This window comes from Mycolicibacterium thermoresistibile (assembly GCF_900187065.1).
Lineage (GTDB): Bacteria > Actinomycetota > Actinomycetes > Mycobacteriales > Mycobacteriaceae > Mycobacterium > Mycobacterium thermoresistibile.
Genome location: NZ_LT906483.1, coordinates 2,062,338 through 2,523,710 on the forward strand (window position 1 = coordinate 2,062,338; position 461,373 = coordinate 2,523,710).

At 69.8% G+C, this 461,373-nt stretch carries 404 protein-coding genes, 2 tRNA genes, 3 rRNA genes, 13 pseudogenes and 2 riboswitches (2 of these 424 running past the window's edge); of the genes and pseudogenes, 270 read left to right on the plus strand and 152 right to left on the minus strand.

Annotated features, from left to right (window positions below):
• From CKW28_RS09670 to CKW28_RS09690, 5 genes are all read left to right on the plus strand, one after another.
• Nucleotides 1-446 carry the 3' portion of a helix-turn-helix transcriptional regulator gene (locus CKW28_RS09670; RefSeq protein ID WP_003923408.1) on the plus strand. It extends 538 nt beyond the left edge of the window, so the window shows 446 of its 984 coding nt (coding positions 539-984); its start codon lies off the left edge, out of view; the stop codon is at nt 444-446.
• A gap of 30 nt (nt 447-476) precedes the next feature.
• Nucleotides 477-740: a Sec-independent protein translocase subunit TatA gene (gene tatA / locus CKW28_RS09675; protein WP_003923409.1), complete on the plus strand. Its 264-nt coding sequence runs from the start codon at nt 477-479 to the stop codon at nt 738-740.
• Between the two features lie 79 nt (nt 741-819).
• The gene (gene tatC, locus CKW28_RS09680; RefSeq protein WP_003923410.1) at nt 820-1,770 is read left to right on the plus strand and encodes a twin-arginine translocase subunit TatC; all 951 of its coding nucleotides are present in this window, start codon (nt 820-822) and stop codon (nt 1,768-1,770) included.
• Complete coding sequence (locus CKW28_RS09685; protein ID WP_003923411.1) at nt 1,754-4,525, plus strand: DEAD/DEAH box helicase; 2,772 nt, start codon at nt 1,754-1,756, stop codon at nt 4,523-4,525. Before tatC ends, CKW28_RS09685 begins: the two co-directional genes overlap by 17 nt.
• 42 nt (nt 4,526-4,567) lie before the next feature.
• Nucleotides 4,568-5,332, plus strand: coding sequence for a DUF4333 domain-containing protein (locus CKW28_RS09690; protein ID WP_003923412.1), 765 nt, complete (start codon nt 4,568-4,570; stop codon nt 5,330-5,332).
• Nucleotides 5,333-5,342: 10 nt separating this feature from the next.
• Here CKW28_RS09690 and CKW28_RS09695 read toward each other — a convergent pair whose 3' ends face one another.
• Entirely contained in the window at nt 5,343-6,302 is a 960-nt protein-coding gene (locus CKW28_RS09695) for a 5'-3' exonuclease (RefSeq protein WP_003923413.1), read from the minus strand.
• Nucleotides 6,299-7,138: a hypothetical protein gene (locus tag CKW28_RS09700; RefSeq protein WP_003923414.1), complete on the minus strand. Its 840-nt coding sequence runs from the start codon at nt 7,136-7,138 to the stop codon at nt 6,299-6,301. Before CKW28_RS09700 ends, CKW28_RS09695 begins: the two co-directional genes overlap by 4 nt.
• A gap of 22 nt (nt 7,139-7,160) precedes the next feature.
• Here CKW28_RS09700 and CKW28_RS09705 point away from each other — a divergent pair, with 22 nt between their 5' ends.
• Nucleotides 7,161-8,291 (plus strand): M24 family metallopeptidase, encoded by a 1,131-nt coding sequence (locus CKW28_RS09705; protein ID WP_003923415.1) that lies wholly within the window; start codon nt 7,161-7,163, stop codon nt 8,289-8,291.
• A 7-nt stretch (nt 8,292-8,298) separates the two neighbouring features.
• Here CKW28_RS09705 and CKW28_RS09710 read toward each other — a convergent pair whose 3' ends face one another.
• Nucleotides 8,299-8,733 (minus strand): F420-dependent biliverdin reductase, encoded by a 435-nt coding sequence (locus tag CKW28_RS09710; RefSeq protein ID WP_003923416.1) that lies wholly within the window; start codon nt 8,731-8,733, stop codon nt 8,299-8,301.
• 35 nt (nt 8,734-8,768) lie between these two features.
• Between CKW28_RS09710 and dprE2 the strand changes: the two genes are divergently transcribed.
• The 4 genes from dprE2 to CKW28_RS09730 are packed head-to-tail and all read left to right on the plus strand — an operon-like array spanning nt 8,769 to nt 12,184.
• Nucleotides 8,769-9,515: a decaprenylphospho-beta-D-erythro-pentofuranosid-2-ulose 2-reductase gene (gene dprE2, locus CKW28_RS09715; RefSeq protein ID WP_003923417.1), complete on the plus strand. Its 747-nt coding sequence runs from the start codon at nt 8,769-8,771 to the stop codon at nt 9,513-9,515.
• 16 nt (nt 9,516-9,531) lie between these two features.
• Complete coding sequence (locus tag CKW28_RS09720; protein WP_003923418.1) at nt 9,532-10,704, plus strand: bifunctional cobalt-precorrin-7 (C(5))-methyltransferase/cobalt-precorrin-6B (C(15))-methyltransferase; 1,173 nt, start codon at nt 9,532-9,534, stop codon at nt 10,702-10,704.
• On the plus strand, nt 10,701-11,456 hold the full coding sequence (cobM, locus tag CKW28_RS09725; protein ID WP_003923419.1) for a precorrin-4 C(11)-methyltransferase: 756 nt from the start codon (nt 10,701-10,703) through the stop codon (nt 11,454-11,456). Before CKW28_RS09720 ends, cobM begins: the two co-directional genes overlap by 4 nt.
• Nucleotides 11,456-12,184: a cobalt-precorrin-6A reductase gene (locus CKW28_RS09730; protein WP_003923420.1), complete on the plus strand. Its 729-nt coding sequence runs from the start codon at nt 11,456-11,458 to the stop codon at nt 12,182-12,184. The genes cobM and CKW28_RS09730 overlap by 1 nt, the downstream gene beginning before the upstream one ends.
• Here CKW28_RS09730 and CKW28_RS09735 read toward each other — a convergent pair.
• The 5 genes from CKW28_RS09735 to cobG all read right to left on the minus strand — a co-directional run bounded on the left by CKW28_RS09735 (nt 12,165) and on the right by cobG (nt 17,346).
• The gene (locus CKW28_RS09735; RefSeq protein WP_003923421.1) at nt 12,165-13,253 is read right to left on the minus strand and encodes a phosphotransferase family protein; all 1,089 of its coding nucleotides are present in this window, start codon (nt 13,251-13,253) and stop codon (nt 12,165-12,167) included. The two genes, CKW28_RS09730 and CKW28_RS09735, sit on opposite strands and share 20 nt — an antisense overlap.
• Nucleotides 13,254-13,271: 18 nt before the next feature.
• Nucleotides 13,272-13,970 (minus strand): TetR/AcrR family transcriptional regulator, encoded by a 699-nt coding sequence (locus CKW28_RS09740; protein ID WP_003923423.1) that lies wholly within the window; start codon nt 13,968-13,970, stop codon nt 13,272-13,274.
• Between the two features lie 106 nt (nt 13,971-14,076).
• Nucleotides 14,077-15,576, minus strand: a complete 1,500-nt coding sequence (locus tag CKW28_RS09745; RefSeq protein ID WP_003923425.1) for a precorrin-2 C(20)-methyltransferase — start codon at nt 15,574-15,576, stop codon at nt 14,077-14,079.
• Nucleotides 15,573-16,199: a precorrin-8X methylmutase gene (locus CKW28_RS09750; protein WP_003923426.1), complete on the minus strand. Its 627-nt coding sequence runs from the start codon at nt 16,197-16,199 to the stop codon at nt 15,573-15,575. The genes CKW28_RS09745 and CKW28_RS09750 overlap by 4 nt, the downstream gene beginning before the upstream one ends.
• A 10-nt stretch (nt 16,200-16,209) precedes the next feature.
• Complete coding sequence (gene cobG / locus CKW28_RS09755; RefSeq protein WP_003923428.1) at nt 16,210-17,346, minus strand: precorrin-3B synthase; 1,137 nt, start codon at nt 17,344-17,346, stop codon at nt 16,210-16,212.
• A 389-nt stretch (nt 17,347-17,735) separates the two neighbouring features.
• Between cobG and cobN the strand changes: the two genes are divergently transcribed.
• The 9 genes from cobN (at nt 17,736) to CKW28_RS09800 (ending at nt 30,410) form a co-directional block, all read left to right on the plus strand.
• Nucleotides 17,736-21,344, plus strand: a complete 3,609-nt coding sequence (cobN, locus tag CKW28_RS09760) for a cobaltochelatase subunit CobN (protein WP_003923432.1) — start codon at nt 17,736-17,738, stop codon at nt 21,342-21,344.
• Between the two features lie 845 nt (nt 21,345-22,189).
• Entirely contained in the window at nt 22,190-23,650 is a 1,461-nt protein-coding gene (gene ripA / locus CKW28_RS09765) for an NlpC/P60 family peptidoglycan endopeptidase RipA (protein WP_040545792.1), read from the plus strand.
• Nucleotides 23,651-23,676: 26 nt separating this feature from the next.
• Nucleotides 23,677-24,360 (plus strand): NlpC/P60 family peptidoglycan endopeptidase RipB, encoded by a 684-nt coding sequence (gene ripB / locus CKW28_RS09770; RefSeq protein WP_085975073.1) that lies wholly within the window; start codon nt 23,677-23,679, stop codon nt 24,358-24,360.
• 135 nt (nt 24,361-24,495) lie between these two features.
• A complete protein-coding gene (gene moxR1, locus CKW28_RS09775; protein ID WP_040545818.1) occupies nt 24,496-25,641 on the plus strand; it encodes a chaperone MoxR1 in 1,146 nt (381 codons plus the stop codon).
• Nucleotides 25,638-26,588: a DUF58 domain-containing protein gene (locus tag CKW28_RS09780; RefSeq protein ID WP_003923439.1), complete on the plus strand. Its 951-nt coding sequence runs from the start codon at nt 25,638-25,640 to the stop codon at nt 26,586-26,588. The genes moxR1 and CKW28_RS09780 overlap by 4 nt, the downstream gene beginning before the upstream one ends.
• Before the next feature lie 59 nt (nt 26,589-26,647).
• Complete coding sequence (locus tag CKW28_RS09785; protein WP_003923440.1) at nt 26,648-27,655, plus strand: VWA domain-containing protein; 1,008 nt, start codon at nt 26,648-26,650, stop codon at nt 27,653-27,655.
• Between the two features lie 65 nt (nt 27,656-27,720).
• On the plus strand, nt 27,721-28,488 hold the full coding sequence (fabG, locus tag CKW28_RS09790) for a beta-ketoacyl-ACP reductase (RefSeq protein ID WP_003923442.1): 768 nt from the start codon (nt 27,721-27,723) through the stop codon (nt 28,486-28,488).
• 33 nt (nt 28,489-28,521) lie between these two features.
• Nucleotides 28,522-29,334, plus strand: a complete 813-nt coding sequence (gene inhA / locus CKW28_RS09795) for an NADH-dependent enoyl-ACP reductase InhA (protein WP_003923443.1) — start codon at nt 28,522-28,524, stop codon at nt 29,332-29,334.
• Nucleotides 29,335-29,342: 8 nt separating this feature from the next.
• Nucleotides 29,343-30,410 (plus strand): ferrochelatase, encoded by a 1,068-nt coding sequence (locus CKW28_RS09800; RefSeq protein ID WP_003923445.1) that lies wholly within the window; start codon nt 29,343-29,345, stop codon nt 30,408-30,410.
• Here CKW28_RS09800 and CKW28_RS09805 read toward each other — a convergent pair.
• Nucleotides 30,388-31,260 carry an Rv1486c family protein gene (locus CKW28_RS09805; protein ID WP_003923446.1) on the minus strand — a complete coding sequence of 291 codons (873 nt, stop codon included), beginning with the start codon at nt 31,258-31,260 and terminating at the stop codon, nt 30,388-30,390. The genes CKW28_RS09800 and CKW28_RS09805 overlap by 23 nt on opposite strands.
• A gap of 58 nt (nt 31,261-31,318) precedes the next feature.
• On the opposite strand from CKW28_RS09805, the gene CKW28_RS09810 reads away from it, so the two are divergent.
• The 3 genes from CKW28_RS09810 to CKW28_RS09820 are packed head-to-tail and all read left to right on the plus strand — an operon-like array spanning nt 31,319 to nt 33,289.
• Nucleotides 31,319-31,762 (plus strand): NfeD family protein, encoded by a 444-nt coding sequence (locus tag CKW28_RS09810; protein ID WP_003923448.1) that lies wholly within the window; start codon nt 31,319-31,321, stop codon nt 31,760-31,762.
• Between the two features lie 13 nt (nt 31,763-31,775).
• Nucleotides 31,776-32,939, plus strand: a complete 1,164-nt coding sequence (locus tag CKW28_RS09815; protein ID WP_003923449.1) for an SPFH domain-containing protein — start codon at nt 31,776-31,778, stop codon at nt 32,937-32,939.
• The gene (locus CKW28_RS09820; protein ID WP_003923450.1) at nt 32,936-33,289 is read left to right on the plus strand and encodes a DoxX family protein; all 354 of its coding nucleotides are present in this window, start codon (nt 32,936-32,938) and stop codon (nt 33,287-33,289) included. The genes CKW28_RS09815 and CKW28_RS09820 overlap by 4 nt, the downstream gene beginning before the upstream one ends.
• On the opposite strand, the gene CKW28_RS09825 is transcribed toward CKW28_RS09820, so the two are convergent.
• Both CKW28_RS09825 and CKW28_RS09830 read right to left on the minus strand, forming a co-directional pair.
• Nucleotides 33,270-33,782 (minus strand): nitroreductase family deazaflavin-dependent oxidoreductase, encoded by a 513-nt coding sequence (locus CKW28_RS09825; protein WP_003923451.1) that lies wholly within the window; start codon nt 33,780-33,782, stop codon nt 33,270-33,272. The genes CKW28_RS09820 and CKW28_RS09825 overlap by 20 nt on opposite strands.
• Nucleotides 33,783-33,807: 25 nt before the next feature.
• On the minus strand, nt 33,808-34,590 hold the full coding sequence (locus CKW28_RS09830; RefSeq protein WP_081475398.1) for a TVP38/TMEM64 family protein: 783 nt from the start codon (nt 34,588-34,590) through the stop codon (nt 33,808-33,810).
• A 137-nt stretch (nt 34,591-34,727) separates the two neighbouring features.
• On the opposite strand from CKW28_RS09830, the gene mutA reads away from it, so the two are divergent.
• From mutA to lipL, 4 genes are read left to right on the plus strand one after another with little or no spacing between them, the layout of a single operon-like run.
• Nucleotides 34,728-36,566 carry a methylmalonyl-CoA mutase small subunit gene (gene mutA, locus CKW28_RS09835; protein WP_040545824.1) on the plus strand — a complete coding sequence of 613 codons (1,839 nt, stop codon included), beginning with the start codon at nt 34,728-34,730 and terminating at the stop codon, nt 36,564-36,566.
• Entirely contained in the window at nt 36,566-38,821 is a 2,256-nt protein-coding gene (gene scpA, locus CKW28_RS09840; RefSeq protein WP_003923456.1) for a methylmalonyl-CoA mutase, read from the plus strand. The genes mutA and scpA overlap by 1 nt, the downstream gene beginning before the upstream one ends.
• Entirely contained in the window at nt 38,822-39,802 is a 981-nt protein-coding gene (gene meaB / locus CKW28_RS09845) for a methylmalonyl Co-A mutase-associated GTPase MeaB (protein WP_003923457.1), read from the plus strand. It abuts the gene before it with no gap.
• Nucleotides 39,803-39,862: 60 nt separating this feature from the next.
• A complete protein-coding gene (lipL, locus tag CKW28_RS09850; RefSeq protein ID WP_040545794.1) occupies nt 39,863-41,125 on the plus strand; it encodes an esterase/beta-lactamase LipL in 1,263 nt (420 codons plus the stop codon).
• 50 nt (nt 41,126-41,175) lie between these two features.
• Here the strand turns inward: lipL and CKW28_RS09855 are convergent, their stop codons facing one another.
• Together CKW28_RS09855 and CKW28_RS09860 are read right to left on the minus strand one after the other, a co-directional pair.
• On the minus strand, nt 41,176-41,910 hold the full coding sequence (locus CKW28_RS09855; RefSeq protein WP_040545797.1) for a hypothetical protein: 735 nt from the start codon (nt 41,908-41,910) through the stop codon (nt 41,176-41,178).
• Nucleotides 41,911-41,932: 22 nt separating this feature from the next.
• A complete protein-coding gene (locus CKW28_RS09860; protein WP_003923462.1) occupies nt 41,933-42,289 on the minus strand; it encodes a helix-turn-helix domain-containing protein in 357 nt (118 codons plus the stop codon).
• 135 nt (nt 42,290-42,424) lie between these two features.
• Between CKW28_RS09860 and CKW28_RS09865 the strand changes: the two genes are divergently transcribed.
• The 6 genes from CKW28_RS09865 (at nt 42,425) to CKW28_RS09890 (ending at nt 58,155) form a co-directional block, all read left to right on the plus strand.
• A complete protein-coding gene (locus CKW28_RS09865) occupies nt 42,425-43,039 on the plus strand; it encodes a hypothetical protein (RefSeq protein WP_003923464.1) in 615 nt (204 codons plus the stop codon).
• Nucleotides 43,040-43,263: 224 nt separating this feature from the next.
• Entirely contained in the window at nt 43,264-46,413 is a 3,150-nt protein-coding gene (ileS, locus tag CKW28_RS09870; protein WP_003923465.1) for an isoleucine--tRNA ligase, read from the plus strand.
• Between the two features lie 280 nt (nt 46,414-46,693).
• Nucleotides 46,694-52,975, plus strand: a complete 6,282-nt coding sequence (gene pks2, locus CKW28_RS09875) for a sulfolipid-1 biosynthesis phthioceranic/hydroxyphthioceranic acid synthase (RefSeq protein ID WP_268793685.1) — start codon at nt 46,694-46,696, stop codon at nt 52,973-52,975.
• Nucleotides 52,976-53,027: 52 nt separating this feature from the next.
• The gene (locus tag CKW28_RS09880) at nt 53,028-54,476 is read left to right on the plus strand and encodes a condensation domain-containing protein (RefSeq protein ID WP_040545799.1); all 1,449 of its coding nucleotides are present in this window, start codon (nt 53,028-53,030) and stop codon (nt 54,474-54,476) included.
• A gap of 56 nt (nt 54,477-54,532) precedes the next feature.
• Nucleotides 54,533-57,535, plus strand: a complete 3,003-nt coding sequence (locus CKW28_RS09885; RefSeq protein ID WP_003923469.1) for an MMPL/RND family transporter — start codon at nt 54,533-54,535, stop codon at nt 57,533-57,535.
• A 110-nt stretch (nt 57,536-57,645) separates the two neighbouring features.
• Complete coding sequence (locus CKW28_RS09890; RefSeq protein ID WP_095176444.1) at nt 57,646-58,155, plus strand: hypothetical protein; 510 nt, start codon at nt 57,646-57,648, stop codon at nt 58,153-58,155.
• On the opposite strand, the gene CKW28_RS09895 is transcribed toward CKW28_RS09890, so the two are convergent.
• Complete coding sequence (locus tag CKW28_RS09895) at nt 58,063-59,433, minus strand: glycosyltransferase (protein ID WP_003923471.1); 1,371 nt, start codon at nt 59,431-59,433, stop codon at nt 58,063-58,065. The two genes, CKW28_RS09890 and CKW28_RS09895, sit on opposite strands and share 93 nt — an antisense overlap.
• A 304-nt stretch (nt 59,434-59,737) precedes the next feature.
• On the opposite strand from CKW28_RS09895, the gene CKW28_RS09900 reads away from it, so the two are divergent.
• Nucleotides 59,738-60,496: a GAP family protein gene (locus tag CKW28_RS09900; protein ID WP_003923472.1), complete on the plus strand. Its 759-nt coding sequence runs from the start codon at nt 59,738-59,740 to the stop codon at nt 60,494-60,496.
• A gap of 11 nt (nt 60,497-60,507) precedes the next feature.
• Here CKW28_RS09900 and CKW28_RS09905 read toward each other — a convergent pair whose 3' ends face one another.
• On the minus strand, nt 60,508-61,374 hold the full coding sequence (locus CKW28_RS09905) for a glycosyltransferase (RefSeq protein WP_003923474.1): 867 nt from the start codon (nt 61,372-61,374) through the stop codon (nt 60,508-60,510).
• Between the two features lie 158 nt (nt 61,375-61,532).
• Between CKW28_RS09905 and CKW28_RS09910 the strand changes: the two genes are divergently transcribed.
• Nucleotides 61,533-62,912 (plus strand): DNA polymerase IV, encoded by a 1,380-nt coding sequence (locus tag CKW28_RS09910; RefSeq protein ID WP_003923476.1) that lies wholly within the window; start codon nt 61,533-61,535, stop codon nt 62,910-62,912.
• On the opposite strand, the gene CKW28_RS09915 is transcribed toward CKW28_RS09910, so the two are convergent.
• Complete coding sequence (locus CKW28_RS09915; RefSeq protein WP_003923478.1) at nt 62,894-63,370, minus strand: hypothetical protein; 477 nt, start codon at nt 63,368-63,370, stop codon at nt 62,894-62,896. The two genes, CKW28_RS09910 and CKW28_RS09915, sit on opposite strands and share 19 nt — an antisense overlap.
• A gap of 79 nt (nt 63,371-63,449) precedes the next feature.
• The gene (locus CKW28_RS09920) at nt 63,450-64,397 is read right to left on the minus strand and encodes an asparaginase (RefSeq protein ID WP_003923479.1); all 948 of its coding nucleotides are present in this window, start codon (nt 64,395-64,397) and stop codon (nt 63,450-63,452) included.
• 42 nt (nt 64,398-64,439) lie between these two features.
• Here CKW28_RS09920 and lspA point away from each other — a divergent pair, with 42 nt between their 5' ends.
• From lspA to dnaE, 5 genes are all read left to right on the plus strand, one after another.
• Nucleotides 64,440-65,015, plus strand: coding sequence for a signal peptidase II (lspA, locus tag CKW28_RS09925; RefSeq protein WP_003923480.1), 576 nt, complete (start codon nt 64,440-64,442; stop codon nt 65,013-65,015).
• A gap of 11 nt (nt 65,016-65,026) precedes the next feature.
• Nucleotides 65,027-65,962, plus strand: a complete 936-nt coding sequence (locus CKW28_RS09930; protein WP_276007306.1) for an RluA family pseudouridine synthase — start codon at nt 65,027-65,029, stop codon at nt 65,960-65,962.
• Nucleotides 65,956-66,873: an EamA family transporter RarD gene (gene rarD / locus CKW28_RS09935; RefSeq protein ID WP_003923482.1), complete on the plus strand. Its 918-nt coding sequence runs from the start codon at nt 65,956-65,958 to the stop codon at nt 66,871-66,873. Before CKW28_RS09930 ends, rarD begins: the two co-directional genes overlap by 7 nt.
• A gap of 105 nt (nt 66,874-66,978) precedes the next feature.
• A complete protein-coding gene (locus CKW28_RS09940; RefSeq protein ID WP_003923483.1) occupies nt 66,979-67,557 on the plus strand; it encodes a TetR/AcrR family transcriptional regulator in 579 nt (192 codons plus the stop codon).
• Nucleotides 67,558-67,629: 72 nt separating this feature from the next.
• Nucleotides 67,630-71,166 carry a DNA polymerase III subunit alpha gene (gene dnaE / locus CKW28_RS09945; RefSeq protein ID WP_003923484.1) on the plus strand — a complete coding sequence of 1,179 codons (3,537 nt, stop codon included), beginning with the start codon at nt 67,630-67,632 and terminating at the stop codon, nt 71,164-71,166.
• On the opposite strand, the gene CKW28_RS09950 is transcribed toward dnaE, so the two are convergent.
• Entirely contained in the window at nt 71,163-71,360 is a 198-nt protein-coding gene (locus CKW28_RS09950) for a hypothetical protein (protein WP_040545801.1), read from the minus strand. The two genes, dnaE and CKW28_RS09950, sit on opposite strands and share 4 nt — an antisense overlap.
• Nucleotides 71,361-71,562: 202 nt before the next feature.
• Here CKW28_RS09950 and CKW28_RS09955 point away from each other — a divergent pair.
• The 6 genes and pseudogenes from CKW28_RS09955 to ilvA form a co-directional block, all read left to right on the plus strand.
• Nucleotides 71,563-72,120: pseudogene (locus CKW28_RS09955) on the plus strand (molybdopterin-dependent oxidoreductase); the annotation flags it as partial.
• Nucleotides 72,117-72,338 (plus strand): annotated as a pseudogene (locus CKW28_RS09960) (nitrite reductase (NAD(P)H) small subunit); the annotation flags it as partial. The pseudogenes CKW28_RS09955 and CKW28_RS09960, both read left to right, overlap by 4 nt.
• Nucleotides 72,310-73,455 carry a uroporphyrinogen-III synthase gene (locus tag CKW28_RS09965; RefSeq protein WP_040545803.1) on the plus strand — a complete coding sequence of 382 codons (1,146 nt, stop codon included), beginning with the start codon at nt 72,310-72,312 and terminating at the stop codon, nt 73,453-73,455. The pseudogene CKW28_RS09960 and the gene CKW28_RS09965, both read left to right, overlap by 29 nt.
• Nucleotides 73,452-74,230, plus strand: a pseudogene (locus tag CKW28_RS09970) (sirohydrochlorin chelatase). Before CKW28_RS09965 ends, CKW28_RS09970 begins: the two are co-directional and overlap by 4 nt.
• Nucleotides 74,231-74,335: 105 nt before the next feature.
• Nucleotides 74,336-74,773, plus strand: coding sequence for a nitroreductase family deazaflavin-dependent oxidoreductase (locus CKW28_RS09975; protein WP_003923490.1), 438 nt, complete (start codon nt 74,336-74,338; stop codon nt 74,771-74,773).
• Between the two features lie 29 nt (nt 74,774-74,802).
• Nucleotides 74,803-76,116: a threonine ammonia-lyase IlvA gene (gene ilvA / locus CKW28_RS09980; protein WP_003923491.1), complete on the plus strand. Its 1,314-nt coding sequence runs from the start codon at nt 74,803-74,805 to the stop codon at nt 76,114-76,116.
• A 52-nt stretch (nt 76,117-76,168) separates the two neighbouring features.
• Here the strand turns inward: ilvA and CKW28_RS09985 are convergent, their stop codons facing one another.
• The 5 genes from CKW28_RS09985 to sucT all read right to left on the minus strand — a co-directional run bounded on the left by CKW28_RS09985 (nt 76,169) and on the right by sucT (nt 85,820).
• A complete protein-coding gene (locus tag CKW28_RS09985) occupies nt 76,169-77,302 on the minus strand; it encodes a GGDEF domain-containing protein (RefSeq protein WP_003923492.1) in 1,134 nt (377 codons plus the stop codon).
• 158 nt (nt 77,303-77,460) lie between these two features.
• Nucleotides 77,461-79,227: a malto-oligosyltrehalose trehalohydrolase gene (gene treZ / locus CKW28_RS09990; protein WP_003923493.1), complete on the minus strand. Its 1,767-nt coding sequence runs from the start codon at nt 79,225-79,227 to the stop codon at nt 77,461-77,463.
• Nucleotides 79,214-81,511 carry a malto-oligosyltrehalose synthase gene (gene treY, locus CKW28_RS09995; protein ID WP_003923494.1) on the minus strand — a complete coding sequence of 766 codons (2,298 nt, stop codon included), beginning with the start codon at nt 81,509-81,511 and terminating at the stop codon, nt 79,214-79,216. Before treY ends, treZ begins: the two co-directional genes overlap by 14 nt.
• On the minus strand, nt 81,511-83,628 hold the full coding sequence (gene glgX / locus CKW28_RS10000; RefSeq protein WP_085975074.1) for a glycogen debranching protein GlgX: 2,118 nt from the start codon (nt 83,626-83,628) through the stop codon (nt 81,511-81,513). Before glgX ends, treY begins: the two co-directional genes overlap by 1 nt.
• A gap of 26 nt (nt 83,629-83,654) precedes the next feature.
• Nucleotides 83,655-85,820: an acetyltransferase SucT gene (sucT, locus tag CKW28_RS10005; RefSeq protein WP_003923496.1), complete on the minus strand. Its 2,166-nt coding sequence runs from the start codon at nt 85,818-85,820 to the stop codon at nt 83,655-83,657.
• A gap of 175 nt (nt 85,821-85,995) precedes the next feature.
• On the opposite strand from sucT, the gene CKW28_RS10010 reads away from it, so the two are divergent.
• The 4 genes from CKW28_RS10010 to CKW28_RS10025 all read left to right on the plus strand — a co-directional run bounded on the left by CKW28_RS10010 (nt 85,996) and on the right by CKW28_RS10025 (nt 89,845).
• Nucleotides 85,996-87,342: an adenosylmethionine--8-amino-7-oxononanoate transaminase gene (locus CKW28_RS10010; protein WP_003923497.1), complete on the plus strand. Its 1,347-nt coding sequence runs from the start codon at nt 85,996-85,998 to the stop codon at nt 87,340-87,342.
• A 161-nt stretch (nt 87,343-87,503) separates the two neighbouring features.
• Nucleotides 87,504-88,646, plus strand: a complete 1,143-nt coding sequence (locus CKW28_RS10015) for an 8-amino-7-oxononanoate synthase (RefSeq protein ID WP_003923498.1) — start codon at nt 87,504-87,506, stop codon at nt 88,644-88,646.
• Nucleotides 88,643-89,335 (plus strand): dethiobiotin synthase, encoded by a 693-nt coding sequence (gene bioD, locus CKW28_RS10020; RefSeq protein WP_003923499.1) that lies wholly within the window; start codon nt 88,643-88,645, stop codon nt 89,333-89,335. Before CKW28_RS10015 ends, bioD begins: the two co-directional genes overlap by 4 nt.
• Nucleotides 89,336-89,845 carry a 2'-5' RNA ligase family protein gene (locus CKW28_RS10025; protein WP_003923500.1) on the plus strand — a complete coding sequence of 170 codons (510 nt, stop codon included), beginning with the start codon at nt 89,336-89,338 and terminating at the stop codon, nt 89,843-89,845.
• 60 nt (nt 89,846-89,905) lie between these two features.
• Here the strand turns inward: CKW28_RS10025 and CKW28_RS10030 are convergent, their stop codons facing one another.
• Nucleotides 89,906-90,496, minus strand: coding sequence for a TetR/AcrR family transcriptional regulator C-terminal domain-containing protein (locus CKW28_RS10030; RefSeq protein ID WP_003923501.1), 591 nt, complete (start codon nt 90,494-90,496; stop codon nt 89,906-89,908).
• A 49-nt stretch (nt 90,497-90,545) separates the two neighbouring features.
• On the opposite strand from CKW28_RS10030, the gene bioB reads away from it, so the two are divergent.
• From bioB to CKW28_RS10045, 3 genes are read left to right on the plus strand one after another with little or no spacing between them, the layout of a single operon-like run.
• On the plus strand, nt 90,546-91,541 hold the full coding sequence (bioB, locus tag CKW28_RS10035; RefSeq protein ID WP_003923502.1) for a biotin synthase BioB: 996 nt from the start codon (nt 90,546-90,548) through the stop codon (nt 91,539-91,541).
• Between the two features lie 11 nt (nt 91,542-91,552).
• The gene (gene bsaP / locus CKW28_RS10040; protein ID WP_003923503.1) at nt 91,553-91,744 is read left to right on the plus strand and encodes a biotin synthase auxiliary protein BsaP; all 192 of its coding nucleotides are present in this window, start codon (nt 91,553-91,555) and stop codon (nt 91,742-91,744) included.
• The gene (locus CKW28_RS10045) at nt 91,741-92,454 is read left to right on the plus strand and encodes a DUF2567 domain-containing protein (RefSeq protein ID WP_003923504.1); all 714 of its coding nucleotides are present in this window, start codon (nt 91,741-91,743) and stop codon (nt 92,452-92,454) included. The genes bsaP and CKW28_RS10045 overlap by 4 nt, the downstream gene beginning before the upstream one ends.
• Here the strand turns inward: CKW28_RS10045 and CKW28_RS10050 are convergent.
• Together CKW28_RS10050 and CKW28_RS10055 are read right to left on the minus strand one after the other, a co-directional pair.
• Nucleotides 92,390-93,739 carry a lipase family protein gene (locus tag CKW28_RS10050; RefSeq protein WP_003923505.1) on the minus strand — a complete coding sequence of 450 codons (1,350 nt, stop codon included), beginning with the start codon at nt 93,737-93,739 and terminating at the stop codon, nt 92,390-92,392. The genes CKW28_RS10045 and CKW28_RS10050 overlap by 65 nt on opposite strands.
• Before the next feature lie 60 nt (nt 93,740-93,799).
• Nucleotides 93,800-94,495 carry an NUDIX hydrolase gene (locus CKW28_RS10055; protein ID WP_003923506.1) on the minus strand — a complete coding sequence of 232 codons (696 nt, stop codon included), beginning with the start codon at nt 94,493-94,495 and terminating at the stop codon, nt 93,800-93,802.
• A gap of 48 nt (nt 94,496-94,543) precedes the next feature.
• Here CKW28_RS10055 and nadA point away from each other — a divergent pair, with 48 nt between their 5' ends.
• From nadA to nadC, 3 genes are read left to right on the plus strand one after another with little or no spacing between them, the layout of a single operon-like run.
• On the plus strand, nt 94,544-95,578 hold the full coding sequence (gene nadA, locus CKW28_RS10060; RefSeq protein ID WP_003923507.1) for a quinolinate synthase NadA: 1,035 nt from the start codon (nt 94,544-94,546) through the stop codon (nt 95,576-95,578).
• Complete coding sequence (locus tag CKW28_RS10065) at nt 95,575-97,167, plus strand: L-aspartate oxidase (protein WP_061252304.1); 1,593 nt, start codon at nt 95,575-95,577, stop codon at nt 97,165-97,167. The genes nadA and CKW28_RS10065 overlap by 4 nt, the downstream gene beginning before the upstream one ends.
• Entirely contained in the window at nt 97,167-98,033 is an 867-nt protein-coding gene (gene nadC / locus CKW28_RS10070; RefSeq protein WP_003923889.1) for a carboxylating nicotinate-nucleotide diphosphorylase, read from the plus strand. The genes CKW28_RS10065 and nadC overlap by 1 nt, the downstream gene beginning before the upstream one ends.
• Before the next feature lie 21 nt (nt 98,034-98,054).
• On the opposite strand, the gene CKW28_RS10075 is transcribed toward nadC, so the two are convergent.
• Complete coding sequence (locus CKW28_RS10075) at nt 98,055-98,438, minus strand: nitroreductase family deazaflavin-dependent oxidoreductase (protein WP_003923888.1); 384 nt, start codon at nt 98,436-98,438, stop codon at nt 98,055-98,057.
• Between the two features lie 35 nt (nt 98,439-98,473).
• Here CKW28_RS10075 and hisD point away from each other — a divergent pair, with 35 nt between their 5' ends.
• From hisD to hisI, 8 genes are read left to right on the plus strand one after another with little or no spacing between them, the layout of a single operon-like run.
• On the plus strand, nt 98,474-99,820 hold the full coding sequence (gene hisD / locus CKW28_RS10080; protein WP_040546012.1) for a histidinol dehydrogenase: 1,347 nt from the start codon (nt 98,474-98,476) through the stop codon (nt 99,818-99,820).
• Nucleotides 99,817-100,965, plus strand: coding sequence for a histidinol-phosphate transaminase (locus tag CKW28_RS10085; RefSeq protein ID WP_003923886.1), 1,149 nt, complete (start codon nt 99,817-99,819; stop codon nt 100,963-100,965). The genes hisD and CKW28_RS10085 overlap by 4 nt, the downstream gene beginning before the upstream one ends.
• On the plus strand, nt 100,962-101,588 hold the full coding sequence (hisB, locus tag CKW28_RS10090) for an imidazoleglycerol-phosphate dehydratase HisB (protein ID WP_003923885.1): 627 nt from the start codon (nt 100,962-100,964) through the stop codon (nt 101,586-101,588). Before CKW28_RS10085 ends, hisB begins: the two co-directional genes overlap by 4 nt.
• On the plus strand, nt 101,585-102,217 hold the full coding sequence (gene hisH, locus CKW28_RS10095) for an imidazole glycerol phosphate synthase subunit HisH (RefSeq protein ID WP_003923884.1): 633 nt from the start codon (nt 101,585-101,587) through the stop codon (nt 102,215-102,217). Before hisB ends, hisH begins: the two co-directional genes overlap by 4 nt.
• A gap of 15 nt (nt 102,218-102,232) precedes the next feature.
• Nucleotides 102,233-102,979 (plus strand): bifunctional 1-(5-phosphoribosyl)-5-((5-phosphoribosylamino)methylideneamino)imidazole-4-carboxamide isomerase/phosphoribosylanthranilate isomerase PriA, encoded by a 747-nt coding sequence (priA, locus tag CKW28_RS10100; RefSeq protein ID WP_003923883.1) that lies wholly within the window; start codon nt 102,233-102,235, stop codon nt 102,977-102,979.
• Nucleotides 102,980-102,984: 5 nt separating this feature from the next.
• On the plus strand, nt 102,985-103,806 hold the full coding sequence (locus CKW28_RS10105) for an inositol monophosphatase family protein (protein WP_003923882.1): 822 nt from the start codon (nt 102,985-102,987) through the stop codon (nt 103,804-103,806).
• Entirely contained in the window at nt 103,803-104,597 is a 795-nt protein-coding gene (hisF, locus tag CKW28_RS10110) for an imidazole glycerol phosphate synthase subunit HisF (protein WP_003923881.1), read from the plus strand. Before CKW28_RS10105 ends, hisF begins: the two co-directional genes overlap by 4 nt.
• Complete coding sequence (gene hisI, locus CKW28_RS10115) at nt 104,594-104,947, plus strand: phosphoribosyl-AMP cyclohydrolase (RefSeq protein ID WP_003923880.1); 354 nt, start codon at nt 104,594-104,596, stop codon at nt 104,945-104,947. Before hisF ends, hisI begins: the two co-directional genes overlap by 4 nt.
• Nucleotides 104,948-104,966: 19 nt before the next feature.
• On the opposite strand, the gene CKW28_RS10120 is transcribed toward hisI, so the two are convergent.
• Complete coding sequence (locus CKW28_RS10120; RefSeq protein WP_003923879.1) at nt 104,967-105,431, minus strand: peroxiredoxin; 465 nt, start codon at nt 105,429-105,431, stop codon at nt 104,967-104,969.
• 144 nt (nt 105,432-105,575) lie between these two features.
• On the opposite strand from CKW28_RS10120, the gene CKW28_RS10125 reads away from it, so the two are divergent.
• The 10 genes from CKW28_RS10125 (at nt 105,576) to CKW28_RS10170 (ending at nt 115,865) form a co-directional block, all read left to right on the plus strand.
• Entirely contained in the window at nt 105,576-107,102 is a 1,527-nt protein-coding gene (locus tag CKW28_RS10125; RefSeq protein WP_003923878.1) for an anthranilate synthase component I, read from the plus strand.
• On the plus strand, nt 107,099-107,692 hold the full coding sequence (locus tag CKW28_RS10130) for a TIGR02234 family membrane protein (protein WP_003923877.1): 594 nt from the start codon (nt 107,099-107,101) through the stop codon (nt 107,690-107,692). Before CKW28_RS10125 ends, CKW28_RS10130 begins: the two co-directional genes overlap by 4 nt.
• A gap of 83 nt (nt 107,693-107,775) precedes the next feature.
• Entirely contained in the window at nt 107,776-108,594 is an 819-nt protein-coding gene (gene trpC, locus CKW28_RS10135) for an indole-3-glycerol phosphate synthase TrpC (protein ID WP_003923876.1), read from the plus strand.
• Between the two features lie 34 nt (nt 108,595-108,628).
• Nucleotides 108,629-109,891, plus strand: a complete 1,263-nt coding sequence (trpB, locus tag CKW28_RS10140) for a tryptophan synthase subunit beta (RefSeq protein WP_003923875.1) — start codon at nt 108,629-108,631, stop codon at nt 109,889-109,891.
• Between the two features lie 10 nt (nt 109,892-109,901).
• Nucleotides 109,902-110,690: a tryptophan synthase subunit alpha gene (gene trpA / locus CKW28_RS10145; RefSeq protein WP_003923874.1), complete on the plus strand. Its 789-nt coding sequence runs from the start codon at nt 109,902-109,904 to the stop codon at nt 110,688-110,690.
• Nucleotides 110,687-112,381 carry a prolipoprotein diacylglyceryl transferase gene (gene lgt / locus CKW28_RS10150; protein ID WP_003923873.1) on the plus strand — a complete coding sequence of 565 codons (1,695 nt, stop codon included), beginning with the start codon at nt 110,687-110,689 and terminating at the stop codon, nt 112,379-112,381. Before trpA ends, lgt begins: the two co-directional genes overlap by 4 nt.
• Before the next feature lie 300 nt (nt 112,382-112,681).
• Nucleotides 112,682-113,089, plus strand: coding sequence for an NINE protein (locus CKW28_RS10155; RefSeq protein ID WP_003923871.1), 408 nt, complete (start codon nt 112,682-112,684; stop codon nt 113,087-113,089).
• Nucleotides 113,079-113,516: a DUF2752 domain-containing protein gene (locus tag CKW28_RS10160; RefSeq protein ID WP_003923870.1), complete on the plus strand. Its 438-nt coding sequence runs from the start codon at nt 113,079-113,081 to the stop codon at nt 113,514-113,516. The genes CKW28_RS10155 and CKW28_RS10160 overlap by 11 nt, the downstream gene beginning before the upstream one ends.
• 47 nt (nt 113,517-113,563) lie before the next feature.
• Entirely contained in the window at nt 113,564-114,985 is a 1,422-nt protein-coding gene (gene pyk / locus CKW28_RS10165; RefSeq protein ID WP_003923869.1) for a pyruvate kinase, read from the plus strand.
• Between the two features lie 13 nt (nt 114,986-114,998).
• Nucleotides 114,999-115,865: an acyl-CoA thioesterase II gene (locus CKW28_RS10170; RefSeq protein WP_003923868.1), complete on the plus strand. Its 867-nt coding sequence runs from the start codon at nt 114,999-115,001 to the stop codon at nt 115,863-115,865.
• Between the two features lie 18 nt (nt 115,866-115,883).
• Here the strand turns inward: CKW28_RS10170 and CKW28_RS10175 are convergent, their stop codons facing one another.
• The 6 genes from CKW28_RS10175 to CKW28_RS10200 all read right to left on the minus strand — a co-directional run bounded on the left by CKW28_RS10175 (nt 115,884) and on the right by CKW28_RS10200 (nt 122,724).
• The gene (locus CKW28_RS10175) at nt 115,884-116,399 is read right to left on the minus strand and encodes a DUF4190 domain-containing protein (protein WP_003923867.1); all 516 of its coding nucleotides are present in this window, start codon (nt 116,397-116,399) and stop codon (nt 115,884-115,886) included.
• A gap of 11 nt (nt 116,400-116,410) precedes the next feature.
• Nucleotides 116,411-117,937: an ATP-binding cassette domain-containing protein gene (locus CKW28_RS10180; RefSeq protein WP_003923866.1), complete on the minus strand. Its 1,527-nt coding sequence runs from the start codon at nt 117,935-117,937 to the stop codon at nt 116,411-116,413.
• A complete protein-coding gene (gene cydD / locus CKW28_RS10185) occupies nt 117,915-119,492 on the minus strand; it encodes a thiol reductant ABC exporter subunit CydD (RefSeq protein ID WP_003923865.1) in 1,578 nt (525 codons plus the stop codon). Before cydD ends, CKW28_RS10180 begins: the two co-directional genes overlap by 23 nt.
• 31 nt (nt 119,493-119,523) lie before the next feature.
• On the minus strand, nt 119,524-120,555 hold the full coding sequence (cydB, locus tag CKW28_RS10190) for a cytochrome d ubiquinol oxidase subunit II (protein WP_003923864.1): 1,032 nt from the start codon (nt 120,553-120,555) through the stop codon (nt 119,524-119,526).
• A gap of 15 nt (nt 120,556-120,570) precedes the next feature.
• The gene (locus tag CKW28_RS10195) at nt 120,571-122,031 is read right to left on the minus strand and encodes a cytochrome ubiquinol oxidase subunit I (protein ID WP_003923863.1); all 1,461 of its coding nucleotides are present in this window, start codon (nt 122,029-122,031) and stop codon (nt 120,571-120,573) included.
• A 102-nt stretch (nt 122,032-122,133) separates the two neighbouring features.
• Nucleotides 122,134-122,724: an HdeD family acid-resistance protein gene (locus tag CKW28_RS10200; protein WP_040546010.1), complete on the minus strand. Its 591-nt coding sequence runs from the start codon at nt 122,722-122,724 to the stop codon at nt 122,134-122,136.
• An 86-nt stretch (nt 122,725-122,810) separates the two neighbouring features.
• Between CKW28_RS10200 and macS the strand changes: the two genes are divergently transcribed.
• The 5 genes from macS (at nt 122,811) to CKW28_RS10225 (ending at nt 127,720) form a co-directional block, all read left to right on the plus strand.
• Nucleotides 122,811-123,953, plus strand: a complete 1,143-nt coding sequence (gene macS, locus CKW28_RS10205) for a MacS family sensor histidine kinase (protein ID WP_003923861.1) — start codon at nt 122,811-122,813, stop codon at nt 123,951-123,953.
• A complete protein-coding gene (locus tag CKW28_RS10210; protein WP_003923860.1) occupies nt 123,946-124,602 on the plus strand; it encodes a response regulator in 657 nt (218 codons plus the stop codon). The genes macS and CKW28_RS10210 overlap by 8 nt, the downstream gene beginning before the upstream one ends.
• 78 nt (nt 124,603-124,680) lie before the next feature.
• Nucleotides 124,681-126,597, plus strand: a complete 1,917-nt coding sequence (locus tag CKW28_RS10215; RefSeq protein WP_003923859.1) for a DUF2339 domain-containing protein — start codon at nt 124,681-124,683, stop codon at nt 126,595-126,597.
• 56 nt (nt 126,598-126,653) lie between these two features.
• Entirely contained in the window at nt 126,654-127,154 is a 501-nt protein-coding gene (locus CKW28_RS10220; RefSeq protein ID WP_040546009.1) for a Dps family protein, read from the plus strand.
• A 95-nt stretch (nt 127,155-127,249) separates the two neighbouring features.
• A complete protein-coding gene (locus CKW28_RS10225) occupies nt 127,250-127,720 on the plus strand; it encodes an SRPBCC family protein (protein ID WP_003923857.1) in 471 nt (156 codons plus the stop codon).
• Between the two features lie 4 nt (nt 127,721-127,724).
• Here the strand turns inward: CKW28_RS10225 and CKW28_RS10230 are convergent, their stop codons facing one another.
• Nucleotides 127,725-129,083, minus strand: coding sequence for an adenylate/guanylate cyclase domain-containing protein (locus tag CKW28_RS10230; protein WP_081475416.1), 1,359 nt, complete (start codon nt 129,081-129,083; stop codon nt 127,725-127,727).
• A 77-nt stretch (nt 129,084-129,160) separates the two neighbouring features.
• Between CKW28_RS10230 and CKW28_RS10235 the strand changes: the two genes are divergently transcribed.
• From CKW28_RS10235 to CKW28_RS10265, 7 genes are all read left to right on the plus strand, one after another.
• Nucleotides 129,161-129,244 (plus strand) — tRNA-Leu (locus CKW28_RS10235).
• A gap of 84 nt (nt 129,245-129,328) precedes the next feature.
• The gene (locus CKW28_RS10240; protein ID WP_040546008.1) at nt 129,329-129,949 is read left to right on the plus strand and encodes a two-component system response regulator PdtaR; all 621 of its coding nucleotides are present in this window, start codon (nt 129,329-129,331) and stop codon (nt 129,947-129,949) included.
• Between the two features lie 97 nt (nt 129,950-130,046).
• Nucleotides 130,047-131,258, plus strand: coding sequence for a branched-chain amino acid ABC transporter substrate-binding protein (locus tag CKW28_RS10245; RefSeq protein ID WP_003923854.1), 1,212 nt, complete (start codon nt 130,047-130,049; stop codon nt 131,256-131,258).
• 84 nt (nt 131,259-131,342) lie between these two features.
• Nucleotides 131,343-132,380 carry a branched-chain amino acid ABC transporter permease gene (locus CKW28_RS10250; protein WP_003923853.1) on the plus strand — a complete coding sequence of 346 codons (1,038 nt, stop codon included), beginning with the start codon at nt 131,343-131,345 and terminating at the stop codon, nt 132,378-132,380.
• Entirely contained in the window at nt 132,377-133,546 is a 1,170-nt protein-coding gene (locus tag CKW28_RS10255; protein ID WP_003923852.1) for a branched-chain amino acid ABC transporter permease, read from the plus strand. Before CKW28_RS10250 ends, CKW28_RS10255 begins: the two co-directional genes overlap by 4 nt.
• Entirely contained in the window at nt 133,543-134,370 is an 828-nt protein-coding gene (locus CKW28_RS10260; protein ID WP_003923851.1) for an ABC transporter ATP-binding protein, read from the plus strand. The genes CKW28_RS10255 and CKW28_RS10260 overlap by 4 nt, the downstream gene beginning before the upstream one ends.
• Nucleotides 134,354-135,112, plus strand: a complete 759-nt coding sequence (locus tag CKW28_RS10265; RefSeq protein ID WP_040546006.1) for an ABC transporter ATP-binding protein — start codon at nt 134,354-134,356, stop codon at nt 135,110-135,112. The genes CKW28_RS10260 and CKW28_RS10265 overlap by 17 nt, the downstream gene beginning before the upstream one ends.
• A gap of 92 nt (nt 135,113-135,204) precedes the next feature.
• Here CKW28_RS10265 and CKW28_RS10270 read toward each other — a convergent pair whose 3' ends face one another.
• The 5 genes from CKW28_RS10270 to CKW28_RS10290 are packed head-to-tail and all read right to left on the minus strand — an operon-like array spanning nt 135,205 to nt 138,473.
• Nucleotides 135,205-135,441: a DUF167 domain-containing protein gene (locus tag CKW28_RS10270; RefSeq protein WP_003923849.1), complete on the minus strand. Its 237-nt coding sequence runs from the start codon at nt 135,439-135,441 to the stop codon at nt 135,205-135,207.
• A complete protein-coding gene (locus CKW28_RS10275) occupies nt 135,434-136,117 on the minus strand; it encodes a YwaF family protein (RefSeq protein ID WP_003923848.1) in 684 nt (227 codons plus the stop codon). Before CKW28_RS10275 ends, CKW28_RS10270 begins: the two co-directional genes overlap by 8 nt.
• Nucleotides 136,107-137,306, minus strand: a complete 1,200-nt coding sequence (locus tag CKW28_RS10280; RefSeq protein WP_003923847.1) for a lipid-transfer protein — start codon at nt 137,304-137,306, stop codon at nt 136,107-136,109. The genes CKW28_RS10275 and CKW28_RS10280 overlap by 11 nt, the downstream gene beginning before the upstream one ends.
• The gene (locus tag CKW28_RS10285) at nt 137,303-137,743 is read right to left on the minus strand and encodes a Zn-ribbon domain-containing OB-fold protein (protein WP_003923846.1); all 441 of its coding nucleotides are present in this window, start codon (nt 137,741-137,743) and stop codon (nt 137,303-137,305) included. Before CKW28_RS10285 ends, CKW28_RS10280 begins: the two co-directional genes overlap by 4 nt.
• Nucleotides 137,744-137,768: 25 nt before the next feature.
• A complete protein-coding gene (locus CKW28_RS10290) occupies nt 137,769-138,473 on the minus strand; it encodes an alpha/beta fold hydrolase (RefSeq protein ID WP_003923845.1) in 705 nt (234 codons plus the stop codon).
• Between the two features lie 70 nt (nt 138,474-138,543).
• Between CKW28_RS10290 and CKW28_RS10295 the strand changes: the two genes are divergently transcribed.
• From CKW28_RS10295 to coaE, 5 genes are all read left to right on the plus strand, one after another.
• Nucleotides 138,544-139,428 carry a LysR family transcriptional regulator gene (locus CKW28_RS10295; protein WP_003923844.1) on the plus strand — a complete coding sequence of 295 codons (885 nt, stop codon included), beginning with the start codon at nt 138,544-138,546 and terminating at the stop codon, nt 139,426-139,428.
• Between the two features lie 40 nt (nt 139,429-139,468).
• Nucleotides 139,469-142,195 carry a DNA polymerase I gene (polA, locus tag CKW28_RS10300; RefSeq protein ID WP_003923843.1) on the plus strand — a complete coding sequence of 909 codons (2,727 nt, stop codon included), beginning with the start codon at nt 139,469-139,471 and terminating at the stop codon, nt 142,193-142,195.
• Between the two features lie 94 nt (nt 142,196-142,289).
• A complete protein-coding gene (locus CKW28_RS10305; protein WP_003923842.1) occupies nt 142,290-143,510 on the plus strand; it encodes a threonine/serine exporter family protein in 1,221 nt (406 codons plus the stop codon).
• A 125-nt stretch (nt 143,511-143,635) separates the two neighbouring features.
• Entirely contained in the window at nt 143,636-145,072 is a 1,437-nt protein-coding gene (rpsA, locus tag CKW28_RS10310) for a 30S ribosomal protein S1 (RefSeq protein WP_003923841.1), read from the plus strand.
• Nucleotides 145,073-145,158: 86 nt separating this feature from the next.
• On the plus strand, nt 145,159-146,376 hold the full coding sequence (coaE, locus tag CKW28_RS10315) for a dephospho-CoA kinase (protein ID WP_003923840.1): 1,218 nt from the start codon (nt 145,159-145,161) through the stop codon (nt 146,374-146,376).
• Nucleotides 146,377-146,379: 3 nt separating this feature from the next.
• Here coaE and CKW28_RS10320 read toward each other — a convergent pair whose 3' ends face one another.
• Both CKW28_RS10320 and CKW28_RS10325 read right to left on the minus strand, forming a co-directional pair.
• Nucleotides 146,380-146,892 (minus strand): hypothetical protein, encoded by a 513-nt coding sequence (locus CKW28_RS10320; RefSeq protein ID WP_050811868.1) that lies wholly within the window; start codon nt 146,890-146,892, stop codon nt 146,380-146,382.
• Nucleotides 146,893-146,903: 11 nt separating this feature from the next.
• Nucleotides 146,904-147,410, minus strand: a complete 507-nt coding sequence (locus CKW28_RS10325; RefSeq protein ID WP_197700641.1) for a ribonuclease FAU-1 family protein — start codon at nt 147,408-147,410, stop codon at nt 146,904-146,906.
• 64 nt (nt 147,411-147,474) lie between these two features.
• Between CKW28_RS10325 and uvrB the strand changes: the two genes are divergently transcribed.
• The 4 genes and pseudogenes from uvrB (at nt 147,475) to CKW28_RS10345 (ending at nt 152,256) form a co-directional block, all read left to right on the plus strand.
• Nucleotides 147,475-149,631: an excinuclease ABC subunit UvrB gene (gene uvrB / locus CKW28_RS10330; RefSeq protein WP_003923837.1), complete on the plus strand. Its 2,157-nt coding sequence runs from the start codon at nt 147,475-147,477 to the stop codon at nt 149,629-149,631.
• 91 nt (nt 149,632-149,722) lie between these two features.
• Nucleotides 149,723-150,028: pseudogene (locus tag CKW28_RS24080) on the plus strand (MFS transporter); the annotation flags it as partial.
• A gap of 259 nt (nt 150,029-150,287) precedes the next feature.
• Entirely contained in the window at nt 150,288-151,304 is a 1,017-nt protein-coding gene (locus CKW28_RS10340) for a hypothetical protein (RefSeq protein ID WP_061252306.1), read from the plus strand.
• An 85-nt stretch (nt 151,305-151,389) separates the two neighbouring features.
• Nucleotides 151,390-152,256 (plus strand): acyl-CoA thioesterase, encoded by an 867-nt coding sequence (locus CKW28_RS10345; RefSeq protein ID WP_003923835.1) that lies wholly within the window; start codon nt 151,390-151,392, stop codon nt 152,254-152,256.
• A gap of 8 nt (nt 152,257-152,264) precedes the next feature.
• Here the strand turns inward: CKW28_RS10345 and CKW28_RS10350 are convergent, their stop codons facing one another.
• The gene (locus CKW28_RS10350) at nt 152,265-152,912 is read right to left on the minus strand and encodes a UdgX family uracil-DNA binding protein (RefSeq protein ID WP_003923834.1); all 648 of its coding nucleotides are present in this window, start codon (nt 152,910-152,912) and stop codon (nt 152,265-152,267) included.
• Between the two features lie 355 nt (nt 152,913-153,267).
• Between CKW28_RS10350 and CKW28_RS10355 the strand changes: the two genes are divergently transcribed.
• A complete protein-coding gene (locus CKW28_RS10355) occupies nt 153,268-153,714 on the plus strand; it encodes a universal stress protein (protein WP_003923833.1) in 447 nt (148 codons plus the stop codon).
• A 44-nt stretch (nt 153,715-153,758) separates the two neighbouring features.
• Here CKW28_RS10355 and lnt read toward each other — a convergent pair whose 3' ends face one another.
• From lnt to CKW28_RS10370, 4 genes and pseudogenes are all read right to left on the minus strand, one after another.
• Nucleotides 153,759-155,297, minus strand: coding sequence for an apolipoprotein N-acyltransferase (gene lnt, locus CKW28_RS24085; protein WP_061252307.1), 1,539 nt, complete (start codon nt 155,295-155,297; stop codon nt 153,759-153,761).
• Nucleotides 155,298-155,405: 108 nt separating this feature from the next.
• Nucleotides 155,406-156,536: pseudogene (locus CKW28_RS24090) on the minus strand (MFS transporter); the annotation flags it as partial.
• A 16-nt stretch (nt 156,537-156,552) separates the two neighbouring features.
• A complete protein-coding gene (locus CKW28_RS10365; protein ID WP_040546039.1) occupies nt 156,553-157,437 on the minus strand; it encodes a fructose bisphosphate aldolase in 885 nt (294 codons plus the stop codon).
• A 49-nt stretch (nt 157,438-157,486) separates the two neighbouring features.
• Nucleotides 157,487-158,164 (minus strand): MBL fold metallo-hydrolase, encoded by a 678-nt coding sequence (locus CKW28_RS10370; protein ID WP_003923830.1) that lies wholly within the window; start codon nt 158,162-158,164, stop codon nt 157,487-157,489.
• A gap of 94 nt (nt 158,165-158,258) precedes the next feature.
• Between CKW28_RS10370 and uvrA the strand changes: the two genes are divergently transcribed.
• The 4 genes from uvrA to CKW28_RS10390 all read left to right on the plus strand — a co-directional run bounded on the left by uvrA (nt 158,259) and on the right by CKW28_RS10390 (nt 163,632).
• Nucleotides 158,259-161,159 (plus strand): excinuclease ABC subunit UvrA, encoded by a 2,901-nt coding sequence (gene uvrA / locus CKW28_RS10375; RefSeq protein WP_003923829.1) that lies wholly within the window; start codon nt 158,259-158,261, stop codon nt 161,157-161,159.
• 56 nt (nt 161,160-161,215) lie between these two features.
• Nucleotides 161,216-161,749, plus strand: coding sequence for a hypothetical protein (locus CKW28_RS10380; RefSeq protein WP_003923828.1), 534 nt, complete (start codon nt 161,216-161,218; stop codon nt 161,747-161,749).
• Nucleotides 161,750-161,828: 79 nt separating this feature from the next.
• A complete protein-coding gene (locus tag CKW28_RS10385; protein WP_050811867.1) occupies nt 161,829-162,413 on the plus strand; it encodes a copper chaperone PCu(A)C in 585 nt (194 codons plus the stop codon).
• Nucleotides 162,406-163,632, plus strand: coding sequence for a Dyp-type peroxidase (locus CKW28_RS10390; RefSeq protein WP_003923826.1), 1,227 nt, complete (start codon nt 162,406-162,408; stop codon nt 163,630-163,632). Before CKW28_RS10385 ends, CKW28_RS10390 begins: the two co-directional genes overlap by 8 nt.
• A gap of 46 nt (nt 163,633-163,678) precedes the next feature.
• Here the strand turns inward: CKW28_RS10390 and CKW28_RS10395 are convergent, their stop codons facing one another.
• Together CKW28_RS10395 and CKW28_RS10400 are read right to left on the minus strand one after the other, a co-directional pair.
• On the minus strand, nt 163,679-163,930 hold the full coding sequence (locus CKW28_RS10395; RefSeq protein WP_003923825.1) for a hypothetical protein: 252 nt from the start codon (nt 163,928-163,930) through the stop codon (nt 163,679-163,681).
• Nucleotides 163,931-164,032: 102 nt separating this feature from the next.
• Nucleotides 164,033-164,395 carry a DUF1844 domain-containing protein gene (locus CKW28_RS10400; protein ID WP_003923824.1) on the minus strand — a complete coding sequence of 121 codons (363 nt, stop codon included), beginning with the start codon at nt 164,393-164,395 and terminating at the stop codon, nt 164,033-164,035.
• Between the two features lie 242 nt (nt 164,396-164,637).
• Here CKW28_RS10400 and infC point away from each other — a divergent pair, with 242 nt between their 5' ends.
• From infC to CKW28_RS10420, 4 genes are read left to right on the plus strand one after another with little or no spacing between them, the layout of a single operon-like run.
• The gene (infC, locus tag CKW28_RS10405; RefSeq protein ID WP_276007279.1) at nt 164,638-165,246 is read left to right on the plus strand and encodes a translation initiation factor IF-3; all 609 of its coding nucleotides are present in this window, start codon (nt 164,638-164,640) and stop codon (nt 165,244-165,246) included.
• Between the two features lie 34 nt (nt 165,247-165,280).
• Entirely contained in the window at nt 165,281-165,475 is a 195-nt protein-coding gene (gene rpmI / locus CKW28_RS10410; RefSeq protein WP_003923822.1) for a 50S ribosomal protein L35, read from the plus strand.
• A 51-nt stretch (nt 165,476-165,526) separates the two neighbouring features.
• Nucleotides 165,527-165,916 carry a 50S ribosomal protein L20 gene (gene rplT, locus CKW28_RS10415; protein WP_003923821.1) on the plus strand — a complete coding sequence of 130 codons (390 nt, stop codon included), beginning with the start codon at nt 165,527-165,529 and terminating at the stop codon, nt 165,914-165,916.
• A 35-nt stretch (nt 165,917-165,951) separates the two neighbouring features.
• Nucleotides 165,952-166,734 carry a TrmH family RNA methyltransferase gene (locus CKW28_RS10420; protein WP_050811873.1) on the plus strand — a complete coding sequence of 261 codons (783 nt, stop codon included), beginning with the start codon at nt 165,952-165,954 and terminating at the stop codon, nt 166,732-166,734.
• Between the two features lie 8 nt (nt 166,735-166,742).
• Here the strand turns inward: CKW28_RS10420 and CKW28_RS10425 are convergent, their stop codons facing one another.
• Together CKW28_RS10425 and CKW28_RS10430 are read right to left on the minus strand one after the other, a co-directional pair.
• Nucleotides 166,743-167,972 carry an acyl-CoA dehydrogenase family protein gene (locus CKW28_RS10425; RefSeq protein WP_003923819.1) on the minus strand — a complete coding sequence of 410 codons (1,230 nt, stop codon included), beginning with the start codon at nt 167,970-167,972 and terminating at the stop codon, nt 166,743-166,745.
• Nucleotides 167,973-168,021: 49 nt separating this feature from the next.
• Nucleotides 168,022-169,152, minus strand: a complete 1,131-nt coding sequence (locus CKW28_RS10430) for an oxygenase MpaB family protein (protein ID WP_435405822.1) — start codon at nt 169,150-169,152, stop codon at nt 168,022-168,024.
• A gap of 110 nt (nt 169,153-169,262) precedes the next feature.
• On the opposite strand from CKW28_RS10430, the gene CKW28_RS10435 reads away from it, so the two are divergent.
• From CKW28_RS10435 to CKW28_RS10490, 12 genes are all read left to right on the plus strand, one after another.
• The gene (locus CKW28_RS10435) at nt 169,263-170,210 is read left to right on the plus strand and encodes an adenylate/guanylate cyclase domain-containing protein (RefSeq protein ID WP_081475413.1); all 948 of its coding nucleotides are present in this window, start codon (nt 169,263-169,265) and stop codon (nt 170,208-170,210) included.
• A gap of 47 nt (nt 170,211-170,257) precedes the next feature.
• The gene (gene pheS / locus CKW28_RS10440; protein ID WP_003923816.1) at nt 170,258-171,301 is read left to right on the plus strand and encodes a phenylalanine--tRNA ligase subunit alpha; all 1,044 of its coding nucleotides are present in this window, start codon (nt 170,258-170,260) and stop codon (nt 171,299-171,301) included.
• A complete protein-coding gene (pheT, locus tag CKW28_RS10445) occupies nt 171,301-173,787 on the plus strand; it encodes a phenylalanine--tRNA ligase subunit beta (RefSeq protein ID WP_003923815.1) in 2,487 nt (828 codons plus the stop codon). Before pheS ends, pheT begins: the two co-directional genes overlap by 1 nt.
• A 99-nt stretch (nt 173,788-173,886) precedes the next feature.
• Nucleotides 173,887-174,921 (plus strand): N-acetyl-gamma-glutamyl-phosphate reductase, encoded by a 1,035-nt coding sequence (gene argC, locus CKW28_RS10450; RefSeq protein WP_003923814.1) that lies wholly within the window; start codon nt 173,887-173,889, stop codon nt 174,919-174,921.
• The gene (argJ, locus tag CKW28_RS10455; RefSeq protein WP_003923813.1) at nt 174,918-176,114 is read left to right on the plus strand and encodes a bifunctional glutamate N-acetyltransferase/amino-acid acetyltransferase ArgJ; all 1,197 of its coding nucleotides are present in this window, start codon (nt 174,918-174,920) and stop codon (nt 176,112-176,114) included. Before argC ends, argJ begins: the two co-directional genes overlap by 4 nt.
• Nucleotides 176,111-177,004 carry an acetylglutamate kinase gene (gene argB, locus CKW28_RS10460; protein ID WP_003923811.1) on the plus strand — a complete coding sequence of 298 codons (894 nt, stop codon included), beginning with the start codon at nt 176,111-176,113 and terminating at the stop codon, nt 177,002-177,004. The genes argJ and argB overlap by 4 nt, the downstream gene beginning before the upstream one ends.
• Entirely contained in the window at nt 177,001-178,194 is a 1,194-nt protein-coding gene (locus CKW28_RS10465) for an acetylornithine transaminase (RefSeq protein ID WP_003923809.1), read from the plus strand. The genes argB and CKW28_RS10465 overlap by 4 nt, the downstream gene beginning before the upstream one ends.
• Nucleotides 178,195-178,199: 5 nt before the next feature.
• The gene (gene argF / locus CKW28_RS10470) at nt 178,200-179,126 is read left to right on the plus strand and encodes an ornithine carbamoyltransferase (protein ID WP_003923808.1); all 927 of its coding nucleotides are present in this window, start codon (nt 178,200-178,202) and stop codon (nt 179,124-179,126) included.
• Nucleotides 179,123-179,617, plus strand: coding sequence for an arginine repressor (locus tag CKW28_RS10475; RefSeq protein WP_003923807.1), 495 nt, complete (start codon nt 179,123-179,125; stop codon nt 179,615-179,617). The genes argF and CKW28_RS10475 overlap by 4 nt, the downstream gene beginning before the upstream one ends.
• 28 nt (nt 179,618-179,645) lie before the next feature.
• Entirely contained in the window at nt 179,646-180,848 is a 1,203-nt protein-coding gene (locus tag CKW28_RS10480) for an argininosuccinate synthase (RefSeq protein WP_003923805.1), read from the plus strand.
• Nucleotides 180,845-182,257: an argininosuccinate lyase gene (gene argH / locus CKW28_RS10485; RefSeq protein WP_003923803.1), complete on the plus strand. Its 1,413-nt coding sequence runs from the start codon at nt 180,845-180,847 to the stop codon at nt 182,255-182,257. Before CKW28_RS10480 ends, argH begins: the two co-directional genes overlap by 4 nt.
• Complete coding sequence (locus tag CKW28_RS10490; protein WP_003923802.1) at nt 182,254-183,141, plus strand: alpha/beta hydrolase; 888 nt, start codon at nt 182,254-182,256, stop codon at nt 183,139-183,141. Before argH ends, CKW28_RS10490 begins: the two co-directional genes overlap by 4 nt.
• 46 nt (nt 183,142-183,187) lie before the next feature.
• Here CKW28_RS10490 and CKW28_RS10495 read toward each other — a convergent pair whose 3' ends face one another.
• Together CKW28_RS10495 and CKW28_RS10500 are read right to left on the minus strand one after the other, a co-directional pair.
• The gene (locus tag CKW28_RS10495; RefSeq protein WP_131588005.1) at nt 183,188-183,649 is read right to left on the minus strand and encodes a hypothetical protein; all 462 of its coding nucleotides are present in this window, start codon (nt 183,647-183,649) and stop codon (nt 183,188-183,190) included.
• Between the two features lie 23 nt (nt 183,650-183,672).
• Nucleotides 183,673-185,475, minus strand: a complete 1,803-nt coding sequence (locus tag CKW28_RS10500) for an ABC-F family ATP-binding cassette domain-containing protein (RefSeq protein WP_040546028.1) — start codon at nt 185,473-185,475, stop codon at nt 183,673-183,675.
• Between the two features lie 128 nt (nt 185,476-185,603).
• Here CKW28_RS10500 and CKW28_RS10505 point away from each other — a divergent pair, with 128 nt between their 5' ends.
• The 32 genes from CKW28_RS10505 (at nt 185,604) to CKW28_RS10660 (ending at nt 221,581) form a co-directional block, all read left to right on the plus strand.
• The gene (locus CKW28_RS10505; protein ID WP_003923798.1) at nt 185,604-186,497 is read left to right on the plus strand and encodes a phosphate/phosphite/phosphonate ABC transporter substrate-binding protein; all 894 of its coding nucleotides are present in this window, start codon (nt 185,604-185,606) and stop codon (nt 186,495-186,497) included.
• Between the two features lie 2 nt (nt 186,498-186,499).
• Nucleotides 186,500-187,327: a phosphonate ABC transporter ATP-binding protein gene (locus CKW28_RS10510; protein WP_003923796.1), complete on the plus strand. Its 828-nt coding sequence runs from the start codon at nt 186,500-186,502 to the stop codon at nt 187,325-187,327.
• Nucleotides 187,324-188,151: a phosphonate ABC transporter, permease protein PhnE gene (phnE, locus tag CKW28_RS10515; protein ID WP_003923795.1), complete on the plus strand. Its 828-nt coding sequence runs from the start codon at nt 187,324-187,326 to the stop codon at nt 188,149-188,151. Before CKW28_RS10510 ends, phnE begins: the two co-directional genes overlap by 4 nt.
• Nucleotides 188,148-188,897 (plus strand): GntR family transcriptional regulator, encoded by a 750-nt coding sequence (locus CKW28_RS10520; protein ID WP_234785064.1) that lies wholly within the window; start codon nt 188,148-188,150, stop codon nt 188,895-188,897. Before phnE ends, CKW28_RS10520 begins: the two co-directional genes overlap by 4 nt.
• Entirely contained in the window at nt 188,894-189,310 is a 417-nt protein-coding gene (locus CKW28_RS10525) for a phosphonate C-P lyase system protein PhnG (RefSeq protein WP_003923792.1), read from the plus strand. Before CKW28_RS10520 ends, CKW28_RS10525 begins: the two co-directional genes overlap by 4 nt.
• Nucleotides 189,310-189,876: a phosphonate C-P lyase system protein PhnH gene (locus CKW28_RS10530; protein ID WP_003923791.1), complete on the plus strand. Its 567-nt coding sequence runs from the start codon at nt 189,310-189,312 to the stop codon at nt 189,874-189,876. The genes CKW28_RS10525 and CKW28_RS10530 overlap by 1 nt, the downstream gene beginning before the upstream one ends.
• Nucleotides 189,876-190,937, plus strand: a complete 1,062-nt coding sequence (locus CKW28_RS10535; RefSeq protein WP_003923790.1) for a carbon-phosphorus lyase complex subunit PhnI — start codon at nt 189,876-189,878, stop codon at nt 190,935-190,937. The genes CKW28_RS10530 and CKW28_RS10535 overlap by 1 nt, the downstream gene beginning before the upstream one ends.
• The gene (locus tag CKW28_RS10540) at nt 190,934-191,821 is read left to right on the plus strand and encodes an alpha-D-ribose 1-methylphosphonate 5-phosphate C-P-lyase PhnJ (protein WP_040546003.1); all 888 of its coding nucleotides are present in this window, start codon (nt 190,934-190,936) and stop codon (nt 191,819-191,821) included. The genes CKW28_RS10535 and CKW28_RS10540 overlap by 4 nt, the downstream gene beginning before the upstream one ends.
• Nucleotides 191,818-192,654 (plus strand): ATP-binding cassette domain-containing protein, encoded by an 837-nt coding sequence (locus CKW28_RS10545; RefSeq protein ID WP_003923788.1) that lies wholly within the window; start codon nt 191,818-191,820, stop codon nt 192,652-192,654. The genes CKW28_RS10540 and CKW28_RS10545 overlap by 4 nt, the downstream gene beginning before the upstream one ends.
• Complete coding sequence (locus CKW28_RS10550; RefSeq protein WP_003923787.1) at nt 192,651-193,343, plus strand: ATP-binding cassette domain-containing protein; 693 nt, start codon at nt 192,651-192,653, stop codon at nt 193,341-193,343. The genes CKW28_RS10545 and CKW28_RS10550 overlap by 4 nt, the downstream gene beginning before the upstream one ends.
• Nucleotides 193,328-194,530 carry an alpha-D-ribose 1-methylphosphonate 5-triphosphate diphosphatase gene (locus CKW28_RS10555; RefSeq protein ID WP_003923786.1) on the plus strand — a complete coding sequence of 401 codons (1,203 nt, stop codon included), beginning with the start codon at nt 193,328-193,330 and terminating at the stop codon, nt 194,528-194,530. Before CKW28_RS10550 ends, CKW28_RS10555 begins: the two co-directional genes overlap by 16 nt.
• Before the next feature lie 99 nt (nt 194,531-194,629).
• Nucleotides 194,630-197,632: an acyl-CoA synthetase gene (locus CKW28_RS10560; protein ID WP_003923785.1), complete on the plus strand. Its 3,003-nt coding sequence runs from the start codon at nt 194,630-194,632 to the stop codon at nt 197,630-197,632.
• 81 nt (nt 197,633-197,713) lie between these two features.
• Nucleotides 197,714-198,193, plus strand: coding sequence for a hypothetical protein (locus tag CKW28_RS10565; protein WP_003923784.1), 480 nt, complete (start codon nt 197,714-197,716; stop codon nt 198,191-198,193).
• 5 nt (nt 198,194-198,198) lie between these two features.
• Nucleotides 198,199-198,414, plus strand: coding sequence for a Trm112 family protein (locus tag CKW28_RS10570; RefSeq protein WP_040546016.1), 216 nt, complete (start codon nt 198,199-198,201; stop codon nt 198,412-198,414).
• 43 nt (nt 198,415-198,457) lie between these two features.
• Nucleotides 198,458-199,111, plus strand: coding sequence for a DNA-3-methyladenine glycosylase (locus CKW28_RS10575; protein WP_003923782.1), 654 nt, complete (start codon nt 198,458-198,460; stop codon nt 199,109-199,111).
• 18 nt (nt 199,112-199,129) lie between these two features.
• Nucleotides 199,130-200,428 carry a tyrosine--tRNA ligase gene (gene tyrS, locus CKW28_RS10580; RefSeq protein ID WP_003923781.1) on the plus strand — a complete coding sequence of 433 codons (1,299 nt, stop codon included), beginning with the start codon at nt 199,130-199,132 and terminating at the stop codon, nt 200,426-200,428.
• A gap of 341 nt (nt 200,429-200,769) precedes the next feature.
• A 16S ribosomal RNA gene (locus tag CKW28_RS10585) occupies nt 200,770-202,296 on the plus strand.
• 329 nt (nt 202,297-202,625) lie between these two features.
• Nucleotides 202,626-205,762: ribosomal RNA gene (locus tag CKW28_RS10590) — 23S ribosomal RNA — on the plus strand.
• Between the two features lie 111 nt (nt 205,763-205,873).
• Nucleotides 205,874-205,988, plus strand: a 5S ribosomal RNA gene (rrf, locus tag CKW28_RS10595).
• Together the 16S, 23S and 5S rRNA genes form the textbook arrangement of a ribosomal RNA operon.
• A gap of 196 nt (nt 205,989-206,184) precedes the next feature.
• Nucleotides 206,185-207,129, plus strand: a complete 945-nt coding sequence (locus CKW28_RS10600) for a tetratricopeptide repeat protein (RefSeq protein WP_081475584.1) — start codon at nt 206,185-206,187, stop codon at nt 207,127-207,129.
• Between the two features lies 1 nt (nt 207,130).
• Nucleotides 207,131-208,162 (plus strand): HAD-IIA family hydrolase, encoded by a 1,032-nt coding sequence (locus tag CKW28_RS10605; protein ID WP_003927427.1) that lies wholly within the window; start codon nt 207,131-207,133, stop codon nt 208,160-208,162.
• A 13-nt stretch (nt 208,163-208,175) separates the two neighbouring features.
• Nucleotides 208,176-208,361, plus strand: a complete 186-nt coding sequence (locus tag CKW28_RS10610; RefSeq protein ID WP_003927426.1) for a hypothetical protein — start codon at nt 208,176-208,178, stop codon at nt 208,359-208,361.
• 6 nt (nt 208,362-208,367) lie between these two features.
• On the plus strand, nt 208,368-209,177 hold the full coding sequence (locus tag CKW28_RS10615) for a TlyA family RNA methyltransferase (RefSeq protein ID WP_003927425.1): 810 nt from the start codon (nt 208,368-208,370) through the stop codon (nt 209,175-209,177).
• On the plus strand, nt 209,174-210,097 hold the full coding sequence (locus tag CKW28_RS10620) for an NAD kinase (RefSeq protein WP_003927424.1): 924 nt from the start codon (nt 209,174-209,176) through the stop codon (nt 210,095-210,097). Before CKW28_RS10615 ends, CKW28_RS10620 begins: the two co-directional genes overlap by 4 nt.
• 6 nt (nt 210,098-210,103) lie before the next feature.
• Nucleotides 210,104-211,885 carry a DNA repair protein RecN gene (gene recN, locus CKW28_RS10625; RefSeq protein ID WP_003927423.1) on the plus strand — a complete coding sequence of 594 codons (1,782 nt, stop codon included), beginning with the start codon at nt 210,104-210,106 and terminating at the stop codon, nt 211,883-211,885.
• A gap of 134 nt (nt 211,886-212,019) precedes the next feature.
• The gene (locus CKW28_RS10630) at nt 212,020-214,365 is read left to right on the plus strand and encodes an esterase-like activity of phytase family protein (RefSeq protein WP_050812076.1); all 2,346 of its coding nucleotides are present in this window, start codon (nt 212,020-212,022) and stop codon (nt 214,363-214,365) included.
• Nucleotides 214,366-214,463: 98 nt separating this feature from the next.
• A complete protein-coding gene (gene steA, locus CKW28_RS10635; RefSeq protein WP_003927421.1) occupies nt 214,464-215,648 on the plus strand; it encodes a putative cytokinetic ring protein SteA in 1,185 nt (394 codons plus the stop codon).
• Between the two features lie 6 nt (nt 215,649-215,654).
• Complete coding sequence (locus CKW28_RS10640; RefSeq protein WP_040548100.1) at nt 215,655-216,593, plus strand: copper transporter; 939 nt, start codon at nt 215,655-215,657, stop codon at nt 216,591-216,593.
• A gap of 234 nt (nt 216,594-216,827) precedes the next feature.
• Entirely contained in the window at nt 216,828-218,621 is a 1,794-nt protein-coding gene (gene pyrG, locus CKW28_RS10645; RefSeq protein ID WP_040548097.1) for a CTP synthase, read from the plus strand.
• Entirely contained in the window at nt 218,575-219,258 is a 684-nt protein-coding gene (locus CKW28_RS10650; protein ID WP_050812075.1) for an NUDIX domain-containing protein, read from the plus strand. Before pyrG ends, CKW28_RS10650 begins: the two co-directional genes overlap by 47 nt.
• A complete protein-coding gene (gene xerD / locus CKW28_RS10655) occupies nt 219,255-220,238 on the plus strand; it encodes a site-specific tyrosine recombinase XerD (protein ID WP_003927417.1) in 984 nt (327 codons plus the stop codon). The genes CKW28_RS10650 and xerD overlap by 4 nt, the downstream gene beginning before the upstream one ends.
• A gap of 218 nt (nt 220,239-220,456) precedes the next feature.
• Complete coding sequence (locus CKW28_RS10660) at nt 220,457-221,581, plus strand: methyltransferase (RefSeq protein ID WP_003927416.1); 1,125 nt, start codon at nt 220,457-220,459, stop codon at nt 221,579-221,581.
• A 25-nt stretch (nt 221,582-221,606) separates the two neighbouring features.
• On the opposite strand, the gene CKW28_RS10665 is transcribed toward CKW28_RS10660, so the two are convergent.
• The 3 genes from CKW28_RS10665 to CKW28_RS10675 all read right to left on the minus strand — a co-directional run bounded on the left by CKW28_RS10665 (nt 221,607) and on the right by CKW28_RS10675 (nt 225,067).
• On the minus strand, nt 221,607-222,314 hold the full coding sequence (locus CKW28_RS10665) for an O-methyltransferase (RefSeq protein ID WP_050812074.1): 708 nt from the start codon (nt 222,312-222,314) through the stop codon (nt 221,607-221,609).
• 63 nt (nt 222,315-222,377) lie between these two features.
• A complete protein-coding gene (locus CKW28_RS10670; RefSeq protein ID WP_040548090.1) occupies nt 222,378-223,715 on the minus strand; it encodes an FAD-binding oxidoreductase in 1,338 nt (445 codons plus the stop codon).
• Between the two features lie 35 nt (nt 223,716-223,750).
• On the minus strand, nt 223,751-225,067 hold the full coding sequence (locus tag CKW28_RS10675) for a cytochrome P450 (RefSeq protein ID WP_003927413.1): 1,317 nt from the start codon (nt 225,065-225,067) through the stop codon (nt 223,751-223,753).
• 683 nt (nt 225,068-225,750) lie between these two features.
• Between CKW28_RS10675 and CKW28_RS10680 the strand changes: the two genes are divergently transcribed.
• From CKW28_RS10680 to CKW28_RS10745, 13 genes are all read left to right on the plus strand, one after another.
• On the plus strand, nt 225,751-227,523 hold the full coding sequence (locus CKW28_RS10680) for a thiamine pyrophosphate-binding protein (RefSeq protein WP_003927412.1): 1,773 nt from the start codon (nt 225,751-225,753) through the stop codon (nt 227,521-227,523).
• Nucleotides 227,504-228,169, plus strand: a complete 666-nt coding sequence (locus CKW28_RS10685) for a hypothetical protein (protein WP_003927411.1) — start codon at nt 227,504-227,506, stop codon at nt 228,167-228,169. Before CKW28_RS10680 ends, CKW28_RS10685 begins: the two co-directional genes overlap by 20 nt.
• A 103-nt stretch (nt 228,170-228,272) precedes the next feature.
• A complete protein-coding gene (locus CKW28_RS10690) occupies nt 228,273-229,241 on the plus strand; it encodes a pyridoxal phosphate-dependent aminotransferase (protein WP_234784980.1) in 969 nt (322 codons plus the stop codon).
• A gap of 29 nt (nt 229,242-229,270) precedes the next feature.
• A complete protein-coding gene (locus tag CKW28_RS10695) occupies nt 229,271-230,434 on the plus strand; it encodes a flavin-containing monooxygenase (protein WP_003927409.1) in 1,164 nt (387 codons plus the stop codon).
• A gap of 42 nt (nt 230,435-230,476) precedes the next feature.
• Complete coding sequence (locus tag CKW28_RS10700; protein ID WP_003927408.1) at nt 230,477-232,789, plus strand: MMPL family transporter; 2,313 nt, start codon at nt 230,477-230,479, stop codon at nt 232,787-232,789.
• Nucleotides 232,790-232,943: 154 nt separating this feature from the next.
• A complete protein-coding gene (locus tag CKW28_RS10705; RefSeq protein ID WP_003927407.1) occupies nt 232,944-233,807 on the plus strand; it encodes a ParA family protein in 864 nt (287 codons plus the stop codon).
• A complete protein-coding gene (locus CKW28_RS10710; protein WP_003927406.1) occupies nt 233,804-234,640 on the plus strand; it encodes a segregation/condensation protein A in 837 nt (278 codons plus the stop codon). The genes CKW28_RS10705 and CKW28_RS10710 overlap by 4 nt, the downstream gene beginning before the upstream one ends.
• A complete protein-coding gene (scpB, locus tag CKW28_RS10715; protein ID WP_003927405.1) occupies nt 234,633-235,322 on the plus strand; it encodes an SMC-Scp complex subunit ScpB in 690 nt (229 codons plus the stop codon). Before CKW28_RS10710 ends, scpB begins: the two co-directional genes overlap by 8 nt.
• 1 nt (nt 235,323) lies before the next feature.
• Entirely contained in the window at nt 235,324-236,067 is a 744-nt protein-coding gene (locus tag CKW28_RS10720; RefSeq protein ID WP_003927404.1) for a pseudouridine synthase, read from the plus strand.
• A complete protein-coding gene (gene cmk / locus CKW28_RS10725) occupies nt 236,064-236,750 on the plus strand; it encodes a (d)CMP kinase (protein WP_040548087.1) in 687 nt (228 codons plus the stop codon). The genes CKW28_RS10720 and cmk overlap by 4 nt, the downstream gene beginning before the upstream one ends.
• A complete protein-coding gene (der, locus tag CKW28_RS10730; RefSeq protein ID WP_003927402.1) occupies nt 236,747-238,150 on the plus strand; it encodes a ribosome biogenesis GTPase Der in 1,404 nt (467 codons plus the stop codon). Before cmk ends, der begins: the two co-directional genes overlap by 4 nt.
• 57 nt (nt 238,151-238,207) lie before the next feature.
• Complete coding sequence (locus CKW28_RS10735) at nt 238,208-238,990, plus strand: sulfite exporter TauE/SafE family protein (protein ID WP_040548123.1); 783 nt, start codon at nt 238,208-238,210, stop codon at nt 238,988-238,990.
• Nucleotides 238,991-239,239: 249 nt separating this feature from the next.
• Nucleotides 239,240-240,172, plus strand: a complete 933-nt coding sequence (locus CKW28_RS10745) for a sulfite exporter TauE/SafE family protein (RefSeq protein ID WP_003927400.1) — start codon at nt 239,240-239,242, stop codon at nt 240,170-240,172.
• 71 nt (nt 240,173-240,243) lie between these two features.
• Here the strand turns inward: CKW28_RS10745 and CKW28_RS10750 are convergent.
• Both CKW28_RS10750 and CKW28_RS10755 read right to left on the minus strand, forming a co-directional pair.
• A tRNA-Pro gene (locus CKW28_RS10750) sits at nt 240,244-240,317 on the minus strand.
• Between the two features lie 191 nt (nt 240,318-240,508).
• Complete coding sequence (locus CKW28_RS10755) at nt 240,509-241,192, minus strand: VldE C-terminal domain-containing protein (RefSeq protein WP_040548121.1); 684 nt, start codon at nt 241,190-241,192, stop codon at nt 240,509-240,511.
• Between the two features lie 248 nt (nt 241,193-241,440).
• Between CKW28_RS10755 and CKW28_RS10760 the strand changes: the two genes are divergently transcribed.
• Nucleotides 241,441-242,616 carry an acyl-CoA dehydrogenase family protein gene (locus CKW28_RS10760; RefSeq protein WP_003927398.1) on the plus strand — a complete coding sequence of 392 codons (1,176 nt, stop codon included), beginning with the start codon at nt 241,441-241,443 and terminating at the stop codon, nt 242,614-242,616.
• A gap of 45 nt (nt 242,617-242,661) precedes the next feature.
• On the opposite strand, the gene CKW28_RS10765 is transcribed toward CKW28_RS10760, so the two are convergent.
• The 4 genes from CKW28_RS10765 to CKW28_RS10780 form a co-directional block, all read right to left on the minus strand.
• Nucleotides 242,662-244,473 (minus strand): fatty acyl-AMP ligase, encoded by a 1,812-nt coding sequence (locus CKW28_RS10765; protein ID WP_003927397.1) that lies wholly within the window; start codon nt 244,471-244,473, stop codon nt 242,662-242,664.
• Complete coding sequence (locus CKW28_RS10770; protein ID WP_003927396.1) at nt 244,470-244,733, minus strand: acyl carrier protein; 264 nt, start codon at nt 244,731-244,733, stop codon at nt 244,470-244,472. The genes CKW28_RS10765 and CKW28_RS10770 overlap by 4 nt, the downstream gene beginning before the upstream one ends.
• The gene (locus CKW28_RS10775) at nt 244,730-245,809 is read right to left on the minus strand and encodes a 3-oxoacyl-ACP synthase III family protein (protein WP_050812073.1); all 1,080 of its coding nucleotides are present in this window, start codon (nt 245,807-245,809) and stop codon (nt 244,730-244,732) included. The genes CKW28_RS10770 and CKW28_RS10775 overlap by 4 nt, the downstream gene beginning before the upstream one ends.
• Before the next feature lie 363 nt (nt 245,810-246,172).
• Complete coding sequence (locus CKW28_RS10780; RefSeq protein WP_003927394.1) at nt 246,173-246,838, minus strand: VldE C-terminal domain-containing protein; 666 nt, start codon at nt 246,836-246,838, stop codon at nt 246,173-246,175.
• Nucleotides 246,839-246,984: 146 nt separating this feature from the next.
• Between CKW28_RS10780 and CKW28_RS10785 the strand changes: the two are divergent.
• The 4 genes and pseudogenes from CKW28_RS10785 to CKW28_RS10800 form a co-directional block, all read left to right on the plus strand.
• Nucleotides 246,985-247,694: pseudogene (locus CKW28_RS10785) on the plus strand (acyltransferase family protein); the annotation flags it as partial.
• 174 nt (nt 247,695-247,868) lie between these two features.
• Nucleotides 247,869-250,229 carry a Tex family protein gene (locus CKW28_RS10790; protein ID WP_003927392.1) on the plus strand — a complete coding sequence of 787 codons (2,361 nt, stop codon included), beginning with the start codon at nt 247,869-247,871 and terminating at the stop codon, nt 250,227-250,229.
• Nucleotides 250,230-250,350: 121 nt separating this feature from the next.
• Complete coding sequence (locus tag CKW28_RS23565) at nt 250,351-250,560, plus strand: hypothetical protein (protein ID WP_131588072.1); 210 nt, start codon at nt 250,351-250,353, stop codon at nt 250,558-250,560.
• Between the two features lie 226 nt (nt 250,561-250,786).
• Nucleotides 250,787-251,860: an NAD(P)H-dependent amine dehydrogenase family protein gene (locus CKW28_RS10800; protein ID WP_040548117.1), complete on the plus strand. Its 1,074-nt coding sequence runs from the start codon at nt 250,787-250,789 to the stop codon at nt 251,858-251,860.
• Between the two features lie 4 nt (nt 251,861-251,864).
• Here CKW28_RS10800 and CKW28_RS10805 read toward each other — a convergent pair whose 3' ends face one another.
• Together CKW28_RS10805 and CKW28_RS10810 are read right to left on the minus strand one after the other, a co-directional pair.
• Nucleotides 251,865-252,704: an SDR family oxidoreductase gene (locus CKW28_RS10805; RefSeq protein WP_040548081.1), complete on the minus strand. Its 840-nt coding sequence runs from the start codon at nt 252,702-252,704 to the stop codon at nt 251,865-251,867.
• Between the two features lie 135 nt (nt 252,705-252,839).
• Nucleotides 252,840-254,135, minus strand: a complete 1,296-nt coding sequence (locus tag CKW28_RS10810) for a TetR/AcrR family transcriptional regulator (RefSeq protein ID WP_040548115.1) — start codon at nt 254,133-254,135, stop codon at nt 252,840-252,842.
• 361 nt (nt 254,136-254,496) lie between these two features.
• Between CKW28_RS10810 and CKW28_RS10815 the strand changes: the two genes are divergently transcribed.
• The 7 genes and pseudogenes from CKW28_RS10815 (at nt 254,497) to CKW28_RS10840 (ending at nt 261,363) form a co-directional block, all read left to right on the plus strand.
• Nucleotides 254,497-255,663, plus strand: a complete 1,167-nt coding sequence (locus CKW28_RS10815) for a cytochrome P450 (protein ID WP_234784981.1) — start codon at nt 254,497-254,499, stop codon at nt 255,661-255,663.
• Between the two features lie 377 nt (nt 255,664-256,040).
• Nucleotides 256,041-257,153, plus strand: coding sequence for an ABC transporter substrate-binding protein (locus CKW28_RS10820; RefSeq protein WP_003927386.1), 1,113 nt, complete (start codon nt 256,041-256,043; stop codon nt 257,151-257,153).
• Between the two features lie 3 nt (nt 257,154-257,156).
• Nucleotides 257,157-257,490 (plus strand): annotated as a pseudogene (locus CKW28_RS10825) (spirocyclase AveC family protein); the annotation flags it as partial.
• A 58-nt stretch (nt 257,491-257,548) separates the two neighbouring features.
• Nucleotides 257,549-258,469, plus strand: coding sequence for an SDR family oxidoreductase (locus CKW28_RS10830; protein ID WP_234784979.1), 921 nt, complete (start codon nt 257,549-257,551; stop codon nt 258,467-258,469).
• Nucleotides 258,462-259,934 (plus strand): aldehyde dehydrogenase family protein, encoded by a 1,473-nt coding sequence (locus tag CKW28_RS10835; RefSeq protein ID WP_040548076.1) that lies wholly within the window; start codon nt 258,462-258,464, stop codon nt 259,932-259,934. The genes CKW28_RS10830 and CKW28_RS10835 overlap by 8 nt, the downstream gene beginning before the upstream one ends.
• Nucleotides 259,935-259,957: 23 nt before the next feature.
• Nucleotides 259,958-260,098, plus strand: a complete 141-nt coding sequence (locus CKW28_RS24300) for a hypothetical protein (protein ID WP_003927382.1) — start codon at nt 259,958-259,960, stop codon at nt 260,096-260,098.
• On the plus strand, nt 260,095-261,363 hold the full coding sequence (locus tag CKW28_RS10840; RefSeq protein ID WP_003927381.1) for a cytochrome P450: 1,269 nt from the start codon (nt 260,095-260,097) through the stop codon (nt 261,361-261,363). Before CKW28_RS24300 ends, CKW28_RS10840 begins: the two co-directional genes overlap by 4 nt.
• Before the next feature lie 8 nt (nt 261,364-261,371).
• Here CKW28_RS10840 and CKW28_RS10845 read toward each other — a convergent pair whose 3' ends face one another.
• Complete coding sequence (locus tag CKW28_RS10845; RefSeq protein WP_003927380.1) at nt 261,372-263,759, minus strand: lysylphosphatidylglycerol synthase transmembrane domain-containing protein; 2,388 nt, start codon at nt 263,757-263,759, stop codon at nt 261,372-261,374.
• A 72-nt stretch (nt 263,760-263,831) separates the two neighbouring features.
• Between CKW28_RS10845 and CKW28_RS10850 the strand changes: the two genes are divergently transcribed.
• The 7 genes from CKW28_RS10850 (at nt 263,832) to CKW28_RS10875 (ending at nt 268,755) form a co-directional block, all read left to right on the plus strand.
• A complete protein-coding gene (locus CKW28_RS10850) occupies nt 263,832-264,296 on the plus strand; it encodes a nuclear transport factor 2 family protein (RefSeq protein ID WP_003927379.1) in 465 nt (154 codons plus the stop codon).
• A 236-nt stretch (nt 264,297-264,532) separates the two neighbouring features.
• On the plus strand, nt 264,533-264,787 hold the full coding sequence (locus CKW28_RS24095) for a hypothetical protein (protein WP_003927378.1): 255 nt from the start codon (nt 264,533-264,535) through the stop codon (nt 264,785-264,787).
• A complete protein-coding gene (locus CKW28_RS10855; RefSeq protein WP_050812071.1) occupies nt 264,774-265,478 on the plus strand; it encodes a DUF4129 domain-containing protein in 705 nt (234 codons plus the stop codon). The genes CKW28_RS24095 and CKW28_RS10855 overlap by 14 nt, the downstream gene beginning before the upstream one ends.
• Nucleotides 265,475-265,960: a hypothetical protein gene (locus tag CKW28_RS10860; protein WP_003927376.1), complete on the plus strand. Its 486-nt coding sequence runs from the start codon at nt 265,475-265,477 to the stop codon at nt 265,958-265,960. Before CKW28_RS10855 ends, CKW28_RS10860 begins: the two co-directional genes overlap by 4 nt.
• A gap of 28 nt (nt 265,961-265,988) precedes the next feature.
• Nucleotides 265,989-266,954, plus strand: a complete 966-nt coding sequence (locus tag CKW28_RS10865) for an AAA family ATPase (protein WP_003927375.1) — start codon at nt 265,989-265,991, stop codon at nt 266,952-266,954.
• 26 nt (nt 266,955-266,980) lie between these two features.
• Nucleotides 266,981-268,255 carry a DUF58 domain-containing protein gene (locus tag CKW28_RS10870; RefSeq protein ID WP_040548114.1) on the plus strand — a complete coding sequence of 425 codons (1,275 nt, stop codon included), beginning with the start codon at nt 266,981-266,983 and terminating at the stop codon, nt 268,253-268,255.
• Nucleotides 268,252-268,755, plus strand: a complete 504-nt coding sequence (locus tag CKW28_RS10875; RefSeq protein ID WP_003927373.1) for a hypothetical protein — start codon at nt 268,252-268,254, stop codon at nt 268,753-268,755. The genes CKW28_RS10870 and CKW28_RS10875 overlap by 4 nt, the downstream gene beginning before the upstream one ends.
• Here the strand turns inward: CKW28_RS10875 and CKW28_RS10880 are convergent.
• The 14 genes from CKW28_RS10880 to CKW28_RS10945 form a co-directional block, all read right to left on the minus strand.
• Nucleotides 268,707-269,810 carry an acyl-CoA dehydrogenase family protein gene (locus tag CKW28_RS10880; RefSeq protein ID WP_003927372.1) on the minus strand — a complete coding sequence of 368 codons (1,104 nt, stop codon included), beginning with the start codon at nt 269,808-269,810 and terminating at the stop codon, nt 268,707-268,709. The two genes, CKW28_RS10875 and CKW28_RS10880, sit on opposite strands and share 49 nt — an antisense overlap.
• Before the next feature lie 7 nt (nt 269,811-269,817).
• Nucleotides 269,818-270,978, minus strand: coding sequence for an acyl-CoA dehydrogenase family protein (locus tag CKW28_RS10885; RefSeq protein WP_003927371.1), 1,161 nt, complete (start codon nt 270,976-270,978; stop codon nt 269,818-269,820).
• Between the two features lie 109 nt (nt 270,979-271,087).
• Nucleotides 271,088-271,609 carry a nuclear transport factor 2 family protein gene (locus tag CKW28_RS10890; RefSeq protein ID WP_003927370.1) on the minus strand — a complete coding sequence of 174 codons (522 nt, stop codon included), beginning with the start codon at nt 271,607-271,609 and terminating at the stop codon, nt 271,088-271,090.
• A gap of 50 nt (nt 271,610-271,659) precedes the next feature.
• Entirely contained in the window at nt 271,660-272,229 is a 570-nt protein-coding gene (locus tag CKW28_RS10895) for a C40 family peptidase (RefSeq protein ID WP_040548073.1), read from the minus strand.
• Between the two features lie 186 nt (nt 272,230-272,415).
• The gene (locus CKW28_RS10900) at nt 272,416-273,120 is read right to left on the minus strand and encodes a TetR/AcrR family transcriptional regulator (protein ID WP_003927368.1); all 705 of its coding nucleotides are present in this window, start codon (nt 273,118-273,120) and stop codon (nt 272,416-272,418) included.
• Entirely contained in the window at nt 273,117-274,619 is a 1,503-nt protein-coding gene (locus CKW28_RS10905; protein ID WP_040548070.1) for a sodium:solute symporter family transporter, read from the minus strand. Before CKW28_RS10905 ends, CKW28_RS10900 begins: the two co-directional genes overlap by 4 nt.
• A gap of 99 nt (nt 274,620-274,718) precedes the next feature.
• Nucleotides 274,719-275,744, minus strand: a complete 1,026-nt coding sequence (locus CKW28_RS10910) for an isopenicillin N synthase family dioxygenase (protein ID WP_040548068.1) — start codon at nt 275,742-275,744, stop codon at nt 274,719-274,721.
• Nucleotides 275,744-278,170, minus strand: coding sequence for an allophanate hydrolase (gene atzF, locus CKW28_RS10915; RefSeq protein ID WP_003927365.1), 2,427 nt, complete (start codon nt 278,168-278,170; stop codon nt 275,744-275,746). Before atzF ends, CKW28_RS10910 begins: the two co-directional genes overlap by 1 nt.
• Entirely contained in the window at nt 278,167-281,787 is a 3,621-nt protein-coding gene (gene uca / locus CKW28_RS10920; RefSeq protein WP_003927364.1) for an urea carboxylase, read from the minus strand. Before uca ends, atzF begins: the two co-directional genes overlap by 4 nt.
• Nucleotides 281,784-282,443 carry an urea amidolyase associated protein UAAP2 gene (locus CKW28_RS10925; RefSeq protein ID WP_040548065.1) on the minus strand — a complete coding sequence of 220 codons (660 nt, stop codon included), beginning with the start codon at nt 282,441-282,443 and terminating at the stop codon, nt 281,784-281,786. Before CKW28_RS10925 ends, uca begins: the two co-directional genes overlap by 4 nt.
• Nucleotides 282,440-283,285: an urea amidolyase associated protein UAAP1 gene (locus CKW28_RS10930; protein WP_003927362.1), complete on the minus strand. Its 846-nt coding sequence runs from the start codon at nt 283,283-283,285 to the stop codon at nt 282,440-282,442. The genes CKW28_RS10925 and CKW28_RS10930 overlap by 4 nt, the downstream gene beginning before the upstream one ends.
• A gap of 161 nt (nt 283,286-283,446) precedes the next feature.
• Nucleotides 283,447-284,346 carry an acyl-CoA thioesterase gene (locus CKW28_RS10935; RefSeq protein ID WP_003927361.1) on the minus strand — a complete coding sequence of 300 codons (900 nt, stop codon included), beginning with the start codon at nt 284,344-284,346 and terminating at the stop codon, nt 283,447-283,449.
• A gap of 20 nt (nt 284,347-284,366) precedes the next feature.
• The gene (locus CKW28_RS10940) at nt 284,367-285,860 is read right to left on the minus strand and encodes an AMP-binding protein (protein WP_003927360.1); all 1,494 of its coding nucleotides are present in this window, start codon (nt 285,858-285,860) and stop codon (nt 284,367-284,369) included.
• Complete coding sequence (locus CKW28_RS10945) at nt 285,844-286,461, minus strand: TetR/AcrR family transcriptional regulator (protein WP_003927359.1); 618 nt, start codon at nt 286,459-286,461, stop codon at nt 285,844-285,846. Before CKW28_RS10945 ends, CKW28_RS10940 begins: the two co-directional genes overlap by 17 nt.
• Before the next feature lie 72 nt (nt 286,462-286,533).
• Here CKW28_RS10945 and CKW28_RS10950 point away from each other — a divergent pair, with 72 nt between their 5' ends.
• The 5 genes from CKW28_RS10950 to CKW28_RS10970 all read left to right on the plus strand — a co-directional run bounded on the left by CKW28_RS10950 (nt 286,534) and on the right by CKW28_RS10970 (nt 293,375).
• Nucleotides 286,534-287,733 carry a cytochrome P450 gene (locus CKW28_RS10950; protein ID WP_003927358.1) on the plus strand — a complete coding sequence of 400 codons (1,200 nt, stop codon included), beginning with the start codon at nt 286,534-286,536 and terminating at the stop codon, nt 287,731-287,733.
• A 157-nt stretch (nt 287,734-287,890) separates the two neighbouring features.
• Nucleotides 287,891-289,186, plus strand: a complete 1,296-nt coding sequence (locus CKW28_RS10955; protein ID WP_003927357.1) for a cytochrome P450 — start codon at nt 287,891-287,893, stop codon at nt 289,184-289,186.
• 24 nt (nt 289,187-289,210) lie between these two features.
• A complete protein-coding gene (locus CKW28_RS10960) occupies nt 289,211-290,050 on the plus strand; it encodes an SDR family oxidoreductase (RefSeq protein WP_040548061.1) in 840 nt (279 codons plus the stop codon).
• Entirely contained in the window at nt 290,047-290,832 is a 786-nt protein-coding gene (locus CKW28_RS10965) for an ABC transporter ATP-binding protein (protein WP_003927355.1), read from the plus strand. Before CKW28_RS10960 ends, CKW28_RS10965 begins: the two co-directional genes overlap by 4 nt.
• An 8-nt stretch (nt 290,833-290,840) precedes the next feature.
• Nucleotides 290,841-293,375 carry an ABC transporter permease gene (locus tag CKW28_RS10970; RefSeq protein WP_040548103.1) on the plus strand — a complete coding sequence of 845 codons (2,535 nt, stop codon included), beginning with the start codon at nt 290,841-290,843 and terminating at the stop codon, nt 293,373-293,375.
• A gap of 20 nt (nt 293,376-293,395) precedes the next feature.
• Here CKW28_RS10970 and CKW28_RS10975 read toward each other — a convergent pair whose 3' ends face one another.
• The 3 genes from CKW28_RS10975 to CKW28_RS10985 all read right to left on the minus strand — a co-directional run bounded on the left by CKW28_RS10975 (nt 293,396) and on the right by CKW28_RS10985 (nt 305,390).
• Nucleotides 293,396-294,910 (minus strand): HNH endonuclease signature motif containing protein, encoded by a 1,515-nt coding sequence (locus CKW28_RS10975; RefSeq protein ID WP_197700620.1) that lies wholly within the window; start codon nt 294,908-294,910, stop codon nt 293,396-293,398.
• Nucleotides 294,911-294,997: 87 nt separating this feature from the next.
• Nucleotides 294,998-300,337, minus strand: coding sequence for a non-ribosomal peptide synthetase (locus CKW28_RS10980; RefSeq protein WP_003927429.1), 5,340 nt, complete (start codon nt 300,335-300,337; stop codon nt 294,998-295,000).
• Nucleotides 300,318-305,390 (minus strand): type I polyketide synthase, encoded by a 5,073-nt coding sequence (locus tag CKW28_RS10985; protein ID WP_162292332.1) that lies wholly within the window; start codon nt 305,388-305,390, stop codon nt 300,318-300,320. Before CKW28_RS10985 ends, CKW28_RS10980 begins: the two co-directional genes overlap by 20 nt.
• Nucleotides 305,391-305,953: 563 nt before the next feature.
• On the opposite strand from CKW28_RS10985, the gene CKW28_RS10990 reads away from it, so the two are divergent.
• The 5 genes from CKW28_RS10990 (at nt 305,954) to CKW28_RS11010 (ending at nt 310,002) form a co-directional block, all read left to right on the plus strand.
• A complete protein-coding gene (locus tag CKW28_RS10990; protein ID WP_003927431.1) occupies nt 305,954-306,364 on the plus strand; it encodes a DoxX family protein in 411 nt (136 codons plus the stop codon).
• 55 nt (nt 306,365-306,419) lie between these two features.
• Nucleotides 306,420-307,067, plus strand: a complete 648-nt coding sequence (locus CKW28_RS10995; RefSeq protein ID WP_003927432.1) for an ABC transporter permease — start codon at nt 306,420-306,422, stop codon at nt 307,065-307,067.
• Entirely contained in the window at nt 307,060-308,241 is a 1,182-nt protein-coding gene (locus CKW28_RS11000; RefSeq protein WP_003927433.1) for an ABC transporter ATP-binding protein, read from the plus strand. Before CKW28_RS10995 ends, CKW28_RS11000 begins: the two co-directional genes overlap by 8 nt.
• A gap of 104 nt (nt 308,242-308,345) precedes the next feature.
• Complete coding sequence (locus CKW28_RS11005) at nt 308,346-309,044, plus strand: ABC transporter permease (protein WP_234784912.1); 699 nt, start codon at nt 308,346-308,348, stop codon at nt 309,042-309,044.
• Nucleotide 309,045: 1 nt separating this feature from the next.
• Nucleotides 309,046-310,002 (plus strand): glycine betaine ABC transporter substrate-binding protein, encoded by a 957-nt coding sequence (locus CKW28_RS11010; RefSeq protein WP_003927435.1) that lies wholly within the window; start codon nt 309,046-309,048, stop codon nt 310,000-310,002.
• Nucleotides 310,003-310,011: 9 nt separating this feature from the next.
• Here CKW28_RS11010 and CKW28_RS11015 read toward each other — a convergent pair whose 3' ends face one another.
• The 4 genes from CKW28_RS11015 to CKW28_RS11030 all read right to left on the minus strand — a co-directional run bounded on the left by CKW28_RS11015 (nt 310,012) and on the right by CKW28_RS11030 (nt 313,621).
• Nucleotides 310,012-310,872 (minus strand): LLM class F420-dependent oxidoreductase, encoded by an 861-nt coding sequence (locus tag CKW28_RS11015; protein WP_003927436.1) that lies wholly within the window; start codon nt 310,870-310,872, stop codon nt 310,012-310,014.
• Between the two features lie 34 nt (nt 310,873-310,906).
• Complete coding sequence (locus CKW28_RS11020) at nt 310,907-312,598, minus strand: acyl-CoA synthetase (protein WP_003927437.1); 1,692 nt, start codon at nt 312,596-312,598, stop codon at nt 310,907-310,909.
• A gap of 79 nt (nt 312,599-312,677) precedes the next feature.
• Nucleotides 312,678-313,124: a hypothetical protein gene (locus tag CKW28_RS11025; RefSeq protein ID WP_003927438.1), complete on the minus strand. Its 447-nt coding sequence runs from the start codon at nt 313,122-313,124 to the stop codon at nt 312,678-312,680.
• Between the two features lie 83 nt (nt 313,125-313,207).
• Nucleotides 313,208-313,621, minus strand: a complete 414-nt coding sequence (locus CKW28_RS11030) for an Rv0313 family protein (protein WP_040548230.1) — start codon at nt 313,619-313,621, stop codon at nt 313,208-313,210.
• A 94-nt stretch (nt 313,622-313,715) separates the two neighbouring features.
• Between CKW28_RS11030 and CKW28_RS11035 the strand changes: the two genes are divergently transcribed.
• The 3 genes from CKW28_RS11035 to CKW28_RS11045 all read left to right on the plus strand — a co-directional run bounded on the left by CKW28_RS11035 (nt 313,716) and on the right by CKW28_RS11045 (nt 315,404).
• The gene (locus tag CKW28_RS11035; protein WP_003927440.1) at nt 313,716-314,522 is read left to right on the plus strand and encodes a nuclear transport factor 2 family protein; all 807 of its coding nucleotides are present in this window, start codon (nt 313,716-313,718) and stop codon (nt 314,520-314,522) included.
• Nucleotides 314,523-314,551: 29 nt separating this feature from the next.
• Nucleotides 314,552-314,731, plus strand: coding sequence for a hypothetical protein (locus CKW28_RS11040; protein WP_040548145.1), 180 nt, complete (start codon nt 314,552-314,554; stop codon nt 314,729-314,731).
• Nucleotides 314,732-314,840: 109 nt separating this feature from the next.
• On the plus strand, nt 314,841-315,404 hold the full coding sequence (locus CKW28_RS11045) for a hypothetical protein (RefSeq protein ID WP_003927442.1): 564 nt from the start codon (nt 314,841-314,843) through the stop codon (nt 315,402-315,404).
• Nucleotides 315,405-315,550: 146 nt separating this feature from the next.
• On the opposite strand, the gene CKW28_RS11050 is transcribed toward CKW28_RS11045, so the two are convergent.
• Both CKW28_RS11050 and CKW28_RS11055 read right to left on the minus strand, forming a co-directional pair.
• The gene (locus tag CKW28_RS11050) at nt 315,551-315,853 is read right to left on the minus strand and encodes a hypothetical protein (protein WP_040548147.1); all 303 of its coding nucleotides are present in this window, start codon (nt 315,851-315,853) and stop codon (nt 315,551-315,553) included.
• Nucleotides 315,854-316,041: 188 nt separating this feature from the next.
• Nucleotides 316,042-316,776 carry an LmeA family phospholipid-binding protein gene (locus CKW28_RS11055; protein WP_003927444.1) on the minus strand — a complete coding sequence of 245 codons (735 nt, stop codon included), beginning with the start codon at nt 316,774-316,776 and terminating at the stop codon, nt 316,042-316,044.
• 91 nt (nt 316,777-316,867) lie between these two features.
• Here CKW28_RS11055 and CKW28_RS11060 point away from each other — a divergent pair, with 91 nt between their 5' ends.
• From CKW28_RS11060 to CKW28_RS11070, 3 genes are read left to right on the plus strand one after another with little or no spacing between them, the layout of a single operon-like run.
• Nucleotides 316,868-318,196, plus strand: a complete 1,329-nt coding sequence (locus CKW28_RS11060; protein WP_040548150.1) for an NAD(P)/FAD-dependent oxidoreductase — start codon at nt 316,868-316,870, stop codon at nt 318,194-318,196.
• Nucleotides 318,197-318,238: 42 nt separating this feature from the next.
• Nucleotides 318,239-318,430, plus strand: coding sequence for a hypothetical protein (locus CKW28_RS11065; protein ID WP_003927446.1), 192 nt, complete (start codon nt 318,239-318,241; stop codon nt 318,428-318,430).
• Between the two features lie 52 nt (nt 318,431-318,482).
• Nucleotides 318,483-319,016, plus strand: coding sequence for an NUDIX hydrolase (locus tag CKW28_RS11070; protein ID WP_003927447.1), 534 nt, complete (start codon nt 318,483-318,485; stop codon nt 319,014-319,016).
• 22 nt (nt 319,017-319,038) lie between these two features.
• On the opposite strand, the pseudogene CKW28_RS11075 reads toward CKW28_RS11070, so the two are convergent.
• From CKW28_RS11075 to CKW28_RS11085, 3 genes and pseudogenes are all read right to left on the minus strand, one after another.
• Nucleotides 319,039-319,419: pseudogene (locus tag CKW28_RS11075) on the minus strand (nuclear transport factor 2 family protein); the annotation flags it as partial.
• An 18-nt stretch (nt 319,420-319,437) separates the two neighbouring features.
• Nucleotides 319,438-320,544: a PDR/VanB family oxidoreductase gene (locus CKW28_RS11080; protein WP_040548152.1), complete on the minus strand. Its 1,107-nt coding sequence runs from the start codon at nt 320,542-320,544 to the stop codon at nt 319,438-319,440.
• Nucleotides 320,544-321,443, minus strand: a complete 900-nt coding sequence (locus CKW28_RS11085) for a metal-dependent hydrolase (RefSeq protein ID WP_003927449.1) — start codon at nt 321,441-321,443, stop codon at nt 320,544-320,546. The genes CKW28_RS11080 and CKW28_RS11085 overlap by 1 nt, the downstream gene beginning before the upstream one ends.
• Before the next feature lie 112 nt (nt 321,444-321,555).
• Here CKW28_RS11085 and CKW28_RS11090 point away from each other — a divergent pair, with 112 nt between their 5' ends.
• Both CKW28_RS11090 and CKW28_RS11095 read left to right on the plus strand, forming a co-directional pair.
• Nucleotides 321,556-322,416, plus strand: coding sequence for a lysophospholipid acyltransferase family protein (locus tag CKW28_RS11090; protein WP_003927450.1), 861 nt, complete (start codon nt 321,556-321,558; stop codon nt 322,414-322,416).
• A gap of 100 nt (nt 322,417-322,516) precedes the next feature.
• Nucleotides 322,517-322,951: an SRPBCC family protein gene (locus CKW28_RS11095; protein WP_003927451.1), complete on the plus strand. Its 435-nt coding sequence runs from the start codon at nt 322,517-322,519 to the stop codon at nt 322,949-322,951.
• A 58-nt stretch (nt 322,952-323,009) separates the two neighbouring features.
• Here the strand turns inward: CKW28_RS11095 and CKW28_RS11100 are convergent, their stop codons facing one another.
• A complete protein-coding gene (locus CKW28_RS11100) occupies nt 323,010-323,420 on the minus strand; it encodes a hypothetical protein (RefSeq protein ID WP_040548233.1) in 411 nt (136 codons plus the stop codon).
• A 78-nt stretch (nt 323,421-323,498) separates the two neighbouring features.
• Nucleotides 323,499-325,745, minus strand: coding sequence for a 4-alpha-glucanotransferase (gene malQ / locus CKW28_RS11105; RefSeq protein WP_003927453.1), 2,247 nt, complete (start codon nt 325,743-325,745; stop codon nt 323,499-323,501).
• Nucleotides 325,746-325,864: 119 nt separating this feature from the next.
• On the opposite strand from malQ, the gene CKW28_RS11110 reads away from it, so the two are divergent.
• The gene (locus CKW28_RS11110) at nt 325,865-327,064 is read left to right on the plus strand and encodes an MFS transporter (RefSeq protein WP_003927454.1); all 1,200 of its coding nucleotides are present in this window, start codon (nt 325,865-325,867) and stop codon (nt 327,062-327,064) included.
• On the opposite strand, the gene CKW28_RS11115 is transcribed toward CKW28_RS11110, so the two are convergent.
• Complete coding sequence (locus CKW28_RS11115; protein ID WP_003927455.1) at nt 327,033-327,356, minus strand: DMT family transporter; 324 nt, start codon at nt 327,354-327,356, stop codon at nt 327,033-327,035. The two genes, CKW28_RS11110 and CKW28_RS11115, sit on opposite strands and share 32 nt — an antisense overlap.
• Nucleotides 327,356-327,727 carry a DMT family transporter gene (locus tag CKW28_RS11120; protein ID WP_003927456.1) on the minus strand — a complete coding sequence of 124 codons (372 nt, stop codon included), beginning with the start codon at nt 327,725-327,727 and terminating at the stop codon, nt 327,356-327,358. The genes CKW28_RS11115 and CKW28_RS11120 overlap by 1 nt, the downstream gene beginning before the upstream one ends.
• A 123-nt stretch (nt 327,728-327,850) precedes the next feature.
• Between CKW28_RS11120 and CKW28_RS11125 the strand changes: the two genes are divergently transcribed.
• The 4 genes from CKW28_RS11125 (at nt 327,851) to CKW28_RS11140 (ending at nt 332,988) form a co-directional block, all read left to right on the plus strand.
• Nucleotides 327,851-329,464 (plus strand): carboxylesterase/lipase family protein, encoded by a 1,614-nt coding sequence (locus CKW28_RS11125; protein ID WP_003927457.1) that lies wholly within the window; start codon nt 327,851-327,853, stop codon nt 329,462-329,464.
• A gap of 110 nt (nt 329,465-329,574) precedes the next feature.
• On the plus strand, nt 329,575-330,477 hold the full coding sequence (locus tag CKW28_RS11130; RefSeq protein WP_050812085.1) for a sterol desaturase family protein: 903 nt from the start codon (nt 329,575-329,577) through the stop codon (nt 330,475-330,477).
• A 179-nt stretch (nt 330,478-330,656) separates the two neighbouring features.
• Nucleotides 330,657-331,331, plus strand: a complete 675-nt coding sequence (locus CKW28_RS11135) for an Rv1815 family serine proteinase (RefSeq protein ID WP_234784908.1) — start codon at nt 330,657-330,659, stop codon at nt 331,329-331,331.
• 205 nt (nt 331,332-331,536) lie between these two features.
• Nucleotides 331,537-332,988, plus strand: a complete 1,452-nt coding sequence (locus tag CKW28_RS11140) for an FAD-binding protein (protein ID WP_003927460.1) — start codon at nt 331,537-331,539, stop codon at nt 332,986-332,988.
• A gap of 73 nt (nt 332,989-333,061) precedes the next feature.
• Here CKW28_RS11140 and CKW28_RS11145 read toward each other — a convergent pair whose 3' ends face one another.
• Complete coding sequence (locus tag CKW28_RS11145) at nt 333,062-334,978, minus strand: ABC transporter ATP-binding protein/permease (RefSeq protein ID WP_003927461.1); 1,917 nt, start codon at nt 334,976-334,978, stop codon at nt 333,062-333,064.
• Nucleotides 334,979-335,158: 180 nt separating this feature from the next.
• On the opposite strand from CKW28_RS11145, the gene secA2 reads away from it, so the two are divergent.
• From secA2 to CKW28_RS11205, 12 genes are all read left to right on the plus strand, one after another.
• Nucleotides 335,159-337,504 (plus strand): accessory Sec system translocase SecA2, encoded by a 2,346-nt coding sequence (secA2, locus tag CKW28_RS11150; RefSeq protein ID WP_003927462.1) that lies wholly within the window; start codon nt 335,159-335,161, stop codon nt 337,502-337,504.
• A 10-nt stretch (nt 337,505-337,514) separates the two neighbouring features.
• The gene (locus CKW28_RS11155) at nt 337,515-338,120 is read left to right on the plus strand and encodes a CDP-alcohol phosphatidyltransferase family protein (RefSeq protein ID WP_040548158.1); all 606 of its coding nucleotides are present in this window, start codon (nt 337,515-337,517) and stop codon (nt 338,118-338,120) included.
• A complete protein-coding gene (locus tag CKW28_RS11160; protein ID WP_003927464.1) occupies nt 338,117-339,061 on the plus strand; it encodes a DUF881 domain-containing protein in 945 nt (314 codons plus the stop codon). The genes CKW28_RS11155 and CKW28_RS11160 overlap by 4 nt, the downstream gene beginning before the upstream one ends.
• A gap of 72 nt (nt 339,062-339,133) precedes the next feature.
• Nucleotides 339,134-339,466: a small basic family protein gene (locus CKW28_RS11165; RefSeq protein ID WP_003927465.1), complete on the plus strand. Its 333-nt coding sequence runs from the start codon at nt 339,134-339,136 to the stop codon at nt 339,464-339,466.
• Entirely contained in the window at nt 339,466-340,299 is an 834-nt protein-coding gene (locus CKW28_RS11170; RefSeq protein ID WP_003927466.1) for a DUF881 domain-containing protein, read from the plus strand. Before CKW28_RS11165 ends, CKW28_RS11170 begins: the two co-directional genes overlap by 1 nt.
• 28 nt (nt 340,300-340,327) lie before the next feature.
• Nucleotides 340,328-340,723, plus strand: coding sequence for a glycine cleavage system protein GcvH (gcvH, locus tag CKW28_RS11175; protein ID WP_003927467.1), 396 nt, complete (start codon nt 340,328-340,330; stop codon nt 340,721-340,723).
• A gap of 174 nt (nt 340,724-340,897) precedes the next feature.
• Nucleotides 340,898-341,377 (plus strand): glycogen accumulation regulator GarA, encoded by a 480-nt coding sequence (gene garA / locus CKW28_RS11180; protein ID WP_040548161.1) that lies wholly within the window; start codon nt 340,898-340,900, stop codon nt 341,375-341,377.
• Nucleotides 341,378-342,109 carry a transcriptional regulator FtsR gene (gene ftsR / locus CKW28_RS11185; protein WP_003927469.1) on the plus strand — a complete coding sequence of 244 codons (732 nt, stop codon included), beginning with the start codon at nt 341,378-341,380 and terminating at the stop codon, nt 342,107-342,109. It abuts the gene before it with no gap.
• Nucleotides 342,110-342,226: 117 nt separating this feature from the next.
• Nucleotides 342,227-342,721 carry a bifunctional nuclease family protein gene (locus CKW28_RS11190; protein ID WP_003927470.1) on the plus strand — a complete coding sequence of 165 codons (495 nt, stop codon included), beginning with the start codon at nt 342,227-342,229 and terminating at the stop codon, nt 342,719-342,721.
• A 247-nt stretch (nt 342,722-342,968) separates the two neighbouring features.
• Nucleotides 342,969-343,595 (plus strand): MerR family transcriptional regulator, encoded by a 627-nt coding sequence (locus CKW28_RS11195; RefSeq protein ID WP_003927471.1) that lies wholly within the window; start codon nt 342,969-342,971, stop codon nt 343,593-343,595.
• A gap of 227 nt (nt 343,596-343,822) precedes the next feature.
• Nucleotides 343,823-343,921, plus strand: a riboswitch (glycine riboswitch).
• Nucleotides 343,922-344,029, plus strand: a riboswitch (glycine riboswitch).
• A 55-nt stretch (nt 344,030-344,084) separates the two neighbouring features.
• On the plus strand, nt 344,085-346,928 hold the full coding sequence (gcvP, locus tag CKW28_RS11200) for an aminomethyl-transferring glycine dehydrogenase (protein WP_003927472.1): 2,844 nt from the start codon (nt 344,085-344,087) through the stop codon (nt 346,926-346,928).
• Between the two features lie 71 nt (nt 346,929-346,999).
• Complete coding sequence (locus CKW28_RS11205; protein ID WP_040548164.1) at nt 347,000-347,881, plus strand: alpha/beta fold hydrolase; 882 nt, start codon at nt 347,000-347,002, stop codon at nt 347,879-347,881.
• Here the strand turns inward: CKW28_RS11205 and CKW28_RS11210 are convergent.
• The 5 genes from CKW28_RS11210 to CKW28_RS11230 all read right to left on the minus strand — a co-directional run bounded on the left by CKW28_RS11210 (nt 347,862) and on the right by CKW28_RS11230 (nt 355,759).
• Nucleotides 347,862-350,063, minus strand: a complete 2,202-nt coding sequence (locus tag CKW28_RS11210; protein ID WP_003927474.1) for a substrate-binding domain-containing protein — start codon at nt 350,061-350,063, stop codon at nt 347,862-347,864. The two genes, CKW28_RS11205 and CKW28_RS11210, sit on opposite strands and share 20 nt — an antisense overlap.
• Before the next feature lie 75 nt (nt 350,064-350,138).
• Nucleotides 350,139-352,352, minus strand: a complete 2,214-nt coding sequence (locus CKW28_RS11215) for a malate synthase G (RefSeq protein ID WP_003927475.1) — start codon at nt 352,350-352,352, stop codon at nt 350,139-350,141.
• 98 nt (nt 352,353-352,450) lie between these two features.
• The gene (locus CKW28_RS11220; protein WP_003927476.1) at nt 352,451-353,347 is read right to left on the minus strand and encodes a hypothetical protein; all 897 of its coding nucleotides are present in this window, start codon (nt 353,345-353,347) and stop codon (nt 352,451-352,453) included.
• Nucleotides 353,340-354,389: a hemolysin family protein gene (locus tag CKW28_RS11225; RefSeq protein ID WP_003927477.1), complete on the minus strand. Its 1,050-nt coding sequence runs from the start codon at nt 354,387-354,389 to the stop codon at nt 353,340-353,342. Before CKW28_RS11225 ends, CKW28_RS11220 begins: the two co-directional genes overlap by 8 nt.
• Complete coding sequence (locus CKW28_RS11230) at nt 354,389-355,759, minus strand: hemolysin family protein (protein ID WP_003927478.1); 1,371 nt, start codon at nt 355,757-355,759, stop codon at nt 354,389-354,391. The genes CKW28_RS11225 and CKW28_RS11230 overlap by 1 nt, the downstream gene beginning before the upstream one ends.
• Before the next feature lie 488 nt (nt 355,760-356,247).
• Between CKW28_RS11230 and CKW28_RS11235 the strand changes: the two genes are divergently transcribed.
• Genes CKW28_RS11235 through CKW28_RS11245 form a run of 3 tightly spaced genes read left to right on the plus strand, consistent with a single transcriptional unit; the run spans nt 356,248 to nt 360,015 of the window.
• Nucleotides 356,248-357,279, plus strand: a complete 1,032-nt coding sequence (locus tag CKW28_RS11235) for an iron ABC transporter substrate-binding protein (protein ID WP_003927480.1) — start codon at nt 356,248-356,250, stop codon at nt 357,277-357,279.
• Nucleotides 357,280-357,331: 52 nt separating this feature from the next.
• Nucleotides 357,332-358,831, plus strand: a complete 1,500-nt coding sequence (locus CKW28_RS11240) for an ABC transporter permease (RefSeq protein WP_050812086.1) — start codon at nt 357,332-357,334, stop codon at nt 358,829-358,831.
• Between the two features lie 23 nt (nt 358,832-358,854).
• Nucleotides 358,855-360,015, plus strand: coding sequence for an ABC transporter ATP-binding protein (locus tag CKW28_RS11245; RefSeq protein WP_003927482.1), 1,161 nt, complete (start codon nt 358,855-358,857; stop codon nt 360,013-360,015).
• A gap of 27 nt (nt 360,016-360,042) precedes the next feature.
• On the opposite strand, the gene CKW28_RS11250 is transcribed toward CKW28_RS11245, so the two are convergent.
• The 4 genes from CKW28_RS11250 to CKW28_RS11265 form a co-directional block, all read right to left on the minus strand.
• Nucleotides 360,043-361,485 (minus strand): GuaB1 family IMP dehydrogenase-related protein, encoded by a 1,443-nt coding sequence (locus tag CKW28_RS11250; protein WP_003927483.1) that lies wholly within the window; start codon nt 361,483-361,485, stop codon nt 360,043-360,045.
• A gap of 73 nt (nt 361,486-361,558) precedes the next feature.
• Nucleotides 361,559-363,013, minus strand: coding sequence for an NADP-dependent phosphogluconate dehydrogenase (gnd, locus tag CKW28_RS11255; protein WP_003927484.1), 1,455 nt, complete (start codon nt 363,011-363,013; stop codon nt 361,559-361,561).
• A gap of 90 nt (nt 363,014-363,103) precedes the next feature.
• Nucleotides 363,104-364,027, minus strand: a complete 924-nt coding sequence (locus tag CKW28_RS11260) for a M56 family metallopeptidase (RefSeq protein ID WP_003927485.1) — start codon at nt 364,025-364,027, stop codon at nt 363,104-363,106.
• Nucleotides 364,028-364,041: 14 nt separating this feature from the next.
• Nucleotides 364,042-364,458, minus strand: coding sequence for a BlaI/MecI/CopY family transcriptional regulator (locus CKW28_RS11265; protein WP_003927486.1), 417 nt, complete (start codon nt 364,456-364,458; stop codon nt 364,042-364,044).
• A gap of 236 nt (nt 364,459-364,694) precedes the next feature.
• Here CKW28_RS11265 and CKW28_RS11270 point away from each other — a divergent pair, with 236 nt between their 5' ends.
• The 8 genes from CKW28_RS11270 to CKW28_RS11305 all read left to right on the plus strand — a co-directional run bounded on the left by CKW28_RS11270 (nt 364,695) and on the right by CKW28_RS11305 (nt 370,522).
• Complete coding sequence (locus CKW28_RS11270; protein WP_040548167.1) at nt 364,695-365,495, plus strand: iron reductase; 801 nt, start codon at nt 364,695-364,697, stop codon at nt 365,493-365,495.
• A 192-nt stretch (nt 365,496-365,687) separates the two neighbouring features.
• Nucleotides 365,688-366,092, plus strand: coding sequence for a PaaI family thioesterase (locus tag CKW28_RS11275; RefSeq protein ID WP_003927488.1), 405 nt, complete (start codon nt 365,688-365,690; stop codon nt 366,090-366,092).
• Nucleotides 366,093-366,161: 69 nt separating this feature from the next.
• Nucleotides 366,162-366,464: an urease subunit gamma gene (locus tag CKW28_RS11280; RefSeq protein WP_003927489.1), complete on the plus strand. Its 303-nt coding sequence runs from the start codon at nt 366,162-366,164 to the stop codon at nt 366,462-366,464.
• Nucleotides 366,461-366,817: an urease subunit beta gene (locus tag CKW28_RS11285; RefSeq protein ID WP_003927490.1), complete on the plus strand. Its 357-nt coding sequence runs from the start codon at nt 366,461-366,463 to the stop codon at nt 366,815-366,817. Before CKW28_RS11280 ends, CKW28_RS11285 begins: the two co-directional genes overlap by 4 nt.
• The gene (locus tag CKW28_RS11290) at nt 366,810-368,543 is read left to right on the plus strand and encodes an urease subunit alpha (protein WP_003927491.1); all 1,734 of its coding nucleotides are present in this window, start codon (nt 366,810-366,812) and stop codon (nt 368,541-368,543) included. The genes CKW28_RS11285 and CKW28_RS11290 overlap by 8 nt, the downstream gene beginning before the upstream one ends.
• Nucleotides 368,543-369,178 (plus strand): urease accessory protein UreF, encoded by a 636-nt coding sequence (locus tag CKW28_RS11295; protein WP_003927492.1) that lies wholly within the window; start codon nt 368,543-368,545, stop codon nt 369,176-369,178. Before CKW28_RS11290 ends, CKW28_RS11295 begins: the two co-directional genes overlap by 1 nt.
• A 10-nt stretch (nt 369,179-369,188) precedes the next feature.
• Entirely contained in the window at nt 369,189-369,866 is a 678-nt protein-coding gene (gene ureG / locus CKW28_RS11300; RefSeq protein ID WP_003927493.1) for an urease accessory protein UreG, read from the plus strand.
• A 29-nt stretch (nt 369,867-369,895) separates the two neighbouring features.
• Entirely contained in the window at nt 369,896-370,522 is a 627-nt protein-coding gene (locus CKW28_RS11305) for an urease accessory protein UreD (protein ID WP_003927494.1), read from the plus strand.
• On the opposite strand, the gene CKW28_RS11310 is transcribed toward CKW28_RS11305, so the two are convergent.
• From CKW28_RS11310 to CKW28_RS11320, 3 genes are all read right to left on the minus strand, one after another.
• On the minus strand, nt 370,519-371,895 hold the full coding sequence (locus tag CKW28_RS11310) for a type II NADH:quinone oxidoreductase Ndh (RefSeq protein ID WP_040548169.1): 1,377 nt from the start codon (nt 371,893-371,895) through the stop codon (nt 370,519-370,521). The genes CKW28_RS11305 and CKW28_RS11310 overlap by 4 nt on opposite strands.
• An 83-nt stretch (nt 371,896-371,978) precedes the next feature.
• Nucleotides 371,979-372,908, minus strand: a complete 930-nt coding sequence (locus CKW28_RS11315) for an LLM class F420-dependent oxidoreductase (protein WP_003927496.1) — start codon at nt 372,906-372,908, stop codon at nt 371,979-371,981.
• A gap of 69 nt (nt 372,909-372,977) precedes the next feature.
• Complete coding sequence (locus tag CKW28_RS11320) at nt 372,978-373,646, minus strand: SDR family oxidoreductase (protein WP_003927497.1); 669 nt, start codon at nt 373,644-373,646, stop codon at nt 372,978-372,980.
• 218 nt (nt 373,647-373,864) lie between these two features.
• On the opposite strand from CKW28_RS11320, the gene modA reads away from it, so the two are divergent.
• The 4 genes from modA to CKW28_RS11340 all read left to right on the plus strand — a co-directional run bounded on the left by modA (nt 373,865) and on the right by CKW28_RS11340 (nt 377,685).
• Nucleotides 373,865-374,629 (plus strand): molybdate ABC transporter substrate-binding protein, encoded by a 765-nt coding sequence (modA, locus tag CKW28_RS11325; RefSeq protein WP_003927498.1) that lies wholly within the window; start codon nt 373,865-373,867, stop codon nt 374,627-374,629.
• Nucleotides 374,626-375,417: an ABC transporter permease gene (locus CKW28_RS11330; protein WP_003927499.1), complete on the plus strand. Its 792-nt coding sequence runs from the start codon at nt 374,626-374,628 to the stop codon at nt 375,415-375,417. Before modA ends, CKW28_RS11330 begins: the two co-directional genes overlap by 4 nt.
• Nucleotides 375,414-376,508, plus strand: a complete 1,095-nt coding sequence (locus tag CKW28_RS11335; RefSeq protein ID WP_061252235.1) for a sulfate/molybdate ABC transporter ATP-binding protein — start codon at nt 375,414-375,416, stop codon at nt 376,506-376,508. Before CKW28_RS11330 ends, CKW28_RS11335 begins: the two co-directional genes overlap by 4 nt.
• A 184-nt stretch (nt 376,509-376,692) precedes the next feature.
• On the plus strand, nt 376,693-377,685 hold the full coding sequence (locus CKW28_RS11340; RefSeq protein ID WP_061252234.1) for an alanine and proline-rich secreted protein Apa: 993 nt from the start codon (nt 376,693-376,695) through the stop codon (nt 377,683-377,685).
• A gap of 148 nt (nt 377,686-377,833) precedes the next feature.
• Here the strand turns inward: CKW28_RS11340 and CKW28_RS11345 are convergent, their stop codons facing one another.
• Entirely contained in the window at nt 377,834-378,103 is a 270-nt protein-coding gene (locus CKW28_RS11345; protein ID WP_040548175.1) for a CDGP domain-containing protein, read from the minus strand.
• Between the two features lie 248 nt (nt 378,104-378,351).
• Here CKW28_RS11345 and CKW28_RS11350 point away from each other — a divergent pair, with 248 nt between their 5' ends.
• The gene (locus CKW28_RS11350) at nt 378,352-379,347 is read left to right on the plus strand and encodes a zinc-binding alcohol dehydrogenase family protein (protein ID WP_003927503.1); all 996 of its coding nucleotides are present in this window, start codon (nt 378,352-378,354) and stop codon (nt 379,345-379,347) included.
• A gap of 10 nt (nt 379,348-379,357) precedes the next feature.
• On the opposite strand, the gene CKW28_RS11355 is transcribed toward CKW28_RS11350, so the two are convergent.
• Entirely contained in the window at nt 379,358-380,119 is a 762-nt protein-coding gene (locus CKW28_RS11355) for a CPBP family intramembrane glutamic endopeptidase (protein ID WP_003927504.1), read from the minus strand.
• A gap of 20 nt (nt 380,120-380,139) precedes the next feature.
• Nucleotides 380,140-382,578 (minus strand): phosphoketolase family protein, encoded by a 2,439-nt coding sequence (locus CKW28_RS11360; RefSeq protein ID WP_003927505.1) that lies wholly within the window; start codon nt 382,576-382,578, stop codon nt 380,140-380,142.
• Nucleotides 382,579-382,750: 172 nt separating this feature from the next.
• Here CKW28_RS11360 and CKW28_RS11365 point away from each other — a divergent pair, with 172 nt between their 5' ends.
• Both CKW28_RS11365 and CKW28_RS11370 read left to right on the plus strand, forming a co-directional pair.
• Nucleotides 382,751-385,186 (plus strand): CaiB/BaiF CoA-transferase family protein, encoded by a 2,436-nt coding sequence (locus CKW28_RS11365; RefSeq protein ID WP_003927506.1) that lies wholly within the window; start codon nt 382,751-382,753, stop codon nt 385,184-385,186.
• A complete protein-coding gene (locus tag CKW28_RS11370; RefSeq protein WP_003927507.1) occupies nt 385,183-386,658 on the plus strand; it encodes an acetyl-CoA acetyltransferase in 1,476 nt (491 codons plus the stop codon). The genes CKW28_RS11365 and CKW28_RS11370 overlap by 4 nt, the downstream gene beginning before the upstream one ends.
• Here CKW28_RS11370 and CKW28_RS11375 read toward each other — a convergent pair.
• The 4 genes and pseudogenes from CKW28_RS11375 to lon form a co-directional block, all read right to left on the minus strand.
• A complete protein-coding gene (locus CKW28_RS11375) occupies nt 386,655-387,209 on the minus strand; it encodes a hypothetical protein (RefSeq protein WP_003927508.1) in 555 nt (184 codons plus the stop codon). The genes CKW28_RS11370 and CKW28_RS11375 overlap by 4 nt on opposite strands.
• A 91-nt stretch (nt 387,210-387,300) precedes the next feature.
• Nucleotides 387,301-388,029, minus strand: a pseudogene (locus tag CKW28_RS11380) (DUF72 domain-containing protein); the annotation flags it as partial.
• A gap of 7 nt (nt 388,030-388,036) precedes the next feature.
• Entirely contained in the window at nt 388,037-388,678 is a 642-nt protein-coding gene (locus CKW28_RS11385; RefSeq protein ID WP_003927510.1) for a hypothetical protein, read from the minus strand.
• A 69-nt stretch (nt 388,679-388,747) separates the two neighbouring features.
• A complete protein-coding gene (gene lon, locus CKW28_RS11390) occupies nt 388,748-391,099 on the minus strand; it encodes an endopeptidase La (RefSeq protein ID WP_040548180.1) in 2,352 nt (783 codons plus the stop codon).
• Between the two features lie 159 nt (nt 391,100-391,258).
• Between lon and CKW28_RS11395 the strand changes: the two genes are divergently transcribed.
• On the plus strand, nt 391,259-392,536 hold the full coding sequence (locus CKW28_RS11395; RefSeq protein WP_040548182.1) for an ATP-binding protein: 1,278 nt from the start codon (nt 391,259-391,261) through the stop codon (nt 392,534-392,536).
• An 88-nt stretch (nt 392,537-392,624) separates the two neighbouring features.
• Here the strand turns inward: CKW28_RS11395 and CKW28_RS11400 are convergent, their stop codons facing one another.
• The 7 genes from CKW28_RS11400 to CKW28_RS11430 all read right to left on the minus strand — a co-directional run bounded on the left by CKW28_RS11400 (nt 392,625) and on the right by CKW28_RS11430 (nt 402,320).
• The gene (locus tag CKW28_RS11400; RefSeq protein ID WP_040548185.1) at nt 392,625-393,632 is read right to left on the minus strand and encodes an esterase family protein; all 1,008 of its coding nucleotides are present in this window, start codon (nt 393,630-393,632) and stop codon (nt 392,625-392,627) included.
• A 189-nt stretch (nt 393,633-393,821) separates the two neighbouring features.
• On the minus strand, nt 393,822-395,078 hold the full coding sequence (locus CKW28_RS11405) for an alpha-hydroxy acid oxidase (RefSeq protein WP_040548188.1): 1,257 nt from the start codon (nt 395,076-395,078) through the stop codon (nt 393,822-393,824).
• 86 nt (nt 395,079-395,164) lie between these two features.
• Nucleotides 395,165-396,562 carry a mechanosensitive ion channel domain-containing protein gene (locus CKW28_RS11410; protein ID WP_003927515.1) on the minus strand — a complete coding sequence of 466 codons (1,398 nt, stop codon included), beginning with the start codon at nt 396,560-396,562 and terminating at the stop codon, nt 395,165-395,167.
• Nucleotides 396,559-398,685 (minus strand): adenylate/guanylate cyclase domain-containing protein, encoded by a 2,127-nt coding sequence (locus tag CKW28_RS11415; RefSeq protein WP_050812078.1) that lies wholly within the window; start codon nt 398,683-398,685, stop codon nt 396,559-396,561. The genes CKW28_RS11410 and CKW28_RS11415 overlap by 4 nt, the downstream gene beginning before the upstream one ends.
• A gap of 77 nt (nt 398,686-398,762) precedes the next feature.
• Nucleotides 398,763-400,094 (minus strand): alpha-amylase family glycosyl hydrolase, encoded by a 1,332-nt coding sequence (locus tag CKW28_RS11420; protein WP_003927517.1) that lies wholly within the window; start codon nt 400,092-400,094, stop codon nt 398,763-398,765.
• The gene (locus tag CKW28_RS11425; protein ID WP_003927518.1) at nt 400,091-400,570 is read right to left on the minus strand and encodes a nucleoside deaminase; all 480 of its coding nucleotides are present in this window, start codon (nt 400,568-400,570) and stop codon (nt 400,091-400,093) included. The genes CKW28_RS11420 and CKW28_RS11425 overlap by 4 nt, the downstream gene beginning before the upstream one ends.
• Nucleotides 400,571-400,625: 55 nt before the next feature.
• Complete coding sequence (locus tag CKW28_RS11430; RefSeq protein ID WP_003927519.1) at nt 400,626-402,320, minus strand: tetratricopeptide repeat protein; 1,695 nt, start codon at nt 402,318-402,320, stop codon at nt 400,626-400,628.
• Nucleotides 402,321-402,391: 71 nt separating this feature from the next.
• Between CKW28_RS11430 and CKW28_RS11435 the strand changes: the two genes are divergently transcribed.
• Nucleotides 402,392-403,183 (plus strand): DUF5701 family protein, encoded by a 792-nt coding sequence (locus CKW28_RS11435; protein WP_234784906.1) that lies wholly within the window; start codon nt 402,392-402,394, stop codon nt 403,181-403,183.
• Nucleotides 403,184-403,193: 10 nt separating this feature from the next.
• Nucleotides 403,194-403,811 (plus strand): PaaI family thioesterase, encoded by a 618-nt coding sequence (locus CKW28_RS11440; RefSeq protein WP_003927522.1) that lies wholly within the window; start codon nt 403,194-403,196, stop codon nt 403,809-403,811.
• On the opposite strand, the gene CKW28_RS11445 is transcribed toward CKW28_RS11440, so the two are convergent.
• Entirely contained in the window at nt 403,783-405,756 is a 1,974-nt protein-coding gene (locus tag CKW28_RS11445) for an FUSC family protein (protein ID WP_308210493.1), read from the minus strand. The two genes, CKW28_RS11440 and CKW28_RS11445, sit on opposite strands and share 29 nt — an antisense overlap.
• 89 nt (nt 405,757-405,845) lie before the next feature.
• On the opposite strand from CKW28_RS11445, the gene CKW28_RS11450 reads away from it, so the two are divergent.
• Both CKW28_RS11450 and CKW28_RS11455 read left to right on the plus strand, forming a co-directional pair.
• Complete coding sequence (locus tag CKW28_RS11450) at nt 405,846-406,550, plus strand: EthD domain-containing protein (RefSeq protein WP_003927524.1); 705 nt, start codon at nt 405,846-405,848, stop codon at nt 406,548-406,550.
• Between the two features lie 24 nt (nt 406,551-406,574).
• On the plus strand, nt 406,575-407,330 hold the full coding sequence (locus CKW28_RS11455; protein ID WP_003927525.1) for an enoyl-CoA hydratase/isomerase family protein: 756 nt from the start codon (nt 406,575-406,577) through the stop codon (nt 407,328-407,330).
• Nucleotides 407,331-407,382: 52 nt separating this feature from the next.
• On the opposite strand, the gene CKW28_RS11460 is transcribed toward CKW28_RS11455, so the two are convergent.
• Entirely contained in the window at nt 407,383-407,970 is a 588-nt protein-coding gene (locus CKW28_RS11460) for a TetR/AcrR family transcriptional regulator (protein WP_003927526.1), read from the minus strand.
• Between the two features lie 64 nt (nt 407,971-408,034).
• Here CKW28_RS11460 and CKW28_RS11465 point away from each other — a divergent pair, with 64 nt between their 5' ends.
• Nucleotides 408,035-409,162 carry an Rv3169 family protein gene (locus CKW28_RS11465; protein ID WP_003927527.1) on the plus strand — a complete coding sequence of 376 codons (1,128 nt, stop codon included), beginning with the start codon at nt 408,035-408,037 and terminating at the stop codon, nt 409,160-409,162.
• A complete protein-coding gene (locus CKW28_RS11470) occupies nt 409,143-410,213 on the plus strand; it encodes a phosphotransferase family protein (protein WP_003927528.1) in 1,071 nt (356 codons plus the stop codon). Before CKW28_RS11465 ends, CKW28_RS11470 begins: the two co-directional genes overlap by 20 nt.
• Nucleotides 410,214-410,232: 19 nt before the next feature.
• Here the strand turns inward: CKW28_RS11470 and CKW28_RS24505 are convergent.
• Nucleotides 410,233-410,406, minus strand: a pseudogene (locus tag CKW28_RS24505) ((2Fe-2S)-binding protein); the annotation flags it as partial.
• The gene (locus CKW28_RS11480) at nt 410,406-411,050 is read right to left on the minus strand and encodes a hypothetical protein (RefSeq protein ID WP_003927529.1); all 645 of its coding nucleotides are present in this window, start codon (nt 411,048-411,050) and stop codon (nt 410,406-410,408) included. The pseudogene CKW28_RS24505 and the gene CKW28_RS11480, both read right to left, overlap by 1 nt.
• A 285-nt stretch (nt 411,051-411,335) precedes the next feature.
• On the opposite strand from CKW28_RS11480, the gene bfr reads away from it, so the two are divergent.
• Both bfr and CKW28_RS11490 read left to right on the plus strand, forming a co-directional pair.
• Entirely contained in the window at nt 411,336-411,833 is a 498-nt protein-coding gene (bfr, locus tag CKW28_RS11485; RefSeq protein WP_003927530.1) for a bacterioferritin, read from the plus strand.
• A gap of 58 nt (nt 411,834-411,891) precedes the next feature.
• Nucleotides 411,892-412,371, plus strand: coding sequence for a carboxymuconolactone decarboxylase family protein (locus tag CKW28_RS11490; protein WP_003927531.1), 480 nt, complete (start codon nt 411,892-411,894; stop codon nt 412,369-412,371).
• A 73-nt stretch (nt 412,372-412,444) separates the two neighbouring features.
• On the opposite strand, the gene CKW28_RS11495 is transcribed toward CKW28_RS11490, so the two are convergent.
• Nucleotides 412,445-413,773 (minus strand): hypothetical protein, encoded by a 1,329-nt coding sequence (locus tag CKW28_RS11495; RefSeq protein WP_131588073.1) that lies wholly within the window; start codon nt 413,771-413,773, stop codon nt 412,445-412,447.
• A gap of 254 nt (nt 413,774-414,027) precedes the next feature.
• Nucleotides 414,028-415,338 carry a hypothetical protein gene (locus CKW28_RS11500; RefSeq protein WP_131588074.1) on the minus strand — a complete coding sequence of 437 codons (1,311 nt, stop codon included), beginning with the start codon at nt 415,336-415,338 and terminating at the stop codon, nt 414,028-414,030.
• A gap of 556 nt (nt 415,339-415,894) precedes the next feature.
• Here CKW28_RS11500 and aqpZ point away from each other — a divergent pair.
• Nucleotides 415,895-416,694 (plus strand): annotated as a pseudogene (gene aqpZ / locus CKW28_RS11505) (aquaporin Z).
• 99 nt (nt 416,695-416,793) lie between these two features.
• Nucleotides 416,794-417,264: a hypothetical protein gene (locus CKW28_RS11510; RefSeq protein ID WP_003927534.1), complete on the plus strand. Its 471-nt coding sequence runs from the start codon at nt 416,794-416,796 to the stop codon at nt 417,262-417,264.
• Between the two features lie 46 nt (nt 417,265-417,310).
• On the opposite strand, the gene CKW28_RS11515 is transcribed toward CKW28_RS11510, so the two are convergent.
• The 5 genes and pseudogenes from CKW28_RS11515 to CKW28_RS11535 all read right to left on the minus strand — a co-directional run bounded on the left by CKW28_RS11515 (nt 417,311) and on the right by CKW28_RS11535 (nt 420,817).
• A complete protein-coding gene (locus CKW28_RS11515) occupies nt 417,311-418,582 on the minus strand; it encodes a cytochrome P450 (RefSeq protein ID WP_003927535.1) in 1,272 nt (423 codons plus the stop codon).
• 115 nt (nt 418,583-418,697) lie between these two features.
• Nucleotides 418,698-419,159, minus strand: coding sequence for an SRPBCC family protein (locus CKW28_RS11520; RefSeq protein ID WP_003927536.1), 462 nt, complete (start codon nt 419,157-419,159; stop codon nt 418,698-418,700).
• A 389-nt stretch (nt 419,160-419,548) separates the two neighbouring features.
• A pseudogene (locus tag CKW28_RS24105) lies at nt 419,549-420,322 on the minus strand (SDR family oxidoreductase); the annotation flags it as partial.
• A gap of 13 nt (nt 420,323-420,335) precedes the next feature.
• Complete coding sequence (locus CKW28_RS11530) at nt 420,336-420,545, minus strand: Rv3202a family protein (protein WP_040548282.1); 210 nt, start codon at nt 420,543-420,545, stop codon at nt 420,336-420,338.
• Nucleotides 420,546-420,592: 47 nt separating this feature from the next.
• A complete protein-coding gene (locus CKW28_RS11535) occupies nt 420,593-420,817 on the minus strand; it encodes a DUF1918 domain-containing protein (RefSeq protein ID WP_040548194.1) in 225 nt (74 codons plus the stop codon).
• 191 nt (nt 420,818-421,008) lie between these two features.
• On the opposite strand from CKW28_RS11535, the gene CKW28_RS11540 reads away from it, so the two are divergent.
• Nucleotides 421,009-421,998: an alpha/beta hydrolase gene (locus CKW28_RS11540; RefSeq protein ID WP_040548285.1), complete on the plus strand. Its 990-nt coding sequence runs from the start codon at nt 421,009-421,011 to the stop codon at nt 421,996-421,998.
• 135 nt (nt 421,999-422,133) lie between these two features.
• The gene (locus tag CKW28_RS11545) at nt 422,134-423,015 is read left to right on the plus strand and encodes a cyclopropane mycolic acid synthase family methyltransferase (RefSeq protein WP_003927541.1); all 882 of its coding nucleotides are present in this window, start codon (nt 422,134-422,136) and stop codon (nt 423,013-423,015) included.
• A 261-nt stretch (nt 423,016-423,276) separates the two neighbouring features.
• Here CKW28_RS11545 and CKW28_RS11550 read toward each other — a convergent pair.
• Nucleotides 423,277-423,750: pseudogene (locus CKW28_RS11550) on the minus strand (acyl-CoA thioesterase).
• Nucleotides 423,751-423,885: 135 nt separating this feature from the next.
• On the opposite strand from CKW28_RS11550, the gene CKW28_RS11555 reads away from it, so the two are divergent.
• Nucleotides 423,886-424,632, plus strand: a complete 747-nt coding sequence (locus CKW28_RS11555) for a L,D-transpeptidase (RefSeq protein WP_003927544.1) — start codon at nt 423,886-423,888, stop codon at nt 424,630-424,632.
• A 13-nt stretch (nt 424,633-424,645) separates the two neighbouring features.
• Here the strand turns inward: CKW28_RS11555 and CKW28_RS11560 are convergent, their stop codons facing one another.
• The 4 genes from CKW28_RS11560 to CKW28_RS11575 are packed head-to-tail and all read right to left on the minus strand — an operon-like array spanning nt 424,646 to nt 427,341.
• A complete protein-coding gene (locus CKW28_RS11560; RefSeq protein ID WP_040548197.1) occupies nt 424,646-425,296 on the minus strand; it encodes a sterol desaturase family protein in 651 nt (216 codons plus the stop codon).
• Complete coding sequence (locus CKW28_RS11565; protein WP_003927546.1) at nt 425,293-426,015, minus strand: FadR/GntR family transcriptional regulator; 723 nt, start codon at nt 426,013-426,015, stop codon at nt 425,293-425,295. The genes CKW28_RS11560 and CKW28_RS11565 overlap by 4 nt, the downstream gene beginning before the upstream one ends.
• Before the next feature lie 48 nt (nt 426,016-426,063).
• The gene (locus CKW28_RS11570; protein WP_003927547.1) at nt 426,064-426,501 is read right to left on the minus strand and encodes a lipoprotein LpqH; all 438 of its coding nucleotides are present in this window, start codon (nt 426,499-426,501) and stop codon (nt 426,064-426,066) included.
• Between the two features lie 33 nt (nt 426,502-426,534).
• On the minus strand, nt 426,535-427,341 hold the full coding sequence (locus CKW28_RS11575; RefSeq protein ID WP_081475592.1) for a helix-turn-helix transcriptional regulator: 807 nt from the start codon (nt 427,339-427,341) through the stop codon (nt 426,535-426,537).
• Nucleotides 427,342-427,486: 145 nt separating this feature from the next.
• Here CKW28_RS11575 and CKW28_RS11580 point away from each other — a divergent pair, with 145 nt between their 5' ends.
• Entirely contained in the window at nt 427,487-427,789 is a 303-nt protein-coding gene (locus CKW28_RS11580) for a hypothetical protein (RefSeq protein WP_003927549.1), read from the plus strand.
• Here CKW28_RS11580 and CKW28_RS11585 read toward each other — a convergent pair.
• Nucleotides 427,774-429,048 carry a cytochrome P450 gene (locus tag CKW28_RS11585; RefSeq protein ID WP_003927550.1) on the minus strand — a complete coding sequence of 425 codons (1,275 nt, stop codon included), beginning with the start codon at nt 429,046-429,048 and terminating at the stop codon, nt 427,774-427,776. The two genes, CKW28_RS11580 and CKW28_RS11585, sit on opposite strands and share 16 nt — an antisense overlap.
• Nucleotides 429,049-429,246: 198 nt before the next feature.
• On the opposite strand from CKW28_RS11585, the gene CKW28_RS23915 reads away from it, so the two are divergent.
• Entirely contained in the window at nt 429,247-429,978 is a 732-nt protein-coding gene (locus CKW28_RS23915) for a hypothetical protein (protein WP_003927551.1), read from the plus strand.
• Here the strand turns inward: CKW28_RS23915 and CKW28_RS11595 are convergent.
• Nucleotides 429,956-430,321 carry a DUF6766 family protein gene (locus CKW28_RS11595; RefSeq protein ID WP_003927552.1) on the minus strand — a complete coding sequence of 122 codons (366 nt, stop codon included), beginning with the start codon at nt 430,319-430,321 and terminating at the stop codon, nt 429,956-429,958. The genes CKW28_RS23915 and CKW28_RS11595 overlap by 23 nt on opposite strands.
• 99 nt (nt 430,322-430,420) lie before the next feature.
• Nucleotides 430,421-431,551, minus strand: coding sequence for a nitronate monooxygenase (locus tag CKW28_RS11600; protein WP_003927553.1), 1,131 nt, complete (start codon nt 431,549-431,551; stop codon nt 430,421-430,423).
• Between the two features lie 133 nt (nt 431,552-431,684).
• Between CKW28_RS11600 and CKW28_RS11605 the strand changes: the two genes are divergently transcribed.
• The 8 genes from CKW28_RS11605 (at nt 431,685) to CKW28_RS11640 (ending at nt 436,955) form a co-directional block, all read left to right on the plus strand.
• A complete protein-coding gene (locus CKW28_RS11605) occupies nt 431,685-432,476 on the plus strand; it encodes an HAD family hydrolase (RefSeq protein ID WP_003927554.1) in 792 nt (263 codons plus the stop codon).
• Nucleotides 432,477-432,549: 73 nt separating this feature from the next.
• A complete protein-coding gene (locus CKW28_RS11610; RefSeq protein WP_040548198.1) occupies nt 432,550-432,897 on the plus strand; it encodes a hypothetical protein in 348 nt (115 codons plus the stop codon).
• A gap of 179 nt (nt 432,898-433,076) precedes the next feature.
• Nucleotides 433,077-433,469 carry an STAS domain-containing protein gene (locus CKW28_RS23855; RefSeq protein WP_050812079.1) on the plus strand — a complete coding sequence of 131 codons (393 nt, stop codon included), beginning with the start codon at nt 433,077-433,079 and terminating at the stop codon, nt 433,467-433,469.
• 67 nt (nt 433,470-433,536) lie between these two features.
• Nucleotides 433,537-434,112 carry an ATP-binding protein gene (locus CKW28_RS11620; protein ID WP_003927557.1) on the plus strand — a complete coding sequence of 192 codons (576 nt, stop codon included), beginning with the start codon at nt 433,537-433,539 and terminating at the stop codon, nt 434,110-434,112.
• A 149-nt stretch (nt 434,113-434,261) separates the two neighbouring features.
• Complete coding sequence (locus CKW28_RS11625) at nt 434,262-434,486, plus strand: hypothetical protein (protein WP_003927558.1); 225 nt, start codon at nt 434,262-434,264, stop codon at nt 434,484-434,486.
• A 194-nt stretch (nt 434,487-434,680) separates the two neighbouring features.
• Nucleotides 434,681-435,259, plus strand: a complete 579-nt coding sequence (locus tag CKW28_RS11630) for a hypothetical protein (protein ID WP_003927559.1) — start codon at nt 434,681-434,683, stop codon at nt 435,257-435,259.
• A 75-nt stretch (nt 435,260-435,334) separates the two neighbouring features.
• On the plus strand, nt 435,335-435,583 hold the full coding sequence (gene mbp1 / locus CKW28_RS11635) for a microaggregate-binding protein 1 (RefSeq protein WP_003927560.1): 249 nt from the start codon (nt 435,335-435,337) through the stop codon (nt 435,581-435,583).
• Between the two features lie 70 nt (nt 435,584-435,653).
• Nucleotides 435,654-436,955, plus strand: coding sequence for a competence/damage-inducible protein A (locus CKW28_RS11640; RefSeq protein ID WP_003927561.1), 1,302 nt, complete (start codon nt 435,654-435,656; stop codon nt 436,953-436,955).
• Here the strand turns inward: CKW28_RS11640 and CKW28_RS11645 are convergent.
• On the minus strand, nt 436,952-437,656 hold the full coding sequence (locus CKW28_RS11645) for a sensor domain-containing protein (protein ID WP_003927562.1): 705 nt from the start codon (nt 437,654-437,656) through the stop codon (nt 436,952-436,954). The genes CKW28_RS11640 and CKW28_RS11645 overlap by 4 nt on opposite strands.
• 167 nt (nt 437,657-437,823) lie before the next feature.
• Between CKW28_RS11645 and CKW28_RS11650 the strand changes: the two genes are divergently transcribed.
• From CKW28_RS11650 to CKW28_RS11660, 3 genes are all read left to right on the plus strand, one after another.
• Nucleotides 437,824-438,720 (plus strand): hypothetical protein, encoded by an 897-nt coding sequence (locus CKW28_RS11650; RefSeq protein WP_003927563.1) that lies wholly within the window; start codon nt 437,824-437,826, stop codon nt 438,718-438,720.
• Nucleotides 438,721-438,732: 12 nt separating this feature from the next.
• On the plus strand, nt 438,733-439,941 hold the full coding sequence (locus CKW28_RS11655; protein ID WP_040548306.1) for an FAD-dependent oxidoreductase: 1,209 nt from the start codon (nt 438,733-438,735) through the stop codon (nt 439,939-439,941).
• A 65-nt stretch (nt 439,942-440,006) separates the two neighbouring features.
• Nucleotides 440,007-440,261 (plus strand): metallothionein, encoded by a 255-nt coding sequence (locus tag CKW28_RS11660; protein ID WP_003927565.1) that lies wholly within the window; start codon nt 440,007-440,009, stop codon nt 440,259-440,261.
• A gap of 95 nt (nt 440,262-440,356) precedes the next feature.
• On the opposite strand, the gene yaaA is transcribed toward CKW28_RS11660, so the two are convergent.
• From yaaA to CKW28_RS11680, 4 genes are read right to left on the minus strand one after another with little or no spacing between them, the layout of a single operon-like run.
• Nucleotides 440,357-441,103 carry a peroxide stress protein YaaA gene (gene yaaA, locus CKW28_RS11665; RefSeq protein WP_003927566.1) on the minus strand — a complete coding sequence of 249 codons (747 nt, stop codon included), beginning with the start codon at nt 441,101-441,103 and terminating at the stop codon, nt 440,357-440,359.
• Nucleotides 441,104-441,112: 9 nt separating this feature from the next.
• Nucleotides 441,113-441,742: a M15 family metallopeptidase gene (locus CKW28_RS11670; RefSeq protein WP_003927567.1), complete on the minus strand. Its 630-nt coding sequence runs from the start codon at nt 441,740-441,742 to the stop codon at nt 441,113-441,115.
• 10 nt (nt 441,743-441,752) lie between these two features.
• Nucleotides 441,753-442,889: an alkaline phosphatase family protein gene (locus CKW28_RS11675; protein WP_003927568.1), complete on the minus strand. Its 1,137-nt coding sequence runs from the start codon at nt 442,887-442,889 to the stop codon at nt 441,753-441,755.
• Between the two features lie 31 nt (nt 442,890-442,920).
• On the minus strand, nt 442,921-443,664 hold the full coding sequence (locus CKW28_RS11680; RefSeq protein WP_003927569.1) for an alpha/beta hydrolase: 744 nt from the start codon (nt 443,662-443,664) through the stop codon (nt 442,921-442,923).
• A gap of 184 nt (nt 443,665-443,848) precedes the next feature.
• On the opposite strand from CKW28_RS11680, the gene CKW28_RS11685 reads away from it, so the two are divergent.
• Entirely contained in the window at nt 443,849-444,814 is a 966-nt protein-coding gene (locus tag CKW28_RS11685) for a DUF8129 domain-containing protein (RefSeq protein ID WP_003927570.1), read from the plus strand.
• A 660-nt stretch (nt 444,815-445,474) separates the two neighbouring features.
• Here the strand turns inward: CKW28_RS11685 and CKW28_RS11690 are convergent.
• The gene (locus CKW28_RS11690) at nt 445,475-445,915 is read right to left on the minus strand and encodes an STAS domain-containing protein (protein ID WP_003927571.1); all 441 of its coding nucleotides are present in this window, start codon (nt 445,913-445,915) and stop codon (nt 445,475-445,477) included.
• A 340-nt stretch (nt 445,916-446,255) separates the two neighbouring features.
• On the opposite strand from CKW28_RS11690, the gene CKW28_RS11695 reads away from it, so the two are divergent.
• Entirely contained in the window at nt 446,256-446,900 is a 645-nt protein-coding gene (locus CKW28_RS11695) for a M15 family metallopeptidase (protein WP_197700644.1), read from the plus strand.
• 4 nt (nt 446,901-446,904) lie between these two features.
• Here the strand turns inward: CKW28_RS11695 and CKW28_RS11700 are convergent, their stop codons facing one another.
• The 3 genes from CKW28_RS11700 to CKW28_RS11710 all read right to left on the minus strand — a co-directional run bounded on the left by CKW28_RS11700 (nt 446,905) and on the right by CKW28_RS11710 (nt 450,217).
• Complete coding sequence (locus CKW28_RS11700; RefSeq protein ID WP_081475587.1) at nt 446,905-447,426, minus strand: Rv1352/Rv1906c domain-containing protein; 522 nt, start codon at nt 447,424-447,426, stop codon at nt 446,905-446,907.
• A 61-nt stretch (nt 447,427-447,487) separates the two neighbouring features.
• Nucleotides 447,488-449,716, minus strand: a complete 2,229-nt coding sequence (gene katG / locus CKW28_RS11705; protein ID WP_040548202.1) for a catalase/peroxidase HPI — start codon at nt 449,714-449,716, stop codon at nt 447,488-447,490.
• A 57-nt stretch (nt 449,717-449,773) separates the two neighbouring features.
• A complete protein-coding gene (locus CKW28_RS11710) occupies nt 449,774-450,217 on the minus strand; it encodes a Fur family transcriptional regulator (protein ID WP_050812092.1) in 444 nt (147 codons plus the stop codon).
• 155 nt (nt 450,218-450,372) lie between these two features.
• Between CKW28_RS11710 and CKW28_RS11715 the strand changes: the two genes are divergently transcribed.
• Nucleotides 450,373-451,332 (plus strand): enolase C-terminal domain-like protein, encoded by a 960-nt coding sequence (locus CKW28_RS11715; RefSeq protein ID WP_003927576.1) that lies wholly within the window; start codon nt 450,373-450,375, stop codon nt 451,330-451,332.
• A 94-nt stretch (nt 451,333-451,426) separates the two neighbouring features.
• Entirely contained in the window at nt 451,427-452,341 is a 915-nt protein-coding gene (locus tag CKW28_RS11720) for a ribonuclease Z (RefSeq protein ID WP_040548318.1), read from the plus strand.
• 26 nt (nt 452,342-452,367) lie between these two features.
• On the opposite strand, the gene CKW28_RS11725 is transcribed toward CKW28_RS11720, so the two are convergent.
• A complete protein-coding gene (locus tag CKW28_RS11725; RefSeq protein ID WP_003927578.1) occupies nt 452,368-453,078 on the minus strand; it encodes a nitroreductase family protein in 711 nt (236 codons plus the stop codon).
• Between the two features lie 98 nt (nt 453,079-453,176).
• On the opposite strand from CKW28_RS11725, the gene CKW28_RS11730 reads away from it, so the two are divergent.
• From CKW28_RS11730 to CKW28_RS11745, 4 genes are all read left to right on the plus strand, one after another.
• On the plus strand, nt 453,177-453,608 hold the full coding sequence (locus CKW28_RS11730; RefSeq protein ID WP_003927579.1) for a type II toxin-antitoxin system Rv0910 family toxin: 432 nt from the start codon (nt 453,177-453,179) through the stop codon (nt 453,606-453,608).
• A gap of 209 nt (nt 453,609-453,817) precedes the next feature.
• The gene (locus tag CKW28_RS11735; RefSeq protein WP_040548321.1) at nt 453,818-454,909 is read left to right on the plus strand and encodes a M42 family metallopeptidase; all 1,092 of its coding nucleotides are present in this window, start codon (nt 453,818-453,820) and stop codon (nt 454,907-454,909) included.
• Between the two features lie 146 nt (nt 454,910-455,055).
• Nucleotides 455,056-455,598 (plus strand): hypothetical protein, encoded by a 543-nt coding sequence (locus tag CKW28_RS11740; protein ID WP_003927581.1) that lies wholly within the window; start codon nt 455,056-455,058, stop codon nt 455,596-455,598.
• Nucleotides 455,595-456,248 carry a hypothetical protein gene (locus CKW28_RS11745; protein WP_003927582.1) on the plus strand — a complete coding sequence of 218 codons (654 nt, stop codon included), beginning with the start codon at nt 455,595-455,597 and terminating at the stop codon, nt 456,246-456,248. The genes CKW28_RS11740 and CKW28_RS11745 overlap by 4 nt, the downstream gene beginning before the upstream one ends.
• Nucleotides 456,249-456,331: 83 nt before the next feature.
• Here CKW28_RS11745 and aceA read toward each other — a convergent pair whose 3' ends face one another.
• Nucleotides 456,332-458,632 (minus strand): isocitrate lyase ICL2, encoded by a 2,301-nt coding sequence (gene aceA, locus CKW28_RS11750; RefSeq protein WP_003927583.1) that lies wholly within the window; start codon nt 458,630-458,632, stop codon nt 456,332-456,334.
• Nucleotides 458,633-458,795: 163 nt separating this feature from the next.
• Between aceA and CKW28_RS11755 the strand changes: the two genes are divergently transcribed.
• From CKW28_RS11755 to tpx, 3 genes are all read left to right on the plus strand, one after another.
• Nucleotides 458,796-459,578: a hypothetical protein gene (locus tag CKW28_RS11755; RefSeq protein WP_040548324.1), complete on the plus strand. Its 783-nt coding sequence runs from the start codon at nt 458,796-458,798 to the stop codon at nt 459,576-459,578.
• Nucleotides 459,579-459,644: 66 nt separating this feature from the next.
• Entirely contained in the window at nt 459,645-461,012 is a 1,368-nt protein-coding gene (locus tag CKW28_RS11760) for a cytochrome P450 (RefSeq protein ID WP_003927585.1), read from the plus strand.
• A gap of 57 nt (nt 461,013-461,069) precedes the next feature.
• Nucleotides 461,070-461,373, plus strand: partial view of a thiol peroxidase gene (tpx, locus tag CKW28_RS11765; protein ID WP_003927586.1) — the 5' portion only. 197 nt of this gene lie beyond the right edge of the window; 304 of the gene's 501 nt are visible here — the first part of the coding sequence; the start codon lies at nt 461,070-461,072; the stop codon falls past the right edge of the window.

Below are 461,373 nucleotides of genomic sequence, written 5' to 3' on the forward strand. Positions count from 1 at the left end.
TGCTGGTCGCCGACCACAGCTATCTGGAGGCGTGGTGCCGCTCGGCCGAAGGGGTGCGGCTGTTCCGGTTCGACCGGATCGTCGACGCGCAGGTGCTCGACGAACCGGCCGCTCCGCCGGAGCCCGCCGTGCAGGCCGAACCGGACACCTCACTGTTCGAACCGGACCCGGACGACCCGTCGTTCCAGTCGGCGACCCTGCTCATCGACCGGTCCGCCGGCTGGATCTTCGACTACTACCCGCTGCGGGTGCTGCGGGAGCACGACGACGGTTCGTGCGAGGCCGCGATGACCTACGCCTCCGACGACTGGATGTCGCGGCTGGTGCTCGGCTTCGGGTCGGCGGTGCGGGTGCTCGCGCCGGAGTCGCTGGCCCGGCGGGTCGCGGAATCGGCCCGGGCGGCGCTGGCGGTCTACGACCTCAGCGCCGAACATGCCGGCAGGTAGACTCGGCGCAGACGTCTGGAGGTAACCAAAGTGGGCGCTCTACAACCCTGGCACTGGCTCATTGTCATCATCGCGTTCATCCTGCTGTTCGGCGCCAAGAAGCTCCCGGACGCAGCGCGGTCGTTGGGCAGGTCGATGCGGATCTTCAAGTCCGAACTGAAGGAGTTGCAGTCGGACTCCCAGCCGTCGGCCACCACGCCGCCTCCCGCGGCACCCGCCACGCCGGTCGACGCCGAACGGGTCGACACCCCGGCCGACAGTCAGCAGCAGCACTCCGACCCGCGCCCGGCCTGACCGTCGCCCACCGCTGACCGCGGCCTGATGTCCTATCGTTGGGCTGCGATGTCCCATGCCACCCGCGCCGACTGAGCCTGTGCGAACTTCCGGCCTGTTCACCAAACTCGATCCGCGCCGCCGCCGCGCCCGGGTCAACCCCGACGGCACGATGTCGCTGGTCGAACACCTCCAGGAGCTGCGCAACCGGCTGCTGATCTCGCTGGCCGCGGTCGTGTTGGCCACCGTGGTCGGGTTCGTCTGGTACAGCCACGGGGTGTTCACCCTGCCCAGCCTGGGTGAGTGGCTGCGCGGCCCGTACTGTGCGCTGCCGGAGTCCGCGCGCGCCGACATCACCACCGACGGCGGCTGCCGGTTGCTGGCCACCTCACCGTTCGACCAGTTCCTGCTGCGCCTGAAGGTCGCGCTGGCCGCCGGTCTCGTACTGGCCTGCCCGGTGTGGCTGTACCAGCTGTGGGCGTTCATCACCCCGGCGCTGTACAAGAACGAACGCAGGTTCGCCGTGGCGTTCGTGACGGTGGGCGCGGCGCTGTTCATCGCCGGGGCGGTGCTGGCCTATCTGGTGCTGGCCACCGCCCTGGGCTTCCTGTTGACGGTCGGCAGCGACGTGCAGGTCACCGCGCTGTCCGGTGACCAGTATTTCGGGTTCCTGGTCAACCTGCTGCTGGTGTTCGGGTTCAGCTTCGAGTTCCCGCTGCTGATCATCATGCTGAACCTGGTCGGTGTGCTGACCTACGAGCGGCTCAAGGCGTGGCGCCGCGGGCTGATCTTCACGATGTTCGTGTTCGCGGCGATCTTCACCCCGGGCTCGGATCCGTTCTCCATGCTCGCGCTGGCCCTGGCGCTCACCCTGCTGCTGGAGTTCGCCATCCAGATCGCGCGGTTCAACGACAGACGACGAGCGGCCCGGGCCCGGCTCGAGGAGGTGCCCGACGAACAGGCGGCGCCGATCGGTGAGGTCGAGCCGATCGAACCGCCGGAGCCGGTGCGCGGCCCGCTGCGAGACGCCATCCATGACGACGTCACCTGACGGCGCGCTCGCCGAATTCGCCGGACAACTCGACTTCGAGCTCGACGACTTTCAGCGGCGCGCCTGCGAGGCCCTGGAGAACGGGCACGGGGTGCTGGTGTGCGCTCCCACCGGTGCGGGCAAGACGGTGGTCGGCGAATTCGCGGTGCACCTGGCGCTGGCCGCCGGGCGGAAGTGCTTCTACACCACCCCGATCAAGGCGCTGAGCAATCAGAAGCACCACGACCTGGTGGCCCGATACGGCCCCGAACGCATCGGGCTGCTGACCGGGGACCAGTCGATCAACGGTGATGCGCCGATCGTGGTGATGACCACCGAGGTGCTGCGCAACATGCTGTACGCCGGTTCCCCCACCCTGGAGGGACTGGCCTACGTCGTTATGGACGAGGTGCACTTTCTGGCCGACCGGATGCGCGGTGCGGTGTGGGAGGAGGTCATCCTGCACCTGCCCGAGGAGGTGCGGCTGGTCAGCCTGTCGGCCACGGTCAGCAACGCCGAGGAGTTCGGCGGCTGGATGCAGACCGTGCGCGGCGACACCACCGTGGTGGTCGACGAGCACCGTCCGGTGCCGCTGTGGCAGCACGTGATGGTCGGCCGGCGGCTGTTCGATCTGTTCGACTACCGCGCCGCGAAGAGCGGCGGGGAGCCGGTGGTCGACCGGAACCTGTTGCGCCACATCGAACACCGTCGCGAAGCCGAACGGCTGGTCGACTGGCAGCCGCGGGGGCGGGGCCGCCCGCCGCGCGGCCGGCCCGGGCTGTACCGGCCGCCGACCCGTCCGGAGGTGATCGCCACCCTGGACGCCGAGGGGCTGCTCCCGGCGATCACGTTCGTGTTCTCCCGGGCGGGCTGTGACGCCGCGGTCAAACAGTGCCTGCGCTCGCCGCTGCGGCTCACCTCCGCGGAGGAACGCCGGCAGATCGCCGAGATCGTGGACCGGCGCTGCGCCGACCTCTCCGACGCCGACCTGATCGTGCTGGGCTACCACGAGTGGCGGGAGGGGCTGCTGCGCGGGTTGGCCGCCCACCACGCCGGGATGCTGCCCACGTTCCGCCACACCGTCGAGGAACTGTTCACCGCCGGACTGGTCAAGGCGGTGTTCGCCACCGAGACGCTGGCCCTGGGGATCAACATGCCGGCCCGCACGGTGGTGCTGGAGCGGCTGGAGAAGTTCGACGGCGAGCAGCACAAGCCGTTGACGCCGGGGGAGTACACCCAGCTGACCGGCCGGGCCGGCCGGCGCGGCATCGACGTCGAGGGCCACGCGGTGGTGTTGTGGCACCCCGACCTCGATCCGGTCGAGATCGCCGGGTTGGCCTCCACCCGCACCTTCCCGCTGCGCAGTTCGTTCTCGCCGTCCTACAACATGACGATCAACCTGGTGCAGCAGATGACCCCGGAGGCGGCGCACCGGCTGCTCGAACAGTCGTTCGCGCAGTACCAGGCCGACCGGTCGGTGGTGGGGCTGGTCCGCGGCATCGAGCGGGGCAGACGGATGCTCGCCGAGATCGCCGCCGAACTGGGCGACCACTCCCAGAACGGCGGGAAGAACCGGCGGGAGTCGCCGATCCTGGAGTACGCCCGGTTGCGGGCGAAGATCTCCGAACGGGAGCGCGCCCAGTCCCGCGCGTCGCGGCTGCACCGCCGGCAGGCCGCCAACGAGGCGTTGGCCAAGCTGCGCCGCGGCGACATCATCGCGATCACCCACGGCCGCCGCGCCGGGTTGGCGGTGGTGTTGGAACCGGCCCGCGACGCCGACGATCCACGCCCCCTGGTCTTGAACGAACACCGTTGGGCAGGAAGGATTTCCAACGCCGACTATCCCGGGGCCGCGGCTCCGCTGGGCCGGATGACGCTGCCCAGGCGGGTGGAGCACCGGCAGCCGAAGGTGCGGCGTGACCTGGCCTCGGCGCTGCAGTCCGCCGCGGCCCGGCTGGCGCCGGAACCGCCGCGGCGGCGGCGCAGTGGGCCGCCGCGTGAACCCGACATCGACCCGGAGCTGGAATCGCTGCGCCGGCAGATGCGCCACCACCCCGTGCACCGGCTGCCCGACCGGGAGGCCAAGGTGCGACTGGCCGAACGGTATCTGCGCATCGAGCGGGAAAACGCCCAGCTGCAACAGAAAGTCGCAGCCGCGACCAACTCGCTGGCCCGCACCTTCGACCGGATCGTGGTGCTGTTGACCGAACGCGGCTTCATCCGCGACGAGGACGGGGACCTGAGGGTCACCGACGACGGCCGGTTGCTGGCGCGCATCTACAGCGAGAGCGATCTGCTGATCGCCGAATGCCTGCGGTCCGGCGCCTGGCAGGGGCTGGACCCGGCCGAGCTGGCCGCGGTGCTCTCGGCGGTGCTCTACGAGTCCCGCGGCGACACGCCCGGAAGCTCGGCGGAGATCGCGATGCCCACCGGCAGGATCCGCCGGGCGCTGAACGAGACGCTGCGGTTGTGGACCGAACTGCGCGCCGACGAGCAGCGGCACCGCATCTCGCAGAGCCGCGAACCCGACAGTGGATTCGCCCCGGCCATCTACCGGTGGGCCACCACCGGCGACCTGACCACCGCACTCGAGGCCTCCGATGTGCTCGACACCGGGTCACCGTTGTCGGCAGGCGATTTCGTACGGTGGTGCCGGCAGGTTCTGGACCTGCTCGATCAGGTGCGCAACGCCGCACCGGATCCGGCGTTGCGCACGGCCGCGAAACGCGCCATCGACGACATTCGACGTGGCGTCGTGGCAGTTGATGCCGGGTAGTGTGTTGCCAGCAGACGACTTTTATCCGACCAAGGAGACACGATGAGCGGACCGCAGGGACCGGATCCCACGCAGCCGTGGTCTGGTCAGCCGGCGCCGGGACAGGACCAGCCGTCGGGTGATCCGACCGCGGCGGGGCAGAACCCGTGGCAGCCAACGGCTTCCGGATCCGAGCAGCCGCAGGCCGGTGCCGAGGGGCAGCAGCAGTGGCAGCCGCCCGCCTACGGTCAGCAGCCGTATCCGCCGTACCAACAGCCCGGACAGCCGGCGTATCCGCCGCCGCAGCCCACCGAGTACAACCCGGCCGCCTACGGGCAGCCCGGCCAGCCGGGGCAGTTCGGCCAGTACGGCCAGCCGCCCGGGCAGTTCGGCGCGCCGCCCTACGGTCAGCAGCCGGGTCAGTTCGGTCAGCAGCCCGGCCAGTACGGTCAGTTCCCGCCGTATGACGCAGCGCGTGCGGAGGGCTCGGGTCCGAAGTCGAAGATGCTGCTCGGCGTGCTCGGCGGGGTGCTCGGGCTGGTCGTGATCGCCGTGCTGGTGCTGGGCCTGTGGAAGCCGGGCTTCCTCATCACCACCAAGCTCGACGTCAACGCCGCCCAGACCGGTGTCCAGCAGATCCTCACCGACGAGACGAACGGCTACGGCGCGAAGAACGTCCGCGATGTGGTCTGCAACGACGGGGAGAGCCCGACGGTGAAGAAGGACACCAGCTTCACCTGCGAGGTCAGCATCGACGGCACCAAACGGCGGGTGACCGTGACCTTCCTCGACGACGACGGCACCTACCAGGTGGGCCGCCCCCAGTAACCACGGCCGGTCAATCCGGAAGCTCGTCGAGCGCCTTCTGCAGTCGGCCGACCGCCGAGGTCACCCCGAACTCGGCGGCCAGGTCGGCCACCCGGCGCGGATCGGCGGCCGCCAACGGCAGCCGGTCCGACCCGGTGGAGAAGCTGACCGGCGCGTCGGTCGCGACCCGGACCACCGCACCGGCCCGTTCGATGTAGTCGGCGGCCGCCCGCAGTCTGGTGCGCTGGGCCTTCGGCATGGACGACGACGGGTCCTCGGCGGCGGCCACGATCGCCGTCAGCGAGCCGTACTCGGCCAGCAGCGCCGCGGCGGTCTTCTCCCCGATGCCCGGCACCCCGGGCAGCCCGTCGGAGGGATCACCGCGCAGCAGCGCCAGCTCGGCGTAGGCCGGACCGGCCCGGTCCACAGGCACCCCGTACTGTTCGGCCACCTCCACCGGCCCCCACTTGGTGGCCTTGGCCATACCCCGGCCCAGGTACAGCACCCGGACCGGCACCGGCTCATCGGCCACCAGCTGCAGCAGATCGCGGTCACCGCTCACCACCAGCACCGGATCGCGTCGCTCCCGGGCCGCCAGCGTGCCGAGCACGTCGTCGGCCTCGTAGCCCGGTGCGCCCGCGGTCGCGATCCCGAACGCGTCGAGCAGCGCGAAGATCATGTCCTCCTGCGGGGTGAGGTCGTCGGGCACGTCCTCGACGTCGGGGGTGTCATCGCCCGGGCTCTCCTGCAGCACCCGGTGTGCCTTGTACGACGGGATCAGATCGACCCGCCACCGGGGACGCCAGTCGTCGTCGCGGCACACCACCAGCCGGGCCGGCCGCTCCCGGCTGATCAGATTGGCCACCGTGTCGAGGAAGCCCCGCACCGCGTTGACGGGCCGGCCGTCCGGTGCGGTGATCGACGACGGCAACGCGAAATACGAACGGAACCACATGCTGGCGCCGTCGAGCAGCAGCAGCGGAGCGCTCACCGCTGCACCCGCCGGAACTGGTAGGCCGCCGAGGTGATGGGTTTGTCCCCGGCGCCCTCGTCGTGCAGCACGGCCCGCACCCCGATCAGCCCGTCGGCGCCCGGCAGCGTCTCGGTGTCCACCCGGAACGGACCCTTCTTGCCGCGGGCCAGGAACATCACATGCGAGGAGACGCCGTGCACCGCAACCCCGGCGGCCTCGCGGGCGGCGGTCTCCAGGATCACGAACTGCGGTCCCACATGCAGCGCCGCGTCCGGGGAGGCGACCTCCTCGGTCAACTCCCGCAGCGCCCAGCGGCCGTCGTCGCGGCGCTCACCGCCGAACACCTGCCACAGCGGCGGTAGGTCCGGCGAATCCGCGATGTCCAGCGGTTTGGTGTCCATCTTCTGCAGACCGTCCGGCGGGACGCCGATCGCGACGCCCTGACCCTCGATCAGCGCCAGCGTGCGGCCCGGGTCGTCGGCGTCGACGATCTTGGCGCGGCTGTAGCCGAGCCGCCGGCCGCGTTTGAGTTCCTCGGACACCACCTCGAAGCGGGTGACGTCGCGGCCCGGGTCCAACAGCTGACACGAGTGGATGACCGGGTTCGGCACCGCCTCCAGATCGGACATGTGCCCGCTCTCCGGGGCGGCGATGCTGAGCACCGACAACAGCAGCGCACCGCCGGCGTCACGCATGTCGCGGCGCACGGTGACGGTGTCGTCGTACGGACCGACATCCATCGAGGAGTGGAATCGGCCGATGTAGCGGTAACTCAGCAGTCCGCCCCAGCGGCGGCGCAGTTCGGCGGCGTAGGCTTCGGGGTCGTCGGCGAGCTCACGAATGTCACGCAACACCCGCTCACAGTAGCCTCAAAACATGAGTGCCAACCGATTCAGCACCGACGTGTACGCGACCCGGCTGCGGGCGGCCGCCGCCGCAACCGCCGAAGCCGGCCTCTCCGGGCTGGTCATCACCCCGGGCTACGACCTGCAGTACCTCACCGGGTCGCGGGCGCAGACCTTCGAGCGGCTGATGGCGCTGGTGGTCCCGGCGAGCGGGGAACCGACCCTGGTGCTGCCGCGGCTGGAACTGGCGGTGCTGAAGGATTCGGCGGTGCCCGAGCTGGGGCTGACGGTGCGGGACTGGGTGGACGGTGACGACCCGTACCGGCTGGTGGCCGAGGCGCTCGGCGCCGGTCCGTCGGGGCGGCCCGCCGTCACGGATTCGATGCCCGCCCTGCACCTGCTCCCGCTGACCGACCTGCTGGGCAGCGTGCCGGTGCTGGCCACCTCGGTGCTGCGGAGGTTGCGGATGATCAAGGACCCGGCCGAGATCGACGCGCTACGCAAGGCCGGTGCGGCGATCGACCGGGTGCACGCCCGGGTGCCCGAGTTCCTGGTGCCCGGCCGCACCGAGGCCGACGTTGCCGCGGACATCGCCGAAGCCATTGTCGCCGAGGGGCATTCCGATGTCGCGTTCATCATCGTCGGATCGGGTCCGCACGGTGCCGATCCGCACCACGAATGTTCGGACCGCACCCTGCAGGTCGGTGACATCGTCGTGGTGGACATCGGCGGGCCGTACGCGCCGGGCTATCACTCCGACTGCACCCGCACCTACAGCATCGGCGAACCGGATCCGGAGATCGCCCGCAGATACGCGGTGCTGCAACGCGCCCAGCGGGCCGCGGTCGACGCGGTGCGGCCCGGGGTGACCGCGGAGCAGATCGACGCCGCCGCCCGCGATGTGCTGGCCGCCGAGGGACTCGCCGAGGCGTTCGTGCACCGCACCGGACACGGCATCGGTCTGTCGGTGCACGAGGAGCCCTACATCGTCGCCGGCAACAATGTGCCGCTCGAAGCGGGGATGGCGTTCAGCGTGGAGCCCGGCATCTACTTCCCGGGGCAGTGGGGCGCGCGGATCGAGGACATCGTCATCGTCACCGCCGACGGGGCGGAGCCGGTCAACCACCGCCCGCACGAGCTGGTGGTGGTGGTGCCGGTCTGATGCCCGGTCAGTCGGCCGGGGCGGGGGTGCGGTCGAGCAGGTGCGACGATCCGAGCACCCGTTCGACGAGCACCTCGATCACCACCCGGCGCGGATTGGGCCGCGGGGTGCGGTAACGCTGGGCGTAGCGCAACTCGGCGTCGCGCACGGCGGCCGGATCGGTGTTGACCGACGCCTTACCCTCCAGCGACAGCCAACGCGCGCCGTCGACCTGGCTCAGCACCGCCACGCCCTGCCGCTCGGCGTTGAGCGCCTTCTGCGAGCCACCGCTGGTGATCACCCGGGCGATGTGGGTCTGCGGGTCGAACGTGAATCCGACGGCGACCACATGCGGCGAACCGTCCGTGCGCAACGTGGTCAACATGGCCAGATGGCGCTCCGACAGGAACGCCAACGCATCGTTGGTGAGCCGGGTGGTTGCCTTGCCACCTGAAGTTGCCATCGGTGTCCACGCTAGCGCAGGTGATAATCGCTGCGATGAAAGACACGGGCGGGCTGGTGGTGATCTTCGGCGGTCGCAGCGAGATCGGCGCCGAACTGGCGGCGAGACTGGCGCCCGGGGCGACGGTGCTGCTGGCGGCGCGGCGGGCGGACCGCCTCGACGACCAGGTGGCCGCGGTGGCCGCCGCCGGCGCCGCGGCCGTGCACACCCGCGAATTCGACGCCGACGATCTGGACTCGCACGCGCCGCTGGTCTCCGGGATCGTCGACGAGTTCGGCCCGATCGACACCGCGGTGCTGGCCTTCGGCATCCTCGGCGATCAGGCCCGCGCCGAATCCGATCCGGCCCATGCGGTACAGATCGTGCACACCGACTACGTCGCGCAGGTCAGCCTGCTCACGGTGCTGGCCGATCGGATGCGGGCGGCCGGACGCGGCAGGCTGGTGGTGTTCTCGTCGATCGCCGGGGCCCGCGTGCGTCGCGCCAACTACGTCTACGGTTCGGCCAAGGCCGGGCTGGACGGGTTCGCCAGCGGGCTGGCCGACGCGTTGCACGGCACGGGTGTGCACCTGCTGATCGTGCGGCCCGGGTTCGTCATCGGGCGGATGACCGAGGGCATGGATCCGGCGCCGTTCGCCAGCACCCCCGCGCAGGTCGCCAACGCGGCGGCCAGGGCGCTCGCGCGGGGCAGACGTGCGGTGTGGGTGCCGCGGGTGATCGGCCCGCTGGCGGTCACGATGAGGTTCGTGCCGCGGTTCGTGTGGCGCAGGATGCCGCGATGAGCCGGGGGGACCGTACATGATCACCGTGGTCGGCATCGGCGCCGACGGGATGGCCGGGCTGTCGGCGGAGTCGCGCGCCGAACTGGCCCGGGCCACCGTCATCTACGGATCCGAACGGCAACTCGGTCTGCTCGACGACACCGTCACCGCCGAGCGCCGCGCGTGGCCGTCACCGCTGCTGCCGGCGCTGCGGTCGCTGGATCCCGACACCGATCCGCACGTGCTGGCCAGCGGGGATCCGTTGCTGCACGGTATCGGCGCCACCCTGATCCGGCACTTCGGAACCGACCGGGTGCGGATCCTGCCGCATGTCTCCAGCGTGACGCTGGCCTGTGCCCGGATGGGCTGGCCGGTGCAGGACACCGAGGTGATCAGCGTGGTCACCGCCGAGGTGCACACCGCGGTGCGCCGGGGTGGCCGCGCGGTGGTGCTGTCCCGCGACGGCGGCACACCCGCAGCCCTGGCCCGGCTGCTCGCCCGGACCGGACGCGGTGAGTCGCGGTTGGCCGTCCTCGAACAACTCGGCGGGCCCCGCGAACGCCGGCGCGACGGCACCGCCGAGCGGTGGGCCGCCGACCCGCCCACCGACGTCGACGATCTCAATGTCATCGCGGTGCACTACCTTCCCGACGCTCGGCAGGGCCAGGTGCTGCCCGACGATCAGTTCGACCACGACGGTCAGCTCACCAAACAGAGCATCCGGGCGGTCACCCTCGCCGCGCTGGCGCCCCGGCCGGGTGAACTGCTGTGGGACGTCGGGGCCGGCTCCGGCAGCATCGCCATCGAGTGGTGCCGCAGCGCAACCGGTTGCCGCGCAGTGGCGTTCGAACAGGACGAGCAGCGCAGAGAGCGGATCACCGCGAACGCCGCCGCCTTCGGTGCGCCGGTGCAGGTGTTCGGCGCCGCGCCCGCCGCATTCGGTGGGGCGCCGGATCCGGCGGCGATCTTCGTCGGCGGGGGAGTGACCGGCGACGGGCTGCTCGAGGCCTGCCTGCAGCGGTTGCCCGCCGGCGGACGACTGGTGGCCAATGCGGTCACTGCCGAGTCAGAAGCCGTCTTGGCTCAATGGTATTCGGAACGAGGTGGAGAACTGCGCCGCTATCAGCACTACCGTGGAGAGCCGATCGGACGCTTCACCGGGTGGCGGCCCGCCTACCCGGTCACCCAGTGGTCGGTGACGAAACGATGACCGTCTACTTCATCGGGGCCGGGCCGGGCGCGGCCGATCTCATCACGGTCCGCGGGCAGCGGCTGCTGAGCCGCTGCCCGGTCTGCCTGTACGCCGGTTCGATCATGCCCGACGATCTGCTCGCGCTCTGCCCGCCGGATGCCCGCATCGTCGACACCGGACCGCTCACGCTCGACCAGATCGTCGCCGAGCTGGCCGACGCCCACGCCCGGGGCCTGGACGTGGCCCGGCTGCACTCCGGGGATCCGGCCATCTACAGTGCGCTGGCCGAGCAGTGCCGCCGGCTCGACGCGCTCGGCATCGACTACGAGATCGTTCCCGGCGTGCCGGCGTTCGCCGCCGCGGCGGCCGCGCTGGGCCGGGAACTGACCGTCCCCGGGGTGGCGCAGACGGTCACGCTGACCCGGGTGGCCACCCTGTCGACCGCGATGCCGCCCGGTGAGGACCTGGTCACCTTGTCGAAACCCGGCGCCACCCTGGTGCTGCACCTGGCCGCCGCTCAGATCGACGCGATCGTGCCGAAGCTGCTGGAGGGTGGCTACCGTCCCGAAACCCCCTGTGCAGTAGTGGCATTCGCCAGCTGGCCGGAGCAGACGGTGCTGCGCGGCACGCTGGCCGACATCGCCGAACAGATGCGGCAGGCCGGCATCACCAAGACCGCGGTGATCATCGTGGGCGACGTGTTGGCCGCGGAGGGGTTCACCGACAGCTACCTGTACTCGGCGGGACGGCGGCGGGGGAGCCGGCACTGATGCGCATCCTGCTGCTCGGCGGCACCGGGGAGGCCCGCGCACTGGCCGCGCGCCTGCACCCCGACGTCGGCGTGATCAGCTCGCTGGCCGGCCGGGTCCCCGACCCGGCGCTGCCGGTCGGCGACGTGCGGATCGGAGGATTCGGCGGGCCGCAGGGGTTGCGCCGCTGGCTCTCGGAGAACCCGGTCGACGCCGTGATCGACGCGACCCATCCGTTCGCGGCGACCATGACCGCCACCGCGGCGCAGGTGTGCGCCGACACCGGGGTGCCGCACCTGGTGCTGGTGCGGCCGGCCTGGCCCACCGACGGTGCGATCGTCGTCCGGTCCGACCGTGACGCCGCCCGGGCGGTGCGGGAGCACCGGTTCACCAGGGTGTTCGTGACCTCGGGGCGCTCCAGCCTGCCGGCGTTCACCGACGTGGACGCATGGTTTCTGATCCGGGTGGTCACCCCACCGGAGCAGCGGGTGTTGCCGCGGCGCCATGAGCTGCTGTTGTCGCGCGGCCCCTACCACCTCGAGGGCGAGCGGAACCTGCTGCGACACCATCGGATCGACGCGTTGGTCACCAAGAACAGCGGCGGACGGATGACCCGGGCCAAACTCGACGCCGCGGCGGAGCTGAACATCCCGGTGATCATGGTGGACCGGCCGGCGCTGCCTCCGGGTGTCACGACGGTGAGTACCGTCGCCGAGGCGGTGGACTGGGTCAGCTCGCTGCGGGGTTGACCAGTTCCAGGCTGTCCAGTTCGCGGATCGCCCGGCCGCCGCGCTCCAGCATGGTCAGCATCATGTCGTCGCCGCGCTCGGTCGACGCCGCGAAGGCGAATCCCAGCACCGTCAGCAACGGCACCTGCAGCATCCCCAATCGGTAATCCCGCCAACAGGTTTCGCTGTCGTAATCGGCGACTCCATGGCTCCTCAGCGCGCGGTGGTAGACCTCGACGAGGTCCCGTTCCACCTCCGACCGGACCTCGGGCAGCAGGCTGGTCCCGAGGAAATAGGACAGGTCGCGGGCGGGCAGCCCGGCGCCCATGGTCTGCCAGTCCACGACGGTGACCCGGGTGCGGTCCGGGTCGAACAACATGTTGTCGAGCCGGTAGTCGCCGTGCATCAGCGCGAATCTGGACTTCTCGGTGCGCAGCCACGCGGTCACCATCGACATGGCCGTCAGCGTGGTCTCCCGGTCCTCCGGGCGCATCCGGGGGCCGAGCTTGTCGATGGTGATGTCCGCGGCCATCTCGGCGATCTCGCCGAGCCCCTCCGCCGCGGCGTCATCGGGTTTGGGCATCGCGATACCGGGCACATCGGCCCACTGCGGATCGCACCAGCTCGGGCCGTGCAGGCCGGCCAGCGCGGTGACCGCCAGCCGGGCCTCCGCCGGGCTGCAACCGACGATCTGATCCCCCTGCACGGCCGGCGCCATATCGGCCATCAGCATCGCGAATTCCGCTCCGTCACCGCCGATCTCGCAGTGGTAGCAGTGCGGCACCGGAATCGCCATGTGCGCCGCCACCCGGGTGTAGAAGGCGTGTTCGGCGCGGTAGCCGAGCGCCACCCGTTCGCGCACCGACTCGTCCTGGGCGGGCAACTTGATCGCGAACGTCGGCGGCAGATCGGCCCGTTCGGTCTCATAGCCGACGGTGAGGCGGTACGTCGCACCGGTCTGGCCGGTGCCGATCGGCACCACATCGACGCTGCGCACCCGCACCGGGGTGCCGTCGGCGCTCAGCACGGTCGACAGCCACTCGGGCGTCACCTCGGCCGGCCCGCTCGGGATGGACAGAACAGTGCTCATGATGGTGCCCTCATCTGCTCAGAATCTGCTCGACGGTGTCGATTCGGGATGTCGATCGGGACGTGGATCGGGACGGGGACCGGGTCCGCCGATCGGGCCCGGATAGATGCTGCCCAGCCACACGGCTTCGGCGCCGTCGCGCAACTGCTGCCGCGACAACGCCGTCCCGGCGGTGAACCGCTCCAGCAGACGGTCGTTGAACTCCAGCAGCGCGGTGGCCAGCACCACCGGATCGCAACCGTCGGGCGCCCGGCCGGCGGACCGCTCGGTGCGGATCATCGCCGCGACCGCCGGAACGAACGATTCCCGGGCGGTGTCCCACAGGGTGCGCACCGAACTGCTGACCGCGCGCGCCTCCAGCATGGCCTGCAGCAGGTAGCGGTGCCGTTCCCCGGTGTCCAGCAGCGTTTCGATCATCGCCCGGATCCGCTGCCGCGGATCACCGTCGGCGGTCAGCAGGTCGTTGGCGGCGAACACGTCGTCATACATCGGGTCGAGCAGCGCCGCCACCGCGGCCGCCTTGTTCTCGAAGTAGAAGTAGAACGCCGACCGGGTGACTCCCGCCTGCCGGGCCACCTCGGCGATGTTGAGGCGTTCGAAACCGGTCACCCGCAGTTGCTCGTCGAGGGCGGCCAGGATCGCGGTGCGGCGCTGATCGCTGCGCAGTGGTTGGCGCCGGTCGGTCGGGGACCGCACCGACAGGCCGTGCTGCGCCATCGCCTCTCCCGTCGTCGCAACTGTGACGCGGGACACTATCGCGGTCGCTGACAGCTGTCAACGATCTTCGACAGCAGTCAGCCTGCGGTCGACCCGACCGGGGTGGTCATCCCGGATAGCGGCGCGGGGTGAACACCCGGTCACCGCCATCGGTGTACCAGCGCGTCTGCGAGGAGCCGATGATCAGCAGGCAGCGCATGTCGACGTCGGCGGGATCCAGTTCGGCCAGCCGCACCACCCGAACCGACTCCTGCGGCCCGGACACGTCGCGGCCGATCACCACCGGGGTGGCCGGATCGCGGTGCTCCAGCAGCAGATCGCGCATCGCGCCGACCTGCCAGGTGCGGGTCTTCGACGCCGGGTTGTAGATGGCCAGCACCAGATCCGCGCTCGCGGCGGCCTTCAACCGGGCGGCGATGACGTCCCAGGGCTTGAGCCGGTCGGACAGCGAGATCACCGCGTAGTCATGTCCCAGCGGCGCCCCCACCCGGCTGGCGACGGCCTGGGCGGCCGTCATCGCCGGAACGACCCGGACCTGCACCCCGGGCCAGGCGCGGGCCTCCTCCAACACCGCGGTGGCCATCGCGAACACCCCCGGATCGCCGGAGGACACCACCGCCACCGCACAACCCTGTTCGGCCAGGCTGCACGCCAGCCGCGCCCGGGCCGGCTCGTCGGTGTTGTCGCTGGGGTGGCGACGTTGCCCGGCCCGCACCGGGATCCGGTCCAGATACGGGCCATAGCCGATGAGATCGGTGGCGGCCGCCAGCTCGCGACGGGACTGCGGGGTCATCCAGTCCGGGTCGCCGGGACCCAGGCCCACCACCGCGACACTGCCGGTGCCGGTGCGGGCCGGGCGGTTCACCGCACTCGGCACCATCGCCAGCGAGAAGTACGGCACCCTCTCGGCGTCGACCTCACCGGCCGGCGCCACCCGCTGTGCGGGTGTGCTGGCCCGTTCGACATAGAACGCCTCGTCCAGCCGGCCGGCATCCGAGAGTGCTTGGCGGACAGTGGGGTAGGAGCGGCCGAGTTTGAGCACGACCGCGGCGTCGGTGTCGGCGAGCCGGCGGGTCAGTTCATCGGCGGGCAGGGTGCCGGGCAGGATCGACAACACCTCGTCGCCCTGCACCAGCGGGGTGCCCGTCGCCGCCGAGGCCGCGCTCACCGACGTCACGCCCGGCACGATCACCGCGTCGAACCGCTCGGTGAGCCGGGTGTGCATGTGCATGTAGGAGCTGTAGAACAGCGGATCGCCCTCGGCCAGCAGCGCCACGTCCCGGCCGGCCTCCAAATGGGCGGCGATGCGGTCGGCCGCCTCGGTGTAGAAGTCCTCCATCGCCCCGGCGTAGCCGCCCGGATGGTCGGTGGTCTCGGTGGTCACCGGATACACCAGGTGCTCTTCGAGCTGCCCGGGACGCAGGTACGGTTCGGCGATGCTGCGGGCGATGCTGCGGCCGTGCCGGGCGCTGTGGTAGGCGACCACATCGGCCTCGCCGATCACCCGGGCGGCCTTGACCGTCACCAGTTCCGGGTCGCCGGGCCCGAGACCGACGCCGTAGAGCGTGCCCCTGTGTTGCGCCCCCCCGTGTTGCGAGACGGTCATTCCTTCTCGCTCGCAATCGCGTTCACCGCGGCGGCGGCCATCGCGCTGCCGCCGCGCCGGCCGGTCACCACCAGATACGACATACCGCGCGGACGGTCGATCAGCTCCTGTTTGGACTGCGCCGAGCCGACGAAGCCGACCGGTCCGCCGAGCACGGCCGCGGGCACCGGTGCGCCGTCGTCGAGGAGTTCGAGCAACCGGAACAGCGCGGTCGGGGCGTTGCCGATGGCCAGCACCGCACCGCCGAGCCGCTCGGCCCACAGGTCCACCGCGGCCGCCGAGCGGGTGGTGCCCAGCCGCGCCGCGAGGTCGGCGGCGCGTGCGTCGGCGACCAGCGACACCACCTCGTTGTCGGCGGGCAACCGGGACCGGGTGATCCCGGCGGCGACCATCGACGAATCACACAGGATCGGGGCCCCGCCGGCCAGTGCCCCATGCGCGCGGATGACGACATCGTCGGTGAACGCGATGTGCTCGGTGAGGTCCACCTGTCCGCAGGTGTGGATCAACCGCACCACCACCCGGGCGACATCGGCGGGAAACCGGGTCAGATCGGCCTCGGCGCGGATCGTCGCGAACGACTGCCGGTAGATCTCCGCGGCGTCGCGGATGTAGTCGAGCACGCGGACAACCTTACGGGTGGGGGTTGCGCAGCCGGTATCCCTCTCCCGTCGCCACCAGCACCTGCGCGCCCGGCGGTGTGCCGCAGGCCCGCTCGCAGCCGACGAAGTGCCGGTGCACCCGGGTCTGCCCGGGCGGAGCCGCTTCGGTGGCGGCCCGGGCGGCGTCGGCGCGGACGTCGGCGGCCGACCGCGCGCACCCGGGCAGCCCGGTGCAGGAACTGATCCGCAGCCACGGCGAGTTCTCGTCGAAGATCAGGCCCAGCGGCGCAAGCACCCGCACGGCCGTGTCGGCGACGCCCTCGTCGAGGTCGCACACCAGCACCGACCGCCACGGGGTGACGATCAGCGGCGCGTCGATCGCGGCCAGGAACTCGGCCAGCCGGGCGGTCAGCACTCCCAGCGGCACCCCGGCGGCGAGCGTGACTCGCCCGTCGTCCTGCGGGATCCACCCGATCGGCGGACGGGGAGCCGGTGTGGCCGGGGCGGGAGCGGCCCTGCGTGCGAACCCGTCGAGCAACGCCGAGGTGTCGTCGAGTTCGGCGATCCGCCAGGCGCCGCCGCGGCTCGCGGTGAATCGTCTGGCGACGGTGACCATGACCTCGACGGCGTCCCCGGCGGCCACCCGGACGCCGCTGTCGCGCCCGGCCAGCAGCACCGCCGCCTCGTCGCCGGACGCTCCGAGCGTCTGCACGGCCACATCGGCGGCCAGCGCCGCGATGTCCCCGCGGCCGTCGTCGATGCCGAACAGGAACCGGCCCGGCAACGCCGCCAGCGCCAATTCGGACTGGATGGCGTGATCGAGCCGGGTCACCCAGGGCCGGATGTCGGTGGCGCCGCCGCAGCGGCCGGACAGCGGGGAGGCGACGATGTTGCGCACCGTCTCATGTGTCGGCGACGGCAGCAGACCGGCGGCGGCAACGGCGTCGGCCACCGCGGCCGGGTCGCTGATCCCGCGGATCTGGATGTTGCCTCGGGAGGTGAGTTCCATTGCTTCCGAACCGAATCGGCGTGCCGCATCGGCCAGTGCGGTCAGTTGCGCCGGCGTGAGCATGCCGCCGGGCAGTCGGATGCGGGCCAGCGCGCCGTCGGCCGCCGGGTGCACCGACAGGGCGCCGGGGCAGGCGTCGTGTTCACGCGCACGTTCCACGCGTCCACCGTACGCTGCCGGGTGTTTCGGCCATGGATGTGACGCGCATCACAGGTCTGTCAAACGTGTTCCGTCACACACAGATCGCGCACTTGACGCCCGTCATGCCGTACGTTTCAGGAACGACCCGATACCGCGGGTATCGGGTAAATGAAAGGAGCGATGATGTCTGCACTGATCGCCGTCTTCGTGGCCGTGCTGATCCTGATCGCGCTCGTCGGCCTGCCGTACGGGCAGACCTGGTACGCGCGCTGGGGCGAGTGACCCGGACCCGGCCTTCTCAACCGGGGTTTCCTCCCGGTTCTCCTGGCAGTGGGAGGCCGGGCCGGTCCGTCACCAGCGGTGAGGGTGGGCGTCCGCCCGGGGTGGGCCTGGGGTACGAATGATGCGTGGCCCAGCCGACTGCCGAGCCGGATACCCGGCCGACCGTATTACTGCTGTCAACCTCTGACACCGACCTGATCACCGCCCGCGCGAGCGGCGCCCGTTACCGCTGGGCGAATCCGTCGCGGCTGGTGGACGGGGAGCTCGACGAGCTGCTGACCGGCACCGACATCGCCGTCATCCGCATCCTCGGCGGATATCGGGCCTGGCAGGACGGCATCGACACGGTGGTCGCCAGTGGCATCCCGACCGTCGTGGTCAGCGGCGAGCAGACCCCCGACGCCGATTTGATGGAGCACTCCACCACGCCGCAGGGGGCGGCCCTGCAGGCGCACATCTACCTGGCCCAGGGTGGCACCGACAACCTCGCGAACCTGTACGCGTTCCTGTGCGACACGGTGCTGATGACCGGCTTCGGCTTCGAACCTCCGTCGCTCACCCCCAGCTGGGGCCTGCTGGAACGGACGGCGGTCCGGACCGACGGGCCCACCATCGCGGTGCTCTACTACCGCGCCCAGCATCTGGCCGGCAACACCGCCTACGTCGAGGCGCTGTGCGAGGCCATCGAAGCCGCCGGCGGACGGGCGTTGCCGGTGTACTGTGCCTCGCTGCGCACCGCCGAACCCGAACTGCTCGAACTGCTCGGCACCGCCGACGCGTTGATCACCACCGTGCTGGCGGCCGGGGGAGCGGTACCGGCGGCGGTGTCGGCCGGCGGCGACGACGACAGCTGGAACGTCGCGCATCTGGCCGCGCTGGACATGCCCATCCTGCAGGGGTTGTGTCTGACCAGTTCCCGGGCGCAATGGGTGGACAACGACGACGGGCTGTCACCGCTCGACGTCGCCAGCCAGGTGGCGGTGCCCGAATTCGACGGCCGGATCATCACCGTCCCGTTCTCGTTCAAGGAGATCGACGACGAGGGACTGACCTCCTATGTGCCCGACCGGGAGCGCTGTGCGCGGGTGGCCGGGCTGGCGGTGCGCTACGCGCGGCTACGTGCCGTGGAGGCCGCGGACAAGCGGGTGGCCCTGGTGTTCTCGGCGTATCCGACCAAACACGCCCGGATCGGCAACGCCGTCGGCCTGGACACCCCGGCAAGCGCGGTGGCGCTGCTGAAAGCCCTGCGGGACAAGGGGTATCAGATCGGTGACATCCCCGGGCTGGACGCCGGCGACGGTGACGCGTTGATGCATGCGCTGATCGAACGCGGGGGACAGGATCCGGACTGGGTGACCGACAAACAGTTCACCGAGAACCCGATCCGGGTGTCGGCCAAGGACTACCGCGCGTGGTTCGACACCCTCCCCGCCGAATTCGCCGACGCGGTGGTCGAGCACTGGGGTCCGCCGCCCGGCGAGCTGTTCGTCGACCGCAGCCGGGACCCGGACGGGGAGATCGTGATCGCCGCGCTGCAGGCGGGCAACGTGGTGCTGATGGTGCAGCCGCCGCGCGGCTTCGGGGAGAACCCGGTGGCCATCTACCACGACCCGGATCTGCCGCCCAGTCACCACTATCTGGCCGCATACCGGTGGCTGGACAACACCTTCCCGAACGGTTTCGGCGCCGACGTCGTGGTGCACCTGGGCAAGCACGGCAATCTGGAATGGTTGCCGGGCAAGACGCTGGGCATGTCGGCCCAGTGCGGTCCGGACGCCGCGCTGGGGGATCTGCCGCTGATCTACCCGTTCCTGGTCAACGATCCCGGCGAAGGCACCCAGGCCAAACGCCGCGCCCACGCCACGCTGGTCGACCACCTGATCCCCCCGATGGCGCGCGCCGAGACCTACGGCGACATCGCGCGGCTGGAACAGCTTCTCGATGAGCACGCCAACGTGTCCGCGCTGGACCCGGCGAAACTGCCGGCCATCCGCCAGCAGATCTGGACGTTGATGCGGGCGGCGAAGATGGATCACGATCTGGGCCTCGAGGAACGGCCGGACGAGGACTCCTTCGACGACATGCTGCTGCACGTCGACGGCTGGCTGTGCGAGATCAAGGACGTGCAGATCCGCGACGGGCTGCACATTCTCGGCCAGACCCCGCAGGGGGAGGCCGAACTCGACCTGGTGCTGGCGATCCTGCGGTCCCGCCAGCTGTTCGGCGGTGAGCAGACCGTGCCCGGTCTGCGGCAGGCGCTGGGGCTGTCCGAGGACGGCCGGGACGAACGCGCCACCGTCGACGCGGTGGAGGCTGCGGCCCGCGGTTACGTCGCCGAACTGCAGGCCAGCGGCTGGGATCCGGCTGCCGCCGACCGGATCGCCGACAACCCGGCCGTCGCGGAGATTCTGCGGTTCGCCGCGACCGAGGTGGTGCCCCGGCTGGCCGGTACCGCGCGTGAGATCGAGCAGGTGCTGCGCGCGCTGGACGGGCGGTTCATCGAGGCCGGACCGTCCGGTTCACCGCTGCGCGGACTGGTCAACGTGTTGCCCACCGGCCGCAACTTCTACTCGGTGGACCCCAAGGCGGTGCCGTCCAAGTTGGCCTGGGAAACCGGTGTGGCACTGGCGGATTCGCTCCTCAACCGGTTCCGCGAGGATCACGGCCGGTGGCCCGAGTCGGTGGGGCTGTCGGTGTGGGGAACCTCGGCGATGCGCACCGCCGGTGACGACATCGCCGAAGTGCTTGCGCTGCTGGGGGTTCGACCGATCTGGGACGACGCATCCAGGCGTGTGGTCGACCTGGAGCCGATCCCGCTGGACGAGCTGGGGCGGCCGCGCATCGATGTGACGGTGCGGATATCCGGATTCTTCCGGGACGCGTTCCCGCATGTGGTCACCATGCTCGACGATGCGGTGCAACTGGTGGCCGGGCTCGACGAGCCGGCCGAGCACAACTACGTCCGTGCCCACGCCCAGGCCGATCTCGCCGAGCACGGTGACCATCGTCGCGCCACCACGAGGATTTTCGGTTCCAAGCCGGGAACCTACGGCGCGGGGCTGCTGCAGTTGATCGACAGCCGTAACTGGCGCGACGACGCCGACCTCGCCCAGGTCTACACCGCCTGGGGCGGCTTCGCCTACGGCCGCGGGCTGGACGGTGCGCCGGCCGCCGACGACATGACCCGGCAGTACCGCCGGATCGTCGTGGCCGCCAAGAACACCGACACCCGAGAACACGACATCGCCGACTCCGACGACTATTTCCAGTACCACGGCGGGATGGTCGCCACGGTGCGGGCGCTCACCGGCAAGGACCCGGCGGCCTACATCGGCGACAACACCCGGCCTGACTCGGTGCGAACCCGCACCCTGCACGAGGAGACCGCCCGGGTGTTCCGGGCCCGGGTGGTCAACCCGCGGTGGATGAACGCCATGCGCCGGCACGGGTACAAGGGCGCGTTCGAGATGGCCGCCACGGTGGACTACCTGTTCGGTTACGACGCCACCGCGAACGTGATGGCCGACTGGATGTACGAGCAGCTCACCCAGCAGTACGTGCTCGACGAGGAGAACCGCAAGTTCATGGCGGAGTCCAATCCGTGGGCGCTGCACGGGATGGCCGAGCGTCTGCTGGAGGCCGCCGGACGCGGGATGTGGGAGAAACCCGAGGCCTCCACGCTCGATGCGCTGCGGCAGGTGCTGCTGGAGACCGAAGGGGAGTTGGAGGGCTGACCCGCGGCCTGCGGTGAGGCTGCCGCTGCTGCGGCGGATGTGCGGCCGCTGTGGTGAGGGTGCGTTGGCGGTGGTGGTTGTGCTGCTGCTGCGGGGTTTGGCGGGTTTTCGCGCCGTGGTCGCACGGTCGAATGGGTGAGTGCACTCCCGGCGCAGTCGGTGCACATCCGGTGCAGTCAGGTCTCGCCCGGCGCGGCCAGGTCACGCCCGGCGCGGCCATGGTGCACTCGCTGGGGTGTTGCCGGATTGTGGACCGTCGGCTGGTTTTGGGTCGTGCGGGCGTGGCCGTCGGCCGTCGTCGCTGTGCCGCTGCTGCGGCGGGTGTGCGGTCGCTGTGGTGAGGGTGCGTTGGCGGTGGTGGTTGTGCTGCTGCTGCGGGGTTTGGCGGGTTTTCGCGCCGTGGTCGCACGGTCGAATGGGTGAGTGCACTCCCGGCGCAGTCGGTGCACATCCGGTGCAGTCAGGTCTCGCCCGGCGCGGCCGACGCACGGTCACGGCAACTGCGCGCCGGCCGACAAGCAGTGATGGCGCTTTGCCTGGCCGGGCCCAGGGCCGGGCGCAGGGCCGGGCGCAGGGTCGGGTCCGTGGCGGGGCAACGACATTCGACCATTTCGGCGACGAAACACCCAGGCGGACATCAAGAAATGCGGTCGAAAATCACCGTTTGGTCACAGTCTTCTCAATTACAAACGTGTAGTTTGTGACATAAGTTTCATGCGCGCTTCCTGTGGCTTACGGTGCGAAAGGCGCCTCTTGTTGTAGTTGGGAACAACGTGACTCCTGCGCAAAAGGCGGACCACAACAGTGGTGAACGTTCGCGTTGAGCCATAGGAGACATGAGTCGAATGGGACGCAGTTTTCGCGCCTCCGCCGCCCGCTGGGGCGGCCGAGTGTGTGCGGTGCCGCTCATTGTCGGGATGGCGCTGGCGACGACGATCAACTGCGGCAGCGTCGCGGTGGCCGATCCGGGAGATCCCAACGAGGTCGCCACGCTGGTCGCCGCGGTCGCGAACGTCAACCAGAAATTGCAGGAGCTCGGCGCGGCGGTCCAGCAGAAGAAGGAGAGCGTCAACAAGGCGCTCGTCGATCTGCAGGAGGCCCGCGACGCCGCCGAGGCCGCGCAGGCGGAACTCAAGGCCGCCCAGGAGAGTGTCGAAACCGCCAACACCGCAATCGAAGACGCGCAGAAGCGGTTCGACACCTTCGCGGCGGCGACGTATGTCAACGGCCCGTCGGTGTCCTATCTGACCGCCTCCGACCCCGCTGACGTGCTCGACACCGCGGTGGCCGGTCAGGTGCTGGCGACCAGCGCCCAGCAGGTGATGAAGAACCTGCAGCAGGCCCGCACCGAACAGGTGAACAAGGAATCTCTGGCCCGGCTGGCCAAACAGCGCGCCGACGAGAAGTTGGCCGCCGCCCAGGCCAGCCAGGAGGCGGCGGTGAACGCGCTGACCGAGGCGCAGGAGACGTTCGGCGCGCAGCAGGCCGAACTGCAGAAGCTCACCGCCGAGCGGGAAGCCGCCCAGGCGAAGTTGAACGAGGTCCGCACGATGTCGGCGGCGACCGCTGGGGCGACCTCCGGCGCCAACGGTTCGGCCCCCGCGGCCGCGCCGACACCCGGCGCCGCGAGCGGGACCCAGGACCCGGCCCGGAACTGGGACCGTGCGCCCGGCGGGCCGGTGGTCCCGTACGGCGATCCGAGCCAGTGGGACCTGACGTTGCCGGCCATCCCGAGCGCCTTCGTCAGCGGCGACCCGATCGCGATCATCAACGCGTCCCTGCAGATCGCCGCGACCTCCGCGCAGGTCACCGCCGATCTGGGCCGCAGATTCCTGCAGCGGCTCGGCCTGGTTCCCACCCCCACCGGCTACACGAACGAAGGCGGCATCCCGCGGGTCTACGGCCGCCAGGCCACCGAGTACGTGATCCAGCGGGCCATGTCGCAGATCGGTGTCCCGTACTCGTGGGGCGGCGGCAACGCGGCCGGCCCCAGCCGCGGCATCGACTCCGGCGCCAACACCGTCGGATTCGACTGCTCCGGGCTGGTGCTCTACGCCTTCGCCGGCGTGGGCATCAAACTGCCGCACTACTCCGGTGCGCAGTACAACCTGGGCCGCAAGATCCCGTCCGCCCAGATGCGCCGCGGCGACGTCATCTTCTACGGCCCGGGCGGCAGTCAGCACGTGACCATCTATCTGGGCAACGGGCAGATGATCGAGGCGCCCTACACCGGCTCCCACGTCAAGATCTCGCCCGTTCGCACCAGCGGCATGACCCCCTACGTCGTCCGCTACATCGAGTGGTGATCCTTCTGCGTTCCAAGACCTTCCGCCTGCTCCGCCCGCTGATCCCGGCCATCCTGGGGCTGGGGGTGCTCATCGCCGCCGCCGGCCCGGCCACCGCGGCGCCCGACGACGGTCAGTGGGACCCCACCCTGCCCAAACTGATCAGCGCCGGCGCCCCGGGCGATCCGCTGGCCATCGCCAACGCCTCGCTGGCCGCCACCGCGCAGGCCACCCAGGTGACGATGGATCTCGGCCGCAAGTTCCTCGCCAGCATCGGGCTGGGCGGTTCACAACCGGTGAGCAGCGTCGCGCCGGGGCGGGTCCGCGGTCCGCAGGCCATCGAGTACGTCATCCGGCGCGGCGCCTCCCAGCTGGGCGTGCCCTACTCATGGGGCGGCGGGAAACCCAGCGGGCCCAGCACCGGGGTCGGGTCCGGCGCCAACACGGTCGGCTTCGACTGCTCGGGCTTCACCCAGTTCGCGTTCGCCGGGGTCGGCGTGCTGATCCCCAAGTACTCCGGCGACCAGTACAACACCGGGCGCAAGGTGCCGGTGTCGCAGGCCAAGCGGGGCGATCTGCTGTTCTGGGGTCCCGGTGGCAGCCAACACGTCGCGCTCTACCTCGGCAACGGCCAGATGCTGGAGGCGTCCGGCAGCGCCGGCAAAGTGGTGGCCGGTCCGGTGCGCACCGCGGGCCTGCAGCCCTACGCCGCGCGCATCATCGAAACCTGAGGGGTTCCTGAGCGCGCGGTGAAGCCGGACGGTCACCGTCGACGGATTCCGCAGTGCCTGGAATAGTTGACGACGGGCGCATCGGCATGGTGCCGTCCCAACCAGCGTGTAAGCACCAACGTGGAGGAACTGCGCATGACGTCACCGAGTGGGCCCCAGCAGGGCTCCGGAGGGTATTCCGGATCGGCCCCTGCCCCGGGTTATCCGGCGGGCTCGCACGCCGCGCCCCCGACCAACGGCGGTCAGTCCGGTCTGCAGGCCGACGTGCACACGCTGGAACGGACCATCTTCGAGGTCAAACGCATCATCGTCGGCCAGGACCAACTGGTCGAGCGGATGCTGGTGGGCCTGCTGGCCAAGGGGCACGTGCTGCTCGAGGGTGTGCCCGGGGTCGCCAAGACGCTGGCCGTGGAGACCTTCGCCCGGGTCGTCGGCGGCACCTTCGCCCGCATCCAGTTCACCCCCGACCTGGTGCCCACCGACATCGTCGGCACCCGGATCTACCGCCAGGGCAAAGAGGAGTTCGACATCGAACTCGGCCCGGTGATGGTCAACTTCCTGCTCGCCGACGAGATCAACCGCGCACCGGCCAAGGTGCAGTCGGCGCTGCTGGAGGTGATGGCCGAACGCAAGATCTCGATCGGCGGCAAGACGTTCCTGCTGCCGAAGCCGTTCCTGGTGATGGCCACCCAGAACCCGATCGAGCAGGAGGGCGTGTACGCCCTGCCGGAGGCGCAGCGGGACCGGTTCCTGTTCAAACTGAACATCGACTACCCGTCGCCGGAGGAGGAGCGCGAGATCATCTACCGGATGGGCGTCAAGCCGCCGGAACCCAAACAGGTGCTCGCGCCCGGTGACCTGCTGCGGCTGCAGGAGGTGGCGGCCAACAACTTCGTGCACCACGCCCTGGTCGACTACGTGGTGCGGGTGGTCACCGCGACCCGGGAACCGGAGAAGTTCGGGATGCCCGACGCCAAGGCGTGGATCGCCTACGGCGCCTCGCCGCGCGCCTCGCTGGGCATCATCGCCGCCGCCCGGGCGCTGGCGCTGGTGCGGGGCCGCGATTACGTCATCCCGCAGGACGTCGTCGAGGTCATCCCGGACGTGCTGCGGCACCGCCTGGTGCTGACCTATGACGCCCTGGCCGACGAGGTCACCGCGGAGACCGTGATCAACCGCATCCTGCAGACGGTGGCGCTGCCGCAGGTGAACGCCGTGCCGCAGCAGGCGCCGCCGGCCCAGCCGATGCCTACCGCCGCGACCGCGGCCAGTGGTCGGTGACCGGTACCGGCGGGCGGACGGTCGACCTGCCGTCGCTGCAGCGCGGCGAGATCCGTGACCCCGCGCTGACCGCGGCGCTGCGCAAACTCGAACTGATCGTGCGGCACAAACTCGACGGGGTGCTGCACGGCAACCATCTCGGGCTGCTGCCCGGCCCAGGATCGGAGCCGGGGGAGTCGCGGATCTATCAACCCGGCGACGACGTGCGGCGGATGGACTGGTCGGTCACCGCGCGCACCACGGTTCCGCACGTGCGGCAGATGATCGCCGACCGCGAACTGGAGACCTGGCTTGTGGTCGACATGTCGGCCAGCCTGGACTTCGGCACCGCCGGCTGCGAGAAGCGGGACCTGGCGGTGGCCGCCGCGGCCGCGATCGCCTTCCTCAACAGCGGCGGCGGCAACCGGCTCGGCGCGGTGATCTCCAACGGCGAGACCATGCGCCGGGTGCCGGCGCTCTCCGGGCGCATGCACGAGCACGAGGTGTTGCGGGCGATCGCCACCACACCGCCGGCGCCGGTCGGCGTCCGCGGTGATCTGGCGACGGCCATCGATGCGCTGCGCCGGCCGGAACGCCGCCGCGGAATGGCCGTCATCATCAGCGACTTCCTCGGGCCCATCAACTGGATGCGTCCGCTGCGGGCGATCTCCGGACGCCACGAGGTGCTCGGCATCGAGGTGCTCGACCCGCGCGATGTGGAACTGCCCGATGTGGGCGATGTGATCCTGCAGGATCCGGAGACCGGCGTGGTGCGGGAGTTCACCATCGACGAGCAGCTGCGCGCCGACTTCGAGAAGGCCGCCGCGGCGCACCGCGCAGAGGTGGCCCGCACGCTGCGGCGGTGTGACGCGCCGTTGCTGAGCCTGCGCACCGACCGGGACTGGATCGCCGACGTGGTGCGGTTCGTGGCCCAGCGCCGCCGCAGCGCCATGGCGGCGCGCCGATGAGGACGGTGGCGAACCATATCTGACGCCGTGGTTATCGACGACGAAATGACAACTGGCACATGACATTACCGCTTCTCGGGCCGATGAGCCTGACGGGCTTCGAGCACGCGTGGTTCTTCCTGTTCTTCCTGGTCGTGCTCGGCATCATCGCGCTGTACATCGTGGTGCAACGCGCCCGGCACAAGCGCATGCTGCGGTTCGCCAACATGGAACTGCTGGAGAGCGTGGCACCGCGGCGGCCGTCGCGCTGGCGGCATCTGCCCGCCACGCTGCTGGCGCTGTCACTGGTGGTGCTGACGGTGGCGATGGCCGGCCCCACCCACGACATCCGCATCCCCCGCAACCGAGCGGTGGTGATGCTGGTGATCGACGTGTCGCAGTCGATGCGGGCCACCGACGTGGAACCGAGTCGGCTGGTGGCCGCGCAGGAGGCCGCCAAACAGTTCGCCGACGAACTGACCCCGGGCATCAACCTCGGGTTGATCTCCTATGCCGGAACCGCGACGGTGCTGGTGTCGCCGACCACCGACCGGGAGGCCACCAAGAACGCGATCGACCGGCTGCAACTGGCCGACCGGACCGCCACCGGGGAGGGCATCTTCACCGCGCTGCAGGCGATCGCCACGGTCGGGGCGGTGATCGGCGGGGGTGACGAACCGCCGCCGGCGCGCATCGTGCTGCTCTCCGACGGCAAGGAGACGGTGCCGTCGAATCCGGACAACCCGAAGGGGGCCTACACCGCCGCGCGCACCGCCAAGGACCAGGGCGTGCCGATCTCCACCATCTCGTTCGGCACCCCGTACGGCTACGTGGAGATCAACGAGCAGCGTCAGCCGGTGCCGGTCGACGACGAGATGCTCGAGCGCATCGCCGACCTGTCCGGCGGCAGTGCCTACAACGCGGCGACTCTCGAGCAGCTCAAGGAGGTCTACGGCACGCTGCAGGAGCAGATCGGCTACGAGACCATCAAGGGTGACGCCAGCACCGGCTGGATGCGGCTGGGCGCCTTTCTGCTGGCCGCGGCTGCGCTGGCGGCGCTGCTGATCAACCGGCGGTTGCCCGGCTGACCGAATCGGGCCGGGCGGCGGAGCCGATTTCGGCTGCAAACCGCCCACACGTTAAGTTGACCCACATGACAGACGCTTCCGTTGCCGACACCGCCGGTGAGAACACCGGCGGCCGCCCGCCGTTCGTTTCGCGTTCCGTACTGGTCACCGGTGGGAACCGGGGCATCGGCCTCGCGGTGGCGCGCCGGCTGGCGGCGGACGGGCACAAGGTCGCCGCGACGCATCGCGGTTCCGGGGTGCCGCTGGACAATGTGTTCGCCGTCGAGTGCGACGTCACCGACGCCGAATCGGTCGACCGCGCGTTCAAGGCCGTCGAGGAGCATCAGGGCCCGGTCGAGGTGCTGGTCGCCAACGCCGGAATCTCCAAGGACGCGTTCCTGATGCGGATGACCGAGGAGCGTTTCACCGAGGTCATCGACACCAACCTGACCGGCGCGTTCCGGGTGGTCCAACGGGCCTCCCGCACCATGCAGCGCAAGCGGTTCGGCCGCATCATCCTCATGGGTTCGGTGTCGGGCACCTGGGGCATCGGCAACCAGGCCAACTACGCGGCCGCCAAGGCCGGCCTGATCGGCATGGCCCGGTCCATCTCCCGGGAGTTGTCGAAGGCGAACGTCACCGCCAACGTGGTCGCCCCCGGCTACATCGACACCGAGATGACCCGGGCGCTCGACGAGCGGATCCAGCAGGGGGCGCTGGACTTCATCCCGGCCAAGCGGGTCGGTACCGCCGAGGAGGTGGCCGGTGTGGTCAGCTTCCTGGCGTCGGAGGATGCCGGCTACATCGCCGGTGCGGTCATCCCGGTGGACGGCGGCATGGGCATGGGCCACTGAGGCTGTCGGGCGGCAGAAAGGGCGAAGACTGACATGGCAGGTTTCCTCGAGGGCAAACGGATCCTGGTCACCGGGATCATCACCGACTCCTCGATCGCGTTCCACATCGCACGGGTGGCCCAGGAGGCGGGCGCCGAGATCGTGTGCACCGGTTTCGACCGGCTGCGGCTGATCCGCCGCATCGTCGACCGGCTGCCGAAGCCGGGTGCGCCGCTGCTCGAACTCGACGTGCAGAACCAGGAACACCTCGACACGCTGGCCGACCGGATCACCGCCGAGATCGGCGAGGGCAACAAACTCGACGGGGTGGTGCACTCGATCGGCTTCATGCCGCAGTCGGGCATGGGACTCAACCCGTTCCTCGACACGCCGTACGAGGACGTGTCCAAGGGCATCCACATCTCGGCGTACTCCTACGCCGCGCTGGCCAAGGCCACGCTGCCGATCATGAACCGCGGCGGCAGCATCGTGGGCATGGACTTCGACCCGACCCGGGCGATGCCGGCCTACAACTGGATGACGGTCGCCAAGAGCGCACTGGAGTCGATCAACCGGTTCGTCGCGCGCGAAGCAGGCCAGTACGGGGTGCGGTCGAATCTCGTTGCGGCGGGGCCGATCCGCACGCTGGCGATGAGCGCCATCGTCGGCGGCGCACTGGGCGAGGAAGCCGGTGAGCAGATGAAGCTGCTCGAGGAGGGCTGGGATCAGCGGGCGCCGCTCGGCTGGGACATGAAGGATCCGACCCCGGTCGCCAAGACCGTGCTGGCGTTGATCTCCGACTGGATGCCGGCCACCACCGGGACCGTGATCTACGCCGACGGCGGCGCCAGCCAGCAACTGCTGTAACGATTCCCGTGGAATTCGACGCCGTTCTGCTGCTGTCCTTCGGCGGCCCGGAGGGCCCGGAGCAGGTGCGGCCGTTCCTGGAGAACGTGACCCGCGGCCGCAATGTGCCGCCGGAGCGGCTCGACGACGTCGCCGAGCACTACCTGCACTTCGGCGGGGTCTCGCCGCTCAACGCGATCAACCGCGCGCTGATCACCGAGCTGGAGGCCGAGCTCGCCGACCGCGGGCTCGACCTGCCGGTGTACTTCGGCAACCGCAACTGGGAGCCGTACGTCGAGGATACGGTGACCGCCATGCGGGACAACGGGATCCGTCGTGCGGCGGTGTTCACCACCTCGGCCTGGGGCGGCTACTCCAGCTGCACCCAGTACGTCGAGGACATCGCCCGGGGCCGGCGGGCGGCCGGGCCGCGGGCCCCGGAACTGGTCAAGCTGCGGCAGTACTTCGACCACCCGCTGCTGGTGGAGATGTTCGCCGAGGCGATCGACACCGCCGCCGAGAGCCTGCCCGCCGAGCTGCGGTCACAGGCCCGGCTGGTGTTCACCGCGCACTCCATTCCGGTGGCCGCCGACGAACAGCACGGCCCCCGGCTCTACAGCAGGCAGGTGCGCTACGCCGCCCGGCTGGTCGCGGCGGCCGCCGGGCGTGAGCATTACGACCTGGTCTGGCAGTCCCGTTCCGGGCCGCCGCAGATCCCGTGGCTGGAGCCCGACGTCGGCGACCACCTCGGCGCGCTGGCGGAATCCGGGGTGCGTGCGGTCATCGTCTGCCCGATCGGATTCGTCGCCGACCACATCGAGGTGGTGTACGACCTCGACCACGAACTCGGCGAACAGGCCGCGCAGGCGGGAATCGCGTTGGCGCGGGCCGGCACTCCCAATTCCGACCGGCGGTTCGCCCGCCTCGCGGTGGACCTGATCGACGAACTGCGCCTCGGTCTCGAACCCGCCCGGGTCAGCGGACCCGCCGCACTGCCGGCTGAGTTCCGGGCGCCCGGCTGTGGTCACGTCGTCGACGGGACACCGTGTGCCGCCGCGCCGAACTGCGTGTCGGTCATCGCCACGCGGACGCGATGATCGCGTTCACCGCGGCCAGCCTGGCCGTGCGCACCACATGGGCCAACGGCCGCAACGCGTCATCGGCGATCCGCACCTCCGACGAGGACTGCAGACCGATCGGGCTCAGCCCGGAGCTGACTGTGATGATCGCGTCGACATGTGACGCGGTCTCCAACACCCGCAACGCCCGGCCGGGCGCATGGGCGGGTATGCGGTGCAGCCGATGCGATTCGACGATCTGCTCGACCAGTAGGCGCGGGTCGTCGAGGTCGGTCCCGGCGATGCCGACCTGCAACGCGTCGAGGGCCTGCGCGGCCGATCGCACCGCCGTGCGCAGACCGTATTCGGCGTCGCCGAGATCGACGTGCTCGGTGGGCGGCACGGTGGGCAGCGAGTACACCGTCCAGGACAGGCCGGTCGGAGCCGTCTCGTCGCCCCCGTCGCTCTCCGCGAAGTCGTCCGGGTGGTCCTCCGGATACTCGAACTCCGGAACCAGGCCGACCGCGGTGCCGTCCGCCGCCGCGCCGCCGACGATCACCGCCTCGCCGACGGCGATCGCGTCCTGCTGGAACTGGGTGCCGGCCGGCAGCCCGCGCACGTCGCCGGGCACCGGCAGCGCCACCCGGATCGGCGGTGCGCCGCCCGGCGGTCCCGCCGCGGCCCGCACCGTCTGCAACAGCGACACCGCGGCCGCGTCGTGCAGATCCGGCCAGGGCAGACCGGTCCGGCCGGCCGCCACCGCGTCGTATGCGGTCACCGAATGGCTTGGAGCCCACACGCTTAGTGCATCCAGCACATCGTCGGGCGCGGCGGCGCCGGCCAACCAGGAGTTGGCCCACACCGACAGGGAAGCGCTCGGACACCACATGATGTTCGAAGTCTAGTTGTTGCCGCCGTATGCCTTCGCGGACCGATAGGGTGACGGTATGCCCGTCCCGCTCATCTGGTTGATCTTCGCACTCGTGCTCGCGGGGGCCGAGGCGCTGACCGGGGACATGTTCCTGCTCATGCTCAGCGGCGGCGCGCTGACCGCGGCGGGGACGAGTTGGCTGTTCGACTGGCCGATCTGGGCCGACGGGGTGGTGTTCCTGGTCGCGTCGGTGCTGCTGCTGGTACTGGTGCGTCCGGCGTTGCGGCGCCGGTTCGCACTGGGAGCCGGGCTCCCACCGGAACCGATCAAGGCGCTGGAGGGTAAGCAGGCGCTGGTCCTGAACCGGGTGACCCGCCACGGCGGCCAGATCCGACTCGACGGCGAAGTGTGGACGGCGCGACCGCTGAATGCCGACGATGTGTACGAAGCCGGTGATCAGGTGACCGTGGTCGAGATCGGCGGCGCCATCGCGACGGTCTACAAAGACGTCGGAAACTAGGAGGTAACAAGCCATGGACGGTGCCGTAGCCGGACTCGTCATCCTGATCGTGCTGGTGGTGTTTGCGGCCATCCTGGTGGCGAAGTCGGTGGCGCTCATCCCGCAGGCCGAGGCCGCGGTGATCGAACGGCTGGGCCGCTACAGCCGCACGGTCAGCGGTCAGCTGACCCTGCTGGTGCCGTTCATCGACCGCATCCGCGCGCGGGTCGACCTGCGTGAGCGGGTGGTGTCGTTCCCGCCCCGGGCCGTGATCACCCAGGACAACCTGACCGTCAGCATCGACACCGTGGTGTACTTCCGCGTCAACAATCCGCACGACGCGGTCTACCAGATCAGCAACTACATCGCCGCCGTCGAAGAGTTGACCACCACCACGCTGCGCAATGTGGTCGGCGGGATGACGCTGGAAGAGGCGCTGACCTCGCGCGACCGGATCAACGAGCAACTGCGTGCGGTGCTCGACGGGGCCACCGACCGCTGGGGGTTGCGGGTGCAGCGGGTGGAGCTCAAGGCCATCGATCCGCCGCCGACGATCCAGGACGCGATGGAAAAGCAGATGCGCGCCGACCGGGAGAAGCGCGCGATGATCCTGACCGCCGAAGGGCAGCGGGAATCGGCCATAAAAGAGGCCGAGGGGCAGAAGCAGGCACAGATCCTGGCCGCCGAGGGCGCCAAACAGGCCGCGATCCTGACCGCCGAGGCCGAACGGCAGTCCCGGATCCTGCGGGCCCAGGGTGAACGCGCCGCGCAGTATCTGCAGGCGCAGGGGCAGGCCAAGGCGATCGAGAAGACCTTCGCGGCGATCAAGGCGGGCCGGCCCACACCGGAACTGCTGGCCTACCAGTACCTGCAGACGCTGCCCAAGATCGCCGAGGGTGAGGCGAGCAAGGTCTGGATCGTGCCCAACGACTTCGGTGCGGCGCTGCAGGGCTTCACCAAACTTCTCGGCGCCCCCGGGGAGGACGGGGTGTTCAGGTTCGAACCGTCACCGGTGGAGGAGGATCTCCCACGGCCGGAGGATGACTCCGAGGAGGTGGCCGACTGGTTCACCACCCAGACCGACCCGGCCATCGCCCAGGCGGTGGCCAAGGCCGAAGCCGAGGCACGCACCCCGGTGGACACCGGGTTGACCACGCCGCCGTTGACCGAGCGGTCCCGGCAGCAGGAACTGCCGTGACCGCGCTGACCTCCCCGCGGACCTACACCGCGCTGGCGGTGTTCCAGGCCGCGGACGCGGTGGCCTGCGCGATTCCGGCGCCCCCGATCGGGCGGGCGCTCGACACGCTCGGGGTGCCGCAGCGCATCCGGTGGGTGCTGCCGGCGTCGAAGGCCGCGTCGGCGGTCGGCTTGTTGGCGGTGCGCCGATTCCCCGGTCTGGCCCGGCTGACCACCGCCATGCTGACGCTGTATTTCGTGCTGGCGGTCGGCGCTCATGTCCGGGTGCGGGACAAGCCGTACAACGCGGTCCCGGCCGTGACGTTCCTGCTGACCTATGCGGCGATGACGATCAAGGGGCCGCGCTCCTGAGCTGCAGCTCCACCATGGGCAGCGGCGTGTCGGTGTCGGTGATCGGTTCGCCGAGCGTCTGTTCGATCACACCCTTCATCCGCGACCACGCCCGGGGGTGGCGGGCGCGGTAGCCGGCGAGCACCCGGTCGGCCGCCTGCCGGTCGAGCACCCGCGCGGTGGCCTGCGCCGGCGCGCGGCTGCCGAGGAAGACCCGGACCTGCGGGTTGGCGGTGATGTTGCGGAACCACTGCGCCTTGGTGCCGAAACCGGACGCGACGACGTAGACGTCCGGTTCGGGATGGTCGACGACCTCCAGCACGACGTGGCGCGGCGCGCCGGACCTGCGGCCGATGTGTTCGAGCATCAACATCCGCGGACCGAGCAGCGCGCCGGCCCCGGCCCGGTACAGCCAGATCGGGGCGCGCATCAGGCGGCGGGAACGCAGGATCCGGGCGCCGAGATCGGTGAGGGCGTTCCGGGCGGACTTCCCGGGGTACTTCCGGGAGGACATGATCGCTCCCTTCGTCGGGTGCCGGTCAGCCGCCGGTGCGGACCGGTTCGGCGGCCGCGTCCGGATCGGGCTCCGGCCGCCCGCCGTCCGGGCCGTTCTCGTGGCGGTCCGCACGGGCCGGGCCGCGGTGGCGGCGCAACTCGTAGGCCAGCCCGAGCACCCCGACACAGGCGGTGACCGCGGACACCAACAGCAGCAGCGGGCTGACATTGCCGGTCAGCGCATCGCCGAGGACGACCACCGCCGCCGTCCCGGGCAGCAGACCGACCAACGTGGCGAGGGTGTACGGCCCGACACGGACCGCCGACGCCCCGGCCGCATAGTTCAGGATCGAGAACGGCACCGCCGGGATGAGTCGCATCGAGATCACCGCGGGCCAGCCGCGCTGCCGCAACCGGTCGTCGATGGCCGCGATCCGGGGATGGGCGATGAGCCGGGTCCACCGCAGACCGAGGGCGCGCACCCCGATCAGCGTGACGACCGCGCTGATGGTGCTGGCCAGCACCGCCAGCAGCACCCCGAGCAGCGGTCCGAACAGCAACCCGGCGGCCAGGGTGAACGCGGTGCGGGGAAACGGCAGCACCGTCACCACGACATGCGCGGCCAGGAACGCCAGCGGGAACCACGGGCCGGCCGAGGTGGCCCAGTCGCGCAGCTGCACCGCCGTCGGCACCGGCACCAGCAACACCACCGCGGCCAACATCACAATCCCGCCGGCGAGCATGGCGAGCCGGTGCCGCGGCACCTGCGCGGTTGTCGTGACCACCGCCGCTCGTACCGCGCGCAAGGTGTTGACGACGGTATTCACGAGTACCAAGGGTACGGCCCGCTGGTTAACAAACGGTGTCGCGCGGTGGCGCGTCGAGGTGACCGGCCACGGGCCGCGGAAACCGATCATTTAGCCTGTTGGGCAAGTGGATCAGTCATACGCTGCGACAACAGGAGATGCCGGTGATCGAAGCTGATCGGGAGCGATGGCGCTCGGCTGTCGCCGGAGTGCTGGCCAAGAGCACCCGTCGTGACCCGGCGGACCTCGGGCCCGAGCCCGAGCGACTGTTGGATTCGCCCACCTATGAGGGCTTTCCGATCCGTCCGCTCTACACCGGCCTCGACGAGCATCCCGAACCGCCGCTGCCCGGGCAGTGGCCGTTCGTCCGCGGCGGTGACGCGCTGCGCGACGTCAAGGCCGGCTGGAAGGTCGCCGAACGGTTCGGCGGGTCGGAGTCGACACCGGCCGAACTCAACGGGGCGCTGCTGACCGCGCTGACCGAGGGGGTCAGCGCCCTGGTGCTGCGGATCGGCGATCAGGTGCCGGCCGCGGAGCTCAACCGGGTGTTCGACGGGGTGTTTCTGGACCTGGTGCCGGTGATCTTCGAGCTCGACGGCGCCGGATACACCGCGGTCGCCGACGCGGTGCTCGGACTGCTGGCCGACATGGACGACGATCAGCGGTCCCGGCTGTCGATCGATTTCGGCGCGGACCCGCTGACCGCCCCGCTGAGCGGACGGCCGGCGGTCGACACCGCCGAGGTGGTCGCCGTCGCCGGGAAGGTCGCCGGGTTCGGCGGCAAGCTGCGCACACTGACCGTCGACGGGCCCGCCTTCCACAATCTGGGTTCCAACGCCTCCTGGGAGCTCGCCGCCGGCGTCGGCGCGGCCGTGACGTATCTGCGCCGGCTCGTCGACGGCGGGCTCAGTGCTGCGGACGCGTTGCGCCAGATCAGCTTCCGGTTCGCCGCCGACGACGACCAGTTCATGACCATCGCGAAGTTACGTGCGGCCCGCCGGATCTGGGCGCGGGTCGCCGAGGTGGTGGGTGAGCCCGACGCCGGCGCCGCCACCGTGCACGTGGCGACCTCGCTGCCGATGATGACCCAGCGGGATCCGTGGGTGAACATGCTGCGCACCACCTTGGCCGCGTTCTCCGCCGGCGTGGGCGGGGCCGACACCGTGCTGGTGCATCCGTTCGACGTCGCCATCCCCGGCGGATTCCCGGGCACCTCGGCGAGTTTCGCGCGGCGCATCGCCCGGAACACCCAGCTGCTGCTGATCGAGGAGTCCAACCTGGGCCGGGTGCTGGACCCGGCCGGCGGTTCCTGGTACGTCGAGGATCTCACCCGGCAGCTGGCCGAGCAGGCATGGGAGTACTTCCAGGACATCGAATCCCGCGGCGGATTCGAGGCCGCTCGCGATCATGTGGTGGCCGCGATCACACAGGTCGCCGAACAGCGCGCCGAGGACATCGCCCACCGGCGCACCGCCATCACCGGTGTCAACGAGTTCCCCAACCTCGACGAACCGCCGCTGCCGCCGGGCGAGGCGCTCGAGAGGGTGGCCCGCTACGCGGCCCGGTTCGAGGAACTGCGGGACCGCTCGGACGCCTTCCTGGAACGCACCGGCAAACGTCCGCAGGTGCTGTTGCTGCCGCTCGGCCCGCTGGCCGAGCACAACGTCCGCGCCACGTTCGCGGCCAACCTGCTCGCGGCCGGCGGCATCGAGGCGATCAATCCCGGCCCGCTCAGCCCGGACACCGATTCGATCACCAAAGCCGTTGCCGATGCGGGGAATCCGACCGTCGCGGTGCTCTGCGGCACCGACACCCGCTATGCCGCCGAGGCCTCCGCGGCCGTCACGGCGGCCCGGGGCGCGGGCATCACCCTGCTCTACCTGGCCGGGCCGGCGCAGGCCGTGGAGGCCGCCGACGCCAAACCCGACGACTACCTGACCGCCAAGATCGACGCAGTCGACGCGCTGTCGAACCTGCTCACCCGATTGGGGGCCTGATGACCGCCAGCACGACCGGGCAGATCGCCAACTTCGGCGACATTCCGCTGTACGGGGACCGCCAGGGCGCCACACCGACCGAATCGGCGGTGGCCGAGCACGTCGCCGCCGCCGCGGCGGCGCACGGCTACACCGCCGACCAACTGGATTGGGAGACCCCGGAGGGCATCGGCGTCAAGCCGGTGTACATCGGCGCGGACCGGGCGGCGGCCGAAGCCGCCGGCTACCCGCTGCACACCTTCCCGGGGGCGGTGCCCTACATCCGCGGGCCGTACCCGACGATGTACGTCAACCAGCCGTGGACCATCCGGCAGTACGCCGGGTTCTCCACCGCCGCCGAGTCCAACGCGTTCTACCGGCGCAACCTCGCCGCGGGCCAGAAGGGTCTGTCGGTGGCGTTCGACCTGGCCACCCACCGGGGTTACGACTCCGATCACCCGCGGGTGCAGGGCGACGTCGGAATGGCCGGGGTGGCAATCGATTCCATCCTCGACATGCGCCAGCTGTTCGACGGAATCGACCTCGGCAGCGTGAGCGTGTCGATGACCATGAACGGCGCGGTGCTGCCGATTCTGGCGCTGTACGTGGTGGCCGCCGAGGAGCAGGGGGTGCCGCCGGAGAAGCTGGCGGGGACCATTCAGAACGACATCCTCAAGGAGTTCATGGTCCGCAACACCTACATCTACCCGCCCAAACCGTCGATGCGGATCATCTCCGACATCTTCGCCTACACCAGCGCGAAGATGCCGAAGTTCAACTCGATCTCGATCTCCGGCTACCACATCCAGGAGGCCGGCGCGACCGCCGACCTGGAGCTGGCCTACACGCTGGCCGACGGGGTGGAGTACATCAAGGCCGGGCTGGACGCCGGTCTGGACATCGACAAGTTCGCGCCCCGGCTGAGTTTCTTCTGGGGCATCGGGATGAACTTCTTCATGGAGGTCGCCAAGCTGCGGGCCGGGCGGCTGTTGTGGAGCGAACTGGTCGCGCAGTTCGACCCGAAGAACTCCAAATCGCTGTCGCTGCGCACCCATTCGCAGACCTCGGGCTGGTCGCTGACCGCGCAGGACGTGTTCAACAATGTGGCACGCACCTGTATCGAGGCGATGGCCGCCACCCAGGGCCACACCCAGTCGCTGCACACCAACGCGCTCGACGAGGCGCTGGCGCTGCCCACCGACTTCTCGGCCCGCATCGCGCGCAACACCCAGCTGCTGTTGCAGCAGGAGTCCGGCACCACCCGGCCGATCGACCCGTGGGGCGGCTCCTATTACGTGGAGTGGTTGACCCACCAGCTGGCCGAGCGGGCCCGCGCGCACATCCGGGAGGTCGACGAACACGGCGGGATGGCCCAGGCCATCAGCGACGGTGTGCCGAAACTGCGGATCGAGGAGGCCGCGGCGCGTACCCAGGCCCGGATCGACTCCGGCGCGCAGCCGGTCATCGGCGTCAACAAGTACCAGGTGGATGAGGACCACGAGATCGAGGTCCTCAAGGTCGACAACAGCCGGGTGCGCGCCGAGCAGCTGGCCAAACTGGAACAGCTGCGCGCCGAGCGGGATCAGGCCGCGGTCGACGCCGCGCTCGACGAGCTCAGCCGCGCCGCGGCGGCCACCGGCCCGGCCGGCGCGGACGGGCTGGGCAACAACCTGATGGCCCTGGCCATCAACGCGGCCCGGGCGAAGGCCACCGTGGGGGAGATCTCCTCGGCACTGGAGCGGGTGTGGGGACGGCACCAGGCCGAGATCCGTACCATCTCCGGTGTCTACCGGGACGAAGTCGGAAAGGCCAGCAACATCGCCAGCGCGACAGAACTAGTCGAGAAATTCGCCGAGGCGGACGGCCGCCGGCCCCGGATCCTGGTGGCCAAGATGGGGCAGGACGGCCACGACCGGGGGCAGAAGGTGATCGCCACCGCGTTCGCCGACATCGGTTTCGACGTCGACGTCGGGTCGCTGTTCTCCACCCCCGACGAGGTGGCGCGCCAGGCCGCCGACAACGACGTGCACGTCGTCGGGGTGTCCTCGCTGGCGGCCGGGCACCTGACGCTGGTCCCGGCGCTGCGCGACGCGCTGGCCGAGGTGGGGCGCCCCGACATCATGATCGTCGTCGGCGGGGTGATCCCGCCCGGTGACTTCGAGGAGCTGTACCGGGCCGGGGCGACGGCGATCTACCCGCCGGGCACGGTGATCGCCGACGCCGCGATCGGTCTGCTGCACAAGCTGGCCGAGCGGTTGGGATACGACCTGAGCTGAATGACCCAGACCGTCAAAGATCTCGCCGCCGCGATCCGCAGCGGTGATCGCGCCGCCCTGCCCAGGGCGATCACCCTGGTCGAATCCACCCGCGCCGATCACCGCGAACGCGCGCAGGAACTGCTGCTGGAGTTGATGCCGGACGCCGGCAGGGCCATGCACGTCGGCATCACCGGGGTGCCCGGGGTGGGTAAGTCGACCAGCATCGAGGCGCTGGGCATGCATCTGATCGAACAGGGCCACAGGGTCGCGGTGCTGGCGGTGGACCCGTCGTCGGTGCGCAGCGGCGGTTCGATCCTCGGCGACAAGACCCGGATGGCGCGGCTGGCGGTGCATCCCGACGCCTACGTCCGTCCGTCGCCGTCGTCGGGCACCCTCGGCGGGGTGGCCAAGGCCACCCGGGAGACAATCGTGCTGCTCGAGGCCGCCGGCTTCGATGTGGTGCTGGTCGAGACGGTCGGGGTGGGTCAATCCGAGGTGACCGTGGCCGACATGGTCGACACCTTCGTGTTCCTGACCCTGGCCCGCACCGGGGATCAGCTGCAGGGCATCAAGAAGGGGGTGCTCGAGCTCGCCGACATCGTGGTGGTCAACAAGGCCGACGGCGAGCACGCGGTGGAGGCCCGCAAGGCGGCCCGCGAGCTCGCCGGCGCGATGCGGCTGATCTATCCGCGCGAGACGCTGTGGCGGCCGCCGGTGCTCACCATGAGCGCGCTGGAGGGCACCGGGGTGGCCGAGCTCTGGGAGACGGTGCTCAAACACCGGCAGGTGCTCATCGACGCGGGGGAGTTCGAGAAGCGCCGGCGCGACCAAGAGGTCAACTGGATGTGGACGATGGTCCGGGACGCCGTGATCGACCGGGTGATGACCAGTCCGGGGGTCCGCGAGATCCGGGCCGAGGTGGAGCGTCAGGTCCGGGAGGGCGAGCTGACCGCGGCACTTGCTGCCCAGCGTCTGCTGGACGCCGCCGAGCTGCGTTGATGACACAAACCGGTAACTGGTCGTTCATGTGCCAGGGCGCCAGGTAAATTTGTCTTTACTGTGACGAACGTAACGCCGGAGCGCAGCGCAGCGCTCCCACACGGTATTCAGGGGGCGGCCGACCCGCGGTTCGCCTGCACCCTGAGGGCGTTCTCGCGGCTGTTCCGCGGGCGCCGGTTCGGCGGCGGCGCTCTGTGCGTGTATCTGCACGGTGAGCCGGTGGTCGACGTGTGGACCGGTTACGCCGATCGGCGCGGCACCGAGTACTGGACGGCCGACACCGGGGCGATGGTGTTCTCGGCCACCAAGGGCATGGCCGCGACGGTGGTGCACCGACTCGTCGACCGCGGGCTGCTCGACTACGACACGCCGGTGGCGGAGTACTGGCCGGAGTTCGGCGCGAACGGCAAGGCCGGCATCACGGTGCGGGACGTGCTGCGGCACCGGGCCGGTCTGTCGCATCTCAACGGCGTGTCCAAGGCCGATCTGCTCGACCACCGGCGGATGGAGGAACGACTGGCCGCCGCGCCGGTGAACCGGCTGCAGTACGGCAAGCCCGCCTATCATGCGCTGACCTACGGCTGGTTGCTCTCCGGCCTGGTCCGGGCGATCACCGGATGCGGTATGCGCGAGCTGGTCCGCACCGAACTGGCCGAGCCGCTGAACACCGACGGGCTGCATCTGGGGCGGCCGCCGGCGGGCGCGCCGACGAAGGCGGCGCAGATCCTGGCGCCGCAGGGCGCCCTCGACATCCCCGTGGTCGGGGCGGTGGTGCCGAGGCTGGCGGCGTCGCAGGCGTCGGCCATGTTCGGCGCGATGTACTTCCCGGGGATGTTCAGCGTCGTGCAGGGGGACATCCCGTTCCTGGACTCCGAGATCCCGGCCGCCAACGCGGTGGCCACCGCGCGGGGACTGGCCAAGATGTACGGTGCGATCGCCAACGGCGGGCGGATCGACGACGTCCGGTTCCTGTCGCCGGAGATCGTCGCGGGGTTGGCCGGCCGGCGCAATCTGCGCCCGGACCGCAACCTCGGCGTGCCGATGGCGTTCCACCTCGGTTACCACGGGGTGCCGTTCGGGATCATGCCCGGCTTCGGCCACGTGGGGCTCGGCGGTTCATACGGTTGGGCCGAACCGGAGACCGGGCTGGCGATCGGCTACGTGCACAACCGGCTGCTGACACCGATGCTGATCGATCAGGCCGCGTTCGTCGGGCTGAACGCGCTGATCCGCCGGGATGCCGCGGCCGCCCGCAGACGCGGCTATCGGCCGGTGGGTGATCTCGGTGCGCCGTTCGACATGCGGAAACGGGTGGCCGGCTAGCAAGCCGGCTGCAGAGCCCGGCTGGATTCCGGCGCACGCAGCGCGGCCCGTCAGTGGTCGGCGGGGATGAACCATTTGGTCTTGACCCGCCACGAATGCGCCGACGCCAGGGCGAACACCGCACCGCACGCGCAGGCGAACAGCCAGACCAGGTTGCCGCCCTCGACCTCCTGGAGTCCGGGGATGTAGGCGGTGCCGATCCGGACCAGGCAGGCCACCGCACCGCACGCCGACGCGGTGAGATACACGTTGGCGATCCCGCGGGAACGGGGGTCCTGGCGGAGCACCAACAGCGCCCGGGCGCCGTAGCCCAACAGATAGATCAGCGTGCCGCAGAGCACCAGCCAGTAGGTGTTGAGCCAGAAGTCCGTCGGCACGTCGAAGAAGTCCGAGGCGTACATCTTCGAACCGTTGCCCAGCGAGTAGGTGGCGAGCATCAGCGGGATGCACAGCGTCGCGGGGCGTTCCACATACTGCTTGAACGACGCCTGCAGCGCGTGGTCGTCCTGCAACCGGCCCAGCGCGTTGTAGACGACCGCCGAGGCGGCCACGATGTAGCAGTCGTGGGCGATGTAGTCCTCGAGATTCCACAGCCCCGTGATGCTGTGCAACCACTGGCCGAGAGTCGCGGAGGCCAACGGCGACATCAGCAGCACCGCGGCGCCCTGTAACGCGATGTTCAGGGTGGCGGCCACTTCCCACCGGCAGCTCCAGGTGACACGGCGGATCCACAGGCTCCACCCGATGCAGGCGAGCGTGACCGCGATGAGTGTTGCCAGAGCCATCTGATTCCCCGACCGAGATTGCTTACAGCGGCGGAGCGTCGGAGCGGGGTCGCAGATTCGACAGTTTGCTCCGGCGCGGATGGGTCACGACACGCTCCTCGGTCGCCAGTGCGACCGGGGTCGATTCGACATACAAAAAGAGGTCCTGGCGGCTCATCAAGCCGAACCGGACCTGCAGATCCGGGTAGCTGAGGCCGAATCGTTCGGCCACCCGGCGCAGTTCTTCGGCGTTCGGGTAGTCGTCCTCTTTGATCCGCCGATAGTACGTGCTGCTGGAGATGCCGAGCGCATCGTAGATCTCCTTGGCCTCGACCTCACCGTCGAGCAGGTAGTCCAGGAGCGCTTTCAGTTGTTTGCCGTTCTCATCTGTCCTAGGCACAGGCTCACGATAGACCGTGCACTCGGAAATGGGGAGACATAACCAAAAGTCGGATGCCGCGGCGGGTATTGACGCATGCGTAGCAAAAATAGCAATGGGCTCCCATTTTTGGGACACCCGCTGTACGGTTGGGCCATGGTGGCTCCCTCCTTTGCCAGGCTGGACACGGAATACCTGCGGCTCACCGACCATGACGTGGCGGACCCGCCCCGGCCGGAAGACCTCGTCCGTCACCCCGCCCCGCTCTCACCGGTGTTGTCCGGTGAACTCGACGGTGCGGCGCAGGCACTGGACTCCTCGGCGGAGGAACTCCTGCTGGCGGCGCTGGCGCGGACGATCGGACGGACGATCGGCACCGGGACCGTGGTGGTGGGCCTCGCCGATCACGGGCCGCTGGCTCTGGCCTGTGCCACCGAGAAGACCATCTCGGCCACCGATCTGCTCACCGGCGTGCGCTCCAGCCTGGGCGCGCGCACCCCGGCGGCCGGCGGCGCCCGCGAGATTGCCGTGACCTTCTCCGGGCCGGTGTCGGAGTTGCCGGACTCGCCCTGCCATGCCATCGAGTTGCGGATCCACCGCAGCCACGACCGGGTTCACCTGGACTGGTGGTACGACCCTGCCCGGTTCTACCCCTACACGGTGGTCGAACTCGCCGAACAGTTCCCGCTCGCCCTGATCGAGGTGTGTTCGGAGGCGACCGTCCCGAGCGTGCCGCGGCCGGCGCGATCGCTGATTTGCACCGCTCCGTAGAATCGGGACAACGGCGACGATCCGGCCATCACCGGGGAGCCTTCGGAAGAACGGCTGCCGCGCGCAGCCCAGTAGAACCGAACGGGTGGGCCCGTCACAGCCCGTAGTCGAGCGGTGCACGGCGTCGGCCGGGCACAAGCGGGGTGGTACCGCGGCGTTCGCGCTACCCGGCGCGATGTCGTCCCCGTGTCCTGAAGACCTGGGCACAGGAGAACCGCGAGATCGTGACCGCCTATCCGAAACCGTCCCCCGGCGCGCCGAACTTCCCTGCGCTGGAGCAGGAGGTGCTCGAGTACTGGAGTGCGGACGACACCTTCCGCGCCAGCATCGAGCGCCGGGCCGATGCTCCGGAGTACGTGTTCTACGACGGGCCGCCGTTCGCCAACGGGCTGCCGCACTACGGGCATCTGCTCACCGGGTACGTCAAGGACATCGTCCCGCGGTACCGCACCATGCGGGGCTACAAGGTGGAACGCCGATTCGGTTGGGACACCCACGGTCTGCCCGCCGAACTCGAGGTGCAGCGCCAGCTCGGCATCACCGACAAGGCCCAGATCGAACAGATGGGCATCGAGAAGTTCAACGATGCCTGCCGCGCCTCGGTGCTGCGCTACACCAAGGAGTGGCGCGAGTACGTCACCCGGCAGGCGCGCTGGGTGGACTTCGACAACGACTACAAGACGCTGGATCTCGGCTACATGGAGTCGGTGATCTGGGCGTTCAAGCAGCTGTGGGACAAGGGCCTGGCCTACGAGGGCATCCGGGTCCTGCCGTACTGCTGGAACGACGAGACCCCGCTGTCCAGCCATGAACTGCGGATGGACGACGACGTCTACCAGAGCCGGCAGGATCCGGCGATCACGGTCGGCTTCCGGGTGCCGGACGGGCCGTTGGCCGGCAGTCACCTGCTGATCTGGACCACCACACCGTGGACGCTGCCGTCCAACCAGGCGGTGGCGGTGCACCCCGACGTCACCTACGTGCAGGTGGCTGCCCCGGACGGGCGGCGCTACGTGCTGGCCGAGGCCCGGCTGGCGGCCTACGCGCGGGAACTGGGCGAGGAGCCGGAGGTGCTGGCCCGTTTCCCGGGTTCGGAACTCGTCGAGACCCGCTATCTGCCGCCGTTCACCTATTTCGCCGACGCGGCGAACTCCTTCCGGGTGCTGCCCGCGGACTTCGTCAGCACCGAGGACGGCACCGGCATCGTGCACATGGCCCCCGCGTACGGCGAGGACGACATGGACGTCGCCAAGGCCGCCGACATCACCGCGGTCACCCCGGTCGACGCGAAGGGCTGCTTCGACGCCAGCGTGCCCGACTATCAGGGTCGGCACGTCTTCGACGCCAACCCGCAGATCATCCGGGATCTGAAGAATCAGGCCGGGCCCGCCGGACACAACGGTGCGGTGTTGCTGCGCCACGACACCTATGAGCACTCCTATCCGCACTGCTGGCGGTGCCGTAACCCGCTCATCTACCGGGCGGTGTCGTCGTGGTTCATCAAGGTCACCGAGTTCCGGGACCGGATGGTCGAGCTGAACCAGCAGATCACCTGGTATCCCGGACACGTCAAGGACGGTCAGTTCGGCAAGTGGCTGGCCAACGCCCGCGACTGGTCGATCTCACGGAACCGCTACTGGGGCACGCCGATCCCGGTGTGGGTGTCGGACAACCCGGAGTACCCGCGGATCGACGTCTACGGCAGCCTGGACGAACTCGAACGCGACTTCGGCGTGCGGCCCACCGATCTGCACCGCCCCTACATCGATGAGCTGACCCGGCCCAATCCGGACGATCCGACCGGGAAATCGACCATGCGGCGCATCCCCGACGTGCTCGACGTGTGGTTCGACTCCGGGTCGATGCCGTTCGCGCAGGTGCACTATCCGTTCGAGAACGCCGACTGGTTCGACGGCTCCGACGATCAGGAGCCGCACTTCCCGGGCGATTTCATCGTCGAGTACATCGGTCAGACCCGGGGCTGGTTCTACACCCTGCACATCCTGGCCACGGCGCTTTTCGACAAGCCGGCGTTCAAAACCTGTGTGGCACACGGCATCGTGCTCGGCAATGACGGCCAGAAGATGAGCAAGTCGCTGCGCAACTACCCCGACGTCACCGAGGTGTTCGACCGCGACGGCTCCGACGCCATGCGCTGGTTCCTGATGGCGTCGCCGATTCTGCGTGGCGGCAACCTGATCGTCACCGAGCAGGGCATCCGCGACGGTGTCCGCCAGGTGCAGTTGCCGCTGTGGAACGCCTACACCTTCCTCGCGCTCTACGCCCCGAAGAAGGGTGCCTGGCGCACCGACAGCCGCCATGTGCTGGATCGCTACATCCTGGCCAAACTGGCCGCACTGCGCGACGATCTCACCGATGCGATGGAGGTGTGTGACATCTCCGGCGCCTGCGAGCAGTTGCGCCAGTTCATCGAGGCGTTGACGAACTGGTATGTGCGCCGGTCACGTTCGCGCTTCTGGGACGAGGACCCAGACGCCATCGACACGTTGCACACGGTGCTGGAGGTGACCGGCAGGCTGGCCGCGCCGTTGTTGCCGATGACCACCGAGGTGATCTGGCGCGGCATCACGGGGGAACGTTCGGTGCATTTGACGGACTGGCCCGAATCCGGTCTGCTGCCGAGTGATCCGGATCTGGTCGAGGCCATGGACCAGGTGCGCGACGTGTGTTCGGCGGCATCGTCGCTGCGTAAGGCCAAGAAGCTGCGGGTGCGACTGCCTTTGCCCAAATTAACTGTGGGAGTGGATAATCCGCAGCGGCTGGAGCCGTTCGTGGATCTGATCGCCGATGAGCTCAACGTCAAGTCTGTCGAGCTGACCGATGACATCGCGCGTTACGGCCGGTTCGAGCTGACCGTCAACGCGCGGGTGGCCGGCCCCAGGCTGGGTAAGGACGTCCAGGCCGCGATCAAGGCCGTCAAGGCGGGGGAGGGTGTGGTCAATCCGGACGGCACGCTGACGGCCGGGTCGGTGGTGCTGCAGCCCGGGGAGTTCAGTTCGCGTCTGGTGGCGGCCGACGCACCGGCGGACGAGGACCGCGCCACCGCGGCTCTGCCCGAGGGCGCGGGTCTGGTGGTGCTCGACTGCACGGTCACCCCGGAGTTGGAGGCCGAGGGGTGGGCCAAGGACCGCATCCGGGAGCTGCAGGAACTGCGCAAGTCGACCGGACTGGACATCTCCGACCGCATCTCGGTCGTGATGTCGGTGCCGCCGCAGCGGCAGGACTGGGCCGAGCGGCACCGGGAGTTGATCGCCGGGGAGATCCTGGCCACCAGTTTCGAGTTCGGCGATCCGGGCGAGTCGGCGGCCGAGATCGGCGACGGCGTGCGGGTCGCCATCGCGAAGGCGGTGTAATCACCCCCGTTCACCGGACCGGGCCACGTCCGTGGTGTCCGGCTGTTCACCGTGCCCGAAGTGGTTCGGGAAGTGTTTGCCCGGCGCGTTTTATTTGCCTACGGCGCAAATTTTCGAATAATTGACACGTAAGTCAATCGAAGCCGATAGGCTCCGAGCCACTTGGCAACTTCTGTCTGACCGGGGCAGGAGTGGTCACCAGCGGTTGCCGTTCAGGGATTCTCCCTCGGCGGGCATTCGCCGACCACCCCGTGGGGCCTCGTAGAGAAAGGTGAACATCGTGGGCGACACACCTGTCAATGCCGTGGCAGTGATCGGGATGGCATGTCGGCTGCCCGGGGGTATCGATTCACCCCAACGCCTGTGGGAGGCATTGCTCCGCGGCGACGACATGGTCACCGAGATCCCTGTCGACCGGTGGGACGCCGACGACTACTTCGACCCCGAACCCGGGGTGCCCGGCCGCACGGTGTCACGCTGGGGCGCCTTCCTCGACGACGTTGCTGGTTTCGACCCGGAGTTCTTCGGGATCAGCGAGCGGGAGGCCATCTCCATCGACCCCCAGCAACGTTTGTTGCTCGAGACCTCGTGGGAGGCGATGGAGCACGCCGGGCTGACCCCCGCCGACGTCGAAGGATCCTCGACCGGCGTGTTCGTCGGCCTGTCCCATGACGACTACGCCCTGCTCACCAGCGACGCCGGGGCGCTCGAAGAGGCCTACGGGTTCACCGGCAGCGCGTTCAGCATGGCGTCGGGCCGGATCGCCTACCGCCTCGGCGTGCACGGGCCGGCGGTCACCGTCGACACCGCCTGCTCCTCGAGTCTGCTTGCCGTGCACATGGCGTGCCGCAGCCTGCAGGTCGGTGAGAGCGACCTGGCGCTGGCCGGCGGCGCGATGGTGATGCTCGAACCCCGCAAGTACACCTCGGCGTCCGGGCTGGGCATGCTGTCACCGACCGGCCGCTGCCATGCGTTCGACGTGGCGGCCGACGGTTTCGTCCGGTCCGAGGGCAGCGTGATGCTGCTGCTCAAGCGGCTTCCCGACGCGCTGCGCGACAACGACCGCATCCTCGCGGTGGTCCGCGGCACCGCCGCCAACCAGGACGGCCGCACCGAGAACATCTCCACGCCGTCGATCCAGGCGCAGGCCGACGTGTACCGCAGCGCGCTGGCGGTCGCCGGCGTCGACCCCGCCACGGTCGGCATGGTGGAGGCGCACGGCACCGGCACCCCGGTCGGCGACCCCATCGAATACAACAGTCTCACACAGGTTTACGGCAAGACCGGGCCGTGTGCGCTGACCTCGGTCAAGACCAACTTCGGCCACGCCGAATCCGCGGCGGGCGCGCTGGGCATGATGAAGGCGATCCTGGCCCTGCAGCACGGTGTCGTGCCGCAGAACCTGCATTTCACCCGGCTGCCCGATGAGATGGCCGCCATCGAAACCAATCTCTTTGTGCCGCAGGCGACCACGCTGTGGCCGGTACGGGAGGGCTGCCCGCGGCGGGCGGCGGTGTCGTCCTACGGCATGTCCGGCACCAATGTGCACGCGGTGCTCGAGCAGGCGCCGGAACCGGTGCAGCGGCCGGAGGAGTCGGCGGACACCGACGCGGCCGGGCCGCTGGTGTTCGCGCTGTCCTCCACCTCCGCCGAGGAACTGCGCCGCACCGCCGGCCGGTTGGCCGAATGGGTCGAGGCGCACACCGATGAGGTGGTTCCGGCCGATCTGGCCTACACCCTGGCCCGGCGGCGCGCCCACCGGCCGGTGCGGACCACGGTGATCGCCGACGGCGTCGAGGCTCTGACCGCGGGACTGCGCGAGGTCGCCGACGGGGACGCCCCCTATCAGCCGGCGGTCGGCATGGACGACAAGGCGCCGGTGTGGGTGTTCTCCGGGCAGGGATCGCAGTGGGCCGGGATGGGCGCCGAACTGCTCGCCACCGAACAGGTGTTCGCGGCCAAGATCGCCGAGATCGAGCCGCTGGTGGCCCGCGAATCCGGGTTCTCGGTGACCGAGGCGATGACGGCGTCGGAGACCGTGACCGGCATCGACCGCGTCCAGCCGACCCTGTTCGCCATCCAGGTGGCGCTGGCCGCCACCATGCAGTCCTACGGGGTGCGGCCCGGCGCGGTGATCGGGCATTCGCTCGGTGAGGTGGCGGCCGCCGTGGTCGCGGGGGCGCTGTCCCTGGAGGACGGGGTGAAGGTGATCTGCCGCCGCTCGCGGCTGTGCCTGCGCCTGGCCGGCGCCGGCGCGATGGCCGCGATCGAACTGCCGGCCCAGGCGGTGCGCGAGTTCCTCGCCGCCCGTGGCGTCGACGACGTCGTGCTGTCGGTGATCGCCTCCCCGGAGTCCACGGTGATCGGCGGCGCCACCGACACGGTGCGTGAACTGGTCGCGGCCTGGGAGGCCCAGGGCGTGATGGCCCGCGAGGTCGCCGTCGACGTCGCGTCCCACTCGCCGCAGGTCGATCCGATCCTCGACGAGCTCGAAGAGATCCTGGCGGACCTGCAGCCGATGACGCCCACGGTGCCGTACTACTCGGCAACCTCCTACGACCCGCGGGAGAAGCCGGTGTGCGACGCCGACTACTGGGTGGACAACCTGCGGCACGAGGTGCGGTTCGCGGCCGCGGTGCAGGCCGCCCTCGAGGACGGCTTCCGCGTGTTCGGTGAGCTGTCCCCGCACCCGCTGCTCACCCGCGCCGTCGAGCAAACCGCACGCGGGCTGGACATGCCGGTGGCGGCGTTGCCGGCGATGCGCCGGGAGCAGGAGATGCCGCACGGCGTGCGCACCATGGTCGGCGACCTGTTCGCCGCCGGCGCCGCGGTCGATTTCGCCGCCCTCTATCCATCCGGCCGGCTCGTCGACGCACCGTTGCCCACCTGGACCCGGCGCAAGCTGGTGCTGTCCCGGGAGAACGGTGAGCAGCAGACCCGCGGCGGCTGCACGATCACCGTGCATCCGCTGCTCGGCACCCATGTGCGGTTGCCGGAGGAGCCCGAACGTCATGTGTGGCAGGCGGATCTGGGCACCGGTGCGCAACCGTGGCTGGCCGACCACCAGATCCACACCGTGGCCGCCCTACCCGGTGCCGCGTACTGCGAGATGGCGCTGGCCGCCGCACGCGAGGTGATCGACTCCGACGGGGTCGAGGTGCGTGACGTGCGGTTCGAGCAGATGCTGCTGCTCGACGAGCAGACCGAGGTGTCCGCGGTCGCGTCGGCGGTCGAACCGGGAACCCTCGAGTTCGCGGTGGAGACCGCCAAGGACGGCGAACACGAGCGGCGCGCCACCGCGGTGCTGGGCGCCGCCGATGACACCGAACCACCGCAGGCCCACGACATCGACGCCCTGCTGGCCGAGCATCCCACCCGGATCGAGGGTGACGAGCTGCGGCAGTGGTTCGACCAGCGGGGTGTGCAGTTCGGTCCGGCGTTCACCGGCCTGACCGCGGCCCGCATCCCCGAGGGCACGGTCACCAGCGTGCTGGCCGAGGTCGGGCTGCCCGGCCAGATCCGTTCACAGCAGGCGCCGTACGGGATCCACCCGGCGCTGCTGGACGCCTGCTTCCAGTCGGTGGCGGCGCACCCGGACGTCCAGGGTGCGGGCAGCGGTCTGTTGCTGCCGCTCGGGGTGCGCCGGCTGCAGGCCTTCGGACCCACCCGGGGTGCGCGGTACTGCTATGCGCGGGTGACCGATGCGGACGGTAGCAAGGCCGAAGCCGACCTCGATGTGCTCGACGAGCACGGCAATGTGCTGCTGCGCGTCCAGGGTCTGCTGATGGGCGGCGCCGCCGCCGACGGCGACGACCGGGACCGGGTGCTCGGCGAGCGGCTGCTCACCATCGAATGGCAGCGTCGCGATCTGCCCGAGGCGGACTCCGCGGCGGGCAAATGGCTGCTGGTCAGCACCTCGGCCACCGCCGATGTGTCCGCCACCCGGCTCAGTGATGCGCTCAAACAGGCTGGGGCGGAGAGCACCTCGATGTGCTGGCCACAGCAGGCCGACCACGCGGACAATGTGGACCGGTTCCGCGCCGGCATCGCCGACGGGGTCACCGGGGTGGTGGTGCTCACCGGGCCGAAGAACGGCAATCCGGATGACGCGGCGGCCCGCCGGGGCAGTGACTACGTCCGGCATCTGGTGCGCATCACCCGCGAACTCGCCGAGATCGACGGTGACGCGCCGCGGCTGTTCGTCGTCACCCGGGGCGCCCAGGCCGTGCTGCCACAGGACCGGCCCAATCTCGAACAGGCCGGGCTGCGTGGCCTGCTGCGGGTGATCGGCGCCGAACATCCGCATCTGCGCACCACCCAGATCGACATCGCCGACGACGCCGACCTCGATCGGGTGGCCGTCCAACTGCTGGGCGGCGGCGCCGAGGACGAGACGGCCTGGCGCGACGGCCAGTGGTACACCGCCCGGTTGTCGTTGAGCCCGTTGCGCCCGGAGGAACGCAAACAGGCGGTGGTGGACTGCGAACGCGATGGGATGCGGCTGGAGATCCGCACCCCCGGCGACCTGGAGACGATGGAACTCGCCGCGTTCGACCGGGTCCCGCCGGGGCCGGGGCAGATCGAGGTGGCGGTCACCGCATCCAGCATCAACTTCGCCGACGTCCTGATCGCGTTCGGACGCTATCCGACCTTCGACGGTCGCCGCCCCCAGCTGGGCACCGACTTCGCCGGGGTGGTGACCGCGGTCGGCCCGGACGTGACCAGCCACCGGGTCGGCGACCGCGTCGGCGGGCTGTCCCCGAACGGCTGCTGGAGCACCTTCGTCACCTGCGATGCCGACCTGGCGGTGCCGCTGCCCGACGGGTTGACCGAGGGGCAGGCCGCCGCGGTGTCCACCGCGCACGCCACTGCCTGGTACGGGTTGCACGATCTGGCCCGGCTCGGCGCCGGGGAGAAGGTGCTGATCCACTCCGCCACCGGCGGTGTGGGACTGGCGGCGATCGCGATCGCCCGTTCGGTGGGGGCGCAGATATACGCCACCGCCGGCAGCCCGGCCCGCCGGGATCTGCTGCGCGACATGGGAATAGAGCATGTCTATGACTCCCGCAGCACGGCGTTCGCCGATGAGATCCGCCGCGACACCGACGGTTACGGCGTCGACGTGGTGCTCAACTCGCTGCCCGGCGCCGCCCAGCGGGCCGGTCTGGAGCTGCTGTCGTTCGGCGGGCGGTTCATCGAGATCGGCAAACGCGACATCTACGGCGACACCCGGCTGGGCCTGTTCCCGTTCCGGCGCAATCTCGCCTTCCACGGGGTGGATCTGGGTCTGATGGCCGACAGCCATCCGCACAAGATCCGCGAGCTGCTCGAGACGGTGTACCGGCTCACCGCCGACGGTGTGCTGCCGATGCCGCAGAGCACGCACTACCCGCTGGCCGAGGCGGCCACCGCGATCCGGGTGATGAGCGCCGCCGAGCACGTCGGCAAGCTGGTGCTCGACGTTCCGCACACCGGGCGTGCCGACGTCGTGGTGCCGCCGGAACAGGCGAGCCCGTTCCGGTCCGACGGCGCCTACATCGTCACCGGCGGTATGGGCGGGCTCGGCCTGTACCTGGCCGGTGAGATGGCCGCGGCCGGCGCCGGATGCATCGTGCTCAACGGCCGTTCGGCGCCGAGCGGAGAGGCGTTGCGGACGATCGAGCAGCTCCGCGCCGCGGGCACCGAGGTCATCGTCGAATGCGGTGACATCGGCGCCGCCGAGACGGCCGAGCGGCTGGTCGCGGCCGCCCGCGCGACCGGACGGCCGGTGCGCGGTGTGCTGCACGCCGCCGCCGTGGTCGAGGACGCCACACTGACCAACATCAGCGACGAGCTCATCGACCGGGACTGGGCGCCGAAGGTGTTCGGCGCCTGGCACCTGCACCGGGCGACCGCCGACGAGCCGCTGGACTGGTTCTGCTCGTTCTCCTCGGCAGCCGCGCTGCTGGGCTCCCCGGGCCAGGGCGCCTACGCGGCGGCGAACAGCTGGCTGGACGGCTTCACGCACTGGCGGCGCGCCCAGGGGCTGCCCGCCACCGCGATCGCGTGGGGCGCCTGGGCCGAGATCGGCAAGGGTCAGCACCTGGCCGAGAGCGGGGAAACCACGATGATCGCCCCGGAGGAGGGCGCCTACGCCTTCGCGTCGATGCTGGCCCACGACCGCGGCTACACCGGTTACGCCCCGATCGTCGGCTCACCGTGGCTGAGCTCGCTCGCGCAGCGCAGCCCGTTCGCCGAGGGCTTCCAGTCGTCGGGGCAGAACCGCAACGACGCCAGCAAGTTCCGGGCCGAGCTGACGGCGCTGCCGCGGGAGGAGTGGTCGGCGCGGCTGCGCAAGCTGGTGTCCGAACAGGTCAGCCTGATCCTGCGGCGCAGCATCGACCCGGACCGGCCGCTGTCGGACTACGGTCTCGACTCGCTGGGCAACCTCGAACTGCGCACCCGCATCGAGACCGAGACCGGTATCCGCATCAGCTCCACCGACATCACCACGGTGCGGGCGCTGGCCAACCACCTGTGCGATGCGCTCGCGACCGAGGAGGACGTCCCTCTTGCCTCCTGATCGACGCTGACGACACATCGCATTCGACCGCAGAGCTCGAGAAGGAGAGAAGATGGTTGCGCTGGGAAACGTGGCGGTGGAGACGGTTCGCGAATGGCGACCCGATCCCGGACGGGTGGTGTCGTGGGACCCGTCGCCGGCCGCGCTGGAGAAGGCCCGGCAGGCGCCGGTCAGCTCGGTACCCGTCAGCTACATGCAGGCCCAGCATCTGCGGGGTTTCGTCGAACACGCGGCCCGCGGCCAGGAGATGTCCCGGCTGTGCATCGCGGCGTTCGACATCCCCGGCCGCTGCGACCTGCGGGCGATGACCTACGTCATCAACGCGCACATGCGCCGACATGACACGTATCGCAGCTGGTTCGAGTACCACGATTTCCACCACATCGTGCGGCACACCATCACCGACCCCGCCGACATCGAGCTGGTGCCCACCAGACACGGTGCGATGACGCCGGAACAGTGGCAGCAACACCTGCTGTCCACACCGGATCCGTTGCAGTGGAATTGTTTCCGCTTCAGCATCATCCAGCGTTCGGACCACTTCACATTCTGCGTGTGCATGGACCACGTGCACATCGACGCGATGTTCATGGGTGCGGTGTTCATGGAGATCCACATGCAGTACGCCGCACTGGTCGGCGGTGGCGCCCCGATACCGCTGCAGGCCGGCAGCTACGACGACTTCTGTGTGCGCCAACGGCAGTACACCGAGTCGCTGACCGCCGATTCGCCGGAGGTGCGGGCCTGGGTGGACTTCGCCGGTCAGATGGGTGGCACCCTGCCGAACTTCCCGCTGCCGCTGGGAGACCGGACCAAACCGTGGCCGGGCGAGCTGATGGTGGTCAAGCTGCTCGACGGCCGGCAGACCGACCGCTTCGAAGCGGCGTGTGTGTCGGCCGGAGCGCGGTTCGTCGGCGGGGTGTTCGCCTGCGCGGCGCTCACCGAGAACGAGCTGGCCGGGGTGGAGACGTTCCACGCCATCACCCCGACCGACACCCGCAGCACCCCGGCCGATTTCATGACCACCGGGTGGTTCACCGGGATGGTGCCGATCACCGTCCCGGCGGCGGGCGTGTCGTTCGGCGAGGCCGCGCGGGCCGCGCAGCAGTCGTTCGACTCCGGAATCGGCCTGGGTCACGTGCCCTACGACCGGGTGCTGGAACTGGTGCCTTCACTGAGAAGGGCTGAAACATGTTCGCCGATGATGTCGTTCCTCGACGCTGGTGTGCCGCCGTTGTCCGCCCTGGTCGCGTCCCAGTTGGACGGGCTCAACGCCAGGGTCTACGGGGACGGGAAGGTGCCGGCGCAGCTGTGCATGTGGGTGAACCGGATGGACAACGAGACGTCGGTGACGGTGTTCTTCCCGGACAACCCGGTGGCCCGCGCGTCGGTCGAGAAGTACGTCGCGACGCTGCGGTCGATCTATGTGGCCGTCGCGGAGGGCCGCGCCGACCGGCTCGGTGCGAGACGGTCCGGCGAGTTGCAGCGGCAGCCCGCCTGACCGCGCCGGCAGCCCGCCGTATCCGGACCTGATCGACAGCGCGGCGGAGGTCCACCATGGGCGGCACTGAAACCCCAACCGGCCGAGGGTTCTTCGGCCGGTTGGGGGACTTCGTCATCCGATTCCCACTGATCGTCATCGGGTTGTGGGTCGGGTTGGCGGTGGTTCTGGTGGCCACGGTGCCGCCGCTGGCCGAGGTGGCCGCCCGCAATCCGGTGTCGGTGCTGCCCGAGGACGCGCCGGTGATGGTCACCAGCCGCGAGATGAGCGAGGCCTTCGACGACTCCGGCGGTGACAATCTGCTGCTGGTGGTGATGACCGACGAGGAGGGTCTCGGACCGGAGGACGAGAAGGCCTACCAGAAGCTGGTTGCGGCGCTGCGCGCGGAACCGAACGGCGACATCATGATGATGCAGGACTTCATCACCACGCCGCAGCTGCGTGAAGTCGTCGCCAGCGAGGACGGGAAGGCCTGGTATCTGCCGATCAACCTGGCCGGCGCGTGGAGCACACCCGAAGGTGGTGGGGCGTTCACCAGGGTCGCCGAGATCGTGCGCGAGGCCACCGCGGACGCCCCGATGACGGTGCACCTGACCGGGCCGGCGGCCACCATCGCCGATGTCACCGCGGTGGGGCAGCGCGACATCCACGTCATCGAGATCGCCACGGTGGTCATGGTGTTGACGATCCTGTTGATCGTCTACCGCAACGTGGTGACCATGCTGATGCCGCTCGTCACGATCGGGGTCGCGTTCGTCACCGCCCAGGGGCTGGTCGGCGCGTTGGCGCCGCTGGGCCTGGGGGTCTCCGATCAGACCATCGTGCTGATGACCGGGATCATGGTCGGCGCGGGCGTCGACTACGCGGTGTTCCTGATCAGCCGCTACCACGACTTCGTCCGCCGCGGCGTCGAACACCGGGCCGCGATCCGGCAGGCGATGGGATCGATCGGCAAGGTGATCGGGGCGTCCGCCGCCACCGTGGCGGTGACCTTCTTCGCCATGGTGTTCACCACACTCAGCGTCTTCCAGACGGTGGGTCCGGCGATGGCGCTGGCGATCTTCGTGTGCTTTCTGGCCGCGGTGACATTCCTCCCGGCGATGATCGTGCTGGCCGGGCCCCGCGGCTGGATCAGTCCGCGCCGCGATCTGACCACCCGGTTCTGGCGGCGGTCGGGAATCCGCATCGTTCGCGCTCCGAAGGCCCATCTCGCGGTGAGTCTGATCATCCTGCTCGGGCTGGCCGGCTGCGCGTTGACGGTGCAGTTCAACTACGACGACCGCAAGACGCTGCCGCAGTCGGTGGAGAGCGCCGCGGGTTACGCCGCGATGGAACGGCACTATCCGGTGAATTCCAATCTGCCGCAGTATCTGTTCATCAACTCGCCCCGGGATCTGCGCTCACCCGAGGCGCTCGCCGATCTCGAGGAGATGGCTCGCCGGGTCAGCCAGCTGCCCGAGGTCGACACCGTGCGCGGCATCACCCGGCCGACGGGCGAACCCCTCGAACAGGCCGCCCTGTCCTATCAGGCCGGCGAGGTCGGCATCCGGCTCGACGACGCGTCCAAGCAGATCACCGACCACACCGGCGATCTGGACATGTTGGCCGACGGCGCGGATCAACTGGCCGATGCGCTCGGTGACGTGCGGGGTCAGGTCTTCCAGACGGTGGCCACCACCAAGGCCCTGGTGGACGCGCTGAGCACGCTGCAGGAGCGGTTCGGCGGTGACAGAACCCTCGACGACATCGACAACGCCGCCCGGCTCGTCTCCGGGATGCGTGAACTCGGCGATGCGATCGGCGTCAACGTCGCCAACGTGGCGGGCAACCTCGAGTGGGCGGTGCCCGTGCTCACCGCGCTGGACACCAGCCCGGTGTGTGCGGCCGATCCGCGGTGTGTGTCGGCCCGGGAGGAGTTGCGGCAGCTCACCGTCGCCGGCCGGCAGGGTGTGCTGGACCGGATCGCCGCACTGGGGCGGCAATTGGAGGAGACCCGGGGCGGTCAGACGATCGACCAGACGCTCGCCACGTTGACCGGCACCCTCACCGATGCCACCGCCGCGCTGCGCGCCGCCGGACTCGACAAACCGGGCAGTCTGCAGGCCAAGATCGCCACCATGCAGGAGGGCGCCGACGCGCTGGCCGATGCGAGCCGCAAGCTGGCCGACGGCGTGCAACTGCTGGTGAACCAGACCAAGGAGATGGGATCCGGTCTGGGTGAGGCGTCGTCGTTCCTGCTGGCGATGAAGCGGGATGCGACCACCCCGGCCATGGCGGGCTTCTACATCCCCCCGGAGGTGCTGACCCAGGAGGAGTTCGCCAAGGCCGCCGAGATCTTCGTGTCACCGGACGGGCACGGGGTGCGCTACCTGGTGACGACGACACTGAACCCGTTCAGCACCGAGGCGATGGATCTGGTGAACGAGATCACCGAAACCGCCCGCGGGGCAAGGGCGAACACCGAACTCGCCGAGGCCGACATCTCGATGGCGGGCTTCACCACGACGCTGCGCGACACCCGCGACTACTACAACAACGACTTCCGGCTGATCACCACGCTCACCGTGGTGATCGTGTTCCTGATCCTGGTCGCGCTGCTGCGCGCCATCGTGGCTCCGCTGTATCTGATCGCCTCGGTGGTGATCTCCTACCTGTCCGCCCTGGGCCTCGGCGTCATCCTGTTCCAGTACATCCTCGGCCAGGAACTGTCCTGGAGCGTGCCGGGTCTGACGTTCATCGTGCTGGTCGCGGTCGGCGCCGACTACAACATGTTGCTGATCTCGCGGATCCGGGAGGAGTCGCCGCACGGAATCCGGTCCGGGATCATCCGGACCGTGGGCCACACCGGCGGGGTCATCACCTCGGCGGGGCTGATCTTCGCCGCCTCCATGTTCGGGTTGGTCTTCGCCAGCATCACCACGATGATCCAGGCCGGGTTCATCCTCGGCGTCGGTCTGCTGCTCGACACCTTCCTGGTCCGCACCATCACGGTGCCGGCCACGGCCGTGCTGGTGGGCCGGGCCAACTGGTGGCCGGCCAAACCTCCCCATGACGGCTGAGCCGACGCGCCGGCAATCGCGGCCCGCAGATCGAGAACTTCCCCTGCGGCGGCAAGCATCGGTGTTTACACTTGGGTAAATATTGCGCGATCAGGAAGGGGGCGATGGCCATGGCGGTCCGTCGTCCGGTGACGGCGCTGCTCGGCGGTGCGGCGCTGGCCGCGCTGCCGATGGCCGTCGGTACGATCGCCACCCCCGCATCCGGTCATGCGGTGTGCGAGGTCGGCCAGGTCGACACCGGCCGGGGCTGTGCCCCGGCCTGCAGTGAAGGCCACTATCTGGACACCCGATCGGGGAGGTGTCACGACCTGCCGTCGGCGATCACCACGGAACTCGCGGGTGGGCCCGCGAACATCGGCGTGCCGTCGCTTCCCGCACCGTCGGAGTTGCCGCCGCTGGTGTCCGCGCCGGTGGAGGTCGCGCTACCGGGGGTCGGGCTGCCCGGTATCGGCATCGGCCTCGACCTGTGGCCGGATCTGCCGCCGATCGGGGTGCCGGCCCCGGAGGTCGGTGTCCCGGAGGTCGGGCTACCGGGGGTGGGGCTGCCGCAACGTCCGCCGTTGTGCGGGCCGGGAATCGAGACCCCGATCCCGATGGTCGGGTTCACCCCCTGCATCTAGATCCCGAATCCAGGTCCCGAAATCAGGTCCCGCATGTCCGCGCCGTGCGGTTCGCTCGAGCAGGTCCGCGGTCTCGGTGACGCCGGCTGCGGGTTTGGTCATCTGCGTCGCGACGTCGCGGGCCCGGTCCGCGTACCGCAGGTCCAACACGGTGCGCAGCGCCTTGGTCAGCGACCGTGCCGAGGTGCTGGTGAAACGTTGCGCCGTACCGACTTTCATCCGCCGGATCTGGGCGGCCCAGATCGGCTGATCGGCGCCGACCCACAGGATCAGCGTGGGCACGCCGGCGCGCAGACCGGCCGCGGTGGTGCCGGCCCCGCCGTGGTGCACCACCGCACGGCATGCGGGAAACACGGCGGCGTGGTTCACCGCGTCCACGATCTTCACCTCGGGTCCGGTGCGGTCCGCGTCCGGCAGTCCCTCGAAATTCCTGCCGCAGATCAGCGCCCGCACCCCGAGGCGGCCGCAGACGGTCTTGATCATCTCGACGGTCGCGGCGGGGGATTGGACCGGCATGCTGCCGAAACCGAAGTAGACGGGGGGATCGCCGGCGGAGATCCAGGACATGACGGCATCGTCGACCTCGGTGGGCATCTCCATCGTGAGGGCGCCGACGAACGGGAAGCGGTCATCCCAGTCGTCGGCCACCCCGGGAAAGCACACCTCGTCGTAGGCCTGGATCTCCAGTGCGCCGCGCGCTTTCAGCCGGGCCGCCGACGCAACCGTGGTCGTCGGCAGCCCGAGTTCGCGGCGCTGAGCGTTCTCGGCGTCCCTGGTCAGCAGCCAGTACAGCCACCACACCGCGCGAAGCGCACAGCGGGTGACGGGCGCGGGCAGCTTCGGGACGAGGCGGCCGTTGACCCGCAGCGGGAAGTAGTGCAGCGCGGCGAACGGAACCCCGTGATACTCCGCCACATTGGCGGCGACCTCCTGGTACGTCGTCCCGGTCAGGATCAGATCGGCGCCCGACGCCACCTCGGTCAGGGTCGCGCTCATGTCCGCCCAGCCGTCGGTGACGTAGTCCTTGCCCAGGCGGATCAGGCCGATCGGGTTGCGGAACATCAGACTCCAGAAGTCGCGGAAGAAGTCGACTTCCAGTTGCCGTTGGGAGTCCGGACCGTACGGCACCGCCGACAGTCCCGCCGCCGCCACGAAATCGACCAGGTTCGGTGGCACCGCCATCCGCACCTCGTGTCCGCGGCGCTGCAACTCCACGCCGACGGCCGCGCAGGGCTCCACGTCGCCACGGGTGCCGTGGACCGCGATAGCAAATTTCATCAAATGCGTCAATAATAGCATTCGCCAAGCGGTGGCGAAGCGGGAAAACCCAATCGCGGGAAATCCGGGGTGCACTGCGGCGGCGGCAGGCGTGCGGGGGACCGACAACCACTGTAGTCGTTACTGCTCAATCGGATTGACGTGCTGGAGGCGTGACCGTCGGGGCGGTGGATGGCCCCCGGGGTTCGTCGGTTCCGCCGCGGCGGCGGGTGCGGACCGGGGGAGCGACGGTGCCGGGGACGCCGTTCCGCAAAAGCGGTCAGCAATTGCCCGATCGGGTCGTGGTCGTTGCCTGTGCAAGGTAGTGTTCGGCACCATGTGGGGCGCGGTGGTGTTGTTCGCCCTGATGGCGATGGGGGAACCGTTGCGCATCGGGGCAGCGGTGCTGTTGATCTCGCGTCCCCGGCCGATGTTCAACCTGTTCCTGTTCTGGCTCGGCGGGATCGTGGCCACCGTCCTCGCCGGAGTCGTGGTGCTGTTTCTGCTCCGGGACGTCATCGGCGTGGTCACCGCGGCCGCCGCGGCCTCCGGGTCGGCCATCGACATCATGTCGATCCAGATCGCCGTCGGGGCACTGGCTTTGGCGCTGGCACCGGTGATCCTGCTGCGAAGTGCGGCCCGTCGGAAGGCCGCCGCACCCGTGGGTGGGCCGGACTGGCCGACCGGTCGTGGCCCGTCGGTCGACTCATCCGATGCGCCGTCGGCGTTCTCGCGGCTGTCGGCTCGGGTGCAGGGCGTGTTGCAGGGCGGATCGCCGTGGGTGGCATTCTTCATCGGCGCCTGGCTCGGCCCCGGCCCACCGGTGGAACTGGTCGCGGCGCTCACCGCGATCGTGGCCTCCGGGGCGACGGCCGGCACGCAGGTGGGCGCCGTGGTCGTGTTCGCGTTGGTGATGTTCGCGTTCGCCGAGATTCCCCTCATCAGCCACCTGGTGGCGCCGACCAGGACCGAGGCCGTCATGATGCGCCTGCACACCTGGGTGCGCGTGCACCGCGGCCGGGTGTTCGCCGTCGGCCTGGCCGTGCTGGGCGGATACCTGCTCGGGACCGGGCTCACCGGCTGAGCGCCGGTCGGCTACACCCGCAGATCGGGGCGGCGTTCGAGCAGTTCGGTGCGGTTCAATCGCTGCGGCGCCCGCAACGTCCGGCGTTGATGGAGCAGTTGCCTGACGGTGTCGCGCAGGCCGAGCGCGTGGGAGTGGTGCACGCTGAGGGCGGGTTCACGGACGACCTCATATCCGTTGGCGAGCATGAGTCCGGCCAGCGCGGTGTCCTCCCCGCCGGTCTCGTACCGTTCGTCGAACCGGCCCAACTCCTCCCACACCGACTTCGAGATCATCGCACCGGTTGCGCCGAGAACTCCCTGACCCGTCCGCCGGACCCGATGTGCGGGCCGCACCAGTCCCCGGTTGGTGTCGAGGGCGGCGGCGAATCTCTCGATCCACGAGGCGCCCGCATTGGGCAGCACGGTACCGAACACACCCCCGACACGGTCATCCGCACGGAAATGGCGGGCGCCGGCGTGCAGACTGTGCACAGTGGACAACCGCGCATGACCGACGGTCAGGAACACGATGTCGTGGCTCGCGGCGGCCATGCCGAGGTTCATCGACCTCGGATAGGTGAATTCGTGTCGGGGGAAGCTGACCACCCTGGCCCCGAACTGTTTCGCGACATCCGGTGTGCCATCCGTCGATTCGTTGTCCACGACGATGATCTCGACTTCTGCGGCGAAGGCCTGGCGGCGGACGTCGAGTAGCAGCAGCTCCAGGGTCGCGGCCTCGTTGAGGGTCCGGACGACGACGGTGACGTTCGGGTCGGCGTTCGGATCGTCCGCGAGGGCCTCCGTCACCCGCCGTTCCAGCAACCGCCCGGTGAGCGTTTCGCCGAACGGAATCGACGCGAGGAGATCCGGGTGCAGCAAACGGTCGGTGGAGGGCACGGAGCCATAATATTCGAGGGCGTAAATAATCGAGCGATTTCTGCGGACGAACCCACGCAGGCGGTGGGCGCGCCGGGCGGTACCGCCGCCGGCGGGAATATGATCCGGACGATCGACCCCGTAGCCGAACCCCCGTAGACGAACCCCCGTAGACGAACATGGACTCCCGCTGGGTGCTGCACTTCGACATGGATGCGTTCTTCGCCTCCGTCGAACAGTTGACCCGCCCGACGCTGCGCGGTCGGCCGGTGCTGGTCGGCGGGCTCGGCGGGCGCGGTGTCGTCGCCGGTGCCAGCTACGAGGCCCGGCCGTACGGCGCCCGGTCGGCCATGCCGATGCATCAGGCCAGGCGGCTGGTCGGGGTCACCGCGGTGGTGCTGCCGCCCCGCGGGGTGGTCTACGGAGTGGCCAGCCGCCGGGTGCTGGACACCGTGCGCACCGAGGTGCCGGTGCTCGAACAGCTGTCGTTCGACGAGGCGTTCGGCGAACCGGCCGCGTTGGCCGGGGCGACCCCCGAGCAGGTCGAGGAGTTCTGCGAATTGCTGCGGGCCAAGATCCGGGCGGTGACCGGCCTGGTCGCCTCGGTCGGGGCCGGCTCCGGTAAACAGATCGCCAAGATCGCCTCCGACCTTGCCAAACCCGATGGGGTGCGGGTGGTGCGCCGTGAGGAGGAGCGCACTCTGCTCGCCGGTTTGCCGGTGCGGCGGCTGTGGGGGATAGGACCGGTCGCGGAGGAGAAGCTGCACCGGCTCGGCATCACCACCATCGGGCAGTTCGCCGCCCTGACCGAAGCCGAAGCGGCCGATGTGCTCGGCGCGACCATCGGTCCGGCCCTGCACCGGCTGGCCCGCGGCATCGACGACCGGCCCGTCACCGAGCGGGCCGAGGCGAAACAGATCAGCGCCGAGTCCACCTTCGACCGGGACCTGACCACCCTCGAACAACTACGCGAGGCGATCGTCCCGATCGGCGAACACGCGCACCGGCGGCTGCTGAAGGACGGCCGCGGGGCCCGCACGGTCACGGTCAAACTGCGCAAGGCCGATATGAGCATCCTGACCCGCTCCGCGACGCTGCCGTACGCCACCACCGATCCGGCCGCCCTGATCGGCACCGCCCGCCGGCTGTTGCTCGACCCCGCCGACATCGGCCCGATCCGGCTCGCCGGCGTGGGTTTCTCCGGCCTGACCGAGGTGCAGCAGGAGCCGCTGTTCCCGGACGTCGGCACCACCACTGACACGACTGACACCGACACCGATACCACGACCGGGACGCCGCCGACCGTCACCGAAGCCGCCGACACCGCGCCGGCCTGGCGCATCGGTGATGACGTCGCCCACCCGGAGTTCGGGCACGGGTGGGTGCAGGGGGCCGGGCACGGCGTCATGACGGTGCGCTTCGAAACCCGCTCCACCGGGCCGGGGCCGGCCCGCACTTTTCCGATCGACACGCCGGACATCGTGCGCGCCAACCCGGTCGACAGCCTGGACTGGCCCGAGTACGTCCGGTCGCTGGAGGACTACCAGAGCACGCCGTGAACGCTGGAGATGGTGAACCCGTGGTCGCCGTAGGTCTTGCAGGTGACCGTGCCCTGGTGTCCGACACCGCAACTGGCGCCCCAGTTCTCCAGCCGGTGACCGGCGGGCAGCACGTCGACGTCGTGGCGGGTGAACGTCGGGGTGGGGGAATGCCGGTACTGCGCCGGCGCACCGCTGATCACCATCGTCTGATTGGTGCCGGGCGGGGCGTCCAGCGGCACCACATCACACCCGACCGGTCCGCCGTTCGGGCCGATACCGCAGTGCCACCCGTCCGGGGTCCTGAAGTACACCTCGTAGTACTGCCCGGGACGGAAGTTGCCCTCGGCGACCGGCCAGTCGTCGATGTCGTCGGGGGCCGGCGGCGAATCGGCCTGCGCGATCGGCACCGTGATGGCGGTCAGCAGTGCCGCCCCGGCCAGCAGCGCACCGCGACGCAGCGGCGGGTCGAGACTCATGGACCTCCCTCGGATCGCACACGGGTCAACCGTGCGTTCCGGGGCCTGATTGTGCCCGCCCTGCCCGGCGAAGCCAAGATCACCCCCAGTCCGACAGCACCTCGGCGACCGGGACGCCGGCGGCCAGCGCGGCCATCAGCAACACCCGGGCCTGTGGCGGGCGCAGCCGGCGCACCGGCACCGCGCCGGCGTCGACGAGGTCGCGGCCGGGACCGTACACCGGGCTGACCCGGGCGCCGGGCACGCGGGTCGACACCGCCACCGCCACCCCGTCCCGGCAATGCCGGCGCACCCCGTCCACGATCGCCGGCCCCGCATTGCCTGCGCCCATCGCGACCAGCACGATGCCGCGGGCGCCGGCGGCGACGCAGGCGTCCATCGCGACGGTGTCCCCACCCGGATACGCGGCGATGATGTCCACCCGGGGCGCGGAACCGGCCGACACCGGTCCCAACTGCGGACGCACCCCCGGATCCGACAACACGCAACGCCCGTCGCCGACGTTGCCCACCACCGAGCCGGCAAAGCTCTGCAGACCCGCGCCGGCGATCTTGGACAAACCGAGCGGTGCGAACACCGTCCCGGCGAAACTCACCAGCACCCCGAGCCCGTCCGCGTCGGGGCTTGCCGCCACCGTCAACGCGTCCCGCAGATTGCGCGGGCCGTCGGCGTCGGGCGCGTCGGCGCTGCGCTGAGCCCCGGTCACCACCACCGGGACCGACCCCGAGTAGGTCAGCTCCAACCACAGCGCGGTCTCCTCGAGGGTGTCGGTGCCGTGGGTGACCACCACACCGGTGGCGCCCCGGTCGGCCGCGTCGGCCACCGCGGTCGCGATCCGGTCCCAGTCGGCCGGGGTCAGCGCCGAGCTGTCCACCGCCATCAGGTCCTTGATCTCGACATCGTGGATCCCGGCATCGGGGGTCAGGCCGGCGGTCAGGTCCGCGCCGGTGCGGGTGGGGCGGCGCACACCGTCGGCGTCGGTGCTGGTCGCGATGGTGCCGCCGGTGGCGAGGACGACGAGGCTCACGCGCGGAATTGTCCCCCACCCCGGCTTTGCGATGATGGAGGAGTGACTGATGAAACAACGGACTCGGCTGAGCCGGAGACCGCGGATCACGAAGACGGACCGCGGCCCCGCCGTAGGCTGCGTCTGCTGCTCACGGTCGCGGGGGTGGTGCTCGTCCTCGACATCGTGACCAAGGTGCTCGCAGTGCGGTTCCTCACACCGGGGCAGCCGGTCTCGATCATCGGCGACACCGTCACCTGGACGTTGGTGCGCAACTCCGGCGCCGCGTTCTCCATGGCCACCGGCTACACCTGGGTGCTGACGCTGATCGCCACCGGTGTGGTGATCGGCATCATCTGGATGGGACGCCGACTGGTCTCGCCGTGGTGGGCCATCGGCCTGGGCATGATCCTCGGCGGGGCGATGGGTAATCTGGTCGACCGGTTCTTCCGTTCCCCCGGACCGCTGCGCGGTCACGTCGTGGACTTCCTGTCCATCGGCTGGTGGCCGGTGTTCAACGTGGCCGACCCGTCGGTCGTCGGGGGCGCGATCCTGCTGGTGGTGTTGTCATTGCTGGGGTTCGATTACGACACGGTCGGTCGGCGCAGGAACAGCGGCGCGGCCGGCGACGCCGAGTGACCACCCGGTCGATGCCGGTCCCCGAGGGGCTGGCGGGCATGCGGGTGGACGCCGGGTTGGCGCGACTGCTGGGGCTCTCCCGGACCGCCGTGGCCACCCTGGCCGAAGAGGGCGGTGTGCACATCGACGGTGCGCCGGCCGGGAAATCCGATCGGCTGACCGCCGGCGCCTGGCTGGAGGTGCGGTTGCCCGCGCCGCCGGCGCCGCCGGAGAACAAGCCCGTCGAGATCGAGGGCATGAAGGTGCTCTACGCCGACCAGGACATCGTCGCCGTCGACAAGCCCCCGGGGGTCGCGGCGCACGCCACCGTCGGCTGGCACGGGCCGACCGTGCTGGGTGGGCTGGCCGCCGCCGGGTTCCGCATCTCCACCTCCGGAATCCACGAACGGCAGGGCATCGTGCACCGCCTCGACGTGGGCACGTCCGGGGTGATGGTGGTCGCATTGTCCGAACGCGCCTACACCGTGCTCAAACGGGCATTCAAACAACGCACCGTGGAGAAGAGGTACCACGCGCTGGTGCAGGGCCATCCCGACCCCACCAGCGGGACCATCGACGCCCCGATCGGCCGGCACCGCGGCCACGATTGGAAGTTCGCCGTCGTCGAGGGCGGGCGGCCCAGCATCACCCACTACGACACCATCGAGGCGTTCCAGGCCGCCAGCCTGCTTGACATCGAGCTGGAAACCGGCCGCACCCACCAGATCCGGGTGCACTTCTCTGCGCTGCACCACCCGTGCTGCGGGGACCTCACCTACGGCGCCGACCCGGTTCTGGCCAAACGCCTTGGGCTGGAACGGCAATGGCTGCACGCGGTGTCGCTGGGATTTGCCCATCCGGCCGACGGCCGCCGAATGCAGATCACCAGCCCGTATCCGGACGATCTGCAACATGCGCTGGATGTGCTGCGCGAGGCCGGATCACCGCACGCCCGCGGGGGATGGTGAACACCCGCCGGCAGGGCCTGCTGTGCGGGGTCGGAGCATATCTGTGGTGGGGTCTGTGCCCCGGCTACTTCCCGTTGCTGGCGCCCGCCGGATCAGTGGAGGTGCTGGCCCACCGCATCGTGTGGAGTGTGGTGTTTCTGCTGGTGGTGCTGACCGTCGCACGCCGATTGGGCGATCTGGTCCGGCTGTCGGCGCGCACCTGGCTGTATCTGGCGGCGGCGTCGGCGCTGATCTCGCTGAACTGGGGCACCTACATCTACGCGGTGATGAACGACCACGTCGTGGATGCGGCGCTCGGCTATTTCATCAACCCGTTGGTCAGCGTCGCACTCGGGGTGCTGGTGCTGGGTGAGCGGGTCGGGGGTCTGCAGCGGATCGCACTCGCCGTCGCGGCGGTCGCCGTCGTGGTGCTGACCGTCGAGGTCGGTCAGCCGCCCTATATCGCGCTCGTCCTGGCCGCGTCGTTCGGGATCTACGGTCTGGTGAAGAAGGTCGTCGACGCCGATCCGCGGGTCGGTGTGGCCGTCGAGACGCTGTTGGCATTGCCGCTGGCGGGTGGTTTCCTCATCGCGCTACATCTCTTGGGCGAAGGCAGTTTCGGCAACCACGGCGCCGGCCACACGGTGTTGCTGTTGGCTGCCGGACCGGTGACGGCCATCCCGCTGTTGCTGTTCGCGGCGGCTGCGCAGCGCCTGCCGCTGGTGGTGCTGGGCTTGCTGTTCTACCTCAATCCCGCGCTGCAGATGGCCTGGGGTGTGCTCGTCAACCACGAATCGATGCCGCTGGGCCGGTGGATCGGCTTCGCGCTGATCTGGGTGGCCCTGGCGGTGATGGCGGTGGATGCGCTGCGCCGCGGTGGCGCCGGAACGCCGAATCGGCCCGCCGCCGTCCCCGACCGCGTCGTGCCCTGAGTCGCAGCGCGGTCCGGGGTTTGCGGAATGCCTGCGCAGCGTTGACTTTTGGCTTAGCGTTTGGATGTGGCGCGCAAGCGGTTACGACCGGCAGGCCGACCGCGGATGCGGCCGGCCAGAACCGCTTCGTCGGACACCCGCGCCCGCATCCTCGAGGCGGCGCGCCGGATCATCGTCGAACGCGGCTATCCCGCGGCGACCTGTCAGGGCATCGCCCGCGCGGCCGGGGTGAGCCGCCCGACACTGCACTACTACTTCGCGTCCCGCGAGGAGATCTACGACTGCCTCGTCGAGCAGTCACGCAATCTGCTGGCCGAATGCGCCGAGCGGGCCATGCGGTACGACACGCTGGTGGAGCGGTTGACCGAGTTCGGGTTGCGGCTGCGCGAGGTGGACAGCCGGGACCGTTCCACGATCGCATTCCTGATCAGCGCCCGGCTCGAGGGCATGCGCAACCGGGAGCTCGGCGAGGACCCGGCGATGGCGCTGCGCGAGTTCTTCACCGAGCTGCTCGCGGACGCGGTGGCCGCCGGCGAGCTGCCCTCCGACATCGACATCGAGTCGGCCGTCGAGGTGATGTACACCGTACTGTGGGGCCTGGGGTTCTACACCGGTTTCGTGGAGCGCTCGACGGACATGCTGGTGCTCGCCGAACAGCTGGAGAACCTGTTCGCGAGCGCCTAGCCGAGCACCGCGCGGGACACGCAGCCCGACACGCCGAGGACTGTCGGACCCACCCCATAGACTGGCTGAGCTATGAGCTCCTCCTTCGTGCACCTGCATAACCACACCGAGTTCTCGATGCTGGACGGTGCCGCGAAGATCGGGCCACTGCTGGCCGAGGCGCAACGGCTGGAGATGTCCGCGATCGGCATGACCGACCACGGGAACATGTTCGGCGCCAGCGAGTTCTACAACGCCGCCACCGACGCCGGGATCAAGCCGATCATCGGGGTGGAGGCCTATATCGCGCCCGGTTCCCGCTTCGACACCAAGCGGGTCCAGTGGGGCGATCCCAGCCAGAAGTCCGACGACGTGTCCGGCAGCGGCGCCTACACCCACATGACCATGGTCGCCGAGACCGCCGACGGCCTGCGCAACATGTTCAAGCTGTCGTCGCTGGCCTCGTTCGAGGGCCAGCTCGGCAAGTGGTCGCGGATGGACGCCGAGTTGATCGCCGAGCACGCCACCGGCATCATCGCCACCACCGGCTGCCCGTCCGGGGAGGTGCAGACCCGGCTGCGGCTCGGCCACCACCGGGAGGCGCTGGAGGCCGCCGCGAAATGGCGGGACATCTTCGGCCCGGACAACTACTTCCTCGAGCTGATGGACCACGGCCTCGACATCGAGCGCCGGGTACGCGACGGTCTGCTGGAGATCGGCCGCAAGCTCAACATCCCGCCGCTGGCCACCAACGACTGCCACTACGTCACCCGGGACGCCGCGCAGAACCATGAGGCGTTGCTGTGCGTGCAGACCGGCAAGACCCTGTCGGACCCCAACCGGTTCAAATTCGACGGTGACGGCTACTACCTCAAGTCCGCCGCCGAGATGCGCGCGCTGTGGGACGACGAGGTCCCCGGGGCGTGCGACAACACCCTGCTGATCGCCGAGCGGGTGCAGTCCTACGCCGATGTGTGGACCCCGCGGGACCGGATGCCGGTCTTCCCGGTGCCCGAGGGGCACACCCAGGAGTCCTGGCTGCGGCACGAGGTGCGGGCCGGGCTGCAGCGACGGTTCCCGGACGGCGTCCCGCAGGAGTACCTGGACCGCGCCGAGTACGAGATCGAGGTCATCTGCGCCAAGGGCTACCCGTCCTACTTCCTGATCGTCGCCGACCTGGTGAACTACGCGCGGTCGGTGGACATCCGGGTGGGCCCGGGCCGCGGTTCGGCGGCCGGGTCGCTGGTGGCCTACGCGCTGCGGATCACCGACATCGACCCGATCGAGCACGGACTGCTGTTCGAGCGTTTCCTCAACCCCGAACGCGCGTCGATGCCCGACATCGACATCGACTTCGACGACCGGCGGCGCGGCGAGATGGTGCGCTACGCCGCCGAGAAGTGGGGGCATGAGCGGGTCGCGCAGGTCATCACCTTCGGCACGATCAAGACCAAGGCCGCGCTCAAGGACGCCGCCCGGGTGCACTACGGCCAACCCGGGTTCGCGATCGCCGACCGCATCACCAAGGCGCTGCCGCCGCCGATCATGGCCAAGGACATCCCGCTGTCCGGGATCACCGATCCGAACCATGAGCGGTACAAGGAGGCCGCCGAGGTCCGCGGTCTGATCGAGAGCGACCCGGATGTGCGCCGCATCTACGAGACCGCGCTCGGGCTGGAGGGTCTGGTCCGCAACGCGGGTGTGCACGCGTGCGCGGTGATCATGAGCTCCGAACCACTGATCGACGCGATCCCGCTGTGGAAGCGGCCGCAGGACGGCGCCATCATCACCGGCTGGGACTACCCGGCGTGTGAGGCGATCGGCCTGCTGAAGATGGACTTCCTCGGGCTGCGGAACCTGACGATCATCGGCGACGCGCTGGAGAACATCAAGGCCAACCGGGGCATCGACCTGGATCTGGACACCATCCCGATGGACGATCCGGCCACCTACGAGCTGCTCGGCCGGGGCGACACCCTCGGGGTGTTCCAGCTCGACGGCGGGCCGATGCGCGACCTGCTGCGCCGCATGCAGCCGACCAGTTTCGACGACATCGTCGCGGTGCTGGCGCTGTACCGGCCCGGTCCGATGGGCATGAACGCCCACAACGACTACGCCGACCGCAAGAACGGCCGGCAGCCGATCACCCCGATCCACCCCGAGCTCGCCGAGCCGCTGGAGGAGATCCTGGCCGAGACCTACGGCCTGATCGTCTACCAGGAACAGATCATGCGTATCGCGCAGAAGGTCGCCGGGTACTCGCTGGCCCGAGCCGACATTCTGCGCAAGGCGATGGGCAAGAAGAAGCGTGAAGTGCTCGACAAGGAGTACGAGGGCTTCTCCGAGGGCATGAAGGCCAACGGGTTCTCCGCCTCGGCGATCAAGGCGTTGTGGGACACCGTGTTGCCGTTCGCCGACTACGCGTTCAACAAGTCCCACGCCGCCGGATACGGGTTGGTGTCCTACTGGACGGCGTATCTGAAGGCCAACTACCCGGCCGAGTACATGGCCGGGCTGCTGACGTCGGTCCGCGACGACAAGGACAAGGCCGCCGTCTACCTGGCGGACTGCCGCCGGCTCGGAATCACCGTGCTGCCGCCGGACGTCAACGAGTCCGCGGTGAACTTCACCTCGGTCGGCAAGGACATCCGGTACGGTCTGGGCGCGGTGCGCAACGTGGGCGCCAACGTGGTGTCGTCGCTGATCGCCACCCGGACCGAGAAGGGCAAGTTCACCGACTTCTCCGACTACCTCAACAAGATCGACATCTCGGTCTGCAACAAGAAGGTCACCGAATCCCTCATCAAGGCAGGCGCTTTCGACTCTCTCGGGCACCCCCGCAAGGGGTTGTTCCTGGTGCACGGCGACGCCGTCGAATCGGTGCTCGGCACCAAGAAGGCCGAGGCGATGGGTCAGTTCGATCTGTTCGGTGGTGACGGATCGTCTGAGGACTCGCTCGATTCGGTCTTCACGATCAAGGTGCCCGACGAGGAGTGGGACGACAAGCACAAGCTGGCGCTGGAACGGGAGATGCTGGGCCTGTACGTGTCCGGTCATCCGCTCGAGGGGGTGGCGCACCTGCTGGCCAACCAGGTCGACACCCAGATTCCGGCGATCCTCGACGGCGAGGTGCCCAACGACGCCCAGGTCACCGTCGGTGGCATCCTCAACTCGGTGAACCGCCGCGTCAACAAAAACGGGTTACCTTGGGCCTCAGCTCAATTGGAGGACCTCACCGGCGGCATCGAGGTGCTGTTCTTCCCGCAGACCTACTCGCTGTACGGGGCGGAGATCGCCGACGACGCGGTCGTGCTGATCAAGGCGAAGGTCGCCGCCCGCGACGACCGGATCGCGCTGATCGCCCATGAACTCATCGTGCCGGACTTCAGCAACGCCTCGGCGGACCGGCCGATCGCGGTCAGCCTGCCGACCCGCCAGTGCACCCTGGACAAGGTCACCGCGCTCAAACAGGTGCTGACCAACCACCCGGGCACCGCGCAGGTGCATCTGCGCCTGATCAACGGGGACCGGATCACCACGCTGGAACTGGACCCGTCGCTGCGGGTGACACCGTCGCTGGAATTGATGGGCGACCTCAAGGCCCTGCTCGGCCCGGGCTGTCTGGGTTAGCTGCGGCGCGGCCGGCGCAGGCCGTACATCAGCCAGACCACCGTCGCGGTGGCGGCGCCCAGCAGCACGGCCGGTCCGGCATCGAGGGTGACCAGCCCGACCACGAGAAACACCAGCAGACCCAGGGCGAGCGCGACGAGCTTGTAGCGCGGCCACGGCACGCCCGCGATCAGCACCGTATCCATGCTCGTCATGGGTCCACTATATCGTGTTTTCGGGTGCCCGAAACCTCAGATGTGGGTGTACCCCGTCTCACGTTCAGGCTCGCGGGGCTCACACCCGGGCGGCGGTCGACGTGAGCCACGTTTAGCGTCCCGCTAACGCGACTCGGCATGTTCGGTAATGTCAGCCGACCACGGTGGGGCTGTGACTGCCGGGAATTCAGCCCTGGGGAATGTGGCCACCGGACGTGGCGGTGCCGACTGCGTCCGCACCGCGTGCTCGTACTGCGGTGTCGGCTGCGGCATCGAGGTCCGCACCACGCCCGGACCGGCCGGTCCGGTCATCGCCGGCGTCGCCGGTGACCCGCTGCACCCCACCAACCGCGGCCGACTGTGCACCAAGGGCGCCACCCACGCCGAACTGATGGGCAGCACCAAGGGCCGGGCGCTCACCGCGCTGATCCGGCCGCGCCGCGGCGAACCGCCGGTCCCCGCCCCGGTCGACGATGCCGTCGCCGCGGCCGGTCAGCGGCTCCGGGCCATCCTGGACACCCACGGTCCGGACGCGATCGCGCTCTATGTGTCCGGGCAGTTGTCCCTGGAAGCCCAGTATCTGGCCACCAAGCTGGCCAAGGGCTTCATCCGCACCGCGCATCTGGAAGCCAACTCGCGGCTGTGCATGGCCAGCGCGGCCTCCGGCTACAAACAGTCCCTCGGGGCCGACGGCCCGCCCGGCTCGTATGACGACATCGACCGTGCCGACCTGTTCTTCGTCATCGGCGCCAATATGGCACCCTGGCCGCGGTCGGCAACATCGACCCGTTCGGTCGCGCCGCGGTGATGTCCCGCGGCATCGTCGGCGACCGCCGCGGCGAGCCGACGGTGGCCTCGCCGCTGGGAAAGCAGGTGTTCTCCCTGCTCGACGGTCGGTGCCTCGACGACGAGGCACACCGGCTGCCGGTGTACGACGTCAGGGTGGTCGATGGAATCGTCCAGATCGCGAGCCGCTGACCCGTTGGCCGGCTTCACCGTCGGGGTGACCGCCGCGCGCCGGGCCGAGGAGCTCATCACACTGCTGGAGCGCCGCGGCGCGAACGTGGTGCACGCCCCGGCGATCCGGATCGTGCCACTGGTCGACGACGACGAACTGCGCCGGGTCACCGCCGGGCTCATCGAGGCGCCGCCCGACCTGGTGCTGGTCACCACCGGCATCGGGTTCCGCGGATGGGTGGAGGCCGCGCACGGCTGGGATGTCAGCGACGAGCTGACCGCCGCGCTGGCGTCCACCCGAATCCTGGCCCGCGGACCGAAAGCCCGTGGCGCGGTCCGTCAGGCCGGCCTGTGCGAGGAGTGGAGCCCGGGGTCGGAGTCCTCCGCCGAGGTGCTGCAGCGGCTGCTCGCCGACGGTGTGGACGGGCTGCGCATCGCGGTACAGCTGCACGGCGCGGCCAGTGAATGGGAGCCCGGCACCGACATCTGCGAGGCGCTCGCGCGGGCCGGCGCCCAGGTGATCAAGGTGCCGGTGTATCGCTGGCAGCCGGCGCAGGACTGCCGTCGGGGCGAGCAGCTGATCACCGCGATCCTCGACGCCGACCTCGATGCGGTGAGCTTCACCAGCGCCCCCGCCGTCGCCGCGGTGCTGCAACGCGCCAAGACCCTCGGCGTGCTCGACGATCTGATCGCAGCGCTGCGCACCGAGGTGGCGGTGTTCTGCGTGGGTCCGGTCACCGCGACTCCGCTGCGGAGAATCGGTGTCGACGCCCGCCACCCGCAGCGCTACCGGCTGGGTGCGCTGGCGCGCCTGATCACCGACGAATTGCCCGGCCTGGCAAGGCAGTACCGCGCGGGTGGGCACCACTTGAGCGTGCGCAACGGCAGCGTGGAGGTGGACGGCGAACTGAAGGTGCTGCCCCCGGCGGCGATGGCGCTGCTGCGCCGGCTGCTGGCCACACCGGGCATGGTGGTGTCCCGGGAGGAGCTGCTGGCCGAACTGCCCGGCGGCGGCGACGAAACCCACGCGGTGGAGACCGCGATGGCCCGGCTGCGCTCGGCGCTGTCCGCCCCGCAGGTGGTGCAGACCGTGGTGAAGCGCGGTTACCGGCTGGCCGTGGATCCCGCGGCCACGTGACACCGCACCGGATCCTGGTCGCCCACGGCACCCGTGATCGGCACGGTCAGGCGACCGTCACCGAGATCGCCCTGGCCCTGGCCGCGCGGGTGGGCGCGGTGCGCACCGCCTACGTCGACGTGCTGGCCCCGGGCCGGGGGAGGTGCTCGCCGACACGAAGGGCCCCGCGGTGGTGGTCCCCGCTTTCCTGGCACCGGGCTACCACGTCAACACCGACCTGCCGGCGCGGATCGCCGAGAGCGGCCACCGGCGCGTCACCGTCACCCGGGCGCTGGGGCCCGACCCGGTGCTGGCCGCGATCATGCGCACCCGGCTGCTCGAGGCGGGCTGGTCACCCGGCGACGCGGTGGTGATGGCGGCCGCCGGGTCCTCGGACCCGGTGGCGCGCCGCGGCCTGATGCGGGCCGCGAACCTGCTGGCCGACATGGTGGGGGAGGTGCACCTGGGGTTCATCGCGCAGGCCGGAGCGGCCACCGGGGTGCCGGCGGTGGCCGATCTGGTCGGCCGGCTGTGCCGGTCAGGGGGGCGGGTGTTCGTCGCGTCCTACCTGCTGGCGCCCGGGGTGTTCCACGCCCGGCTGCGCGGTTGCGGTGCCCACGGGGTGGCCGAACCGCTCGGCACCCACCCGGACCTGGTGGCACTGCTGGCCCGGCGGTTCACCCAGGCCGGCCCACCCGGGTGCGGGACGACCCCTTCGGCTTCGTCTTCTTCGCCGTCCCGTTTGCCGGCCCGTTCGCCGGCCCATTCGTCAGCGCAGCCCTCTTCGGGCCCGTAGTCTCGAGGGCGGCGGCGGTCGTCGCGCGCCCCGTGAGCTGTCCGGGGCAGGCTCCGGTGCAACCGACCGGGCAAAAGTGACCACCGATCAGGAGGGATCACCATCATGGCACTCACCGGGGAGTACGAACCCGGCACATCGGACTGGTCCCGGGAGCAGGCCGAGAAGATCATCGCGTCGGGCGGCACCGAGGGCACCGAACTGGGCGGCCGGCCGGTGATCCTGCTGACCACCGTCGGCGCCAAGTCCGGGAAACTCCGCAAGACACCCCTGATGCGGGTCGAGCACGAGGGTGAGTACGCCGTCGTCGCCTCGCTCGGCGGCGCCCCCCGACACCCCGCCTGGTACTTCAACATCACCAAGAATCCCCGCGTCGAGTTGCAGGACGGGACGGTCGTCAAGGAGTACGACGCCCGGGAGGTGACCGGCGCGGAAAAAGCCGTGTGGTGGGAGCGGGCCGTCGCCGCGTATCCCGGCTACGCCGAGTACCAGCAGAAGACCGACCGGCAGATCCCCGTGTTCGTGCTCACCCCGGTTAGCTGAAACACGCAGGTTGGTGGCACCATTGTGCGGTGACCGCCGATCTGACTCACAGCTTGCGCAGGAGCGACCAGTCGCCGCTGAGCGCTGCAGACATCGACGAGGCTGCCGCGCGTCTGGCCGGCGTGGTCACCCGCACACCGCTGCAGTTCTGCGACCGCCTGTCCGAGGCCACCGGCGCGAACATCTACCTCAAGCGTGAGGATCTGCAGGCGGTGCGGTCCTACAAACTGCGCGGCGCCTACAACCTGCTCAGCCAGCTCACCGAGGAGGAGAAGGCCGCCGGGGTGGTGTGCTCGTCGGCGGGCAACCACGCCCAGGGCTTCGCGCTGGCCTGCCGGATGATGGGCATCCACGGCCGCATCTACATCCCGGCCAAGACCCCGAAGCAGAAGCGGCAGCGGATCCGCTACCACGGCCGGGAGTTCATCGAGCTGATCGCGGTGGGGCGCACCTACGACCTGGCCGCGGCGGCCGCGCTGGCCGATGTGGAACGCACCGGCGCCACCCTGGTGCATCCCTATGACGACCCGCGCACCATCGCCGGTCAGGGCACCATCGCCACCGAGATCCTCGAACAGCTCGACGCCGAGGACGGTCCGGGCGGGGGCGGCGAACCCGATCTGGTGATCGTTCCGGTAGGGGGCGGCGGCTGCATCGCCGGCATCACGACCTACCTGGCCGAACGCACCCGCAACACCGCGGTGCTGGGGGTGGAACCGGCCGGTGCGGCATCGATGATGGCCGCCCTGGCCGCCGGCGAACCGGTCACCCTCGACCACGTCGACCAGTTCGTCGACGGCGCGGCGGTCAACCGGGCCGGCACCTACACCCACGCCGCCCTGGCCGCCGCCGGTGACATGGTGTCGATCACCACCGTCGACGAGGGCGCGGTGTGCACCGCGATGCTCGACCTGTACCAGAACGAGGGCATCATCGCCGAACCGGCCGGTGCGCTCGCGGTGACCGGGCTGTCGGAGGCCGAGATCGAACCCGGCTCGACAGTGGTCTGCCTGATCTCCGGCGGCAACAACGACGTGTCGCGGTACAACGAGGTGCTGGAACGGTCCCTGGTGCACCTCGGCCTCAAGCACTACTTCCTGGTCGACTTCCCGCAGGAGCCCGGATCGCTGCGACGCTTCCTCGACGAGGTGCTCGGTGAGGGGGACGACATCACGCTGTTCGAGTACGTCAAGCGCAACAACCGGGAGACGGGGGAGGCGCTGGTGGGTATCGAGCTGAGCTCGGCCGCCGATCTCGACGGCCTGCTGGCCCGGATGGAGGCCTCCGACATCCACGTCGAGCGGCTGGAGCCCGGCTCACCGGCGTACCGGTACCTGACCTGACGGCTGCCCGCGTCCCGTTCGGCCCTGCTGTCGGCCGCCCGGCGTGCATCGGTCAGAAGTCGTCGGCAGCCTGCTCCGGGTAGTGGGCCTCGGTCACCGCGGTCGGGTTGGGGTACTTGCGGTAGCGCGCCTGATTGCCGCCCGCGCGGCGGGCTTCGTACATGGTCGCGCTGGCCACCGCGATCAACTCGTCGAGCAGCGTCTCCGGCGGGCACACCGCCAGCCCCCGCATCGGCGTGCTGACCACCCCGATGCTCGCGGTCAACCGCGGCGGGGTGGTCGCGATCGCCCCCCGCACCCGCTCGACGAGCGGGAACGAATCCGTCGACGAGAACGTGTCGGCGATGAGGAACTCGTCCTGGCCGAGATGGGCCACGAACGCGTTGTGCCGGGTGTTCTCCCGAAGCGTCTGCCCGATCGCCACCCGGGCCCGGTCGGCGGCCGCCTGCCCCTGGGTGTCCCGCAGCAGGCGCAGATTGTCGATGTTGATCAGCGCGATGACGAGTTGGCGGTCGTCGTCGCGGCTGCGGGAGATGAGGTGGCCCGCGGACCGGTAGAACGCATCCCGGTTGAGCAGGCCGGTGAGCGGTTCGATGTCCGCGTCGAGCACATCCACGTCGAGCAGGCCGACCAGCAAATTGCAGGCACACACCACCGCAAATGTCACCACGGTGATGAACACAAATCCGCACACCGCCGCCGCGACCCCCGCGGTCTTGGCCAGCTCGAAAGACAATACCCCAGCGGTAATTGCAGCAAATAGCACTGTGAAAGTGGCATAGCGCGCGCTGTGGAACAACGCCACATAACCGGCGAGCACCGCGAAAGCAGCCGTCCACACCAGCCCGGCGCTCGGATCGGGCAGCGTGAACGCGAACACCGCGATCGCCAGCCCCGCCGCGAGGCTGACCACACGGGACTGGTTACGGCTGGGCCAGCGGTCCCGCAACCAGATCAGGGTGATGACCAGCGCAGTCACCGTGACCGCCACCGCGATCAGCCGTCCCGGCATGCTCTGCGGGCCGGCGGGGCCGGCCAGCATCACCATCGGCATCAGGCCGAGGATCAGCGTGATCGACGCGATGAACCGACAGGTGGACGTGCGAGCCCGGCGAGCCGCCAGAAATGACGTGAACCAGTAATAGTGGTCTGGTTTGCGCCAGGTTCGCCGTAGCGCTTTCAACATATGCAATCCCTTGCAGCGCTGACCGCCGAATATTGATGCGTATGCGTCAATATCTGCGGCCCGGTTACCGAATACAGCTTAGCCCCAGCCCTTCTACCTGTGATACGCGCATTTCTCAGCAAACCACGAAGTGCGCTGGGTGAGACCGTGGTACCGGGTTAATCGCCGGGCTTTCTCAGCACGGCGAATGAATACCGGGGCAATTCGGCGGCGTCCGCCCCGATCCGGGGAGTGTCCCAGGCCAGCAGTACCTGGCCGCTGACCGGCACCCGCACCGGTTCGGAGCCCAGATTGCAGGCGATCGCCAGGGCGCCACGGTGCATCACGATCCACCGCTGCTGCTCGTCGTACTCGATGTGCAGCCGGTCCAGCCACGGATCGGCCAGATCGGGTTCGCTGCGCCGCAGTGTGATCAGACCGCGGTAGGTGTCCAGCAGCCGGGCGTGCTCGCCGCGGCCGATCTCGTCCCACTTCAGCTTCGACCGCAGGAACGTGGCCGGATCCTGCGGATCGGGCACCTCGTCGGCGTCCCAGCCGTGTTCGGCGAACTCCCTCTTGCGGCCTTCCGCGGTGGCGCGGGCCAGGTCCGGCTCGGGGTGCGAACTGAAGAACTGGAACGGTGACGTCGAACCCCACTCCTCACCCATGAACAGCATCACGGTGTAGGGCGAGCCGATCACCAGCGCGGCCTTGACCGCGAGTTGCCCGGCCTCCAGATTCTGCGACGGCCGATCGCCGACCGCGCGGTTGCCGACCTGATCGTGGGTCAGCGTGTAGGCCAGCAGCCGGGTGGCCGGGATCCGGGTGGTGTCCAGCGGGCGGCCGTGCCGGCGGCCCCGGAACGACGAGTAGGTGCCGGCGTGGAAGTAGCCGTTGCGCAGGGTGTCGGCCAACGTTTCGATGGTCCCGAAATCGGCGTAGTAGCCCTGCCGTTCGCCGGAGACAGCGGAGTGGATGGCGTGGTGGATGTCGTCGTCCCACTGCGCCGTCATCCCGAGGCCGCCGCGGTCCCGGGGGGTGATCAACCGCGGGTCGTTGAGGTCGCTCTCGGCGATCAGCGACAGCGGACGGCCGAGTTCGGCGGACAGCGCATCGGTTTCGGCAGCGAGTTCCTCGAGGATGTGCACCGCGGTGGTGTCCACCAGGGCGTGCACCGCGTCCAGGCGCAGACCGTCGGCGTGGAAGTCGCGCATCCAACGCAGCGCGCAGTCCAGGATGTAGCGCCGCACCTCGTCGGCGTGGGCGTCGGCGAGGTTGATCGACTCACCCCACGGATTGCTGCCCGACGACAGGTACGGGCCGAACCGGGGCAGATAGTTGCCGGACGGGCCGAGGTGGTTGAACACCGCGTCGATGAGCACCCCCAGCCCGCGGTTGTGGCAGGCGTCGATCAGCCGGACCAGACCGTCCGGGCCGCCGTAGGGTTCGTGCACCGCGTACCACAGCACCCCGTCGTAGCCCCAGCCGTGGGTTCCGCCGAACGCGTTGACCGGCATCAGCTCGACGAAATCGACACCGAGATCCACCAGGTGGTCGAGCTTGTCGATCACCGCATCGAAGGTTCCCTCCGGGGTGAAGGTGCCGACGTGCAACTCGTAGACGACCGCGCCCTCGATGGACCGGCCCGCCCAGCCCGCATCGCTCCAGGCCTCCGGGTCCGGTGCCCACAGCTGGGACCGTTCGTGCACCCCGTCGGGCTGGCGGGGCGAGCGCGGATCGGGCAGCACCTGCGGGTCGTCGTCGAGGACGAAGCCGTACCGGGCGTCCGGCCGGGCCGGAACCTCCGCCCGCCACCAGTCGCCGGAACGGGTCATGTCATGCAGCGTGCCGTCGACGTCGAGCCGGACCCGCTCGGGCCGGGGCGCCCACACCTCGAAGAGTGTCGGCGGCGTCCTCACCTCACGATCCAGGTCAGACACCGGCACGCTCCAGCAGCACCACGGGCAACCCGGCGAACAGCTCGGCGGCCGGGACCGGGCCGCTGAATCGACCACCGCCGATGCGATCGGTCCACTGCCCGTTGGGCAGGTCGAGAATGGTGTCACCCCAATCGGTCTCGGCCAGCCGGACGCTCCACCGGGTGGCCGCCACCAGCACATCGCCGCCGCGGCCGAAGGCGATCAGGTGCTCGCGCGCCGCGCCCCGGGCCGGCAGCGGCCGGTAATCCCCGGAGACGAAGACGTCCGGACGGTCCCGGCGCAGGCGCAGCGCGGCGCGCACCACCCGCAACTTCGGATGATCCGAGGTGCGCAGCTTCCGGCGCCGCAGCGGGTAGTCGACCGGGCGCCGGTTGTCCGGGTCGACCAGGCTGTCCTCCCACAGCTCGGTGCCCTGGTAGACATCGGGAACCCCGGGAACGGTGAGCGCCAACAATTTCTGGCCGAGAGCGTCGCTGCGGGCATGGTCGTCGAGACGGGCCACCAGCCCGGTGAGCTCGGCGCTCACCGGCCCGTCGATCACCGCGTCGAGCCAGGCGTGCACCCTTGCCTCGAAGGTTTCGTCCGGGTCGTGCCAGCTGGTGTGCAGCGCGGCTTCGCGGATCGCCTTCTCGGCGTACGCGTGCAGCCGGGACCGCAACTCGTCGGTGACGTCGCCGTCCACCGGCCAGACGCCGAAGATGTTCTGCCACAGAAACAGTCCGGTAGACGGATCCGGTGCCGGGCAGCGCTGCTCCCACCCTTGGACGTAGGCCGCCCACAGTGACGGAACCTGGGACAGCACGCCGATACGGGCCCGGACGTCCTCACCGCGTTTGGTGTCGTGGGTGGACAGCGCCACCATCGCCTGTGGCCACTGCCGCGCCCGCGCCGCGGCACGCTGATGGAATTCGGCCAGGCTGACCCCGAAATGCGCCGGTTCACCGCCGACCTCGTTGAGTGACACCAACCGTGGATCGCGGTAGAACAGGCAGTCTTCCATCGACTTCGCGGTGGCGGCGCCGCACAGCTGTTGCAGCCGGACGGCCGCCTCGCCGCCGCGGGCCACCGCGGCCGCGAGGAGCGTCAACGGCTCATCCAGATCCGGTCGCGCCGAGACCGTTTCACCGAACGCCGCGGGGAGCACCAGGGACAGGGTGCGGTAGTCGCTGCGGTACACCCCGATGTTGCCGAGCAACTCCGCGACCGCGGCGCCCAGCTGCGGGTGATCCGATCCGGTGACCGCCGCCACCACCCGGCACAGCCGGGCCAGTTCGCTGCCCAACGTGTCGGTGACCGCCTCGGCCTTGAGCCGCCGGGCCAGATCGTGCACCGCCCGGTGGTCGAATCCGGCCGACTCACACAGTTCGGTGAGTGGTCCCGCGCCGGCCGGATCGATGAACACCCCGCCGATCTCCCGCAGCGCGTCATAGCCGGTGGTGCCGGCGACCGGGAGGGTGGGGTCCAGCGGTTCGTCGACCGCGAGGATCTTCTCGACGCCGATCCAGGCCTGCGGCCCGACAAGCTCGCGCAGCCATTCCAGATACTGTGGCGGATCGGCCAACCCGTCCGGGTGGTCGATGCGCAGCCCGTCCACCAGGTGTTCGTCGAACCACCGTTTGACCTCGACGTGGGTGGCGTTGAACACCGCGCGGTCCTCCTGACGCAGGCCGGCCAGCGACGTGATCGAGAAGAACCGGCGGTACCCGCACACCGCGGTGCGCCAGCCGGTGAGCCGATAGTGCTGACCGTCGTGCACCTCGGGCCCGCTGCCCGAACCGGTGCCCGGCGCGATCGGATACTCCAGATCACCGAGCCGCAACACGTCCCCATCCACCGTCAGGTGTTCCACGTCGGCGTCGGAACCCAGCACCGGCAACAGGATCCGGCCGTCCGGGTCGGCGTCCCAGTCGATGTCGAAGAAGTGCGCGTACTCCGAACCGCGCCCATGCGTGAGCACATCCCACCACCACCGGTTCTGCCGGGGATGCTCCACGCCGACGTGGTTGGGGACGATGTCGACGATCAAGCCCATGTTGCGCCGTCGCGCCGCGGCCGACAGGCGGGCCAGGCCCTCGGGACCGCCGAGCTCCGCCGACACCGTGGTCGGATCCGTCACGTCGTACCCGTGGGTGGAACCCTGCGCCGCGGTCAGGATGGGGGACAGGTAGAGGTGGCTCACCCCGAGGTCGTCGAGATAGTCCAACAGGTCCTCGGCGTCGGCGAAAGTGAAACAGTCGCCGCGCAGCTGCAGCCGGTAGGTCGACAGCAACGGGCGGGAGGCCATCGCCATCACGCCGTCTTACGCAGGATCAGCAGCGACCGCGCCGGCAGCATGAAGGTCTCACCGACCCGCAGCACGACGTCGGTGTCGCCGACAGGGTGGGCGGTGTCCAGCGCACCCGTCCACTCGTGCGCGTAGCCGCCGCCGGGCACCACGACCTCGACGTCCTCATGGTGGGCGTTGAAACACAACAGGAACGAATCATCGGTGATGCGTTCTCCGCGGGCGTCGGGTTCGGGGATGGCGTCGCCGTTGAGGAACACCAGCACGCATTTGCCGAAACCGGCGTCCCAGTCCTCCGGGGTCATCTCCCGACCGTCCGGGGTGAGCCAGGCGATGTCGCGGACCTGCTCGCCGCTGCGGATCGGCTTGCCGTCGAAGAAGCGGCGCCGGCGGAACACCGGATGGTCCCGGCGGAACCGGGTGACCTTGCGGGCGAACGCCAGCAGGTCGGCGTTCTGCTCGCACAGCGACCAGTCCATCCAGGACAACTCCGAGTCCTGGCAGTAGGCGTTGTTGTTGCCGTGCTGGGTGCGGCCGATCTCGTCGCCGTGGGCGATCATCGGGGTGCCCTGGCTGACCATCAACGTGGCCATCATGTTGCGCATCTGCCGGGCCCGCAGCGCCAGGATCTCCGGATCGTCGGTCGGGCCCTCCACACCGCAGTTCCACGACCGGTTGTGGTTCTCCCCGTCCCGGTTGTCCTCGCCGTTGGCCTCGTTGTGTTTCTCGTTGTAGGACACCAGATCGGCCAGCGTGAACCCGTCGTGGCAGGTGACGAAGTTGATGCTGGCCCACGGCCGCCGCCCGGTCGCCTCGTACAGATCCGACGATCCGGTCAGCCGCGAGGCGAACTCGCCGAGGGTTGCGGGCTCGCCGCGCCAGTAGTCACGCACAGTGTCGCGGTATTTCCCGTTCCACTCGGTCCACAAACCTGGGAAGTTGCCGACCTGGTAGCCGCCCGGCCCCACATCCCACGGCTCGGCGATCAGTTTCACCTGGCTGACCACCGGATCCTGCTGGACCAGGTCGAAGAAGCCGCTGAGCCGGTCCACGTCGTAGAGCTCGCGGGCCAGGGTGGCGGCCAGGTCGAACCGGAACCCGTCGACGTGCATGTCGGTCACCCAGTACCGCAGCGAGTCCATGATCAGCTGCAGGGTGTGCGGATGCCGGGCGTTGAGGCTGTTGCCGGTGCCGGTGAAATCCTTGTAGTAGCGCGGATCCTCGTCGAGCAACCGGTAGTAGGCGGCGTTGTCGATGCCCCGGAAGTTGATGGTGGGGCCGAGGTGGTTGCCCTCGGCGGTGTGGTTGTAGACCACGTCGAGGATGACCTCGATACCCGCCTCGTGGAAGGTCTTCACCATGGTCTTGAACTCGGCCACCGCACCGGAGGCGCCGGTCGCGGCGTACTCGTTGTGCGGGGCGAAGAACCCGAAGGTGTTGTAGCCCCAGTAGTTGCGCAGACCCAGGTCGAGCAGCCGCTGGTCGTGCATGAACTGGTGCACCGGCATCAGTTCGATCGCGGTCACGTGCAGCGACTGCAGATGCTCGATGATCGCCGGGTGACACAACCCGGCGTAGGTTCCGCGCAGCGGCTCGGGCACCCCGGGATGGGTCTGGGTCATGCCCTTGACGTGCGCCTCGTAGATGATCGTCTCGTGGTAGGGGATTTTCGGCGGGCGGTCCGAACCCCAGTCGAAGAACGGGTTGGTCACCACGCTGGTCATGGTGTGGCCCAGCGAGTCCACCATCGGCGGGTTACCGCCGGAGGCCGGATCCTCGGCCTCGAGGTCGAAGGAGAACAGCGCCTGACCCCACCGGAAGGCGCCGTCGAAGGTCTTGCCGTAGGGATCGAGGAGCAGCTTGCTCGGGTCGCAGCGCTGCCCCGTGGCCGGATTCCACGGTCCGTGCACCCGGTACCCGTACCGCTGGCCCGGTGTCACCGCGGGCAGATAGCAGTGCCACACATAGCCGTCGACCTCCTCGAGGTTGATGCGGGTCTCGGCGCCGTCCCGGGCGATCAGACACAGCTCGACCCGGTCGGCCACCTCGGAGAACACCGAGAAGTTGGTACCCGCACCGTCATAGGTGGCGCCCAGTGGATAGGCGCTGCCCGGCCAGACCATCGGAACCGAGGTCGGCGCGGTGGAGGTCACTGCGGGACCCACCAACCGGTGACGGCAGCGATCTGACGGCCCAGCTCCGGCGCCATACTACGCATGTAGGTGGATGAGAAGTGGTGAGAGTCGTGGTACACCAGCACATTTCCCTCCACCACACGGCAGAAGTCGGGCCGGCACACCGCATCGCTCATGTCCAGCGGTTTGAGCACCGGGTACGTCTCGACCCACTCCAGGGTCGGATTCTCGTCGGAGAGCACCTCGTAGCGCCACATTCCGCAGTGGACCGGGTCGCCGCCGTCGGCCAGGCAGTCGACCGGGTTCTTGGCCCGGCCGCCGTCCTTGGTCAGCCACGGGGTGTCCCGCATCGCCAGCACCGGGATCCCGGCCTCGTTGAGCACCTCCCAGATGCCCAGATAGCCCTCCGGCACCCGGTCACCGTGTCGGGTGTGCCACGGCCGCGTCGAGGTGGTGAAGATGTAGTCCGGCCGGTCGGCGATCAGCTCCGGCAGCACCCGCTCGTTCCAGTCGCGGCACTTCGGGTAGGGCCGGCCGTCACCGGACACCCGCGGCATCTCGTCGGTGGTCAGCGGGCACCCCATCTTCAGGTAGGTGACCACCTTGAAGTGGTGTTTGCGGCCCAACAGATCCAGCGCGGTGATCCAGTGTTCGGCGTGCGACCCGCCGGCCAGCGCGATGGTGCGGCTCGCGGACTCGTCGCCGTAGGTGCACTTGATCACCGAGACGTCGTCGAAGTCGCTGATGCAGCCGTCGATGGTGGAGATCGGCAGGTCCTCGCGGGCTTCGTGCACGGAGGGCCGCATCGGCAGTTTGGCCACCCGGGCGCCCTCGGTGAGCGCCCGGGCGCCCGGATAGTCCCGCGCCGCCAGCCCCGACAACTCCTTGCCGCTGGCCCGCTGCAGCGAGACGTGTTCCCGCCAGGTGAACGACGTGGCGGTGAGCGCCACGCCCAGCAGCGCGACCACCGACCCCAGCACCATGGTCGGCCGGCGCAACCGCGTGCGCAGCGGCGGCTTCACCGGGACCACGACGTCCGCGGCGGGTTTGCGGTAGCGCAGCGGATCCTCGACCAGTTTGGTGGTCAGCCACGCCAGCACACCGGACACCAGCAGGATGACGGCGCCCTCGACGAAGTTGACCCCGGAGTTGCCGGTGTAGGCCAGCCAGAAGATCAGCAGCGGCCAGTGCCACAGATACAGCGAGTACGCGATCGATCCGAGGGTGACGAACGGTGTGGTGGCCAGCAGCCGGTTGGGGCCCGGCAGCGGCCCCTGCCAGTTGGCCGCGGACAGGATGAACAAGATGGTGGCCCCGACCGGCACCAGCGCCCACGGGCCCGGGAACTCGTTGACCCCGTCGATGAGGACGCCGCAGGACAGGATCGCCGCCAGCGCCACCGTGGCGGCCAGTGCGCGCAGCCATTTCGGCCAGCGGATGTGGGGGACGAGCGAACCGGCCAGCGCGCCGAGCAGCAGCTCCCACGCGCGCGCGAAGCTGTTGTAGTACGCGGTGGCCTGATCGGTGTTGGTGGCGATGATCGCGTAGACGAACGACGCCACCGTCAGCGCGGTCAGCAGCACCACGAACGCGGCCCGCAGGTGCCGCCGCAGCACCCGCCGGAACAGCACCGCGAAACCCATGACCAGCACGAGGAACGCGATGTAGAACTGGCCCTGCACCGACATCGACCAGATGTGCTGCAGCGGGCTGACCGCCTCACCGGCGCGCAGATAGTCCGACGCGGTGCGTGCGAGCTCCCAGTTCTGGTAGTAGCCGAGGCTTGCCAGGCTCTGGTCAGCAAATGTTTCCCAGCGGGTGGTCGGCTGGATCAGGATGGTCAGCACTGCCGAGGCGGCCAGCACGACGACCAGCGCCGGCAGCAGCCGGCGCACCAGCCGGGTGACCTCCCGCAGCGGTTTCAGCGATGCGCCCGGAGCCAGCACCGCGCGCAGCAGACGGCCGCCGAAGAAGAAACCGGACAGCGCCAGGAAGACGTCGACACCACCGGACACCCGCCCGAACCAGACATGGAAAAGCGCGACCAGCAGGATCGCGACACCGCGGAGGCCGTCCAGGTCATAGCGGTAGAAACCGGAGGTTCCAGGGCCCGTCACAGCAGGCGACGGTGGCCCGGCGACGGCGGAGGCGGCCGGCCGGCTCGAGGACAGGGTCAACATGGTCGCGGGACAATTTACCCAAGAACACCCCCCGGCTCATGCCGCGGGATCGGCACCGCGATACGCCGGCAAACTCCCTGCCCCCGCGCAGCGCGCGACGGACACCGCGCAGCGCGCGCGACGGACACCGCGCAGCGGACAGACGCGGCGCGCACAGCGGATAGGGTCGGTACCCGTGCGAGCGACCCCCGAGGAGCCGAGCGCCGGGCAGGCGGCCCCGCAGAAGTTGACTCCGGAGCAGATCAGGTCGATCGACGCTGCCCACATCTGGCATCCGTACAGCGCGATCGGGACGGCGGCGCTCGCACCGGTGGTCGCCGTGGGCGCCCGGGGTGCGTGGCTGACGGTGGTGGCTCCGGACGGCGGCGACGATGAGCGGCTCGAGGTCCTCGACGCGATGGCGTCCTGGTGGACGTCGATACACGGGCACGGCCATCCGGTGCTGGACCGCGCCATCACCGAACAGCTCGCCACCATGAACCACGTCATGTTCGGGGGCCTCACCCACGAGCCGGCGGCCCGGCTGGCGCAGCTGTTGGTCGACATCACCCCGGCCGGTCTGGACACCGTGTTCTTCAGCGACTCCGGATCGGTGTCCATCGAGGTCGCCGTCAAGATGGCGCTGCAGTACTGGCGCAGCCGGGGCCGGCCGTCCAAGCACCGGCTGATGACGTGGCGCGGCGGCTATCACGGGGACACCTTCACCCCGATGAGCGTGTGCGATCCGGACGGCGGCATGCACTCGCTGTGGACCGATGTGCTGGCCGACCAGGTGTTCGCCCCGCAGGTGCCGCGCGACTACGACCCGGACTACACCGCGGCGTTCGAGCGGCAACTGGCCGAACACGCCGACGAACTGGCCGCGGTCATCGTCGAACCGGTGGTGCAGGGCGCCGGCGGGATGCGCTTCCACGACCCGCGCTATCTGAGCGATCTGCGCGAGATCTGCGACCGCCACCGGGTGCTGCTGATCTTCGACGAGATCGCCACCGGATTCGGGCGCACCGGCGCGTTGTTCGCCGCCGACCACGCCGGCGTCACCCCCGACATCATGTGTGTCGGCAAGGCGCTCACCGGCGGTTACCTCACCCTCGCCGCCACCCTGTGCACGAGCCGGGTCGCCCACACCATCAGCAACGGCGAGCCGGGCGCCCTCATGCACGGGCCCACCTTCATGGCCAACGCGCTGGCCTGCGCGGTGTCGGTCGCCTCCACCGAGCTGCTGCTCGCCACCGACTGGCGGGCCCGGGTCACCGCGCTGGAGACCAGGTTGCGTGACGGGCTGGCCCCGGCCCGGGAACTGCGTGGGGTGGCCGATGTGCGGGTGCTCGGCGGTATCGGCGTGATCGAGATGGCCGAGCCGGTCGACATGGCGGTCGCGACCGCCACCGCCCTGCGGAACGGGGTGTGGCTGCGGCCGTTCCGCAATCTGGTGTACGCCATGCCGCCGTATATCTGCACGCCGGAGGAGGTGGACCAGATCGCCTCGGCGATGGTCGAGGTCGCCCGTGCGCTAACCTGAACGGTGTTTAGTTGGGTCGGCCCGCCGACGTGTTTAGTTGGGTCGGCCCGCCGACGTGTTTAGTTGGGTCGGCCCGCCGACGTGTTTAGTTGGGTCGGCCCGCCGACGTGTTCGATGGGACGGCTCGCCGACGGGTGTAATCGGCGCGGGGAGGTTTTTCGGTGACGCGTGCAGGGCTCTCACCCCTGGCCTGGCTCGACGACGTCGAGCGGCAGCGGCGCGCCGCCGGGCTGCGCCGCTCGCTGCGCGCCCGCCCGGCCGTCAGCGATCAGCTCGACCTCGCCTCCAACGACTACCTCGGTCTGGCGCAGCACCCGGACGTCATCGCGGCGGCCGTCGACGCGGTTCGCACCTGGGGCACCGGATCCACCGGATCCCGGCTGGTCACCGGCAACACCGAACTGCACGAGGAGTTCGAGACCGCGCTGGCCGAGTTCGTCGGCGCAGAATCGGCGCTGGTGTTCTCCTCGGGCTACACCGCCAACATCGGCGCGGTCGTCGCGCTGACCGGCCCGGGTTCGCTGCTGGTCTCCGACGCCTTCACCCATGCCTCGCTGGTCGACGCCTGCCGGTTGTCGCGCGCCCGGGTGGTGGTGGCTCCGCACCGCGACGTCGACGCCGTCGACTCCGCTCTGGCCGGCCGTGACGAGGAACGTGCGGTCGTCGTCACCGACTCGGTGTTCAGCGCCGACGGCGTGCTGGCCCCGCTGCGTGAACTCCACGAGGTGTGTCGCCGCCACAATGCGCTGCTGATCGTCGACGAGGCGCACGGTCTGGGTGTGCGGGGCGCCGGTGGGCGCGGACTGCTCGAGGAGGTCGGCCTGGCCGGGGCGCCGGACGTGGTGATGACCACCACCCTGTCCAAGGCACTGGGCAGTCAGGGCGGTGTGGTCCTCGGCCCCGCCGCGGTCCGCGATCACCTCATCGACTCCGCCCGCACGTTCATCTTCGACACCGGCCTGACGCCGGCCGCGGTCGGCGCCGCGCTGGCGGCGCTGCGGATCCTCGCCGCCGAGCCGGACCGGGCCCGGGCGGTGCTGCGCAACGCCGGCCGACTGGCCGACATGTGCGGGGCGGACCGGCCGGATTCCGCGGTGGTGTCGGTGATCCTCGGCGAACCCGAGGTGGCCGTCGCGGCAGCGGCAGCCTGCCTGGACCGCGGTGTGCGGGTCGGCTGTTTCCGCCCGCCCACCGTGCCGGCCGGCACCTCGCGGCTGCGGCTGACCGCCCGGGCATCGCTCACCGAGGACGAGTTGGCCCTGGCGCGACGGGTGTTCGGCGAGGTGCTCGGCGCGCGCCCATGACCGTTCTGCTCATCACCGGTACCGGCACCGGCGTCGGTAAGACCATGACCACCGCGGCGCTGGCCTGCCACGCCCGGCTGGCCGGCATCGACGTCGCGGTGTGCAAACCGGTGCAGACCGGATCCGCCGGACCGGACGGCGGCCCCGGCGACGACGATCTCGCCGAGATCGGCCGGCTCGCCGGGGTGACGGCGCGCTACGGTCGGTGGCGTTACCCCGAGCCGCTGGCCCCGCCGGCAGCCGCGGAGCGCGCCGGCGCCCGGCTGCCCACCCGTTCCGAACTCGTCGGGTTCATCGCGGAGGTCGCCGCCGCCCACCGGCTGACCCTGGTGGAAGGGGCCGGCGGACTGCTCGTCGAACTCGCCGCCGACGGCACCACCCTGCGCGATGTGGCCGTCGACCTGTCCGCCCCGGTGCTGGTCGTGGTGGACGCCGGCCTGGGCACCCTCAACCACACCGCGCTGACGTTGGAGTCCCTTGCGCGCCACGAGGTCCGGTGTGAAGGACTGGCGATCGGGGCGTGGCCCGCGCAGCCCGGGCCGGCGGAGCTGTCCAACCGCGAGGCGCTCGCCCGGATGGCCACGGTGCGGGCCGCCCTGCCGGCCGGGATCGGGACGTTGGGCGACCGGGACTTCGAACGGCTCGCGGCCACCTCGTTCGCGCCGGGCTGGGTGACGGGGCTGGTCTGAATGGTGCACTCGATCGAGTTGGTGTTCGACACGACCGTCGAAACCGCCGTGCGCGACATCTGGTCCACGCTGGCCCGGCACGACCTGCGCAGCCCCGCTCCGGGCAGCCGGCCGCATGCGACGCTGACCGTCGCCGAGCGCATCGACGACGCCGTTCACGAGGCGCTTGCCCCGCTCACCGAGCGGCTGCCGCTGCCGTGTGTGATCGGGGCGCCGCTGATCTTCGGCCGTGGCCGGGCGGTGCTGGCCCGGCTGCTGATCCCGTCCGGCGAGCTGCTCGAACTGCACGCCGCGGTGTACCGGGGCAGCCTGCCGCACCTCACACCGGGGCCGATGCCGCACACCGAACCGGGGCAGTGGACCGGCCACGTCACGCTGGCCCGCCGGGTCGGTCCCGATCAGCTGGCCCGTGCGGTGGAGCTGGCCGGCCGGCCCACCGAGATCACCGGCAGCGTGGTCGGGCTGCGGCACTGGTACGGCGACAAGCGGATCGAGCGGTTGATCGGCTGAGATCCGCGGGACCGCCCCGAGCTCCTGCTGTTCGGATGTTCTCGGGTGCTGTCGGGATGCCTATTCGGACTTGCGTGCCGCGGCGTCGATCTCGGCGGCGATCCCGTTGATCAACAGGTTCAGCCCGAACGCGAACCGGGCGCTGGGGTTGTCGTCGGCGGGCGGTTCGGCGACCTCGGCGCCGGCGGCGTCCCACTGCAGCCGGGACTGCTCGTCACCGGTGAACCCCAACACGTAGTGGACGATGGTGCGGGCGGCCAGCACGGCCCGGCTGCCCTCCAGCCCGGCGGCGGCCGCGGCGGCGGCGAACCGGGCCAGGATCTCGTCGAGCACCCGGGACTGACCGGCGGCGAAGGTCGCCGAGACCAGTTCGGCGCCGTCGGTGTGTGACAGCAGGGCGTCCCGCAGACGGCCGGCCGTCGAGCTGATCCGCTCGGCCCAGCCGGGTTCCGGCTCCCCGGCCGGTACCGGTGTCAGAATGCGGTCGGCGACGGCGCCGAGCAGTTCCTGCTTGTTGGCGAAATGCCAATACAACGCACCGGCGGTGACTCCGAGTTCGCGGGCCAGCCGGCGGGTGGTGAGGTCGGCGATGCCGTAGTTGTCCAGGATCGCGGTCGCCGCGTCGACCACATCGCTTTTGCGCAGCTGCACCCCCGTACTCTAACCTGAACGCTGTTTAGGAGACCGAGGAGGCGTACGGGTGACCGACATTCTGCAGGAGGCTCGGGAACAGGTTCTCGAGCGGGGAGTGGGGCTCGACAAGGAGCAGACCCTGCGCGTTCTGCAGCTGCCCGATGACCGTCTCGACGAGCTGCTCGAACTCGGCCATGAGGTCCGGATGCGCTGGTGCGGACCCGACGTCGAGGTCGAGGGGATCATCAGCCTCAAGACCGGCGGCTGCCCCGAGGACTGCCATTTCTGTTCGCAGTCCGGGCTGTTCGCGTCCCCGGTGCGCAGCGCATGGCTCGACATCGACAACCTCGTGGAGGCTGCCAAGCAGACCGCCAAGACCGGCGCCACCGAGTTCTGCATCGTCGCGGCGGTCCGCGGACCCGATGAGCGGCTGATGGCGCAGGTCGCCGCCGGCATCGAGGCCATCCGCAGCGAGGTCGACATCCAGATCGCCTGCTCGCTGGGCATGCTCACCAAGGAGCAGGTCGAGCAACTCGCCGAGATGGGTGTGCACCGCTACAACCACAACCTGGAGACCGCGCGGTCATTCTTCCCGAACGTCGTCACCACGCACACGTGGGAAGAGCGTTGGGAGACACTGCAGATGGTGCACGAAGCCGGGATGGAGGTCTGCTGCGGCGGCATCCTGGGAATGGGCGAGACGGTCGAGCAGCGCGCCGAATTCGCCGCCGAGCTGGCCGAACTCGATCCGCACGAGGTGCCGCTGAACTTCCTCAACCCGCGGCCGGGAACGCCGTTCGGGGACCTGGAGGTGCTGCCGGCGACCGAGGCGCTCAAGGCCGTCGCCGCGTTCCGGCTCGCGCTGCCGCGCACCATGCTCCGGTTCGCCGGTGGGCGCGAGATCACCCTCGGCGACCTCGGCGCCAAGAAGGGCATGCTGGGCGGAATCAACGCCGTCATCGTCGGCAACTACCTCACCACGCTGGGCCGGCCCGCCGAATCGGACCTGGAACTGCTCGAGGATCTTCAGATGCCGATCAAGGCGCTCAACGCCACTCTGTAAGCCTGTAGGGCATGTACAACGTCTACACCGGGGAGCCGGAGGGCGGTCCGACACCGCCCGCGGCCCAGTTGGGTCTCGAACCCCCGCGGTTCTGTGCCGAATGCGGCCGCCGGATGGTGGTGCAGGTGCGGCCGGACGGCTGGTCGGCGAAGTGCTCACGGCACGGCGTCATCGACTCGGCCGATCTGGAGCCGTACCGATGATCCGCGACGAGGGCCCCGAGACACGTTCCACCGCCGCGCCGGCGCTGACGCACCGCCGCGCGGCCGCCGTCGTGGTCGCCGGACTGACCGGGGCCGGGGTGCTGACCGGGGCGGTGTGGGCGTGGCTGGCGCCGCCGGCCCGTGGCGTCATCGCGTTGAGCCGGACCGGCAACCGGGTCCGCGCCTACCTCGGCGCCGAGGCCGACAACTTCTTCACCGCGGCGTTTCTGATGGTCGGCTTCCTGTCCGCGGTCGCGGTGGTGGCGGCGGTGCTGGTGTGGCAGTGGCGTGCCCACCGCGGACCGCTGATGGCCGCGGCGGTGACGATCGGCGGCGGGTCGGCGGCGGCCGTGGCCACCGGCGTCGGCGCCGCGCTGGTGCGGTGGCGCTACGGCGCGGTGGACGTCGCCGCGGCGCCGGTGACCCCCGAACAGCGGGTGCACTACTTCACCGAGGCGCCGGCGGTGTTCTTCGGCCACACCCCGTTGCAGATCGCGGCCACGATCGTGTTTCCCGCGGCGGTGGGGGCGCTGGTGTACGCCCTGCTGGCGGTGTCGACGGCCCGCGACGACCTGGGCGGCTGGCCGCCGGTGGAGTACGGCCCGGGCGGGCCGCCCGGGCCGTACTCCACCGCGAGCGCCGCTACTACTGGTCGAACCGGGACAGGGGCCGGCGATCCACCCGTCGGCCGGTCAGCACCTTCGCCGTGATCAGACCCAGCCGGAGCATGCCCCGGTAGGTCGACGGGTTGAACATCGTCGGCCATTTGGTGCGGGTCAGGTTGTGCTTGAGCGGCTGGCCGGCGAACCGGTCCCGCAGCCACCGCAACGTCATCGGCGCCGACATCGGATGCAGCAGCATGTGCTCGCTGAACATGTCGCGGTGGTAGGTGACGCGGACGCCGCCCTCGATGTAGGTGTCGGCCAGCGTGTCGATGTCGTCGACCGAGACGATCCGGTCGTGGCAGGCCTGCACCAGCAGCACCGGTGGGGCCGGGATCGCGCTGCCGAGTTTGATCCGGTCGAAGACCCGCTGCATGGCGGGGGTCTGCAGGATCTCCTCGAGCGGCTGGTCGACCAGCTTGCCCATGTCCATGCCGATCATCCGCAACACCGCGTGCGCGGTGGTCATCTTCTCGACCCGCTGCAGCATCGCCTTGCCCGTTTCGGTGGCGTGCTCGTCGATGATCTGGTCGACCTCGGGGAAGATGTGCGCCAGCGCGGCCACCACCATCGCCGGCAGACCCGCGTACAGGCTGCCGTTGAGCCGGCGGAAGGCGCTGCCCAGATCGCCCACCGGAGATCCCAGCACGGCGCCGACCACGTTGAGGTCGGGGGCGTAGTCACGGCACACCTCGGCGGCCCAGGCCGACGCCAGCCCGCCGCCGGAGTAGCCCCACAGCCCGACCGGGGCGTCGACCGCCAGGTTCAGGCGCTCGTAGCCCAGCGCCGCCCGCAGGCCGTCCAGGATGTGGTAGCCGGGTTCCAGCGGAGCGCCCCAGCTGCCGTCCGGGCCCTCGTGGTCGGGGACGGAGACCGCCCAGCCCTCCGCCAACGCGGCGGCGATCAGCAGAAACTCGAACTGGGCCAGCGCGCCCACGGCGCGTGCCCCCCGGCGCAGTGCGTAGGACGGAAAGCACCGGCTGGTGACCGCGTCGATCGCGCACTGGTAGGACACCACCGGGCAGCGGCCGTTCTTGTCCCGTTCGGCGGGCACCACCACGGTGGTGACGGTGGCTCGGGGCCGGCCGTCGAAGCCGGTGGTGCGGTACAGCAGCTGGGTGGCGGTGAACTTCTGCGGGATCAGCCCCATGAACGCCAACTCGACGTCCCGGGATCGCAGCACCGTGCCGGGCCGGGCGTGCTCGAAGCCGGGCGGCGGCTCGTAGAAGGGATCGCGCTCCGGAAGAATCGGCCGGGTGCGCCGCAGTGCCTCGTGAGTCGGGCGGCCGATCCACTCGGCCCCCGTCGATTGCGCCGCGCTGCCCAGGTCCATCCCGGGCATTCTTCCTTAAGAGGTCGGTAAGAATCCAATCCCCTGGTGACCGGGGTGGCATCAGACCGCGGGCGGGCGGAACGCGGCGTATTCGTCGGTGACCCGGTAGCGGTTCTCGGTGAACCGGTACAACGCCGGCGGCCGGCCCCCGGCGCGCCCCGAACGCGCGGTGCTGCCGGTCCGGGTGATGACGTGGCGGCGTTCCAGTACCCGCTGCAGGTTCGTGGTGTCCACCGGGTGACCCAGGGCTGCCGCATAGATGTCACGAAGCGTGGACAGCGCGAATTCTTCTGGTGCCAAACCGAATCCGATGTTCGTATAGGACAGTTTGGCCACCAGCCGACTGCGTGCGTGTTCGACCATCGGACCGTGGTCGAACGCCATCGGGGGAAGTGCGTGGACCGGATGCCAGCGGGTGTCGTCGGGCAGCGCCGGCGATGCGGGGGAGGGCACCAGGCCCAGATAGGTCGACGCGATGGTGCGCACCCCCGGCACCCGGTGCGGGTCGGAGAACACCGCGAGCTGTTCGAGGTGGGCCAGCTCCCGCAGATCGACCTTCTCGGCGAGCTGGCGTCGCACCGAGCTGGTCAGATCCTCGTCGGTGCCCAGCAGCCCGCCGGGCAGCGACCACCTGCCTCGCTCGGGTTCCAGTGCACGCTGCCATAACAGCACGTGAAGGGCGGGTTGCCGGGAATCGAGCCCGCGCACCTGGAACACCACGGCGAGCACTTCATGCTCGGTGCTACTATGTGACATGTTTTCGATTGTAAGTCGAAAACCAGCGCTGGCAGAGGGGACCGCCAAATGACTGTGCTTGACCAACGGCTCTCGCACGACGACGCCTCGGACTGGGAGGCTTCGGCGCCGGACGTCGAGCCCACCGCGGAGTGGGCCGCCGAGATTCGCCGCCTGGCCGATGCGCGCGGGGCGACGCTGCTGGCCCACAACTACCAGCTGCCGGCGATCCAGGACGTCGCCGACCACGTGGGTGACTCGCTGGCGCTGTCGCGGATCGCGGCCGAGGCGCCGGAGGGCACCATCGTGTTCTGCGGTGTGCACTTCATGGCCGAGACCGCCAAGATCCTCAGCCCGGACAAGACCGTGCTGATCCCGGACGCGCGGGCCGGCTGCTCGCTGGCCGACTCGATCACCGCCGAGGATCTGCGGGCCTGGAAGGCCGAGCATCCCGGCGCGGTTGTGGTGTCCTACGTCAACACCACCGCGGCCGTGAAGGCCGAGACCGACATCTGCTGCACGTCGTCGAACGCCGTCGACGTGGTGCGGTCGATCCCGGCCGACCGGGAGGTGCTGTTCTGCCCGGACCAGTTCCTCGGCGCCCATGTGCGCCGGGTGACCGGCCGGGAGAACATGCACGTGTGGGCCGGCGAATGCCACGTGCACGCCGGCATCAACGGTGAGGAGCTGTCCGATCAGGCCCGCAGCCACCCGGACGCCGAACTGTTCGTTCATCCCGAATGCGGTTGTGCCACCTCGGCTCTCTACCTCGCCGGCGAGGGCGCCTTCCCGGCGGAGCGGGTGAAGATCCTGTCCACCGGCGGCATGATCGACGCGGCGCGGCAGTCGCAGGCCCGGCAGGTGCTGGTCGCCACCGAGGTCGGCATGCTGCACCAGTTGCGCCGGGCCGCACCGGAGATCGACTTCCGGGCGGTCAACGACCGGGCATCGTGCCGGTTCATGAAGATGATCACCCCCGGTGCGCTGCTGCGCTGCCTGCAGGAGGGGCGCGACGTCATCGAGGTCGACCCGGAGATCGCCGAGAAGGCCCGCCGCAGCGTGCAGCGCATGATCGAGATCGGACAGCCCGGAAGCGGCGAATGATCCACCGCTTCGGTTGCGGCGGAAGCGGATCGGTGGCCTGGCAACAACGGGCCGATGTGGTGGTGATCGGGACCGGGGTGGCCGGTCTGGTGGCCGCCCGGGCGGCCGGGCGCGCCGGCCGCCGGGTGGTTGTGCTGTCCAAGACCGACGACATCGGCCAGACCGCGACCCGTTACGCGCAGGGCGGCATCGCGGTGGTGCTGCCCGACACCGACGACTCGGTGGACGTGCACGTCGCCGACACACTGGCCGCCGGCGGCGGGCTGTGTGACCCGCGGATCGTGCGCTCGATCGTCGCCGACGGCTACGCGGCCGTCTGCGACCTCATCGGCGCGGGCGCCCGGTTCGACCGGGCCGCGTCCGGGGGCTGGGCCCGCACCCGCGAGGGTGGCCACACCCGGCGCCGCGTCATCCACGCGGGCGGCGACGCCACCGGAGTCGAGGTGCAGCGTGCGCTGGAGGCCGCCGCGGCGGGGCTGGACATCCGGTGCCGGCATCAGGCCGTGCAGGTGCTGGTGCGGGACGGCGCGGTGGCCGGGGTGCTGGTGCGCAACGACGACGGCCTCGGGGTGCTGCACACCCCGGCGGTGGTGATCGCCACCGGCGGGCTCGGACAGCTCTACACCGCCACCACCAACCCGGACGGGTCCACCGGTGACGGGGTGGCGCTGGCGCTCACGGCCGGCGCCGCGGTCAGCGACCTCGAGTTCATCCAGTTCCACCCGACCATGCTGTTCGACGGGGCGTCCGGTGGGCGCCGCCCGCTGATCACCGAGGCGGTGCGCGGTGAGGGCGCCACCCTGGTCGACGCGCGCGGCGAGCCGGTCATGGCCGGGATCCACCCGATGGGCGATCTGGCGCCGCGCGATGTGGTGGCCGCCGCGATCGAGGCCCGGCTGGCCGCCACCGGCGACCCCTGCGTGTTCCTCGACGCCCGCCGCGTCGCCGACTTCCCACGGCGGTTCCCGACCGTGACCGCGGTGTGCCACGCGGCCGGCTGCGACCCGGTGCGCCAACCGATCCCGGTGGTGCCCGGCGCCCACTACAGCTGCGGCGGCATCGACACCGACGATCAGGGCCGCAGCACCGTGCCCGGACTGTTCGCGGCCGGGGAGTGCGCCCGCACCGGGATGCACGGCGCCAACCGGCTGGCGTCCAACAGCCTGCTGGAGGGACTGGTCATGGGCGCCCGTGCCGGCCGGGCCGCCGCCGGCCACGCCGCCGCGGCCGGGACCGTCGTCGCGGTGCCGCCGGCCGACACCGCGCAGCCCGCGGTCGATCGGACCGAGCTGCAGCGCGCCATGACCCGGCACGCCTCGGTCATGCGCGACGGCGCCGGCCTGACCGAACTCGACGCGCTGCTCGCCACCGCCCGTCCCCGTCCGGCCCGGCGCCGGGCCGACATCGAGGACATCGCGCTGACCCTGACCGCCCGGGCGGTCGCCGTGGCGGCGCGCGAACGCACCGAAACGCGCGGATGCCACCACCGCGCCGACCATCCCGACACCGATCACGCCCAGGCCGTGAGCAGCGTGGTGCGGCTCGACCACGGCCGGCTGATCACCGACGCACCGGTAGGAGCGGCCTGATGCGGCTCACCGACACCGAAGTGGCCGAAGCACGCGTGACCATCACCCGCGCGCTCGACGAGGATCTGCGGTACGGACCCGACATCACCACCACGGCCACCGTGCCGGCCGACGCCCGCACCACCGCGTCGATGGTGGCCCGGGAGCCCGGTGTCGTCGCCGGGATCGACGTGGCGCTGCTGGTCCTCGACGAGGTGCTCGGCCCGGACGGATATCAGGTGGTGCACCGCGTCGACGACGGCGCCCGGCTGGCGGCCGGCGGGGCGGCGCTGACCGTGCAGGCACCCACCCGGGGGCTGCTCACCGCCGAACGGACCATGCTCAACCTGGTGTGCCACCTGTCCGGCATCGCGACCACCACCGCGGCCTGGGTGGCGGCGGTCGAAGGGACCAAGGCCCGGATCCGCGACACCCGCAAGACCCTGCCCGGGCTGCGGGCGCTGCAGAAGTACGCGGTGCGGGTCGGCGGCGGCGTCAACCACCGGATGGGACTCGGGGACGCGGCGCTGATCAAGGACAACCACGTCGCGGCGGCGGGCTCGGTGGTGGCCGCCCTGCGGGCCGTCCGCAGCGCGGCGCCGGATCTGCCGTGTGAGGTCGAGGTCGACTCGCTCGAACAGCTCGACGAGGTGCTGGCCGAGGACCTGGGCGAGGAGGCGTTGATCCTGCTGGACAACTTCCCGGTGTGGCAGACCCAGATCGCGGTGCAACGGCGTGATTCCCGGTCGCCGGAGACCAAACTCGAATCCTCGGGCGGCCTGGCGCTGGAGAACGCCGCCGACTACGCGGCCACCGGGGTGGACTATCTGGCCGTCGGCGCGCTCACCCACTCGGTGCGCGTGCTCGACATCGGCCTGGACGTGTGAGAGGCGGATCGCACGGCGCCGTCAGGCGATGTCGGCCACGAACACCGCGCTGTTCTTCGCCTGCAGCCGCGCGAAGCCCGGCAGCGCCGCCACCTCACCGCCCGGCGGCACGATGCGCGGATTCACCACGTGCCATTCGCGTCCGCGCACCACGACGTCGGCCTCGCCCGCGGCCAACACGTTCTTGACCCAGTCGGTCTTGCCGTGGCCGAGCACGATCGCCAGCTCATTGCCCCTGCGGTAGGTGGTGACGACGGTCTCGTAGTCCCGGCCGGACCGCCGGCCCCGGTGTCTGAGCAACGAAAGCCCAGGTAGCCGACCGGCGAACGGTTTGATCACCGGGTTGAAGTATCTGATCTGGATGCGGTCCAGCCAGGGCGGGAACATCCGCGGCAGGTCGGTCATAACGGCTCCGAATCCGATTTGGCGGTTCTGGGACAATGAACGTTGTGAACGTATCGCGCCCCGTCCTGGCCCGCATCGACTTGCGCGGCACCAACCAGTCGGCCGGCCGGTTGCGCACCGTGCTGCCCCGCGGCGTGGTGGACGTCGAGTCCGTGCTGCCCAAGGTGCGCCCCATCGTCGAGGCGGTCGCCGAACGTGGCGCCGAGGCCGCGCTGGAATACGGCCGGTCGTTCGACGGGGTGCGCCCGGCGGCCGTGCGGGTCCCCGCCGAGGCGCTGCGGACCGCCCTGGTGGAACTGGACCGTGACGTGCGCACCGCGCTGGAGGTGGCGATCGAACGGGCCCGCGCGGTGCACGCCGATCAACGCCGCACCGACACCACCACCACGCTGGGGCCCGGAGCGACGGTGACCGAACGCTGGGTGCCGGTCGAACGCGTCGGCCTGTACGTGCCGGGCGGCAACGCCGTCTACCCCTCCAGCGTCGTGATGAACGTGGTTCCGGCCCAGATCGCGGGGGTGGAGTCGCTGGTGATCGCCAGCCCGCCGCAGGCCGCGCACGGCGGTCTGCCGCACCCGACCATCCTGGCCGCCGCGGCGCTGCTCGGTGTCGAGGAGGTGTGGGCCGTCGGCGGGGCGCAGGCCGTCGCGCTGCTGGCCCACGGCGGCACCGACGCCGATGGCGCCGAACTGCTACCGGTGGACATGATCACCGGGCCGGGCAACATCTACGTCACCGCCGCGAAACGGTTGTGCCGCTCGCTGGTCGGCATCGACGCCGAGGCCGGCCCCACCGAGATCGCGATCCTGGCCGACCACTCTGCCAACCCGGCTCATCTGGCCGCCGATCTGATCAGCCAGGCCGAACACGATGAGATGGCCGCCAGCGTGCTGGTCACCGCGGACGTCGGGCTCGCCGACGCCACCGATGCCGCGGTGGCCGAGCAGCTGGCGACCACCGTGCACCGGCAGCGGGTGGAGACCGCACTGCGCGGCCCGCAGTCGGCGATCGTGCTGGTCGACGACCTCGACGCCGGCATCCGCACCGTCAACGCCTACGCCGCGGAACATCTGGAGATCCAGACCGCCGACGCGGCCGCGGTGGCCGCCCGGATCCGTTCGGCCGGGGCCGTCTTCGTCGGCCCGTACTCACCGGTGAGCCTGGGCGACTACTGCGCCGGCTCCAACCACGTGCTGCCCACCGCCGGGTCCGCCCGGCACTCCAGCGGATTGTCGGTGCAGACCTTCCTGCGCGGCATCCACGTGGTGGAGTACACCGAGGCGGCGCTGAAAGACGTCTCCGGGCATGCGATCACGCTCGCGCAGGCCGAGGATCTTCCGGCGCACGGGGAGGCCATCCGGCGGAGGTTCGAACAATCATGAGCATCCCCGGTCGCGATGTGACGCTCGCGGATCTGCCGCTGCGGGAGAACCTGCGGGGCAAGAGCCCGTACGGGGCGCCACAACTCGAGGTTCAGGTGCGGCTGAACACCAACGAGAATCCGCACCCGCCGTCGCAGGCGCTGATCGACGACCTCACCGCCGCGGTCCGCGCGGAGGCCGCGCAACTGCACCGCTATCCGGACCGGGACGCGGTCGCGTTGCGCACCGATCTGGCGGAGTACCTGAGCAGTCAGACCGGCGTGCAGCTGGGAATGGAAAACCTCTGGGCGGCAAACGGTTCCAATGAGATCCTGCAGCAGCTGCTGCAGGCCTTCGGGGGTCCGGGCCGCCGCGCGATGGGCTTCGTGCCGTCGTACTCGATGCACCCGATCATCTCCGACGGCACCCAGACCGAATGGGTGCAGGCCGCCCGCGCCGCCGATTTCGGGCTCGACGTCGACGTCGCCGTCCGCGCCATCACCGAGCAGCGGCCCGACGTGGTGTTCGTGGCCAGCCCGAACAACCCGTCCGGGCAGAGCGTCACCCCCGACGAACTGCGGGCGCTGCTCGACGCGATGCCGCGCGGCATCCTGATCGTCGACGAGGCCTACGGCGAGTTCTCGTCGCAGCCCAGTGCGGTGGGACTGATCGCGGACTATCCGACCAAGCTGGTGGTGAGCCGCACGATGAGCAAGGCCTTCGCGTTCGCCGGCGGGCGGCTCGGCTATCTGGCGGCCGCGCCGGCGCTGATCGACGCGCTGCTGCTGGTGCGGTTGCCCTACCACCTGTCCTCGCTCACCCAGGCGGCCGCCCGCGCCGCGCTGCGCCACGCCGACGACACCCTGGCCGGCGTGGCCACCCTGATCGCCGAACGGGAGCGGGTGTCGGAGGAACTGCGGCGGATGGGTTTCCGGGTGATCCCCAGCGATGCGAACTTCGTCCTGTTCGGTGAGTTCGCCGACGCCCCGGCGACGTGGCAGCGCTACCTCGACGACGGGGTGCTGATCCGCGACGTCGGCATCCCCGGCCATCTGCGCACCACCATCGGCCTGGCCCACGAGAACGACGCGCTGCTGGCCACCAGCGCCCGCCTCGCCGCCACCGAACTCAAAGCAGCCCCCAGCAGCCCGATTGGAGCCCCGTGACCGACATCCTGACCGGCGCCCGCCGCGCGCGCGTCGAACGCACGACCACCGAATCCGAGATCGTCGTCGAACTGGATCTCGACGGCACCGGCGTCGTCGACGTCAGCACCGGGGTGCCGTTCTTCGACCACATGCTGACCGCGCTGGGCAGTCACGCCAGTTTCGACCTGACGGTGCGGGCCCGCGGTGACATCGACATCGAGGGCCACCACACCATCGAGGACACCGCGATCGTGCTCGGTCAGGCGCTGGGGCAGGCGCTCGGCGACAAGAAGGGCATCCGCCGGTTCGGTGACGCGTTCATCCCGATGGACGAGGCGCTGGCGCACGCCGCGGTCGACCTGTCCGGCCGGCCGTACTTCGTGCACACCGGTGAACCGGAGTACATGGTGGAGTTCACCATCGCCGGATCCGCCGCGCCGTACCACACCGTGATCAACCGGCACGTGTTCGAGTCGCTGGCGTTCAACGCCCGGATCGCGCTGCACGTGCGCACGCTGTACGGTCGCGATCCGCACCACATCACCGAGGCGCAGTACAAGGCGGTCGCCCGCGCGCTGCGGCACGCGGTCGAACCCGACCCCCGGGTGAGCGGCGTGCCGTCGACCAAAGGTGCCCTGTGACCGCGGGTTCCAAGCGGAAGACGGTCGCCGTCCTGGACTACGGCTCGGGGAACCTGCGGTCGGCGCAGCGGGCGCTGGAGCGGGTCGGCGCCGACGTCGAGGTGACCGCCGACGCGCAGGTGGCGTTGTCCGCCGACGGTCTGGTGGTGCCCGGGGTCGGTGCGTTCGCCGCCTGCATGAGCGGACTGCACGCCGTCGGCGGGGACCGGATCATCGCCGAGCGGGTGGCCGCCGGCCGCCCGGTGCTGGGGGTGTGCGTCGGCATGCAGATCCTGTTCGCCCGCGGGGTGGAGTTCGGCGTGGAGTCCCGCGGCTGCGGTCAGTGGCCCGGTTCGGTGGTGCGACTGGACGCGCCGGTGGTGCCGCATCTGGGCTGGAACGTCGTCGACGCCCCGGCCGGCAGCCGGTTGTTCGCCGGGCTGGACTCCTGCACCCGGTTCTACTTCGTGCACTCCTACGCTGCCCAGCAGTGGGAGGGTGATCCGGCGGCCCTGCTCACCTGGTCGACGCATCACGTGCCGTTCCTGGCGGCGGTGGAGGACGGTCCACTGGCCGCCACCCAGTTCCATCCCGAGAAGAGCGGCGACGCGGGGGCCACACTGCTGGCCAACTGGGTCGCCGGTATCTAGGTAAGGTTGCGCTCCGTGTCATTGATTCTGTTGCCTGCCGTCGACGTGGTCGACGGTAAGGCGGTGCGATTGGTCCAGGGACAGGCCGGCAGCGAGACGGAGTACGGATCCGCGCTGGACGCCGCGCTCGGCTGGCAGCGCGACGGCGCCGAGTGGATCCACCTCGTCGACCTCGACGCGGCGTTCGGCCGCGGCTCCAACCGCGAGCTGATCGCCGAGGTGGTCGGCCGGCTCGACGTCGCAGTGGAACTGTCCGGCGGCATCCGCGACCACGAGTCGTTGCAGGCGGCGCTGGCGACCGGCTGTGCGCGGGTCAACCTCGGCACCGCGGCGCTGGAGGATCCGCAGTGGTGCGCCGAGGTGATCGCCGAACACGGCGACAAGGTGGCCGTGGGCCTGGACGTCAAGATCGACCCCTCGCACCCGGAGTCCCGGCACCGGCTGCGGGGCCGCGGCTGGGAGTCCGACGGCGGTGACCTGTGGGAGGTGCTGGAACGGCTGAACCGCGAGGGCTGCTCCCGCTACGTGGTCACCGACGTCACCAAGGACGGCACCCTCAAGGGGCCGAACCTGGAGCTGTTGAAGGCGGTGTGCGATCGCACCGACGCCCCGGTGATCGCCTCCGGCGGGGTGTCCAGCCTCGATGACCTGCGTGCCATCGCCGCCCTGACCGACCGCGGGGTCGAGGGGGCGATCGTCGGCAAGGCGTTGTACGCGGGACGGTTCACATTGCCGGAGGCCCTGGCCGCGGTGAGGCAGTAGCGGCGATGGCGCTGGACGACGCCGACCTCGAGGCGCTGGTCTCGCAGGCCGCGAAGATCCTGGACGCCGCGTCGGTGCGGTTCGTCGAAGGACACCGGGCCGACTCGGCGGTGCCCAAACAGGGCAACGACTTCGCCACCGAGGTGGATCTGGCCATCGAGCGGCAGGTGGTGGAGGCCCTCACCGGCGCCACCGGCATCGGGGTGCACGGCGAGGAGTTCGGCGGCGCCGACGTGACCTCGCCGCTGGTGTGGGTGCTCGACCCGATCGACGGCACCTTCAACTACGCCGCCGGGCTGCCGCTGGCCGCGATCCTGCTGGCGCTGCTGCAGGACGGCGAACCGGTCGCGGGGCTGACCTGGATGCCGTTCACCGACCAGCGGTTCACCGCGATCGCCGGAAAACCGTTGTATCTCAACGGTGTCGAACAGCCGAGGCTGTCCGACGCCGGGCTGGCCGACTGTGTGGTGGGTACCGGCACCTTCAACGTGGACTCGCGCGGACGGTTTCCGGGGCGGTACCGGGTGGCGCTGCTGGAGGCGCTGAGCCGGCGGTGCAACCGGATCCGGATGCACGGGGCCACCGGTGTGGACCTGGCCTACACCGCTGCGGGAATCCTCGGCGGGGCAATCAGTTTCGGCCACCACATCTGGGATCACGCGGCCGGTGTGGCGCTGATCCGCTCGGCCGGCGGGGTGGTCACCGACCTGGCCGGGGCGGACTGGACCATTCACTCGCAATCGGTGCTGGCCGGAAATCCCGGCGTGCACGCCGAGTTGCTGGAGATCGTGCAGTCGGTGGGGGACCCGGAGGACTATCGGAGATGACAGACAACACCGCTGACCGCAAACTCGCGGTGCGGGTGATCCCGTGCCTCGACGTGGACGCCGGCCGGGTGGTCAAGGGCGTGAGGTTCGAGAACCTGCGCGACGCGGGCGACCCGGTCGAACTCGCCGCCGTCTACGACGCCGAGGGCGCCGACGAACTGTGCTTCCTGGACGTCACCGCGTCGTCGTCGGGCCGGTCCACCATGCTCGACGTGGTCCGGCGGACCGCCGAACAGGTGTTCATCCCACTCACCGTCGGCGGCGGGGTGCGCTCGGTCGCCGATGTGGACACCCTGCTGCGGGCCGGCGCGGACAAGGTGTCGGTGAACACCGCCGCGATCGAACGCCCCGAGCTGCTGTCCGAGCTGGCCCGACAGTTCGGTTCGCAGTGCATCGTGCTGTCCGTGGACGCCCGCACCGTGCCCGAGGGCTCCCCGCCGACGTCGTCGGGGTGGGAGGTCACCACCCACGGCGGCCGCCGCGGCACCGGTATCGACGCGGTGGAGTGGGCGGTGCGCGGCGCCGAACTCGGTGTCGGCGAGATCCTGCTGAACTCGATGGACCGGGACGGCACCAAGGACGGATTCGACCTGCCGATGCTGCGCGCGGTCCGCGGCGCGGTGAGCATCCCGATCATCGCCAGCGGCGGCGCCGGTGCGCTCGAGCACTTCCCGGCGGCGGTGCACGCAGGCGCCGACGCGGTGCTGGCGGCCAGCGTGTTCCACTTCCGGGAGCTGACCATCAAGCAGGTCAAGGAGGCCATGGCGGCCGAGGGGATCACGGTCCGGTGAGCCTCGACCCGGCGATCGCCGCCCGGCTCAAACGCGACGCCAACGGGCTGTTCGCCGCCGTCGCGCAGGAGCGCGGCACCGGGAAGGTGCTGATGGTGGCGTGGATGGACGACGAGGCCCTGGCCCGCACGCTGCAGACCCGCCGGGCCACCTACTATTCGCGCTCACGCCGGCGGCACTGGGTGAAGGGGGAGACCTCCGGGCACACCCAGTACGTGCACTCGGTGCGGTTGGACTGCGACGGTGACACGGTGTTGCTGGAGGTCGACCAGGCCGGCGCGGCCTGCCACACCGGCGAGCACAGCTGCTTCGACGCCGACCTGCTGCTCGGTCCCGAAGAGCAGCGCTGACCGGTTGCGGGTTGACCGGTCAGGCGGACTGGCGGTCGCGCAGTGCGGCGAGCGCCTTCTCGGCGTGCACCGCCATGTTCAGCTCGCTGGCGATCACCTCGAGCACGGTGCGGTCGGTGTCGATGACGAACGTGGTGCGCCTGACCGGCAGCAGCTTGCCCAAGATGCTGCGCTTCACCCCGTACCGGCGCGCCACCGCGCCGTCCCGGTCCGACAGCAGCGGGAACTCGAAGTTCTCGATGTCGGCGAACTTGGCCTGCTTGGCGACGGGGTCGACGCTGATCCCGACCGGGGTGGCGCCCGCGTCGGCGAAGTCGGCCGCCAGGTCGCGGAAATGGCGGGCCTGCTTGGTGCAGCCCGGGGTCAACGCCGCCGGATAGAAGAACAACGCCACCGGGCCGGCGGCGAGCAACGTGCTGAGACTCTGCACCGCACCCGTCTGGTCGGGAAGTTCGAACTCGGGTGCCGGCTCGCCTGGTTTCATGCCTCTCACGCTACGCCGGTGGCCGACGACGGGTCCGCCGAACACCGCGGTGAGAAGACGGTCTGAAACGCGGTCCGGAAAGGGTGGTCCGGAAAGGGCGGTCTGGAAAGGTCGCCGTGACGGGTGGTCTGGAAAGATGGATGTGTGCAGACCACCGCAAACCTCGCCGGGACGATCAGCCGCGAGGAGTTCCGGGCGCTGGCCGCCGAGCACCGCGTGGTGCCGGTGACCCGTAAGGTGCTCGCCGACAGCGAGACACCGCTGTCGGCGTACCGCAAACTGGCCGCAAACCGTCCCGGGACGTTCCTGCTGGAATCCGCCGAGAACGGCCGGTCGTGGTCGCGCTGGTCGTTCATCGGCGCGGGCGCACCGTCGGCGTTGACGGTGCGCGACGGCGAGGCCGCGTGGCTGGGGACGACCCCGCAGGATGCGCCGCAGGGCGGCGATCCGCTGCGGGCGCTGCGCGCGACCCTGGAACTGTTGAAGACCGAGCCGCTGCCCGGCCTGCCCCCACTGTCCAGCGGGCTCGTCGGTTTCTTCGCCTACGACCTGGTCCGGCGCCTGGAACGGTTGCCCGAGCTGGCCGTCGACGACCTCGGGCTGCCGGACATGGTGCTGCTGCTCGCCACCGACATCGCCGCGGTGGACCACCACGAGGGCACGATCACGTTGATCGCCAACGCGGTGAACTGGAACGGAACCGACGAGCGGGTCGACTGGGCCTATGACGACGCGGTGGCCCGGCTGGACGTCATGACCGCGGCGCTGGGCGAGCCGTTGCCGTCGGCGGTGGCGACCTTCAGCCGGCCCGAGCCGAGGTACCGGGCGCAGCGCACCGTCGAGGAGTACACCGCCATCGTCGAGAAGCTGGTCGGCGACATCGAGGCCGGGGAGGCCTTCCAGGTGGTGCCGTCCCAGCGGTTCGAGATGGACACCGACGCCGACCCGCTGGACGTGTACCGCATGCTGCGGGTGTCCAACCCCAGCCCGTACATGTATCTGCTACACGTGCCCGACGACGCGGGCGGGCTGGACTTCTCCATCGTCGGATCCAGCCCGGAGGCGCTGGTCACCGTCAAGGACGGGCGGGCCACCACCCATCCGATCGCCGGCACCCGGTGGCGCGGCGCCACCGAGGAGGAGGACGTCCTGCTCGAGAAGGAACTGCTCGCCGACGAGAAGGAACGCGCCGAGCATCTGATGCTGGTCGACCTCGGCCGCAACGACCTGGGCCGGGTCTGCCGGCCCGGTACGGTGCGGGTGGAGGACTACAGCCACATCGAGCGCTACAGCCACGTCATGCACCTGGTGTCCACCGTCACCGGAGAACTGGCCGAGGGGAAGACGGCACTGGACGCCATCACCGCCTGCTTCCCGGCCGGCACGCTGTCCGGGGCGCCGAAGGTGCGGGCGATGGAGCTCATCGAGGAGGTGGAGAAGACCCGCCGCGGACTGTACGGCGGCGTGCTGGGCTACCTCGACTTCGCCGGCAACGCCGACTTCGCGATCGCCATCCGCACGGCGTTGATCCGCAACGGCACCGCCTACGTGCAGTCCGGCGGCGGGGTCGTGGCCGACTCCAACGGTCCCTACGAGTACAACGAGGCCGCCAACAAGGCCCGCGCGGTCCTGCACGCGATCGCCGCCGCCGAGACCCTGTCGGAACCGTGATCCGGGTCGGGCAGGTCCTGCTGGTGCTCGCCGCGGTGGGGCTGTGGGTGGCGTCCCGGATGACCTGGGTGCAGGTCACCACGTTCGACGGGCTCACCCATCCGAAGACCACGCCGGTCGACGGGGTCACCTGGTCGACCGCGCTGGTTCCGCTGGCCCTGCTGTCGCTGGCGGCGGCCGTCGCGGCGCTGGCGGTGCGGGGGTGGGCGCTACGTCTGCTGGCGTTGCTGGTGGCGCTGGCCGGCGCGGGGATGGCCTATCTGGGCATCAGCCTGTGGGTGGTTCCCGATGTGGCGGTTCGCGCGGTGCACCTCGTCGAACTGTCGGTCATCGACCTGGTGGACAGTCAGCGGCTCTACGGCGGTGCGGTGGTCACCGTGGCGTCGGCGGTGGGCGCACTGGTCGCCGCGGTGTTGCTGATGCGCGCGGCGGCGAAGCCCGCGTCCGGCGCAGCAAAGTATGCGGCGCCGGCGGCCCGGCGGGCCGCGGCGCGCCGGGATTCGTCCGACAGCGCGATGTCGGAACGCACGATGTGGGACGCTCTCGACGAGGGGAGGGACCCGACCGATCCGGACAGCATGGGTCGGTGACAGACGGCGGTTCGGTGGCGGCTACCCTTCGAATGTGACGTGCCGGGAGCTCCCCGGCCGGGTGTGAAGGGATTGGACGGATCATGAGTTCGGCAAACGTGCTCGACTCCATCATCGAAGGGGTCCGTGCTGATGTTGCCGCTCGTGAGGCCGAGATCAGCCTGGCCGAGATCAAGCAGCGCGCCAAGGATGCGCCGCCCCCGCTGGACGTGATGGCCGCGTTACGCGAGCCTGGCATCGCCGTGATCGCCGAGGTGAAGCGTGCCAGCCCGTCGCGCGGCCAGCTCGCCGCGATCTCCGACCCCGCCAAGCTGGCCCGGGCCTACGAGGACGGCGGTGCGCGGGTGATCAGTGTGCTCACCGAGCAACGCCGGTTCCACGGGTCGCTGGCCGACCTGGACGCGGTCCGCGCCGCGGTGTCCGTCCCGGTCCTCCGCAAAGACTTCATCATCCGGCCCTACCAGATCCACGAGGCCCGCGCCCACGGCGCCGACATGCTGCTGCTGATCGTCGCCGCGCTGGAACAGCCGGCGCTGGAGTCGATGATCGAGCGGACCCACTCCCTCGGGATGACCCCGTTGGTCGAGGTGCACACCGAAGAGGAGGCCGACCGCGCGCTGCAGGCCGGCGCGAAGGTGATCGGTGTCAACGCCCGCGATCTCAAGACGCTGGAGGTGCACCGCGACTGCTTCGCCCGGATCGCCCCGGGGCTGCCGTCCGATGTCATCCGGATCGCCGAGTCGGGCGTCCGCGGCCCCGCGGACCTGCTGGCCTACGCCGGCGCCGGAGCCGATGCGGTGCTGGTCGGCGAGGGGCTGGTCACCAGCGGTGACCCGCGCAGCGCCGTGGCCGACCTGGTGACCGCAGGCCGTCACCCGTCCTGCCCGAAACCAGCCCGCTGAGCGGCGATGGGCCGCTGGGCGAAGAGGATCACTGATGGCTGATCTCGCCGGACCGGAGCTACCGCGTTCCAGCGCGGCGGTCGCCGAACCCACCAGGCACGATCCGGACGATCGCGGACATTTCGGCGTCTACGGTGGGCGGCTCGTCGCCGAGGCGCTGATGGCGGTCATCGAGGAGGTCACCGCCGCCTACGAGAAGGCCCGCGGTGATCAGACCTTCCTCGACGAGCTCGACCGGTTGCAGCGCCACTACACCGGGCGGCCGTCACCGCTGTACGAGGCGGTGCGGCTCAGCGAACACGCCGGTGTCCGCATCTTCCTCAAGCGCGAGGACCTCAGCCACACCGGATCGCACAAGATCAACAATGTGCTCGGGCAGGCCCTGCTGGCCAAGCAGATGGGCAAGACCCGGGTCATCGCCGAGACCGGCGCCGGGCAGCACGGGGTGGCCACCGCGACCGCCTGTGCGCTGCTGGGGCTGGAATGCGTGATCTACATGGGCGCCGTCGACACCGCGCGGCAGGCGCTGAACGTGGCCCGGATGCGGCTGCTGGGCGCCGAGGTGGTGTCGGTGGAAGCCGGCTCCAAGACCCTCAAGGACGCCATCAACGAGGCGTTCCGGGACTGGGTCACCAACGCCGACTCGACCTATTACTGCTTCGGCACCGCCGCCGGCCCGCACCCGTTCCCGATGATGGTGCGTGACTTCCAGCGGGTCATCGGTCTGGAGACCCGGGCGCAGATCCAGGCTCAGGCCGGCCGACTGCCCGACGCGGTGACCGCCTGCATCGGTGGCGGCTCGAACGCGATCGGCATCTTCCATGCGTTCATCGACGACCCGGGAGTGCGGCTGATCGGCTTCGAGGCCGCCGGCGACGGTGTGGAGACCGGTCGGCACGCGGCGACGTTCACCGGCGGGTCCCCGGGCGCCTTCCAGGGTTCGTTCTCCTACCTGTTGCAGGACGAGGACGGTCAGACGATCGAATCCCACTCCATCTCAGCCGGTTTGGACTATCCGGGGGTGGGCCCCGAACACGCTCACCTCAAGGACGTCGGCCGGGCCGAGTACCGCCCGATCACCGATGCCGAGGCGATGGACGCGTTCGCGCTGCTGTGTCGCACCGAGGGCATCATCCCGGCGATCGAGTCGGCGCACGCGGTCGCCGGCGCCCTGAAGCTGGGTCCCGAACTGGGATCGGACGCGATCGTGGTGGTCAACCTGTCCGGCCGCGGCGACAAGGACGTCGAGACCGCTGCGAAATGGTTCGACCTGCTCGACACCGGGGGCGCCGGATGAGGGGCACCGCATGAGTCGACTCGCGCCGTTGTTCGAAAGCTGCCGAGGTGAGCAGCGTGCCGCTCTCATCGGATACCTGCCCACCGGGTTCCCGGATGTCGCGACGTCGATCTCGGCGATGACGGCGCTGGTCGAATCCGGTTGCGACCTGGTCGAAGTCGGGGTGCCGTACTCCGATCCCGGAATGGACGGCCCGACGGTCGCGGCGGCCACCGATGTGGCGCTGCGCGGCGGGGTGCGGGTGCGTGACTCCCTGGCCGCCGTGGAGGCGATCAGCAACGCCGGCGGCAAGGCCGTGGTGATGTCCTACTGGAACCCGGTGCTGCGCTGGGGTGTGGATGCCTTCGCCCGGGATCTGGCGTCGGCCGGCGGGCTCGGGTTGATCACCCCGGACCTGATCCCCGACGAGGCCGACGAGTGGATGGCGGCCTCCGAGGCGCACGACCTGGACCGGATCTTCCTGGTGGCGCCGTCGTCGACGCCGGAGCGGCTGGCGATGACCGTCAAGGCCTCGCGGGGCTTCGTGTACGCCGCGTCGACCATGGGGGTCACCGGGGCCCGGGACGCCGTGTCGAGCGCCGCCCCGGAGCTGGTGCGACGGGTCCGGGAGATCTCGCAGATCCCGGTCGGCGTCGGCCTCGGTGTGCGCACGGCCGAGCACGCCGCCGAGATCGCCTCGTACGCCGACGGCGTGATCGTCGGGTCGGCGCTGGTGACGGCCCTGACCGACGGGACTCCGGCGTTGAGGGCGCTCACCACGGAACTGGCCGACGGGGTACGACGACGGGTGACCGCGTGACCACGACGCTGGCATACATCCCCAGTCCCGCCCAGGGGGTATGGCAGCTCGGTCCGATACCGATCCGCGCGTACGCCCTGTGCATCATCGCCGGCATCGTCGTCGCGCTGGTGCTCGGGGACCGGCGGTGGGCCGCACGGGGCGGCGAACGCGGCGTCATCTACGACATCGCCCTGTGGGCGGTGCCGTTCGGCCTCATCGGTGGCCGGGTCTACCACGTGTTGACCGACTGGCGCACCTACTTCGGTCCGGACGGCGCGGGTTTCGTTGCGGCGCTGCGAATCTGGGACGGCGGTCTGGGGATCTGGGGTGCGGTCGCGTTGGGCGGGGTCGGCGCCTGGATCGCCTGCCGCCGGCACGGGATTCCGTTGCCCGCGTTCGGCGACGCCATCGCACCCGGCATCGTGCTGGCCCAGGCGATCGGCCGGCTCGGCAACTACTTCAACCAGGAGCTGTACGGACGGCCCACCACGCTGCCGTGGGGTCTGGAGATCTACGAGCGGCGGAACGCCTCCGGTGCGCTCGACCCGCTCAACGGCACCTCGACCGGTGAACTGCTCGCCGTCGTACATCCGACGTTCCTCTACGAGATGCTGTGGAACGTCCTGGTGTTCGTGGTGCTGATCTGGGCCGACCGGCGGTTCCGGCTGGGCCACGGCCGCCTCTTCGCGCTGTACGTCGCCGGTTACTGTGTCGGCCGGTTCTGGGTCGAACTGCTGCGCAGCGATTTCGCCACCCACATCGCCGGCATCCGGATCAACTCGTTCACCGCGAGCTTCGTGTTCATCGGCGCCGTGGTGTACATCATGGTGGCCCCGAAGGGGCGGGAGGATCCGGCCACGCTCGGCGGCCCCGTCCAGACCGACGCCGGGGCTGACACCGGGGCGGCCGGCGCGGACGCCGAGGTGGACACCGAGGTGGATACTGAGAAGGAGGACGTCGCCGCGGCCGTGCGGGGCGTGGCGGGCGCCGGAGCGGCGCCGGACCTCGGCGCGGAGGCGCTGGCGGCCGGACCCCTGGAAGCCGAGGCTCTGACCGTCGACGTGCTCGACGTGCCCGACCAGGCCGGAGAGGCCGGAGAGATCGAGGAGGCCGGCGAGGAGGCCGGAATGAAGACCGCTGAGTGGACCGACACCGAGGAATTCGCCGAGGCAGCCGACGCCGAACTGGCCCGGATCCTGGCCGAGGCACTCGAAGCCGACGCCGAGGAGCCGGCGCCGAACCCGGGCCCGACCGCCGCTGACCCGGTGCCGGGCGCGCAGGCCGCCGCGGCGATCGGCAATGTCGGCGCGGCCGGGGATGAGGACGCCGAACGGGCCGAGGCAGCCGCCGCACAGATGCACGAGGCCGTGTCGGACGGCACCCTCGAGGACACCGCCGCCCCGGTCGGCCTGCCCGCCGTCGATCCCGAGGTCGAGGCGTTGACCGAGGCGTTGGCCGACGATCTGGAATTCGCTCTGGACTCCGATTGGTTGGAGGACGCCCCAGCCGACGCGACAGATGAAGCCCCAGCCCCGGCGGGCGTCGAGGGGATCGAACAGGTCGCGTCCGAGGCGAACGACGCGGCAGCCGAGGCGGATTCGGACTCCGGCGGTGACGGGGGTCAGGACACCGGGGGACCGGACACCGCCACGACACCGGACGCCGGCGCCGCCACGCAGCGCCGACGCTGGTGGCAGCGCCGACGCTGACCCCTTCCCGCATCCGCCGCCGGCCTCTAGTATCGGATCATGGCTGGAGCCCAGAAGAACGATCCGCGTGGCCCGAACAAGGCCGAACCGCAAACCAAGGCCAAGCCCGCGCCGAACGCGGTGCCGGGTTCGCGGAAGAAGAAGTAGTTCGCCACCGGGTCGTCGACCACGGCCCGTACCCGTCGGCGGGGCGCTGAGCAGGCGTCCCGCGGGTGTCCGGCTGGGCATCGGTCCGTTGGCTGCGCCGCAAGGGATTTCGCGGGTCGCCTCGGATTCGCCGATTTCTGGCATCCTGAAGAGATGACCGAATCCGACAAGCCCGGTAACAGCGGAGCCGACGTGCCGCCGCCGTCGGCGGGCTCCCCGCCGCCGTATTCGTCTCCGGCTGGTCAGTATCCACCACCCCCGCCGGGTCCGTATCCCTACGCCGACATGTCCGCACCGTTCGGACGGCACCCCGTCACCGGTGAACCGCTGTCGGACAAGTCGAAGATCGCCGCGGGCCTGTTGCAGCTCGTCGGGCTGCTCGGGGTGGTCGGCATCGGGCGGATGTACATCGGCCACACCGGCCTGGGGATCGCCCAGCTCGTGATCGGCATTCTGACCTGTGGTATCGGCGCGGTGGTGTGGGGGATCGTCGACGCGGTGCTGATCCTCACCGACAAGGTGCGTGATTCGGAGGGACGTCGGCTGCGCGATGACCTCTGACGGCGCGACCCGCAGCCGGCCGAGGCGCCCGGGCCGCCGCCACGGCGCCGTCGCGGTCACGGCGACGGCGGTGGTGGCCGCGCTGGCCGCGCTGACCTATGTCGCGCTGATGGATCCGCACCGGCCCGGCTTCCTCTTTCCGGCCTGTCCCTTCCACCAGGTGACGGGCTGGTTCTGTCCCGGCTGCGGCGGCCTGCGCATGACCCACCACCTGCTGCACGGTGAGCTGACCGCCGCGGCCGTCGACAACGTCTTCCTGCTCGTCGGACTGCCGGTGTTGGCGCTGTGGTTGCTCATCCGGGCCAGGTTGCGGTTGCGCCTGATGCCGCCGGCGGCCGTCGCCGTCCTCCTCGCCGCCGCGCTGATCTGGACCGTGGTGCGCAATCTACCGGGATTTCCGTTGATCCCAACTGTTCTCAGCGGGTAGCGGCGCGGCCACCTCGCCGTAACCGGACACGACTATGCTCGGATGTCGTGACTAGGCGCGGAAAAATCGTCTGTACCCTTGGGCCGGCCACGTCGACCGAGGAGGCGGTCAGAGGCCTGGTTGAGGCGGGCATGGATGTTGCCCGGCTCAACTTCAGCCACGGAACCCACGCCGACCACGAGCGCTACTACAAGCTGGTCCGAGCCGCGTCAGATCTGACCGGACGCGCCGTCGGAATCCTTGCTGACCTGCAAGGACCCAAAATCCGGCTGGGCCGGTTCGCCGACGGCAGCACCTACTGGGCCACCGGTGAGACCGTCCGGATCACCGTCGACGACATCCAGGGCACCCATGACCGGGTGTCGACGACCTACAAGAACCTCGCCGCCGACGCCGCCCGCGGGGACCGACTGCTGGTCGACGACGGCAAGGTCGCGCTGGTGGTCACCGCGGTGGAGGGCGACGACGTCGTCTGCGAGGTCGTCGAGGGCGGTCCGGTCAGCAACAACAAGGGGCTGTCCCTGCCCGGTATGAACGTGTCGGTGCCCGCGCTGACCGAGAAGGACGTCGAAGACCTGGAATTCGCGATCCGGCTCGGGGTCGACATGGTGGCGCTGTCCTTCGTGCGCTCACCGGCCGATGTGGAGCTGGTCCACGAGGTGATGGACCGCGTCGGCCGCCGGGTTCCGGTCATCGCCAAACTGGAGAAGCCGGAGGCGATCGACAACCTCGAGGCCATTGTGCTGGCATTCGACGGGGTGATGGTCGCCCGCGGCGACCTGGGTGTGGAACTGCCTCTGGAAGAGGTTCCGCTGGTCCAGAAACGTGCGATTCAAACCGCAAGGGAGAACGCGAAACCCGTCATCGTCGCCACCCAGATGCTGGAGTCGATGATCGAGAACTCCCGGCCCACCCGCGCCGAGGCCTCCGACGTCGCCAACGCGGTGCTCGACGGCACCGACGCGGTGATGCTGTCCGGGGAGACCTCCGTCGGCAAGTACCCGTTGGAGGCGGTGCGCACGATGGCCTCGATCGTCGCCGCGGTCGAGGAGAATTCCACCGCGGCCCCGCCGTTGACCCATCTGCCGCGCACCAAACGGGGCGTGATCTCCTACGCCGCCCGCGACATCGGGGAACGCCTCGACGCCAAGGCGCTGGTGGCGTTCACCCAGTCCGGCGACACGGTGCGCCGGCTGGCGCGGCTGCACACCCCGCTGCCGCTGCTGGCGTTCACCTCGCTGCCCGAGATCCGCAGCCAGTTGGCGTTGACCTGGGGCACCGAGACGTTCATCGTGCCGCACATCCAGACCACCGACGGCATGATCCGCCAGGTGGACCAGTCGTTACTGCAGCTCGGCCGCTATAAGCGGGGCGATCTGGTGGTCATCGTCGCAGGCGCTCCACCGGGCACAGTAGGCTCGACGAACATGATCCACGTGCACCGGATCGGGGAGGACGACCACTTCTGAGGAGGAGACAGGCTTGGCAGCAGCTTCAGACTTCGAGGAACTGCTGGCGATTCTCGACCTCAGGAGAACCGACGACAGCACCTTCCTGGGCTCCCATCCGAGCAAGAATCCGGTCCGCACCTTCGGCGGCCAGATGATGGCGCAGGCGTTCGTCGCCGCCGGCCGTACGGTGCCGGCCCAACTTCCGCCCAGCGCGATCTCGGTGCACTTCATCGCCGGCGGCGACCCGGCGCGCGATCTGGAGTTCCGGGTGGTGCGGCTGCGCGACGAGCGGCGTTTCGCCAACCGCCGGGTCGACGTGTGCCAGGGCGATGACCTGCTGGCCACCGCGATGGTGTCGTATCTGTCCGGCGGCCGCGGCCTGGAACACAGTGTCGCCCCACCCGACGTGCCCGGCCCGGAGGAACTCCCCAAGATCGACGAGCTGTTGCGCGGCTACGAGGAGACCGTCCCGCATTTCGTCGAGGCGCTGCGCCCGATCGAGTGGCGTTACGCCAATGACCCGGCCTGGGTGATGCGCGACAAGGGCGGCCGGCTGGAGTACAACCGGGTCTGGTTGAAGACCGAGGGGGCGCTGCCCGACGATCCGGTGTTGCACGCGGCGGCCATGCTGTACTCGTCGGACACCACCGTGCTGGACTCCATCATCACCACCCACGGGCTGTCCTGGGGATTCGACCGCATCTTCGCGGTGACCACGAACCATTCGGTGTGGTTCCACCGGCCGGTGCGTTTCGACGAATGGGTGCTGTACTCCACGACGTCACCGGTGGCCGCCGAGTCCCGCGGGCTGGGCAGCGGGCATTTCTTCGACCGGTCGGGCCAACTGCTGGCCACGGTGATCCAGGAGGGGATCGTCAAGTACTTCCCGGCCCGGTGACCAGGATCGGTCAGCCGTTCAGGGGTTCGGCTCGAGCGTGACGCCGAGCCGGTCCTCGAGCCGGTCCCGGAACCGTTGTTCGCACTCCTGCAGTGCGGCGTCGTCGTTGCCGGCGTCGCGGACACAGGAGACGTAGTCGGCGCCGCCGACCTCGTTGAACAGGGCGACGTAGATCGCGATCGACGCCACACCGGCCAGCACGGCCAGCACGCCGAGCACGATGCCGGCGGTCGCCACACCGCCGTTGGTGGCCTCGCCGCGTTTCACCCGGCCCCGGGCCAGGACGCCCAGGATGACGGCGACGATCCCGCCGACGATCCCACCGAGCACCGACCAGAAGAACAGCAGCGCCACGATCGCGACCACCAGGGCGGCGATCCCGAGGCCGTTCTGCGGCGCCGTCGGGGCGGCGGGGTGGCCGGGGTAACCGCCGTACGGCGGTGGCGGCGGAGGCACCGGGTATCCGCCGGGCGGCTGCCCGTACGGATTCGGCTGCGGCTGCTCGGGCACCGATGGTTTGTCCGGCTCGGTCATGATTGCCGAGATTACCCGCAATGTGCGAGCTCGAGGGTCTGACATTCCAGCCCCACCGGAAGGTGGTGGGTGGCGACGACGACGGCGCGGTCGGCGGGGAACATCGCGCCCGGGGTGAGCAGATCGACCAGCATCTGCTCGGCGTCGCCGGCGTCGAGATGTTCGGTGGGTTCGTCGAGAAGCACGATCGGCGACGTCGACACCAGCGCCCGGGCCAACAGCAACCGGCGGCGTTGTCCTGCCGACACCGCTGCCGCGCCGCCGGACAGCACCGTGTCGAGTCCCCGGGGCAGGCTGTCCAACCATCGGCCCAGCCCGACCCGGCGCAGGGCCGCGCGCAGTTCGTCATCGGTGGCGTCACCGCGGGCGACCAGCAGGTTGTCGCGCACCGTGGTGTCGAACAGATGCCCGTCCTCGGCGAAGAAGGTTGCGCGGGGGAACCGGCCGCCGTCGTAGCGGTCCGCCAGGTTCATCAGCAGGGTGGTCTTGCCGGAGCCGCTGGGCCCGAGGACCGCCAGCCGGCTCCCGTGCGTGATGTCCGGTGTCGGGACCGTGAGTCGGGGCCGGCCGTGCTCGGCCGGATCGATCAGCTCGGCCAGCCGGCGCGCGGCGATCCGGGACCGGGTCAACTGCACGGCGGCGCCCGGAAGCGCCGTGGTCGCCTCGAAAGCCGACAGCGGTAACAGCATCAGGATCGCGACGGTCGTCGGTGCGACGGCGCCGGCCAGCGGAATCGCGGCGACGACGGCGCCGAGCACCGCCGCGCCGATGGCGAGGGTGGTGGCCGCGTTGGCGAGGGCGGCCGGTGCCGCGGCCCGGTCGGCGGCATCCCCCCATGCGTGGTGCCGGCGCTCCGCCTCGGTGATCACCGCCTCGAGCCGACCGCTGACCCGCAGTTCCGGCGCATGCTGCAGGGCCAGCATCGCCGCCGTGTTGCGATCGGATTGGTATTGTGCGGCAACGGCTTCGGTCGAGGTGACGGCACGTGCCGCCATCCGGGGCGCCAGCACCCCGGCGATCAGCAGGCAGACGGCCAGCACGACCGCCGCCGCGGGCGAGATCACCGCGATGACCGAGACCGCCGCCACCGCCAGCACCACCGCGACCGCGATCGGCAGCACCGCGCGGACCAGGACATCGGCGACCTCGTCGACCGAGTCGCCCACCCGGGCGACCAGTTCGCCGCTGGAGAACCGGCTGACGACGTGTTCGGGCGCCTCGGCCAGCCGGGTGTACAGCGTGGTACGGGCGTGCTCGGCGGCGCGCAGCGCGGTGTCATGCGACGCCAGCCGTTCGCAGTAGTGGAACACGCCGCGGGAGATGCCCAGTGCGCGAACGGTCGTCACCGCCACGGTGAGATGCAGGACCGGCGGCATCTGCCAGGCGCGGGTGATCAGCCAGGCCGACACCCCGGCCAGCGCCAGCGCACTGCCCAACGACAGCACCCCGAAGGTCACGGCCAGGGCCAGCCGCGGCAACCGCGGCCGCAGCAGCGGAATCATCGACCACAGCGGGTCAGCGGTGGGCGAGTGCCGCATCGGCGGCCGCCTCCTTCAGGTACACCACCCGGTCGGCGATGGACAGCACCGGTTCGCGGTGACCGACCACGACCACCGTGGCGCCCGCACGGGCCCGGTCGGTGATCGCGGCCAGCACCCGGGCCTCCATGGCGGCGTCGAGGTGGGCGGTCGGTTCGTCGAGCAGCAGCACCGGCGCGGGCGAGCCGAGCGCGCGGGCCAGGCCGAGCCGCTGGCGCTGACCGAGTGACAGGCCCACGCCGTCGCGGCCCAGCGGGGTGTCCATGCCGTCCGGAAGTGCCGCCAGTACCTCATCGAAACCCGATCTGCGGAACGCGTTCTCAGGATCCTCGAGCGGCCCGAACAGGGACAGGTTGTCCCGGACTGTGCCGGGTATGAGCACCGGGCGGTGCGGTAGCCAGGCGATCTGACGCCACCACGCCGGCAGATCGAGTTCGCCGATGTCCACGCCGCCGACCCGGACCGAACCGGACAGCGGCGGGGCCAGTCCCAGCACGGTGTGCAGGACAGAGCTCTTGCCCACCCCGTTCGGGCCGGTCAGCACGGTGACACAACCGGGTCCGAGGTCCGCGGTGAGGGCGTCGACTTCGATGGTGGCGCCGGCGGCCTCCACCACCCGGGTGCCACCGGCCGGCCGCGGTGCGGCGTCGAGAAGTTCGAATGCCTTGTCCGCAGCTGCTTTTCCGTCCTGTGCCGCGTGGAATTCGACGCCGATGCGACGGAGCGGCCAGAACACCTCCGGCGCCAGCAGCAGCGCGGTGAGCCCCGCCGTCAGCGTCATCTCCCCGTACACCAGGCGCAACCCGATGCCGACCGCCACCAGCGCCACGCTCAGGGTCGCGAGCAGTTCCAGGACGAACGCCGACAGGAAGGCGATCCGCAACGTGGCCATCGTCGAGCGGCGGTGCGCCGCAACCAGTTCGGCGATCCGCCGGGCTGATCCGTCGATCCGGTTCAGGGCGCGCAGGGTGGGGATTCCGGCGATCAGGTCGAGGGTCCGGTTCTGTAGATTCGTCATCGCCGCCAGCGCCGCCGCGGAGTGGTCGCGGGTGGTGAGGCCGATCAGCACCATGAACAACGGGATCAACGGCAGCACGATCAGCACCGTGACCGCGGACTGCAGATCATGCCAGGCGATGGCGAACACCGCTGCCGGGGTGAGGATCCCGGCCGAGAACAGGGTCGGCAGATAGCCGGTGAAGTACGGACGCAACCCGTCCAGTCCGCGGGTCACCACCGCCGCGGCGCGGTCGCGGGCCGCGGCGAGGTCACGCGGTGCCGCCGCGGTGACGGTGCGCAGCACCTTGCTGCTCAGTTCGGCGATCACCGCGGTGGCGCCGCGTTGGGACAGCCGGCCCTGCTGCCAGTGCGCGCCGGTGCGGATCAACCACAACCCGGTCAGCAGCGCCAGTTGATCCGACCAGTACGCCACCGTGCGGGTGGCCGGATCGGTGATGACGCCCGCCACGATCCCGGCCAGCACGACGGCCGAACCGATGGTGGCGGCGGCGATCACCGTGCTCGCGGCCACCGATGCGGCGAGATAACGCCGCATCGCCGCTGACTCACGCCACGCGTTCAGGAGACTACCTCGGCAATCCGATCGGGGGAGGTATCGCATCGGTGCTGATCCGCTTGCGGAACACCCAGTATGTCCAGGCCTGGTAACCCAGCACCAGCGGCAGCAGCGTGAGCGCCGCCCACGACATGATCTGCAGCGTGTACGGCGTCGACGACCCGTTGTAGATCGTCACGCTCCATTCCGGGTTCAGGGTGGAGGGCAACAGGTTCGGATACATCGCACCGAAGATCAGCACGGTGACGGCGGTGATGACGACCACGGTGTTGAAGAACGCCCAGCCCTCGCGCCGGCCGGCCCACATCAGCCCCACGGCGACCAGCAGGGCCACCACCGCGACGCCCAGCGCCACCCAGGTCCAGTCGGTGCCGTGGGCGAGCTGGGTCCACAGCCCGAAACCTCCGGCGAGCACGATCACCGGCGCGGACAGCCATTTGGCGAACCGGAACGCGTCGGCGCGCACCGATCCGGCGGTCTTGAGCGCCACGAACACCGCCCCGTAGAACGCGAACAGCGACGCCGTCGCCAGCCCGCCGAGCAGGGTGTAACCGTTCAGCACGTCGGTGAGCCCCGGGTGCGCCCGCCCGTCCGCGTCGATCGGCAGACCACGCAACAGGATCGCGAACGCCACACCCCACAGCACGGCCGGCAGCCAGGAGCCGACCGCGATCCCGGCGTCGGCCCACTTGCGCCAGCGCTCGTCGTCGATCTTGCCCCGCCACTCGATGCCGACGATGCGCACGATCATCCCGAACAGGATCGCCAGCAACGGCAGGTACAGCGCCGAGAACAGGGTGGCGTACCAGTTGGGGAATGCCGCGAACATGGATGCGCCCGCGGTGATCAGCCACACCTCGTTGGCGTCCCAGACCGGGCCGATCGTGTTGAGCACGGCCCGGCGCCGGGGCTCCGGATCGCCCTCGCCGGCCGCGCCGAGCGGGCCCATCAGCATGCCGACGCCGAAGTCGAAACCCTCCAGCACCAGAAAGCCGAGGAACAGTGCGGCGATGAGGATGAACCACAGTTCTTGCAATCCCACCGAAATCACGCCCTCTCAGTAGGCGAACGACAGTTGGGCCATCTCGTCGTCACCGGGCGGCGACGGCGGGACCGGTTCGGAGTCGTGCTCCTGGGGCCCTTCCACCACGTAGCGGCGCATCAACCAGAACCAGATCACCGCGAGCACCCCGTAGATCAGGGTGAACACGGTCAGCGAGAACAGCACCGTGCCCGGCGCGTGACCGGAGACGCCCTCCTGGACGGTCAGCCGCACCAGCTCGTCACCGTCGGGGGCGGGCACCACCACCCACGGTTGGCGGCCCATCTCGGTGAAGATCCAACCGGCCGAACTGGCCAGGAACGGGGTCGGGATGGTGGCGATGCCGAACCGGCCGAACCAGAGTTGGTGCGGGATGCGGCCGCGCCGGGTCAGCCACAGCGCCACCAGCGCGAACGCGACCGGGACCAGCATCAGGCCGATCATGGCGCGGAACGACCAGTACGTGACGAACAGGTTCGGCCGGTAATTGCCCGGCCCGAACCGCTGTTCGTACTGCTGTTGGAGGTCCTCCACCCCTTCCAGGGTGACGCCGCTGAACGTGCCCTCGGCCAGGAACGGCAGCACATACGGTACCTCGATGAGGTGGACCACGCTGTCGCAGTTGTTGTGCCGGCCGACGGTGAGCACCGAGAAGCCCGGATCGGTCGCGGTGTAGCACAGCGATTCCGCCGAGGCCATCTTCATCGGCTGCTGGACGAACATCAGTTTGCCCTGGATGTCGCCGGTGAAGAACAGCGCGACCGAGGAGACCAGCACCACCACGCAGGACGCGATGGTGGCGGGCCGGTACAGCGTCGGCGCCGGCGCCGACTCATCGGGGTTGCGGTGCGAACGGACCATCAGCCAGGCGCACACCCCGGCGACGAAGGCGCCGGCGGTGAGGAACGATGCCGCCACCGCATGCAGGAAGGCCCAGATCGCGGTGTTGTTGGTGAGCAGCGCGACGAAGTTCTCCAACTCGGCCCGGCCCGTCTCGGGGTTGAATCGGGCTCCCACCGGGTGCTGCATGAACGAGTTCGCGGCGATGATGAAGTACGCCGAGGCGTTCACCGCGAACGCGACGATCCAGATGCACGCCAGGTGCACCCACCGGTTGAGCCGGCCCCAGCCGAAGACCCACAGCCCGATGAAGGTCGACTCGAAGAAGAAGGCGACCAGGCCCTCGAACGCCAGTGGGGCGCCGAAGATGTCGCCGACGAACCGGGAGTACTCGCTCCAGTTCATGCCGAACTGGAACTCCTGAACCACCCCGGTGGCCACCCCGAGTGCGAAGTTGATCAAGAAGAGTTTGCCGAAAAACCTGGTCAGCCGGTACCAGGCGGTGTTGCCGGTGACCATCCAGGCGGTCTGCATGGCCGCCAGGATCGGCGCCAACCCGATCGTGAGCGGTACGAAGATGAAGTGGTAGACGGTGGTGATCCCGAATTGCCACCGTGACAGATCCAGCGCGTCCATCGGCCCCTCCCGTACCCTCCTGAGACTACTACTGGATGTAGTAGAGATGGTTGTAATGTTGCTCACCGGCGGCCGGGCGCCGCCGGTGAGCCGTCCGATCCCCTAGCCGCCGGTGGTGAGTTCCTCGAGCCTGCGGGTCGCCTTCCGCACGCTGAACGCGGCGACGATCTCGAACACACCGAGCACGATCAGCCAGACACCGGTGACCAGCATCAGCACGGTGAGCGACGAGAACGGGAACGCCAGCATCACGATGCCGGCCAGCAGGCTGACGATCCCGAAGAAGATGTGCCAGCCGCGGCCGGGCAGATCCGGATCGCTCACCGCCGACACCGCGGTGGCCACGCCGCGGAAGACGAATCCGATGCCGATCCAGATGGCCAGCAGCAGCACCACCAGCGCGACATCGCCCTCCCACAGCTGCCGGATCGACAGCACGGCGAGGATGAGCGCGGCGGCGCCGCCGATGAACAGCAACACCCGACCGCCGGCCGAGACGTCCAGCGTGAACGCGACGATCACCTGGGTGATCCCGGCCACCAACAGATATGCGCCGAACAGGATGGCGGCGGCGACGATCGACTCACCGGGCCACACCAGGATGAGCACCCCGAGGATGACCGCGAGGACACCGGAGACCAGGGTGGACTTCCACAGGTACGGCAACAGCCGTGGCGAAGCAGCAGTGTTCATTCCCGAAGTTTCGCACAGCAACTCGCGTCGTGACGGCATTCTGGACATCGAGTGTGCGGTGCGTCCGGTGACTAACCTTGACCGATATGGCCGCCGAACGCGTTGACCCCGCCACCCCGCTGTGGCGGGCGGCGCAGGTGTTCCGGTTGCTCAGCTGTCTGTACGCGGTGGGATTCCAGATCGCGGTCAACGGCGATCTGCGCCACCCGGCGGCGGGCTGGCTGATGCTGGCGGTGCTGCTCGCCTGGAGCGCAGCCTGTGCGGTCGGCTATCTCAACGGATTCGCTCGCCGGCCCGGCTGGGTGATCGCGGAGATCGTGGTCGTCATCGCGCTGATGCTGGCCACCGGCCTGATCGCCGACGCGGCCTGGGTCGCCGACAACCAGTCGCTGCCCACCACCCTGTGGGCCACCAACGCCACCATCTCGGCGGCGATCCAGTTCGGCCCCGTTCGCGGCATGCTGACCGGGGTGGCGGTGATGCTGGCCGCCGCCGCGCTGAAGGGGCACATCAGCATCAACCTGGGCCGGAACGCCACCATCGTCATCGAACTCGCGGTGGGCCTGGCCGTCGGCATGGCCGCCCAGACCGCGCGGCGTGCCCACGCCGAACTGCGACGGGCGGCCCGGCTGGCCGCGGTGACCGAGGAACGGGAACGGCTGTCCCGGCAGGTCCACGACGGTGCGATCCAGGTGCTGGCGCTGGTGGCGCGCCGGGGCCGTGAGATCGGGGGAGAGGTCACCGAACTCGCCGAGCTCGCCGGTGAGCAGGAGCGGGCGCTGCGCCGGCTGGTCAGCGCCACCGAGAGCGCACCGGGCGGTGCCGACCACACGGTCGACGTGGCGACCCTGTTGCGCCGCCGCGCCTGCGACCGGGTGACGATGAGCCTGCCCGGCACACCGGTGCCGATGGACGCCGACGTCGCCGCGGAACTCGATGCGGCGGTGGGTAATGCGCTGGACAATGTCGCGCTGCACGCCGGCCCGGACGCCCGCGCGTTCGTGCTGGTGGAGGATCTCGGCGACACCGTGACGGTGAGCATCCGCGACGACGGTGCGGGCATCGCACCCGGCCGGCTCGACGAGGCGGTCCGGGAGGGCCGGATGGGCATCGCGAAATCGATTGTCGGCAGGATGGAGTCGCTGGGCGGCGAGGCCGTCCTCACCACCTCGGAACGGGGCACGGAATGGGAGCTCACCGTGCCGCGGAAGGACGGTCGTCATGGGTGAACCGCAGCAGCCCACGGTGATGGTGGTCGACGACCACCCGATCTGGCGGGAAGCCGTCGCACGGGACCTCGCCGAGGCGGGATTGTCCGTGGTGGCCACCGCCGATGGTGTCGCGGCGGCGCGGCGGCGGGCGGCCGCGGTGCGCCCGGATGTGGTGCTGATGGACATGCGCCTGCCCGATGGCGACGGTGCCCGGGCCACCGCCGAGGTGCGCGCCGTGTCGCCGGACTCGCGCGTGCTGGTGCTGTCAGCCTCCGAGGAGCGGGACGACGTCCTGGAGGCCGTGAAGGCCGGCGCCACCGGCTATCTGGTCAAGAGTGCGTCGAAAACCGAACTCGTCGACGCGGTCCACGCGACCGCCCAGGGGCGTGCGGTGTTCACACCCGGGCTGGCGGGACTGGTGCTGGGGGAGTACCGGCGGATATCCCGCCAGCCCGGCGCCGGGCCGGACGCACCGCGGCTGACCGAACGGGAGACCGAGATCCTGCGGTACGTCGCCAAGGGCCTGACCGCCAAGCAGATCGCCGCGCAGCTCTCGCTGAGCCACCGCACCGTGGAGAACCACGTGCAGGCCACCTTCCGTAAGCTGCAGGTCGCCAACCGGGTGGAGTTGGCCCGCTACGCCATCGAACACGGCCTCGACGAATAGCCGCCGATCCGGGCCCGGCGGCGGAATCGAGTAGTCCTACTCATACCGTCGGGCAGCCGGCGCTGCCAGCATTGCCCCATGACCGATCCGCATGCCGTCCTCACCCGGTTGGTCGCCGACTTCGCAGCCCTCTCCGGCCAATTTGCCAAGGTGTCGCGCGATCTCGCCGAATTGGACCGGGTCCTGGCTGTGCCGCCGGCTGCTCCCCGGCCGTATCCCGGTGCGTATCCCGCGCCCTATCCGGCCCACTATCCGGCTCACCATCCGGCCCCGTACTCGGCGCCGGTCACTCAGACGACCCCGACCGCGCCACCACCCTCGAGCCCGGCCCCGGCCCCGACCCTGACCCCGACCCCGACTGCGCCGCCGCCCGATCCGGCGGCGCCGCACCACGTGTCGGCGCGGTCCGAGGGCTGGGTCGGCAAAGCGCTGGCGGTGGCCGGGGTGGGGGTCACGTTGATCGGTGTCGTGCTGCTGCTGGTGCTCGCCGCGCAGGCCGGCATCCTGCGGCCGGAGGTCAGGGTCGGCGCCGGGGCACTGCTGGCCGGGGCGCTGGTCGGGGCGGCGGTCAGGCAGAACGCCCGGCCCGGCGGCCAGGTCGGCGCCGTCGCGCTGGCCGCCACCGGGGTCGCCGCCGCGTACATGAACGTCATCGCGGTCAGCACGATCTACCACTGGCTGCCGGCCGCGGCCGGGCTGGTGCTCGCCGCGGTCATCGGCGGCGGCGGACTGATGCTGGCCCGCCGCTGGGACTCCGAGCACCTCGGTCTGCTGGTGCTGGTGCCGCTGGTGCTGCTCGCCCCGGTCATCACCGACGGAATCACCGTGGTGCTCATCGGATTCATGCTGGCGTTGGGCGCGGCGTCGCTGCCCGTGCAGCTGGGGCGGGACTGGATCTGGTTGCACGCCGCCCGCACCGCGTCGGTGACGCTGCCGATCCTGGGTGCGTTGCTGGGCGCATCATTCGCCCAGGACCGCGTTCCCGCGCTCACCGCCGCCTGCGGCATCGCCGCGGTGCTGGCGTTGGCCGCGGCACTGCTGTTGGCGCCCAGCACACGCAACCACACCGCGCTGGGCCTGCTCACCGCGGCCGGCACGCTGCCGGTGCTGTGCGTGTCGTGGGCGGAGCGACCCGCGGTGTCGGCGCTGATGGCCGCCGCGCTGAGCGCCGCCCTGCTGGCCATGGCGGCCGGCGCCGGGCTGATCCGGGTCGAGCTGGTCCGGACCGGTCCGTTGCGCCGCATCCTGTCGGTGTGGGCGGCCGTCGCCGCACTGATCGCGGTCACGGTCGCCTTCGACGCACCGGTCGCCGCGCCGGTGCTGCTGGCGATGGCGACGGTGGTGGCGGTGGCGGGCCGGCACGACCGCACCGCCCGCTGGATCGCGCTCGGCTTCGCGGTCGTCGGCGGGTTGTACTACCTCGGCGTCGCCCCGCCCTACCGGGTGCTGCGGCCGATCGCGGTGGCGGCCCCGACCGCGGTCGCGGTGCTGATCGCCAGCGTGCTGCTCATCTGCTGCGTGGTGGCGATCGTCTGGACCTGGCGCGCCCACGTACCCGCGGCGGGACCGCTGCCGTGGCTGGGCGCCGCCACGGTGCTGCTGTACGCGGTGACCACGTTCACGGTGACCGCCGGGGTGCTGGCCGGCGGCGTGGGCGGTGGCTTCTTCGCCGGGCACATGGCGGCCACGATCTGCTGGATCGGCCTGGCCGCCGCGCTGCTGTGGTACGCGGCCCGACGGCCCCGAGCCGACCGTGCGATGCCGCTCGGCGGTGGGCTGGCGCTGGTCGCCGCCGCCGTGGCGAAACTGTTCCTGTTCGATCTCGGCACCCTCGACGGGATCTTCCGGGTGGTGGTGTTCATCGTCGTCGGCCTGGTGCTGCTGGGCACGGGCGGCGGTTACGCCCGGTGGCTCACCCACGCCGCCGGCGAATCCCACCCGGCCGGCGAATCCCGCGGCACCGGCAAACACCAGGCCGACAACGAACCCGTGTGAGAGCCTTCACCCGGCCGCCCGGAAGCAAAGCCGGTGCCCCGTTCGTTGAAACGGACATGAGTACCACGAGGATCACCGCACGACGAAACGAAACCGACGTACGTCCTTTCCACGCCTCGCCCGAACTGGCGGCGAACCTCCAGCGGGTGCTGGTCGAGCTGATCGAACTGCAGCTGCAGGGTAAGCAGGCGCACTGGAACGTGGTGGGCACCAACTTCCGTGACCTGCACCTGCAACTCGATGAACTGGTCGACTACGCCCGCGAGGCCGGCGATGTCGTCGCCGAACGGATGCGCGCGCTCGACGCGGTGCCCGACGGCAGGGCCGACACCGTCGCCGACAGCACCACGTTGCCGAAGTTCCCCGCTTATGAGGTGAACACCGCCGAAGCGGTGGACCTGATCACCGGGCACATCCACGCCGCGGTGGAGACCGTGCGCGGTGTCCGCGACCAGGTCGAGGCGGAGGACCCCGCCAGCGCCGACATCCTCCACGACATCATCGTGAACCTGGAGAAGCAGGCCTGGCTGATCAAGATGGAGAACCGCAAGGTCTAGACGGTGGGTGACGCCATCGACCGGGTTCGCACCCGCGGGTGATCCAATCCCACCCGCGGGTGTTCGATGCCGCGTGACGGGGTACTAGAAGCCCCGTGACCGTGAAGCGTGATGTACCCGCCTCCCGCCGACAGCTGTGGGAGGTGATCGCCGACGGCTGGACCTACTCGCAATGGGTGGTCGGGAACAGCCGGATGCGCGCCGTCGACCCGGATTGGCCCGCGCCCGGCTCGACCATCCGGCACTCGATCGGGTTGTGGCCGCTGGTGATCAACGATGTGACGGTGGTCGAAGAGTGCGTGCCGCTCGAGCGGATCGTGCTGCACGCCAAGGGTGGTCCGATGGGCGGTGCCCGCATCGAGCTCAGGCTGTCGGACAACCCGGATGGCGGCTGCCATCTCGAGATGGACGAGTATCCGGTCAGCGGGCCGGGCAAGTTCATCCCGAATCCGTTGGCGCAGTTGGCGATCTGGCCGCGTAACCGGGAGACGACGTGGCGGCTGGCCGCACTGGCGGAACGGTTGACGCCGAACCAGATCGACACCCGGGAGCAGAGCCGGCGCTGACCGGTCAGCCGTGGGTCCGGGCGGCGGTCGAGGCCTCCGTGCCACCCTGCCGACCCGAACCCTGCCGACCCGAACCCTGCCGACCCGAACCCTGCCGATCCGAACCCTGACGATCCGAGCGGCGCCCGAGCAGATACCAGGTGTGCATCACGCCCTTGCCCTTGACCTCGATCGCACCGCGCTCCTCGAACACGAACGAATCCCGCAGCCGGTCCCGCACATCCTGTGCGACCTGAATCCGGCCGACGACGTCGGTGCTCTCCATCCGGGACCCGACGTTGACGGCGTCCCCCCAGACGTCGTAGAAGAACTTCCGCGCCCCGACCACGCCGGCGACCACCGGGCCTGCGGCCAGTCCGATCCGCAACGGCACGGTGCGGCCCTGCGGATCCCGCAGCCGCCCGACCGCGGCCGCCATGTCCAGTGCGAAGTCCGCCAGCGCCTCGAGATGATCCGGCCGGGGCTGCGGCACCCCGCTGACCACCATGTACGAGTCACCGCTGGTCTTCACCTTCTCCAGGCCGTGCCGGTCGACCAGCGCGTCCAGTTCGGTGTACAGCCGGTCCAGGAACAGCACCAACTCGGACGGGGTGGTGGCGCCGGCCCACCGGGTGTAGCCGGCGATGTCGGCGAACAGCACCGACGCGTCGTCGTACTTGTCGGCGATGACCGTCCGGGCCGGATCCTTGAGCCGGCGGGCCACACTGGCCGGCAGGATGTTGAGCAACAGCGACTCCGAGCGCTGATACTCGGCTTCCATCGCCGCCTCGGTGCGTGCGATCTCCCGCAGCGCGTACCACAACGTGGCGAAGATGATCAGCGCCGACGACACCGCCGACGTCACGAAACCGGCCGTCAGCATCCACGCCGGTCCCAGCCCGCGGTCCTCGGGCACCACCAGTTCCAGCACGATGATCCCCACCACGCCGACGGCGACGATCCCGGCCGCCAGCACGATGCGGTCCACCCCCAGCAGCAGCACCACCAGCGAGGCCGCCACCAGCAGGTACAGCTGCAGACCCGATCCGGTGCCGATGGAGAAACACATGAACCCCACCGACAGATAGGCGAACAGGAAGAACGACAGCGGCGCGAGCAGTTCACCGAACCGGTACAGCAGCGGGATCAGCGTGAAAACCACCGCCACCGCCAGGTTGATCACGCCCAGCAGCCGGGTCTGACCGCCCAACACCAGCTGCAACGTCCCGAAACCCGCCGACACCGCGGCCGCGATCCACGCCGCGATCGTCAGCATCCTGTAGCGGCTGCGGATGCTCTCGGCATAGCGCTGCGTGCGCGCCGGCACACCCTGCCGGGCCACCGTCGGCGAACATGCCGGCCCCCGGGCGTCACTGACAGCCACTCCAGCAGGGTATGCCGGTCACGACGCCCGCGCCGGTGCGATGCGCGATGCGGGCTGCGCTAGCATCGAACCGCGTGGCCCGAGTGGCGAAATTGGCATACGCGCCGGACTCAAAATCCGGTGGTGGCAACACCGTGTGGGTTCGAGTCCCACCTCGGGCACAACAAGGGGGCTGACAGGGGGCGTAGGAAAATGGCCGGTCCCGACGTGACTGGCCGCGTGTCCGGCCGTCACAATGGTCAGTCATGACCGGTGCAACGACCGATACCCCACCGCGCAGAGTGCTCGTCGCCGAGGACGAGGCGCTGATCCGGCTCGATCTGGCGGAGATGCTGCGCGACGAAGGCTACGACGTGGTCGGTGAAGCCGGCGACGGGCAGGAGGCCGTGGAGCTCGCCGAGAGCCTGCGGCCCGACCTGGTGATCATGGACGTCAAGATGCCGCGCCGGGACGGGATCGACGCCGCCCGCGAGATCGCCGCCAAGCGTATCGCCCCGGTCGTGGTGCTCACCGCGTTCAGCCAACGTGATCTGGTGGAACAGGCCCGCGATGCCGGCGCCATGGCCTACCTGGTGAAACCGTTCAGCATCACCGACCTGATCCCGGCGATCGAGGTGGCGGTGAGCCGGTTCGCCGAGATCACCGCCCTGGAGTCCGAGGTCGCCGAACTGTCCGAGCGGTTGGAGACCCGCAAGCTCGTCGAGCGCGCCAAGGGGTTGTTGCAGGCCAAGCACAACATGACCGAGCCCGAGGCGTTCAAGTGGATCCAACGGGCGGCGATGGACCGGCGCACCACGATGAAACGGGTCGCCGAGGTGGTGCTGGAAAACCTCGACACGCCGAAGGATCAGACCCCGTCGAACTGACCGGCGTTGATTTGGCCCGACCCGCCCGCCTTCCGCGCGCACCATCGTGTGTCGTTGGTTATGTTCTAGCGACGACAACACGAACCGGAGGTGAAGCGTGCACGGTCGGGTGGCACGGAATGTGGTGGCGCTCGGTGGTGCGGGTGTGATCGCGCTGGCCCTTGCCGGCTGCACTCAGCCCGCGGCCGAGGACGACGGGGCGCAGGGCGACCTGAAGATCGTCGAACGCGTGGCGATCGACGAGAACGGGGCGGAGGTCCAACCCCCTGACGTCACCGCCGCCGCGGATCCGGCCGGCGACGGCTCGGCCACCTGCCCGCCGGTGTCGATCGCCATGGCGGGTGCGCTCACCGGCCCGGATTCGGCGCTCGGCATCAACATCCGCAACGGCGTGCAACTCGCCGTCGACAAACACAATGAGGCCAATCCGGGCTGTCAGGTCGAGTTGAAGACGTTCGACACCGAGGGCGATCCGCAGAAGGCGTCCGCGATCGCCCCGCAGATCGTCGACGACCAGAGCATCGTCGGCCTGGTGGGTCCCGCCTTCTCCGGGGAGACCAAGTCCACCGGCGGGGTGTTCAGTCAGGCCGGGCTGGTGGCCACCACCGCGTCGGCGACCAACGTCACCCTCAGCGAGAACGGGTGGCGTACCTTCTTCCGCGGACTGGGCAACGACGGATCCCAGGGGCAGGCGGTGGCCAACTACCTGCGCAACACGTCGGGTGACCGGAAGGTGTGTGTGGTCGACGACAGCACCGACTACGGCGTCGGCCTGGCCCAGGTGGTGCGGGAGACGCTCGGCCCGGTCGCCGACGGGGCGTGCAACATCTCGATCAAGAAGGGCGACAAGGACTTCGCCGCGGCGATCAACCAGATCCGCACCGCCGCACCCGATTCGGTGTTCTTCAGCGGCTACTATCCCGAGGCCGCGCCGTTCGTCCAGCAACTCCGCGACGGCGGCGTGGAGGCGACGTTCGTCAGCGCCGACGGCAGCAAGGACCCCGAGTTCATCAAACAGGCCGGCGACGCCGCCGCCGGCACCCTGCTGTCCTGCCCGTGCAGCCCGGCGCCGGCGGAGTTCGCCGAGGAGTACCGCCAGAAGTTCAACCGGGATCCGGGCACCTACAGCACCGAGGGCTACGACCTGGGCACCATCCTGCTCACGGGCATCGACTCCGGCGCCGTGACCCGGCCCGCACTGCTGGAATACGTCCGCGGCTACAGCGGCACCGGGGTGGCGCGCACCTACCAGTGGTCGCCGACCGGTGAACTCACCGACACGTTGATCTGGATCTACGAGGTCCAGTAACTCGTCGACCCGCAGCGCGTCCAGGGCCGCGCACCTCGGACGCGCTCCGGTTCGCCCAGATCCCGCTCGAGGAGTAGCCGCCGGATGACCCACCAGTGCGTGGCCCTTTACACCTGTCACGCCGCCGACATCACCTTCAACCTGCAGGGCCTGCGGGAGGGCCTGCTGCAGTTGACCATCGACGGGCTGTCCTGGGGCGCCATCTACGCATTGGTGGCGGTCGGCTACACGCTGGTCTACGGCGTGCTGAAGCTGATCAACTTCGCCCACGCCGAGGTGTTCATGCTGGGCATGTTCGGCTCGTACTTCTGCCTCGACGTCATCCTCGGGTTCACGCCCCGGGGCAACGCCTACGACCTCGGGATCGGGCTGACGGTGCTGTATCTGGGCATCGCGATGCTGTTCGCCATCGCGGTGTCCGGCACCGCCGCAGCGGGCCTGGAGTTCATCGCCTACCGGCCGCTCCGGCGGCGCAACGCGGCGCGGTTGTCGTTCCTCATCACCGCGATCGGCATGTCGTTCGTGCTGCAGGAGTTCGTGCACTTCATCCTGCCCAAGATCCTCGACGGCTACGGCGGTTCGAACGCCCAGCAGCCGATCCGCCTGGTGACACCGGAAACCCAGTTCACGCTCGGCGACGTCCGGGTCAGCAACGTGACACTGATCATCGTGTTCGCGGCGTTGGTGCTCGCGCTGATCACCGATGTGGTGATCAACCGGACCCGGCTCGGACGCGGCATCCGTGCGGTGGCCCAGGATCCCGACACCGCCACCCTGATGGGGGTGTCACGGGAGCGGGTCATCCTCACCACCTTCGTGATCGGCGGTCTGCTGGCCGGCGCCGCGGCGCTGCTGTACACGCTGAAGATGCCGCAGGCCATCATCTACTCCGGCGGATTCCTGTTGGGCATCAAGGCCTTCACCGCCGCGGTGCTCGGCGGTATCGGCAACCTGCGCGGCGCGCTGCTGGGCGGCCTGCTGCTCGGGGTGATGGAGAACTACGGTCAGGCGGTGTTCGGCACCCAATGGCGTGACGTGGTCGCCTTCGTCCTGCTGGTGCTGGTGCTGTTCTTCCGGCCGACCGGGATACTCGGTGAAAGCCTCGGAAAGGCGCGAGTGTGAATCGGCTGTTGGCTCCGGGTGATGTGGTGCGGCGGTGGTGGGATTCGCGCACCCGGGGGCATAAGTGGGCGGTCGGACTGCTCGGGTTCGGCGTGCTGGCGCTGCTGCCGCTGTACACCCCGCCGTTTCTGGACACCCCCGGGATCAGCTTCGGCGGCACCATGGCCCAGTTCGCGATGTTCGCGCTGATCGCGATCGGCCTCAACGTGGTGGTCGGCCAGGCCGGGCTGCTGGACCTCGGCTATGTCGGGTTCTACGCCGTCGGCGCCTACACGGTGGCGCTGCTCACCAGCCCGGAGAGTCCGTGGAACCGGATGGGCTGGACGGTGTTCTTCTCCAGCGACTGGGCCTGGCTGTCGTGTGTGCCGCTGGCCATGGCGGTCACCGCGTTCTCCGGGCTGATCATCGGAACCCCGACGCTGCGGCTGCGCGGCGACTATCTGGCCATCGTGACGCTGGGATTCGGCGAGATCATCCGCCTGGTCGCCGACAACCTGTCCGGCGTCACCAACGGCGCCCGCGGCCTGCACCAGGTGGCCTACCCGCGGGTGGGGGAGAGCGAGCGGCTGCCCGACGGGGTGTTCTCCAGCGGCAACTCGGCCGGCGCGGCCAACTACGGCACCTGGTGGTTCTGGTTGGGCCTGGTGCTGATCGCGGTGATCCTGGTACTGGTCGGCAACCTCGAACGCAGCCGGGTCGGACGGGCCTGGATCGCCATCCGCGAGGACGAGGACGCCGCAGAGGTGATGGGCGTCAACACCTTCAAGTTCAAGGTCTGGGCGTTCGTGATCGGCGCCGCGATCGGCGGGCTGTCCGGCGCGTTGTACGCCGGGCAGGTCCAGTACGTCGCGCCGCCGACGTTCAACATCATCAACTCAATGCTGTTCCTGTGCGCGGTGGTGCTCGGCGGGCAGGGCAACAAACTCGGGGTGGTGCTGGGCGCCTTCGTCATCGTGTATCTGCCCAACCGGCTGCTCGGCGTGGAGCTCCTCGGTGTGAACCTCGGCGATCTGAAGTATCTGTTCTTCGGTCTGGCGCTGGTGGTGATGATGATCTTCCGTCCCGCGGGGCTGTTCCCGGCGCGCCAGCAGCTGCTGGCCTACGGCAGATCCGCCCGCGAGATGCTGCGCGCCCGGCCCGACGATCGGGAGCCGGTGTCGTCATGAGCATCGAGGAACTGGCCGGGGTGCACCGCGATATCCGCGCCGCCGAGGGTGAGATCCTGTTGGAGACGGTCGATCTCACGGTCAAGTTCGGCGGGCTGGTGGCTCTGGACTCGGTCAGCTTCAACATCCGGCGCGGTGAGATCCTCGGTCTGATCGGACCCAACGGCGCCGGGAAGACCACCTGTTTCAACGCGATCACCGGTGTCTACCGGCCGGCGTCGGGTGCGGTGATCTTCGACGGGCAGAAGTTGGGCCGGATCAAGCGGCATCAGATCACCCGGCTCGGGATCGCCCGCACCTTTCAGAACATCCGGTTGTGGGGTGAGATGACGGCGCTGGAGAACGTCGTCGTCGGCACCGACGCCCGGCACAAGACCTCGGTGCCCGGCGCGCTGTTCCGCAGCCCGCGGCACCGCCGGGAGGAGCGGTCGGCGATCGAACGCGCCACCGCGCTCTTGCATTTCGTCGGGATCGCACACCGGGCAGAGGAGAAGGCCAAGAACCTGCCCTACGGTGATCAGCGCCGTCTGGAGATCGCCCGGGCGCTGGCCACCGAACCGAAACTGTTGTGCCTGGACGAGCCGGCGGCCGGTTTCAACCCCAGCGAGAAGGCCGCGCTGATCGACCTGATCCGCAAGATCCGCGACGACGGGTACACCGTGCTGCTCATCGAACACGACATGAAGCTGGTCATGGGGGTCACCGATCGCATCGTGGTGCTGGAGTTCGGCCGCAAGATCGCCGACGGCCCGCCGGCGGCGATCCGCGAGGATCCCGCGGTGATCGCCGCGTATCTGGGGGTGCCCGATGACGAGATCGGCTGAAGCGGCTGACCGGGAGTCGCCCCGGGTGATGTTGGAGGTCCGCGACGTCGAGGTGCACTACGGCCGGATCCGGGCCCTGCACGGGGTCTCGTTGCGGGTGCACGAGGGCGAACTGGTGACCCTGCTGGGCTCCAACGGCGCCGGTAAGACCACGATGATGCGCGCCATCTCCGGGTTGCGTCCGCTGACCCGCGGTTCGGTCTGGTTCGACGGCCGCGATATCACCCGGGTCAGCGCCCACCGCAGGGTCGCCGACGGGTTGATCCAGGTTCCGGAGGGCCGTGGCGTCTTCCCCGGTATGACCGTCCTGGAGAACCTCGACATGGGTTGCTACGGGAGGCGATTCGCTTCCCGTGCCGAACACCGGGAGCGGCTGGACTGGGTGCTGCAGACGTTTCCGCGGCTGGCCGAACGGCGGGATCAGGTGGGCGGAACGCTGTCCGGTGGGGAACAGCAGATGCTGGCCATCGGGCGGGCGCTGATGGCGCGGCCGAAGGTGCTGCTGCTCGACGAGCCGTCGATGGGGTTGGCGCCGATGGTGATCTCGCAGATCTTCGGCATCATCGCCGACATCAACGCCCAGGGCACCACGGTCCTGCTGGTGGAGCAGAACGCCCAGCAGGCGCTGAGCCGCTCCGACCGCGCCTACATCCTGGAGACCGGCGAGATCACCCGCTCCGGTCCGGCCCGGGAGCTGTTGGCCGACGACAGCATCCGCGCCGCCTACCTCGGCGTCGCCTGACCCCGACCTCTCCTCCCGCGACGGTCCGTGTCTGCACGCCGACACGCCGTGAACGCCGTACAGATAGGGTCACTCGCGGGGAGAAAAAGGCGTCAACCGATGCGGAACCGCTTGATGCGGGCACTCGCTCCCGCCACCAGTTCCACCCGGCTCCGCGGCACGTCGAAATGGTCGGCCAGCACCTTGATCACCGCGGCGTTGGCCTTGCCCTCGACGGCCGGCTCGCGCACATACACGGTCAGCGTGCCGTCGTCGGCGGTCTGGACCAGCGGGCCCTTGCGGCTGTTGGGTTTGACCCGCACCGCGACGGTCTTGGACTGCTCAGTCATCCCGTCTACGTTGCCACGGCCAGGTCATCAACGCCCACACGGCCAGGATCAGCACGGACGCGACGAGGATGTACACCGGCCACGGACCCATCAGATCCAGCAGTGACGGTGTGCCCGGTTTGCCGTTGAGGAACCCGTAGTTGGTGCCGGCGATCCGGTTGAACGTGAACGTCACCGCCGCCCACACCAGGGTGATCAGCACGGTGATGCGGTAGCTGCGCCAGCTGGGCCGCAGCCCGCGCCCCCAGGTGAGATAGATGGCCGCCCAGACCACCAGCAGGTGGATGGCCCAGAACGCCAGATACTCGTAGTGCGGGAAGTCGGGGCTGCGCAGCACCGGTGTGATCAGCGCCTGCGCGCTGAGCACCAGCCCCCAGTAGTAGGTCAGCGCGTACGCCCAGTGTCGTTGTGACCACAACGCGTACGCGGCGGCGACGGTCGCCAGGTCGGTGAGCCGCAGTGGCACCGAACGCTCCACCGTCGGCGGAACGAGCGCATGAACGAGCATCGCCGCGTAGATCAGCGCGGTGACGCCGCCGAGGATCCGGCCCAACCACCGGGCGTGCTCGGCGGTCTGCCGCCGGCCGACCCGGACCAACGTCACCGCGCCGACCACGAACACCGCCAGGGCGCCCCAGTGCGAGGGCCCGTAGACGGCGAACTGGTCAGCGGGCAACGATGACCGACGAACCGTGCCCGAACAGACCCTGGTTGGCGGTGATCCCGACTTTCGCGTTCTCCACCTGGCGGCCGGTGGCCTGACCCCGCAGCTGCCAGGTCAGTTCACACACCTGCGCGATCGCCTGGGCCGGGATGGCCTCCCCGAAACAGGCCAGCCCGCCGGACGGGTTGACCGGGATCCGGCCGCCGAGCGCGGTGGCGCCGCTGCGCAACAGCTGCTCGGCCTCACCCTTGGCGCACAGTCCGAGATGCTCGTACCAGTCCAGCTCCAGCGCCGTGGACAGGTCGTAGACCTCCGCCAGTGAGAGGTCCTCCGGCCCGATGCCGGCCTCGGCGTAGGCGGCGTCGAGGATCTGATCCTTGAACACCCGCTCCGGCGCGTCCACCACCGCGGTGGAATCCGTGGCGATGTCCGGCAGTTCGGGCAGATGCTGCGGGTAGCGCGGGGTGACGGTGGAGACCGCCCGCACCGACGGCACCCCCTGCACCGAGCCGAGGTGTTTCTCGGCGAAGCTCCTGCTGGCCACGATCAACGCCGCGGCGCCGTCGGAGGTGGCGCAGATGTCGAGCAGCCGCAGCGGATCGGAGACCACCGGGCTGGCCAGCACGTCCTCGATGGAGGTCTCCTTGCGGTACCGGGCGTACGGGTTGTGCAGACCGTGCCGGGCGTTCTTGACCTTGACCGCCGCGAAGTCCTCCGCGGTGGCGCCGTAGAGGTCCATCCGCCGCCGCGCCAACAGCGCGAAGTACACCGTGTTGGTCGCACCGATGAGGTGGAACCGCTGCCAGTCCGGATCGTTCTTGCGTTCCCCGCCGACCGGGGCGAAGAACCCCTTCGGGGTGGTGTCGGCGCCGATCACCAGCGCCACATCGCAGAACCCGGCCAGGATCTGGGCCCGCGCGCTCTGCAACGCCTGAGATCCGCTGGCACACGCCGCGTACGACGACGACACCGGAACCCCGTTCCAGCCCAGCTTCTGGGCGAACGTCGACCCGGCGACGAAACCCGGGTAACCGTTGCGGATGGTGTCGGCGCCGGCGACGAACTGGATCTGCCGCCAGTCCAGGCCGGCCTCGGCCAGCGCCGCCCGGGCGGCGGCCACGCCGTACTCGGTGAAGTCGCGTCCCCACTTCCCCCACGGGTGCATGCCCGCGCCGAGGATGTAGACCGGTTCCGGGCTCATTCGGCGATCCTCCAGGCGTAGACGGTGCGTTCGACACCCTCGTCGTCGACGAACAGGGTCATGGTGGTCAGCTCCATCTCCATGCCGACCTTCAGGTCGGCGGCCAGGGTGCCCTCGACGACCTTGCCGAGCACGATCAGCCCTTCGTCGGCGAGAGCCACCGCGGCGACCGCGAACGGTTCGAACGGATCCGGCGCCGGATACGGCGGCGGGGGAGCGTACCGGTTCTCGGTGTAGCTCCACAGCGTGCCGCGCCGCGACAACGGGACCTGTTCGAGTTCGTCACCGGCGCAGGCCGGATTCGGGCAGTTGTTGGCGCGCGGCGGGAAGACGTAGGTGCCGCACTGCGGGCATCTGGCGCCGACGAGGTGTGGGGACCCTGATTCGTCGGTGGCCCACCAGCCGTCGATCGCGGGAGCTTGGGTTGTACCTGACACGCGCAAAGCGTACGCGATCCGGGAATCAAACTGAAACGTGTTGCAGTTTTGTTCCGCTCGCCGGGACGGCGGTGTCGAGCAGGATCCGCAGCACCGCATCGGTGTGCTCGCGGAGCAGATTGTGCGGTGCGTCCAGGGCGTGCGTCGTCCAGGCCGGATCCCGGCGGAGTCGTTCGTAGGTGGGCCGCAGCGGAGATTCGCCGTCCCACCCGGTGGCGTAGACGTACACCCGGCGACGGATCGACTCGAGGGTCCCGGACAACCGGATCGGCTGCATCAGCGCGGCGAGTGGATGCCCGGTGGCCCGCTCGTCGAAGAACGGCAGCGGCGGCACCGCCAGCCCGGTGGCGTCGACGGAGCCGTACCACGCGCGCTGGTCGTCGGTGGTGAGGGTCCAGCAGGACTCCCCGTCCCGGGGCACGAACGCGTCCAGGTAGACCAGCGAATCCACCCGGGGCCCGGCGCGATCGGCGACCCCGGTGATGACCATGCCGCCGTAGCTGTGCCCGACCAGCACCGCGTCCCGCACCCGGTGGGCGTGCAGGGCGGCCAGCACGTCGGTGATGTGGGTGTCGAGGTTCACCCCGGCGTGCAGCAGATGCGCCCGTTCGCCCACACCGGTCGGGCAGATCGCCAGCACCCAGTGCCCGTGCGCCCGCAATCGATCGGCCAGATCGTCGTACCACCAGGCACCGTGGCAGGCGCCCGGAACCAGAACGAATGTGCTCATGACACCAGCGTCGGCCGAGCTGAACTATAAGTCCAATACAGATTGGAGCTCAGAACTATAGTGATCGCTTATGGAACTGCGGCAGCTCCACTACTTCGTCGCTGTCGTCGAGGAAGCCAACTTCACCCGGGCCGCGCAGCGGCTCAGAATCGCCCAGCCGGCGGTCAGCGCGCAGATCCGGCGGCTGGAATCCGAACTCGGGCAGCCGCTGCTGGACCGGTCGCGGCGGACCGTTCGGCTGACCGCGGCCGGGGCCGCCGTCCTTCCCCACGCCCGCGCCGCCCTCGCCGCGGCGGCCGCCGCGCGTCACGCCGTCGACGATCTCACCGGGCTGCTGCGGGGCACGGTGTCGATCGGCACCGTCACCTCGCACACCGTGGACCTGCCCGCGCTGCTGGCGGACTTCCACGCCGAGCATCCGAACGTGGAGGTGACGTTGAGCACCGACAGCTCCGACGCGCTGATCGACAAGCTGCGGACCGGCCGGCTCGATGTGGCGATCGTCTCGATCGGCCCGCGGGAACGGCCGGACGGACTGGACATCGCCGTCATCACCGAGGAGGCCGTCGACGCCGCGGTGGCGCCCGGTGACCCCTTCGCCGGCCGGCCCCACGTCGGACTGGCGGAACTCGCCGACCGGCCCGTCATCACGCTGCCGACCGGTGCGGGTTTGCGCCGCCAGTTCGACCGGGCCTGTGCGCGGGCCGGGGTGACCCCGCGGATCGCGTTCGAGGCGGCCACCCCGCAGGCGGTGGCGGATCTCGCCGAGCACGGCCTCGGGGTGGCGATCGTGCCGCGGTCGGTCGCCCGCGGCCGCGACACGCTGCGGGCGGTCCGGCTGAGGCCGCAGGTGCGTGGGCGGTTGGTGTGGGCCTGGCGGGCCGGCGACACGCTCAGCCCGCCGGCGCGGGTGCTGGTTCGGCGCGCCCGGGAGTCGGGCTCTCGAACGCCGTAGGGAACTTCAGGGTGTCGGCGCGGGTGCATAAGGTAGGGCCGTGAGCCCCGCCAAGACCACCGAGCAGCCCGCACCCGCCGAGCAGACGTCGGAGCAGCCGACACTGCTGCTGTTGGACGGCAATTCCCTGGCGTTCCGGGCCTTCTACGCGCTGCCCGCGGAGAACTTCAAGACCAAGAGCGGGCTGACCACCAACGCGGTCTACGGGTTCACCGCGATGCTGATCAATCTGCTGCGCGACGAGAATCCCACCCATGTCGCCGCCGCGTTCGACGTGTCCCGGCAGACGTTCCGGCTCGACAAGTACCCGGAGTACAAGGCCGGCCGGGCGGCCACCCCCGACGAGTTCCGCGGCCAGATCGAGATCACCAAGGAAGTGCTCGCCGCGCTCGGCATCACGGTGCTGGCCGAGCCGGGCTACGAGGCCGACGACATCATCGCCACCCTGGCCACCCAGGCCGAAGCGGAGGGCTTCCGGGTGCTCATCGTCACCGGCGACCGCGACTCCCTGCAACTGGTCACCGACAACGTCACGGTGCTCTACCCGCGCAAGGGCGTCAGCGAGCTCACCCGGTTCACCCCGGAGGCGGTCTACGAGAAGTACGGTCTGACCCCCGAGCAGTACCCCGACTACGCCGCGCTGCGCGGCGACCCGAGCGACAACCTGCCGGGCATCCCCGGCGTCGGGGAGAAGACCGCGGCGAAGTGGATCCGCGAATACGGTTCGCTGCAGGGGCTCGTCGACAACGTCGACGCGGTGCGCGGCAAGGTGGGTGACGCGCTGCGCGCGAACCTGTCCAGCGTGGTGCTCAACCGCGAGCTCACCGACCTGGTCCGGGATGTGCCGCTGGCGCACACCCCGGAGACCCTGCGGATGCAGCCGTGGGACCGCGATCAGATCCACCGGCTGTTCGACGACCTCGAGTTCCGGGTGCTGCGGGACCGGCTGTTCGAAACCCTGTCGTCGGCCGATCCGGAGGTCGAGCACGGGTTCGACGTGCGCGGCCGGGCACTGGAACCCGGTGAGCTCGCCGCCTGGCTGGCCGAACACAGCCTCGGCAACCGCTTCGGGCTGGCCGTGGTCGGCACCCACCGCACATTCGACTCCGACGCCACCGCGCTGGCGATCGTCGCCGCCGACGGGGAGGGCCGCTACATCGACACCGCCACCCTGCACCCGGACGACGAGGCCGCGTTGGCGTCCTGGCTGGCCGATCCCGGCCCGCCCAAGGCGCTGCACGAGGCCAAACAGGCCATGCACGATCTGGCCGGGCGGGGCTGGCGCCTCAACGGGGTCACCTCCGACACCGCGCTGGCCGCCTACCTGGTGCGGCCCGGGCAGCGCAGCTTCGCCCTCGACGATCTCACGCTGCGCTATCTACGGCGCGAGCTGCGTGCCGAAGAGCCTGAGCAGCAACAACTCTCGCTGCTCGACGAGTCGGACGGCGTCGACGAGCAGGCCGTGCAGACCCTGCTGCTGCGGGCCTGCGCGGTGATGGATCTGGCCGACGCGCTCGACGAGGAGCTGGCCCGCATCGACTCGCTGTCCCTGCTGGAGCGGATGGAGCTGCCGGTGCAGCGGGTGCTGTTCGAGATGGAGACCGCCGGCATCGCGGTCGACCTCGACCGGCTCGGCGAGCTGCAGAGCGAGTTCGCCGGTCAGATCCGCGACGCCGCCGAGGCCGCCTACGCGGTGATCGGCAAGCAGATCAACCTGGGCTCGCCCAAACAGCTGCAGGGGGTGTTGTTCGACGAGCTCGGCATGCCCAAGACCAAACGCACCAAGACCGGCTACACCACCGACGCCGACGCGCTGCAGAGTCTCTTCGAGAAGACCGGACATCCGTTCCTGCAGCATCTGCTCGCCCACCGCGACGCCACCCGGCTCAAGGTCACCGTCGACGGGCTGCTGAACTCGGTGGCCGCCGACGGCCGGATCCACACCACCTTCAACCAGACCATCGCGGCGACCGGGCGGCTGTCGTCGACCGAGCCGAATCTGCAGAACATCCCGATCCGCACCGAGGCGGGCCGCATGATCCGCGACGCGTTCGTCGTCGGCGACGGGTACGCCGAGTTGATGACCGCCGACTACAGCCAGATCGAGATGCGGATCATGGCGCACCTGTCCGGTGACGAGGGCCTGATCGAAGCCTTCCGCACCGGGGAGGACCTGCATTCGTTCGTCGCGTCGCGGGCGTTCTCGGTGCCCATCGAGGAGGTCACCCCGGAGCTGCGGCGCCGGGTCAAGGCGATGTCCTACGGGCTGGCCTACGGGCTGAGCGCCTACGGGCTGGCCCAGCAGCTCAAGATCTCCACCGAAGAGGCCAAGGTGCAGATGGAGCAGTACTTCGCCCGGTTCGGCAAGGTGCGCGACTATCTGCAGTCGGTGGTCGAACAGGCCCGCAAGGACGGTTACACCTCCACGGTGCTGGGCCGCCGCCGGTACCTGCCCGAACTGGACAGCAGCAATCGGCAGGTGCGCGAGGCCGCCGAACGTGCCGCCCTCAACGCCCCGATCCAGGGCAGCGCCGCCGACATCATCAAGGTCGCGATGATCAACGTCGACGAGGCGATCAAAGCCGCGGGCCTGAAATCGCGGATGCTGCTGCAGGTGCACGACGAGCTGTTGTTCGAGGTCGCGCCGGGGGAGCGGGACACCCTGGAACAGCTGGTGCGCGAGCAGATGGGCGGCGCCTACCCGCTGGACGTGCCGCTGGAGGTCAGCGTCGGATTCGGCCGGTCCTGGGACGCCGCGGCGCACTGAACCGGATCCCGCCCGGACTCCCCGGCCGCCCACGGAACCCCACCGAACCCCACGAAACCCCCACGAAACCCCCACGAAACCCCCACGAAACCCTATGGAACACCCCGCAGACCCCCAGGTCCGGTTCCTGGCCCGGCTGGGCGCGGCCATGGGGGCGGCGAACTATCCGGTCACGCTGATCCGGCAGATGCTCGACCGGGCCTCCGCCGCCTACGGAACATCCCATGAGGTCGTCGCGCTGCCCAATTCGGTGCAGGTGACCGGTCCGGCGCCCGGCGGGACCGCGACGGCGGCCGCGCATCAGGACGCCGAACTCCGGTTCGACCAGATGTTTCCGCTGGCCCGGCTGGTGTCCGCGGCGATGCGGGGGGCGGTTTCCCCGACCGACGGCAATGACCGGCTCGACCGGATCCTGGCCCGGCCGGCGCCGTATCCGCCGTGGCTGACCGTGCTCGGCTACGGCGTGTGGAGCACCGGTCTGGGCCTGGTGCTCGAACCGAGCCCGCTGAACCTGCTCGGCGCGGCCGCCCTGGGTTTGATCGTGGGGGTCCTGGCGGTCGCGGGGCAGCGGTTCGGGCAGCTCGGCCCGCTGGTGCCGGTGACCGCCGCGTTCGTCGTGGCCACCGTGAGCATCGCCGTCGTCGAGCACCTCGAACTGGACCACGTCGGGCTGCGCGCCCTGATACCGCCGCTGGCGATGTTCCTGCCCGGCGCGGCGATCACCCTCGCGGTCATCGAGTTGACCGCCCGCGACATCGTCTCCGGCTCGGCCCGGCTCATGGCGGGTTTCGTCCAGCTCGCCCAGTTGGCGTTCGGCATCCTGATCGCCGCCCAGCTGCTGGGCGAGGACGAGTCCCGGCTGAGTGCGGAACCGTTGAACAAGCTGGGGAGCTGGGCGCCGTGGCTCGGTGTCGCGGTGTACGCCCTCGGGGTCATGCTGTTCTTCGCTCCGCCGCGGTCGTTCCTGCCCTGGCTGCTGGCGGTCTGTTACGCCGCGTTCACCGCGCAGTTCCTCGGCGACCTCGCCCTCGGCAGCTATGCCAGCGGATTCGCCGGCGGGCTGGTCCTCACCGGGTGTGCGCTGATGCTGTCCCGGCGGCCGGGGGCGCCGCCCGCGATCACCATGATCCTGCCCGGATTCTGGTTGCTGGTCCCGGGTTCGATGGGGCTGATCGGGTTCGCCGAGCTGTTCGGGGCCGACGGGGACTCCGCCCTCGGCGTCACATTCATCTCGATGATCTCGGTGGCGCTGGGTCTGCAGGCCGGGCTGGTGCTGTGGCAGTTGCTGCGGCGGGCCCGGCGGCGGGCGGGTTGACAAATTCGGCGACCCGAGTTTGTCCAGCAAGTCCTCAGTCGAGTAGCCTCGACAGGTACCCCTGCGAACGAGCGGGTACACCGACCCTGTCCCTACGACCAAAGCTGTCCGGAGCAACCCAACATATGCCAAGTCCCTCCGTCACCTCGCCGCAAGTAGCCGTCAACGACATCGGCTCGAGCGAGGACTTTCTCGCCGCCATCGACAAAACCATCAAGTACTTCAACGATGGCGACATCGTCGAGGGCACCATCGTCAAGGTTGACCGTGACGAAGTCCTTCTCGACATCGGTTACAAGACCGAAGGTGTCATACCCTCCCGTGAGCTCTCCATCAAGCACGACGTCGACCCCCACGAGGTGGTGTCCGTCGGCGACCAGGTGGAGGCTCTGGTCCTCACCAAGGAGGACAAGGACGGTCGCCTGATCCTGTCCAAGAAGCGCGCCCAGTACGAGCGCGCCTGGGGCACCATCGAGGCACTCAAGGAGAAGGACGAGCCCGTCAAGGGCACCGTCATCGAGGTCGTCAAGGGCGGCCTGATCCTCGACATCGGCCTGCGTGGGTTCCTCCCGGCTTCTCTGGTCGAGATGCGTCGCGTCCGCGATCTGCAGCCCTACATCGGCCGCGAGATCGAGGCGAAGATCATCGAGCTGGACAAGAACCGCAACAACGTGGTGCTGTCCCGCCGCGCCTGGTTGGAGCAGACCCAGTCCGAGGTGCGCAGCGAGTTCCTCAACCAGCTGCAGAAGGGCGCCATCCGCAAGGGCGTGGTGTCCTCGATCGTCAACTTCGGCGCGTTCGTCGACCTCGGCGGGGTCGACGGCCTGGTGCACGTGTCCGAGCTGTCCTGGAAGCACATCGACCACCCGTCCGAGGTGGTGCAGGTGGGCGACGAGGTCACCGTCGAGGTGCTCGACGTCGACATGGACCGCGAACGGGTGTCGCTGTCGCTCAAGGCCACCCAGGAAGACCCCTGGCGGCACTTCGCCCGCACCCACGCGATCGGGCAGATCGTGCCGGGCAAGGTCACCAAGCTGGTGCCGTTCGGCGCGTTCGTCCGCGTCGAGGAGGGCATCGAGGGCCTGGTGCACATCTCCGAGCTGTCCGAGCGCCACATCGAGGTCCCCGACCAGGTGGTGCAGGTCGGCGACGACGTCATGGTCAAGGTCATCGACATCGACCTGGACCGGCGCCGTATCTCGCTGAGCCTCAAGCAGGCCAACGAGGACTACTCCGAGGAATTCGACCCCTCGAAGTACGGTATGGCCGACAGCTACGACGAGCAGGGCAACTACATCTTCCCCGAGGGCTTCGACCCCGAGACCAACGAATGGCTCGAGGGCTTCGAGAAGCAGCGTGAGGAGTGGGAGGCCCGCTACGCCGAGGCGGAGCGCCGGCACAAGATGCACACCGCGCAGATGGAGAAGTTCGCCGCCGCCGAGGCGGAGGCCGCCAGCCGGCCCGCCACCAGCACGTCGCGTTCCGACGAGCCGGCCGGTGGTTCGCTGGCCAGCGACGAGCAGTTGGCCGCCCTGCGGGAGAAGCTCGCCGGCAACGCCTGAGCGGGCAGCATCCGCCAGACCAGATTGAAACCACGCAGCGAAAGTCGTCCCGGCTTCGCTGCGTGGTTTCTTTTCGGAGGGGACGCATGATTCGGATCGGTCTGACCGGTGGTATCGGCGCCGGCAAGTCCACCGTCGCCGCGACGTTCGCGGAATGCGGGGGCATCATCGTGGACGGCGACGTCATCGCCCGGGAGGTGGTCCAGCCCGGAACCGAGGGGCTGGCCAAACTGGTCGAGACGTTCGGCGAGGACATCCTGCTGCCCGACGGCTCGCTGGACCGGCCCGCCCTGGCGGCCAAGGCCTTCGCCGACGACGAGCAGCGCGCCAAGCTGAACGCGATCGTGCACCCGCTGGTGGGTAGGCGCCGGGAGGAGATCATCGCGGCGGTGCCCGACGACGCGGTGGTGGTCGAGGACATCCCGCTGCTGGTGGAAACCGGTATGGCGCCGACGTTCCCGCTGGTCGTGGTGGTCTACGCGGACGCCGAGGTCCGGGTGAAGCGGCTGGTGGAGATCCGCGGGATGAGCGAACAGGACGCCCGGGCCCGCATCGCCGCGCAGGCCACCGATGAGCAGCGCGCCGCGATCGCCGATGTGCTGCTGGACAACTCCGGAACCCAGCAGGAGATCGTCGACAAGGCGCGCGCGTTGTGGGAACAGCGGGTGCTGCCGTTGGCGGAGAACATCCGCACCGGTCGGTGCGTGACACCCGCCCTCGAACTGGTTGCGCCCCAGCCGCACTGGCGCGCCGACGCTGCGCGCATCATCGCACGGATCCAGATGGCCTGCGGCGCGAAGGCGCTCCGCGTCGACCACATCGGATCCACCGCCGTGGACGGTCTTTCCGCCAAGGACGTCATCGACATCCAGGTGACGGTCGGCTCCCTCGACGCCGCCGACGAGATCGCCGAGCCGCTGGCCCGGGTGGGCTATCCACGACGCGCGGAGATCACCTCAGACGTCGCCAAACCCGACGCCCGCAGCACCGTCGCCGAGTTCGACCACAGCGCCGATGCGTCGTTGTGGCGGAAGCGGTTGCACGGCGCCGCCGACCCGGGACGCCCGGCCAACATCCACATCCGGGTGGACGGCTGGCCCAATCAGCAGTTCGCGCTGCTGTTCGCCGACTGGCTCAACGCCGAACCGGCCGTCCGGGACGAGTACCTGTCGGTCAAACAGCGGGCGGTCTCCACCGGCGACCTCGACGCGTACACCGAGGCCAAGGAACCGTGGTTCGCCGAGGCCTATCGGCGGGCCTGGGACTGGGCCGACCGCACCGGCTGGCGGCCGTCGCCCCGCTGACGGTCAGGCGGCCGGCGGCCCGGGGTCAGCGCCGACCGGGGCGGTGTTGAGCACGTTGCCGCCTCCGCCCGAATCCAGCGGCGCCCCGCACTGGAGGGTGCCGTACAGCGGGTCGTCGTCGGCGCGGGTCAGCCGCGGCGCGACGAACTGGTCGGCCCGGGCGACGGTCTGCTCGTCCACCAGGATCTCGCAGTGCAGATTCGCCGAGTACGGCCAGTCCACCGACACCGTCATGCCCGCCGATTCCGGATCCGACAGCACACCGGTGGCCTCGAAGGTGCGGCCCGGAAGCATGGTGGGGTCGGCGGTGTTGACGTTCTGATCGTCGATCCGGTAGCTGATCCGCGCCCCGCGTGCCACCCCGTCCACCCGGGCCCGGTAGACGATGTTGTGCATCTGGTCGTCCGCAGGGGGTTCGTCGGGCTCGGCCCACGCCACCGCCGGCGTTAGCTGTGCTCCCAGGAGAACGACTGCCACTGTCGCGGTGTGAAGACATCCGCGCAAGGTGGGCGTCATGGCTAGCTACCTTACGTTGTTTGCCACTTCAGGGCCATGCCGTTGCCGGCCAGCCAACGGTGAAGATCATAGTGGTGGCGGGCCAGCCCGTCGATGGTCTTCGCGGCGGTCCGGACCGCCCGTTCGGCGTCGTCCGGGGCCAGCAGGCCGTGGCGCACCGCGGTGAGCAGTTCGTCGACGTCGGTGAGTTCGACGCCGACCCCGGTGCGCAGCCGCAGGTCGAGATAGTGATCCTCGGCGTGCCAGATCACCGGCCCGGGGGTGTAGCGGCCGATGTCGAGATAGAAGTCCTGGTCGACCTCGTGGCCCCGGTTGAAGTGGAACACACTGACCCGCAGGTCCAGCGAGGGCAGCAGCCACGACTCCAGATAGTGGAACTGCGCGCGGCCGGGGGTGGGCCGGGCCATGTACAGACCCCAGGGCTCGACGCGGTACTCGTCGACGGCCCGCACCACACCCTTCGGGTCGGTGTTGGTGCGGCCGGCCACGTCGAACGTCTCGCGCTTGGGTGGGTGGATGTGGATGTGATCCGCCTATCGCCGGGAACAGCACCTGTCGGACTCTGGTTCTACCCTGGTGAACATGGCCTTCGCTACCGAACACCCCGTGCTGGCGCAGTCGGAGTACCGCCCGGTCGACGCCATCGTGCGCACCGGCGGCAGGTTCGAGGTGATCAGCCCGTACCAGCCGGCCGGTGACCAGCCCGCGGCCATCGACGAGCTGGAACGCCGCCTCAGGGCAGGCGAGAAGGATGTGGTCCTGCTGGGCGCGACGGGCACCGGCAAGTCGGCGACCACGGCGTGGCTCATCGAACGGATGCAGCGGCCCACGCTGGTCATCGAGCCGAACAAGACGCTCGCCGCGCAGATGGCCAACGAACTGCGGGAGATGCTGCCCAACAACGCGGTGGAGTACTTCGTCTCGTACTACGACTACTACCAGCCCGAGGCCTACATCGCGCAGACCGACACCTACATCGAGAAGGACAGCTCGATCAACGACGACGTCGAGCGGCTGCGCCACTCGGCGACCTCGGCGCTGTTGTCGCGGCGCGACGTGGTGGTGGTGGCGTCGGTGTCGTGCATCTACGGTCTGGGCACCCCGCAGTCCTATCTGGACCGCTCGGTGCAGATCAGCATCGGCGACGAGGTGCCGCGTGATTCGCTGTTGCGGCTGCTGGTCGACGTCCAGTACACCCGCAACGACACCGCGTTCACCCGGGGCTCGTTCCGGGTGCGGGGCGACACCGTGGAGATCATCCCGTCGTATGAGGAACTCGCGGTGCGCATCGAGTTCTTCGGCGACGAGGTCGAGGAGCTGTACTACCTGCACCCGCTGACCGGCGATGTGGTGCGCAAGGTCGATTCGGTGCGGATCTTTCCGGCCACCCATTACGTCGCGGGGCCGGAACGCATGGCGCAGGCGATCTCCAGCATCGAGGATGAGCTGGCCGAGCGGCTCGACGAACTGGAGAGCCAGGGCAAGCTGCTGGAGGCCCAGCGGCTGCGGATGCGCACCAACTACGACATCGAGATGATGCGCCAGGTGGGCTTCTGCTCGGGCATCGAGAACTACTCCCGCCACATCGACGGCCGGCCCGCCGGGTCCGCCCCGGCGACGCTGCTGGACTATTTCCCCGAGGACTTCCTACTGGTCATCGACGAATCCCACGTGACCGTGCCGCAGATCGGCGGGATGTACGAGGGCGACATCTCCCGTAAGCGCAACCTGGTCGAGTACGGGTTCCGGCTGCCGTCGGCGGTCGACAACCGGCCGCTGACCTGGGAGGAGTTCGCCGCGCGGATCGGCCAGACGGTGTACCTGTCGGCCACCCCCGGCCCGTACGAGCTGAGCCAGTCCGGGGGCGAGGTCGTCGAGCAGGTCATCCGCCCGACCGGGCTGGTGGACCCGAAGGTCGTCGTCAAACCGACCAAGGGGCAGATCGACGACCTCATCGGAGAGATCCGCAAGCGTGCCGAACGCGACGAGCGGGTGCTGGTCACCACGTTGACCAAGAAGATGGCCGAGGACCTCACCGACTACCTGCTGGAGATGGGCATCCGGGTGCGCTACCTGCACTCGGAGGTCGACACCCTGCGCCGGGTGGAGTTGCTGCGTCAGCTGCGGCTCGGCGAGTACGACGTGCTGGTCGGGATCAACCTGCTCCGGGAGGGCCTGGACCTGCCGGAGGTGTCGCTGGTGTCGATTCTGGACGCCGACAAGGAGGGTTTCCTGCGCTCGACACGCAGCCTGATCCAGACCATCGGCCGCGCCGCCCGCAACGTGTCCGGCGAGGTGCACATGTACGCCGACAACATCACCGACTCGATGCGCGAGGCCATCGACGAGACCGAACGGCGCCGGGCCAAACAGATCGCCTACAACGAGAAGCACGGCATCGATCCGCAGCCGCTGCGCAAGAAGATCGCCGACATCCTCGATCAGGTGTACCGCGAGGCCGAGGACACCGAGACCGTCGAAATCGGTTCCGGCCGGGCGGTGTCGCGTGGACGGCGTGCCCAGGGCGAACCCGGCCGCGGGGTGACCGCGGGCATCATCGAGGGCCGGGACACCAGGAACATGCCGCGTGCCGAGTTGGCCGATCTCATCAAGGAGCTGACCGAGCAGATGATGGCGGCGGCCCGTGATCTGCAGTTCGAGGTGGCCGCCCGGGTCCGCGACGAGATCGCCGACCTGAAGAAGGAACTGCGGGGCATGGACGCGGCCGGCCTGAAGTAGTCGACCTCGACGGCGGGTGAGGTCACACCGTCGACCGGGTGACCGTCATCCGCCCCCACACCGGGCCTGACACCGGGAGCGTGCCCGCCGCCGGGGCGTGGCGGCAGCGGTGTTGCCGCGCAGTGTGGTCCGGCCGGGCCCGCCACAAGTGGCTCCACCTCACCCTCGGGGTGCTGATGGCGGCCACCTTGGTCACGATCTTCGTCCCGCCGATCGGTCAGGCTCGCGCACCGCACCCCGGCGGTCGCCGGAATCTTCGGGACGGCCTGGCCGCATCCGTCGGCCACCGCGATGCTGCGCGTGGCCGACCCGGCCGAGGGGCCGACCGCGGCCGCGGCGATCAACACGTGCACACGTGCAATTGATGTGCGGTGCGTTCGGCGCCGGACTGGCCGGGTGGTGGTGCCGATGCGGGGTTGCTGAGTTCTCTCGCGGCGAGACCGGCCGCCGATCCGGCGGGCTCCGCGCTCCGTCCAGCGGTTACGAGGGTTCCGGTCACCACCGTGCCTCCGGACCGCATCGGTTCGGTAACCGTTTCGGCCAGCGCTTGTCTCAGGGCTGGCGCACGCTATTTTCTGGCGGTGGCCAACGGGACGATCGATCTACGAAAAGCAATGGGTAGCAATATAAGTCGATTTGCTGGTAGTGCAGTTGCGGTGGTCGCCCTCTGGTCGCCGACGGCGTTGTTCACCGCCGCCGCGGCGGGCCAGCCCAGTCCGGGGGTGCCGTGCCTGGACATGGTGCAGCAGTTGGCCGCCGCACCGCCGAGCGTCACCGAGATAGGTGAGGCCGCGTCGATGGTCACCAACGCGTTGCCCGAACCGGCAGCCGTCGCCGCGGCCGGCGCGGACGCCGCAGCCCAGGTGCCGCCGGCCCTGGAGTCCGCGGCGCCGGTGGTCGAGGGTGCGCTCGCCGCGGCGCAACCCGCTCCGGGCGCCGCGGTGACCGATCTCGCGGAGGCGCTGCCGGCGCTTCCGATCGTCGAGGCGCCGCCACCACCACCGGTCGCGGAAGCCGCACCACCGCCGCCCCCGGTCGGGGAGGCCCTGCCCCCGGTGCCCGTGGTCGAGGCCGGACCGCCGTTGCCGGCCGGCGTGCCCCCGGCGCCGCCCGTTCCCGCGGGGGCGGGAGGAGCGCCGGAGGTCGCCCCGCTGGCGCACGCCGCCGCGCCGTTGGCCGAGGCCGCGCCGGTGGCCGGGGACGCGCCGCCGCCGGGTGTCGCGGATGCCCCGCCGCCACCCGCCGAGGAGGTGGTCGAGGTGGAGCACCCCGCCCCGGCAGTCGAACCCGAACCGGAAGCCGCGCCCGCCCCGGCAGCTGAACCCGAACCGGAAGCCGCGCCGGCACCGGTACCGGAACCCGCATCCGCGGCGGCGGGGGAAGCCGCCGCGGATGCGCCCGAAGCAGCGGCGATCGAACACGCCGCCGCGCCGGGCGCTCCCGGTCCGGCCGCCGAGGCGGCCTCCTCGGCAGCCTCGGCGGCCTCGGCGGCCGCCCCCGGGTTCGGCTCGCTGGCCGGCCTGCCCGGCACGCTGCCGGCCGGGATACCGATCCCCACCGACCTGGTGTGCGTCGGCACCGCCTGGTCGGCCGAACGCGGTGAGACGAAACCGGAGCTCGCCCAGGCGGATCGGGCCGACGCCTCCGCCCGGGACGAGTCGGCCGGCGACTGACGTCGGTCGACTGGGATCCGCCGATCGGGCGCGCCGGCCGGGACCTCGATGCCGGGGCGCCTGGTGGCTGGGGCATGATGCCCCGGTGACCGAGCTGACCCTGTACGACGTCCTGACCACCCTGGACGTCGCACAAGTCGACGACGATCTGTTCGAGGCGACCCAGCTGGACAATCCCGCCCACCACATCGTCGGTGGCCATATCGCGGGCCAGGCGGTGGTGGCGGCCAGCCGCACGGCGCCGCAGCGCACGGCGCACAGTGCGCACGTCTACTTCCTGCGGGCCGGGGACGCCCGGTATCCGGTGCAGATGCGGGTGGATCGGCTCCGCGACGGCGGTTCGCTGTCCACCCGCCGGGTCACCGCCACCCAGGACGGTCAGGTGCTGCTGGAGGCATTGGCGTCGTTCACCGTCCGGATCGACAGCGTCGACACGCACCACCCGATGCCGGATGTGCCCGATCCGGACACCCTGCCCCCGGTGACCGAGCAGCTGGTCGCCTACGCCGACGAATTCGGCGGCCTGTGGGTGCGTCCGCAACCGATCGAACGCCGCTACATCGACCCGCCGCCCCGGGTCGCCTACGACCTTCCCGAACCGCCGGCGCGAACCCGGATGTGGTGGCGCGCCACCGAACCCGTTCCCGACGACCCGGCACTCAACAGCGCGTTGCTCACCTACGTGACGGGAACGTCGACCCTCGAGGCGGCGATGGTGGCGCACCGAACCACCCCTCTGCACAGCTTCAACGCGTTGATCGACCACGCCCTGTGGTTCCACCGGCCGGCCCACCTCACCGACTGGGTGCTGGCCGACCAGTTCTCACCCAGCTCGCTCGGCGGCCGGGGTCTGGCCACCGCCACGATGTACAACCGCACCGGCGAACTGGTCTGCACCGCCACCCAGGAGCTCTATTTCGGCCGGCCCGCACGATCCGGATCCCGCCGCTGAGCCGTCGGTCACGACCCCATCAACCCGGCCGCCACCTCGAGATCGGCGACCAGGGCGTCGAACGCCTCCGCCCGGTCCCCGGGCCGGCCGCGCAGCACCGCGGACGGATGCACGGTGACCACCACCAGCGGATCGACGCCGAGGCCGACCGTGGCATCGCCGGCCGGCAGCCGCAGCACCTCCCCGCGGTGCGCGGTCAGCCGGAAATCGGGGCCCAGCAACGATTTCGCGGCCGTCGCGCCGAGCAGGACGACCACCTCCGGCCGCACCGAATCCAACTCGGCGATCAGCCACGGCCGGCACGCCACCACATCGCTGCGGCTGGGTGTCTTGTGGATGAGCCGTCGACCCCGGGTGAACGTGAAATGTTTCACCGCGTTGGTGACATACACCTCAGCGCGGTCGATCCCGGCGGCGTCCAGCGCCCGCTGCAACAACCGACCGGCCGGGCCGACGAACGGTTGCCCGGCGGTGTCCTCCCGATCGCCCGGTTGTTCGCCGACCATCACCATCGGCGCGGTGCCCGGGCCGGCGCCGAATACCGCCTGGGTGGCGTCCACATACAGGTCGCAACCCTTACAGGCGTGTACCGCTTCGGCCAGTTCGCCGAGGTCACGGGTGGCGGGCACGAACCGGGCCGCTCCGGTGACTGCCATGGCGGTGGACTACCCACTGACCGTGCCGACCATGCGTGGTCTCATGCCCGGCCCGGCCGTGCGTGCTCCGGCCAACCCGCCCAAGGTGATTCAGTGTGCGGCAGATCAATGCCGCTGCGCGGGAGGATAACTGGCCGGATCCGGCCGCGGATGCGAACCGGATCCCAGCTGGCCCAAAGCGTCGTCTCCGTCACTCCCGGACACGCTGACGGCGCGCGGAGCGTTAGCATCAGTGCCGGTAGAGCGTAAGTTCAAGGGACTGACAACTGCAGCGGGTGTCGTGAATCGCACCCCCCGTCATCCGGCCACGCGTTACTGTCTCCGGTGGCGGTGTAACAGACACTGGGAGGATTGGATGAGCGCCTACAAAACCGTGGTGGTCGGCACCGACGGCTCCGATTCGTCATTGCGCGCTGTCGACCGCGCCGGTCAGATCGCCGCCGCGTCCGGCGCACGGTTGATCGTGGCGACCGCCTACTTCCCCCAGAGCGAGGATCAGCGGGCGGCCGACGTCCTCAAGGACGAGGGCTACAAGATGTCGGGCAACGCCCCCATCTACGCCATCCTGCGGGAGGGACGCGACCGGGCCAAGGCCGCCGGAGCGGAGAACATCGAGGAGCGGGCCGTGGTGGGAGCCCCGGTCGACGCGTTGGTGGAGCTCGCCGAGGAGGTCAACGCGGATCTGCTGGTGGTCGGCAATGTCGGCCTGTCCACCATCGCCGGCCGGCTGCTCGGTTCGGTGCCGGCCAACGTCGCGCGCCGGGCCAAGATCGACGTGCTGATCGTGCACACCACGCCGTGATCCCGGTGATGCTCTCCCGGGATTGAACTCCGGGCGCGGGCTGATCAGCCGTCCCGGGCGCGCCGGACGGTGAGCCGGAAGGCACCCGCGGCCAGCAGCACCGCGGCCAGCGCCGGCACCCAGTCTCCCAGGCGCGAATACCCGGTCTCGACGCTGTCCAGGGGCACGTCCAGCACGAGCGCCCCGCGCTCGGTGGCGGGCAGCCAGCCGAGCCGGCGGCCCCGCGCGTCGAACGCCGAACTGACCCCGGACAGTGCGGCGTGCACCGCGGGCCGTCCGGATTCGACCGCCCGCACCGCGACCATCCCGGCCAGTTGTGGCTGCGCCCAGCTGCCCTGGAACGTCGAGGTGGAGCTCTGGTAGGCCAGTAGGTCCGCGCCGAGCAGCACCTGCCGGCGGGTCAGATCCGGGAACGTGGTCTCGAAACTGATCAGCGGACCGATGGTGAGCCCGTCGGTGTGCAGCACCGCGGGGCCGGCGCCGTGGCGGCGGTCCTCGACCGCGGCCTTGGTGTGGCGGGTGATCGGTTCCAGCACCGGTCGCAGCGGCACCGTCTCCCCGAACGGAACCAACCGGACCTTCTGGTAGGAGCCGAGCATCCCGTCCGGCCCGATCAGCACCGCGGTCTTGTGGATGCCGCCGGACGGGGCCCGAGCGTCGACGTTCACCAGCAGGTCGGCGCCGATCCGCCGGGACAGCCCGGTCAGCCGGGCCGTCGTCTCGGGATCTCCGGCCAGGTCCCGGCCGACGCTGCTCTCACCCCACACCACCAGGTCGGGCCGCTGCGCACCGAGCGAGGCGGTGATCGCCTCGGCGGCCACGGTGCGGTCCTCGGCGACGACGATGTCGCCGGGCTGCACCAGCGCCACCCGGACGGCCCCGGCCTCCAGCGACGACCCCGCCGGCCCCGACGACCCCGCCGGCCGGCTGGTGCACGCCGCCGCGGGACCGATCGCCACACACGCCGCGGCCACGGTCAGCGCCACGGTGCGATCCCGCCCCGACCCGCCGATCAGGGCGGCGGCGACGGCCACGTTGACGGCCATGATGAGGAAGCTCGTCAGCCACACACCACCCCACGCGGCCGACGCCAGCAGGGCCGGCTGATTCCACTGGGAGGTTCCCAGCAGCGCCCACGGGCCGCCCAGGCTCTGCCCGGACCGCGCGGCCTCCGCCAGCACCCATGCGCTGGGCAGCAGCAGGACGGCAGTGAGCATCCGCCGGCCCGTCACCCGGCCGGCCAACAGCCGGTGGGTGACCCACCCCCACGGCAGCCACAGCGCACCCAGCAGCAGGCCCATCCCGATCAAGCCGGGGCCGGCGCTGGGGGCCAGCCAGTACTGGGTGGCCACGATGTAGGCGGTCATCCCGCACCAGGCCCGCGCGGCACCGTCTCCCGGGGTCGCCGCCGCCCGCACCACCAGTAGCAGTGGCACCACCGCGATCCAGGCCAGCCACCACAACGCCGGGGCCGGGAAGGCCGGCACCGGGACCACTCCGGCCACCACCGCGGCGAGCAGACCGGCCGGCCGCGGCCGGCCGGCGGCGACGGGTCGGCCGACCGGCGGGGTGGATCTGATCATCACCGCCTGAACCACCAGCCAGCCCATCACGAACCCGGCGGCGACCAGCCACAACAGCGCCCGTTCGCGGTCCTGGCGCCACAGCGGGACCATCAGCAGCCCGGCAACGATGAACGCCACGTTGTACAGCACGTCGTAGACGGCGAACACCCGGCCTCGGGTGACGTCGGCGGCGGCGCCGCCGACCAGCGCGTCGACGGAGATCTTCAGCAGCTGGAACGCGAATCCGACCACGCTCACGCTGGCGATCAGCACCGCCAGCGACGGATAGAGCCCGCCCACGTACGCCGCGGCGGCGGCCGGCAGGAACGCCGCGGGAACCAGCACCGTCGGCGAGTACCGGCGCGCCAGCGGGGGAGCGAGCAGCGTGCCGGCGAACGCCGCCAGCCCGGTGGCCGCCAGCGCCAGCCCGTAGCCGGCCACCTCGAGCTGATAGCGGGAGTCGGCGATCAGCACCAGCACCACGAACCCGGCACCCAGCAGCAGCCGGTGCGCGGCCACCGCGGCCAGTGGCCAGCGGATGGCGGTGTCGCCGGCGGCGGTGCGCAGCCCGTCGATCAACTCGGCCAGCAGCGCGCGCAGCCGCGACAGCAGCGGTTCGGCGAACCCGCCGCCGATGTCCGGCAGCCGGGTGAACACCGCCGCGGCGGCCAGGTACAGGGCCGCGGCGATCAGGAATCCGGCCGCGGTGGAGTGGCCGACGAACAGCGACCCGCCCACCGCGCCGACGAAGCTGGCGCTCATCCCGGCCAGCGCGGACACCGCGTTACCGGTGACCAGCGCCTCGCGGGGCACCGTGCGCGGCAGCGCCGCACCCTTGGCGGCCAGCACGAACCGCGACGACGACAGCAGCAGCAGGACGCCCAGGAACGCCGCCGGCCTCGACTCGGTCACCACGGTGCCGATCGCGGCGACCGCCAGCAGCGCACGCAGCAGCGACACCACGATCAGCGTGCGGCGCCGGTCCCATCGGTCGATCAACACCCCGGCGAACGGGCCGACCAGGCTGAACGGCAGCAGCGTCACCGCCAGCACGGCGGCGATCCGGGCCGGGGTCGCGCCCTGCTCCACCTCGAACAGCACGAACTGCGCGAAGGTGATCTGGGCCAGGCCGTCGGCGAACTGGCCGAGACACTGCCCGCCGACCAGCGGGCGCAGCGGACCGGCCAGCAGTGCCCGCGCGTCCCGCCAGCCCCGGCCACCGGAAACCGGGCCGGCACCGGCGGGCGGCGCGGTCACGTCGTATCGGGTTGTGTCAGGTGTCGGAGGCGGCGGCGATCTCGGCGATCGACTTGTCCAGCGTCGCGTTGAACTCCTCGTCGCTCTGCTGCGCGGTCAGGCCCTCGGTGAACGCGCGCGAGAAGCTGGCGATCACGCCGTTGTTGCGCGCCAACCGGGCGCACGACTCCTCCCGGGTGTAACCGCCGGACAGCGCGACCACCCGCAGCACCTTGGGATGCTCGACGAGCTCCTTGTAGAGGTTGTCGGCGTCGGGCAGGGTCAGCTTCAGCATCACCACCTGGCCGTCCGACAGCGCGTTGACCGCGTTCAGCAGCGCGTCCTTCAGCTGCTCCTCGGCCTCGGCCTTCTTCGGGCTGTGGATGTCGACCTCGGGTTCGACGATCGGCACCAGGCCCTTGGCCAGGACCTGCTGGGCGATCTCGAACTGCTGGTCGACGACGGCCTGCAGACCGGCGCCGGGCATCTTGATGACCGACCGCTCCTTGGTGCCGAACACACCGTTGGCGATCGCGCGGTCGAGCAGTTCGTCCAGCCCGGGGATCGGCTTCATCAGCTGGACGCCGTCCTTCTCCTCGGCCAGGCCCTTGTCGATCTTGAGGAACGGAACGATGTTCTTGACGTTCCACAGATAGTCGGCGCTCGGCCGGCCCTCGATCGTGCGGTCCATGGTGTTCTCGAACAGGATGGCGCCGACGATCCGGTCGCCGTTGAAGACCGGGCTGGTGATGATCCGGGTGCGCATCTGGTGCACCAGGTCGAACATCTCGTCGTCGGTGGAGTAGGAGTCCTCCGGGATGCCGTACAGCCTCAGCGCCTTCGGCGTGCTCCCGCCGCTCTGGTCCAGCGCCGCGATGAAGCCCTTGCCGCTCTGGGCCTTCTTGTACATTTCTTGATTCATCTCCACCACCCGTTGTCCGTTGTCGAAGGGGTCCTACCCGCCAATAGTCCTACCAGCCCCGCTCCCGCCATTCTCCGAGGTGTGGGCGTTCGGCGCCCAGCGTGGTGTCGTCGCCGTGGCCCGGATACACCACCGTCGAGTCCGGATAGACGTCGAACACCCGGGTGATGACATCGTCGAGCAACTGTTCGAAGGCGCCCGGTTCCCAGGTCTTGCCGACCCCGCCCGGGAACAGGCAGTCGCCGGTGAACAGGTGGGTGGTATGCCCGGCGGGCGGGCCGCTCAGCGCCAGCGCGACCGACCCCGGCGTGTGTCCGCGCAGGTGGATCACGTCGAAGTGCAGATCACCGATCGTGATCGTCTCACCGCCGGAGAGGATGCGGTCCGGCGGCACCGGCAGCGGTTCGGCGTCGAGGTGGTGCGCCGCGGTCGGGGCACCGGTGGCCGCGACGACCTTCTCCAGCGCCTGCCAGTGGTCGAAGTGCTGGTGGCTGGTGACGATCAGCGATAGTTTCGGGGCGTACCGTTCGATGAGGTCGAGCAGGATCTCGGCGTCGTTGGCGGCGTCGATCAGCAGGGTTTCGCCGGTGCGGGAACAGGTGATCAGGTAGGCGTTGTTGTCCATGGGGCCGACCGACACCTTGATGATCGATGCGCCGGGCAACGTCCGCCGTGCCGCGGTCTGAGGTTCGACGTGTCCGGTGTACTCCTCGGCGACGACTGTCATGTGGCCACGGTAGCGCGGAGCGACACCGCCCGGGAATCACTTGTCGGTGGCCGCACCTAGCATGGGTCGTGTCGTGTCTACAGGAAGGACACCGTTGGCTGACCGCCTGATCGTCAAGGGGGCGCGCGAGCACAATCTGCGCAGCGTTGATCTTGATCTACCCCGCGATGCCCTGATCGTCTTCACCGGCTTGTCCGGTTCCGGGAAGTCCTCGCTGGCCTTCGACACCATCTTCGCCGAGGGCCAGCGCCGTTATGTGGAGTCGCTGTCGGCCTATGCGCGCCAGTTCCTCGGCCAGATGGACAAGCCCGACGTCGACTTCATCGAGGGCCTGTCCCCGGCGGTGTCGATCGACCAGAAGTCCACCAACCGCAACCCGCGATCCACGGTGGGCACCATCACCGAGGTCTACGACTATCTGCGGCTGCTGTACGCCCGGGCCGGAACCCCGCACTGCCCGGTGTGCGGTGAGCGGATCGCGCGTCAGACCCCGCAGCAGATCGTCGACCAGGTGCTCGCCATGGACGAGGGGCTGCGGTTCCAGGTGCTCGCGCCGGTGGTGCGCACCCGCAAGGGCGAGTTCGTCGACCTGTTCGACAAGCTGAACTCGCAGGGCTACAGCCGGGTCCGGGTGGACGGTGTGGTGTATCCGCTGACCGATCCGCCGAAGCTGAAGAAGCAGGAGAAACACGACATCGAGGTGGTCGTCGACCGCCTGACCGTCAAGCCGTCCGCCAAACAGCGGCTGACCGACTCGATCGAGACCGCGCTGAACCTCGCCGACGGCATCGTGGTGCTGGACTTCGTCGACCGCGACGAGGACGATCCGCACCGCGAGCAGCGGTTCTCCGAGAAGCTGGCCTGCCCGAACGGGCATCCGCTGGCGGTCGACGATCTGGAGCCGCGGTCGTTCTCGTTCAACTCGCCGTACGGGGCCTGCCCGGAGTGCGCCGGGCTCGGGATCCGCAAGGAGGTCGACGTCGACCTCGTGGTGCCCGACCCGGACCTGACCCTGGCCGAGGGCGCGATCGCACCGTGGTCCATGGGCCAGACGGCCGAATACTTCACCCGCATGCTGGCAGGTCTCGGCGAGGCGATGGGCTTCGACGTCGACACCCCGTGGCGCAAGCTGCCGGCCAAGGTTCGCAAGGCGATCCTGGAAGGCTGCGACGAACAGGTGCACGTGCGGTACAAGAACCGCTACGGCCGGGTGCGTTCGTACTACGCCGATTTCGAAGGCGTGATGGCCTATCTGCACCGCCGCATGGAGCAGACCGATTCCGAACAGATGAAGGAACGGCTGGAAGGCTTCATGCGGGACGTGCCGTGCCCGGAGTGCGGCGGCACCCGGCTGAAACCGGAGATCCTCGCCGTCACCCTGTCGGCGGGGGAGTTCGGCGAGAAGTCGATCGCCGAGGTCGCCGACCTGTCCATCGCCGACTGTGCAGAGTTCCTCAACGCCCTGACACTCGGACCGCGGGAACAGGCCATCGCCGGCCAGGTGCTCAAGGAGATCCAGTCCCGGCTGGGCTTCCTGCTCGACGTGGGGCTCGACTATCTGTCGCTGTCGCGGGCGGCGGCCACCCTGTCCGGTGGTGAGGCCCAGCGCATCCGGCTGGCCACCCAGATCGGCTCCGGGCTGGTGGGCGTGTTGTACGTGCTCGACGAGCCGTCGATCGGGCTGCACCAGCGGGACAACCGGCGGCTGATCGACACCCTGGTGCGGCTGCGGGATCTCGGCAACACCCTGATCGTCGTGGAGCACGACCTGGACACCATCGCGCACGCTGACTGGGTGGTCGACATCGGCCCGGCGGCCGGTGAGCACGGCGGCCGGATCGTGCACTCCGGGCCGTATGCGGATCTGTTGGCCAACCCCGACTCGCTGACCGGCGAATACCTGTCCGGCAAGAAGAGCATCGAGGTGCCGGCGATGCGCCGGCCGGTCGACCGCAAACGGCAGCTGACCGTGGTGGGCGCGCGGGAGAACAATCTGCGCGACATCGACGTGTCGTTCCCGCTCGGCGTGCTGACCGCGGTGACCGGGGTGTCCGGGTCGGGTAAGTCCACGTTGGTGAACGACATCCTGGCGGCCGCGCTGGCCAACAAGCTCAACGGTGCCCGCCTGGTGCCCGGCCGGCACACCCGGGTCAACGGGCTGGGCGAGGTGGACAAGCTGGTGCGGGTCGACCAGTCGCCGATCGGCCGCACCCCGCGGTCCAACCCGGCCACCTACACCGGGGTGTTCGACAAGATCCGCACCCTGTTCGCCGCCACCACCGAGGCCAAGGTGCGCGGCTATCAGCCGGGCCGGTTCTCGTTCAACGTCAAGGGCGGCCGCTGCGAGGCGTGCTCGGGCGACGGCACCTTGAAGATCGAGATGAACTTCCTGCCCGACGTGTACGTGCCGTGCGAGGTGTGCCACGGGGCCCGGTACAACCGGGAGACTCTCGAGGTGCACTACAAGGGCAAGACCATCGCCGAGGTGCTGGACATGTCGATCGAGGAGGCGGCCGAGTTCTTCGCGCCGATCAGCTCGATCCACCGCTACCTGCAGACCCTCGTCGACGTCGGGCTGGGCTACGTCCGGCTGGGCCAGCCCGCGCCCACGCTCTCCGGCGGTGAGGCCCAGCGCGTCAAGCTGGCCTCCGAACTGCAGAAGAGGTCGACCGGGCGCACCGTCTACATCCTCGACGAGCCCACCACCGGCCTGCATTTCGAGGACATCCGCAAACTGCTCGGCGTGATCAACGGGCTGGTCGACAAGGGCAACACCGTGATCGTCATCGAACACAACCTCGATGTGATCAAGACGGCGGACTGGATCATCGACATGGGCCCGGAGGGCGGCAACGGCGGCGGCACCGTGGTCGCGCAGGGCACACCCGAAGATGTCGCGGCGAATCCGGACAGCTACACCGGTCAGTTCCTGGCCGAGATCCTCGACGTTCCGGCGCCCACCCGCAAACGGCGCAAGGTGCAGGTCAGCGCCTGAAACGACCGATGCCACACGACTACTAGTTTGCGTAGTAGGCCGGTAGGCTCGGGGACGTGAGCAGCTTCGAGGCGTCGGCCGCACGGCTGCGCGGAGGGTTCGTCGGCGCACTGTCGGCGGCCGCGGCGCTGGCCGGGCACGGCCTGGGCGGCGCCGAGGTGCCGGCCGGTCCGGCGATGGTGCTGCTGCTGCTCGGGTCGGCGCTGATCGGTGCGCTGGCCGGACTGCCGGGACGTATCCCGGTGATGCGGCTGTCCGCCCTGCTGCTCGCCGGGCAGGGTCTCGGGCATCTGCTGCTGACCGCCGCCGGACATCATCAGCACCCCGCCACCGGATCTCCCGCGGCCATGCTGCTGGCCCATCTGTTGGCCGCCGTGGTGTGCGCCGTGCTGATCGTGTTGGCCGAACACGGCTGGCGCCGGATCGCCTCGGCCGGCCGGTGGCTGGTGCTGCTGGTCGGTGGGCCGGGGCCGGACCCGCAGCGACGCATCACCGCGCCGGCCCGCTGGACGAATCGTCCGCAGGCGGTGCGGACTCCGGTGCACACCGCGCTGTCGCGGCGCGGGCCGCCACCGTTCGCTTTCCGCTGAGGACCGGCGCTCCGCCGGTTCCTCGCGCTGTCGTCAACCGGTAACCCGCCAACATTCTTCGAAGCGAACGGATTTCACCATGCCCAAATTCTTATTTCGTGCTGCCCTCGCCGCGTCCCTGCTGATCGCACCGATGGCGGCCGGCTGCGCCTCCGACGATCCCGCCGACACCGACCGGTCGGCCGCGACCGTGGTCACGGTGAGCGATCAGTGGGCCAAAGCCGCCCCCGACGGGATGACCTCACTGTTCGGCACCTTCCACAACAGCGGCGACCACGACGTCCGGATCGTGTCGGCCACCTCACCGGTCGCGGGTTCGGTGGAACTGCACGAGGTGGTCACCGACGCCGCCGGGACGTCGGTGATGCAGGAGAAAGGGGACGGCTTCCACATCCCGGCCGGCGGCAGCCACGAACTGACCCCGGGTGGCGACCATCTGATGCTCATCGACCTGACCGAGCCGCTGACCGTCGGCAGCGACATCGACGTCGAGGTGACGTTCGACGACGGTTCGACGCTGCCGTTCGTGGTCCAGGTTCGGGACTTCCCGGGAGCCGATGAGCAGTACGGCACCGACGGGGCCCACGATCACGGGGATCACGGGGTCCACGACCACGGGGATCACGGGGATCACGGGGACCACGAGGCCCACGGCCATGGGTGACCGTGCGGACACCGCGCGGGACATCACGATCAGCCGGCGGCGGCTCCTCGCCGGAGGAGCCGCCGCGATCGGCGCCGCCGGCGCGGCCTGGTCGGTCGGCCGGGCCGGTGCCGGCACGGTGGCCCCGGACACCACGTTCGGCGCCGAGGTGGTGCCGTTCCACGGCGTCCACCAGGCCGGGATCCAGACACCTCCGCAGGCGCATGCGCTGTTCACCGCGCTGGATCTGCGCGCGGACAGCGGCCGGAGCCCGCGGCAGGCGCTGACCGCGGTGCTCAGACTGTGGACCGCCGACGCCGAACGGCTGACCCAGGGCCGGCCCGCGCTCGCCGACACCGAACCGGAGCTGGCCCACCGCCCGGCCAGGCTGACGGTCACCGTCGGGCTGGGTCCGGAGCTGTTCGACAAGATCGGGATGTCGCATGCCCGGCCGCCGTCGGCCCGGCAGCTCCCGGCCTTCACCATCGACCGGCTCGACCCGCGATGGTGCGGCGGCGATCTGTTCCTGCAGATCTGTGCCGACGATCCGATGGTCGTCGCGCACACCGCGCGGGTGCTGCTGAAGAACGTCCGCACCCTGGCCCGGCCCCGGTGGCGTCAGGTCGGGTTCCGCACCGCCCGCGGCGCCGATGCCCCGGACGTGACGATGCGCAACCTGTTCGGTCAGGTCGACGGCACGGTGAACCCGGACGAGGCTGATTTCGCCGAGCTGGTGTGGATGGACGGCCGACAGCAGCCGTGGTCGGCCGGCGGCAGCCTGGCGGTGGTCCGCAGGATCGCGATGAACCTGGACACCTGGGACGAGCTGGGCCGCGACGCCCGGGAACTCACGGTCGGCCGGCGCCTGGACAACGGCGCGCCGCTGACCGGCCGTCACGAGACCGACGAACCGGATCTCACCATGCTGCGCAACGGGATTCCGGTGATACCGCCGAATTCGCACGTGGCCCGGGCGCGGCACCGCACGCCGGAGGAACGGTTTCTGCGGCGCTCGTACAACTACGACGATCCGCCGGCCGACGACCGGACCTCCGACGCCGGTCTGATCTTCGTGAGCTACCAGCGTGACATCGACCGGCAGTTCCTGCCGGTGCAGCAGCGCCTGGCCGACGCCGACGCGCTCAACGAGTGGACCACGCCGATCGGCTCCGCGGTGTTCGTCATCCTGCCCGGGGTGGCGCCGGGCGGATACCTGGGGGAGAGCCTGCTGTCGGGGTGACGGCCCCGCCGGATCCGGTCAGCCCCATCCGGTCAGCCCCATCCGGTCAGCCCCCGCCGGGCTGGTCCCCGCGCATCGACTCGCGGATCTGCGCCAGCCGGTCCGCCGCGGCGCGCCGGCGCTCCTCGTACCGGTCCGCGGCGGCGCGGCCCTCCGGGGTCTCGGCGGCCAGCTCGGATTCGCCCAGCGCGGTCCCGTACCGGGTCTCGATCTTCTCCCGCACCGACTCGAAGGTCGGCACCCCGTCCGGGGTGTACCCGACCTCCTCGGGCCGGTCCGGCTGCGGTTCGGTGGCCATGGCATCGAACCTACCCGCGGTGGACCACCCGCGGGGCCGGCGCCGAACGTCGGGTCGTGTCACGCCGGCCGGCGGTGCGACGTGCCGAAACCCGACACTCGCTCATCCCCAGACCGGGCCGGTGTACTTCTCGCCCGGACCCTTGCCCGGCTCATCGGGGTGGGCGCTGGCCTCGCGGAACGCCAGTTGCAGCGACTTCAGCCCGTCGCGCATCGGGCCGGCGTGCGGTCCGAGATACTCCACCGAGGCGGTGACGAGCCCGGCCAGCGCGGTGATCAGCCGGCGCGCCTCGTCGAGGTCGCGGTGCGGGCTGTCGTCGGGATCGTCGGCCGACAGGCCGAGCTTCTCCGCGGCCGCGCTCATCAACATCACCGCCGCCCGGCTGATCACCTCGACGGCCGGAATCTCGGCCAGATCGCGGATCCGCTGGTCCGACGATTCCTCAGCTGTGGGTTTGTCGGTCATGCCTGCTAGACTTCCATGCGCGACCGTCCCGGCGAACGCCAGGGACAGCAAGTGGAGTCCGACTCCCACCGCTGGCCACGTACCCGTCACGGGTATCCGCAGGCTCAGCGGTCCGGTCACCGGCGCTGCGGCGCCGGTTCTGCGCTCGGCGCAGGCGGCGGATGCCGCGATCGGTCGGCATCGGGCCCTGCACGCGCAGGGCCTTTTTGCTGGGGGCGGGAATCCACCGGCTGGTTTCGACGTTGTGCTGCGCGGTCATACCAGAGGACAACATAGGAGGCCCCATCAGCACTGAGACCCGCGTCAACGAGCGCATTCGCGTACCCGAAGTCCGTTTGATCGGACCGGGAGGTGAGCAGGTTGGAATCGTGCGCATCGAAGACGCTCTCCGCGTCGCCGCGGAAGCCGATCTCGACCTTGTCGAAGTCGCCCCCAACGCCAGGCCGCCGGTCTGCAAGATCATGGACTACGGCAAGTACAAGTACGAGACGGCCCAGAAGGCGCGCGAGTCTCGCAAGAACCAGCAGCAGACCGTCGTCAAGGAACAGAAGCTGCGACCGAAGATCGACCCGCACGATTACGAGACCAAGAAGGGTCACGTGATCCGGTTCCTCGAAGCGGGATCGAAGGTCAAGGTGACGATCATGTTCCGTGGCCGCGAGCAGTCCCGCCCCGAGTTGGGGTACCGGCTGCTGCAGCGCCTGGGCAACGATGTTGCCGAGTACGGCTACATCGAGACCGCCCCCAAACAGGACGGCCGGAACATGACGATGGTGCTGGCCCCGCACCGCGGCGCGAAGACTCGCGCCAAGGCGGCGCAAGAGGCCGAGCGCTCCGGCGGCAAGGCCTGACAGCTCTACCCATTCGACAATCCGAAGGACACCCATGCCCAAGGCGAAAACCCACAGCGGTGCAGCGAAGCGGTTCCGGCGCACCGGCACCGGCAAGATCGTGCGCCAGAAGGCGAACCGTCGGCACCTGCTCGAGCACAAGCCGAGCACCCGCACCCGCCGCCTGGCCGGCCGGACGGACGTGTCGGCCGCCGACAACCGCCGCGTCAACAAGATGCTGAACGGCTGATCCTCCGCCACAGCACCGAATCCTCGAGTCCGTACTAGATAGGAACCACCCATGGCACGCGTGAAACGGGCAGTCAACGCCCACAAGAAGCGGCGCTCCATCCTCAAGGCCTCCAAGGGCTACCGCGGCCAGCGGTCGCGGCTGTATCGCAAGGCGAAAGAACAGCAGCTGCATTCGCTGACCTATGCGTACCGGGACCGCCGGGCGCGTAAGGGCGAGTTCCGCAAGCTGTGGATCACCCGGATCAACGCCGCCGCCCGGGCCAACGGCATCACCTACAACCGGCTGATCCAGGGGCTCAAGGCCGCCGGTGTCGAGTTGGACCGCAAGAACCTCGCCGACATCGCCGTCACCGATGCGGCCGCGTTCACCGCGTTGGTCGAGGTCGCCCGGGGCGCCTTGCCGGCCGACGTGAACGCGCCGTCCGGAGAGGCCGCCTGACCCCGCCGGAGTTGCTCACCGAGCGCTCCGCCCGCGTGGTGGCAGCGGTCAAGCTGCACCGGCAGACAGCACGACGCCGCGCCGCGCGCTTCCTCGCCGAGGGACCCAACCTCGTCGAGGCGGCGCTGCGGCGCGGTTTGGTGTCGGAGGTCTACGCCACCGAAGCGGCGGCGCAGCGGTTCGCGGAACTGCTCGCCGGCACCCCGGCCGACGTCGGGGTACGGCTGGTCACCGAACGCGCCGCCAAGGCCCTGTCGGACACCGTCACCCCGGTCGGCCTGGTGGCGGTGTGCCGGATGCCGCAGACCACGCTGGCCGACGTGCTGGCGGCCGCGCCGCGCTTGGTCGCGGTGGGGGTGCAGATCGGGGAACCCGGAAACGCCGGCACGCTGATCCGCACCGCCGACGCCATGGGCGCCGACGCGGTGGTGCTGGCCGGCGCCGGGGTCGATCCCTACAACAGCAAATGCCTGCGTGCGTCGGCGGGGGCGATCTTCACCATCCCGGTGGTGGCCGGCCCCGACCCGGTCGAGACCGTCGGCCGGCTGCAGGCGAGCGGTCTGCAGGTGCTGGCGACCACCCTCGACGGGGAGATCAGCCTCGACAGCGCCGAATCCCACGTCAACCTCGACCGTCCCACCGCCTGGCTGTTCGGCGGTGAGGCGCACGGGCTGCCGCCGGAGGTGGCGGCCGCGGCCGACCATCGGGTGCACATCCCGATGGCCGGCCGCACCGAGAGCCTCAACGTCGCCGCTGCGGCCGCCATCTGCCTGTACCAGAGCGCCCGGGCGGCCCGGTCGGCCGATCATCCGGCGTGAGAGACCGGTCAGGCGTTGAGCAGACCGCGTGCGACGTGGGTGATCTGCACCTCGTTGCTGCCGGCGTAGATCATCAGCGACTTGGCGTCGCGGGCCAGCTGTTCCACCCGGTACTCGGTCATGTAGCCGTTGCCGCCGAACAACTGCACGGCGTCCATCGCGACGTCGGTGGCCGCCTCCGAGCAGTACCACTTGATCGCCGACGCCTCGGCCAGCGAGATGGGCACACCCTTCTCGGCCGCCTCGATGACGCGGAACAACATGTTGCGCACATTCATCCGCGCCACCTCCATCTTCGCCAGCTTGAGCTGGATCAGCTGGAACTGGGCGATCTCCTGACCCCACAGCTTGCGGTTCTTGGCGTAGTCGACGCACAGCCGCAGACATTCCTCGATGACGCCCAGGGCCATCGCCGCGACCCCGATGCGTTCGGCGGAGAAGCTGGACCGCGCGCTGTCGCGGCCGTCGCCGGCCTGATCCTCGGATTCGCCGAGCAGCCGGTCGCGGCCCAGGCGCACGTTGTTGAAGAACAACTCGCCGGTGCGGGAGCTGTGAATGCCCATCTTGCGGAACGGCCTGGACTGCACGAAGCCCTCCATGCCCTTGTCCAGGACGAAGGTCAGCACCTTGCGGTCCCGCGGGGCCACCCCGGGTTCGTCGAGCTTGGCGTAGACCACCACGACGTCGGCGTCGGGTCCGTTGGTGATGAACGTCTTCTGGCCGTTGAGGATGTAGTCGTCCCCGTCGCGGACCACATAGGACTTCATGCCGCCGAACGCGTCCGAGCCGGAGTCCGGCTCGGTGATCGCCCAGGCCCCGATCTTCTCGTAGGTGACCAGGCCGGGCAGCCAGCGTTCCTGCTGGGCCAGGGTGCCGCGGCTCTGGATGGTCGGCACCGTCAGGCCGAGGCTGACACCCATACCGGTCACCAGGCCCATCGACACCCGACACAGTTCACTGATGAGTACGAAGCCCATCCCCGGCGACCCGCCGCCGAACATGCCGCCGCGCGAGCCGGCGGTCTTGGCCTCCCCGCCCTCACGCAGCCGGGCCAGCCGCTTGTCCAGCGCCTCCTTGGCCATCTTGTCGATGCCGAAGGTGGCGAACAGTTTGCGGACGATGGGATAGGGCTCCATGTCGCCGCTTTCGAGTTCGTCGAGATGAGGACGGATTTCCTTGTCGATGAACTCCCGGACGGCATCGCGTACAGCGAGATCGACATCAGACCAATCGAGCATTCCCTCAGCCTAGACAGGTGTCAAAAAAGATGCTCGACGGGTGTCAAGTTCACGCGGCCGAACCGCGGGCCGGCCGCAGGCCCGCCAGCGAGAACGTCGAGTGCACCAGTGCGCCGGCCCGTTCGATCAGACTCCTGCGCCGCGGCACGTAGTGCATCGGCAGGCCCCGCCGGTCGCCCGGCGGTCCGGTGAACGCCGGCGCCTCCACCAACGGGGCGTCCGCGGGGATCCGGCCCGACGCCCGCCGGTACGCCGACAGCGCGCGGGGATGCAACCGGATCTCGTCCGGCACCGCGACGAACGCCAGCTCCACCAGCTTGCCGAACAACCGCAGCAGGACCTCGTCGCCCGGGGTCCACCGCATCCCGGCCTTCTCCCGCAGCACCGGCTCGAACACCCCGGCGGCCACCCAGCGCTGACCCGCCAGCAGCGGTCTGAACAGCTGATCCCACACCGGGGTGGGCATCAGCACGAACCACGGTTTCGGGATGCGGATGTGCAGGATGTCCAGGGCGGCCTGATTGATCTCCAACTGCTCGCGGCAGGTCCGGTCCCAGTACTCGCAGAACTCCTCCCAGGTGCGGGGCACCGGCCGCATGCTCATGCCGTACATCCGGTACCACCGCACATGCTCGTCGAACAGCTGATGCTTCTCGGCCTCGGTCAACCCGCCGCAGAAGTACTCGGCGGTCTTGAGGATGAGCATGAAGAAGGTGGCGTGCGCCCAGTAGAACGTCTCCGGGTTCAGCGCGTGGTAGCGCCGCCCGGCCGCGTCGACGCCCTTGATGTCGCGGTGGTAGCTCTTGATCTGCGCTCCGGTCAGCGGCGCCCGGTCGCCGTCGTAGACCACCCCCATGATCGGGTAGACGGACCGCGCCACCCGTTGCAGCGGCTCCTGCAACACGATGGAGTGGTCGGTCACGCCGGCGCCCAACTCCGGATACATGTTCTGGATGGCGCCGATCCACACCCCGAGCAGACCGGTGCGCAGATCACCGAAGTACTTCCAGGTCAGCGAGTCCGGACCGAGCGGTTGCGCTGCGGGTGTGGTTCCGGACGGCCCCGGTCGCGGCTCAGGCCGGGGGGTGTCGGCGGGGAAATCCTGCGCACCGGCGCCGCCCGCGTCGCTCCGGCGGTTCCTGCTCGTCGTCGACTTGGCGGCCATGGGCACCTCGCACAGTCCGAGCTGTTCGGTCACCGCCCACGATAGGGCTGACAACGCATGTTGTCTACGAACCGCGCGGAGGTTTGCGGCAATCCGGCCGACTCGGTGCCGGACCGTGACCGGCGATGCGGGTCGGACCCACGATTAGGCTGACGGACGTGGAACTGGACGGGGAAGTCGAGCCGTCCGACCGACGGACCCGCGGACCCGACGGTGCCGGCTTCCGGTCCGGTCGCGCCCGCGGGCCGTTGGCCTGGCTGAAGAGCGCCAACCAGAACGAGGGTCTGGTCGCGCTGGTCAAGCGGGCCCGGCGGCGGCTGCCCGGTGATCCGGAGTTCGGCGATCCGCTGTCCGTGGCCGGCGGCGACGGTCCCAGCGTGGTGGCCCGCGCGGCCGGTCGGCTGCTCGAGCGCGACGCCGCGACCCGGGAGGTGAGCCTGGCCACGCTGCAGGTGTGGCAGGCGCTGACCGAGCGGATCTCCGGCCGCCCGGCCAACCCGGAGGTCACCCTGGTCTTCACCGATCTGGTCGGCTTCTCGTCGTGGGCGTTGAAGGCCGGCGACGACGCCACCCTCCGGCTGCTGCGGCGGGTCGCCCAGGTGGTCGAACCGCCGCTGCTGGCGGCGGGCGGCCGCATCGTCAAGCGGATGGGGGACGGGTCGATGGTGGTGTTCACCGAGCCGGTTCCCGCCGTCCGGGCCGCGCTGGCCGCCAAGGACGCGGTGAAATCCGTTGAGGTCGATGGCTACACGCCGCGGATGCGGGTCGGGGTGCACACCGGGCGGCCACAGCACATCGGCTCGGACTGGCTCGGGGTCGACGTCAACATCGCCGCGCGGGTGATGGAACGCGCCACCCGGGGTGGGGTGATGGTGTCGCAGACCACCCTGGACCGCATCTCCGATGAGGATTTCGACGCGCTGAACGTGACGGCCAAGCGGGTGCGCCGCTCGCTGTTCGCCCCGCAGCCCGACGGGGTGCCCGAGGGGCTGACGGTGTACCGGCTGCGCGCGGCCGCCGGTGGGACCGGCCCGTCCGGCGGCCCCGCCGAGTCCGGGGAGAAGCCCCGGTAGGGGTCGCGTGGCGTGGGTCTCACTTGGCGATCACCTATGATCGCCGGGTGGCTGATCGGCCCCTGGATCTCTCGGAAGAAGCGCTGACCGCGGTGGTCAGCGCTGCTCAGCGCGCCTTCGAACAGGCCGCCGACCTCGACGAACTGTCCCGCGCGAAGACCGAGCACCTCGGTGACCGGTCACCGATCGCGCAGGCCCGCCAGTCGCTCGGAACGTTGCCCAAGTCCGACCGCGCCGACGCCGGCAAGCGGGTGAACTTCGCCAGGGCGCAGGTGCAGCGCAGTTATGACGAGCGGCTCGCGGTGCTGCGGGCGGAGCGCGACGCCGCCGCGCTGGTGGCCGAACGGATCGACGTGACGCTGCCGTCCACCCGCCAGCCCCTCGGCGCCCGGCACCCGATCACCATCCTCGCCGAGCGCATCGCGGACACGTTCGTCGCGATGGGCTGGGAGCTGGCCGAGGGGCCGGAGGTGGAGAGCGAGCAGTTCAACTTCGACGCGCTGAACTTCCCACAGGACCACCCGGCCCGCTCCGAGCAGGACACCTTCCATGTGGCGCCGGAGGGCTCGCGGCAGGTGCTGCGAACCCACACCTCCCCGGTGCAGATCCGGGCCCTGCTGGAGCGTGAGCTGCCGGTCTACATCATCTCGATCGGCCGCACGTTCCGCACCGACGAACTCGACGCCACCCACACCCCGGTGTTCCACCAGGTGGAGGGGCTGGCCGTGGACAAGGGCCTGACGATGGCGCATCTGCGCGGCACCCTGGACGCGTTCGCACGCTCCGAGTTCGGCCCGCACGGCCGGACCCGGTTCCGTCCGCACTTCTTCCCGTTCACCGAACCGTCGGCCGAGGTCGATGTGTGGTTCGAGGGCAAGAAGGGCGGCCCGGGCTGGGTGGAGTGGGGCGGTTGCGGGATGGTCGACCCGAATGTGTTGCGGGCCTGCGGGATCGACCCCGACGTGTACTCCGGGTTCGCCTTCGGGATGGGATTGGAGCGCACCCTGCAGTTCCGCAACGGTATTCCGGACATGCGTGACATGGTCGAGGGCGACATCCGGTTCTCGCTGCCGTTCGGGGTGGGACTCTGATGCGGCTCCCGTACAGCTGGCTGCGTGAGGTGGTGCGGGCCGGCGCACCGGACTGGGACGTGTCGCCGGACGAACTGGAGGACACGCTGATCAACATCGGCCACGAGGTCGAGGAGGTCATCCCGGTCGGCCCGGTGAGCGGACCGCTGACGGTCGGGCGGGTCCTCGATATCGAGGAGCTCACCGAATTCAAGAAGCCGATCCGCGCGGTCAAGGTTGACGTCGGCGAGCCCGAGCCACGCGACATCATCTGCGGCGCAACCAACTTCAAAGTCTCCGACCTGGTGGTGGTGGCGCTGCCGGGCACGGTGCTGCCGGGCGACTTCACCATCACGTCGCGCAAGACCTACGGCCGCATCTCCGACGGCATGATCTGCTCGGCGGCCGAGCTGAACCTGGGTGTCGACCACTCCGGGATCCTGGTGCTGCCGCCGGGCACCGCCGAACCGGGCGCCGGGGCGGCCGATGTGCTCGGCCTCGACGATGTGGTCTTCCATCTGGCGATCACCCCCGACCGCGGCTACTGCCTGTCGGTGCGCGGGCTGGCCCGCGAGATCGCCTGCGCCCACGACCTGGACTTCGTCGACCCGGCCGACGTCCCGCCGCTGCCCGCCGAGGGGGAGGCGTGGCCGTTGACCGTGCAGCCCGGCACCGGCGTCATGCGGTTCGGGCTGCGCCCGGTGACCGGGATCGACCCGGCCGCGGTGTCCCCCTGGTGGATGCAGCGGCGCCTGCTGCTGTGCGGCATCCGCGCCATCTCCCCGGCCGTCGACGTCACCAACTACGTGATGCTCGAGATCGGTCACCCGATGCACGCGCACGACCGCAGCCTCATCAGCGGGGGCCTGGAAGTGCGGTTCGCCCGGCCGGGGGAGAAGGTCGTCACCCTCGACGACGTGGAGCGCGATCTGGACCCGGGCGACGTGCTGATCGCCGACGAGGTGGCCACCGCGGCGATCGCCGGGGTGATGGGGGCCGGTACCACCGAGGTCCGCGAGACCACCACCGACCTGCTGTTGGAGGCCGCGGTCTGGGATCCGGCCGCGGTGTCGCGCACCCAGCGCCGACTGCATCTGGCCAGTGAGGCGGGCCGCCGCTACGAACGGTCGGTGGACCCGGCCATCTCGGTGGCCGCGCTGGACCGCTGCGCCCGGCTGCTGACCGAGATCGCCGGCGGCGCCATCGAACCCACCCTCACCGACTGGCGCGGGGATCCGCCGCGTAGCGACTGGTCGCCGCCGCCGGTGACGATGGCCGCCGACCTGCCGGACCGCACCGCCGGCGTCGGGTACGCGTCCGGAGCGGCCGCCCGCCGATTGACCCAGATCGGCGCCCGCGTCCAGGCCACCGACGCCGAACTGGTCGTCACACCGCCGAGTTGGCGGCCCGACCTGCGGCGACCCGCCGATCTGGTCGAGGAGGTGCTGCGCCTGGAGGGGCTGGACCGCATCCCCTCGGTGCTGCCGCAGGCGCCTGCCGGACGGGGCCTCACCCCGCTGCAGAAGCGGCGTCGTGCGATCGGAAAGGCGTTGGCGCTCAACGGTTATGTCGAAGTCCTGCCGACCCCGTTCCTGACCGCCGCGGTGTTCGACCAGTGGGGGCTGGCCGAGGACGATCCGCGTCGCCGCACCACCCGGGTGCTCAACCCGTTGGAGTCCGACCGTCCGCACCTGGCCACCACCCTGCTGCCCGGCCTGCTGGAGGCGTTGACCCGCAATGTGTCGCGCGGCGCCCACGACGTCGCGTTGTTCGCGATCCAGCAGGTGGTCGAGCCCGCCGGGGACCACCGGCCCATCGATGTCATCCCCACCGACCGGCGTCCCACCGCCGAGGAACTCGCCGCACTGGACGCCGCGCTGCCGCGGCAGCCGCTGCACGTCGCCGCGGTGCTGACCGGTCTGCGCGAACTCGCAGGCCCGTGGGGGCCGGGCCGCCCGGCCGACGCCACCGACGCGTTCGAGGCGGTGCGGGTCATCGCCCGCGCCGCCGGGGTGGACGTGCGGTTGCGGGCCGCGCAGCTGTTGCCCTGGCATCCGGGCCGGTGCGCCGAGGTGCTGGTCGGTGACACCGTGGTCGGCCACGCCGGTCAGCTGCACCCGGCGGTGATCGAACGGACCGGTCTGCCCGGGGGCACCTGCGCGCTGGAGATCGACCTGGACCTCGTGCCGATCGTCGAGCGGCTCCCGGCGCCCCGGGTGTCCCCGTTCCCGGCGGTCTTCCAGGACATCAGCCTCATCGTCGCCGAGGACCTCGCCGCCCAGGACGTCATCGACGTGGTCCGCGCCGGGGCCGGCGAGCTGCTGGAGGACGTGCGGCTGTTCGACGTCTACACCGGCCCGCAGATCGGGGACGGCCGCAAGTCGCTGACCATGGCGCTGCGGTTCCGCGCGCCCGACCGCACCCTCACCGAGGACGAGGCGAGTGTCGCCCGGCAGGCGGCGGTGCAGGCCGCGGTGGACCGGCTCGGCGCGGAACTGCGGGGCTGACTCTCCCGGTTCCGCGCGGGGAGTGCGATTCCGCGACTGCCCACATCGGCTGATTGAATGGATTTGCATAGTTATGCATAATCATGCAGAATCGTCGCCATGACTTCTGTCGCGGTCGCCGGCGCCAGTGGATACGCCGGCGGTGAGATCCTGCGCCTGCTGCTCGGCCACCCCGCCTACGCCGACGGACGGCTGACCATCGGCGCACTGACCGCCGGCGCCAGCGCCGGGACCACGCTGGCCGAGCATCACCCGCACCTGGTGCCGTTGGTCGACCGGGTGCTGGCGCCCACCGAGGCCGAGGTGCTGTCCGGTCATGACGTGGTGTTCCTCGGGCTTCCGCACGGACACTCCGCCGCGCTGGCCGAACAGCTCGGCCCGGACACCGTGATCATCGACTGCGGCGCCGATTTCCGGCTCACCGACGCGGTGGACTGGGAGCGGTTTTACGGTTCGCCGCATGTGGGCAGCTGGCCCTACGGGCTGCCGGAACTCCCCGGTGCGCGGGACCGGCTGCGGGGCGCGCACCGGATCGCGGTGCCGGGCTGCTATCCGACCGCCGCGCTGCTGGCGCTGCTGCCCGCCGTCGCGGAGAACCTCGTCGATCCCGCGGTGACCGTGGTCGCGGTCAGCGGCACGTCGGGGGCGGGCCGGGTGGCCAAGCCGGATCTGCTCGGCGCGGAGGTGATCGGGTCGGCGCGCGCGTACAACGTGGGCGGCAAACACCGGCACACCCCGGAGATCGCGCAGGGTCTGCGGGCGGTCACCGACCGGGAGGTCACGGTGTCGTTCACCCCGGTGCTGATCCCGACCTCCCGCGGCATCCTGGCCACCTGCACGGCCCCGACCACCGCGTCGCCCGCCGAGTTCCGGGCCGCCTACGAGAAGGCGTACGCCGACGAGCCCTTCGTGTTCGTGCTGCCGGACGGGCAGCTGCCCAAGACCGGGGCGGTGCTGGGCAGCAACGCGGCCCACATCGGGATCGCCGTCGACACCGACGCCAGGACGTTCGTCGCGATCGCCGCCATCGACAACCTGGTGAAGGGCACCGGCGGCGCCGCGGTGCAGTCGATGAACCTGGCGCTGGGCTGGCCGGAGACCGAGGGCCTGACGGTGGTGGGGGTCGCCCCGTGAGCAAGCTGCTGCGGACCCAGGGCGTCACCGCACCCGCCGGCTTCCGCGCCACCGGGATCTCCGCCGGCATCAAGGCCTCCGGCGCGCTGGATCTGGCGCTGGTGTTCAACGAGGGGCCGGACTACGCCGCGGCCGGGGTGTTCACCCGCAATCAGGTCAAGGCCGCGCCGGTGCTGTGGACCCAGCAGGTGCTGACCACCGGGCGGCTGCGCGCGGTGATCCTCAACTCCGGCGGCGCCAACGCCTGCACCGGCCCGCAGGGCTTCGCCGACACCCACGCCACCGCCGAGGCGGTCGCCAAGGCACTGTCCGACTGGGGCACCGAGACCGGCGCGGTGGAGGTCGCGGTGTGCTCCACCGGGCTGATCGGGGACCGGCTGCCGATGGACAAGGTGCTGCCCGGGGTCACCGCGATCGTGCACGAGATGGCCGGCGGGCTCACCGGCGGCGACGAGGCGGCGCGTGCCATCATGACCACCGACACGGTGCCCAAACAGGTTGCGCTGCACCATGACGACGATTGGACCGTCGGCGCGATGGCGAAGGGCGCGGGCATGATGGCCCCGTCGCTGGCCACCATGCTGTGCGTGATCACCACCGACGCCGTCGCGGATGCGCCCGCGCTGCAGCAGGCCCTGCGCCGGGCCGCGGCGAAGACGTTCGACCGGCTCGACATCGACGGCAGCTGCTCCACCAACGACACGGTGCTGCTGCTGTCCTCCGGAGCCAGCGAGGTCAGGCCCAGCCAGGAGCAGCTCGACGAGGCGGTGCTGCAGGTCTGCGACGATCTGTGCCGGCAGCTGCAGGCGGACGCCGAGGGGGTCACCAAACGGGTGTCGGTCACCGTCACCGGCGCGCCCAGCGAAGACGACGCGGTGGCCGTCGCCCGCACCGTGGCCCGCGACAGCCTGGTCAAGACCGCGCTGTTCGGTTCCGACCCGAACTGGGGCCGGGTGCTCGCCGCCGTCGGCATGTCCCCGGTGACGATCGACCCAGACCGGATCTTGGTGTCGTTCAACGGATCCCCGGTGTGCATCGGCGGTGTCGGGGCGCCCGGGGCGCGTGCGGTCGACCTGTCCGGGGAGGACGTCGACGTGGTGGTGGAGTTGGGTCTGGGCGACGGGCGTGCCACCGTGCGCACCACCGACCTGTCGCACGGTTATGTCGAAGAGAACTCGGCGTACAGCTCATGAGTGACGTGGTGGAACCCCTGATGGTGGATCGCAAGGTCAAGGCGTCGGTGCTGTCCGCCGCGCTGCCGTGGCTCAAACAGCTGCACGGCAAGATCGTCGTGGTCAAGTACGGCGGCAACGCGATGACCGACGACACCCTGCGTGAGGCGTTCGCCGAGGACATGGTGTTCCTGCGCAACTGCGGCATCTACCCGGTGGTGGTGCACGGCGGCGGACCGCAGATCAGCGCGATGCTGCAGCGCCTCGGCATCGAAGGCGATTTCAAGGGCGGTTTCCGGGTCACCACCCCGGAGGTGCTGGACGTGGCCCGGATGGTGTTGTTCGGCCAGGTCGGCCGGCAACTGGTGAACCTGATCAACGCGCACGGCCCGTACGCGGTCGGCATCACCGGTGAGGACGCGCAACTGTTCACCGCGGTTCGGCGCAGTGTCACCGTCGACGGGGTCGCCACCGACATCGGCCTGGTCGGCGACGTGGAGAAGGTCAGCACCGACGCGGTGCTCGACCTCATCGGCGCGGGCCGGATCCCGGTGGTGTCCAGCCTGGCGCCGGACACCGACGGGGTGGTGTACAACATCAACGCCGACACCGCGGCGGCGGCGCTGGCCGCGGCGCTCAGGGCCGAGAAACTGGTGATGCTCACCGACATCGAAGGCCTCTACACCGACTGGCCGAATCGGGAGTCGCTGGTCAGCGAGATCGACACCGCCGAGTTGGAGAAGCTGTTGCCGGGCCTGGAATCCGGCATGGTGCCCAAGATCGAGGCCTGTCTGCGCGCGGTCAACGGCGGGGTGCCCAGCGCCCACGTGATCGACGGCCGGGTCGAACACTGTGTGCTGGTGGAGTTGTTCACCGACGAAGGGACGGGCACGAAGGTGGTGAGCGCGTGAGCGGCTCGAAGGGCCGGCACACCCTGTTGGACCGGTGGCAGGGCGTGATGATGAACAACTACGGCACCCCGCCGCTGGCGCTGGTCAGCGGGGACGGCGCGGTGGTCACCGACGCCGACGGCAAGTCCTACCTCGACCTGCTCGGCGGTATCGCGGTCAACATCCTGGGCCACCGCCATCCGGCCGTCATCGAGGCCGTCACCCGCCAGCTCAACACGCTGGGGCACACGTCGAATCTGTATGCCACCGAACCGGGTGTCGCGCTCGCGGAGGCCCTGGTCGGCCATCTCGGCGCGCCCGCGCGGGTGTTCTTCTGCAACTCCGGCGCCGAGGCCAACGAGGTCGCCTTCAAGATCAGCCGGCTGACCGGGCGCACCAAGGTCGTGGCCGCCGAAGGCGGTTTCCACGGGCGCACCATGGGCGCGCTGGCGCTGACCGGCCAGCCGTCCAAACGCGAACCGTTCGAACCGCTGCCCGGCGATGTCATCCACGTGCCCTACGGCGACGCCGGCGCGCTCGAGCGCGCTGTCGACGACACGACCGCCGCGGTGTTCCTCGAACCGATCATGGGGGAGGGCGGGGTCGTCGTCCCGCCCGCCGGATACCTGGCCGCGGCCCGCGAGGTGACCGCCCGCCACGGCGCCCTGCTGGTGCTTGACGAGGTGCAGACCGGAATAGGCCGCACCGGAACGTTTTTCGCGCACCAGCACGACGGCATCACCCCGGATGTGGTGACCCTGGCCAAGGGGCTCGGCGGCGGCCTGCCGATCGGGGCGTGCCTGGCGGTCGGGCCGGCGGGCGATCTGCTCACCCCGGGCATGCACGGCTCCACCTTCGGCGGCAACCCGGTGTGCACGGCGGCGGCCGTCGCGGTGCTCGGGGCGTTGGCCGAGGGGGATCTGATCAACCGCGCCGACGTGCTGGGCAAGAAGCTCAGCCACGGCATCGAGGAACTCCGGCATCCGCTGGTGGACCACGTCCGCGGCCGCGGCCTGCTGTGTGGGGTGGTGTTGAACGCGCCGCAGGCGAAGGCCGCCGAGGCCGCCGCCCGGGACGCCGGATTCCTCGTCAACGCCGCCGCGCCCGAGGTGATCCGGCTGGCCCCGCCGTTGATCATCACCGAGACCCAGATCGACGAGTTCCTGGCCGCGCTGCCCGGAGTCCTCGACACCGCGAAGGAGGCGTCGTGAGCACGGTGATCCGCCATTTCCTGCGGGACGACGATCTGACGCCCGAGGAGCAGGCGGAGGTGCTCGCGCTGGCCGCCGAGCTGAAGAGGGATCCGCTGTCGCACCGTCCGCTGGAGGGGCCGCGCGGGGTGGCGGTCATCTTCGACAAGAACTCCACCCGCACCCGGTTCTCGTTCGAGATCGGCATCGCCCAGCTCGGCGGTCACGCCGTGGTGGTGGACGGGAACACCACCCAGCTCGGCCGCGACGAGACGCTGCACGACACCGGAAAGGTGTTGTCCCGTTACGTCGAGGCGATCGTGTGGCGCACCTTCGGACAGGACCGGCTGATCGAGATGGCGGCCGGTGCCACCGTCCCGGTCGTCAACGCGCTGTCCGACGAGTTCCACCCGTGCCAGGTGCTCGCCGATCTGCAGACGCTGGCCGAGCGTAAGGGTTCGTTGGCCGGGCTGCGGCTGACCTACCTCGGTGACGGCGCCAACAACATGGCGCACTCGCTGCTGCTCGGCGGCGTCACCGCGGGCATCCACGTCACCATCGCCGCACCCGCCGGGTTCGCCCCCGATCCGGAGGTGGTGGCCGCCGCCGAACAACGCGCCCGGCGCACCGGCGCCACCATCGCCATGACCGACGATCCGCGGCGCGGCGCCGCCGGCGCCGACGTCCTGGTCACCGACACCTGGACGTCGATGGGCCAGGAGGACGACGGCCGGGACCGGGTCCGGCCGTTCCGGCCGTTCCAGCTGAACGCCGACCTGCTCGGCGAGGCGGACCCGGAGGCGGTGGTGCTGCACTGCCTGCCCGCGCACCGCGGCCACGAGATCACCGACGAGGTGATCGACGGACCGCAGAGCGCGGTGTGGGACGAGGCCGAGAACCGGCTGCACGCCCAGAAGGCGTTGCTCACCTGGCTGCTGGAGCGACGTCGATGACCAGCAGCGGTCCGGAGGTCGCCACCACCCGCGCCGGCCGCCAGGCGCGGATCGTGGCGCTGCTGTCGACCCACGAGGTGCGCAGCCAGAGCGAACTCGCCGCGATGTTGGCCGCCGAGGGGATCGAGGTGACCCAGGCGACGTTGTCGCGTGATCTGGAGGAACTCGGCGCGGTGAAGTTGCGCGGCGCCGACGGCGGGGGCGGGGTCTACGTGGTGCCCGAGGACGGCAGCCCGGTGCGCGGGGTGTCCGGCGGCACCGAACGGCTGTCCCGGCTGCTGGGGGAGCTGCTGGTGTCCACCGACTCCAGCGGCAATCTGGCGGTGTTGCGCACCCCGCCGGGCGCGGCGGATTATCTGGCCAGCGCCATCGACCGGGCTGCGCTGCCCTACGTGGTCGGCACCATCGCCGGTGATGACACCATCTTCGTAGTCGCGCGCGAACCCATGACGGGCGCCGAACTGGCCGCCAACATCGAGAAGCTGCAATAGCACATCTGCAATTAAGGAGAACGATCACATGTCCGAACGCGTCATCTTGGCGTACTCCGGCGGTCTCGACACCTCGGTGGCGATCAGCTGGATCGGCAAGGAGACGGGTCGCGAGGTGGTGGCGGTGGCCATCGACCTGGGGCAGGGTGGTGAGGACATGGAGGTCGTCCGCCAGCGCGCCCTGGACTGCGGCGCGGTGGAGTCGATCGTCATCGACGCCCGCGACGAGTTCGCCAACGACTACTGCGTCCCCGCGATCCAGTCCAATGCCCTCTACATGGACCGCTACCCGCTGGTGTCGGCGCTGAGCCGACCGTTGATCGTCAAGCACCTGGTCAAGGCGGCCCGAGAGCACGGCGGCACCATCGTCGCGCACGGCTGCACCGGCAAGGGCAACGACCAGGTCCGCTTCGAGGTCGGGTTCGCCTCACTGGCGCCGGATCTCGAGGTGCTGGCGCCGGTGCGGGATTACGCCTGGACCCGGGAGAAGGCGATCGCGTTCGCCGAGGAGAACAACATCCCCATCAACGTCACCAAGCGGTCGCCGTTCTCCATCGACCAGAACGTCTGGGGCCGCGCGGTGGAGACCGGCTTCCTGGAGCATCTGTGGAACGCCCCGACCAAGGACGTCTACAGCTACACCGAGGACCCGACCGTCAACTGGAGCACCCCCGACGAGGTGATCGTCGGTTTCGAGCAGGGTGTGCCGGTGTCCATCGACGGCCGGTCGGTGACGCCGCTGCAGGCGATCGAGGAGCTGAACCGGCGCGGCGGGGAACAGGGTGTCGGCCGCCTCGACGTGGTCGAGGACCGGCTGGTGGGCATCAAGAGCCGGGAGATCTACGAGGCGCCCGGCGCGATGGTGCTCATCACCGCGCACACCGAGCTGGAACACGTCACGCTGGAACGTGAGCTCGGCCGGTTCAAGCGCATCACCGACCAGAAGTGGGGCGAGCTGGTCTACGACGGTCTGTGGTTCTCACCGTTGAAGACCGCGCTGGAGTCGTTCGTCGCCAAGACCCAGGAGCACGTCACCGGTGAGATCCGGATGGTGTTGCACGGCGGCCACATCGCGGTCAACGGGCGCCGCAGCCCGAAGTCGCTGTACGACTTCAACCTGGCGACCTACGACGAGGGCGACACCTTCGACCAGTCGGCGGCCAAGGGCTTCGTGCAGATCCACGGCCTGTCGTCGAGCATCTCGGCCCGCCGGGACCTGCAGGGCCAGTGAGCACCAACAAGGGATCGCTGTGGGGTGGGCGGTTCGCGGGCGGGCCGTCGGATGCGCTGGCGGCGCTGAGCAAATCCACCCATTTCGACTGGGCGCTGGCCCCTTATGACATCACCGCGTCCAAGGCGCACGTGCGGGTGCTGCACCGCGCCGGGCTGCTCACCGATGAGCAACGCGACGGTCTGCTCGATGGGCTGGACCGGCTGGCCGACGACGTGGCGGCGGGCCGGTTCGTCCCGGACGACACCGACGAGGACGTGCACGGTGCTCTGGAGCGCGGCCTGATCGAACGTGTCGGGCCGGAACTGGGTGGCCGGCTGCGGGCCGGCAGGTCGCGGAATGACCAGGTGGCCACGCTGTTCCGACTGTGGCTGCGGGACGCCGTCCGCTCCGTCGGCGCCGGTGTGCTCGACGTGGTCGACGCCCTGGCGGATCAGGCCGCGGCGCATCCCACCGCGATCATGCCGGGTAAGACGCATCTGCAGTCCGCGCAACCGGTGCTGCTGGCCCACCATCTGCTCGCGCATGCGCATCCGCTGCTCCGCGATGTGGACCGGCTGCTGGATTTCGACCGCCGTGCGGCGGTGTCGCCGTACGGGTCCGGGGCGCTGGCCGGGTCGTCGCTGGGACTGGACCCCGACGCGATCGCCGAGGAGCTCGGCTTCAGCGCCGCGGCCGACAACTCCATCGACGCCACCGCCGCCCGTGACTTCGCCGCCGAGGCGGCGTTCGTGTTCGCGATGACCGGGGTCGATCTGTCCCGGCTCGCCGAGGACATCATCCTCTGGAGCACCACCGAATTCGGCTATGTCACGCTGCACGACTCGTGGTCGACCGGCAGCTCGATCATGCCGCAGAAGAAGAACCCCGACATCGCCGAGCTGGCCCGCGGCAAGTCCGGCCGGCTGATCGGCAACCTGGCGGGTCTGCTCGCCACGTTGAAGGCCCAGCCGTTGGCCTACAACCGGGATCTGCAGGAGGACAAGGAACCGGTCTTCGATTCGGTGGCGCAACTGCGGTTGCTGTTGCCGGCGATGACCGGTCTGGTGGCCACCCTGACGTTCGACACCGCACGAATGGCCGAGCTCGCGCCGCTGGGTTACACCCTGGCCACCGACATGGCCGAATGGCTGGTGCGGCGCGGGGTGCCGTTCCGGGTGGCGCACGAGGCGGCCGGCGCCGCGGTCCGGGCGGCCGAGGCGCGCGGGATCGGGCTGGAGGAACTCAGCGACGCCGAGCTCGCCGAGATCCATCCCGAGCTGACGCCGCAGGTGCGCGAGGTGCTCACCGTCGAGGGGTCGGTCAACGCCCGCGACGCGCGCGGCGGCACCGCACCGGTCCAGGTGGCCCGCCAACTCGACTTGGTGCGTGACACGGCGTCGCGGCTGCGCCTACGTTTGGAGGGGTGAGCACCCCGGTCACCTTCCCCGCCGGCGGTGAGACCTGCGTCGGGCGGCTGTACGGGGACGCACCCGGGCCGGCCGATGCGCGAAAGCCGTGTGTGGTGCTGTGCCATGGTTTCGGCGGCACCCAGGACACCCCGGCGTTCACCGCCACCGCCCGGGACTTCGTGCGGGCCGGATATCTCGCGCTCACCCTCGACTACCGCCGATTCGGTGAAAGCTCCGGGCTGCCCAGGCAATTGGTGAACATCGCCGATCAGCTCGACGACATCGCCGCCGCCGTCGGGCACGCCCGCACGCATCCCGGGGTCGACCCCGACCGGATCGTGCTCTGGGGCACGTCGCTGGGCGGCGGTCACGTGGTCACCGCCGCGGCGCGGGATCCGCGGATCGCGGCGGTGATCGCGCAGATCCCCTACAACGGCTTCCCGAGGAAGGTGGAGGGCAGGTCGACGGCGGCGACGCTGCGGCTGCTCGCGGTGATGGTCCGCGACGCGACCCGCGGCGCGCTGGGACTGTCGCCGGTGTACATCAAACAGGTCGGTCCGGCGGGGGAGACGGCCGTGATCGCCGGCGCCCGGGCGCAGCAGACCGTCGACGCGATGACGAGCGCGACCTGGCGCAACGAGGTGGCCCCGCGGTCGCTGTGGGACATGTGGCGTTACCGGCCCGGTGCCCACGCGTCGTTCGTGCGTGCCCCGCTGCTGGTGTGCCTCGGTGCGAATGACGCGGAGACGCCGGCGGAGAAGGCGGCCGAACTGGCCCGGCGCGCCCCCCGGGGTGAGCTGCGCACGTATGACCATGCGCATTTCGAGTTCGACCGCGACGACGTCCGGCGCCGGGTGACCGCCGATCAGCTGGCGTTCCTGGCCCGGGTGCTGCCCCGGTAGCCGGTCAGTCGCCGCCCGTCAATCGCCGCTGGTCAATCGTCGCTGGTCAATCGTCGTCGTTGCAGATCTTCACCTCGAGGCGGCCGTCGTCGACGTCGAGCTCCAGATCGAGTTGCTCGGCGTCGCGGCGGAACTCGATCTCCACCTCGCCGGGCTCCCGCTCGTCGACCTGATGGGTCCAGCCCTCGGCGGGGGTGACCGACTCCACCGTCAACCGGCCGTCGGCGAACGTCACCACCGCCGAGCCGGCCTCGAACACCTGATACCGGCCGTCGGGGGCCGGATCGATGCGGACGCACTGATCGCGGGCCGGCCGCATCGGCGTCCCGTCGGCCGGCGGGGCGTTCTGCTCACCCGGCCCCGCGGGCCCGGTGGTGGTCGTGGCTTCGGTGGTCGCGGCCGGTTCGGTCACGGTCACGGTGGACTCGGTCTGATCGGACGACCCGCACGCGACCAGGAGCAGAGCCGCCCCCGCGAACGCCGTGACGCCCAGTGTCGTGGTTCTCATCACCCCACGGTACGTCGGGGTGGTCACCCGTCGGCGGTGATCAGCCAGTCCTCTTCCAGTCGGGTTTTGCGTCGCTGCAGTTCGCCGAGTTCGGTGTTCAACTCGGCCAACCGCACATGATCGGATGCGGCGGCGGCCATCGCCTCGTGCAGTGCGGCGATCTGCCCGTCGATCTTGCTCAGTTGGCCCTCGATGCGGGTCAGCTCCTTGGCGATACGGCGCTGCCGTGCGGCCGGCGACTCGCCCTTGCCGGCTCCGGCTCCGGTCGCCGCGGGGGACTTCGCCGTCGGGGCCTTCCGTGCCGCCCGGTCACCGGCCCGGTCACTGAGGTACTGGTCGACCCCGCCGGGCAGCAGATCGCAACGCCCGCCGCCGGTCAGCGCATAGGTGACGTCGCTGACCCGTTCCAGGAAGTAGCGGTCGTGGGTCACCACGATGACGGTGCCCGGCCAGCCGTCCAGGTAGTCCTCGATGACCGTCAACGTGTCGATGTCGAGATCGTTGGTGGGTTCGTCCAGCAGCAGCACGTTCGGTTCGTCGAGCAGCAGCCGCAGGAACTGCAGCCTGCGGCGCTCACCGCCGGACAGATCGGCGATCCGGGTGGTCAGCTTGTCACCGGTGAAGCCGAAGTCCTCCAGCAGCGTCGCCGCGCTGATCTCCCGGCCGCCGGCGAGCTCGGTGATTCGGCGCCGGTTCTCCACGGCATCGAGCACCCGGTCGGAGCCGTCGAGCTCGTCGAGCGCCTGGCTGAGATAACCGATCTTCAGCGTCGCCCCGCGTTTGACGGTTCCGGCGGTCGGTTGCAGCTGTCCGGCCAACATCCGCAGCACCGACGTCTTGCCGGTGCCGTTGACCCCGACCAGCCCGATCCGGTCGCCCGGGCCGATCGACCAGTCGATGTTGTCCAGAACCACCCGCGGCGGTTCGCCGACCTCGAGCCGGACGCCGTGCAGATCGAACACGTCCTTACCCAGCCTGCTGGTGGCGAACCGTTGCAGCACAACGGAGTCCCGCGGCGGCGGCTCGGTGGCGATGAGCTCGTTGGCCGCCTGGATCCGGAACTTGGGTTTCGACGTGCGGGCCGGCGGTCCGCGGCGCAGCCAGGCCAGCTCCTTGCGCAGCAGGTTGCGGCGACGGGTTTCGGCGGTGGCCGCCAGCCGCATCCGCTCGGCGCGGGCCAGCACATATGCGGCATATCCGCCCTCATAGGCGTCGACGGTGCCCTTTCCGGAGGCGGAGTGCACCTCCCAGGTGGTGGTGCAGACCGCATCGAGGAACCAGCGGTCGTGGCTGACCACCACCAGCGCCCCGGTGCGCCGTGCGGTCCGCCCGGACAGATGCGCCGCGAGCCAGGCGATCACCTCCACATCGAGGTGGTTGGTCGGCTCGTCGAGCACCAGCACGTCGTGGCCGCCGATCAGCACCGCGGCCAGCGCCACCCGGCGCCGTTCACCGCCGGACAACGTGTCGACGGAACCGTCCAGGTCGATCCCGCCCAGCAACTGCTCGACCACCTCACGGGTGGTGGGGTCGGCGGCCCAGACATGGTCGGGCCGGCCCGCCACGATCACCTCGCGGATCGAGGCGTCGCCGAAATCGTCGCCCTGGCGCAGATATCCGACCGACAGACCGGAGGTGTGGGTGACCCGCCCGGAGTCGGGTTCACGCTCGCCGGTGAGCACCCCGAGCAGCGTCGACTTGCCGTCCCCGTTACGGCCGACCACCCCGATCGCGTCACCGTCGGCGACGCCCAGGCTGACCTCGTGCAGCAACACCCGGGTGCCGTAGCCGACGGTCACACGTTCCAGATTGATCAGGTTCGCCATCTCCCGGCGATGATATGCGGTCCGACATGTGATCTTGTTTTCGCCGTCGATCACCGTTCACCCGCAGTTCGGCGCCGTTGTCTACACATCTAGATGCCATCTGGTGGAGCTACGGGAACGGGAAAACGATGTCAGGACGCAGGATCTTCGTCGGCGCGGCGGCCGCGCTCACCGCGGCGGCCGTCGTGGTCGGATGCGGCAGCGAATCCACGAGTGAACCGCGGGGCGGCACGGTGCGCCTGGCGGTGACCGACCTTCAGGGTCTGGAGGAACTGCAACGCGAGTTCGGCGCGTTCAAGGACACCTTCGAAGAGCGGTCCGGCCTGCGGATCGACTTCTTTGCGGTCACCGACCGCACCGCCGCCGCGGCGGCGCTGCAGGCCGACCGGGTCGACGTGGTGTTCACCGGACCGGCCGAATACGTCGTCATCCACGAGCGCACCGGCGCCGAACCGATCGTGGCGTTCGAGCGCGACAACTACCGTTCCTGCATCTACACCACCGCCGACAGCGGGATCACCGAGGTGGAGCAGTTGCGCGGCACCAAGATCGCCATGACCGACGTCGGATCCACCAGCGGCCACCTCGGACCGTCTCAGATGCTCGTCGACGCCGGCCTGAACCCGGGCGCCGACATCGAGGTGCTGACCATCGGCGACGCGGTGCACGCCGCGCTGAAACGCGGTGACGTCGCCGCCGTCGGGGTGGGCTGCCACGACTACGAGGAGTTCCTCGCCGACGAGGCCGATCCCGAGCGGTTTCCGCTGCTCGAAGAGGGACCGGTGCTGCCGCCGGATCTGTTGATGGCCCGGGCGGGGCTCGACGAGCAGACGATCGACACCATCCGCGACACGTTCACCGGACACTACGACGAGCTGCTGGCGGCCATGCTGGAGGGCAAGGACAACGCCAAGTACCAGAACGCCGAACTCGTCGAGGTGACCGACCGGGACTACGACGAGGTCCGGTCGATGTACCGCGCCGTCGGTGTCGACGACTTCTCCGAATTCCTCGGGAACTGACGATGACCGCCCCGGCCACCGGCGCTCCCACCGCGCCGCCGGATCCCACCGCGGCGCGCACGGCCACGCCCGGCACGTCCACTGCGATCGAGGTGACCGACCTGCGGGTGCGGTTCCGCCGCTGTCGCACCGACGCGCTGGCCGGCGTGAATCTGACCGTCCGGCAGGGCGAAACGGTCGCGCTGATCGGCACCAACGGCGCCGGCAAGTCGACTCTGCTGCGCTCCCTGGTGCGTTTGGTCGAACCCGTCGGCGGGCGGATCACGTTGGGCGACACCGATGTCACCGCGGCGTCCCGGCGCGAACTGCGGACACTGCGCCGCGATGTCGGATTCGTGTTCCAGCGGTTCCATCTGGTGCCGCGGCTCACCGCCTTCCACAATGTGGTGCACGGGGCGATGGGCCGGCGCGGCACCCGGTGCGCGTCACCGCTGACCGCACCGGGGGAGGTCCGGCGGGAGGCGATGCGCGCTCTGGAGCGGGTGGGGCTGGCCGATCACGCCGATCGCCGGGTCGACACGCTCAGCGGCGGTCAGCAGCAACGGGTCGCGGTCGCACGGATGCTGATGCAACGCCCACGGATCGTGCTCGCCGACGAGCCGGTCGCCAGCCTCGACCCGAGTTCGGCCAACACCGTGCTGGAGCTGCTCACCTCGGTCGCCACCGAAGGCGGAGTGACGGTGGTGATGGCCCTGCACCAGATCGACCTCGCCCTGCGGTATGCCGACCGGGTGATCGGGTTGCGCAACGGGACACTGGATTTCGATCAACCCGCCCGGTCGTGCGATACGGCACGACTGGATCCGATCTTCGCGCGGGCAGACACATGACGACGGCGACCGGCACCACCGGCCGGAGTGCGCCGCCGCGGCTGCGCCGCCCCGGCGTGCCCACTCTGGTGATCGTGCTGGTGGTGGGTGCGCTGCTGGTCCACGGCTGGACCCAGGGCGCCGCGGTGCGGCCGGACTCGCTGGCCACCGGCGTGTTCCGGCTCGGTGAGTTCGTGCAGGACGCGGTGCCGCCCGACACCGGCCGGCTCGGCCCGATCCTGGCCGCGTTGCTGGTCACGGTGCAGATGGCGCTGCTCGGAACCCTGCTCGGAGTGCTGGCCAGCCTTCCGCTGGCCGTGCTGGCGGCCCGCAACACGACCCCGCACTGGTCCTTGTACACCGTCAGCCGGCTGATCGTGACGGTCAGCCGCACCATCCCGGATCTGGTCTGGGGATTGATCTTCGTGATCGCGGTCGGGCTCGGACCGGAGGCGGGGGTGCTGGCCATCGCGGTGGACGTGATGGGCTTCTGCGGCCGGTTCTTCGCCGAACGGATCGAGGATCTCGAGCCCGGCCGGCTGGAGGCGCTGCGCGCGCTGGGGGCGACCCGGTCGGGCGTGCTCCTGGGCGGCGTGCTGCCGGCCTGTCTGCCGTCGTTCGTGACCACATCGATGTTCGCGCTGGAATCCTCGGCACGCTCCTCGGTGGTGCTGGGGCTGGTCGGGGCCGGCGGTATCGGTATCGAGCTGGCGACCTCGATGACGCTGCTGCGCTACGACGAGGCGCTGACCATCATCCTGTGCATCCTCGCGGTCGTCATCGTCTTCGAACGGATCTCCGCGGCGATCCGGCGGCGCGTCCTGCCGGCGGTGGAGGCGACATGACCCGGACGGCCACTCCGATGCGGTCCACGACCATCAACCGGTTCGCCGACCGTCCGCTGTACCGCCAGCTCAGCGAGGTGCTGGAGGCGCGGCTGATCGAGCGGGCCCGGCCGGGCGACCGGCTGCCAAGCGAGGCGGAGTTGTCGGGGCAGTTCGGCGTCAACCGGCTCACCGTGCGCCGCGCCCTGCATGAGCTCGCACAGCGTGGGATCATCGAAACAGTCCACGGCAGAGGGTCGTTCGTCGCCCGGCAGCCGGTTCGCTACCGCCTCTCAGCCACGCGGGACGCGAGTTTCACCCGCGGTATGCGCGAACTCGGACACCCGGTGCGTATCGAGGTGCTGGGCGCCGAGACCACCCGGTGTCGCAGGCTGCGCACCGAACTGCACACCGCCGGGGAGGTGCTGACCACCACCACGCTGCGGCACGTCGACGGACAACCGTGGTCGGTGTCGGTGACCTCGATCGCCCTCGACCGTTTCCCCGGTATCGCGCAGCAGTGGTCCGGCAGCACGTCGCTGTTCGACTTCCTGTGGCAGACCTTCGGCGTCCGGATGCGGCGGGCCTACCGCAGCTTCTCCGCGGTGCTGGCGGACCTGGCCGAGGCACAGCATCTGGGGTTGCGCACCGGTGCTCCGGTGCTGGAGATGCGGGGGCTCAACGTGGATCAGCACGGGGCACCGGTGGCCGTGGTGCGGCACCGTTTCCGCGGTGACCGGGTGGAGTTGACGGTGGATCTGGCATGAGGGCCGAACAGCGGGCCGAGGCGCTGTCCGCGGCGGACGGGTCCGCCCTGGAGGAGCTGGCCGACGAGATCCTGGCCACAGGGGTGGCGGTCGAGGTCACCGCCGGACCGGAGTCGGTGAGCGCGCCGGTACGGGTCCCGGTGCCGGGGGCCGGCGACACCACGGTGGTGCTCGGCCATGTGGCGCTGACCCGCTGCGCGGTGACGCTCTCCGGGGTGCGCGGCGACGGTATACGCCCCGGCCACGACCTGGTCGGCGCGGTGGCCGCGGCGGTGTGCGACGCGGAATGCGAGCGGCGCGGACCGCACGCCGGCCGCGTGCTCGAGCTGTGCCGCGCCGCCGAGCAGGCCCGGGCCCGCCGCGACGCCGACCGGGCCGAGATGGTGCGGACGACGAGGGTGGACGAGACGTGATGTGGGACATGGTTCATGACGGACGCGAAACCTTCCTGGCGGTGATGCGCGCGATGTGCGCGCCCGGGACACCTATCCGGCTGCCCCGGCCGGTGCCGCTGTGCGGGGAGCGGGACCTCGACGGCGCCGCGGCGATCCTGCTGGCGCTGCTGGACCGGGGTCTGACGCTGGCCGTGGCGGGCCCGGCGCTGGTCCAGCGTCTCGGCGCCGCGGTGATCGCGCACACCGGTGCGGAGACGACCGGGCTGTCCGATGCGGACTGGGTGCTGGTACACGGCCCGGCGGCCGACGCGATCACCCGGGCCCGCCGCGGCAGCACCGATCGCCCGGAGGCCGGCGCCTCCATCGTCATCGCGGCATCCGGTCCGGCCATACCGGTCGTCGTCAGCGGGCCCGGTGTCCACGGACACACCACCGCCCACATCGCGCTCGACGACCTGGCGGTACACGCCTTCACCGCGGCGAACGCGGCCGCACCGTGCGGCGTGGACCTGTTCGTGGTGACCGGTCAGCAGGTGACGGCGCTGCCGCGTAGCGTGTCCGTCCAGCCGGGGGTCACGGTCTGATGTACGCCACCATGCGGGAGACCGCGGGGCTGGAGGCGGCCCGCGCCCTCGTGACGCATCGGCCCGGCGGCGGCGAGCGCACCGACACCTCGCTGCTGGAGGAACAACTGTGCGCCGAGGCCGGACTGTGGGAACCGGCGGTGGCCCGCCGGGCCCTGCACCAGTCGCGCGGCGACATCGCCCATGCCGTGTCGATGCTGCGGGTCTGGGCGGCCACCCAGCCCCATGTCGCCGCGGCGGCGGTTCGCCCCGACGACGTGGTCGTGCTGCGTCGGCTGTCTTCGGCCTACCCGCAGATCCCCGGCGGTCAATGGCTCGGTGCGGCACCCGAACTCATGCCCCGTGAGCTGGACTGGTCCCAACCCGCGCCCGGCGACGGGCCGGCGGCGCCCGAACCGCCCGAACAGCCGCCCGGGCCGGGACCGGACGCGAAACCACCCACCCGGGCCGGCACACCGCGAGTGCGCGATCTCATCGACGGTGTGGCGATGCGGCGTCCACCCGTCGACGGTGACGGGGCCGATCCGGCCGCGACGGTGCCGGCGCCGCCCTATCCGCGGGCGGCGGTGCTGGCCCTGCTGGCGCGTGGAGAGACCGGTGCGCTGGTCGCCCTCGCGGCACTGATCCTGGGCCGGCGTTCCGAGGCCGTCCTGGTGGAGCTCACCGTCGGGGTGGCCGGTGTCCGGGTACCGCACCCGCGCACCGGTGTGCCCTGTCTGGCCGCCGAGGTGCCGGTCACCGAGGTGGAGGTGGTGCTCGACGCGGAGGTCGACGGGCGGCCCGGGCTGGCCACCGGTTGGGGGGCGTCGCTGGGCACCGTGGAACGACGGGCCATCGCACTGGCCCTGCTCGACGCCGCCATGCAGGCCGACCGGGAACTGCGCGAACCACTGCTGCTGGACCCTCAGACGGTGCTGGCGGCGACCGACGGGCCGGCCACCAACGGCTTCGTCGAACACCTCAGATTGCCGCACTACGCCGGCTTCACCGCCTACCTGGCCCGGGCCGTGCCGGACCCCACCACACCGATGACCGAGAGCCGCATGAGAGAAGCACCATGACAACCGTTTCCGAGCACCCGACGGTGGCCCGGCTGGCCGCCGGCCACGGCCGCACCCAGGCGTACGCCTACCTCGACGAGGACACCAAGCGCACCGTGCGCCGCGCGATCCTCAAGGCGCTGGCGATCCCGGGTTGGCAGGTGCCGTTTGCGTCCCGGGAGATGCCGGTCGCGCGGGGGTGGGGCAGCGGGGGACTGCAGGTCACCCTGGCGCTGGTCGGACCCACCGACGTGGTCAAGGTCATCGACCAGGGTGACGACCACTCGGTCAACGCGGCCGCGATGCGCGACCTGATCAGCCGGTCGGCACAGTGCGGGGCGACCACGAGCACCCGCGCGGCGACCATCATCCAGAGCAGGCACCGCATACCGGAGGCGGATCTGCGCCCGGATCAGATTCTGGTGCTGCAGGTTCCGCACCCCGAGCCGTTGCGCCGGGTGATCCCGGACGAACTCGAGGCGCGGCGCCGCCACGCCGCCGGCGACTACTCGCCGGCATGGCTGGACCTCTACGACGCCCAGGTGCGGCTGGGCGGGCCGCGCACCGGCGCCGACCACCCGGTGCTGGTCGACGGGACCCGGTTGATGAGCCCGAGCCCGATACCCCGCCACGACGTGCTGAGGCTGGACCGTCGCCCGCATCCGATCCTGCTGGGCGCCGGCCGACGCGCCCGGATCACCGCGCTGCCGCCCCACACGCCGGTACGCCCCCTGGAATTCGACGATGTTCCGCTGACGGCCGAGATGGCCGCCGCGCCGTGCCACCGGTGCGCCGGCACCACCTCCTACCGGGTGCCCACCGACGCCGCCGGCCCGGACACCGGCCTGCTGTGGTGCTGCAGCGACATCGACGCCTGCCACGAACGTCGCGGCGGTGCCTCATGACCGTCGACGCCGCGCCGGGACCCGTCCCGACACTGCTGCCGCCCGAACCGGTGCTGTCGGTGCGCGAACTGTCGCACCGGTACGGGCCCGGCTGCCCCGACTGCGTGGAACACACCGGCCCGGCGGCCGGCACCAACCGCTGCCCGATCTGCGGGTCGATCATCGCGATCCACGCCGCCACCTTCGATGTGGGCCCGCGTGAGGTGCTCGGCATCGTCGGCGAATCCGGTTCGGGCAAGACCACGCTGCTGCGCTGCCTGTACCGGGCCGGGACGGCGGTGTCCGGCTCGGTCCGCATCGACGGTGAGCCGGTCCGGCGGTCGGCGGTGGTGATGGTGCACCAGAACGCGCTCGCCGCCGGTCTGCACCTCCGGCTGGCGGCGGAGGCCAATGTGGCGCAGCGGCTTCTGGAACGCGGCTGGCGCGGTTTCGGCGCCATCCACGACCGGGCCGGGGCGATGCTGACCGAGCTGGGCCTGAACCCGGAACGGCACACCGACCCGTTGGAGACCTTCTCCGGCGGTATGCAGCAGCGGGTCCAGCTGGCCCGGGCACTGGTCGATCCGCCCCGGTTGCTGTTGCTCGACGAACCCACTACCGGGCTGGATCCCTCGGTGCAGGCCGGCCTGCTCGACGCCGTGCAGCGGGTCACCGGGCGGCTCGACTCGGCGACGGTGGTGGTCTCCCACGATCTGGCCGCGGTGCGGGTCCTGGCGTCGCGGATCCTGGTGGTGTATCACGGCCGGATCGTCGAAGACGGTGTCGCCGAACAGGTTCTGGAAGACCCTCGGCACCCGTACACCCAGCTGCTGGTGTCGTCGAGGTTGACATGAGCCACACCACGCGACGCGGCGCCGCGCACGAGATCACCGTGCGGGCCCTGACCAAGGAATTCGGGACCGGACCGTCCGGCCGCGGCGCCGTGCTCGACGGTGTCGACCTCACCGCACGGCCCGGCACGCTGACGCTGATCGTGGGCGGGCCGCTGACGGGCAAGACCACGCTGGCGCGGTGTCTGACCGGAACGTACCGCCCGGACGGCGGGCGGATCGGCTACCGGCTCGGCGGGGAACAGGTCGACCTCGCCACCGCACCCGCCCGCACCGTGGCCTGGCTGCGCGGCCGCCACATCGCCAGGTTCGACGAACCGGTGGCCGCACCACCCACCGTGCCCGCCGTGACGGCGGTGACCCGGGCCGCCGGCTGCGACCGCCCGTCGGCGATCAGGACGCTGCGGCAGCTGCAGGCGGTGGACGTGACCACGTGCGCGGTGGGCCGGTTGCGCTCCCGGGACCGGGACGCGGTGGCGCTCGCCGCGGCGCTGGCCGCCCGACGCCCGTTCGTGGTCCTCGACCAGCCGGAAAGAAGCTGTCCGGCCGGGATATTGGCGGCCGAACTGGAACGCATCGTCGCCGCCGGTGCGGCGGTGGTGGTGACCGCGGCGCCCCGCACGGAGCTGACGTCGATCGCCACCGAGGTCGGTGAGCTGAGGGAAGGAAGACTCACATGGCACACACCGTGATCGAACGGGTGACGGTCGTTCCGGGCCGGGGCAGACCGGTGCTGCCCTCGGCGACGGTCAGCCTCGACGCCGCCGGCCGCGTCACCGCGATCGATCCGGATCCCGGTGCGCCACCGTACGATCCAGCGCCGGACGACATGCCGACCGGCAGCCTGCTGCTGGTGCCGGCCGCTGTCGACCTGCACCTGGACAACCTCGTGCAGCGGCGCCGGCCCCGCGCCGGGGTCACCCTGGACCACGCGGCGGTGATCACCGCCCTGGACGCCGAATGCGCCGCGTCCGGAATCGCCACGGTGTGCGTGGCGGCCCGCTGTGAACACTCGCCGCACAAGGGCATCGACATCGCCGATGCCGCCCGCCTCGCCGCGGTCGTCGAGGACCTGGGCCCGTCGCTGAGTTGCGACTGGCGCATCCACGCCCGGGTCGAACTCACCGACGACGGCGCGGTCGACGCGCTGCACGCGGTGCTGGCGGCGTCGTCCCGGGTGGCGCTGATCTCGCTGATCGAGACGTCGGTGCAGCGGAGCCGGTTCGGTTCGCTCGCCGAGACCCGCGCGTTCTACGCCGAGGACTGGGGGGTGAGTGAGGCCGAGGTCGAGGAGGTGTTCGCGGTCGACCCGGCCCGGCTGGCCCGCGTCGACGGCCGGCGCGCCGACGTGGCCGCCCTGGCCGTGGCCCGGGGCATCCCGTTCGCCGGTCACGACGACCGCACCCCCGAGCACGTCGAGCAGAGCCACGAACTGGGCGCGCGGATCGCCGAATTCCCGCTGACCATGGCCGCCGCACGGCACGCCCGGCAACGCGGCATGCACGTGGTGCTCGGCGCACCGAACGCCTACCGCGGGCGGTCCACCTCGCCGGGCAACGTGCTGGCGGCCGCGGCGGTGTCCGCAGGCGTCTGCGACATCCTGTGCTCCGATTACCTTCCCGCGGCCCTGCAGACCGCGCCTCACATCCTCGCCCGGAACGGGGTGGCGCCGCTGGCACGGACCGTCGATCTGGTGTCGGTGAACCCGGCGGCGGCCCTGGGCCTGCCCAGCCCGGCGATCGATGTCGGCGCACCGCTGACCGCGGCGCTGCAGCAGGTGTCGACCGGCGGTGCACCGGTGGGCCTCGCCCTGTGGCGCGACGGGCGGTTGGTCTTCAGTCGTACGGGTTCCGGCGCGCGGGCCGAACCGGCCCGATGACCTCCCCGGTGATCGCGGCGGCCACCTCCGCACGCTGTGCAAAGATGGCTGTGGAGCCGGAAAGCGGGCACACAGCGAGGGGATAAGAGGAGCGCGGCGGTGGTGAACTTGAAAGCGATCTCCAAGCCGGTGGAACGGCTGGTGGCCACCGCGCAGAACGGGTTGGAGGTGTTGCGCTACGGCGGTCTGCAGACCGACATGGCGCCCTCCCCGTTCCAGATCATCCAGAGTGTGCCGATGTACCGGCTGCGGCGGTACTTCCCGCCGGACACCCGGCCCGAGGCGCCGCCACCGGGCCCCCCGGTGCTGATGGTGCACCCGATGATGATGTCGGCCGACATGTGGGATGTCACCCGGGAGAGCGGTGCGGTCGGCATCCTGCACCGGTCGGGCATCGACCCGTGGGTGATCGACTTCGGATCCCCGGACAAGATCGAAGGCGGGATGCAGCGCAACCTGGCCGACCATGTGGTGGCGCTGTCGGAGGCCATCGACGTCGTCAAACAGGTCACCGGCCGTGATGTGCACCTGGCCGGCTACTCCCAGGGCGGGATGTTCTGCTACCAGGCCGCGGCCTACCGCCGCTCCAAGGACCTCGCCAGCATCATCGCGTTCGGCGCCCCGGTGGACACCCTGGCCGCCCTGCCGCTGAACCTGCCCGCCGGGCCGGCCGCGGCGGCCGCCGACTTCATGGCCGACCACGTGTTCAGCCGCATCGACATCCCGGGTTGGTTGGCACGCACCGGATTTCAGATGCTCGACCCGGTCAAGACGGCGCAGGCCCGGCTGGAGTTCCTGCGGCAGCTGCATGACCGGGAGGCGCTGCTGCCGCGGGAACAGCAGCGCCGATTCCTGGCGTCGGAGGGCTGGATCGCCTGGTCCGGACCGGCGATCTCGGAACTGCTCAAACAGTTCATCGCGCACAACCGGATGATGACCGGCGGCTTCTCCATCAACGGTGAGCTGGTGACGCTGTCCGACATCAAGTGCCCGGTGCTGGCCGTGGTCGGTGAGGTCGACGACATCGGCCAACCGGCGTCGGTGCGCGGCATCAAACGTGCCGCGCCCGACGCAGATGTGTACGAGTTCACCATCCGCGCAGGACATTTCGGTTTGGTCGTCGGGTCGAAGGCGTCCAGCCAGACGTGGCCGACGGTGGCCAAGTGGGTGAAGTGGATCGAGGGCGGCACCGAGATGCCCGAACAGGTGGCGCCGATGGCGCCGCAGGCAGCCGACCCGGACGAAACCGGTGTGACGTTGGCGTCCCGGGTCGCGCACGGCACCGCCGCCGCCGGGGAGATGGTGTTCACCCTGGCCCGCACCGCGGCCGACGCGGTGGTCGCGGCGAACCGCTCGGCGCGCACCCTGGCCGTCGAGACCGCGCGCACCCTGCCCCGGCTGACCCGCCTGGGGCAGATCACCGACCACACCCGCATCTCGCTGGGCCGCATCATGTCCGAACAGGCCCGCAACGCCCCGCGCGGCGAATGCCTGCTGTTCGACGGCCGGGTGCACACCTACGAGGCGGTGGACCGCCGGATCAACAACGTGGTGCGCGGGCTGATCGATGTGGGGGTGCGGCAGGGCACCCGGGTGGGCGTGCTGATGGAGACCCGGCCCAGCGCGCTGGTGGCGATCGCCGCGCTGTCCCGGTTGGGTGCGGTCGCGGTGCTGATACCGCCGGATGCCGACCTCGCCGAGGCCGCCCGGCTGGGCGCGGTGACCGAGATCATCGCCGACCCCGGACATCTGGACGCGGCGCGTGCCCTGGGCCAGCGGGTGCTGGTCCTCGGCGGCGGGGAGAACCGCGACCTGAACCTGACCCTGTCAGAAGACGTCGCGGACATCGTCGACATGGAGCAGATCGACCCCGACGAGGTCGAGCTGCCCGGCTGGTACCGGCCCAATCCGGGGCTGGCCTGCGATCTGGCGTTCATCGCGTTCAGCCGCACCGACGGTGAGCTGGTGGCCCGCCAGATCACCAACTTCCGGTGGGCGGTGTCGGCGTTCGGCACCGCGTCGGCGGCCAACCTGGGCCGCGGCGACACCGTCTACTGTCTGACCCCGCTGCACCACCAGTCCGGTCTGTTGGTGGCGCTGGGCGGTGCGGTGGTCGGTGGTTCGCGGATCGCGCTGTCGCGGGGGTTGCGACCGGACCGCTTCGTCCACGAGCTCCGTCAGTACGGCGTCACGGTGGTGTCCTACACCTGGGCGATGCTCGGCGAGGTGATCGACGATCCCGGGTTCTCGCTCAGCGGCGGCCATCCGGTCCGGCTGTTCATCGGTTCGGGTATGCCGACCGGCCTGTGGAAGCGGGTCGTCGACATCTTCGAGCCGGCCCAGGTGGTCGAGTTCTTCGCCACCACCGACGGGCACGCCGTGCTCGCGAACGTCTCCGGCGCCAAGATCGGCAGCAAGGGCCGGCCGCTGCCTGGCGTCCGGCAGCTCGAGCTGGGCGCCTACGACCCCGAGGACGACCTGATCCTCGAGGACGAACGGGGGTTCGTGCGCCGCGCCGAACCCGACGAGGTCGGGGTGCTGTTGGCCCGGCCGCGCGGACCCGTCGATCCGACCGCGTCGATCAAGCGGGGGGTGTTCGCGCCGGCGGACACCTGGGTGTCGACGGAGTATCTGTTCCGCCGCGACGAGGACGGCGACTTCTGGCTGGTCGGTAACCGCGGCGCGGTCATCCACACCGCGCGCGGGCCGGTGTACGCCGCCGCGGTCAACGACGCCGCCGGGCGGATCGGGCCGGTGGATCTCGCGGTGACCTACCCGGTGCCGGTGGGGGACAGACAGCTCGCGGTGACCGCGCTGAAACTGCGGCCCGGCGGCAGCCTTCCCTCCGCCGATCTGTCCGAGGCGCTTGCCGACCTCCCCGTCGGCAGCCCGCCGGACATCGTGCACGTCGTGCCGTCGATGGAGCTGAGCGCCACCTATCGCCCGCTGGACGGACCGCTGCGGGCGGCCGGGGTGCCGAAAGCGTCCCGCACCGCCTGGTTCCTGGACCCGGAGACCGGCCGCTACCGGCGGCTCACCGCGGCGGTGCGGTCCGAGCTGGTCGGGCGCCGGCGCCGCGCCGACGCGGAGTCCACGGGATAACCGGGTAACGGCGACGGCCTGCCGGTCGATGTCACGATTGTTAGGCTCCCGCTGGCGGCAGCCGCAAACCGAAGGAGCGCAATGGGAGGATTCATACCCTTTCACCGCGGGTGGGCCTGGTGCCGTGTCGCGGTCGGCTCCGCGCTGACGGTCGGCGTTCTGATGGCCGCGGCGGCGGGTCCCGCGCACGCCGATGTGCTCGACGACGTCTACGCCCAGTACGCGACCGGTCGCGGCGGCGGTCAGGTGTCCAACCTGGTGCACGACTCGATGAAGTTGCGGGCGTTGGGCTTTCCACCGTCACGAGCGAACATCGCCGCGATCGAGGACGCGCTGCGCTACCGGCCGAATCAGAAGCCGCTGATCGACGCGTTGAAGGACACCGTCGCCTATCAGCGCAAGCGGCAGGCGCAGGCGGCCAACGCGCAGACCGGGCCGAATCCGTTCACGATCGGCATCAACCAGTTGCCGCCGGGCGTGCCGCCGGATCCCACCAATCCCGACCAGACCGGCATCTTCATCGCCCCCGGTGGCAGCATCCAGCAGCCGGTGGGGCCGTGAGCACCGTGCTCGACGAGAAGCTGCTCGACATCCTGGTCTGCCCGCAGGACCGCGGACCCCTGCTGTTGATCGACGGGGAATGGCTGTACAACCCGAGGCTGCGGCGGGCCTATCCGATCGAGGACGGCATCCCGGTGCTGTTGGTCGACGAGGCCCGCACCGTCACCGATGACGCCGAGCACCAGCGCATGCTCGAGCGGGGGTCGGGCCGGTCCGGTTAGCCTCCGGTCGGCCGGCGCCGGGCCGCCGGGCACAATCGGCGGCGTGAATGCCGGCGATGCCCGGGGTGGCGGTGGTGGCTGCGGTGACGCTGACGTCCTCGCGGTCGATCCGGTGACGGCCGCCCACCGGTTGCTCGGCGCGGTCCTCGTCGGCCGCGGTGTCACCGCCACGATCGTGGAGGTCGAAGCGTACGGCGGCCCGCCCGACGGTCCGTGGCCGGACGCGGCGGCACACTCCTACCGCGGCCGCAACGGCCGCAACGCGGTGATGTTCGGTCCGGCCGGCCGGCTCTACACCTACCGCAGCCACGGCATCCACGTGTGCGCCAATGTGGCGTGCGCCGAGGACGGGGTGGCCGCTGCGGTGCTGCTGCGGGCGGCGGTCGTCGAATCCGGAGCCGGGGTCGCCGCCGAGCGCCGCGGGCCGGCGATCAAACCCGCGGGGTGGGCGCGGGGACCGGGCAACCTCTGCGCGGCCCTGGGGATCACCATGGACGACAACGGCCTCGACCTGTTCGATCCGGCGGCGCCGGTGCGGCTGCGGCTGGCCGCGTCGCCGCCCGCGCCGGTGAGCGGTCCCCGGGTCGGGGTGAGCAAGGCCGCGGACCGGCCCTGGCGGTTCTGGGTGGCCGACCGGCCCGAGGTGTCGTCGTACCGGCGCAGTCCACGGGCACCGGCGCCCGGTGACAGCGACTGATACGCCAAGATTGACATCGTGACTGCTGCGGAGACGACAACCTCACGGACCGGCATCCTCGACGAGCTGGACTGGCGCGGGCTGATCGCCCAGTCCACCGACCGGGATGCGCTGCGCGCCGAACTGGCGGCCGGACCGGTCACCGTCTACGCGGGGTTCGACCCGACCGCGCCGAGCCTGCATGCCGGGCACCTGGTGCCGCTGCTGACGCTGCGCCGGTTCCAGCGGGCGGGGCACCGGCCGATCGTGTTGGCCGGCGGCGCCACCGGGCTGATCGGCGACCCGCGGGACACCGGGGAGCGCACCCTGCAGTCCGCCGATGTCGTCGCCGACTGGGCCGACCGGATCAAGGGACAGCTGGAGCGGTTCGTCGAGTTCACCGACGGGCCCACCGGTGCGATCGTGGAGAACAACCTGACCTGGACGGGCGGGCTGACCGCGATCGAGTTCCTGCGCGACATCGGTAAGCACTTCTCGGTCAACGTGATGCTCGACCGCGACACCGTCCGGCGCCGGCTCGAGGGCGAGGGCATCTCCTACACCGAGTTCAGCTACATGCTGTTGCAGGCCAACGACTATGTGGAGCTCTACCAGCGGTACGGCTGCCGGCTGCAGATCGGCGGGTCCGATCAGTGGGGCAACATCGTCGCCGGTGTCCGGCTGGTGCGCCAGAAGCTGTCGGCGACCGTGCACGGGTTGACGGTGCCGCTGGTGACGGCGGCCGACGGCACCAAGTTCGGCAAGTCCACCGGTGGCGGGAACCTCTGGCTCGATCCGGACATGACCTCGCCCTACACCTGGTACCAGTACTTCATCAACACCGCCGATGCGGACGTGATCCGGTACCTGAGGTGGTTCACGTTCCTGTCCGCCGAGGAGCTGGCCGAGCTGCAGGAGGCCACCGAGCAGCGGCCGCACGAGCGGGCCGCGCAGCGCAGGCTGGCCCGGGAGCTGACCACCTTGGTGCACGGTCAGCAGGCCACCGAATCCGCCGAACACGCCAGCAGGGCGTTGTTCGGGCGGGGCGAGTTGGACCGCCTGGACGAACCGACGCTGGCGGCGGCGCTGCAGGAGGCCTCGGTCGCCGATCTGGAGCCGGGCGCACCGGATTCCATCGTCGACCTGTTGGTGGCCAGCGGCCTGGTGCAGAGCCGGGGCGCGGCCCGCCGCACCGTCGCCGAGGGTGGCGCCTATGTGAACAACCGGCGCATCGAGGCCGAGGACTGGGTTCCCGAGCCGTCGGACTATCTGCACGGCCGGTGGCTGGTGCTGCGCCGGGGCAAGCGGAATATCGCCGGCGTCCGCCGCGTTGGATGAGTGGCAGCGATGGACGTGAGCAGCCGAAACGCAGCGTCTATCAGGCGATTTGACTCTGAGTTTCCACTCACGTAACTTATCCATCGTCGTTGCGACACGGTGCGAACCGCAGAGCGCGACGGCCCTCCAGAGGTAAGGCCCCACTTCGGTGGGTGCCGAACCGTCCGCGATTCGAGTCAGCGGCGAAACGCCGCGGATGAGTGCGCGGCTGGGCGGGTGTGTTGTTTGAGAACTCAATAGTGTGTTTGGTGGTTTTTGTTTGTTGTTTTTGTTTTTGCCGCACCCTGTTTTTCCCGTTTGGGGGTGTGGTTTGTTTTGCCAGTGATTTTCTGGACAGTTTTTGTTTGGAGAGTTTGATCCTGGCTCAGGACGAACGCTGGCGGCGTGCTTAACACATGCAAGTCGAACGGAAAGGCCCCTTCGGGGGTGCTCGAGTGGCGAACGGGTGAGTAACACGTGGGTGATCTGCCCTGCACTTTGGGATAAGCCTGGGAAACTGGGTCTAATACCGAATACACCCTGCTGGTCGCATGGCCTGGTGGGGGAAAGCGTTTGTAGCGGTGTGGGATGAGCCCGCGGCCTATCAGCTTGTTGGTGGGGTGATGGCCTACCAAGGCGACGACGGGTAGCCGGCCTGAGAGGGTGACCGGCCACACTGGGACTGAGATACGGCCCAGACTCCTACGGGAGGCAGCAGTGGGGAATATTGCACAATGGGCGCAAGCCTGATGCAGCGACGCCGCGTGAGGGATGACGGCCTTCGGGTTGTAAACCTCTTTCAGTGCCGACGAAGCGGAAGTGACGGTAGGCACAGAAGAAGGACCGGCCAACTACGTGCCAGCAGCCGCGGTAATACGTAGGGTCCGAGCGTTGTCCGGAATTACTGGGCGTAAAGAGCTCGTAGGTGGTTTGTCGCGTTGTCCGTGAAAACTCACAGCTTAACTGTGGGCGTGCGGGCGATACGGGCAGACTAGAGTACTGCAGGGGAGACTGGAATTCCTGGTGTAGCGGTGGAATGCGCAGATATCAGGAGGAACACCGGTGGCGAAGGCGGGTCTCTGGGCAGTAACTGACGCTGAGGAGCGAAAGCGTGGGGAGCGAACAGGATTAGATACCCTGGTAGTCCACGCCGTAAACGGTGGGTACTAGGTGTGGGTTCTTTCCTGAGGATCCGTGCCGTAGCTAACGCATTAAGTACCCCGCCTGGGGAGTACGGCCGCAAGGCTAAAACTCAAAGGAATTGACGGGGGCCCGCACAAGCGGCGGAGCATGTGGATTAATTCGATGCAACGCGAAGAACCTTACCTGGGTTTGACATGCACAGGACGCCGGCAGAGATGTCGGTTCCCTTGTGGCCTGTGTGCAGGTGGTGCATGGCTGTCGTCAGCTCGTGTCGTGAGATGTTGGGTTAAGTCCCGCAACGAGCGCAACCCTTGTCTCATGTTGCCAGCGGGTAATGCCGGGGACTCGTGAGAGACTGCCGGGGTCAACTCGGAGGAAGGTGGGGATGACGTCAAGTCATCATGCCCCTTATGTCCAGGGCTTCACACATGCTACAATGGCCGGTACAAAGGGCTGCGAAGCCGTGAGGTGGAGCGAATCCCTGCAAAGCCGGTCTCAGTTCGGATCGGGGTCTGCAACTCGACCCCGTGAAGTCGGAGTCGCTAGTAATCGCAGATCAGCAACGCTGCGGTGAATACGTTCCCGGGCCTTGTACACACCGCCCGTCACGTCATGAAAGTCGGTAACACCCGAAGCCGGTGGCCTAACCCCGTCTGGGGAGGGAGCCGTCGAAGGTGGGATCGGCGATTGGGACGAAGTCGTAACAAGGTAGCCGTACCGGAAGGTGCGGCTGGATCACCTCCTTTCTAAGGAGCACCACGAGAAACATCCCCGGTTGGTGGGGGTGTGTGCCGTGTGGAGTCGGTTGCTGTAGTGGCGCCGGCTGGGTGCGCAACAAACGTGTTCATCCCTGTGAAACGGGTGTTTTTTGGGGGTGGCGGGATCACCGGACACACTATTGGGCTTTGAGGCAACACGCCTGTGTTGTCGCCCCGTCTTTGGTGGTGGGGTGTGGTGTTTGATTTGTGGATAGTGGTTGCGAGCATCTAGCACGCGCGAGCCTGGTGCCCCTGGTTTGTGGGGGTTTCGGGTTTGTGTGTGGGATGTGCAATTTCTTTGTTTTGTGCTCATGGTGTTGTAAGTGTGTTAGGGCGCATGGTGGATGCCTTGGCACTGGGAGCCGATGAAGGACGTGGGAGGCTGCGATATGCCTCGGGGAGCTGTCAACCGAGCGTGGATCCGAGGATTTCCGAATGGGGAAACCCGGCGCGAGTGATGTCGCGTCACCCAGCGCTGAATGTATAGGCGTTGGGGGGGAACGCGGGGAAGTGAAACATCTCAGTACCCGCAGGAAGAGAAAACAACCGTGATTCCGTTAGTAGTGGCGAGCGAACGCGGATGAGGCTAAACCGCATGCATGTGATACCGGGTAGGGGTTGTGTGTGCGGGGTTGTGGGAGCGGTTCGTCCGGGTCTACCTGCCCGGAGGGTAGTGATCAAGTGTTGTGGTTAGCGGAAGTGGCCTGGGATGGTCTGCCGTAGACGGTGAGAGCCCGGTACGCGAAAACCCGGCACCTACCTTGGATCGTTTCCCGAGTAGCAGCGGGCCCGTGGAATCCGCTGTGAATCTGCCGGGACCACCCGGTAAGCCTGAATACTTCCCAGTGACCGATAGCGGATGAGTACCGTGAGGGAATGGTGAAAAGTACCCCGGGAGGGGAGTGAAAGAGTACCTGAAACCGTGCGCTGACAATCCGTCAGAGCCTCTGCCCTTGTCGGGTGTGGGGTGATGGCGTGCCTTTTGAAGAATGAGCCTGCGAGTCACTGACATGTCGCGAGGTTAACCCGTGGTGGGGGAGCCGTAGCGAAAGCGAGTCTGAATAGGGCGTATCCAATCCGTAGGGGTTGGTGTAGTGGCGTGTTGTGGACCCGAAGCGGGGTGATCTACCCATGGCCAGGGTGAAGCGCGGGTAAGACCGCGTGGAGGCCCGAACCCACTTAGGTTGAAGACTGAGGGGATGAGCTGTGGGTAGGGGTGAAAGGCCAATCAAACTCCGTGATAGCTGGTTCTCCCCGAAATGCATTTAGGTGCAGCGTCGCATTGTTCTTGCTGGAGGTAGAGCTACTGGATGGCCGATGGGCCCTCACAGGTTACTGACGTCAGCCAAACTCCGAATGCCGGCAAGGTGTAGTGCGGCAGTGAGACGGCGGGGGATAAGCTCCGTGCGTCGAGAGGGAAACAGCCCAGATCGCCGGCTAAGGCCCCGAAGTGTGTGCTAAGTGGAAAAGGATGTGCAGTCGCGAAGACAACCAGGAGGTTGGCTTAGAAGCAGCCACCCTTGAAAGAGTGCGTAATAGCTCACTGGTCAAGTGATTGTGCGCCGATAATGTAGCGGGGCTCAAGCACACCGCCGAAGCCGCGGCAGCCGTGCCCGTTGTGGGTGTGGTTGGGTAGGGGAGCGTCCTGCATCCGGTGAAGCCACAGGGTGACCTCGTGGTGGAGGGTGTGGGAGTGAGAATGCAGGCATGAGTAGCGATAAGGCAAGTGAGAACCTTGCCCGCCGGAAGACCAAGGGTTCCTGGGCCAGGCCAGTCCGCCCAGGGTGAGTCGGGACCTAAGGCGAGGCCGACAGGCGTAGTCGATGGACAACGGGTTGATATTCCCGTACCCGTGTGTGGGCGCCCCTGACGAATCACCGGTACTAACCGCCCAAAACCTCGCTGACCGGATCCTTCGGGTGATGGCGGTGGGGGGCTGCGCGGGACCTTCGGTGGTAGTAGTCAAGCGATGGGGTGACGCAGGAAGGTAGCCGTACCAGTCAGTGGTGATACTGGGGCAAGCCTGTAGGGAGTCAGATAGGCAAATCCGTCTGGCGTGAATCCTGAGAGGTGATGCATAGCCGAGTGAGGCGAATTCGGTGATCCTATGCTGCCGAGAAAAGCCTCTAGCGAGCACACACACGGCCCGTACCCCAAACCGACACAGGTGGTCAGGTAGAGAATACCGAGGCGTACGAGTGAACTATGGTTAAGGAACTCGGCAAAATGCCCCCGTAACTTCGGGAGAAGGGGGACCTCCGACGGTGAACACCTTTGCGGTGGGAGCGGTTGGGGGTGGCACAAACCAGTGAGAAGCGACTGTTTACTAAAAACACAGGTCCGTGCGAAGTCGCAAGACGATGTATACGGACTGACGCCTGCCCGGTGCTGGAAGGTTAAGAGGACCCGTTAACCCCTTTCGGGGGGTGAAGCGGAGAATTTAAGCCCCAGTAAACGGCGGTGGTAACTATAACCATCCTAAGGTAGCGAAATTCCTTGTCGGGTAAGTTCCGACCTGCACGAATGGCGTAACGACTTCTCAGCTGTCTCAACCATAGACTCGGCGAAATTGCACTACGAGTAAAGATGCTCGTTACGCGCGGCAGGACGAAAAGACCCCGGGACCTTTACTACAACTTGGTATTGGTGCTCGGTGCGGCTTGTGTAGGATAGGTGGGAGACTGTGAAGCTCGGACGCCAGTTCGGGTGGAGTCGTCGTTGAAATACCACTCTGGCCGTATTGGGCCTCTAACCTCGAACCCTGAATCGGGTTCAGGGACAGTGCCTGGCGGGTAGTTTAACTGGGGCGGTTGCCTCCTAAAAGGTAACGGAGGCGCCCAAAGGTTCCCTCAGCCTGGATGGCAATCAGGTGTTGAGTGTAAGTGCACAAGGGAGCTTGACTGCGAGACGAACATGTCAAGCAGGGACGAAAGTCGGGACTAGTGATCCGGCACCTCTGAGTGGAAGGGGTGTCGCTCAACGGATAAAAGGTACCCCGGGGATAACAGGCTGATCTTCCCCAAGAGTCCATATCGACGGGATGGTTTGGCACCTCGATGTCGGCTCGTCGCATCCTGGGGCTGGAGTAGGTCCCAAGGGTTGGGCTGTTCGCCCATTAAAGCGGCACGCGAGCTGGGTTTAGAACGTCGTGAGACAGTTCGGTCTCTATCCGCCGCGCGCGTCAGAAGCTTGAGGAAGCCTGTCCCTAGTACGAGAGGACCGGGACGGACGAACCTCTGGTGCACCAGTTGTCCCGCCAGGGGCACCGCTGGATAGCCACGTTCGGACAGGATAACCGCTGAAAGCATCTAAGCGGGAAACCTTTTCCAAGACCAGGCTTCTCACCCTCTAGGAGGGATAAGGCCCCCCGCAGAACACGGGATTGATAGGCCAGACCTGCACACCCAGTAATGGGCGTAGGGAACTGGCACTAACCGGCCGAAAACTTACAACACACCACAACTCGCAACCACACCCACAAACACATCGAACCATCACACCCCACCACCAAAAACAAACCAAGGGGCACCGACGACTTATGAATAGAGCGACGGCTGAATAGAGTTACGGCGGTCCATAGCGGCAGGGAAACGCCCGGTCCCATTCCGAACCCGGAAGCTAAGCCTGCCAGCGCCGATGATACTGCCCCGAACGGGCGGAAAAGTAGGACACCGCCGAACACACACAGAATTACCCCCCACAATCGCGTGGGGGGTAATTCTATTTTTCGGTCTTCTTTCGTGTGGATGATCGCGGTATTTCCGACGGAATGATCGGCGATTCGTCGGTGTTCCTCGGAAATTGTGGCGTTACGGACGCACCGCGTATCCTGCTGGTACGGCGTCGGAGACACCGACTGAAAAGAAGAAGGGTGACGTGGTCGACAGGCAAGGCGGCAACCACGATCGGCGGTCGAATGGCAGCCCGGACGCCGGTCGTTCGCGGCCGCACGGTTCGGCTCCCCGGTCCGCCGGGCCGCACCGGGGACCACGCACCCCATCGGGCACCCAGCCGGGACGGGCGGACGGCGGACGGCCCAGACGCGCGGACGACCGGCGTCCCGATCGCCGGCGTCCCGACGGGCGGCGGACGGATCAGGATCCTCGAAGCGCCGGGAAGGACGCGCGGAAGGACGGCGCGCGTGACCGGGACGGGCAGCCGCAATGGCCGCCGATACCGGAACATGTTGAGGCACGCCAACTTGCGCCGGAGATCCGCCGGGAGTTGGCCACCCTGGACCGGGTGACCGCGGACGCGGTGGCGCGCCGGCTGGTCGCCGCCGGTGAACTGCTCGACGAGGATCCCGAAACCGCGCTCGCCCATGCCCGCGCCGCCCGGGCCCGGTCCGGTCGCATCGCAGCGGTGCGGGAGGCCGTGGGTATCGCCGCGTACCACTGTGGGGACTGGGCGCAGGCGCTGTCGGAGTTCCGCGCCGCGCGGCGGATGGGCAGCAAGTCCCCGCTGCTGCCCCTGATCGCCGATTGCGAACGGGGAGTGGGCCGCCCGGAACGGGCGATCGAACTGGCCCGCAGCCCGGAGGCGGCCGAACTGACCGGTGACGATGCCGATGAGTTGCGGATCGTGGTCGCCGGCGCCCGCTCCGACCTCGGGCAGCATGAGCAGGCGCTGGCGGTGCTGGCCAGCCCGCCGCTCGATCCGAAACGCACCGGCACGACCGCTGCGCGGTTGTTCTACGCCTACGCGGACACCTTGCTGAAACTGGGCCGCCGCGACGAGGCGCTGCAGTGGTTTTTGCACGCGGCGGCCGCCGATGTGGCGGGCGCCACCGACGCCGAGGACCGGGTGACGGAGCTCAGCTGACGTGAATTCCGTCGCACAACACCATGACTGCCTGCTGCTCGACTTGGACGGCACGGTGTTCAGGGGACACGAGCCGACCCCCGGGGCGGTTGAGTCGCTGCGCACCGTGGCGGCCCGCACCCTGTATGTGACCAACAACGCGTCCCGGGCGCCCGGCGAGGTGGCGGAGCATCTGCGGTCGCTGGGTTTCGCCGCCGCCGCCGAGGACGTGGTCACCAGCGCGCAGAGCGCCGCGCGGCTGCTGGCGACCACACTGCCCGCCGGCGCACCGGTGCTGGTGCTCGGCACCGAGGCGCTGGCCGAGGAGGTCAGGGCCGTCGGACTCGAACCCGTCCGGCAGTTCGCCGATCGACCGGTGGCGGTGGTGCAGGGTATCTCGCAGCAGACCGGCTGGCCGGAACTGGCCGAGGCGGCACTGGCCATCCGGGCCGGCGCGTGGTGGGTCGCCACCAATGCCGACCGGACACTGCCGTCGGAACGAGGTCTGCTGCCCGGCAACGGCGCCATGATCGCCGCCCTGCGGGCGGCCACCGACCGGGAACCCGAGGTGGCCGGAAAACCCCAGGCGACCCTGATGCTCGATGCCCTGAGCCGCGGATCATTCGAACGGCCCCTGGTGGTCGGTGACCGGTTGGACACCGACATCGCCGGAGCGAACAACGCCGGGTTGCCCAGCCTGCTGGTGCTCACCGGAGTCAACGACGCCGCCGACGCGATCTGGGCGGTCCCGGGCGAACGCCCGGATCTCATCGCAGCGGATCTGCGGTCCCTGCACACCCCGGCCGAGGAGTTGCGGGTGGCGCCGCACCCGGCGTGGCGGGTCGATCTGAACGACGGCGGCACCATCCGGGTCACCTCGACCGGGGCGGATCCGGGTGATCCGCTGTCGGTGGTGCGCGCGGTCGCGCACGCGGTCTGGACCGCCGACCTGGTCACCACCGGGGACACCGCCGGGCTGCCGATCATCGGCGCCGACGACGCCGCCCGCGCGGCGCTGCACCGGTGGGCGTTGTCGCCGTTCCGCATCGACTAGCGTGAACATCGCTATGACCACCGATCCCGAGCAGATCCGTGCCCAGATCTCCGAGTTGCTGGCCGATGTGCCGGACCCGGACTCCGCGGGCGCCGATTTCTCAGACCTCGCCGACGATCAGATCGACTTCATCGCGGCCCGGCTGGAGCAGGCGCACGACCTGTTGGTCCGCGCGCTGGAATCGGTGGAGAAGGGGTGAACGCAGGTGACGCGGCGCGCACGTGTTGACGCCGAGTTGGTGCGACGGGGGCTGGCCCGGTCCCGGCAGCAGGCCGCCGAGCTGATCAGCGCCGGCCGGGTGTGTGTCGACGGGATCCCGGCGCGTAAGCCCGCCACCGCGGTCGCGGTCACCGCCCACCTGACGGTGACCGGCGCGGACGAGCGCGAGTGGGTGTCGCGCGGGGCGCACAAGCTGATCGGCGCGCTGGACGCCTTCGACGTCGGCGTCGAAGGCCGGCGCTGCCTGGACGCCGGCGCCTCCACCGGCGGATTCACCGAGGTGCTGTTGGACCGCGGCGCCCGGGAGGTGGTCGCCGTGGACGTCGGGTACGGGCAGCTGGCCTGGTCGCTGCGCACCGATCCGCGGGTGACGGTGCTGGAACGCACCAATGTGCGGGACCTGACCCCGGACGCGATCGGCGGGCCTGCCGAGCTGATCGTGGCGGATCTGTCGTTCATCTCGTTGACCACGGTGCTGCCGGCGCTCACCCGCTGCGCCACCGCCGATGCCGATATGGTGCCCATGGTGAAACCACAGTTCGAGGTCGGCAAGGACCGGGTGGGCGCGGGCGGCGTGGTCTCCGATCCGGGGCTGCGGGTCACGGCGGTGCTGTCGGTGGCCCACCGCGCCGCGGATCTCGGCTGGTCCACCGTCGGGGTGGTGGCCAGCCCGCTGCCCGGGCCGGCCGGCAACGTCGAGTACTTCCTGCATCTGCGGCGCGACCGCGACGGGGCGCTGACCGGTGCCGCGTTGGACGCGGCGGTAGACCGGGCCGTCACGGAGGGACCACAGTGAACCGCGAACGCAACATCCTGCTGGTGGTGAACCCCGGCCGCGACGAGGTCACCGAGGTCGCCCGTCGGGTCGAGAAGATCCTGGGGGACAACGGAATCGGTCTGCGGATGTTGTCGGCCGCGGCAGTCGACCGCGGTTCGATGGGCCACGACTCCGACGGGATGCCCGACCTCGGCGACGAGGTCGACGTGGTCGACGCCGAGGAGCGCGCCGCCGAGGGCTGCGAGGTGGTCATCGTGCTGGGCGGCGACGGGACCTTCCTGCGGGCCGCCGAACTGGCGCGCAACGTCGACATCCCGGTGCTGGGCGTCAACCTCGGCCGGATCGGCTTCCTCGCCGAAGCGGAAGCCGACTCGATCGATCACGTGCTGGAGCGGGTGGTGGCCCGCGATTACCGGATCGAACACCGGATGACCCTCGACATCGCCGTGCGGGTCGACGGCCGGGTCGTCAACCGCGGGTGGGCGCTGAACGAGGCGAGCCTGGAGAAGGGACCCCGGCTCGGAGTGCTCGGCGCGCTGCTCGAGGTCGACGGGCGGCCGGTGTCCTCCTTCGGCTGCGACGGAGTGCTGGTGTCCACCCCGACGGGTTCCACCGCCTACGCGTTCTCGGCGGGCGGGCCGGTGGTGTGGCCGGATCTCGAGGTCATCCTGGTGGTGCCCAACAACGCCCACGCGCTGTTCGCCCGCCCGATGGTGACCAGCCCGGAATCCACGATCGCCGTCGAGGTGGAGGCCAACGGCCATGACGCGGTGGTGTTCTGCGACGGCCGCCGCAAGATGGTGGTACCGGCCGGGGGCCGGGTCGAGGTGACCCGCTCGGCCACCCCGGTGAAATGGGTGCGGCTGTACAGCGCGCCGTTCGCCGACCGGCTGGTGCGCAAGTTCCGGCTGCCGGTCACGGGATGGCGGGGGCAGTAGCGCACGGTGCTATCGGAAATCCGCATCGAGTCACTGGGGGCGATCAGCAGTGCCACCGCGGAGTTCGACCGTGGGCTGACGGTGCTGACCGGTGAGACCGGCACCGGGAAGACGATGGTGGTCACCGGACTGCATCTGCTCGGCGGCGGCCGGGCCGATCCCACCCGGGTGCGGTCCGGCGCACAGCGTGCCGTCGTCGAGGGCCGGTTCAGCACCGCCGAACTGCTCGACGAGGCAGCTGCCCGCGTCGATGACATCCTCGCGGCCTCGGGAGCCGAACGCGATGAGGACGGCACCGTCATCGCCGCGCGCACGGTCAGCCGGGACGGACCGTCACGGGCCTACCTCGGCGGCCGCAGCGTCCCGGCGAAGTCGCTGGGCAACTTCACCGGTGAACTGCTCACCGTGCACGGCCAGAACGATCAGCTGCGGTTGATGCGACCGGACGAACAACGCGCCGCGTTGGACCGGTTCGCCGACCTCGGCGGTCGGCTGCAGCGCTACCAACTGCTGCATCAGCAGTGGCTGGACGCCCGACGCGATCTGGCGGACCGCCGGGAACGCGCCCGTGAACTGGCCCAGGAGGCCGACCGGTTGACCTTCGCGCTCAACGAGATCGACGCGGTGGCACCCCAGCCCGGGGAGGACGACGCGCTCGCCGAGAACATCCGCCGGCTGTCCGAACTCGACGCGTTGCGGGAGGCGGCCCGTACCGCCCGCGCCCGGTTGTCCGGCGCGCTCGACGACGACGCGGCGGTCGACGCCACCTCGGCGCTCGACCAGGTCGGCCAGGCCAAGGCCGCGTTGGAGTCGACCGACGACACCGCCCTGCGCGCCCTGGGCGCCCGGCTGGACGAAGCGCTGCTGCTGATCGGTGATGTCGCCGACGAACTCGGCGGCTACCTGGAGGGGCTGCCCACCGACGCCAGCACGCTGGAGACCAGCCTCGCCCGGCAGAGCGAGTTGCGCACCCTGACCCGCAAGTACGCCGCCGACATCGACGGTGTGCTGCAGTGGGCGCAGCAGGCCCGCGACCGGCTGGCGCAGCTCGACGTGTCCGAGGAAGCGCTGGGTGAGCTGGAGCGGCGCGTCGACGAGCTGCAGGCCCAGGTGGTCTCGGCGGCGATGGACCTCACCAAGGCGCGGACCCGGGCCGCCGGCCGGCTGGCGAAGGCGGTGACCGCCGAGTTGGCGGGTCTGGCCATGGCCGACGCGGAGTTCACCGTCACGGTGGGCCCGCTGACCGCACGTCCCGATGACACCGCGCCGTTGACGATGCCGGACGGTCAGACCGTGCACGCCGGCCGGCACGGTGTGGACGGGGTGGAGTTCGGATTCACCGCACACCGCGGCACCGATGTGCTGCCGCTGGCCAAGAGCGCCTCCGGGGGTGAACTGTCGCGGGTGATGCTGGCGCTGGAGGTGGTGCTGGCCGCCTCCGCCGAAGGCACCACGATGGTGTTCGACGAGGTCGACGCCGGAGTGGGCGGCCGCGCCGCGGTGCAGATCGGCCGGCGGCTGGCCCGGCTGGCCCGCACCCACCAGGTCATCGTCGTCACCCACCTGCCACAGGTGGCCGCCTACGCCGACATCCATCTGGTCGTCGACAGCGGGGGGCGGGACGCCGACAACCGGGGAGCCAGCCGGGTGCAGCGGCTCGACGAGGAGGGCCGCGTCGCCGAACTGGCCCGCATGCTCGCCGGTCTCGGCGAGACCGACAGCGGCCGGGCGCACGCCCGCGAACTGCTGGAGGCCGCTCAGCGGGAACGGGCCGAGGTTTCGGTCTGAGTTCACCCGACGGTCGCCCGCCGGTCACCTGACGAGGTCAGGATCTGGCGACCGGATCGGACACCTGCAGAGGGGACTGCGTGCAGATCTTCAGGCTGAGCCGCACGGGGCTGGCCGTGGCCGGGGCCGTCACCATGGCGCTGACCGCCTGTTCCACCGCCGACGATCACCCGCGCCCCGACGGCGACGGCGCCGACCGGGTTCGGGCCACGTCGACGATCGAGTGGGTGCCGCCGCCGGATCAGCGCTATCACCGGCTGGCCACCTTCCCGGTGTATCTGAACCGCCCCGACGGCGAAGCCGCCGACACCGAGACGGTCGCGGAGATCTCGACCGTCACCCCGGACGGCGGCACGGTCGTCTACACCGATGCGGCGGCCAAGCGCATCGGCTTCCTCGACATCCGCGATCCGGCCGCACCGGTCGGTGTGGGCACTCTGTCCCTGACCGACCTGGGGCCCCCGACCGACTCGGGGCCCTCGACCGGACCAGGCAGCGCCGACGATCAGCCCACCTCGGTGGCGGCCGTGGACGAGTACGTGCTGGTGGTGGTCGACACCACCGGCGGTGACTTCGCCGATCCGTCCGGCCGGGTCGACGTGGTGCGGCTGGCCGACCGCATCCGGGTGCACAGCATCGACCTCGGCGGTCAGCCAGACTCCGTCGCGGTGAGCCCGGACGGGACATTGGCCGCGGTCGCCATCGAGAACCAGCGCGACGAGGAGTTCACCCCGCCCGGCGGGCAGGAGGGCGATCTGCCGCAGCCGCCCACCGGGTTCGTCGCGCTGATCGATCTCACCGGGGAGCCGGCCGACTGGCGGGTGCGGCGGGTCGACTTCGACGTCGAGGCTGCCCGCGCCGCCGGACTGGACACCCCCGAAGACCTCGAACCCGAATACGTCGACATCAACTCCCGCGGGCAGGTCGCGGTGAGCCTGCAGGAGAACAACGGCTTCGCGGTCATCGACGGTGTCACCGGTGAGGTCACCGGGATCTTCAGCGCCGGAACGCAATCGGTCGCCGGCATCGACACCACCGAGGACGGCGTCATCGATCAGAGCGGGTCGATCGGCGACACCCCGCGCGAACCCGATGCCATCGGCTGGATCGGCGACGACCATCTGGCCACCGCCAACGAGGGCGACTGGAAGGGCGGCACCCGGGGCTGGTCGATCTTCGACGCGAACTCCGGCGAGCTGGTGTGGGACGCCGGGAACTCGTTCGCCCAACTCGCCGTCCGCGCCGGGCTGCACATCGAGAGCCGGGCGGAGGCCAAGGGCCCGGAACCCGAGGGTCTGACCGTCACCGAGCTGGCCGGCCGGCCCACCGTCCTGGTGGCCTCCGAGCGGAGCAACTTCGTCGCGGTCTACGACGTCACCGACGTCACCGCACCACAGTTCCGGCAGCTGCTGCCCACCACACCCGGCCCGGAGGGCGTCCTGGCGATCCCGGCGCGTGACCTGCTGGTGATCTCCTCGGAGACCGACGACGCCGACGCCCGGGTGCGCGCCTCGATCAGCGTCTACGGCTACGGCGGACAGCACGCCGCGGCCGGCGGAACGCCGCCGTTCCCGTCGATCGTCTCCGGGGACCTCGCCGACGTGCCGATCGGCTGGGGCGCCCTGGGCGCGCTGTCCGCCGACCCGGCCGACGAGAACCGGCTGTACACCGCCACCGACATCGCCTACGGCCCGGCCCGGCTGCTCGGGGTGGACGTGTCCCGCAGCCCGGCGGTGATCGACAGCGAGTTGGTGGTGACCGCCGACGGAGATCCGGTGACCCTCGACGTCGAGGGTGTCGCCGCCCGGCCCGACGGCGGCTTCGTGCTCGCGGTGGAGGGCGACCCCGATGAACCGGGACTCGACAACGAGGTGGTGTTCGTCGGCGCCGACGGCGGCATCGAACGGCGGGTCGCGCTCCCCGACGACATCGCCGCCGGACTCGGCGGTCAGGGGTTGGAGGGTGTCGCGCTGGACGGCGACGACGTGTGGGTGGCGGTGCAGCGGGAACTGACCGGCGATCCGCCGGGTGTGGTACGCATCGGCCGGTACCGGGCCGGCGGAGGCGGTCAGGACGTCTGGGAGTGGTTCGGCTACCCCCTGGAGCGCACCGACGCCGAGGGCGATTGGATCGGTCTGTCCGAGATCGCGGTGCACGACGGGAACCTGCTCGTGCTCGAACGCGACAAACTCAACGGCCCGGACGCCCGGATGAAGGCCGTCTACCGGGTGGCGATCCCGGCCGGGCCCGGGGTGCGCACCGCGGCCGAGGCTCCGCCGGTGCTGGCGAAGACGCCGGCGCGGGATCTGTTGCCGGATCTGCGGGCCACCAACGGGTTCACCCAGGAGAAGGTCGAGGGGCTCACCGTCGCCGGCAACGGGCGGCTCTATGTGGTGACCGACAATGACGGTCTGGACGACGCCAACGGGGAGACGGTGTTCCTCGATCTCGGACCGGCGACCGCCGCGCTGGGCGGATAGCCCGCCAGGCTGTGACGGCTGGGGCTGGAGAAACTTCTGGGGCAGGTGTTACGGCGCGCCTCCACCTCAACTTGAGGGTTAGCGTAAACAATCGCCGCATGAGGATGACTGCGCTGCTGTCCCGTAACGCCGCCGCACGCCCGGGGATCACCGGTACCGCCCGGGTGGACCGCGACATCAACCGGCTCCTGCGGCGGGTGGCCCCCGGCGACATCGTCGTCATCGACGCGCTCGACCTCGATCGGATCACCGCCGACGCGCTGGTGGAGGCCAATGTGGCCGGGGTGGTGAACGCGTCGCCGTCGATCTCCGGCCGGTACCCCAATCTGGGCCCGGAGGTGCTGGTCGCCAACGGCATCGCCCTGATCGACGAGACCGGCCCCGAGGTGTTCAAGAAGGTCAAGGACGGGGCGAAGATCCGGCTGCACAACGGCGGGATCTACTCCGGGGACCGGCGGCTGGCGCTCGGTGTGGAGCGCACCGACCATGACATCCACGAGTTGATGCACGAGGCCAAGAGCGGTCTGGTGGCCCACCTCGAGGCGTTCGCCGGCAACACCATCGAGTTCATCCGCAGCGAGAGCCCGCTGCTGATCGACGGCATCGGCATTCCGGACATCGACGTCGACCTGCACCGGCGGCACGTGGTGGTGGTCGCCGAGGAACCGGGCGCCGCCGACGACCTCAAGGCGCTCAAACCGTTCATCAAGGAGTATCAGCCGGTCCTGGTCGGGGTGGGCACCGGCGCCGACATCCTGCGCAAGGCCGGATACCGGCCGGCGTTGATCGTCGGCGACCCGGACAAGATGAGCGCCGAGGTGCTGCGCAGCGGGGCTCAGGTGATCCTGCCCGCCGACGCCGACGGGCACGCCGCGGGTCTGGAGCGCATCCAGGACCTCGGCGTGGGTGCGATGACGTTCCCCGCCGCCGGCTCGGCCGCCGACCTGGCCTTGCTCTTGTGCGATCACCACGGCGCCTCGCTGATCGTCACCTGCGGTCACACCGCCACCATCGAGGAGTTCTTCGACCGCTCGCGTCAGCAGAGCAACCCCTCGACGTTCCTGACCCGGCTCAAGGTGGGGGAGAAGCTGGTCGATGCCAAGGCGGTGGCCACGCTGTACCGCAGCCGGGTCTCCGCCGGCGCGATCGCCCTGCTGGTGCTGGCGATGCTCATCGCGGTCATCGTCGCGTTGTGGGTGGCCCGCGTCGACACCGTCGTCGTCGACTGGGTCATCGACTACTGGAACCGGTTCTCGCTCTGGGTCCAGGGCCTGGTGAGCTAGCCGCCCGTGATATCCCTACGCGCGCACGCGATCTCTCTCGCAGCGGTGTTCCTGGCGCTGGCCCTCGGGGTGGCGTTGGGCTCCGGCCTGCTGTCCAACACGGTGCTGTCCGGGCTGCGGTCGGACAAGGCGGAGCTGCAGAACGAGATCGACTCGCTGACCGACGAACGTAACGCGCTCAACGAGAAACTCCGTGCGGCAGGGGAATTCGATGCCCAGATGGCACACCGAATCCTGCGCGACACCCTCGCGGGCAAATCCGTGGTGCTGTTCCGCACCCCGGACGCCGCGGACGCCGACCTCGACGGCCTCACCCGGGTGCTCGGGCAGGCGGGCGGCACGGTCACCGGCACCATCGAGCTGACCGAGGAGTTCGTCGACGCCAACTCGGCGGAGAAACTACTGTCGGTGGTGAACTCCCCGATCCTGCCGGCGGGGCGGCAGCTCAGCACCCGGTCGGTGGATCAGGGCTCCCAGGCCGGCGACCTGCTGGGCATCTCGCTGTTGATTCCCCGCGACCCGGCGGTGCCCCCGGTCGCCGCCGCCGACCGGGAGACGGTGCTGGTCGCGCTGCGCGACACGGGGTTCATCAGGTACAGCGGCCCGGTCGAAGCCGCCGACACCGCGCTGATCGTCACCGGCGGACCGCTCGGCGAGGACGCCGGCAACCGGGGCGCCACCGTGGCGCGGTTCGCCGCCGGGTTGTCTCCCCACGGATCGGGCACCGTGCTCACCGGACGGGACGGGTCCGCGTCCGGTGTCGCGGCAGTGGCGGTGACCAGGGCCGACGCGGCCCTCTCCGACGCCGTGAGCACGGTCGACGACATCGACTCCGAAGCCGGGCGGATCACCAGCGTGCTGGCGCTGCGGCAACTGATCGACGGCTCCCGGCCCGGCCAGTACGGCACCGGCCGGGGAGCCACCTCGGTGACGGTTCCCCAGTGAATCCCCCAGTGAATCCCCCGGTGAACCGACCGGTGCCCTCCTGACGCTCTCCCGACCCGCCCGGGGCGGGCGTGCCGGGCGGGTCGGAGCCGGGTGCCGCTCGGCGCGTCAGCGCCGCACTGTTCCAGACGGTGTTAAGGTGGGGTTCCGTGGGTCGGCAGGCCCCAAGCTAGGCCAACCACACCCGTCCAGGCCTTGAAAAGTAAGACCTGCCCGTCGTCACGGAGGTTGCTCTTGCCATCGTTTCGCAAGCACCCGCTCACCACCACAAAGCACCTCTTCGTCAGTGGCGGCGTGGTCTCCTCGCTGGGCAAGGGGCTCACCGGCGCCAGCCTCGGTCAGTTGCTGACCGCGCGGGGTCTGTATGTGACCATGCAGAAGCTCGACCCCTATCTGAACGTCGACCCCGGGACCATGAACCCGTTCCAGCACGGTGAGGTGTTCGTCACCGAGGACGGCGCCGAAACCGATCTCGACATCGGGCACTACGAGCGGTTCCTGGACCGCGACCTGCCCGGGTCGGCGAATGTGACGACCGGTCAGGTCTATTCGACGGTGATCGCCAAGGAGCGCCGCGGGGAGTATCTCGGCGACACGGTGCAGGTCATCCCGCACATCACCGACGAGATCAAGCGGCGGATCATGGCGATGGCCGAACCGGACGCCGACGGCAACCGGCCGGACGTGATCATCACCGAGATCGGTGGCACGGTGGGCGACATCGAGTCGCTGCCGTTCCTGGAGGCCGCACGGCAGGTCCGCCACGAGGTGGGCCGGGAGAACTGCTTCTTCCTGCACGTGTCACTGGTGCCGTACCTGGCCCCGTCCGGTGAGCTGAAGACCAAACCCACCCAGCACTCGGTGGCGGCCCTGCGCAGCATCGGTATCACCCCCGACGCGTTGATCCTGCGCTGCGACCGGGATGTGCCCGACAGCCTGAAGAACAAGATCGCGCTGATGTGCGACGTCGATGTCGACGGTGTGATCTCCACCCCCGACGCACCGTCGATCTACGACATCCCCAAGGTCCTGCACCGCGAGGAACTCGACGCGTTCGTGGTGCGCAGACTCAATCTGCCCTTCCGCGACGTGGACTGGACGCAGTGGAACGATCTGCTCAGCCGTGTGCATGATCCGCGCGAGACGGTGCGAATCGCGTTGGTGGGCAAGTACATCGACCTGTCCGATGCCTACCTGTCGGTGGCGGAGGCGTTGCGTGCCGGTGGTTTCGCACACCACGCTCGGGTGGAGATGCGCTGGGTGGCCTCCGACGACTGCGACTCCGACAGTGGGGTGAAGGCCGCGCTCGAGGACGTGCACGGCGTCCTGATCCCGGGCGGGTTCGGGATCCGGGGGATCGAGGGCAAGATCGGCGCCGTCCGGTATGCGCGCAAACGTGGCCTCCCGGTGCTGGGGCTGTGTCTGGGGTTGCAGTGCATCGTGATCGAAGCGGCCCGTTCGGTCGGTCTGACCCAAGCCAACTCGACCGAGTTCGACCCGGACACCCCCGAACCGGTGATCTCGACGATGGCCGATCAACTCGATGCGGTCACCGGGGCGGCCGATCTGGGCGGCACCATGCGGTTGGGCGCCTACCCGGCCGTGCTCGAGCCGGGATCGATTGTCGCGGAGGCATATCAGGCGACCGAGGTGTCCGAGCGGCACCGGCATCGCTATGAGGTGAACAACGCCTACCGGGAGCGCATCGCAAAGAGCGGACTGCGGTTCTCCGGTACCAGCCCGGACGGCCACCTGGTGGAGTTCGTCGAATACCCGCGGGAGATCCACCCGTTCCTGGTCGGCACCCAGGCCCATCCGGAACTGAAGAGCCGGCCCACCCGGCCACATCCGTTGTTCACCGCGTTCGTCGGCGCCGCGCTGGAATTCAAGGCCGCGGAACGGCTTCCGGTGGAGATTCCGGAACACCACCGCGCCAACGGTGCGGAGCACGAGCCGGATGCGGCCGGCCCGGAGGTGGCCGATGCCGGGGTCGGTCCGTTGCTGCAAGAGCCCGTGCACCGTGGCTGAGCGCGGTACGCATCAATACGACATTGTTGACAGTGAAACCCGTTATGTCGGCAGCATTCTCGCGCTCCGTGTCGACGAGGTCCGGATGCCCGGTGGGGGCACCGCACCTCGGGAGGTTGTCGAGCATTTCGGTGCGGTAGCGATCGTCGCCATGGACGCGGACCGCAACGTGGCGCTCGTGCACCAGTACCGCCACCCGGTGCGCCGGCGGCTGTGGGAACTGCCCGCCGGTCTGCTCGATGAGCCCGGCGAACCGCCGCACCTCACCGCCGCCCGCGAACTCGAGGAGGAGGCCGGGTTGGCGGCGCGAGACTGGCGGGTGCTGGTGGATCTGGTCTCGAGCCCCGGGTTCAGCGATGAGTGCGTGCGGGTGTATCTGGCCACCGGGCTGACGGAGGTGCCGCGGCCCGATGCACACCATGAGGAAGCCGATCTGACGCTGCGGTGGTTCCCGCTGGCCGAGGCGGTGCGCATGGTGCTCGCCGGTGAGATCGTCAACTCCATCGCGGTGGCGGGCCTGCTGGCGGCGCACGCGCACGCCGGTGCCCACCCGGGACCGACCGCCGAACTGCGATCGGTCGACGCGCCGTGGCCGGACCGGCCCACCGACTTCGCCGCCCGGAAGGCCCACCGGTGACCACCTCCGAGCAGGTGCCGCGATCGGACGAGCCGCCCCACCCGCACCGGGTGCTCGACGATCAGATCCAGGGCTACCTGGACCACCTGTCCATCGAACGCGGCGTCGCCGCCAACACCCTGAGTTCCTACCGGCGGGATCTGCGCCGCTACGCGGAACATCTGCTCGCTCGGGGGATCGACGATCTGGCCAAGGTGCACGAGTCAGATGTCGCCGACTTCCTGGTGGCCTTGCGCCGCGGTGATCCGGACACCGGGGCGGCCGGGCTGTCGGCGGTGTCGGCGGCCCGGGCGCTGATCGCGGTGCGGGGTCTGCACCGGTTCGCCGCCGCGGAGGGCGTCACCGAACTCGACGTCGCCCGGTCGGTGAAGCCCCCGACACCGAGCCGGCGGTTGCCCAAGAGCCTGACCGTGGACGAGGTGCTGGCACTGCTCGCCGGCGCCGGTGGCGACTCGGAGTCCGACGGTCCGCTGACACTGCGCAACCGGGCGCTGCTGGAGCTGCTCTACTCGACCGGCGCCCGGATCTCCGAGGCGGTGGGCCTCGACATCGACGATGTGGACACCGTGGCGCGGTCGGTGCTGCTGCGCGGTAAGGGCGGAAAGCAGCGCCTGGTGCCGATCGGCCGGCCCGCGGTCAGCGCGCTGGACGCCTATCTGGTGCGGGGACGGCCGGAACTCGTCCGCCGCGGCCGCGGCACCCCGGCGATATTCCTCAACGCCCGCGGTGGGCGGTTGTCACGCCAGAGCGCGTGGCAGGTGCTGCAGGATGCCGCCGAACGCGCCGGCATCAAGGCCGGGGTGTCACCGCACACCCTGCGGCATTCGTTCGCCACCCATCTGCTCGACGGCGGCGCGGACGTGCGGGTGGTGCAGGAACTGCTCGGACATGCCTCGGTGACAACCACCCAGATCTACACCATGGTCACCGTGCACGCGTTGCGCGAAGTCTGGGCCGGCGCGCATCCCCGTGCGCGGTGAACGGGCGGCTTCCGCCAGCCGGCGGCGAAAACGACGTCCAGCTGCGCAGGTGCGACCGGGCGGGCCGCGCCCAGCAATCCCGGCTTGACGCCCTGAACCGATCCGACGCAAATTCCGACAACCCCTTTTGATCATCACGGGGTGGACTCTAGGCTCGGCAGAGTCGCACCGTTTCGGGGGTGCTCGACCGGGGGAGCCCGGGGAATCGGGGGGATCACATGGTGAGCCGACACACCTTTGCCCGCACGACCACCACGCACAGTCCGACGATTCCGCCCCCGGCGCTGGTCCGCGCGGTGGAGACGGTACGCACCGGGCTGCAGCGGGTCCGGGCCCGCATGGCGCCCCCGTTCGCCGGGGTGCTCGACCTGGCGATGGGCTATGCGGTGAGCCATGCCGTGCAGGCCGCGGCGCGGCTGGCCATCGCGGACGTGTTCGACGACGGGCCGTTGAGCGTCGAGCGGATCGCCGAGCGCATCGACGCCGACGCTCACGCCGTGCGCAGGCTGTTGCGGGTGCTGGCCAGCCACCAGATCTTCCGGGAGCGCCGGGACGGCAGGTTCGAGATGACGCCGATGTCGCACGCATTGCGCAGCGATGCGCCGGTGTCGATCCGGCCGCTGCTGATGATGATCAGTCATCCGTTCTACACCGAGCATTTCGCCCGTCTGCCCGATGTGGTCCGGACGGGCCGCACGAGCGTCGAGTCAACGTATGGCGCAGGTCTTTTCGACTGCCTTGAGCAGGACCCTGACGCCGCCGCCGTGTTCAACGACGCGATGACCTGCGTGACCGCGATGGCGGTTCCGCCCGTTCTCGCCGCGTACGACTTCACCGACGCGGAGACGATCGTCGATGTGGGCGGTGGTGCCGGGCAATTGCTCGCCGCCGTGCTGAATGCGGCGCCGCAGGCCCGCGGGGTACTGTTCGAGCAGTCGTCGTTGAAGGATCACGCGCAGCGGGTCTTCGAGTCCGCGGGAGTGGCCGACCGCGCCACGATCGAGACCGGTTCCTTCTTCGAGGCGGTGCCCGAAGGCGGGGACATCTACCTGCTCAAACACGTGGTGCACGACTGGGACGACCGGCAGGCGGCCGCCATCCTCGCCACGGTACGGGAGTCGATGAGCCCGAACGCCCGACTGCTGCTGGCGGAGACGGTGATCCCGCCGGGAAACAGGCCGCACTTCGGCAAGCTGCTGGACCTCGACATGCTGGTCTTCGCCGGAGGACGGGAACGCACCGCACCGGAGTTCACCGACCTGCTGACCGGTAGTGGTTTCACACCACCGCGAATCATTCCCACGGCGATCCACCTCTCGTTGCTCGAGGCTGTACCGAACTGACGGGCCGAACTGAACGGGTACCGGGTCAGCCGCCGAGATACACCGATTCCAGCACCAGGTCCGGCAGCTCGATGCCGTATTCGCCGTGCGTCTTGTGTTCGGTGGTCCGCCAGGTGATGCCCTGTTGCTCACGCATGTACGCGCGGTAGCGCGGGGAGCCGGGAAGGCGCACGTTGTCGGCGACCACGACCGCCCCCGGGCGCAACCAGCCCTGATCCATGATGGTGCGCAGGTCGGGCAGATACCTCTCCTTGTTGTGGTCGAGGAACACCAGACCCAGCGCCGCCGCGCTCACTTTGTGCTCGCGGTTCAGGGCCTCCAGGGTGCGTCCGCCGTCGTCGATGGTGCCGACCACGCAGCTGATGCGGTCGGAGACGCCGGCGTGTGCCCAGATGCGGCGGGCCACCTGCGCGTTGGCCTCGGCCAGCTCCACCGAGATCACCCGCGCAGCGGGCGCCGCGCGGGCGATGCGCAACGCGCCGTAGCCGCAGTACGTTCCCAGTTCGAGAGCGAGTTCCGGGTCGGCCCGGCGAACCGCGGCGTCGAGCAGCAGCCCCTTCTCATCCCCGATGTTGACCAGGAAGGATTTCCGGTAGGCGTACTCGTCGATGATGTCCAGCACATCGTCGATGTCGCCCGGCCGGGCGTGCCGTTCGACGTAATCGGCGGCGGCCGCCTCCCGCCCGTCACCGATCTGGCCCGTGGTGGTGAGCCGGTGCTGGGTCATCGTCATCCGCCAGAACGACCACCGCAGGAAGGGTGCTCTGCGCCGGCTCACAGCGCCCGGCTCCGGATGTCAGACCCGGCCCATCCACCCGTGGAAACGGCCGGCGGGATCGCGACGGGCACGGATCCCGTCGAGCCGGGCCATGTTGGCGTCGGTGGCGAACCGTGCCGGTCGCCGGCCGAGATTCTCATCGGCCAGACCGACCCCCATGGCGAGGTGAGCCAGTGCCGCCATGTTGGTCCCCGGCCACGCACTGAAGCGCTCATCATCTTCCGGATCATTCCAGACCGCGTACAACGCGAGATTGAAATCGGCTTCCAGACCGTAGAACAGGTTGTCGCGAGTGCTGGTGGGGCTCCAGTTGAACATCAGGAAGTGCGACGGCGCCGGCGGCAGGGTCTCGATGATCCGATGGATCCCCGGGAGCAGAGCCTCGGGGGAGGCCGAGGTCCACATGTTGTCGGTGGCGTACCGGTGGCCGGTCGGGTAGTTGGTCATGATCGCCCCGTACCATCCAGCGAGATCCGTTGTGGCATATGGGATTTTGATGATAGCCCGGTCGACGGCCGGGCAGTCGCCCAGCACCGCCAGCGCCTGCGCGGCGGCGCTCTCAGATTCCGCGAAGACCGGTGAGGCCACCACGATGCTGGGTTGATTCAGCCCCAGCGCGGGCAGGTCCCGGGAGGCGATGATCTGCAACTCGACGCGATCGTCGACGTCTCGGCCGCTGGTGAGCGCCCAGGTGTAGACGTCGTCGATCGCCTCGGCGGGATAGATGTACAGACAACTGCCGCACACCGGCGGCCGCGGATGCAGCCGCAGATGAAACGACGTCACGACCGCGAAGAACCCGGGCCCCGACCCGCGTGCCGCCCAGAACAGATCCGCGTTCGTCTCGTCGTCGCAGTACAGCACCTCGCCGTCGGCGGTGACGACATCGACCCCGACGATGCTCTCGCAGGCGGGGCCGAGCACCCGGCTGTTCCAGCCGTAGCCGCCCTGCAGCAGATAACCTCCCAGACAGATGCCCTCGCAGTGGCCGGCGGGGAAGAACAGGTCCAGTTTGTCGAGCTCGCCGGCCAGTTCACTGCCGATCTTGCCGGGACCGGCGACCGCGACCATGCGGTCGGCGTCGATGCCGCAGTGGTCCAGCCGGCTCACGTCCAACAACATCCCGCCGTCGCGGAGATGGCTGGCCGCCCAGCTGTGACCGCCCGAACACACCCCGATGCGGAGGTCGTTGTCCGCCGCGTACCGGACCGCGGTGACCACATCATCGACGGTGACAGCCTGCACGATCACGTCCGGGAAACGGTCCGGCAGCAGGCCGTTCCAGACGGTCGTGCGGCGGGCCTGTTCGTACCCCTGAGCGCCGCGCCGAAAACTGAGTGCCGGCAAAGCCGCCATGAAATCCCCCCTTTGTCGAAATACCTGTCCCCGCGCTACTTTTCGACGATCTCGAGCATGATGTCGCGGTTGGGCGCCACCGCGATTCCGCGCGCGCTGCTGCGGGGCGGGGGCCTGCGCCGCTCGGGTGTGGACATGCGCAGATCGACGAGCGACATGATGGTTCCGATGGCGACGGCCAACTCGGCGGCCGCGAACGGGGCGCCGATACAGCGGCGGTGCCCACCCCCGAACGGCGCGAACTCGAACGGCGAGGTGCGGCGTCGCAGGAACCGCTCATCGTCGAAGCGGTCGGGGTGGTCCCAGATCTCCGGGTTGTAGTGCAACGCGTACAGCGCGATGCCCACGATGTCGGACTCGGCGAACTCGATCCCATCGACACTGCGGCGAGCCGCCAGCTGGCGCAACACGATCGGCACCGGCGGGTGCATCCGCAGGGCCTCCTTGACCACCGCGTTGAGGTAGGGCAGCGCGATGATGTCCAGTGGCGAGGTGCAGGACGCCAACTCCGCGCGCACCCGCGTCCGGATCGCATCGTCGCGGTGGATGTGGTAGAGCGTCCAGGTCAGCGCCGTGGCGGTGGTCTCATGTCCGGCGGCGAGCAGGGTGCGCAGCTGATCGTGCAGTTCCTCGCTGCTGTGCCGCCGTCCCTTCTCGTCGGTGGAGTCGAGCAACACGCTGAGCATGTCCTGGGTGGGTGGGCCGCTTTCCAGACGTGCGGCCATGTCACCGGAGAGCAGTTCGTCGAGCTGGTTCCGGAGCCGGATCAGCCGCGACCACGGACTCCACCGGCCGAGGTCGCGGCGCAGCGCCGGAACCAGCATCAGGGCGGCGTTGTTCGCCCGCAGCAGCGCCTGGACCGCGTCGGTGTATTCGAGGCGCCGGGAATCGTCGGTGACGCTGAAGATCACCCGGATCGCCACGTGCAGGGTGATCGCGATGCTCAACCGTTGCACCGCGATGATGCCGTCCGGGCGTGCCCTGGCGAGTTCGTCCGCGGTGGCGGACGCGATGACGTCGGCGTAACTCTTGACCCGTTCACCGTGAAATGCCGGGGTCAGCAGGGAACGTTCCCGCCGGTGCGCGTCTCCGGACAGCAGAATCAGCGATCCCGGGCCGACGACCGGTTCGATGGGATTGGGCACCGGGGCACGGCAGGCTTCGACCGGCAGGGTCAGGATGTCGCGCGCGGCCTGCTTCGTCCCGAAGAACGCCACGTGGCCCAACCCGGGGAAGTCCAGTGCGATCGGGCGGTTGTCGGCTGCGTGCCGACGGAAGAAGCCGACCGGGTCGGCCCCCGCGCCGACGGCGCGTATCAGGCCGAGCGGCGACCCGAGGGTGACCGTGCTCATCGACGGACGACCGTGCTTTGCCGGGATTCCGCGGCGGCCTGTGAACCGGAGCGGCGGCCGGTGATGCTGGCAAACATATCGTGATCCTGTCTGGGCTATTGCCCGGATTGCGCGCTGCGGTGCGCCCGGTCCCGGCGGTCGTCATCGACGCGGCGCGAGCCCGCATCGGGGCCGAGTGGTAGCGAGCATATGCCGTGGGGCGGCCCGCCGGATGCGTATCGCGCAGACTTTCGCGACGTGAGCAGATCAGATACGCCGAGGTGATGCGGCCCTGGCGAGGTGTGTCCGCGTCCGCGGGCGCCGCGTCGGGCCGGACGCCGTCCCGGAGCGGTCCCGCCCGGCGCCGGAGTGTCCACGTGGGTGACGCAGAGGTTGCTGTACCGGTGCAATCCACGCCGGTATGTCGATATCGCAACGATTTCGCATGCCGAGGCTACTGACCAGTTCTCAGCTTGCTGTCAGCATCACAGTTTCCTAACGACCGTCAAGTGCGCAGGTCGGAGGCTCGCCCGGGATTCCCTGCCGGATACGGGAAATTGCCATTTCAAGGAGTCGGATTCCAGCGGGAAAAATCCCCGGGGGCAAACGGGGTTTCCCGTTGTACGGTATTGCTGCCACGCAGGGGGAGCCGGTCGACGAGTTCGCGGCTTTGTGGCGCTCATGGTCCAAGGGGGGAGTGGAACATGGCTTTCAACGGAGCGGACACCCCGGGCGGTCCGCTGGGCCGGATGCGGGTGGTCGACTACATCCTGGACTACCTCGCCGCGGGCGCGGTCACCCACATCTTCGGGGTGGACGGGGCGAACATCGAAGACGTCTACGACGCCGCGTACTTCCACGACGGGATCACCGCGGTGCTGGCCAAACACGAGTTCTCGGCGGCGACCATGGCCGACGGCTACAGCCGCAGCGGGGCCGGCCTGGGTGTCGTCGCCGCGACCTCCGGGGGCGGATCGCTGAATCTGGTGGCCGCGCTCGGAGAGTCGTTCGCCAGCCGGGTTCCGGTGCTGGCCCTGGTGGGCCAACCCCCCACCACCCTGGACGGCCGGGGCAGCTTCCAGGACACCAGCGGACGCAACGGGGCGCTCGACGCCGAGGCGTTGTTCACGACGGTGTCGGTGTTGTGCGAACGGGTCTGTTCGGCGGCCGACATCGTCGCCGAGCTGCCCCGGGCGATCATGGCGGCGCTCACCGGTGGTCCCGCGGTCCTGTTGCTGCCCAAGGATGTTCAGCAGGCCCAGCTGAACCGGCAGCATCACGACGATCGGCAGGCCGAACACGCCGCGGGCCGGCCCCGGGTCCGGTTCTCCGATCCGCATCCGATCGCGCGGGCACTGCAACAGGCCCGCGGACCGGTCACCATCATCGCCGGCGAACAGGTTGCCCGCGACGACGCCCGCCGCGAACTGGAGATGCTGCGAGCCACGTTGCGCGCCCGGGTGGCATGTGTGCCCGATGCCAAGGATGTGGCCGGCATCCCGGGCCTCGGCTCGTCGTCGTCGCTGGGCGTCACCGGGGTGATGGGCCATCCCTCGGCCGCCGAGGCCGTGGCGGCGAGCGCGGTGTGCCTGCTGGTCGGGGCGCGGCTGCCGGTGACCGCCCGCGCCGGCCTGGACGAGGCGTTGGCCAGGGTGCGCACGTTGTCGGTGGGCGCGGTCGCACCGTATGTGCCCTGCACCCATGTGCACACCGAGGACCTGCGTACCACGTTGAGCCAGTTGACCAGTGCGTTGACCGGCCGGGGCCGGCCGCACGGTCTGCGGGTGCCCGAGATCTCCCGGCGCACCGAGTTGGCGCCGCCGCCCCATGACGGCCCCGGTGTGCGCTACCGCGACGCGATGGCGGCGCTGGACGCGGCACTTCCCGACGGGGCCGACATCGTCATCGATGCCGGGAACACCGGCGCCGCGGCCATCCACTACCTTCCGGTGCGTCGCGGCGGCAGGTTCGCCGTCGCCCTCGGCATGGGCGGGATGGGGTACAGCTTCGGCGCCGCGATCGGCATGGCGTTCGGCCGCCGGCAGCGCACCGTGGTGATCGCCGGCGACGGATCGTTCTTCATGCACGGACTGGAGATCCACACGGCCATCCAGTACCGGCTCCCGATCACCGTGGTGCTGTTCAACAACAACGCCCACGCCATGTGCCTGACCCGCGAACAGCTGTTCTACGACGACAGGTACAGCTACAACCGGTTCACCCGCAGCAATCTGGGGGCCGGTCTGGCCACCATGTTCCCGGGCCTTCCCGCCGTGGATGTGGCCGACGCGGAGTCGTTACCGCAGGCATTGGCCGGCGCGCTGGCGGCGGACGGTCCGGCGGTGGTGAGCATCGAATGTTCTGCTGACGAGATCCCGCCGTTCGCACCATTTCTCGCAGCCCCGTCGGCCGCCGCCGACACCCAGGCCACACCCACCACGCACGAGGAGAAGATCGATGTCGCTGCCAGCGCTTGAGGACATTGCCGTCCATCGGGGAAGCACCGAGCCGATCGACGGTGTGATCCGGATCGAGACGTCCCCCCGGGAGAAAGCCACCCCGATCATCATGGACATGATCAGGTCGGTGTACCCGCACGACGACGTCTACGGTCCGTTCTGCACCGTGCAGGACTACGTCGACTGCCCGCCGGACGAACTCTATGACTGGATGTCCGACACCCGGTGCCTGGAGGAGTGGACGTACAGTCTGCGTGGCTTCGAGGAGACCGACGAACCCGGACTGTGGCTGGCCTGGGACCGGCTCGGCTCGGAGACGAAGATCTACACCCGCACCGTCGCCAACCCGCAGGCCCGCATCGTCGACTACCACTGCGCCTGGGATCAGGGCAAACACCTCTGGATGATCTATCTGATGCGGGTCATCGACGCACAACTGGTGCTCGACAAACCGGGATCGGTGGTGTTGTGGACCAACTGCCACCACCCGTTCTACGACGAGAACCCCTATCCGGAGACCGCGCCGCCCGAACGGCCGGTGTGGGTGGGCGACTTCTGGGACATGTTCGGCGCCGGCCATGCGCTGGAACTGCGGAACCTCAAGAGGATCGCCGAATACCGGCACCACAACGGGTTGCCGGTCAAACCACTCTGGATGAGCTGAGCGGGTCATGACCTCGCTGATCGAGGCCCCGCCGGCCGAACGGTCGCTGCCGGGCCGGCGGCAACCGGACACCACTCCGGTTGTCCCATCCGCCGTCGATCCGATGGCGTTGTCCCTCAACGAGAGTCCGTTCCCACCGCTGCCCGCGGTCCGGGTGGCGCTGATCGAGGCCGTCAGCGCGGCGAACCGCTATCCGGAGTTCCTGCCCGAACGGTTGCGGAGCCTGATCGCCGAGCGCATCGGCGTGCCCCCCGACCAGGTGATCCTGGGCGGCGGCGCAACCGGCGTGATGCTGCAGGTGCTGCACGCGATCGCCGACGAGCACGACCGGATCGTCATGGCGACCCCCACCTTCGAGGGATATCCGATCGTGGCCCGGATGCGGCGGCTGGAACCCGTCGAGGTCCCGCTGGCTCCCGACGGCCGACACGACCTGACGGCGATGGCCGAGGCGGCGGAACACGCCCGGGTGGTCGCGTTGTGCCGGCCGCACAACCCGACCGGAACCGTGGAGCCGGCGGCCGCGATCGAAGGTTTCCTGAGCCGGCTGTCCGCCGACACGGTGGTCCTCATCGACGAGGCCTACGTCGAGTTCGTCGCCCCCGGACACCGCCTCGACGCCGTCGGCCTGATTCGCCGGTTCCCGAATGTCGTGGGGGTGCGCACCTTCTCGAAGGCATACGGGCTGGCCGGACTGCGCATCGGCTACGCCTTCGGTTCACCGCAACTGGCGGCGAGGCTGTGGGCGATGCAGTTGCCGTTCGGGATGAGCATCACCAGCCTGGCCGCGGTGGCGGCGTCCTACGGCGCCGATCGGCAACTGCGCCGGCGGATCCGGATGATCACCACGGAACGGCGCTACCTGCAGACACAACTGCGGGCGCTCGGAGTAGCGAGCACCGATGCCCACGCGAACTTCGTCTATCTGCCCGCCGACGGACGGTGCTGGCCGGAGGTGTTCGCCGGCACCGATCTGCGGGTGAAGCACTGTCCGGACGGCGGGGTGCGGATCACCGTCGGGGACCGGTCTTCGACCGGCGCGGTGCTGGCCGCCATCCGGGGTCAGCGGTAGGGCTGCCGAGGGGGACAGAGGGGGGACAGATGAACGACCACCAGGTGGCGGTGATCGGGGCGGGACCGTCCGGTGTCGCGGCGGCGGTCAGCCTGCGCGACAGGGGGATCCGTCCGTTGCTGATCGACCGCGCGGAACACGTGGGTGCGTCCTGGCGGGCCCGCTACGACCGGCTGCGGCTCAACACCGGCAGGCTGACGTCGCATCTGCCCAATCGGCCTTATCCGGCCGGAACCGCGGTTTTCCCGACCCGCGATCAGGTGGTGGCCCATCTCGACCGGCACGCCCGCGAGGACGGCATCGACCTGCTGCTGGGCACCACGGTGGCACGGGTCGACCGGGACGGGGAGGGTTGGCGGCTGTGGACCTCCGGCGGGGATGTCTGCGCCCGCCACGTGGTGGTCGCCACCGGTTACGAGCACACCCCGAACATTCCGGACTGGCCCGGCGCCGACGGGTTCACCGGCCGGCTGCTGCATTCCTCGGCGTACCGCAATCCGATTCCGTTCTCCGGCCTGCGGGTGCTGGTGGTGGGGGCGGGGTCCTCGGCCATGGAGATCGTGCATGATGTCGCCACCGGGGGAGCGGCACAGGCATGGTTGGCCGTGCGGACCCCGCCCAACATCATGTTGCGTGCGCTGCCGGGCGGGTTCCCGTCCGATTATCTGGCCACACCACTGTTCGACGCACCGGTCGGCCTGGTGGACCGGATGGCGCGGTTGGCCCAGCGGGCCACCATCGGAGACCTCTCCGAATACGGTCTGCCCACCCCGCGGGAGGGTGTGTTCGCGCGCGGTAAGCGGCTCGGACGGGCGCCGGTCATCGTCGATCGGGAGGTGGTCGATGCGATCAGGGCCCGGCGGTTCGAAGTCGTCCGCACCATCGGGCGTTTCGACGGTGGCACCGTGGTGTTGACCGACGGGCGCCGGCTGCAACCCGACGCGGTGATCTGCGCGACCGGCTACTCGCGGGGGCTCGAACCGCTGGTCGGCCATCTCGGTGTGCTCGACGATCGGGGGCTGCCGCGGTCGGCCGGGGAGGTGGCGGCCGCACTCGGTCTGTGGTTCATCGGGTTCCAGTCCCGGCCGGGACTGATCTCGTTCGCCGCCAAGCAATCCCAGCGGATCGCCAAACGCATCGCCGCCGAACTCGTCGCGGCGCCCGCGATCACGCCCGTCGCCGACGGCGGCTGAACCGGCCGGCAACATTCACTCGCACGTCTCTGGGAAGTCGACATGCTCGAAACCCTGGCCCGGCGAATCGTGGCGGCGCCGCGCCGCGTCCTGGCGCTGGTGGTGCTGGTCATCGTCGGCGCCGCGATGTTCGGGCTGCCGGTCGCCGGCAGCCTGTCCGCGGGCGGATTCCGCGACCCGCACTCGGAGTCCGCGCAGGCGTCGGCGTTGCTGGCCGAACGGTTCGATCAGACCGACATGCAGTTGCTGGTGACCGTCAGTTCGTCCGCCGGGGTGTACGGCGAGGCCGCGCGGCGGGTGGGAACCGAGATCGTCGCCGCGCTCGAGGCCTCCCCGCAGGTGGCCGGCGTGCAGTCGCCGTGGACTGTCCCGCCGGGCGCCGGTGACCGGTTGGTCAGCGAGGACGCCACCGCGGGACTGATCGTCGCGCCGATTCGGGGCAATGAGACCGAATCCTCGGACATCGCAAGGCAACTGGCCGCGGCCGTGGGATCCGACCGGGACCGGGTGAACGTGCGTGCCGGTGGTCCGGCGCTGGTCAACGCGCAGATCGACACCCAGACCGAACACGATCTGCTGGTGATGGAGGCGATCGCGATCCCGCTCAGCTTCGTGGTGCTGGTCTGGGTGTTCGGCGGTCTGCTCGCCGCGGCGCTGCCGCTGGCGGTGGGGGTGCTGGCCATCGTCGGGTCGATGGCGGTGCTGCGCACCTTCACCATGTTCACCGAGGTGTCGGTCTTCGCGTTGAACCTCAGCATCGCGATGGGGTTGGCCCTGGCCATCGATTACACGCTGTTGCTGCTCAACCGGTACCGCGACGAACTCGCCGAGGGCTGCAGCCGGGAACAGGCGGTGATCCGCACCATGACGTCGGCGGGCCGCACCGTGATCTTCTCCGCGGTGATCGTCGCGACGTCGATGGTGCCGCTGGCGCTGTTCCCGATGTACTTTCTGCGTTCGTTCGCCTACGCCGGGGTCGGGGTGGTGGCGTTCGCGTTGTGCGCGGCGCTGGTGATCACCCCGGCGGCGATCACGGTGCTCGGCGCCCGGCTGGATTCGTGGGACATCCGCAGACTGATCCGCAGACTGATGCGCCGCACGCCGGCCGCGGCCGAACCGGCGCCGCGCGCGGTGTGCGGGTCGAAGTGGTACCGGTGGGCGAAGGCGGTCATGCGGCATTGGCTGGTCGCCGGCCTGGCGGTCACCGTCGTGCTGCTGCTCCTGGGGGCGCCGTTCCTGGGGGTGCGCTGGGGGTTCCCGGACGAACGGGTGCTGCCGCGGTCGGCGTCGGCACATCAGGTCGGCCACGAACTGCGCACCAACTTCGCCACCGACTCCGCGTCCGACGTCACCGTCGTCCTCCCGGACGCGCCCGGCCTCACCGCCGACGAACTCGCAGGCTACGCCGCCCGGCTGTCCGAGGTCACCGATGTGGCGTGGGTGTCGGCACCGGCGGGCACGTTCGTCCGGGGTCGATCGGTGGGACCGCCGTCGGCGCCCACCGGGATCGCCGACGGCAGCGCGTTCGTCACGGTGGGCAGCGTGGCGCCGTTGTTCTCCGACGACTCGCTGGAACAGCTGAACGACATCCGCGCCGTCCCGGCGCCCGGCGGCACGGCGGTGCAGCTGACCGGCACCGCGCAGATCAACCACGACATCGTGGTCGCCGTCACCAGCAGGTTGACGGTGGTGCTGACCGTGATCGCGCTGACCACGCTGGTCTGGTTGTTCCTGCTCACCGGCAGCATCGTGCTGCCGATCAAGGCCCTGGTGCTCAACGCCCTGTCGCTCACCGCGGCGTTCGGTGCGTTGGTGTGGATCTTCCAGGACGGCCACCTCGGGGCGCTCGGCACCACCCCCAGCGGCACCATGGCCGTCACCATGCCGGCGCTGCTGCTGTGCGTGGCGTTCGGCATCTCGATGGACTACGAGGTGTTCCTGATCGCCCGGATCCGCGAGCACTGGCTGGCCTCCTCCCGCACCGCCGCCGCCAACGACGAGGCGGTGGCGCTGGGGGTGGCCCGCACCGCCCGGGTGATCACCGCGGCCGCGCTGATCATGTCGATCTCGTTCGCCGCGCTGATCGGCGCGCAGGTGTCGTTCATGCGGATGATCGGGCTCGGGCTGATGGTGGCGGTGCTGGTGGACGCCACCCTGGTCCGGCTGATCCTGGTGCCGGCGTTCATGCACGTGATGGGCCGCGCCAATTGGTGGGCTCCGGCGCCGCTGGCCCGCTGGCACGACCGGTTCGGCATCCGCGAGGCGGCGGACGCCCCGGACCGGCCGCGGTCCGATCCCGCCCCGACACCGGTGGCCGCCGTTGCGGCCGGCGCGGGCGCGCCGGCGCCCGGGTGATCCGGCGGCCGCCCGGAAAGCCGCCCGGAAACCGGAACAGAACCGGCTGCCTCCGCGGGTCTGCGGTATCCGACCAGCTCATCCCGATAGACTCTGCACCGATGTTCGCGATGGGTGTGGGTCGGGCGACCGGCGCAGGTGGCGCGGGTTGGGCATGACCGACGACGCAGTCACCGCAGAAGTCGTCGGCCTGACCGGCCGGCCACCACGACCGATACCGGAACCGCCGCCGAAATCCACCCACGGACCGGCCAAGGTCATCGCGATGTGCAACCAGAAGGGCGGCGTCGGCAAGACCACCTCGACGATCAACCTCGGCGCCAGCCTGGCCGAATACGGGCGCCGGGTGCTGCTGGTGGACCTCGATCCGCAGGGCGCCCTGTCGGCCGGCCTCGGGGTGCCGCACTACGACCTCGACCACACCGTCTACAACCTGCTGGTCGAACCCCGGGTGTCGATCGACGAGGTGCTGGTCTCCACCCGGGTCCGCAACCTGGACCTGGTGCCCAGCAACATCGACCTGTCCGCCGCCGAGATCCAGCTGGTCACCGAGGTGGGCCGCGAGCAGGCCCTGGCCCGCGCCCTGCACCCGGTGCTGGACCGCTACGACTACGTGCTGATCGACTGCCAACCCTCGCTGGGGCTGCTCACCGTGAACGGGTTGGCCTGCTCCGACGGGGTCATCATCCCGACCGAATGCGAATACTTCTCGCTGCGCGGTCTGGCGCTGCTGACCGACACCGTCGACAAGGTCCGCGACCGGCTCAACCCGAAGCTGGAGATCAGCGGCATCCTGGTCACCCGCTACGATCCGCGCACCGTCAACTCCCGCGAGGTGATGGCCCGCGTGGTGGAGCGGTTCGACGATCTGGTGTTCGACACGGTCATCACCCGGACCGTGCGATTCCCGGAGACCAGCGTCGCCGGCGAACCGATCACCACCTGGGCGCCGAAGTCCACCGGCGCCGAGGCCTACCGGTCGCTGGCGCGTGAGGTGATTCACCGGTTCGGCGCGTGAGTGGGCAGCCCGACTCCGACACCGGACACCACGACGAGGCAGCCACCGGGTTCCAGGTCCGACTGGCCAATTTCGAGGGCCCGTTCGACCTGCTGCTGCAGCTGATCTTCGCGCACCGGCTGGACGTCACCGAGGTGGCGCTGCACCAGGTGACCGACGACTTCATCGCCTACACCCGCCAGATCGGCCGGGAGCTGTCGTTGGAGGAGACGACCGCGTTCCTGGTGGTGGCGGCCACGCTGCTGGATCTGAAGGCGGCTCGGTTGCTGCCGGACGGGTCGGTCCACGACGAAGAGGATCTGGCCCTGCTGGAGGTGCGGGACCTGCTGTTCGCGCGGCTGCTGCAGTACCGCGCGTTCAAGCACGTCGCCGAGATGTTCGCCGAGCTGGAGGCCGCCGCGCTGCGCAGCTATCCCCGGTCGGTGTCGCTCGAGGAGCGCTACACCCGGCTGCTGCCCGAGGTGATGCTGGGGGTGGACGCCGAGCGGTTCGCTGAGATCGCGGCGGCGGCGCTCACCCCGCGGCCGGTCCCGACGGTGGCCACCGAGCATCTGCACGCGCCCAAGGTGTCGGTGCCCGAACAGGCCAAACGGCTGCTGTCGCTGTTGGAGCGGCGCGGACCGGGCCAGTGGGCGTCGTTCGGTGAACTGGTCGCCGACTGCCAGACCGGGCTGGAGATCGTGGGACGGTTCCTGGCGCTGCTCGAACTGTACCGAGCCCGGACGGTAGCATTCGAGCAGTCAGAACCGCTTGGTGTGCTCCAGGTTTCGTGGACCGGGGAACGACCCACGGACGAACACCTGGCGACCGCTGAGAGCGAGGATGATGACTGACGACGTTTCCGGTGCCCGACTCGAGGATGTCGGCGGCCGGCAGGACGCCGAGCTGGGCGACGCCGAACTGGAGTCGGTGCTCGAGGCGCTGCTCCTCGTGGTCGACACGCCGGTGACGGTGGACACGCTCGCGGCCGTCACCGAGCAACCCGGCGCGCGGATCGAGGAGAAGCTGCGGTCGATGGCCGACGAGCTCACCGCCCGCGACAGCGGTATCGATCTGCGCGAGGCCGGCGGCGGCTGGCGGATGTACACCCGCACCCGGTACGCGCCGTACGTGGAGAGACTGCTGCTCGACGGCGCCCGGTCCAAGTTGACCCGGGCCGCGCTGGAGACGCTGGCGGTGGTGGCCTACCGGCAGCCGGTGACCCGCGCCCGGGTCAGCGCGGTGCGCGGGGTCAACTGCGATGCGGTGATGCGGACGCTGCTGGCCCGGGGCCTGATCACCGAAGCCGGAACCGATCCCGACACCGGGGCCACCACCTTCGCCACCACCGAGCTGTTCCTGGAGCGGCTGGGGTTGTCGTCGCTGGCCGAGCTGCCCGACATCGCTCCGCTGCTACCCGATGTGGACGTCATCGACGATCTGAGCGAATCATTGGATGAGGAACCACGATTCGCCAAGCTGCACGCTTCCGCGCCGGAGGAGCAGCCGGTGGCGTTCGAGATGGATCAGGATTGACATGGCCGACCAGGACGGAGTGCGGCTCCAGAAGGTGTTGTCGCAGGCCGGGGTGGCGTCCCGGCGGGTGGCCGAGCAGATGATCCGCGAGGGCCGGGTCGAGGTCGACGGGCGGATCGTCACCGAGTTGGGCACCCGGGTGGACCCGGACACCGCCGAGATCCGCGTCGACGGGATGCGGATCGTGCTCGACGACACCATGGTGTATCTGGCGATCAACAAGCCGCGCGGGATGCATTCGACGATGTCGGACGACCGGGGCCGGCCGTGCATCGGCGATCTGGTCGAGCACCGGGTGCGGGGCAACAAGAACCTGTTCCACGTGGGCCGGCTGGACGCCGACACCGAGGGCCTGATGCTGTTGACCAACGACGGTGAACTGGCCCACCGGTTGATGCATCCGTCTTTCGAGGTGCCCAAGACGTATGTGGCGACGGTGCACGGGTCGGTGCCCCGCAACCTGGGCCGCCGGCTGCGGGAAGGTGTCGAGTTGAAGGACGGGCCGGCCCGCGTCGACGACTTCGCCGTCGTCGCCGCGGTCCCGGGTAAGACGATGGTGCGGGTGACACTGCACGAGGGCCGCAAACGCATCGTGCGGCGGCTGCTGGCGGCGGTCGGCTTTCCGGTGCAGGATCTGGTCCGCACCGACATCGGCGCCGTGACGCTGGGCGATCAGCGCCCGGGCAGTATCCGGGCGTTGACCCGCAAGGAAGTTGGCGAACTGTACAAGGCGGTGGGTTTGTGAGGCCAGCGTTGGTGGTCGCCGTGGACGGCCCGGCCGGAACCGGGAAGTCCTCGGTGTCAAAGGGTTTGGCCCGTGCGCTGGGTGCGCGCTATCTCGACACCGGGGCGATGTACCGGATCGTGACGTTGGCAGTGCTGCGCGCCGGGGTGGACCCGGGGAATGCGGAGGCGGTCGCCGAGATCGCCGACACCGTGCAGCTGGACGTCGGGCAGAGCCCCGACGATCAACGCTTCTACCTTGGCGCCGAAGATGTCTCCGACGAGATCCGGGGCGACGCGGTCACCCGTGCGGTGTCGGCGGTGTCGGCGGTGCCGGAGGTCCGGGAGCGGCTGGTGGCGCTGCAGCGTCAGCTGGCGGCCGGTGAGGACAGCGTGGTGGTCGAGGGGCGGGACATCGGCACCGTGGTGTTTCCGGACGCCGATGTGAAGATCTTCCTGACCGCGACCGCCGAGGAGCGGGCCCGCAGGCGCAACGCGCAGAACGTGGCCAAGGGCCTCGACGACGACTACGCCGGGGTGCTGGCCGATGTGCAACGCCGGGACCGGCTGGACTCCAGCCGGGCGGTGGCGCCGCTGCGGGCCGCGGCCGATGCGGTGGTGGTCGACACCAGCGACATGACCGAACAACAGGTGGTGGAGCACCTCACCGCGCTGGTCGCCGAACAGGCGGGAGCACCGCGATGACCTCCGGGGACGGCACCTGGGTCGATGAGAGCGACTGGGAACTCGGCGCCGACGATGTGGCCGCGGCCGTCGAGGACGCCGCGGCGGTGCCACCGGTGGTGGCCGTGGTGGGGCGGCCCAACGTCGGCAAGTCCACGCTGGTCAACCGGATCCTGGGGCGGCGCGAGGCGGTCGTGCAGGACGTCCCGGGAGTGACCCGCGACCGGGTGTCCTACGACGCGCTGTGGGGCGGACGCAGATTCGTGATCCAGGACACCGGGGGATGGGAACCCGATGCCAGGGGGCTGCAACAGCTCGTCGCGGATCAGGCCATGGTGGCCATGCGCACCGCCGATGTGATCATCCTGGTGGTCGATGCGGTGGTCGGGGCGACCACCGCAGACGAGGCCGCCGCACGGATGCTGCGCCGTTCCGGCAAACCGGTGTTCCTGGCCGCCAACAAGGTCGACAACGAGCGCGGGGAGGCCGACGCCGCGGCGCTGTGGTCGTTGGGACTCGGTGAACCGCATCCGATCAGCGCCATGCACGGCAGGGGAGTGGCCGACCTGCTCGACCATGTCCTGGCAGCGCTGCCGGAGATCTCGCAGGCGGCCGCCGCCGGCGGCGGACTGCGTCGGGTGGCGTTGGTGGGCAAACCGAATGTGGGTAAGAGTTCGCTGCTCAACCGGTTGGCCGGCGATCAGCGGGCGGTGGTGCACGACGTCGCCGGCACCACCGTGGACCCCGTCGACTCGCTGATCGAATTAGGCGGGAAGACATGGCGATTCATCGACACCGCCGGGTTGCGCCGCAAGGTCGGTCAGGCCAGCGGACACGAGTACTACGCCTCGGTGCGCACCCACGGCGCGATCGACGCCGCAGAGGTGGTGATCGTGCTGATCGATGCCTCCCAACCGGTGACCGAACAGGATCAACGGATCCTGTCGATGGTCACCGACGCCGGCCGGGCGCTGGTGCTGGCGTTCAACAAATGGGATCTGGTCGACGAGGAGCGGCGCCACCTGTTGGAACGCGAGATCGACATGGACCTGTCCCATGTGCACTGGGCGCCCCGGGTCAACGTGTCGGCGAAAACCGGGCGTGCCGTGCAGAAACTGGTACCGGCGCTGGAGAGAGCCCTTGCGTCGTGGGACAACCGGATCACCACCGGGCAGCTGAACACCTTCCTCAAAGAGGTGCTGGCCGCCACCCCGCCGCCGGTGCGCGGCGGTCGACAACCACGGGTGCTGTTCGCCACCCAGGCCGCGATCCGGCCGCCCACCTTTGTGTTATTCACCACAGGTTTTCTGGAAGCCGGTTACCGGCGGTTCCTGGAGCGGCGGCTGCGTGAGGAGTTCGGATTCGAGGGCAGTCCCCTCCGGATCAACGTGCGGGTGCGGGAGAAGCGCGCCAAGAAGTGATTTCGGCCGCTCTCGACGGCGGTGAGAGCGCTCGACACCCGGGGCTACAGTTGCCGGGTGTCTGTCGTCGACATGGTCCTGATCGCACTGGCGGGGATCGGGGCCGGAGCGATCAACGCCCTGGTCGGCTCCGGCACGTTGATCACCTTCCCGACCCTGGTGACGCTCGGTGTCCCACCGGTGACCGCCACGATGTCCAACGCGGTCGGTCTGGTGGCCGGGGGTGTCTCCGGGGCGTGGGGCTACCGGCGTGAACTGCGGGGCCAGTGGCATCGGTTGCGCTGGCAGATCCCGATGTCGCTGATCGGGGCCGGGTTGGGCGCTTTTCTGCTGCTGCGACTGCCGGAGCGGGTGTTCGTCCAGGTGGTTCCGGTGCTGCTGGTCGCGGCGTTGATCCTGGTGGTGTGCGGGCCGCGGATCCAGGCGTGGGCGCGGCGGCGGGCCGAGGCCGCCGGGCGGGCCGCCGACCACGTGTCGGTGGTGCAGCTGGTGGCGTTGGTGTTCGGCACCTTCGCGATCGCGGTGTACGGCGGCTACTTCACCGCGGCGCAGGGCATCCTGTTCATGGCGCTGATGGGGGCGCTGCTGCCCGAGGACATCCAGCGGATGAACGCGGTCAAGAACCTGCTGTCGCTGTTCATCAACATGGTGGCGGCGGCCGGGTTCATGCTGGTCGCGTTCGACCGGATCAGCTGGACGGCCGCGGCGCTGATCGCGGTGGGGTCGCTGATCGGCGGGTATCTGGGTGCCCACTACGGCCGGCGGCTGTCGCCCAACGCCCTGCGGGCGGCGATCGTGGTGGTCGGGTTGATCGGGCTGTACCGGCTGTTGACGCTGTAGCGGTTAACCGCTGTGCGGCGCGGTGGGGTAGCCTGGGCGGGTCCGATTTCTGCGAGTACAGGGGGCGACTGTGGCCGAGCGTGGGTTTGACACCTCGCCGTCGTCCCTGGCCGCCTTGGAGCCGTTCTGGCCGTCGCGTCGGATCATCGCTTTCGACGAGTGGTGTTGTTCGCGTCCTTAGTTCACGCGTCCCCATAAACCACAGGGTCGCCGCCGAGGCGGCCTTCTCGTTGAAAGCAGCCGGAACAAGTGCGTGCTCTTCTGATCTTCACGCTCGTGGGCGTGGGCGCCCAGCTCGTCGACGGCGCTCTCGGAATGGCCTTCGGTGTCACCGCCACCACGTTGCTGGTGCTCAGCGGCCTGGGCGCCGCGCAGGCCAGCGCAGCAGTCCACCTCGCCGAACTCGGCACCACGCTGGCGGCGGGCCTGTCGCACTGGAAGTTCAAGAACATCGACTGGCCGATGGTCGTCAAGCTCGGTGGGCCCGGTGCGGTCGGGGCTTTCCTCGGCGCCACCGTGCTGTCGTCGCTGTCGACCGAGAAGGCGGCGCCGCTGATGGCGGCGATCCTGGTCGCGATCGGCGCCTATGTGTTGTTGCGGTTCTCGTTGCGCAACCCGCCGGTGCTGCGCCGCGGCTCCACCCCGCACTCGGCGAGGTTCCTCAGCCCACTGGGGTTGTTCGGCGGTTTCATCGACGCGTCCGGCGGCGGGGGCTGGGGGCCGATCACCACCAGCACGCTGCTGTCCCGCGGCAAGACCGCGCCGCGCACGGTGATCGGATCGGTCAGCGCATCGGAGTTCCTGGTCGCCGCGTCGGCGTCGCTCGGGTTCGTCGTGGGGCTGCGCGAGGAGTTCATCCACAATCTGCCGGTGGTGGCCGGTCTGGCGATCGGCGGCATCATCGTCGCCCCGTTCGCCGCCTGGCTGGTCAGCCGGGTGAACCCGGCGCTGCTCGGCACCGCGGTGGGCGGATTGATCGTGCTGCTCAACAGCCAGCGGCTGGTCACCTTCTTCGGGGTGACGTGGCCGTGGTCGTCCGCCCTGTACGCGCTGATCGTGATGGTCTGGGCGGCGCTGATGCTCCACGCCTGGCGGTTGTCGCGCCTGCCGCAACCGGCGGCGGAGGAGCAGCCGGCCGAGCCGGCGGGCGCCGAGTTGGCCGTGGTGGAGCCGACCCGCTGACCCGGATCCGCCGGCGACCCGAAAACAACAGCGCCGCACGGCCAACATGACCGTGCGGCGCTCTCGTGCGGTCGGGCTGACAGGATTTGAACCTGCGACCCCTACACCCCCAGTGTAGTGCGCTACCAAGCTGCGCCACAGCCCGCCGGCCCGTCGCCGCGGTGAGCGACGGACGCGTGAAAACCATACCGTAGCCGCCCGCGGCGCTCACATTCGCTCCCCGCGTTCCCCCGGGGCGGGCTCCGCGAGACCCACGTTCTGCAGAAACGGTCGGGTGGCGGCCTGCGAAACGTGAATCGCGACACCGGAATCCGGCAGGGTGTTGCCGGTGCCGGCTCAGTTGCCGGCGCGTTCCATCGACCCGATGTAGTAGGTCTCGCTTCCGGTGGGATAACCGCCGCCGGTGGTGGCGATGTGGACGTGGTCGTAGTGGTTGGCGGTCGGTGAGCCGTAGTCGGCGGTCCACGTCGCGGTGCCGACCCCCGGGTAGAAGCCCTGCCGCCAGATCACGTGCAGCACGCCCCAGCGCTTGGCGTTGGCCAGCGCCAACCCGGCGATCTGGTTACCCAGCGCGATGCCTTCGGGGGTGTTCCAGTTCGGGATCATCACGTCGATCGCCAGCCCCTCGGGATGCCACCGCAGGGGATCCTGCCGGTAGCCGCCGATGGTGGTGATCTCCGGGAACAGGACGCTGATGGCCCGCGCCACCCAGATGGTGTTGACCTGGAGCCCGCCCTCCGGCGCCACCCCCGCGGGCAACGCGAACCGGAACTCCTGGGCGCCCGACGGAGCGCTGGCGGCCAGTAGTTCGGTCTCCTCGGGCGTGGCGACGCGCAGCGGCGGCTCGGTCACCGCGCCCGGTGCTGCCCCGGGGTCCGCGGGTGAGGCAGCGGGCTGATCTTCGCAGCACGGCGGTTCGGGCCCGCTTCCGGCGTACACGATCATCCCGGCGGAGAGGCCGACCGAGGCCGCGAGCGCCAACCAACGGCCCCACCCGCGAGTCGACGCGCGCTTCTCCACGGTCAGCACTCTAGTGTCTGCTGGGGCGGGAGTGGCGATGATCCCGCATTACCGCACGCCGCACCCCGTACACCCCTCTCCCGACATTTGCGAACCCAACGAATTTCCGGAGATTTACGCAGTTGAGCGCGATCTGATTCGCCGACTCTGCATTTGCTAAACGCTGGTGTCTCGGACCGCCGGGGCGGTACAGTTCGGGGGCCGGATGTCATTGCGGCACGGGGGGATCACACACGGGGGGATCACATATGAGCGGAATCGACACGGGCCGGGCGGTGTTCTACGACCGCACACTCTTCGAACCGGAGCACGAGATGTTCCGCGATTCGTACCGCACATTTCTCAAACGCTCCGTCGCGCCGTACCACCAGCAGTGGGAGATCGACGGAATCGTCGACCGCGGCGTCTGGCTGGAGGCCGGTAAGCAGGGCTTTCTGGGAATGGGCGTGCCCGAGGAGCACGGCGGCGGGGGCGTCGCCGACTTCCGCTACAACGCGATCGTCACCGAGGAGACCACCGCGGCCGGGTTCAGCGGACTCGGCTTCGCGTTGCACAACGACATGGTCGCGCCGTATCTGTTGCGGCTCGCCACCGCCGAACAGAAGCAACGCTGGCTGCCGAGGTTCTGCAGCGGCGAGTGCATCACCGCGCTCGCCATGACCGAACCCGGCGCCGGAAGCGACCTGCAGGGCATCAGGACCCGCGCGGTGCGCGACGGTGACGGTTGGGTGCTCAACGGGTCGAAGACGTTCATCACCAACGGGATCAACGCCGACCTGGTGATCGTGTTCGCCCAGACCGACCCGGACAAGGGTTCGATGGGCTATTCACTGCTCGTCGTCGAGCGCGGGATGGCGGGTTTCGAACGTGGCCGCAGACTGGACAAGATCGGGATGACGGGCCAGGACACCGCGGAGTTGTCGTTCACCGATGTGCGGGTGCCGGCGGAGAACCTACTCGGCAAGGTGGGCAAGGGGCTGCTGTACCTGATGCAGAACCTGCCGCAGGAGCGGCTGTCGATCGCGGTGATGTCGGCGGCGGCGATGGCGGCGACGCTGGAGTCGACGCTGGAATACGTGCAGCAGCGGAAGGCCTTCGGCCGGCCGATCGGGAGTTTCCAGAACAGCCGGTTCGTGCTCGCCGAACTGGCCACCGAGGCCACCGCGATCCGCATCATGGTCGACGAGTTCGTCCGTCTGCACGACGCCGGGAAGCTCACCGCCGAGCAGGCGGCGATGGCCAAGTGGTTCGCCACCGAGGCGTTCGTCCGACTGGCCGACCGGTGCCTGCAACTGCACGGCGGCTACGGCTACATGCGGGAGTATCCGATCGCCAAGTCCTATCTCGACGCCCGGGTGCAGACCATCTACGGCGGCACGACCGAGATCATGAAAGAGATCATCGGCCGCCGGCTGTGCACGTGACCCCGGGGCACCCGAGCTTCGGTGAGAGAGCTCCGGTATCGGCGCTCATGGCACCTGGGTCCGGGGCGCCGGTTCGACCGCGCCCCTGCTCGCCGTGAACCGCGAATAGGCGGCGCGGGCGTGCGACAGTTGTCCCCGCGCCGCATGCAGCATCAACCGCACCGCCGACACCTTCGCCGGTGGCCGCAGTCTGCCGGCCTGCCACAGCATCCGCGCCTCGCTGCGGCGCATCTTCCCGCTCGAGGTTCGTGGCAGCGTGCCCGGCGCCAGCAGTTCCACATGGTTCACCGCGATCCCCGTGCGCTCGAGCACCCGGGTGGCCACATCGTCGGCCAGGGTGGCCGGCGCATCGGAGGTGGTCTCGACCAGCAGTGCCAGCGCCTCCTCCTCGTCACCGTCGGGGACGAAGCCCACCGCCACCGCACATCCGGTGCGCACCCCGGGCAGCCCCTCCAGTGCCGCCTCGAAATCCTGCGGCGCGTGGTTGGCGCCCCGGATGATGACGGTGTCCTTACCCCGACCGCAGATGAAGAGCTCACCGGCGAAGACGAATCCGAGATCCCCGGTGTCCAGCCAGCCGTCGTGCACGCTCTGCTCGGTCAGGTCGGGACGCCCGAAGTATCCGCTCATCACGCTCGGTCCCCGGACGAAGATCCGCCCGGCCTGCCCCTCGGGCAGCGCCCGCCCGTCCTCGTCGCGGACCTCCACCTCGACCCCGGCCAGCGGACGCCCGACGCTCACCAGTTCCTTGCCGCCCGGTTCCACCAGACCGGTGGCCGCCAGCCGGTCCGCGGCCACCCGGAGTGTGGCGAACGACGTGCGGGCGGGTTTGAACGTCACCGCCAGGGAGGCCTCGGCCATGCCGTAACACGGCGTCAGCGCCGACGCGGCGAAACCCCACCGCGCGAAGCGTTCGGCGAACCTGCGCTGGATGTCGGCGTTCACCGCCTCCGCGCCGTTGAGGCACAACCGCCATGACGACAGATTCACACCGTCCAGCTCGTCATCTCGAATCCTGCTGTGGCACAAGCTGAACGCGAAGTTTGGCGCCGCGGAGACGGTGCCCCGGTGGCGGGAGATCGCCCGCAGCCACGCGGCCGGCCTGGCGGCGAACAACTCCGGCGGGAGCAGGGTCAGCGGCACCGCATGGTAGAACGCCGACAACAGATTCCCGATCAACCCCATGTCGTGGTACATCGGCAACCAGGTGACGCCGACGATCTCCGGCAGCTGCTCCTCGTCGAAGTACCGGCCGATGGCGGCCAGGTTGTACAGCAGATTCGTGTGGGTGAGCGCCACCGGTTTCGGGTCATGCGTTGTGCCCGAGGAGAATTGGATGAGGGCGATGTCGCCTGACCCCGGTTCCGGTGCCGGCCGGGCGCCCGGATCGGCGACCCCGCCGCCGAGATCGGAGGCGACCACACAGCCCAGGCGGGGGCCGGCGGCGTGCACGGCCACCCCCAGGAAGCGGCGGATGCGCTGGTCGGACACCACCAGCGCGGCGTCGGCGGCACGGAGCATCGCCGCGGTGCGGCGGTGGTACTCGTCGAGCCTGCCCAACCGCACCGGTGGATACAGCGGCACCGGGATGGCGCCGGCAGACAGCACCCCGAAGAAGCTCTCGACGAACTCCGGACAGGTGGGCAGCACCAGCGCCACCCGGTCGCCGCGGCGGATCCCGCTCGCCGACAGATCGGCGGCGATCGCCAGCGCCCGGTGCCGGATGTCGGCCATCGGAACGTGGCGTTCGGTCTCGTCGACCGCCACGAACGACAACTCCGCCGACGTCTGCGCCGCCGCGGCGAGGGCTTCGGTGAGGGTCGAGAACAGCGGCCGGACCGTCGGTGCGGTTCTCATGGCTGACCGTCGACGCGGCGCAGGACCAGCTGGGCCAGATCGCGCACGGTGCGGAGGTCGCCGCCGTCGTCGGCGTCCAGCTCGATGTCGTAGCGCGCCTCGATCCGCAGCACCAGCGACATCACCCGCAGCGAGTCCATGCCGCCCTCCTGCAGGGCCGACTCTGCGGTCAGATTCGCCGCGGGCACCTCGGATCTGATCATCTCGATGATCTCCCGGGTGACCATTTCCACCCGGTCGGATTGATCGGTGTGGGTCATGACGAAGCCTCCCCGGAGCGGGTGTCCGCAGATTGGGTCTGCACCGATCGGGGCCGGCCGCCCCACTGAATGGCGGCGGCGCCGGCGAAGTCCCCGGCGTTGGCGAACCCCGCCAGCATCACGACGTCGCCGGCGGCGATCCGCCCGTCCTCGATCGCGGTCTGCAGGTTGTGCGGCATCGCCACCGCGAACAGGTTGCCGGCTTCGTGGAAGGTGTCGCAGTGGCGTTCGCGGGGCAGTTCGAGCGCTTCGTCCCAGTTGCGCAGCAGCAGCCGGTTCGGTTGATTCGTGATCAGCAGGTCGAGGTCGACCGGTTTCACCCCGATGCGGTCGCACACCGCGCGCACCACCTGCGGCACCATCCGGTTGCCGCGGGCGAGCACCTTCATGATCTTGCCCTCGTTGAACCCGACGTGCCCCTCTCCGGGCCCGGCCTGCCACCATCGTCGCGGCGGGTCGGTCTCCAGGGTCATGTCGACCGCGTTCTGACCGAAGTAGCGGCACTCGACGTCGAGCACCGGGGAGCGGTCGGAGACTTCGAGCAGCCCGACCGCCGCACCGTCGCCGGGCACCGAGGACTGGGCGAGTTTGCGCACCTCGGGCTGTTCGAACACCTTCCCCGCGGCGCCGGCGGAACACGCGATCAGGGCCTTGCGTCCGCTTCCGGACGACAGCAACCGGCGCGCCAGCTTGATCATCTGCACGAACGACGCACAGCCGCTGTTGTGCACGTCGATGATCCATTCCGGATTCATCCCGAGCCGGTGCGCCACCTCACCGCCCGCGCCGACGATCGGCAGATCGGGCATCTGGGAGTGGGTGAGCAGCACGTCCACATCCCGCAGCACGTCCGGCCCGTAACGGCCGAGCAGACCTGCGGCAGCCCGTTCGATCATGTCGACATTGGATTCGTCGATCGCCGAGTGGTGTCGGTACTCCGGTGGCGCGAACATCGGGTTGTCGCGCAGATCGTCGGACTCCGCGTGTTCGGCGTACCACGACGCCGGCATCCGGTTCTCCGGCAGATAGCTGGCCACGTCGACCAGGCTGACGGTCGGTGACGGTGTTTTCCTCATCGTTGCCCCCCTGGAGAGGCATTCTGTACGACGACGGACCCGGCGCGGCGGGTATTAGCCAGAAATGAACGAACCCGGTCGATTTGATGCCCGGTGATCCTCGGCCCCGACCCGTTGAATCGGCCGTGACCGGCTGTTTCCTCCCGCCGGACCGCCGCCGGTCTTGTGGCTATCGCAAACAGATTTCAGCGTCTGAACCGTGGTTGTCCCAGCCATTGGCAAACGTCGACGTGGGACCGTGCCGGCCGGCTCGGTGCGTGGTGGGCCGGATCTGCGCGGATGTGCCCGGCCGTTCCGCCGACCGGTGGGCGACCGGTGCCGATATCGGCGCAAAATTTGCCCAGGCGTCGGGACCTGCGCCAATCAGCGCAGGAAGGTCCGGCCGGACGGGTAGCCGCCACCGGTGGTGGCGATGTGTACATGGTTGTAGTGATTGGCGTTGTCCGAACCGCGGTCGGCCATCGGCCGAGGTGTGCCGTTGCGGGGGTAGTAGGTCTGCCGCCAGATGATGTGGTCGAGGCCGAACCGGTCACCGTTGGCCAGCACGAATTCGACGATCTCATCACCGAGCGCCCTGCCCTCGGGGGAGGCGTAATCCGGGATCATCACGTCGATCGCCAGCCCGTTGGGGTGCCAGCGCATCGAGTCCGGCCGCACCCCGCCGATCTGCATGATCTCGGGGAACAACGCGCTGACGGCGCGCGCGGCCAGGATCGTCTTCACCTGCAGGCCGGCCTCCGGGGCGACCCCGGGCGGTAGTGACTCCGGATCGATACGGTGTGCGGCCCGCGACGCCGGGAGGGGCGGGGGATCCGCCGCGGGGATCCGGTAGTGCGTTCCGCTCGGACCGTTCGGTGCGGTCGCCACGAGTTCGGTGTTCCACCCGGTGGCGTCGCGGGAGTCGGGGAAGGGATCGAGATGCGCGTGACCACCTGCCGCGGCGCTGAGCAGGCCGGCGAGCGGAACGGCCATGGCCGCCGCCGGCCACCAGGTGCGGCGCCGAGTCCGCGCCAGCCGGTGCTTACCCACGGGGAGGCACCATAGCAGGCACTTCCGAAGAACTGTTATCGAAGTGTTATCGAACCGTGTCCCGGCCATGCCTGCACGGGAGATCGGGAAGAAGTCGGGTAGTCCTACTCATCCCTCGCGGCACCCGGCCGGGGCACCCTGCACGGGTGCCGAACATCGCCCGCGTGACCGGCCGGGACCGTGCCGTCGACGCCGCCCGGATCGCCGCGCTTTCGTCGTCGTCTTCGGCCACTGCGCGCTGTTGCCGGCGACCATCGACCGCGGCGGGGTGCGCATCGCCAACATCCTGGGTGCGCTGCCCGCATTGGCGCCGGTGACCTGGGCGGTGCAGGTCATGCCGTTGTTCTTCCTGGCCGGCGGTGCGGCCGGGGCCTATGGCTGGTGCGCGGCGAACCGGCGCGACCAGGCCCCGACGTGGGGTGGGTGGCTGATGGTCCGGGCGCAGCGGCTGTGCCGGCCGTTGTTCTGCTACCTCGGGATGTGGGCGGTGGCGCTGCTGACCCTGCGGCTCACGGTCGGCGGCGCGGACGCCGATCGAATCGGTCGCGAGGTGGTCGCGCTGCTGTGGTTCCTCGGCGTCTACCTCATCGTTCCGGCCCTCGTTCCCGCAATGACCCGGCTGCGCACCGCGGCCGCGCCGATGGTGCTGGTCGTCGCGTTCTGCGGCCAGCTGATCCTGGCCGCGACCGGTCGCTACGAGGTGGCGCTGGTGGTCACCGGCATCGAACGGGTGTCCAACGTCTCACCTCCCACACTGGTGCTCGCGCTGCAGTGCACCTGGATGTCCTGCGCCTTCGTGGTGGCCGCGCCGGCGGTGCGCCGGCTCGCGGAGCGGCCGTGGACAGGGCGGGCGGTGCTGCTGGTGCTCGCCAAGTCCGGCCTCGGCGGCGCTGTCGGGTGGACGGCCCTGGGGGTGTTCCTGGCCACGGCGGCCGCGGCCCGGATCACGGCGGGATCGCCGACCCGCCCCGCCGCGACACACCCGTCGGCGGGCGATGAGGCTGTCGGGGCCATTCGGTAGGGTCCTCGCGTGACCGGAACCGTGACCCTGAAGTCCGTAAACGCCCGTCTCGCTGAGGAACTGGAGGTCGGCGAGGCGCAAGTAGCCGCCGCGGTCCGGCTGCTCGACGAGGGCGCGACCGTCCCGTTCATCGCCCGCTACCGCAAGGAGGCGACCGGCAGTCTCGACGACGGGCAGCTGCGGATGCTCGAGGAGCGCCTGCGCTACCTGCGTGAACTCGACGAACGCCGCGCCGCGGTGCTGAGCGCTATCGAGGAACAGGGCAAACTCACCGACGACCTCAGGGCAGCGCTGCTGGCGGCGGACACCAAGGCCCGCGTCGAGGACATCTACCTGCCGTTCAAGCCCAAGCGACGCACCAAGGCGCAGATCGCCCGGGAGGCCGGGCTGGAACCGCTCGCCGACCGGTTGCTCGCCGATCCGACGCTGGTTCCCGACCAGGTGGCCGGGGAGTACGTGGGGGAGTCCGTCGCCGACCCGGCCGCGGCGCTCGACGGTGCGCGGCACATCCTCACCGATCGGGCCGCCGAGGACGCCGAGCTGGTGGGCGCCATCCGGGAGAAGTTCTGGGTCCAGGGAACCCTGCGAACCGCACCGTGGTCCGACGAGGTCGCCACAAGCGCTGCCGCGCAGAAGTTCCGGGACTACTTCGAGTTCGCCGAGCCGCTGGAGGAGATGCCCTCGCACCGGGTGCTGGCGGTGTTGCGTGGGGAGAAGGAGGAGGTGCTGGCGCTCACCTTCGACGGCGGTGACGAGGCCGGCTACCACGCCATGATCGCCGACACCCTGGGTATCGACCTGACCGCCGCCGCGGCGGCGACCCCGTGGCTGACGGGCACCGTCGAATGGGCGTGGCGCACCAAGCTCAGCGTGTCGGCGAAGGTCGACGCCCGCATCAGGCTGCGGCAGCGCGCCGAGGAGGAGGCGGTGGCGGTGTTCGCCCGCAACCTCAGGGACCTGCTGCTGGCAGCCCCGGCGGGGAGCCGGGTCACGCTGGGGCTCGACCCCGGTTACCGCACCGGGGTCAAGGTTGCCGTCGTCGACGGCACCGGCAAGGTGCTCGACACCGCCACCATCTACCCGCATCAGCCGCAGAAGCAGTGGGACGCCGCCAAGGCCACGCTCGCCGCGCTGGTGGCGCGGCACGGCGTGGAGTTGATCGCGGTCGGCAACGGTACCGCCTCCCGCGAAACCGATGCCCTGGCCGCGGAAGTGATCGCCGACATCCGTGCGGCCGGTGCGACTCCGCCGGTCAAGGCGATGGTCAGCGAGGCCGGCGCGTCGGTGTACTCCGCATCGTCCTATGCGGCCCGTGAACTGCCCGATCTCGACGTGACCCTGCGCGGTGCGGTGTCGATCGCGCGGCGGTTGCAGGATCCGCTGGCCGAACTGGTGAAGATCGAGCCGAAGTCGATCGGGGTCGGCCAGTATCAACACGACGTGACGCCCGGATACCTCGCGCGCAGCCTGGACGCGGTGGTCGAGGACGCGGTGAACGCGGTCGGTGTGGACCTCAACACCGCCTCGGTGCCGTTGCTGTCCCGGGTGTCGGGGATCAGCGAGTCGTTGGCGGAGTCGATCGTCGCCCATCGGGAGAAGACCGGACCGTTCCGCAACCGCAAGGCGTTGTTGGATGTTCCGCGCCTGGGCCCCAAGGCTTTCGAACAGTGCGCGGGCTTCCTGCGGATCCGCGACGGTGACGACCCGCTGGACGCCTCCGGTGTGCATCCCGAGGCGTACCCGGTGGTGCGGCGGATCCTGGACCGCGCGGGTGTCACCCTGGCCGAACTGATCGGCAACGAGAAGACGCTGCGGGCACTACGTCCGGCCGATTTCGCCGATGACCAGTTCGGCATCCCCACGGTGACCGACATTCTCGCCGAACTCGAGAAGCCCGGCCGTGACCCGCGGCCCGCGTTCGCCACCGCCACCTTCACCGACGGGGTGGACACGATCGCCGACCTCAAGGTGGGCATGGTGCTCGAGGGGGTGGTCACCAATGTGGCGGCCTTCGGCGCGTTCGTCGACATCGGTGTGCACCAGGACGGTCTCGTGCACGTGTCGGCGATGGCCGACCGGTTCGTCTCGGATCCGCACGACATCGTCCGATCCGGTCAGGTGGTTCGGGTCAAGGTGGTCGATGTCGATGTGGAACGGCAGCGCATCGGGCTGAGCCTGCGCCTCGACGACGACCCGCACCAGTCCGGAAAGCGCTCCGGCAACCGGGGCGCGAAGGGCGAGGCCCCGAAGGGCGGGAACGGCCGCAGACCCGACCGCGGCGACCGGCGAAACCAGAACCGGTCCCGCGGCGGCAACCAGCCGAACGGTGCGATGGCTCAGGCGTTGCGGGACGCTGGATTCGGTCGCTAGCGCCCGGGCGAGCGGGGGCGGGCAGGAGTCGGCGGCTTCTGATCGGCCACCCGGACCGTAGCTGTACCCGGTCATCGCACTGCCGCCGTGACGAGGTCCTTCCTAGGTCTCGTGGTGCGCGATGCCGACCGGCGAGGACCTTGCCGACCTGCACTCCGTGGAACTGCACCTCGGCGTCGGCGTCGTCACCAGACCGGCGCGGGGCGAGAGCACCGTCACCGGGGCGGTTCGGGCGAAACCGTCCCGGATCAGCTGTGCGGCGAGCAGGATGACACCGATGACCACTGCGACGCTCACCAGCCCCGTCACCGGCCGAGCCGCCCTGCGCTGAACGGACATCACTGTGGACATCACCGCGGACTTCCCAGCCATTGAACTAAGGTTTGCTCCGGCAGGGCAACAGGTGCCGGGAGGAGTGGACGAGGTCGAATATGGTTGCCTTACCGTCAACTCTGAGCGGTGAATTCGGCAATGAAGTCGATGGTCGACCTGAACAAATATTAGGTTAGAGCCGGCCCCGGGGCACGCGCCGGGTGGCCGCAGGAGAGGAGAGCCAGTTGTCGAAACCGATCCGAACCGTGGTGTGGTCGACGGGTGGTGTCGGCTCGATCGCGATCGACGCGATCAGCCGGCGCCCGGATCTCGAACTCGTCGGTGTGTGGGTGCATTCCGAGGAGAAGGTCGGCAAGGACGCCGGTGAGCTCGCCGGCGTCGGCCCGCTGGGTGTCTCGGCCACCGACGACGCCGGTGCGCTGATCGCCCTGCAACCGGACTGCGTCGTCTACGCGGCCAGCGGTCCGGAACGGGACGCCGGCGCGGTGCCTGACTATGTGCGGCTGCTCGAGGCGGGTATCAACGTCGTCTCGACGACCTCCACGATGCTGGTGTATCCGCCGAGCTATCACTCCGAGGAGTGGCGGGACCAACTCGAGGCGGCCGCGAAGTCCGGCTCGGCGTCGTTCTACGCGTCGGGCATCTTCCCGGGTTTCGGCTCCGACGAGCTGGCGCTGTTGCTGACCACCCAGTCCAAGAACATCCGACGCATCACCGCGACCGAGATCGCGCTGAACGACCACTATCCGGTGGCCGACGTGATGATGGACGGGATGGGCTTCGGCCGTCCACTCGACTTCGAACCCTGGCTCAAGACCCCCGGGTTCATCGAGATGGCTTGGCGCGCGCCGATTCACCTCATCGCCGACGGGTTGGGTGTCGAGGTCGAGGAACTGCGCGGAACGTTCGACCGGAGCGTCACCCACCGGGACATCGATGTGGCGTTCGGCCGGGTCGAGGCGGGCACCTGCGGTGCGGTGCGGACCCGGGTCGCCGGGATCGTCGGTGGGCGGGAGGCCATCGTCATCGAGCACATCATCCGGATGGCGCGCGACGTCGCCCCGGAGTGGCTGACCTCGGAGTTCGATGCCACTTACCGGGTCGACATCGAGGGTGACCCCGACATCCACTGTGCGATGAACCTCGGCGCCGCCGAGGGTCACGGGGCCGGCCGCGCGGCGATGGCCGCCACCGCGATGCGGGTGGTGAACGCGATACCGTACGTGGTGGCGGCGCCGGCCGGGCTGCTGAGCTCCCTGGACCTGCCGACCACGTTGCCGCGCCACGCGTTCGACTGAGCCCCTAGAGCTTCGCCCGCCCGGTGATCAGGTCCATGATCGGCTTGCCGGGCGGGAAGGCGTTCGTCAGCGAGGACATCGCATGCCCGCTGTCCACCAACAGCGTGATACCGCTGATCCCACTGGCCGCCGGCGAGTTCAGAAAGGCCATCGCACTGCCCATCTGCTCGGGCTGATGGACTCCGACGCCGGTGGCGTCCCGGTAATCCTGGGCGAAGGTCAGCCACAGATCGGCATTGGCGCGCGCCAGCGGGGTGTCGGTGGGTCCGGGGCAGATCGCGTTGATCCGCACACCCTGCTTGAGCAGTTCGAACGCCCACGTCGCGACGTAGGCGTTGACGACCTGCTTGCTGAATCCGTAGTGGATGAAGCCGTCGCCCTCATGTTCCTTGACCCACGCGTCCGCGGACCGGTAGTCGGTGGTCGACAGGAAATCCAGCAACCGGTCCAGATCGTTCTCCCAGCCCATCCCGGCCACCGAGGAGATGAAGCAGATCGCGGATCCGCGTCCCAGCCGGCCGTCGGCGAACAACCGGTCGAGCAGATGGCGATGCCCGATGAAGTTGGTCCGCATCAGATCCGGACCGTCGGCGATGCCGGCGGCCGAGAAGACGGCGTCGACCGGGCCGGACAGTTCGTCGACCGCGTGGTCGATGGATCCGGGATCGCGCAGATCCATCTCGATGACCCGATCGGTGTCGTAGGTGACGGGAGCGTAGTCCATGACCGTCACCGTCGCGCCGAGGTCCCGGACGATCCGGGCCGCCGCCGCACCCATCCCGGTCGCGCCCCCCACAATCAGTGCATGCCTGCCGTCATAACGGAATTGCTCGATACCAGCCATTGGTCCCCTTCGCGTGGCGGTGGATGATCGCCTGCCACACTATCCGGAACAGATATTTGGTTACAAGAGTCTGCAGGAGGCGACGCCAAGGCCGAGCAGAGCGGCCGGCGGGGCGGGACGGGACGGGGGAAGCGATCAGCGGGTCACGTCGCGGTCGGCTGCGCCGCGCAGCACGGTGTCGCGGACGAGGATCTGCGCGGCACGGGTGCCGATCTGCCGCAGGATGTTCTCCGGAACCCAGCCGACCCCGATGACGCTGCGGGCCAACAGCTCGTTGGACGGGCTGTCGATGCTGATCTCACCGGAGCGGATGGCGGCTGCCAGCAGCGACTTGACCTGCCGCACCCGCTTGGCGAACAGCCAGCCCGGATTGGGGGTGTCCGGCGGGGACTGGCGCATCCAGGCCAGCTGGATCCGGAACTCGTCACCGAACCGGTCCAGTGCGTTGGTGTTGACCCAGCTGAGTGCGTCCAGCTTGGCGATCGCCGGCGCGTCGGTCCGTAGCACGTCGGTCCAGCCCACCGCGATCTTCTCGCCGAAGGACCGCATGATCGAGGCCAACAGTTCTTCCTTGGACCCGATCAGCCGGTACACCGTCCCGGTGCCGAGTCCGGCGGCGCGGGCGATGTCCCTGATCGTGGTGCCCTCGTACCCGCGGCGGCCGAACTCGGCGCGCGCCACCGCACGCACATGGGCGGCCTTGTCGTCGGCCTCCGCCTCGGCCTCGAGGCTCCAGGATTGCACGACCTCGTCGGCGGCCCGGAAGGCCGCAGAACCGTCGAGTTCCTCGTCGGTGGGTAAAACGGTGGCGAGCCCTTCGAGCAGGATCCGGCAAAGCAGGGTCGCCGCCTTGTCCGGACTCGCGTTGTGCCGGATGACATCCAGGCCGACCTGCAGCATCGTCTGCACGATCCGGTCGGCCAGGATGGGCAGGTCGATGTCGGCCCGTAGATAACCGCTCCAGCGGGCGGCCCGTAGTGTCTGCAGCATCGCCTCGAGGATGCCCGTCGGGCGCTGCTGCGCCAGCGCGGTCACCTCGGGATGTGAAGTGGGGCCTTCGTAGAACGTCATCTGCAGGGCGGCACGGTGGGTGACCGCGCATCGTGCGATCGCCACCCCCAGATCGGTGATGCGGTCGGACGGGGAGCGGGGATCCGGGTCGTCGAGCCGCTCCTGGGCATGTGCCGCGATGGTGTCGAGGTCGGTGTGATAGCGGCGCAGCAACTCCACCAGGATCGCTTCTTTGGACTCGAAGTGGTGGTAGAGGCTGCCCGGCAGGATGCCAGCGGCGTCGGCGATCTCCTGCAGCGAGGTTCGCAGCCCCGACGAGGCGATCAACCGCGCAGCGGTTTGCAGGATCTCGGTGCGCCGAGTGCCGTCGTCGTAGGCTCTGCCGGCGACCGACGCGAGGGTATGGGCACTCTTCCGCACGTTGCGCTGCTCCGAAGTCAGCTGCGGACGCCCCACCACACCTCCAAAGCTCTGCCTCCCACCCTGGCCGATCACCGATCCGAAAGGCTTGCTCAACGCTACCAGAAGGTCTTCCGCCGAACCGGTCACGAATCGATGCGGAGACCGGCCGGCCGGGGCGTACCGTATTCAGAACAAAGATTAGGTTTTCAGGTGCTATAACAGGTCTGTCGCGATCCGAGGAGGGGTGATGCCGGAGCCCGTCTCCAGTCCAGAACAGTCCAGCCCAGAACAGTCCAGCCCGGAGTATTCGAGCCCAGAGGGGTCCGGCCCGGTGATCACAGCGGGCGTCAAGGAGGCCCAGGCGCGGTTCGACGCCGGGATGGGCGCGGACGGCGATGCCTCGCCGTACCCGATGCTGGCCGAACTGCGGTCGAAAGCGCCGGTCCACCCGGGCTGGCCGGAGATGTCGATCTTCGAGAACCCGCCGGACGGCCCGCAGACCTTCGCCGCCTACAGCTTCGATGCCGTCAAGGCGGTTTTCACCGACAACCGGACCTTCAGCACCCGCTGCTATGAGGCGATCGTGCGTCCGTTGCAGGGCCCGACGATCCTCGAGATGCAGGAACCCGAACACCAGACATACCGCAGGTTGCACGAGTTCGCCTTCGCCCGGTCGTCGATGCGGCGGTGGGAGGCCGAGTTGGTCCGGCCGCTGGTGGAGCGCACCGTGGACAGGATCCGCGATGCCGGGCGGGCCGACCTCGTCGAAGAGGTGTTCATGCCGATCCCGGTCCGGGTGATCGCCGCACTGCTCGGTCTGCCGGAGGCGGATGTGCCCGAGTTCCACCGGCTGGCCATCGACCTGCTGGGGTTCCACGCGGACATGGACACCGCGCTGAAGGCGTCTGCCGAACTGCGCGACTACTTCGTGGGAATCCTCGCCGAGCGTCGCCGGTCGCCGCGCGACGACATGGTCTCAAAGCTTGCGCACGCCGAGGTCGACGGCGTCCGGATGTCCGACGAACAGATCTACGGCTTCATGCGCAACCTGCTGCCGGCCGGGGCGGAGACCACGTCGAGATCCACTGCCAGCCTCGCCTACGGGCTGCTCACCCATCCCGACCAGCTGACCGCGGTCAAGGCCGACCGGGACCTGCTGCCACAGGCGATCGAAGAGGGTATCCGGTGGGAGACACCACTGTTGAACTTCATGCGGGAGGTCACCGAGGACATCGAGTTCTTCGGTGTGCAGATCCCGGCCGGCTCGACCATCGCGGTCAACCTCGGCAGCGCCAACCACGATGAGACCCGGTGGGAACGGCCCGAGGAGTTCGACATCTTCCGGGAGCGCAAACCGCACATCGGGTTCGGTCACGGAGCGCATGTCTGTCTGGGCATGCATCTGGCCCGGCTGGAGAGCACCGTCATCTTCAACACCCTCCTCGACCGACTGCCGGGGCTGCGGCTGGATCCGGACGCCGCGGCGCCGTATGTCGCAGGCATGTACTTCCGGTCGCCGCCGTACCTGCACGTGGTGTGGGACTGACCGGTCAGTTCGGCGCGCCCAGTACTCCTGAGGCGCGCCGATTCGTTGACGGGAGGCAGAGGCGGACTCTAGGGTAGAGCAGATATTTGGTCAGCGATGAGGGCGCCGTGACCGAACCGCAGACCCGAGGTCGATGCCGGACCGCAGCTTCGGCTGGGTCTGTCGGCCTCGCCGTTGGTCGGCCGCACCGTTCTCGTCGCGCCCGGGGCCGGCAGGGGGAGCCGTCCTGGACCGACGCCCATCTCGACGACGTGCCCGCCCAGACCGTTGACGCCGCCACGCGCCGCTCGCTACTGTCTGAACAAATATTAGGTTTAACCAGCCGCGCAATCCGTTGCCACCTCGCCCCGGCGGCAGCTGGAATCCACGGAGGTTGCATGTCCTACGAGAGTTCCGCCGAGCCGATCAAGATCGGCTACCTGATGGATTTCCGGCTCCCGGACGGCTATCCGAAGGAGATGAAGGAGGACTTTTCCCAGCCGTTCGAATTGCTGTTCAACGAGGCGCTGGAGGCCGGGGTCATCGATCGGCCGGTCGAGATCGTCTACCGCGAGGTCGAGGGGTTGCCGAAGGGGTCGGTGAAGAAGGTCATCGACGCGTTCGGCGATCTGGTCGACGAGGGGTGCCTCGTGGTGTTCGGGCCGAACATCTCCGACAACGCGGTCCCCACCCGGGAGGCCATCGAGGAGCGCTTCCGGGTGCCCGCGGTCAGCGTCACCGGCAGCGACGACTGGCTCGGCGAGTGGACCTTCTCCTTTCCGCAGGGGTCACTGACCGACGAGCCCATCTTCTGGGCGGATCTTCTCGCCAAGGACGGTCACACCGAGGTCGGCGTGCTGATCGAACAGTCGCTGATCGGCGAGACCTACCTGCGGAACCTCCGGAATGCGTGCCGTCGCAAGAACATCCGCATCGTGGCAGAGGCCGCGATCGCGCAGACCGCCCAGGATGTGACCGCGGCAGTCGAACGGGTGTATGAGGCCAAACCGTCGGCGCTGGTGCACTGCGGGTTCGGGTTCGGCATCGTCTTCGTCAACCCGGCGCTCCAGGCACTGGACTGGGACCCACCGCGGTTCACCAGCACCGCGTTCCAGAACGCCTGGATCAACCCGGTGATGTGGAACGCGTTTCTGGGCTGGACCGGGGTGGACCAGTACGACGAGCACAACCTCGTCGGCCAACGGTTCCTGGACCGTTACGAGAAGGCGTACGGGCGCCGGCCGCAGTACTGCGTCCCAGTGGTCAACCACGACATCGCCAACGCGCTGGTGCACGCCTTCGCCGACGCGCATCCGCTCAGCCCGCGCGGGGTCAAGGAGGCCATGGAACGGGTCAAGATGCTGCCCGCCGCCGCCGGCGCACCCGGCACCCGGGTGTCGTTCGGCAAGTGGACCCGCCGGGCCTGGATGGGCGCCGGCTATCTGGTCGCCCGTCGGCTCGACCAGGACGGTGTCAACTCGCATCTCGTGGACCGCTTCGGTGAGGAGTGATGCATGACCACCGAGAAGACCCGGCCCGAAATCCCTCCCGGGGCCGCGGAGGACGCCGACGCCGCCGCGACCGGGAATATCCGGCGGGGACCGCTTCTGGGCCTCGTCACGCTGATCGCGATCGGGCTGTTCTTCGGCCCCAACGCACGCAAGGGGCCGCGTTCGGAACGGGTCGCCAACCCGGAGGGGAAGGTGCATTACCGGCGCAATCTGCACAACCCCACCCTGTTCGGCGATCGTCACCACGCTGATCGTGTGGCAGGACCCGATCATGAACTGGTCGCCGTTCGCGGTCTACAACCCCGAGCTGTGGCATCTGCCGGAGGACTGGCCGCTGTGTCGTCGCGCCGACCGTCGGGCCGTCCGGTGGAGGAACTCGGTGAGGTGAGCAACCGGTGCGCCGCTCCGGAGTGACCGACCGGCAGCCGGCCGGGCCACGCAGCGTCGTCATCACCGGGGCCTCCCGGGGGCTCGGCCTGGCCTCCGCCACCCACCTGTACCGCCGGGGGTGGCGGGTGGTGGCGGCGATGCGATCGGTCGATGCCGGAATGGCCCGACTCGCGGAGACCACCGGCGCCGCCGCGGACGATCCGCGGTTGATTCCGGTGGCCCTCGATCTCACCGACGCGGCATCGATCACCGCCGCGGCCAAGGAGATCGAGGGGTCCGTCGGAGCCCCGTACGCGGTGGTGCACAACGCCGGCATCTCGGCCGCCGGGATGGTCGAGGAGACCCCGCTGAGCCTGTGGGAGCAGATGTTCGCGACCACCGTGTTCGGACCGGTGGCGCTGACCAGGGAGCTGTTGCCCGGCATGCGCCGGGCCGGGCGGGGCCGCATCGTGCTCGTCTCCAGCCAGCAGGGTGTGTGGGGGATGCCCTCGACGGCGCCGTACTCGGCGGCCAAGGGTGCGCTGGAACGCTGGGCCGAGGCGATGGCCGGGGAGGTGAATCCGTTCGGGATCGGTGTCACGGTCCTGGTGACGGGTGTGTACGACACCGAGATCATCACCGACGCGGGCACCACCGACTGCCGGGATCTGCAGGGTGTCTACGCCCGCCACCACCGCACCATGGACAAGCGGGGCCGGGCCGCCGTCGCGAAGGCCGCCCGGCCGCCGGAGAAGTTCGCGCTGGCGCTGTCCAAGGCGCTCGACAATCCCCAACCGTTCGTCAAAAGGCCGGCCGGTCCGTCCGCCCGGATGTTGATGATCGCCAACCGGATCCTGCCGCCGGCAACCCTGCACCAGATGATCCGGCTGTCGCTCGGTTTACCGCGTTTCGGCCGCCTGACGACCAGAGAGGACACCCATGCCTGACGTTCGGCACGAGCCGAGGATGATGATCGACGGCAAGCTCGTCGAAGGGTCGGCCGGAACCTTCACCACCATCAACCCGGCCACCGAGGAGCCCCTGGGCGAGGTCGCCGACGCGTCGGTCGCCGACATGCACCGGGCCATCGACGCCGCGCGGCGGGCCTTCGACGAAACCGACTGGTCGACGAATCACGCGTTCCGGCAACGCTGCCTGCTGCAGCTGCAGGAGGCGCTGGAGACCGAACAGGAGGAGCTGCGCGAGGAACTGATCCTCGAGGTCGGTTGTCCCCGCTCGATCACGCACGGACCACAACTGGACGCGCCGCTGTCGGACGCGCTGCGGTATCCGGCCGAGCTCATCGACGAATATTCCTGGGAGACAGCGCTCGGCGATGCGATGGTGTCGGTGACCGGGATGAACACCACCCGGCGGGTGTGGCGGGAACCGGCCGGGGTGGTGGGCGCGATCGTGCCGTGGAACTTCCCGTTTGAGGTCTCCATCCAGAAGATCGGGCAGGCGCTGGGCACCGGCTGCACCGTGGTGCTGAAACCGGCCCCGGACACCCCGTTCAACGCCACCAGGCTGGGCCGCCTGATCGCCGAGCGGACCGACATCCCGCCCGGGGTGGTCAACGTGGTCACCGCATCGGATCACCTGATCGGTGAGGAGCTGACGTTGTCGCCCAAGGTGGACCTGATCTCGTTCACCGGATCCACCGCGGTGGGCAAACGCATCATGGCCAAGGGTGCGGCCACCATGAAGCGGCTCTTCCTCGAACTCGGCGGCAAATCGGCCACGATCGTGCTGGAGGACGCCGATTTCGCGCTCGGCTGCATGATGGGCATCGCGCCGTGCATGCACGCCGGACAGGGGTGCGCCAACCCCACCCGGCTGCTGCTGCCACGATCCCGCTACGACGAGGGCATCGAGATCCTGCGTGGCATCTACGAAGGCGTCGCGCCCGGCGACCCGCAGGATCCGGCGACCCTGTGCGGGCCGGTGATCAACGAGAAGCAGCGCACCCGCATCCGCGGCTACATCCGCAAGGGCGTCGAGGAGGGCGCCCGGCTGGTGGTCGGGGGCGAGGACCCACCGGACGGGCTGGACAAGGGCTTCTTCGTTCGGCCGACGCTGTTCGCCGACGTGGACAACTCGATGACCATCGCCCAGGAGGAGATCTTCGGGCCGGTGCTCGCCGTCATCCCCTACGACGACGAGGACGATGCGGTGCGGATCGCCAACGACACCGCCTACGGGCTGGCCGGCAACGTCATGTCCAGCTCGATCGAGCACGCGCTCGCGGTGGCCAGACGGTTGCGTGCGGGCTTCATCGGCATCAACGGGGCTGCCGGATACGGAGCCGATACACCCTTCGGCGGATACAAGGACAGCGGTGTCGGCCGCCAGAACGGTGTGGCCGGCTTCGACCAGTACACCGAGATCAAGTCCGTCGCCTACCCGGCCTGAGGAGAACCAGTGAAGCGATCTTCATGGTGTATTGGTACGAGGAGGTTCAGCAGCTGCTCCGCGACAACGAGACGTTCTCGTCGCCGGTCATCATCCACGCGTTCGGCGACATGTTGGACCTCACCGAGACCCAGGTGACCGATCCGACCCGGAGCGTGATGTGACCGATTTCGACACCGTTGACTTCTTCACCGACGAGTCGCTGGTGGGCGACCCGTATTCGTACTTCGAGCATCTTCGGTCGAAATGTCCTGTGGTCGAGGCGACCCCACACAAGGTGCTGGCCGTGACCGGCTACGAGGAGGCGCTGGAGGTGTACCGCAATCCGGCCTTCTCGTCGTGCGTGTCGGTCGCCGGGCCGTTCTCCGGTATGCCGTTCGGTCCGGACGGGCGCGACGATGTGTCGGATCTGATCGAGCAGTACCGCGACGGTGTGCCGATGGCCGAGCACATCACCTCGCAGGATCCGCCGCTGCACACTCGCACCCGCGGTCTGCTGAACAAGCTCATCACGCCCAAACGCCTCAAGGAGAACGAGGAGTTCATGTGGCGGCTGGCCGATCAGCAGCTGGACAGGTTCCTCGACCGGGGCAGCGCCGAATTCCTGGAGGACTACGCGAAACCGTTCTCGCTGTTGGTGATCGCCGACCTGCTCGGGGTACCGGCGGCCGATCACGAGGAGTTCAAGGCGGCGTTCGCGTTGGAGACCGTCGGCGAACTGGGCAAGGATGCGCCCACCTCGCACAATCCGTTGGAATGGCTGAACGACAAGTTCCGAGCCTACATCGAGGACCGGCGCCGGGCTCCGCGCGCCGATGTGCTGACCGAGTTGGCGCACGCCAGATACGAGGACGGCTCCACCCCGGACATCGACGACGTGATGAACGTGTCGACGTTCCTGTTCGCCGCGGGTACCGAGACCACCACCAAACTGGTGAGCTTCGCGGTGCGCTCGATCGCCGAGGATCAGCGCTTGCAGCAGGAGTTGCGTGCGGACCGCAGCCGGATCCCGGCGTTCCTGGAGGAGACGCTGCGGATGGAGAGCCCGGTCAAGGCGCACTTCCGGATGGCGCGCACCACCACCACGATCGGCGACGTCAAGGTGCCGGCTGGCACCACGATCATGCTGCTGCCCGGGGCGTGTAACCGTGATCCACGAAAGTTCATAGATCCCGACAGCTTCCGCCCGGACCGTCCGAACGTGCGGGAGCAGATCGCGTTCATCCGCGGGCCGCACTCGTGCCCGGGGGCGCCGCTGGCCCGGGCGGAAGGGCGGATCTCGCTGAATCGGATCCTCGACCGGATGACCGACATCAGGATCTCGCAGGCCCATCACGGCCCCGCGGAGCACCGGCGGTACACCTACGAGCCGACGTTCATCATGCGCGGGCTGAACGAGCTGCACATCGAGTTCAGCCCAGGGTCCTGACCGGAGGTTCAGACCATGTCGTTGTCGGTGAGCCAGCGCATGATCGGCCAGCCGGCGAAGACCGGTATCCACACCGTGAGCACCCGGTAGAGCAGGACGGCCGGCACTGCGATCGCGGCCGGGACCCCGAATGCGGCCAGCCCGCCGATCAGCGCGGCCTCGACGGCCCCGATTCCACCCGGGGTGGGTGCGGCGGACGCCAGGGTGCCGCCGATCATCGTGACGATGGTGACGGTCACGAACGAGGTGTCCCCGCCGAACGCTTCGATGCTGGCCCACAACGCCAGTGCGGCGCCGAGTGTCGTGATGCCGCAGCCGGCCACGATCAGCGCCAGGCGGGCCGGTTCCCGCGCCAGCGCGGTGAGATCGGCGACGACCTCCTCCAATCGCGGCCGCACCGCGGTGCCCAGCCACCGACGCAGCCTGGGCACCAGCATCGCGATGCCGATGACGCCGAGCGCGGCGCCGACCACGAGGTAGAGAATGGTCGCGTCCGGTACGAACTGCGACAGGTCCGCCGAGGTGCCGGCGGCGACGCTGAAGACGATCAGCAGCACGATGTGGGTGGTGAGCTGAACCGACTGCTGCAGCGCCACCGCGGCCGTGGCGCGGACCGCCCCGAGCCCACCCTTCTGCAGGAACCGGGTGCTGAGGGCGAGTCCGCCCACCCCGGCCGGTGTCGTGGTGGCGGCGAAGGTGTTGGCCACCTGCATGATGGTGAGGTTGCGGAAGCTCACCATTCCGTTGGCGCAGGCCCACAGGGCGGCGGCGGCGCCCACGTACTTCGACGCCGACACCGCCAGCCCGGCCAGCGCCCACCACCAGTTGACGCTGCGCAGCTCGCTGAAGAACGTCGGTACCGTGCTGATGAACGGATAGGCCACATAGACCAGCGCCACCAGCAGCACCAGCTGGATGACCTGCCTGCGGTTGAACCGGGTGATGGTTTCGACGTCGATCTGATCGGCGCCGGTCTGGCGTTTCACCTCGTCCCGGGCGGCGGCGATGACCTCACCGGCGTTGTCGATCGATTTGCGGATCCGCGCCGGCACGGCGGATTTCGTCAGCCGGCGCGATGCGGTGAGCACGGTGTCCTTGCCGACCGCGGCGATCGCGGCGTTGACCGCGGCCTCCGCGCCGTAGATCGCCGTGGTGGTCACCAGCAGCTGCGCGATGTCGGCCTGGATCTGGACGTCGGTGGCCCCGTATTCGGCGAGGCTGAACCCCCCGAACAGCACCCGGCCGTTGTCGACCGTGATCTCCTTGGGCCGCAGATCGCCGTGCGCGATCTGGTGGTGATGACAGACCCCGAGGGCTTCCCACACCCGGTCCACCGAGACGGTCGACGCGCATTCGGCCAGCGGCACCCCGACGGCGGGGGTGTGGGCATACATCGTCCAGCCCCGCGCCAGCGCGGACATCGCCAGGGTCGAGGTGTTGGAGATACCGGCGGCGTCGGCGGCGATGGCCATCAGGGCGCGGTGTTCGACGGCGCGCCGCATCGAGGCGTGCAACGGCGGGGTCTCCCGGCTGCGCAGCTTCAGTTTCCGCCACAGCTGGCGCAGCACACCGCCGCTGCGCTGGTTCGGCCCGTAGAGCGCGAGCATCGCCCGGGAGCCGAGGGCGGGCACGGTCGAATCGGCCTCGGCGGCCAGCACCAGCGGCCCCCGCCCGGCGGGCCGCACGACGGTCAGCGCCGCGACCGGGAATCCGCGTCGGGCCATGGCGCGGACGGCGCCGTCGAGCGGAACCTCCAGCGCCGGTGTGCCCACCACCAGGATCACCAGCGAACCGACCCACCATCCGACCGCCAGGCCCAGGATGGAGCGGGCCGGTATCACCGCGCTGACCACCAGGTGGATCGGCACGAACGCCAGCAGCAGCGTCCACCACCAGCGCCGCCACCGGGCCGGCAGGCCGGGGCTGGAAACCGTCAGCATCGCCGCGAGCATGCCGATCCACCGGGGATCGTCGAGAAACTGCGACAGCACGGTGTCGAGCCGGTCGGACAGGTCGAAATGCCATCTCGGCGCCGCGATGCCCTTACCGCTGATGGACAGGACGATGCCGGCGATGAGTGCCGCGGCGACATAGGCGCCGAGCAGCCGCCATTGGCGCACCGCGATCAGCCCGATCAGGATCATGAACGGCAGCGCCAGAATCAGCGCACCGTAGGCGAGGTAGACCAGGTTGGACTGGGTCGGGGTGAGAAACCCGACGAGCTCGGAGATCGTCTGTTCGAGCGCGGTCCAGTCGCGCCGGGTGATCAGGGTGCTGGTGACCGCGAGCGCCAGTGTGACCGTGGCGATGACGAGTCTGACGATGTCGCTTGTACGTCGGGTCAGCGGCTCCAGCAGGCTACCCGAGACGGTGATCTGGCGACCATCGACGTGCATCTCTCAAGGTTTATAGCAGTACCTGCCGGTAACCCCGGTCACCGCGCCGGGACGACCGTAGGGTGAGCTGCGATGGAGATATGGGAACTGGTGGCGCGCGAGCGGATTCGGGACACCCTCGCCGACTACAACTGGAACGGTGACTCAGGCCGGATCGCGGAGATGATCCAGACGTTCTGCCCGGACGGTCGGCTCGAGGTCCGCGGGTTGAAGACGGTGCACGGCCGGGACGAGATCGCGGCGTTTCTCGGCGGTGTGGCCCAATCCGATCCGGCCGGACCCGCGGCGAGCCGGCCTGAACCGGCGGCTGTCAAGCGGATCGTCCGACACGCCCTCACCAACATCCGATTTCTGGAGTTGACTCCCGAGCGGGCGAGGGTGGCGTCCTATTTCACCGTGTTCACCGAGGCGGGTCTGGACCACTACGGCCGGTATCGCGACGAGTTGGTGCCGGTCGGCGACGCCTGGCTGATCCGGCACCGGTTGGTGTCCACCGACTGGGCGGCGCCGGATTCCACCATGGCGGCCGGACACTGATCGAGGGCGCCGTCGCACCGCACTGAATGCGGGGCGAACGCGGCCGTCGGCGCACTATCGTCGAAGGAACGACCCGGATCACGCCGCGATCGGACTACGAGAGCGAAACGGATCCGGGCCGGGACGCCGACGGTGGAGATGGAGCCCTGTAGGAAGCACACCGGAGATCGGCTCGGCGCCGCTGCCGAGCCGGCGCAGCGTGGCGCGGGGTCCTGATGCCATCCCGGGTGTCATCGATGCGCGGCCCGGTCACCGCGGTCATCCTGTTGAGTGCGCTGGTGGTGGCGCTGCGCGGGTGGCTGCCCGACGCCACCGGCGCCGCCGGGTCGACACCGGCCGAACGGGAGTCCGGTGGACCGGCGAGCCTGATCCTCGTCGGGATGCTGGCGGCCACCGCGCTCGGCGTGCTCGCGATGGCCGTGGATCCACCGGTTGCGGCACCGCTCGATCACCACGGTGCGGCCGGCCGGACGGGCAGTGTGGCGGCGTGACGGCGGCAGCCGGCCGTCGTGGCGGGTGGTGCTGCTGGGTCTGAGCCTGGTGATCGCCTACCTGCTGACGGTGACCCTGGTGGCGCGGCTGTGGGCGCCGTCGGACCCGGTCCGGACCGAGCCGGACGAGACCGGTGCCGAAACCGGGCCCGGGATCGGACCTGAGGTCGATCCGGCGGTACCCGGTTCGTCGTGGGCCGATCCGCCGTCGGCCGCGGCGGACGCGATGCCGCATCTGCCGGCCGCGACGATCGCCTTCGTGCTGATGGTGATCGTCGGGTCGCTCGCGGCCAGGCGTCGCGGCCTGACCGCGAGCGCACCGACCGCTGCCGCGGCGCCGGCGGCGCCTGCGGAGCGGCGATCGGGCTCCCTGGCCAGGGCGGCTGAGGTGGGATTGGCCGAGATCGGCGAGCCGGGTCGCGAACCCAGGGACGCGATCATCGCGTGCTATGCGGCGATGGAGCGGGAACTGGCCCGGGTGCCCGACGCCGCGCCGCAGCAGTTCGACACCGCGTCGGAGGTGCTCGCCCGCGCCGTCGAACACCATGCGCTACCGCCCGGCAGCGCCACCCGGCTGGTGGAGTTGTTCGGCGAGGCCCGGTTCAGCCGTCATCTGATGCGTGAGGAGCATCGCGACGCGGCTGTGGACGCGTTGCGGGTGGTGCTCGGACACCTGCGGGGGCAGACATGACCCGGTTGATGGCCGCGGCGTTCGCGGTGGTGATCCTGGTGGAAGCGGCGACGCTGGCGGCGCCGGAACGACGACTTGTGCTGATCGTGACCGGCATCGCGGTGGCCGCAGCGCTGCTCGCGGTGCGGGTACGGCTTGGCCGCGCCGCGGACCCGACGGAGCCGGACCCCGCGGCGGCGGACCGAGCCGCGGCGCTGCAGCGCTGGCTGTCCCGCACGCACACGTTGATCGGATGGTCGGAAGCCGGCCGGTCGGACTGGGACCGGCATCTGCGACCGTTGCTGGCGCGGCAGCTGGAGATGGCGACCGGTCAGCCCCGGCGCCGGGACCCGAACGGTTACCGGGCGGCGGGCCGGCTGCTGCTCGGACCGCGGTTGTGGCCGTGGGTGGACCCCGACAACGTGTCGTCGGCAGCCGCGCACCAGCCAGGCCCGGGTCGCGCGGTGCTGCAAGAGATCCTGCAGCGACTGGAGCGGATATGACGCCTGAGCCCGACGGAGTCGGCGACCGATGATGCCGGCGACGACCGCCACCGCCCACTGCCACGCGGTGCTCGACGAGGTGCAGCGCGCGGTGGTCGGCAACCGGGCCGCGCTGGAACTGATTCTGCTCACGGTGCTGGCCCGCGGGCACATCCTGGTGGAGGATCTGCCGGGCCTGGGCAAGACGTTGATCGCCCGTACCTTCTCCGCCGCGCTCGGCCTGCGGTTCACCCGGGTCCAGTTCACCCCGGATCTGCTGCCCGCCGATCTGCTCGGCACCACGATCTACGACATGCGTTCGGGCGGTTTCGAATTCCGGCCCGGGCCGATCTTCACGAATCTGCTCTTGGCCGACGAGATCAACCGCACCCCGCCCAAGACACAGGCCGCGCTGCTGGAGGCGATGGCCGAGACCCAGGTCACCATCGACGGGGTCAGCCACCGGCTGCCCGCCCCGTTCGTCGTGCTGGCCACCGACAACCCGATCGAATACGAAGGCACCTATCCGCTGCCCGAAGCGCAACTGGACCGGTTCGCGGTGCGACTGGAACTCGGCTATCTGTCCGCACCCGAGGAGGTGTCGATGCTGCGCCGCCGGATCGAACGGGGCGCCGACGACGTGGTGATCACCGAAGTGGTCGACGCTGACGCGCTGATCGCGATGCGGGAGGCGGTGGAAGCGGTCACCGTGCATGACGATGTGCTCGACTATGTGGTCGCGCTGGCGACCGCCACCCGCCGACATCCGCAGGTCGCGGTCGGTGCCAGCCCGCGCGCCGAACTCGATCTGGTGCAGCTCGCCCGCGCCCGCGCGTTGCTGCTGAACCGGGATTACGTCATCCCCGAAGACGTCAAGACACTGGCGGTGCCGGCACTGGCGCACCGGATCATGCTGCGGCCGGAGATGTGGGTCCGGCAGATCCGCAGCGGCGATGTGATCGGGGAGTTGTTGCGCCGGTTGCCGGTGCCCAGGACGGGCGGGCCACCGCCGTGACGATCACCCCGCCGGGTCCGTCGAACATGTCCGGCATTGCCGTCGAACCACGATGGCGGGCATCACCGTTGACATTGGCGCTGTGCTCCTGTGCGGCGGTGACGCTGGCCGCCGCGGTGATCGGACAACGTTGGCAGCTGGTGATTTTCGCCGCACCGCTGATCGGGGTGCTGGCGTCGGTCGTGCGGCAACCGCCACCGCCGCGGGTGTGGTTGCGCGGACACCCCGATCCGGGCCGGTGCTTCGAGGGTGAAGAGGTGCGGGTGACGGTCACGGTGAGCGCCGACCCACCCGGCACCGCACTGCATCTGAGGGTGGACGACGTGTCCGGTGCGCAGGTCCGGATGCTCGAACAACGCCCGGAACGGGTCGTCGCGGCCGTGTCGGCCCACCGGTGGGGGCGCTACCCGGTGCGGGCCCGGGTCGACGTGCCGGCGGCCGGCGGGCTGCTGACCGGAACCGGCGCGGTCGACGTTGCGGAGATCGTGGTGTTTCCTTTGGCGCCACCGGAATCCACCGTGTTGCCGCACGGCGAGATGCGCGACCGGCTGGGCACGCACCTGACCGCGAACTCCGGTTCCGGCGTGGAGTACGCCGATATCCGCCCCTATGTGCCCGGAGATCAACTGCGGACGGTGAACTGGCCGGTCAGCGCCCGGCGTGGGCGACTGCACGTGACCCAGCGGCTCAGCGAGCGGGCCGCGGACGTGGTGGTGCTCGTCGACGCTTACCCGCAGCCGCCGGGTCCGGCCACCGAGGTGACCGAGCGGATCGCCCGCGGCGCCGTCCAGGTGGTGCAGAGCGCGCTGCGCGGTGGTGACCGGGCCGGTATCGCCACCCTCGGGGGCCGGGGCCCGCGCTGGCTGGGCGTCGACCTCGGGCGCCGCCAGTTCTACCGGGTGGTCGACACCATGCTCGGCGCGGCCCCGGGTTCCGGTCCGACCACACCGACGGGTCCCGGCTCGGGGAGAGGAACCCTGGTGCCGCGGCCGGCGGTGCCGCCGGAGGCGATCGTCGTCGCGTTCTCCACCCTGCTGGACACCGATTTCGCGCTGGCGCTGATCGATCTGGCCCGGCGTGGACACCCGGTGGTCGCCGTCGACGTGCTCGACCGGGAGCCGTTCGACGGTGTGGATCCGCTCGTGGGGCGGATGTGGTCGCTGCAACGGTCCTTCATGTACCGCGATATGCGCACCATCGGGGTCGATGTGGTGGCCTGGGGCGCCGGACAGGCCCTGGATCAGGTGCTGCACGTGGTGGCCGATCACCGTCGCCGGACCCTTCGGCGGGTGTCGCGATGAGCGGGCCGATCGCGTCACCGCATCTGGTGTCGGCACCGTTGGGTCTGCTCATGATCGCCGCGGCCACCGAGATCGGCGCCGGCGCCGGCCACCCCGGCCGGTGGGTGCCGGCAGGGCTGGGTGTGCTGGCCGTCGTGGCCGGGATCTGGCTGCGGTCCGCCGCCGGCCTGGCCGTGCTCACCGCGGCGGCCGCGATCCTGGTCGTCGACCCCGGCCTCGGCTTCGTGGCGGTGTCCGGGGCGGCGGCGAGCGGGTATCTGGTGACGCGCCACACGGACAGCCGGGCTGTCATCGAAACCCTCGCCACCACAACAGGTTTCCTGCTGGGGTTCCTGCTGGCCGCGGTGATCGCGGCGTTGCTTCCGGCACGGTTCGCATGGCTGCCGTTGCTGGCGCCGCCCCTGACCGTGGCGGTCTACCTGGTGGTGGTGCAGCCGTTCTGCTACAGCTCCTACAGCGAGACCGTGTCGTATCCGGTGAGACCGTCGATCAGCACCTGAAGCTGGTCGTGTGCGGAGCCCAGCGTCTGCTCGATCGCAGTCAGCCGGGCCGCGTAATGGCCGACCGGATATTCGGCCGTCATCCCGATGCCGCCGTGCAGTTGGATGGCCTCCTGGCCGATGTGCCGGCCGGACCGGCAGATCTGCAGTTTGGCCCGGGCCGCGACGGCCGGATCGAAACGGCCGTCCGCGATCGACATCGCCGCCCAGAAGTTCATGCTGCGGGCCAGTTCCAGGGACACGTACATATCGGCGGCCCGCTGGGTCAGCGTCTGAAAGCTGCTCAGCGGAACACCGAACTGCTTTCTGCTGGGAAGGTATTCGGTGGTCAGCCGCAGCGCCTCCGCCATCGCGCCGACCGCTTCGGCGCACAGCGCGGATTGGTGGCGGATGAGGGCGCGCTGCAGGTGTTCGGTGGCGTCGCCGCCGGACCCCAGCGGTCGGGCGGGCGTGGCGTCGAAATCGATCTGCGCGGCCCGCTGACCGTCGAACGTGCGGAAGGGCTGCCGCTCGGCGGCGGCGGCGTCGACGAGGAACAGCCCGGTCCCGCCCGAATCGGGCAGCGCCGCGCTGACGATCAGGGTGTCGGCGACATCGCCGGCCAGCACCGGGTGTTTGCGTCCGGTAATCGTCCAGGAATTCCCTTGCTGCGCAGCGGTACTGGTGACGGAACCGAACACACCGCGGGTTCCGGGCTCGCGGTGTGCCAGCGCCAGCAGCATGTCGCCGGAGCCGACCTGCTCCAGCAGTTGATCATCGGACCCGAGCTCGGCGATCAGTGTGCCGGGCACCAGCGCGGCCGCGGCCACGGGTTCCGGCGCCAGCCGACGGCCGATCTCGGTCATCACGACCATCACCTCGATCTGGCCGGATTCGGCGGGATCGAACCCCAGACTCAGGATCCCGATGTCGGCCAGTTGTTTCCACACCTCGCGGCTCCAGCCCGGATCGGTGTCGACGGTGCGGTTGCGCGTCTCCACGTCGTAGACGCCGGCCAGCAGGTCGCGGGTGGTGTCGCGAAGCAGTTCCTGTTCGTCGGTCAGGTCGAAATCCATGGCAGGCTCACAATCCGAGAATGGTCGAGGCGATGATGGTGCGCTGCACCTCGTTGGTGCCCCCGTAGATGGAGGTCTTGCGGTAGTTGAGGTAACGCGGTGCGGCGAGTTGCGCCCACTCCGGCGAGGCGATGTCGTCGCCGGCGGCGTACGGCAGCGCATCGGTCCCGGCGACCTCGACCGCCAGCTCGGTGACCGCCTGCTGCAGCTGGCTGCCGCGTAGTTTCAGGATCGACGAGGCCGGGTTGGGTTTGCCCTCACCCTCGGATCCGCTGACCCGCAGCTGGGTCAGCTCCAGCGCCAGCAGGTCGTTCTCCAGTTCGGCGATGCGGGCCGCGAACAGCGGATCGTCGAGCAGACTACATTCGGCAGCGCGGGATTTGACCTGGGACAGCCACAGTTTGGTGGCCCCGATCCGGGCGATGCCGGTGCGTTCGTTGCTGAGCAGGAACTTGGCGTAGGCCCAGCCGTGGTTCTCCTCGCCCACGAGTTGATCGGCCGGGATCCGGACGTCTTCGAAGAACACCTCGTTCACCTCGTGGCCGCCGTCGATCAGCTTGATCGGCCGCAGCGTGATGCCGGGGGTGTTCATGTCGGCCAACAGGAATGAGATGCCGGCCTGCCTTTTCGGAGCGTCCGGGTCGGTGCGCGCCAGCAGGAAGATCCAGTCGGCGTACTGACCCAGCGTCGTCCAGGTCTTCTGGCCGTTGACGACGTAGCTGTCGCCGTCCCGCACCGCGGTGGTGCGCAACGACGCGAGGTCGGAGCCCGCCTCCGGTTCGGAGAAGCCCTGGCACCACCAGATGTCGAGGTTGGCGGTCGGCGGCAGGAACCGCTCCTTGAGCTGTTGGGACCCGAACCGGGCGATCACCGGTCCGACCATGTTGGCGTTGAACGCCAGCGGTTCGGGCACCGCGGCCAGTTGCATCTCGTCGGACCAGATCTGGCGCTGCAGTGGCGACCAGTCCCGGCCGCCCCACTCCACCGGCCAGTTCGGCACCGCCAGACCGTGCGCGTTGAGGATGCGCTGGGTGGTGACGATGTCGTCGGGGTAGCGCGGCCGGCCGGCTCGCATCCGGTCCCGGATGTCGGCGGGAATCTCGGTGGTGAAGAACTCCCGCATCTCCGCCCGGAACGCGGCATCGGCATCACTGAGCGCCAGCTTCACGACACAGACCTCATTCGTTAGTCGTCCAACGGATCGTCGGAGCAGATCCTGGTTTCAGGACTACCCGATGATGTGCCGGTTCTACCCCACCTCGGGGGTGTGTCGCGGGTCAACGCGTGAACCGGCGCGCGACCTTGGTCGCCACGCTGCTCAGTATCCGCTCCGTGCGCGGCGACAGGTACACCGAGAACAGCCCGTTGAAGAAGTCGGTCCGGAGCCGGGTCAGCCGGGACGACGCGATGAGCCACCGGCCATCCACCTTGCGGTAGGTCTCGTGGTAGTGACCGTAGCCGCGCATGTGCACCGCGGGGCCCAATCGGACCACATCCTCCAATGCCCACACCCCGCGCGCCGTGGTCGGGGAGGTGAGCTCGATCTCGGGCGCGTGCACCTGATGCGATGTCACCTTGGCCGGGTTGCCGAGGTTGCGGCGGACGAAGGCGACGAATTCGTCGGCGCCCTGAATCGTCGTGCCGCCGGCCGAAGCGGTGTCGCTGACGAAGTCGTCGGTGAACAACGTGCGCCACGCGGCCCAGTCCTTGGCGTCCAGGTGGCGGCAGTACCGCGCCTTGAGACGTTTGATCTCCTCGAGCTCGACCAGACGCTCGGCCGGCTCGCGCTGTCCGCTCACGCGCACGAGCGTGACACCAGCCGTCGGCTTTGTAAAGCGTTTGTGAAGCGCTAGATGCCGACCGGCGGCGGGGGTGGCAGCGGCGCCCCGGGCGGGGGTGGGGTCAGCTCGGGTGGCGGGGGTGGGGTCAGCTCGGGTGGCGGGGGTGGGGTCAGCTCGGGTGGCGGGGGCGGGGGAGCCGCCCCGGCATCGGCCAGCTGGATCACCGGCAGCTCCGGTTCGAGACCGGGGATCTGCTCGGGCCCGAGCTCCTCGATCGGCAGGTACATGTGCTTGGTGAACTGCGGCTGGAATGCGCCGCCACCGCCGATCTTGACCCCACCGCCTTCACCGGCGGACACCGGAGTGCCATCCGGCAATGTCACCGCGGTGTGCGTACTGTTCCAGCCGATCACCAGCGCACCCGGGGCGGTGCCGTATTTGAAGCCCCGGGCCAGCAAGGCTGCTTCCTGATTTCCGGTGTGGAACCGGTCCCCGAAGGCGGGGCGGCCGGTCGCCACGTTGGCCACCCAGGAAGCCAGGCCCGAGCAGTCTGTTCCCGAGGGGGAATCTCCGCCGAGGACGTACGGCGTCCCCGAGACCTGGTTCACGAAGGCGGCCAGTGCGAGTACTACAGACATAGCGCGGGCACGCTAGCAACGGTCCCGGGCCGCCGCCAAAATCTGTTGCCGCCGTCACCTTGTCGCGTTCCTATGGGACATATTACGTTTGCCGGTGGTTAGTCTGGCAAATATCGATGCCGGCGATCGGCCGGAACGACGGGGTTGACCTCCACAGACGACGGGTTCGGCGGGGAGGCGCGAAGGCTAGCGACAGTCCCCGACGGCGGCCGCCACCGTCGCGGATTCGGAGCGCAACCGAGGCCAGTCGCCGCGCCAGCCCAGCACGTGCACCGCCAGGTCGGCGGTGCGTCTCGGTTGGTCGGGTTCACCCAAACCGTCCATCCGCAGATTGGGCAGGGTCTCCACCAGTCGGAAGACGACGTCGGGGTCGATCACCACGTCGGGAACGGAGCTCGGGGTGGCGCCGGCGGCGGCGACCCGCTCGGCGAGATCGCGGTAGGCGGCCCGCAGCTCGGATCGTCGCCGATGGAAACCGCCGAACCGTCGATCCCGCACCTCCGGTAACAGATAGAGGATGCCGAGATTGTGCGGACTGTCCCAGAGCAGCCGGGCGTCGAGCCACACCAGCGCGTGCAGCAGCACCGCCGGCGGTTCCGGACGACCGCGCAGCCGGCGCGCCGCGGTGACCGACGGCGCCACCGTGGCGTCCAGCAGGGTCGCGAGGATCTCGTCCTTGGTGCGGAAATGGTGATAGAGCGAGGCCTGGCGGACGCCGACCGACTCCGCGATCTGACGGGTCGAGGTCGCCGCGACACCGAGGGTGGTGAACAGTTCCGCGGCGGCGTCGAGCACCTCGTCGCGGGCCGTGGCCCCCGGACGTCTCCGCTCCTGTGACCGGGGCCGGCCGCAGGTGACCGGCGCTGCGGCCGGGTGACCGCCGGCGGTCACGGACGCACCCCGGCCAACGCGACGGGTTCGGCCGGCGCGGGGGCCGCCGGTTGTGCCGCCGTGACGCGGGGCGTGGTCATGACCGCGACGACCACATACGCCAGCAGCGACGCCGCGGCGGCCCACAGGGTGGACCAGCCGTCCACCGACGCCGACACCCAGTCGTTGGGCAGATACAACAGGGTGTTGTCGACCCCGTAGATGGTGGGGGCCAGCACGAAATAGGTCAGCCGCACCCCGATGCCCACCACGACCGCCGCCGCCGCGGCCGCGGCGCCGCCCCGCGACCAGTACAGCCCGAGGATGAACGGCACCACCAGGCTGGCCAGCAGCAGATCGAACGCCAGGGTGAGCAGAATCCCGGTCTGCGGAACCCGCAACGCCACCACCGCGGCGAGCGCGGCCATCGGCAGCGTGGCCCACCGGGTGGCGCGCAGCATCCGCGGGGTCATCGCCGCCGGTGGCGCCAGAACGCCGGTGTCGATCCGCAGGACGTTGCGCACCAGCACCGATGCGGTGGACAGCAGGATGCCGCTGACGGTGGTCAGGGTGGCGGCCAGCAGCCCGGAGATGACGATGATCGCCAGCCAGGCGGGCGCGTATTCACCGAGCAGGGCGTACAGGATCGGACCGTCGCCGGCGGAGTCGCCGACGATGCCGACCGCGGCCAGCGCGACGAACGACAGCGGCAGGCACAGTAGCAGGATGCCGCCGGCGGCGGCGAAGCAGGCCCGCTGCGCGGCACCCGGATCGCGGGCCGAGAACACCCGTTGCATCAGATCGATCGCGACCAGATTGCCGAGACCGAGCGCGATGATGGTGGCCCAGTTGATCACCGCGCCGGACTCACTCGACGTCAGCTGCGACAGCGCCCCGGCGCCCATGCCGTCGGGTGCGGTGAAACCGTGCGTGGCGGCCACCCACACCACCAACGCGAACACGCCGACGATGTTGACCACGACCTGGGCGACGCCGGTGTACACGCTGGCGAACATGCCGCCGGTGATGGTGTAGAGCAGCGCCAGCGGAACCGTGACCAGGATGCCGATGGTGTAGGAGACGCCGAGGAACCGTTCCAGCAGGAACCCGATCGCCACCAGGTTGCCGGCGAGCAGGATCGCGAAACTGCCCACGGTCAGCGCCGAGGAGGCCACCTCGACACCGCGGCCGAACCGATTGCCGAAGTACTCGGGCAGGGTCACCACCTGTGCCGCCCGCAACCGTCTGGCGAAGAACAGGCCCATCAGCAGCAGGCACAGCGCCAGCCCGATCGGCAGGGCCGCGCCGGCCCAGAACCCGAAGGCGGCCGACAGATCGGCGTTGCCGATGGTGGCGTTGGAGTCCACCGGCTGGGCGATGAGCACCGCGGCGACCAGCACGGCCGGCAGCGCACGGCCGGCCACCAGATAGTTGGCACAGTCGCCGCGCACCCGGCGTGCAGACACCACGCCGGACACGGTGAGGACGAGCAGGAACACGGCAACGCCGGTGAGGATCATCGAAACTCCAATGGCGAGAGGGGAGTCCCGGCGCCGTTGCCGGAAACGGGAGACAGGCGGTCCGGGGCCGGTCCGCGGCCGGCCCGGGAGGTCGTCGAGTCAGCGGGGCGAAGCGGCACGGCGACCGAAGGCCGACAGCGGGTAGGCGCCGTCGGGCAGGCTCACCTCCCCCCTGCGGATGCGGTCCTGCAGATACCGGAAACTCCGGGCGGTCTGGGCGAACAGATGCTCGCCGGCGATCACCGGCGCGTAACGGGCTGTGCCGTCGACGAATTCGGCCAGCGGAGCGACCTCGGTATCCGCGTCGACGTTGACGAACAGCGGAAACGAGTACCGCTCCGACGTCACCCGGCGCACCCGGTGGGTGGTGGCGACGAACGCCCCGTTGGTCCAGATCTCCAGCAGATCACCGATGTTCAGGACGAACGCGTCGTCGAGATACGGCACGTCGATCCATTGCCCGGCGGCGTTGAGCACCTCCAGTCCCGGGGCGGTCGGCCGCAGCAGCGTGAAGCACTCGTAGTCGGTGTGGGCGCCGATGCCCGGCCGGTCGACGGCCGAGGGATCGGCGGGGTAGTGGATGAGCCGCAGCTGCGACGGCGGCGTGGTGACGTACCGGTCGAAACGGTCGGGCGGCTGACCCAGCGCCACCGCGAACGCCCGCAGAATGGCCCGCGACAACGCGAACACCGCGTCATACCAGGCCGTCACGGCTTCCCGGAAGCCGGTCAACTCCGGCCACTGATTCGGCCCGAGCAGCGGATCACCGGCCAGATACCGGGGGTCGTCGGCGGGCAGTTCATAGGACAGGTCGAACGCCTCCTTGGTGTCGGCGGTGCCCCCGGCGAACACCTCCTCGCCCGGCGGCACGTAGCCGCGGTGGTTCGTCGAGTTGCCGATGTACACCCGGTGTTTCTCCGCCGCCGGAAGCGCGAAGAACGCGCGGGTGCGGTCGACCAGGGCGTCGAACAGCGCCGGATCGATGCCGTGCCCGACGAGCTGGGCGAAACCGACGTGACGGGCCGCGTCGCCGAGGGCTGTCACCGCCCGCCGATACCCCGGCCCGGACCCGTGCCGCAGCGCCGAGATGTCGATCACCGGAACGGATGTGAAGTCGCCTGCCATCACACCTCCTGACGGGTCGGCAGGTGGTCGAAGGTCACCGTCAAGCGCCGCCGGGCCGGCCGGCCGCCGGGTGTGCGGTCGGTGACGGTGAGCCCGCGGTCGCTGAACTCGGGTGCGAGATCATCGCCGATCCGCGCCGGGTGGGTGGAGCGGGTGATGTGCCAGTGGCCCGCCTCGACGACGCCCAGGGAGATCTCCAGACAAGCGGACCCGGCAGCACGGTGGGCCTGGGAACCGGGACTGTGGCGCAGGTAGCCGAACCGGTCGCCGATGCGCAGCAGCATGCCGTGGCCGGTGTCGTCGGCGAACCGCGCCTCCACCCGGACGGCGCCGGTGTGGGCGGCCACCCAGTCCTCGTGGTACTCCCGATCGACCCCGGTCTCCACCAACACCGAACCGGCCCGGTGCAGCAGTCCGCGGTCGGCCGGGGCCGGGCCCGGGTGCAGGTCGAACTCATGCTCCCACGTCCAGGTGTCACCGTCGCGGCGCAGGGTGCCGGCGAAGGCCGCCGCGACGCGGTGCCGGTCACCGTCGGTGACGGTCCGCAGATCGATGTAGAGCCGGTGGCCCTGCAGCCATTCCACCTCGGTGCCGGTGTCCATGGGTCGCCCCGGCTCCACCAGCGCCGCACGCCGCCACACCCGGCCGGTGACGTCGGCGCGGGACACCGGGTCGCCGGGCGTGGTGCGGCGCAGATATCCGAACCAGTCACCGTGGTGGGTGATGTCCTCGCCGTCGAGCCAGGACTGCACGGTGCAGCCGAATCCGACCGCTTCGGTGCCGTCGGCGAGGGTGACCGCGCCGAGCGTCATCGGGTCGGGCAGTTCGGCCAGGAAGTCCCCGAGCATCGCGGTGCCGATCAGCCACAGTTCGCCCTCGATGGCGGTGCCGGTGGCCGGGCCGACCCGCACCAGGCCCGGTTTCGCCGGTTCGGTCGGCAACCGGGTCAATCGGTACAGCGGTGCGGTGGTGGCCGGGCCGAGCCGGCGCGCCCCCCGTTGTTCGAGCTGCCACGCCAATGGTCCGCCGCGCCGGTGTGCCCCCACCACCAGCAGCCGGCTCACCGGGGTCCCGGCACGGGCCGGCCACGGCACCGCGGGGGTGGGCGGTGCCGGGACACCGGGCGGCGCCGCACCGTCGACCGGTGCGCTGACCAGCCGGGCCAGGTCCAGCGCCAGCGCGTCGGCACCCGCCCGCCCCAGCACCGTCACCCCGAACTGCGCGCCGTCGGAGGTGGTTCCGGCGGGCACGGCCACTGCGCACAGATCCATCAGGTTGCAGAAGTTGGTGTAGGTGCCGAGCCGCGAGTTCACCCCGACCGGGTCGGCGGCGACCTCGGCGATGCTCGGGTGCTCGGTGGTGGTGGGAATCAGCAGCGCGGCGCAGTCGCCGAGACGGGCCAGCGCGGAGGCGGTCAACTCGGCCAGCCGCGCGCGGTCGCGCAGCAGCGTGGTGGCCGGCACCGCGCCCGCCGCGGAGATGATCTGCGCGACGGTCGGGTCCAGGGCCGGATCCCCGGCGGCGAGGTGCTCGTCGACGAACGTGCCGACCGCCGCGTGCCGTTCGGCCACCAGACCGCCGTCATAGAGCAGCGTCGCAGCCTGCAGGAACGGGGTCAGATCGACCTCGACCAGCTCGATTCCGTTGCCGGCCAACCGCTCACATGCCGATTCGAACGCCTGCCGCCACGCGGGGGACAATCCGGGCAGCCGGCCGGGGACGGCGACCCGTGTGGTGGGCGGCACGGTGAGTGGCGCGTCCGGAGGGAACGGGCGGCCCCCGCCGGCCAGTACCCCCATGGCCGCGTCGGCGGTGTCGAGATCGCGGGCGAACACCGTGACACAGTCATATGACCGGCAGGCCGGCACCACGCCGTCGGTGGGCACCACGCCGATGGTGGGTTTGATGCCGACGATGCCCTGCAGGGCCGCCGGGACCCGCCCGGATCCCGCCGTGTCGGTCCCCAGCGCGACGTCGACCAGACCCAGGGCCACCGCGACGGCCGACCCGGAGCTGGATCCGCCGGAGATGCGGTCGGGGCGGCGGGCGTCGCGCACCGCGCCGTACGGGCTGCGGGTCCCGACCAGCCCGGTGGCGAACTGGTCGAGATTGGTCGCCCCGATCACCACCGCCCCGGCGGTGCGCAGCCGGGCCACCGCGGGCGCGTCCGCGGTGGCCGCACAGGTGGCGAAGGTCGGACACCCGGCGGTGGTGGGGATGCCGGCGACGTCGATGTTGTTCTTCACCGCGGCGACCAGCCCGGCCAGCGGCAGCTCTGCGCCGGTTCGGGCCGCCGCGTCGACCCTGACGGCATCGGCCAGTGCATCGGCCAAGGGGCGCAACGTGATCCAGATCTCGGGGCGATCGACCCGCTCGATCGCGGCGTAGGCGGCGTGCACCCGCTCGACCGCCGACGGGGCGCTCATCGCTCGCCCCCGGGCCGCACGACCACCAGCGGGTCACCGCCGTCGACGGTGTGTCCCGCCGAGACCAGGACCTTGCACACCAGCCCGTCGACAGGCGCCCGCAGCACCGTCTCCATCTTCATCGCCTCCAGCGCCAGCAGCGGTTGTCCCGCCTGCACCGACTGGCCCTCGGTGACGTCGATCCGCCACACACTCGACGAGAACGGCGCGTCGACGCGCTGTTCGCCGTCGGCGAGCATCAGTTCCTCGGCGGCCCCCGCCGACACCGCCGACGCCGCCCGCTCGGCGCGGTCGAACTCGCCGGCCGCCTCCCACGCCGCGCGCTCCGCCGCGAACGCCGCGGTCTGCCGAGCCCGGAACGCGGCGATCGATTCGGCGTTGTCGGACAGGAACCGCTGATGCTCGGCCAGCGAGAACGTGCCCTCGGCGATGTCGACGGCGCCGCGGCCGGCCGCGATGTCGGCGCGCAGATCCAGCAGCTCCTCGGCCGACACCGGATACCAGGTGATCCGGTCGAAAAACCGCAGCAGCCAAGGATGTTCGGAGTCGAACGGGCCGCGGTGACGGTGGCTGCTCCACACCTGGGTGGTGCGCCCGACGAACTGGTAGCCCCCCGGGCCCTCCATCCCGTAGATGCACAGGTAGGCTCCGCCGATGCCGACGGAGTTCTCCGCGGTCCAGGTGCGGGCCGGGTTGTACTTCGTGGTCACCAGCCGGTGGCGCGGATCGAGCGGGGTGGCCACCGGCGCGCCGAGGTACACGTCACCCAGGCCGAGGGTGAGGTACTCGGCGCGGAAGACGATGTCGCGCACCTCCTCGACGGAGTCCAGCCCGTTGACGCGGCGGATGAACTCGATGTTCGACGGGCACCACGGCGCGTCGGCGCGCACGCCGGACATGTAGCGGGCGATAGCCTCCCGGGTGGCCGGATCATCCCAACTCAGCGGCAACCGCACCAGCCGGCTGGGCACCACCAGATCAGCGGTGGCGGGCAGGTCGTCCTCGATCTCGCACAGCAGATCCAGCAGTCTCGGGATCGGCAGCACATCGGGGTCGACGTGCACCTGCAGCGAGCGGATGCCCGGAGTCAGGTCGACAATGCCCGGGGCACTGCCGTCGAGCCGGGTGTGCAGGGCGTGCACCCGGGCGCGCAGCGCCAGGTCGAGCACGATGTCGCCGTACTCGACGAGCACGTTGTCGTCGCCGCTGCGGCGGTAGGTGACCGGAGGGTCGCCGTCGCGGCGGGCCAGCACCCCGTCGTCACCGTCCCCGCCGGTGCGGGCGAGCACCGGTGTGGCGGCGGCGCGGGACAGGCCGAGTTCGCGTCGCGACGGTGTGTGCGCCGCGCGCACGGGCACGAATCGCACGGTGTCGCCCGGGCGGAGCTGGCCGAGCTTCCAGCGGTCGGCGGAGGTCACGGTCACCGGGCAGACGAAGCCACCGAGGCTGGGCCCGTCCGGCCCGAGCAGGATCGGGGTGTCGCCGGTGAAGTCCAACGCGCCGACCGCGTAGGCGTTGTCGTGGATGTTCGACGGGTGCAGCCCGGCCTCACCGCCGTCCGGCCGCGCCCACTGCGGCTTGGGTCCCTCCAGGCGCACCCCGGTCCGCGCCGAGTTGAAGTGCACCCGGTAGCGCGAGGCGTACAGGGTGTCGATGTCGGCCCGGGTGAAGAACTCCGGCGCGCCGTGCGGTCCCTCGGTGACGGCGAGCTCCCAGCTGTTGGTGAGGGCGGGCCGGACCTCGGGCGGCACCGCGCCCGCGCCGGGACGCGAACCCGCGTCGGACGGGGCGGGTTTGGTGCGCAGCACATCCCCGGTGACCAGGGCGCGCCCGCCGTGGCCGCCGAACCGGCCCAGCGTGAACGTCGACGCGCTACCCAGATAGGCGGGCACATCCAGCCCGCCGGCGAACAGCACGTAGGTCCGCAGCCCGACCGCGGCCTCGCCGATGTCGAGCACCGCGCCGGCGGGCACCTCGACCGGCTCCCACATCGGCGCCGGGGCGCCGTCGACGGTCACCAGGCATTCGGCGCCGGTGACGCACACCGTCGTCGGATGGCTGAACCGCAGCGCCGGTCCCGAGGCGGTGCACTCCAGGCCGGGTGCGGTCTCCTCGTTGCCGAGCGCGCGGTTGCCGAGCCGGAAGGACAGGTCGTCCATCGGTCCGCTCGGCGGCACCCCGACCTGCCAGTGGCCGATCCGTCCGGGCACATCCTGCACGGTGGTCTGCAGACCGGGCCGCTCCACGGTGATCCGGGGCCGCGGATCACCGATGCCGGCCAGGGTGGAGGTGGTGTGCCGGGCCGCCCGCACCTCCGGGTGAACCGTCGCCGCGCCGAGCAAGCCGATATTGGTCTCGATCCCGTGCAGCTCGGTGCCGGTCAGTGCGGCGCCGAGCCGGTCGAGGGCGTCATCGCGGTCGGCCCCGGCGGCGATCACCTTGGCCAGCAGCGGGTCATAGTTCGCGGTGACCTCGGTGCCGTCGTCCACCCAGGTGTCGACGCGCACGTCGGTGGGGAACCGGACCCTGGTGAGCGTGCCGGCACTCGGCAGGTGGTCGCGGCTGGGATCCTCGGCGTAGACGCGGGCCTCCACCGCGTGTCCGGCGACCGGGACGGCGCCGTCGGGGTAGGCGTCGAACATGCTGGTGTCGCCCAGCGCCAGTCGCAGCATCCAGCCGGCCAGGTCGACACCGGTCACCGCCTCGGTGACCGGATGTTCGACCTGTAGCCGGGCGTTGACCTCGAGGAACGACGCTTCCTCGCGTGCCGGGTCGTAGACGAACTCGACGGTGCCCGCCGAGCGGTAGCCGACCGCGGCGGCCAGCGCGCGCGACGTGCGGTGCAGCCGGGAGCGGATCGACTCCGGAATCCCCGGTGCGGGAGCCTCTTCGAGCACCTTCTGATTGCGCCGCTGCAGCGAGCAGTCCCGGTCGCCCAGCGACACCACCCGTCCGGCGCCGTCGCCGAAGATCTGCACCTCGACGTGGCGGGCGTCGGCGACATAGCGTTCCACGAACACACCCGCGGCGCCGAAGCTGCGTTCGGCCTGTGCGGTGACCTGGTCGAAGGCCGCGCGCACGGTGTCTGCGTCCGGGCAGATCCGCATGCCGATCCCGCCGCCCCCGCCGGTGGCCTTGAGCATCACCGGGTAGCCGATGACTGCGGCGGCCTCGACCGCGGCATCGGCGTCCGCGAGCAGGTCCGACCCGGCGAAGACCGGCACCCCGGCTGATCGCGCCATCTCCCGGGCGGTGTGTTTGGTGCCGAACACCCGCAACTGATCGGGGGTGGGCCCGGCGAACACCAGACCGGCCTGGTGCACCGCGGCGGCGAAATCGGCGTCCTCGGAGAGGAATCCGTAACCGGGGTGCACGATCGTCGCACCGGTGCGGGCGGCGGCGGCCAGAATGGCCTCGGTGCGCAGATAGCTGTCGCGGGGTGCCGCCGGCCCGATCCGCACCGCCTCGTCGGCGAGTCGCACATGGGGTGCGCCGCGGTCGGCGTCGGAGAACACCGCCACGGTGCGCAAGCCGAGGATTCTGGCGGTTCGGATCAGTCGGACCGCGATCTCGCCGCGATTGGCGATCAGCACGGTGACTTCACCGTTGCGGTTCATACGCTCCCCTCCGGGCGGGTCACGATCATCCGCACCGGTGTCGGATGGAAAGCGTTGCAGGGGTTGTTGATCTGCGGGCAGTTCGACACCAGCACCAGGGTGTCGGTCTCGGCGCGGACCGCGACCCGTTTGCCCGGCGCGGACAACCCGTCGACGATGCCGAGCGCACCGTCCGGGTCCACCGGCACGTTCATGAACCAGTTGATGTTGCTCGCCAGGTCGCGGGCGCCCAGACCCCAGCGGGAACCCTCCAGCAGGAAGTTCTCCATGCACCCGTGCTGCGCCCCGGTGTGCGGTCCGTACCGCAGCGTGTTGGACTCCTTCGAACAGGCGCCGCCCAGGGTGTCGTGTGCCCCGACCTCGTCGGCGACCACGGTCATCAACGCGTCGCCGGTGTCGGCGCGCAGCACCGAACCCGTGGTCAGCGTGATACGGCCCTGCCGGCGAATGGTTTCCGGCGCCGAATAGCGCACCGAGGTGTCGGCCGCCGAATACAGCAGACAGTCGACGGCCTGGTTGCCGGCCAGGTCGACGATGGTCAGCACATCACCGGCGGCGACGACGGCCGACCACGGGGCGCGGGCGGGGACGGTCTCGTCGAGAATCACGGTGCCCAAAACCAGCGGTTCCACCGTGGGTGCGGAAGTGGTTGTCACAGCTGTCCTCTCGCGGTGAGGTCGGCATCGGTGTTGACGATGGCCTGGCGGTGCTCGGGACCCAGCGGCCCCAGCAGATCACCGGCGGCGAGTCGCCGCAGATCCTCTCGGGCCGGCCAGGCGTGGATCCGCAGCGGGGTGCAGGTGAAGTCCGGCCGGGGGTCGAGCGGGTGGGCGGTGTTGGCCACCAACACGATCGCGTCGACGTGCAGCAACAGATCCACGGCGGTGCCGGCGCCGGCCGAGCCCAGCCATCGAAAGGTGCCGTCCGGTTCGACCCGCACGCCTTTGAAGAACGAGATCGACGGCGGAAGATCGCGCCGGCTCAGGCCGTGTTTGAGCGCCGCCAGGGTGAACAGTTCCCGCCCTGCCGGCGACGGCGACTCCGGCGACGCCGCCCCGTAACGATCGAGATTGCCTGCGCGGGTGGTGGTTCCGGTCAGAGCGTCATGCCTGCCCGAGGTGTCGGCGACGATGGTGGCCAGCACCCGGCCGAAACCGCTGAGCAGCGGGTGTCCCGCTCCCGGATACGCCTGCCACGGCACCTTCACGGTGTCGGCGACGTTGAGCCGCTCCTGTGGTGCGTCGGCGCGGTGCAGCAGCAGATGCGCACATGCGTCGCCGTCCGGGTCGGTGAATCTGATCCGGGTGCCGCGCGCCAGGACGGCTGTCGAGTATCCACCTGGTGCAACGGTTTCCGACCACACCAGCTGTTCGGCGGTGACATCCAACGGGACGGTCGGCGATGACGACGGCGGCAGGTGCCGCATGAATTCGGCGGTGCGGCCGTGTTGGGCCCGGGCATGGGCCCGGGCACCGGCCGTGGTGGCGGTACTGGTCACTGATGACTCCCGCGAATCGAGCCTTACCTGTCGACTGACAGTTTTCGCGGGCGGCGGCCGGGTGTGGTTGCGGTCAGGTTACCGATCGGCGTGCAGCCGTTAACAGTGTGCTGCAGATGTTTCCGGCTGATCACATGCCCTGGTCAGGGCGTGCCGCTTCGTCAGCGCTCGGCCGGGCGGATCAGGACCTCCTGGCTGGTGCTGGCCACCAGAGCGCCCGCGGCGTCGTGAATGGTGCCGCGCACCAACGCGCGGTGACCGGAGACCACGGTCGTATTTTGGGTGTACACATGCCACCGGTCGAACCGCACCGGGCGGTGCAACCACACCGAGTGGTCGAGGCTGACCGCTTGGAAGCCGTCGTGGCCCGACAGGTCCGGGTGCGCCCGCAGTGCGGCGTCGAGCAGCAGATAGTCGCTGGCATAGGCGAGCAACACCCGGTGCAACAGGGGGTCGTCGCCGACGTCGCGGGGCAGCCGCATCCAGTGCGACCGTGGACCCTCGGCCGGGCGGCCACCGAGGAAGTACGTCGCCTCGCCGATCCGGATGTCCAGCGGCGGCGGGACGTCGATCCAGTGGCGCACCTGGGGCCGCAGCGCAGGCGGAGCCGTCGCCGCCCAGTGCTGCAGGACGGGCAGCTGTTCGGGTCCGGGCAGCACCGGTGCGGGCGCCGCCCACCGCGGTTCGTCGGGGTTGTCGTGAAACGACACCAGCGCGGTCAACAGGGTGCGGTCGTCCTGGGTGACGGTGACCTGCCGGGTCGCCATCGACCGGCCGTCGCGGATGCGCTGGACGGCGATGTCCAACGGGCGGGTGCCGTCCCCGGTCTGGACGAAATAGGCGTGCAGCGAGTGCGGGGGATGGTCCGGCACCGTGCGCGCCGCCGCCAGCAGCGCCTGACCGACCACCTGGCCCCCGAAGATGCGGCCGAACCGGTCCGACTCGCTACCGGCCCGGAACCGGTCGGCCGCCACCGGTTCGAGCTCCAGCGCCCGCAGCAGCTCGGTGAGCGTGTCCTGGATCGACCGCTGCAGGTGGTCGACGTCGACGGTGTCGGTCATGGGTGTCCTCCGTTGCCGGCTCAGGTCCGGTTCTCCAGCGTGTGGGGTGTGAGCCGCTCGCGGACGTGGCGACGCACCTCGTCCTTGGCCACCTTCCCGTTCGGGGTCATCGGCAACTCGTCGACGAACAGCACGTGCCGGGGCCGCTTGAACGCCGCCAGCCGGGACCGTACATGGGCGACGAGATCGTCGGCGGTGGGCGGTGGCCGGCGCCGGGGTACCACGACCGCGCACACCGCCTCGCCCCAGTGCTCGTCGGGGGCGGCGACGACCGCGCACATGTCGACGCCCGGATGGCTGGACAGCACATCCTCGACCTCGCGGGAGGACACGTTCTCCCCGCCGGTGATGATGATGTCCTTGGCGCGGTCCACCACCGTGAGCCGTCCGGTGCGGTCGAGGCGGCCGACGTCACCGGTGGCCAGCCATCCGGGGGAGCAGACCTGCTCACCACGCACCTGGATCTCGCCGATCCCGCCGGGCGCGACCTCGACACCGTGCGGATCGACGATGCGCAGCCGCACCCCGTCGTGCGGGCGGCCGGCGCTGGCCAGGATCTCCGGATCATCGGACCGGTGGTCGTCGGGCCCGAGAAACGTGACGTTGCCGGCGGTCTCGGTCATCCCGTAGCCCTGATGGAAGTCGACGTCGAGCAACTCGATCGCCCGCCGGATGAGACCGGCCGGCATGGCCGCGGAACCGTACGCGACGGCCGACAGCGTGGGGAGCCGCGCGCCGGTCGCGGTGAGATGCGCGAGCAGGGAGTGCAGCATGGTCGGCGCCAGCGAGCACGAGGTCACCCCGTACTCGATGACCGCCTGCGCGGACGTCTCCGGCCGGAACCGGTCGACCAGCACCACCGTGGCGCCGACGGCGTGATGCACCAGCATGTTGTAGCCGGCGATGTGACACATCGGGAACGGCAGCAGATACACCGCGCTCGGCTGCACCGATCGTCCGGCGACGGTGCCCCACACACCGGCCAGCACCGAGCGGTGGGTGTGCAGCACCGGTTTCGGCGTCCCGGTGGATCCGCTCGTGAACAACAGCCACGCCGGATCGTCGGGGCCGGGCGGATCGACCGGCCCCGACGTGGTGGCCAGCACCTGCCGCCAGCCCGCGCCGCCGAATCCCACGACATGGTCCAGCTGACCGTGCAGGGCAGCGGAGTTCGACAGGGCGGCAAGGTGTTCCGGGTCGCCGAACAGCACCGTGGCCCCGGTGCGGACCAGTTGCGCGACCTGCTCATCGGGGTGCAGCCGCTGATTGATCAGCGCCAGGACCCGGCCGCTGCGCGGGACCGCGTAGTACAGCACCGCGTATGCGGGGCTGTTGTCGGCCACCACCGCGATCCGGTCGCCCCGGCGGCTGTGCGCGGCCAGCCAGCTCGCCACATTGCGTACCAGCCGGTCGAATTCGGCGAAGGTGATGACCGTTCCGCCAGGGGTCGCCACGGCCGGACGGTCCGGTGTCGCGTGGGCGGCGTGTTCGATCAGGTCATGAATCAGCGTCATGGGCTCCCGCCGGCACGTCGAAGCGGTCCAGGTACCGGCCCACGAACTCGCGAACCGCCGCGTGGCTGCGCTCGATACCGAGATTCTGTTCGATCAGCATGATCCGGGCCACGCTGGTCAGGATCATCGCGATCGCCGCGGGCGGGAACTCCTCGGTGTCCATGCCGTGGGCGCGCAGCGCCGTCGCGACCGCGGCGTGCTCCAGTTCGCCGTACTGCTCGGCGTAGGCGGCGATCTCCCGGCGGATGGCTTTGCGATGGTTGCCCAATGCCATGAACTCCATGAACAGCTGCGCACCCTGGGTGCTGTTGAGCTCCCACAGCGCGTGCAGCGGCCGGTCCCCGGCGAACGCGTTGCGTTGGCGTTGCAACGTCGCCTCCGCGCCGGCCCGGAACACCGCCACGAACAGATCGTCCATGCTCGGGAAGTAGTAGTGCACCAGCGCGGGCTTCACCCCGGCCCGCGCCGCCACCCGCCGCGAGGTCGCCGCCGCGTAGCCCTCCTCGAGCATCACGTCGGCGGTGGCCTTGATCAGCGCCCGCCGGGTCGCGGTGTCGCTGCCGCCGACCCTTGACCGTCGGCTCGGCGAACTGCTAGACATGGCCTCACCCTAAGTGTTGGGCGACCGCCCAAAAACGTGGGCACCGGCACCGGACCGTAAGAGGGGTGGGTGATGGCGACCGTCGAGACCGATGTCTACTACGACCCCTACGACGTCGACATCGTGGCCGATCCCTATCCGGTCTACGCCCGGCTGCGCGACGAGGCGCCGATCTACTACAACGAGCGCTACGACTTCTGGGCGTTGTCCCGTTACGCCGACGTGGAGAAGGCGCTGCTGAACTGGGAGACGTTCTCGAACTCCCGCAGCGACATCCTGGAGCTGGTGCAGTCGGATTTCGACATGCCGCCCGGGGTGATGATGTTCCAGGACCCGCCCATGCACACCATGCTGCGCGGGCTGATGTCCCGGGTGTTCACCCCGCGCCGGATGGCTGCGCTCGAGGAACAGATCCGCGCCTACTGTGTGCGCTGCCTGGATCCGCTGGTCGGCGCCGAGGGTTTCGACATCATCGCCGAACTGGCGGCCATGATGCCGATGAGGGTGATCGGCATGCTGCTGGGCATCCCGGAGAGCGACCAGATCAGCGTCCGGGACGCCAACGACGCCAATCTGCGCACCAAACCGGGCGCCCCGATGAAGGTGGCCGACCCCGGCCGCATCGCCGACGGCAGCATCTACGCCGAGTACATCGACTGGCGGGCCAGGAATCCGTCCGACGACCTGATGACCGCGCTGCTCAACGTCGAGTTCACCGACGAGCACGGAGTGGTCCGCAAACTCACCCGCCGGGAGGTGCTCCACTACACCCAGGTGGTGGCCGGCGCCGGCAACGAGACCACCGGCCGGCTGATCGGCTGGCTGGCCAAGGTCCTGGCCGAACACCCCGACCAGCGGCGCGACGTCTACGAGGACCGGTCGCTGCTCGGCCGGGTCATCGAGGAGACGTTGCGGTTCGAGCCGACCGGCCCGCACGTCGCCCGGTGGATGGCGCGCGACTTCGAGTGCTACGGCACCACGGTGCCGGCCGGCAGCGCGATGCTGCTGCTGTTCGGGGCCGCCAACCGGGATCCGCGCCGCTACGACGACCCGGACACCTTCAACATCCACCGTGAGCGCGGCTCGCATCTCACCTTCGGCAAGGGGCTGCACTTCTGTCTGGGCGCCAACCTGGCCCGGTTGGAGGGCCGCGTCGCGCTCGACGAACTGCTCAACCGGTGGCCGGAGTGGGACATCGACTACGACACGGCGCAGTTGGCGCCCACCTCGACGGTGCGGGGCTGGGAACGGCTGCGCATCGTCTTCCCGTGAGCGTCTTCCCCTGAGCTCGTTCCCGTGACACCGACGGGCCGTTAGCTGCGGCGGACCGAACATCTTCAGAAACCGCCGTCGCTTCGCGGGTTCCCGGCGTATCGTCCGTAGCACGCCGGCACAAGGGGGAGTTGCCGGTGGAGGGGGGTGCCGGCGCATGGCCACCACACAGACCGGGAACTTCACGGCCAACCTCGTCAAAGTCGGGGTCGACAGTCTCGGCGGCGTCGTACAGGACACCGTGATCGCGCGGGTGAAACGGCGCAACGGCGCCAACGATCCGGTGACCCGGTTCAATCCGTTCGCCGATGCGGTGATCTCGAATCCGTATCCCGCGTACCGGGAACTGCTCGCCGGCCCGCCGGTGCGGTACAACCCGCGGCTGGGCATCTGGATCGTGCCGCGGTTCACCGATGTGCGAGCCGGGTTGCGGGACCACACCAAGCTGTCGTCGGCGCAGAGCCAGAGCCGGTTCCGCGTCGAACTGCCGATGATGATCACCAAGGATCCGCCCGACCACACCCGGTTGCGCGGTCTGGTGTCGCGGGCGTTCACCCCGCGAGCCCTCGCCATGTGGGAGGCGGTGATCGAACAACACACCGACCTTCTGCTCGACCGGATGATCGCGATGGAGGCCCCGGACGGTGTGCACGATCTGGCCCAGCTGCTGCCCACCCGGCTGATCGCGTCGATGTTCGACATCCCCGAGGCCGATCACGCCAAGTTCCGCAGCTGGTCCGAAGCGCTCATCGACGGCTCGTTCGTCGAGGTCGGCCGCCGCACCTTCGGGGTGGTGCAGCGGATGGTGCGGGCCACCTTCGCGATGCGCCGGTATCTGCAGCCGCTGTTCGAGGAACGCCGCCACCATCCCGGTACGGATCTGATCTCGCTGATGTTGCTGTCCGAGGACGGTGACCGGCTCACCGACGACGAGATCTTCTGGGGCGTCGTCATGCTGATCGTGGCCGGGAACGAGACCACCACGAATCTGCTCGGCTGGCTGCTGCACACCTTCGCGCTGCGGCCCGACGTCTACGACACCGTGCGTGCCCGCCCGGAGCTGATCCCGTCACTGATCGAGGAGCAGCTGCGGTTCGAGTCTCCGGTGCAGGGGTTCTACCGCACCGCCACCTCCGACTATCCGATCGGCGACCACGTCATACCGCGGCAGTCCCGGGTGCTGCTGCTGTTCGCCGCCGCGAACCGCGACCCCCGGCACTTCGACGACCCGAACACGTTCCGGCCGGACCGCGACCCCAACGACCACCTGGCCTTCGGCGGCGGTGTGCACTTCTGTCTGGGCGCGGGACTGTCCCGGCTCGAGGCGCGCCACGTCGTCGCCCACCTGACCCAGCGGGTCGCGGCGGTCCATCTGGCCGGCACCCCCCGGCGGCTGCACAACGCGACCATGCACGGCTGGACCAGCCTTCCGCTCCGCCTCAAGCCGGCCTGACCTACAGAAAGTGGAAGTCAGGGTATGCCAACAGTTCTGGTGACCGGAGCGGCGCGGGGGATCGGACGTTCGATCGTCACCCAGCTCGCCGACTCGGGATGGGACGTGGTGGCGGGGGTGCGCACCGAACAGGACGCGGAGAACATTGTCGCACTGAATCCGGCCCGGATAACGTCGGTGCTGCTGGACGTCACCGAGGCCGACCACATCGCCGCGCTCGACCGGTCCCTCGACGGCCGCCTCGACGCGGTGATCAACAACGCCGGGGTGGTGGTGCCCGGGCCGCTGGAGACCGTGTCGCCGCAGGACCTACGCCGGCAGTTCGACGTGAACGTGATCGGTCACCTCGCCGTCACCCAGGCCGTGTTGCCGCGGCTGCGTGACTCGCGGGGCCGGATCGTGTTCATCTCCAGTCTCAACGGCCGGATCTCGGTGCCGCTGATGGGCGCCTACTGCGCCTCGAAGTTCGCGCTCGAGGCCGTGGCGGACGCACTTCGGATGGAACTGGCGCCCTGGCGCATTCCGGTGATCGTCATCCAGCCCACCCAGACCGACACCGACATGGTCCGCGGGGCCGATGTCATGGTCGAACAGACCGCCGCCGCGATGCGGCCCGAACACCGCGACCTCTACGCCAGACACATCGGTGGCATGCGCAAGTTCATCCGCCAGTTCCACCCGTCGGCGGTGCCGGCCGACAATGTCGCGGCCGCCGTCGTGAACGCGCTGACCGTCCGCCGGCCCCGCTCGCGCTACATCGTCGGCATCACCCACCAGTTCCCCCGCCTGCAGGCCATCATCCTGCCGAATCTGCCGCCCGCCGCGCGGGATCCGCTACTCCGACGATTGGGGAGTCAACCGTGACCGACAGCGGAGAAGACCGCGACACCGCCGTGATCGAAGCCCGAGATCTGTGCAAGTCGTTCGGGCAGGGCGCGGCGGAGACACCGATCCTCAAACACGTCGACGTCCGAATCAGCCCGGGCGAGTTCGTCGTGCTGATCGGACCGTCGGGCTCCGGGAAGTCAACACTGCTGAGCATCCTCGGCCTGCTGGAGCCGCCGTCCAGCGGCCGACTGTTCGTCGATCAGCAGGATGTCAGCGGGCTGTCCCGGCGCCAACTGGCCCGGCTGCGGGGCCGCAAGCTCGGTTACGTGTTCCAGTCGTTCAACCTGCTGGCCGGACTGTCGGTGGCGGAGAACGTGATGCTGAGCGGTCTGCTGGTCGGTGAATCCGGACGTGCGCAGTACGAACGGGCCGTCGAACTGCTCGACGAGTTCGGGCTGGCCGACAAGGCCAGACGGGTGCCCGCCGAACTGTCCGGCGGGGAGCAGCAGCGGGTGGCGATCGCGCGGGCTCTGTTCATGCGTCCGGACGTGATCCTCGCCGATGAACCCACCGGCAACCTGGACACCAAGAACGGGCGCATCGTGCTCGACACGCTCAAGAAACTGAACGCCGCCGGACAGACCATCGTCATGGTGACCCACGACCTGTCGATCGCCGAGGAAGCACCCCGGCTGATCGCGTTCCGCGACGGGCGGATCGAATCAGACAGCGCGGTACCGGCCTCCGGTGCCGCCGCCGAAACCCAGAGCGCCGAACCCGACGGCGTCGTCGTGATGCTGCGCAAGACCGGCAGGTGACGCACACCGTGACACGTCGGAAACTGGCCGCGGCGCTCAGCGTCTTCCGGATCATCAACCTGCGGGCGATCCGCCGGCACACGTTGCGGGCGTTGCTCGCCGCGATCTCACTCGGCGGCGGGGTGGCGGTGGTGGTGGCCGTCATGATCGAGACGACCAGTGTGAGCACCGCGATCGACGACGTGGGATACCGCATCGCCGGCCCCGCTCCGTTGCGCATCGTCGGCGCGGCGAACCACGGTGGCATCGCACCGGCGAGCATCGATGCGGCCCGGTCGATTCCGGGGGTGTCGGCGGTGGTGCCGGTGATCAGGGCGGTCACCGTCGTCCGCACCGGTGACCGCGAAACCTACGTGGTGGCACTGGGAATCGACTGCACGGCACGCTGGATCATCGACCCGGCGGTGTGCCCGCCCGGACAGCCGGAGCCGCCGGTCCCGGCCACCTCGGCGATCCTGGCCGGGCAGCTGGATCCGTCGTCGACGGTGGTGACCAACGCCGGACAGCTGGTGCTGACCGGGGTGCAGCAGACCGATCAGCTCGACACCATGAACAACGGCCTGGTGGTCGCGCTGCCGCTGAGCGTCGCCAAGGCCGAGTTCGCCCGCGGAGACCGGGTTGATCTCGCCTATGTCACCCTGGCCGACGATGCGCAGGCACCACGGATCCAGGGGCAGCTCCGCGACGTTCTCGGCCCCGGTTACAGCGTCCTCACCCGGGCCGACCCGGATCGCGGATTCAACGTCAACAGCGTGCTCTTTCCGCTGCTGGCGATCTTCGCGCTGATCGCGGTGGGTGTCGGGGTCATCCTGATCGCGCAGATCACCCGGCTGTCGGTGGAGGAGCGGCGCCACGAGGTGGCGGTGGCCAGCGCGCTGGGGGCCTCCCCGCAGTCGGCGGTGACCGGATTCCTCGCCGAGGCGGCGGTGCTGGGTGCGGTGGGCTCGATCCTCGGGGTGCTGGCAGGCATCGGCATCGCTCACCCGGTGGTCGCCAGTGCCAGCGCCCTGACCCAGCTGTATGTCGGGGTGAACGTGCCGGTGGTGGTGGAACCCGCGATCCTGGTGGCCGGGGTGGGAGTCGGCATCGTGCTGGCGGTGCTGGCCGCGCTGCTGCCCAGCCTGTCTGCGATGAACACCGCGATCGCCGGCGAACTCTCCGGGCGGTCCGCCCAGGAGAACACTAAGCCCCGCAGCATCTGGCCGAAGGCGCTGGTGTTGTCCACGCTCGGGGCCGCGGGGGTGGCCGCCGCGACGCTGGCCACCCGATCCGGCGGCCTGGAGCCCTTGCAGGCGGTGGTGTCCAGCGCCGCCGTCGTGATCGCGATCATCGGGCTGCTGACCGCCGCGGCGTATCTGAGCGCTCAGATGATCACGATGGTGCAGCTGCCGGCCGACCGGGCGCACGGCGCCACCACCCGGGTCGCGTTGACCGGTCTGCGCGCCAACCCCACCCGGACCACCGCGATCGCCGGAGCGGTGGCCGTGCCGGTGGCGGTCGCGATGCTGCTCTCGTCCTTCCTCACCGGAATCAACAGCGCCTCCGCGGATCTGGCGCGGGCACAGGCGACCGACCGGCTGGTGGTGGGCACCACCCGGTTCAGCGACTGGGGGTCGCTGGACGCCAAGGCCTCACCGGAGACCATCGCGCAGCTCGCCGCGCTGCCCGGGGTGGAACGCGTCGAGCGCATGGTCGAGATCGAAATCGCCCTGAACGACGGCTCGTTGGCGTATGTGCGGGCCGAAGACCATCCGACGTTCCCATTCCCGGTGCTGGCGGGTGAAGACCCGGAGCAGACCCTGGCGGCCGATCAACTGATCATCGGCAGCGTGTTGGCGCGTGAAGAACGGTTGCGGGTGGGCGATCCGGTCCGGCTCGGCAGCGGGCCTGAGGCACGCGACATGACGGTCGGCACGATCGTGGCGACCCCGGAGGTGGGCGGGCGGCGGATCTACATGCCGTACCGAGCGGCCGAGGAGATCTTTGGGCCGCAGGCGCCGGGCCTGGTCCGGATCAAACCGCGCGACGGTGTGGCATTGGACCAGATCGAAGCCGACATCAACGCCACCCGGTTCAACCAGCCGATCAAGGTGGTCGATGCGGCCGGATACGAGGCGGCGACCGCCGGCGGCGTCAGCCGTTTCCTCACCACGTTGAACGCGCTCAAGTACGGGCTGTTGGCGATCGCCTTCGTGTCGGTGACGGCAACCCTGCTGTTGGTCGGCATGCGTCGGCGCCGGGAGATGGCGCTGCTGCAGGCGTTGGGCGCCACTCGGGGCAAGGTCTTCGCCGTCACCACTCTGGAGGCGGTCATCGGGTGCGGCGTCGGCGCCGTCTTCGGTGCGCTGCTGTCGGTGGCGATCATGGTTGCCGTGCGCGGCGCCGCGGTGGCTGCGGTGGGATCGCTGAGCCCGCTGACCTATCCGGTGGCCGAGGCGGTCAAATACTCGGCACTGGCCACCGCGGCGGCCATCCTGGCGGCGATCATCCCCGCCTGGAAGAGCATGCAGACCGCACCGGCCTCCGCGCTGCGCGAGGAGTGACCCGCCGGCGGCCGGAGTGGTCACCCGGGGTCTTCTGGTGGGTCGGTGTGTGCGCGTAGGAGTTCTTCGGGGTGGTGGGCGTGGTTGACGGTGGGTGGGTGGTGGTCGTTGGTCCAGGCGAGTCGGCCGGTGGGGGTGATGGTGGCCTGCCAGCGGCCTTCGGTCAGGCCGCTGTGGTGGGGGCCGCAGGCGAAGAACAGGTGGTCGGCGTCGGTGAGACCGCCGTCCTCCCAGGCGGGTTGGTGGTGGGTTTCGGCGTGGTAGCCGGGCTCACCGCAGCCGGGTGCGGTGCAGCCGCCGTCGCGGGCGTAGCAGATGAGGCGCTGATCGGCGGTGGCGATGCGTTTCTGCCGGCCCAGATACAGTGGGCGTTCGGTGTGGTCGTCGAACACCGCCAGGTAGTGGATGGCGTCGGCGGCCATACGGATCAACTCCCGCATCGGCAGCACCCCGGTACCCCCGGTACGCGCCGGCCCGGGCATCGACACCCTGGGGTCGGCCACGGCGTGGGCGGCCTGATTCAACTCGCCCAGGGTGGTGCGCACGATCACCGTCACCGGATGCCCCCGATGCGACCCCAACCGCCCGGAGGCCACCGCGATCTTCAACCCGAGTGTGAGCCCGTCATGGCGGCGCTGAGCCGCACTGCGCAAATCGACACCCCCGGTATCGATATCCCCAACCCCGTCGGCAGCGGTGTCAGCGGTTGTCGCAGCGGTGTCGGCGGTCGTCGCAGCGGTGCCGGCGGTGCCGGCGGTGCCGGTGGTCTCAGTGGTGCCGGTGGTGCCGGTGGTATCGGTGGTGGTGTGGGGTAGATGGCGGCCCGGGCGGACCGCGGCGGTGACGGCCTCCAGATAGGCGCGCAGTTGCGGGTCGATCCACCCGGAGATCGCCGACATCCCATCACGCTGTTGGTCACCGAGGTGGATGCCGCGGCGGCGGGCCCGGTCCTGATCGTCGTAATGCCCGTCGGGGTTGAAGATCTCCTCGATCCGCCGCCCCACCTGCCGCACGATGCCGGCATCACTTCGGGCGGCCTCGGCGATAAGGCTGGCTTCCACCGCCTCCCGATCGGTCACCGACACCGCCGACGGCAACGCAGCCATCACCGTGGTGATGACCCGCAGATGCTCCTCACCGAGCAGCCCGGACTCGACAGCCCCGGCCACCCGCGCCAACACCGGCGGCAGCGGTGGGCCGCTGAGCCGGCGGCGCGGCCGCAGCAGTGCGGCCACCCGCAACCGGCGTTTCACCTCACCAGGGGTGATCCGCAACCGCGCCCACAACCGGTCTCTGACCGCCGGCACCATCGCCGGTTCATCAGGCGGGTCGGCCAACTGGGCGAACACCCGATACATCAACCCCCGATTGATCCGACACTGCGTCTCCAACCGCTCGGCCAACTCCAGCCGAAACCCGGTACCGACCTCATCGAGACACAACGCGCGCATCTCGGCATACGCCGCATCCACCGCGGCCAGCAACTCACCCACCCGCGCCCGGGCGGCCCCGGCGGTGACGAACTGCTGACCCATGAACCCACCGTATCGAACACCCATTCGACACAGCAGCCCCCACCACCCCGACTGGGGACAAAACCCCCATTGGGGACAACCCCGGCGTCAGAACCGGTAGGTCGTGCAGCCGACCTGCAGACCGGAGCCCACCGTGATGATCAGTCCGATGTCGCCGGACCGCACCAACCCCTGACCGGTCGCGACCTGGAGGCCGTACGGCAACGCCGACGAGAACGGATCCGCGTCCACCGGCAGATCGACGAACAGCGAACTCGACAGGTTCAGCCGCCCGGCGAGTTCGGCCCGGTCCGCGACCGGCAGGAACGGCGGGAACACCGCCGCGATGTCGGTGGGCGCGAGCCCCTCGGTCTGCAGCAGCTCCTCGACCGCGGCCGGTATGCAATCCAGATAGTGTGCGGTCAACTTCGGATCCCAGTCGATCTGCAACCAGGTCCGACCGTGCCGGTTGCGGGTGTAGGTGGTCAGCGCATCGGCGTGCTCGGGGTGATGATGGAACACGAACTGGCCGAAACCGACTGTGCCGTCGCCGGATCCGAGAACAACCGCGGATCCCATCTCGGTGATGCCCAGCAGGGGAAGCCCGTGGTGTGCGGAACCGGTGTCGTTGTTCTCGATCTCCGACGCGACCACCAGCGCGCCCTGCACATCCCCGGCCGCCAGCAACTCGCCGGCCACCTGACAGGCGTTGAGGAACCCGACCGCACCATTGAGGACGTCGAAAGCCAACGTCTTCGGGCCGTCGGGGGAGCGGATGTCGTCGTTCAGCCCCAGCTCACCGGCCAGGAAGGCCGCGATCGCCGGTTCGCTGACGAACTCGTCGCGGTACACCCCGGCGTGGATCAGCAGCCCGACCACCGCCGGGTCGATCCCGCTGTCCCGAAGGCCCGCCCGGGCCGCCCGCACCGCGAGTTCCACCGATCCACTGCGATCGGTGCCGTCGTTCACCGCGGTGCCGATCCCCGCGATGCGGACCCGTTGCGGCCTGGGCAGATCACGACGCGACCGCCCCCCGCTCGACCGGGGCCGCCGGAGGTCCCCGCCGGTTCCGTGGACGCGGTCCGCGCGGCGCAGTCGGTCCGGCAGATCGTCGAACGTATACAGCGCGGCGCCGACCGTCTGACCGGACCCGCTGATGCCGAACACCGTCCGATCCCCGGACTGGATCCGGTTCCCCAGGATGTGGTCCTTGAGCGCAACGAAATGCGATGTGCTCGCGGTGTTTCCACGCTCGGCGAGGTTGAAGATGGTGTTGCCCGGATGCGCCGCGGACTTCCCGAACACCCGGTTGATCGCCAGCATCGCATCGTTGAGCGAGGATTCCGACGTCTGGTGGATGAGCAGATGGTCACAGCTCTGTGGACGCCAACCGTGCCGCTGCATCACCTCCGACACATACGGCACCGCGGCCTTGACCGCAACGGCCGTACCGCCGATGGAATCGGTGACCATGATCGCCCCGCCGTGCGAGTGTTCGGTCACCTTGGCCACACACAACCTGCTGTAGCGGCCCAGCGTCGCCATGTCGATGTCGTGGAAGCCGACCCGGTTGTTGGGCCCACGCTCCAGAATGACCGCCGCGCCCGCATCGCCCAACGTCAGACAGGCCAACCGGGGGTCCATCGGCCCCTCGATCTCCTTCTGCGCGTTCTCGGTCAGATGGGTGATGTACTCACCGCTCACCACCATCGCCGACTGCACCAGCCCGGTGTGCAGAAACGCGTCGGCGACCTTGATCCCCGTCCACATCCCGGCGCAGGCGTTGCTGATGTCGAACGCCACCGCATTGGTGAAGCCGCACTGATCGCGCAACCGCACCGCCGTGGACGGCTCGAACACGAACTTGTGGCCGGGCCCGTCGCACCGGGAGATGTTGCAGGCGATGATCAACTCGATGTCGTCCGGTTCATAACTCGACCGGGACATGCAGTCGGCGATCGCCTGCCGCGCCAGATCGATGGAGAACTCCCCGGGGGCGACCATGCGCCGCCGCTTGATACCGGTCAGCCGCTCCATCGGGATCCCGATCTCGGTGGCGCATCCGGCCAGCACCGTCTCGGTCGACACCGCCTCGGCGGGCAGATAGGTGCCGATGCTCTCGATCACCGTGTTGCGGGTGTCCTGCTCGGGCAGCGGCGCCGGGGCGTGCGGTGCAGGCTCCTCGCCGTGTTCGAGTGCGGAACCGCCTGCCGCACCGGCCGACCCGCCGTATTCGGCGGCGAGCTGTGCGACGGTGCCGCACAGGAACACCGCTTCGGGGGTCAGCGGAATCCCGGCCTCGCCGGCTTTCACCGTGACCTCGAGGCTGTGCGTCGAACACCCGCCGAGCGCGAAGAAGTCGTCGTGGATGCCGACCCGCTCCACCTCGAGCACCTCGCGCCAGATGTCGGCCAGGATCCGCTCCGCGGGGGTGCGGGGCGCGACGAACTCGTGCTCGTCCCGGTCCGGAGCGGCCTGGGCAGCCGCCGTCAACGCCCGGCGGTCCACCTTGCCGCTGGCCGTCCGCGGCAGCGCCGACATCACGTAGAAGACCGCCGGAACCATGGCCGCGGGGATCCGGTCGATGAGGAACCGCCGCAGTTCGGCAGTGCTGGGTGAATCCCCGGCCGACACCAGATACCCCATCAACCGGGTGTTGCCGCGTTGATCCTTGCCCGCCACCACAACGTTCTCGGCGACCTTCGGGTGCTGTTGCAGGGCCGCCTCGACCTCGCCCAGTTCGATCCGCACTCCGCGGACTTTGACCTGATCATCGGCACGGCCCAGGTATTCGATGTTGCCGTCGGGCAGGTAGCGAGCGAGATCACCGGTGCGGTACATCATCTCGCCCGGCCGCTCGGCGAACGGGTCCGGCAGGAAGTGGGCGGCGGTCGCGTCCGGCCGGTTCAGGTAGCCGCGGCCGACCCCGGCACCGGCGATGTACATCTCCCCGGGCACCCCCACCGGGAGGGGCCGGCGCGCCGCGTCGAGCAGGTACACCCGGACGTTGGCGATCGGGCGTCCGATCGGCACCGCCGGTCCGGGCGCCCCGCGCCGGCAGTGGAAATAGGTGGCTGTGACGGCGGTTTCGGCCGGCCCGTACTCATTCCACAGTTCGGCGTCGAGTGTCGCCAGAAAGCGCTGGGTCAACTCATACGGCACCGGTTCGCCGCCACACGAGACGTGCCGCAGCGCGACACAGTCGGTCACGGCGGGCTCGGCCAGCACGGCGCGCAGCGTCGACGGCACGAAGAACGCCGCGGTGACCGACTTCTCGGCCATGGTCCGCACCAGATAGCCGATGTCCTTGTGGCCGTCGGGCTTGGTGATGATCAGCCGCGCCCCGGCGATCAACGCCCAGAAGATCTCCAGGACCGACACATCGAACGTCACCGGTGTCTGTTGCAGCACCCGGTCGGTGGCGGTGAGCGGATCGGTCTGCTGCATCCACAACAACCGGTTGCAGATGCCGCGGTGGGTGTTGAGCGCGCCCTTCGGGGTCCCGGTGGAACCCGAGGTGTGGATGACATACGCCAGGTTGTCGCCGGTGGTGCCGGCGGGGCCGGCAGCCGAGTCGGCGGTGACCGGCGACCCGACATCGAGAAACACCTGTTCCCCGCGGAATTCGCGCAGCAGGTCCGTATGCCGTCGGTGGGTCACACACACCGGAGCGTCCGACGCGCCCGACAGGATGGCGGCGATGCGGTGCACCGGCTGCGCCGGATCGATCGGCATGAACGCACCACCCGCCTTGAGCACCCCGAGCCAGGCGACGACCAGATCGGCGGAACGGTCCAGCAGAACCGGCACGATGGTGTCCGGACCGACCGACAGCCGTTGCAACCGAAGGGCGAGCGTCTCGGACCGCCGGTCCAGCTCCCCGTAGGTCAGCTCACCGTCGGCGGAGCTCAGCGCCACCGCAGCCGGATCACGGCGGGCGGCTGTGGTGACCAGGTCATGCAGGCACTCGGGTGCGCCGAAGTCCACCTCGGTCCGATTCCACTGGGCCAGTCGGCGGCATTCCGCGTCGGTGAGCAGCGGCAGTTCGGACACCTTCGCGGCCGGACCGGCGACGATGCCGGACAGCATGGTGACGAAGTGGCCGGCCATCCGTTCGATGGTGGCGGCGTCGAACAGGTCCGTGTTGTACTGCAGCGCACAGACCAGCTCGCCGTCGCGTTCGCCCATCAGCATCATCAGCTCATTGGGCGCGCCGCCCTGTCCGATGTGGACGGTCTGCAGATCCAGCTCGGCGCCCGACGCGATACCGGTGTCGCTGTCGCGGGTCTCGCGGAAACGGCGGTGCTGTTCCCAGGCGAATGACACCTGGAAGAGCGGGGCATGCCCGACATCCCGCACCGGCTTGAGCCGCTCGACCAGCAAGGTGAACGGAAACTCCTGGTGCGCAAGAGCGTCGAGGACCGTCTGCTTCGTCTGACCGAGCAGCGAGGCGAAGGTGGTGTCCCCGGTGACATCGAACCGCAGCACCAACGGGTTGGCGAAATAGCCGACCACCCCGTCCAGCCCGGACTGTTCGCGCCCCGCGAAGGGCGATCCGATCAGGATGTCGTTCTGTCCGCTGTACCGGTGCAGCAGGGCGATGTAGGCGGCCAACAACGTCATGTACGGCGTGGCGCCGGCACGGCGCGCGGTCTGCTTCAGGTCCGCGGTCAGCCGGCGGTCGATGGTGAACCGGTGCACCGCACCCCGGTAGGTCTGGGCCACCCGGCGCGGCCGGTCCATCGGCAATTCGATGACCGGCAGGTCACCGGCCAGCCGGTCTCGCCAGTACTCCCAGAGCCGTTCGCCCTCACTGCTCTCCAGCATCTGGATCTGGTGCTCGGCGTGGTCGACGTAGCGTTGCGGGCACGGTTCGGGCCGCTCGGCGCCGTGTTCGGCCGCGTAGAGCCGGCGCAGCTCGTCGAGAATGACGTCGATGGACCAGAAGTCCACCGCGATATGGTGAACCACCAGCACCAGCAGTTGTTCGCCCGAAGCGCGCCGCACCACCGACAGCCGGAACACCGGACCGGTCTCGAGGTCGAACGGTTGATTCGATTCGCGCCGCAACCAGCGATCGAATTCGGTGTCGTCGGAACCGATGTCGTGCTGGTCGATCTGCACCGGCCAGTGGGGGTGGACCAGCTGCACCGGCCGGCCGTCCCGGACCGCGTACGTGGTGCGCAGGATCGCGTGCCGGTCGACGAGCGCCTGGGCGGCGCGGTGCAGGGCACCCATGTCCAGCGGGCCGCGGATCCGCCCGGCGAAACTGATGTTGTAGGCCGGACTGCCGGGTGCGAGCTGATACAGAAACCACATCGACCGCTGCCCGTAGGACAGCGGATGCACCGACGCTGACGCCTCGGCACGCTGTTTCAGCAGCCGGGCGAGCAGGGCGCGTTTCTGCTCGGGGGTGAGCGCCGCGAGATCAGTGGAGCTGAGTGTCATCGTGATTCTCCCCGGCTGCCAGAAGCTGGCGTAACAGTTCGTCGACGGTGTCGTCGGACACCTCGGGCATCTGGTTGAGCAGTTCGATCCAGCGCCCGCCATCACCGGACCCGGACGCCACGGCGCCGTCTGGCGGGCGTGAGCGGCCCGGTACCCCTGCGCTTTCCGGCTCCGGTGTGGTGGAACCGAATCCAACCATGGTCGTGCTGATCCACTCGGCGAGGTCGCTGACGCTCGGACCGTTCAACAACTGCGCCACCGGGATGACGATCCCGAGATCCCGTTCCACCCGGGCGCGCAGCTCGGCCGCCGTCAACGAGTCGATCCCGAGGGTGCTCAACGGTGCGGCGACGTCCAGCAACGGTGGCAGCACACCGAGTTCGGCGGCCACCCGGTCACGCAGATAGGACTCGAGCAGTTCGCGCCGTTCCCGCTGGTCGGCGCAGAGCAGGACCTCGTCCACGGTGGGCGCCGCGCTTGCCGACGGCGCCGGCAGCGGCGCCGGGACCACAGTGCGTTCGGCCGTCCCACCGGTCCCGGCGCCGTCGCCGGTGTCACACCGGTCGATGTCCAGCCAGAAGCGTTGCCGCTGCCACGGATAGGTGGGCGCGGCCGTGCAATGCGACCCGTGCGGATGCACCCGGGCCCAGTCCACCGCATGCCCGCTGGCATACAGCGCCGCAAGGGATGTCATGAGCACATCGCGGCCGCACTCGCCACGCCGCATCGACACCAACGTCGTGCAGGACCGGCCCAGGTCGGCGGCATCCTCCTGCACCGCCGACAGCAGCATCGGGTGCGCACTGATCTCCAGGAACGCATCGTGTCCCCGGCCGAGCAGTCGGCGCACCGCCGCCGAGAACCGCACCGGGGAGTGCAGATTCTCCATCCAGTGGGCCGCGCCGAAACCACGACCGGTGACCGCGTCACCGGTCACGGTGGAATACAACGGAATCCGGGGATCGTCCGGGCGCAGGTTCGCCAGCAGCCCGTCGAGGCCCTCGCGGACCGCGCCGGTGCTCGCCAGCCGCGACAACCGGGTGCGTCCGCACAGCAGCGCAGCGGCGTCGTCGAGCCCGAGCACACCCGCGACATGTGCGGCCGCGACCTCGCCCATCCGATGCCCGATGACCGCGGCGGGCTCCACACCCCAGGACTGCCACAACGCCGCCAGCGCCACCTGAACGGCGAACAGGGCGGGCGACGCGATGGTCACCTCGTCCATCCGCGAATGGGACGGATCGGCGAGCAGCTCGCTCAGCGGTGAGATCTCCATGTGCCGGCGCAGCGCCCGGTCACATTCGGCCAGGGCGGTGCGGAACACCTGATCCTCGGCGTACAACCGCTGGGCCATTCCGCGCCACTGGGATCCCTCGTCGGAGAACACGAACACCACCCCGGACCGGTGCCCGGACTGCGATCGTCCGGTGAACACGCCCGGATGCGGTTCACCGCGCCGATATGCGGCCAACGCCCCGATCAGCTCCGCGCGGGAAGCACCGACCACCGCGAGCCGGTGGTCGTGGTGGGCGCGCCGAGCGCCGGCGGTGTGGCAGAGATCCGCCGGCGGAACCCCACCGGTCAACGCCGACTCGTACCGTTCGGCCAGCGCGTCGAGAGCCGCCTGGGATCGGGCGGACAGCGGGAGGATCTCCACGAAGCCGTCCGCATGGTCGTCCGCGGTCGCGGCGGCCCGGACCTGGGGCGCCTCGGCCAGCACGACATGCGCGTTGGTGCCGCCGAACCCGAAGGCGCTGACACCGGCGACCGCGCGGCCGCTGTCGTCCGGCCACGGTGTGAGCGTCTGCGCGACCCGCACCGGGAGCTTGTCGAACTCGATGGTGGGGTTGGGCTCGGTGAAGTTCAGGGTCGGCGGAATCATGCGATGCCGCAGTGCGAGCGCGACTTTGATCAGCCCGGCGATCCCGGCCGCCGCCTCCAGATGACCGATGTTGGTCTTGACCGAACCGATCAGGCACGGGCTGTCCGGCGGTCGGTCCTCGGCCAGCACCGTTCCGAGCGCACCCACCTCGATCGCGTCACCGACGGGGGTGCCGATACCCTGGGCCTCGACATACTGCACCACACCCGGGGACACCCCGGCGCGCCGATATGCGTCGGTCAGCACCACCTCCTGGGCCGTCCGGCTCGGCGCCATCAACCCGTTGGTGCGTCCGTCCTGATTGACGGCGCTGCCTCGGATCACCGCATAGATCGGATCCTCGTCGGCCAACGCCTCACGGAGCGGTTTGAGCACCACGATCCCGGCGCCCTCGCCGCGCACCCAGCCGTCGGCGCGGGCGTCGAAGGTCTTGCACCGGCCGTCGGTCGCCATCACCCCGGCGCGGGTGAAGTTGAGCCCGATACCCGCCGACAACATGATGTTCACCCCGCCGGCCAGCGCGAGATCGCATTCGCCGTCGCGCAGACTGCGGCAGGCCTGATGCACGGCCACCAGCGATGACGAACATGCGCTGTCCAGGGTGAGGCTCGGACCGCGGAAATCGAACACGTAGGACAGCCGGTTGGCGGCGATGCTCGAGGCGGTGCCGGTGCCGCTGTAGGCGTCGATCAACTCCGGATGGCTCAGCTGCAGATGCAGGTAGTCATAGGTGCTGACCCCGGTGAACACACCGGTGCGGCTACCGGCGAGGCGGTCCGGCACCAGGCCGGCGTCCTCCAGCGCCTCCCACGCCACCTCCAGCAGCAACCGCTGCTGCGGATCGATCCGCACCGCTTCGCGTGGCGAGATGCCGAAGAACCCGGCGTCGAATCCGTCGATCCGCTCCAGGAAGCCGCCCCACCGGGTGCCGTCGCCGACACTGTCGGTGTCCCAGCGCTCGGGTGGTGTCGCGGTGATCGCGTCGCGGCCCTCGCGCAGCAGACGCCAGTACGCCGCCGGCCCGTCCGCACCCGGGAACCGGCAGCCGATGCCGATGATGGCGATCGGCTCGTCGGCGCGGTCGGGTGCGGGGCCGTGCTCGGGCCGGCGACCGGCGCCGGTCGACACTCCGGCGTCGGCGGCCGTAGACGTGGCCGTGTGGGTGAGGCCCGCGAGATGCTCGGCGGCGAGATCGATCGTCGGGTGGTCGTAGGCCAGCGTGGGTGCCACCTTGATCCCCGACCACGCCTCCAACGCCGTCATCAGCTGGATCGCGCGCACGGAGTCCAGGCCGTAGTAGGCGAACGGCTGGCCGGTGTCGATGTCGTCCGGAGACAGCCCGAGCTCGCCGGCCAACTGCGCGACGAACCACGCCCGGATCTCATCGGCACCGGGCCCCGCGCCGGGTCCCGCGCCGGCCTGCTCGTCGGCCTGCTCGTCGGCTGCGGGCACCGGCTGCGCCGGCCGGGGAGTGGCCAACCGCCACTCGGCGAACGCGTCGAGTTCCCCGTCGAGGAACCGCTGGCGGCAGGTCCGGCGGCGGATCTTGCCGCTCGACGTCGTCGGGATCCGCAGCGGGTCCACCAGCACCACGGTGTGGACCCCGATGTCGTGCTGGCTGGTGACCGCGGTGCGGATCGCGGCGATCAGCTCATCGGTGTCGACCTCGCCGAGCCGGCCGCGGTCCACCTCCTGGACGATGACCAGTTGCTCCGTACCGGACGGATCGGGGCTGACCGCGAAGGCCGCGCCCCGCCCGCTCATCAGCGCCGGATGGACCTCCTGGACGGTGGCCTCGATGTCGTTCGGGTGGTAGTTGCGGCCCCGGATGATGATCAGATCCTTGAGCCGGCCGGTGACGAACAGCTCACCGTCGAGCAGGAATCCGTAATCCCCGGTCCGCAGGAACGGGCCCCGCCCGGAGTCGGCGAGGTGCGCAGCGAACGTCTCCGCGCTCTCCGAGGGCTTACCCAGATAGCCCTGGGCCACGTTCTCACCGGCCACCCAGATCTCGCCCACCACATCGGGTGGGAATTCCCGCCGGGTCGCCGGATCGACGATGACGATCTCCTCGCCGTATGCCGCCGGCCCGCACCCGACGACCGCCGCGGCGTTCGCATCGTCGGCCGCGGCGGGCACCACCCGGTGTTCCCGCAGTGCGGCGTTGTCGAGACTGCGCACGGTCGGCAGGACGTTCTCCGGACGTCCCGACACGAACAGCGTCGCCTCGGCGAGCCCGTACACCGGGTGGAAGGCGTCGGCGCGGAAACCCGCCGGGGCGAATGCTTCGGTGAACCGTCGCATGGTGGCGGCCCGCACCGGCTCGGCGCCGCAGTAGGCCCGCACCCAGGTCGACAGATCCAGCGTCGCCCGCTCCTCGGGGGTGCTGCGCTCCACACACAGCTGATAACCGAAGTTCGGGCCGACGCTGATGTTGGCGCCGTGCCACGAAATCGCCTCCAACCAGGACATCGGCCGCTGGATGAACGACGACGGCGGCATCAGATAGGCGGTTCCGCCGAAATGGACGACGCCGAAGATCCCGCCGATCAGACCCATGTCGTGATGCAACGGCAGCCAGCTGACCACCCGCGCCTCGTCACCCTGTCCGGCGTCCCTGCTGATCGACTCGAGATTGGCGAGCAGGTTGTGATGAGTCAGCACAACACCTTTCGGCGTGCTGGTGGATCCGGAGGTGTATTGCACGAACGCGACCGAATCGGTGTCGACCGTCGTTGGCGTCCAGGAGGTTTCGTCATCGGCCTCGATGGTGTCCACGGCCAGCCAGCGCAGCGGATCACCGTCGTGCAGACCGTCGAGGATCTCCTTGAGATCGGCGCGGGTCGCCGCGGTGGTGAGCACCGAGGTGGCCCGCACATCGGCGACGATGGACGCCACCCGCGACAGCAGCCGGTTGTGCACCGGCGGATGTACCGGCACCGCGACGGCCCCGACGTAGAAGCAACCGAACATCGCGGTGATGAAATCCAGACCGGACGGGCACAGCACCAGGACGCGCTCCCCGGCGACGCCCTGATCCTGAAGATGGGCCGCGATGGCGCGGGCCCGGATGTCCAATTCCTGATAGGTGAGCCGGCTGTGCTCCTGCTCCCCGGTGCAGTAGTCGAACGCGATTTTGTCCCCGTAGCGCTCAGACCTTTGCCTCAGCAAGCTCAGCAAAGTAGAAGTCACCGTGCCCCCTTATCCCCCCAGGCATTCGGCATCGCCGGATTATTGAGCTCTCCGCAACCGCCGCGACCCCTCGTCCGCGACTTCCCGCGGTGCGATCGACGGGATGGAGCGCCCCCCATCGCTCGCGCCCCGCCGGGCCCGAATCCGTCATCGGGTCCGTCGCGAGCCGCTCCCGCCCGTCGAACGGTTTCGATCGTCCTCCCGCGCTTTACCGCTGTCAATAGATTGCGCTGACGTCGATGTCGATTTAGCCAGAATGGCCTCGCGCCGACGTTGGCCCGACGTCATCACCGACGGGCTCCGCCGCTGCGGGGTTGCGGGCACCCGGGCGCGGCCCGCAACTTCCGGTGCTGGTCACGGGCTCCGGCGGCGGCGGGTCGCAGCTGGCGGACGACATTTGCCCACCCGCTGACCGTGTCAAATCAGCAAATCTGTTGCTCGTTGCGCAAGGAACATTTTCCCGACCGGTACGGAGCCTGTCCGGACATCCTGTCCCGGGCGAAAAGGACCGCGGCGGCCTGTCCACCGGATACTGTCGCCGGATGGCGCCGTTGTGTCCAGCCACCGGAACGAGGCGGGTACCCGAGCGCGGTTATCTGGCGCTCGGCACCTACATGGCCGGCAGTGCCGTGGTGGAAGCCCGGGCGCCGGTCTTCATCACCCGGACCCGCGACACGGTGCGGATGCCGTCGCGACTGCGGCCGCTCATCGCGCCGATCAAGGCGCTGACCAGTGCCGGGCTGCTGTCGGTGGGCAGGTCTGCGGTCGTCGCACGGCTCAGCGCGACCGTGCTGACGGTGCTGTTCGCCGCGGCGGTGGGCGCCCACCTGCGAGTGGGGGACCGCAGCGCCGCGATGTGGGCGGCGGCGGTGAACGCGGCGGTGTTCGCGGTGGCCGCGCTCGCCGGACCCGGCTCCCCCGCACGACACCGAAGGGGCGAATCGGCCGGGTAGCGTCGCGGCGGCGTTAGGCTCGGCGCAGGCCGAGACCGGGAGACACCCAAGACACATGGATTTCATCGAGTTCGTCCGCGAACGCTGGAGCGTACTGTCTTTCCTCGCCTACCAGCACATGAGCCTGGTGGTGCAGACGCTGCTGCTGTCCACCCTTTTGGCGGTCGCCGTCGGCGTAATGCTCTACCGCTCGACATGGGGCCGCTCGCTTGGTGATTCGGTGACATCACTCGGCCTGACCGTCCCGTCGTATGCGTTGCTCGGCGTGTTGGTCGGCATCTTCGGCGTCGGTGTGCTGCCGTCCGTCGTGCTGCTGACGTTCTTCGGGTTCCTGCCGATCCTGCGCAATGTCCTGGTGGGCCTGAACGGGGTCGACGCGGGCCTGGTCGAATCCGCCCGGGCGATGGGGATGAGCCGGCCGGCGACGCTCCTGCGGCTGGAGTTGCCGCTGGCCTGGCCGGTGATCATGACAGGGGTGCGGATCTCGGCCCAGATGCTGATGGGCATCGCCGCGATCGCCGCGTTCGCGCTCGGGCCGGGACTGGGCGGCTACATCTTCTCCGGGATCTCCCGGATGGGCGGCGCCAACGCGACCAACTCCATCATCGTCGCGACGGTCGGGATCCTGCTGCTGGCGGTCATCCTCGACGCCGTGCTCAACCTCGTCACCAGACTGACCACACCGAGGGGAATCCGTGTCTGAACCCACGTCCGATCTGCAGTCCGGCGGAGGGGCCCGGATCCTGCTCGACGGTGTCACCAAACGGTACGACCCGAAATCACCACCCGCCGTGGACAACATCACGATGGAGATCCCGGCCGGTGAGATCGTGATGCTGGTGGGCCCGTCGGGCTGCGGCAAGACCACCACCATGAAGATGATCAACCGGCTGATCGAACCGACCAGCGGCCGCATCTTCATCGGTGACGACGACGTCACCGAACGCGACGCCGACGAGCTGCGCCGGCACATCGGCTATGTCATCCAGGGCGCCGGGCTCTTCCCGCACTACACCGTCGCGGAGAACATCGCGATCGTGCCCCGGTTGCTGAAATGGGACCGGAAGCGGATCGCCGCGCGCGTCGACGAGCTGCTCGACCTGGTGAGCCTGGACCCGGACGAATACCGGGACCGCTATCCGCGAGAACTCTCCGGGGGTCAGCAACAACGCGTCGGGGTGGCGCGGGCGCTGGCCGCCGACCCGCCGGTGCTGCTGATGGACGAGCCGTTCGGCGCCGTCGACCCGATCACCCGGCAACGACTCCAGGACGAGCTGCTGCGACTGCAGGATGAGCTGCGCAAGACCATCGTCTTCGTCACCCACGACTTCGACGAGGCGGTCAAGCTCGGCGACCGCATCGCGATCCTGCAGCAGGGCAGCAAGGTGGTGCAGTACGACACCCCCGAGGAGATCCTCACCAACCCCGCCGACGATTTCGTGAAGGGCTTCGTCGGACACGGCGCCGCCCTCAAACAACTCACCCTCACCCGGGTCCGCGACGTCGACCTGCACGACGCGGTGACCGCACGGGCCGGCGGTGACCCGGACGAAGCCATCCACGCCGCCCGCGCCGCGGACCGCGAACACGTCATCGTGCTCGACGCGCAGAACCGACCGATGCGATGGATGTCGCTGGCCGAGCTGGCCAGGCCCGGTGCGCTCATCCGGGTCAGCCGGGACGAGAACCTCGAATGCGTCACCCTGGCCTCGACCCTCACCGACGCCCTCGACGACATGCTCACCTCCTCGCACGGGGTGGTGGTGGTCACCGGGCGGCGCAACACCTATCAGGGCGTGATCCGGTTGGAGACGATCATGGACGCGATCGCCGACGCGCGTGGCACCGCCGGTTCCCAGGGGGCGGGGGCGCCGTGACCGCCACCGTCGACGACACCGGGGATACGGGGCACACCGGGTGCACCGGGACCGCCGGCGACCGTGCGTCCCGATCGGCCGCGCGGCGGTGGGCCCGCCGGACCGTGCAACCGGTGCTCTGCCTCGTCGCGGTGGGAGGCGCACTGGCCTATGTCCACCTCGCCGACGTCTCCGAATCCGAGAAGCGGTCACTGGGCGTGCCGCATCTGCTGATGCTGCTGCGCCAGCACATGGAGATCAGCCTGGCGGCCACGGTGCTGACCTGTGCGATCGCGATCCCGTTGGGGGTGGCGCTGACCCGGGGAAGGTTCCGCCGGTTCGCCACACCGATCATCACCGTCTCGGGATTCGGCCAGGCCGCTCCGGCGATCGGGTTGATCGCGCTGGGGGCGGTGCTGTTCGGCATCGGCGCGGTGGGCGCGGTCGCCGCGCTCACCGTGTACGGGGCCCTGCCGATCATCGCCAACACCGTGACCGGGCTGAACGGCGTCGACGACCGGTTGATCGAGGCGGCGCGGGGGATGGGGATGCCGACGTCGACCACCCTGCTGCGGGTCGAACTTCCGCTGGCGCTCCCGGTGATCATCGCGGGGGTGCGGACCGCGCTGGTGCTGATCGTCGGGACCGCGGCGCTGGCATCGTTCACCGGTGCGGGCGGGCTGGGCCAGCTGATCACCACCGGGATCAAGCTGCAACAGACGGTGACGCTGATCGTCGGGGCGGTTCTCGTTGCGGCGCTTGCGTTGTTCATCGACTGGCTGGCGCGCATGGTCGAAGTCGTCGCCGCGCCGAAGGGCCTGTGACATGGTCCGCGGCATCGCCCTGCTCTGCACCGTGCTGCTGGCGGCCGTGACGGCGGGTTGCGGACTGCAGTCGTCGAGTGGCGCCGTGCTGAAGGCGGATCCGGGCAGCATCGGCTACTACGAATCGCTCGACGGCGTCCCGATCACCGTCGCGGCGAAGGATTTCACCGAACAGCTGATCCTCGGCAACATGCTCGCCACGGTGCTGGCCACCGCCGGGGCCGAGGTCACCAACATGTCCAACACGCCCGGCAGCTTCGGGGTGCGCGAAGCGCTGCTGCAGGGCCGTGCCGACATCGCCCCGGAGTACACCGGCACCGGGTGGATCAACTATCTGGGCAACGACGAACCGATCAAGGACGAGGTCGAACAGTGGTCGGCGGTCAAACACGCCGATGCGGTCAACGGTCTGACCTGGCTCCCGCCCGCACCGCTGAACAACACCTACGCGTTCGCGATCCGCGAGTCGGAGGCCGAGCGGCTCGGCGTGACGAAGATGTCCGACCTGCACCGGCTGGACCGGCGGGATCTGACGTTCTGCGTGGAGAGCGAATTCGTCAACCGCAACGACGGTCTGGTCCCGATGCTGGCCGCCTACGACCTGAGCCGTGCCGCGCTGGACCGGGTCACCGTGCTGGACACCGGGGTGATCTACACCGCCACCGCCAACGGTGAGTGCAACTTCGGCGAGGTGTTCTCCACCGACGGCCGGATTCCCGCGCTGGGGCTGAGGGTCCTCGACGACGACCGGGAGTTCTTCCCGAAGTACAACATGACCGAGGTCGTCGACACCGGCCTACTCGAGGCGCACCCCGAGATCGCCGAGATCTTCGCCCAGTTGAACCCGTTGATCACCAACGAGGTGATGCTGGCGCTCAACGCCAAGGTGGACAACGACGGCGCCGACCCGGCCCTGGTGGCGCGGGACTGGCTGATCGAGCAGGGCCTGGTCCGCTGATGCGGACCACTACCGCAACGCGGCCGCCAGCCGGCGCCACTGTTCGCGGGGAAACGCCTGCTGATCGGCGCCCAGCACCTGGACGCAGACATGATCGGCGCCGGCCGACTGATGTTCGCGGACGCGGCCGAGCACCGTCTCCTCGTCCCCCCACGCGATGAGCGCGTCGAACAACCGGTCGCTCACCGTCTGGACGTCCTCGTCGGTGAACCCGCTGCGCAGCATGTTGTTCGCGTAATTCGGCATCGCCAGATAGCCGCGCAGCCAAGGGATTCCGATCGAACGCGCCTCGTCGCGGTCGGCGCTGAGGATGACGGTCTGTTCGGGCAGCAGCAGTGGCCCCTCGCCCAGGGTCTCGCGGGCCCGCGCGGTGTGCTCGGGTGTGGTCAGGTAGGGGTGCGCGCCGCGGCTGCGTTCGGCGGCCAGAGTCAGCATCTTGGGACCGAGCGCCGCCAGCACCCGGTTCTGCATCGGTACCGGGGTGGCGGCACTGTCCAGGCCGTCGAGGAAGGCGCTGGTCGCGGCGAGCGGCCTGCGGTACCGGCCGGGTTCGCGGGAGTTGATCAGCGGGGCGTGGCTGACCCCGATACCCAACAGGAACCGGTCGCCGTGGTCGGCGGTGAGCTGCGCATAGCCGGCCGCGACATCCGCCGGCTCGTGCATCCACAGATTCAGGATGCCGGTGGCGATCACCGTGCGCTTCGTCGCGCCCAACAGGTTCTGCACCGAATCCAGAACCGGCCCACCGACATCGGGAATCCACAGCGCCGGGAAGCCCAGTTCCTCCAGTTCGGCGGCGGCCTCGGCGGCCTCGGCCTGATCGCCGTAGCGCAGTTGCGAGCTCCAGATACCAACACCTTCGAGGTTCACGGCTGCGAGACTACCGGCCCCGCGTCCGCCGTGGTCATGCCCCGCTGGGCTGCAGATGTCCGGTCGCGACCCGTTTCGCCCACCGGTAGTCGGCCTTGCCCGCCGGCGAGCGCAGTATCTGCGCGGTGCGGATGAACGCCTTCGGCACCTTGTAGTCGGCGATGTGCTGCCGGCACACCGCCGCCAGCTCCTCGTCGGAGGCCGATGCGCCCTCGGCGAACTGCACCACCGCCACCACCTCCTGACCCCACCGTTCCGACGGCCGGCCCACCACCACGACGTCGTACACGGCGGGATGGGCGGCCACGGCCCGTTCGACCTCCTCGGCGAAGATCTTCTCGCCGCCGGAGTTGATGGTCACCGAATCCCGGCCCAACAACTCGATCTGCCCGTCCGGCAGATACCGGGCCCGGTCCCCGGGGACCGACCACCGCACCCCGTCGATGGTGGGGAAGGTGCGGGCGGTCTTGTCGGCGTCACCGAGATAGCCCAGCGGGATGAAGTCACGGCGGGCCAGCCAGCCCTCGCCCTCACCGGGTGTCAGCATCCGGCTCAGGTCGGGCGCGAGCACCGCGGTGTCCGGCTGGGGCTGGAATGTCGCGGTCGCGGTGGCGCCCCCGGAGCCGGTGTAACTGCTCATCTGGGCGCCGGATTCCGAGGCGCCGACCGCATCCATCACCAGCACGTGCGGCAGCGCCTTCAACAGGCGGTCCCGCACGGTCGGCGACAGCGGGGCGCCGCCGTTGGTGATCGTCACCAGGCCGGACAGATCGTGATTCCCGGTTTCGATCTCCTCGAGCAGCGGCCGGGCGACCGCGTCGCCGACCACGGGGATGCTCAGCACCCTCTCCCGGGCAGCGGCCCGCAGGGCGTCGGCCGGATGCAGCCGGTCCACCCGGTCCGGCAACACGATCTTGCCGGCCATGGTGACCGCGTTGAACGCGGCCCACTGCGCGGCGCCGTGCATGAACGGCGGGATCATCAACATGCCCATCGATCCGGCCGAGGCGCGGGCACGCTCGGCCAGTTCCTGGTAGGAGGTCATGGCGGTGTCACTGCCGAACGGGCGGCCGCCCATCGCCGAGATGAAGATGTCGTGCTGGCGCCACAGCACACCCTTGGGCATCCCGGTGGTTCCACCGGTGTAGAGGATGTAGAGATCCTCACCGGACGGTGTGGGCATCCCGCCGGCCGGTTCGGGGGTGCGCAGCACCTCCTCGTAGTCGACGGCGCCGGGCAGCAGTGCGTTGCCGGAATCGTCGGCGACCTGGATCAGCAGCTCCAGGTCCGGCAGCCGGTCGCGGATGGCGGCCACCTGCGGGGCGAACTCCGCGCTGTACACCAGCGCGCGGGCCCGGGCGTCGGTGAGCAGGTAGACGAGCTCCTCGTCGACGTAGCGGAAGTTGACGTTGAACGGCGCGACCCGCGCGCGGTAGCTGCCGATCATCGCTTCCAGGTACTGGTTGCCGTTGCGCAGGTACAGGCCGAGGTGGTCCTGCCCGGATTCGTGACCGGCCAGCGCGGCGCGTTCGGTGTGGCAGCCCAGACCCCGGCTGACCAGGTAGCGCGCGAAACCGTCGATCCGGGCGTCGGTTTCGCCGTAGCTCAGCCGCCTATCGCGCCAGACCAGGAACGGGTGCTCGGGCGCGGTCTGCGCCACGGTCCGGAACACCGTCGACAGATCGAACGTCGTCGCGTTGTGGACATCCTTGCCGGTGGGATCCATGGGTCTCCTGTCGTGCGGACCGAAGAAGGCCTGACCATACATCAACGCGCGAACTGTATGGCCGAAATCCGTCAGCGCATCACATCGGGAAGAATCCGTCGCCGGTGAATGAGCCGGGCTGCCAGCCGCGGGCGCCCAGGCACAACATCGGCCGACCGTCGGGAGACTGCGCCGCCGCCTGCGGACCCGGGCACGGCGCACCGATCTCCTGCACGCCGTGCAGCGGGTAGGAGGCCTGCCAGAACCCCGTGTACACCGGCGGCCACTGGTTCGGAATCCACTTGCACTGCAGCGGTTCGCCACCGGGCCCGCGGCCGAACACATGGCGCTCCCAGCTGTAACACGGGGCGGCGAGTCTGGCCTCGTAGTTCATGCCCGGGACATCGTTGGGATAGCGGCCCGGCTCATCGAAGTAAATGTTGTCGTTGTCCGCTCCGGCCGCAGGTGCCAGCGCCACCGCCGCGAGCGGCGCGGTCATCACCGCCGCCGCACCGACCGCCGCCGCAACCAGCAATTCCCGAATCATCTGTCACCCTCACAACATCTGGCCGACCCTGCGGCAAAGCCTAACGGGTGAGCGGCGGACTCAGAACGGTTTCGCGCGCCGGCTCACCGATCGTCGGCGGTGTCACCCGGCTCGTCGGGCGAGCCGCTCTGCTCACGGGGACTGGGGGCGTCCAGCACGCTGGCGGCGATGCCGTAGGGCAGAAACCGCACCTTGCGTGCCGGATCGGTGTTGTCCCTGTGCGCCCGCAGCGCGTCGAGTTCGGTGGGAAACACCTGCTCGATGTGGGCGCCGCCGTCCGCGTCGACGGTGTAGATCACCCAGACGCCGTCGCCGGTCTCGCCCGTGGTCTCCGGTTCGGTCCGGCCCCGGCCGCGGCGGGCGATGTCGTCGAAGAGGTTCGCCCAACCGGCCCGCTCACCGGCGGTGGTGAACAACCTGCTGATCCCGTCGAGCGCCTCCCGGGCGACCCGGTCGAAGTCGTCGGGGTCGAATCCGAACGGTCCGTTGTTGGCCATCGCGTCCTCCTTGTGGCGCTGCCGGGAACCCGAACACACGGGTTTACGTCCATTGTGCGCGTCGTGGCGGGAAACCCGGGATGATGGCGGTCGGATGACATTCACACGCACCGAAATGATCGCCGTGGTGGAGCGCTCACCGCACACCATCGAGGCCCGCGACCGGCATGGCTGGGTGGACCTGTTCACCCCCGACGCCCGGATCGAGGACCCGGTCGGCTCGCGTCCGCACATCGGGCGCGACCGGATCGAGAGGTTCTACGACACCTTCATCGGGCCCCGTCGGCTGCGCCTCCACCCCGAAACGGACCTCGTGGTCGGCACCACGGTGTTACGGGACCTGCGACTGGAGGTCACCATGGCGGCCGGCCTGCCCCTGGACATCCCCGCTTTCCTGCGCTACGACCTGGCCGCCGACGGCACCGAACTCAGGATCGCGGCGCTGCAGGCGTTCTGGGAACTGCCGACGATGATCGGCTCGTTCCTGCGCAGCGGGCCGCGGGCGGTGCCGGCCGGGCTTGGACTGTCCCGGGCTCTGCTCGTCAATCAGGGGTTGTCGGGGGCGGCCGGCTTCCTCGCGGGACTTCGCACGCTGGGTTCACACGGCCGGAAGGGGTTCGGCGGCTTCCTGGCCGACGCGGCGACCGGGGACGAGGTCGCGGTGCGTCGCCGCCTGGCCCGCGGCGCCCGCATCACCCTGGGCGATGACGAACCCATGACCGCGACCGCGTTGCTGACCCGGCTGGCCGGCACCCGGGCGAGCAAGGTGATCTGCGCCGGTGGTGCGGTGGTCGCCCGGATCGAGCGGGCTGGCCGGCGGGACATCGTGATCGCACACGCCGACCCGCGGCCGCTGACCATCAACCGGATCCGCTACTTCACCGAACAGCCACAGGGTTGAGGAGCCGGGGCCGCGGGTAATCCCGGCGTGTGAGCACGCCCAGCGATGACCGCAGCGAATCAGATGTGGCCGGGGATCCGGCGGTGGCGTCCTCGCGCGCCGGAAAATCAGATGACGACGACGGCAGCTACGTCGGACAGACCTCCTCGGACGACCCGATCGACGCCGAGGAGACCGGCGCCGAGGCGCGCAGCGCCGACGGTGAGTAGGCCCCGGCGGCGGACTCATTCCGTTTCCGCGCAGACACCACCGCCGCGGGCTGACGACGTCTGCCCGGCGGTCGTGAGAACGCAGAGACGTCGTGAGAACGTATAGACGATGAACGGCCACCAGTACATGACCTACGAGGAGTTCGGGCGCAGATTCTTCGAGGTCGCGGTCACCGAGAAACGTGTCGGCGACGCCATCGCGGAGATCGCCGGCGAGGCTTTCGAGCTGGGTCCGATCGCACAGGGACCCGGCAGGATCGCCAAGGTCAGCGCCAAGGTCCGCATCCAGACCCCGCAGGTCGGGCGCCAGGTCGGGGACACCATCACGTTCGCGATCCGGATCCCGCTGGAGATCGACATGGTCGTCGACCTGCGGATCGACAAACCCAAGTTCATGGTGCACGGCGAGATCGCGTTGCGCGCCACCGCCCTGGCGGCCGAACCGCTGCTGCTGATCCTGGACGTGGAGAAACCCCGGCCGTCCGACATCAGCATCCACGTGACGTCCAAGACCCTGCGCGCCGAACTGGTGCGCATCCTGGGCGGAGTCGACGCCGAAATCAAACGGTTCATCGCCGCCCATGTCGCGGGCGAAATCGACAGCCCACAGGCCCGACAGGCCAAGATCATCCCGGTCGCCGACATGATCGACGAGGCCTGGACGGGAATCTGACCCACCCGGTGTCCGGCCTCTGATCCGACCTCGCCGAGGCCTTTTCGCGACCGGGCGGTTCGGCCCCGGATACGCGAAAGGGGCACCCGTCATCGGATGCCCCTTCACGGTCGATCAGCCCGGGATCGCCCGACATGATCGGGCGGTCACTTGACGTCGACATACACCGTCCGGTTGACAACGGTCTTCACCGGGTGGTCCGCGCCGGCGACCCCGTAGTCGAACCGTTCATACGTGGTGCCCGGGCGGACCGCGATCACCTGTGCTTCCGACAGCGGTCCGGAACCGAATCGGTTCACGATCACGTTGTAGCCCTGGGACTGCAGATCCGTGATGACGTCCTGTGCGTTACCCGACTGATTCGGTGCGGCCTGCACTGGGGCGGCCAGGCCGATCAACCCGGCGGCCAACCCGCTGGCGACCAATGCGGCAAAGCCTGTTTTCTTCATCTGAAGCGCCCACTTTCTTCTCGTTCGTCCGCCGATGTCCGGGTGAACAAATCCGATTCACCCGTCGTATCGGCCGCACCGGAATGATCCGGTCACCCATGAGAACCAGCAGGTCAGCGGTTTAATTCCGATGGCAGGAATTGGTTGACGATTGGCAGAATCCCGTCGCTGTCCAGCGGTCGGGCGGGTCACAACGGCGGGATCGACGTCACCGGCAGCCGCCACTGCCCGACGTCGCCCGACAGGTGCAGCCGGCCCGGGGCGAACTCGATGCCGGTGACGCGGAGACCGTGCGGAAGCTCCGGCAGCGGGAACCGATAGCCGGGCGTCCATGCGGGGAACCGCAGCCGTCGCCGGCCCCGCACCACCGCGCGCGGGTGCAGCCACAGTGCCGAGTGGTCGGCCGGATGGTCGGTGGCGGTTCCCGATGTCGAACGCTCCAGACGGGCGTCGATCTCCAGCCGGCCCCAGTGCGGGCGCCGCGCCAACCAGATGCGGGCGACCCCGTCGTCGTCGATGTCGCCGGACAGCCGGGGCGCCTTCGACGCCAGCCACACCGGCACCACATCCGCCGGGATGTCCGCGGTGAGATGCACCGGCCCGGCGACCAGTTCGGGACGTACGGACGGTTTCAGATGCACGTCGTGCAGCACCGCGGTCAGCCGGTCGATGCGGTTGTCGGCCCACTCGATGTCGCAGGCCCCCAGTTCGACCCGGCCGAGCCGGCCGACGGACAGGCGCAGGATATCCATCCTCGGGTCGAAGTCGGTGATCGTCAGGCTGACGTCGGCGCCGTCGATGTTGACCGTCAACCGGCGGCCCTTCACCAGCCAGGCCACCGGTGTCGCCGCGGCCGTCGACCACACCGCGGACAGCACATCGAGGGGATGCGGCGGCCGCAACCGCCGCAGCGGTCCCGTCATCTCGTCACGCCCGTCTCTCCTGGGAACCCCGATCCGTCAAGCATGCCAATGCCGCCCCGCTCGCACAGTACGGGTCCGTACAGTGGGGACGATGACCTCCGTGGTGATCGTCGGCAGTGGATTCGCCGGTTTCGAGTGTGCCCGGCACCTCAGTGACAAGCTGCGCAGACAGCAGGCGCCGGTCGACATCACCATGATCTCCCCGGTCGACTACATGCTCTACACACCGCTGCTGCCGGACGTCGCCGGCGGCGTCGTCGACGCCCGCTTCGTCACCGTTCCGCTGGCCAACACGCTGCGCGGGGTGCGCACCGCCCGGGGATGGGTCGACTCGGTCGACTTCGACGCCCGGACGGTGTCGTTCACCGATCCGGAGGACCGCACCCACACCGTGGCCTGGGACCGGCTGGTGCTCACCCCCGGATCGGTCACCCGCCTGTTCGACATCCCCGGTCTCGCCGAACACGCCCGCGGGCTGAAATCCACCGCCGAGGCGCTGTATCTGCGGGACCACTTCCTGCAACAACTGCAGCTGTCGTGCATCGACGACGATCCGGACGAGATCGCCGCGCGACGCACCGTCGTGGTGGTCGGCGCGTCCTACTCCGGGACCGAACTCGTCGCGCAACTTCGCGCACTGGCCGACACGGCCGCCGAACAGATGGGCTTCGACCCCGCCGAGGTGCGGTTCGTCCTGCTGGATCTGGCCGAACAGGTGATGCCCGAGGTGGGGGAGAAACTCGGCACCGCCGCCATGCAGGTGCTCCGGCATCGCGGGATCGACGTGCGGCTCGGCCTGACGTTGAGCGAGGTGCACGCCGATCACGTTGTGCTCAGCGATGGTTCGCGGGTGGGCACCCGCACCGTGGCCTGGCTGACCGGTGTGACCGCCGCACCGCTCATCGAGACATTGGGGCTGCCCACCACGAAAGGGCGCCTGGAGGTCGACGCCGAACTGCGGGTCCCGGACCGTCCCGACGTGTTCGCCGCGGGCGACGCCGCCGCGGTGCCGGATCTGGCCCAGCCCGACCCCGAGCGGATCACCCCGCCGACGGCCCAGCACGCCACCCGGCAGGGCAAGGTGCTGGCCAACAACGTCGCGGCCAGTCTCGGATACGGCCGGATGAAGCAGTACCGGCACCGCAACATGGGCCTGGTGGTGGATCTCGGCCCGCGTTACGCGGTCGCCAACCCGCTCAACGTGCACCTGTCGGGCTTTCCGGCCAAGGCGGTGGCCCGCGGATACCACCTCTACGCGATCCCGCGGTTCGTCAACCGCTGGGCGGTGGCGCTGGCGTACCTGACCGACGCGTTGTTCGACCGGTCGGTGGTGTCGATCGGGCTGTCGTCCAAGGAGGACGCCAGCTTCGCGGTGAGTCAGCGCATCCCACCCCCGAAACAGCCCACCCCGGGAGACTGAGATACCCCGGTTGAGATCGCGCCGAACGGGAATGCTGCCGCCATGGCTACCTATCGCGTTCTGAATCCGCAGGGCGATGTCGTCGACACCAAGGACATCGAGAGCGCCGACGACGCGCACGCCTGGTTCGTCGACCAGAAAGCCGAACCGGAGCTGGGCTGGCGGATGGAGGTCAAGGCCGACGACGGCCACTGGGCCTTCTTCGACAGCAGCGAAGGGGACCGCACGTACTGACCACCCGGCCCGGCATGTCACCGGTGTGCACATCACGTGCTGAAATGGCACCGTGCCGAAACGCAGCGCCGGGCTCCTGGTGTACCGCATCGTCGACGGTGTGGTGGAGGTGCTGATCTGTCATCCGGGCGGCCCGTACTGGGCGTCGAAGGATGCCGGGGTGTGGTCGATTCCCAAGGGGGAGTACGAGCCCGACGAGGATCCCTGGGCGGTGGCGCGTCGCGAGTTCATCGAGGAGGTCGGCAAACAGCCGCCGTCCGGGCCGGCCGTGCGGTTCGACCCGGTGCGGCAACCCAGCGGCAAGATCGTCACCGCGTTCGCGGTGCGCGGCGATGTCGATCTCGAGGGCGCGGTCAGCAACACCTTTGAGATGGAATGGCCGAAGGGGTCCGGGCAGATCAGAGAGTTCCCCGAGATCGACCGGGTCGGTTGGTTCCCGGTGGCGGTGGCGCGGGAGAAGCTGGTGAAGGGCCAGCGTCCGCTGCTCGACCGGTTGATGGAGCTGCCGGAGCTGGCCGGTTGTGCCGAGGATCAAGCGACGGATGGCCCCGCAGCCGACGGACCGGCCGGGTCTCGATCGCATTGATGGTCAGGGCCCGGCCGTGGATCCGCCAGCCCCGTGGGGTGCGCAGGTACTCGTCGTCATAACGCAGATGCCAGACCACGTCGGTGGGCTGCCCGCCGGCATCGCTCCAGTGATGTGCGATGCAGGTGATCCGTCCCAGCGCATGATCCGCATCGGCGCCGGGCGCGTACACCTCACCGACGATCGCATGCTCGGTGCGGGCCACCCCCGCCAACCCCGCCAGCGCCGAGCGGACCCCGTCGTGCCCGTGCCACCGCCGCACCGGCTCCAACGCGCGAGGCGGATCCGGTAACCGGAATTCGGCTGTGGACGTGAACAATTCGACCACATCGTCGAATCTCCGGTCATCGACCGCCGCGGCGTAGAGGTGGACCAGGTCCGTCAGGGCCAACCGGTCGGCCATCTCGAGGGTCACGGCGGGTCACAAATCCAGGGTCAGCCGCTCACCGGCCGGGGCGCGCGACACGCAGGTCAACATCAGACCGGCGGCGCGTTCCGGTTCGGTGAGCAGCCGGTCGCGGTGCTCCACGGTGCCGTCGAGCACCCGGGTGCGGCAGGTGCCGCAGAATCCCTGCTGACACGAGTACGGCGCCTGCACACCGGCCCGGCCCAGCGCCGCCAGCAGGGTCTCGTCCGCGCCGACGGGCACCTCGGCACCGGTCGAGGCGATCCGCACCGAGAACGGCCGGCCGTCGACGACCGGCGGGGCGGCGAACCGTTCGAAGTGCAGTTCGACGTTGCGCCGCCCGGCCAGTTCGGCGCGGATCGCGGTCAGCATCGCGGGCGGCCCGCACGCGTAGACGGCGGTACCGTCCGGGCATGCCCCGAGCAGTTCGGCGGCGGTGGGCAGACCGGCCACGTCGTCGGTGCGCACCCGCACCCGGTCGCCGTAGCGGGTCAGCTCCTCGAGAAACGGCAGACTGTCGCGGCTGCGGCCGGCGTAGATCATCGACCACGGCACGCCGAACGCCTGCGCCTCGGCGAGCATCGGCAGGATCGGGGTGATACCGATCCCGCCGGCGATGAACCGCAGCCGCCGGGCCGGCGAACCGTAACCGGGAACCGACAGCGGGAACGCGTTCCGCGGGCCGTGCGTGGTCACGCGGGCACCGAGGTGCAGGGCGTCGTGCACTTCGACGGAGCCACCGCCGCCGTCCGGGATCCGTCGCACCGCGATGCGGTATCGGTCGCGGACCGCCGGATCGCCGCACAGCGAATACTGCCGCACCCGCCCGCTGGGCAGAGTGACGTCGATGTGGGCGCCGGGACGCCACGGTGGCAGCTGCCCGCCGTCGGCCGCCACCAGGGTCAGCGCGATGACGTCCTGATCGTGGGCCACCACCCGGCGGTCCCGCACGGTCAACGTGATCGGCTCGGCATCGACCGCGGGCAGGCGCGGGGTCCGCAGCACCTCCGAGACCTTCCACAGGCTCGAGATCGTCGCATCGGCCACCCCGAGCAGCAGGTCGTGGCGGATCCGGCCGGACGAGCTCGGTGGGGTGGCGCGCAACCTCGCCAGCATGCGCATCACAACCGGGCGCTACGGGCTGCCGGGGAACTCGCCAGATACGCGACCGCCTGGGCCGTCGAGCCCATCTGCTCGGGGGTGAACCCCGGCCGGAAGTAATCCAGCGTGTTGGTGAAGAACAGGGTGCGCCACTTGGGCAGCAGGCCCAGGCCGGAGTCCCGGCACCGTTGCCGTTGCGTCTGCCACCAGCTCAGCTCGACCGACGGGTCGGTCTTGACCAGATACCACATCCCGCGTTCGAAGAACGCCCACATCAGCGGCATCGCGATGCACATCGCCCGGATGCGGTCGACGTAGCTGTCGCGGAAGTACACCGCGACATCGTGGGCCACATTGCGGTGCTCGACTTCCTCGGCGCCGTGCCACCGGTACAGATCGACCATGGTCGGGTGGGCGCCGTGGTCGTCCCACCGGCAGTTCAGCGCGAAATCGCCCAACACCGCGGTGTAGTGCTCCAGCGCCGCGATCAGCCACAACCGTTCACACAGATTGTTGAACCGCCGCTTGGGATCGGACGACGTGCTGGGGGTCAGCACCTTGGTGAACATGTACTCGATCTGGGCGAGGATCGGTTCGGGGTTCACCCCGTGCTCCACCATGAAGTCGTACATGACCTGCTCATGCACGTCAGCGTGGGTGGCCTCCTGCCCGATGAAGCCGCGCATGTCGTCGGCGAGTTTCGGGTCCTTGACGTAGGGCAGCGCCTCGTTGAAGGTCGCGACGAACCACCGTTCGGCGTCGGGCAACACGACGTTGAGCAGGCTGATCAGGTTCGACGCCACCGGGTGGCCGGGGATCCAGTGCAGTGGGATGCCCGACACGTCGAAATGCACCTGACGGGCCTGGATCTGCACGGGTCCCGGATCGACTTCGGTGGCGAACCGACGGGGTCGCAACATTGCAGGCTCCCTTCGAGGAACTCCGCCTCCGAAGTCTAGGCGATTACCAGGTACCGCGGGTTCCGGGTAGCCGGACGTTTCGGCACACCCGGCGCCGTCAATAAGGGAGGACATGGCGGGCGGTTCCGGACGGCGATGGGGCGATCTGCTGCAGTGGGCCCGGCAGCAGGTGGCCGACCGGGTGCCCAGGGCGGACCTGGATCAACGGGATCCGGATTACATCCGCGAGCAACTGCCCGGCACCTGGCTGCTGGCATCGCTGTACTTCCGCGCCGACGTCCGCGGTCTGGACCGGATTCCGCCCACCGGCCCGGTGCTGCTGGTCGGCAACCACAGCGGCGGCAACGTGCCACCGGACACGTTCGTGTTCACACTGGCGTTCTGCTCCTATTTCGGGGTGGAGCGGCCGTTCTACCAGTTGGCCCACAACCTGGTCGTGTCCGCGCCGCCGCTGGGGTGGCTGCGCAAGTTCGGCACGGTGGCCGCCAATCACGAGAACGCCCGGATGGCACTGGAATCGGGGGCGGCGCTGCTGGTCTACCCGGGCGGGGACTATGAGGTGTTCCGCCCGTCCTGGCAGCGGCACCGGGTCGACTTCGGCGGGCGGATGGGCTACGTGCGGTTGGCGCGGGACACCGGGGTGCCGATCGTGCCGGTGGCCAGCGTCGGCGGGCAGGAGACGGCACTGTTCCTCGACCGCGGCCAGTGGCTGGCCAAGGCGCTGATGCTGGACAAACTGTTGCGGCTCAAGAGCGTTCCGATCTCGTTGGCGCTCCCGTGGGGTCTGAACATCAGCGATCTGGCCGGGCACATACCGCTGCCCGCCAAGATCGCCATCGAGGTGCAGAAGCCGTTCGGCCTGGACGAGATCGCCGACGGCACCGACGAGGTGCTGCACGCCAGGGTGACCGAGCGGTTGCAGGCAGGGGTGGACCGGCTGGCGGCGGAACGACGGTTCCCGGTGATCGGCTGATGAGCGCTCGCGCGAAGAAGAAACCAGCACCGATGAGCGCTCGCGCGAAGAAGAAACCAGCACCGATGAGCGCTCGCGCGAAGAAGAAAAGAGTCCACTGATGCGGGTCGAACGGCGGTGCATCGTCGACGCGGACCGCGACGCCGTGTGGCGGGTGGTCAGCGATCCGGACCGCTATCCGCAGTTCATGACCAGTCTCGAGCGCTGGGAGGTGCAGTCCGAGGGCCCGGTGCGGGTGGGTTCCCGCTACACCGTGCACTGGAAGATCGGATCGGTGCCGATCGGCGGAGTGGTCGAGGTGGTGGAGTTCGACCCCGGCCGCGACCTGGCCTGGCTCGGGCTCACCGGTGTCACGTTGCGCGGCCGGTTCCGGTTACGCGACGCGGGCGACCACCGCACCAGGGTGGTGTTCCGGATGGCCTATGAGGCCCCGGGCGGGATTCTGGGGCTCATCGCCGACCGCGTCGCGGCCCGGCAGGTCGGCCGCAACATGAGCAGCACGCTGCGGACACTCAAGGAGCTGGTCGAACGCTGACACCCGCGCCCCGAGAAGATCGGACCCAGAAGGATCAGACCCGAAGATCACCCGGTGATCAGGCCGGCGGTGGGGGCGGGGCGACACCGGCTCCCGGAGCGCCCGGCACCGGCACCACCGGGGTCGCGGTCACCGTGGTCACACCGTTGCTGCCCACGGTCGGTCCGCCGATGTCCTGCAGATTCTCCTGGGACCCCTTGGTGCAGTCCAGCATCAGCAGCATCCGTCCGCTGGAGCTGATCTTCTGGCTGTCGACCAGGCACTGCGCCTGCGGCACACCGTGACCGAATGATCCGCCGAAGCTGGCCTTGACGCCCTGGCTCTTGAGGATCGCCACCGCTTTGGCGTACGGCTCACCCACGACGTTCAGCGAACCCAGATCGGGCTGGGACGCGGCCACCGCGGAGCCGAGCAGCGCGGCGACACCGGCTCCGGCCAACCCGGTCGTCAGCACGGCGAGCTTCTTCACGTGATCTCCGTCCTCGTCGGTCGGTGCGAACATATCGCAGAGGTCCCGGTTGGGAAACCGCTGACAACGGTCCCGGTGTTACACGCCACCGGTCACGCCGGGCCCGGGCCGAGACTGCACTCCGGATTGCACCCGCGATTGCGCACCGGCGCGCATCGCCTCGGCGAGTGCCGCCGCCCGCGGGTCGGTGAACACCTCCTCGAGCAGCATCCGCCGGCCGTCGGGCCCGCTGAGCGGCACCCGCCAGTTCGGATACTCATCTGAGGTCCCCGGCTGGTTCTGGATCCGGCGATCACCCACCGCGTCGGCCAGCCCGAGCGCCAGCAGCTTCGACGGGGTGCGACCCAGATAGCGGTGCAGCGCCAGCACGATGTCGTCCACGGCGTCGTCATCCACAGCGTCGTCGTCCACGGCGTCCGGGTCGGCCGGGTCCACCCCCGCATCGAGCAGGCCGACCCGCCGCAGTTCGGCCAGCCAGGCCTGCTGTTTGGCCCGATCGTCGGCCCACTCCTCGGCCGCGGGGCGGGTCAGCAGCCCGAGCTCGGCGCGCAACCGCACATGCGCGCCGGCGAGGTAACCCGGCGTCGGCGGAAGATCGTGCGTCGTCACCGCCGACAGGCAGTACTCGCGCCAACGCTCGGCCGGCAGCGGGCCGGCAGGCGCGGCGGGATCGGCGGAATCCCGGTCCAGTTCGAACCACAGGATCGAGGTGCCCAGCAGACCCCGTTCCCGGAGATGGTCACGCACCCACGGCTCCACCGTGCCGAGGTCCTCGCCGACCACCACCGCGCCGACGCGGGCCGCCTCCAACGCGACGATGCCGACCATCGTCTCGTGGTCGTAGTGCACGTACGTGCCGTCGGTCGGCGGCGCGCCGGCCGGAATCCACCACAACCGGAACAGTCCGATGATGTGGTCGATGCGCACCCCGCCGGCGTGGCGCAGCACCGCCGCGACCATCGCGCGGAACGGTTCGTACCCGCACTCGGTCAACCGATCCGGTCGCCACGGCGGCTGCGACCAGTCCTGGCCGAGCTGGTTGAACTCATCCGAGGGCGCCCCGGCCGTCACCCCGGGCGCCAGCACATCCTGCAACGCCCAGGCGTCGGCGCCGCCGGCGTCCACCCCGACCGCGAGATCGTGCATGATGCCCAACTCCATGCCGATCCGCCGGGCCGCCGACTGGGCGGCGGCGAGTTGATCATCGAGCTGCCACTGCAGCCACCGGTGGAAGTCCACCTCGTCGGCGTGTCGGACGGCGAAATCCGCCACCGCCGGCGATCGCGGATGCCGCAACTCCTCGGGCCACCGGCGCCAGTCGGGCCCGTGCCGTTCGGCCAGCGCGCACCACACCGCGAAGTCGTCCAGCCGCGGGCCCGCCCGATGCCGGAAGGCGGTGTACGCCATGTCCCGGCCTGCCGACCGCGGTACCCGGTAGACCGCCTGCAGCGCAGCACGTTTGGCTTGCCAGGCGGCGTCGCGGTCGATCAGTTGGGACCGGGAGGCATGCGCCTGGACGGTGAGCCGCTTCTTGCGGAGCCGCGCCCGACCCCGCACATAAGCGAATTCGGGGATCGCCTCCGGCCGCAGATACAGCGGATTGACGAATTGCCGGGAGGTCGGGAGATACGGTGAGGGCTCCATCGGCGTCACCGGAGCCGCCGCATGCAGCGGGTTGACCAGGAGGAAGTCCGCTCCGTGCCGGCTGCCCGACCACACCGCCAGATCCGTGAGATCGGTCAGATCGCCGGTGCCCCACGAGCGTTCGGATATCACGCTGTACAACTGCGTGGCCGGCCCCCAGGCCCTGCCGGATTCCAGCCGGTGCGGCAGCGCCACGGCGCCCGGTGACACGATCAGCGTCGTGTCGGCCGCCGTGTCGGTGCTGCGCATGTGCAGCCGGTGGTAGCCGAGCGGCAACCCCGCCGGCAGTTCGAAGCCGGCCTCGCCGATCGGTTCTCCGTCGAGATCGTATGGGGGAGTGTTGTTCTCCAACTGACGCAAGTCGGTGCGCACGGTACCGTCGGCCAGTTCGATCCACACCCGCACCGGACTGCCGTGCGGGACATGCACCCAGAACGATCCGCTGCGGTCGGACCGCACATGCACCGTGGGCGGTAGCGAGCGACTCCAGTACCGCCGGTCGTGGGCGGCCAGGGACGCGCGGCGTTGCTCCTCGGTGGCCGCCGGCACCCCGAGCGCGGCCAGCACCGCCACCAGCGTGGCCGCCGGAACCGGGGTCGGCCGGTCCCGCCAATCCACATACTCGGTCGCCACACCGTGCCGGTGGGCGAGTTCGGCCAGCGAGGCAGCCACATCGGTCATAGGGTCATCCTGCCGGGGGTCGGGTCGGCCCGCCCGGCGGCGCCGGCCGGTGAAGGGGTCCACATCGGGGTCGGGATTCCCGATCGCCGCTCCGTTGAACCACCGGTAGGGTCGGCGCCATGGCGTCCGGCCGGGTCGAATCCCGCACCAGACAACACCAACGGGCCCGGCGCGCCGTCGCCGTCCTGTTCCTCACCAACGGTGCGCTGTTCGCCAACCTGCTGCCGCGCTACCCGGAGATCAAGACCGACCTCGCGTTGTCCAACACCGGTTACGGGGTCACCATCGCGGCGTTCTCCGCCGGTGCGTTGACCGCGGGGCTGACGGCGGCGATGTTGATCCGGCGGTTCCGGTCGGCCCGGGTCGCGGTGGTCGGCACTCTGGTGCTCGCGGCGGCCGTGCTGGCGGCCGGGCTGGCCGGTACGGCGCCGGTGCTGGGTGCGGCGCTGTTCGTGGCCGGGGCGGCCGACGCGGTGACCGACGTCGCGCAGAATGCGCACGGGCTGCGGGTGCAACGCGCCTACGGACGCTCGATCATCAACTCGTTCCACGCGGTGTGGTCGGTCGGAGCCCTGTTCGGCGGCCTGATGGGCGGGACCGCGGTCGCGCTGAACATCCCGCGCAGCGTCCATCTGGCCGTCGCCGCAGTGCTGTTCAGCGTGGTCGTGCTCGTCGGGTACCGGTTCCTGCTGCCCGGCGAGGATCACGACGACCGAGCCCACGGTGTCCGCAACCCCGGTCCCCGGTCCGGGTTGCGGGTCTACGCGATCCTGGCCGCGCTGGTGGGCATCGCGGTCGCGGGGGCGGTCATCGAGGATGCCGGCAGCACCTGGGCGATCCTGTACCTGCGGGACAACCTGACCGCGCCGCCCGCGGTGGCGGTGTCCGGATATCTGGCGCTGGCCGGTGGCATGCTGATCGGCCGGATGACCGGAGACCGGTTGGTGGACCGCTTCGGCGAACGCGCGGTGGTGCGCACCGGAGCGCTGCTCATCGCCGCCGGCATGGGCGGTGCGCTCGCGGTTCCGACGGTGCCGGGCACCATCGGCGGATTCGCCGCCGCCGGGCTGGGGGTGGCCACCCTCATCCCGGCCGCGATGCACGGCGCCGATCAGCTGCCCGGCATCCGGGCAGGCACCGGGCTGATGGCCGTCACCTGGTTGATGCGGGTCGGTTTCCTCGCCTCACCGCCGGTCGTCGGCGCGATCGCCGACGCCACCTCGTTGCGCGTCGGCCTGCTGGGGGTGCCGCTGGCCGGACTGGTGGCCGCCGTCCTGGCGGGGGTGCTCAGTGGACGCCGCCGAACACCTCGATGGTGAGCACGCCGGCGACGATCAACGCGATACCCAGCAACGTCGTCCGGGTCAGCGGCTCGGCGAACAGCCACCGCGCGATCAATGCGATCAACGCAACCCCGCAGGCCGTCCAGATCCCGTAGGCGACTCCCACCGGCATGCCCAGCGCCAGAGTCCACCACAGCAGCGCGAACGACGCGGTGTAACCGGCCACCACCGGTACGATCCAGATCTTGCGCCGAAACCCCTCGGACGCCCGCAGCGACAGCGTCGCCGCTACCTCCATCAGAATGGCCCCGGCCAGCACCCACCACATCACGCCGCCCCCACCGTCGGCGCCCCGGTCGTGGAGTCGGAACCCGAGATCCGGGCTCGGGAACCGAGTTCGACCAGCAGCACCCCGGCGATGATCAGCCCGATGCCGGCGACGATCGGCCAGGTGAACGGGTCGTCGAAGATCGCGGTCGCCAGCACCGCGGTGCCCGCGGTGCCGACGGCGCCCCAGATGCCGTAGGCCACCCCGACCGGCACACCCAGCCGCAACACCAACGTCAACAACGCGAACGCACCGGCATAACCCAGCACCACCGCCGCCAGCCAACCGCCGTGATCATGGGACGCCCGCAGCGACAACGTCCCGGTCACCTCCAGGGCGATCGCACCGCCCAACAGGGTCCACTTCCGCACCGCACCAACGTATCCGACGTCACACCACAATGGTGGATGCGGTGGCGGCCACCCGCCGCGCGGCCGCCGTCACCCAGCGCATCACCCGGGATGCGCACCGTGCGCGCAGTAGCCTGGAAACCGATGCCGTCCACGACACCGCCCGACGACCGGACGCCCGATGACGCCCCCACCCGGCCGGCGCCCGCCCACAGCGCCGTCGGATCGCCGGTGGTCGACACCGTCCACGGCCCGGTCCGCGGCCGCGACGACGGGGTGGTCAAGGTGTGGCGGGGAATCCGCTACGCCGCCGCACCGGTCGGCGGGTTGCGGTGGCGCGCCCCAGAACCGCCGCAACCCTGGCGCGAACCGATGGACGCCATCCGGGTGGGGCCGGCCTGTCCGCAACCGGCCGACCCCCGCATCCCGCTGGACCTCGGCGCCGCGATCGGGGAGGACTGCCTGAACCTCAACGTGTGGGCGTCCTCGGACACCGAACCGGGGGACCGCAAACCGGTGCTGGTGTGGGTGCACGGCGGCGCCTACGTCATCGGCGCCGCGAGTCAGCCCCTCTACCACGGCCGGGAGCTGGTCCGGCGCGGCGACGTCGTGCTGGTCACCCTCAACTACCGGCTCGGCGCATTCGGTTTCCTGGAACTCACCGCGCTGAGCAGCGGCCGGCGCCGCTTCGACACCAACGTCGGCCTGCGCGATGTGCTGTTCGCGCTGGCCTGGGTGCGTGACAACATCGCCGCGTTCGGGGGCGACCCGGATCGCGTCACGCTGTTCGGCGAGTCCGCCGGCGGTGGGATCGTGACCACGCTGCTGGGCAGTCCGGCCGCGGCCGGACTGTTCCACCGTGCGATCGCCCAGAGCTCCCCGGCCACGTCCTGCTACGGAACCGAGCGCGCGATCGACGTGGCCGAACAGTTCCTCGGCCACCTCGGTCTGTCCCCCCGCGACGTCGACCGGTTGCCCGACGTCCCGGTGGCCGCGATCGTCGAGGTGTCCAAGCACGTGTTCGACGACGTCCCGGCCCGCCGGCCGGGAACCCTGGCGTTCGCCCCGATCGTCGACGGCGACATCGTGCCGGACTATCCGGTGGCGCTGGCCCGGGCGGGACGGACGCTGCCGGTGCCGCTGGTCATCGGCACCAACAAGGATGAGGCGTCGCTGTTCAGGTGGATGAAATCGCCGTTGCTGCCGATCACCCCGGACGCCATCAAGAAGATGTTCGCCGACATCGCCGCCGAACAACCCGGGCTGCGGCTGCCCACCGAAACCCAGATCAGCGCCGCCTACCGGCGGCAGCGGGGCAAACGCCTCGGCGTCGGGGTGGCCAGCGACATCGGGTTCCGGATGCCGTCGGTGTGGTTCGCCGAAGGCCACACCGCGGTGGCCCCCACCTACCTGTACCGGTTCGACTGGTCGACGCCGACGCTTCGGCTATTACGTCTCGGCGCCGCGCACGCGACCGAACTGCCGTACGTGTTCGGTAACCTCGACACACCGAAGGATCCGACGTTCACCCTGGGCGGTCGCCGCACCGGCCGTCAGGTGTCCCAACGGATCCGCACCCGCTGGATCAACTTCGCCGTCCACGGGCGACCCGACGGTCCGCCCGGGGAGCCGCGCTGGCACGCCTACGACCGCGCCGAACGCCCGTGTCTGCTCATCGACCGGCGTGACCGGGTCGTCCGCGACGTCGACGAGCCGATCCGGCTGACCTGGGGCAGCGAGGTACTCAGCTTCCGCTGAGCAGGTGGTACGTTCGGGTACCAAAGCCCGTTCGGGCGGGCTAGACTCGCCTCGGAGGTTGTGCCGTGGATCAGGTCGTCGTGCCTTTCCTGGATGTGCTGCCCGCACCGATGCGCGATCCGGTGCTGTTCGCCATTCCGTTCTTCCTGCTGCTGTTGGCCCTGGAGTGGACAGCGGCACGCCGGCTCGCCCACGTCGAGGCCGGCGAGGGATGGGAGGAGGGTGATCGGCGTCCGCCGCCGGGCGCGTTCCACACCCCCGACGCACGCGCCAGCATCTCGATGGGGCTGGTGTCGATCGCCACGATGGGGGCGTGGAAGTTTTTGGCGCTGCTCGGATACGTGGCCATCTACGCGTATCTGGCCCCGTGGCACCTGCCCGCCGACCGGTGGTACACGTGGGTGATCGCGCTGGTCGGGGTGGATCTGCTGTTCTACGTCTATCACCGGATGGCGCACCGGGTGCAGGTGGTGTGGGCCACCCACCAGGCGCACCACTCCAGCGAGTACTTCAACCTCGCGACCGCGCTGCGGCAGAAGTGGAACAACAGCGGTGAAGTGCTGCTGTGGATTCCGCTGCCGCTGCTGGGTGTGCCGCCGTGGCTGGTCTTCTTCAGCTTCTCGATCAGCCTGATCTACCAGTTCTGGATCCACACCGAACGGATCGGCAAGCTGCCGGCGCCGATCGAGTTCGTGTTCAACACCCCGTCGCACCACCGGGTGCACCACGGGATGGACCCGGAGTACCTGGACAAGAACTACGGCGGCATCCTCATCATCTGGGACCGGCTGTTCGGCACCTTCTGCGAGGAGAAGTTCCGCCCTCGCTACGGGTTGACCAAACCGGTCGACACCTACAACATCTGGCGCCTGCAGACTCACGAGTACCTGGCCATCGCCCGGGATGTGGCGAAAGCCCGCAACTGGCGCGAGCGGTTGGGCTACATCTTCGGTCCACCCGGATGGCAGCCCGCCCCGGCGGGCGCACCCACGCCCGCTCCGGCCCGCGACTGAACCCGTCCGCGACCGGCTGCCCGACCGCGTCGCGGTTTGTCCGCCCACCCACCGGGGTAGTGGGAGTAACGAAACGGTCAAGGGGTCCGAAATACCGGTCGTCCACTCACTGGTGTTCCCGGGGCGCGTGTCACGTGACGCCCGGCGCGGATTAGGAGGCCACGGTGCGGTCACGTCGGATGCGTCTTCTCGGGATGGTCCTCGCACCGCTGGCCGCGCTCACCCTCGCCTCGGCGCCCGCCCACAGCAGCCCGGGTGTGGTGGTGCATCCCGGCATGGAGATCCACCAGGACACCAACTCCTGCACCCTGGGCTTCATCGACGCGGTGCGCCGGATCGCCTACACCGCGGGGCACTGCCGCGGCAGCGGCACGGTGACCGACCGCGCCGGCCGGTTCATCGGCACCCAACTGATGTTCCGCGACAACACCCCGAACGGCTCCACCGTCGCCACCGATCACCAGATCGCCGACTGGCAGACCATTCAGCTCGCCGGTGACGTCGTGATGAACAACGTGCTGCCCACCGGGCGGGTGCTGGTCGAGGATCCGACCGTGGTGCCCCAGCCCGGTCAGCCGGTCTGCCACTTCGGCGTCGTCACCGGGGAGAGCTGCGGCAGGATCGCGGCGGTCAACAACGGCTGGTTCACCATGGGCGACGGCGTCGTCAGCCAGAAGGGCGACTCGGGCGGCCCGGTCTACACCGTCAACGAGGCCGGTCAGGCGGTGATCATCGGCATGTTCAACAGCACCTGGGGTCAGTTCCCGGCCGCGGTGTCCTGGCAGTCGACCACCGCGCAGATCAACGACGAGATCATCAAGGCGACCGCCGGGACCCCGGCCGCGGCGGCCTGAGCCGAACCTACTGCCGCGGCGGCCTGAGCCGAACCTACTGCCGCGGCGGCCTGAGCCGAACCTACGGCCGCGGCGGCCTGAGCCGGACCCCGGCCGAGATGAATTAGAACACGTTCTAGCCATCGTCGGGCGGCGGGGATATCCTCATGGCGACATTTTCGGACAGTTGTCCAGTTCGTTGGACGCGCGTCGAACAGGAGCCGCTGTGAGCACTGAGATTCCGCACACCGTCAACGCCGCGGACGTGACGGAGTGGTCGGACGAGTTCGATGTCGTGGTCGTCGGTTTCGGCATCGCCGGCGGCTGCGCCGCGGTCAGTGCGGCCGAAGCCGGGGCCAGGGTCCTGGTGCTCGAACGCGCCGCGGTGGCCGGCGGCACCACCGCGATGGCGGGCGGCCACTTCTACCTCGGCGGGGGCACCCCGGTGCAGCAGGCCACCGGTCATCCGGACACCCCCGACGAGATGTACAAGTACCTCGTCGCGGTGTCCCGGGAACCCGAACACGACAAGATCCGCGCCTACTGTGACGGCAGTGTCGAGCACTTCACCTGGCTGGAGAATCTCGGCTTCGAATTCGAACGCAGCTTCTACCCGGAGAAGGCCGTCATCAACCCGGGCACCGAAGGGCTGATGTACACCGGCAACGAAGAGGTGTGGCCGTTCAACGAACTGGCCGTCCCGGCGCCGCGCGGGCACAAGGTGCCGGTGCCCGGCGACACCGAGGGCGCCAAGATGGTCATCGACCTGCTGGTGAAACGGGCCGGCGACCTCGGCGTGCAGATCCGCTACGAGACCGGCGCCACCAACCTCGTCGTCGACGGCGACCGGGTGGTGGGGGTGGCCTGGAAACGGTTCTCCGACACCGGCCACATCAGGGCCGGCGCGGTGATCATCGCGGCCGGCGGCTTCGTCATGAACCCCGAGATGGTCGCCACCTACACCCCCGAGCTGGCCGAGAAGCCGTTCGTCCTGGGCAACACCTACGACGACGGGCTCGGCATCCGGTTGGGCCAATCCGTCGGCGGCGCCACCAAACACATGGACCAGTCGTTCATCACCGCGGCGATCTACCCGCCGGCCACCCTGCTGACCGGGATCGTCGTCAACAAGCTGGGCCGGCGGTTCGTCGCCGAGGACTCCTACCACGCCCGCACCTCGGGCTTCGTGATGGACCAGCCGGACCGGGTGGCGTACCTGATCGTCGACGAGGCTCACATGGAGCCGCCGCGCTATCCGCTCACCCCGCTGATCGACGGCTGGGAGACCGTCGAGGAGATGGAGGCCGCACTCGGTATCCCGGAGGGCAACCTGGTGGCGACGCTGAACCGGTACAACGAGTTCGCCGCCAAGGGTGAGGACCCCGACTTCCACAAATCGCCGAAATACCTTGCCCCGCAGGACAAGGGCCCGTGGGGAGCGTTCGACCTCTCACTCGGCAAGGCGATGTACGCCGGGTTCACCATGGGCGGGCTGTCCACCACGATCGACGGGCAGGTTCGGCGCGCGGACGACAGCGTGATCGACGGGCTGTACGCCGCGGGCGCGTGCGCGTCGAACATCGCCCAGGACTGCAAGGGCTACTCCACCGGTACCCAGCTCGGCGAGGGGTCGTTCTTCGGCCGGCGCGCGGGCGCCCACGCCGCCCGCCGCCGCTGACCGCCCCGCCCGCCGAAACCGGCCGGCCCGCTCACGGGGCCGGACTCACGGGGCCGGACTCACGGGGCCGGACTCACGGGGTTGGTGAGGCCACCTCGCCGAGACGCCACTGACCGTCGCCGAGCAACTCCAGGTGCCGGTGGTGATGCTGCTCGACGGTGGGCCGATGGCTGACACTGACCAGGATGGTGTCCGGCAGCCGGTCGCGCAGCAGCTCGTACATCTGGAACTCCAGACCCTCGTCCAGCGCCGAGGTGGCCTCGTCCAGGAACACCACCTGCGGACGGTTCAGCAGCACCCGCGCGAACGCCACCCGCTGCTGTTCGCCGGGCGAGAGCACCTTGGCCCAGTCCTGCAGCTCGTCGAGCCGGTGCACCAGATGCCCCAGCGACACGTCGTGCAGGGCGCGTTGCAGCTCGGCATCGGGAATCTGTCCGGACTCCGCCGGATACGACACCACCGTGCGCAGATCGCCCAACGGCACATAGGGCAGCTGGGACAGGAACATGGTGTCGCGGTCGGCGGGGCGGCGCAGCGTCCCGGTCGCATACGGCCACAGCTGCGCCAGGCTGCGCAGCAACGTCGTCTTCCCGGCCCCGGACCGGCCGGTGATGACCAGGGATTCGCCGCGCTCCAGCCGCAGATTCAACGGTTCGATGAGTTGGCGGCCGGTCGGCGTGCGGACCTCGACATCGGACAACTCCACCGACCCGTCGGTGCTGGCAGCGGTCTCCAACGCGCCCATCGCGCGGGCGGCCTCGTTGGCCTCGACCAGACCGTGCAACCGGATGATCGCCGCGCGGTAGCTGGCGAAGTTGTCGTAGGCGTTGCGGAAGAACGACAGCCCGTTCTGGATCTCCCCGAACGCCGAGGCCGACTGCATGACCGCGCCGAGCGCGATCTCACCGTTGAACAGCCGCGGCGCCTGCACCACGATCGGCAGCGGGTTGATCGCCTGGCTCATGGTCAGGTTCCACCCGGTGAAACCGATGGTGCGGGCCACCCAGCGGCGGTAGTTGAGGATCGTGGCGTTGAACCGCCGGTCCAGTTCCACCTTCTCGGCGCGTTCGCCGCGGTAGAACCCGACCGCCTCGGCGGCGTCGCGCAGCCGCACCAGGGCGTACCGGAACGCGGCGTTGAACGCCTCGTTGCGGAAACTCAACCGGATCAGCGGCCGGCCGATCCAGAACGCCACCACGGTGGCGAAGATGACGAAGGCGATCGCGATCCAGAACAGGGCCCGGGGGATGGTCAGATCGATCAGCGGCACGGAGAGCGGACCGGACAGGTTCCACAGGATCGCCGCGAAGGACACCACCGACACCACCGACTCCACCGCCCCGAACAACAGCACCGTCCCAGTGCCGTAGGACGGGACGTTCGGGGTGGTGCCGTAGCCGGTGGTGAAGATGTCGATGTCGGTCTGGATCCGCTGGTCCGGGTTGTCGATGGTGCGGTCGATGAACCGGGCGCGGTAGTAGGCGTGGTTGTCCAGCCAGTCGGTGGTGAGGCGGTCGGTCAGCCACACCCGCCACCGGATGATGAACCGCTGCATCAGGTAGATGTCCAGCATCGTGCGCGCCACGTGCACGGTGGCGAGCACCACGAAGACCCAGATCGCGAACCAGAAACCGCTCACCCCGGAGTCTCGGACCGCCTCGTCGCCGCTCGCGGCGCCCTGGAAGGCCGACTGCAGCGCCGAGTACAGGTCGTTGCTGTAGTAGCTGAGCAGCACGTTGAGCCGCACCGACGCCACCACCGACAGCAGCAGCACCGCGAACAGGCCCCACACCGGCAGGCTGTCCCGCCCGACGAAGTAGCCGCCGGTGATCCGCCAGAACTGCCGCCCCCACACCGTGAACAGGCCCAGCAGCACACAGATCAGCAACACCCCGGCCGCGCTGATCGTCCACGTCAGGGCGATGAACTTCAGCGATTCCCACCACTCGCCGGCCCAGTCGATGGACGGGCTGAACGGTTCCAGTTCCACAGCACTCCCGGGCACTCGGTCGGGCGACGTCGCCCGACGTCGCGGCTGCGAAAATACCGCATCCACCGGCCGGCGACCGGGCGGCGCAGCAGCACAGGCGAACCCCGCGTGTCGAGGGCGTGTCGAGGCGGGACGCCCGCATTCGCCGGACCGGGACGGGTCTCCGCGTACCGTATTGATGTGGCGAAAACCAAGACCCGTACCCCAGGTCGTGTCAGTAACCGGTTCTGGAAGCTGCTCGGCGCCAGCACCGACCGGGAACTCAACCGGTCCATGGGCCAGGTGCGAGCCTCCGAGAAGTTCGACGAGAAGGCCGCCGCGCTGGACGCCGACCAGCTGAAGAAGGCCGTCGAACTCCTGGAGCTGGAGGATCTGGCCAACGCGGCCGACATCCCGCAGTTCCTGGCGATCGCCCGGGTGGCCGCCGAACGGACCAGCAAGATGCGGCCGTTCGACGTCCAGCTGCTGGCCGCGCTGCGGATGCTGGCCGGCGACGTGGTCGAGATGGCCACCGGTGAGGGCAAGACGCTGGCCGGAGCGATCGCCGCCGCCGGCTACGCGATCGCCGGTCGCAGCGTGCACGTCATCACCATCAACGACTACCTGGCGCGCCGCGACGCCGAGTGGATGGGTTCGCTGCTGGAGGCGATGGGCCTGACCGTCGGGTGGATCACCGCCGACTCCACCGCCGATGAACGCCGCGCCGCCTACCAGTGCGACATCACCTACGCGTCGGTCAACGAGATCGGCTTCGACGTGCTGCGCGATCAGCTGGTCACCGACGTCGCGGATCTGGTGTCGCCGAACCCCGACGTGGCGCTCATCGACGAGGCCGACTCGGTGCTGGTGGACGAGGCACTGGTGCCGCTGGTGCTGGCCGGGACCAGCCACCGGGAACAACCCCGGCTGGAGATCGTCCGGCTGGTCGGGGAGCTCACGCCCGGCGTCGACTACGACACCGACGCCGACAACCGCAACGTGCACCTCACCGAGGCCGGCGCCCAGAAGATGGAGGCCGCGCTCGGCGGCATCGACCTGTACTCCGAGGAACACGTCGCGACCACGCTGACCGAGATCAACGTCGCCCTGCACGCCCATGTGCTGCTGCAACGCGATGTGCACTACATCGTCCGGGACGGCGCGGTGCATCTGATCAACTCCTCGCGCGGCCGGATAGCCCAGCTGCAGCGCTGGCCGGACGGGCTGCAGGCCGCGGTGGAGGCCAAGGAGGGCATCGAGACCACCGAGACCGGCGAGGTGCTCGACACCATCACGGTGCAGGCGTTGATCAACCGCTATCCGACGGTGTGCGGGATGACCGGCACCGCGCTCGCCGCCGGTGAGCAGCTGCGCCAGTTCTACAAGCTGGGCGTGTCCCCGATCCCGCCGAACAAGCCCAACATCCGGGTCGACGAGGAAGACCGGGTCTACATCAACACCGAGGCCAAGAACGCCGCGATCGTCGAGCATGTCGCGAAGGTGCACGCCACCGGTCAGCCGGTGCTGGTCGGCACCCATGACGTCGCCGAATCCGAGGAGCTGCACAAGAAGCTCGTCAAGGCCGGGGTGCCCGCCGTCGTGCTCAACGCCAAGAACGACGCCGAGGAGGCCGCGGTGATCGCCGAGGCCGGCAAGCTCGGCGCGGTCACGGTGTCCACCCAGATGGCCGGGCGCGGCACCGACATCCGGCTCGGCGGATCCGACGCCGGCGACGATTCCGCCGCCAAGAAGGAGGTCGCCGAACTCGGCGGGCTGCACGTGGTCGGCACCGGCCGCCACCACACCGCGCGGCTGGACAACCAGCTGCGCGGCCGGGCCGGGCGGCAGGGGGACCCCGGCTCGTCGGTGTTCTTCGCCAGCTGGGACGACCCGGTGGTGGCGTCCCACCTCGAGGACAACAAGCTGCCGCTGGACACCGACGAGGACGGCCGGATCGTCCACCCCAAGGCCACCAGCCTGCTGGACCACGCCCAGCGGATCGCCGAGGGCCGGCTGCTGGACGTGCACGCCAACACCTGGCGCTACAACCAGCTGATCGCCCAGCAGCGCGCGATCATCGTGGAGCGGCGCAACACCCTGCTGCGCACCCCGACCGCGCGCGAGGAGCTCGCCGAACGGTCCCCCGAGCGCTACGCCGAACTCACCGAGGAACTCGGCCCGGGGGCCGAGGAGAAGCTGGAGAAGATCTGCCGGCTGATCATGCTCTACCACCTGGACCGGGGCTGGGCCGATCACCTGGCCTTCCTGGCCGACATCCGGGAGAGCATCCACCTGCGGGCGCTGGGCCGGCAGAACCCGCTCGACGAGTTCCACCGGATGGCCGTCGACGCGTTCGCCTCGCTCGCCGCCGACGCGATCGAGGCCGCCCAGCAGACCTTCGAGACCGCCGAGTCGATCGAGGACGAGCCGGGGGTGGATCTGTCCAAGCTGGCGCGGCCGACCTCGACGTGGACGTACATGGTGCACGACAACCCGCTCGAGGACGAGACCACGTCGGCGCTGAGCCTGCCCGGGGTCTTCCGCTAGGTTTACCGGCATGACCGGCGTTGTGGGGGAGCACAACCGGGTGCTGACCGTGCCCAACATGTTGTCCGTCGCACGGTTGGCCCTCGTCCCGGTCTTCCTGTACCTGCTGCTGGTCGCGCCGGCGTCGGGGGCCGCGTACGGCTGGGCGGTCGTGGTACTGATGGTCAGCGGCGTGTCGGACTGGGCCGACGGCAAGATCGCCCGGCTGGTCGACAACCAGTCATCCCGCCTCGGCGAGCTGCTCGACCCGCTGGTCGACCGGATCTACATGGTGACGGTGCCGATCGCGTTCGGCATCGCCGGCCTCCTGCCGTGGTGGATCGTGGCCGTGCTGGTCGGCCGGGACGCCGTGCTGGCCACCACGCTGCCGGCGTTACGCAGCCGGGGGCTGACCGCGCTGCCGGTCACCTACATCGGCAAGGCCGCCACCTTCGGGCTGATGTCGGCGTTCCCGCTGATTCTGTTGGGGCACTGGGATGCGCTGTGGAGCCGTATCGCCCTGTACTGCGGGTGGGGCTTCCTGATCTGGGCGTTGGTGATGTACCTGTGGTCCGGCGTGCTCTACCTCATCCAGGTGGGGCTGGTGGTGCGCAGGCTGCCGAGGGTGCGGCGATGAGCGCCGGCGCCGATCCGGACGACAAGCCGCCGCTGGTCGGCAACTTCGCCGGGTACGACCCGCAGGCCGGCCTGCCCACCCACGTCGTCGGCCGCGCCGAGAAACTGCCGATGCCGTCGCTGCTGCGGTCGTTGCTGTCCGAGCATCTGGACCCCGGCTACGCGGCCGCCGCGGATGAACGCGCCACCGGCGAGCGGCCGCGGCGGGGCCGGCCGGCGGAATCGGTGTGGCAGGTGCTGGCGGCCCTGGCCATCGCGATCGTGTTCGCCGCGGCCGCCGCGCAGGCGAAGTCGATGGCTCCCACGGCGCGCGAGGATCAACAGGTGCTGGCCGGCACGGTGCGAGCGGCCGAGGCCACCGCCGACGAGGTCGCCGCCCGCCGGGATGCGCTGGCCGCCGAGGTCGACGGGAAGCGGCGGACCCGGCTGGAGGGCGACACCCGTGGCCGCGAACTCCTCGACGAACTCGACGTGGCCGACTTCGCGGCGGCCGCGACCCCGGTGCGCGGCCCCGGGCTGACCGTGACCGTCACCGATCCGGGCGCCACCCGGGACCTGAGCGACCTGTCGAAGGAACGGGTGCCCGGCAGCCGGCAGGTGATCCTGGACCGCGATCTGCAGCTGGTGGTCAACTCGCTGTGGATCAGCGGCGCCGAGGCGATCGCGATCGACGAGGTGCGGATCGGTCCGAACGTGACGATCCGGCAGGCCGGCGGCGGCATCCTGGTCGACAACCGGCCGATCAGCAGCCCGTACGTCATCCGCGCCGTCGGACCGCCCCGCGGCATGCAGGACCAGTTCGACCGCAGCACCGCACTGCAGCGGTTGCGGCTGCTGGAATCCGCCTACGGGGTCGGGGTCAACGTCAGCGTCGAGGACGACCTGACGGTGCCGGCCGCCACGGCGCGGGAGGTGAACTTCGCCACCGAGCTGGGGCGGTGACCCACCGCTCGGACGGATGACCGCACTGGACGACACGACCCCCACCAATGAACTGGAGATGATCGGACACCCATGATCGGAATCGCCGCACTCGTCGTCGGCATCGTGCTGGGCCTGGTGTTTCAACCCGACGTGCCCGTGTTGGTGCAGCCCTATCTGCCCATCGCGGTGGTCGCCGCGCTGGATGCGGTATTCGGCGGCCTGCGCGCCTATCTGGAGGGCATCTTCGACTCCAAGGTGTTCGTGGTGTCGTTCGTGTTCAACGTCCTGGTCGCCGCGCTGATCGTGTATCTCGGCGATCAACTCGGCGTCGGCACGCAGCTGTCCACCGCGATCATCGTCGTCCTCGGCATCCGCATCTTCGGCAACGCAGCCGCCCTGCGGCGCAGATTGTTCGGTGCGTGATGGCGGGCGGCCCGGCCACCGGCCCCCGAGACGAGGACCGCAAGGCGACCGCGGCCCCGGCCGCCGGGTCCGGACCCCGGCACGGGCGGCACGAGATGCCGTCCGGCGCCGGACCGTTCCCCGCCGGCCGCCGCGGTCAGCGGCTGCTGTTCGGTGCGCTCGCGGTGCTGCTGTGCCTGCTGCTCGGCGTGGCCATCGTCACCCAGGTGCGGCAGAACGAATCCGACGACGCGCTGCAGACCGCCCGGCCGGCCGATCTGCTGGTGTTGCTGGACTCGCTGCAGCAACGTGAGGCCGCGCTCAACACCGAGATCGCCGATCTGCAGCGCACGTTGGCCGCGCTGGAGGCGTCCGGCAGCAGCGACGAGGCCGCCATCGAGAACGCCCAGGAGCGGCTGGCTGCGCTGTCGATCATGATCGGCACGGTCGCCGCCACCGGGCCGGGCGTGATCCTCACCATCGACGACACCGCGCCCGGCGTGTCGCCCGAGACCATGGTCGACGTGATCAACGAACTGCGCAACGCCGGCGCGGAGGCCATCGAGATCCGGGGCGGCGGACCGGACGGGCCCGCCGCCCGCATCGGGGTGGACAGCTGGGTCGCCGGGGCGCCCGGCACGCTGATCGTCGACGACGCCACCCTCACGCCGCCGTACGCGGTGTCGGCGATCGGCGATCCGCCGACCCTGGCCGCGGCGATGACCATCCCGGGCGGTGCGATGGACGCGGTGGAACGGGTGGGCGGCAGGATGCGGATCGAACAGGCCGAGCGGGTCGACGTGACCGCCTTGCGGCAACCGAAACCACGCCAATACGCTCAGCCTGTCAAATGAGCACCAAGGGTCAAGCCTGAGGAGTCACGTGAGCGACATTCCGTCCGACCTGTACTACACCTCCGAGCACGAGTGGGTGCGGCGCACCGGCGACGGCACCGCCCGGGTCGGCATCACCGATTACGCCCAGAACGCGCTGGGCGACGTGGTGTTCGTGCAACTGCCCGACGTCGGCGCCGAAATCACCGCGGGCGAGTCGTTCGGGGAGGTGGAGTCCACCAAGTCGGTGTCGGACCTGTTCGCCCCGGTCACCGCCAAAGTCGTTGCCGTGAACGACAATCTGGAGGCGAGCCCGGACCTGGTGAACTCCGACCCGTACGGGGAGGGTTGGCTCATCGACGTGCAGGCCGACCCGGACGAGCTCGGCGCGGCACTGCAGAATCTGCTCACCGCAGATGGCTACCGTGCGGTCATCGACGAGTGAGATATTGCTAGGGTCTTGCCGTTCGGCTCGACTGACCGCCGCCGGACGGCCGCGCCACGGCCGATCCGGCAGTGGTGGACACAACGGCGTCCGCTGCGCGGTACGGTCGACGGAAGATGGAAGGCGGCTGGGAGCCTGCCAGGTATCGCCACAGCAGCCAGTGAGGAGCAGCGGGTGACGGATAAGGACAGTAGTTCGGGGCCGGACCAGACGTCCGACGAAGTCACGGTGGAGACCACATCGGTGTTCCGCGCGGACTTTCTCAGTGAGCTGGACGCCCCGGCCCAGGCCGGCACCGAGGGTGCGGTATCGGGTGTCGAGGGCCTGCCACCGGGTTCGGCGCTGCTCGTCGTCAAACGCGGACCCAACGCGGGTTCGCGATTCCTTCTCGACCAGCCGACCACCTCGGCCGGCCGGCACCCGGACAGCGACATCTTCCTCGACGACGTCACGGTCAGCCGTCGTCACGCCGAATTCCGGCTGGAGGGCGGCGAGTTCCAGGTCGTCGACGTCGGCAGCCTCAACGGCACCTACGTCAACCGGGAGCCGGTCGACTCGGCGGTCCTCGCCAATGGAGACGAAGTCCAGATCGGTAAGTTCCGGCTGGTGTTCCTCACCGGCCCCAAGAGCGAAGAAAGTGGTCCGGGCAGTTAGATGAGTGCACCCGACACCCCAGCGCTGACCGGGATGTCGATCGGAGCGGTCCTGGATCTGCTGCGACCGGAGTTCCCGGACGTGACCATCTCCAAGATCAGGTTCCTGGAGTCCGAGGGACTGGTCACGCCCATGCGCACGGCGTCGGGATATCGGCGGTTCACCGCCTACGACTGTGCCCGGCTGCGGTTCATCCTGACTGCCCAGCGCGACCAGTACCTGCCGCTGAAGGTGATCAAGGCGCAACTCGACGCCATGCCCGACGGTGAGCTGCCGGAGCTGCCCTCGGTCTATCCGGTGCCGCGGCTGGTGTCGGCCGACGGTGCGTCCGGCGCCAACGCCGCCGGGGTGGCGCCCACCCAGGTCCGGCTCAGCCGGGAGGATCTGCTGGCCCGGTCCGGAGTGGACGAGTCGCTGCTGTCGGGTCTGGTGAAGGCCGGGGTGATCAAGCCCGGGCCGGGCGGGTTCTTCGACGAGCATTCGGTGGTCATCGCCCAGTGCGCCCGGGCGCTCGCCGAATACGGGGTGGAACCGCGCCACCTGCGGGCCTTCCGGTCCGCCGCCGACCGGCAGTCCGATCTGATCGCCCAGATCGCCGGCCCGTTGGTGAAGACCGACAAGGCCGGTGCCCGGGACCGGGCCGACGATCTGGCGCGGGAGGTCGCGGCCCTGGCCATCACCCTGCACACGGCGCTGATCAAATCGGCTGTGCGCGACGTTCTCGACCGCTGAGGATTAGACTCGATGACGACGGCTTTCAGCCGGAACGTCCGGTCTCGGAAGTGGTAGAACGGTCCGGTAGGGACACGTAGGGACACGACGGCACAGCGGTGCGGAGGGCAGACACAGATGGCTGAAGTTCGTGTGGTCGGCATTCGCGTGGAGCAGCCCCAAAACCAGCCGGTGTTGTTGCTGCGCGAGTCGAACGGTGATCGGTATCTGCCCATCTGGATCGGGCAGTCGGAGGCTGCCGCCATCGCGCTGGAACAGCAGGGGGTGGAGCCGGCCCGGCCGTTGACGCATGACCTGATCCGGGATGTGATTGCCGCGCTAGGTCATTCCCTGAAGGAAGTCCGCATCGTCGATCTGCAGGAGGGCACCTTCTACGCCGACCTGATCTTCGACCGCGACATCAAGGTGTCGGCGCGCCCCTCGGACTCGGTGGCGATCGCGCTGCGGGTCGGCGTGCCGATCTACGTCGAGGAGGCGGTGCTCGCCGAGGCGGGTCTGCTGATCCCCGACGAGAGCGACGAGGACCAGGCCGGCGCCGTCCGCGAGGACGAGGTGGAGAAGTTCAAGGAGTTCCTCGACAGCGTTTCGCCCGACGACTTCAAGGCGACCTGAGGTTACCCACCGGTCAAGATCACAGAAGCGTTTCAACTGGACAAATCGGTTCAGACACGCGGCGTGGGTTTCTCGGAAGGGTCGTCCCGGCCGCCATACTTTGGGGGCCGCGGCGCTCGGGACGCCACTCCGGGACCCCGGCGGGAAGCGTATGCTCGACATATTCGGGCTTGTCCGGAAGAGCCGATGTAGCGGGTCGACGTGGGCTCTTCGACGGGCAGACCGATCGGCGAGAGGATTCGACAAAGTGGGCGACACGCCACGTCAAGAGCAGTTGGACCTGACCACCGACGGTTCGGCTCCTGCCGAAGGCGCGACGAACGCGCCGGCCGAACCGGTTCAGCCCGGACTGTTCCCTGACGACTCGGTGCCCGACGAACTGGTCGGCTACCGCGGGCCGAGCGCCTGCCAGATCGCCGGCATCACCTACCGTCAACTCGACTACTGGGCGCGCACCTCGCTGGTGGTGCCGTCGATCCGCAGCGCGGCCGGTTCCGGCAGCCAACGGCTGTACTCGTTCAAGGACATCCTCGTCCTCAAGATCGTCAAGCGGTTGCTCGACACCGGCATCTCCCTGCACAACATCCGGGTGGCCGTCGACCATCTGCGTCAGCGCGGCGTGCAGGATCTGGCGAACATCACCTTGTTCTCCGACGGCACCACGGTCTACGAGTGCACCTCCGCCGAGGAGGTGGTCGATCTGCTCCAGGGCGGGCAGGGCGTCTTCGGTATCGCGGTGTCCGGTGCGATGCGCGAACTGACCGGCGTGATCCGCGACTTCCCCAGCGAGCGGGCCGACGGCGGCGAGTCGATCGCCGCACCCGAGGACGAGCTCGCGTCCCGGCGCAAGCACCGCGATCGCAAGATCGGCTGATCGCTTCCCGCCGCACCGCGCCGCCCGGACCGGGCGGCGCTCTGGTCTGGGCGTCGGCGGTCCCATCCGCTCCCGTCTCCTCTGCCCCTCCGTCTTTGTCGCCGGTGCTGCGCGGCGAACGTGTATTCCACGCGGTCTGGGGACGGTTTCCCCGCATGGAATGCACGTTCGCCGTGTCGCGCTGCGTCGTTCGACGGGGTGGGCCCGGTAAACTCGACCCCGCATCGCAGTCCTGCGCGGGAGAGATCCGTGGCCGCCAGCCACGGACGCCGAAGGAGCAACACCTCTCCGTCAACCTCTCAGGCACCCCGGACCGCGCCGGAGCACGATGCCTCTGGAAAGCGGTGAGCAGAGCTCACCCGCCCATGGGGAAAGGCGGCCGAACCGCCGAATCTCTCAGGCGCCCGGTACGGGTGGACGACAGAGGGAGAGGAACCGTTAGCGGTATCCGGCCGCTTCGGCTCATCTCGTGCCCAGGGGAGGCTGTTCGTGTCCGACCACCACTCACCGTTCGTCGACCGGCACATCGGCCCGGACGCCGACGCCGTCGCCACCATGCTGCACACCATCGGCGTGGACTCACTCGACGAGCTCGCCCGCAAGGCGCTGCCCGGCAACATCCTCGACTCGCTGGCCGGCGACGGACTGGCGCCCGGCCTGCAGGAGCTGCCGCCGCCGCTGTCCGAGGATGAGGCGCTCGCAGAACTGCGGGCGCTGGCGGACACCAACACCGTGGCGGTGTCGATGATCGGGCAGGGCTACTACGACACGCTCACCCCGGCGGTGTTGCGCCGCAACATCATCGAGAACCCGGCCTGGTACACCGCCTACACCCCGTATCAACCCGAGATCAGCCAGGGCCGGCTGGAGGCTCTGCTGAACTTCCAGACCATGGTCAGCGACCTGACCGGGCTGGAGGTGGCCAACGCCTCGATGCTCGACGAGGGCACTGCCGCCGCGGAGGCCATGACGCTGATGCACCGCGCCACCAAGGCGGGGTCACACCGGCTGGCGGTCGACGCCGACGTGTACCGGCAGACCGCGGCGGTGCTGGCCACCCGCGCCCGCCCGCTGGGCATCGAGATCGTCACCGCCGACCTGCGTCAGGGGCTGCCGGACGGGGAGTTCTTCGGGGTGATCGCCCAGCTGCCCGGCGCCGGCGGCGCGGTGGTGGACTGGTCCGAGCTGATCCGCCAGGCCCACGACCGCGGCGCGATGGTGGCGATCGGGGCCGATCTGCTGGCGCTGACCCTGCTCACCCCGCCCGGCGAGATCGGCGCCGACGTCGCGTTCGGCACCACCCAGCGCTTCGGGGTGCCGATGGGTTTCGGCGGCCCGCACGCCGGCTATCTGGCGGTGCGCAGCAAGCAGGCCCGGCAGCTGCCCGGCCGGCTGGTGGGGGTGTCCAAGGACGCCGACGGCGCACCCGCCTACCGGCTGGCGCTGCAGACCCGGGAGCAGCACATCCGCCGCGACCGGGCGACCAGCAACATCTGCACCGCCCAGGTGTTGTTGGCGGTGCTGGCCGCGATGTACGCCAGCTACCACGGCGCCGACGGGCTGACCGCGATCGCGCGGCGGGTGCACGACCACGCCCGGCGGTTGGCGGCCGGTCTGACCGCCGCGGGGGTGCAGGTGGTGCACGACCGGTTCTTCGACACCGTGCTGGCCCGGGTGCCCGGACGCGCCGAGCAGATCCGCGCCGCGGCCAAGGAACGGGGAATCAACCTCTGGCTGGTCGACGCCGACCACGTGTCGGTGTCCTGCGATGAGGCCACCCGCCCGGAGCATGTGACCGAGGTGCTGGCGGCGTTCGGCGCCACCCCGGTCGACGAACCGTTCACCGGGCCGGACATCGCCACCCGGACCACGCCGTTCCTCACCCATCCCGCGTTCACCCGGTACCGCACCGAGACCGAGATGATGCGGTATCTGCGGTCGCTGGCCGACAAGGACATCGCCCTGGACCGGTCGATGATCCCGCTCGGCTCGTGCACGATGAAACTCAATGCGGCCGCCGAGATGGAGCCCATCACCTGGCCGGAGTTCACCAGGCTGCACCCGTTCGCTCCGAAGGAGGACACCCCCGGCATCCGCCGGCTGATCGCGGACCTCGAACAGTGGCTGGCCCACATCACCGGGTACGCCGCCGTCTCGCTGCAACCCAACGCCGGTTCGCAGGGCGAGTACGCCGGGCTGCTGGCGATCCAGGCCTACCACGCCGAGCGCGGCGAACCCCAGCGGGACGTGTGCCTGATCCCGTCCAGTGCGCACGGCACCAACGCCGCCTCGGCCGCGCTGGCCGGGATGCGGGTCGTGGTGGTGGGTTGTCGGCCCAACGGTGACGTGGACCTCGACGATCTGCGCGTCAAGATCGCCGAGCACTCCGACCGGTTGGCGGCGCTGATGATCACCTACCCGTCCACCCACGGGGTGTACGAACACGATGTGGCCGAGATCTGCGCGGCGGTGCACGACGCCGGCGGTCAGGTGTACGTCGACGGCGCCAACCTCAACGCGCTGGTCGGGCTGGCCCGGCCGGGCCGGTTCGGCGGCGACGTCAGCCACCTGAACCTGCACAAGACGTTCTGCATCCCGCACGGCGGCGGCGGTCCCGGTGTCGGGCCGGTGGCGGTCGGCGTGCATCTGGCGAAGTACCTGCCCGGCCACCCGCTGGCCGACGAACTCGGCGACACGCTGACGGTGTCGGCCGCGCCGTACGGCTCGGCGTCGATCCTGCCGATCACCTGGATGTACATCCGGATGATGGGCGCGCAGGGCCTGCGGACGGCGACCCTGACCGCGATCGCCTCGGCCAACTACATCGCCCGGCGGCTCGACGAGTACTTCCCGGTGCTCTACACCGGCGAGAACGGCATGGTCGCCCACGAGTGCATTCTGGATCTGCGGCCGCTCACCAAGGCGACCGGCGTCACCGTCGACGATGTGGCGAAACGGCTCGCCGACTTCGGCTTCCACGCCCCGACCATGAGTTTCCCGGTGGCCGGCACGCTGATGGTGGAGCCCACCGAGAGTGAGAGCCTCGCCGAGATCGACGCGTTCTGCGAGGCCATGATCGCCATCCGCCGCGAGATCGACCGGGTCGGGTCGGGCGAGTGGCCGGTCGACGACAATCCGCTGCGCAACGCCCCACACACCGCCGAGTGCCTGATCGCGGGGGAGTGGAACCACCCCTACACCCGCGAGCAGGCGGCGTATCCGCTGGGCACCGGGTTCCGGCCGAAGGTGTGGCCGCCGGTGCGCCGGATCGACGGCGCCTACGGGGACCGCAACCTGGTGTGCTCCTGCCCGCCGATCGAGGCGTATGCCTGACACCCGGATGCCTGACATCCGGTCGCCTGAAACCCGGTGCGGCACCGGGCCGGGCGGCTAACCTCGGACCGATGTTGCCTGCGACGGTGGCCCGGTGGCGCGCCGAGGGCCGGTGGATCCGCACGGGCGTCGGGTCGGTGTTCGTCCGGTCGGCGTCGGGCCGCGGTTCACCGGTGGTGCTGCTGCACGGGTATCCGTCGAGCTCGTACGACTATCGCGCGGTGCTGCCGGAACTGGGCGACCGGGGTTGGGTGACGTTCGACTTTCTGGGTTTCGGCCTGTCGGACAAACCCCGTCCGCACCGCTACAGCCTGTTCGAGCAGGCCGATCTGGTGCAGACGGTGGTGCGCTCCGTCACCGATGAGCCGGTGCTGCTGATCGCGCACGACATGGGCACGTCGGTGGCCACCGAGCTGATGGCCCGGGACCTCCAGGGGCAGTTGCCGTTTCGGCTGCAGCGGGTGGTGCTGAGCAACGGCAGCGTGCTGCTGGACCGGGCCAGCCTGCGGCCGATCCAGAAGGTGCTGCGCGGCCGGTTCGGGCCGGTGGTGTCCCAGCTGGTCAACGAACCGATGTTCATCCGCGGGCTGGGCAAGGTGTTCAGCAAGCAGCGTCCGCTCAGCGCCGCGGAAGGAGCGGCGCAGTGGGCGCTGATGTCCTACCACGACGGCCACCGCATCATGCATCTGCTGACGGCGTACCTCAACGAACGGGTGCGCTACGCCGACCGCTGGCACGGGGCGGTGGCCGACTGGCCCAAACCACTCGGGCTGCTGTGGGGGACCGACGATCCGGTGGCGACCACCGATGTGCTGGCCGGGCTGCGGGAACTGCGCTCGGACGCCGAGGTGATCGAACTGGCCGGGGTGGGTCACTACCCCCAGATCGAGGTGCCGGAGGTGTTCGCGCGCGCCGCCCTGGAGTTGCTCGGGCTCAACCGAACAATCGGGTGATCGTGGCGGCCAACTCCGGGGTGTCCGACGTGGGCAGGTTCACGTAGGTCCCGCCGGTTGCCTCGGCCACCGCCTGCCAGGTGGGCACGTCGGAGTCCTCGCCGAAGTCGATGATGTTCACCGCGATCGGGCGCTGCGGATCGAACGTCTGCCGGAGGAACTGCTGCAGACCCGGCCCGTCCAGGGTCCGGTCGGTGTGCGGGCCACCGGTGATCACCAGCACCGAATTGGGTTGGCCGTCCTGATAGTTCGCGGTCGCGTCGGTGTAGACCAGCCGCAGCGTGGTGAACGACACGGTGCCGCCGGCGGTCGAGGACTGCGCGTCGAGCACCGAGGTGAGCGCGTCCGCGCGGGGCCGGCCGTCGACCGGCTCGGACAACGGGCCCACCGTCATCTCGGAGCGGCCCGCCACCCCGTCGAAGGTCCACAGTCCGACCGCCGCCGACGGCGGCAGCGCCGGCACCCGGTCGATCAACGCGTTGACCGCATTGCCCATCCGGGTGTTGGAGCCCTCGACCTCGGTCATCGAGCGGTCCAGCATGATGGTGACCGCCGCACCCGCCTGCGGCGACGTCACCGCCTCGGCCAGCGTGACCCGTATCTCGTCGTCCTCCAGGGACAACGGTGTCGACACCGCCGCGAAGTCCACCACAGCGCTGTCCGGCGGGCCGGCCGCGTCGGTGCGGAAGCCGGCGGCGGCCAGTTCGCCGAGCTGCTCGGGGCGCCGCAGGAACCGGACGAACTCGCTGGCCGCGGCGCGCTGATCCTGCTCCAGCCAGTCGCCGCTGAGCAGCACCGTCGGATAGTCGGCGACGGCGGTGGGCCCGTCCGGCCGGAACGCGGCCACCGTCTGCGCCGGATCGGACAGCGAGGTGCTGCGCTGATAGAGCTGCTGTTCGGTGCTGGCGACCGCGTGCACCGGCGCGGATCGCGGATCACCGCTGTCGACCAGCGCGTCGAACGCGGTCGACCAGGTGTCGTCGGACAGCTCCGGCTGACCCGCGAGCAGCGCGTTGACCGCGCCCAACCCGCCGGTGGCCGGTGCGCCGTCCGGTGCCGAGGCGGCCGCCACCGACTCCGCCACCAGGCCGGACGCGTCGGCGCCGCCGCTGCGCGGCAGGGCCAGCTTGAGCGAGCCCCAGCCGTTCAGCCCGAGGTCGTCCAGCGCGGTGGGGTTGCGCTGCAGGTCCGGCAGAGCCGACCAGTCCCGCTGGCCGAGCGCGAATTTCAGTTCGGGGCGCACCGCCAACAGCACGGGGGAGGTCACCAGGGAGCGGCTGTCGTCGATGGTCTGCGGCCCGGCCGCCGCCTCCAATCGGGCCGCGGAGAGCGAACTGGCCGGAATCCACACCGCCGGCCGGTCGCCGAGATCGGCCGGCCACTGGCTGCCGAGCCCGTCGATGACCGCGTCGGGTTCGGCCGAGCGGACCGACACCTTCACACATTTGTCGCCGACCTGGCTTGCGGTGTCGTTGTAGCGGTCGGCCAGCGTCCGGGTGTGGTCGCTGATCGACGGGTCCGCCAGGACCGAGATGTTCAGATCGCCGGCCACGCAGCGGGCCGCCGCGGCGCCGCTGCGGTTCGACAGCGCATCCCCGAAGAACTGCCACCCGATGAAGCCGGCGACCAGAATCACCACCCCGACCAGCGCGGCGATCACCCCCGGGCTCACGCCGCGCGGGCGGCTGTCCACCGCCCGATGACTGCCGGTCCACTCGCCGGTGTCCGGATCGAACACCCGGCGTCGCCCGGCCGTCGGCGTCTCGGCGGGCTCCTCGTCCGACGAGTCCTCCCCGTAGGAGTCGTCCCCGAACGCGTCGTCCCCATAGGAGTCGTCCCCATAGGAGTCGTCCCCGTACGCCGGTTCGTCACCGTATTCGCCGAAATCGGGCTGGTCGGCCTCCCAGTCGCGGAATCCGCGTCCGGGCGAGACCTCGCCGCCGTACCCCGGCTCAGCCCCGCCGTAGCCCGTGTCGGCATAACCCCCGTCACCGGGGGCGTCGCCGTAGCCGGGTGAATCAGGCGGGAAGTCCGGTTCGAAGTCGTCCGGCGAGAAGTGCCGACCGCCCCGGTCGCCCGGACGTTCCTCGGGCCGGCCGCTGAACGGGAACCGGAACCGCTCGGTGGCCGAATCGTCGCCGGTCGGTTCGTCGTCCGGATCGGGTAACCGGTGTCTACCCATCGCAGCTCCCGACGTTCAGCGAGCTGATCGGCAGTGACCTGAACATGGTCGGATCGTCACCCCACCTTCGGCGGTCTAACCGCCGAACCGCTCTTTGAACTCGCGGCGACGCCGGTGCAGGATCGGCTCGGTGTATCCGTTGGGCTGGCTGGTCCCGGACAGGATCAGTTCCTCGGCGGCCAGGAACGCGATGCTGGCCTCGGGGTCGGGAGCCATCGGCCGGTACTTCGGGTCGCCCTCGTTCTGCTTGTCGACGACGGCCGCCATCCGGCGCAGGCTGGCCTTGACGTCCTCCTCGGTGATGACGCCGTGCCGCAGCCAGTTGGCCAGCAGCTGGCTCGAGATGCGCAGCGTGGCACGGTCTTCCATCAACGCGACGTTGTGGATGTCCGGCACCTTCGACGAGCCGACGCCCTGGTCGATCCAGCGCACCACGTAGCCGAGGATCGACTGGCAGTTGTTGTCGACCTCCTCGCGGATCTCCTCCGGCGCCCATGCCAGATCCTTGGCCAACGGGATGGTGAGCAGCTGGTCGACGGTGGCCCGCCGCTTACCGGCCAGCTCCTTCTGCACCGCCTGCACGTCGACCTGGTGGTAGTGGATGGCGTGCAGGGTGGCGGCGGTCGGTGACGGCACCCACGCGGTGCTGGCGCCGGCGCGGGGATGGGCGATCTTCTGCTCGACCATGTCGGCCATCAGATCGGTCATCGTCCACATGCCCTTGCCGATCTGCGCGCGGCCGACGAACCCGGTCGCCAGGCCGACGTCGACGTTGTTGTCCTCGTAGCCGAGGATCCACGGCTGGGTCTTCATCGCGCCCTTGCGGACCATCGGCCCGGCCTCCATCGAGGTGTGGATCTCGTCGCCGGTGCGGTCCAGGAAGCCGGTGTTGATGAACACCACCCGTTCGGAGGCTGCCTTGATGCAGGCCTTGAGGTTGAGGGTGGTGCGGCGCTCCTCGTCCATGATGCCGACCTTGAGGGTGTTGCGGGGCAGGCCCAGCACATCCTCGACCCGGCCGAACAGGTCGACGGTGAACGCCACCTCGTCGGGGCCGTGCATCTTGGGTTTGACGATGTAGATCGACCCGGTGCGGCTGTTCTGGAACGGCCCGTTCTCACCGCCGCTGCGCAGCCCGTGCAGCGCGCACAGGGTGGTGAACAGCGCGTCCTGGATGCCCTCGTACACCTCGGTCTCTTCGCCGTCCGCCCCGACCGTGACGATGGCGTCGTTGGTCATCAGGTGGCCGACGTTGCGGACGAACAGCAGGCTGCGGCCCGGCAGGGTGAACTCGCCCGCGCCGTCGGGGGTGCGGTAGGTGCGGTCCTCGTTGAGCACCCGGGTGAAGGTCCGACCGTCCTTGGTGACCTCCGCCGACAGGTCGCCGCGCATCAGGCCCAGCCAGTTGCGGTAGGCGGCGGTCTTGTCGTCGGCGTCGACGGCGGCCACCGCATCCTCGAAGTCGATGATCGTGGTCACCGCCGACTCCAGCACCACGTCCTTGATGCCGGCCGCATCGGTCTTGCCGACGGGGGAGTCCGGGTCGACGAGGATCTCGATGTGCAGGCCGTGGTTGCGCAGCAGCACCGACCACTGCGGGGCGCCGAGCTCGCCGGTGTAGCCGACGAACTGCTCCGGATCGGCCAGCCCGGTGGTGCGGTCCGCATCGAGGGCGGCGACGAGCCGGCCGTCCTCGATGCGCAGGCCGGTGATGTCGGCCCAGCCGCCGTCGGCCAGCGGAACCGCCTCGTCGAGGAACCCGCGGGCGTAGGCGATCACCTTGCTCCCGCGCACCGGGTTGTATCCGCCGTCCGGGCCGGTCTGTCCGGCGCCGTCGGTCTCCGGGATCACATCGGTGCCGTAGAGCGCGTCATACAGCGACCCCCACCGGGCGTTGGCGGCGTTGAGCGCGAACCGCGCGTTGGTGACCGGGACCACCAGCTGCGGCCCCGCCGTGGTGGTGATCTCGTCGTCGACGTTGGCCGTCGTGATGGTGAAGTCTTCGGGTTCCGGCAGCAGATAACCGATCTCGGTGAGGAACTCCTTGTACGCCGCCTGGTCGATCGGCTCGATGACCCGCTGGCGGTGCCACTTGTCGATGCGCGCCTGCAGCTCGTCGCGGTGGGCCAACAGCTCCCGGTTCCGCGGGGTCAGGTCGGCGACCGTCTTGTCCACCCCGGACCAGAACCGGTCCGCGTCGATGCCGGTGCCGGGCAGGGCCTCATTGTTGATGAAGTCGTACAGGACCCGGGCCACGCGCAGATTTCCCACCGTCACGCGTTCGGTCATTACTTCCTCCTCCACTCCGCCACCCGCGCGTGGCTACATGTTCGACGGTATTAGGCCGACCACCACGTCGTCCCAGCTTACCCACCAGTAACGAGGGGTCAGCGCGCGCACACCGTCGAGTCGGCCGCAGCGGCCAGCAACGCCTCGCACCGGTCGAGCAACACACTGCGCAGCGTTGCCGCCCGGCGAGCGATCTCCTGCTGACCGCGCACATACTCGGCGCGGCCGGCCGGGGTCTCGATCGCCACCGGCTGGAATCCGAAGGACCGCAGGTCATACGGGCTGGCGCGCATGTCCAGTGCGCGCGCCCGGGCACTCAACCGCAGACAGTCCAGCACCAGTTCCGACGGCACCAGCGGCCCGAGTTTATAGGCCCACTTGTACAGGTCCATCGCCGCGTGCAGGCAGCCGGGCTGTTCGTGGTCGCGCTGGGTGTCGCGGCTGAGCCGGGCGTTGCGCCGGGCCGCCGCCGGGGTGAAGAACCGGTAGGCGTCGTAGTGGGTGCAGCGCAACGGCAGCGCCTCCACCACCGCATCGGTGCCCGCGGGGCCGAGCCGCAACGGCACGTCGGCGTGGCGGATCGTGCGCGTCCGGTACACCATGGCCCACTCGTGCAGCCCGAAGCAGTTCAGCTGCGGCGGCCGGTCGGCGGTGGCGCGCAGCAGGTCGGCGATGAACCGGACGGTGTCGATCCGGGCGGCCAGGTATTCGGCGCCGACGGTGACCCCGCCGCGGTGTGCGGTGTAGCCGGGCCGGTCCAGGAACCGCCGGGCCCCGGCACCGCCGAGCACCACGCCGTACCCGGGATGCCAGCGCCGCAGCTGCCGGGGTCTGAGGCTGTAGTAGGTGAACAGGAAGTCCCACACCGGGTGCGGCCGGCCGGTGCGGCCGCGGTGCGGATGGGCCCGCAGGAACTCCTCGACCCGGGCGTGATGGCGGTGTTCGCGGGCCGACCACTCCGGTTCGCTCAGCTCGGACGCGCACAGATCAGACACGGTGGGTTCCGTCGCGTACGGTTCCGACCAGGTCCTCGACCAGGTCCTCCAGCGCCACCATCGCGGTGACCCTGCCGTCGGTGGTCACCAGCGCCAGATGGCTGTTGTTGCGCCGCATCCGCGACAGCGCCTCGGGGAGCGGCAACGAGGCCGGCAGCGCCGGCAGCGGCCGCACCATCGACAGGTCCAGCACGGTCTCGGGGTCGTCGGCGAACGGCAGCACATCCTTGATGTGCAGATAGCCGAGGAACTCGCCGGACGGCGCGGTGACCGGGAACCGCGAATAGCCGGTGGCCTTGAGGGCCTGTTCGACCGCCCCGACGGTCGGCCCCCGGCCGGGCCCGGCGACCGGCACGGTGCGGATCTGGTCCAGCGGCATCGCGACGTCGTTGACGACCCGGGTGCGGATCTGCAGGGCGCGGGTCAGCCGGCTGTGTTCCTCGGGGTCGAGCAGACCCTCGGACACCGATTCGGCGATCATCTCCGACAGTTCGACGGTGGACACCGTCACATCGAGTTCATCGCGGGGCTGCACCCGGAACGCCCGCAGGGTCGCGTTGGCGCACCAGTTGTAGAAGGCGATCAGCGGGCGCACCGCACGCATGTAGACCAGGAAGGTCGGGACGAGCAGCATCGCGCTCTTCTCCGGGCCGGCGATCGCGATGTTCTTCGGCACCATCTCGCCGAGCAGCACGTGCAGGATCACCACGATGCTCAACGCCACCACGAACGACACCGAGTGCAGCACCGCGTCGGGTACCCCGAGCAGGTCGAACGGCTTCTCCAGCAGGTGCGCGACCGCCGGTTCGCCGATACGGCCCAACAGGATCGAACAGATCGTGATGCCCAGCTGCGATCCGGCCAGCATCAACGACAGCTGCTCACCGGCGCGGATGACCGTGACGGCGCTCTTCTTGCCCTGCTCCGCCAGCGCCTCCAGCCGGTCCCGGCGGGCCGAGATCAGGGAGAACTCGGCGGCCACGAAGAAGGCGTTCGCCCCCAGCAGCAGAACGGTCAGCAACACCCCGAACAGATCGCCCATCAGCGCTGCACCCCGGCTTTCGGGCCGCCGTTGCCGCGCCCCAGTTCGACCAGCTCCAGCAGGTCGATGCGGCGGCCCTCCATCTGGACGACGGTGGCCAGCCACCGCACCGGATCCTCCATCGGGCCGTCCGGTTCGAAGGCGGTCAGCTCGACGGCCTCGCCGGCCTCGGGGATGTGGCCGAGCTCCTGCAGCACCAGCCCGCCGATCGTCTCGTAATCGCCTTCGGGCGGACGGAACCCGGTCTGATCGGCGACCTCGTCGATGCGCAGCAGTCCGGACACCTGCCAGCCGTGCGGTGCGCGCACCACCGCCGGGGTGGCGTCGTCGTGTTCGTCGCGCACATCACCGACGAGTTCCTCGATCATGTCCTCGACGGTGACCATGCCGGCGGTGCCGCCGTACTCGTCGACCACCAGCGCGGTCTGCAGACCGTTGCCGCGCAGCTGGGTCATCAGCGCGTCACCGTCCAGCGTCGAGGGCACCTTGATCACCGGCACCGCCAACCGCGCCAGCCGGGTGGTGGCGCGCTGATCGTGCGGCACCTCGAAGACCTGTTTGACGTGCACCATCCCGACGGTCTCGTCGAGGTCGCCGCGGGTGATCGGGAACCGGGAGAACCCGGTCTCGTCGGCCACCCGGATCAGGTCGGCCACGGTGTCGTCGGCATCGAGCGCCTCGATCTTGGACCGCGGGGTCATCAGCTCCTCGGCGGTGCGGTCGCCGAACTGCAGGGACCGGTCGACCAGTCGCGCGGTGACCGGGTCCAGCGATCCGCTCTGGGCCGAATTGCGCACCAGGGACACCAGTTCCTGGGCGGAGCGGGCCGAGCGCAGCTCCTCGGCAGGTTCGATGCCGAGCCGCCGCAGAATCCAGTTCGCGGTGCCGTTGGTCACCCGGATCAGCGGGGTGACCAGCGCGGAGAACACCACCTGCAGTGGCGCGGACCAGCGCGCGGTCTCCACCGGGCGGGCCACGGCCAGGTTCTTGGGCACCAGCTCGCCGAACACCATCGACAGCGAGGTGGCGATCGACACGGCGAGGAACAGCGACAGCCCACCGGCGAGCCGGTCGGGCACGCCGACCGCGTCGATCGCGGGCTGCAGCAGCCGGGCGACCACGGGTTCGGCCAGGTAACCGGTGGCCAGTGTGGTGATCGAGATGCCGACCTGCGCGCCGGACAGCTGGAACGACAGGGTCCGGTGCGCCCGCCGCACCATCTGATCTCGCCGGTCACCGGAGCGGGCGTTGGCCTCGACGGTGCTGCGTTCCAGCGCGGTCAGGGAGAATTCGGCGGCGACGAACGCGGCGGTGCCCGCAGTCAGCAGCAGGATCGCCAGGATCGACAGCGCGACCGAGACGCTGCTCATCGGATCCTCGGCGGGGCGCCGGGCGCAATGCCCGGCGATATAGAAAGAGGTTCGGCCTCTGCGGGATCGGTGGCGACGGAGTCGGCGGCCCCGGGACTGGACGGATCACCCGACGAGCGCTCGGCACCGGACGCTACGGCGGGGGAGGAAACCTCCGCTGGCGCCTGCGGCACAACTTCCCTTTCGTTCGCTCCACTGCAGCATCCACGGACGGATGGCTGCGTGATGGGTAACCATCCTAGCGAACGATGCCCGGCCGGTGGCCCACGCACCCGGAGACGGCGGGGATGACGGCGTGGGATGTTATTTAGCCTCACCTCAGTCCGGTGGTACGTTCAACCCCAGTTCGGTCTCGATGTCGCGGGCGTGGTCGGCCCGCTCGGCTTGCTGGAGGACACGGCGTGAGGACAATTTTCAATCGGGCCGGGTTCAATCGACGGGGGTTCAACCGACGGGGGTTCAACCGACGGGGGTTCAACCGGATCGCCGTGCTGCTCACCGCCGCGGCGACCGCGCTGGCGCTCGGGGCCTGCGGCTCCGCGCCGGAGTCCGACACCGATGGGCAGACCACCGCGGAGGCCGCCGGCGAGAAGCTGGTGGTCTACTCCGGCCGCAACGAGCAACTGGTGGCGCCGCTGATCGAGCGGTTCAGCACCGACACCGGCATCGAGGTCGACGTGCGTTACGCCGGTTCCGGTGAACTGGCCGCCCAGCTGATCACCGAGGGGGACCGGTCGCCGGCCGATGTGTTCTTGTCCCAGGACGCCGGTGCGCTGGGCGCGGTGACCGAGGCCGGGCTGTTCACCCCGATCGACCCGGAGACCCTGGCGAAGGTGCCGGCGCACTTCTCGGCCGCCGACGGCACCTGGCTCGGCGTGTCCGGCCGGGCCCGGGTCGTGGTGTACAACCCCGACCTGGCCCCGGAGCCGCCCGACACCATCGACGGCCTGCTCGACCCGCAGTGGGCCGGCGGCAAGATCGGCTTCGCGCCGAGCAACGCGTCCTGGCAGTCGTTCGTCACCGGGCTGCGGGTACTGCGCGGTGAGGACGGGGCGCGGCAGTGGCTGGAGGCGTTCAAGGCCCAGGAACCGCAGGCCTATGAGAACAACGTCGCGGTGCGCGATGCGGTGGATGCCGGCCAGATTCCGCTCGGCCTGGTGAACCACTACTACCTCTACGAGCTGATCAAGGCCAAGGGCGCCGACGCGGTGGTCGCCGAGAACCAGTACATGGCTCCCGGCGATCCGGGTGGGCTGATCAACGTCGCAGGTGTCGGGGTGCTCAAGACCGCTTCCAATCCCGAAGCCGCGCAACGGTTCGCGGCCTACCTGGTGGAGAAGGACGCCCAGGAGTACTTCGCCGAGGAGACCTCGGAGTACCCGCTGATCGACGGCGTGCCGGCCGGGCCGGAGATGCCGCCGCTGGCCGATCTGCAACCGCCCGAGGTCGACCTGTCGCAGCTCAGTGACCTGGAGGCCACCCAGGAACTGCTGGTCGAGACCGGGCTGCTGACGAACTGATGCGGTGCTGCTAGCCGCGCGGCCCCGGCGCCGCACCCCGATCCTGTTGCTGATGCCGGCGGCCGCGGTGGTGACCGCCACCCTGCTGCCGCTGGTCTATCTGGTGCAGCGGGCGCTGGAGCGGGGCTGGGCGTTCGTGCTGCACGAACTGGCCCAGCCGCGCACCGCCGCGCTGATCGGGCGGTCCCTGCTGCTGGTGGTGGTGGTCACCGCGGCGTGTGTGGTGCTCGGGGTCGGATTCGCCGTCCTGGTCAACCGCACCGATCTGGTCGCCCGGCGCGTGCTGGCGGTGGCGCTCACCCTGCCGTTGGCGATTCCCAGCTATCTGCTGGCCTTCCTGTGGGTGTCGCTGGTCCCGACGATCAGCGGCTTCTGGGGCTCGACGCTGGTGCTGGTGCTGGTCAGCTATCCGCTGGTGATGCTGACCACGATGGCGGCGCTGTCGCGGGTGGACCCGGCCCAGGAGGAGGTGGCCCGGTCGCTGGGGCTGGGCGGCTGGCGGGTGCTGTTCCGGGTGACGCTGCGCCAGTCGCGGGCGGCGATCACGGCCGGCGCGCTGCTGGTGGCGCTGTATGTGCTCAGCGATTTCGGGGCGGTGGCGGCCATGCGCTACGAGGCGTTCACCTGGGTGATCTACGGCGCCTACCGGTCGGGGTTCAATCCGTCCCGCGCCGCGGTGCTGGCCCTGGTTCTGCTGGTGTTCGCGGTGGTGCTGGTGCTGGCCGAGGCCAGGGCGCGGGGGCGGGCCGCGGCCTCCCGGGTCGGGGGTGGCACCCCGCGGCCGGCGCCGGTGAACCGGCTGGGGCGGTGGCAGCCGGTCGCCTGGGTGCCGCCGGTGGTGGTCCTGGGGGCCGCGCTGGTGGCGCCCGCCGTCGAGCTGGGCCACTGGCTGGTCGCGGTCGGAAGCCGCTGGGACAGCGCCGAACTGCTGTCCGCCCTGGGGTCGACGGTGTGGTTGTCGGTGGCCGCGGCGGTGGCGTGCACGGTGGCGGCGCTGCCGCTGGGGGTGCTGGCGGCCCGGTACCGGTCCAGGCTGACCCGCGTGCTCGAGGGCGCCACCTACCTGGCCCACGGTCTGCCGGCCGTGGTGGTCGGTATCGCGATGGTGTCGGTCGGGGTGCTGCTGTTGCGGCCGCTGTATCAACAGGCCCCGCTGCTGATCCTGGCCTATGTGGTGCTGATGGTGCCGCTGGCGATCGGCTCGGTGCGGTCGGCGGTGGAGGCCGCCCCGATCCGGCTCGAGGAGGTCGCGCGGTCATTGGGCCGCCCGCCGCTGCGGGCGTTCGTCTCGACCACCGCGCGCGGGGCCGCCCCGGGGATCGCCGCCGGCGCCGCCCTAGTGATGCTCACCTGTATGAAGGAGTTACCGGTGACCCTGCTGTTGCATCCCACCGGCACCAACACCCTGGCCACCCGGTTGTGGGGGTACAGCTCGGTCAGCGACTACGCGGCGGCGGCCCCGTACGCGGCCGCATTGGTGGTGTTCGCGGCGGTGCCGACGGCGGTGCTGGGTATCTGGACTGCCAACATCGGACGAGGGCGCAGTGATTGACCCGTGAAGAAGACGACGAAGCAGTGATCAAGACGATGAAGACCAAGCCGGCCGACACCTCGGGCGCCGGCCCGGCCGTCTCGAACCCGGCCGTCTCGAACCCGGACGTGTCGGCCCCGCAACTCCGGGGCGCCGATGTCGAGGTGCAGGGCCTGCACAAATCGTTCGGCGCCAAGGCGGTGCTGCGCGGTGTCGATCTGACGGTATCGGCCGGCACGTTGACCGCGGTGCTGGGACCGTCGGGGTGTGGGAAGACCACGTTGTTGCGGATCCTCGCCGGCTTCGACGATCCGGACGCCGGCACGGTGCGGATCGGCGGTCACACCCTGGCCGGCGGGGGCGCCCCGGTCCCGGCCCACCGCCGCCGGGTCGGGCTGATGCCTCAGGAGGGGGCGTTGTTCCCCCATCTGAGCGTGGCCGAGAACATCGCGTTCGGTCTGCGGCGCACCCGGCGCGCCGGGCGTGCCGACACGGTGCGGTACTGGCTGGAGGTCGTCGGTCTGGAGGGTGCGGCCGAGGCCCGCCCGCACGAACTGTCCGGCGGTCAGCAGCAGCGGGTGGCGCTGGCCCGGGCGCTGGCGGCCGAACCGCGGGTGCTGTTGCTCGACGAACCGTTCGTGGCGCTCGACGCCGGGCTGCGGGTCCGGGTCCGAGAGGAGATCGCCGCGATCCTGCGCGCGGCGGGCACCACCGCGGTGCTGGTCACCCACGACCAGTCCGAGGCGCTGTCGCTGGCCGATTCGGTGGCGCTGCTCATGGACGGCCGGCTCGCCCAGGTCGGGGCGCCCGCCGACATCTACGAACGACCGGCGACTCCGGCTGCCGCGCGGTTCGTCGGCGCCACGGTGGAGTTGCCGGGACAGGCCCGCGACGGTGTGGTGCACACCGCGCTGGGATCTCATCCGGCTCGGCTGCCGGTGCCGGACGGCCCGGTTGTGGTGGTGCTGCGGCCGGAGGAGCTGCGGCTGGAAAGGTCCCGCGACGGCGTGCCGGCCGCGGCGGTGCAGAGCGTGCGGTTCTACGGTCCGCAGTCGGCGGTGCAGGTGCGCCTCGCCGACGACACCGTGGTCACCGTGCTCACCGCCGGCGACGCCGGGGTGAGCGTGGGGGAGCCGGTGGGGGTGCGGGTGGACGGATCGGTGCTGGCCTATCCGGCACCCGGACGGCCGCCGGCCCGCTCATAGGCCGGCCACCGGACGGATCCGGGCCCGTCACCAACCCTCGGGCAACGGGTGCCCCTCGGCGAACCCGGCCTGCGACTGCACACCCAGCACCGCCTTCTCGTGGAGCTCGGGCAGGGTGGCGGCGCCCACGTAGGTGCAGGTGCTGCGCAGCCCGGCGGTGATGTGGTCGAGCAGATCCTCGACCCCGCCGCGGGACGGGTCGAGCCCCATCCGCGATGTGGAGATGCCTTCTTCGAACAACGCCTTGCGGGCACGGTCGAACGGGCTGTCGGCCGCGGTACGCGCGGTGACCGCTCGCTTCGAGGCCATCCCGTAGCTCTCCTTGTAGGGCCGGTCGTCCCGGTCGCGCATCAGGTCGCCCGGTGACTCGTAGGTGCCGGCGAACCAGGACCCGATCATCACGTTGGACGCGCCCGCGGCCAGCGCCAGCGCCACATCACGGGGATGGCGCACCCCGCCGTCGGCCCACACGTGCGCGCCGAGTTCCCGTGCCGCCGCGGCGCATTCGAGCACGGCGGAGAACTGCGGCCGGCCCACACCGGTCATCATCCGGGTGGTGCACATGGCGCCGGGGCCGACCCCGACCTTGACGATCGACGCGCCGGCCTCGATCAGGTCGCGGGTGCCCTCGGCGGACACCACATTGCCCGCCACCAGCGGCAGCCCGAGGCCCAGCGCCGCGACCGCGCGCACCGCCTCGACCATCCGGATCTGGTGGCCGTGCGCGGTGTCGATGACCAGCAGGTCGATCCCGGTGTCGGCCAACGCCTTCGCCTTCGCGGCGACATCGCCGTTGATGCCCACGGCGGCCGCCACCCGTAGCCGCCCCTGCGCATCGGTCGCGGGGGTGTAGATCTCGGCGCGCAGCGCTCCGCGCCGGGTCAGCACCCCGGCGAGGGTGCCGTCGGAGGCGGTCATCACCGCCAGATCGAACGGCTGGGCGTGTTCGATCAGGTCGAACACCTTGCGGGGTGCGGTGCCGACCGGTGCGCTGACGAACTCACCGACCGCCACCTCGCGGACCCGGGTGAACCGGTCCACGCCGACGCAGTTGTCCTCGGTGACCAGACCGACCGGACGGTTGTGCTCGTCGACGACCACCGCGGCGCCGTGTGCGCGTTTGTGGATCAACGCGATCGCATCCGAGACCGAGTCCTCGGGCCCGAGCGTCACCGGGGTGTCCACCACCAGATCGCGGCTCTTGACGAAGTCGACGGTGTGGCGCACCACCTCGATCGGCAGGTCCTGCGGCAACACCACCAGACCCCCGCGGCGGGCGACGGTCTCGGCCATCCGCCGCCCGGCCACCGCGGTCATGTTCGCGACCACGATCGGGATCGTGGTGCCCGAGCCGTCGACCGTGGACAGGTCGACATCGAGCCGCGACGCCAGGTCCGAACGTCCCGGCATGATGAAGACGTCGTCGTAGGTCAGGTCATAGGGCGGCCGGTGGCCGTCGAGAAATCTCATCGCCCCCAGTCTAGGGCCACCGAACCCGCCGCCGAGCGGTCGCGGAACCGCCGTGAAACCGCCGGGAACCGGATCAGGCCGGCACTTCGGACCGGTCGCCGCTCCACAGCGTGTGGAACTTCTGGCCCGGTTCGGCGTCGATGCGACCGTAGGTGTGGGCGCCGAAGTAGTCACGCAGACCCTGGATCAGCGCTGCGGGCAGCCGCTCGGTGCGCAACGCGTCGTAGTACGACAACGCCGAGGCGAAGCCGGGCACCGGAACACCCAGGCCGGTGGCGGTGGCGACGACCCTGCGCCAGCTGTCGACCCCGGCCTCGATGGCCTCGCGGAAGTACGGGGCGACGATCAGCGTCGGCAGATCCGGATCGGCGTCGAACGCCTCCTTGATCCGGTTGAGGAACTTGGCCCGGATGATGCACCCGCCGCGCCAGATGGTGGCCAGGTCGCCGGGGTTGATGTTCCAGTTGTATTCCTCGCTGCCGGCCTGGATCTGGTTGAAGCCCTGGGCGTAGGCGATGATCTTGGAGGCGTACAGCGCCCGGCGGACATCCTCGGTGAACCGCTCGGCGTCGCCGGGCTTGTCGCTCAGCGTGCCGGAGGCCAGACCGGTGGTGGCCCGGCGCTGCGCGACCGAACCCGACAACGCGCGGGCGAACACCGCCTCGGCGATACCGGTCACCGGGATACCGAGGTCCAGAGCCGATTTCACGGTCCAGCGGCCGGTGCCCTTCTGCTCGGCCTCGTCGACGATCACGTCCACCAGGGGTTTACCGGTCTTGGCGTCGATCTGGCGCAGCACCTCGGCGGTGATCTCGACCAGGAAGCTGTCCAGATCACCGGCGTTCCACTCGGTGAACACATCGGCGATCTGGGGTGCGGTGAGATCCAGCCCGTCCCGCAGCAACTGATAGGCCTCGCCGATCAACTGCATGTCGGAGTACTCGATGCCGTTGTGCACCATCTTGACGAAGTGCCCGGCCCCGTCCGGACCGATGTGGGTGCAGCAGGGCACGCCGTCGACGTGCGCGGAGATCTTCTCGAGCATGGGGCCGAGCGTCCGGTACGACTCGGCGGACCCGCCCGGCATGATCGACGGACCGTGCAGCGCCCCCTCCTCGCCGCCGGAGATCCCGGCCCCGACGAAGTGCAGACCCCGCTCGGCCATCGCCTTCTCCCGGCGGATGGTGTCGGTGTACAGCGAGTTGCCGCCGTCGATGATGATGTCGCCCGGTTCCATCGCGTCGGCCAGTTCGGCGATGACCGCGTCGGTCGGCGCGCCCGCCTTGACCATGATCAGCACCCGTCGGGGCCGCTCGAGTGCGGCGACGAACTCGGGGATGGTCTCGGTGCGAACGAAATCGCCTTCCGATCCGAACTGCTCGATGAGCGCGTCGGTCTTCGCCACCGTGCGGTTGTGCACCGCCACCGTGTAGCCGTTCCGGGCGAAGTTGCGGGCGATGTTCGAACCCATCACCGCCAGGCCGGTGACACCGATCTGAGCGGTGGCGGTCGAGTCGGACGTGCTCATACGGCAGCCTTTCTCCAGTTGTGGGGTCCAGTTGTGCGGTGCAGTTGTGTGGTCAGTCGGGTGGCCGGACGTGGATACGGTTGTCGGCGGTCAGCCGAAGAAGAGCCGGCGCAGTTCGGTGAGCCACGGTACCGCGACCGCGATGGTCGGCACGATCAGCACCGCGGCGGCCGCCAGGTAGGCGCCCAGGGCGAGGCTCGGGCTGTTGGGCGCTCCGCCGAGCCGGCGGATGCGCAAAACGGTGTGGGTTCCGCCGGCCGCCAACGCGCCGGCCGGCGTAGGCCCCGCGGCGCAGGCCACCAGCGCACGCGCCAGCGGGGTGGGGCCGGTCGTGCGCCGCGCGGCGTCGTCGGCCAGCAGTTCGACCAGCAGCCGCACCGCGTCCAGCGCGCTGGCGCTGCGCACCAGCCGGGGGAACGCCGCATGAACCGCGGTGAACATCTCCAGCACCAGATCGTGCCGGGCCCGCAGGTGAGCGCGTTCATGGCTGAGAATGGCGGTGACCTCGCGCCCGGACAGCGTGTTCAGGGCGCCCTCGCTGACCACGACCCGGCCGCGCACCCCGGGCACGCAGTAGGCGAGGGGTTGTGGCACATCGAGCACCCGCAGCTGACCCCGGCCGGGGGAGGTGCCGACCAGGTCGAGCATCATCCGGTGACGGGCCCGGCGCCGTCGGATCTCCACCGCGACCCGCAGCACCGAGACGATCAGCCGGGCGCCGACCAGCAGGGTCAGTGCCAGCACCACGACGTAGAGCGTCCACAGCGGCCAGCCCAGCGAACCGATGCTGCTGGTGATCGTGGCGGTTGGCCGGCCGTCCGGCCCGGGCTGAAAAAGCCTGCTGGCGATGTCGATTCCGGCCGAGAACGCGGACAGCACCGCGGCCAGCGCGATGGCCTGCCACAGGACGATGGCGGCACGGGGAGCGCGCAACGGCCAGGCGGCTCGAGCCAGCAGGGCCGGGACGGGGCCCGCCAGCAGGAGCGCGAGGAGGGAGAAGGCCAGCGCGGACACCCCGACAGTGTCTCTCAGTCGGTGCCGGAACCGCCAGTTGACGGTGGATCCTGATGCTTGGCCTCCAGCTCGGCCAGCGCGCGGCGCAGCGCCTCGGCCTCGTCGGCGCCCACCCGCTCGACGAAGTGCACCAGGGCGGCCTGCCGGCTACCGGAGTCCGACGCCTGATCCAGGGCGTCGACCATCAGCCCGGCCACCAGTTCGTCCCGCCCGTAGGCGGGTGCGTACCGGTGCGCGCGATCATCGCGGTGCTGAACCACCAGTTTCTTCTTGGCGAGCCGGTGCAGCACCGTCATCACCGTGGTGTAGGCCAAGTCCCGGCGGGCGGCCAGCGCTTCGTGGACCTGACGCACGGTCTGCGGCTCACTCGCGGACCACAGGTGGTCCATCACCTCGTGCTCGAGGTCTCCCAGACGCGTCATTTTGGCCATGTTCGTTCCGTCTCCTACAGCGATGTGACCAGCGTACTACCGGTTACTACGGTGCGTCGTACCCCGTGGGGCGAGCCTGCGGCGCACGCCGGGGTCCGAGCCTTCCGGTGCCGGTCGAGGCCATTTTCCCGGGCCCTGTGAGTCCGGTCACAGGGGGTTTCGCACGAGCGCGCCAGCATTATAGTGAGGCTAACCTAATTTCACTTAGCCTTACCTAAGCTCCTCGGGAGGTGGCCATGACTGTCGTGATCGACGACCCGCTCGTCGCCGGGATGACGATCAAACGGAGACTGCCGCTGCACGAGTCCAGTAGGCGACTGCGCGAACTCTCCCCGGAAAGCCCGCGGGTGTACGGCGTCGCCGTGATGGGCGATCTGTCCCGGCGGCGGTGGTGGCCGCTGGCCGAGGCGTTGACCACCGACCGACTCGCCGGCATGTTCGCGACCGCGGTGGCCGAGACGGACAATCCCGCGGCGGCGGCCCAGCAACTGGCCGCCACCCTCGCCCATGTCGTCGTCGGACGGGTGATCCCGCTGCTGGCGCTGGAGGGGCGCGCGTGGGACACCGGCCTGGAGAACCTCTGGGTTCATGTCGACTCCGAGGGTGCCGTCGACTGGGTGGGGGTCGTCGACCCCACCTTGCGCGCGCTGCCCGACGATCCGGCGTTCGCCGATTCCCGCGGCATGGGCTTCGAGGGCGGCCTCGGAAGGGTCCGGAACGGCGTCAGGGAAGGGATCGTGGCGCTGCCCAACGAGGCGGCCCTGACGACCTGGGTGGCCCACCGCAGTCACCGGGCCCTCGAACCGCTCTTCGAGCGCCTCGCGGAATTGGCCGGCGGGGCGATGTCCCGGGCATCGATGTGGCACATGGTCGGGACCACGGTGGTCGGCGCCGCGACCCAGGTGCCGCTGCTGGCCGGGACCAGTGAGGTGACCGCGATGCAGCGCAGCCAGGCCGTGCTGGACGCGATGGTCGGATTCGGCCTGCCGGTCCGGGGCGGATGCCGCAACAGCGTCGGGAAGGTCTTGCTGAATTAGGGAAGGCTTGCCTAATATCTAGTGCGAGCGGATTCGAGAACGCCGGGACCGACAAGCTTGTTCCGCCGGACCGCGTTGGCGTCCTGAGGGCTGCAGAGACCCCCGGTCCACTCGAGGTCGGGCCCCGCGCCGGCAGGTGCGGGGCCCGACCGCATTTCCCAGATCGTCGGGCGACCGTGTAAACAAGCAAGGATGACCAGCGATGTGCCGGCCGACCTCGGCCGGGGATTCGATCAAGTCATCGGCCTGACCTATCTCGAGGCGACTCCCGACGGCGCCCGCGCGCAACTCGAGATCACCGAGAAGGTGCTGCAACCATGGGGCATCGTGCACGGTGGGGTGTACTGCGCCGTCATCGAGAGCATGGCCAGTGTGTCCGGACATCTGTGGTTCAACTCCCACGGCGAGGGCGGCACGGTGGTGGGTGTCAACAACAACACCGACTTTCTGCGGGCACTGCGATCCGGAACGGTGACCGCGGAATCCACCCCGATCCACCGCGGCCGCCGCCAACAGCTCTGGCAGGTCAGCATCTCGGATCAGGACGGTCGGCTGGTGGCGCGCGGTCAGGTGCGGCTGCAGAACATCTCCGAGTAGCGACCGGATCTCCTTCGGGCATCCCCTTCGGGCTGCCGAGTCGCGCCGGTCGTGGCAGGATCGCTGTCCGTGCGATTGACTCCGCATGAACAGGAGCGCCTGCTCATCTCGTACGCCGCCGAACTCGCCCGCCGCCGGCGGGCCCGCGGACTCAAGCTCAACCATCCCGAAGCGGTCGCGATGATCACCGATCATCTGCTCGAGGGGGCCCGCGACGGCCGCACCGTCGCCGAGCTCATGGTCAGCGGCCGGGAGGTGCTCACCCGCGACGACGTCATGGAAGGGGTGCCGGAGATGCTCTCCGACGTCCAGGTGGAGGCGACCTTCCCGGACGGCACCAAACTCGTCACCGTCCACCACCCGATCCCGTGAGCGGCCCACACGAGAGCGGCCCAGAAAAGAGCGGCCCGGTCCCCGGCGAGATCCGCTATGCCGACGGCGCCGTCGAACTCAACCCCGGCGCCGAGCGCATCGTCCTCGACATCGTCAACACCGGGGACCGGCCGGTGCAGGTGGGCAGCCATGTGCACCTGCCGCAGGCCAACCCGGCCCTGGACTTCGACCGGGCCGCGGCCCACGGCCACCGCCTCGACATTCCGGCGGGCACCGCGGTGCGGTTCGAACCCGGGGTGGCCCAACGCGTCTCGGCGGTCCCGTTGGGCGGCGCCCGGGAGGTGCACGGATTGTCGCTGAACCCGCCCGGCCGATTGGACCCCGATGACTGAACTGTCCCGCGCCCGCTACGGCGACCTGTACGGACCGACCACCGGGGACCGGATCCGGCTCGCCGACACCGATCTGTTCATCGAGATCACCGAGGACCGCAGCGGCGGTCCCGGCCGGGCCGGCGACGAGGCGGTGTTCGGCGGCGGCAAGGTGCTGCGCGAGTCGATGGGGCAGGGCCGGGCCACCCGCGCCGACGGCACCCCGGACACCGTGATCACCGGCGCGGTGATCGTCGACCACTGGGGAATCATCAAGGCCGACATCGGTATCCGTGACGGCCGCATCGTCGCGATCGGCAAGGCCGGCAATCCCGACATCATGACCGGGGTGCATCCGGACTTGGTGGTCGGACCGTCCACCGAGATCATCGCCGGCAACGGCCGCATCCTCACCGCGGGCGGCGTCGACTGTCATGTGCACCTGATCTGCCCGCAACTGGCGGCCGAGGCCCTCGGCAGCGGTATCACCACACTCATCGGCGGCGGGACCGGGCCGGCCGAGGGCAGCAAGGCCACCACGGTCAGCCCGGGCGCCTGGCATCTGGGCCGCATGCTCGAGGCACTGGACTGTTGGCCGCTGAACATCGCGCTGCTCGGCAAGGGCAACACCGTCAACCCGTCCGCGTTGTGGGAGCAATTGCGCGGCGGCGCCGCCGGCTTCAAACTGCACGAGGACTGGGGCTCCACCCCGGCGGCGATCGACGCCTGCCTGACGGTGGCCGATGCGGCGGGAGTGCAGGTGGCGTTGCACTCCGACACCCTCAACGAGGCCGGTTTCGTGGAGAGCACCCTGGCCGCGATCGCCGGACGGTCCATCCACGCCTATCACACCGAGGGCGCCGGCGGCGGGCACGCACCCGACATCATCACCGTGGCCGCCCACCCGAATGTGTTGCCCAGCAGCACCAACCCGACCCGTCCGCACACCGTCAACACCCTCGACGAGCACCTGGACATGCTGATGGTGTGCCACCACCTCCACCCGGGCGTCCCCGAGGATCTGGCGTTCGCCGAGAGCCGGATCCGGCCGTCCACCATCGCCGCCGAGGACCTGCTGCACGACATCGGGGCGATCTCGATGATCGGCAGTGATTCCCAGGCCATGGGCCGCATCGGCGAGGTGGTCCTGCGCACCTGGCAGACCGCCCACGTGATGAAGCGACGCCGCGGCGCGCTGCCGGGGGACACCGGGGGACCGCACGGCGCCGACAACCACCGGGTGCGCCGGTATGTCGCCAAATACACCATCTGCCCGGCCATCGCCCACGGTCTGGACCGGGAGGTCGGATCGGTGGAGGTCGGCAAGCTCGCCGATCTGGTGTTGTGGGAGCCGAAGTTCTTCGGCGTCCGCCCGCACGCGGTCCTCAAAGGCGGCATGATCGCCTGGGCCGCGATGGGGGACGCCAACGCCTCGATCCCCACACCGCAGCCGGTGTTGCCGCGCCCGATGTTCGGGGCCGCACCGACCGCCGCCGCCGCGACCTCGGTGCATTTCGTGGCGCCGCAGGCGATCGAGGACAACCTGGCCGACCGGTTCGCGGTGACCCGCCGCATGGTCCCGGTCGGCGACGTCCGGCACATCGGCAAGTCCGATCTGCCCCTCAACGACGCCACCCCCGACATCGCCGTCGACCCGGACACCTTCACGGTGCGGGTCGACGGCGAGGTATGGGCGCAACAGCCCGCCACCGAACTGCCGATGGCGCAACGCTACTTCCTGTTCTGATGTCGGTGCTGACCACGCTGCTGGCGCTGTCGGATTCCCGGCTGCCGACCGGCGGGCATGTGCATTCCGGCGGTGTCGAGGAGGCCGTCACCAGCGGGCTGGTCGGCGATCTGCGCACGCTGGAGGCGTTCCTGCGGCGGCGTATCCGCACCACCGGTCTGGTCACCGCATCGGTGGCCGCCGCGGTGTGCGACCGGCGGCTGGCGATCCCGGACGCCGACCGGGAGACCGACGCCCGCACCCCGGCCCCGGCCGCGCGCCGGGCGTCCCGGGCGCAGGGCCGCGGTCTGCTGCGGTTGGCCACCCGGGTGTGGCCGGAGCGCCGCTGGGACGGGCTGGGCCGCACCCCGCATCTGGCGGTCGCCGTCGGCGAGGTCGGCGCCGCCGCGGGTCTGACTCCGGTGCAGACCGCGCTGTCGCTGGTGTACACCACCATGACCGGTTCGGCGACCGCCGCGCAGCGGCTGCTGGCGTTGGATCCGGCCGACGTCGCCGCGCTGACGTTCGGCCTGGCCGGACTGTGCGATGCCACCGCGGCCGAGGCGGTGCGGGGTCTGGCCGATCTGTCCGATCCGCTGCTGGACACCCTCGCCCAGCGTCACGAACGCCGCGAACGACCCCTGTTCGCCTCCTGAAAGGACCACCATGCCACCGCATTTCATCGACGGATCGCCACATCCGGAGCGGCCCCGGCCGCGCCGGGTGCGCCGCCCTGACGAACCGTTGCGCATCGGTGTCGGGGGCCCGGTCGGATCCGGGAAGACCGCGCTGGTGGCCGCGCTGTGCCGGCAGTTGCGCGACGAACTGTCGCTGGCGGTGTTGACCAACGACATCTACACCACCGAGGACGCTGACTTCCTGCGCCGCCACGCGGTGCTGCCCGACGACCGCATCGCCGCGGTGCAGACCGGCGGCTGCCCGCACACCGCGATCCGCGACGACATCACCGCCAACCTCGACGCCATCGACGACCTCATGGCGGCACACGACGGCCTGGATTTGATCCTGGTGGAGTCCGGTGGCGACAACCTGACCGCGACGTTCTCGTCGGGGCTGGTCGACGCGCAGATCTTCGTCATCGATGTGGCCGGCGGTGACAAGGTGCCCCGGAAGGGCGGCCCCGGGGTGACGTTCTCGGATCTGCTGGTGGTCAACAAGACCGATCTGGCCCCGTTGGTCGGCGCGGATCTGGAGGTGATGCGCCGGGACGCCGCGGCCGTGCGCGGCGGCCGGCCGACCGCGCTGATCTCGCTCACCGAGGACCCGGCGGCCACCCCGGTGCTGACGTGGGTACGGGGCCGGCTGCGGCTCCCGGTCGGCTGACGGACGCCGGGATGTCGAAAATCGCGCCGATGCACTCCGAGGTGCTGATCGTCGCGACCCCCGGCCGGCTGCCGCGCCTGGAATGCCGCGGCGGGATCGCCGCCCGCCGGACCGGTCCGGACACCGTCCACCTGGTCTCGGCGGCGGCCACCCCCCTCGGCGGCGACACCGTGACCGTGCGGGTGGTGGTGGAGCCGGGAGCGCGGCTGCGGGTGCGCAGCGTCGCGGCCACCATCGTGCTGCCCGGGGCGGCCACCACCGAGTCGAGCTCGGTCTGGCGTGTCGAGGCGGCCGGCGCGGTGGACATCGACCCGCAACCCACCGTGGTGGCCGGCGCCGCCCGACACCACAGCAGCACCGAGGTGCGTCTCACCGGAGCCGGGCGGTTACGGATGCGCGAACGGGTGCAGATCGGCAGATCCGGTGAGCAGCACGGCTTCTGGTCGGGAGCCTGGTACGCCGACGTGGATTCGGCGCCGCTGCTGCGGCACCGCGTCGAGCTGGGCGCCGGATCGGTGACCTCCGACGCGCTGGGCACCCCGTTGGCGTCGGTCAGCGAACTGCGCTATCCGGAACAGGCCGTCGACACCGACGGCACCGTGCTGGAACTGGCCGCCGGCGGATGCCTGGCCACCTGGCAGGGTGAACGGCTCTAACTGGCCGCCTTCTGGGTGTCCTGCACCGAAGCCGCGATCTCCTGCAGTTCCTCGATGCGGGTGCGCGCGAATGCCTGCTGTTCGGTGATGGTGAGCTGGCCGCGGTGGCTGCCCAGGAAGGTGACGATCCAGGACAGCGCGGTGGTAAGCCGGGCCTTGAACCCCACGATGTAGACGAGGTGCAGGAACAGCCATGCCAGCCAGGCGATGAAACCGCCGAACTCCAGCGGGCCGATCTTGGCGACCGCGCTGAACCGCGACACCGTGGCCATCGAGCCCTTGTCGAAGTACTGGAACGGCTCGCGGTCGGCCGGATCGGCCCCCTTGAGCTCGTTCTTGATCAGCTTGGCGGCGTGGCGGGCGCCCTGGATGGCGCCCTGGGCCATGCCCGGCACCCCCTCGACCGCGGCCATGTCGCCGACGACGAACACATTGGGATGGCCCGGCAGTGACAGATCGGGCAGCACCTTGACCCGGCCGGCCCGGTCCAGTTCCGCGCCGGACTGTTCGGCCAGATCCTTGCCGAGCGGGCTGGCCGAGACGCCGGCCGACCACACCTTGCACGCCGACTCGATGCGCCGGACGGTGCCGTCGGAGTCCTTGACGGTGATCCCGTTGCGGTCCACGTCGGTGACCATCGCGCCGAGCTGGATCTCCACGCCCATCTTCTCGAGGCGGGCCTGGGCCTTCTTGCCGAGCTTCTCACCCATCGTGGGTAGCACCGCCGGCGCCGCGTCGAGCAGGATCACCCGCGCCTCGGTGGCCGGATCGATGCTGCGGAACGTGCCCTTGAGGGTGTACTTGGCCAGTTCGGCGATCTGACCGGCCATCTCCACCCCGGTCGGCCCGGCCCCGACCACGGTGAAGGTGAGCAGCTTCTCCCGGCGTTTGGCGTCGCTGGAGCGTTCCGCCTGTTCGAACGCGCCGAGGATGCGGGCGCGCAGCTCCAGCGCATCGTCGATGGTCTTCATCCCGGGCGCGAACTCGGCGAAGTGGTCGTTGCCGAAGTAGGACTGTCCGGCCCCGGCGGCCACGATCAGGCTGTCGTACGGGGTGGAGTAGGTGTGGCCCAGCAGCACCGACTCCACCCTGCGGTTGGTGAGGTCGATCCGGGTCACATCGCCCAGGAGGACCTGCACGTTGCGCTGCCGGCGCAGCACCACCCGGGTGGCCGGGGCGATCTCGCCTTCGGAGATGATCCCGGTGGCGACCTGGTACAGCAGCGGCTGGAACAGGTGGTGGGTGGTCCGCGCGATGAGTTTGACGTCGACGTCGGCGCGCCGGAGCGCCTTGGCCGCGTTGAGGCCGCCGAAGCCGGATCCGATGATGACCACTTTGTGCCGATCCGACATGGTGGCTCCGGGGTGGCTCATGAAGGCTCCTCAACGGACGTCATGTGCAGTTCCTTCGTCATCGATCACGTTAGCCGTCGGCGCGGTCGGTGGCGACAGCGGCCTCAGGCGCCCACCCGCGGTCTGAGCGCCTCGCCCAGCGCGGTGATCAGGCCGGGACGGTAGCCCTGGACCTTGGTCGCCATGTTCACGATCACCCCGTCGACGCCGGCGTCGAGCACCTTGGTCTGCAGTTGCTCGGCGATCCGCTCGGCGCTGCCGACCAGCAGCCGGCCCCGCGCCTTCTCGGGCAGCATGTCGTCGGTGATGTTGTCGTCCACCATCACGCTGACCAGGGTGCTGGTCTCCAGCGTGTCCGGATCCCGGCCGATCTCCTCACAGCTGCGCTTGACGGCTGCCACCTTGCCGGGCAGTTCGTCGAAGCCGGCGATCAGGTTCAGGTGGTCGAACCGCCGGGCGGCCAGCGGGATGGTCTTCTTCTCCCCGCTCCCGCCGATCATCAGCGGGATCCGGTCGCGGAACCGGGGCTCGGCGGCGGCGGACTCCACCCGGTAGTACCTGCCCTCGAAGGTGGGCCGCTTGCCTTCGATCATCGGCACGATGATCTCCAGCGCCTCGTAAAGCCTGTTGAAGCGGTCGGTGAAGGTGCCGAACTCGTAGCCGAGTTGCTGATGTTCGAGCTCGAACCAGCCGGTGCCGATCCCGAGCACCGCGCGGCCCTGGCTCATCACGTCCAGCGTGGTGACGGCCTTGGCCAGCAGGGTCGGGTTGCGGTAGGTGTTGCCGGTGACCAGTGTGCCCAGTTGCACCCGCTCGGTGCTGGTGGCCAGACCGCCCAGCGCGGTGTACGCCTCCAGCATCGGCTCGTCGGGATCGCCCAGCATCGGCAGCTGGTAGAAGTGGTCCATCACGAACACCGCGTCGTATCCGGCTTCGTCGGCTTCCCGCGCCTGCGCGATGACGGTGGGGAAGAGGTCGGCCACCCCGGTGCCGTAGGAGAAGTTGGGGATCTGCAGTCCGAGTCGAATGCTCACTGCACTCACCCTAGTGGTTCGGGCCGGAACCGTCCCGGTGACTCGGCGCGCCGCAGCGGGTGCAGCTGGTCAGCCCACCCGGGCCGGGACGCCCCGGCTGACGTGCAGCGTCTGCCCGGTGATGTGCCGGGCGGCGGGGGTGGCGATGAACACCGCCATGCGGGCGAGTTCGGCGCCCAGGGTCGGCGGCGTGCGGGTCAACCCGTCGTATCCGGGTTCGGCGCTGTCCCCGGCGGCGACCGCGTTGACCGTGATGCCGCGGGTGCCGAACACGGCGGCCTGCCCCGCGGTCCAGTCCGACAGCGCCGCCTTGACCGCGGCGCCCGCGCTGCCGTCCCGCGGCGCGTCGGGGATGACGTTGATGATCGACCCGCCGGACCGCAGATGGTCTCCGGCGATCTGCACCGTGAGCACGGTCGACAGCATCACCGCGTCGAACGTGGCGCGCCAGGCGTGTGCCAGGTCGGCGGTCGAGTAGGTGCGGGGGTCGCCGAGTTCCGGCAGCACCGGCACGTTGACCACCGAATCGAGGTGGTGCGGCAACCGCGCGCGGGTCTGCTCCACGCTGTCGGGGTCGGTGTTGTCGAAGACGAGTGATTCGACGTCGAGTTCCTTGGCGGCGAGTTCGATCTCGTCGCGATGGGCCCCGGCGATCACCACGTTGTGGCCGGCGTCGACGAAGCCCGCGGCAATCGTGCGGCCCAGATCGGTGTCGCCGCCGGTGACCAGCACGTCCATGCCTTGTCCTCCCTCAGTCCGCCGCCGGTGCGGCACCGGGATCTCCGTGCCAGACGGCGCGAACCGGCACTTATGTTACTGGACGGTAGCTATCGGACGAAATTCGGCCCGCGAAATGTGTCCGGTCGTGTCCCAATCCGATATCCGATCTTGACGAGGAGACTCATGTGGGGCTCTCACCGCGGTCCAGGCGGGGGAACCTCATCTAGATTTGGCGCATGATCCGGGTGCGTCGGTGGCTGTCGGTGTGCCTGGCGCTGATGCTGCCCGCGGTCGCCGGGTGCGGCACGGGACGCACCGGCGGGTCCACCGCGGTGACGGTGTACGCCGCGGCCTCGCTGCAGCAGGCGTTCACCACGTTGGGTGAACTGTTCGAGGCCGAGCATCCGGATGTGACGGTCCGGTTCACCTTCGCCGGTTCGGCCGATCTGGCGACCCAGTTGCTCGGCGGCGCCGACGCCGACGTGTTCGCCGCCGCCGACGAGGCCACCATGGAGCGGGTGGCCGCGGCCGGGCTGCTGTCGGGCCCACCGGTGATCTTCGCGGCCAACACCCTGACGGTGGTCACCGCGCCCGGCAACCCCCACGGCCTGACCGGTTTCGCCGACCTAGCCCGGGCGGGGCCGGCCGTCGTCACCTGCGCCCCACAGGTGCCGTGCGGCGCCGCGACGCAGCGCCTCGAGCAGTTGACCGGGGTGGATCTCGCCCCGGTCAGCGAGGAGAACTCGGTCTCCGACGTGCTACACAAGGTGACCGTCGGCCAAGCCGATGCCGGCGTGGTGTACCGCACCGATGCCCGGCGCGCTGGCGACACGGTGCACACCGTCGAGGTGCCGGCGGCCGCGGCGGTGCCGAACCGATATCCGGTCGCGGTGCCGGCCGACGCCGCGCGGCCGGATCTCGGGCAGCGTTTCATCGACCTGATCACCGGGGCGGCCGGGCGGGACGTGCTGGCGCAGAACGGATTCTCCGAGCCACGATGAACGCCTCGACGCTGCCCCGGTGGATCTATCTGCCCGCCGCCGTCGGCGCGACGCTCCTGGCGCTGCCGGTGTTCGCGCTGGCCGGCCGGGTGGACTGGCCGCGGTTCTGGTCGCTGATCTGCTCCGAATCGTCGATGACGGCGCTGGCGTTGAGCCTGCGGACCGCGACCGCCAGTACCGTGCTCTGCCTGGTGCTCGGGGTGCCGATGGCGTTGGCGCTGGCCCGCGGCGGGTCGCCGATTCTGCGGTGGATCCGCCCGCTGGTGTTGCTGCCGTTGGTGTTACCGCCGGTGGTGGGCGGTATCGCGCTGCTGTACGCGTTCGGCCGGATGGGTCTGATCGGGGGGTATCTGGAGGCGGTCGGCATCCAGATCGCGTTCAGCACCACCGCCGTGGTGCTGGCGCAGACGTTCGTCTCGTTACCGTTTCTGGTCCTCGCGCTGGAAGGCGCCGCGCGCACCGCGGGCACCGGCTACGAGGTGGTCGCGGCGACGCTGGGCGCGACCCCGACCACGGTGTGGTGGCGGGTCACGCTGCCGTTGCTGGCGCCCGGACTGGTGTCCGGGGCGGTGCTGGCGTTCGCCCGCGCGCTGGGTGAGTTCGGTGCGACGCTGACGTTCGCCGGGTCCCGGCAGGGCGTCACCCGCACCCTGCCGCTGGAGATCTACCTGCAGCGGGAGGCCGACCCGGAGGCGGCGGTGGCGTTGTCGATGGTGCTGATCGCGGTGGCCGCGGTCGTGGTGATCGGGCTGGGCGCCCGGCGGCTGCGGGCGGGTGGCTGGTCGTGAGCGGGCTGGCGGTGGCGGCCGCGGTGCCCGACCGCGATGTGCACGTCGAGTTCGCCCTGCCGCCCGGTGCGGTGCTGGCCGTGCTGGGCCCGAACGGCGCCGGGAAATCGACCACGCTGCATCTGATCGCCGGACTGCTGCGCCCGGCGCACGGCAGGGTGCAGGTGGGCGGGCGGGTGCTGACCGACACCGACACCGGAGTGTTTGTCCCACCGCATGATCGGCGGGTCGGACTGCTGCTGCAGGATGCGTTGTTGTTTCCGCACCTCGACGCCGCAGCGAACGTGGCGTTCGCGCCGTCCAGCCGCAGCGGGCTGCGGCGCTGGGGGCGCCGCGCCCGGTTGCGGGCGTCCGCGCGGCGCTGGCTGGCCGAGGTGGACGCCGCGGAGTTCGCCGACCGGATGCCCCGGGAGTTGTCCGGGGGACAGGCGCAACGGGTCGCGCTGGCCCGGGCGCTGGCCGCGGAACCCGAGGTGCTGCTGCTCGACGAGCCGTTGGCCGGTCTGGATGTGGCGGTCGCCGCGGCGATGCGGCGGCTGCTGCGGCGGGTGCTCACCGACGCCGGCCGTTCGGCGGTGATCGTCACCCATGATCTGCTCGACGTGCTGGCGTTGGCCGATTCGGTGCTGGTGCTCGAGGATGGCCGGGTCGTCGAGTCCGGCCCGGCCGCGGCGGTGCTCGCCACCCCGCGCAGCAGGTTCGCGGCCCGGTTCGCCGGGGTCAACCTGGTGGCCGGCACGGCTCAGCCGGATGGCACGTTGCAAACCGCTTGGGGCAGCACCTGGTTCGGTGTCGCCGACCGGGAGGTGGTGGTGGGCCGGCCGGCGGTCGCGGTCATCGCTCCGGCGGCGGTCTCGGTGCACCGCAAGCCACCGGAGGGCAGCCCGCGCAACACCGTCGCGGTGACGGTGGCCGACCTCGAGGTGCACGGTTCGGCGGTCCGGGTGCGGGCGGCGGACCAACCCGACGGGGCGCCCGGGCTCGCCGCCGATGTCACCGCGGAATCCGCCGCGGCGTTGGAGCTGACTCCCGGTGACGAGGTGTACTTCGCGGTCAAGGCCCAGGAGGTCGCGATTCACCCGGCCCCGTAACGGTATTCGGCGCCGCGGCGATGTCGTGAGAAACACCCGTGGCACGCACGGGCGGGCTCATGCTGCCCAGCAATGCCGGAAGTCCGCGTACGCAGGATGTTTCCTTGTAGGGCAACTCGAGAATTCGGCACTCTAAGAGCAATTCACACTTGCGTCACGGCTGTAACACGGTAGTTTCTTGCTCATGGATCAGCCGGACGCGATTTCTTCCCGACGCACGGGTCATTCGAAAACGCTGGCCATTGCGGCGTTCAGCAGTGCGGTCGCGCTGGCGCTGACGCCCGTGGTCGCGTCGGCGCAACCCGAGCCGACACCGCCCCCGCCGCCGCCGGGTAACGCCGCCCCACCGGCGGACCCGAATGCGCCGGCCCCGCCGCCCGGCCCGGATGCGCCGGGTGAGCCGGCCCCGCCACCGGAACCTGACGCGCCTGGACCCGCTGACCCGAACGCCCCGGTGCCCCCGCCCGGGCAGCCGCCTGCGCCGGCCGACCCGAACGCCCCGGCGGAGCCCGCGCCGGAACCGCGGGAGAACAACGCCGCGGGTGGCTTCAGCTATGTGGTGCCGGGGGGCTGGCAGGTGTCGGACGCCACCCAGTTGTCGTACGGCCAGGCGCTGTTGACCAAGATCCCGCCGCCGGGCAGCCAGCAGCCGCCGAACGACACCAGCATCCTGCTGGGCCGACTGGATCTGAAGCTCTTCGCCGGCGCGGAGCCCGACAACACCAAGGCCGCGAACCGGCTGGCCTCGGACATGGGCGAGTTCTTCATGCCGTACCCGGGCACCCGCATCAACCAGGAGACAGTGCCGCTGAACGCCGAGGGCATGCAGGGTAGCGCCGCCTACTACGAGGTCGAGTTCACCGACGAGAACCGGCCCAACGGACAGATCTGGGCGGGGGTGGTCGGCTCGCCGACACCGCCGGGAACGCCGCGCGGACAGCGGGCTCCGGAGCGTTGGTTCGTGGTCTGGCTGGGTTCGGAGAACAACCCGGTCGACAAGGCCGCCGCGGTGGCCCTCGCCGAGTCGATCCGGCCGTGGGAGCCGCCGCCCGCACCGCCGGCGGATCCCGCCGGGCCGCAGGCCCAACCCGATCCCGACGCGCCGCCGGCCCGCCCGGGCGTGGGGGTGCCGGTCCCGGTCACCGACGCGCCGCCGGAGATGATGCCGCCGGCCTGAGCGGACGGACCGACGACCTGAAAATCCGGTCGAGACAGCGAGATCGACGTCAGCGAGCGGAAGTCGAGGTGACGACCGCGCTGACGTCGATCTCGCGTTTCAGGGAGGTTCTTCGGGGCCGGCCGGCGAGCCGTTTCCCCGGGGCGGATCAGGGACCCACGTAGGGGATCTGGCCTTCCATGTTGTTGATGTTCAGCAGGAAGCAGTTGGTCCCGCCGAATCCCAGAGCCCCGGCGGTGACACAGCGTTCGAAGGTGCCGTCGGCCGCGATCGGGCCGTCGCAGGTGGTGCCGCCGCCCCAAGGGGTCCAGCCGCCCTGACATCCGGCCTGTGCCGGTGCCGCGGTGACCAACCCGATGGTTCCGACACTGCATGCGGTCAGTAAGGCGCTTGCGGCGAGTGCGGTGCGTACTCTCATCGGACCCCTCCGTTCACCTCGACATCTTCGCTGCGGCAGGTACGCGGCGGCGGGCCCGTCGCCACCCCACGATGCCACCCCCACGACGCCGCCCCCACGATGTCCCCTGATGCTGTTGTCGTGTCACGAGCCTACCGGCATCCGTGACTGCCGAAGAAGTCGCGGACCTGCCCGTTCCCTTACTGCCGCACCGGTTGTGGACAACCGGTGCGGTCGCGCGCGACGATGACCGCATGAGCGCGTCGATGATGTCGGCCTGGCGGGTCCGCGAGCCCGGCCCCATGCGCACCCGCCCGCTGGAATGGGTCCGCACCCCGGTCCCGGAACCGGGCCCGGGCGAGTTGTTGGTCGCGGTGCGCGCCTGCGGGGTGTGCCGCACCGATCTTCATGTGGCAGAGGGGGACCTGCCGGTGCACCGGCCCGGTGTGACGCCCGGCCACGAGGTGGTGGGCGAGGTGGTCGCCACGGCCGACGGCACGGATTTCCGGGTGGGCGACCGGGTCGGCATCGCCTGGCTGCGGCACACCTGCGGGCAGTGCCGGTACTGCCGGCGCGGGCAGGAGAATCTGTGCCCCGAGTCGCGTTACACCGGCTGGGACGCCGACGGCGGCTACGCCGAGTTCGCCACCGTCCCCGCCGCGTACGCCCACCGGCTGCCGGCGGGTTACTCCGACGCCGAGCTGGCGCCGCTGCTGTGCGCCGGGATAATCGGCTACCGTGCGCTGCGCCGCGCCGAGCTGCCTCCGGGCGGGCGGCTGGGCATCTACGGTTTCGGCGGCAGCGCCCATCTGACCGCGCAGGTCGCGCTGGCCCAGGGCGCGGAGGTGCATGTCATGACCCGCGGCGCCCAGGCCCGGGAACTCGCACTGGCCCTGGGTGCGGCCTCGGCGCAGGGCGCCGCGGATCCACCGCCGGTGCCGCTGGATGCGGCGATCCTGTTCGCACCGGTGGGTCATCTGGTGCTGCCCGCGCTCGAGGCGCTGGACCGCGGTGGCACCCTGTCGATCGCCGGCATCCACCTGACCGACATTCCGACGCTCGACTATCAGCGCCACCTCTTCCAGGAGCGGCAGGTCCGCTCGGTGACGGCCAACACCCGCGACGACGCCCGGGCGTTCCTCGACTTCGCCGCACAACACCGCATCGAGGTGACCACACCGGAGTATCCGCTGGACCGCGCCGACGATGCGCTGACCGATCTGAGCGAGGGCCGCATCGCCGGGGCCGCGGTGCTGCGGGTCTGACCCGTCGGGCTCAGGTGGACAGGTGCCACACCAGCGCGGCCGCCAGTGCGCCCATCCCGTTCAGGGACCAGTGCAGCGCGATCGGGGCCAGCAGACTGCCGCTGCGGCGCCGCAGCCAGTCGAAGACGAAGCCGGCGACGGCGGTGGCGATCACCGCCAACACCACTCCGGCCACGGTGCCCAGCACACCGCCGCCGAACAGCCGGGTGAAGCCGACGTTGCTGCTGGTCAGACCGAGCGAGGTGGCCACGTGCCAGAGCCCGAACAGCAGTGAGCCGGCGGCCGCCACCCCGCGGAAACCCCATGCCCGGCTCAGCGCACCGTGCAGCACCCCGCGAAACGCCAGCTCCTCGGGGATCACGGTCTGCAGCGGGATGATCACCATCGACGCGATCAGCGCGCCGGAGATCGTGGCGTAGTTGTTGTTCAGGAACATCGGCCGGGTCCACGGCAGCAGCGCGCCGATCGCGATCACCGACAGCACCAGGGCGACGGCGGCGGCCGCATAACCGGCGCCGGACCGCCAGTGCTCCCGGCTGAGCCCCAGTTCCGCCCAGCCCAGCCCCCGGGACCGCACCAGCAGCACCAGGCCCACCGCGACGGCGGGTACGGTCGCGACGCTCGCCCACGGGGTGGTGAAGTGGGCGATGAGGTTGCAGATCGCCAGCACCACCACGACGACGGCCACGTCGACGTAGGTGCGGAAACGCGACAGCGCCGCCAGTTGGGCGACCACCGCGGATGGGGGTGGTGCGACGGCAGCGTCGGACATGGTGCTCAATCGTACCGACGTCATCGAGCCGACCGATCGCCGAACGAGTCCTGCGACGGCGACGTCCCGCGGTGGTCCCACGTCCATCCGGAGATCGCCGGGTCGTCCTCGCCGTGGCGGCGGGTGTGGGCGCGGGCCGCCAGCCGGGCGTCGACCATCCGCTGACGCAGCCCCGCCGCCTCGACGGCCAGCCCCTCGACGCGGTCGATGACATCGATGACCAGGTGGAACCGATCCAGGTCATTGAGCATCACCATGTCGAACGGGGTGGTCGTGGTGCCGCGCTCCTTGAACCCCCGCACGTGGATGTTGGGGTGGTTGGCCCGGCGGTAGGCCAACCGGTGGATCAGCCACGGGTAACCGTGATAGGCGAAGATCACCGGCTTGTCTGTGGTGAACATCGCGTCGAACTCGTGGTCGGACAGCCCGTGCGGATGCTCGGTGCCGGGTTGCAGTCGCATGATGTCCACCACGTTGATCACCCGCACCCGCAGGGCGGGCAGTTCGCGGCGCAGGATGTCGGCGGCGGCCAGCGTTTCCAGGGTCGGGATGTCCCCGGCGCAGGCCAGCACGACATCGGGTTCGCCGACGTGTCGACCACCCGGGCTGCCGGCCCATTCCCAGATGCCCAGACCGCGCGCACAGTGCGCGATCGCATCGTCCATCGACAGATACGTCAGGCCCGGCTGCTTCCCGGCGACGATGACGTTGACGTAGTGACGGCTGCGCAGGCAGTGGTCGGCCACCGACAACAAGGTGTTGGCGTCCGGCGGCAGGTACACCCGCACCACCTCGGGGCGTTTGTTGGCGACGTGGTCGATGAAGCCGGGATCCTGATGGGAGGCGCCGTTGTGGTCCTGCCGCCACACGTGCGAGGTGAGCAGATAGGTCAGCGAGGCGATCGGCCGCCGCCAGTCCAGTTCGCGGCTGCTGAACAACCATTTCGCGTGCTGGTTGAGCATCGAGTCGACGATGTGCACGAAAGCCTCGTAGCAGGAGAACATCCCGTGCCGGCCGGTCAGCAGGTAGCCCTCCAGCCAGCCCTGGCACAGATGTTCGGAGAGCACCTCCATGACACGGCCGTCGGGTGCGAGCGACTCGTCGTCCGGTCCGGTCTGCGCCAGCCAGGTCTTGCCGGTGGTTTCGTACGCCGCCGACAACCGGTTGGACGCGGTCTCGTCGGGCCCCATCAGCCGGAACCGGTCCGGATTGCGGGCGATGACATCGCGCAGATATGTGCCCAGCACCCGGGTGGCCTCGGCGGTGTCGACGGCCGGCGCGTCGACCCGCACCGCGTAGTCGGTGAATGCGGGTAGGTCCAGATCCCGCAACAGGATTCCGCCGTTGGCGTGCGGGCTGGCGCTCATCCGGCGGTCGCCGGCGGGTGCGAGCGCCTGCAGGTCGGCACGCAGCGCCCCGTCATCACCGAACAACTCCTCGGGCCGGTAGCTGGCAAGCCAGGCTTCCAGTTGCGCCAGATGCTCGGGGTTGGAACGGGTTTCGGACAGCGGGACCTGATGTGACCGCCAGGTGCCCTCCACCTTGGCGCCGTCCACCTCGCGCGGGCCGGTCCAACCCTTCGGGGTGCGCAGGATCAGCATCGGCCACAACGGCCGTCCGCGCTCCCCGTCCAGCCTGGCTCCCCGCTGAATGGCGGCGATCGCGTCGAACGCCTCGTCGAGCGCGACAGCCAACTGTCGGTGCACATCGGCCGGGTCGTGTTCCGGCTCCTGCGAGGCCACGGTGATGGGACGGTAACCGTAGCCGGTGAGCAGCGCCTCCAGCTCGTCCTGCGGAATTCGGGCCAGCACAGCAGGATTGGCGATCTTGTAGCCGTTCAGATGCAGAATCGGCAACACCGCCCCGTCGGTCACCGGGTTGAGGAACTTGTTGGAGTGCCAACTGGTCGCCAGCGGACCGGTCTCGGCCTCGCCGTCGCCGATCACACAGGCCACCACCAGATCCGGGTTGTCGAACGCGGCGCCGTACGCGTGCGCCAGCACATAGCCCAGTTCGCCGCCCTCGTGGATGGAGCCGGGTGTCTCGGCCGCGACGTGGCTGGGGATACCGCCGGGAAAGGAGAACTGCCGGAACAGTCTGCGCATCCCGTCGGTGTTCTGCCCGACGGCCGAATAGATCTCGCTGTAGGTGCCGTCCAGGTAGGCGTTGGCGACCAGGGCCGGACCGCCGTGGCCGGGCCCGGTGAGATAGAGGACGTCGAGGTCGCGCTGCCGGATGATCCGGTTCAGGTGGGCATAGATCAGGTTCAGCCCCGGTGCGGTGCCCCAGTGACCGAGCAGCCGGGGTTTGATGTGGTCGGGCCTCAGCGGTTCCCGCAGGAGCGGATTGTCCAGCAGATAGATCTGGCCGGCCGACAGATAGTTGGCGGCCCGCCAGTAGGCGTCGATCAGGTCGAGTTCGTCATCGGACAGACGGCGGTCGATGGGTTCGACGGTCACGGCGCTCCAGGGGTGGTCGATGCCAGGGGACGGGCAGGGGATACCCGCCTGGGCACGCCGCTACCCGTACCGGCCCGATCAGCACCGGACTCCTCGCCGTGTGATCCAGTGAACATCGGCCGCTGTGCCAGGATCGATCGCAGAACGGTCGACCCGGACAGAAAGGGATTCGATGCCGCCGGCCGACGACAGCGCAGTGAACATCCGGACGAGCATCCGGACGCAGTTGCCCCTGGCGCGGGTCCGGGTCCTGGACGTGGGGACCGTGGCCTCCGACGGGGTGTCGCGGTTGCTGGCCGATCTGGGTGCCGATGTGCTGAAGGTGACCGCGCCCGGCGGCGGTCCCGGCTCCGCCGCCCAACCCACGGTCGCCGGGTTCCGGGTCGGCGCCGCGGTCGACAACGCCAACAAACGCACCGCGGTCCTCGATCCGGGCGATCCGGCCGACCGCGCTCGGTTCCACGACCTGGTCGCCACCGCCGACATCCTGGTCGACGGGGGGATACCCGGCGGTGCCGCCGCCTTCGGCGCCTCCTGCGCCGAGTGCGCCGAACAGCACCGCCACCTGGTCGCCCTGCAGGTCAGCGACTTCGGCGCGACCGGACCGCGGGCGTCGTGGCAGGCCACCGACCAGGTGCTGTATGCGCTGTCGACGGCGTTGTCCCGGTCCGGTCCGACCACCGGCCGACCGGTGCTCCCGCCGGACGGCATCGCCTCGGCGACGGCGGTCGCCCAGGCGGCGTGGGCGGCGCTGGCGGCCTACTTCCACCGGTTGCGGCACGGCACCGGTGACTACATCGACGCCTCCCGGCTGGAAGCGGTGGTGCAGGCCCTCGACCCGCCGTTCGGGTCGCAGGGTCAGGCCGCGGCGGGCCGCAGGAACACCGCCGATCTGTGGCGTGGCCGGCCCCGCAACCAGGACATCTACCCGATCTTCGCGTGCCGGGACGGATATGTCCGGATCTGCCTGCTCTCGCCCCGGCAGTGGCACGGGATGCGGGCCTGGCTGGGGGAGCCGCCCCGGTTCAGCGGCCCCGAGTTCGACTCCATCGCCGCGCGGTACGCGGCGGGACGTGAGCTCAACGCCGCCATCGCCGAACTCTTCGCCGATCAGACCATGGCCGAGCTGGTCGCCGAGGGACAGCGGCGGGGTGTGCCGATCGCCGCGGTGTCGACCCCCACCGAAGCACTCACCTGCGAGCACTTCCAGGCCACCGGCGCGCTGACCGAGATGGACCTGGGCCCGGGCGTGCGGGTCGCCGTGCCGACGGGGCCGTTCGTCGTCGACGGCCGGCGCGCCGGTCTGCGCACCCCGGCCGTCCCGGATTCGGCGGCGGACTGGATCACGCCGGGGGAGCCCGCGTCGCGTTCGCCCGCCGGGACTGCGACCGCCACCCCGGGAGCGGGCGCCTATCCGTTCTCCGGGCTGCGCATCCTCGACCTCGGGGTGATCGTGGCCGGTGGCGAGCTGTCGCGGCTGTTCGGCGACCTGGGCGCCGAAGTGATCAAGATCGAGAGCGCGGCTTACCCGGACGGTCTGCGGCAGGCGCCGCCCGGGATGGCCATGAGCAAGTCGTGGGCGCTGACGCACCGCAATCACCTCAGCCTCGGTCTGGATCTGCGCCACCCGGAGGGCGCCGACCTGTTCGCCCGGCTGGTGGCGTCCGCGGATGCGGTGTTCGCCAACTTCAAGCCGGGAACCCTGGCCTCCCTCGGGTTCTCCTACGACCGGCTGCGGGAACTGAACCCCCGCATCGTGCTGGCGGAGAGCAGCGCGTTCGGCGCCACCGGCCCGTGGAGCGGGCGGATGGGATACGGACCGCTGGTGCGCGCGGCGATCGGGGTGACCCGGTTGTGGACCACCTCCGGCACCGGTGACGACGGCGTCGGCAGCGGCCGATTCTTCGACGCCACAACGGTGTTCCCGGACCATCTGGCCGCGCGGGTGACCGCTCTGGCGGCGCTCGCCGCGCTGATCGCCCGGGAGCACGGCCGGTCCGGGGCGCACGTGCACATCTCCCAGGCCGAGGCGGCGGTGCACGCCCTGGCCCCGACGTATGTGCTCGAGGCCGCCCGCAGCGCCGGCCTTCCGGTCGCCGATTCCCCTGCGGTGCACGGGGTGTACCCGTGCGCCGGCGACGACGAGTGGTGCGTGATATCGCTGCGCGGCGACGACGACCGTGACCGCCTCGCCGCGCTGATCGGCGCGCCGCTGCCCACCGACCGCGCCGAACTGGACGCCGCGATCTCGGCCTGGACCGCCGGGCAGGACAATCTCGCCGTCGCGGAGGCATGTCAGCAGGCGGGTGTCCCGGCCGCGCCGATGCTGCGAGCGGTCGACGTGCCGGCCGACCCGCAGATCGTGCACCGCGGGGTGTTCACCGACATGGAACACCCGCTGTTCGATGAGCCCATGCCGTCCGAGACCCGGCCGGCGCGGTATCGCCGGATTCCGTCGGCCCCGCTGCGGCCCGCGCCGACGGCCGGTGAGCACACCCGGGAGGTGTGCCAGAAGGTGCTGGGCCTGGAGGCGGTCCACATCGACCGCCTGCTCGCCGACGGTGTGCTGTTCACTGCGGCGCCGTCGACCGGACGGGACGGGTCATGACCCTCGACCCGCGAACCCCGGTGCTGGTCGGCTTCGGCCAGGTCAACCAGCGCGAGGAGAACCCGGCGCGCGAACCGGTCGACCTGATGGCCGCGGCGGCGCGCCACGCCGGCGACTCCCGGGTGCTCGCCGCCGTCGATTCGGTGCGCATCGTGAACCTGCTGTCCTGGCGGTACCGGGACCCGGGTCTGCTGCTCGCCGAGCGCATCGGCGCGGCGAACGCCGCCACCCGCTACACCGGTATCGGCGGCAATGTGCCGCAGTCGCTGGTCAACCAGGCCTGCCTGGACATTCAGGCCGGCCGGGCCGGCGTCGTGCTGATCGCCGGCGCGGAGACCTGGCGCACCCGCAGCCGGCTGCGCGCCCGCGGGGCCCGTCCGGACTGGACCCGCCAGGACGACTCCGTTCCGGTGCCCCCGGGGGCGGACGAGAACGTTCCGATGGCGACCCCGGCGGACATCCGGATCCAGTTGGACCGACCGTCCTACGTCTATCCGCTCTTCGAACAGGCGCTGCGGATCACCGCGGGCGAGCACCCCGACGCGCACCGCCGGCGCATCGGCGAACTCTGGGCCCGGTTCAGCGCGGTGGCCGCGGACAACCCGCATGCCTGGAACCGGAAGGCGCTGTCCGCCGAGCAGATCTGGCGGCCCGGCCCGGACAACCGGATGATCAGCTGGCCCTACCCCAAACTGATGAACTCCAACAACATGGTCGATCAGGGTGCGGCGCTGATCCTGACCTCGGTACAGCGGGCCCGTGAACTTCGGATTCCCTCGGAGCGTTGGGTTTTCCCGTATGCGGGTACCGATGCCCACGACACCTACGCGATCGGTGAGCGGTACCGGCTGGACCGTTCACCGGCCATCCGGATCGCCGGGCGGCGGGTGCTGGAACTGGCCGGTTTGGGCATCGACGATTTCCGGTTCGTCGACGTCTACTCCTGTTTCCCGTCGGCCGTGCAGGTGGCCGCCATCGAGTTGGGGCTGCCGCTGGACGATCCGGCACGCCCGCTCACCGTCACCGGCGGGCTGACATTCGCCGGCGGCCCGTGGAACAACTACGTCACCCACGCGATCGCGACCATGGCCGAGCGGCTGATCGCGGCGCCGGGCAGCCGCGGGCTGGTCACCGCGAACGGCGGATATCTGACCAAGCACGCGTTCGGGGTGTACAGCACCGAACCGCCACCGGTTGAGTTCCGTTGGGAAGACGTGCAATCCGAGGTCGATCGGGAACCGGTGCGCAAGGTGCTGGTGGAGTGGTCGGGGACCGGGACGGTGGAGTCCTGGACCACGCCGTTCGATCGGGACGGCAATCCGGAGAAGGCCTTCGTCGCGGTGCGCACCCCCGAGGACAGCCGTGCACTGGCGGTCATCATCGACCCGTCCGCCGCCGCGGTCACCGTCAGCGAGGACGTCGCCGGCGCGCCGATCCGGGTGCACGCCGACGGCACGGCCACCCTGGGCTAGGCCGGCGCGACGTCGGTGTAGCTCAGCGTGTAACCGTCCGCCGAGAAGGTGAAGCCCTCGCCGGACGCCTCGCTCAGACACGAGATCCCGCTGGCCTCCTGCACATTGCAGCGGAATCCGGCGGCCGCCAGGATCCGGTCGAACGCCAGCTCCCGGGCGGTCCCGGTTCCGGGGGAGAAGACCGGCTCGGCCGGGGCGGCGAAATGCGCCGCGCCGCTGCGGCTCACGACGATCGCGGTCGGCCTCGCCGGGTCACCGTCGGCATCCGGAACCCGGGTGGGCGCGCCGGTGATCGGCAGCGTCGACCCGCCGGCGGCCTGGCAACCGGCCTGCTCTCGGGGCACGATGGCGCAGTTCCACCGGCCGCTGGGGCTGCGGAAGAAGTAGCCGACGACCCGGCCGTCGACGCGGACGGCGTACTGCGAGGCGTCGACCAGCAGCTCATTGCTGGGGCGGGCGGTGCTGGTCGCCGGGGCCGGCGGGGCCGCAGCCGGCGGCGCCTCGGCGTCCTCGGTGGTCACCACGGCCGGACCGGCGCAGCCGGTCAGCATCAGGAACCCGGTCAGCGGAGCCGCCATCCGCCGGGCGGCCGACCTCAGATACGCGTTTCTCACCGGGCACGACTGTAGCGCGGTCGTCACCGAGCAGCCGCCGCAGCGTGCGGGCGTTGCGCACGGCGTACCCGCCGAGGTCGTTGTTGAAATAGACGTCGACGTCGCGGCCCTCGTCCTGCCAGCTGCGGATCCGGTCCGCCCACCGGCGCAGTTCGTGCTCCGGATACGAGCCGTGGTATCTGCTGTGCTGATCGGGGCCGTGCAAGCGGATGTACACCAGTCGCCCGGTCGCACGGGGAATGCAGCGCAGGCCGGCGCCGCTCATCACCACATAGCCGGCGCCGTGGCGTTCGAGCAGCCGGAACACCTCCGGGGCGTCCCAGGACGGGTGCCGGATCTCCACGGCCACCGGGATGTGGTCCGGCATCACGGTGAGGAAGTGGTCCAGCCGCTCCAGGCCGTCGTGCTGGCCGCGTTCGAAGTCGGGGTGCAGCTGCACCAGCAGCGCCTCGGCGCGGTCGCCGAGCGCGTCCCAGCACCGCCGGAAACGTTCCACCCACGGTTCGGGGCCGGTGAGGCGGCGGAAATGGGTGAGGCCGCGGTGCGCCTTGACCGACATCGTGAATCCGTCGGGCAGCCGCTGCCGCCACCCGGCGAAGGTGCTGTCGCGGGGCCACCGGTAGAAGCTGGCATTCAGTTCGACGGTGTCGAATTCGGCCGCGTACACCGCCAGCCGACGGCCCGGCGGGGTGCGGGGTGGGTACAGCACGCCGGTCCAGTGGTCATAGGACCAGCCCGAGGTACCGATGCGGATCATCGACGGTTCAGCTCACCACCTCGGCGCGCAGATCGTCGTTCAACGACACCCGCACCAGCGCGGCGGCCAACCGCGCGCAGCGCCGCGGCGCCAGCGCGCCGAGCCGGCGCGCGTCCGTCGGCAGCCCCAGGTCATCGGCGGCGGCCCGGGCACGCTCGTCGAAATATGGCCGCACCCAGGTCCACACGTCCTGCACCTCGCGCAGGAAGATGTCGGCCGCGGTGTCGCCGATCCCGTTGAACTGCTTGAGCAGTGCCTTCGCCGCGGCCGGATCGTGGCCGGCGGCGCCGGCGAGCCGGCGCAGATCGCCGCGGTAGCGGTCGCGCACGGTGGACGCGATGTCGGTGAGCCGGGTGGCCGAACTCTCGTCGTAGCGCACGTAACGGGCGCGGCCGAACGCGTCGATCAGTTGCCGGCGGTCCGCGTCGAGGACCCGCTGCGGGGTGCGCAGTCCCGCCCGGAACAGTTCACGGGCGGCCCGGGTCGCGATGGCGGCGTCGATGGGTTTGCCGGCAAGCATGCCCAGGGCCAGCAGCTCGAACAGCGGCATCGGTTGATCCTTGAGCCGGATGCCGCCCTCGTCGGCGAAGGTGGTGCCGGCCGTGGCCAACAGCCGGTCCACCCGGCGCTGCTGCGTGGATCGGTCCATGCCGACCGGCTTCCCGCGAGGGCCGGGCGCGAAACGCATCGCGCCCGGCCTCGAGGCCGGCCCCCGGGATCAGGCAGCCGCCGAACCGGCCACCTCCGGTTCGGCGGCCTCCGGCGAGGCCGGCACCGGCATCAACGCCTCGGAGACGATGTCGGCGACGTCGGTGACCAACCGCACCTGCAGCGAGTCGAGCACGTCGCCCGGCACGTCGTCGAGATCCGGTTCGTTGCGCTGCGGCAGGAAAACCGTTGTCAGGCCGTGCCGTTGGGCGGCCAGCAGTTTCTGCTTGACCCCGCCGATGGGCAACACCCGACCGTTCAGGGTGACCTCACCGGTCATTCCGACATCCGGGCGCACCCGCCGGCCGGTCGCCATCGAGACCAGCGCGGTCACCATCGTCACACCCGCCGACGGGCCGTCCTTCGGCACCGCGCCGGCCGGCACGTGCAGGTGGATGCGCCGGTCGAGGGCCTTGGGGTCGACACCCAGTTCCCCGGCGTGGGCGCGCACGTAGGACAGCGCGATCTGCGCCGACTCCTTCATCACGTCGCCCAGCTGACCGGTCAACTGCAGGTCCGGCTCCCCGTCGGTGGCGGTCGCCTCGACGTAGAGCACATCGCCGCCCATCCCGGTCACCGCCAGCCCGGTGGCCACCCCGGGCACCGCCGTGCGTTCGGCGGTCTCCGGTGTGAACCGCGGCCGACCCAGATACTCGACCAGATCCGGCTCGTCGACCACCAGCGGTGCGCCGGCGCCGTCGGCCAGTTTGGTGGCGACCTTGCGCAACACCTTCGCCAGCAGCCGCTCGAACTGCCGCACACCGGGCTCCCGGGTGTAGTCGGCGGCGATCTTGCGCAGCGCCGCCTCGGTCACCGTGACCTCTTCGGCGGTCAACGCGGTGCGCTCCAGCTGCCGCGGTAGCAGGTAGTCGCGGGCGATCGCGATCTTGTCATCCTCGGTGTACCCGTCGATCTCGATGAGCTCCATCCGGTCCAGCAGGGCCGGCGGGATGTTCTCGACCACGTTGGCAGTGGCCAGGAACACCACATCGGACAGGTCCAGCTCCAGGTCCAGATAGTGGTCCCGGAACGTGTGGTTCTGCGCCGGGTCGAGCACCTCCAGCAGTGCGGCCGCCGGATCGCCCCGGAAGTCCGAGCCGACCTTGTCGATCTCGTCCAGCAGCACCACCGGGTTCATCGACCCGGCCTCGCCGATGGCGCGCACGATCCGGCCGGGCAGAGCGCCGACATAGGTGCGCCGGTGGCCGCGGATCTCGGCCTCGTCGCGCACACCGCCCAAGGCGACGCGCACGAACCTCCGGCCCAGTGCCCGCGCCACGCTCTCGCCCAGCGACGTCTTACCGACCCCGGGCGGACCGACGAGCACCATGACCGCACCCGAACCGCGGCCCCCGACCACGTGCAGGCCGCGTTCGGCCCGGCGCGCCCGGACCGCCAGGTACTCGACGATGCGGTCCTTGACGTCCTCCAGGCCGTGATGGTCGGCGTCGAGGATCTCCCGGGCCGCCCGCAGATCGGTGGAGTCCTCGGTGCGGACATTCCACGGCAGCTCCAGCACGGTGTCCAGCCAGGTGCGGATCCACCCGCCCTCCGGGCTCTGCTCGCTGGCCTTCTCCAGCTTGCCGACCTCCCGCAGCGCCGCTTCCCGCACCTTCTCCGGCAGATCGGCGGACTCGATCCGGGCGCGGTAGTCCTCCGCCGAGCCCGGCCCGTCCTCCTCACCGAGTTCCTTGCGGATGGCGTTGAGCTGCTGACGCAGCAGGAACTCCCGCTGCTGCTTCTCCATCCCGGTCCGCACGTCCTCGGCGATCTTGTCGCTGACCTCGACCTCGGCCAGATGCTTACCGGTCCAGTCGATCAGCAGCCGCAGCCGCTCGTCGACGTCGACGGTCTCGAGCAGCTGCCGCTTCTGCACCTGGGTCAGATACGCGGCGTAGCCGGCCGTGTCGGCCAGCGCCGACGGGTCGGTCAGTTGATTGACATAGTCGACGATCTGCCAGGCCTCGCGCCGCTGCAGGATCGCCATCAGCAGCGATTTGTACTCGGCAGCCAGCGCGCGCGTCTCGTCGGTGGGTTCGGGTTCGGTCACCTCGGTGACCTGAACCCACAACGCAGCGCCGGGCCCGCTGGTGCCGGCGCCGATGACGGCGCGGGCCTCGCCGCGCACCACCGCCGCAGGGCTGCCACCGATGTGCCCGACCTGCAGAATCGACGCCAATGCCCCATGTGTCGGGTACCGGTCGTCAAGGCGCGGCGCGACCAGCAGCTTGCCCGACTCGCTGGCCCGCGCGGCATCGACCGCGGCGCGGGCGGCGTCGTCGAGCTCGATCGGCACCACCATCCCCGGCAGCACGATCGTGTCGCCGGAGAACAGCACCGGCACTGTCGTGGCTTCTGCCATCAGTCTTTTCCTCCAAAGTTCAGTCTGTTGGACTCAACTTGTGTGGAGGTGGGTTTGTTCCCGCGCCGCGGGAGTCCCCACGACGGTGACACCGGACTACCGCCGGATTCCCCCTCGACGGGGATGGCGGGGCCGGTGCGGACCCGGTATCCCTGCGATATGCATACCTGGCGTCTACGCGATTTCCACCACGACGACCTCGACGAGGTCATCTCGATCTGGGATCAGAGCCGCCGGCCCGACGAGTCGCATCCGGTGTTCTCGGTGTCGGAGGTGATCTCCGCGGCGCGCGCGGGTCAGCCGGCGGTGGTGGCCGTGGTCGGCGATCAGGTCGTCGGCATGGCGGCCGCACATCTGCAGGGCGAGCGGGCGTGGATCTCGATGGTCGCGCTCGGCGACGGCTGGCGGAATCAGGGTCTGGGCAGCGCGCTGCTCGGCGCCCTCGAGGCCCGGCTGCACGCGCACGGGGTGCGGCGGATCAGCGCGCTGCTGCCCCGGGACGCCACCGGCGCGGTCGCGCTGCGCAATTCGAGCTATGCGCAGCGCGACGGGCTGACCTATTTCGAGAAGGTCGAGCGGCTCGGCGGGTCCGATGCCGGCCTGCTGGCCACGCTCGGCGGTCAGGTGCTGGACGCCAGCCACTGGCATGAGCTGGCCGGCATGGACACCGAGAAGCAGATCATCGAGCGCCGAGTGGTGCTGCCGCTGGCCGAACCGGACCTCGCCGCGAACTACGGTGTGTCACCGCCCAAGGCGGTCATCCTGTTCGGGCCGCCGGGCACCGGGAAGACCAGCTTCGCCAAGGGGGTGGCCGGCCGCCTGGGTTGGCCGTTCGTGGAGATCTTCCCGTCGCGGCTGGGCGCGCCAGACGGCGCCATGGCGGCCGCGCTGCGGGAGGCGTTCACCGCCGTGATGGATCTGGAGGCCGCGGTCGTCTTCATCGACGAGGTCGAGGAGATCGCCGGATCACGTTCGGGCATCGCCGGGGACCCGGCCCACCGCGTCACCAATGAGTTGCTCAAGCTCATCCCCGCGTTCCGCAGCCGCGACGAGCGGCTGCTGATCTGCGCGACGAACTCGGTGCGTTCCCTGGATTCGGCGTTCCTGCGTCCCGGCCGGTTCGACTACATCATTCCGATCGGACCGCCCGACGAGGTGGCCCGGGCCGCGATCTGGCGGCGATACCTGGGCCGGCACGCCGAGCTGGTCGAGGTCGACAAACTGGTGGAGGCCAGCGACATGTTCACCCCGGCCGACATCGAGTTCGCCGCCCGCAAGGGCGCCCAGACCGCGTTCGAGCGGGAAATCCAGTACCGCCGTGGGGAACCCGCACGCACCGACGACTACCTGGCCGCGATCGCCGAGACCCGTCCCACCCTGACCCGGCAGATGATCGCCGAGTTCGAGGAGGACATCGCCGAGTGCACCCGGCTGTGAGGGCCCGGCCGGCACCGGGCCCCGGCCGCCGCAACGGCAGGGAGCCTGCCGTCGGGGAAACGGCAGGCTCCCTTGGGTGGGTGGTTGATCAGGCGGCGGCTTGTGCGCCCAGCACCCGTTGGATGTCCGGTTTCATCTCCTGCAGCTGCTGGCCCCAGTAAGCCCAGCTGTGGGTGCCGTGGGCCGGGAAGTTGAACACCCCGTTCTGCCCACCGGCGGCGATGTAGTTGTCCCGGAAGGTGATGTTGGTGCGCAGGGTGAATCCCTCCAGGAACTGCGCGGCCATCAGGTTGCCGCCCTCCACGCCGGCGTCCAGCTCCGAGGGGTTGCCGGTGCCGCAGTAGATCCAGATCCGGGTGTTGTTGGCCACCAGTTGCGCCATGTTGACCATCGGATCGTTGCGCTTCCACGCCGGATCCGACGACGGACCCCACATGCTCTCGGCGTTGTAGCCGCCGGCGTCGTTCATCGCCAGGCCGATCAGCATCGGCCACCAGCCCTCGGAGGGATTGAGGAAGCCGGACAGCGACGCGGCGTAGATGAACTTCTCCGGGTGATAGATGGCATACGTCAGCGCGGTGCTGCCGGACATCGAAATGCCCACCACCGCATTGCCGGTCTGCGAGACACCGCGGTTGGCCTCCAGCCAGACCGGCAGCTCCTGGGTCAGGAACGTCTCCCACTTGTAGGTGTAGTCCTGGCCGTTGCCGCGGGACGGCTGATACCAGTCGGTGTAGAAGCTGGACTGGCCGCCGACCGGCATCACCACCGACAGCCCGGACTGGTAGTACCACTCGAACGCGGCGGTCTCGATGTCCCAGCCGTTGTAGTCATCACGCGCACGCAGACCGTCGAGCAGGTAGACCGCGTGCGGGCCGCCGCCCTGGAACTGCACCCGGATATTGCGGTTCATCGCGTGCGAGTACACGTCGAGGTATTCCACGGGCAGACCCGGCCGGGAGAACGCACCTGCGGTTGCCGAAACCCCCGCCAATCCGATCAGGCCGGGCATCGCCAACGCCGCCACGGCGCCGATCGTCAACCGTCGCAGCGCCGTCCGTATCGCCGAACCGCCTAATTTTCTGACGAATTTCATAACGGCAACCAACCCACCTTTCCATCGCATGGCACATGCATTTGCCGTCTTTGCGTACGTAGTAGAGCACGCGGTGGGAGCCGCGACGCGCTGTCAACGCCGCACGACAGCGTCGCGGTTGGCTAACGATTACGACTCGGCGAGGACTCGGCGCACCGGGAACACGGGCTGTTACCTGTGGGAATGTTGTTACTGCTGAGAACTCGAATGGTGGTTGTCCGACGCGCCGGCGACACGGTGCAGCCGGGTCGCGTGCCGCGCCGACAACTCCTCCAGGCAGCTCACCCCGAGCAGCTTCATGGTGCGTGTGACCTGCGAAGACAGGATCTCGACCGCCCGCTGCACCCCGGCCTCGCCACCGGCCATCAACCCGTACAGATAAGCCCGGCCGACCAGGGTGAACCGGGCGCCGAGCGCGATGGCAGCCACGATGTCGGCACCCGACATGATCCCGGTGTCCAGCAAAATCTCGGTGTCCCGTCCGAGCTCGCGGGCCACCGTCGGCAGCAGGTCCAACGGCACCGGTGCGCGGTCGAGTTGACGGCCGCCGTGATTGGACAGCACGATCCCGTCGACGCCCCGCCCGACCACCGCACGCGCATCGGCGAGTGTCTGAATCCCCTTGACCACCAGCTTGTTCGGCCAGTGCTGGCGGATCCAGTCCAGATCCTCGAAGGTCACCGTGGGATCGAAGGTGCTGTCGAGGTATTCGGCGACCGTGCCGGGCCACTGGTCACCCTCGGCGAACGTCAGCGGTTCGGTGGTGAGCAGGTCGAACCACCACCGTGGCCGGGCCGCGGCGTCCAGGACGGTCCGCCAGGTCAACGCCGGCGGGATCGACATCCCGTTGCGGGTGTCGCGCAGCCGCGCCCCCGCCACCGGAACGTCGACGGTCACCAGCAGGGTGTCGTAACCCGCCGCGAGTGCCCGCCGCACCAGCGCCATCGACCGGTCCCGGTCCTTCCACATGTACAGCTGGAACCAGTTGCGCCCGTGCGGGTTCTCCGATTTCACCGTTTCGATCGAGGTGGTGGCCAGAGTGGACAGCGAGAACGGGATGCCGGTCCGTCCGGCGACCCGGGCGCCGGCACGTTCGCCCTCGGTGTGCATCAAGCGGGTGAAACCGGTGGGGGCGATACCGAACGGCAGCGCCACCGGTGCGCCCAGGACGTCCCAGCCGGTACGCACCGTGGCGACGTCACGCAGGATCATCGGGTGGAACTCGATGTCGCGGAACGCCTGCCGGGCGCGCCGCAACGACAACTCCTCCTCGGCGGCGCCGTCGGCGTAGTCGAAGGCGGCCCGCGGGGTTCGCCGCCTGGCCAGCCGGCGTAGGTCCTCGATGGTCAGGGCCGCGGCGAGCCGCCGGCGGGTGGTCAGCCTCGGAGCCGAGAAGCCCAGCAGGCCGGTCAACTCCCGGGGCCGGGGGAGACGTCGCCTCGTCATCACTGTTCCGTCAACGTCCTGCTGTTCCGTCAACGTCCTGCTGTTCCGTCAACGTCCTGCTGTTCCGTCAACGTCCTGCTGTTCCGTCAACGCTGTGTCGTCACGGCCCGTCGGGCCATCAGCCGGCGCTCCTCGATCGCTCGCCCGATGTCCTGCAGCAGCACCGGTTTGCGGGTGACCAGATCCTCGAGCACGGTCCGCTCCAACTCGACGACGGTGACTTCGTCGACAGCGTACGCCGACGTGGACACCGGCTCGCGGGTCAACGTGCTCTGGCCGAGGAAATCACCCGGACCGGCGATGCGGACCTCGACCGCGGAGCCGTCGGCCAGCGGGGCGACCACCCGCACCCGGCCCCGCACCACGAACGTCATGTGGCTGGGAACCTCCCCGGCCACCTGAATCGGCTCACCCGCGCCGTACCGCGCGATGCCGGCGCGGGGGAGCAGGTCCTGCTGTTCGGCCTCGCTGAGCCGCAGCGCCGGCGCGATCGCCGCCAGCGCCGTCGTCAGGCGCTCGGTGGTGACGAAATCGTCCGTGGACCGGTCGAGATGCAGGCCGGCGCGCCGCGCCGCGTACCACACCCAGCGCAGGAAGGTGGACCGGGCCGTGGCGTCGTCGGCGGGGGTGCGCAACGGTATCGACGTCCGGTATTCGCCGCGGCCGGCCGGGGCGGCCGACGGTTCGGCGCCGGGCAGCAGCTGCGGCAGATTGGCGGCCACCCGGGTCAGCATCGCGCACACCTGATCGGGCGCGTCGCCGCCGGCGAACACGGTGGGAACGGTGATGGTGTGGGTGCCGGGCGGACGGCTCAGGTTGGTGAACGACGCGTCGGCGAGTTCCGAGTTCGGTATCACCCGCAGGCCGCCGCCGGTGTCGATGTGGGTCGCGCGCCAGTTCACCTCGACGACCTTGCCCCGCGCCGAGGGAGTGTCCACCCAGTCGCCGATCTGGAACGGCTGCTCGAACAGCACCAGCAGACCGGACACGATCTGGCCGACCGCGTTCTGCAGGGCCAACCCCAGCACGATCGACGAGACACCCAGGGCGGTGAACAGCCCGCCGACATTGGCGCCCCAGATATAGGCCAGGATCAGCGCCAGCCCGACGGCGATCAGCGCGAACCGGGCGACGTCGACGAAGATCGTCGGAATGCGTTTCCGCCAGGTGTCCTCCGGGGCGCCGTGGAACAGGGTGGCGTTGAGCCCGGACAGCAGCAGGATCAGCACCGCGAAGCTGAACGCGGTCGCCACGATCCGCACCGGCGTCGCCTCGGTGGACACCTCGACCGCCTGGACCAGCAGGATCAGCAGCGCGGCGAGCGGCAGAAGGTAATTGCGCAACAGCTGGACCGGGCGCGCCATGATGCTGTTCCGGCGCACCATGGCGTCGTGCAGTTCGGTGAGCAGGATCAGGGCGGCCGGGAACCCCACGGCGACCCCGATCGCCCAGTACAGCCACGCCCCGTCCAGCGCCAGGCTCACGACCGCTGCTCCGTGAGCCGCCAGACCGGTTCCGCCGCACCGTCAATGTCGATCTGTCCGGCCTGCTCGAACCGGTAGGTGTCGCGCAGGACGTCGCGGACCCGGGTGGTGACGAAGATCCCGGGTTTCGCGGTGCCGGTCTGCACCTGATAGGCGATGTTCACCGCGGAGCCCCACATGTCGTAGGCGAGGCGGGAGCGGTCCACCAGGCCGCTCTTGACGGTCCCGGTGTCGATGCCGGCCCGCAGTTCCAGCCGGTGGCCGGTCTCACGGGTGAACCGATCGATGATGCGCTGCAGATCGAGCGCGAAGTCGACGGTGCGCCGGACGTTGTCGAGCCGGGGGACCGACAGACCGCAGCTGGCGATGTAGCCGTTGTGCATGGTACGCACCCGCTCCACCCCGTGGTGGTCGGCTGCCGCGTCGAACTGACGGATCAGCTCGTTGACGATCGGCACCGCCTCCGCGGACGGCAGATTGAACGAGACCTCGTCGAGCCCGACGATGTCGGCGAAGATCACCGTCACGTCCTGATGGTCCTGGGCGATGGTCTGCTCCCCGTCGCGGTAGCGCTGCACCACCGGTTCGGGCATCAGCGAGAGCAGCAGACGGTCGTTCTCCCGGCGTTGTTCGGCGAGCAGCTCCTCCTTGGTGGCGAGATTGCGGCTCATGTCGTTGAAAGCCGCGGTGAGATCGCCGAATTCGTCATGCGAGGTCACCGGCAGCCGGACGTGGTAGTCGCCGGTGGCGACCCTCCGGACCCCCGCTTCGAGCCGGCGGACCGGTCGCACGAAGATCCGGGCCAGCAGCATGGCGGCCAGGCACACCGCGAAGACGATCGACACCGTGGACAGCACCAGGGTGCGGGTGAACTCCACGACCGGTCCGAATGCCTCGGCGGTGTCCTTCTCGGCGACGATGGACCAGTTCAGGCCGGGCAGATCGACCGGCGCATAGGACTGCAGGGCTTCGCGCCCGAGGTAGTCGGTCCCGATCAGCGTGCCGGTCTGGCCGCGCTGGGCGCGGTCGACCGCCTCATTGCGGATCGGTTGGACCAGGGTCGTCCCGCCGCTGCGCAGGGATTCCTCGGCGACGGTGGGCGGGGTGCCGGCTTCGACGACGGCACGCTTGAACTGTTCGGGATCCTCCAGGAACAGCCGTGAATCCGAGCGCATCAGATCATCGGTGCCGACCAGATACGTTTCGCCGGTGCGCCCCAGCCCCACGCTCTCCCACTGGCGGTCGGCGGTCATCACCCGGTTGATCTTGTCGATGGGGAACTGCAGAGCCAGCGCCCCCAGGATGCGGCCCCCGGTGCCGACGGGTGACACCATCCACGCGGTGGGCTCGGAGGTGGGTTGATAGGTGCTGAAGTCGGTGAGGCCGACATGGTCGACCATGTTCGAGCCCAGCGCCTTGCGGTAGGCCTCGCTCAACGCCGTTTCCCGGTACGGCCCGGTGTGCAGGTTGGTGCCGAGGTCGACGCCCTTGTAGGCGCTGTAGACCACGTTGCCCCGGGTGTCGATCAGCAGGGCGTCCTCGAATTCGAAGCGTTCGACGATCTCCCGGAAGAAATCGTGGAATCGCGCGTTGGCCGCCGACCAGGCGCTGCCGTCGCCGGCGTCGTCGTTGTCGATCGCCGCGTCCCAGTCGCTGAACGGCGCGGTGTAGTGGGCCTGCAGGTAGCGCTGGGCACTGCCGGACGGCAGCAGCGCCTCGACGCGGAGCCGGCTGCCGGTGGCCGTCGTGTCGCCGCCGAAGTGGCGTTCGTAGTAGTCGACGATCGCCCGGTGCTGCGCCGGGGTGACGGTGGCGTCGTGCAGTTCGTCGAACGCGTCGGTGAATGCGGTGACCGCGGCGGCGGCGGTGTCGCCCCGGCTGTAGATGACCAGCGAGTTCGTCAGGTCGGAGAACAGCGTTTCCAGCTCTCTGGCCTGCGAGGTGCGGATCTCAATCAGGCCGTCGAACGCCGAGGCGCGCAGCGAGGAACGTCCGGACTGGTACCCGATGAAGCCGACCACGGCGACCGCCAGGACACTGGTCGTCAGCAGCATCATCAACAGCTTCGACTGGATGCTGAAGCGGGGCGTCCAGTGCCGGCGGGGCTTTCTGCGAATGGCCATCGAATCCCGGAGCTTAGCCGGGCTGGGGTACGAGCACTCCGAACATGTCGAAAGCGCTGTTCATTCACCCCGGTTTCTCACCGGGCCGGTTCGATGATCAGCCAGCCGTGGGGGGCGACGTCCACATTCGTGAGGTCGGCGGCCGGCGGCGCGCCGGAACCGGCGACGACCCGCCCTGCACCGAGCCCGATTTCGGACAGTCGCAGCGGCAGCGGTGCGGTGTCGATGTTGAGCGCCACCACCAGCGCGTGTTCACCGCTGCGGGATTCGTACACGTACTGCGTGTTGGTCAGGTGCAGCGGTGCGGTGGTGGCGGTGTGCAGCCAGGGGTTCCGGCGCCGCAGCCCGATGAGGTGCTGGTGCAACCGGACGAGGTCGGCGGCGACGGTGTTCTCGCCCGCACCGGAAACGATTGGCGGCGAACCGAACTCGGGGCGGATGGCGTCGTCACCGCTGAACCGTTCCTCCTTGACGCCGAGGTATCCGGCTTCGTCGCCGGCGTAGATGCTGGGAACCCCGCCGACCGTGAGCAGGAGCACCACCGCGTGTTCGACATGCCGGCGGTCCGCCAACCGGCTGGCGATGCGGGTGACGTCGTGGTTGCCGATGAAGGTCAGCGGGGTGAAGACCGCCAGGAAATCGTTGTGCCGCTGCAGCGCCCAGTCCAGTTCAAAGAAGTTGCCGTCGTTGAGGCTGCTCCAGACGGCCTTCCACAGTTCGTACTGGGTGACCGAGTCGAAGCTGGCGGCCGACACCGTCGCCGCGTAGTCGCCATGGATCACCTCGCCGACGAACCAGGCCTCCGGATGACTCCGGCGCACGTCGGGCAGGACTCGCGCCCAGAACCGGTCGGGCACGGCGTACGCGGCGTCGAGCCGCCAACCGTCGGCGCCCCGGTTCAGCCAGTGCCGGAGCACGTCGACGGTGTAGGCGGCGACCTCGGGGTTGTCGTGATCGAGCGCGATCAGCTCGTCGTGCCCCTCGAACGTCTCGAACCGGTCGCCGCGCCGGCGGAACCAGCCGGACGACCCACCGGCGGCCGCGTCGCGGTACCGCGCGAAATCGGTCCCGACGTGGTGGAACACCCCGTCGAGCAGCACTCTCAGCCCACGCCGGTGCGCCTGCTCGACCAGCTCGTCGAAGTCGGCGTCGGTACCGAGCCGCGGATCGATCCGGTAGTGGTCGGTGGTGTCGTAGCCGTGGCTGCGCGACGCGAAGACCGGACCGAGCGCCAACCCGGAGGCGCCGAGGTCCACCACATGGTCGAGCCAATCCAGCACCCGCCGGAGCCGGTGTTCGTCCGGCCCCGGTGGCCCGGTGGTGGGATCCGTCCAGGGATGAGCGCCGACGAAACCGAGCGGATAGATCTGCCACCAGATGGTGTGGCGCACCCAGTCCGGTCCGGTCACGGCCGGAATTTCCGCTCGTACAGCTCCCTCATGGTCTCGGTGAGCTCGGCCGCCGGTCCGTCCGCGACCAGGCCGGGCGCCACCACCGTGACCGGCAGCGGCGCGACGGGTCCCGGAGGTGCGCCCCACTCGGCCAGCCAGCCGCTCAGCTGCGCCGCCGACGCCGCGTAGACGATCCGGCCCAACCCGACCCAGGCGTGCGCCGCCGCGCACATCGGGCAGTGCTCCCCGGAGGTGTAGACGGTGGCGCGGCCCCGTTCGTCCGGACCGAGATGCTGCGCGGCCCAGCGTGCGATCGCGAACTCCGGATGCCGGGTGCGGTCGCCGCCGCTGACCCGGTTGCGATCCTCGTAGCGGATCTGCCCGTCGGCGTCGACCAGGATCGATCCGAACGGTTCGTCACCCGCGGCGAGCGCGGCCCGCGCCAGCTCCACGCAGCGGTGCAGATATCGGAGGTCGTCGTCGCCAATCGCCACGATGACCGAGTGTAGGGACCGGATGGGGTGACCGAGTGCCGTTCGCCGGGGGCTCTCACCGCGCCGACGCCGGGTCCATCGGTGCGGATCCGCAACAGCTGTCGGCGGTCTGCAGCCGGCAGGCGCACGAGGCCTGCACCGGCGTGTCGGCGCGGGCCAGTGCGACCCTCAGCTGCTGATCGATGATCGCCGCCTCCGCGGTGCGGCCGAGCCGCTGCAGGCATTCGTGATAGCCGTGCAGGCTCCACACATTGTTCGGGTGTCGACAGGCCCGGCTCAGCGTCGAGTCCAGCCCGAGATCGGCGGCGTACACGGCGGCCGCCTCGGTCACCCGGCCCTGTTCGAGCAGCAGCGCCCCGAGGGCGTGGCGAGGCGGTTGCATCCAACCCCACGGCTCGTCGTAGGGCAGGTTGTCGTAGCGGTTGACGGCCCGCCGCAACGCGGTGAAGGCCTCCTCGAACCGCCCTTCGCGGTACGCGATCTCACCGTCGAGCATGGCGTCGGCGACCGCCAGGATGTCGCGGGCGGTGTTGTTGAACAGACAGCGGCTCGGCGGGATCCGCGCGTAGGCGTCGGCGAACGCGGCCCGCTCCGCGTGAGCTCGCTGCAGCTGCCCTTTGACGGCATGGGCGATTCCGCGGCCGTAGTGCACGGTGGCCGCGGTGGTGCAGTACAGGCCGCGATCCGCGGGCAGCGGGTCGGCGATCAGGTCGTCCCACCTGCCGAAACGCACCAGCACGTGGGTGCGCAGCGGCACGAAGGCTTCCAGCCAATCGGCCATCGGCGGGGACTCGACCGACAGCAGTTCGGGCGTCAGCTGTTCCGCCAGTTCGTCGGCGGCCCGCAGCGCGGTGTGGAACCGGCCCTCGAACATCGCCGCGTACACCACGAAATGCAGGTTGTGGGCCCGGTACAGCGAAGAGAAGTTCAAGGGCCCGGCGTGGTCGACGAACCTCCGGTCCGCTTGCACCGCCGCGAGATTCGCGAGGGTCGCGCTGCGATAGTCACCGCAGAGCACGTCGATGTGGCTGGGCATGTGCAGGAGATGACCGGCGTCCGGCACCAGGTCACGCAGCAGGTCGGCGGCCCACAGCGCATCCTCGGGGCGGGCCGACATCTCCATGGTGTGCAGATACAGGTGCAGCACCCCGGGATGGGCGCGGCCCTCGGGGGTGGCCAGCGCCGATTCGAGGATCTCCTTGGCCTCCAGCACCCGCGAACCCGGCGCCGGCTCGCCGGTGTCGATGTCCCACAGCGCCCAGGCCGAGACGTTGATCAGGGCGTCGGCGGCCAGGGCCTGCACATCGACGTCGTCGGGATGTCTGCGCGCGAGCGTGGCCATCGCGTCGGCGTAGGCGTGCCGGCCGGCGGCGAGCGCGTCGAGGTCGTCGGGGTCGTCGGTGGGGAACCGGAGGGTGAGCGCGGCGATCAGCTCCCGGTCGACGGTCGAGGCGGTGCCGCGGGCTGCGGCGTCGAGTTCCCGGCGGGCCCGCGCCAGCGCCCCGGTGCGGTCAGCGGTGTCGAACGCCTCCCACGCCTTGTTGTAGTTGGGGCCGGCCGCATAGGCGATGCCCCACCGGGCGGCGGCGAGGTCCGGGTCGAGCCGCAGCGCCCGCTCGAAGCATCGGACCGCCTCTTCGTGATTGAACGCGTAGGCCCACACCATGCCCCGGTCGCACCACACCTGGGCCTGTCGCACTGTCGTCGGCACGGCGCGATGGTAGGAGCCCAGATCGAAATACGGCTCCATACCGGCACGATAAGCCGCCCCGGCACCACCCGCACGGGAAACAACTTCCGGCCGCCGCTCGTTGACGCCCCGTGTCGATACCCCCGGATCCCTCAGGGCCCCAGATCGCTCAGGACCCCCAGATCGCTCAGGACCCCCAGGTTCAACCGGCCGCGATCCCCGCAGGCCCCGGCGCACCGGGTGCGGCGGTCCCCGCACTTCCGCCGCTGCGGGATCAGGCCGACCGGCTGATCCAACTCGGCCTGGCACGCATAGCCGGTCTTCCTCCGGAGGTCGTGTACGCCGGGGCGCACGAAGCCGACATGCCCGGCGCGGGGTCCGCGTTGTTGGTGCTGCACCCGGCCGTGTTGCCCGCCTCGGTGTTGGCGCCGCATGTCACGGTGGCCGGCCGGTCCGGTTTCGTGGTGGCCGACATGACCGACGTCGACGCGTTCATCCCGATCGACGAGGTGGACCTGCCGGAGGATCCGATCTATCTCATCGACGGCCCGGACCGCGGCGACGAGATGGCCGGCCGGAGTCCGCAGGAGGCGCTGCCGGCCATCACCGGTGCCGGCCGCACCCCGTTGCTCCTCACCGAGGGTCTGCACTGGGTGTTGCAGCAGCCCGGCGTCCTGCAGCGCAACCACTGCTTCATGACGATCGGATCGCGGCGGCGGCGGCCGAACGGCACGCTGGACGCGCGGACACCCGCGCTGTGGCTCAGCAACGGCACCGGCCGGGACGGTGCGCATCGCCGGCACGCCCCGAAGGTGGGCTGGTGCTGGGCCCGTAACCGGCACACCTGGCTGGGCTTCGCGTCGGCCGCGGCCCGACGGCCGGTGCCCGGCGAATTCGACACCATCGCCTGCAACGTGTTCTAGTGCGTCTGTGGTGGAGATACAGCTGGAGAACCTGACGCACGCCGAGCTGGACCGGCTGCGGGCGGTCTACGAGCCGCTCGCCCGGTCGGTGCGGCAACTCATCGACGCGACCATCCGCACCGAGATGGACGCCGACGCGGTGACCGCGGCGACCGCCCAGATCGACGCGGTGACCGCCCGGTTGCGCACCAGGCAGATCGACGGGTCCTTCGGTGTCCGGTACACCACGGCGGGCGCCCCGATGGCCTGGGGCGACGCGGTGTGCGGGGTGCGCAACCCAATCGCTCCGCCGCTGGTCACCGAGCGCGACGGGGATCGGGTGTTCAGCGAGTTCGAGCTGGGAGCGGCCTACGAGGGGCCGACCGGTCACGTCCACGGCGGCGTGTGTGCCATGGTGCTCGACCATCTGCTGGGGGAGGTGGCCGCCGACTCGGACAAGCCGCGATTCACCGGCACCCTGACCGTCCGGTACCGCCGGCCCACCCCGCTGGGTGCGCTGCGCGCCGAGGCGTGGATCGACCGGATCGACGGCCCGAAGGCGTTCGCGGCCGGCCACATCCTGGCCGGGCAGCAGGTGACCGCCGAAGCCGAAGGCGTGTTCATCCTGCCGAAGTGGGCTCGCGGGTAGCCGCGACCGCGAGCAGGCTGCGGGTGATGGTGCCCAGTTCGGCGACCAGCACCCGCGCCGCCCGGTCGTCGCGGGGCAACCGGCCGGCCACCTCTCGCACCTTCTGATCGGCGGCGGTCAGCGCCGCGGTGTCGACCGTCCAGGCCGCCGCCGGATTCGGCGGTGAACCGCGCAGCGCGTCGATGTACTCGTCGACGGCCGCGACGAACTCCCGGTCCAGCTTCGCCGACGGCTGGTCGGGCAGATTGGTCTCCAGTGCGACGCAGGCGCCGGTCACCGCGTTGACCGCGGCCCTGAAGGTACGTAGCCAGCGCCGCAGTTCCCGCGAGTCGACCCGGGTCATCCCGGAGGCCGCCTCGAACGCCGCGCGGGCCCGGAACGCCCGCTGCCACACCGCGGCCAGCACCTCGTTGGGACGGTCGACCCCGTGCACGAACGCCTTGACCACCAGCGCCGCGTAGTCGATCTCGGTCTTCAACAACTCACCGGCCCGCTGCCGCAACCGGACCAGCCCGTCGTCGGGCAGGGCGACGTGGGCCATGATCGCCACCGCACCACCGAGCACCACCGCGAAGACCGGTCCGGTGAAGGTCGCCGGAAGGCCGGTGTCGCCGATGGCGAGGACGAACATCAGCGCCGCCCCGAGCGCAACGTTCACCGCGATGAATCCGTATCGCAACGCCAGATAGGTCGCCGCCACGAGCAGCGCGGCGACCGTGGCCGCCACCAGACCGTCGGGCCGCCACAACACGATCGGCACGGTCGCCACCGCCACCCCGGTGGCGAGTCCGAGAATGCGCCCACCGCACCGGGTGTAGGTGTGGGCGGTCTCGGGTCGCAGCACCAGCAGCACGGTCAACGCCATCCAGTGCCCCTGGTCGAGGTCGCCGTAGCGGGCCAGCGCGATCGCCCCGGCGGTGCCCACCGCCAGCCGCAGCGCATGCCGCAGGACCGGCGACGGCCAGGTCAGCTGGGCCTGGACGGCCGCGAGCACGTCGCCCGGGGTGCGCCGGTGCAGCCGTCCGAACCGCAGTGCCACGGCGTCGCTGACCTGGGCCGCCAACCGCTGCGCGGTGGCCGACCGGTCGCCGTCGACATCGTCGGCGGCGGCCTGCGATCGGTGCAGCGCCTCACGGGCGCGCTGCTGAACGTGCCGACCGCTCCCGGCGGCGGCGGTGAGCGCGTCGGCGGCGGCGGCCAGGGTCCGGGCGATCGGCCCGTCCGGCAGGTCGTCGGCGGCGCCCAGGGCGTACAGCGTGGCACCGATGCGTTCGGGCAGCCGGTAGCTGTCCCGCTGGGCCGGGGAGGGCCGGCGCGAGCTGGTGCGGTCGTAGGTCTGGCGCAGATTCCGCAGCGGTGCCTCGTCAACGTGGACGTCCGAGCCACTCGCCAGCCGCTGCGCGTCGGCGCCCAGCGAGGCCAGTGCCGCGGCGGTGGCCTCCCGCCGTGCCCGCCACGGCCGGGGCGGCCGGATCACCAGCAGCGCGGCCTGCACGCCGCCCGCCACGATCGCCAGCACCGCGGCCGCGGCCGCCTCGATCAGCGCCGGCCCCACCGGCGGGGCGACCACGACCAACAGCGCCACCGCGGCGGCGGTCAGGCCGGCGTCGCCGTCCACCGCCCAGCACATCCCGGCGGCGAAGCACCACACCGCGACCGCGGCGACGAACCACGCGGGATGGCCGCCGGTCAACGCGCCGACGAGCACGGCGAGCCCGCTGCCCACCGCGACCGTCAAGACCGCCGACACCCGGTCGAAGGGGCTGTCCTGCAATGCTGTTGCGCCGGCGACCGCGGCGGCGCCGGCCACCCACATCGCCGCGGTGGGCGACACCAGATACCAGGCCAGGGCGGCGGTGGCCAGCATCGCGATCATGCTGCGGGCCACCGCACCCAGATATGGCGAAGCCAGCCGCGGCAGCCCGATCACCGGCGACCCTCGCACACGGTGCCATTGTTCCCCATGTCGCGTCGGATTCGGGGAGCAGCGCCGCGCGCCACCGGACTGGCGGTGACTCCACTAGGTTCGGTGCGGTGGAGAAGGTGATGGTGACACTGCGATCGGGAGATGCGGACCAGGACTGGTGCACCGGGCTGCGGTCGCGGGTGGCGGCCGAGCTGCTCGAGCTCGGACTGCCCGGACTCACGGTCAACGTGCGCGACGACGCGGTGCGCGGCTCGTTGATGACGTTGACCACGTTGGATCCACCGGTGGTGGCGGTGGTGAGCCTGTGGACCCAGCAGTGCTACGGCGAGCAGGTCCGGGCGGCCCTGGACCGGCTGCGACGCGAATGCGACGTACTGGCAGCGTATCTGGTCACCGAATCGGTGCCGTTGCCGCCGCCGGTCGGCGAAATGGGCGAACGCACCCCGGGTTTGGCCAATGTGGCGTTGTTGCGCCGGCCCGCGGACCTGGATCCGGCGACCTGGTTGCGACGCTGGCACCTCGACCACACCCCGGTCGCGATCGAGACCCAGGCGACGTTCGGCTACACCCAGAACGCGGTGGTCCGGCCGTTGACCGAGGACGCCCCGCGGATCGACGCGATCGTCGAGGAACTGTTCCCGATCGAGGCGGTCACCGATCTGCACGCGTTCTTCGGGGCCGCCGACGACGCCGATCTCGCCGACCGGATGCGCCGGATGGTCGCCAGCACCGAGGCGTTCGGCGCCAACCGCGACATCGACACCGTGCCGACGAGCCGGTATCCGATGCGCACACCCTTCGCCGCCGGCTGACCGGCACGGCTTACGCTGCTGCGCGTGACAGTGCAGATCAGTGATGTCAACAAGGTCCGGACGCTGACCCTGGATCGTCCGGAGGCGCTCAACGCGTTCAACGAGGCGCTCTACGACGCCACCACCGTCGCTCTGCGCGACGCCGACGCGGATCCGGACGTGTCGGTCGTGCTGCTCACCGGCGCGGGCCGGGCGTTCAGCGCCGGCAACGACCTGGTGGAGATGCAGGCCCGGATCACCGACCCGGACTTCACCCCGGGTGAGCACGGTTTCCCGGGGTTGATGAAGGCGCTGCTGGATCTGCGCAAACCGTTGATCTGTGCGGTCAACGGGGTGGCGGTCGGGATCGGCACGACCATCCTGGGGTACGCGGATCTGGTGTTCATGGCCGACACCGCCCGGCTCAAATGCCCGTTCACCAGCCTGGGGGTGGCGCCGGAGGCCGGGTCGTCGTATCTGCTGCCGCAGTTGATGGGCCGGCAGAACGCGGCGTGGCTGCTGATGTCCTCGGAGTGGGTCGACGCCGAGGAGGCGCAGCGGATGGGGATCGCCTGGCGGGTGTGTCCGGTCGACGAACTGCTCGCCGAAGCCCGTCGGCACGCCGAACTGCTCGCCTCCCGTCCGGTCGCCAGTCTGATGGCCGTCAAGCACACGATGGTCGAGCCGATCCGCGCCGACGTGGAGGCGGCGATCGCCCGAGAGTACGACCAGTTCGCCGAACTGCTCGGCGGTGCGGCCAACGCCGACGCGCTCGCCGAGTTCACCGGCCGCAAGAAGTGATTTCGGCGTTCTGACGTTCGCTCAGCGACCGTCAGCACGCCGAAATCGCTGGTCAGGACCGGACTGCGCGCAGCACCGCCTCGGTGATCCGGGTGCAGAACGCCTCCGCGTCCTCGTCGGAGTGGGTCAGCGCGCGCAGGAACGTCGCGCCCCGGATCAGCTCGAACACCGCGTCCGGATCGCAGTCGGGTGCGGCCTGCCCGGCGGCTTTCGCCCGTTCGAGCATCGCGGCGATGGCGGCGCGCACCGGCAGTTCACCGCGGGTCATCAGCCGCCGGTAGTCGTCGGGGTTGCGGCTGTAGGCCGACATCAGCCCCGGCACCGCCGCCCGGGCCGCCGGCTCCATCGCGACAGTCAGGAACAGTCGCACCCAGGTGCCCAGATCGGCCTCCAGATCTCCGGTGGGCTCGGGCAGTTCGAAGGTGTCCAGATGCAGGACGGCCTCTTCGATGAGCTCGTGCTTGTGCTGCCATCGACGGTAGATGGTGGGCACGCTGACCCCGGCGCGATCGGCGATCAACGCCAATGTGGTGGCGTCATAGCCGTGTTCGACCACGACGTCCCGCGCGGCCGCGCGGATGGCGTCGTCGAGCGCCGGGTCGCGCGGCCGCCCGGGAGAGCGTGCGCCGCTGCCGGGCATCAGTTCTCCTCGAGTTCCGCCGAAACGCCCATTACGTTACATCGATTAACGTAATGTCTGGCGCGTGCTCACCCCCTACGACGAGTTGATGTGCCATCAGCTGTCCACCACCTTCGACCACGTGGCGCAGTCGGATCTGCGCTGGACCGAACGGGTGGTGATCTACGGGTTCGACCCGGAGAGCCTGACCAGCGTGATGACCGGGATGGCGCGCTATCCCAACCGCAATGTGACCGACGCGTACGCGATGGTGACCGTGGACGGTCAGGCCCACGTGGTGCGCACATCCCGGGAGATCGTCCCGTTCGGCGGCGAGAATCCCGGCGGGACAGACGGATTGACGTTCTGGTCGGTGGGGCCCTACCGCTACGAGGTGCGCGAGCCGCTGCGCCGGGTGCGTGCCACGCTGGAGCCGGGCCACGGGCTGGCGCTGGACGTGGACTTCGCCGGGACCTTCGACTGCTACGAGCAGGCCCCGGCGTTCTTCCGCGACCGCGGCCGGGTGGATGAGGACGCCCGCCGCTTCTATCAGGTGGGCCGCGCCTCGGGCGGGATCACGGTGGGGGACCGGCGGATCGACATCGACGACAGCTGGCACTTCGGACGCGACCACTCCTGGGGAGTGCGGCGCGGCGGCGGTGGCGGCGACCTTCCCGAGACCTCGATCCTGCAGCCCCGCACCATCCCGGACGGCGTGCTCTACTTCATGGGCATCTTCGAATTCGACGACCGGCTGGTGCATTTCGCGCAGCGCGAGACCGCCGACGGTGAGGTCTTCCACTATGAGGGGGAGATGCTCGCCCCGTCGTCGACCGGACGGCCGAGCACACCGATCACCCGGGTGTCCCACGATTTCACCTTCCGCGACGACCTGCGGGTGATCAGCGGCGGGAAGGTGACGATCCACACCGCCGACGGCTCCGCGGAGGACATCACCATCACGCCGTTGACCGGCTTCTGGCCCGGCTTCGCCGGCTACGACGAGTACCGCGGGTACGCCTCCGGTCATTGGCGGGGTCCCAGCTACGTCGACAGCTTCGTCGTCGACACCACCGACCCGGCGGAGGTCGGCCAGGTCAGCCTGCTCAGCGAGACGTTCTGCCGGGTCCGGTGCGGTGACGCGGTGGGCCACGGCCTGGTGGAGATGGTGTTCGTCGGCCGCAATGAGCGCTATGGCTACGCCGGGTACTGAGGACATCCGGCCCACCGAGGCGGAACTGCCCGCTCGGCTGGAACCGGTCATTCACCGACGGCTGCCGGACACGGCCGGAACACGCATCACGAACTGGCGGGCGGCCGAACGGGGAATGTCCACCGAGACGTTCCTGTTCGACCTGCAGCGCGACGGCCCGGACGGCCCGGTCACGGTGCGGCGGCTGGTGTTCCGCCGGCCGCCCGCGGTCAGTCTGTTCCCCGACTACGATCTGCTGCGCCAGGTGCTGGTGATGAACCGGCTGCGCGACACCGAGGTTCCGGTGCCCACGGTGTGCTGGCTCGACCGCGACGGCATGGAGCTGGGCACGCCGTACTATGTGATGGAGCAGATCCCGACGATCGGCAGCCCCGGGGATTTCCCGTCGTATCACTGCGCGGGGATGTACTTCGACGCGACCTCGCAGCAGCGCACCACGATGTGGACCGGCTGCGTTCGGGCGATGGCCGATGTGCACACCCTGGATTGGCGGGCGCTGCGGCTGGACGCGCTGCTCATGCCGGACCGGGGGCGCCACCCGCTGGAGCAGGTTGTCGACTATTACACCGACGCGCTGCACTGGGCCTCCGACGGCGACCCGCGCCCGGAACTGGCCGCCGCCGCCGAGTGGCTGCGCCGCCACCTCTACGAACCGGAACACCTCGCGCTGTGCTGGGGGGACAGCCGGTTGTCGAACATCCTGTACGGCGAGGATTTCGCGGTGAACGCGGTGGTCGACTGGGAGATCGCCTACATCGGCGACCACGAGGCGGACCTGGCGTGGTTCCTGTTCATCGACTGGGCGTTCTCGGAGTACGAGGGGACACCGCGGCTACCAGGCACGCCCGGCCGCGACGAGACGATCGAGCTCTACCAGCGGTTGAGCGGTCTACCGGTGCGGAACCTGCGCTACAACGAGCTGCTCGCCGTGCTGGCGTTGTCGGTGCCGGTCACCCGGTTGGAGACCAAACTGCGCAGCGATGGTCTGCTCGCCGAGGGATTCGATCTGCTGGGCTTCTGCGTGGAGCGGGCGCGTCAGCTGCTCGGCTGACGGCCTCGCCGTTGACCGTCGGACAGCCGTTGACCTGGTGTGCTGCGATGATCGCCCGTAGGGTGCGGCGGCACCGGCCGCAGTCCGCACCGGCCCCGCAGGCCTCGGCGATCTCCTTCGAGGTGCGCGCGCCGGCGGCGACGACCTCGTCGACGACCTGGCTGGTCGCCCCAGTGCACAGACAGACAAACATCAGCGCATCCGATTTCCCGACTCGTCCACGCTCATGAGGTGTACGAACTTTCCGACGAACAATGAGGGGTAGGCACCCAGACCCGCCTTGGTCATCCACTCGGCGGCGGCATCGGGATGGTCGATCCACTGCCGGGCGGCCGCTTCGCTCTCGATCTCCTGCAGGATCATCACCTCGTGCCCGTCGTCGAGCGCGCGGTAGACCCAGATCCGACGGACTCCGGCGCTGGTGAATCGGTCCAGCGCGTCGCGCACCTTGATCATCAGGTTCGACACATCGTCGACGGCGGCCATCGCGCCGACGATCACGTTGGCGATCGCGTCGGCCGGGGCGGGCTCGAACAGGTCGAGCCGTTCCACGACCTGGCCGCCGAAAATCGGCGGGATGTCCTGCACACCGGCGATGTCGAACCATTCGAAAACACGCGACGATCCCAGCAGTTCCCGAATGGAATGCGGCTCCCGAATACCGATGGTGACCAGAATTCGACCCGGTTCCCATAGCGAGGAATAAACGACCACATGGTGTGCGCCGAATTCGGCGAGGCCGTCACGTTGCCGCTGCATCCAACGCCACATGCCGTCGACGTCTTCGACGCGGAAATCGCAGGCGACGATAAGCGAATCCAGGTCGTATTCGCTCATCCATCACCACCTGTCCGGAGCGCCCGCCGCAAGGTTCGCTTAGTCTAACCTAACTTAGGAGAGCCTGTCCAGACATCGCGGGCGAACTTAGGTAAGGCAGACCAGACCTGCATGTTCACCGGCCCGGCCGCCGCGTCGACACACCCGAAACACGCCGGAGAACCGCGTTTTGACGGTGGTCCCGGGGTATCCGCTGCACTAGATTCATCACCAGATCCATCGATGTACGACCACTGCACCACTTCGAGCGACACCTGATCAGCCCGCCGGTGTTAAGGAGCGACGATGCAAGGCGATCCCGAAATTCTCAAACTGCTCAATGAGCAATTGACCAGCGAACTGACCGCCATTAATCAGTACTTCTTGCATTCGAAAATGCAGGAGAGTTGGGGTTTCACCGAATTAGCGGAAATCACCCGTCGGGAATCCTTCGACGAAATGAACCACGCCGAAGAGATCACCGACCGAATTCTGCTCCTCGACGGGTTGCCGAATTACCAGCGGCTGTTTTCGCTCCGCGTCGGTCAGAACGTCCGCGAGCAGTTCGAGGCCGACCTCGCCCTCGAGTACGAGGTGGTGGCGCGGCTCCGGCCGGGCATCATCATGTGCCGGGAGAAGGAAGACGCCACCACCGCGAACCTGTTCGAGAAGATCCTCGCCGACGAGGAGGAGCACATCGACTACCTGGAGACCCAGCTGGAGCTGATGGACAAGCTGGGTGAGGAACTGTATCTGGCCCAGTGCGTCGCCCGCGCACCGAAGAACACGTCGGCCGACGGCTGATCCGGGCGCCGATGCCGAGGAGGCTGGGGATGCCCGGGATGCGGGAGCGGGGGAGAGGATGAGCCGGATCGGAACCGCCGACGACGATGTCGCCGGGTGGGTGACGAAGTCACCGGAACTCGGCGGTGCGTTGGCGCACTTCAGCAACGCCGTCTACACCCGGGGCCGGCTGCCGCTGCGGGTGCGTGAGCTGGCCCGAATCGTGATCGCACAGGCCAACGAGTGCACGGTGTGCCTGAACACCCGGGATTCAACCGGCCCGGAAGCCGGTGTAAACGAGGAGCTCTACGCCCACGCCCATGAGTGGCGGACCTGGCCCGGTTACTCCGCGGCGGAACGCATCGCCGCGGAGTTCGCGCACCGGTTCGCCACCGACCACACCGGGCTCCGTGACGACGAGGACTTCTGGGCGCGGTGCGCCGAGCATTTCGACGCCGAGTTGCTGACCGACCTGGCGCTGTCGTGTGCGATGTGGTTGGGCATGGGCCGGATGCTGCGCACCCTCGACATCGGGCAGGCCTGCAAACTCACCCTGTAGCCGGTAGTCGTCGGACCGCAGTGGGCCCCCTCTGCGACAGAGGGGGCCCACCCGGTCGGACTGTGGCTACTGGTTATTCGTCCCCGCTGTCCGAGCTACTCGCAGCGGAGGCGTTGGCACCGGCTTTCTTGACACCGGGCCGCGGCTTCGTCGCGCCGAGCTTGTTGTTCGAGCTCGAGTCGGCTGCGGTGAGAGCGGCGGTGGAGGGGCCGGCCTTGTTGCCGTCGCTCAGGTTTGTCGCACCGTTGACAGTGTCGCCGGTCCCTCCTGTCACGCCGTCGGCGCCTTCCAAACCCGTTTCGGTAACGAGCGATTCGGCTCTGTCGCTGCTGTCGGTGTCGGTACCGTCAGCGTCAGCCTTTTCGGCTTCGGTGCGACCATCGCCGTTTCCGCCGGTGTCGTCGGCAGCGGTGATCGAGGCCGTCACGGTAGTAGCCGCGACATCACCCGATTCGACCGGGGCCTTCGCATCCTTCGAGTCCTTGTCGGCAAGGGGCGACGATGCGGCCTCGAGGCTGTGATCCGCAGCATCCACGCTGAGGGACACGACCGAGGCGCCGGCTCCGAGGGTCATCGGCGGCGGCACCGGGTCTGGTCCAGTGGGTGGAATGGGAGTGAGTGCGCGCGCGATGAGATTGCGCGCTGCGATCAAAGCGCTGAGCGGACCGTCGGCAGTCAGCAGGCCCGGACCCCCGGCGAATCCGTTCAAGAGCGCGTCCTTGACGATGATCGGCGTACTCAGTGCGACACCGAGCGCCGTCAGGAAGTCTCCTTCGCCGAAGGCGTCGGAGATCGATTGCGCGGCGTCGAACGTCGCGTTGATTGTGCCCATGATCGGCAGGAGCGTCGGGAACAGGACGCTGCCGACGACGTTCGGAAGTTGCGCGGCCGCATTCGCGAGGTTCTGTGTGGAGTTCTGCAAGAGCCCCAGCGGCGCGGAGATCACACCCAGCAGCGGCAGGCCCGCGAAGACCAGGATCTGCCCGAGTGTCTGCCCCGCACCGATGAAGTTCCCGGCCTGGATCTGCTCCACGAACATCCCCAAGCTGGTTCGGACCCCTTCGATCAGATCCGGCAGTAGTTCACCGATTGTCGACGCCAGGGTCCGGAGGTATTCGACGTTGGCAATCTGGTTCGCGACCAACTGCTCCAGTATCGGCGCCGGATCGGCGAGGATTTGATTAACCAGGCCACCGACGTTTCCTGTGGTGTTCTGGAAGAGCTGGGTCAACGCGACGAGCGGATTCGATTCCGCGGCGAGATCCACCGGAGCGACCGCGGTCGGTGCCGCGTGCACCTTGATGTCAGGCGGAAGCGGCGCGATTGCCGGGGCGACAGCGATGACGCTGGCTCCGGCGAGGGCAACCCCTGCCGTGAGGTAGGGGCGTAATCGGGCATGCATAACTGAACGACTCCTTCCAGCCGTTTGCAGATGTCGGACGCCCGTAAACTTACCCGACAGTAGGGAAAAATTTGTCAAATCTGTGAAACAGCTGAGAAATGCTCGAGTGCCACTCGAGTACCACTCGAGTACCAGGGATGCCACAGGCTTGACGGTGCTGATCTCGACGGCCTTGGGCGGTACGCGCCGTGAGACCAGCGGTGGGCCCCCTGCGCCGAGAGGGGGCCCACCGCTGGGTTCCGGGTGGGTGTCAGCTACTTGTCGTCGCTGCCCGAATCGGTGCCTGATCTACTCGACCCGGTCGATGACGCCGACGCATCCGATCCGGTCGTGGTGGCGCGTTTGGCCCCGACGACGCCGCGCACTCCGTTGTGAACAGAGGTTGCCGCATCGCGGTGTTGGCCTCGAACCCCTCTGGCCGGCGCCGGCCGCTCCCCGGTCTTGCTGACTCCGGTGGCAGCCTCACCGGGAACCGCTTTGAGGCTGCTTCTGGTGCGGGTGCCGTCATCCTCGACGACGGTGGACAGTGCGCCCTTCGTCGTGACGGTCCCGTCGGCATCGTCAGCCGCGGTGAGTTCAGAGCCGGCTACTCCCTCTTCGGTGACGGAGTCTTCGCTCTGTCCCGCCACCGCACCGACCTTGCTCACCCCGGCGGTCGGGACAGTCACGTCGAGCGTGACGGTGTCGCCCGTATCTATTGCCGCGGAACTGATTTCGTCAGCCGCAGTGCCGACCGTCAAGGTCGCCCCCAACGCACCGGCGATGGCATCACGCAACCCGAGTAGCTGGTTGATCGTGCCCAGGACGTTCGGGGTGAGAAGCCCGGAATCGATGCCGTCCCCGTTGAGCAGGCCGCCGATCATCCCGGCGGGACCGGTGATGAACGCATTGGCCAGGCCTTCGAGGTCGCCCGAGGTGACCGCGTCGAAGACATCCTGAGCGAATGTGCCGCCACCCTTCACCAGCCCCGTATAGACCGGGTTGAGTGCGCCGACCGCGAGAAGCATGATCGGAGCCTGAACGGCGTCCACCACGTTCAGCAGGTTCTGTACGGGCTGTCGGATGACTTGATGCACCGCCGGGATGAGGAGCGTGGCCGGGCCGACGAGCGGAGTGATCGTGGCCTGCCACAGCCCGATGATCGCCCCCTCGATGTTGCCGGCCATCAGATGATCCAGGGCCACCCGAAGATTCGCCGGCACGCCGCGTGGGTTGTCCGGAGACAGCGCCTCGCCCAGCTGTGTGCCCGCTAGTTGGAGGGCATTGCCGAGGATCTCCGCGCTGGCGAGTTGGTTGGCGATCAGTTGCTGCAGTATCGGCGCCGGGTTGGCGGCGATGCGTTCCCCGATCACGCTCAGGTTCGCCAGGGTCTCCTCGATCAGCGCCCCGTACACCTCGAAGGGGTTGGCGAGTGCCGTGAGGTGAACCTCGGTGGACGAGAATGGGGTGGTCACCACCTGGATATCCGGTGGCGACGGTGGTGCCAGCACGGGAGCAACCGCGACCGCGGTGGCGCCCACGAGAGCCACGCCCGCCGTCACACAGGGACGGACAGTTGCGCGCATGAACGACTCCTTCCAGCCGTGTAGTGATGTCGGCGGCGCACAACTTACCGGACGGTAACAATCCTCGGCCCGAAACCGGAAACTCTTGCAGGCTACCGATTTTCGGCGAATACCCCGATTGGTTAGCTGGCCGAGAGATCGTGCGGTGCTCATCGCCGGGAGGCCCGGTGAGCGGCCTCCCGGCACAGGTGTTTGCCCACCTGCGCGGCGGTCGGCGGATCCGTTGAACCGGCGGGCAAAGTGGCTGTCGGTGACATGAATGAGCAGCGGCGAACTCCCGACATCCGCCTGCCCGACGGCTTGTCGCGCGCGGGCGAATGGGCTCGAACCTCATCATGAATTTCTGGCAAGTCGATCGGCTTCGCCGCTCCCGACCGGCGCGTGCAGTCACCTCGGTCGGTCGACGTTGCCGGGGATCGGGCAGGCCGCTTCCGGTGGGCGAGCACCGTTCGTCAGCCCCCATGACTCGGCGAGCCGGCTGCTTTTGCGGACCGGCTGCGCGGACGACCGTCACGTGACACGCTCGACGCGGACCCGATTGCACCGGAGGGACGATATGACTGCTCCCACCATGCTCCAGCGACTGGCGGCAGAGACCTTCGGCACGTTCTGGCTGGTGTTCGGCGGCTGCGGCAGCGCGGTCTTCGCCGCGACCGTGCAGACCGACGACGGCGTCCTGCTCGGCATCGGATTCCTCGGCGTGTCACTGGCGTTCGGGCTGACCGTGCTGACCGGCGTCTACGCCTTCGGCACCGTCTCGGGCGGCCACTTCAACCCGGCGGTGACGCTGGGCGCCGCCATCGCCCGCCGGGTGGAATGGAAGGCGCTGCCGCTCTACTGGGCGGTGCAGGTGAGGGCGGGCTCCTCGCCGGGCTGCTCATCTTCGTCATCGCCGAGGGCCGGGAGGGTTTCGAGGCCACCGGCAACATGGCCGCCAACGGGTACGGCGACCACTCGCCGACCGGTTATTCGCTGTGGGCGGTGGCGATCGCCGAGATCGTGCTGACCGCGGTGTTCCTGTTCGTGATCCTCGGCGCCACCGAGGAACGGGCGCCGAAAGGCTTCGCCGGCCTCGCGATCGGTCTCACCCTCACCCTGATCCATCTGGTGTCGATCCCGATCTCCAACACCTCGGTGAACCCCGCCCGCTCAACCGGCGTCGCGTTCTTCAACGGGGACGGCGCCCCCGGTCAGCTGTGGCTGTTCTGGGTGGCGCCACTGATCGGCGCCGCGATCGCCGGCGCGGTGTATCCGCTGCTGTTCGGCACCCGTGAACAGCTCGCGGAACGGCCGGTGCGCGAGGAAGCGCTCGACACCGGCCGGCGGCGCGGACCACGGAATCCACCCCTCCGCTAGCTGACCGGCCGCACGGTTTAGAGGTGGTCTCCGCAGGGCATTCGGGCGGGCAGCGGGTGACGTCACGCGGACGAGACCCGACCGACCGAAGGAGTCGTCGTGGACAGCAACACCGTAATCATGATCGTCGTCGCGGTGGTGGCGGTACTCATCGTCGTCGCACTTGTCGTCCTGCTGGCCCGCAACGCACAGCACAAGCGTCGCCGCGTCGAGGGCGAGCGGTTGCGCCGTGAGGTGGAGGAGAAGTCCCGGCACGTCGAGAAGCGTGAATCGGTCGCGGCGGAGACCGAGGCCAGGGCGCGCGCCGCAGAGGCCGAGGCGGAGGCCAAGGCCGCCGAGGCGGCTCGGCTGCAGGACGCGGCGAGCACGCATCGGGACCGCGCCGCGGCATCGCGGGAAGACCTCGAAGCGCGACGGCAGCGCGCCGACGAACTCGACCCGAGGGGGCAGCAGGCCGAACAGATGCGGCCCGACACGCCGGCCGCCGACCGTCGACCGCCGGCCGACCCGGCCACCCGACATCAGATGCCGCCGCAGCAGCCGGTGGTGGGGGAGCAGCCGCGGCGCTGACGATCCGGCGCCGCGGGGTGATCTGCCGGAACGAGCGAGCAACGAGCTAACCGGGTGTCCAGGCCACGGGCAGCCGTTTGATGCCGTGGATGAACGCCGAGTGCAGCCGATCCGGTTCCTCGGTCACCTCGATGTCGGGCACCTGCCGGCGGAGTTCGTCGAACGCCACCGCGATCTCCCGGCGCGCCAGATTGGCCCCCAGGCAGAAGTGCACCCCGCCGCCCCCGAAACCGACATGCGGATTGGGGTGCCGGCGCACGTCGAACAGCCAGGGATCGGAGAACCTCGACTCGTCCCGGTTCGCCGAGCCGTACCACAACGTGACCTTGTCTCCGGCAGCCATTCTCACTCCGCGCAATTCGGTGTCGCGGGTGACGGTCCGGCGCATGTAGGTCACCGGGGAGGCCCACCGCACGATCTCCTCGACCGCGGTGGGCGTCACCTCGTCGAAGTGATCCCACCAGTCCTGGCGCTGGTCGGGATGGCGGGTGAGCGCGAGCATGCCGTGGCTGATCGCATTGCGGGTGGTTTCGTTGCCCGCGACCACCAGCAGGATGAAGAACGAGGCGATGTCGGCCGACGTCAACTGCTCGCCGTCCACCTCGGCCTGCACCAGGCTGGTGGTCAGATCCGGACCGGGGTTCTTGCGGCGCTGCTCGGCCAGGTCGGTGGCGTAGCCGCCGATGTCCACGGCCACCTGGACGAATTCGTCGTAGTCGGTGGTCAGATCCGGGTCCCCGAAACCCAGGATCACGTTCGTCCAGTGGAAGATCTGCTGATGGTCGGTCTCCGGGATGCCCATCATGTCGCAGATGACCTGGAGTGGCAGCGGGCCGGCGAATGCGCTGACCAACTCGGCCGCACCGGCGGGATGGCCGGCCACCATGGCGGCGACCAGGCGGCGGGCCCTTCTCCGCACCGACTCCTCGGTGCGGGCGACCACCCGCGGGGTGAACGCGCTGCGGACGATTCCGCGCAGCCGGCCGTGGCGGGGATCGTCCATGGCGATCATCGAGCCGAAATACTCGGTCAGATCGGGATTCTGCTCACCGAGGGTGATTCCGGAGGCGGAGCTGAACACCTCGGGGTGCCGGCTGGCGTGGAAGACGTCGTCGTAGCGGGTGAGCGCCCAGTGGCCGGTGCCGCCGCCGTCGACGTACTCGGGGTGGAAAGAGATGGGCGCCTCCCGGCGCAGGGTGGCGAAGGCGCCGTCGCGGATGTCGTCGTCGAGTGCCCAGAACGTCCAGTCGCCGAGATTGATGTCGGCCAGCGGCACCGGTGGTGGCGCGGCCCCGTTCACCCGCGCCGCGATCCCCATGGCCCGACCCCCGCGTTCATGATCTCCAGCGTAGGTGCCTCGGCGCACGGGGTGCGGGCGAACGCTCAGGTCGCCGTCGGCAGGACCGTCACCCGGGGCCGCGGTGCGCGATGCGTCACGCGTCGGGCGCTTCGACCACCGCTTTGATCCGCTCCAGGGTTCGGCGCATGTCGCGGACGTTGCGCCGGCGCCGCCACGGACCCCACACCGGCATGATGAGCCGCAGCGGGGCGACGTCGTTGAGCCGGAAGGATTCGGTGACCTCGGTGCCGCCGTCGACCGGCGTCAGCCGGTAGTGCCAGTTGTTCACCGGGCGGTCGCCGACGAGCACCTCGAAACCGAACTCCCGGCCGGGTTCGCAGGCGGTCACCCGGCACGTCGTCCAGTACACCGGTCCGATCTCGTTACGACGGACATGTCCCCGGAACCGGGCGCCCAGCGCGGGTCCCGTTGCGCCGTCGAGCCATTCGGCTTCGAACGTCTCCGGCGAGAACCGCCCGGTGTTGCGGACATCGGCGATGAGATCCCAGATCCTCTCCGCCGGCGCGGCCATCGACACGGTCACCGATCCCTGCACGCTCATCTCCTGCCTGATCTCGCCGGCCTGGCCGGTCGGGGCCGCGACGATATGTCACCGTGCAGATCGGGCCACGGCGGCCGGCGGACCATGGCCAGCCCGGCCAGCGCCGCGGCCACCAGCCCGATCAACTGACTGAACAGCGCGATGCGGGTGCTGTCCACCGTCGGTTTCCACGTCGCCCTGCCGTCCTTGATCACCAGGACTCCGACCGGGCGGGCGGTCACCCGCGCGGCGTCCCCGGTGCCCCGCCGGCTGACCCTGGCCACCGGCACGATGGTGGTGCCGTCCGCGGTGACGTGCGGTTCCCCGTACACCTGGCGGGCGCGGGAATCGATCTCGAATCCTTCGATGTCAGCCGGTGACTTCATGCGGTCGTCCTCCTCGATGAGCGCCGGGAGTTGTTTGACGATGCGGCCGCGGACGAATTCGGCGCTCACGCCCTTCAGCCGGTCGATCCACTTGAGGCTGTCCGGGACGTACCAGTGCAGCCGTCCCGCCCGGGTGCGGCCCCAGCGGGACCGGCCCGTGTCGTGGTACGCCGCCCAGGCGGTTTCCGCCACGCTCGACGGCGGCAGCAGCCGGAACATGCCCCGGCGGGGCGCCCGGGCGGCGATGTCGGCGACCCGCACACCGTGCCGCTGCCACTCCACGCTGAGCGCCTCGGTGAGGCCTTTGACGGCGTGTTTGGTCGCCGAATACACCGCGAGTTGCGGCATCCCGTAGGTGGCCGAGGACGACGATGTGGAGAACATCAGGCTGCCCGGGGTGCGGCGCAGATACGGTAACGCCGCATACGCCCCGGTCAGCACGGCGGTGAAGTTGATCGCGACGACCCGCAGCGCGGCCTCATGGGGCACGTCCTCGAACCAACCGCTGGCACCGATGCCGGCGTTGTTCCACATCATGTCCAACCCGCCGCCGGTGTTGTCGGCACAGAACCGGGCCAACCCCGCCTCCAGTGCGGACCGATCGGTCACATCGACCTGTCCGGTGAACAACCGCTCCGGCCCCAGCTGCGCACGCAGGCCCGACAATCCCTCGGCGTTGCGGTCGACCGCGCCGACCCGCCACCCGCGAGCATGGAACAGTTCGGCGCCGGCCCGGCCCATGCCGCTGCCGGCGCCGGTGATGAAGACGGCCCGGGCCGTCTGTCGAGTCACGGTCCCAGCCGGCTCAGTCGACGTCGAATTCGTCTTCGGGCAGCGGAGCGACGATGGCCTGATCGATCAGATCCGCTTCGTTGGCGTCCCAGTCCCGCCGCTGGGAGATCCTTGCCGCTTCGGTCCAGGTGTCCTCCTCGGCGTCGTGGGTGACCGGGATCGCCGAATCGGCCACGTCGGTCTCCGACTTCTCGTCGAACACCTCGCCGTCACTGCTGGTCACGTTCTCTCCATCCTTTCCGCCGCCGAACCGTTCGGCGGCCCGCCCGGTCACCGGGACCGGGCCCGCGCGTCGGCCGCCTCGACCTCGGCCGGTGTCACTACCAGTGCGTCGGGGCCGGGATACACCGTCGCCACGCTGTCGGTGCGCTGCCAACGCACCACATACGGCGGTGCGCCGTCGGCGCCCCGAACCTCGATGATCTCTCCGCGTCGCTCCGGCTGGTCGGTAGTCGCGCCCTTCACGACCAGCCAATCACCAACCTTTGCCTGCACGCCAACTCCTCCTCGGTTGACTCGACTGCGGCTATGGCCCCGATTGTCCCCCGTTCCGCGGTGCGATCAAGTGGTCGGCGACCGTGTTTGAACCGTTCACCAGCGGGGATACCGATGCGTCGGCGGCCGCGGTAACTCTGGGACATCCGCCCGCGATGAACCAGGTGAAGATGAGCGGACAGGAAAAAGCGATGAACTTCTCAGCCAAGCCACGTCGCAACGGGTCATATCGCCACTGGTTCCGACGGCTCGGCGCGGTCATCGCCGCGCTGGTGCTGCTGCCGGCGCTCACCGCGGTGGTGGGCGCCATGCCGAGAGCGCAGGCGGCGCCGGAGACGCTGATGGTGCCGTCCCCGTCGATGGGCCGCGACATCCCCGTGCAGTTCCAGGGCGGCGGGGAGAAGGCGGTCTACCTTCTCGACGGGATGCGTGCGCGCGATGACCGCAACGGCTGGGACATCGAGACGGGGGCGTTCTCCTGGTTCGAGGGTTCCGGCCTGTCGGTGGTCGCGCCGGTCGGCGGTATGTCGAGCTTCTACACCGACTGGTACGGACCGGCGGTCGGCAACGGCCGCACCCAGACCTACAAGTGGGAGACCTTCCTGACCTCCGAGTTGCCGGCCTGGCTGGCAGAGAACCGCGGGGTGTCGCCGTCCGGCAACGCCGTGGTCGGCGTGTCCATGTCGGGCAGCTCGGCGCTGATCCTGGCGGCCTACCATCCCGGCCAGTTCAGCTACGCGGGATCACTGTCCGGTTACCTCAACCTGTCGGAGGACTACTGGCCGCTGCTGATCGCCGTCGCGATGGCCGACGCGGGCGGGTTCAACGCGCTCGACATGTGGGGCCCCTACGGCGGCCCGGCGTGGCAGCGCAACGATCCGATGCTGCAGGTGGGCCGCCTGGTCGCCAACGGCACCCGCATCTGGGTGTACACCGGCAACGGCAACCCCACCGAATTGGACGCCGGTCTGGGTGACGCGCAGATCCCGGCCCAGTTCCTGGAGGGGTTGACCGTGCGGACCAGCCGGGAGTTCCAGCGGGCGTATCAGCGTGCCGGCGGCACCAACGCCGTGTTCAACTTCCCGGCCAGCGGCACCCACAGCTGGGGGTATTGGGGCGGCCAGCTGCAGGCCATGATCCCGGACATCCAGCGCACCCTCGGAGCCGCACCGGCTGAGTAGGCCGCGCCGTCCGGTGTGCGTAGACTGCGCAGACGACGGGGGAGGCTCTCACGCAGGTGGAGCTTCGTGACACTCACACCTCACACCTCACACCGACACGATTCATTCATAGGGACCGAAGCAAAAGGCTGTGCCGTGCCAGAAACAACGAGCGATACCCAGAACTTGACGCCGCACTTCGAGGAAGTCCAGGCCCACTACGATCTGTCTGACGACTTCTTCCGGCTGTTCCTCGACCCGAGTCAGACCTACAGCTGTGCGTACTTCGAACGCGACGACATGACCTTGGAGGAGGCGCAGCTCGCCAAGATCGATCTGTCGCTGGGCAAGCTCGACCTGAAGCCGGGTATGACGCTGCTCGACATCGGCTGCGGCTGGGGCGCCACCATCAAGCGGGCCGTGGAGAAGTACGACGTGAACGTCGTCGGTCTGACGTTGAGCCGCAACCAGCAGGCGCATGTACAGCAGGTTTTGGACGAAATGGACAGCACCCGCAGCCGCCGGGTCCTGTTGCAGGGTTGGGAACAGTTCCGTGAGCCGGTCGACCGGATCGTGTCCATCGGCGCGTTCGAGCACTTCGGCCGGGACCGGTACGAAGAGTTCTTCAAGATGGCGTATGAGGTGCTGCCCGCCGACGGCATCATGATGCTGCACACCATCATCAAGCCGAGCGATGAGGAGTTCGCCGCCCGCGAACTGCCGATCACCATGCGCTATCTGCGGTTCTTCAAGTTCATCATGGACGAGATCTTCCCGGGCGGTGACCTGCCGCAGGCCAAGGTGGTCGAGGAACACGCCACCCGGGCCGGGTTCACGGTCGCGCACACCCAGCCGCTTCGGCTGCATTACGCACGCACCCTGGATCACTGGTCGTCGGCGCTGGAGGCCCGTAAGGACGAGGCGATCGCGATCCAGTCCGAAGAGGTGTACGAGCGGTACATGAAGTACCTCACCGGCTGCGCCGACCTGTTCCGCAAGGGCTACACCGACGTCTGTCAGTTCACGCTGAAGAAGTAGCGCCGGCGGATCCACGTCGCGAGGACCGCCTGACCGGATACCGCCGGAACGCCACCTTGCCGATCCCGAACACCGACAACGACGTTCGCTGCTCGATGGTCAGCGATCACGTCAAGGAGAGAGACGCGGTCGTCACCGTCGCCGCGAGATGCGGCACCAGGGCAGGCCGCGGTGATGTGCACCGCAGCGCCGTCGTGACTTCCAGCCCGTGCCGGCAGGCGAATCCCGGTGCCGCACGTTCTATCCGGCTGTGCCCGCGGTCTATCCGGCCGTGCCGGAGGGGGACGCTCCGATGTCGCGGGCCCGCTCCAGGGCCGTGCGCAACCGGCCGGGGAGTGGTCGTTTGGTCCAGCCGTCGGTGCTGACGACGACGTAGACACTGCGTCCCCGGACCGCGAGTCGCTCAGCCGAATCCGCCGGGCTGCGCAACACCTCGAACACCAACGTGAAACTCGTGGTGCCGACCCGCTCGCAGGACGCGGTCGCGCCAGCGCACCGGCGCGGCGTAATCGATCTCGGTGTGCCGCAGTGGCACGTCGTGACCGCCGGAGACCAGTTCGGGATAGATCAGTGCTCCGCGGTCGTCGCCGACCTGTTCTCCGAGCAGGTCGAAGAACGCGGTGCCGGCCTCGTCGAACCAGGTGAGATGTCGAACCAGGTGAGATAGTGCGCGTTGAAAACCACGCCCTGTTGATCGACTTCGGCGTAGCGCGGCGTGATGGGCAACGAGATCATCGCTCCATTCTGGAGTAGCGGATGCGTGACCGGGTATCCCGCGGAACGGGTGTGAGCATGCGGTTCCGGGGTATCCAACGCCCAGCTCACTACAATGGTGTCGTGGGAGTCACACCCGGCCGAAGGGACGCGACAGTGCGGGAAGCGATCCGATACGTGTGCACCGTGCTGGGCGTCGTCACGGTGCTGTTGGCCGGGTCAGCCGGTACCGGCACCGCGGCGATACACAACCCCGTTCCGGTGGCCGACATCGCCCCGGCGGACGGTGCGATCGTCGGGGTGGCGCATCCGGTCGAGGTGACGTTCGCGGCGCCGGTGGTCAACCGTCTCGCCGCGCAACGATCGATCCGGATCATCTCCGACAACGCACCGGCCGGGGAATTCAGTTGGCTCGGTGACCGTGTGGTGCGGTGGACGCCCGACGGGTACTGGCCGGCACATTCGTCGGTCAGCGTCCTGGCCGGCGGCATCAAGACGAACTTCCGGACCGGGTCGGTCGTCAAGGGGGTCGCCGACATCAGCGCCCACACCTTCACCGTCAGCATCGACGGGGAGGTGGTCCGGGAAATGCCCGCCTCGATGGGTAAACCCAAATTCCCCACCCCCACAGGGTCGTTCAGCGTGCTCGGGAAAGAGAAGATGGTCGTGATGGATTCCCGCACCATCGGCATCCCACTCGATGACCCCGAGGGTTACCGACTCAACGTCGAAAACGCGGTTCGCATCACCTGGGGTGGGGTGTACATCCACTCCGCGCCGTGGTCGGTCGGATCCCAGGGCTACGCGAACGTCAGCCACGGCTGTATCAACCTCAGTCCGTCCAACGCCGCCTGGTACTTCGATCAGGTGCGCATCGGCGATCCGGTGATCGTCCAGCCCTGAGCGGCACGGGGTTTCAGGCGTGCAGGGTCCGCGCCGTCGGTGAGGTCGGAGCGGTGGCCGGGTCGGGGCAGGTGCCCAGCACCCGGTCGGCCGTCTGGGCGCTGGTGACGGTGAACCAGTAGCGCTCGTTCTTGTAGTGGTGCTGACGGTGGTTCCGCCAGATCGCCCGGTACCAGCGTGATTTCGGCTTGTAGTCGGAATGGATCAGGTAGTGGCACCATTCGTAGCCCAGGCCGAGGACGGTCAGACAGGTCAAGAAGGTCACGCCGAGGGCCGGGCGCGGGAACACCAGCAGCGCCACCGCCACCGCCAGGATCAACACCCAGATCAGGCTCTGCCAGGGGATGAAGATCAGCGGCACATCGCGGGGATCCTGGTGGTGCTCACGGTGTTTTCGCGCCAGCCGCCAGTCGACGATGAGCGACCCGAGGCGGCGTGGACGCCAGTGCAGGATGCCGACGTGCACCACCCACTCCAGAAACGGGAACAGGGCCAGCATCACCACGGGCACCAGCGCATCGGTGAGCTGCCAGTCACCGAGCACCGCGCGGGCCGCCGCGGCGGTCACCAGGGTACCGGCGATGAGCCAGGGGGAGGGGTGGCGGCGGAATTCTCGGAAGGCGTCGGCGAGGGTGAAACCCCGGCGTGCCACTCTGGTCGTCATTTCTGCGCCTCCAACTCGTCGAGCGCCGACAACAACGCGGCTGTGGCGGGTTCGAGCAGGTCACGTGCGGACTGCTCGGCGGCGGTCGGGTCACCGGCCTCGATCGCGGCGGCCAGGGCGCGGTAGGCCTGCGGCCGGCCGACTTCGGCCGCCATCATCGTGGCCAGCGCCGGCAGTGCGGGTTCGTAGGTGGCGCGCAGGGTGTTGTACATCAGCCGGAAGGCGATCGAGTCCGCCCCGTCGACGACGTGGTCCCAGAACCGCAGCGCGTGCCGCTGCCGTTCGACCGGATCCGTCTCGGCGGCCAGGGTCTGCACCGCCTCGTCGAGCAGCGCCCCGAGCCCGGGTGGGCGGCGCCGCGCGGCGAGTTCGGCGACCTTGGGCCCGTTGTGCAGACGGGTCTCCAGGATGCTGCGCACCACCGTCACGTCGAGCTCACCCGCCCGGAACAGCAGGCGGGGCAGCAGGTCCAGACCCGCATGCCGGCGATAGTCGCGGACCGTGGTGATCTCACCCTGGCGGACCTCGACCAGTCCCGCGGCGGACAACCGCTTGAGCGCCTCCCGCACGGCGGGGCGCGACACGCCGAGGACCTCGGCGAGCCGGCGTTCGCTGGGCAGCGCGTCGCCGGGTTGCATCTGCCCGGAGAGCACCTCACCGACGATCTGGTCGAAGACGTCTTCGGGTACCGAGCGCCGATTCACCGGTTGCAGGGCCATGCGCCCAGCATGACCGAGCAAAGGCCAGAGGTCAAGTGGTCAGACCAGTTAGCACCGAGCCTCGATGGAGAACTCCGCGTCGACGGTGTCGGTCGGGTTGTCGGCGAACGAGCCCACCGCGGTGCCGGAGATGCGAAATTTGCCGTTGGCCACGCCGGCCCGTCCCTTCCCGACGGTGCCCGCCCAGAAACTGCCGGTGAATCCGTTGAGCCCGGTGATCTCCACCGACTGCGCGGTCATCTCCGGCTCGGTGTCGAACACCGCGGTGAATCCGGTGTCCTGTTGCTGGGTCTGCACCGTCCAGGCCCAGCCGTTCTGCGAACACGTCACCGGGTACGGACCACCGGCGGCCTCGCCGTTGATCTTCACCTCGGCGGTGCTGTCGCCCAGGGCGGACGGCGCCGCCGAACAGCCGGCGGCCAGACCGACCGCCGCGAGCAGGGCCAGCGTCCACGGGCCCCGGTTGGGCGCTACGCGAATTCCCACTACGCCACCTTTCGTACTGCGGTGTGTCCGGATCTAAGGTTGCCGCGCCGCGGCGGTTCCGGTGTCCGGATCGGGAAAACTCGCCGCTGCCGGGCTGGTCGGCCCGGCCAGCGCCGAGGCGGTCCGCTCGTCGGCCGGCAGGAAGGCCTCGATGCTCAATTCCGCCGCGGTGAGATCCAATGCGGTGCCGAAGGTCGTGACCGTGCTGAGGAACGACAGCAGTCGCCGGCTGGTGGTGTACAACTCCAGCGGCACGACGACCCCGCCGAGGTCGCCCGGATCGTCGAATCCGCCGGGATAGGACTCGATCTCGGCCAGCAGGGCGACCGCACCGGGTGCTCGGCTGAGCGCAACCTCCCGGCGTAACCGGGAGATCAGGTGGTGGCGCCATTGCGCCAGGTTGCGGATCCGGGGTGCCAGGCCATCCGGGTGCAGCGCGATGCGCAACGCGTTGGGCTGCTCGAGCAGATGATCGGCGACCCCGTCGAGCAGCACCGCCGCGCCGGCGTTGGTCTGCACGACGCGCCAGCCGCGATCGACCGCCACACACGGATACGGGTCATGCGCGTCGAGCACCCGCTGCACACCGTGGCGCACCGCCGCCATCTCCGGGTCGTCGAGGTCCCGTTCGGCGTACACCGGGGCGTAACCCGCCGCGACCAGCAGCCCGTTCTGCTCCCGGGGCGGCACCTCGAGCACCTCGGCGAGCCGCAGCACCATGGTCCGGCTGGGTGCCGCCCGACCGGTTTCCATGAAGCTGACGTGCCGCGCCGACACCCCGGCTTCGAGGGCCAGATCGAGCTGGCTCAGCCGGCGTCGGCGGCGCCAGTCGCGCAGCATCGCGCCGAAGGCCGGGGCGGCGGTCCTGGTCACCTCAGCATCGTGCCCGCTCGCCGGGCGCGATTCCACTACCTGTCAGGTAATTGCCTGGGCTACCCCTGGCCGGGGATGGTGGAGTGGTACCCGGAGCACCGAGGAGCACCCGATGACCGAGACAGCCGCCACCACCGACCGTCCGATTCCCCGGTGGCTGCGGTTCATTCTGGCCTCGGACCGCGCCGGTTCGGCGTGGTACATCGGCGCGGGGTTCTTCTTCGCGCCACTGTTGATCGCGGTGTCGCCATGGCCGTTGATGACGGCCGCGCTGTGGCTGCTCATCGCGCTCGCCGGAGTGTGGCTGGGGCTACTCGGGATCGCCATGGCCACCGGTCTGACCATCGTGCTGCGCTCCAACACCGCTTTGCCGGAGGAGTTCTGGCGTTCGATCGTCGACTATCCGCAACGCTGAGGACCGGCGGCGCCGGTCGGCACCCGGGGCGCGCCGTAATCCACCGGCCAGTGCTTGATGCCGTTGAGCCAGCCGGACCGCAACCGTTCCGGTGGGCCGAGTGGACGCAGGTCGGGCAGGTGCTCGGCGATCGCCGCGAAGATCAGATCGATGGTCAGCCGGGCGAGATTGGCGCCGATGCAGTAGTGCGCGCCGGTACCGCCGAAACCCAGGTGCGGGTTCGGGTCCCGCAGGATGTTGAACGTGTACGGATCATCGAAGACGGTATCGTCGAAATTGGCTGAGCGGTAACACATCACCACCCGCTGACCGGCTTTGATCTGCACACCCGACAACTCGACGTCGGCCAGCGCGGTGCGTTGGAACGAGGTCACCGGGGTGGCCCACCGGACGATCTCGTCGGCGGTCGTCGGCGGGCGCTGCTCTTTGAACAGCTCCCACTGGTCCGGATGCTCGGTGAACGCCATCATCCCCTGGGTGATCGAGTTGCGGGTGGTCTCGTTACCCGCCACGGCGAGCAGGATGACGAAGAACCCGAACTCGTCGTCGCTGAGTTTGTGGCCGTCGACATCGGCCTGGACCAAGGTGGTGACCAGGTCGTCGCGTGGGTTTCGTTGCCGGTCGGCGGCCAGCTGCATGCCATAACCGATGAGTTCGATCGAGGCGCCGATCGCGTCGTTGTCCGCGAACTCCGGATCCTGGTCGCCGACCATCTGATTGGACCAGTCGAACAGCTTCTTGCGGTCCTCCTGAGGCACGCCCATCAGCCCGGCGATCGCCTGCAGCGGCAGTTCGCACGCCACCTGCTCGACGAAGTCGCCGGACCCCGCGGCCGCCGCCTCCATCACGATGCGGTGCGCCCGTTCATTCAGTTCGTCGCGCAGCCGCTCGACGGCCCGCGGGGTGAAGGCGCGCGAGATGATCTTACGCAGCCGGGTGTGGTGGGGGGCGTCCATGTTGAGCAGCACATACTTGCCCCGGTCGATCTGTTCGGCCACGGTGCCGTCGCGGTAGCGGGGGAGGGCGGTCTTGCGTTGGCTGGAGAACACGTCGCTGCGCCGGGACACCTCTTTGACATCGCTGTGCCTGGTCACCAGCCAGAATCCGCCGTCGTCGAAACCGCCGGCGCCCATCGGCTGCTCGTTCCACCAGATCGGTGCGCTGCGGCGCAGCTCCGCCAGTTCCTCCACCGGCAGCCGGACCGCGTAGATGTCCGGGTCGGTGAAATCGAATCCGGGCGGAATGTTTGGCGTGGGCATCCCGACACTCCTCACAGCACGCACGGTTCGGGCATCGCTCTCAGGCCATTGCTACACCAATGCGTCGCCGCGCGCCGCCGATTCGGCCAACGCCGCGGGTGGGGGATGTCTGGCGAACGATCGACGGCCGGTGTAACAAAGACTCCTGGGTCGGAGAAACACCGCTTGAGCGATGCGATTTCACCGGAAGGAGTTGCGGTGCCGTCGACGAACCATCGATCCGTCCGTTCGGCGCTCCTCGGCTTCACGCTGGGCGGACTGCTCACCCTGTGCGCCGCGGTGGCGTTCTGCCTGGCACCGGCGGCGTCCGCCGAGCCCGCGCCGGCCGCGGATCCACCGCCGGAACCGGCGCCGGTGGGCGTCCCGCATCTGCCCAGTCCGGAGAACCCGCCACCGGGCACCACCACCGAACCCGTGGGGCAAACCGGCAGCCGCGGTCTGACCTATCTGCGCGAGCTGTGGCACGCGATGCAGACGCAGGAGATCAGCATGCAGGACGCGCTGCTGCTGTTCACCCAGCGTCCGCTGGATCCGGATGCCACGCCGCCCCCGGGCATGGCCCCGCATCCGCAGCCCCTGCCCACGGCTGCGCCGGAGGCTCCCACCGCGGTTACGAGTCCGGTTCCCGCCTCGCCGCCCGCGGCGGGGTCTGATGCGCCGCCCGCGGCGGGGACGCCGGGGGGCCTCGTGCCCGACGATCCGCGTGCCGACCGACCGCAGTCAACGGCAAGTACCCCCGGCGCGACCGAATCGTCCTCGCCCGGTGTCACCCGCCCGGCGGGTGACACCGGTCCGGGGTCCGAGCGGGCCCCGCGCGAGACAACCACCCCGGACCGGGCCCCCGACCGGACCCCGGATCAAACCCCCGACCAGACCCCGGCCCACGCCTCAGAACCGGCGGCCGGTGTCACGGGGGCGGCGGGGGAGTAACCGGAACCGGCCGGGTCGCGCCCGCTGGCTCGCCACCGGCCTGAACGAGCTTGTCGATCTTCGTCTCGATGCGTTCGAGGTCCTGCGCGTCGACCCGGAACAGCCAGTGTTTCGCGCCGAGCAGCAGGATGGCCTGGAAGATCAGCTGCAGCCACTCGCTCTGCCAGTTCTCCAGCGTGGCCGCCCAGAACTGGACGAGGTACTCACCCCACTCGAAAGCCTGACCGTGCTGCTGCTGGGTGCTGTGGAACTCGGCCAGCTGGGTGAAGAACTGGCCGAGCCACGAGCCGGCGAACAGCAGGATCAGGATGTAGACGGCTCCCCACCGCCGAATGTGCGCCATGCGGTTGCGTTACCACCTGACGCGACCGCTGATCCTGCTGTCCGCCCCGCTACTCCCCGGTCTCTGTGCTGTCGGGCGCCGGCGGGCGCCGACTGTGCGCTACCGGGCGGCGGCCTCGTTCAACTCATTGAGGGTCGCGGTGGCTTCCAGGTACTCCTGAACCCAGCGCTCGATCACCGTGGCGCACTTCTCGACCTTGCTGAACTGGCCGACCACCTGCCCGACCGGATTGAATGCCACGTCGACGCTCTGGTCGGGGTAACGGCTGGTCGCGGCGACGGCCATGCCCGACACCATGTACTGCAGCGGCATCGGCAGCGGTTTCGGGTTGTCCGGGTGCTCCCAGGCCTCGGTCCACTTGTTGCGCAGCATCCGGGCCGGCTTACCGGTGAACGACCTGCTGCGCACGGTGTCCTTGCTGGTCGCCTTGGCATACGCGGCCTGCTGGACCGGGGTGTTCTCGGCCTCCTCGACCATCAGCCACTGCGATCCGGTCCAGGCGCCCTGCGCGCCCAGCGCCAGCGCGGCGGCGATCTGCTGCCCGCTGCCGATGCCGCCGGCGGCCAGCACCGGAATCGGCGCCACCTCCTTGACGACCTGCGGCCACAGCACGATCGAGCCGATCTCCCCGGCGTGCCCACCGGCTTCACCGCCCTGGGCGATGATGATGTCGACCCCGGCGTCGGCGTGCTTGCGTGCCTGCGACGGCGATCCGCACAGCGCCGCCACCTTGCGTCCGCTGTCGTGGATGTGCTTGATCATGTCGGCCGGCGGGGTGCCCAGCGCATTGGCGATCAGCGTCATCTTGGGGTGCCGCAGCGCGATCTCGACCTGCGGGGTCGCCGTCGCCTCGGTCCAGCCCAGCAGTTGCAGCGCGTTGTCGTTGAGTTCGTCGACCGGCACGCCGTTGTCGGCGAGCAACTTGCGTGCGAAATCGAGATGTTCCTGCGGAACCATGGCGCGCAGCTGCTCGGCCAGCTCATCGGCCGTCAGGTTGGCGTCCATGCCCTCGTACTTGTTCGGGATCACGATGTCCACGCCGTACGGGTGGTCGCCGATGTGCTCGTCGATCCAGTTCAGCTCGACCTCGAGTTGCTCGGGGGTGAACCCCACCGCGCCGAGCACGCCGAAGCCGCCCGCCTTGCTGACGGCCACCACCACATCGCGGCAGTGGGTGAAGGCGAAGATCGGGAATTCTATGCCCAGTTGATCACAGATGGCGGTGTGCATGCAGGTCCTATCGTTGCGTTGGTGCGGTCAGTCACCGAATTGAAACGTGTTCTAGTTTAGTACCAGGGGCGGTTTTCGGGGCCGGAAGGGGCGGTCTCGGGCGGGCGTCGGTGCGGCGTGCTTCCATAACGGCATGGCCAATCCGATGGCGGCATCCGAGGCCTCGGCACCCGATCCGGTGGCGCCGGTCATCGCGGAGGTCCTGGCCGGGCCGGCGGGGCCGACGGTCGGCGCCTTCTTCGACCTCGACGGCACCCTGGTCGACGGTTTCACCGCCACCGCCCACGCCGGGCACCGGATCCGCAACCGGCAGTCCTCCATCGGCGAGGTGTTCGGCGTCATCGAGGCATCGTTGCGGTACCGGATGGGGCGGATGCAGTTCGAACGGCTGGTGGTCCGCGCCGCCGGTTACCTGCGCGGGGAATCCCTCGCCGAACTCGACGAACTGGGCGAGCAACTGTTCATCGAACAGGTCGCATCCTGGATCTATCCGCAGATGCGTGAACTCGTGCGCGCCCACCAGCAGCGGGAGCACACCGTGGCGCTGTGTTCCTCGGCGCTGACCATCCACGCCGAGCCGGTCGCCCGGTTCCTCGGCGTGGACCATGTGTTGTGCAACCACTTCACCGTCGACGAACACGGCCGGCTGACCGGTGACGTCGTCGAACCCATCATCTGGGGTCCGCAGAAAGCCGCTGCCGTGCAACGGTTCTGCGCCGAGACGGGCGTCGCGCTCGATCGCAGCCACTTCTACGCCGACGGCGATGAGGACACCGCGCTGATGGAGCTGGTCGGCCACCCCCGTCCGGTCAATCCGCGCCCCGGGCTGGCCGCCGCGGCCGCCCGCAACGGCTGGCCCGTGTTGCGGGTGGCCGGCAGCGGGCGCGCCCGCCGCGGGCTGTTGCGCCGCAGACTGCGGGTTTAGCCGACCCGACCAATGGGGTACAGCCTCGCCGAGATCATCCAAGATCATTCTTTTCAGCGGCGAGGAGCGCGACGTGACACTACGACGAATCATCATGCTGGCCGGGGCCGTCGTCCTCGCTATCGGTGTGATCGGGATGCTGATGCCGGTGTCGGTGTCCGACGACGAGGGCCGATCGGTCGGCTGCGGTAACGCGATCGCCGCCGATCTGTCCGACGCCCGGGCCGCCAACGACCGCAGTGTCGCGAATGTGCCGATCCTCGATCAGATCGTGCCGCACACCGACTATGTCGCCGAATGCGAATCCGCGGTGTCGTCGCGGCGCTCGTGGACCATCCCGGTGGCGGTGATCGGCGCGCTCGTGCTCGTCGGCGGCGTCGCGCTCACCGGTCGGCAGGGCGCCCGCTCGGGTGGGCTGTGACCGCTGCACCGCGTTCGTCGGGCATACCGCCGGGCATATGGCGGCCCCGGCTCCATCCGGTACCGTCGGAGTTCGATCCGTGCGAGGTTCAGCCGGCCGCCCACGCGAAATGCGATACGACGGGCGAGGGTGAATTTCGGATACCGAGCCGGGTGGAGAACCGAAACGGAGGTCAAATCGTGAACGAGCGACGTGAGCCCGCATCGACGGGCGCATCCGCGGCGCGTTCGGCGAACTGCGTGATCGACGAGCGGTGGGACGCCGACATCGCGGTGGTGTCGGCGACCGGTGTCGTCGACATGCTCAGCGCACCCCAGCTCGATGAGGCGATCCGCACCGCGCTCGGCAAGAAGCCCCGTGCGCTGGTGGTGGACTTCACCGCGGTGGATTTCCTGGCCTCGGCCGGAATGGGCGTCCTCGTCGCCATTCACGATGAGGTGTCACCCGCGGTGAACCTGACCATCGTGGCCGACGGACCGGCGACGAGCCGGCCCCTCAAGCTGCTCGGTATCGCCGACCTGGTGCCGCTCCACGCCACGCTCGACGAGGCGCTGGCCGCCGTGGCGACCTGACACACAGGTGGCACAGGTGGTGGAAAAGGTATAGGACGTTGAGGCACCGGGTAGACAGCAGTTCGCGATGATCGAGCCGTTCCCCTCCGCCTCCTCGGCCCACCCAGTGTCGGCCGGCGCCCTCGCCGACTACTTCGAGCGGCTGGGCGTTCCGGCCGACGCCGCATCCGCCGCGCAGGTGCGCGAGCAGTTCGCCGCATGGCTGGGCCGGTTCTTCGATGTGGACGCCGTCAAGAGCAGCGACATGGTGCTGGCCACCAACGAGGCGCTGGCCAACGCCGCGGAGTTCGCCTACGTGCACACCGAACGGCCCGGCACGATGGACGTCTGCGCCCACTACGTCGCCGACGACACCAGCCTGACGGTGATCGTCACCGACCGCGGCAACTGGCGGATGGCCGACCCGCGACCCGCCACCCGGACCCGCGGACGCGGAATTCCGCTCATGCACGCGCTGACCGACCGGGCCAGCGTGGAGACCAGCGCCCACGGCACCACGGCGTACCTGCGGTGGACCGGCATCCGCCGCTCCGGGTCCGGCCGGGGAGAACACGTCCCCGTAACCTCCTGGAGCGGGTCCGGCGGCCCTCCTGGAACGGGTCCTGGTAACACGGTGTGCGGCATGCCACACACGACGCTGTAACGACGGTCATGCCGACCGCCCCACAACAGGCGTTATTGTGGCGAGCAGACGCGGCCGCCGTTCGGGGCAGGCTAGCAGGGCATCTGAGCAGACACTCTCAAGAGCCGGTCTGGGCAGGTCAGCCCGGTCAGGACAGGAGGGAAGACACCATGAGCGCAGTCCAGGAGCGGCAGGCGCTGTCCGAGCGTGCCGAACAGTCCGGGTGGCAGCGCCGGGAGGTCGATCACGTCGATGTCTACACCCGCGGCGACACCAGGATCCGGGTGATCTGGAGCGGCTCGGAACGCATCGCCGGAGCGTCGCTGTTCCACGACGACATCATGACCACCTACACCCGCGACGTCGCGGCCATCGACCGCTGGTTCAAGCGCTGACCGCCCTCGGTGTGGATCGCGTCCGGGCACAGCACCCGGACGGCGGAGGCGCGCGCCTGAGCTGACCACGGCGGTTTACCGGCGGCGCGCGGCGGGTAAATCTGCGGCAACGCAGACAGCGGTTGCGTGTCCCGGCCAGACGGGCCGGTGCGGTGTGACCGCGGGAAGAAGTGCCGACAATGGGATCCCACCGGATGCCAACTGCGCCGCTTCGAAAACGCAAGGCCGCCGAAGCCCGCACCAACGTGGTGATCGGCACCATCGCCACCGCGGTGGCGAGTGCCGCCCTGCTGGCCGCTGCGCTGGTCCAACTGGGTGACCTCCGGCCAGCAAACCCCGCCACCCACGCTGCGCCCCACGGGGCGGACGAGAGAAGCACCGGCATCGCCGACGCGCGGCCCGGCGCGAGAGTCGCCGCGGTCGCGTCCTCCCCGCACGGGCAGCACCAGCCCCTCGGTCAGCGGGGGGTGATCATCGCGGTGTCGCCGGATTCGGTGACCGTTCGCAGCGCCGACGGGTTCACCCGGACCTACCGGATCACACCGCAGACCACCACCCTCACCAAAGCTGGATCGAACGGCACCGCAAGTGATCCCGCGGTGAACTTCACCATCGGCGATGAGGTCGAGATCGCCGGGCTGGCGGTGGACGGCGCCGCCGTCGCCACCGTCGTCGCCGACCGGTCGATGACCGGACCCGACGGTCCGCCCATGCATTTCATCGACGCCGGGACCATCGAAAGCCACGGCGACGGACCGGTGACGCTGCCCTGAGAAACCGGATCGGCCGGTTTGACATCCCCGGGATGTGGGAATCGTCAAGAGGCCGAACGGAAGGAGCCACCGGACATGTCGGACAACCGCAACAGCGGACCACAGGAAGCCATCCGCGGCGTCGTCGAGGACGCCAAGGGTAAGGCCAAGGAAGTGATCGGCACGGTCACCGGGCGTGAGGATCTGACCCGCGAGGGCCAGGCTCAGCAGGACAAGGCCGACGCCCAGCGGGACGCGGCCAAGAAGGAGGCCGAAGCCGAGCGGGCGCGGGCGAACGCCAAGGTCGACGAGCAACGCCAGAAGGCCGCTCAGCGTCCGGACTGATCGCCGACATCGCAAGCGACCGGGGGCGGGTGCCACGGCACCCGTCCCCGATTGCGTAGGCTCCCGTCCGGTGAGCACGCGTGCAGGCATCGTCGTCACCGGAACCGAGGTTCTCACCGGCCGGATCCAGGACCAGAACGGGCCGTGGCTGGCCGACCGGTTGCTCGAGCTCGGGGTGGAGCTGGCCCACGTCACCATCTGCGGGGACCGGCCGGCCGACCTCGAGGCCCAGTTGCGTTTTCACGCCGACACCGGGGTGGACCTGCTCATCACCACCGGCGGGCTGGGGCCCACCGCAGACGATCTGACCGTGGAGACCGTCGCCCGGTTCTGCGGGCGGGAGCTAATGCTCGATGCGGTGGTCGAGGAGAAGATCGCCGCCATCCTGCGCACGATGATGGGCCGCATCGGACCGAACGAGACCGGTGCGGGCATGACCGACTTCGAGGCCGTGCGGGCCGCCAACCGTAAACAGGCCATGGTGCCCGCCGGGGCCACCGTCCTCGACCCGGTCGGCACCGCACCCGGTCTGGTGGTGGCCGGCACCCCGACGGTGGTGGTGCTGCCGGGTCCGCCCCGCGAACTGCAGCCGATGTGGCGGCGGGCCCTCACCACCGCCGAGGTGCAACGGGCGATCGCCGGCCGGACCCACTACCGGCAGGACACGGTGCGGATGTTCGGGCTGCCCGAGTCCCGGCTGGCCGAGACACTTCGTGACGCCCGGGAGCGGATCCCCGGATTCGACGCCCTGGAGATCACGACGTGCCTGCGCCGCGGCGAGGTGGAGATGGTCACCCGCTACGAACCGGCGGCCGCGCCGAGTTACGCCGAGTTGGTGGAGCTGCTGATCGAACGGCACCCGCGCGAGGTGTTCTCCACCGACGGCGCGCTGGTCGACGAGCAGGTCGCGGAACTGCTGCGCGGCCGGCGGCTGGCGGTCGCCGAATCCTGCACGGCCGGGCTGTTGGCGGCGCGGTTGACCGAACGGCCGGGCGCCTCGGCATATCTGGCCGGCGGTGTGGTCGCCTACGCCAACGACGCCAAGACCGATCTGCTCGAGGTGGCGCCCGCCCTGCTGGAGTCCTTCGGCGCGGTGTCCGAACCGGTCGCCGAGGCGATGGCCGCGGGGGTGTTGCGCCGGTTCGGCGCGGACACGGCCGTCGCCGTCACCGGCATCGCCGGTCCCGGTGGCGGCAGCCCCGACAAACCGGTGGGGACGGTGTGTTTCGCCGTTCTGCTCGACGACGGCCGCAAGGCCGCCCGGACGGTCCGGCTGCCCGGCGGCCGGGCCGACGTGCGGGAGCGCTCCACCACGGTGGCGCTGCACCTGCTGCGCCGCGCGCTGCTCGAGGCCGCCCCGGCCGGCGCTTAGTCGCCGATCTTCGACAGCATGAGGTTGGCGAGTTTGCCGGCCTGGGGATTCACCGCCTCGGGGTTGCGCCCGCACACCAGCACGTCGGCGGCGACGTTGGAGCGCGCGGCGACCCCGCGGGAACACGCGTAGTCGGTGCCCTCCTGCCGTCGCAGCAGCACGTGCACACCTTCGGCACGGGTCGGACCGCTGGTCTTCCACTGCAGTTCCTGCCCGTTCAGGGAGATGGTCAGGGTCCGGTCGGTGCAGTCCCGCCACCGGTCGACCTGCTGGGTGACCCACTCGTGCGCCTCCTGCGCGCCGGCGAACGCCGCCACCCCGGTGCTGATCCGGTGCGAGCGCAGATCGTCGGCCAGCCGGCCGTAGACGGCCGCATAGCCCGAGCCGCGATACGCCGACGCGTCGTTGGGAATGACCGCGCTGGCACACTCCGGTTCGGACAACATGTCCGGCGGCAGCGAGTCCGGTTTGGTGTAGGCCAGCAGATAGATCAGATTCGGCGCCTCGACCACGGTGCGGGCCTCGTCGGCGGTGGGGATCAGATCCCGCAGCTCGGCGATCTTGACCAGCGGGAGATCGTCGCGCGGCACCTCGGGCGCATAGACCGCCGAACCTTCGACGGAATGGGTGCACGCGGCACCGGTGAGCACGACCACCGCGGCGGCACATCCGCCCAGGATCCGGCGAGTCAGCTTGGTCATAGCCACCTTCATACCGTGAACGACCCGCGCACAGTGGGACCGATGTCGAGTACCGTCGTGCCATGGCTGCCACCCCTGACCCCACCGGGACCTGCGTGGTGCGTTCGATGCACGCCACGTGGGAGTCCCGGCAGAGCGCGACCGGCGGGGCCTGACCGGACATCACCGTGGCGGCCGACGAACTCGACGAGCTCTACCGGCTACCGCCGGAGGACTTCACCGCGGCGCGGAGCCGGCTCGTCAAGGCCGCCCGCAGCCGCGGGGAGGCCGATCGGGCCGCACAGATTGCCGCCGCGCGGAAGCCGACCACGGCGGCGTGGCTGGTGAATTCCCTGGTCCATCGCGACGCGCACGTGGTGGACCGGTTGGGTGAGCTGGGTGACCGGTTGCACGCGGCGCACCGCGCCGCCGACGGGGACCGCATCCGCGAGTTGTCGGCCGAACACCGCAGGCTGGTCGCCGAACTCGCCGAGTCTGCGCTCACCGCCGTGGCCGCGCCGTCGGCCGCGGTGCGTGACGACGTCACCGCCACCCTGCATGCGGCGGTCGCCGATGCGGCGGTGCGGGCCCGGCTGGGTCGGTTGACCCGTGCCGAACGGTGGTCGGGTTTCGGCGAATTCGGCGATTCCGCGCCGATCGTCGCCGCCGCCACCTCGGTTCCCGACGACGGGGCGCCGGCCGCCGGCCACCGGCGGCGCGCCGAGCCGGCACCGGATGAGGCCGCCGCGACGACTTCTGAGCAGTCCGCCGCGACCGATGCGGCCCGTGCGGCGGTGGCCCGAGCTGAGCGGATCCGCGCCGACCTCGACACCCAGGTGGGGGAGCGGCGCGCCGAGTTGGCGGCGGCACGGCTGGCCCACGACGACGCCCGGTCCCGCCTCGAGCAGGCCGGCGCCCGGCTGCAGGCCGCCGAGAACGCCCACGCCGAGGCCGTCGCCGCCCATCAGGATGCCGCCGCAGAACTCCGGTCGGCGAAGAACCGGTTGGCGGCTGTGCAGCGGACCGGTCGGCGCGCCGTCTCCGGGACCGGAAAGACGCCTCGGCAGGACGACCCAGATGGATGACGACGGATGACGATGACCGAGCACACCACCTGCGTCGTGGTCGGTGGCGGTCCTGCCGGAATGGTGCTGGGCCTGCTGCTGGCGCGGGCCGGCGTGGCGGTCACCGTGCTGGAGAAGCACGGTGATTTCCTGCGCGACTTCCGGGGCGACACCGTGCATCCCAGCACCATCCGGCTGCTCGAGGAGCTCGGGCTGGGTGAGCGGTTCGCCGCCCTGCCGCAGAGCAGGGTCGAGCAGGCGGTGTTCCCGGTCCACGGCCGGCCGTTGCCTGTGGTCGATTTCGGTCGGCTCAAGCAGCCGCACCCGTACATCGCGCTGGTGCCGCAGTGGGATCTGCTGAACCTGCTCGCCGACGCGGGCCGGGCCGAGCCGACGTTCACGCTGCGGATGCGCACCGAGGTGACCGGTTTGCTGCGCGACCGCGACCGGGTGACCGGTGTGCGCTACACCGGGCCGGACGGTGACGGTGAGTTGCGGGCCGACCTCACGGTCGGCTGCGACGGCAGGAAATCGGTGGTCCGCGCTGGCGCCGGCCTGCGGACCCGCGACTTCCCGGTGCCGTTCGACGTGTGGTGGTTCCGGCTGCCGCGGCAGAGTTCGGCCGGGTATTCGCTGGTGCCGCGCACCGCGCCGGGCCGGGCGATGATCATGATCCCGCGCGAGGGCTACTTCCAGATCGCCTATCTGATCCCGAAGGGCCAGGATGCGGCGCTGCGGGCCCGCGGGTTGGACGCGTTTCGCCGGGAGGTCGCCGCGCTGGCGCCGGAATCCACCGTCGACGGACTGACCTCCTGGGATGACGTGAAACTGCTCGACGTCCGGATGGATCGGCTGCGGCGCTGGCACACCGCCGGACTGCTGTGCATCGGCGATGCCGCACATGCGATGTCACCGGCGGGCGGGGTGGGGATCAACCTCGCCGTGCAGGACGCGGTCGCGGCCGCCACCATACTGGCCGAACCGTTGCGGCGCGGCCGGGTCACCGCCGGTGGGCTGGCCGCGGTGCGCCGCCGGCGGCTACCCGCGACGGCGCTCACCCAGGCGCTGCAGCGGGTACTGCACCGCCGCCTGCTGGCCCCGATCCTGTCCGGCGCGGAAGTCCAGCCACCGGCGCCGCTGCTCGGGGCGGTGGCCCGGTGGCCGTGGCTGTCGGTGGTGCCGGCCCGCCTGGTCGGGGTCGGCATCCGGCCGGAACACGCCCCGGCGTTCGCCCGGCGCTGACCCGGCGTTTGTCCCCTCCACGGGCCGGGAACCCGGTGGGCACCGGCAATATCCAAGGAGACGGCATGGCCATCTGCGATACCTGCGGAAACGAATACGACAAGGCCTTCACCGTGACCAGCCACGACGGCTGGACCGCGACGTTCGACAGCATCGAGTGCGCGTCGGCGAAGTTGGCGCCGGAATGCGCGCACTGCGGTTGCCGCATCCTCGGCCACGGGGTGGAGACGCCCGAGGCGATCTACTGCTGCGCCCACTGCGCCCGCAAGGCCAGCAACGCCGACATCAACGACCGCTATCCGGTCCCGGCGGGCGCCTGAACTACACCGATGTAATTTATCCCCACTGTGGACAACGCCTGTGGATAACTCAGGAAGCAGCAGGCCAGGGGGTTCTGGGTATCACTGACGACGTCTCAGCTGACGATGAGGGTCAGGTCGCCGTCGTCGTGGCACTCCACCTTGAGACCGGACTTTCGCGCGATGGCCGCGACCGACTCGGCGTCATCGGGTTCGGCGCGGCTGGTCGCCAGGATGCGGGCCAGCCGGCCCTTGTGCGCCTTGTTGAAATGGCTGACGACGCGTCGCTGCCCGGCGCCGTCGTCGGTGACGACGCTGACCCGCACCGCGTCCTGGACCCGCCCGAGCCCGGCATAGGCGCCCGAACGCAGGTCGATCACGAGCTGGTGGGCTGCGACCTCGGCGAGGACCGGCTCCAGCAGCGGGCGCCAGCGCGACGCCAGCGTGCCCGAGCCGGGCAGTTTCGAGCCGGCGGACAGCCGGTACGCCGGCACCGGGTCGTCGGCGCGCAGCAGACCGAACAACGCCGAGCCCACCGCGAGCCGGCTGCGGGCCCGCGCCGCCGTCGCGCCCCGCAGCGACCCGATGTCGAGGGCGTCGTAGAGCACGCCGGTGTACCGCTCGACGGCGGGCAGCGTGGGACTGCTCCACAGTTCGGCGTTGCGGTCGATCTCGGCATCCTTGGCGGCCGAGATGCCCAGGGCCCGCCGGGCCGCGGGCCGGTCTGCGGCCAGCGCGACGAGTTCGTCGATCAGGGCCCGGCGCAGCGGGGACAGGGTGGGAAAGCCCAGCGACTCCAGGCTCAGCGGCGCGCCGTCTCCTCCGGCGCGCTTGGTTTCCGAGGGTGGCAGCAGGACAAGCACGCCAGCACGTTAGCCGTCGGCCGGCCAGGCGATCGGCCCGGGCACCGGCTGGGTGTCGGCCGGTGGTACGTCGACGGACGCGTCGGGCAGCAACGGCGGGCAGACGCCGGATGCGTCGGCGGTCAGCTCGTAGTGCCACATCTCGTTGGCGTAGGTGCGGCACAGCCCGAATCGCGCGCCGTGCCGGTTGAGCCACTCGGCCGCGGCGCCGGGACCGATGTCGACGGCGCGGCCGGTCACGTGGCGGGAGACCGCCGGCGTCGCCACCCACCGGCGGGCCGCGTCGACGGAACCGTGGCTGTAAACCGCGTCGTCGAACATCCGCTGCTGCAGCTCGGGTGAGCGCCAACCCGAGGTGATCCGCAGCTCGATCCCGTCCGCGGCGGCGGCCCGGGCGGCCTCCTGCACCGCCTGCCGCAGCGCCGGGTCGAGCCCGCCGACGGCGGGGTGGGCGAGGTCGTACGGACTCAGGGTCACCCCGGGAGGTAGAGCGCCGTCGGCCGCGCCGCCCGGATCCGGGGACCACGGCTGCGCCGCGACCGGTGCGGCGCCTGCCCCGAGCAGGGCGAACAGGCCCGTCAGCAGTGTCGCCGCCGCGGCGGTCGACACCGTCGACAGCTTCCTGACCAGATCGGTCATCTTTACACCCTCATCCGTAGGCCAGCAGTAGCGGAACCCGCTGCTCGGCGGTGGTCAGTGAGCCATGATGCCCGATCAACGCCGACTCGAGCGGTTCGGCGCTGCGCCGCACCAGCGCCGCGGTGCCGCGCGCGGCCGCGACGACGTCGCCGATGCGGTACCGCACCTCGTCGGTGACCCGGTGGCCGAACCAGCCGGCGGTGACGGCCTCCTCCCGGCTCAGCACCCAGGCCTGCTCTCCCAGCGTGTCACGCCAGGTGGCCAGCACGTCGTCGGCCGCGCCGTCGGCGGCATAGACATGGCGGGCCCGCGGTTCGCCGGCGACCGCGTCGACTCCGTCCCACAGGGTGACATGGGCGTCGAGGTCGATGACATGATCGTCGGTGACACCGACCATGCCGTGGTCGGCGACCACCGCCAGCAGCCCGCCGGACGGCAGATCGTCCAGCACCGACTCCACCAATCGGTCGACCTGGCGCAACTGCATCCGCCACGCCGGCGAGCCCGGGCCGTGCAGATGCCCCAGCAGGTCGACGTCGCTGTGGTAGCCGTAGCAGAACCCGCCGTCGGCGATGGTCTGACGCACCGTGGCGGCCAGGTCGCCCAGGGCGTGCACACCGACGTAGCGTCCACCGCGCAGCACCGCCCGGGTCAGCCCGGAGCCGGTGAACTGCGCTCCGGAGATGACGCTGACCGCCACGCCCGCCGCGGCGGCCCGTTCGAAGGTGGTGGGCAGCGGCTGAACCTGTTCCGGCGGCAGCTCGGCGCGCAGATCCTCGCCCCACGGATGCGGACGCCAGCGCAGGGCGTTGATCACCCCTGCGGCCGGCACCCGGAACGAATAGCCGACGAAGCCGTGTTCGCCGGAGTGGCAACCGGTTCCGAGGGCGGCCAGCCCGGCCGCGGTGGTGGACGGGAATCCGACCTGCAGGGTCTCCCCGCGCAGCCCGGCGAGCACCGGGGCGTCATCGGCGTGGGTGTCGAGCAACTCGGCGCCCAGCCCGTCGATCAACAACACGCATGCCCCGGCGAGACCGTGACGCAGCGGGATCCGGCTGTCGAAACCGGCCACGCCCATCGCGGCGAGCACCGCCGGCACCACGTCGGCGAGATGGGCCAGGCCAGGGTCCGGTCGCGGCAGGTCCATAGCGCCGAGCCTGCCACACCCGGAGCTGCGGTCAGCCGCGGTCGGTCGGACGTCCCGCCATCGCGGCGATGTGGGCGGCCACCTCGTCGGCGACCGCGTGGGTCCGGGCGTCGGTGCCGGGCAGGTAGCGGTCGGCGGCCGGGTCATAACCGGCTCCGGCGATGGCGGCGTGGTCGGTGTCGAGCTCGGCTACCTCGGCCGGCCACCCGTGCGACCGCAGGATTTCGGCGAAATCCCGGCTCGCCGCGATCGGCACCACATCGTCGGCGGCGCCGTGCAGCAGCAGAAACGGTGTCCGGTGACCGCCGTCGCGCAGCAGACCGGGCAGCCGGTTCGGCGGCCGGCCGGTGATCGGGTCGGGCACCATGAACGCCCCGGCCAGGCAGACGGTGGCCACCGGCCGCACATAGTGTTCGGCCGCGTGTTCGGCCGCGGTGAGGGTCAGCCCGGCGGCCGCCGCACCACCCAGCGACCAGCCCACCAGCAGCAGCTCGTCGGAACCGTACCGCCGTCGGGTGAACCGTACCGACTCCAGCAGATCCGACCGGCCACCGTCGGGGGCGTCGGAGTTCCAGTCCGGCGCGACGACCGCGAAACCGCGCCCGGCCACCTTCTGCGCGAGCGCGGTGACCGTGGCGCGGGCATCGGTCTGCTTGCCGTGCCAGATGAGCACCGGCGGCTGCGCGTCGCCGCCGGGTGGGTGTGCCCGGTACAGGTCCGCCCAGCGTCCGGGGGCGTACTGCAGGGTCTCTGTGCTGGCTTTTCCGGTCTCCATGTCGGCAAGACTGCCCCGAGGCACGCCGTGTCAACCGCGCGTTGCGCTGTGGTCGACGCTGGTTCCGGCCGGCATCCCGGATAGTGAGAAATCTGACAGCACCGCTATGGCGAGTGCCGGCATCGGGTACCCGGGGCACCAATGGCGCGCTCCGCGCCGAATCGACTACGAGGGGGACCCCCATATGTCCACATCCGATATCAGCACGTTGTTGAGGCAGTTGCGCACCGTGCTCGATCTGACCAACACCGAGATTCAGGTGGCCGAGACGCGGCTGGCCCAGGCGCGCACCGAGGCGGTGCAGCGTGAACTGGCGCAGAACGCCGACAACGCCCGCGCTCGCGCCGAGGCGATCGAACGTGCGATCCGCGACCTGGGTGGGGTGCCGAGCCTGACCGGCCCGCTGCTCGGCCGGGCCGCCGCGGCGGTGAAAGCCATGATCGAACAGGCCCAGCCGTTCGACGAGGCGCTGCTCGGTGATCTGCAGCTGGAGCACCAGTTGCTCGATCGGGCCCGCTACATCAAGGCGTTGGCGGTGGCCGCCAAACGATCCGACATCGAGGATCTGGCGTCGCGGCTGATCGCCGCGCACTCCGCGACGGTGGACTGGCTCACCACGGTGCTGGCCGAGGATGCGCTGGGCGGACCGGCGGCGCTGCGCCGCAGCCCGATGCAGGCCGCGGCCGGATTGGCGGTGAAAGCGGTCAATGTGCCGGTGACCTGGTCGGCACGCGGGCTGGACCGGGTGTTCGACGCGGTGCGCAACGCTCCGACGACCGTCGACGACCTGGTCAACCGTGGCGCCGAGGTCCGCGATGTCGCGGCGAAGACATTCACCGCGTCACGAGATGCCGCGCTCCAGACCGCTGAGCGGGTGGCCCGCCGCGAGGGCTCCGACGAGGTCGCCGACGTCTTGGGCTCGATGCGCACGGCTGCCGGCGCGCTGTCCGCCGAGGAGCTGCCGATCAGCGACTATGAGGGTCTCAACGTGTCGCAGGCGGTGGCCGCGGTGAAGGAACTCGATGATCCGAGCGACATCCGCGCGGTGATCGCCTACGAGGAGTCGCACAAGAACCGGCACGGTGTGGTGTCGGCCGCGCAGACCCGGTTGGCGGCAATCGCCCAGGAGGTCGTCGGGATCGGCAACTGAGGCGTCATCAGGCGCTGAATTCCACCCCCGCAGTCACGCGATTGCGGGGGTGGACTCATGCGTGGTCGTGCTCGCGCGGAGGCGGGTGTGCGATCACGGCAGTGAGCGTGCATCAGCGGTGTTGACCGTGACGCTGCAGCGCGATTCGGCCCGATTTCCCGCAGCAGCCGCACAACCAGCTCCGTCAGTACACCCTCGCAACGTCCGATACACCGTCGCCACAGCCAGTGCACACTCGCGGTCCCCTCAGAGACGATCTGCAACGCGGCCCATTGACGCGGTAGCGGGGCCGGGGGAGACGGCGCCGCTCTCAGACGATCCCCACACAGCCCTGAATCCGAGCGTGTCGCAGCTGCGGTGGCCGTGCTCGCGCGGAGGCGGGTGTGCGGTCACGGCAGTGAGCGTGCATCAGCAGTGTTGACCGTGACGCTGCAGCGCGATCAAGGCCCGATTCCCCGCAGCAGCCGCACAACCAGCTCCGTCAGTACACCCTCGCAACGTCCGATACACCGTCGCCACAGCCAGTGCACACTCGCGACGGCCCCCTCACGCACTGCCGCGCTGACAGGCGGTGCCACAACGGAAAACCGGCCGCATACGCGGCCGGTTGTTCCAATACCGTTGGCGCCGACGGTCGTTGACTCGTCAAACGCCTGCGTGCTATGCCGACTTACCGAGCAGCGGAAGCAGCACCCGGCGGCGGGCGGCGATGACATCGGCGAACTGGTGCAACGCCGCGGCCACCGAGTCGGTGACGGGATATGACGAGTCCTGGTCGGCGTCGAGCGTCTTGATCACCGCGGGGCTGCACACCACCGCCCAATCCATGCCGGCCGTCTGGCAGGCGTCGTCCACCCGGTCGAGGAAGGAGATCCCGGCCGGCGAGAACGTGTCCAGCCCACTGAGATCCAACACGAACGCCTGCTCGGTCGGAATGAACCTGCTGATGTAGCTGCCGACGCGATCGGCGTTGGAGTCATCGATGGTGCCGCTGATCGTGACCACGGTGGCGAGGTGACGGCACTGGGCCCGGATCTTGGCCCCACTGCAGTCGAATGGGCGATTGCCGAAACGATGTGCCGCGTGGATCGGAACGGTCATGATGGCCTCACTTCCAATCGGTTGTCGACAAGCCCGGTTCTGAGCTACTGACCCGAAAGCTAATCGGCCAAAATAAGGCCGCGGGGAGCAGCCTCTAAATCTCCTGTAAGAATGAACTTGCACTCCGAAAATCCGCGGAAAATTCCGCCGTCCGCCCAGCCTGGCAAACCGTCGAGGTCCGGCATTCCGGGAGGTCTTTGCGAAGGTGACCACCCCTCGACGAACGCGGTTCACCCGTCCCGTCGCCACCCTGCTCGCCCTGGCGGCGGCGACGCTGGTGACGGTGCAGTGCGCCGACCCGCCCACCCCGGCCGGCCCGCCCGCCGCACCACAGCCCGCGATGCCGGTACAGTCCCCCTCTCCGCAGCAGCCGCCCCCACCGGAACCGCCTGCGGCGCCCCCTGAACCGGCGCCTGAGCCGGCCGGCGCGACGGTGCACCCCGTCACCGCCGCCGAGCTCGGGCCGAGCTGGCGCCCCGGATGCCCGGTCGGGCCGGAGCAGCTCCGCCGGGTCGAACTCGACCATCTCGGCTTCGACGGCCGGACCGCCCGCGGGGAGTTGATCGTGCACGCCGATCTCGTCGACGAGGTCATCGCCATCTTCGGCGCACTGCACCGGGCCGGCTTCCCGATCGAGAAGATGCGCACCGTCGACCACTACCCGACCGCCGACGACGAGCTGTCCATGCGCGACAACAACACCTCGGCGTTCAACTGCCGCGGCATCCCGGGCTCTGACCGGTGGTCCTGGCACGCCTATGGGCGCGCCATCGACATCAACCCGCTACTGAACCCGTACGTGCCGGCCGGCGGGGCCTATGAGCCGCAGAACGCCGGCCCCTACCTGGACCGGACCCGCATCGATCCCGGCCTGATCAAAGACGGCGATCCCGCGGTGCGGGTGTTCGGTGAGCACGGCTGGCAGTGGGGCGGGTACTGGCGCAGTCCGGTCGACTACCAGCATTTCGAGCGGCCGACCGGTTGACGCCCTACGGGGGCGGGACCTGACCGAACGCCTGGGCGTTGCGGTTCAGGGTGTCGATGTAGTGGCGCAGTTTCGCCTTGCCGATCAGCGCATCCACCTCGGGCGGCAGATCGATCTCGCCGGACGGGGCGGTCGTCTGCCGCCACGGTTGACAGCCGCGGGTCACAAACGCGCCGTCGGTCGCCTCGATCTGCACGACCTGGGGTTTCTTGCTCATCGCGTTGTCGAGAATCTTGCCCCCGTCCGCCTGACCATCGGCACTGCTGACGCGTTTCCAGTAGCAGACGTCCCCCTCGACCGGGCCGGCCGAGGAATAGGTGCCGGGCACGACGTCGGTGCCCACCGCATAGGTTCCGTCCGCGTCGATCGTGGTCCTGGGCTGCGCCGGTGCGGCCTGGGGGGCCGGCTCGCCCGACGGTTCGGCGGGCTCGATTGTCGGCTCGGCACCGGCCGGCCACGGAGAGGTGAGCCAGACACCGGCGACGAGGGCGGCGACGGCGCTGAGCGCGGCGGTTCTCGACCTCATGACGGAGAGCTTACGTGCCGGCAGCCCGCGGGCCGGTGGACCCACGGGCTGCCGCACCCGATCAGACCAGGTCGAATCGGTCGTTGTTCATCACCTTGGCCCAGGCCGCGACGAAGTCGCGGACGAACTTGTCCTTCGCGTCGTCCTGGGCGTACACCTCGGCCAGACCGCGCAGCTGCGAATGCGACCCGAACACCAGGTCGTTGGCGGTGGCCGTCCACCGAACCTGACCGGTGTCGCGGTCCACACCCTCGTAGACGTGTTCGGCCTCGCCGCCGCGCCATTCGTAGCGCATGTCGAGCAGGTTGACGAAGAAGTCGTTCGTCAACACGCCCGGCCGGTCGGTGAGCACCCCGTGCTTGGAGCCGCCGTAATTGGCGCCCAGCGCGCGCAGCCCGCCGATGAGCACCGTCATCTCCGGTGCGGTGAGGTTGAGCATGTACGCCCGGTCCACCAGCAGCCGTTCGACCTGTGTCTTCTCATCGGGCCGGATGTAGTTGCGGAATCCGTCGGCCCGCGGCTCGAGCACCCGGAACGATTCGACGTCGGTCTGTTCCTGCGACGCGTCGGTGCGGCCGGGCGCGAACGGCACCGTGACCTCGAAACCGGCGTCCCTGGCCGCCTTCTCGACCGCCGCCGACCCGGCCAGCACGATCAGGTCGGCCAGCGAGACCCTCTTGCCGCCCGACGCGCCGGCGTTGAACTCCTGCTGGATGTTCTCCAGCACCGGCAGCACCTTGCCCAGCTCAGCCGGCTCGTTGACCTCCCAGTTCTTCTGCGGCTCGAGCCGGAGCCGGGCCCCGTTGGCGCCGCCGCGCTTGTCGGTGCCGCGGAAGCTCGCCGCCGCCGCCCACGCCGTCTTGACCAGTTGCTGGATCGACAGCCCCGACTCGAGCACCTTGGTCTTGAGCGCCGCCACGTCGGCGTCGTCGACCAACGGATGCTCGACCGCCGGCACCGGGTCCTGCCAGACCCAGGTCTGCGTCGGCACCCACGGACCGACGTAGCGCGACACCGGGCCCATGTCGCGGTGCAACAGCTTGAACCAGGCCTTGGCGAACGCGTCCGCCAACTCCTCGGGATGCTCCAGCCAGCGGCGGGTGATGTCGGCGTAGATCGGGCTGAACCGCATCGACAGGTCGGTCACCAGCATGGTCGGCTTGCGCTTCTTGTCGGGGTCGAAGGGATCGGGGATGACCTCCTCGGCGTCCTTGGCGACGTACTGCCAGGCCCCGGCCGGGCTCTTGGTGAGCTCCCACTCGTAGCCGTACAGCGTTTCCAGGAAGGTGTTGTCCCACTTGGTCGGCGTGGGCGTCCACACCACCTCCAGCCCGCTGACGATGGCGTCCGGGCCCTTGCCGGACCCGTAGGAGCTCTTCCAGCCCAGCTGCTGCTGTTCGATGGGCGCGGCTTCGGGTTCCGGTCCGACCAGATCGGCGTCACCGGCGCCGTGGGTCTTGCCGAAGGTGTGCCCGCCGACGATCAGCGCGGCGGTCTCCTCGTCGTTCATCGCCATGCGGCCGAACGTCTCGCGGATGTCGATGGCCGCCTTGATCGGGTCGGGTTCGCCCTCCGGCCCCTCCGGGTTGACGTAGATCAGTCCCATGGTGGTGGCGCCGAACGGCTCGGCGAGTTCCCGCTCGCCGGAGTAACGCTTGTCGGTGCCCAGCCAGGTGTCCTCGAAGCCCCACAGCGTTTCCTCGGGCTCCCAGGTGTCCTCGCGGCCGAACGCGAATCCGGCGGTCTTGAAGCCCATGTCCTCCAGGGCGACGTTGCCTGCGAGCACCAGCAGGTCGGCCCAGGACAGCTTGTTGCCGTACTTCTTCTTGATCGGCCACAGCAGCCGGCGCGCCTTGTCCAGCCCGGCGTTGTCGGGCCAGCTGTTGAGCGGGGCGAACCGCTGGGCGCCCTGACCGCCGCCACCGCGGCCGTCGTGGATCCGGTAGGTGCCGGCGGCGTGCCAGCTCATGCGGATCATCAGACCGCCGTAATGGCCGTAGTCGGCCGGCCACCAATCCTGCGATGTGCGCAGCACCTCGACCACGTCGCGCTTGAGCGCGTCAAAGTCGAGCTTCCTGACCTCCTCGCGGTAGTTGAAATCCGAGCCCAGCGGGTTGGCCTTCTCGGTCTGGGCGTGCAGCACCGAGACATCGGGCTGGTTCGGCCACCAGTCCTGGTTGGTCAGCGGCCGGCCCACTTTGGGTTCGGGCGACGGGATGACCGGATTTTCGCTCTCGCTGTTGCTCCGCGTGTTGGTGGCGGGGTTCGGCGGGCGGCTGTCTACTGACACGGTGTTCCTTCCGGGAGTGGGTGGTTACGGGCTGACGTTCATCGGATCGCTGTCGGGTCAGATCGGCTCGGTTCTCGCGCAGTCGGGGCACACACCCCAGTAGATGACTTCCGCCTCGTCCAGCAGGAAACCGTCCAGGACGCCACCCGGGTCCGCGGGAGTCAGACACGGTGCGGCACCCACCGCACAATCGATGTCGGCGACCGATCCGCACGATCGGCACACCAGGTGGTGATGGTTGTCCCCGACCCGGGCCTCATACCGGGCCACCGATCCGGGCGGCTGGATCCGACGCGCCAAACCCGTTGCGGTCAAAGCATGTAGCACGTCATAGACCGCCTGCCGGGAGACCGCGGGAAGCTTTGCGCGTACCGCCAGATAGATGGACTCGGTGTCGGCATGCGGGTGATCATGGACCGCCTCCAGCACTGCGACGCGAGGCCGCGTCACACGTAAGCCCGCCGTCCGCAATTGTGCGGCGTAGTCCGGGAGCCGGGGCACGACACGAATATCCCGCAATATTCTGGAATCGGTCTAGACTTTGGCGAAACTCATCGAGATACTCATCGAAATTTCAGCTCCGGCGACGATTCCGGGTTCCGGGACGAATTCCGGGTTCCGGGCGTTTTCGTGCCCTATCGGCTAGCTTCCGTTCGGTGCAGACACTGATCGACTTCGAGACCGCACCGCTGTTCGCGATTCCCACCGTCGGGATGTCGGGCGGCGCCGCGGTCCGCGAGGGCATGCTGATCGAAGGGCCCCAGGGCTGGGGGGAGTTCAGCCCGTTGCCCGACAGCGACGACGACACCTGCCGCCGCTGGCTGACCGCTGCCACCGAGCCGGGCACGGTCGGTTGGCCGGACCCCTCGCGGGGCCGGATCCCGGCAGCGGCGATCGTCGCCGCGGTCGGCGCCGATCGGGCCGCGGAGATCGCCGCGGGTTCCGGGTGCCGCACCGCACAGGTCGCCGTCGCCGCCGAACCCGATTCGCTGGACGCCGACCTCGCCCGAGTTGCCGCAGTCCGGGCGGCCCTCGGCGCCCGGGCTTCGATTCGCTGTGCGCCGCAACGGTTCTGGGATGTGCAGACGGCCGTCGCGGTCATCCGGGAGTTGACGCGGGCGGCCGGCGAACTGGAGTTCGTCGAGCAGCCGTGCCGGACCGCCGCTGAGCTGGCCGAGGTGCGACGCCGGGTCGACGTGCCGATCGCCGCTGACGCCGCCCTGCAGCATCCCGGGGTGCGGTGGGCCGAGATCGCCGATGTCGCCGTGTTGCGGTGCGGGCCGCTGGGCGGGGTGCGCCGCTCGTTGCGGGTGGCCGAGTCCACCGGTCTGCCGTGTGTGGTCGCGAGTACCGCGGAGACGAGCGTCGGGCAGGCGGCCGGGGTGGCGCTGGCCGGGGCGCTGCCCGAGCTGCGGTTCGCGTGCGCGCTCGGCTCCGCCGGCGAGTTGGCGGGGGATCTGGTTTCCGGTCCGCGGGTTCTGCGTCCGGTCGACGGCCACCTGCCGGTCGCGCCGATGCCGCCGGGGCCGGATCCGGAACTGCTCGAACGGTTCGCGATCACCGATCCGGACCGCATCGCATGGTGGCGGGAGCGGCTGCGCGTGGCGCGCTCGTGACCGGACCCGGCACCGCTCGCCGGCCGCTTCGACGAGGACCACGCCTTGACCCGAAAGCGCCTGCGGTGCAGCCCGCTTTCGTACGGTCGTAATGGTGTCTGTCCGTGAACTGATCGTGTTGGGCACGGCGAGCCAGGTGCCCACGCGCTATCGCAACCACAACGGGTACTTCCTGCGCTGGGACCAGGAGGGTTTCCTGTTCGACCCGGGGGAGGGCACCCAGCGCCAGATGCTGCTCGCGGGGGTGTCGGCCGCCGGCCTGACCCGGCTGTGCCTGACCCACTTCCACGGCGACCACTGCCTCGGGGTGCCCGGGGTGATCCAGCGGCTGTCACTGGACCGGGTCGCACATCCGGTGACCGCGCACTACCCGCGGTCGGGACGGGAGTATTTCGCCCGGTTGCGGCATGCCTGCGCGTTTCATGAGGTGGCGGACCTGCGGGAGGAACCGGTGGACTCCGACGGCCCCGTGGCGACCGGCCGATTCGGCACGCTGGAGGCACGCCGGCTGGACCATTCGATCGAGTCGATCGGGTACCGGCTCACCGAACCCGACGGCCGGCGGTTCGACGCGCGAAAACTCGCCGAGTTCGGGGTGCACGGGCCGGCGGTGCGCCGGTTGCAGGCCGACGGCGAACTCGTGGTCGACGGACGGCTGGTGCGGCTGTCCGATGTCAGCGAGCCCCGGCCGGGGCAGCGGTTCGCGTTCGTGATGGACACCCGGTTGTGTGACGCGGTGTTCGACCTGGCCGACCGCGCCGATCTCCTGGTCATCGAAGCGACGTTCCTGTCGGCCGATGCCGATCTGGCCCGCGAGTACGGGCATCTGACCGCTCGTCAGGCCGCGCAGGTGGCCGACCGGTGTGGGGTGCGGCGGCTGGTGCTCACCCACTTCTCCCAGCGCTACCGCGACCTGTCGGCGTTCCGTGACGAGGCCGCCGAGGTGTTCGACGGCGATCTGGTGGTCGCCGAGGATCTGGCCCGGATCCCGGTTCCCCGGCGCCGATGAGCCGATGAGACGGGCCGGGCCGGTGATCAGCTGGGTGACTGCCAGGCCCGGTTGCCGTAGGAGTCGAGGTGGACGACCTCCCGGACCGGTCGCCGGGTGGTGGGCCCGTACCGTCCGCGCGGCCACCCCAGCGGAACGATGCAGCACGGCGTGACCGAGAGCGGCAGTTTGAGGATGCGCCGGGCCGAGGTCATGCTCCACAGCGGCAGGGTGATGAGGGATGCGCCCAGACCCATCGCCCGCGCGGCCAACAACAGGTTCTGCACGCTGGGGTAGATCGATCCGAAGAACGACGACGCCGCCACCGGCGGCGCCGGCATGAACGGCAACCGCCCTTCCCGCGGACCGGCCCGCAGGCAGGCCACCACCAGCACCGGGATCTCGGTGAAGTGGTCGACCTGCCACTGCACCGCCCGCAGGATCTTGGCCATCGACTCGTCACCGGCGGTCACCCGGCGCCCGATCCCGCCGTACACGGCCCAGGCCTGCCGGTACCGGTCGGCGAGTTTGGCTTTCACCGCGGGGTCTTTGACGACGATGAACTCCCAGTTCTGGCCGTTGGAACCGGTCGGCGCGCGCAACGCCAGTTCGATGCATTTCAGGACGAGCTCGTCGTCGACGGGGTCGGGCAGTACCCTGCGCACCGCGCGCTGGGTCATCATCGCTTCGGCGAGCGGCATGTCGAGGCGGGCCAACGCCTCGGCCACCGACGGAATGGGTTTCGGTGTGTCGGGCATGACCGCTGACGTTACGCGCGGGACGGCTGCGGGTCCATCGGCTCGATCGGCCCGATCGGGCTGCCGGTCGGCAGGATTGCGCGGTTTACGATCCCCGGGTGGCCAAGCTGACATTGACCCGCACCATGCCCATGTCGCCCGAGCGGGCCTGGGCGCACGCGTCGGATCTGTCGTCGTTCGGTGACTGGTTGTCGATGCATCAGGGTTGGCGCGGCGACCTGCCCGCCGAGCTCGGAGTGGGTGTCACCGTGACGGGAGTCGCCGGGGTGAAGGGCATGCGCAACCGGGTCTCCTGGACGATAAGGGAGTACGAACCACCCCGCCTGCTGGCGATTTCCGGCGAGGGGGTGGGCGGAACGAGATACGCGCTGCGGCTCGAGGTCGACCCGATCGACGACGGCTGCCGGTTCACGGTGACCCTCGATCTGGGCGGCCGGCCGTTGTTCGGCCCCATCGGTGCGACCGCGGCCCGGCTGGTCAGAGGCGACCTCGAACGCTCCATCGCACGCTTCGAGACCCTGTACGCCTGACGGCTGCGCCGTTGCCCGGCAACAGGATCGGCAATCATCCGCCTGTCCCGGAATCCGGCGCCCAGCGTGAATCCACTGCGGTGTAGGCGCCGATTTCCCGCGTGGAATACACGTTCGGCGGGGCTTTCTTGGGCGTCGGCGGGGCTTTCTCGGGCGTCGGCGCGCGGCGCGCTGGTGTCGACGGCGTCCGGGCGGGGTATGTCGGGATCATGCTGCGTGCCGATCTGCTGCAGGAACTCCTGGTGGCGTACGGTCCCGGCGGCCAGGAGGACGCCGTCCGCGCGATCTGCCACCGCGAACTCGCACCGCACGTCGATGAGATCTGGACCGACCCGGCCGGCAACCTGGTCGGACTGATCCGCAGCGCCGATCCCGAATGTCCCGACAGCCCCAGCGGTCCCAACAAGGATGGTTCCCAATCGATTCGGGTCATGGCCCACATGGACGAGCTGAGCATGCTGGTCAAGCGGATCGATGCGGACGGTTCGCTGTGGCTGACTCCGGCGGGCACGATGTATCCGGGGAACTTCGGATTGGGACCGGTGGCCGTGCTCGGCGATCAGGAGACGTTGACCGCCGTGCTCACGCTGGGCTCGGAACACACGACCAAAGAGAGCCAACGGATCTGGGAGACCAAACCGGATCAGGGTGACAAGTCGTTGGACTGGCTGCACGTCTACGTCTTCACCGGCCGCACGCCCGAGGAGTTGTCCGCGGCAGGCGTTCGGCCCGGCACTCGGGTCTGTGTGCACCACAGCAAGCGCACGCTGATCGAGTTCGGGGACTATCTGGGGTGTTACTTCCTCGACGACCGGGCGGCGGTCGCCGCGCTGCTCGAGGTGGCACCCGGGCTCCGGGACCCGCGGCCTCCGCAGGATGTGTACCTGGTGTTCACCACCGCCGAGGAGGTCGGCGGGATCGGCGGCTGCTACGCGAGCCGGACGCTGCCGGGCAGGCTGACCCTGGCACTGGAGGTCGGCCCGACCGAGGCGGAGTACGGCACCACGGTCAGCGGCGGCCCGATCATCGCCTACGGCGACGCGCAGGCGCTCTACGACAAGAAGGTGGCCGACCGGCTGCTGGCGGTGGCCATCGAGCTGGGCCTCGATCCGCAGGCCGCCGTGTTCGGCGCGTTCGAGTCGGATGCCTCTCAGGCCAGGGCGGCCGGGCTGACCGCACAGGCCGCCCTGCTGTGTCTGCCCACCTTGAGCACCCACGGCTACGAGGTCCTCGCCCGCGCCGCTATACCCGCCATGAGCAGGGTGGTGTGCGAGTTTCTGCGCACCCCGCAGCCGGACTGAGCGTGCCGCATCCGCGGATGTGGTGATCGGTACGTTTCAGACCCCCGGGTGACTGGAAACCCTGCGTCGAGGCGCACAGGCAGGCCCACCACCGACTTGGGGACAGGGCACACGACGGTCTGGCGCCGATCCGATTAGGGGATGTGATGACTGAACGAAACGCGGCCGATCAGGCCCGTAAGGGTCTGGCGGCGGCGGTGAGAGGCACCGTCAAGAAGATCGCCGGCGCCGTGACCCGAAACGATTCGTTGACCACCGAAGGTGAGCTCGAGCAGGTGCAGGGCCGGGAGCGCAGAAACGCTGCCACTGCCGAAGCGGTCGCCGACGCCGAGGCCAGACAGGCCCGCGCCGAGGCGGAGGCGGCGCGGCAGGCCGCCGCCGAGGAACGACTGGTGCGGCGGACCGAGGCCGCGGCAACCGAGAACGCGGTCACCCGCCGGCAGGAGGCGCAGAAGCGTTCTGTCGAACAGGCCGGACAGCGCGCCGTCAGCCAGGCCAACGCACAGGCGGAGACGGAGGCCCGCCGGCAGATGCAGGACGCCCGCGCCGAAGAGCGTGTCGAGGTGAAGGCCGCCGACATGGCGACCGAGGAGGCCGAGGCGGAACATCGGATCGCGGTGGCCGAGGCCGCCCGTGCGCGGGCCGATGCCGACCGCCTCCGTGAAGAGGCCGACCGGAGGACATCATGAGAGTCACCGACGTTCCCAGGACCGTGCTGCGGTTGCAGTACCAGCTGGCCCGGTTCCCGTTGCAGGTCATCGGTGATCAGTTCGTCGCACGTCTGGACGACGAATCGCCGGCCCGGCTGTGGTATGAGGGTTCGCTCGGCAGGCTGGACGCCGTGATCGGAGGTGCGCTCGGCGACGAGGCCCTGCGGCGCCGTGGTGCGGCGCGGATGGATCGCAGCGCCGCGCTGGGCCGGGCGGCCCGACTGGACGACACCGCCACCGAGCGGGTGCAGGCGGCCGACGCCGAACTGCGGCACACGCGCGAACAGGCCGAGCAGCGTCAACACGCCGCGCAGGCCACCACGCAGCAGCAGGTACGGGAAGCCCGCGAAACCGCCGAGAACCGCAAACGGGATGCGGCGGTCACCGCTCAACGGGGCACCGCCGCGGCCAAACGGCAGGCCGACGAGGTGGCGGCCCGCCGCAAGGGCGCGGCGCGGGCGGCCGAAGAGCAGGACCAGGCCCGGATCCGGGCCGCCGAGCGTCAGGCCACCGCGGCGGCCGGTGGTAAGGGCCGCGCGGCCGAGGCGAAACGCGCCGCCGCGGCGGCCGCGGAAACCCGGGCCGACCGGTTGGAGGATCTCGCCCGGACCGAAAAGGACAACCGCTAGCTGTTCAGACTCCCGCCCGTCGGCGCGTGCGCGGCGCCGGCGGGCGGGAGTCTGCCCGAGGGGGTGCCTGTCCGAAGGGGGTGTCAGTCCTCCTTGCGGATCAGCCGGCGCAGGGCTTCGCGGTCGGGTGCGAGCAGTTCCTCGATCCGCTCCCGGTTCACATCGGCGACGATGATCTCACCGACGTCCTGGTGCACCTCCGAGAAGATGCCGTGGGACTTCATCTTCGAGGTCTGATAGAGGTTGTCCTCGGTGGGGGAGACGTAGTACACGGCCTCGGCCTTGAACCGGTGCACCAGCCACAGGTGGATCAACGTCATGAGCCGCTTCTTGCGGAGCGCTTCGGCGAAGGTGTTCTGGTCGCGCACCGTGAGGATGCTGCGGCCGTGCCGGTCCCGGATCGGGTCCACCAGCACATTGGCGACCTTCTCATCCTCACCGCCGGGGCGTTCGGCGAAGATGCCCAGTTCCAGCACCTCGCCGCCGGCGCGGCGGGGCCGCAACTGCACGCGCAGCTTCTCGCCGAGTTGATAGTGCTCGCTCCACATCCCCAGCCATTCCTCGAGCAGCTTCTTGGGCACCTCGGTCTGTACCAGGTGCTGATGCTGGGTGGAGCCCTCGCCCATCGCCTTGGTGGTGGCGGTGCGGCCGGACGACGCCGTCAGGGCCGCGTCGCTGCGCGGGCCGCCCACCAGGGTCTGCGGTGTGCGGTAAGGCGATTCGATCAGACGCAGCTTGCGCTGGATCCGCGCCAGCGCCAGCATGCCGTCCTGGCGGAGCGCGGTGGCGAATTCCTCGGCGGCGACCCCGTCGATCTGGTGGCCGCCGTAGGTGATGAAGTTGAAGACGAAGCCCATCTTGCCGAGTTCGGCGGGGAACGCCCGCATCTCCTCGTCGGTCATGCCGGTGGTGTCCCAGTTGAACGACGGGGACAGGTTGTAGGCCAGCATCTTGTCCGGGAACTGCGCGTGGATCGCCTCGGCGAACTGCCGGGCGTCGTCGAGATCGGCGGTCTTGGTCTCCATCCACAGCAGATCGGCGAACGGGGCCGCGGCCAGCGACTTGGCGATCGCGTACGGGATGCCGCCGCGCAACTGGTAGTAGCCCTCCGGGGTTTTCGCCAGTTCGCAGTCCCATGGCACGTCGATGCCGAGTTCGGCGGCCTTCTGGGACATTTCGAAGAAGGACTTGCGTTCGGCGAATCTCCGCCACTCCTCGGCGGTCATGTCGAACGGTTCCCCGTCCGCCTCGGCGAACTCCATCCGGTCGGCGATCGCCTCCCCGTAGGTCTTGAGCCCGGCGTCCTCCTCCCAGATCTCCACGAACGCCGATTCCACCTCGTCGAACAACTCGTCGTTGGCGGGGTCCTCGCCGGGACGCCACTTGCCGACGGCCTCGGAGATCCGGTCGAGCAGGCCGTTCCGGTCCAGCCAGGCGCGGGCGCGGTCGTACTCGCCCTCGGCCAGCCAGTACAGCAGGTGGCCGTTGAGCTCGGTGACGCCGCTGTCGTAGAAGCTGCGCAACATCGCCAGATAGCAGGATTTGTACGACGGGATCGCGAGATTGGTAGCCCCGAGCAGGAACGGTTGATCACGTTCGTCGGCGCGGCTGTCGATCAGGTTGGCCGCCTCGGCGTCGGTGCGCGCGACGATGATGCCGGGCACCCGCATGATGTCGAGTTGGAAGCGCGCGGTGTTGAGCCGTTTGATCTGTTCGTCCGAGGGGACCAGCACCTTGCCGCCCTGATGCCCGCATTTCTTGGTGCCGGGCCGCTGATCCTCGATGTGGTAGCCGGCGACGCCCGCTTCGACGAACCGCCGGATCAGGTTGCGCACGTGCGCGTCGCCGCCGTGGCCGGTGTCGGCGTCGGCGATGATGAACGGCCGGTAGTCGTAGACCGGGGTGGCGGCGCGCTGTTCCGGGCTCATCCGCTGGCGGAGGTATTCCTGGTTGCGGTCGGCGGTGAGCAGTGCGCGCACCAACCCGGCGGCCTCGTTGGGCACCTGGCTGAGCGGATAGCTGGCGAGGTCCGGTCCGGGATCCTCGTCGGCCGACCCCTTCGCCGAGGTGGCCCACCCGCCGAGGTAGATGCCCTCGATACCCATCCGCTTCATGGTCACCGCCTGGCCCGGCGAGTACGGTCCGAACGTGGTGATGCACTTGCGCTCGGCGAACAGTTCACGCAGCCGCGCGTAGAACGCGGTCGCCGCTTCGCGGGCGATGGTGTAGTCGACCGGGATCGTGCCGCGCTGTTCGACCACTTGACGGGCGGTGTACAGCCGGATGATGCCGTCGAAGCGCGGGCTGTCGAAATAGCGTTGGGTTTCGGCGACGTCTTCTTCGAACGACGTCCTGGTTTCGCGTTCCGCTTCGGAAATGGCCATATTTCACAATACGGCGTGCGAGCGGGGATCAGGGCGGGGATTCGGGTTCGGCAGATGCACTCGATGCCTCCGATGGCCACCGGACTGTTCCCGTCCGGCCATCATGGCGCCCGTTGCGCGGACCGGCCCCTTCCCGGCACCGGCGGCCATACACTTGCCGACCGTGAGTATCCTCTTCGGCTTCGCACCGTGGATCGTGTTCTGGGTGTTGGTCGGCAACGTCCCGTTCACCGCGGCGGTGCTGGTGGCGTTGGCGATCGCGGTCGCGACCCTGGTGATCGGTCACCGCACCGGGGCGCCGGGCCGCGCCCTGCAGATCGGCGCGGTGTCGACGTTCGTGGTGCTGACGGTGGTCACCGTGGTGCTGCATCAGACGTTCCTGGAACGGTGGCTGCAGCCGTTGGGCAATGCCGGCATCCTCCTGGCCGCCTTGACAGGTGTGCTCGTCGATAAGCCGTTCGTGCGGGAGTACGCCGCCGTCGGACAACCGCCCGAGGTGCTCGAGAGCGACGTGTTCAACAAGATCACCACGGTGCTGACGTGGGTCTGGATCGGCGCCTTCGCCGGGATGACGGTGTCCTCGGCGATCCCGCCGATCGTGCAGGGTGACGCCACGCTGCTCGATGTCAACACGCCGTTGTCGTTCGTTTTCTACTGGGTGATCCCGTTCTCGTTGCTGGGTCTGGCCGCACTGGCGTCGCGGCTGCTGCCGGACCGGTTGGCCGAGGAGATCGGCAACGCCCCGCGGACCACCAGCTTCGTCGCCTACAGCGAGGCCACCATCGACGAGTTGTATTACCTGGCGCAGGAACACGCCAACCGGGAGGTCGGCGCCGGCAAGGAGGCCTACGACGTCCGGGTGGGCGGCAAGGGCACCCCGCTGGTCGGCGACGAATCCCGGATGTCGTGGCAGTCCACCTACAAGGTGCGGGACCGGCGGCGCTGACGAGATCCGTTCGCACCGCCACAATCCCGCGTGTCATCCGGCCGGTGCGGCTACCATCGCCGAACTATGGTCGTGACCACTGAACGGGCCGACGTGGCGACGCTGCCGCCGGCCCCCCGCAATCCGCTGCCGTATTGGCGACAGGTCAGAGCGGTCCGGTCCTTCCACACCGGCCAGGAGTTGCTGCGGGACGCCGGCGGCCCGGTCACCCGGATGGTGCTGGGACCGAAGTGGGCGATCCCGCCCATCGTGCTCGTCACCTCACCGGCCGGGATCCGCGACGTGCTGAACCGGCGGGATGCGTTGTCCGAGCGGTGTCAGGTCCACCACGAGGTCCGGCACCTCGGCGGCGACAGTCTGTTCGTGCTGCCGACAGATCCGTGGCGGGCCCGCCGCCGCGCCCTGGCACCGGTGTTCACCCCGACCGCGGTGCGCTCGTACGGCGGCTACATGTCCGAGGCCGCGCAGCGGGTCGCCGACGGCTGGCAGGCGGCCCGGGAGGTGGATCTCGACGCCGAGTGCCGACGGCTGACCATGCGCTCGCTGGGCCGTTCGGTGCTCGGGCTGGACATCAACGAACGTGCCGACGCCATCTCCGAACCCATGCACATCGCCTCCTCCTACACCGCCGACCGGGCGTTACGGCCGGTGCGGGCGCCGCGGTGGCTGCCGACCCCGGCCCGACGGCGGGCCCGCGCCGCGGTGGCGACGATGCGCCGGATCACCGACGAGATGCTGCAGGCCTGCCGGGCCGATCCGGACCGGGACGCGCCGCTGGTCCACGCGCTGATCCGGGCCACCGACCCGGAGACCGGCCGGGGGCTGTCCGACGAGGACATCTGCAACGATCTGTTGATCTTCATGCTGGCCGGCCATGACACCACCGCCACCGCGCTCACCTACGCGCTGTGGGCGCTCGGGCATCACCCGGAGATTCAGGACCGGGTGGCCGCGGAGGTGGCCGAACTCCCAGACCGCGAGATCACCCCGCATGACGTGCCGCGACTGGGTTACACGGTGCAGGTGCTGCGGGAGTCGTTGCGGTTGTGCCCGCCGGCCGCCGGGGTGGGCCGGTTGGCGATGAGCGACCTCGCCGTCGACGGTTACCGGGTCGAGGCGGGAACCCTGTTGGCCGTCGGGATCCAGGCGATACACCGTGATCCGTCGCTGTGGCCGGACCCGATGGTGTTCGATCCGGACCGGTTCGCCCCGGAGCGGTTCAAGGCGATGGACCGGTGGCAGTTCGTGCCGTTCATCGGCGGGCCCCGGTCCTGCATCGGCGAGCATTTCGCGATGCTGGAGTCCACGCTGGCGATCGCCACCCTGATCCGGTCGGTGCGGATCCGCTCGCTCGACGACGATTTCCCGGTGGAGGTGCCGTTCACCACGGTGGCCCGCGGGCCGATCAGGGCGGTGGTCTCGGCCCGGCGTTGACCGGCCGGTACACCACCCGGGGGTTGTCGATGTGGGCCACCTTGGCAGACTGTGGCCATGGCACAGATCACGTTACGCGGAAATCCGATCAACACCGTGGGCGAACTGCCCGCGGTCGGGGCGCAGGCGCCGGCCTTCACCCTGACCGGGACCGACCTCGGCGAGGTGAGCAGCGGTCAGTTCGACGGCAAGGCGGTTCTGCTGAACATCTTCCCGTCGATCGACACCCCGGTGTGCGCGACCAGCGTGCGCACCTTCAACGAGCGCGCCGCCGGCGCCGGGTCGCAGGTGCTGTGCGTGTCGAAGGATCTTCCGTTCGCCCAGAAGCGGTTCTGCGGTGCCGAGGGGATCGAGAACGTCA

Bases quoted from the DNA above. Each gene is read 5' to 3' on its own strand.
- dnaE (WP_003923484.1), top strand. From the start codon at position 67,630: ATGAGCTCCTCCTTCGTGCACCTGCATAACCACACCGAGTTCTCGATG.
- CKW28_RS10355 (WP_003923833.1), top strand. From the start codon at position 153,268: ATGAGCGCCTACAAAACCGTGGTGGTCGGCACCGACGGCTCCGATTCG.
- CKW28_RS11670 (WP_003927567.1), bottom strand. From the start codon at position 441,742: ATGACCGATCTGGTCAGGAAGCTGTCGACGGTGTCGACCGCCGCGGCG.
- CKW28_RS10820 (WP_003927386.1), top strand. From the start codon at position 256,041: ATGTCCTACGAGAGTTCCGCCGAGCCGATCAAGATCGGCTACCTGATG.
- mbp1 (WP_003927560.1), top strand. From the start codon at position 435,335: ATGTCGGACAACCGCAACAGCGGACCACAGGAAGCCATCCGCGGCGTC.
- CKW28_RS11230 (WP_003927478.1), bottom strand. From the start codon at position 355,759: ATGAGCAGCGTCTCGGTCGCGCTGTCGATCCTGGCGATCCTGCTGCTG.
- CKW28_RS09910 (WP_003923476.1), top strand. From the start codon at position 61,533: ATGGACTCCCGCTGGGTGCTGCACTTCGACATGGATGCGTTCTTCGCC.
- CKW28_RS11400 (WP_040548185.1), bottom strand. From the start codon at position 393,632: ATGAAATTCGTCAGAAAATTAGGCGGTTCGGCGATACGGACGGCGCTG.
- CKW28_RS11345 (WP_040548175.1), bottom strand. From the start codon at position 378,103: ATGAGAGTACGCACCGCACTCGCCGCAAGCGCCTTACTGACCGCATGC.
- trpB (WP_003923875.1), top strand. From the start codon at position 108,629: ATGGCTGATCTCGCCGGACCGGAGCTACCGCGTTCCAGCGCGGCGGTC.
- CKW28_RS11430 (WP_003927519.1), bottom strand. From the start codon at position 402,320: ATGGAGCCGTATTTCGATCTGGGCTCCTACCATCGCGCCGTGCCGACG.
- CKW28_RS10200 (WP_040546010.1), bottom strand. From the start codon at position 122,724: ATGAACACTGCTGCTTCGCCACGGCTGTTGCCGTACCTGTGGAAGTCC.
- CKW28_RS11725 (WP_003927578.1), bottom strand. From the start codon at position 453,078: ATGCCCGACACACCGAAACCCATTCCGTCGGTGGCCGAGGCGTTGGCC.
- CKW28_RS11095 (WP_003927451.1), top strand. From the start codon at position 322,517: ATGCGGGTCGAACGGCGGTGCATCGTCGACGCGGACCGCGACGCCGTG.
- CKW28_RS10940 (WP_003927360.1), bottom strand. From the start codon at position 285,860: ATGACGCTGATTCATGACCTGATCGAACACGCCGCCCACGCGACACCG.
- CKW28_RS09720 (WP_003923418.1), top strand. From the start codon at position 9,532: ATGATCACCGTGGTCGGCATCGGCGCCGACGGGATGGCCGGGCTGTCG.
- CKW28_RS11585 (WP_003927550.1), bottom strand. From the start codon at position 429,048: ATGCCCACGCCAAACATTCCGCCCGGATTCGATTTCACCGACCCGGAC.
- uca (WP_003927364.1), bottom strand. From the start codon at position 281,787: ATGAACCGCAACGGTGAAGTCACCGTGCTGATCGCCAATCGCGGCGAG.
- lon (WP_040548180.1), bottom strand. From the start codon at position 391,099: ATGGCAGAAGCCACGACAGTGCCGGTGCTGTTCTCCGGCGACACGATC.
- CKW28_RS10955 (WP_003927357.1), top strand. From the start codon at position 287,891: ATGGCCACCACACAGACCGGGAACTTCACGGCCAACCTCGTCAAAGTC.
- CKW28_RS10475 (WP_003923807.1), top strand. From the start codon at position 179,123: ATGACCAGCAGCGGTCCGGAGGTCGCCACCACCCGCGCCGGCCGCCAG.
- CKW28_RS11500 (WP_131588074.1), bottom strand. From the start codon at position 415,338: ATGCGCGCAACTGTCCGTCCCTGTGTGACGGCGGGCGTGGCTCTCGTG.
- glgX (WP_085975074.1), bottom strand. From the start codon at position 83,628: ATGGTCTGGCCGGGCAGCGCCTATCCACTGGGCGCCACCTATGACGGT.
- CKW28_RS11165 (WP_003927465.1), top strand. From the start codon at position 339,134: ATGATCGGAATCGCCGCACTCGTCGTCGGCATCGTGCTGGGCCTGGTG.
- CKW28_RS11470 (WP_003927528.1), top strand. From the start codon at position 409,143: ATGGCTACGCCGGGTACTGAGGACATCCGGCCCACCGAGGCGGAACTG.
- CKW28_RS10720 (WP_003927404.1), top strand. From the start codon at position 235,324: ATGGCCGACCAGGACGGAGTGCGGCTCCAGAAGGTGTTGTCGCAGGCC.
- CKW28_RS09885 (WP_003923469.1), top strand. From the start codon at position 54,533: ATGGGCGGCACTGAAACCCCAACCGGCCGAGGGTTCTTCGGCCGGTTG.
- CKW28_RS10805 (WP_040548081.1), bottom strand. From the start codon at position 252,704: ATGGCTGGTATCGAGCAATTCCGTTATGACGGCAGGCATGCACTGATT.
- moxR1 (WP_040545818.1), top strand. From the start codon at position 24,496: ATGACGTCACCGAGTGGGCCCCAGCAGGGCTCCGGAGGGTATTCCGGA.
- CKW28_RS11630 (WP_003927559.1), top strand. From the start codon at position 434,681: ATGCCAACTGCGCCGCTTCGAAAACGCAAGGCCGCCGAAGCCCGCACC.
- CKW28_RS11020 (WP_003927437.1), bottom strand. From the start codon at position 312,598: ATGGATCCCACCGGCAAGGATGTCCACAACGCGACGACGTTCGATCTG.
- CKW28_RS10065 (WP_061252304.1), top strand. From the start codon at position 95,575: ATGATCCACCGCTTCGGTTGCGGCGGAAGCGGATCGGTGGCCTGGCAA.
- CKW28_RS11080 (WP_040548152.1), bottom strand. From the start codon at position 320,544: ATGCGCATGCTGGCGAGGTTGCGCGCCACCCCACCGAGCTCGTCCGGC.
- nadA (WP_003923507.1), top strand. From the start codon at position 94,544: ATGACTGTGCTTGACCAACGGCTCTCGCACGACGACGCCTCGGACTGG.
- CKW28_RS10265 (WP_040546006.1), top strand. From the start codon at position 134,354: ATGACGAGATCGGCTGAAGCGGCTGACCGGGAGTCGCCCCGGGTGATG.
- CKW28_RS10290 (WP_003923845.1), bottom strand. From the start codon at position 138,473: ATGAGCACATTCGTTCTGGTTCCGGGCGCCTGCCACGGTGCCTGGTGG.
- CKW28_RS09825 (WP_003923451.1), bottom strand. From the start codon at position 33,782: ATGTCCTCCCGGAAGTACCCCGGGAAGTCCGCCCGGAACGCCCTCACC.
- CKW28_RS11065 (WP_003927446.1), top strand. From the start codon at position 318,239: ATGGCTACCTATCGCGTTCTGAATCCGCAGGGCGATGTCGTCGACACC.
- CKW28_RS10770 (WP_003927396.1), bottom strand. From the start codon at position 244,733: ATGACCCACACCGATCAATCCGACCGGGTGGAAATGGTCACCCGGGAG.
- CKW28_RS09975 (WP_003923490.1), top strand. From the start codon at position 74,336: ATGGCACTCACCGGGGAGTACGAACCCGGCACATCGGACTGGTCCCGG.
- rarD (WP_003923482.1), top strand. From the start codon at position 65,956: ATGGTGAACACCCGCCGGCAGGGCCTGCTGTGCGGGGTCGGAGCATAT.
- CKW28_RS09690 (WP_003923412.1), top strand. From the start codon at position 4,568: ATGAGCGGACCGCAGGGACCGGATCCCACGCAGCCGTGGTCTGGTCAG.
- CKW28_RS10690 (WP_234784980.1), top strand. From the start codon at position 228,273: ATGGCGTTGTCCCTCAACGAGAGTCCGTTCCCACCGCTGCCCGCGGTC.
- modA (WP_003927498.1), top strand. From the start codon at position 373,865: ATGATCCGGGTGCGTCGGTGGCTGTCGGTGTGCCTGGCGCTGATGCTG.
- pheT (WP_003923815.1), top strand. From the start codon at position 171,301: ATGCGGCTCCCGTACAGCTGGCTGCGTGAGGTGGTGCGGGCCGGCGCA.
- malQ (WP_003927453.1), bottom strand. From the start codon at position 325,745: ATGACCGATGTGGCTGCCTCGCTGGCCGAACTCGCCCACCGGCACGGT.
- CKW28_RS11355 (WP_003927504.1), bottom strand. From the start codon at position 380,119: ATGTCCGACGCTGCCGTCGCACCACCCCCATCCGCGGTGGTCGCCCAA.
- CKW28_RS11270 (WP_040548167.1), top strand. From the start codon at position 364,695: ATGACTGTCGTGATCGACGACCCGCTCGTCGCCGGGATGACGATCAAA.
- CKW28_RS10545 (WP_003923788.1), top strand. From the start codon at position 191,818: ATGACCGTCGACGCCGCGCCGGGACCCGTCCCGACACTGCTGCCGCCC.
- CKW28_RS11695 (WP_197700644.1), top strand. From the start codon at position 446,256: ATGCCGGTACAGTCCCCCTCTCCGCAGCAGCCGCCCCCACCGGAACCG.
- CKW28_RS10365 (WP_040546039.1), bottom strand. From the start codon at position 157,437: ATGAATCAAGAAATGTACAAGAAGGCCCAGAGCGGCAAGGGCTTCATC.
- der (WP_003927402.1), top strand. From the start codon at position 236,747: ATGACCTCCGGGGACGGCACCTGGGTCGATGAGAGCGACTGGGAACTC.
- nadC (WP_003923889.1), top strand. From the start codon at position 97,167: ATGCGGCTCACCGACACCGAAGTGGCCGAAGCACGCGTGACCATCACC.
- CKW28_RS10500 (WP_040546028.1), bottom strand. From the start codon at position 185,475: ATGGCGAACCTGATCAATCTGGAACGTGTGACCGTCGGCTACGGCACC.
- CKW28_RS11025 (WP_003927438.1), bottom strand. From the start codon at position 313,124: ATGATTCGGGAATTGCTGGTTGCGGCGGCGGTCGGTGCGGCGGCGGTG.
- CKW28_RS11625 (WP_003927558.1), top strand. From the start codon at position 434,262: ATGAGCGCAGTCCAGGAGCGGCAGGCGCTGTCCGAGCGTGCCGAACAG.
- CKW28_RS11055 (WP_003927444.1), bottom strand. From the start codon at position 316,776: ATGACGGGACCGCTGCGGCGGTTGCGGCCGCCGCATCCCCTCGATGTG.
- CKW28_RS10215 (WP_003923859.1), top strand. From the start codon at position 124,681: ATGACCGATCCGCATGCCGTCCTCACCCGGTTGGTCGCCGACTTCGCA.
- CKW28_RS11030 (WP_040548230.1), bottom strand. From the start codon at position 313,621: ATGGCCAACAACGGACCGTTCGGATTCGACCCCGACGACTTCGACCGG.
- CKW28_RS10180 (WP_003923866.1), bottom strand. From the start codon at position 117,937: ATGCGGCACTCGCCCACCGCTGACCCGCTGTGGTCGATGATTCCGCTG.
- CKW28_RS11250 (WP_003927483.1), bottom strand. From the start codon at position 361,485: ATGAGATTTCTCGACGGCCACCGGCCGCCCTATGACCTGACCTACGAC.
- CKW28_RS11350 (WP_003927503.1), top strand. From the start codon at position 378,352: ATGTCGGCCTGGCGGGTCCGCGAGCCCGGCCCCATGCGCACCCGCCCG.
- CKW28_RS10160 (WP_003923870.1), top strand. From the start codon at position 113,079: ATGACCTCTGACGGCGCGACCCGCAGCCGGCCGAGGCGCCCGGGCCGC.
- CKW28_RS10055 (WP_003923506.1), bottom strand. From the start codon at position 94,495: ATGTCACATAGTAGCACCGAGCATGAAGTGCTCGCCGTGGTGTTCCAG.
- CKW28_RS09710 (WP_003923416.1), bottom strand. From the start codon at position 8,733: ATGGCAACTTCAGGTGGCAAGGCAACCACCCGGCTCACCAACGATGCG.
- steA (WP_003927421.1), top strand. From the start codon at position 214,464: ATGAGGATGACTGCGCTGCTGTCCCGTAACGCCGCCGCACGCCCGGGG.
- CKW28_RS10945 (WP_003927359.1), bottom strand. From the start codon at position 286,461: ATGTCTAGCAGTTCGCCGAGCCGACGGTCAAGGGTCGGCGGCAGCGAC.
- CKW28_RS11480 (WP_003927529.1), bottom strand. From the start codon at position 411,050: ATGAGCGAATACGACCTGGATTCGCTTATCGTCGCCTGCGATTTCCGC.
- CKW28_RS11190 (WP_003927470.1), top strand. From the start codon at position 342,227: ATGGCTGAAGTTCGTGTGGTCGGCATTCGCGTGGAGCAGCCCCAAAAC.
- uvrB (WP_003923837.1), top strand. From the start codon at position 147,475: ATGGCCTTCGCTACCGAACACCCCGTGCTGGCGCAGTCGGAGTACCGC.
- CKW28_RS10480 (WP_003923805.1), top strand. From the start codon at position 179,646: ATGTCCGAACGCGTCATCTTGGCGTACTCCGGCGGTCTCGACACCTCG.
- CKW28_RS11460 (WP_003927526.1), bottom strand. From the start codon at position 407,970: ATGCCCGGCAGCGGCGCACGCTCTCCCGGGCGGCCGCGCGACCCGGCG.
- CKW28_RS11385 (WP_003927510.1), bottom strand. From the start codon at position 388,678: ATGGACCGATCCACGCAGCAGCGCCGGGTGGACCGGCTGTTGGCCACG.
- CKW28_RS11685 (WP_003927570.1), top strand. From the start codon at position 443,849: ATGTCCACATCCGATATCAGCACGTTGTTGAGGCAGTTGCGCACCGTG.
- CKW28_RS10695 (WP_003927409.1), top strand. From the start codon at position 229,271: ATGAACGACCACCAGGTGGCGGTGATCGGGGCGGGACCGTCCGGTGTC.
- CKW28_RS11320 (WP_003927497.1), bottom strand. From the start codon at position 373,646: ATGGACGTGCTGGTCACCGGCGGCGACACCGATCTGGGCCGCACGATT.
- CKW28_RS10555 (WP_003923786.1), top strand. From the start codon at position 193,328: ATGGCACACACCGTGATCGAACGGGTGACGGTCGTTCCGGGCCGGGGC.
- CKW28_RS11290 (WP_003927491.1), top strand. From the start codon at position 366,810: ATGACTGAACTGTCCCGCGCCCGCTACGGCGACCTGTACGGACCGACC.
- CKW28_RS10870 (WP_040548114.1), top strand. From the start codon at position 266,981: ATGTCCGGCATTGCCGTCGAACCACGATGGCGGGCATCACCGTTGACA.
- CKW28_RS11085 (WP_003927449.1), bottom strand. From the start codon at position 321,443: ATGTTGCGACCCCGTCGGTTCGCCACCGAAGTCGATCCGGGACCCGTG.
- CKW28_RS11735 (WP_040548321.1), top strand. From the start codon at position 453,818: ATGCTGCGTGCCGATCTGCTGCAGGAACTCCTGGTGGCGTACGGTCCC.
- CKW28_RS10905 (WP_040548070.1), bottom strand. From the start codon at position 274,619: ATGATCCTCACCGGCGTTGCCGTGTTCCTGCTCGTCCTCACCGTGTCC.
- scpB (WP_003927405.1), top strand. From the start codon at position 234,633: ATGACTGACGACGTTTCCGGTGCCCGACTCGAGGATGTCGGCGGCCGG.
- CKW28_RS10390 (WP_003923826.1), top strand. From the start codon at position 162,406: ATGGGTGACCGTGCGGACACCGCGCGGGACATCACGATCAGCCGGCGG.
- CKW28_RS10220 (WP_040546009.1), top strand. From the start codon at position 126,654: ATGAGTACCACGAGGATCACCGCACGACGAAACGAAACCGACGTACGT.
- CKW28_RS10295 (WP_003923844.1), top strand. From the start codon at position 138,544: ATGGAACTGCGGCAGCTCCACTACTTCGTCGCTGTCGTCGAGGAAGCC.
- CKW28_RS10530 (WP_003923791.1), top strand. From the start codon at position 189,310: ATGTGGGACATGGTTCATGACGGACGCGAAACCTTCCTGGCGGTGATG.
- CKW28_RS10520 (WP_234785064.1), top strand. From the start codon at position 188,148: ATGACCCGGACGGCCACTCCGATGCGGTCCACGACCATCAACCGGTTC.
- CKW28_RS23565 (WP_131588072.1), top strand. From the start codon at position 250,351: ATGCCGACCGGCGAGGACCTTGCCGACCTGCACTCCGTGGAACTGCAC.
- CKW28_RS11515 (WP_003927535.1), bottom strand. From the start codon at position 418,582: ATGGGGATCGCGGCGCGGGTGAACGGGGCCGCGCCACCACCGGTGCCG.
- meaB (WP_003923457.1), top strand. From the start codon at position 38,822: ATGACCCAGACCGTCAAAGATCTCGCCGCCGCGATCCGCAGCGGTGAT.
- CKW28_RS10660 (WP_003927416.1), top strand. From the start codon at position 220,457: ATGGTGAGCCGACACACCTTTGCCCGCACGACCACCACGCACAGTCCG.
- CKW28_RS09685 (WP_003923411.1), top strand. From the start codon at position 1,754: ATGACGACGTCACCTGACGGCGCGCTCGCCGAATTCGCCGGACAACTC.
- CKW28_RS10565 (WP_003923784.1), top strand. From the start codon at position 197,714: ATGGGAGGATTCATACCCTTTCACCGCGGGTGGGCCTGGTGCCGTGTC.
- CKW28_RS11225 (WP_003927477.1), bottom strand. From the start codon at position 354,389: ATGGGCGATCTGTTCGGGGTGTTGCTGACCGTTCTGCTGCTGGGGGCG.
- dprE2 (WP_003923417.1), top strand. From the start codon at position 8,769: ATGAAAGACACGGGCGGGCTGGTGGTGATCTTCGGCGGTCGCAGCGAG.
- CKW28_RS10045 (WP_003923504.1), top strand. From the start codon at position 91,741: ATGATCCGCGACGAGGGCCCCGAGACACGTTCCACCGCCGCGCCGGCG.
- CKW28_RS11275 (WP_003927488.1), top strand. From the start codon at position 365,688: ATGACCAGCGATGTGCCGGCCGACCTCGGCCGGGGATTCGATCAAGTC.
- CKW28_RS10240 (WP_040546008.1), top strand. From the start codon at position 129,329: ATGACCGGTGCAACGACCGATACCCCACCGCGCAGAGTGCTCGTCGCC.
- CKW28_RS10195 (WP_003923863.1), bottom strand. From the start codon at position 122,031: ATGGACGCGCTGGATCTGTCACGGTGGCAATTCGGGATCACCACCGTC.
- CKW28_RS10705 (WP_003927407.1), top strand. From the start codon at position 232,944: ATGACCGACGACGCAGTCACCGCAGAAGTCGTCGGCCTGACCGGCCGG.
- CKW28_RS10815 (WP_234784981.1), top strand. From the start codon at position 254,497: ATGGGCGCGGACGGCGATGCCTCGCCGTACCCGATGCTGGCCGAACTG.
- CKW28_RS10425 (WP_003923819.1), bottom strand. From the start codon at position 167,972: ATGCTCGATTGGTCTGATGTCGATCTCGCTGTACGCGATGCCGTCCGG.
- CKW28_RS09940 (WP_003923483.1), top strand. From the start codon at position 66,979: ATGCGGCCGGCCAGAACCGCTTCGTCGGACACCCGCGCCCGCATCCTC.
- macS (WP_003923861.1), top strand. From the start codon at position 122,811: ATGGCCGCCGAACGCGTTGACCCCGCCACCCCGCTGTGGCGGGCGGCG.
- CKW28_RS11240 (WP_050812086.1), top strand. From the start codon at position 357,332: ATGCCGGCGGCCGCGGTGGTGACCGCCACCCTGCTGCCGCTGGTCTAT.
- gnd (WP_003927484.1), bottom strand. From the start codon at position 363,013: ATGAGCACGTCCGACTCGACCGCCACCGCTCAGATCGGTGTCACCGGC.
- CKW28_RS10085 (WP_003923886.1), top strand. From the start codon at position 99,817: ATGAGCATCCCCGGTCGCGATGTGACGCTCGCGGATCTGCCGCTGCGG.
- CKW28_RS10760 (WP_003927398.1), top strand. From the start codon at position 241,441: ATGAGCGGAATCGACACGGGCCGGGCGGTGTTCTACGACCGCACACTC.
- hisF (WP_003923881.1), top strand. From the start codon at position 103,803: ATGACAGACAACACCGCTGACCGCAAACTCGCGGTGCGGGTGATCCCG.
- CKW28_RS11675 (WP_003927568.1), bottom strand. From the start codon at position 442,889: ATGGACCTGCCGCGACCGGACCCTGGCCTGGCCCATCTCGCCGACGTG.
- CKW28_RS11215 (WP_003927475.1), bottom strand. From the start codon at position 352,352: ATGACCGAACGCGTGACGGTGGGAAATCTGCGCGTGGCCCGGGTCCTG.
- CKW28_RS09915 (WP_003923478.1), bottom strand. From the start codon at position 63,370: ATGAGTCTCGACCCGCCGCTGCGTCGCGGTGCGCTGCTGGCCGGGGCG.
- CKW28_RS11310 (WP_040548169.1), bottom strand. From the start codon at position 371,895: ATGAGCCACCCCGGAGCCACCATGTCGGATCGGCACAAAGTGGTCATC.
- rpmI (WP_003923822.1), top strand. From the start codon at position 165,281: ATGCCCAAGGCGAAAACCCACAGCGGTGCAGCGAAGCGGTTCCGGCGC.
- CKW28_RS09745 (WP_003923425.1), bottom strand. From the start codon at position 15,576: ATGACCGTCTCGCAACACGGGGGGGCGCAACACAGGGGCACGCTCTAC.
- CKW28_RS11115 (WP_003927455.1), bottom strand. From the start codon at position 327,356: ATGTGGTGGGTGCTGGCCGGGGCCATTCTGATGGAGGTAGCGGCGACG.
- CKW28_RS10395 (WP_003923825.1), bottom strand. From the start codon at position 163,930: ATGGCCACCGAACCGCAGCCGGACCGGCCCGAGGAGGTCGGGTACACC.
- CKW28_RS09865 (WP_003923464.1), top strand. From the start codon at position 42,425: ATGGTGGCTCCCTCCTTTGCCAGGCTGGACACGGAATACCTGCGGCTC.
- CKW28_RS10700 (WP_003927408.1), top strand. From the start codon at position 230,477: ATGCTCGAAACCCTGGCCCGGCGAATCGTGGCGGCGCCGCGCCGCGTC.
- CKW28_RS11090 (WP_003927450.1), top strand. From the start codon at position 321,556: ATGGCGGGCGGTTCCGGACGGCGATGGGGCGATCTGCTGCAGTGGGCC.
- CKW28_RS09880 (WP_040545799.1), top strand. From the start codon at position 53,028: ATGGTTGCGCTGGGAAACGTGGCGGTGGAGACGGTTCGCGAATGGCGA.
- CKW28_RS10350 (WP_003923834.1), bottom strand. From the start codon at position 152,912: ATGGCAGTCACCGGAGCGGCCCGGTTCGTGCCCGCCACCCGTGACCTC.
- rpsA (WP_003923841.1), top strand. From the start codon at position 143,636: ATGCCAAGTCCCTCCGTCACCTCGCCGCAAGTAGCCGTCAACGACATC.
- CKW28_RS09930 (WP_276007306.1), top strand. From the start codon at position 65,027: ATGCCGGTCCCCGAGGGGCTGGCGGGCATGCGGGTGGACGCCGGGTTG.
- CKW28_RS24300 (WP_003927382.1), top strand. From the start codon at position 259,958: ATGGTGTATTGGTACGAGGAGGTTCAGCAGCTGCTCCGCGACAACGAG.
- CKW28_RS11295 (WP_003927492.1), top strand. From the start codon at position 368,543: ATGTCGGTGCTGACCACGCTGCTGGCGCTGTCGGATTCCCGGCTGCCG.
- CKW28_RS09740 (WP_003923423.1), bottom strand. From the start codon at position 13,970: ATGGCGCAGCACGGCCTGTCGGTGCGGTCCCCGACCGACCGGCGCCAA.
- CKW28_RS09805 (WP_003923446.1), bottom strand. From the start codon at position 31,260: ATGTGGTGTCCGAGCGCTTCCCTGTCGGTGTGGGCCAACTCCTGGTTG.
- CKW28_RS10155 (WP_003923871.1), top strand. From the start codon at position 112,682: ATGACCGAATCCGACAAGCCCGGTAACAGCGGAGCCGACGTGCCGCCG.
- CKW28_RS10975 (WP_197700620.1), bottom strand. From the start codon at position 294,910: ATGGGTCAGCAGTTCGTCACCGCCGGGGCCGCCCGGGCGCGGGTGGGT.
- CKW28_RS09705 (WP_003923415.1), top strand. From the start codon at position 7,161: ATGAGTGCCAACCGATTCAGCACCGACGTGTACGCGACCCGGCTGCGG.
- ftsR (WP_003927469.1), top strand. From the start codon at position 341,378: ATGAGTGCACCCGACACCCCAGCGCTGACCGGGATGTCGATCGGAGCG.
- CKW28_RS10670 (WP_040548090.1), bottom strand. From the start codon at position 223,715: ATGGCGGCTTTGCCGGCACTCAGTTTTCGGCGCGGCGCTCAGGGGTAC.
- fabG (WP_003923442.1), top strand. From the start codon at position 27,721: ATGACAGACGCTTCCGTTGCCGACACCGCCGGTGAGAACACCGGCGGC.
- CKW28_RS11155 (WP_040548158.1), top strand. From the start codon at position 337,515: ATGACCGGCGTTGTGGGGGAGCACAACCGGGTGCTGACCGTGCCCAAC.
- treY (WP_003923494.1), bottom strand. From the start codon at position 81,511: ATGGCGATGGCCTCCCGCCCGTTGCTGTCGACCTACCGGCTGCAGCTG.
- CKW28_RS10435 (WP_081475413.1), top strand. From the start codon at position 169,263: ATGCGGGTCGGACCCACGATTAGGCTGACGGACGTGGAACTGGACGGG.
- CKW28_RS09785 (WP_003923440.1), top strand. From the start codon at position 26,648: ATGACATTACCGCTTCTCGGGCCGATGAGCCTGACGGGCTTCGAGCAC.
- CKW28_RS09950 (WP_040545801.1), bottom strand. From the start codon at position 71,360: ATGACGAGCATGGATACGGTGCTGATCGCGGGCGTGCCGTGGCCGCGC.
- CKW28_RS11035 (WP_003927440.1), top strand. From the start codon at position 313,716: ATGACATTCACACGCACCGAAATGATCGCCGTGGTGGAGCGCTCACCG.
- CKW28_RS11170 (WP_003927466.1), top strand. From the start codon at position 339,466: ATGGCGGGCGGCCCGGCCACCGGCCCCCGAGACGAGGACCGCAAGGCG.
- CKW28_RS09985 (WP_003923492.1), bottom strand. From the start codon at position 77,302: ATGTTGAAAGCGCTACGGCGAACCTGGCGCAAACCAGACCACTATTAC.
- CKW28_RS09855 (WP_040545797.1), bottom strand. From the start codon at position 41,910: ATGGCTCTGGCAACACTCATCGCGGTCACGCTCGCCTGCATCGGGTGG.
- CKW28_RS11490 (WP_003927531.1), top strand. From the start codon at position 411,892: ATGAGCCGGATCGGAACCGCCGACGACGATGTCGCCGGGTGGGTGACG.
- trpA (WP_003923874.1), top strand. From the start codon at position 109,902: ATGAGTCGACTCGCGCCGTTGTTCGAAAGCTGCCGAGGTGAGCAGCGT.
- CKW28_RS10850 (WP_003927379.1), top strand. From the start codon at position 263,832: ATGGAGATATGGGAACTGGTGGCGCGCGAGCGGATTCGGGACACCCTC.
- CKW28_RS10250 (WP_003923853.1), top strand. From the start codon at position 131,343: ATGACCCACCAGTGCGTGGCCCTTTACACCTGTCACGCCGCCGACATC.
- CKW28_RS10995 (WP_003927432.1), top strand. From the start codon at position 306,420: ATGGATTTCATCGAGTTCGTCCGCGAACGCTGGAGCGTACTGTCTTTC.
- CKW28_RS10685 (WP_003927411.1), top strand. From the start codon at position 227,504: ATGTCGCTGCCAGCGCTTGAGGACATTGCCGTCCATCGGGGAAGCACC.
- CKW28_RS09810 (WP_003923448.1), top strand. From the start codon at position 31,319: ATGCCCGTCCCGCTCATCTGGTTGATCTTCGCACTCGTGCTCGCGGGG.
- phnE (WP_003923795.1), top strand. From the start codon at position 187,324: ATGACGACGGCGACCGGCACCACCGGCCGGAGTGCGCCGCCGCGGCTG.
- CKW28_RS11340 (WP_061252234.1), top strand. From the start codon at position 376,693: ATGGATCAGCCGGACGCGATTTCTTCCCGACGCACGGGTCATTCGAAA.
- CKW28_RS10120 (WP_003923879.1), bottom strand. From the start codon at position 105,431: ATGAAACCAGGCGAGCCGGCACCCGAGTTCGAACTTCCCGACCAGACG.
- CKW28_RS11210 (WP_003927474.1), bottom strand. From the start codon at position 350,063: ATGGGTAGACACCGGTTACCCGATCCGGACGACGAACCGACCGGCGAC.
- CKW28_RS10370 (WP_003923830.1), bottom strand. From the start codon at position 158,164: ATGACAGTCGTCGCCGAGGAGTACACCGGACACGTCGAACCTCAGACC.
- CKW28_RS10535 (WP_003923790.1), top strand. From the start codon at position 189,876: ATGTACGCCACCATGCGGGAGACCGCGGGGCTGGAGGCGGCCCGCGCC.
- CKW28_RS10675 (WP_003927413.1), bottom strand. From the start codon at position 225,067: ATGAGCACGGTCACCCTCGGGTCGCCGCTCGGCCTGATACGCGCCGTC.
- CKW28_RS10025 (WP_003923500.1), top strand. From the start codon at position 89,336: ATGGTGCACTCGATCGAGTTGGTGTTCGACACGACCGTCGAAACCGCC.
- argC (WP_003923814.1), top strand. From the start codon at position 173,887: ATGACTTCTGTCGCGGTCGCCGGCGCCAGTGGATACGCCGGCGGTGAG.
- bioD (WP_003923499.1), top strand. From the start codon at position 88,643: ATGACCGTTCTGCTCATCACCGGTACCGGCACCGGCGTCGGTAAGACC.
- argB (WP_003923811.1), top strand. From the start codon at position 176,111: ATGAGTGACGTGGTGGAACCCCTGATGGTGGATCGCAAGGTCAAGGCG.
- CKW28_RS10845 (WP_003927380.1), bottom strand. From the start codon at position 263,759: ATGCACGTCGATGGTCGCCAGATCACCGTCTCGGGTAGCCTGCTGGAG.
- CKW28_RS11690 (WP_003927571.1), bottom strand. From the start codon at position 445,915: ATGACCGTTCCGATCCACGCGGCACATCGTTTCGGCAATCGCCCATTC.
- scpA (WP_003923456.1), top strand. From the start codon at position 36,566: ATGACCGCCAGCACGACCGGGCAGATCGCCAACTTCGGCGACATTCCG.
- CKW28_RS10270 (WP_003923849.1), bottom strand. From the start codon at position 135,441: ATGACTGAGCAGTCCAAGACCGTCGCGGTGCGGGTCAAACCCAACAGC.
- CKW28_RS11370 (WP_003927507.1), top strand. From the start codon at position 385,183: ATGACCCTCGACCCGCGAACCCCGGTGCTGGTCGGCTTCGGCCAGGTC.
- CKW28_RS10320 (WP_050811868.1), bottom strand. From the start codon at position 146,892: ATGACGCCCACCTTGCGCGGATGTCTTCACACCGCGACAGTGGCAGTC.
- CKW28_RS10650 (WP_050812075.1), top strand. From the start codon at position 218,575: ATGCCGGGGTCGGTCCGTTGCTGCAAGAGCCCGTGCACCGTGGCTGAG.
- cobM (WP_003923419.1), top strand. From the start codon at position 10,701: ATGACCGTCTACTTCATCGGGGCCGGGCCGGGCGCGGCCGATCTCATC.
- mutA (WP_040545824.1), top strand. From the start codon at position 34,728: ATGCCGGTGATCGAAGCTGATCGGGAGCGATGGCGCTCGGCTGTCGCC.
- CKW28_RS11160 (WP_003927464.1), top strand. From the start codon at position 338,117: ATGAGCGCCGGCGCCGATCCGGACGACAAGCCGCCGCTGGTCGGCAAC.
- CKW28_RS09815 (WP_003923449.1), top strand. From the start codon at position 31,776: ATGGACGGTGCCGTAGCCGGACTCGTCATCCTGATCGTGCTGGTGGTG.
- CKW28_RS11265 (WP_003927486.1), bottom strand. From the start codon at position 364,458: ATGGCCAAAATGACGCGTCTGGGAGACCTCGAGCACGAGGTGATGGAC.
- CKW28_RS10895 (WP_040548073.1), bottom strand. From the start codon at position 272,229: ATGTCTGTAGTACTCGCACTGGCCGCCTTCGTGAACCAGGTCTCGGGG.
- CKW28_RS10950 (WP_003927358.1), top strand. From the start codon at position 286,534: ATGGCGACCGTCGAGACCGATGTCTACTACGACCCCTACGACGTCGAC.
- CKW28_RS11540 (WP_040548285.1), top strand. From the start codon at position 421,009: ATGAACTTCTCAGCCAAGCCACGTCGCAACGGGTCATATCGCCACTGG.
- CKW28_RS10525 (WP_003923792.1), top strand. From the start codon at position 188,894: ATGAGGGCCGAACAGCGGGCCGAGGCGCTGTCCGCGGCGGACGGGTCC.
- CKW28_RS10305 (WP_003923842.1), top strand. From the start codon at position 142,290: ATGGAACACCCCGCAGACCCCCAGGTCCGGTTCCTGGCCCGGCTGGGC.
- bsaP (WP_003923503.1), top strand. From the start codon at position 91,553: ATGTACAACGTCTACACCGGGGAGCCGGAGGGCGGTCCGACACCGCCC.
- CKW28_RS10630 (WP_050812076.1), top strand. From the start codon at position 212,020: ATGGCGCTGACCGCCTGTTCCACCGCCGACGATCACCCGCGCCCCGAC.
- CKW28_RS11700 (WP_081475587.1), bottom strand. From the start codon at position 447,426: ATGAGGTCGAGAACCGCCGCGCTCAGCGCCGTCGCCGCCCTCGTCGCC.
- CKW28_RS09895 (WP_003923471.1), bottom strand. From the start codon at position 59,433: ATGAAATTTGCTATCGCGGTCCACGGCACCCGTGGCGACGTGGAGCCC.
- CKW28_RS10860 (WP_003927376.1), top strand. From the start codon at position 265,475: ATGACCCGGTTGATGGCCGCGGCGTTCGCGGTGGTGATCCTGGTGGAA.
- trpC (WP_003923876.1), top strand. From the start codon at position 107,776: ATGAGTTCGGCAAACGTGCTCGACTCCATCATCGAAGGGGTCCGTGCT.
- CKW28_RS11050 (WP_040548147.1), bottom strand. From the start codon at position 315,853: ATGAAGAAAACAGGCTTTGCCGCATTGGTCGCCAGCGGGTTGGCCGCC.
- CKW28_RS10775 (WP_050812073.1), bottom strand. From the start codon at position 245,809: ATGAGGAAAACACCGTCACCGACCGTCAGCCTGGTCGACGTGGCCAGC.
- bfr (WP_003927530.1), top strand. From the start codon at position 411,336: ATGCAAGGCGATCCCGAAATTCTCAAACTGCTCAATGAGCAATTGACC.
- CKW28_RS10990 (WP_003927431.1), top strand. From the start codon at position 305,954: ATGGCGCCGTTGTGTCCAGCCACCGGAACGAGGCGGGTACCCGAGCGC.
- CKW28_RS09730 (WP_003923420.1), top strand. From the start codon at position 11,456: ATGCGCATCCTGCTGCTCGGCGGCACCGGGGAGGCCCGCGCACTGGCC.
- CKW28_RS10260 (WP_003923851.1), top strand. From the start codon at position 133,543: ATGAGCATCGAGGAACTGGCCGGGGTGCACCGCGATATCCGCGCCGCC.
- CKW28_RS11010 (WP_003927435.1), top strand. From the start codon at position 309,046: ATGGTCCGCGGCATCGCCCTGCTCTGCACCGTGCTGCTGGCGGCCGTG.
- CKW28_RS11305 (WP_003927494.1), top strand. From the start codon at position 369,896: ATGCACTCCGAGGTGCTGATCGTCGCGACCCCCGGCCGGCTGCCGCGC.
- CKW28_RS10385 (WP_050811867.1), top strand. From the start codon at position 161,829: ATGCCCAAATTCTTATTTCGTGCTGCCCTCGCCGCGTCCCTGCTGATC.
- CKW28_RS11560 (WP_040548197.1), bottom strand. From the start codon at position 425,296: ATGACGACCAGAGTGGCACGCCGGGGTTTCACCCTCGCCGACGCCTTC.
- CKW28_RS11395 (WP_040548182.1), top strand. From the start codon at position 391,259: ATGCATACCTGGCGTCTACGCGATTTCCACCACGACGACCTCGACGAG.
- lnt (WP_061252307.1), bottom strand. From the start codon at position 155,297: ATGATCAGATCCACCCCGCCGGTCGGCCGACCCGTCGCCGCCGGCCGG.
- CKW28_RS10865 (WP_003927375.1), top strand. From the start codon at position 265,989: ATGATGCCGGCGACGACCGCCACCGCCCACTGCCACGCGGTGCTCGAC.
- CKW28_RS11060 (WP_040548150.1), top strand. From the start codon at position 316,868: ATGACCTCCGTGGTGATCGTCGGCAGTGGATTCGCCGGTTTCGAGTGT.
- CKW28_RS10980 (WP_003927429.1), bottom strand. From the start codon at position 300,337: ATGACACTCAGCTCCACTGATCTCGCGGCGCTCACCCCCGAGCAGAAA.
- CKW28_RS10400 (WP_003923824.1), bottom strand. From the start codon at position 164,395: ATGACCGACAAACCCACAGCTGAGGAATCGTCGGACCAGCGGATCCGC.
- CKW28_RS10280 (WP_003923847.1), bottom strand. From the start codon at position 137,306: ATGAGCCCGGAACCGGTCTACATCCTCGGCGCGGGCATGCACCCGTGG.
- CKW28_RS10835 (WP_040548076.1), top strand. From the start codon at position 258,462: ATGCCTGACGTTCGGCACGAGCCGAGGATGATGATCGACGGCAAGCTC.
- CKW28_RS10175 (WP_003923867.1), bottom strand. From the start codon at position 116,399: ATGACCGAGCCGGACAAACCATCGGTGCCCGAGCAGCCGCAGCCGAAT.
- CKW28_RS10495 (WP_131588005.1), bottom strand. From the start codon at position 183,649: ATGAGAACCACGACACTGGGCGTCACGGCGTTCGCGGGGGCGGCTCTG.
- CKW28_RS10960 (WP_040548061.1), top strand. From the start codon at position 289,211: ATGCCAACAGTTCTGGTGACCGGAGCGGCGCGGGGGATCGGACGTTCG.
- CKW28_RS11045 (WP_003927442.1), top strand. From the start codon at position 314,841: ATGAACGGCCACCAGTACATGACCTACGAGGAGTTCGGGCGCAGATTC.
- CKW28_RS11125 (WP_003927457.1), top strand. From the start codon at position 327,851: ATGCCGTCCACGACACCGCCCGACGACCGGACGCCCGATGACGCCCCC.
- CKW28_RS09735 (WP_003923421.1), bottom strand. From the start codon at position 13,253: ATGAGCACTGTTCTGTCCATCCCGAGCGGGCCGGCCGAGGTGACGCCC.
- CKW28_RS11130 (WP_050812085.1), top strand. From the start codon at position 329,575: ATGCGCGATCCGGTGCTGTTCGCCATTCCGTTCTTCCTGCTGCTGTTG.
- CKW28_RS10875 (WP_003927373.1), top strand. From the start codon at position 268,252: ATGAGCGGGCCGATCGCGTCACCGCATCTGGTGTCGGCACCGTTGGGT.
- CKW28_RS10210 (WP_003923860.1), top strand. From the start codon at position 123,946: ATGGGTGAACCGCAGCAGCCCACGGTGATGGTGGTCGACGACCACCCG.
- CKW28_RS11655 (WP_040548306.1), top strand. From the start codon at position 438,733: ATGACCGAGCACACCACCTGCGTCGTGGTCGGTGGCGGTCCTGCCGGA.
- CKW28_RS11415 (WP_050812078.1), bottom strand. From the start codon at position 398,685: ATGGCCATTCGCAGAAAGCCCCGCCGGCACTGGACGCCCCGCTTCAGC.
- CKW28_RS10505 (WP_003923798.1), top strand. From the start codon at position 185,604: ATGTCAGGACGCAGGATCTTCGTCGGCGCGGCGGCCGCGCTCACCGCG.
- CKW28_RS10550 (WP_003923787.1), top strand. From the start codon at position 192,651: ATGAGCCACACCACGCGACGCGGCGCCGCGCACGAGATCACCGTGCGG.
- atzF (WP_003927365.1), bottom strand. From the start codon at position 278,170: ATGAGCGCCCCGTCGGCGGTCGAGCGGGTGCACGCCGCCTACGCCGCG.
- CKW28_RS09965 (WP_040545803.1), top strand. From the start codon at position 72,310: ATGGAATCGTCCAGATCGCGAGCCGCTGACCCGTTGGCCGGCTTCACC.
- CKW28_RS11495 (WP_131588073.1), bottom strand. From the start codon at position 413,773: ATGCATGCCCGATTACGCCCCTACCTCACGGCAGGGGTTGCCCTCGCC.
- CKW28_RS11205 (WP_040548164.1), top strand. From the start codon at position 347,000: ATGTTGCCTGCGACGGTGGCCCGGTGGCGCGCCGAGGGCCGGTGGATC.
- CKW28_RS10510 (WP_003923796.1), top strand. From the start codon at position 186,500: ATGACCGCCCCGGCCACCGGCGCTCCCACCGCGCCGCCGGATCCCACC.
- CKW28_RS11600 (WP_003927553.1), bottom strand. From the start codon at position 431,551: ATGCACACCGCCATCTGTGATCAACTGGGCATAGAATTCCCGATCTTC.
- rplT (WP_003923821.1), top strand. From the start codon at position 165,527: ATGGCACGCGTGAAACGGGCAGTCAACGCCCACAAGAAGCGGCGCTCC.
- sucT (WP_003923496.1), bottom strand. From the start codon at position 85,820: ATGTTGACCCTGTCCTCGAGCCGGCCGGCCGCCTCCGCCGTCGCCGGG.
- inhA (WP_003923443.1), top strand. From the start codon at position 28,522: ATGGCAGGTTTCCTCGAGGGCAAACGGATCCTGGTCACCGGGATCATC.
- CKW28_RS10880 (WP_003927372.1), bottom strand. From the start codon at position 269,810: ATGGATTTCGACCTGACCGACGAACAGGAACTGCTTCGCGACACCACC.
- CKW28_RS10050 (WP_003923505.1), bottom strand. From the start codon at position 93,739: ATGGACCTGGGCAGCGCGGCGCAATCGACGGGGGCCGAGTGGATCGGC.
- CKW28_RS11110 (WP_003927454.1), top strand. From the start codon at position 325,865: ATGGCGTCCGGCCGGGTCGAATCCCGCACCAGACAACACCAACGGGCC.
- CKW28_RS11605 (WP_003927554.1), top strand. From the start codon at position 431,685: ATGGCCAATCCGATGGCGGCATCCGAGGCCTCGGCACCCGATCCGGTG.
- CKW28_RS11575 (WP_081475592.1), bottom strand. From the start codon at position 427,341: ATGCTGCGCGACTGGCGCCGCCGACGCCGGCTGAGCCAGCTCGATCTG.
- CKW28_RS10105 (WP_003923882.1), top strand. From the start codon at position 102,985: ATGGCGCTGGACGACGCCGACCTCGAGGCGCTGGTCTCGCAGGCCGCG.
- CKW28_RS11680 (WP_003927569.1), bottom strand. From the start codon at position 443,664: ATGGAGACCGGAAAAGCCAGCACAGAGACCCTGCAGTACGCCCCCGGA.
- CKW28_RS11405 (WP_040548188.1), bottom strand. From the start codon at position 395,078: ATGACGAGGCGACGTCTCCCCCGGCCCCGGGAGTTGACCGGCCTGCTG.
- CKW28_RS10610 (WP_003927426.1), top strand. From the start codon at position 208,176: ATGACCACCGATCCCGAGCAGATCCGTGCCCAGATCTCCGAGTTGCTG.
- CKW28_RS11645 (WP_003927562.1), bottom strand. From the start codon at position 437,656: ATGACCAAGCTGACTCGCCGGATCCTGGGCGGATGTGCCGCCGCGGTG.
- CKW28_RS11740 (WP_003927581.1), top strand. From the start codon at position 455,056: ATGACTGAACGAAACGCGGCCGATCAGGCCCGTAAGGGTCTGGCGGCG.
- CKW28_RS10665 (WP_050812074.1), bottom strand. From the start codon at position 222,314: ATGACGATGACCCAGCACCGGCTCACCACCACGGGCCAGATCGGTGAC.
- CKW28_RS11660 (WP_003927565.1), top strand. From the start codon at position 440,007: ATGGCCATCTGCGATACCTGCGGAAACGAATACGACAAGGCCTTCACC.
- CKW28_RS11565 (WP_003927546.1), bottom strand. From the start codon at position 426,015: ATGGCCCTGCAACCGGTGAATCGGCGCTCGGTACCCGAAGACGTCTTC.
- CKW28_RS11580 (WP_003927549.1), top strand. From the start codon at position 427,487: ATGACCGAGACAGCCGCCACCACCGACCGTCCGATTCCCCGGTGGCTG.
- CKW28_RS11375 (WP_003927508.1), bottom strand. From the start codon at position 387,209: ATGCTGACCGGCTGCGCCGGTCCGGCCGTGGTGACCACCGAGGACGCC.
- CKW28_RS11135 (WP_234784908.1), top strand. From the start codon at position 330,657: ATGCGTCTTCTCGGGATGGTCCTCGCACCGCTGGCCGCGCTCACCCTC.
- CKW28_RS11620 (WP_003927557.1), top strand. From the start codon at position 433,537: ATGATCGAGCCGTTCCCCTCCGCCTCCTCGGCCCACCCAGTGTCGGCC.
- hisD (WP_040546012.1), top strand. From the start codon at position 98,474: ATGAACGTTGTGAACGTATCGCGCCCCGTCCTGGCCCGCATCGACTTG.
- CKW28_RS11330 (WP_003927499.1), top strand. From the start codon at position 374,626: ATGAACGCCTCGACGCTGCCCCGGTGGATCTATCTGCCCGCCGCCGTC.
- coaE (WP_003923840.1), top strand. From the start codon at position 145,159: ATGATTCGGATCGGTCTGACCGGTGGTATCGGCGCCGGCAAGTCCACC.
- CKW28_RS11365 (WP_003927506.1), top strand. From the start codon at position 382,751: ATGCCGCCGGCCGACGACAGCGCAGTGAACATCCGGACGAGCATCCGG.
- CKW28_RS10935 (WP_003927361.1), bottom strand. From the start codon at position 284,346: ATGACCGACACCGTCGACGTCGACCACCTGCAGCGGTCGATCCAGGAC.
- CKW28_RS10540 (WP_040546003.1), top strand. From the start codon at position 190,934: ATGACAACCGTTTCCGAGCACCCGACGGTGGCCCGGCTGGCCGCCGGC.
- ripA (WP_040545792.1), top strand. From the start codon at position 22,190: ATGGGACGCAGTTTTCGCGCCTCCGCCGCCCGCTGGGGCGGCCGAGTG.
- CKW28_RS09890 (WP_095176444.1), top strand. From the start codon at position 57,646: ATGGCGGTCCGTCGTCCGGTGACGGCGCTGCTCGGCGGTGCGGCGCTG.
- CKW28_RS11760 (WP_003927585.1), top strand. From the start codon at position 459,645: ATGGTCGTGACCACTGAACGGGCCGACGTGGCGACGCTGCCGCCGGCC.
- CKW28_RS10075 (WP_003923888.1), bottom strand. From the start codon at position 98,438: ATGACCGACCTGCCGCGGATGTTCCCGCCCTGGCTGGACCGCATCCAG.
- ureG (WP_003927493.1), top strand. From the start codon at position 369,189: ATGCCACCGCATTTCATCGACGGATCGCCACATCCGGAGCGGCCCCGG.
- CKW28_RS10680 (WP_003927412.1), top strand. From the start codon at position 225,751: ATGGCTTTCAACGGAGCGGACACCCCGGGCGGTCCGCTGGGCCGGATG.
- CKW28_RS24095 (WP_003927378.1), top strand. From the start codon at position 264,533: ATGCGCGGCCCGGTCACCGCGGTCATCCTGTTGAGTGCGCTGGTGGTG.
- aceA (WP_003927583.1), bottom strand. From the start codon at position 458,632: ATGGCCATTTCCGAAGCGGAACGCGAAACCAGGACGTCGTTCGAAGAA.
- CKW28_RS11595 (WP_003927552.1), bottom strand. From the start codon at position 430,321: ATGGCGCACATTCGGCGGTGGGGAGCCGTCTACATCCTGATCCTGCTG.
- cydD (WP_003923865.1), bottom strand. From the start codon at position 119,492: ATGCGGCGTTATCTCGCCGCATCGGTGGCCGCGAGCACGGTGATCGCC.
- CKW28_RS10765 (WP_003927397.1), bottom strand. From the start codon at position 244,473: ATGAGAACCGCACCGACGGTCCGGCCGCTGTTCTCGACCCTCACCGAA.
- CKW28_RS10910 (WP_040548068.1), bottom strand. From the start codon at position 275,744: ATGGCAGGCGACTTCACATCCGTTCCGGTGATCGACATCTCGGCGCTG.
- CKW28_RS11745 (WP_003927582.1), top strand. From the start codon at position 455,595: ATGAGAGTCACCGACGTTCCCAGGACCGTGCTGCGGTTGCAGTACCAG.